Annotated in this window: 318 protein-coding genes, 5 tRNA genes, 1 other RNA gene, 2 pseudogenes and 2 riboswitches (1 of these 328 running past the window's edge); of the genes and pseudogenes, 170 read left to right on the plus strand and 156 right to left on the minus strand. The window is 52.5% G+C overall.

The window, feature by feature from the left end; all coding sequences use genetic code 11:
* The 6 genes from asnB to AADB16_RS10365 form a co-directional block, all read left to right on the plus strand.
* Window positions 1-1,549, plus strand: partial view of an asparagine synthase (glutamine-hydrolyzing) gene (gene asnB, locus AADB16_RS10340; protein WP_410803072.1) — the 3' portion only. Its footprint begins 347 nt before the window's first position; 1,549 of the gene's 1,896 nt are visible here — the last part of the coding sequence; its start codon lies beyond the left edge, outside the window; its stop codon occupies window positions 1,547-1,549.
* Complete coding sequence (locus tag AADB16_RS10345) at window positions 1,546-2,694, plus strand: glycosyltransferase (protein WP_410803074.1); 1,149 nt, start codon at window positions 1,546-1,548, stop codon at window positions 2,692-2,694. The genes asnB and AADB16_RS10345 overlap by 4 nt, the downstream gene beginning before the upstream one ends.
* 35 nt (window positions 2,695-2,729) lie before the next feature.
* Window positions 2,730-4,031 (plus strand): O-antigen ligase family protein, encoded by a 1,302-nt coding sequence (locus AADB16_RS10350; RefSeq protein WP_410803076.1) that lies wholly within the window; start codon window positions 2,730-2,732, stop codon window positions 4,029-4,031.
* Window positions 4,032-4,081: 50 nt separating this feature from the next.
* Complete coding sequence (locus tag AADB16_RS10355; RefSeq protein WP_410803635.1) at window positions 4,082-5,503, plus strand: oligosaccharide flippase family protein; 1,422 nt, start codon at window positions 4,082-4,084, stop codon at window positions 5,501-5,503.
* Window positions 5,504-6,353: 850 nt separating this feature from the next.
* A complete protein-coding gene (locus AADB16_RS10360) occupies window positions 6,354-7,280 on the plus strand; it encodes a phosphotransferase (RefSeq protein WP_410803078.1) in 927 nt (308 codons plus the stop codon).
* Between the two features lie 743 nt (window positions 7,281-8,023).
* Window positions 8,024-9,184 (plus strand): hypothetical protein, encoded by a 1,161-nt coding sequence (locus AADB16_RS10365; RefSeq protein ID WP_410803080.1) that lies wholly within the window; start codon window positions 8,024-8,026, stop codon window positions 9,182-9,184.
* On the opposite strand, the gene AADB16_RS10370 is transcribed toward AADB16_RS10365, so the two are convergent.
* From AADB16_RS10370 to prsK, 9 genes are all read right to left on the minus strand, one after another.
* Window positions 9,153-10,115: a glycosyltransferase gene (locus AADB16_RS10370; RefSeq protein ID WP_410803081.1), complete on the minus strand. Its 963-nt coding sequence runs from the start codon at window positions 10,113-10,115 to the stop codon at window positions 9,153-9,155. The two genes, AADB16_RS10365 and AADB16_RS10370, sit on opposite strands and share 32 nt — an antisense overlap.
* Complete coding sequence (locus AADB16_RS10375; protein WP_410803083.1) at window positions 10,096-11,463, minus strand: hypothetical protein; 1,368 nt, start codon at window positions 11,461-11,463, stop codon at window positions 10,096-10,098. Before AADB16_RS10375 ends, AADB16_RS10370 begins: the two co-directional genes overlap by 20 nt.
* Window positions 11,464-11,472: 9 nt before the next feature.
* A complete protein-coding gene (locus tag AADB16_RS10380; protein WP_410803085.1) occupies window positions 11,473-12,087 on the minus strand; it encodes an acyltransferase in 615 nt (204 codons plus the stop codon).
* A complete protein-coding gene (locus AADB16_RS10385) occupies window positions 12,057-14,642 on the minus strand; it encodes a hypothetical protein (RefSeq protein ID WP_410803087.1) in 2,586 nt (861 codons plus the stop codon). Before AADB16_RS10385 ends, AADB16_RS10380 begins: the two co-directional genes overlap by 31 nt.
* 76 nt (window positions 14,643-14,718) lie before the next feature.
* Window positions 14,719-16,155 carry an exosortase/archaeosortase family protein gene (locus AADB16_RS10390; RefSeq protein ID WP_410803089.1) on the minus strand — a complete coding sequence of 479 codons (1,437 nt, stop codon included), beginning with the start codon at window positions 16,153-16,155 and terminating at the stop codon, window positions 14,719-14,721.
* A 118-nt stretch (window positions 16,156-16,273) separates the two neighbouring features.
* Window positions 16,274-17,035 carry a DUF4114 domain-containing protein gene (locus AADB16_RS10395; protein WP_410803091.1) on the minus strand — a complete coding sequence of 254 codons (762 nt, stop codon included), beginning with the start codon at window positions 17,033-17,035 and terminating at the stop codon, window positions 16,274-16,276.
* A 29-nt stretch (window positions 17,036-17,064) separates the two neighbouring features.
* A riboswitch (cyclic di-GMP riboswitch) is annotated at window positions 17,065-17,148 on the minus strand.
* Window positions 17,149-17,339: 191 nt separating this feature from the next.
* The gene (locus AADB16_RS10400) at window positions 17,340-19,979 is read right to left on the minus strand and encodes a tetratricopeptide repeat protein (protein ID WP_410803093.1); all 2,640 of its coding nucleotides are present in this window, start codon (window positions 19,977-19,979) and stop codon (window positions 17,340-17,342) included.
* 50 nt (window positions 19,980-20,029) lie between these two features.
* Entirely contained in the window at window positions 20,030-21,403 is a 1,374-nt protein-coding gene (gene prsR, locus AADB16_RS10405) for a PEP-CTERM-box response regulator transcription factor (protein WP_309043358.1), read from the minus strand.
* A gap of 102 nt (window positions 21,404-21,505) precedes the next feature.
* The gene (gene prsK, locus AADB16_RS10410; protein WP_410803095.1) at window positions 21,506-23,638 is read right to left on the minus strand and encodes an XrtA/PEP-CTERM system histidine kinase PrsK; all 2,133 of its coding nucleotides are present in this window, start codon (window positions 23,636-23,638) and stop codon (window positions 21,506-21,508) included.
* 250 nt (window positions 23,639-23,888) lie between these two features.
* Here prsK and AADB16_RS10415 point away from each other — a divergent pair, with 250 nt between their 5' ends.
* Window positions 23,889-24,605 (plus strand): PEP-CTERM sorting domain-containing protein, encoded by a 717-nt coding sequence (locus AADB16_RS10415; protein WP_410803097.1) that lies wholly within the window; start codon window positions 23,889-23,891, stop codon window positions 24,603-24,605.
* A gap of 63 nt (window positions 24,606-24,668) precedes the next feature.
* Here the strand turns inward: AADB16_RS10415 and AADB16_RS10420 are convergent, their stop codons facing one another.
* The 3 genes from AADB16_RS10420 to AADB16_RS10430 are packed head-to-tail and all read right to left on the minus strand — an operon-like array spanning window position 24,669 to window position 27,390.
* Complete coding sequence (locus AADB16_RS10420) at window positions 24,669-25,628, minus strand: SDR family oxidoreductase (RefSeq protein WP_410803099.1); 960 nt, start codon at window positions 25,626-25,628, stop codon at window positions 24,669-24,671.
* Window positions 25,628-26,443 carry a lysophospholipid acyltransferase family protein gene (locus AADB16_RS10425; protein WP_410803101.1) on the minus strand — a complete coding sequence of 272 codons (816 nt, stop codon included), beginning with the start codon at window positions 26,441-26,443 and terminating at the stop codon, window positions 25,628-25,630. Before AADB16_RS10425 ends, AADB16_RS10420 begins: the two co-directional genes overlap by 1 nt.
* Before the next feature lie 20 nt (window positions 26,444-26,463).
* Window positions 26,464-27,390, minus strand: coding sequence for a D-hexose-6-phosphate mutarotase (locus AADB16_RS10430; protein WP_410803103.1), 927 nt, complete (start codon window positions 27,388-27,390; stop codon window positions 26,464-26,466).
* Window positions 27,391-27,500: 110 nt separating this feature from the next.
* On the opposite strand from AADB16_RS10430, the gene AADB16_RS10435 reads away from it, so the two are divergent.
* From AADB16_RS10435 to AADB16_RS10515, 17 genes are all read left to right on the plus strand, one after another.
* Window positions 27,501-28,142 carry a 2OG-Fe(II) oxygenase gene (locus tag AADB16_RS10435; protein ID WP_309043364.1) on the plus strand — a complete coding sequence of 214 codons (642 nt, stop codon included), beginning with the start codon at window positions 27,501-27,503 and terminating at the stop codon, window positions 28,140-28,142.
* A 127-nt stretch (window positions 28,143-28,269) separates the two neighbouring features.
* Window positions 28,270-28,366, plus strand: an RNA gene (gene ffs, locus AADB16_RS10440) — signal recognition particle sRNA small type.
* 131 nt (window positions 28,367-28,497) lie between these two features.
* Window positions 28,498-30,435 (plus strand): DNA polymerase III subunit gamma/tau, encoded by a 1,938-nt coding sequence (gene dnaX / locus AADB16_RS10445; protein WP_410803105.1) that lies wholly within the window; start codon window positions 28,498-28,500, stop codon window positions 30,433-30,435.
* Window positions 30,436-30,438: 3 nt separating this feature from the next.
* Entirely contained in the window at window positions 30,439-30,762 is a 324-nt protein-coding gene (locus AADB16_RS10450; protein WP_309043366.1) for a YbaB/EbfC family nucleoid-associated protein, read from the plus strand.
* Between the two features lie 35 nt (window positions 30,763-30,797).
* Complete coding sequence (recR, locus tag AADB16_RS10455; protein WP_298447350.1) at window positions 30,798-31,400, plus strand: recombination mediator RecR; 603 nt, start codon at window positions 30,798-30,800, stop codon at window positions 31,398-31,400.
* A gap of 43 nt (window positions 31,401-31,443) precedes the next feature.
* Entirely contained in the window at window positions 31,444-32,592 is a 1,149-nt protein-coding gene (locus AADB16_RS10460; protein WP_309043368.1) for a ribonuclease D, read from the plus strand.
* Window positions 32,589-32,882 (plus strand): YcgL domain-containing protein, encoded by a 294-nt coding sequence (locus tag AADB16_RS10465; RefSeq protein ID WP_410803108.1) that lies wholly within the window; start codon window positions 32,589-32,591, stop codon window positions 32,880-32,882. The genes AADB16_RS10460 and AADB16_RS10465 overlap by 4 nt, the downstream gene beginning before the upstream one ends.
* Window positions 32,879-33,325: a YcgN family cysteine cluster protein gene (locus tag AADB16_RS10470; RefSeq protein ID WP_298447346.1), complete on the plus strand. Its 447-nt coding sequence runs from the start codon at window positions 32,879-32,881 to the stop codon at window positions 33,323-33,325. The genes AADB16_RS10465 and AADB16_RS10470 overlap by 4 nt, the downstream gene beginning before the upstream one ends.
* Entirely contained in the window at window positions 33,325-33,669 is a 345-nt protein-coding gene (locus AADB16_RS10475) for a hypothetical protein (RefSeq protein ID WP_309043370.1), read from the plus strand. The genes AADB16_RS10470 and AADB16_RS10475 overlap by 1 nt, the downstream gene beginning before the upstream one ends.
* Window positions 33,670-33,699: 30 nt before the next feature.
* Complete coding sequence (locus tag AADB16_RS10480) at window positions 33,700-35,616, plus strand: VWA domain-containing protein (protein WP_410803111.1); 1,917 nt, start codon at window positions 33,700-33,702, stop codon at window positions 35,614-35,616.
* A gap of 18 nt (window positions 35,617-35,634) precedes the next feature.
* Window positions 35,635-36,477 carry an AAA family ATPase gene (locus tag AADB16_RS10485; protein WP_309043372.1) on the plus strand — a complete coding sequence of 281 codons (843 nt, stop codon included), beginning with the start codon at window positions 35,635-35,637 and terminating at the stop codon, window positions 36,475-36,477.
* 22 nt (window positions 36,478-36,499) lie between these two features.
* Window positions 36,500-37,678, plus strand: a complete 1,179-nt coding sequence (locus AADB16_RS10490; RefSeq protein WP_309043373.1) for a vWA domain-containing protein — start codon at window positions 36,500-36,502, stop codon at window positions 37,676-37,678.
* 422 nt (window positions 37,679-38,100) lie between these two features.
* Window positions 38,101-39,798, plus strand: coding sequence for a tetratricopeptide repeat protein (locus tag AADB16_RS10495; protein WP_410803114.1), 1,698 nt, complete (start codon window positions 38,101-38,103; stop codon window positions 39,796-39,798).
* A complete protein-coding gene (locus tag AADB16_RS10500) occupies window positions 39,795-42,620 on the plus strand; it encodes a tetratricopeptide repeat protein (RefSeq protein WP_410803116.1) in 2,826 nt (941 codons plus the stop codon). The genes AADB16_RS10495 and AADB16_RS10500 overlap by 4 nt, the downstream gene beginning before the upstream one ends.
* Complete coding sequence (locus AADB16_RS10505; RefSeq protein ID WP_309043376.1) at window positions 42,607-43,098, plus strand: hypothetical protein; 492 nt, start codon at window positions 42,607-42,609, stop codon at window positions 43,096-43,098. The genes AADB16_RS10500 and AADB16_RS10505 overlap by 14 nt, the downstream gene beginning before the upstream one ends.
* Window positions 43,099-43,476 (plus strand): hypothetical protein, encoded by a 378-nt coding sequence (locus tag AADB16_RS10510; protein WP_309043377.1) that lies wholly within the window; start codon window positions 43,099-43,101, stop codon window positions 43,474-43,476. It abuts the gene before it with no gap.
* On the plus strand, window positions 43,473-44,498 hold the full coding sequence (locus AADB16_RS10515) for an AgmX/PglI C-terminal domain-containing protein (RefSeq protein WP_410803119.1): 1,026 nt from the start codon (window positions 43,473-43,475) through the stop codon (window positions 44,496-44,498). The genes AADB16_RS10510 and AADB16_RS10515 overlap by 4 nt, the downstream gene beginning before the upstream one ends.
* Before the next feature lie 17 nt (window positions 44,499-44,515).
* Here AADB16_RS10515 and AADB16_RS10520 read toward each other — a convergent pair whose 3' ends face one another.
* The gene (locus AADB16_RS10520; protein WP_410803121.1) at window positions 44,516-45,007 is read right to left on the minus strand and encodes a MaoC/PaaZ C-terminal domain-containing protein; all 492 of its coding nucleotides are present in this window, start codon (window positions 45,005-45,007) and stop codon (window positions 44,516-44,518) included.
* 185 nt (window positions 45,008-45,192) lie between these two features.
* Here AADB16_RS10520 and AADB16_RS10525 point away from each other — a divergent pair, with 185 nt between their 5' ends.
* The 8 genes from AADB16_RS10525 (at window position 45,193) to dinG (ending at window position 58,905) form a co-directional block, all read left to right on the plus strand.
* Window positions 45,193-46,872 (plus strand): AMP-binding protein, encoded by a 1,680-nt coding sequence (locus tag AADB16_RS10525; protein ID WP_410803123.1) that lies wholly within the window; start codon window positions 45,193-45,195, stop codon window positions 46,870-46,872.
* A 2-nt stretch (window positions 46,873-46,874) separates the two neighbouring features.
* The gene (gene hrpA, locus AADB16_RS10530) at window positions 46,875-50,615 is read left to right on the plus strand and encodes an ATP-dependent RNA helicase HrpA (protein WP_309043381.1); all 3,741 of its coding nucleotides are present in this window, start codon (window positions 46,875-46,877) and stop codon (window positions 50,613-50,615) included.
* Window positions 50,616-50,737: 122 nt separating this feature from the next.
* Window positions 50,738-51,859: a beta-ketoacyl-ACP synthase III gene (locus tag AADB16_RS10535; protein ID WP_309043382.1), complete on the plus strand. Its 1,122-nt coding sequence runs from the start codon at window positions 50,738-50,740 to the stop codon at window positions 51,857-51,859.
* Between the two features lie 60 nt (window positions 51,860-51,919).
* The gene (locus AADB16_RS10540; protein ID WP_410803637.1) at window positions 51,920-52,672 is read left to right on the plus strand and encodes a VacJ family lipoprotein; all 753 of its coding nucleotides are present in this window, start codon (window positions 51,920-51,922) and stop codon (window positions 52,670-52,672) included.
* Window positions 52,673-52,701: 29 nt separating this feature from the next.
* Window positions 52,702-54,192 (plus strand): DUF3336 domain-containing protein, encoded by a 1,491-nt coding sequence (locus tag AADB16_RS10545; protein ID WP_410803126.1) that lies wholly within the window; start codon window positions 52,702-52,704, stop codon window positions 54,190-54,192.
* Window positions 54,193-54,292: 100 nt separating this feature from the next.
* On the plus strand, window positions 54,293-55,972 hold the full coding sequence (locus AADB16_RS10550) for an ExeA family protein (RefSeq protein ID WP_410803128.1): 1,680 nt from the start codon (window positions 54,293-54,295) through the stop codon (window positions 55,970-55,972).
* 3 nt (window positions 55,973-55,975) lie between these two features.
* Entirely contained in the window at window positions 55,976-56,665 is a 690-nt protein-coding gene (locus AADB16_RS10555) for a general secretion pathway protein GspB (protein WP_410803130.1), read from the plus strand.
* Window positions 56,665-58,905, plus strand: coding sequence for an ATP-dependent DNA helicase DinG (gene dinG / locus AADB16_RS10560; protein ID WP_410803132.1), 2,241 nt, complete (start codon window positions 56,665-56,667; stop codon window positions 58,903-58,905). The genes AADB16_RS10555 and dinG overlap by 1 nt, the downstream gene beginning before the upstream one ends.
* Before the next feature lie 227 nt (window positions 58,906-59,132).
* Here the strand turns inward: dinG and AADB16_RS10565 are convergent, their stop codons facing one another.
* Complete coding sequence (locus AADB16_RS10565) at window positions 59,133-61,874, minus strand: LuxR C-terminal-related transcriptional regulator (RefSeq protein ID WP_410803134.1); 2,742 nt, start codon at window positions 61,872-61,874, stop codon at window positions 59,133-59,135.
* A gap of 255 nt (window positions 61,875-62,129) precedes the next feature.
* Here AADB16_RS10565 and cysB point away from each other — a divergent pair, with 255 nt between their 5' ends.
* Window positions 62,130-63,107, plus strand: a complete 978-nt coding sequence (gene cysB / locus AADB16_RS10570) for an HTH-type transcriptional regulator CysB (protein WP_410803136.1) — start codon at window positions 62,130-62,132, stop codon at window positions 63,105-63,107.
* A gap of 29 nt (window positions 63,108-63,136) precedes the next feature.
* Here cysB and AADB16_RS10575 read toward each other — a convergent pair whose 3' ends face one another.
* Window positions 63,137-63,859 (minus strand): phosphoadenylyl-sulfate reductase, encoded by a 723-nt coding sequence (locus AADB16_RS10575; protein WP_410803138.1) that lies wholly within the window; start codon window positions 63,857-63,859, stop codon window positions 63,137-63,139.
* Window positions 63,860-64,101: 242 nt separating this feature from the next.
* Here AADB16_RS10575 and thrH point away from each other — a divergent pair, with 242 nt between their 5' ends.
* On the plus strand, window positions 64,102-64,716 hold the full coding sequence (gene thrH / locus AADB16_RS10580; protein ID WP_200369501.1) for a bifunctional phosphoserine phosphatase/homoserine phosphotransferase ThrH: 615 nt from the start codon (window positions 64,102-64,104) through the stop codon (window positions 64,714-64,716).
* 54 nt (window positions 64,717-64,770) lie between these two features.
* Here the strand turns inward: thrH and pabB are convergent, their stop codons facing one another.
* On the minus strand, window positions 64,771-66,153 hold the full coding sequence (pabB, locus tag AADB16_RS10585; RefSeq protein ID WP_410803638.1) for an aminodeoxychorismate synthase component I: 1,383 nt from the start codon (window positions 66,151-66,153) through the stop codon (window positions 64,771-64,773).
* Window positions 66,154-66,360: 207 nt separating this feature from the next.
* Here pabB and AADB16_RS10590 point away from each other — a divergent pair, with 207 nt between their 5' ends.
* Entirely contained in the window at window positions 66,361-66,954 is a 594-nt protein-coding gene (locus tag AADB16_RS10590) for a hypothetical protein (RefSeq protein WP_410803140.1), read from the plus strand.
* Window positions 66,955-67,129: 175 nt separating this feature from the next.
* Window positions 67,130-67,993, plus strand: a complete 864-nt coding sequence (locus tag AADB16_RS10595; protein ID WP_410803142.1) for a DUF6160 family protein — start codon at window positions 67,130-67,132, stop codon at window positions 67,991-67,993.
* 163 nt (window positions 67,994-68,156) lie between these two features.
* On the opposite strand, the gene AADB16_RS10600 is transcribed toward AADB16_RS10595, so the two are convergent.
* Window positions 68,157-68,750, minus strand: coding sequence for a hypothetical protein (locus AADB16_RS10600; RefSeq protein ID WP_410803640.1), 594 nt, complete (start codon window positions 68,748-68,750; stop codon window positions 68,157-68,159).
* Window positions 68,751-69,075: 325 nt separating this feature from the next.
* Here AADB16_RS10600 and AADB16_RS10605 point away from each other — a divergent pair, with 325 nt between their 5' ends.
* The 9 genes from AADB16_RS10605 (at window position 69,076) to aroC (ending at window position 78,838) form a co-directional block, all read left to right on the plus strand.
* Window positions 69,076-70,107: a DUF58 domain-containing protein gene (locus AADB16_RS10605; RefSeq protein WP_410803144.1), complete on the plus strand. Its 1,032-nt coding sequence runs from the start codon at window positions 69,076-69,078 to the stop codon at window positions 70,105-70,107.
* Entirely contained in the window at window positions 70,104-72,233 is a 2,130-nt protein-coding gene (locus AADB16_RS10610; RefSeq protein ID WP_410803146.1) for a transglutaminaseTgpA domain-containing protein, read from the plus strand. The genes AADB16_RS10605 and AADB16_RS10610 overlap by 4 nt, the downstream gene beginning before the upstream one ends.
* Window positions 72,226-73,257 (plus strand): DNA polymerase III subunit delta', encoded by a 1,032-nt coding sequence (gene holB / locus AADB16_RS10615; RefSeq protein WP_410803148.1) that lies wholly within the window; start codon window positions 72,226-72,228, stop codon window positions 73,255-73,257. The genes AADB16_RS10610 and holB overlap by 8 nt, the downstream gene beginning before the upstream one ends.
* A gap of 91 nt (window positions 73,258-73,348) precedes the next feature.
* On the plus strand, window positions 73,349-73,699 hold the full coding sequence (locus tag AADB16_RS10620) for a PilZ domain-containing protein (RefSeq protein ID WP_200200787.1): 351 nt from the start codon (window positions 73,349-73,351) through the stop codon (window positions 73,697-73,699).
* Window positions 73,700-73,713: 14 nt separating this feature from the next.
* Window positions 73,714-74,634, plus strand: a complete 921-nt coding sequence (locus tag AADB16_RS10625; RefSeq protein WP_309043397.1) for an alpha/beta fold hydrolase — start codon at window positions 73,714-73,716, stop codon at window positions 74,632-74,634.
* Window positions 74,635-74,638: 4 nt separating this feature from the next.
* Window positions 74,639-75,541, plus strand: coding sequence for a DUF4892 domain-containing protein (locus AADB16_RS10630; protein ID WP_410803151.1), 903 nt, complete (start codon window positions 74,639-74,641; stop codon window positions 75,539-75,541).
* An 18-nt stretch (window positions 75,542-75,559) separates the two neighbouring features.
* Window positions 75,560-76,711 carry a patatin-like phospholipase family protein gene (locus AADB16_RS10635; protein ID WP_410803153.1) on the plus strand — a complete coding sequence of 384 codons (1,152 nt, stop codon included), beginning with the start codon at window positions 75,560-75,562 and terminating at the stop codon, window positions 76,709-76,711.
* A 92-nt stretch (window positions 76,712-76,803) separates the two neighbouring features.
* Entirely contained in the window at window positions 76,804-77,706 is a 903-nt protein-coding gene (gene prmB / locus AADB16_RS10640) for a 50S ribosomal protein L3 N(5)-glutamine methyltransferase (RefSeq protein WP_410803155.1), read from the plus strand.
* A 37-nt stretch (window positions 77,707-77,743) separates the two neighbouring features.
* Window positions 77,744-78,838 carry a chorismate synthase gene (aroC, locus tag AADB16_RS10645; protein ID WP_410803157.1) on the plus strand — a complete coding sequence of 365 codons (1,095 nt, stop codon included), beginning with the start codon at window positions 77,744-77,746 and terminating at the stop codon, window positions 78,836-78,838.
* A 234-nt stretch (window positions 78,839-79,072) separates the two neighbouring features.
* On the opposite strand, the gene AADB16_RS10650 is transcribed toward aroC, so the two are convergent.
* Complete coding sequence (locus AADB16_RS10650) at window positions 79,073-79,951, minus strand: LysR family transcriptional regulator (protein WP_410803159.1); 879 nt, start codon at window positions 79,949-79,951, stop codon at window positions 79,073-79,075.
* A 177-nt stretch (window positions 79,952-80,128) separates the two neighbouring features.
* On the opposite strand from AADB16_RS10650, the gene leuC reads away from it, so the two are divergent.
* From leuC to cobA, 21 genes and pseudogenes are all read left to right on the plus strand, one after another.
* On the plus strand, window positions 80,129-81,547 hold the full coding sequence (gene leuC, locus AADB16_RS10655) for a 3-isopropylmalate dehydratase large subunit (RefSeq protein ID WP_410803161.1): 1,419 nt from the start codon (window positions 80,129-80,131) through the stop codon (window positions 81,545-81,547).
* Window positions 81,548-81,568: 21 nt separating this feature from the next.
* Window positions 81,569-82,216: a 3-isopropylmalate dehydratase small subunit gene (gene leuD / locus AADB16_RS10660; protein WP_309043403.1), complete on the plus strand. Its 648-nt coding sequence runs from the start codon at window positions 81,569-81,571 to the stop codon at window positions 82,214-82,216.
* Between the two features lie 124 nt (window positions 82,217-82,340).
* The gene (gene leuB / locus AADB16_RS10665) at window positions 82,341-83,414 is read left to right on the plus strand and encodes a 3-isopropylmalate dehydrogenase (RefSeq protein ID WP_410803163.1); all 1,074 of its coding nucleotides are present in this window, start codon (window positions 82,341-82,343) and stop codon (window positions 83,412-83,414) included.
* A gap of 112 nt (window positions 83,415-83,526) precedes the next feature.
* The gene (gene asd / locus AADB16_RS10670; protein ID WP_410803165.1) at window positions 83,527-84,642 is read left to right on the plus strand and encodes an aspartate-semialdehyde dehydrogenase; all 1,116 of its coding nucleotides are present in this window, start codon (window positions 83,527-83,529) and stop codon (window positions 84,640-84,642) included.
* A 312-nt stretch (window positions 84,643-84,954) separates the two neighbouring features.
* Window positions 84,955-88,050, plus strand: coding sequence for a FimV/HubP family polar landmark protein (locus AADB16_RS10675; protein ID WP_410803167.1), 3,096 nt, complete (start codon window positions 84,955-84,957; stop codon window positions 88,048-88,050).
* A 106-nt stretch (window positions 88,051-88,156) separates the two neighbouring features.
* The gene (truA, locus tag AADB16_RS10680; protein ID WP_309043407.1) at window positions 88,157-89,068 is read left to right on the plus strand and encodes a tRNA pseudouridine(38-40) synthase TruA; all 912 of its coding nucleotides are present in this window, start codon (window positions 88,157-88,159) and stop codon (window positions 89,066-89,068) included.
* Window positions 89,065-89,694, plus strand: a complete 630-nt coding sequence (locus AADB16_RS10685; protein ID WP_410803169.1) for a phosphoribosylanthranilate isomerase — start codon at window positions 89,065-89,067, stop codon at window positions 89,692-89,694. The genes truA and AADB16_RS10685 overlap by 4 nt, the downstream gene beginning before the upstream one ends.
* Window positions 89,695-89,698: 4 nt before the next feature.
* On the plus strand, window positions 89,699-90,895 hold the full coding sequence (gene trpB, locus AADB16_RS10690) for a tryptophan synthase subunit beta (RefSeq protein WP_309043486.1): 1,197 nt from the start codon (window positions 89,699-89,701) through the stop codon (window positions 90,893-90,895).
* A gap of 31 nt (window positions 90,896-90,926) precedes the next feature.
* Window positions 90,927-91,739: a tryptophan synthase subunit alpha gene (trpA, locus tag AADB16_RS10695; protein WP_410803171.1), complete on the plus strand. Its 813-nt coding sequence runs from the start codon at window positions 90,927-90,929 to the stop codon at window positions 91,737-91,739.
* A 52-nt stretch (window positions 91,740-91,791) separates the two neighbouring features.
* The gene (gene accD / locus AADB16_RS10700) at window positions 91,792-92,718 is read left to right on the plus strand and encodes an acetyl-CoA carboxylase, carboxyltransferase subunit beta (protein ID WP_309043410.1); all 927 of its coding nucleotides are present in this window, start codon (window positions 91,792-91,794) and stop codon (window positions 92,716-92,718) included.
* The gene (folC, locus tag AADB16_RS10705; protein WP_410803174.1) at window positions 92,702-94,024 is read left to right on the plus strand and encodes a bifunctional tetrahydrofolate synthase/dihydrofolate synthase; all 1,323 of its coding nucleotides are present in this window, start codon (window positions 92,702-92,704) and stop codon (window positions 94,022-94,024) included. The genes accD and folC overlap by 17 nt, the downstream gene beginning before the upstream one ends.
* 90 nt (window positions 94,025-94,114) lie before the next feature.
* Window positions 94,115-94,786 carry an SPOR domain-containing protein gene (locus tag AADB16_RS10710; RefSeq protein WP_410803642.1) on the plus strand — a complete coding sequence of 224 codons (672 nt, stop codon included), beginning with the start codon at window positions 94,115-94,117 and terminating at the stop codon, window positions 94,784-94,786.
* Window positions 94,787-94,877: 91 nt separating this feature from the next.
* A complete protein-coding gene (locus tag AADB16_RS10715; protein WP_200200770.1) occupies window positions 94,878-95,414 on the plus strand; it encodes a CvpA family protein in 537 nt (178 codons plus the stop codon).
* Window positions 95,415-95,448: 34 nt separating this feature from the next.
* Complete coding sequence (purF, locus tag AADB16_RS10720) at window positions 95,449-96,975, plus strand: amidophosphoribosyltransferase (protein WP_410803176.1); 1,527 nt, start codon at window positions 95,449-95,451, stop codon at window positions 96,973-96,975.
* Between the two features lie 26 nt (window positions 96,976-97,001).
* Window positions 97,002-98,237, plus strand: a complete 1,236-nt coding sequence (locus AADB16_RS10725) for an O-succinylhomoserine sulfhydrylase (protein WP_410803178.1) — start codon at window positions 97,002-97,004, stop codon at window positions 98,235-98,237.
* A gap of 13 nt (window positions 98,238-98,250) precedes the next feature.
* Window positions 98,251-98,869: pseudogene (locus AADB16_RS10730) on the plus strand (DNA translocase FtsK 4TM domain-containing protein); the annotation flags it as partial.
* Between the two features lie 467 nt (window positions 98,870-99,336).
* A pseudogene (locus AADB16_RS10735) lies at window positions 99,337-100,839 on the plus strand (DNA translocase FtsK); the annotation flags it as partial.
* A 12-nt stretch (window positions 100,840-100,851) separates the two neighbouring features.
* Window positions 100,852-101,511, plus strand: a complete 660-nt coding sequence (gene lolA / locus AADB16_RS10740) for an outer membrane lipoprotein chaperone LolA (RefSeq protein ID WP_309043416.1) — start codon at window positions 100,852-100,854, stop codon at window positions 101,509-101,511.
* Window position 101,512: 1 nt separating this feature from the next.
* On the plus strand, window positions 101,513-102,850 hold the full coding sequence (locus AADB16_RS10745) for a replication-associated recombination protein A (RefSeq protein ID WP_410803180.1): 1,338 nt from the start codon (window positions 101,513-101,515) through the stop codon (window positions 102,848-102,850).
* A gap of 100 nt (window positions 102,851-102,950) precedes the next feature.
* Window positions 102,951-104,225: a serine--tRNA ligase gene (gene serS / locus AADB16_RS10750; RefSeq protein WP_410803182.1), complete on the plus strand. Its 1,275-nt coding sequence runs from the start codon at window positions 102,951-102,953 to the stop codon at window positions 104,223-104,225.
* Window positions 104,222-105,079, plus strand: a complete 858-nt coding sequence (gene cobA / locus AADB16_RS10755; protein ID WP_410803184.1) for a uroporphyrinogen-III C-methyltransferase — start codon at window positions 104,222-104,224, stop codon at window positions 105,077-105,079. The genes serS and cobA overlap by 4 nt, the downstream gene beginning before the upstream one ends.
* A gap of 68 nt (window positions 105,080-105,147) precedes the next feature.
* Here cobA and AADB16_RS10760 read toward each other — a convergent pair whose 3' ends face one another.
* Window positions 105,148-106,224, minus strand: coding sequence for a 3-deoxy-7-phosphoheptulonate synthase (locus tag AADB16_RS10760; RefSeq protein WP_309043419.1), 1,077 nt, complete (start codon window positions 106,222-106,224; stop codon window positions 105,148-105,150).
* Window positions 106,225-106,398: 174 nt separating this feature from the next.
* Between AADB16_RS10760 and AADB16_RS10765 the strand changes: the two genes are divergently transcribed.
* Both AADB16_RS10765 and AADB16_RS10770 read left to right on the plus strand, forming a co-directional pair.
* Entirely contained in the window at window positions 106,399-108,222 is a 1,824-nt protein-coding gene (locus AADB16_RS10765; RefSeq protein ID WP_410803186.1) for a DUF1631 family protein, read from the plus strand.
* Between the two features lie 31 nt (window positions 108,223-108,253).
* Entirely contained in the window at window positions 108,254-108,667 is a 414-nt protein-coding gene (locus tag AADB16_RS10770; protein WP_410803188.1) for a PilZ domain-containing protein, read from the plus strand.
* 69 nt (window positions 108,668-108,736) lie between these two features.
* Here AADB16_RS10770 and AADB16_RS10775 read toward each other — a convergent pair whose 3' ends face one another.
* From AADB16_RS10775 to gloB, 7 genes are all read right to left on the minus strand, one after another.
* Window positions 108,737-109,522, minus strand: a complete 786-nt coding sequence (locus AADB16_RS10775; protein ID WP_309043422.1) for an enoyl-ACP reductase — start codon at window positions 109,520-109,522, stop codon at window positions 108,737-108,739.
* Between the two features lie 66 nt (window positions 109,523-109,588).
* Window positions 109,589-111,205 (minus strand): ABC transporter ATP-binding protein, encoded by a 1,617-nt coding sequence (locus tag AADB16_RS10780; RefSeq protein ID WP_410803190.1) that lies wholly within the window; start codon window positions 111,203-111,205, stop codon window positions 109,589-109,591.
* Between the two features lie 12 nt (window positions 111,206-111,217).
* Window positions 111,218-112,243, minus strand: a complete 1,026-nt coding sequence (locus AADB16_RS10785; protein WP_309043424.1) for an ABC transporter permease — start codon at window positions 112,241-112,243, stop codon at window positions 111,218-111,220.
* Window position 112,244: 1 nt separating this feature from the next.
* Window positions 112,245-113,330 (minus strand): microcin C ABC transporter permease YejB, encoded by a 1,086-nt coding sequence (locus AADB16_RS10790; RefSeq protein ID WP_309043425.1) that lies wholly within the window; start codon window positions 113,328-113,330, stop codon window positions 112,245-112,247.
* Window positions 113,331-113,345: 15 nt separating this feature from the next.
* Entirely contained in the window at window positions 113,346-115,187 is a 1,842-nt protein-coding gene (locus AADB16_RS10795) for an extracellular solute-binding protein (RefSeq protein ID WP_410803193.1), read from the minus strand.
* 120 nt (window positions 115,188-115,307) lie between these two features.
* Window positions 115,308-117,017: a LysM peptidoglycan-binding domain-containing protein gene (locus AADB16_RS10800; protein WP_410803195.1), complete on the minus strand. Its 1,710-nt coding sequence runs from the start codon at window positions 117,015-117,017 to the stop codon at window positions 115,308-115,310.
* Between the two features lie 154 nt (window positions 117,018-117,171).
* Complete coding sequence (gene gloB, locus AADB16_RS10805; RefSeq protein ID WP_410803197.1) at window positions 117,172-117,966, minus strand: hydroxyacylglutathione hydrolase; 795 nt, start codon at window positions 117,964-117,966, stop codon at window positions 117,172-117,174.
* Between the two features lie 122 nt (window positions 117,967-118,088).
* On the opposite strand from gloB, the gene AADB16_RS10810 reads away from it, so the two are divergent.
* From AADB16_RS10810 to AADB16_RS10825, 4 genes are all read left to right on the plus strand, one after another.
* Window positions 118,089-118,880: a class I SAM-dependent methyltransferase gene (locus AADB16_RS10810; RefSeq protein WP_309043428.1), complete on the plus strand. Its 792-nt coding sequence runs from the start codon at window positions 118,089-118,091 to the stop codon at window positions 118,878-118,880.
* 46 nt (window positions 118,881-118,926) lie between these two features.
* On the plus strand, window positions 118,927-119,364 hold the full coding sequence (gene rnhA / locus AADB16_RS10815) for a ribonuclease HI (RefSeq protein ID WP_298447230.1): 438 nt from the start codon (window positions 118,927-118,929) through the stop codon (window positions 119,362-119,364).
* A 10-nt stretch (window positions 119,365-119,374) separates the two neighbouring features.
* Window positions 119,375-120,085, plus strand: coding sequence for a DNA polymerase III subunit epsilon (gene dnaQ, locus AADB16_RS10820; protein ID WP_410803200.1), 711 nt, complete (start codon window positions 119,375-119,377; stop codon window positions 120,083-120,085).
* A 226-nt stretch (window positions 120,086-120,311) separates the two neighbouring features.
* On the plus strand, window positions 120,312-122,018 hold the full coding sequence (locus tag AADB16_RS10825; RefSeq protein ID WP_410803202.1) for a chemotaxis protein: 1,707 nt from the start codon (window positions 120,312-120,314) through the stop codon (window positions 122,016-122,018).
* Window positions 122,019-122,108: 90 nt separating this feature from the next.
* Here AADB16_RS10825 and AADB16_RS10830 read toward each other — a convergent pair whose 3' ends face one another.
* Window positions 122,109-122,423 carry an SCP2 sterol-binding domain-containing protein gene (locus AADB16_RS10830; protein WP_200200748.1) on the minus strand — a complete coding sequence of 105 codons (315 nt, stop codon included), beginning with the start codon at window positions 122,421-122,423 and terminating at the stop codon, window positions 122,109-122,111.
* Window positions 122,424-122,657: 234 nt separating this feature from the next.
* On the opposite strand from AADB16_RS10830, the gene sohB reads away from it, so the two are divergent.
* On the plus strand, window positions 122,658-123,722 hold the full coding sequence (gene sohB, locus AADB16_RS10835) for a protease SohB (protein ID WP_410803204.1): 1,065 nt from the start codon (window positions 122,658-122,660) through the stop codon (window positions 123,720-123,722).
* Window positions 123,723-123,744: 22 nt separating this feature from the next.
* Entirely contained in the window at window positions 123,745-124,743 is a 999-nt protein-coding gene (locus AADB16_RS10840; protein WP_410803206.1) for a YhdH/YhfP family quinone oxidoreductase, read from the plus strand.
* A gap of 61 nt (window positions 124,744-124,804) precedes the next feature.
* Here the strand turns inward: AADB16_RS10840 and AADB16_RS10845 are convergent, their stop codons facing one another.
* The 4 genes from AADB16_RS10845 to metH form a co-directional block, all read right to left on the minus strand.
* Window positions 124,805-125,311, minus strand: a complete 507-nt coding sequence (locus AADB16_RS10845) for a DUF934 domain-containing protein (RefSeq protein WP_309043433.1) — start codon at window positions 125,309-125,311, stop codon at window positions 124,805-124,807.
* Window positions 125,304-126,956, minus strand: coding sequence for a nitrite/sulfite reductase (locus tag AADB16_RS10850; protein WP_410803209.1), 1,653 nt, complete (start codon window positions 126,954-126,956; stop codon window positions 125,304-125,306). The genes AADB16_RS10845 and AADB16_RS10850 overlap by 8 nt, the downstream gene beginning before the upstream one ends.
* Before the next feature lie 369 nt (window positions 126,957-127,325).
* The gene (locus AADB16_RS10855) at window positions 127,326-127,544 is read right to left on the minus strand and encodes a DUF2970 domain-containing protein (RefSeq protein WP_410803211.1); all 219 of its coding nucleotides are present in this window, start codon (window positions 127,542-127,544) and stop codon (window positions 127,326-127,328) included.
* A 52-nt stretch (window positions 127,545-127,596) separates the two neighbouring features.
* Window positions 127,597-131,295, minus strand: a complete 3,699-nt coding sequence (gene metH / locus AADB16_RS10860; protein WP_410803213.1) for a methionine synthase — start codon at window positions 131,293-131,295, stop codon at window positions 127,597-127,599.
* Window positions 131,296-131,537: 242 nt separating this feature from the next.
* Here metH and nfuA point away from each other — a divergent pair, with 242 nt between their 5' ends.
* The 3 genes from nfuA to AADB16_RS10875 all read left to right on the plus strand — a co-directional run bounded on the left by nfuA (window position 131,538) and on the right by AADB16_RS10875 (window position 134,018).
* Entirely contained in the window at window positions 131,538-132,125 is a 588-nt protein-coding gene (gene nfuA, locus AADB16_RS10865; RefSeq protein ID WP_309043437.1) for a Fe-S biogenesis protein NfuA, read from the plus strand.
* A 330-nt stretch (window positions 132,126-132,455) separates the two neighbouring features.
* Window positions 132,456-133,655: a DUF445 domain-containing protein gene (locus AADB16_RS10870; RefSeq protein WP_410803216.1), complete on the plus strand. Its 1,200-nt coding sequence runs from the start codon at window positions 132,456-132,458 to the stop codon at window positions 133,653-133,655.
* A 30-nt stretch (window positions 133,656-133,685) separates the two neighbouring features.
* Window positions 133,686-134,018, plus strand: coding sequence for a hypothetical protein (locus AADB16_RS10875; protein WP_410803218.1), 333 nt, complete (start codon window positions 133,686-133,688; stop codon window positions 134,016-134,018).
* Here AADB16_RS10875 and AADB16_RS10880 read toward each other — a convergent pair.
* The 5 genes from AADB16_RS10880 to AADB16_RS10900 form a co-directional block, all read right to left on the minus strand.
* Window positions 134,015-134,341, minus strand: a complete 327-nt coding sequence (locus tag AADB16_RS10880; RefSeq protein WP_410803220.1) for a TusE/DsrC/DsvC family sulfur relay protein — start codon at window positions 134,339-134,341, stop codon at window positions 134,015-134,017. The genes AADB16_RS10875 and AADB16_RS10880 overlap by 4 nt on opposite strands.
* Window positions 134,342-134,344: 3 nt before the next feature.
* Complete coding sequence (tusB, locus tag AADB16_RS10885; RefSeq protein ID WP_410803222.1) at window positions 134,345-134,629, minus strand: sulfurtransferase complex subunit TusB; 285 nt, start codon at window positions 134,627-134,629, stop codon at window positions 134,345-134,347.
* A 25-nt stretch (window positions 134,630-134,654) separates the two neighbouring features.
* A complete protein-coding gene (locus AADB16_RS10890; protein WP_410803224.1) occupies window positions 134,655-135,005 on the minus strand; it encodes a DsrE family protein in 351 nt (116 codons plus the stop codon).
* A gap of 1 nt (window position 135,006) precedes the next feature.
* Complete coding sequence (tusD, locus tag AADB16_RS10895; protein ID WP_410803226.1) at window positions 135,007-135,423, minus strand: sulfurtransferase complex subunit TusD; 417 nt, start codon at window positions 135,421-135,423, stop codon at window positions 135,007-135,009.
* Window positions 135,424-135,532: 109 nt separating this feature from the next.
* Window positions 135,533-136,249 carry a Bax inhibitor-1/YccA family protein gene (locus tag AADB16_RS10900; RefSeq protein ID WP_353962117.1) on the minus strand — a complete coding sequence of 239 codons (717 nt, stop codon included), beginning with the start codon at window positions 136,247-136,249 and terminating at the stop codon, window positions 135,533-135,535.
* Between the two features lie 257 nt (window positions 136,250-136,506).
* Here AADB16_RS10900 and AADB16_RS10905 point away from each other — a divergent pair.
* Window positions 136,507-136,597, plus strand: a tRNA-Ser gene (locus tag AADB16_RS10905).
* A 162-nt stretch (window positions 136,598-136,759) separates the two neighbouring features.
* Window positions 136,760-136,978 carry a hypothetical protein gene (locus tag AADB16_RS10910; protein WP_309043444.1) on the plus strand — a complete coding sequence of 73 codons (219 nt, stop codon included), beginning with the start codon at window positions 136,760-136,762 and terminating at the stop codon, window positions 136,976-136,978.
* 47 nt (window positions 136,979-137,025) lie between these two features.
* Here AADB16_RS10910 and hemH read toward each other — a convergent pair whose 3' ends face one another.
* The 4 genes from hemH to AADB16_RS10930 form a co-directional block, all read right to left on the minus strand.
* On the minus strand, window positions 137,026-138,135 hold the full coding sequence (gene hemH, locus AADB16_RS10915) for a ferrochelatase (protein ID WP_410803229.1): 1,110 nt from the start codon (window positions 138,133-138,135) through the stop codon (window positions 137,026-137,028).
* Between the two features lie 45 nt (window positions 138,136-138,180).
* On the minus strand, window positions 138,181-138,609 hold the full coding sequence (locus AADB16_RS10920) for a TIGR01244 family sulfur transferase (RefSeq protein WP_309043446.1): 429 nt from the start codon (window positions 138,607-138,609) through the stop codon (window positions 138,181-138,183).
* 62 nt (window positions 138,610-138,671) lie between these two features.
* On the minus strand, window positions 138,672-139,103 hold the full coding sequence (locus AADB16_RS10925) for a DUF6691 family protein (RefSeq protein WP_410803232.1): 432 nt from the start codon (window positions 139,101-139,103) through the stop codon (window positions 138,672-138,674).
* Window positions 139,104-139,107: 4 nt separating this feature from the next.
* Window positions 139,108-139,545 carry a YeeE/YedE family protein gene (locus AADB16_RS10930; RefSeq protein ID WP_410803234.1) on the minus strand — a complete coding sequence of 146 codons (438 nt, stop codon included), beginning with the start codon at window positions 139,543-139,545 and terminating at the stop codon, window positions 139,108-139,110.
* A 391-nt stretch (window positions 139,546-139,936) separates the two neighbouring features.
* On the opposite strand from AADB16_RS10930, the gene AADB16_RS10935 reads away from it, so the two are divergent.
* Entirely contained in the window at window positions 139,937-140,353 is a 417-nt protein-coding gene (locus AADB16_RS10935; RefSeq protein ID WP_410803236.1) for a phasin family protein, read from the plus strand.
* A 7-nt stretch (window positions 140,354-140,360) separates the two neighbouring features.
* On the opposite strand, the gene AADB16_RS10940 is transcribed toward AADB16_RS10935, so the two are convergent.
* From AADB16_RS10940 to AADB16_RS10985, 10 genes are all read right to left on the minus strand, one after another.
* On the minus strand, window positions 140,361-140,993 hold the full coding sequence (locus AADB16_RS10940; protein ID WP_410803238.1) for a TetR/AcrR family transcriptional regulator: 633 nt from the start codon (window positions 140,991-140,993) through the stop codon (window positions 140,361-140,363).
* Window positions 140,994-141,011: 18 nt separating this feature from the next.
* A complete protein-coding gene (gene xthA / locus AADB16_RS10945) occupies window positions 141,012-141,824 on the minus strand; it encodes an exodeoxyribonuclease III (RefSeq protein WP_309043451.1) in 813 nt (270 codons plus the stop codon).
* Window positions 141,825-141,905: 81 nt separating this feature from the next.
* A complete protein-coding gene (locus AADB16_RS10950) occupies window positions 141,906-142,145 on the minus strand; it encodes a hypothetical protein (protein WP_410803240.1) in 240 nt (79 codons plus the stop codon).
* A 151-nt stretch (window positions 142,146-142,296) separates the two neighbouring features.
* Entirely contained in the window at window positions 142,297-142,521 is a 225-nt protein-coding gene (locus AADB16_RS10955) for a hypothetical protein (RefSeq protein WP_410803242.1), read from the minus strand.
* The gene (locus AADB16_RS10960; protein ID WP_410803244.1) at window positions 142,518-143,792 is read right to left on the minus strand and encodes a class I SAM-dependent methyltransferase; all 1,275 of its coding nucleotides are present in this window, start codon (window positions 143,790-143,792) and stop codon (window positions 142,518-142,520) included. Before AADB16_RS10960 ends, AADB16_RS10955 begins: the two co-directional genes overlap by 4 nt.
* Entirely contained in the window at window positions 143,780-144,664 is an 885-nt protein-coding gene (locus tag AADB16_RS10965) for a DUF1365 domain-containing protein (protein WP_410803246.1), read from the minus strand. The genes AADB16_RS10960 and AADB16_RS10965 overlap by 13 nt, the downstream gene beginning before the upstream one ends.
* Window positions 144,665-144,666: 2 nt before the next feature.
* The gene (locus AADB16_RS10970) at window positions 144,667-145,932 is read right to left on the minus strand and encodes an NAD(P)/FAD-dependent oxidoreductase (RefSeq protein WP_410803248.1); all 1,266 of its coding nucleotides are present in this window, start codon (window positions 145,930-145,932) and stop codon (window positions 144,667-144,669) included.
* Window positions 145,929-146,729 carry an SDR family NAD(P)-dependent oxidoreductase gene (locus AADB16_RS10975; RefSeq protein WP_410803250.1) on the minus strand — a complete coding sequence of 267 codons (801 nt, stop codon included), beginning with the start codon at window positions 146,727-146,729 and terminating at the stop codon, window positions 145,929-145,931. The genes AADB16_RS10970 and AADB16_RS10975 overlap by 4 nt, the downstream gene beginning before the upstream one ends.
* On the minus strand, window positions 146,726-147,181 hold the full coding sequence (locus AADB16_RS10980) for a nuclear transport factor 2 family protein (protein ID WP_410803252.1): 456 nt from the start codon (window positions 147,179-147,181) through the stop codon (window positions 146,726-146,728). The genes AADB16_RS10975 and AADB16_RS10980 overlap by 4 nt, the downstream gene beginning before the upstream one ends.
* Entirely contained in the window at window positions 147,178-148,134 is a 957-nt protein-coding gene (locus AADB16_RS10985) for an acyl-CoA desaturase (protein ID WP_410803254.1), read from the minus strand. Before AADB16_RS10985 ends, AADB16_RS10980 begins: the two co-directional genes overlap by 4 nt.
* A 118-nt stretch (window positions 148,135-148,252) precedes the next feature.
* On the opposite strand from AADB16_RS10985, the gene AADB16_RS10990 reads away from it, so the two are divergent.
* The gene (locus AADB16_RS10990; RefSeq protein WP_410803256.1) at window positions 148,253-149,296 is read left to right on the plus strand and encodes an NAD(P)/FAD-dependent oxidoreductase; all 1,044 of its coding nucleotides are present in this window, start codon (window positions 148,253-148,255) and stop codon (window positions 149,294-149,296) included.
* On the opposite strand, the gene AADB16_RS10995 is transcribed toward AADB16_RS10990, so the two are convergent.
* Window positions 149,286-150,770, minus strand: a complete 1,485-nt coding sequence (locus AADB16_RS10995; protein WP_410803258.1) for an HD domain-containing protein — start codon at window positions 150,768-150,770, stop codon at window positions 149,286-149,288. The two genes, AADB16_RS10990 and AADB16_RS10995, sit on opposite strands and share 11 nt — an antisense overlap.
* Window positions 150,771-150,883: 113 nt before the next feature.
* Between AADB16_RS10995 and AADB16_RS11000 the strand changes: the two genes are divergently transcribed.
* The 7 genes from AADB16_RS11000 (at window position 150,884) to AADB16_RS11030 (ending at window position 156,423) form a co-directional block, all read left to right on the plus strand.
* Entirely contained in the window at window positions 150,884-152,104 is a 1,221-nt protein-coding gene (locus AADB16_RS11000) for a PP2C family protein-serine/threonine phosphatase (RefSeq protein WP_309043462.1), read from the plus strand.
* 16 nt (window positions 152,105-152,120) lie between these two features.
* Complete coding sequence (locus tag AADB16_RS11005; protein ID WP_309043463.1) at window positions 152,121-152,612, plus strand: STAS domain-containing protein; 492 nt, start codon at window positions 152,121-152,123, stop codon at window positions 152,610-152,612.
* Between the two features lie 66 nt (window positions 152,613-152,678).
* Window positions 152,679-153,746, plus strand: a complete 1,068-nt coding sequence (locus tag AADB16_RS11010) for an NAD(P)H-dependent glycerol-3-phosphate dehydrogenase (protein WP_309043464.1) — start codon at window positions 152,679-152,681, stop codon at window positions 153,744-153,746.
* Window positions 153,747-153,780: 34 nt separating this feature from the next.
* Window positions 153,781-154,230, plus strand: coding sequence for a phosphohistidine phosphatase SixA (gene sixA, locus AADB16_RS11015; protein ID WP_298447158.1), 450 nt, complete (start codon window positions 153,781-153,783; stop codon window positions 154,228-154,230).
* 43 nt (window positions 154,231-154,273) lie between these two features.
* Window positions 154,274-155,170 (plus strand): radical SAM protein, encoded by an 897-nt coding sequence (locus AADB16_RS11020; RefSeq protein ID WP_410803262.1) that lies wholly within the window; start codon window positions 154,274-154,276, stop codon window positions 155,168-155,170.
* Window positions 155,171-155,194: 24 nt separating this feature from the next.
* Window positions 155,195-155,761: a DUF1285 domain-containing protein gene (locus AADB16_RS11025; RefSeq protein WP_410803264.1), complete on the plus strand. Its 567-nt coding sequence runs from the start codon at window positions 155,195-155,197 to the stop codon at window positions 155,759-155,761.
* A gap of 200 nt (window positions 155,762-155,961) precedes the next feature.
* Window positions 155,962-156,423, plus strand: a complete 462-nt coding sequence (locus tag AADB16_RS11030; RefSeq protein ID WP_410803265.1) for an FKBP-type peptidyl-prolyl cis-trans isomerase — start codon at window positions 155,962-155,964, stop codon at window positions 156,421-156,423.
* Between the two features lie 153 nt (window positions 156,424-156,576).
* Here the strand turns inward: AADB16_RS11030 and AADB16_RS11035 are convergent, their stop codons facing one another.
* Entirely contained in the window at window positions 156,577-158,229 is a 1,653-nt protein-coding gene (locus AADB16_RS11035) for an electron transfer flavoprotein-ubiquinone oxidoreductase (protein ID WP_298447150.1), read from the minus strand.
* A 535-nt stretch (window positions 158,230-158,764) separates the two neighbouring features.
* Here AADB16_RS11035 and AADB16_RS11040 point away from each other — a divergent pair.
* From AADB16_RS11040 to AADB16_RS11050, 3 genes are all read left to right on the plus strand, one after another.
* The gene (locus AADB16_RS11040; protein WP_410803267.1) at window positions 158,765-159,514 is read left to right on the plus strand and encodes an electron transfer flavoprotein subunit beta/FixA family protein; all 750 of its coding nucleotides are present in this window, start codon (window positions 158,765-158,767) and stop codon (window positions 159,512-159,514) included.
* Window positions 159,515-160,456, plus strand: a complete 942-nt coding sequence (locus AADB16_RS11045) for an electron transfer flavoprotein subunit alpha/FixB family protein (protein WP_410803269.1) — start codon at window positions 159,515-159,517, stop codon at window positions 160,454-160,456.
* A gap of 105 nt (window positions 160,457-160,561) precedes the next feature.
* A complete protein-coding gene (locus AADB16_RS11050) occupies window positions 160,562-161,404 on the plus strand; it encodes a putative RNA methyltransferase (protein WP_410803271.1) in 843 nt (280 codons plus the stop codon).
* 13 nt (window positions 161,405-161,417) lie between these two features.
* On the opposite strand, the gene AADB16_RS11055 is transcribed toward AADB16_RS11050, so the two are convergent.
* Both AADB16_RS11055 and AADB16_RS11060 read right to left on the minus strand, forming a co-directional pair.
* The gene (locus AADB16_RS11055) at window positions 161,418-161,894 is read right to left on the minus strand and encodes a hypothetical protein (RefSeq protein ID WP_410803273.1); all 477 of its coding nucleotides are present in this window, start codon (window positions 161,892-161,894) and stop codon (window positions 161,418-161,420) included.
* Window positions 161,895-161,906: 12 nt separating this feature from the next.
* Window positions 161,907-162,179, minus strand: a complete 273-nt coding sequence (locus AADB16_RS11060; protein ID WP_410803275.1) for a hypothetical protein — start codon at window positions 162,177-162,179, stop codon at window positions 161,907-161,909.
* 277 nt (window positions 162,180-162,456) lie between these two features.
* On the opposite strand from AADB16_RS11060, the gene AADB16_RS11065 reads away from it, so the two are divergent.
* Window positions 162,457-163,698: a saccharopine dehydrogenase family protein gene (locus tag AADB16_RS11065; protein ID WP_410803277.1), complete on the plus strand. Its 1,242-nt coding sequence runs from the start codon at window positions 162,457-162,459 to the stop codon at window positions 163,696-163,698.
* A gap of 10 nt (window positions 163,699-163,708) precedes the next feature.
* On the opposite strand, the gene cydC is transcribed toward AADB16_RS11065, so the two are convergent.
* Genes cydC through AADB16_RS11085 form a run of 4 tightly spaced genes read right to left on the minus strand, consistent with a single transcriptional unit; the run spans window position 163,709 to window position 169,465 of the window.
* Complete coding sequence (gene cydC / locus AADB16_RS11070) at window positions 163,709-165,325, minus strand: thiol reductant ABC exporter subunit CydC (RefSeq protein ID WP_410803279.1); 1,617 nt, start codon at window positions 165,323-165,325, stop codon at window positions 163,709-163,711.
* Entirely contained in the window at window positions 165,318-167,027 is a 1,710-nt protein-coding gene (cydD, locus tag AADB16_RS11075) for a thiol reductant ABC exporter subunit CydD (RefSeq protein ID WP_410803644.1), read from the minus strand. The genes cydC and cydD overlap by 8 nt, the downstream gene beginning before the upstream one ends.
* A gap of 6 nt (window positions 167,028-167,033) precedes the next feature.
* Window positions 167,034-168,035: a cytochrome d ubiquinol oxidase subunit II gene (cydB, locus tag AADB16_RS11080; protein ID WP_309044564.1), complete on the minus strand. Its 1,002-nt coding sequence runs from the start codon at window positions 168,033-168,035 to the stop codon at window positions 167,034-167,036.
* A 2-nt stretch (window positions 168,036-168,037) separates the two neighbouring features.
* Window positions 168,038-169,465 (minus strand): cytochrome ubiquinol oxidase subunit I, encoded by a 1,428-nt coding sequence (locus AADB16_RS11085; protein ID WP_410803282.1) that lies wholly within the window; start codon window positions 169,463-169,465, stop codon window positions 168,038-168,040.
* A gap of 184 nt (window positions 169,466-169,649) precedes the next feature.
* Here AADB16_RS11085 and AADB16_RS11090 point away from each other — a divergent pair, with 184 nt between their 5' ends.
* The 6 genes from AADB16_RS11090 to AADB16_RS11115 all read left to right on the plus strand — a co-directional run bounded on the left by AADB16_RS11090 (window position 169,650) and on the right by AADB16_RS11115 (window position 172,733).
* Window positions 169,650-170,276 (plus strand): class I SAM-dependent methyltransferase, encoded by a 627-nt coding sequence (locus AADB16_RS11090; RefSeq protein WP_298447137.1) that lies wholly within the window; start codon window positions 169,650-169,652, stop codon window positions 170,274-170,276.
* Between the two features lie 84 nt (window positions 170,277-170,360).
* A tRNA-Leu gene (locus tag AADB16_RS11095) sits at window positions 170,361-170,447 on the plus strand.
* A 280-nt stretch (window positions 170,448-170,727) separates the two neighbouring features.
* Window positions 170,728-170,946 (plus strand): DUF6500 family protein, encoded by a 219-nt coding sequence (locus AADB16_RS11100; protein WP_410803284.1) that lies wholly within the window; start codon window positions 170,728-170,730, stop codon window positions 170,944-170,946.
* 186 nt (window positions 170,947-171,132) lie between these two features.
* Entirely contained in the window at window positions 171,133-171,813 is a 681-nt protein-coding gene (locus tag AADB16_RS11105) for an SDR family oxidoreductase (RefSeq protein ID WP_410803286.1), read from the plus strand.
* A 54-nt stretch (window positions 171,814-171,867) separates the two neighbouring features.
* Window positions 171,868-172,383, plus strand: coding sequence for a GNAT family N-acetyltransferase (locus AADB16_RS11110; RefSeq protein ID WP_410803288.1), 516 nt, complete (start codon window positions 171,868-171,870; stop codon window positions 172,381-172,383).
* A gap of 53 nt (window positions 172,384-172,436) precedes the next feature.
* Window positions 172,437-172,733, plus strand: coding sequence for a hypothetical protein (locus AADB16_RS11115; RefSeq protein WP_309044555.1), 297 nt, complete (start codon window positions 172,437-172,439; stop codon window positions 172,731-172,733).
* A 13-nt stretch (window positions 172,734-172,746) separates the two neighbouring features.
* Here the strand turns inward: AADB16_RS11115 and AADB16_RS11120 are convergent, their stop codons facing one another.
* Both AADB16_RS11120 and AADB16_RS11125 read right to left on the minus strand, forming a co-directional pair.
* Window positions 172,747-173,253 carry a hypothetical protein gene (locus AADB16_RS11120; RefSeq protein WP_410803290.1) on the minus strand — a complete coding sequence of 169 codons (507 nt, stop codon included), beginning with the start codon at window positions 173,251-173,253 and terminating at the stop codon, window positions 172,747-172,749.
* 93 nt (window positions 173,254-173,346) lie between these two features.
* Window positions 173,347-174,234, minus strand: a complete 888-nt coding sequence (locus tag AADB16_RS11125) for a fatty acid desaturase family protein (RefSeq protein WP_410803292.1) — start codon at window positions 174,232-174,234, stop codon at window positions 173,347-173,349.
* A 142-nt stretch (window positions 174,235-174,376) separates the two neighbouring features.
* Here AADB16_RS11125 and AADB16_RS11130 point away from each other — a divergent pair, with 142 nt between their 5' ends.
* Window positions 174,377-175,393 (plus strand): AraC family transcriptional regulator, encoded by a 1,017-nt coding sequence (locus tag AADB16_RS11130; RefSeq protein ID WP_410803294.1) that lies wholly within the window; start codon window positions 174,377-174,379, stop codon window positions 175,391-175,393.
* Window positions 175,394-175,479: 86 nt separating this feature from the next.
* Window positions 175,480-176,262 carry an enoyl-CoA hydratase gene (locus AADB16_RS11135; protein WP_410803296.1) on the plus strand — a complete coding sequence of 261 codons (783 nt, stop codon included), beginning with the start codon at window positions 175,480-175,482 and terminating at the stop codon, window positions 176,260-176,262.
* Here AADB16_RS11135 and AADB16_RS11140 read toward each other — a convergent pair.
* From AADB16_RS11140 to AADB16_RS11150, 3 genes are read right to left on the minus strand one after another with little or no spacing between them, the layout of a single operon-like run.
* Window positions 176,259-176,789 (minus strand): DUF192 domain-containing protein, encoded by a 531-nt coding sequence (locus tag AADB16_RS11140; RefSeq protein ID WP_410803298.1) that lies wholly within the window; start codon window positions 176,787-176,789, stop codon window positions 176,259-176,261. The genes AADB16_RS11135 and AADB16_RS11140 overlap by 4 nt on opposite strands.
* Window positions 176,753-177,514 carry an ABC transporter permease gene (locus AADB16_RS11145; RefSeq protein WP_309044549.1) on the minus strand — a complete coding sequence of 254 codons (762 nt, stop codon included), beginning with the start codon at window positions 177,512-177,514 and terminating at the stop codon, window positions 176,753-176,755. The genes AADB16_RS11140 and AADB16_RS11145 overlap by 37 nt, the downstream gene beginning before the upstream one ends.
* An 11-nt stretch (window positions 177,515-177,525) precedes the next feature.
* Window positions 177,526-178,461, minus strand: a complete 936-nt coding sequence (locus AADB16_RS11150; protein ID WP_410803300.1) for an ABC transporter ATP-binding protein — start codon at window positions 178,459-178,461, stop codon at window positions 177,526-177,528.
* A gap of 148 nt (window positions 178,462-178,609) precedes the next feature.
* Between AADB16_RS11150 and AADB16_RS11155 the strand changes: the two genes are divergently transcribed.
* Entirely contained in the window at window positions 178,610-179,074 is a 465-nt protein-coding gene (locus AADB16_RS11155; protein ID WP_410803302.1) for a hypothetical protein, read from the plus strand.
* 98 nt (window positions 179,075-179,172) lie between these two features.
* A complete protein-coding gene (locus tag AADB16_RS11160; RefSeq protein WP_410803304.1) occupies window positions 179,173-179,478 on the plus strand; it encodes a hypothetical protein in 306 nt (101 codons plus the stop codon).
* A gap of 4 nt (window positions 179,479-179,482) precedes the next feature.
* Here AADB16_RS11160 and AADB16_RS11165 read toward each other — a convergent pair whose 3' ends face one another.
* A complete protein-coding gene (locus AADB16_RS11165) occupies window positions 179,483-180,055 on the minus strand; it encodes a hypothetical protein (RefSeq protein ID WP_309044545.1) in 573 nt (190 codons plus the stop codon).
* A 183-nt stretch (window positions 180,056-180,238) separates the two neighbouring features.
* Here AADB16_RS11165 and cls point away from each other — a divergent pair, with 183 nt between their 5' ends.
* The gene (gene cls / locus AADB16_RS11170) at window positions 180,239-181,669 is read left to right on the plus strand and encodes a cardiolipin synthase (RefSeq protein ID WP_410803306.1); all 1,431 of its coding nucleotides are present in this window, start codon (window positions 180,239-180,241) and stop codon (window positions 181,667-181,669) included.
* 33 nt (window positions 181,670-181,702) lie between these two features.
* Complete coding sequence (locus AADB16_RS11175; protein WP_410803308.1) at window positions 181,703-183,112, plus strand: MipA/OmpV family protein; 1,410 nt, start codon at window positions 181,703-181,705, stop codon at window positions 183,110-183,112.
* A gap of 26 nt (window positions 183,113-183,138) precedes the next feature.
* Here AADB16_RS11175 and AADB16_RS11180 read toward each other — a convergent pair whose 3' ends face one another.
* From AADB16_RS11180 to AADB16_RS11190, 3 genes are read right to left on the minus strand one after another with little or no spacing between them, the layout of a single operon-like run.
* Window positions 183,139-184,605 (minus strand): PhnE/PtxC family ABC transporter permease, encoded by a 1,467-nt coding sequence (locus tag AADB16_RS11180; RefSeq protein ID WP_309044542.1) that lies wholly within the window; start codon window positions 184,603-184,605, stop codon window positions 183,139-183,141.
* A 16-nt stretch (window positions 184,606-184,621) separates the two neighbouring features.
* Window positions 184,622-185,272 (minus strand): ATP-binding cassette domain-containing protein, encoded by a 651-nt coding sequence (locus AADB16_RS11185; protein ID WP_309044541.1) that lies wholly within the window; start codon window positions 185,270-185,272, stop codon window positions 184,622-184,624.
* Window positions 185,272-186,147 carry a putative selenate ABC transporter substrate-binding protein gene (locus AADB16_RS11190; RefSeq protein WP_410803311.1) on the minus strand — a complete coding sequence of 292 codons (876 nt, stop codon included), beginning with the start codon at window positions 186,145-186,147 and terminating at the stop codon, window positions 185,272-185,274. Before AADB16_RS11190 ends, AADB16_RS11185 begins: the two co-directional genes overlap by 1 nt.
* A gap of 195 nt (window positions 186,148-186,342) precedes the next feature.
* On the opposite strand from AADB16_RS11190, the gene senB reads away from it, so the two are divergent.
* Window positions 186,343-187,329 carry a selenoneine biosynthesis selenosugar synthase SenB gene (senB, locus tag AADB16_RS11195; RefSeq protein WP_410803313.1) on the plus strand — a complete coding sequence of 329 codons (987 nt, stop codon included), beginning with the start codon at window positions 186,343-186,345 and terminating at the stop codon, window positions 187,327-187,329.
* 2 nt (window positions 187,330-187,331) lie between these two features.
* On the opposite strand, the gene selD is transcribed toward senB, so the two are convergent.
* From selD to AADB16_RS11215, 4 genes are all read right to left on the minus strand, one after another.
* A complete protein-coding gene (gene selD, locus AADB16_RS11200) occupies window positions 187,332-189,608 on the minus strand; it encodes a selenide, water dikinase SelD (protein WP_410803315.1) in 2,277 nt (758 codons plus the stop codon).
* A complete protein-coding gene (locus tag AADB16_RS11205) occupies window positions 189,608-190,258 on the minus strand; it encodes a helix-hairpin-helix domain-containing protein (protein ID WP_410803317.1) in 651 nt (216 codons plus the stop codon). The genes selD and AADB16_RS11205 overlap by 1 nt, the downstream gene beginning before the upstream one ends.
* A 38-nt stretch (window positions 190,259-190,296) precedes the next feature.
* Window positions 190,297-190,695 carry a hypothetical protein gene (locus AADB16_RS11210; protein WP_410803319.1) on the minus strand — a complete coding sequence of 133 codons (399 nt, stop codon included), beginning with the start codon at window positions 190,693-190,695 and terminating at the stop codon, window positions 190,297-190,299.
* Between the two features lie 128 nt (window positions 190,696-190,823).
* A complete protein-coding gene (locus AADB16_RS11215) occupies window positions 190,824-192,344 on the minus strand; it encodes a GNAT family N-acetyltransferase (RefSeq protein WP_410803321.1) in 1,521 nt (506 codons plus the stop codon).
* Between the two features lie 114 nt (window positions 192,345-192,458).
* Here AADB16_RS11215 and AADB16_RS11220 point away from each other — a divergent pair, with 114 nt between their 5' ends.
* Window positions 192,459-194,345 carry a methyl-accepting chemotaxis protein gene (locus tag AADB16_RS11220; RefSeq protein WP_410803323.1) on the plus strand — a complete coding sequence of 629 codons (1,887 nt, stop codon included), beginning with the start codon at window positions 192,459-192,461 and terminating at the stop codon, window positions 194,343-194,345.
* Between the two features lie 7 nt (window positions 194,346-194,352).
* Here AADB16_RS11220 and AADB16_RS11225 read toward each other — a convergent pair whose 3' ends face one another.
* Window positions 194,353-195,303: a hypothetical protein gene (locus AADB16_RS11225; RefSeq protein ID WP_410803325.1), complete on the minus strand. Its 951-nt coding sequence runs from the start codon at window positions 195,301-195,303 to the stop codon at window positions 194,353-194,355.
* Between the two features lie 208 nt (window positions 195,304-195,511).
* On the opposite strand from AADB16_RS11225, the gene AADB16_RS11230 reads away from it, so the two are divergent.
* Window positions 195,512-196,066, plus strand: a complete 555-nt coding sequence (locus AADB16_RS11230) for a DUF4442 domain-containing protein (protein WP_410803327.1) — start codon at window positions 195,512-195,514, stop codon at window positions 196,064-196,066.
* Window positions 196,067-196,087: 21 nt separating this feature from the next.
* Here AADB16_RS11230 and recQ read toward each other — a convergent pair whose 3' ends face one another.
* The gene (gene recQ, locus AADB16_RS11235; protein WP_410803329.1) at window positions 196,088-197,956 is read right to left on the minus strand and encodes a DNA helicase RecQ; all 1,869 of its coding nucleotides are present in this window, start codon (window positions 197,954-197,956) and stop codon (window positions 196,088-196,090) included.
* A gap of 186 nt (window positions 197,957-198,142) precedes the next feature.
* Here recQ and AADB16_RS11240 point away from each other — a divergent pair, with 186 nt between their 5' ends.
* Together AADB16_RS11240 and AADB16_RS11245 are read left to right on the plus strand one after the other, a co-directional pair.
* Window positions 198,143-199,336 carry a 1-acyl-sn-glycerol-3-phosphate acyltransferase gene (locus AADB16_RS11240; protein ID WP_410803331.1) on the plus strand — a complete coding sequence of 398 codons (1,194 nt, stop codon included), beginning with the start codon at window positions 198,143-198,145 and terminating at the stop codon, window positions 199,334-199,336.
* Between the two features lie 46 nt (window positions 199,337-199,382).
* On the plus strand, window positions 199,383-200,042 hold the full coding sequence (locus AADB16_RS11245) for an alpha/beta hydrolase (RefSeq protein ID WP_410803333.1): 660 nt from the start codon (window positions 199,383-199,385) through the stop codon (window positions 200,040-200,042).
* Window positions 200,043-200,078: 36 nt separating this feature from the next.
* Here the strand turns inward: AADB16_RS11245 and AADB16_RS11250 are convergent, their stop codons facing one another.
* Window positions 200,079-201,491 (minus strand): TrkH family potassium uptake protein, encoded by a 1,413-nt coding sequence (locus tag AADB16_RS11250; protein ID WP_309044581.1) that lies wholly within the window; start codon window positions 201,489-201,491, stop codon window positions 200,079-200,081.
* A 244-nt stretch (window positions 201,492-201,735) separates the two neighbouring features.
* Here AADB16_RS11250 and AADB16_RS11255 point away from each other — a divergent pair, with 244 nt between their 5' ends.
* Window positions 201,736-202,311, plus strand: coding sequence for an ACP phosphodiesterase (locus AADB16_RS11255; protein WP_309044528.1), 576 nt, complete (start codon window positions 201,736-201,738; stop codon window positions 202,309-202,311).
* Entirely contained in the window at window positions 202,308-202,931 is a 624-nt protein-coding gene (locus AADB16_RS11260; protein WP_410803336.1) for an ATP-dependent zinc protease, read from the plus strand. Before AADB16_RS11255 ends, AADB16_RS11260 begins: the two co-directional genes overlap by 4 nt.
* A gap of 17 nt (window positions 202,932-202,948) precedes the next feature.
* Here the strand turns inward: AADB16_RS11260 and AADB16_RS11265 are convergent, their stop codons facing one another.
* Window positions 202,949-204,256 (minus strand): acetyl-CoA carboxylase biotin carboxylase subunit family protein, encoded by a 1,308-nt coding sequence (locus AADB16_RS11265; RefSeq protein ID WP_410803338.1) that lies wholly within the window; start codon window positions 204,254-204,256, stop codon window positions 202,949-202,951.
* Window positions 204,257-204,565: 309 nt separating this feature from the next.
* Between AADB16_RS11265 and AADB16_RS11270 the strand changes: the two genes are divergently transcribed.
* The 3 genes from AADB16_RS11270 (at window position 204,566) to AADB16_RS11280 (ending at window position 207,649) form a co-directional block, all read left to right on the plus strand.
* On the plus strand, window positions 204,566-206,023 hold the full coding sequence (locus AADB16_RS11270) for a malate:quinone oxidoreductase (RefSeq protein WP_410803340.1): 1,458 nt from the start codon (window positions 204,566-204,568) through the stop codon (window positions 206,021-206,023).
* Window positions 206,023-206,949, plus strand: coding sequence for a pirin family protein (locus AADB16_RS11275; RefSeq protein ID WP_410803342.1), 927 nt, complete (start codon window positions 206,023-206,025; stop codon window positions 206,947-206,949). Before AADB16_RS11270 ends, AADB16_RS11275 begins: the two co-directional genes overlap by 1 nt.
* A 163-nt stretch (window positions 206,950-207,112) precedes the next feature.
* The gene (locus AADB16_RS11280; protein WP_309044522.1) at window positions 207,113-207,649 is read left to right on the plus strand and encodes a porin family protein; all 537 of its coding nucleotides are present in this window, start codon (window positions 207,113-207,115) and stop codon (window positions 207,647-207,649) included.
* Window positions 207,650-207,862: 213 nt separating this feature from the next.
* Here AADB16_RS11280 and AADB16_RS11285 read toward each other — a convergent pair whose 3' ends face one another.
* Complete coding sequence (locus tag AADB16_RS11285; RefSeq protein ID WP_410803344.1) at window positions 207,863-208,795, minus strand: LysR family transcriptional regulator; 933 nt, start codon at window positions 208,793-208,795, stop codon at window positions 207,863-207,865.
* Between the two features lie 90 nt (window positions 208,796-208,885).
* Window positions 208,886-209,920: a lipid A deacylase LpxR family protein gene (locus tag AADB16_RS11290; protein ID WP_410803346.1), complete on the minus strand. Its 1,035-nt coding sequence runs from the start codon at window positions 209,918-209,920 to the stop codon at window positions 208,886-208,888.
* Between the two features lie 407 nt (window positions 209,921-210,327).
* Here AADB16_RS11290 and AADB16_RS11295 point away from each other — a divergent pair, with 407 nt between their 5' ends.
* Window positions 210,328-210,504: a hypothetical protein gene (locus AADB16_RS11295; protein ID WP_410803348.1), complete on the plus strand. Its 177-nt coding sequence runs from the start codon at window positions 210,328-210,330 to the stop codon at window positions 210,502-210,504.
* A gap of 139 nt (window positions 210,505-210,643) precedes the next feature.
* Here the strand turns inward: AADB16_RS11295 and AADB16_RS11300 are convergent, their stop codons facing one another.
* The 8 genes from AADB16_RS11300 to AADB16_RS11335 all read right to left on the minus strand — a co-directional run bounded on the left by AADB16_RS11300 (window position 210,644) and on the right by AADB16_RS11335 (window position 218,820).
* Entirely contained in the window at window positions 210,644-211,483 is an 840-nt protein-coding gene (locus tag AADB16_RS11300) for a transporter (RefSeq protein WP_309044518.1), read from the minus strand.
* Between the two features lie 92 nt (window positions 211,484-211,575).
* Window positions 211,576-212,187, minus strand: a complete 612-nt coding sequence (locus AADB16_RS11305) for a hypothetical protein (protein WP_309044517.1) — start codon at window positions 212,185-212,187, stop codon at window positions 211,576-211,578.
* A gap of 81 nt (window positions 212,188-212,268) precedes the next feature.
* Window positions 212,269-213,834: a DUF1254 domain-containing protein gene (locus tag AADB16_RS11310; protein WP_309044516.1), complete on the minus strand. Its 1,566-nt coding sequence runs from the start codon at window positions 213,832-213,834 to the stop codon at window positions 212,269-212,271.
* 68 nt (window positions 213,835-213,902) lie between these two features.
* Window positions 213,903-215,330, minus strand: a complete 1,428-nt coding sequence (locus AADB16_RS11315; RefSeq protein WP_410803350.1) for a DUF1254 domain-containing protein — start codon at window positions 215,328-215,330, stop codon at window positions 213,903-213,905.
* Between the two features lie 231 nt (window positions 215,331-215,561).
* Window positions 215,562-215,939 carry a response regulator transcription factor gene (locus tag AADB16_RS11320; RefSeq protein ID WP_410803352.1) on the minus strand — a complete coding sequence of 126 codons (378 nt, stop codon included), beginning with the start codon at window positions 215,937-215,939 and terminating at the stop codon, window positions 215,562-215,564.
* 136 nt (window positions 215,940-216,075) lie between these two features.
* Entirely contained in the window at window positions 216,076-216,696 is a 621-nt protein-coding gene (locus AADB16_RS11325) for a response regulator transcription factor (RefSeq protein WP_309044513.1), read from the minus strand.
* Window positions 216,693-217,682, minus strand: a complete 990-nt coding sequence (locus AADB16_RS11330) for a sensor histidine kinase (protein ID WP_410803355.1) — start codon at window positions 217,680-217,682, stop codon at window positions 216,693-216,695. The genes AADB16_RS11325 and AADB16_RS11330 overlap by 4 nt, the downstream gene beginning before the upstream one ends.
* Before the next feature lie 175 nt (window positions 217,683-217,857).
* Window positions 217,858-218,820 carry a helix-turn-helix domain-containing protein gene (locus AADB16_RS11335; RefSeq protein WP_410803357.1) on the minus strand — a complete coding sequence of 321 codons (963 nt, stop codon included), beginning with the start codon at window positions 218,818-218,820 and terminating at the stop codon, window positions 217,858-217,860.
* Between the two features lie 219 nt (window positions 218,821-219,039).
* On the opposite strand from AADB16_RS11335, the gene AADB16_RS11340 reads away from it, so the two are divergent.
* Together AADB16_RS11340 and AADB16_RS11345 are read left to right on the plus strand one after the other, a co-directional pair.
* Entirely contained in the window at window positions 219,040-219,870 is an 831-nt protein-coding gene (locus AADB16_RS11340; protein ID WP_309044510.1) for a hypothetical protein, read from the plus strand.
* Window positions 219,871-219,887: 17 nt separating this feature from the next.
* Window positions 219,888-220,433: a hypothetical protein gene (locus AADB16_RS11345; RefSeq protein WP_309044509.1), complete on the plus strand. Its 546-nt coding sequence runs from the start codon at window positions 219,888-219,890 to the stop codon at window positions 220,431-220,433.
* Window positions 220,434-220,460: 27 nt separating this feature from the next.
* Here the strand turns inward: AADB16_RS11345 and AADB16_RS11350 are convergent, their stop codons facing one another.
* The 3 genes from AADB16_RS11350 to AADB16_RS11360 form a co-directional block, all read right to left on the minus strand.
* Window positions 220,461-220,736 carry a DUF6172 family protein gene (locus AADB16_RS11350; protein WP_410803360.1) on the minus strand — a complete coding sequence of 92 codons (276 nt, stop codon included), beginning with the start codon at window positions 220,734-220,736 and terminating at the stop codon, window positions 220,461-220,463.
* A gap of 107 nt (window positions 220,737-220,843) precedes the next feature.
* Complete coding sequence (locus AADB16_RS11355; protein WP_410803362.1) at window positions 220,844-222,604, minus strand: protein adenylyltransferase SelO; 1,761 nt, start codon at window positions 222,602-222,604, stop codon at window positions 220,844-220,846.
* Window positions 222,605-222,761: 157 nt separating this feature from the next.
* On the minus strand, window positions 222,762-223,115 hold the full coding sequence (locus AADB16_RS11360; protein ID WP_410803364.1) for a YkgJ family cysteine cluster protein: 354 nt from the start codon (window positions 223,113-223,115) through the stop codon (window positions 222,762-222,764).
* A 99-nt stretch (window positions 223,116-223,214) separates the two neighbouring features.
* On the opposite strand from AADB16_RS11360, the gene AADB16_RS11365 reads away from it, so the two are divergent.
* Window positions 223,215-224,405, plus strand: coding sequence for an MFS transporter (locus AADB16_RS11365; protein WP_410803366.1), 1,191 nt, complete (start codon window positions 223,215-223,217; stop codon window positions 224,403-224,405).
* Between the two features lie 5 nt (window positions 224,406-224,410).
* Here AADB16_RS11365 and AADB16_RS11370 read toward each other — a convergent pair whose 3' ends face one another.
* Both AADB16_RS11370 and AADB16_RS11375 read right to left on the minus strand, forming a co-directional pair.
* Window positions 224,411-225,109 carry an RES family NAD+ phosphorylase gene (locus AADB16_RS11370; protein ID WP_410803368.1) on the minus strand — a complete coding sequence of 233 codons (699 nt, stop codon included), beginning with the start codon at window positions 225,107-225,109 and terminating at the stop codon, window positions 224,411-224,413.
* Complete coding sequence (locus tag AADB16_RS11375; protein WP_309044503.1) at window positions 225,109-225,513, minus strand: antitoxin Xre-like helix-turn-helix domain-containing protein; 405 nt, start codon at window positions 225,511-225,513, stop codon at window positions 225,109-225,111. Before AADB16_RS11375 ends, AADB16_RS11370 begins: the two co-directional genes overlap by 1 nt.
* Window positions 225,514-225,748: 235 nt before the next feature.
* Here AADB16_RS11375 and AADB16_RS11380 point away from each other — a divergent pair, with 235 nt between their 5' ends.
* The gene (locus tag AADB16_RS11380; RefSeq protein WP_410803370.1) at window positions 225,749-226,954 is read left to right on the plus strand and encodes an esterase/lipase family protein; all 1,206 of its coding nucleotides are present in this window, start codon (window positions 225,749-225,751) and stop codon (window positions 226,952-226,954) included.
* Between the two features lie 6 nt (window positions 226,955-226,960).
* Here AADB16_RS11380 and AADB16_RS11385 read toward each other — a convergent pair whose 3' ends face one another.
* Window positions 226,961-228,034 carry an NAD(P)H-dependent flavin oxidoreductase gene (locus AADB16_RS11385; protein ID WP_410803372.1) on the minus strand — a complete coding sequence of 358 codons (1,074 nt, stop codon included), beginning with the start codon at window positions 228,032-228,034 and terminating at the stop codon, window positions 226,961-226,963.
* Window positions 228,035-228,289: 255 nt separating this feature from the next.
* Between AADB16_RS11385 and AADB16_RS11390 the strand changes: the two genes are divergently transcribed.
* From AADB16_RS11390 to AADB16_RS11410, 5 genes are all read left to right on the plus strand, one after another.
* The gene (locus tag AADB16_RS11390; protein ID WP_410803374.1) at window positions 228,290-229,258 is read left to right on the plus strand and encodes a beta-ketoacyl-ACP synthase III; all 969 of its coding nucleotides are present in this window, start codon (window positions 228,290-228,292) and stop codon (window positions 229,256-229,258) included.
* Between the two features lie 60 nt (window positions 229,259-229,318).
* Window positions 229,319-230,482 (plus strand): mechanosensitive ion channel family protein, encoded by a 1,164-nt coding sequence (locus AADB16_RS11395; protein ID WP_410803376.1) that lies wholly within the window; start codon window positions 229,319-229,321, stop codon window positions 230,480-230,482.
* A 98-nt stretch (window positions 230,483-230,580) separates the two neighbouring features.
* Window positions 230,581-230,853 carry a YebG family protein gene (locus tag AADB16_RS11400; protein ID WP_309044498.1) on the plus strand — a complete coding sequence of 91 codons (273 nt, stop codon included), beginning with the start codon at window positions 230,581-230,583 and terminating at the stop codon, window positions 230,851-230,853.
* A gap of 160 nt (window positions 230,854-231,013) precedes the next feature.
* A complete protein-coding gene (locus AADB16_RS11405) occupies window positions 231,014-231,691 on the plus strand; it encodes a FadR/GntR family transcriptional regulator (protein WP_309044497.1) in 678 nt (225 codons plus the stop codon).
* Window positions 231,692-231,693: 2 nt separating this feature from the next.
* Complete coding sequence (locus tag AADB16_RS11410; protein ID WP_410803379.1) at window positions 231,694-232,698, plus strand: bile acid:sodium symporter family protein; 1,005 nt, start codon at window positions 231,694-231,696, stop codon at window positions 232,696-232,698.
* Between the two features lie 10 nt (window positions 232,699-232,708).
* Here the strand turns inward: AADB16_RS11410 and AADB16_RS11415 are convergent, their stop codons facing one another.
* The gene (locus AADB16_RS11415) at window positions 232,709-233,173 is read right to left on the minus strand and encodes a hypothetical protein (protein ID WP_309044495.1); all 465 of its coding nucleotides are present in this window, start codon (window positions 233,171-233,173) and stop codon (window positions 232,709-232,711) included.
* A gap of 124 nt (window positions 233,174-233,297) precedes the next feature.
* Here AADB16_RS11415 and AADB16_RS11420 point away from each other — a divergent pair, with 124 nt between their 5' ends.
* From AADB16_RS11420 to AADB16_RS11430, 3 genes are all read left to right on the plus strand, one after another.
* Window positions 233,298-235,490: a TonB-dependent receptor plug domain-containing protein gene (locus AADB16_RS11420; protein ID WP_410803381.1), complete on the plus strand. Its 2,193-nt coding sequence runs from the start codon at window positions 233,298-233,300 to the stop codon at window positions 235,488-235,490.
* Between the two features lie 71 nt (window positions 235,491-235,561).
* Window positions 235,562-236,512: an ABC transporter substrate-binding protein gene (locus AADB16_RS11425; protein ID WP_309044493.1), complete on the plus strand. Its 951-nt coding sequence runs from the start codon at window positions 235,562-235,564 to the stop codon at window positions 236,510-236,512.
* Window positions 236,505-238,448 carry an ATP-binding protein gene (locus tag AADB16_RS11430; protein WP_410803383.1) on the plus strand — a complete coding sequence of 648 codons (1,944 nt, stop codon included), beginning with the start codon at window positions 236,505-236,507 and terminating at the stop codon, window positions 238,446-238,448. The genes AADB16_RS11425 and AADB16_RS11430 overlap by 8 nt, the downstream gene beginning before the upstream one ends.
* 54 nt (window positions 238,449-238,502) lie before the next feature.
* Here the strand turns inward: AADB16_RS11430 and gorA are convergent, their stop codons facing one another.
* Genes gorA through gspE form a run of 11 tightly spaced genes read right to left on the minus strand, consistent with a single transcriptional unit; the run spans window position 238,503 to window position 248,349 of the window.
* Window positions 238,503-239,864, minus strand: coding sequence for a glutathione-disulfide reductase (gene gorA / locus AADB16_RS11435; RefSeq protein ID WP_410803385.1), 1,362 nt, complete (start codon window positions 239,862-239,864; stop codon window positions 238,503-238,505).
* A gap of 26 nt (window positions 239,865-239,890) precedes the next feature.
* Window positions 239,891-240,553, minus strand: a complete 663-nt coding sequence (locus tag AADB16_RS11440) for a GNAT family N-acetyltransferase (protein ID WP_410803387.1) — start codon at window positions 240,551-240,553, stop codon at window positions 239,891-239,893.
* A gap of 55 nt (window positions 240,554-240,608) precedes the next feature.
* Window positions 240,609-241,139 carry a type II secretion system protein GspM gene (gene gspM, locus AADB16_RS11445; RefSeq protein WP_410803389.1) on the minus strand — a complete coding sequence of 177 codons (531 nt, stop codon included), beginning with the start codon at window positions 241,137-241,139 and terminating at the stop codon, window positions 240,609-240,611.
* Window positions 241,140-241,143: 4 nt separating this feature from the next.
* Window positions 241,144-242,448, minus strand: coding sequence for a type II secretion system protein GspL (gspL, locus tag AADB16_RS11450; RefSeq protein ID WP_309044488.1), 1,305 nt, complete (start codon window positions 242,446-242,448; stop codon window positions 241,144-241,146).
* Between the two features lie 2 nt (window positions 242,449-242,450).
* Window positions 242,451-243,461, minus strand: coding sequence for a type II secretion system minor pseudopilin GspK (gspK, locus tag AADB16_RS11455; protein WP_410803391.1), 1,011 nt, complete (start codon window positions 243,459-243,461; stop codon window positions 242,451-242,453).
* Between the two features lie 6 nt (window positions 243,462-243,467).
* Window positions 243,468-244,193: a type II secretion system minor pseudopilin GspJ gene (gene gspJ / locus AADB16_RS11460; RefSeq protein WP_309044486.1), complete on the minus strand. Its 726-nt coding sequence runs from the start codon at window positions 244,191-244,193 to the stop codon at window positions 243,468-243,470.
* Complete coding sequence (gspI, locus tag AADB16_RS11465) at window positions 244,190-244,591, minus strand: type II secretion system minor pseudopilin GspI (RefSeq protein WP_410803394.1); 402 nt, start codon at window positions 244,589-244,591, stop codon at window positions 244,190-244,192. The genes gspJ and gspI overlap by 4 nt, the downstream gene beginning before the upstream one ends.
* The gene (gene gspH / locus AADB16_RS11470; RefSeq protein ID WP_410803396.1) at window positions 244,591-245,127 is read right to left on the minus strand and encodes a type II secretion system minor pseudopilin GspH; all 537 of its coding nucleotides are present in this window, start codon (window positions 245,125-245,127) and stop codon (window positions 244,591-244,593) included. Before gspH ends, gspI begins: the two co-directional genes overlap by 1 nt.
* A 3-nt stretch (window positions 245,128-245,130) precedes the next feature.
* Window positions 245,131-245,577, minus strand: coding sequence for a type II secretion system major pseudopilin GspG (gene gspG, locus AADB16_RS11475; protein WP_298447057.1), 447 nt, complete (start codon window positions 245,575-245,577; stop codon window positions 245,131-245,133).
* 48 nt (window positions 245,578-245,625) lie between these two features.
* Window positions 245,626-246,837 (minus strand): type II secretion system inner membrane protein GspF, encoded by a 1,212-nt coding sequence (gspF, locus tag AADB16_RS11480; protein ID WP_309044483.1) that lies wholly within the window; start codon window positions 246,835-246,837, stop codon window positions 245,626-245,628.
* A 3-nt stretch (window positions 246,838-246,840) separates the two neighbouring features.
* Window positions 246,841-248,349 (minus strand): type II secretion system ATPase GspE, encoded by a 1,509-nt coding sequence (gene gspE / locus AADB16_RS11485; protein WP_410803399.1) that lies wholly within the window; start codon window positions 248,347-248,349, stop codon window positions 246,841-246,843.
* Window positions 248,350-248,605: 256 nt separating this feature from the next.
* Between gspE and AADB16_RS11490 the strand changes: the two genes are divergently transcribed.
* The 4 genes from AADB16_RS11490 to AADB16_RS11505 all read left to right on the plus strand — a co-directional run bounded on the left by AADB16_RS11490 (window position 248,606) and on the right by AADB16_RS11505 (window position 254,187).
* Window positions 248,606-249,259 carry a type II secretion system protein N gene (locus tag AADB16_RS11490; protein WP_410803401.1) on the plus strand — a complete coding sequence of 218 codons (654 nt, stop codon included), beginning with the start codon at window positions 248,606-248,608 and terminating at the stop codon, window positions 249,257-249,259.
* A 110-nt stretch (window positions 249,260-249,369) separates the two neighbouring features.
* Window positions 249,370-250,986, plus strand: coding sequence for an FAD-binding oxidoreductase (locus tag AADB16_RS11495; protein ID WP_410803403.1), 1,617 nt, complete (start codon window positions 249,370-249,372; stop codon window positions 250,984-250,986).
* A 14-nt stretch (window positions 250,987-251,000) separates the two neighbouring features.
* Window positions 251,001-252,638 carry a glycerol-3-phosphate dehydrogenase/oxidase gene (locus AADB16_RS11500; protein WP_410803405.1) on the plus strand — a complete coding sequence of 546 codons (1,638 nt, stop codon included), beginning with the start codon at window positions 251,001-251,003 and terminating at the stop codon, window positions 252,636-252,638.
* Window positions 252,628-254,187 carry an FGGY-family carbohydrate kinase gene (locus tag AADB16_RS11505; RefSeq protein WP_410803407.1) on the plus strand — a complete coding sequence of 520 codons (1,560 nt, stop codon included), beginning with the start codon at window positions 252,628-252,630 and terminating at the stop codon, window positions 254,185-254,187. The genes AADB16_RS11500 and AADB16_RS11505 overlap by 11 nt, the downstream gene beginning before the upstream one ends.
* 53 nt (window positions 254,188-254,240) lie before the next feature.
* On the opposite strand, the gene AADB16_RS11510 is transcribed toward AADB16_RS11505, so the two are convergent.
* Window positions 254,241-255,800, minus strand: a complete 1,560-nt coding sequence (locus AADB16_RS11510) for a DUF4139 domain-containing protein (protein ID WP_410803409.1) — start codon at window positions 255,798-255,800, stop codon at window positions 254,241-254,243.
* Window positions 255,801-256,082: 282 nt separating this feature from the next.
* On the opposite strand from AADB16_RS11510, the gene AADB16_RS11515 reads away from it, so the two are divergent.
* The gene (locus AADB16_RS11515; RefSeq protein ID WP_410803411.1) at window positions 256,083-257,705 is read left to right on the plus strand and encodes a M28 family metallopeptidase; all 1,623 of its coding nucleotides are present in this window, start codon (window positions 256,083-256,085) and stop codon (window positions 257,703-257,705) included.
* A gap of 236 nt (window positions 257,706-257,941) precedes the next feature.
* Here AADB16_RS11515 and AADB16_RS11520 read toward each other — a convergent pair whose 3' ends face one another.
* From AADB16_RS11520 to pedF, 16 genes are all read right to left on the minus strand, one after another.
* The gene (locus tag AADB16_RS11520) at window positions 257,942-258,754 is read right to left on the minus strand and encodes a thioesterase family protein (protein ID WP_410803413.1); all 813 of its coding nucleotides are present in this window, start codon (window positions 258,752-258,754) and stop codon (window positions 257,942-257,944) included.
* A gap of 45 nt (window positions 258,755-258,799) precedes the next feature.
* On the minus strand, window positions 258,800-259,693 hold the full coding sequence (locus AADB16_RS11525) for a DMT family transporter (protein WP_410803415.1): 894 nt from the start codon (window positions 259,691-259,693) through the stop codon (window positions 258,800-258,802).
* 59 nt (window positions 259,694-259,752) lie between these two features.
* Window positions 259,753-260,355 (minus strand): outer membrane beta-barrel protein, encoded by a 603-nt coding sequence (locus tag AADB16_RS11530; RefSeq protein WP_309044473.1) that lies wholly within the window; start codon window positions 260,353-260,355, stop codon window positions 259,753-259,755.
* A gap of 90 nt (window positions 260,356-260,445) precedes the next feature.
* Window positions 260,446-261,525 (minus strand): hypothetical protein, encoded by a 1,080-nt coding sequence (locus tag AADB16_RS11535; RefSeq protein ID WP_410803417.1) that lies wholly within the window; start codon window positions 261,523-261,525, stop codon window positions 260,446-260,448.
* A gap of 339 nt (window positions 261,526-261,864) precedes the next feature.
* Window positions 261,865-263,622 (minus strand): NahK/ErcS family hybrid sensor histidine kinase/response regulator, encoded by a 1,758-nt coding sequence (locus AADB16_RS11540; RefSeq protein WP_410803419.1) that lies wholly within the window; start codon window positions 263,620-263,622, stop codon window positions 261,865-261,867.
* Window positions 263,606-264,769 carry an alcohol dehydrogenase-like regulatory protein ErcA gene (ercA, locus tag AADB16_RS11545; RefSeq protein WP_309044470.1) on the minus strand — a complete coding sequence of 388 codons (1,164 nt, stop codon included), beginning with the start codon at window positions 264,767-264,769 and terminating at the stop codon, window positions 263,606-263,608. The genes AADB16_RS11540 and ercA overlap by 17 nt, the downstream gene beginning before the upstream one ends.
* Window positions 264,770-264,821: 52 nt before the next feature.
* Window positions 264,822-266,702 carry an alpha/beta hydrolase family protein gene (locus tag AADB16_RS11550; RefSeq protein WP_410803421.1) on the minus strand — a complete coding sequence of 627 codons (1,881 nt, stop codon included), beginning with the start codon at window positions 266,700-266,702 and terminating at the stop codon, window positions 264,822-264,824.
* 6 nt (window positions 266,703-266,708) lie between these two features.
* On the minus strand, window positions 266,709-267,863 hold the full coding sequence (pqqE, locus tag AADB16_RS11555) for a pyrroloquinoline quinone biosynthesis protein PqqE (RefSeq protein ID WP_410803646.1): 1,155 nt from the start codon (window positions 267,861-267,863) through the stop codon (window positions 266,709-266,711).
* On the minus strand, window positions 267,863-268,138 hold the full coding sequence (gene pqqD / locus AADB16_RS11560; RefSeq protein ID WP_410803423.1) for a pyrroloquinoline quinone biosynthesis peptide chaperone PqqD: 276 nt from the start codon (window positions 268,136-268,138) through the stop codon (window positions 267,863-267,865). The genes pqqE and pqqD overlap by 1 nt, the downstream gene beginning before the upstream one ends.
* A complete protein-coding gene (gene pqqC / locus AADB16_RS11565; protein WP_410803425.1) occupies window positions 268,138-268,869 on the minus strand; it encodes a pyrroloquinoline-quinone synthase PqqC in 732 nt (243 codons plus the stop codon). Before pqqC ends, pqqD begins: the two co-directional genes overlap by 1 nt.
* The gene (gene pqqB / locus AADB16_RS11570) at window positions 268,866-269,795 is read right to left on the minus strand and encodes a pyrroloquinoline quinone biosynthesis protein PqqB (protein WP_410803427.1); all 930 of its coding nucleotides are present in this window, start codon (window positions 269,793-269,795) and stop codon (window positions 268,866-268,868) included. Before pqqB ends, pqqC begins: the two co-directional genes overlap by 4 nt.
* Window positions 269,796-269,851: 56 nt before the next feature.
* Window positions 269,852-269,923: a pyrroloquinoline quinone precursor peptide PqqA gene (pqqA, locus tag AADB16_RS11575; protein ID WP_007153157.1), complete on the minus strand. Its 72-nt coding sequence runs from the start codon at window positions 269,921-269,923 to the stop codon at window positions 269,852-269,854.
* Window positions 269,924-270,245: 322 nt separating this feature from the next.
* The gene (locus tag AADB16_RS11580) at window positions 270,246-271,766 is read right to left on the minus strand and encodes an aldehyde dehydrogenase family protein (protein WP_200364351.1); all 1,521 of its coding nucleotides are present in this window, start codon (window positions 271,764-271,766) and stop codon (window positions 270,246-270,248) included.
* Window positions 271,767-271,888: 122 nt separating this feature from the next.
* The gene (locus AADB16_RS11585) at window positions 271,889-272,851 is read right to left on the minus strand and encodes a quinoprotein relay system zinc metallohydrolase 1 (RefSeq protein ID WP_410803430.1); all 963 of its coding nucleotides are present in this window, start codon (window positions 272,849-272,851) and stop codon (window positions 271,889-271,891) included.
* The gene (locus AADB16_RS11590; RefSeq protein WP_309044462.1) at window positions 272,848-273,618 is read right to left on the minus strand and encodes a quinoprotein dehydrogenase-associated SoxYZ-like carrier; all 771 of its coding nucleotides are present in this window, start codon (window positions 273,616-273,618) and stop codon (window positions 272,848-272,850) included. The genes AADB16_RS11585 and AADB16_RS11590 overlap by 4 nt, the downstream gene beginning before the upstream one ends.
* Window positions 273,619-273,662: 44 nt before the next feature.
* Window positions 273,663-274,088 carry a cytochrome c-550 PedF gene (gene pedF / locus AADB16_RS11595; protein ID WP_216008052.1) on the minus strand — a complete coding sequence of 142 codons (426 nt, stop codon included), beginning with the start codon at window positions 274,086-274,088 and terminating at the stop codon, window positions 273,663-273,665.
* Between the two features lie 369 nt (window positions 274,089-274,457).
* On the opposite strand from pedF, the gene AADB16_RS11600 reads away from it, so the two are divergent.
* Both AADB16_RS11600 and AADB16_RS11605 read left to right on the plus strand, forming a co-directional pair.
* Window positions 274,458-276,308: a methanol/ethanol family PQQ-dependent dehydrogenase gene (locus AADB16_RS11600; protein WP_410803433.1), complete on the plus strand. Its 1,851-nt coding sequence runs from the start codon at window positions 274,458-274,460 to the stop codon at window positions 276,306-276,308.
* 72 nt (window positions 276,309-276,380) lie between these two features.
* On the plus strand, window positions 276,381-277,031 hold the full coding sequence (locus tag AADB16_RS11605; RefSeq protein ID WP_410803435.1) for a pentapeptide repeat-containing protein: 651 nt from the start codon (window positions 276,381-276,383) through the stop codon (window positions 277,029-277,031).
* Between the two features lie 46 nt (window positions 277,032-277,077).
* Here AADB16_RS11605 and AADB16_RS11610 read toward each other — a convergent pair whose 3' ends face one another.
* Complete coding sequence (locus AADB16_RS11610; RefSeq protein WP_410803437.1) at window positions 277,078-277,761, minus strand: response regulator; 684 nt, start codon at window positions 277,759-277,761, stop codon at window positions 277,078-277,080.
* 204 nt (window positions 277,762-277,965) lie between these two features.
* Here AADB16_RS11610 and AADB16_RS11615 point away from each other — a divergent pair, with 204 nt between their 5' ends.
* Both AADB16_RS11615 and AADB16_RS11620 read left to right on the plus strand, forming a co-directional pair.
* Window positions 277,966-278,496, plus strand: coding sequence for a rhodanese-like domain-containing protein (locus tag AADB16_RS11615; RefSeq protein ID WP_309044458.1), 531 nt, complete (start codon window positions 277,966-277,968; stop codon window positions 278,494-278,496).
* 223 nt (window positions 278,497-278,719) lie between these two features.
* On the plus strand, window positions 278,720-279,400 hold the full coding sequence (locus AADB16_RS11620; RefSeq protein WP_309044580.1) for a response regulator transcription factor: 681 nt from the start codon (window positions 278,720-278,722) through the stop codon (window positions 279,398-279,400).
* Window positions 279,401-279,416: 16 nt separating this feature from the next.
* On the opposite strand, the gene AADB16_RS11625 is transcribed toward AADB16_RS11620, so the two are convergent.
* From AADB16_RS11625 to AADB16_RS11635, 3 genes are all read right to left on the minus strand, one after another.
* Complete coding sequence (locus AADB16_RS11625; protein ID WP_410803648.1) at window positions 279,417-281,597, minus strand: NahK/ErcS family hybrid sensor histidine kinase/response regulator; 2,181 nt, start codon at window positions 281,595-281,597, stop codon at window positions 279,417-279,419.
* 58 nt (window positions 281,598-281,655) lie between these two features.
* On the minus strand, window positions 281,656-282,810 hold the full coding sequence (gene nosP / locus AADB16_RS11630; protein ID WP_410803439.1) for a nitric oxide-sensing protein NosP: 1,155 nt from the start codon (window positions 282,808-282,810) through the stop codon (window positions 281,656-281,658).
* A gap of 255 nt (window positions 282,811-283,065) precedes the next feature.
* Window positions 283,066-284,166: a porin gene (locus AADB16_RS11635; RefSeq protein WP_410803441.1), complete on the minus strand. Its 1,101-nt coding sequence runs from the start codon at window positions 284,164-284,166 to the stop codon at window positions 283,066-283,068.
* 301 nt (window positions 284,167-284,467) lie between these two features.
* Between AADB16_RS11635 and AADB16_RS11640 the strand changes: the two genes are divergently transcribed.
* A complete protein-coding gene (locus AADB16_RS11640; protein ID WP_410803443.1) occupies window positions 284,468-286,510 on the plus strand; it encodes a TonB-dependent receptor family protein in 2,043 nt (680 codons plus the stop codon).
* Between the two features lie 28 nt (window positions 286,511-286,538).
* Here AADB16_RS11640 and AADB16_RS11645 read toward each other — a convergent pair whose 3' ends face one another.
* Window positions 286,539-287,489 carry an ROK family protein gene (locus tag AADB16_RS11645; RefSeq protein ID WP_410803445.1) on the minus strand — a complete coding sequence of 317 codons (951 nt, stop codon included), beginning with the start codon at window positions 287,487-287,489 and terminating at the stop codon, window positions 286,539-286,541.
* 33 nt (window positions 287,490-287,522) lie between these two features.
* Window positions 287,523-288,746: a serine/threonine transporter SstT gene (sstT, locus tag AADB16_RS11650; protein WP_309044578.1), complete on the minus strand. Its 1,224-nt coding sequence runs from the start codon at window positions 288,744-288,746 to the stop codon at window positions 287,523-287,525.
* 164 nt (window positions 288,747-288,910) lie between these two features.
* Between sstT and AADB16_RS11655 the strand changes: the two genes are divergently transcribed.
* The 7 genes from AADB16_RS11655 (at window position 288,911) to AADB16_RS11685 (ending at window position 295,607) form a co-directional block, all read left to right on the plus strand.
* On the plus strand, window positions 288,911-289,798 hold the full coding sequence (locus tag AADB16_RS11655) for a LysR family transcriptional regulator (protein WP_410803448.1): 888 nt from the start codon (window positions 288,911-288,913) through the stop codon (window positions 289,796-289,798).
* Between the two features lie 120 nt (window positions 289,799-289,918).
* On the plus strand, window positions 289,919-291,148 hold the full coding sequence (locus tag AADB16_RS11660) for a CaiB/BaiF CoA transferase family protein (protein ID WP_410803450.1): 1,230 nt from the start codon (window positions 289,919-289,921) through the stop codon (window positions 291,146-291,148).
* An 11-nt stretch (window positions 291,149-291,159) separates the two neighbouring features.
* On the plus strand, window positions 291,160-292,107 hold the full coding sequence (locus AADB16_RS11665; RefSeq protein ID WP_410803650.1) for a hydroxymethylglutaryl-CoA lyase: 948 nt from the start codon (window positions 291,160-291,162) through the stop codon (window positions 292,105-292,107).
* A gap of 52 nt (window positions 292,108-292,159) precedes the next feature.
* Window positions 292,160-293,149 carry a TRAP transporter substrate-binding protein DctP gene (gene dctP / locus AADB16_RS11670; RefSeq protein WP_410803452.1) on the plus strand — a complete coding sequence of 330 codons (990 nt, stop codon included), beginning with the start codon at window positions 292,160-292,162 and terminating at the stop codon, window positions 293,147-293,149.
* An 81-nt stretch (window positions 293,150-293,230) separates the two neighbouring features.
* Window positions 293,231-293,794: a TRAP transporter small permease gene (locus AADB16_RS11675; protein WP_410803454.1), complete on the plus strand. Its 564-nt coding sequence runs from the start codon at window positions 293,231-293,233 to the stop codon at window positions 293,792-293,794.
* On the plus strand, window positions 293,794-295,065 hold the full coding sequence (locus AADB16_RS11680; protein ID WP_298447035.1) for a TRAP transporter large permease: 1,272 nt from the start codon (window positions 293,794-293,796) through the stop codon (window positions 295,063-295,065). Before AADB16_RS11675 ends, AADB16_RS11680 begins: the two co-directional genes overlap by 1 nt.
* Window positions 295,066-295,154: 89 nt before the next feature.
* Window positions 295,155-295,607, plus strand: a complete 453-nt coding sequence (locus AADB16_RS11685) for a DUF302 domain-containing protein (RefSeq protein WP_410803457.1) — start codon at window positions 295,155-295,157, stop codon at window positions 295,605-295,607.
* Window positions 295,608-295,613: 6 nt separating this feature from the next.
* On the opposite strand, the gene AADB16_RS11690 is transcribed toward AADB16_RS11685, so the two are convergent.
* Together AADB16_RS11690 and AADB16_RS11695 are read right to left on the minus strand one after the other, a co-directional pair.
* On the minus strand, window positions 295,614-296,429 hold the full coding sequence (locus AADB16_RS11690; protein ID WP_410803459.1) for an alpha/beta hydrolase: 816 nt from the start codon (window positions 296,427-296,429) through the stop codon (window positions 295,614-295,616).
* Window positions 296,430-296,459: 30 nt separating this feature from the next.
* Window positions 296,460-297,962: a flavin-containing monooxygenase gene (locus tag AADB16_RS11695; protein WP_410803461.1), complete on the minus strand. Its 1,503-nt coding sequence runs from the start codon at window positions 297,960-297,962 to the stop codon at window positions 296,460-296,462.
* Window positions 297,963-298,093: 131 nt separating this feature from the next.
* Between AADB16_RS11695 and AADB16_RS11700 the strand changes: the two genes are divergently transcribed.
* The gene (locus tag AADB16_RS11700) at window positions 298,094-299,116 is read left to right on the plus strand and encodes an AraC family transcriptional regulator (protein WP_410803463.1); all 1,023 of its coding nucleotides are present in this window, start codon (window positions 298,094-298,096) and stop codon (window positions 299,114-299,116) included.
* Window positions 299,117-299,229: 113 nt separating this feature from the next.
* Here the strand turns inward: AADB16_RS11700 and AADB16_RS11705 are convergent, their stop codons facing one another.
* From AADB16_RS11705 to AADB16_RS11740, 8 genes are all read right to left on the minus strand, one after another.
* Window positions 299,230-300,885 carry an acetolactate synthase large subunit gene (locus AADB16_RS11705; RefSeq protein WP_410803465.1) on the minus strand — a complete coding sequence of 552 codons (1,656 nt, stop codon included), beginning with the start codon at window positions 300,883-300,885 and terminating at the stop codon, window positions 299,230-299,232.
* Between the two features lie 53 nt (window positions 300,886-300,938).
* The gene (locus tag AADB16_RS11710) at window positions 300,939-302,552 is read right to left on the minus strand and encodes an FAD-dependent oxidoreductase (RefSeq protein ID WP_309044442.1); all 1,614 of its coding nucleotides are present in this window, start codon (window positions 302,550-302,552) and stop codon (window positions 300,939-300,941) included.
* Window positions 302,553-302,590: 38 nt separating this feature from the next.
* Entirely contained in the window at window positions 302,591-304,330 is a 1,740-nt protein-coding gene (locus AADB16_RS11715) for an N-acyl-D-amino-acid deacylase family protein (protein ID WP_410803467.1), read from the minus strand.
* Window positions 304,331-304,394: 64 nt separating this feature from the next.
* Window positions 304,395-305,096: a FadR/GntR family transcriptional regulator gene (locus AADB16_RS11720; RefSeq protein WP_309044440.1), complete on the minus strand. Its 702-nt coding sequence runs from the start codon at window positions 305,094-305,096 to the stop codon at window positions 304,395-304,397.
* 117 nt (window positions 305,097-305,213) lie between these two features.
* A complete protein-coding gene (locus AADB16_RS11725; RefSeq protein WP_410803469.1) occupies window positions 305,214-306,197 on the minus strand; it encodes an EamA family transporter in 984 nt (327 codons plus the stop codon).
* A gap of 127 nt (window positions 306,198-306,324) precedes the next feature.
* The gene (locus tag AADB16_RS11730; RefSeq protein WP_410803471.1) at window positions 306,325-307,059 is read right to left on the minus strand and encodes a ribonuclease activity regulator RraA; all 735 of its coding nucleotides are present in this window, start codon (window positions 307,057-307,059) and stop codon (window positions 306,325-306,327) included.
* Between the two features lie 83 nt (window positions 307,060-307,142).
* The gene (locus AADB16_RS11735) at window positions 307,143-308,720 is read right to left on the minus strand and encodes an aldehyde dehydrogenase (NADP(+)) (RefSeq protein ID WP_410803473.1); all 1,578 of its coding nucleotides are present in this window, start codon (window positions 308,718-308,720) and stop codon (window positions 307,143-307,145) included.
* A 90-nt stretch (window positions 308,721-308,810) separates the two neighbouring features.
* Window positions 308,811-309,587: an SDR family NAD(P)-dependent oxidoreductase gene (locus tag AADB16_RS11740; protein ID WP_410803475.1), complete on the minus strand. Its 777-nt coding sequence runs from the start codon at window positions 309,585-309,587 to the stop codon at window positions 308,811-308,813.
* 531 nt (window positions 309,588-310,118) lie between these two features.
* On the opposite strand from AADB16_RS11740, the gene AADB16_RS11745 reads away from it, so the two are divergent.
* The 3 genes from AADB16_RS11745 to AADB16_RS11755 are packed head-to-tail and all read left to right on the plus strand — an operon-like array spanning window position 310,119 to window position 313,086.
* Window positions 310,119-311,087, plus strand: coding sequence for a Bug family tripartite tricarboxylate transporter substrate binding protein (locus tag AADB16_RS11745; protein WP_298447022.1), 969 nt, complete (start codon window positions 310,119-310,121; stop codon window positions 311,085-311,087).
* Between the two features lie 26 nt (window positions 311,088-311,113).
* Window positions 311,114-311,584 (plus strand): tripartite tricarboxylate transporter TctB family protein, encoded by a 471-nt coding sequence (locus AADB16_RS11750; protein ID WP_309044435.1) that lies wholly within the window; start codon window positions 311,114-311,116, stop codon window positions 311,582-311,584.
* A complete protein-coding gene (locus tag AADB16_RS11755; RefSeq protein WP_410803477.1) occupies window positions 311,584-313,086 on the plus strand; it encodes a tripartite tricarboxylate transporter permease in 1,503 nt (500 codons plus the stop codon). Before AADB16_RS11750 ends, AADB16_RS11755 begins: the two co-directional genes overlap by 1 nt.
* 95 nt (window positions 313,087-313,181) lie before the next feature.
* Here the strand turns inward: AADB16_RS11755 and AADB16_RS11760 are convergent, their stop codons facing one another.
* On the minus strand, window positions 313,182-314,189 hold the full coding sequence (locus tag AADB16_RS11760; protein WP_410803478.1) for a hypothetical protein: 1,008 nt from the start codon (window positions 314,187-314,189) through the stop codon (window positions 313,182-313,184).
* Window positions 314,190-314,627: 438 nt separating this feature from the next.
* Between AADB16_RS11760 and AADB16_RS11765 the strand changes: the two genes are divergently transcribed.
* Window positions 314,628-315,377, plus strand: coding sequence for a CLCA_X family protein (locus AADB16_RS11765; RefSeq protein ID WP_410803480.1), 750 nt, complete (start codon window positions 314,628-314,630; stop codon window positions 315,375-315,377).
* A 45-nt stretch (window positions 315,378-315,422) separates the two neighbouring features.
* Here the strand turns inward: AADB16_RS11765 and AADB16_RS11770 are convergent, their stop codons facing one another.
* The gene (locus AADB16_RS11770; RefSeq protein WP_410803481.1) at window positions 315,423-316,187 is read right to left on the minus strand and encodes a helix-turn-helix domain-containing protein; all 765 of its coding nucleotides are present in this window, start codon (window positions 316,185-316,187) and stop codon (window positions 315,423-315,425) included.
* Window positions 316,188-316,340: 153 nt separating this feature from the next.
* On the opposite strand from AADB16_RS11770, the gene AADB16_RS11775 reads away from it, so the two are divergent.
* From AADB16_RS11775 to AADB16_RS11785, 3 genes are all read left to right on the plus strand, one after another.
* Window positions 316,341-316,610 carry a YiaA/YiaB family inner membrane protein gene (locus AADB16_RS11775; RefSeq protein WP_200204705.1) on the plus strand — a complete coding sequence of 90 codons (270 nt, stop codon included), beginning with the start codon at window positions 316,341-316,343 and terminating at the stop codon, window positions 316,608-316,610.
* A gap of 4 nt (window positions 316,611-316,614) precedes the next feature.
* On the plus strand, window positions 316,615-317,340 hold the full coding sequence (locus AADB16_RS11780) for a PspA/IM30 family protein (RefSeq protein WP_410803483.1): 726 nt from the start codon (window positions 316,615-316,617) through the stop codon (window positions 317,338-317,340).
* A gap of 241 nt (window positions 317,341-317,581) precedes the next feature.
* Window positions 317,582-318,007, plus strand: a complete 426-nt coding sequence (locus AADB16_RS11785; RefSeq protein ID WP_410803485.1) for a DUF4870 family protein — start codon at window positions 317,582-317,584, stop codon at window positions 318,005-318,007.
* 366 nt (window positions 318,008-318,373) lie between these two features.
* On the opposite strand, the gene AADB16_RS11790 is transcribed toward AADB16_RS11785, so the two are convergent.
* The 4 genes from AADB16_RS11790 to AADB16_RS11805 all read right to left on the minus strand — a co-directional run bounded on the left by AADB16_RS11790 (window position 318,374) and on the right by AADB16_RS11805 (window position 322,478).
* Window positions 318,374-318,447, minus strand: a tRNA-Cys gene (locus tag AADB16_RS11790).
* A gap of 63 nt (window positions 318,448-318,510) precedes the next feature.
* Window positions 318,511-318,586, minus strand: a tRNA-Gly gene (locus AADB16_RS11795).
* Window positions 318,587-318,699: 113 nt separating this feature from the next.
* Complete coding sequence (locus AADB16_RS11800) at window positions 318,700-321,348, minus strand: AAA family ATPase (RefSeq protein WP_410803487.1); 2,649 nt, start codon at window positions 321,346-321,348, stop codon at window positions 318,700-318,702.
* The gene (locus AADB16_RS11805; RefSeq protein WP_410803489.1) at window positions 321,345-322,478 is read right to left on the minus strand and encodes a metallophosphoesterase family protein; all 1,134 of its coding nucleotides are present in this window, start codon (window positions 322,476-322,478) and stop codon (window positions 321,345-321,347) included. Before AADB16_RS11805 ends, AADB16_RS11800 begins: the two co-directional genes overlap by 4 nt.
* A 52-nt stretch (window positions 322,479-322,530) precedes the next feature.
* Window positions 322,531-322,628, plus strand: a riboswitch (TPP riboswitch).
* Between the two features lie 67 nt (window positions 322,629-322,695).
* Here AADB16_RS11805 and thiB point away from each other — a divergent pair.
* The 7 genes from thiB to AADB16_RS11840 are packed head-to-tail and all read left to right on the plus strand — an operon-like array spanning window position 322,696 to window position 329,663.
* The gene (gene thiB, locus AADB16_RS11810) at window positions 322,696-323,700 is read left to right on the plus strand and encodes a thiamine ABC transporter substrate binding subunit (protein ID WP_410803491.1); all 1,005 of its coding nucleotides are present in this window, start codon (window positions 322,696-322,698) and stop codon (window positions 323,698-323,700) included.
* Between the two features lie 9 nt (window positions 323,701-323,709).
* Window positions 323,710-325,434, plus strand: coding sequence for a thiamine/thiamine pyrophosphate ABC transporter permease (thiP, locus tag AADB16_RS11815; RefSeq protein WP_410803493.1), 1,725 nt, complete (start codon window positions 323,710-323,712; stop codon window positions 325,432-325,434).
* Complete coding sequence (locus AADB16_RS11820; protein ID WP_410803495.1) at window positions 325,427-326,041, plus strand: ATP-binding cassette domain-containing protein; 615 nt, start codon at window positions 325,427-325,429, stop codon at window positions 326,039-326,041. Before thiP ends, AADB16_RS11820 begins: the two co-directional genes overlap by 8 nt.
* Before the next feature lie 41 nt (window positions 326,042-326,082).
* Complete coding sequence (locus tag AADB16_RS11825) at window positions 326,083-327,264, plus strand: ABC transporter permease (protein ID WP_309044418.1); 1,182 nt, start codon at window positions 326,083-326,085, stop codon at window positions 327,262-327,264.
* A gap of 3 nt (window positions 327,265-327,267) precedes the next feature.
* Window positions 327,268-328,095 (plus strand): ABC transporter ATP-binding protein, encoded by an 828-nt coding sequence (locus tag AADB16_RS11830; protein WP_309044417.1) that lies wholly within the window; start codon window positions 327,268-327,270, stop codon window positions 328,093-328,095.
* Between the two features lie 6 nt (window positions 328,096-328,101).
* Window positions 328,102-329,040 (plus strand): MlaD family protein, encoded by a 939-nt coding sequence (locus AADB16_RS11835; protein WP_410803497.1) that lies wholly within the window; start codon window positions 328,102-328,104, stop codon window positions 329,038-329,040.
* Window positions 329,037-329,663 (plus strand): ABC-type transport auxiliary lipoprotein family protein, encoded by a 627-nt coding sequence (locus tag AADB16_RS11840; RefSeq protein WP_410803499.1) that lies wholly within the window; start codon window positions 329,037-329,039, stop codon window positions 329,661-329,663. Before AADB16_RS11835 ends, AADB16_RS11840 begins: the two co-directional genes overlap by 4 nt.
* On the opposite strand, the gene pgsA is transcribed toward AADB16_RS11840, so the two are convergent.
* The 4 genes from pgsA to AADB16_RS11860 form a co-directional block, all read right to left on the minus strand.
* On the minus strand, window positions 329,660-330,211 hold the full coding sequence (pgsA, locus tag AADB16_RS11845; RefSeq protein WP_298449479.1) for a CDP-diacylglycerol--glycerol-3-phosphate 3-phosphatidyltransferase: 552 nt from the start codon (window positions 330,209-330,211) through the stop codon (window positions 329,660-329,662). The genes AADB16_RS11840 and pgsA overlap by 4 nt on opposite strands.
* A 7-nt stretch (window positions 330,212-330,218) precedes the next feature.
* A complete protein-coding gene (uvrC, locus tag AADB16_RS11850) occupies window positions 330,219-332,081 on the minus strand; it encodes an excinuclease ABC subunit UvrC (RefSeq protein ID WP_410803501.1) in 1,863 nt (620 codons plus the stop codon).
* The gene (uvrY, locus tag AADB16_RS11855) at window positions 332,065-332,724 is read right to left on the minus strand and encodes a UvrY/SirA/GacA family response regulator transcription factor (RefSeq protein WP_309044413.1); all 660 of its coding nucleotides are present in this window, start codon (window positions 332,722-332,724) and stop codon (window positions 332,065-332,067) included. The genes uvrC and uvrY overlap by 17 nt, the downstream gene beginning before the upstream one ends.
* Before the next feature lie 98 nt (window positions 332,725-332,822).
* A complete protein-coding gene (locus tag AADB16_RS11860; RefSeq protein WP_410803503.1) occupies window positions 332,823-333,074 on the minus strand; it encodes a hypothetical protein in 252 nt (83 codons plus the stop codon).
* A gap of 87 nt (window positions 333,075-333,161) precedes the next feature.
* Between AADB16_RS11860 and AADB16_RS11865 the strand changes: the two genes are divergently transcribed.
* Together AADB16_RS11865 and AADB16_RS11870 are read left to right on the plus strand one after the other, a co-directional pair.
* Window positions 333,162-333,866 carry an AzlC family ABC transporter permease gene (locus AADB16_RS11865; protein WP_410803505.1) on the plus strand — a complete coding sequence of 235 codons (705 nt, stop codon included), beginning with the start codon at window positions 333,162-333,164 and terminating at the stop codon, window positions 333,864-333,866.
* Window positions 333,859-334,209, plus strand: coding sequence for a branched-chain amino acid transporter permease (locus AADB16_RS11870; protein WP_410803507.1), 351 nt, complete (start codon window positions 333,859-333,861; stop codon window positions 334,207-334,209). The genes AADB16_RS11865 and AADB16_RS11870 overlap by 8 nt, the downstream gene beginning before the upstream one ends.
* 9 nt (window positions 334,210-334,218) lie before the next feature.
* Here the strand turns inward: AADB16_RS11870 and AADB16_RS11875 are convergent, their stop codons facing one another.
* Window positions 334,219-334,623, minus strand: a complete 405-nt coding sequence (locus AADB16_RS11875; RefSeq protein WP_309044409.1) for a DUF1330 domain-containing protein — start codon at window positions 334,621-334,623, stop codon at window positions 334,219-334,221.
* Between the two features lie 131 nt (window positions 334,624-334,754).
* On the opposite strand from AADB16_RS11875, the gene AADB16_RS11880 reads away from it, so the two are divergent.
* Together AADB16_RS11880 and AADB16_RS11885 are read left to right on the plus strand one after the other, a co-directional pair.
* On the plus strand, window positions 334,755-335,702 hold the full coding sequence (locus AADB16_RS11880) for an AEC family transporter (RefSeq protein WP_410803508.1): 948 nt from the start codon (window positions 334,755-334,757) through the stop codon (window positions 335,700-335,702).
* A 45-nt stretch (window positions 335,703-335,747) separates the two neighbouring features.
* Complete coding sequence (locus AADB16_RS11885; RefSeq protein ID WP_410803510.1) at window positions 335,748-336,347, plus strand: DUF938 domain-containing protein; 600 nt, start codon at window positions 335,748-335,750, stop codon at window positions 336,345-336,347.
* A 28-nt stretch (window positions 336,348-336,375) separates the two neighbouring features.
* On the opposite strand, the gene AADB16_RS11890 is transcribed toward AADB16_RS11885, so the two are convergent.
* Entirely contained in the window at window positions 336,376-337,122 is a 747-nt protein-coding gene (locus tag AADB16_RS11890; RefSeq protein WP_410803511.1) for a siderophore-interacting protein, read from the minus strand.
* Complete coding sequence (locus AADB16_RS11895) at window positions 337,122-337,574, minus strand: MarR family winged helix-turn-helix transcriptional regulator (RefSeq protein WP_410803513.1); 453 nt, start codon at window positions 337,572-337,574, stop codon at window positions 337,122-337,124. Before AADB16_RS11895 ends, AADB16_RS11890 begins: the two co-directional genes overlap by 1 nt.
* Window positions 337,575-337,778: 204 nt before the next feature.
* Between AADB16_RS11895 and AADB16_RS11900 the strand changes: the two genes are divergently transcribed.
* A complete protein-coding gene (locus AADB16_RS11900) occupies window positions 337,779-338,099 on the plus strand; it encodes a 2OG-Fe(II) oxygenase (RefSeq protein ID WP_410803514.1) in 321 nt (106 codons plus the stop codon).
* A 184-nt stretch (window positions 338,100-338,283) separates the two neighbouring features.
* Here the strand turns inward: AADB16_RS11900 and AADB16_RS11905 are convergent, their stop codons facing one another.
* On the minus strand, window positions 338,284-339,327 hold the full coding sequence (locus tag AADB16_RS11905) for a zinc-binding alcohol dehydrogenase family protein (RefSeq protein ID WP_410803516.1): 1,044 nt from the start codon (window positions 339,325-339,327) through the stop codon (window positions 338,284-338,286).
* A 121-nt stretch (window positions 339,328-339,448) separates the two neighbouring features.
* Between AADB16_RS11905 and AADB16_RS11910 the strand changes: the two genes are divergently transcribed.
* Entirely contained in the window at window positions 339,449-340,384 is a 936-nt protein-coding gene (locus AADB16_RS11910) for a LysR substrate-binding domain-containing protein (protein ID WP_410803517.1), read from the plus strand.
* Window positions 340,385-340,612: 228 nt separating this feature from the next.
* Window positions 340,613-341,167, plus strand: a complete 555-nt coding sequence (locus AADB16_RS11915; protein WP_410803519.1) for a carboxymuconolactone decarboxylase family protein — start codon at window positions 340,613-340,615, stop codon at window positions 341,165-341,167.
* Window positions 341,168-341,258: 91 nt separating this feature from the next.
* Here the strand turns inward: AADB16_RS11915 and AADB16_RS11920 are convergent, their stop codons facing one another.
* Window positions 341,259-341,873, minus strand: coding sequence for a TetR/AcrR family transcriptional regulator (locus AADB16_RS11920; protein ID WP_410803520.1), 615 nt, complete (start codon window positions 341,871-341,873; stop codon window positions 341,259-341,261).
* Between the two features lie 163 nt (window positions 341,874-342,036).
* Here AADB16_RS11920 and AADB16_RS11925 point away from each other — a divergent pair, with 163 nt between their 5' ends.
* Complete coding sequence (locus AADB16_RS11925) at window positions 342,037-342,726, plus strand: haloacid dehalogenase type II (RefSeq protein WP_410803522.1); 690 nt, start codon at window positions 342,037-342,039, stop codon at window positions 342,724-342,726.
* On the opposite strand, the gene AADB16_RS11930 is transcribed toward AADB16_RS11925, so the two are convergent.
* A complete protein-coding gene (locus AADB16_RS11930) occupies window positions 342,720-343,220 on the minus strand; it encodes a lactoylglutathione lyase family protein (protein ID WP_410803524.1) in 501 nt (166 codons plus the stop codon). The two genes, AADB16_RS11925 and AADB16_RS11930, sit on opposite strands and share 7 nt — an antisense overlap.
* A gap of 93 nt (window positions 343,221-343,313) precedes the next feature.
* Between AADB16_RS11930 and AADB16_RS11935 the strand changes: the two genes are divergently transcribed.
* The gene (locus AADB16_RS11935) at window positions 343,314-344,183 is read left to right on the plus strand and encodes a LysR family transcriptional regulator (RefSeq protein WP_410803525.1); all 870 of its coding nucleotides are present in this window, start codon (window positions 343,314-343,316) and stop codon (window positions 344,181-344,183) included.
* Between the two features lie 42 nt (window positions 344,184-344,225).
* Here AADB16_RS11935 and AADB16_RS11940 read toward each other — a convergent pair.
* A tRNA-Ser gene (locus AADB16_RS11940) sits at window positions 344,226-344,316 on the minus strand.
* A gap of 210 nt (window positions 344,317-344,526) precedes the next feature.
* Between AADB16_RS11940 and AADB16_RS11945 the strand changes: the two genes are divergently transcribed.
* Window positions 344,527-345,057: a hydrolase gene (locus tag AADB16_RS11945; protein ID WP_410803527.1), complete on the plus strand. Its 531-nt coding sequence runs from the start codon at window positions 344,527-344,529 to the stop codon at window positions 345,055-345,057.
* 72 nt (window positions 345,058-345,129) lie between these two features.
* On the plus strand, window positions 345,130-345,783 hold the full coding sequence (locus tag AADB16_RS11950; RefSeq protein ID WP_410803529.1) for a cupin domain-containing protein: 654 nt from the start codon (window positions 345,130-345,132) through the stop codon (window positions 345,781-345,783).
* 23 nt (window positions 345,784-345,806) lie between these two features.
* Here AADB16_RS11950 and AADB16_RS11955 read toward each other — a convergent pair whose 3' ends face one another.
* The 3 genes from AADB16_RS11955 to AADB16_RS11965 are packed head-to-tail and all read right to left on the minus strand — an operon-like array spanning window position 345,807 to window position 348,797.
* Window positions 345,807-346,997, minus strand: coding sequence for an MFS transporter (locus AADB16_RS11955; protein WP_410803531.1), 1,191 nt, complete (start codon window positions 346,995-346,997; stop codon window positions 345,807-345,809).
* A gap of 3 nt (window positions 346,998-347,000) precedes the next feature.
* The gene (locus AADB16_RS11960) at window positions 347,001-347,828 is read right to left on the minus strand and encodes a CheR family methyltransferase (RefSeq protein ID WP_410803533.1); all 828 of its coding nucleotides are present in this window, start codon (window positions 347,826-347,828) and stop codon (window positions 347,001-347,003) included.
* A gap of 39 nt (window positions 347,829-347,867) precedes the next feature.
* Complete coding sequence (locus AADB16_RS11965) at window positions 347,868-348,797, minus strand: chemotaxis protein CheV (protein ID WP_410803535.1); 930 nt, start codon at window positions 348,795-348,797, stop codon at window positions 347,868-347,870.
* Window positions 348,798-349,038 lie beyond the last annotated feature (241 nt).

A 349,038-nucleotide genomic window follows, 5' to 3' on the forward strand; every position in this document is an offset into this window, starting at 1 on the left:
CGATTGCCTCCAACTACTGAATGGCATGTTCGCTCTGGCCATTTGGGATCGCTCAGCCCGAAAACTATTCCTGGCACGGGATCGCCTTGGCAAGAAGCCACTGTACTTTTACGAAGCCAATGGGCAGTTTGTATTCGCATCGGAGTTAAAAGCTCTAACACCCGCCCCCTTCGTTAAAACCGAATTGCGGCACGATGCCATCAAGGACTTTTTCGCTTACCAGTACGTGCCAGACCCCAAAACCATCTACAAAAACGTGCACAAACTGGCGCCCGGCTATTGGTTGGAAACAGATGGCACCCACACACACCAGCAACAGTACTGGGATGTGTCTTTCGGTTCGCCTTCAAATGCCAGCCTGGATGAATTGCAGGATGGCCTCTACAACCTGATTGACGATGCCGTTCGCCTGCGCATGGTGAGCGATGTGCCTCTTGGGGCCTTCCTCAGTGGCGGAATTGATTCAAGCGCTGTGGTTGGCTTGATGGCAGGCCACACCAGCACACCCGTGACAACCTGCGCTATCGGCTTTGATTCAAAACGGTTTGATGAAGTGCACTGGGCCAAGAAGGTTGCCCAGCAATTCAAAACCGATCATCACGAATTCACTGTGAAAGACAATGTCGCAGACAGCCTTGCCAGCATTGCGCGGTTCTTTGATGAGCCCTTTGCCGACCCCTCGTTTGTACCCACGTATTATGTATCGCAGTTAGCCAGACAAAAAGTAACCGTGGCATTGGCAGGAGATGGTGGCGATGAGAACTTTGCAGGCTACAGCAAATATTACACAGATCACGTTGAGAACCGCCTCAGGGGTCTGTTCCCGGCAGGAATTCGCCACAATCTATTCCCAGGGTTGGCGCGCCTGGCTGGCTTGATCAACTCCGGCCCTACGCGTAAAGCAAAATCCCTTCTGGGAACTCTGGCGCTTGATCCGGACGAAGCATTTTTCATCACCAACAGCTTCTTCCGTAGAGATGTTTGGAACGATCTCGTTACCGATGAACTGAAGCGGGAAACCCAGGGTTACGACCCAGCGGATATTACCCGTGCCCATTACAAAAATGCAGACACAGACGACCACCTTTCCAGCATTCTCTATACCGACATAAAAACCTACCTTCCCGGTGATATTCTGGTGAAAGTAGACCGCATGAGCATGGCTAACTCCTTGGAAACCAGGGCCCCGCTTCTCGACTACCGGGTTGTGGAATACGCGGCCCAAATACCTTCAGCGCTCAAGCTCAACGGTAAAGAGAAAAAGTACGTTCTCAAAAAGGCCTTTGAGCGAATGCTGCCTGAAGATATCTTATACAGAAAGAAAATGGGCTTTTCAGTGCCCTTAGCCCACTGGTTACGCCATGAACTGAGGCCTACCGTTGAACAGCTGTTGTTAGCTCCAAATAGCGGCGTCGCCAACTTCTTTGAGCCAGCGGGTATTCGCAATCTCTGGCAAAGGCACTTGGCAGGGGATGACCAGTTCACCCAGGAGTTGTGGTCTTTACTGGCCTTTGAGCTGTGGTGGCAGCAGTACCAGGTGAGTGCATGACAGTCGAACAGAGCAAGACAGCAACAAAATCAGCCAGAAAGCCGCTGAGAGTACTGCACATTACCTTCAATATGGGGATTGGCGGTACAGAACAGGTTATACGCCAGCTTGTTCAAGGAATGGCCAGTGAAAGCGTCGAGTCTGAAATTCTATGTATCGATGGCCACATAGGGCCTATTGGCGAAACGCTTCAGCAATCTGGTGTTCCAGTTCATAAACTTGCGCGCAAGCAGGGGTTTGACTGGGCGTTGATAAAAGCCATCCGCAAGCGGTTGAGGGAAGGGCGCTTTGATGTAGTGCACTGCCATCAATACACGCCTTGGATGTATGGATGGTTAGCGGCATTGCCTACACGCGCAAAAGTGGTATTTACCGAGCACGGCCGTTTTTATCCGGACAGGTATCGCTATAAAGCGATGCTTATTAATCCCATAATGGCGCTGTTCACTCCATCTATCGTTGCAATTTCGGAGGCGACTAAGGATGCGCTCGTAAAGTATGAGTTCATTCCAAGGCGTAAGATCCAGGTGATCTACAACGGTATTGCCCCTCTGACCAGAAACGAGACTGAAGCGCAAAAGGTCCGAGAAGAGCTAGGAATTCCCCCTGGGGCACTTGTTGTAGGTACGGTTTCCCGGCTCGATCCGGTGAAGAACCAACAGATGATGCTGAAAGCCTTCAAGGCATTTTTGGAAAAATGCCCAGATAGTTATCTATTGATGGTCGGAGATGGGCCTGCTAAATCCGAACTGGTTGAGTTGACGGAAAGTCTCCACATAGCAAACCGAACATTGTTCACTGGTTTCATCAAAGCCCCGGTGCACCATCTTGCCGCAATGGACGTGTTTCTGCTTTCGTCCCATACTGAGGGTACGTCGATGACATTGTTAGAAGCTATGAGCTTAGGAGTACCAGCAGTAGCGACACGCGTGGGTGGAAACCCTGAAATTATTGAGGATTCAGTAACCGGCATACTGACAGAGCCGAATGAGGTAGCTTCATTTTCCGGTGCGATAGCTAGAATGTCTCAAAATAGAATCGGCAGAGAGAAATTGGCAGAGGCTGGTATGCTACGGTTTAGGGAAAAGTTTAGCGGACCCGTTATGGTAAAAAAATATAGCTCAAGCTACGGCTTGAATGAGTAATCTTAAAGAAAACCTTGCTAGACCTGGTACAAAAAATGCCTAAGTTTGCGTTAATTTTCATTTTTTTGTTTGCAGGAGGGATATTTACTGCATTATTTATTGCGCCTTTTGCTTCCTTTCTAGTTTATCAGTTAGTGTATTTTGTCAATCCAGATATAAGGTGGTGGGCGGCTAGTATTCCTGGAATACAGTATTCTTTTATTGCATCTCTACTAATGTTGTTTTCTCTTTCAATTAGATATAAGGAGCTATCTTCTCAAGCTCGCTGGAGAGAGCAGCCCATATTTAAGTGGGTTATAGCATTGCTTCTGATGTATTGCTTTATGATTTTTTTCGCAGTTGTTCCTGATGTCCATGAACGCTTTACCTTTGACTTCGCTAAGCTGATAATAATTACTCTTGTCGCCTATAAACTCATCAACTCTGAAAGGGCTCTGAATGCAGTTCTTTGGGCGTATGTTTTCGGGGCGACCTATATTGGATATATGGCATACTCAGTAGGCCGTGATTGGCAGGGAAGAGTTGAGGGCATCGGGATGATTGATACCGGTGGTGATGGAAATATGACCGCCGCGGCAATGATACCTGCATTAATTATTCTGACATACATGGCTTGGATGGGTAAAACGAAAACCAAAATCGTGGCTTTATTTTGTGGTGCTTTAATTGTCAACGGGGTGGTACTGATTAATAGCCGGGGTTCGTTTGTTGGGGCTGTGCTGGGTGCTTCCTTCTTACTTTTCTATATGATTTTTTCAAGGTATCAGAGGAAAGGACAGCGAGCTACCGCAATTTTTATTGTTTTAATTGCCTTGGCAGGTACCGCATATGTTGCAGACGAAGCATTTTGGTCCCGAATGGAAACGCTTCAAAGTGTCGACGATGGCTCGAAAAGCGGTTCGCATCGAATAGAGTTTTGGTTCGCGACTTTTGATTTGCTAAAGGATTACCCACTAGGGGTCGGTGTTCAAGGCTACATACAGTTGAGCCCAAACTACCTTCCAGAACACTATTTTGAAGGTGGCATAAAAGGTAAGGCTGTTCATTCAAGTTGGTTTCAGGTTCTAGCGGAGGTCGGCTGGGTCGGTCTTGCGTTCATGGCAATGCTTCTTGTTTCAGTGTTTAAAGTTTCCAGAAAGACAAAGGCCTATTTAATAGATATAGAAAATTACGAAGCCTATTTCAAAATGTTAGCACTAGAAGGCGCGTTTATAAGTTTCCTTATTGCAGCTAGTTTTATAAATAGAGCACGAGCCGAAGTTTTCTTTTGGTTAATTATGTTTATTGCAGTGGCATCAAATATTTATTACATTAGATTCAGCAATGAGTCAAGATAAGAAGTCTAGATTTTTTGAGCTTAATTTATTCTAATTTATTGACTAAAATTATGGCAAGTCTCCGTAGATCAATTGTTTTTTCCTCGGCTACCCGATATGGCATGAGATTAATCGGCCTTTTTTCTTCCATGATCATTGCCAGGCTTCTTACACCGGAGGAGATTGGAACCTTTGCTATAGCTAGTGCTGTTGTGATGATTATGAGTGAATTTCGCATACTGGGAGCAGGGTCTTATTTGGTTCGTGAGGATGAGTTAACTAGAGAAAAAATCAGCTCAGCAATGGGACTGACTATGCTTCTATCATGGGGGTTGGGCGGATCTATTTGGGTAGTGGCTGGCTTCATGTCAGAGTTCTATGATTTGCCTCCTATAGAAAACATATTCAAAATACTGTCAGTTAGCTTTTTTCTTGCACCCATGATAAGTATCCCTGCTGCTTTGATGACGCGCGAGTTTCGATTTGGAGATATTTTTATAATAAAAATGGTTACATCGATCGTAAACTTGATCAGTACTATTATATTGATTCTTCTCGACTATGGTTACTATGCACTTGCTTGGGGTTACACTTTAGCAGTATTAGCAGAGTTTTTAATGGTTTTGTTTTTTATGCCAAAATCTATGATTTGGATTCCTACATTAGGTCGGTTTAAAGAGATTGCTGCTTTTGGTGTATATGCGTCGCTGGCAAACCTATTTAACCGAGGTATGGTAACTGCTCCGGATATGATCATTGGAAAGGTAGGTACTCCAACGCAGGTGGGAATGTTTTCCAGGGGGCTAGGTTTTATCGAATTTGTCTCAAAAACCTTGCTTATGGGCGTAAAACCGGTGGTGCTACCATATTTAGCTGATGTTAAGCGGTCCGGCGGCGATACAAATCAGGCATATACACAGGCTAGCATAATGCTTGGCGGATTGATTCTCCCGGTGCTCGCAGTAGCAAGCATCGTAAGCCTTCCAGCGATTCTACTGTTTTTTGGAGATCAATGGATAGCTGCTGCACCTTACGCCAGTATTATCGCAATCTGGGCAATGTTTCGCACTATCCATTGGTTTTCTTCCGATCTACTGATTTCTCAGGGTGGTGAGAGGGTGTTGGCAATAAAAGAAGGAGTCGCGTTCGGTGTTTTATTTATTGCTATAATTGTTTTATTTCCATTAGGTCTCAATGCTGTCGCTATAGGTTTTGTTCTTTCAGGATTAGTTGACTTTATTCTGACCACTTTGGTTTTAAGGCGATTTATGAAACTAAATGTTATAGAATTTTTGGTCGCGTGGCGAGGTACAGCGATTCTAACAATAGTTTGTGGGATTGTGGCATATGGTATACAACAAACCGTTCTCTCAGAAGGTGCGAGTGTATTTTGGGGGCTTGGGGTTGTTTCTATATTTCTTCCCGTAGTTTGGATAGTTGGTTTGAAGTTGACTCGGCATCCGCTGTGGGTAGAAGTTAGAAGATTATTCTAAGTTCTGATAACTATAAGATCGTACTTTACAACCAATCCTGTAGGTCAATTTCAGGTTCTTTAAAGTCTTGGTGGGTGGAAGGCCGTTTTTGTCTGGTGTTATAACAGCCGATTAGGTATCCACAGCATTATTACAGGCATTGGGAAGGTATCGATATCTTGGGGCCGGTATTTCGTCAGTTTCCGGGCTTTAAAACAACCTCACCATTGGAGCTTTGCGGTACCCATGTAAAGCAATCTCATTCATTGCTACTAAAAGGTCTCCCATGATGTTGGATACTTGGATACTTGGATACGACTATCTGGCGTTGTATCTGAAAAAGATGGTTTTCCAAAGTGCCTATTGATTTCTAGGTACGCATTAATGCAGCGTTTTCCGTAGGTTCATGGTGATTGGTTGATTCTGTTACTTCCTACTCGATTTTAGCGTCAAAAGAGAGCTTTAGCTGCTATCTGACACCGTATTTATGATTGTGATATTACCATTGACGCTACGGTACGGAATCATTTGTCCACTACAAATAGATTGGGTGGACGGTTATTAACAGTATGCCGCCTAGATTATCAGAATAAAGAGGTGCACTACGAACATACGTTATAGTAAAATTTATTATGCAATGTGAATACGCGGGCAGGCGATTTCATCGGCACGAACTTAAGATTTGGATGATCCTATAGAAATTGCTAGGTTGTTGCCCACGGCCGAAGCGATGTCGTGGACCAGAATTTGGTGCATTACAGCTCTCTCCGAAATGCGCGTAACAAATAAGTCTAGGGGAGCCAAAACTCGAATATTCGGTTCCCCAAATTCGACACTATGAAGCCGTGAGCTGAAGGAAGAAGCATCTAAAATGAGCAAGATTGATAAGCAAATTCGCGTTAATCCTAGGAGTACTGGAGTCGTCTCGTCCGAAACCTATGAGAAACACAGTACGGAAATTAGCCTGAAGTCAGAGTCGGAGGAATTGGCCCGCTGCCGCGACAAAAACATCCAGACGGAGAATGTCAAAACGGTTGAAATTATAAGTTTTAGTGAGTCAGAAAATCTCCTTGTAACACGTAAAATTGTAGCTCAGGAGCTATTTCATACGGTCTGGAACCCGACCTATCTGTTGGGGCGCATGAAGGGTAATCGGCTTTCTAATCCCGAGATAGTTAGAGCTCGCATTGTCGAAGTTGGTACTTGGTTGCGCAAGTATCATGAAAGTTCTTTAGGCGGAGTACAGAGCGGATCAGATGGGCGCTGGTTGGAAGAGGCCTTCCACGAAAAAATCAGAATTATTAGGCAGGGTCGACTGATGCCAGAGGCCAAGTTGGCACAAATCGAACGGGTGTTCGGTGCTGAGCTCAGCAAACTAAATAAACCTAGCTATCTTGAAGACAACGGTGCATTTCGGTGCCGCGTTCATGGCGACTTCCTTATTTACAATATTCTAATTGATTGTAATCAAAATCTTCACGTGCTGGACTTTGGCGATACCCGAATTTCAGGAAATCTGGAAGATGTTTCACGTTTCTATAGCGGGTTGTGGGCGATTTCGAAGACCAATCGAGCCCGGCACAAGCTACTCGGAGACTTGCCTCGGCGCTTCTTAGAGGCGTATGGCGTGGCGCCTAAAATATTAGATAACCCTTATTTTCGCTGTAATTTGGCCTACAACTTTCTCACTCATCTGACCGGTCAGCATTATATGAAAGAGCTTCTATCTTGGAATTCGAACCGAGAAATGAGCCAGATTACCCGAGCCGGTTTAAAATGGGTTTATCAACAAATATGAGGGGGGTGTAGGATATTGATTTCGGGCTGTTAGTTCTCCAATGATTACCGGAGTGTCGGGTGGCGAGAATACGATGTTCTCCTCACATATATCAGGCCCAGAAGGCCCTTTTATGCTTTTTAAGCGCCACGATTAGTAAAAATAGATACCTTGCTACCAATGTCTAAGGCGAGGTAACTACCGCAGCGAATAATGGTCTACACATAGAATGGTTGCATTTGGGATACATAACGATGACGAAAAAATTGCATACGGTGACATAAATAGCCCTCTGCGCAGTGTCATAAGTGATATCGTGATCCAACGGGGACTGGGTATCAGTATTGGGGCAAAAAGCTGATGCTCTATAGGTGATGTAATTGATGACTGTGTTTTACTGGTTTGGGGCTGATTCTTGATCGGGACTGTACAGCTGCGTGAACCTCAGCAAGTGAGAAAGATATTGGAGTTTAGCGTGTAGGATAGTGGTGAAAGGGTGCCTCTCAGATAGCCACTCTAGTAAGAAGGCCCCTGATCCCTGTTGGACTAGCAATGGGCGTAAAAATAGGTAACGCACATCTTAATCTGACGGACAATATGGTGAGTACCAGCATTGCGCGAACGTTTGCGGCTCTCAGACCACCTGCAGACCTTCATGCTGAGTAGTCGAGATCAAACCAGGCGCTGTGGCACTATGGGTAGGCCAATAACCAGCTTAAGTGTAAGTTGATGGTGTTGGCATAATGACTAGCAGAGGAATAGAAATGGCCACTTTTAAAACGAAAATGGTTCTTGGCCTGGTTACTGGGGCGCTACTGGCTTCAGCTGGCGTACAGGCTGAAATAGTCTTTGAAGATGACTTTGACGATCAGCCGGACTGGACGAGTGCACTGTATAGCACCGATAGTGTACAGAGGGCAACAACACATAAAATTCCTGAAGGTTGGTATTCTATTCGACAAGTCCCCACATGGGCACCATCCACTGGTTATCCAGATAAGCATGAGGCTATCGAGATACTTGCTTCGAATGCAAGCAAAGCGCGTGGGGGGAAAGGTAAAAGCTTTGTAAGTTGGAGAGACTCCTATAATAAGGGCTGGAACTATTGGGCTTCAGAGTCGATGTTGCTCAAGTACTTTCCGGAAGGGTATGACCAACTTTACGTCGAGTTTTGGATTCGGTTCGACCCGAACTGGACGCGCTCTAACGTCGAAGGTCTTGCTGCAGCCACATCAAAGATGTTTAGGGTTTCTAGCTGGAGTGGCGATGGATCGGAGTACAGTGCTTTCTCTGATGGAAACATTGGCCCGATAGCGTTATGGGATCACAAACTAAACAGTTATGGGATGCGTGTGGGATTGGCTTTTCGGGGAGGCCCCCACAGCGACAACTACAAGCTCGCGGCAGAGGAAATTCCAGACATCGGCCATATAATTACATCCGGGAGCTTAGGTGACGTAAATGCGAATTATACCAACAGCCTTAGAGGGATGGGCGTGAGTGGTGGAGACCCTCAGCTCACTGACAGAGTAAAAGGTGGCCCTCTGACAGGCTATGTTGAGCATGACCAAGTATTTGGCCCAGGTGATTCGTGGACTAAGCTTGGCTTTTTTGTAAAGATGAATTCAGATGTTGGAGCTAGAGATGGCGAGTTTCGAATGTGGTTGAACGATGAACAAATGTTTGTCAGTACCCAGATTCCTTGGCTTCGTTCATCTGAAACGAGAGATGAAAAAGCCCAGTGGAACTTAGTTGCAATTGGTGGTAATGATTTTTTTCAAACATATCCAAATGAAGATCGCCGTGAAGAGTGGTACTCAATCGATGATTTGGTGATCCGTACTGATATTCCAGACTATGTGAATTCAGGGGCAAATACCATTGAAGTTCCACCTAATCCACCAGCTGGGTTTGACGTGCAATAGATGCTTTTAGTGCTTTGCATGTACTTTTTGCTAACCCAAAAATCCGGCCGCACAGATACACGAAGTCAAGAAAGTAGATGAAAGGAAGGTTACGTAGATGGTTTTTTGGATTTTTCGATCTGCGTAATCTTTTAATTGTAAATAGTAGTGGTGTGCCAACTACGAGCAATATTGGTGTTAGGTAGCCGAAAATACCATCTTTCCCAAGTGGGAGGAAAAGACAAAGCAAGCCAAACAGGAAGAGCAATAGAAGGTAGAAGGTAGGGTCTAGCTTTGTTTCGGGCCAGTTTTGAATATAGTTCTCTGAATGCCAAACCTGTCTTAGAGCAAACCTCCTAAGTGTGGCGGGATTTCCCAAATGGATGACATTAAGCTGTTTGGTCATTATTACGTTGTAGCTTTGTTTTTTTAGGCTTTTCGATAGTTTAGTGTCTTCACCTGATGTGACTCTCTCATCGAAAAGCCCAATATCAAAAAAGTCAGCTTTCTTTATAAAGATGCAGCATCCGAGGAGGTCTTTAGGTGGAAATTTGCTTTCTAGCAGCCAAGCCTGTTCTATCCAGTGGGGGGGGGTTGGTAGGTCGCAACCCCCGCCGTACACTGAATTGGGCTTGACAAGAAAGTGAGCACCCTTAGAAAGCCAATTTTTGGGTGCGACGCAATCGGCATCAATAAACGCTAGAAACTCGCCAGCTGCTTGACTTGCCCCAACGTTACGCACAGCCCCAACAGGCCCCTTTTTTTGATCGATGATCTTAACACCGAATGATAGAGCGATTTTTCGAGTGCTATCGGTAGAGTTATTATCAACAACAATAACTTCGTACCTATTTTTTGGGTAGTCTTGAGACATTAGCGCTTGTAAACATTGCGCTAGATGGTCTTGCTCGTTGTGAGCCGGCACAATAACACTAATAAATATGCGATCCATCATTCTTGCCTGAGATGTATGATTTTACTGCTTTGAACTTCCCGTTCTTGCTTTTTTCAATGTTTTCGACAAAATTTATTTCGAAGCTTATATCTTCTCCAAATTTAAGCCTAAGCTTTTCTATAATTTTGTGTTCGGCTAGTGCCTCTGATTCGGACATTTTAACAATAAGGATCTGGCAATAATCAACTCTATGTTGAATTATTTGGGCTTCTTTTATATTCTTAAAAAAACCAAAAATCTCTCCTGTTCTACCAATTCTCCGGCCATCAGGAGTATGTATTTGATCATCTATTCGGCCAGTGATATTTTTTATAGCGAAATCACCATCACCTTCCGCCGTATCCCCAATCTCGTAGCGAAGAAGTGGCATTACTGTATTAGTTAAGGTTGTACCTATAACTTGACCGGTGGTTGAGGGTACGCCTTTGCCATCAATGATTTCATGCACACCTAGAATTGGGTTGACGATGTACGATAAGTCCTTGTTCTGTCCTGCGAACAAAATATACTCAGCTGTACCATAGTAATCATATATGGTGCACCCAAAAACTTGTTCAATGGTTCTCCGCTGCCAACTGAAGAGCGTTTCGGAATTAGTGACAATGATCTTTGGTTTGAATGAAGGGGACTTCCTGTTTTCCAAGTATAGTGTTGCAAGGTTGTAAATAGCGGATGGATACCCAATGAGTTCTTCGGGGGATAAGGATGCTAACTCATTGTCATAGTGATCCAAATTTTCCGTGGATAAATGGTATGTTGAAAATATCGCTTGATTTTCGGATTTATTAAGTCGAAAGAATGGTGGTCTGTTATCTGAATAGTTCTTTATAAGTCTTCCGGCAAAGGTTGCTCTTCTTGCGCCGAATCTCACTCCATGCCGGCTTTCGTGATCAACTAACATCGCCATAGCTAATTGGTATGTTTCACAATTCATATGGATTGTGAATGGTGTTCCCGTTGTTCCGCTAGTTTTTTGAGTAATATAGTTTCGTGCAACAGGGGACACTAAGCTTTCAATGTTATCGATTATTGTTCGTTTTGATAGGGTAGGGATTTTATTTAGGTCAGATTTAGACGAAATTTGTGTGTGGCTGATACCGTAATCTGAGAATAATTTTTGATAAAACGGAATGTTTTTTCCACAAAAACGTACAATTTCCTCTATTTTCTCATTCTGGTAGTCGGTCTTTTCATGCTCACTCAGCGAATTGACTTCGTTGATTTGTTCTAGTAGAGAGTTGAGGTTTTTGTAACGCTTATGAAACTGCATTCTGCCAGCAAGACTGACAAGAAAGTTCTGAATCCGTGGTGAAGATGAGTAATAGATACGCTCTTTGATATTCACGCTATAGCCTCAAGCACGCTTTCTGACTAGTTTTGCTGGGTTCCCAGCATAAATACTCAACTCTTCCGCTTCATTAACAATTACGCTACCTGCGGCGATCACTGTCTTGTCTCCAATATTAGCCATAACTATCGCGCCATTTCCGATCCAGCAATCTGCTCCAACAGTAACTTTGGAAAACGTCCCAGGCTGGCTCTGAATCGATAGCTCAATATCATCGAAGGCGTGTTGATTTTTACCGCTAAGGATGTGAACGCCACTCCCAAGCAAAGTATCTTCCTCTATTTCGCATTTGCCAATATTACATTGAGGTCCAATATAAACCCCTTTCTGAATCGTAGTGTCTTCATGAGAAAAAACGGTAAGAAAGCCCACGGAAATCTCATCTGAGGTATTTGTACAGGCTAGGCGATAGAACGCTGCACGGACATATATGCCTATTTTTCCGGGGACCAAGCTTAATGCTTGCGAAAAGGACGCAAAAATCCCGTCTTGACTTCCTGTGACGCGCAGGAGCAAGTAAAAAGCGTAAACAGGTAATACCAATGCGATAAAAAAATTCTTGATAGTGCGTTTGAGTAGGCGCCTTAGACTCATTTTCGGTTCAGCCTTGTATTTAGCCAAGATTGTTCGCGGGCTACGTTAAGCCTGTATACGCCTTTGCCGAAGCGTAAGAGCATTCTTCCCAATAACGCGCCCCAAGTTAGAGTTTGGTAATTATCCTCGATAGACGCTGAACCCTGCAGTGTTATTTCATGCAGAGCAGGTGTGATCGTATGAGGGCCGTAATTCTGCATAAGAATAATGAGAATTCTCGAAAATCTAAGCTCATCGCTGCGCTCAAGAGATTGATTTGTTTTGAGGAGCCAGTCGTTGCCAGTGGCTAAAAACTGCACTGCAGTGGCGTGTGGGGATAGCTCCGCAGCCTGAAACATGAGCATGGCCTTGCGGATATCCTGCGCAGTCCAGGTGTAGTTAGGAAACTCCAGCTGCGGAGCGCTTTCTAGAAACGGCTTCTCGTTATCTTGCATCCATTCTGCGTAAGCGATAAAAGACCTGGCGGCATGCTGATAGGCGTCGTCAAACTCATTAATCGCCCGCTTTTCATGGAGGAACCGGGCGATCGAGGAAAGCAAAATGAGGTAAGACCATCCGGTTTCTATGTCCAAGAGATTTCGTGCAGATATATTGTCGTTTGGATGGATGGTGGCTCGAATGACAGTGTCGGCTTTCGATAACCAATTTCCGCTCGGTTCGAGAATTGACGCATCAATTAGAGCAGTCAGGTAGTTTCCGGTTCCACGGGTAAATGGGTACCTGTGGGTTGTCACGGACTGCCGCTTGGCCAACGCCTTTAGCTTTGGGATGTCCTGGTTTTTTATGGTCAACAGTGATTCCAAAAGACCGTTGGTGCCTTCATGGGTTGCCACCATCCATCCAGCTAATCCCAAGGCGGCTGTTTTGGATTGTTCGTTTCCGGTTAGTAGGTGGTGATAGAGCAGTCCAGTGGTGTAGCAATGCTCTGCAGCTGGCCCGCCGCCGGTCTGCCCAGGCGTAGAGCTTGTATCATTGTCTTTCGAAAAAGTTCGGTGAGTAGCTGTATAGGCATCCAAGTAGTGGTCTGTATGCCAGAACAGACCATTATTGTATTCCGCCCGGTCTTCCTCAGTGTGATAAATGTCTATATCTGCAACATGGCTGGCCAGATCATCCATCAACTCAAACCAGCGCCTGTCTCCGGTCAGCGCGAACTGTCGGGCGAAGCCGTATATAGCGTCGTACTGATTGTTGTAATGGGAGATAAAAGGCTCTTCACCTTCGGCTTGGTAGAGGGTTTCATGGTCCGCAAAGATATCCCCAAAGTTGCGCCAGCCGAACTCGTCAATCACTTCTCTTTTAGCGAAGAAGTTGGATTCCCCTTCAAGGCCTTCGGCAATAAGCTGGTCTAACGGGCCAGGTTTTGCATTGGCTTTGAACCAGGGGAAAGCTTCAGCTCGCTCATAACACTCTGGGGCGATTGTTGGTGTCAGAGGTGTGTAGGCCATTGCAGATAGACTGGTGCCTCCCTGGTAGCTCATGAGACAGCGCAGTGTCTTCCTTTCGCCGCCTTGTAGCTCGTAGGTGGTTTTTGCATCTTTAGGAAAGAGTCCAACGGTTACTATGTTTCCTTCTTTTCGCACACTCGTTGGAAAGTTCTGCCAGAAGTGGGGTACTGCTAGGTCGAGTTGCCCAAAATCGTGCTTAATACTCACTAATGGATTGGCGCGCCTACCTTCGTGTTCTAGGTTATCCGCACTGGAGAGGCGGTAACCGCAGAACTGGGTCGTGATTTCACCGTTAGCGTCTACGTGGTTTCGGCTTTGCCAGTTTTCGCCGCCGCTGGAATCCTGATAGAGATTGAAATCGACAAGATCGAAAGTGCTTGGGCTTTGGTCAGTAGCCTGGGGGGAGACCCTTGCATTGGTATTGCTGGGTAATGTTGTTTTTACAGCGAGTTCACGGAGGTGTACGGAGCCTGGATCCCCCAAATCCCACAATCCACCCGGGTGGCGTGCACGTTTGGGATTGTGTGTTACCAGCTCAACTTGCACTAGCCCGGTTTCTAGAAAAATACGCAGTTCGCATACGAATCGAGAAAGTGGTTCGTTGGTTTGCTTTATCCACTGACCTTTCAATGTGGCCGCTACATAAACGGGGCCTTTGTGAGTGATTTCCCATTTGGTATCCGCTTTTGCTGTGCAGGGCGCTCCGGTGTCATCACTAAGGGTGATTGAAGAGGGCACGGCTTCATCGTTCGAGTTACGAACCTGCCAGGCCAAGCTGTCTGGCTGCAGAATGAAGCTGCCAGTTGCTGTAGCAATTCGCAGACCATCTATTGCGTGGTTAACAGATGCCTCACCTGCGCAAGGGGAGGGTGTTTGCAGGTAGTCGAGTACCAAGTCCCTGTGGCTGTTTGGGGCCACGTTAATCAAGGCACTGGCGTGAACCCATCGTATGCTGCCATCTGGCCAGTGTGCGAGCGGCTCAAATTGCACTGCAAGAGGCTTGTCGCCGTCCATCAGCGCAAGGTTTCGGGTATTTTGCAACGAGCCTTGGGGCAACGGTATTCCGAGACCAACGGGTTCATTCGTGCGAGCCGCGCCGCTATATTCCCTGATTTGAATGGCTATATTTTCCATAAAATTGCCTACTGCATAACTCCCTGTGTCACGGGTAGTGGCTCCGCCTTATTGGATTACACTATTGCTGAACATATCACTGCTTACTATGTGTTAGGTGAGTTTCAATAGTTGAAATTTGATTATCTAATCGGGCAACCGCTCTGTCACACTCTGTTTGTCCACATTCAGCCTGTAGCGTCACAAGGGCAAATCGCTGCTCTCCTTTTAGCATTGCTAAAACCTGCAATAGCTTTGCCTCGCTGTAAGTCCAAGCTCGATGGGAGCCAACCTGATACCACTGGCCAACAATTACCTGCTTCCTGCTAAGGATATTTCGCACGCGCACTAAGCCCGGACGGTAGGTTTCTTGAATCTGCCAGAGGGAATGGTCGTATGGCGGGCGCAAGTAAGGCACAAGCTTTTCTTCAACGGTGGTTTTCTGGCTTTGAGCGAGGGATATCCAGGCCCCCTCGGAACTCCACACTTGCTGGGCAAGTGTGCTTGGCAGTGTGAGCGGTATTGGCATGTGATTGGCGTTTGCAGGTGTGGCGCTGGGCAGTTCAAGCAACCAGGGGGAAGCTGTTGTGTTCGAAGGCTGTGTGATGGCTAGTGCGATGGGGCCTAATACTATGGCGGTAATAACGGCCGCGATGCCAAGTTTTTGAAAGCCGAGTTTTGCCTTGGCCCTAGTCGACTCTGAAATTCTTCTGCGGACGGGCGAAAAGTACAGTGCCGGTAAAACGAATAATCCGTACACAACCCAGCCCATGGTTTCATGATCGGAAAGCATGTCGCTTTGCATGTCGGTTTCGTAGGCAACCACCACGAGAATGGTTATGCGCACCCAGTTCGCGATAAGGGCGAGTGTCACGGCTATCAGCAGAGTGATCAGCCAATCACGCCAGCGATAATCGTTAAGAATGGAGGTCATCATTGCCAGCAATATGGAAATTGCAAAATACCGGATGCCGGAGCAGCCATCGGCAATGAGGAGGCGGCCGTAGGGTAGGGTGATGCTGTTGCCTTCAATCAGGGCTGTCATACCAAACCAGCTAACCCAGGTTCCTACTACTATGCTGGCTAGGTCTACCAGTGCGGGAACCATATCTGCCCATACAGGCAATGAAAGCGATAAAAGTAAAACGTAGGGGATAAAGCTGAGGGTTTGGGCCAGCCCAAGAAGTGCCCAGGCGGTCACTATTATGCCAGCCGGGAGCATTAGGTATGCGAGGGTATCAATGCGCACCAGTTCAAGCAGTGCCCACGTTAGCGATGTCACAACCAACAGGATGGCACCAATAAAATGATAGGGCGTTATTTGTGATTGGTCGTTTACGTTTTGGGGCGGGTGAATCAATAGCAACCCGATAAAAATAAGAGCAGTTGCCAAGCCGTGAGCGAGCACTTGCTCGAATTCAAGCCATGCTTGCGCGAGCCGGATCCAGGTCGGATAAAAAAGGATCACCGCGATAGCGGTAACGACCAGGTAAGGCCTCGAAAGAGGTAGGTTGTCTAATGTCTTCCTTAACATCGTTTTTCCGCCGCACTACTGACCAATCGACAGGATACTGTGTATAGCAGTTACATAAAACTCAAATCCAAAACAAAAAAAAGCCAGCCGAAGCTGGCTTTTCATTACTCTGCCGAAATCAGGCTTTCTGACGGCGGCGAGCTGCACCAAGTCCTGCAAGGCCAAGGCCTAGGAGAGCCAGGGTGCCGGGCTCAGGTACTGGAAGGAATGATTCAACCATAACGACCATGTCAGAATAGTCGCGGTCAGATCCACTCAGTACAAGGTCTTCCCAAGCAAGAATGAAGTTGTTGCTTGTGAACGACTTATAGTTGCCATCGTTGTTCGCATCCATGTTCTGGCTGCCATCACCACGGAAAGTAACCATGTGGTTATCATCTACACCATCAGCATCAGTGTCGCCATTCAGGGCTGACTGAGAGAAGAAGGTGTTGCTTTGAGGTGTGGTCAGGTAAAAGCCAAAGTTAGAGCCTGAGAATACAGCACTGTTTTGTCCGACGTATGCACCAGCTGCGTCGAAATACGTTGCAGTAAACGTGTTTCCGATTTGGCCAAGACGGGCGGTATCACCTGTCGATGCAGAGCCAGCAAAAAGCTCTAGCTGCAGGCCAGAAGTCAGGTCGTAAACACCCATGGTGTTTTGAGTAGCAAAACCTGCGAACTCAAACATCATAAGTGCGTTGCCGGCACTTACTGCGTCCAGAGTCCACACTTCGGATGGGCTGTACTGGTCAACAGTAACATCCTGATTGAACACTCCACCTTGTGTCGCATTGTTAAGGCCGTCTTGCAGGCCGGTGCCGTTAATTTGAGTGAGTGCGCTAGCAGAGCCAGCGAATGCGATTAAACTTACTGCGAGGGCTAAACGTTTAATTTTCATTTGATTTCTCCAATCGTAAATGACAGTTCCTTTGCAGCCAGGCTGTCTCTTGTTGTTATTAGAGACCCTTAGCTTTCCGTCCCACCCTCGCGAGTGGTTTGGCATACGACCGGTAGTTGCCGATCCTATGGGTAATACAAAGCGATTCGCGTGCCAAGTTTTTAAGGTGCTGATGTGTATGCCTATTTCGTGATCAGCATCAGCGATATGTAAAAAAATTCGACGAGCGCTTTAAAAAAAGGCCTGAGGCGCTATTGCCTCAGGCCTTTTGTGTATTCGAACCCGACAGGGCTGTCGAGGTTCTTTACATTGCTTTTTTTACAGTCTCAAGGTGGGCTTCAATCTCTGCATTGCCCGGTGCAAGGTCCAGTGCTTTTTCTATCGCTGTTTTGGCTTCGGCATGCTTTCCGGTCAGATGCAGTATCCAGCCATAGGTATCCAATATGGCTGGGCTATTTGGTGCGAGATCGCTGGCTCGCTTGGCCATGTTGAGTGCCCGTTCGGGATTTTCTTCACGAAGGGTCCAAGCCAGATTGTTGAGTGCAGCCACGCTGTTTGGCTGTTTGGCTATCACTTGCTCGTAATGGTTTACAGCAGCTGCCTCCTGGCCGTTAGTCAGTAGCCAATCAGCTCGCGCCATGTGTGCGGCAAGGCTTTGCGGTGCTTCCTGTACCCAGTTTTGGGTTAAACCATCCATTGAGTCGGGTGCGCTCGCTTGTGCAAGCACAATGAGGGATGGCATCAAGTTAAGATCTTTGGTGGCTTGCCATCTGTCTGCAAGATAGTCGTAGGCGCCTTTGGGGCCCTTTTGCTGTTGCAAAAGCCTGGTGCGCGAGAGAATTGTCGCGGGCAGTTCGCCGTGTATCTTTTCGACACCATCGAGCGCGGTAAACGCATCGTCGAGTTTGCCTTCCATCTGTGCGATGCCTGCGGGAAGGAGCGCAAAGCCTATGTTCTCTGGCTCAAGAGCTATGGCTTCGGCCGCTTTCGCTCGGGCTTTTGTCCAGTCGTTTTTGTCGGCGGCAGCCTTTGCCTCAGCCAGCAGCAACTGACCGTGAGCTCGCTTTACGGTGATGGAGTCGCTGTCTTTCCATTGCGATAGAGTTTCTCTGGCGGATGCCAGTTCGCCTTGGGTTATTTCGATGAGTGCGGTGAGTGTGTCTGTGTTCCGTTCGAGTTCCGGGTGCGTTTTTGCGACATCGGCCAACCAGTTTTTGGCCTCCGGCACTGTGTGGTCCTGCATGTAAATTTGGCCGGCTTGCTGTAGCGGGCGTATTGCATCGGGGGTCATGACAGCAGCTGCTACCAACAGGTTAACGGCATCATTGCGTTTGCCAGTTTGCGCATAGAGGCTTGCTAGCGCCACTTTCGGAGCCTGTAGGTCGGGGCTTTCTTTTGATAGTTTTTCGAGCCTTGCTATTGCAGCATCGGGGTTTCCAAGCCTGGCATCTGCAAGGCTTGCTAGTAATATTGCCCTGGGTTGATCTGCATAACCGTTGATGAGTGAGTCGCGGATTTCTGCCGCTTCCAGCTTTTCATCCTGTTGAATCAGCACGTTCAGGTAGGTGCTGGTGGTCGACCAGTCTGAAGGGTCGGAGGTGAATGCCATGCGCAATTGGCCTAGGGCCTGCTCGGGCTGATCGTTCTGCAGGTGGTGCCTTGCAAGGGCGAGGCGCAGCCGTACGCGCCCCGGCTCGTTACCAATGGCTTTACTGAGGCTGGCGATACCCGCGCTTTCGTGGCCGGGCAGGCTAAGGGCCAGAATGCCGTGCATGGCCAGCAGCTCGTTGTCATTGGGGCGAGCTTCTATCGCACGGGTTAAGGTTTTAAGGGCAGCTTCTCTGTCGCCGGTATCAATCTGGGCCATGGTGGCGGCCCGTATGAACTGTACGGGGGTTGTTTCCGGGTCGAGGTTTTCTTTGAGTAACTGGGCACCTTCATCCAGATCGCCGGTGCCGGCGGATATTGCACCCAGCATCAGGGCGACCTGTTCGTTTTCAGGATCAAGCTTCAGCGTGTCTCGCAATATGGCTTTAGCTTCCTCAAAATTCCCTTCTTTAAGGGCCGCAACCGCGGCTTCAGCCTGTTCCCGGGCGCCGGTGTTGATGTTTTCGGCGAGTATCCGGTTATAAATTTGGGCTTCGGTTATTTTCCCTTGCTCGGTAAGTACTCGAGAGAGGGTGGTCAGTACATTGCGCCGGATGGGCAGGAAAATATCCGATGTTGGTAGTTCGCCAACCGCATCCGTCAATGTGGCGGCCGCTTGGTCAAGTTGATTCAGCCGGTATTGAGCCTGTCCTTTCCAGTACAGCACTTCTGGAGCTGCTTGATTTTTTGCAAGCCAATTGTCGGCCGCCTCTACAGCTTGTTGGTTTTTGCCCAGATTGATCTGAGCCTGGAGAACACCGGTGATTGCCGGGATATTAGAGCCGTTACTTGTGGCCAGGCTGGTGTACAGCGCAAGGGCTTCGGCTACTTCACCGGATCTGCGCAAGGCTTCTGCGCGGATCAACGATGCTTCCAGCTGGTCTTCTGGGGAGCTTGGGGTTTGCAGTGCCAGAGTTTCAATGGCTGAGAGATGTTTTCCTTGTTCTACATAGGCGCGGGCAAGGGTGAGGCCTACCGCGTTGGGCTGTTCCTTTACCCAGGGGGCAAGGAGTTCAGCGGCTTCTTTGGCGGCGCCTAGTTCCAGATACAGATCGGCAAGGCGCACAATGTGCTCAACGTTGTCCGGGTCTTTTTGTATGGCGTTTTTGATTTCCAGCAGGGCCGATCGGAATTGGCCCTGGTTGGAATATGTCTCTGCACGCGTAATGTGAGAGAGCGCCTCCGATGTATCTGGCCCACTGTTGCAGCCGGATATTAGCAGCGGTACTGCAAGCATAAGGCTGCCTGCCAGTACCAGCCCGGGAAGGGTTTTCTTTTTTGTTTGCCTTGTGATCATGTAAAACTGCTCCTTGAGCTTTGCGCTGCCATCGTGTGCCGGAGGGCTATTTATACTTCCGGGGCCACTGCCGATGTGTCGATTTTATATTTGTCGGTAAGGTTGTAGAGAGTGGGGCGGGTAATGCCCAGAAGCCGGGAAGCCTGAGTCATGTTGAAGCCACTCGTTTGAAGCGCCTGCATTATTGCTCGGCTTTCGGCCTGTTCCCGAACCTGGCGAAGGTTCAGGTGGCTTACGGCAGGCTCATCGCACCCTGGGAGCTCAAGATCTCCGGCGGTTATGCGCTTACCATCCGCCATGATGGTGGCCCGCTTTATTTTGTTGATCATTTCCCGAACGTTGCCTGGCCACGAGTAGCTGCTTATGGCGTTCACAGCGTCGTCTGAAAAGGACAGGTTTTGTCTGTCCATCTGTTTGCTAAGGGATTTGAGCAGGGATTGCGCAATAACCAATGCATCTCCCTCTCTTTCCCTCACAGCGGGAACATCGAGGGTTATCTCGCTGATTCGGTAGTATAGGTCTTCACGAAAATCGCCACTGGCAATCAGTTGGGCAAGCTTTTGGTGGGTGGCGCACACTACCCGTACGTCCACGGGTATGGGTTTTACAGAGCCCACCCTGTCAACAACACGCTCTTGCAGGAAACGCAGCAACTTGGATTGAAGCGACATAGGCATGTCGCCAATCTCATCAAGAAAGAGGGTGCCGCCGTTGGCGCTTTCAATTTTGCCTTTTTTGGCTTGGGTAGCCCCGGTGAAGGCGCCTTTTTCGAAACCGAACAGCTCGCTTTCCAGAAGGTTTTCAGGAATGGCGGCGCAGTTAATAGCGGCAAACACATTGCCGGACCGAGGGCTTAGATCGTGCAGTGCGCGGGCGAGTACTTCTTTGCCTGTGCCGGTTTCACCAATAATAAGGGTGGTTACATCGGTAGGTGCAACCTTCTCCAGTGTGCGGCATACGGCCATCATTTGCGGGCTGGCGGCGATGATGCCTTTGATGCTGGTGCCGTTGTTTTGCTGTGATAGATCCTGGTTTTCCCGTTCCAATTCAGCCAAACGAAACGCGCGGTTGACCACAAAGGTGAGGATGTCGGCTTCCAGGGGTTTCTGATAGAAGTCGGATGCGCCCATGCCGATCGCCTTGACGGCATTTTCTTTGTCTTCTCGACCGGTGACGACAATCACTTTGGTTAAAGGCGCAAGCCGCAGAATTTCTTCCAGTAGGGCGAATCCTTCCGTTGCGCCGCCGGGGTCGGGCGGCAAGCCGAGGTCCAGCGTTACCACGTGGGGTTCTTCGCGCCTGAGCGCGGTGAGGGCGGCTTCCCTGTCTGAAGCGACAGTCACCTCCAGATCGTCGCTGAAGCACCAGCGCATCTGGCTTTGTAGGCCCGGGTCGTCTTCTACTATCAGTAGTCGTCTAGTCACAACAGCAACAAGTCCTTTGTTTTAATGTTCCAATATATCTGATTCTTAACTGAACATTGACACTTTGCAATGATCGATTCAGTTGTTGTGTCTGGTCGCCATTTAATTGACGAATTCCGGCGGGTTCGGTAGGTCAATAATCAGGTGTTTATTGGTCTGATTACCGTGTTCCGACTTTTCCGCCAGGGGGATGCGCACAGAAAAACATGAGCCCACGCCTGGTTCACTGGTGGCATCTATGGTTCCGCCCAGTTTTTGTATGTATTCCCTGGCCTGGTAGGCGCCAATTCCCATGCCAGTGAGCCCTTTGGTGCTTTCAAATGCTTTGAACAGTCGGCCATTAATGAAGTCATCACTCATGCCGCATCCGGTGTCCTGGATAAATAGCACAACATTGCCCTTGGCAATTTTTAGCGACAGGCTGACTTCCCCGTCTGGAGGGGTGGCATCTTGTGCGTTTTGAATAAGGTGGCCCAGCACGCTTCTTAGTTGTTCGGGGTCGGCTTTGACAATTATTCGTGGCTGGGCGCCATCAAGTACCGGTGCTGGTTGTTGCTTGCTGTAGTGATCAACAAGTCCGCTTACCAACTCTGTCAGATCCAGCTTGTTGTTAATTTCCATGTCATCTGCTGTTGGTTTACGAATGTGGGCTAACAGATTGGACATTTTGCGAACCGCATGATCTGTGGTGTTGATCATGTCTTCAATAAACGCAGGGTTGTTCTTGTGTTTCTGGGCATTGTTGACCAGCAGTGTCAGTTGCGCGACGACCGTTTTCAGATCGTGCACCATGAATGCAGACGCTTTGCTGACGGCCTCAAACTGCATGGCACGGGATAGTCGGTTCTGCGCGTCGGCCTGAGCCAATAGGTTACAGGTTTGTCGGGCGACCACTTTAATCAGGTCAAAGTTTTCCCAGTTAAGGTCGACCCGGGCATAAGGTCGGCCAATCATTGCTATGCCGTAGAGCTCGTTGCTGAGATATAAGGGAATAATCAGCCAGGCGTCTGGAGTTTTGGCAATGGCGTCAGGAATTTCCAGCAGGTCGTAGCTCACTGGGTCGGCTCTGTATTCGTCGAGATTGACGATCCATTCTTTCTCGTTAAACAGGCGCACCAGTTCGGCATCTTCATCGATAACGGTGTATCTGGGCGTAGCCAGATTGGCGGACTCTCTCAATGTGTAGGAGCCCTGGTCGCTTTTAAGCCAGATAGCGCCGGCATTGCTCTCCACCAGCCCCCCCAGAATGCGGATAACGCGTTGCGCCAACGGGGGATCATCGCTCAGGTACGCCAACTCTTTGGTCAGTTTTAGCCATTCTTCCCGGTAATCGTATTTGTAATCGAAGAAGTTCTGGCTGATCAGAACCATAAGTTTTGCCCGAATTCGACGGGAGAGGACCAGCGTTGTCAGGAACACCAGAGCAACGGCAGACAGGAGCACTTGTAAGGCTTCGCCCCAGTCGCCACCGAGAATGCGCACGTAATATCCGCTCACAGATAGAAGCAGCAAATAAGCGCCGGCCATGATTAGCGTGCCGGCATGAAATACTGCTGAGCGGGATAGTTGGAAATCGATCGGTTGTTTGCGCGTGTTGACTACGTTGATTGCAAACAATGGCACCAGTGCAGCGTTAACGAAGCCTCGCGCGTTCCAGAAGGAATCGGCAATTGAACCAAAGAGCAATGCGTCGGCGTACATCAGGAAGTCGAAGATAAATATAGTTGCCGTGCCGATGCACAGGTACTTCATGCTGGAGCGTCCGAACGCGGGTGCATTGCGCCAGATTTGTTCCACCAGGGAGAGGCCGAGAAGCGACAGTGCAATCTGTCCGATGAGCTTGGTTTTACCATCCACCAAGGCGATGCCAAATATGAATTCCAGGCTTCCAAGGAGCAGTAGTGTGATGAGCAGGACCGTTGTCGCGCCCCCAAGGAATTTCTTTAATTGCCCACTAAGTCGCCCATGGCGAAAGGTGTCTCGCAACATGGCGAACAGAAGGAGGATCCAGGCGGTGTCGCGGAGCAGTTCCAATAGATAGCGAATAAAGAAGCCGGGGTGGCCCCACAGGCTTTGGGTAACCAGGGTTGATGCCCAAAGAGTGGTAACCGTGGCAGCAAGGAATAAGGCCCGATCTATGTCGCGACGCAGGTAGCGAGTGCCTACAAGCACCGAAAGTATTGCAAATACCACAGCCGCCGCGCCGTGGCTTATCACGCTCATATCTGGAAGCATGCAATCTACCTATTCCATGGATACGTGTAGTTTGAGGTGGGCGGCGGTTCTGTGCAACTCCTATGAGTGCATGCTTAACATGCAATCAATTAATATATGTCAGTAATTCTTACAGTTTTTATCGGTTTGGAATGATTTTCCTCTTTTGGTTCATTCTATGCGAATGAAAAGCGGGCAGTTTATCCAGTGTGGTTTGACGATTGCTTAGTTAAGGCTGTGATAAATGAACGGGACGCCAAAGGATCGCGCTATGAAAATAAAAATGAACTGTCTGGCTATTGCTATGCTGTCTGGAGCCATGTTTACGGGTAATGTGGCCGCCGGCCCCACCATTGATTTGGATTATCAGGGCGCCACGCACGGTTTCAATAGCGGAAGTATGTCGAACACGGCTACCAGTAGCACCTACAGCAACTATAATGCGGGTATGTTTAACTTCACGACCAGCAATGCTGTTGGAGTCTCGCCAGTTGCTTGGACAGGCGCACTCGATGCATTTTGTATCGATCTTGATGTGTTTTTGGACAAGACCAACAGAACTTACGAGCTCAAAACAGCTGATAGTTACTTCAATAACGCAAACCTGGTGTCCTCTATCGGCAAGCTTTATACCGGATACCAAAGCAGCGTAGTTGATGAAGATTCATCTGCTGCTTTCCAGCTCGCTTTGTGGGAAGTTATCTATGAGACAGGTGGTTCTTATGGCCTTCAAAGCGGTAACTTCCAGGCTGATACCGGTTTTAGCGGTTCCCGCACAATGGCTGATGGGTGGCTAGCGGGGTTGGCGGGCCAATCCGAGGATTACGTAATGTATGTTCTGGATGCGGTTACCGTTCCCGACGGTAAGGACTCCCAAGACCTGTTGGTGTTCACACCAAAGCCTCCAGTAAGTGTGCCTGAGCCTGGCACTCTCGCCCTTCTGGGCCTGGGTTTAGCTGGGCTGGTTGCGCGCCGTAAAAAAGCCTGACATTTCTGGTTCAAGGATAAAAGCCACCAAATTATGGTGGCTTTTTGCATTGTCGCTCACTGGTTATAAAGACGTTTTGTTATCTCTGTAAAACCGGAAAATTTCCTTAAGTGAACGCTTTGGCGTAAAACCAAACTCTGTTTCAAAGGCCCTTCCATCTATCACCACCGGATACTTGAAGAAGTCCATCAGGTAGGCGGGGAAGCGTTTTAGCCCCATGGTGCGCAGTATCAATCGAGGCAATACCGGGGGAATAGACGGAATGGGGATTCGTGTGCAGCCGCACAGATCCAGTGCTCGTTGATAGGCTACCCAATCGCTGGGTGCCACGTTGAATATTCCCCGGGTTGGCTTTTGGCTCGCCAACACTATGGCATCTGCCATGTCGTCTATGTGGATAAATTGCATCATGGGGGAGAAGCCGGCCATTACTGGTGCCAGAGGGCTGGCGAGTAGCCTGCCCATTGTATTGCGCACGCTGGGCCCGACAATGTTGCAAGGGCGCAGAACGCTGATGTTCAACTCTGGATAGCGCCACAAATAGATGCTTGCAAGGCTTTCGAGCTCTACCGAATCAATCAGATCGGCGCTTAAGCCTGCGCTTTTGAGGGGCGCGGACTCGTTAATCAAGGCCGGGTTATAGGCCATGGCTCCATATACGTGGTACGTGGAAAGCACAACAACCCTGCGTACGCCGTACTTCTGGCTGAGGTCCAGCAGTTTTTGCGTGCCCAGCACATTGGCGTTGTAGCGCCGCATGCGGGAGAGTTGGCTTGAGCGGATGCGACCCAAATGGATAACGCTATCAAATTTATAACGGCGAAACAGGTCTTCGAATGTGCGCTTGTTGAAGTCGATGCAGTAGCTTGGAATGTCGTCGCCAAGTTCAACTCGTTTACGGGCGTCTACTGCCACCAGGTTGCACGTATTCCGTAGCCGCTCAATCACTTGCTGGGTGAGCGCCCCGGCGGCGCCTGTCACCAGAACGTTGGGCTTGGGTGGCTGGCTAGTGTGAGCCTTCATCAGAACAACCTTTTTCTTTCTGTCAGGCCTTTTTCAATAAGGCGGTTGATTTGGGTTTTTACCTTCTCAACTCGTTTGTCTATTTCGGCATCTGATAGGTCTCCGCCCTCAAAGTACATGGGCGGGCCGAAGTTCAGGTGAACCTTGGCCGGCAGTACGATCGGCAGCGCAAGCGGAGCGTAGGGTACACCCAGGGTTTTGGCCAAGGGCTTGATGTTGGCAATGGCCGGTATGGTTTCTTCGCAGCCCACTACGCCAACAGGCACGACCGCCGCATTGTATTTCATGGCCAGGTGCATGAACCCGGAGCCAAAGCGTTGGAGTTTGTAACGATCCCGGTAGAGCTTGCCAGAGCCGCGCACACCTTCCGGAAACACTATGATGGCTTCGTTGTTGGCAAGCATTCTGGCGCAATTCACCGGGTCGCCCAGTACAGCGCCTACTTCATTTAACAGGTTGCCCAGCCACGGAACTGTCGGGAAGAAGCGTTCGATCATGGCGCGGGGGATGCGGGGGGTTTTCTTGCGGGAGGCCAGGGCATAACCAACAAGTATGCCGTCAATCGGGAGTTGCCCGCTGTGGTTGCCTATAATCAGAACAGGCCCTTCGGCCGGAATGTGATCTACGCCATGGGCTTCTGTGCGAAAGTACTTTTCGTAAATCGGCTTAACCAGAGAGAACCCGAATTTGACGGCCTCGTTATTATAGCCCCAGGGGTCGTAACCCAGTGTGCCTATGGGTTTCCGGATGCGGTTTATTTGTTCGTCCAGTTCCGATGAGATCAGTAGGGATTTCACAAAGGACAACAAGCTCATGCGCACTCCCTTTATTGTTGTCAGTTTTTGCCACGCCCGATGAGAACGCCAAGTGTGTGGCTCTGACCACTATTAAGCACTCTATAATCGCTTGCTGCATTGGCAGTTTCGACACACAGCATTGTCTGCCAGGCAGGGTCGGGGAAGTCGCTTAGCTTTATGGCTTTGTCCGGACCGGGGTTCCATACCACAGTAGAGTCGCTACCAATGGCGGTAAGCTTGCGGCTTGCGTTGGGTGTCACTACGGTTAGCGATTCACCACTTTCGTAAATCCGGTCGATTTCACCATCAAAATAGACTGGGCCATCCTGAGTGCAGTAGTCCCAGTTTTTCAGGGTGTCGATGTAGTGGGCAGCCCCTAATCCCAGAACTCTTGAGCGTGTGATATCGCTTGTTGGTAAATAGGTGTGCAGTGCCTGACTGAAGGCGAGGGGCTCGCTGCCGGGATTTGTAGTGGTAAGCGCTAGTTGGCAGCCCCGTACAGAAAAGTTGAACGTGAGCAGCGCCAGGGCATGACCATGCCACGCGTCGTCAAAGTCCTGGTTTGCATCCAGCGACAGGGATATTTCTACTTCATGGGCGCTTTCGCTTACATCCTCCAGCTTCCACAAAGCAGTGCGGCCAAACCCGTGGGGTTCTTGGGTTTTTACCCGTTTTCGTACCTCCGGCGCATTGCGGGCGGGGTCGCCGAACCAGGGCCAGCAGATAGGTATGCCGCCGCGTATCGCTCGGCCGGGTTCGAATCGAGCGGTCGGGCTCATCCATAGCCAGTCCTGTTCTCCCTTTGGGGCAAATCGGGTGAGATGTGCGCCCTGCAGAAACAGAGTGGCTTCGAACAGTGGGTGGTGAACTTCCAGCGCTTCCAGTTGGCCGATTGTCTTCCAGCGGATAAAAGACCATTGGCCCGGGGAGAGGGATAAAGTCGGCTTATTACTGCTTTCGGACATAAGGCTCTGTTCCGTGCTTAAGTGCATCTGCGTACTGAAAGAGTAAATCAAAACTGTGTTGTGGGCGACTCCTGCCCATACAATAGCTTTCGGCTTAATAGGAAATGTCGTTGGACAAAATACAGTGGTTTGATGAGCTTGCCTGGGGTCTCAGCGAGCGGGGTTGGATAAGCTTTGATGCTGTGCCCTGGTTCGGGGTGGATCTTTTGCGCTCGCTTCAGGATGAGATCATGCTTCTTGATCAAAATGATGCGCTTAAACGAGCAGGCGTAGGGCGGGGTATTGCGCCAATTCGGGATCGCTCCATACGCCGCGACAAGATTGCCTGGTTGCAAGGTGTGTCTGAGCCGCAGATGGCGCTGTTCGGGCTTCTCGAGAGCCTGCGTATGGAGCTGAACCAGCGGTTGTTTTTGGGTTTGAGGCGCTTTGAGGCCCACTATGCCACTTATCATCCCGGCGATTTCTATAAGGCCCATGTGGATAGCTTTCAGGGGCGGGCGTCTCGCATTGTAAGCTTGGTGCTTTACTTGAATGACGACTGGAAACCATTGGATGGCGGGGAGCTTCAGGTGTTTAATCGGGAAAACCCGAACGAGGTGTGCGGGCTGGTATTGCCAGAAATGGGAAGAGTGGCGCTGTTCATGAGTGAGGAGATCCGTCATGAGGTTCTTGAAGCTCACCGCACCCGATACAGTCTTGCGTGCTGGTTCCGCCAGGATGTTATTCCGCTGCCGTTGTCGGCGCTTCTCTAATGTCTATGGGCATTATCTGGTACCAATTTGATGGTGTTGGGGATTTGCCGTTGTAGTCCGCAAACCCTTTTGTTAAGATTCGCGCCGCTTTCAGGGAGTTTGTCTTGAAACGCCGATATGGTGGCTCCATTGGTGCCTCCGCAACATGAAACCGCGAACCCGGTCAGGCCCGGAAGGGAGCAGCCGCAGCGGTGGAATTGTGTGCCGGAGTGTCGCTGGTGGGGCCACCCCCAGTTTTGCCTTCAGCTTTTCTGTAGAAATCCCCATCAAGCTTTCATTCCCGCACCCTTATAACTTCTTATAAATCCGTGTCCATGCTAAAGTTGCAGGCGTTTTTCTCAGCATTTGGCGGATCATGAGCTATCAGGTACTTGCCCGTAAATGGCGCCCTCGCACCTTTGAAGATATGGTGGGCCAGGAACACGTTCTCCAGGCGTTAATTCACGCATTGGAAAACCAGCGCCTGCACCATGCTTATCTGTTTACCGGCACCCGTGGCGTTGGTAAAACCACCATTGGGCGATTGCTCGCTCGGTGCCTTAACTGCGAAACCGGCATTACACCACGCCCATGCGGCACCTGTTCCAGCTGCGTGGAAATTCAGGAAGGCCGGTTTGTTGATCTGATTGAAATTGATGCTGCATCCCGCACGGGTGTTGATGATATGCGGGAGCTGACGGATAACGTTCAGTACGCACCCAGCCGCGGCCGCTATAAGGTGTACCTCATCGACGAGGTGCACATGCTTACCAATCAGTCGTTCAACGCATTCCTCAAAACCCTTGAGGAGCCGCCGGAGCATGTGAAGTTCCTGTTGGCGACCACCGACCCCCAGAAGCTGCCGGTAACCGTTCTCTCACGCTGCTTGCAATTTAACCTCAAGCGCATGACGCCGGAGCATATTGCCGGGCACCTCACGAATGTTCTTACGGCTGAAAATATTCCCTTTGAAGAGCCTGCGCTCTGGCTGCTCGCACGCGCTGCCGATGGCAGTATGCGCGATGCCTTGAGCCTCACGGATCAAGCCATTGCGTTCGGCAATCAGAAGCTGTCTGCCAGTGATGTCAGCAGCATGCTCGGCACGATAGATCAGCGCGATATTGAGCGTATTGTCAATGCGCTGGTTGAGCGGGATGGCCCAGCCTTGCTGGCGGAAATCAGCCGTATTTCGGACTTTGCGCCGGATTACAGCATTATTCTTGCGGACCTTCTCTCACTGTTCCATCGAGTGACCATGGAACAAGTGGTTCCGGGCAGTGCCGATAATGCACTGGGTGATGCAGCTCAAGTGCAGTCGCTGGCTCGCAAACTCAGTGCCGAGGACGCCCAGTTGTTTTATCAGGCTGCTCTGATCGGCCGAAAAGATCTGGCCATTACTCCTGATGCCCGTATGGGTTTCGAGATGACACTGCTTCGTATGCTGGCCTTCCGCCCCGGTTCTGATCGCCGCGCACCACCCGCGGTGAGTAGCGCGGGCTCTGGTGTTGAAGGGGAGTCCAGAGACGAACCTGAGCCCGCGCCTGCAGCAGCACCTCAGCCAAAGGCAATTGAGCAGCCCGCACAGGAGGCTGACCAGCACAATGAAGTGCCGAGAGCGACTGAGGCTGAACTTGCACCTGAACCTGAACCTGAACCTGAACCTGAGCGGCCCGAGGCTACAGAGCCAGAATTTACACCAGAGCCTGCGCCTGCACAGGGTAGCGAGCCGCAGGGATACGCCGATGCGCCTTCCGATGATGCATGGTTAGCGAGCCTTGATGCTCAAGCGGAAACTCAGCCAGATTATCCTGAGCCTGAGCCTGAGCCTGAGCCTGAGCCTGAGCCTGAGCCAGAAGTAGCGCCAATTGAAACACCCATAGCCTCACCTCAGAACGCACCAGCTGTAGATGGCGAGTTTGTGTGGGAGCGGGATTTTCGCAGCCTCGGTATTGTAGGAATGCCCGGCAACCTCGCTGGCAATGGTGCTATGTCACGCAGCGGCGATACCATCACATTGTTGATAGATACTGGCCATGCCCGGTTGTTGAATGCCAGGCATGAAGAAAAAATACTGGCCGCCTTGAGAAATCACTTTGGCGACGCCATTCAATTAAAGATAGAGCAGGGCGACCCTGGCCCGAACACGCCAGCGGCTTTTGAAGAACGCCAGCGGGTGTTGCGCCAAAACGCGGCGGTAGAGTCCATTCGTAACGACCCACTGGTGCAATCCATTGTGGAACGGTTTGAGGCGCGGGTAGTTGAAGATAGTATTCGGCCAGTACAGGACAAACCGACAGAAGCAGTCAGGAGATAACACATGATGAAAGATATGGGCGGCCTGATGAAAAAGGCCCAGCAGATGCAAGAACAAATGCAGAAGGCTCAGGAAGAGGCTGCGAAAGCTGAAATTACCGGTGAATCCGGCGCGGGCCTGGTAAAAGTGACCATGAACGGCCGTCACGATGTCCGTAAGGTGGAGATAGACCCCTCCCTGATGTCAGAAGAGAAGGATATTCTGGAAGACTTGCTGGCGGCGGCGGTTAACGATGCAGTGCGCAGAGTTGAGGCCAACCAGAAGGATGCGATGTCGGGCATGATGTCTGGAATGGGTATGCCCCCCGGCTTCAAGATGCCATTTTAAAGACTCTATTCAGCTCTGCAGTTTGAGGAAGTTTCATGGCGTTCAGCCCACTGGTTGATGAACTTGTCGAATCTCTTCGGTGTTTGCCTGGCGTTGGTCAGAAAACTGCCCAGCGCATGGCGTTCCACTTGCTTGAGCGCGCCCGCTCCGGTGGTACGCGGTTGTCCGATGCGTTGAGCAACGCCATGGAGCGGGTCCGCCGCTGCGAAAGCTGCCAAAACTTCTCCGATACCGAAGTGTGTGGTATTTGTGAAAATCCGGCGCGTAGCAACGGCACTCTCTGCGTAGTGGAAAGCCCCTCGGATCTATTGGCCATCGAGCAAGCGGGAGATTACAAGGGCAGTTATTTTGTTCTTATGGGGCACTTGTCTCCGATAGACGGTGTCGGCCCGGATGAGATTGGCATTGAACGGCTTTTGCGCCGGGTTCGCTCAGAAGGCGTAACAGAGCTCATTCTGGCCACCAACCCTACGGTGGAAGGCGAAGCTACTGCACACTACATTTCTGATCGACTCGATGGATCCAACATATTGATCACGCGCCTTGCCCATGGCATACCGGTAGGCGGTGAGCTTGGTTACGTTGACGGATTTACTCTCACACATGCGTTTCGCGGCAGAAAACCTCTGCTGGACTGACTCCGCACTGGCGCCTGTACGGCGTTTTTGACTGGCCTTTTCTATGACTCTTCCTGCAACCGCTATTGACGTTCCTCCAGCTCCTGAAGTCATCACATGGATTTCACAACCGGAGGCATTAAACGAATGGCTGGACAGTGCTCCCGGTGTACCGCTTGTTCTTGATACGGAATTTGAGCGGATAAACACCTTTTACCCCATACCAGGGTTGGTTCAGCTTGGGCTTGGCGATAGCTTTTGCCTGGTAGATCCGGGCGTGGCAGAGAAGTCTACCCGTTTCCGGGAGGTTCTGGCGGATCCTTCGGTAACCAAGTTGCTTTATGCCATGAGTGAAGATCTTGAGCTCTTTCGTGACTGGCTAGGCATCAACCCAAAGGGAGTCGTGGACCTACAGATAGGCGCTGCAATGGCTGGCGCTGGCTTTTCACTGGGTTACGCGCGGCTTGTTGAAACGCTGTTTGGTGAGGCGCTGGATAAATCCGTTACCCGGTCCGATTGGATTTCTCGCCCCTTGAGCGAAGCACAGCAACGTTATGCCATTGAAGACATACGTTTTCTGGCGCCCATGCACGAATGGGTAGTCGGCCACCTTAGGGAAAGGGATCTTGAGGCAGCGCTGGTGGAAGAATCAGCCCGCTTCGCGGATGAGCTAGCGGGGCAGGACAATCCGCATCATCACTACCTGCGATTGCGCGGCGGTTGGGCCTTAACGGCCGAACAACAGCTTGTGCTAAAGGAGTTGGTTGTCTGGCGAGAACTGGAGAGCAGAGAGCGTGATCGTCCACGGGGCAGGGTGCTGGCAGACCCATTGCTTATTGCTATTGCAGAGCGAATGCCCACAAACCTCAGCGAGCTTTCTGATATCCAGGGCGTGCCCGGGGGTGTTGTTCGGCGCTATGGCGAGGCTTTGCTCAAGCTTGTTGAAAATGGGCGAGATGCCGATACTTCCGGGCTCGAACGTATCGCGCCACCGCTAACCAGAGATCAGCAGGATTACTTTAAAGGTCTTAAGCGGTTTTTCAGAAAGGCAGCGGAAGCTGCTGATATTCCCATTGAATTGCTTGCACCGAGGAAGCGGCTTGAGAAGGTTGTTCAGGAAGGAAGCCTGACTGGAAGCCCATTTTTTACTGGCTGGCGCTCGAAAATTCTAGCGTTGGAAATGAACGACATTGAGGATTACCTGCAATCATGAAAGATCGGGAATTTGTGTCTGTTTTCCGAAGCAGCAAAAAAAGCGACACCTATATTTTTGTTCGTCGGGGGCAGAAGTGGGAAGAATTGCCTGAAAGCCTGAGATCCGTTTTTGGCACCCCTGTGCACTCAATGGATCTGGTCATGACGCCGGAGCGCAAGCTGGCAAGAACCAGTGGTGAGCAGGTACTTAAGGCGATTGAAGAAAAAGACTTCTTTTTGCAAATGCCTGAAGAGCAGGATTCGAACGTTGTGGACTTTCGCACGAAGCCGGGAATGAATCATTCATGATCGCCCAAATCCCGTTCTGGCAGCGTAAACGCCTGAACGAGATGACACAGCAGGAATGGGAGTCGCTGTGCGATGGCTGCGGTAAGTGCTGCCTGAATAAGCTGGAAGATGAGGATACGGGTGAGGTTTACCACACAGATCTGGTTTGCCGATTTATGGATGAAGACACATGCCAGTGTACGGTTTACACCGACCGGCTTGAAAAAGTACCAGGCTGTACGGTGCTGACACCGGATAGGGTGAGCGATTACCATTGGCTTCCCCATACCTGTGCTTATCGCACTCTGGCAGAGGGAAGGCCGCTAGCCGATTGGCACCCGCTTCGTAGCGGAAGCCCGGATACGGTACACGAAGCCGGTGTTTCCATACGTCACAAGGTAATCCGAGAGGATAAAGTGGCAGAAGAAAACTGGGAAGAACATATTATTCACTGGGTTCTGTAATGATCGATACTGACGCACAAACTGCTTACGCCGTCTTTTGGGGCGCTTATGCCATAGCCTTTGTCGTGTTTTTTTACATGATGAAAAAGCTGTTCCGTTTTTTACCTTTGTACGGTTTGCGCACACTGCTGCTCGCTGCGTTGGTGGCTGTGTTGCTGACACCCGTAGAGTCTCCCGAGTTGGCGGGTTGGTGGATACCTGCATGGTTGTTCGGAGGGTATGAGATGATTCTCGGTGATGCAGATAACGCAGGCCGCGCGTGGCTCAACCTGGGCATTGGGGGGCTTGTGATGCTGCTTGTCTGGATTCTGGATTTGGTTCGCTATCGACTATCCCGACGCTGAAAACCGCCATTCAATCTCCCGAGAAAAACAATGCCAAGATTTTTCACGCTGATTTTTTTCACTGTTTTATGGCTGCCCGCAACTTTGTGGGCACAAGAGGCCGTAAAACTGACGCTGCCAGAGCGCCCGGATGTCCGGATTATTGTAGACATCTCAGGCTCCATGAAAGAAACCGACCCCAATAATCTGCGTCAACCTGCCGTACGGTTGTTGGCCCGGGTTATCCCCGAAGGCAGTACCGCCGGTGTGTGGACCTTTGGCCAATACGTCAACATGCTGGTTTCCCATGGGCAGGTAGACGACGCCTGGCGCCAACTGGCGGTTGATCATTCGCGGCAAATAAACTCCGTGGCATTGCGTACTAATCTTGGCAAAGCCATTGAAGTTGCCAGCGACGGGTATGTAACCGGTGGGACTCTCGACAACACCCACTTCATCTTGCTCACAGACGGCAAAGTGGATATCTCGGACAGCGCCGACGTAAATCAGGCGGAAGAGAAGCGCATTCTTGGCAAACTGCTGGATGGCCTTGTGGCTAAAGGAGCGACCTTTCACCCAGTAGGCCTGTCAGACCAGGCCGATGCCGTTTTTTTGAAAACCCTTGCGGAGAAATCAAACGGCAGCTTCCGTATTGCGGATTCCGCAGAATCTCTCAATTTGGCGTTTCTTGATGCCCTGAATACCGCTGCACCCCAGGAACAGATACCGATTGAAGGCAACGCGTTCATTGTTGATGCGGGAGTAAAAGAGTTCACCGCGTTAATTTTTCGCGGTGCAACGGAAGCGGATGCAGAGCAGGGCGAGAACACACCTACTGTCTTGGAGCTGATCAAGCCTGATGGTGAGACACTTCTCTATACCGCACAGCCCGACAACGTGCGTTGGGCCCGGGAAGCGGCTTACGAACTGGTGACCATTACCGAACCTGCCGATGGCGAGTGGCGCGTAACCGGCGAGTTGGGTGAGGGTAGCCGTGTTACGGTGGTCAGTGACCTGAGGATGGTGGTTAGCCCCATACCGGCAACGTTCACCGTTAGAACGCCTGTGGATATCGGGGTGGCATTTTTTGAGAAAGCGGAAAAGGTAACCAATTCTGAATTTCTTGACGTATTGAGTGTGACACTCAGCCTGACATCTGAAGACGGCCGCAGGGGCAGAAAATCGCTTTCTGGCGACGAGCCACCTGCGGATGGCGAATACACGGATACCATCAGCAAGCTGCCGGCCGAAGGCTTGTACCGGATAGACATTGTTGCAGATGGTAAAACCTTCGCCCGAAAATTTACTGCCACAACCGAATTTATAGTGCCGACGGGAATGGTTGAATCCACCATTGGGGCCCCGATAGATATAAGCATGGCTGAAGAGGCCGAAAGCGCACCACCCGCCCCAGCGGCAGAAGAACAGATCGCCGAGCCCGAGCCAGCTCTGGAGCCTGAGGTTGATGTTGAGCCGTCAGTCCAAATAGAGCCAGAACCTTTGGCTGAAGTTGAGTTGGAAGACGAGCCAAGTAAACTGCCAGTGCCGTTATGGATGATCGGTGCAGGCGCCGGAGCCTTGGTGGTTCTCGCATTGTTGATTTTTCTGCTGATGCGCAAACGCCGCAGTGGACCTTCAGCCGATGTCACAACCGATGAAGAGGCTGAAGGCCTGAATGAATTGCAACAGGAAATGGCAAATATCGAAGCGGAAACTCCGATAATAATGCCGGAGCCGGAGCCGGAGCCGGAGCCGGAGCCGGAGCCGGAGCCAGAAGAAGATATACCCGTTGCGGTCACTTTGGTTGAGCCTGAAGAGGTGATTCCCGAGTTGACGGAGCCAGCGGAAGACGACGATGACGAAGAGTTCGGTCTGGATGACTTTGACCTGTCTGAATTCGACGATCTACCCGACTACGATTTACCTGATGATCCGGATGAACAACCGGATGATGAACAGAAAAAGTAACCAACAGGAATTCTATCCATGAAGTTTACCGGTACCGAAAATTATGTAGCCACCGATGACCTGCAAATGGCCGTGAATGCCGCCATTACGCTGCAACGTCCCCTGTTGATCAAAGGCGAGCCTGGCACCGGCAAAACCCTGCTGGCGGAAGAAATGGCCAGCTCGCTGGGTATGAAGTTGATTCCCTGGCACATCAAATCTACCACCAAGGCCCAGCAGGGTCTTTATGAGTACGATGCGGTGTCCCGTTTGCGGGATTCTCAGTTGGGTGATGAGAAGGTTAAAGACATCAGCAACTACATCGTGAAGGGTAAGCTTTGGGAGGCTTTCGAGGCTGACGAGCAGGTTGTTCTGCTGATTGATGAGATCGACAAAGCAGATATCGAGTTCCCTAACGATCTGTTGCTTGAACTGGACCGCATGGAATTCTACGTTTACGAGACCCAGCAGTTCGTAAAGGCGAAAAAGCGCCCGATCATCGTAATCACCAGTAACAACGAAAAAGAACTGCCAGATGCTTTCCTGCGCCGTTGCTTCTTCCACTACATCAGCTTCCCGGATCACGACACCATGAAGAGCATCGTGGATGTACACTTCCCGGGTATTCAGCAGCAGGTAGTGAAGGATGCACTGGAGGTCTTCTTTGATGTGCGTAAAGTGCCGGGCCTGAAGAAAAAGCCCTCAACTTCTGAGTTGATTGACTGGCTGAAGCTGCTGATGGCCGACGAGCTGACCGCAAAAATGCTTCAGGACAAGGACAGCAGCTCGGCGCTGCCACCTCTGTACGGTGCGCTGGTGAAAAACGAGCAAGACGTACACCTGCTGCAAAAACTGGCGTTCATGGCCCGCCGTCGCGGCTGAAATTCGGCAAGAGTGCGGTTTTATGTTGATTGATTTTTTTCTCGAAGTGCGGCGGGCCAAGGTGCCTGCCAGCCTGCGCGAATTCCTTGATCTGCTTGAGGCGCTGCAGCAGCGCCTGGCGTTTGCGGATATGGAAGAGTTCTATTATCTGGCGCGACTGTGCCTGGTGAAAGACGAGCGACACTTCGATAAGTTTGATCTGGCCTTCAAATCCTATTTCGAAGGCATCGAACATCTCGATCAGATGCTGGAAGCGTTGATTCCCGATGATTGGTTGCGTGCCGAGTTCGAGAAAAACCTGACAGAGGAAGAAAAGGCCAAGATTGATTCGCTGGGAGGCCTTGAAGAACTGATTGAAACCTTCAAGAAACGCATGGAAGAGCAGAAAGAGCGCCATGCGGGTGGCAATAAATGGATTGGTACTGGTGGAACATCGCCTTTTGGTGCCGATGGCTACAATCCTGAAGGCTTCCGAATAGGGCAAAAGAAAGGCCGCCACGGTCGTGCTATAAAGGTTTGGGAAAAACGTGAGTTCAAGGATCTGGATGACAGCGTTACCCTTGGAATTCGCAACATCAAGGTAGCGCTCAGGCGGTTGCGAAAATTTGCTCGTCAAGGCGCAGCAGATCAACTTGATCTGGATGATACCATCCGCTCAACAGCACGCAATGCGGGTTATCTGGACCTGAAAATGGTCCCTGAACGCCATAACTCGGTGAAGGTTTTGATCTTTTTTGATGTGGGTGGCTCCATGGATCCCCATGTGCGGGTCTGCGAAGAGCTGTTCTCCGCTGCACGGATGGAGTTCAAGCACATGGAGTATTTCTACTTTCACAACTTCGTGTATGAAAGCCTGTGGAAAAGCAATATCCGGCGCATGAATGAGACAACCAGCACCTGGGATATCCTTCACAAGTACTCGCCAGACTATAAGGTGATTTTTGTGGGCGATGCCACCATGGCACCCTATGAAATTTCCCATGCAGGCGGATCTATCGAGCATTGGAACCAGGAGGCCGGTGCTACCTGGTTTCAGCGCATCAGCGATCATTTCCGAAAGGTGGTCTGGATCAACCCGTTACCTGAGGGATATTGGGGTACCGGTGGCTCCTTGGCGATGACCAGGCAACTTGTGAATAATCACATGTATCCACTCACGGTTGAGGGGTTGGAATCGGCCATGAAGCATTTGAGCAAATAAAAAAAGCCGATGCGGTTGAGACATCGGCAAAGCTCGGCATATCAAGCGGGGGGCGTTAAAAAAACGTATCCCCGCTTTTTATTGTCAGCAAATATAAGGCCAGAAAGATAAAGTCTTCATTAATCAAGTGCTTATAAGGGTATTGAGCGCTTTCTCATTTCGGTCACACTCGCAACTCAGCGGCGGTGTGTTAAATAACTCGACGCCTACCAAGCATGGAGTTTGCCCACGATCGCCAGATTTCTGCATTCCGATTTGGTGATCTGCATACCGTTCTTCCCGGTTACCAAGTGTTACTCTTCCTGTCAGCTTGTTACAGAGACGGTGGGGGCAATTGGCTTATGTTTGGCCAACATAAAACACAAGGATGCCGGCGCGGCCAGGGAAGTGGATTCATTGCGGCGTTATGTGTCAGCGCGATCGTGCTGCTAAACGCTCTGGTTCCGGTTGCAGCTGCACCCCTCGATGATGAAATCGGCACACTCGCTACAGACACCTCTGCTACTGCAAAAGACATCGCTCAGCTTGAACAAGAAGTGCGTCAACTGATTGATACCCGAATTTCGCTATTCCTAACGTTAGGCAGCCAGAACGGACTGGATCTGGATTCGGTGGAATTGTTTGTTAACGGAAGACCTGCGGTTTCTCACCTCTATACTCCCAATGAAAACGGTGCCTTAAAGCAGGGAGGAATGCAGAAGCTGTTCATGGGGAATCTGGTCAATGGCACTCACGAACTGAAGGCTGTGATTACGGCTCGGGCAGCCAATGACCGTTTTGTGCGACGAGAATCTTTACACAATTTCAAGAAACGACCGGGCGAACTTCGGTTGGAGATGGCCCTTGAAGCCAGGGCGCCTGATTACGAACCCCATGTTTCATTTGTTGAGTTTGAGCAATCTCCCAACGCCGTCATTGGCTGGAATTCGGGTACTCAAAGCGGTACTGCCTCAAAATCACATCAACAAAATCTTTACGAAAAAGCCGAAGTGGCCCGGGCCAGCGGCGATGCCGAAAGCGCAGGCAAAATCCTTGCAACTATGGATGAAGGCTACTGGTCTGCGGTTGGCTACCTGAACCTTTCGGCAGATTATGCGCGCAACGATCTAAAACCTTCACGGGCTCTGGTCGCATTGCGGGTGGCCCTTGCCATGGCCGACAAGGACGCTGATGCACAGCGGAGGACGGCACTGCGCAGCCGCATTTTGCTGCGTGCTGGCTACCTGGCCTATACAAGCTCAGATTATGAGAAGGCCATTGGTTTTCTGGAAAAAATACCACTTGATAGTTACAAAACACCCCAGGCGCTTTATTTGCACGGCTTGGCATTGGCGGAGCAAGGCAATCACCGTGCAGCAATGCAGAGCTGGCACCGCGCTAAAAAATACCCATTAGCATACCCCGGTGTTGCTTATGCCTGGATAGGGATGGGGCGCGGCTATGATCTTGCCGGGTATCTTGGCCAAGCGGGCGAAGCATATCTGGCAGCGAATGCGGCCTATGAAGGTGAGCGGGTTACGTTGCGGGCTCTGTCGAGCCAGATTGAAGAGCAGGGTGCCTTCAAAGCATTGGTGCTGGATGCAAGAAGCCAGAGTGCAGGCACTGCAGGGAGCACAGTGGCAGGGGTTGGTAAAACCACGCTTGGTAGCCCGAAAGTGGAATGGTTTCTTGCAGACAGTCGCACACTCGCCCAGCCGCGCATGGCCTACCTTCTCACCTTGATGGAACAACCAGCTGCGCAGTTGGCCGTTGATCGGGTTGCAGATCTCGCGCAAATGGCCGTAGACCTTCAGCGCAATACCCATGATCTTGGCGTGTTTATTACCGCTATCAAGGAAGAGTTGGCCAAGCCCGGCAGTAAAGCAGAGCATCGGCCCGACAATGCTCGGAAACTGCTTGCTGACAGCCAAAGGCTGCGAGAAACATCACTTGCGCACCTTGATACCGTTGTAGCGTTGCGTGTTCGGGCCGAGGCCGTTTTGGATCAGATTGCGCTGGATTTTGTTGCAGCTCAGGATCAAAAAATGGTCTTTGCCCTGGATAAAACCGAGCAGCAAATCGCGCATCTATACGAATACCTTGCATTGCAGGAACTGGATACCGGGGGGGCGGCGCGATGAAAGGATTAAAGGCTATATTGCTGCCGCTTTGTTTGTTCTGTGGCGCGGTAAGTGGGCAGGAAGCGTTTCGGGTAGAACTGGGGAAAGATGGCGAAACCATTGCCGATATGCGCCCGGTCTTTTTGAAATTTGAAACCAGGCCGCTTCCGGCGATTTCCCCGGCAGAAGTTGCCAGGCGCTATCAAAAACTGTTCAGCACAACGGATGAACCCTCTGTACGGGTGGATGCGTTGAACCGCCTGACCAATATTCGTGATCGCTCTGGCCAAGACATAGGATTCAGCCCTGCCGAAGAAGCGGCAGTGTATCAGCAGGCCATCGAAAGCTATGAGTCTATCCTTGAGCGGGGTGCGTTCGGCGGCCGTCTGGACGAACTCTTGTACCAAATGGCCAAAGCTCATGCTCTTACCGGTCAGAACGATGCCTCTGTGAAACGCCTTCAGCAGTTGGTGGGTCTTTATCCGGACTCCCCTCTGGTTCCAGAGGCTCGGTTCCGTGTTGCAGAATCCGCGTTTTCTTCGGGTAACTATGTGGAAGCAGAGGCAGGTTACCGCAATCTAGTTGATGGAAAGGCCGATATTGGCGATCTGAGAAACAAAGCGCGGTATATGCTTGGGTGGTCGCTCTACAAACAAGGGCCACAATCCTGGGAGCGTGCTGGCAAACGATTCGTGTCGGTGTTGGATGAATCCCTGCCCGACGAAGAGAGCCTGTATCACGTATCGGAATCCAGTGTGGATAGCATTGATGACACCCTTCGCATCCTTGCGTTGATGGCCAGCCAACGCAAGGGTGCTGAAACCTTGATGGCATGGCTACAGCCGACCCCTTTGCGTTCGTGGACTCCGCTGGCGTTTGATCGCCTTGCGGATCTATACGCGGTACAAGGTGATGCAGAGGCCAGTGTGGCCACCAATCGTGCTTTTGCGGCGTATTTCCCCTCACACCCACAGCGTGCTGGCTTTATGGTGCAGGTGGTTGATGTATGGCGCCAGTCCAGCCAACCGGAACAAGCCAGATCTGCCATGGCTGACTACGTTGCTCTGTTTAATGCCCCAAGCGATTACGCCGCTCTTGAAGAGAGCTATCGTACAAAATGGCGAGAGTTCAGTCGGATTCTTGCTGATTTCTACTACACAGAAGGCGCGGCCGGCAGTGGTAGTGTGGCTCTTCGCAACTATGGATCAGCCGCTACCTATTATGAGGGGATGGCAAGCCGCAGCCCCGATGCTGGGGAGTTCTACCGTCTTGCTGGCGATGCGTGGCTGCAGGCAGAGGCGTACCCGGCCGCACTTGAAAACTATCGGTTAGCGGCCTACGAAGTACCGGGCTACAAATACACAGCAGATGCTGGTTGGGCAGCGGTTGCGTTAATCAGGGCAGGTGTTAGTGGTGAGCTGGTGGCTTCAGATTATACACCCGGCCTGAACGAACTCTCCGCTGAAACGGATCGTTTTACGGCCCAGCATGGCGCCGACGCACGTGCGCCAGAGTTGCTGGCCTACGTGGCCGCCCGTTGGCTTGAGGTGGGCAATAACGAACAGGCTTTGAACTATGCTGTGCGAGCCGTTACCCACGAACAGGCTGGGCCGAAGGTGCGCTATGCCGGCTGGTTGGTTACGGCGCAGGTGCGTCAAAATATATCGGAGTACGGTCTTGCCGAAAGAGCCTGGCGTGAAGCCTTGGCTCTGGCTGCCAGTGCATCCGCAACCCTCGCCATGGAACAGGAAAAGCCAGATCTGCAACGGCAACTTGCTACGGTGATCTATCGTCAGGGGGAGCAAGCCGCCGAGGCGGGTAAGCCTGGAATTGCAGTCGCTCATTTTCAGCGGATCGAGACGGTGTTACCTGGCTCGGAAACAGCTATAAAAGGGCGTTTTGATGCAGCTAATACTTTACTCAGAGCATCAGAATGGCAGGCAGCAATCAACGAATTGAATCGTTTCAGGGCAGATTACCCAAGTCACGCTCTGGCGTCGGATATCGGTGAAAAATTGGTCTTGGCCTACACCGCTTCTAGCCAGCCCATTCGCGCAGCAGGAGAGCTGATGGATATGGCGGAGGGGTATAGTGATCAGGCGGTTGTCACAGCTGAAGATGCTGTGGCTTACCAGCTTCGGGCGGCGGAATTGTTCCACGCAGCAGAAGCAAATGATCACCGCGATGTCATATACATGGATTACCTTGCAGCCAACCCTGTGGCAGTGGATGCCAACGAGCACATTCGCCTGCAGACCATGCGGCAGCGTTTGATAGAGAGCGATAGTCGTTCCGCACAGTGGCGTATCGATCTGGTTTCTGCCGAACTGGACAGCCGCTGGCATTCAGAACAAACCTTGCAGTGGGCAGCACAGGGCGCTCTGGTTCTTGGTGCGGAAGCCGCGGCGGAGTTTGCCGGAATTGAACTTGATGTGCCGCTTGAGAAATCATTGGTTCAAAAGCAAATGGCTATGGAAAGAGCGCAAACCTATTTCCGCAATGCCGAATCCCTTGGCGGCTCTGAGGTGTTACCGGAATCCCTGTATCGTAGAGCTGAACTTCATCGCGTTATGGCTAACGATTTAATGGCCTCCACGGCACCGGCTGAGCTGAACGAGCTCGAGCAGATGCAATACGCCATGTTGCTCGAAGAAGAAGCCTACCCGTTTGAAGAGCGTGCAATCGCACTTCACTCAGAAAACCATCAGGGAATCGCTACCAATGGTTTTAATGTCTGGGTAGAAAAAAGCCTGAATGTTCTGGCTGAGTTGCATCCGGGTCGTTATCAGCGGTCTTTGCGTTGGATGAGTGTGTCTGTTGAGGGGGGTAATGACGGTGCGTGAGACTTTCCTTCGGCTTGTGGTCATGGTTTTCCTGGTGGGTTCAACGGCTCTGCTATTCGGCTGTGCAGTTAAACCGTCGGAATCTGAGAGCAAACCGCCTGTGCTTTATCCCCAGCAGGCTGAAATACATGTGCAGCAAGGTTCCGTCGCCTACGAGAACGGGGATGTTCCTGCGGCGATTGAGTCCTGGAATCTGGCGGTTGAACTTAATCCCGCTGACGCGGTAACGGTCAATAATCTGGCGTTGTTACTGAAACAAGATAACCGCTTTAATGAGGCCGCAGAGTTGCTCGAAAAGGGGTTGGATTTGTCACCTGAGGTTGCAGAGCTGCACTACAACCTCGCGATTATTTCCGAGCTCTATTTACTGGATCTCGACAGAGCGCTTGTTCATTATCAGCGTTATCAGCGGCTTTCTGAAAGCGAAGACAAAAAGGTAACCGGATGGATCGCAGATCTTGAAAGGAGGCTGGATTAAATGTTGATCAGTGTTTTCGCCCCGATACGCCACAGCGCCCCTTTTTACTTGATTGGGATACTTGTATTCATTGCACCTTCTTTGTGTGCAGCCACTGGCTCAGGAAGTGGGGTGCGGGCAGATAGTATTGGTAGTCGCTCACCTGCACGATTGAGCATAGAAGGCATTTCTGCAAATGTAGGAGAAGATGAGCCCCGGGTGTTGACCATCCTGCCCTGGCGGGCACCCACCTTGCCGCGCCGACCAAGGGCAGAGTTGGAGAGCACCGTGCCGGAACTGCTTGAGCCACTCGATGCCCTTGTGCTTGAACGCCACCGGGCATTTCGCCAAAACCTGGGCGTTGTGAATTCTGGTGGGCAACCGGGAGCGCGGCGATGACAGCTATGAATGCAATGCCAGCCAACAGTAGTTTTGGTCTGACCCATACGTTGGGAAACGTGGCTTTGTCTTCGCTGTCCTGGAGCAAGGAAGAGGGCGAACGCCTGCGTCTGACCGTGATCACCTTGGTGGCACTTCTGCTTTTTATACCCTTGGCAGCCGTGATTACGGCGATGGATGTCCCTGAACCCGCCCGGGAAAAGGCTGAGAGCCTGCCGCCCCAACTCGCCAAATTGCTTGTAAAACCGGAGCCAATCAAAAAACCGATTCCCAAACCAATAGAAGAGGTTGTGCCTCCGGTGCCGGAACCAGTGCCTGAACCCGCACCGGCAAAACCCGAATCCCAAGTTATAAAACCAGTTGTGAAACCCTTGCCGGTAAAGCCTTCGCCAAACTCGGTAACCCAGAGCGTGGAGCAGGCGCGGGAAAAAGCTTCTCGATCTGGTTTGCTGAACATGAAAGATCGACTGGCTTCCATGCGCCAGCCAACGGTTGAAGCTGCGCCTGTGATTACGGCCAACACCGGAAACGTGTCCAGCGGCGGGAGTGGCGCTCAGGCTGGCGTGATACCGGGGGACAATGCCCTTAAAGGCAGTGGTGGGGTAACCGATTCACAAGCACCACGAGCTGAAGTGGCAGTTGCCGGGCACGACGTAAGAAAGGTTGAGGCTGCTCCTCAATCCGCACCAGCTGTGGCAAGCGCCCCTGTTGGCAAACAGAAGCCTGCGGCGGGGGAGCGGGCAATGAGCAACATCCGTCAAGTGTTTGACTCAGGCAAAACTGCTCTGTATTCCCTTTATCAAAGAGAATTGCGACAGGACCCGACCCTGGCCGGTAAAGTTTTGCTTGAGCTGGTCATACAGCCAGACGGCTCAGTGTCTGCTTGCAAGGTTGTTAGCTCAGAACTGGAAAATCCGGCTTTGGAGCAAAAGCTTGCAATGCGCGTACGCCTTTTTAACTTTGGTGCAGCCAATGTGGAAGCGCGAAAGGTGAGGTTTCCGATCGATTTTCTTCCAGGCTGATGCAGCCAATGGATTTGTCAGTCGTAGCCATCAATGGAGATTTTCGGGAGCGTTGGTTTGTAGAGTTTCACCTTTTCTGACGGCGCAATGACTTTGGCTTCTCCAGTAACAACCTTTTGATTATTCTGGTTGATCACATCGCACTGGAAGATCACCCGGTTTTTGGGCTCTTTGCTTAGCACCGTAAGATTAACCGTAAGCGTGTCGTCCAGTTTCACGGGGCGCTTGAATGCAAGGCTCTGTTCCAGATAGACCGTACCCGGGCCTGGCATAACGGTGGCAAGTGCTGCGGAAATCAATGATCCACTCCACATTCCATGGGCAATACGCTCCCCGAACATAGAACCGGCGGCATAATCCTGGTCCAAGTGCACCGGATTATAATCCCCCGACACAGCCGCGAACAACACGAGCTCTTTTTCTGTAAGTGATCGCGTAAACGTTGCGGTATCGCCCTGATTTAGCTCGTCGTAAGTGATGTTTTCAAGAGTATCCAAGGTGTCGCTCATCATCTGCTCCCTGATCAAGGCGTGTGACTGCTGGTGTTTGGGTTAGCGTTTGAAACTACCTCATCGATAGCAAAACTGCTATTCTCTCCCCACTTTTTTGAGGCTGATACTTATGTCGAGTTGACCAGGCTGTCGCTCGATGTACGTGAATCACTATAAATAGAAGCGCTAGACAGGAGATGGTGATGGATTTCGAGAAGTTCTATCAAGACAAATACCCTGCCAGTATTCCCCGTGACGTGGATTTGAACAAATACAGCAGCATGGTGGATGTATTTGAACAGGCGGTTAAAAAATACGCTGACCGCCCAGCCTTCAGTGCTGTTGGGGCAACTCTCACCTATCGCGATCTGGATACTCAAACACGGAATTTTGCGGCCTGGCTGCAAAACAATACCGATCTGAAGCCTGGCGATCGTATTGCGGTACAAATGCCCAACCTGGGTCAGTATCCAGTTGTGGTATTTGGGGCCATGCGCGCTGGCTTGATTGTGGTTAACACCAATCCGCTGTACACCACTCGCGAGATGGAGCACCAGTTTAACGATTCTGGCGCCAAGGCACTGGTCGTGCTTGCAAACATGGCGGAAAACGCCGAAAAAGTGTTGCCTCATACCAGTATTGAACACGTAATCGTAACTGAAATTGCGGACATGCATTCGCCCATCAAGCGCACACTGATGAACGCGGTTGTGAAGCATGTGAAAAAGATGGTGCCACCGTTTAACCTCCCACAAGCTCACAAGCTGCCGGCTGTCCTCAGCGCGGGCGCCCGTGAGACGTTTACTCCGGTTCAGGTCAAATCCGACGATATTGCCGTGCTTCAGTACACCGGTGGCACAACCGGCGTGGCCAAAGGCGCGATGCTCACCCACGCTAATTTGGTAGCGAACCTGCTGCAGGTCCGCCCGATGATGGAAGATACCGTCATAGAAGGGCAGGAAATCGTTATTGCGCCTCTGCCTCTTTACCACATCTATTCGTTCACCCTGAACTGCGGCATTATGCTGGAGGCCGGCGGTCACAACATTCTGATCCCGAACCCACGTGATATTCCAGGTTTTGTGAAAGAGCTGAAAAACCACAAGTTCACGGCATTCCTGGGGCTCAACACCTTGTTTGTTGCCCTGTGTAATAACAAGGAATTCCAGGAGCTGGATTTCAGCCACCTCAAGCTCACATCCTCTGGCGGTATGGCGCTGACCAGCGACACTGCCAAAATGTGGGAGCGGGTAACTGGTTGTCCGATCTCCGAAGGCTACGGCATGACCGAAACTTCGCCGGTGGTTACCTTCAACCCCCGCAGTGCCATCCAGTTGGGCACCATTGGCCTGCCAGTGCCATCCACGATGGTCAAGACCATTGATGACGATGGCAACGAAACCAAGCTGGGCGAGCCCGGTGAGCTTTGCGTGAAAGGCCCACAGGTAATGCGCGGTTACTGGCAGCGCCCGGAAGACACCCGCAAATCCTTCACCGAAGACGGTTACATTCAGACCGGCGACGTGTCCGTGATTCAGGAAGACGGCTACATCCGTATTGTCGATCGCAAGAAAGACATGATTATTGTTTCCGGGTTTAACGTTTACCCGAACGAGATCGAGGATGTGGTAAGCAGCCACCCGAAAGTAGTCGAGTGTGCTGCCGTGGGTGTTCCCGATGCCAAGAGTGGTGAAGCGGTTAAGGTGTACCTGGTTGCTACCGCTGAGGGCGTAACTGAAAACGAACTCAAAGAGTTCTGCCGTGAGCGCCTGACAGCGTACAAAGTACCTCGCTTCTTTGAGTTCCGCGATGAGCTGCCAAAAACCAACGTAGGTAAGATCCTGCGCCGCGAGCTGCGCGACGAGCCAGAGAATAAGCAATAACGGTGACTGCTCGAGCTGATATCCGGGCGGCCCTGCACAAACCGATCAGTTTTCCGGCAGGGCTGCCGGTTTCTGATCGTGTGGATGACATCCGTAAAGCGATCGAAAACCATCAGGTTGTCATCGTTGCAGGGGAAACCGGTTCCGGTAAAACCACCCAGATTCCCAAAATCTGCATGAACATGGGCCGCGGCATTCGCGGCCTTATCGGTCATACCCAGCCAAGACGTATTGCAGCCCGCAGTGTGGCAGCCCGTATCGCCGATGAACTTGGCGAACAGGTGGGCCAGCAGATTGGCTATCAGGTACGTTTTACCGATAACACCTCCGACCAGACCCGTGTCAAAGTCATGACTGATGGGATTCTGCTGGCCGAGGTTCAGCACGACCGTTATCTCAAGCGTTACGACACGCTGATTATCGATGAGGCCCACGAACGCAGCCTGAACATCGATTTCCTTTTGGGCTATCTCAAACAACTTCTGCCCAAGCGCCCTGATCTGAAAGTTATTATCACGTCTGCGACCATTGAGGTGGAGCGCTTCAGCGAATTCTTCAACAAGGCACCGGTGCTGGAAGTCAGCGGCCGAACCTTCCCTGTAGATATCCAGTATCGCCCATTAACAGGCGACGAAGACGATCGCGATCAGGGCTGGAACGACGGCGTGCTCACGGTGATGGATGAAATTGAGCAGCATGAGCGTAGCGCTAAGTTACCCCCGGGCGATGTGCTTGTATTCCTGCCAGGTGAACGGGAGATTCGTAACCTGAGTAAGATGCTGCGACATGCGGAGTTGAGGCACACTGAAGTGCTTCCTCTGTATTCCCGGCTGAGCAATCAAGAACAAAATCGGGTATTCCAGAATCATCGTGGTCGTCGGATTGTGCTCTCAACCAACGTGGCGGAAACCTCACTGACAGTCCCGGGTATTCGCTACGTTATAGATACCGGTGTCGCACGGCTTAGCCGGTACAGTGTTCGATCAAAGATTCAGCGCCTGCCCATTGAGCCTGTATCCCAGGCCAGTGCTAACCAGCGGGCAGGGCGCTGTGGCCGGGTTGCGCCCGGTATCTGTTTTCGCCTGTATGACGAGGCCGACTTTCTCAATAGGCCCGAATACACAGATCCCGAAATACTCCGCACCAATCTGGCTGCCGTAATTCTGCAAATGGCCACTTCCGGCCTTGGAGAAATTCGCCACTTCCCGTTTATAGAGGCGCCCGATAAGCGCCTGATTAATGATGGCTACAAGTTGCTGGAAGAGCTCAGTGCGGTGGACGACAAGCGCCGGGTAACAAAGCTTGGTCGTACTATGTCCAAGCTGCCGCTGGATCCACGACTCGCACGGATGCTGGTAACCGCCGCAGATCACGGTAGCCTCACAGAGACGCTGGTGATTATTGCAGGGCTGACGGTGCAGGACCCGAGAGAGCGGCCCCAAGACAAACAGCAAGCAGCTGATCAGGCCCATGCGCCGTTCAATGACAAAGAGTCCGATTTTGCCACCCTGCTCAATATCTGGAATTTCTACGAAGAACAGCGCCAGGAACTGACACAGAACCAGTTAAGGAAGCTATGTCAGAAGAACTTTCTTAGCTGGATGCGTATGCGGGAATGGCGAGATATACACCGACAGCTCACGCTGATTTGCCGTGAGCAAAGGTTGTCACTCAATAAGGACGCTGCGTCCTACGAAGCCATGCACAAGGCGATTTTGGCGGGACTGCTCGGGCAAGTAGCCACCAAGGTAGAGAAAAAGGAATATCTGGCTACCCGTAATCGCAAAGTAATGATCTTTCCGGGGTCGAAGGTTTCCAAAATCGGACCCAAGTGGATTGTTGCCGCAGAAATCGTGGAAACCAGCCGAGTGTTTGCCCGTATGGTCGCGTCAATTCAGCCTGAATGGATCGAGCCGTTGGCTGGGCATGTGGTGAAGCATCACTATTTTGAACCGCACTGGGAGCAGAAACGAGCTCAAGTGATGGGGTATGAGAAAATCACCCTGTACGGCCTGGATATTGTGCCCAAGCGCAGCATCGCATTCAGTAAAATAGACCCGGTTGAGTGCCGAAACCTGTTTATCCGCCACGCCCTCGTGGAAGGTGATTACCGGTCTAAAGCACCGTTTATTGCACGCAACCGCGAAATGCTTACAAGCGTAGAAAATCTTGAAAGCAAAACCCGTCGGCGGGATCTGCTGGTAGACGATGAAGTGCTGGTCAGCTTCTACGACGAACGCTTGCCAGCAGAAATTGTTAGTGGTCGTCACTTTGAAAGCTGGTGGAAAGGTCTGACTGCGGAAGAGCTGCGCAACCTTGAACTGACAGAAGAAGATGTTCTGCAGCGCCCGGTGGATGCTCAGGCGGCCGAGCTTTACCCGGATTTTCTGGAATGGGAAGGGGTGCGCTACCCGCTCAGCTATGAGTTTGAACCCACCAGCGCGCGTGATGGCGTTACCCTTCATGTGCCACTTATGGCGCTTCGACAGATTCCATCACGGCGCCTGGAATGGCTTGTGCCAGGGCTGCTCAGAGAAAAGTGCATAGCGTTGGTGAAAGGGCTTCCGAAGGCGCTGCGGCGAAATTTTGTTCCGGTGCCAGACTTTGTCGATGCAGCCATCGCAAACTTGCAGCCCTCTAACGAGCCTTTGGCTATCCAACTGGGAGAGCAGCTGCGCAGAATGACGGGTGTGCGCATTGATCCGGAAATCTGGCCGAGGGATGAGCTGCCACGACATCTGCGGATGAACCTGAGAGTTCTCGGAGACGGCGGTAAGGTTATCGCCGAAAGCCGTGAGGCAGGGGTACTTCAGGATCAACTGGAAGGTCGTGCCGAGGCGGCATTGGCATCAGCAACGAGCGAAAGCACAGAACAAAAGCCTGCCAGTGAATACACCGAATGGGAGTTTGGTGAGTTGCCCGTCAAGGTTCAAACTGAAAAAGGCGGCATGCAGATTACGGTGTACCCGGCACTTGAGGATATGGGTAAATCGGTCAAAGAAATTCGCTGTCTGGACCGACTTAGCGCTGCGGATACAACCCGTAAAGGTGTTGCGCGCCTTATTCTCAACAGGTTTGGCAATACGCTGGACGATCTGGAGCGGAAACTCCCGCGCTTCAAACAGTCCGCCTTAATGTTCGCACCTATTGGCAAGGCAAAGCTACTTCTCGACGATCTGCTCTTGTCCACGGCGATGGCGCATTTTTTACAGGATCAGGTCCCTGACTCCCGGACGGCATTTGATGCGCTGTTTGACCGGCACAGGGGGGATTTTATTCCGGCCCTTGAGCAAGCCGACGAACGCCTGTTTCAGGCCATGACTGGCTACCAAAAGATTGCCAAGAAGCTGAAAGGCAAAATCAACCTCGCCTTGGCAAACAGTATGGCGGACTTGAAATTCCAATTGCAGAATCTTGTCTATCCCGGTTTTTTGGTCGCTACACCGCCTGAATGGCTGGCGGAGTTTGGCCGCTATTTTGAAGCTGCGCTGGTTCGGCTTGAAAAAATGCCAAGGGAAATGGGCCGTGAGCGGGAATTCCTTCATGCTATGGAGCCGCTATGGACGCGTTACGTCAGCAAGCGGGATGAACAGCAAAAGCAGGGTGTGCGGGATCCGGAGTTAGTTATATACCGATGGATGCTCGAGGAATTCCGGGTGTCGTTTTTTGCCCAACAATTGGGCACCGCCATGACAGTATCCGCCAAGCGTCTTGATAAGCAGTGGCAGTTAACCCGCGTATAACAAGCGAGTGCCCGCCTTTGGTCGGAGGCAGTGGGGCGGGCAAATTCTGCGGACTGTGTTAGTATTTCTGAAAGTGCGATTTTCCTTTCTTCTTATTTTCATATTCATGACGTGGGGTTAGCGTGATTAAAGCCGTCATTTCCGGAACCGGCCTGTACACACCGCCGGCAACCATCGATAACGATGAACTGGTCGAAGCCTTTAACCAGTATGTCGAACTGTATAACGCGGAGCACGCTGACGCGATTGAGCGCGGTGAAATCGAGCCGTTGCAGCCGTCCTCTTCAGCGTTCATAGAAAAAGCTTCAGGTATCAAACGCCGGCACGTTATCGACAAAACTGGCATTCTTGATCCCAAACGCATGGCTCCGTATATTCCCGAGCGTGGGAACGATGAGCAATCTGTGCAGTGTGATATGGCCGTTGTGGCGTGCAAAGAAGCACTCGCTCAGGCGGGCAAGACTGTCGACGATGTAGACGCAGTTATCGTTGCCTGCTCAAACATGCAGCGTGCCTATCCCGCCGTGTCGATAGAAGTTCAGTCTGCATTGGGTATTCAAGGCTTTGCCTACGACATGAACGTGGCGTGCAGCTCTGCAACCTTTGGCCTGCAAGCCGCAGTGAACTCTGTCGAGAACGGAGCTGCCCGGGCTGTGTTGGTTGTAAGCCCTGAAATTTGTTCTGGCCACCTGAATTTCCGCGAGCGCGACAGCCACTTTATTTTTGGTGATGCGTGCACGGCTATTCTGGTAGAGCGGGAAGAAAATACTGAACCAGGGCAGGGCTTTGAAATTCTTGGTACTCGCCTGACAACCACCTTTTCTAACAATATCCGGAACAACTTCGGCTTTTTGAATCGTGCGGATGAATCGGGAATTGGTCAGCCGGATAAACTATTTATCCAGCAGGGTCGTAAGGTATTCAAGGAAGTTTCGCCGCTGGTTGCTGAAACGATCCAGAATCATCTTCAGAGCTTGTCGCTTGCGCCTGACGATCTGCGCAGAATGTGGCTGCATCAGGCAAACCTGAATATGAATCAGCTGATCGCCCGCAGGGTGCTTGGCCGCGATGCTGCTGAAGATGAAGCGCCGGTGATTCTTGATGAGTACGCTAATACCAGCTCCGCAGGTTCCATTATTGCGTTCCATAAGCACAAAGACGACCTGAAAACCGGTGATACGGGTGTTATATGCTCCTTCGGTGCAGGTTATTCCATTGGCAGTGTTGTAGTACGCCGGCGCTAAAAGTCGACAATCCAAGAGTTGAGCATGACAAAACTTTTACCCCGGAGCTGGCATGCTGCCATGCAACTTATGGCAGTGCTGGCACTGGTGTTGGTCGCTGGCACCGCCAAAGCTCAGAACGCAGCGGAGCCTGCCCCTGAAGGTGCGCGTACCGTTAACCCGCAGGACCCTTACGAGAACTGGAACCGCAAGGTTTACACATTCAACGACACAATTGATCGCTGGGCGTTGCGGCCGGTAGCTCAAACCTACCGAACGTTCATGCCGGATATTGTCGACCGAGCCATCACGAACTTTTTCAATAATTTGTCGGAAGTGCGAAATTTCACTAACAGCATATTCCAGTTGAAGGGCGAATCGGCTGTTGTCGCTGCCGGGCGTTTCACCTACAACACTGTGTTTGGCCTGGGTGGATTGATTGATGTTGCTACAGCGTTTGATCTCCCTGAGCGGCCCGAAGATTTCGGCCAAACTCTAGGATATTGGGGTGCGGGTTCTGGCCCCTATCTGATGCTTCCATTCCTTGGGCCATCCAGCCCACGGCACCTCACTGGATTGGGTGCGGATGGGTTTGCGTTACCATCGCTGTGGGACAACGTTGACAGCCCTTATAACTATTATGCCCGAGGTGTCCAGATTGTTGATAAACGGGCAGACCTGATTCCCGCAGAGGGCTTTATTTCTGGCGACGTATATATTTTTGTGCGTAACGCCTTCTTGCAGCGCAGAGAGTTTCTTATAAATGATGGCAGGGTGACCCGAGATCCATTTGCCAGCGAAGACGATGATGACCTGATGTTGGACGACTTCTGATTCGGATTTCTGGGTGAAGGAGACACGCGGTGCTTAAAGATCCAAGGATTAGTAAATTCCGCAAGATGCTGGCTGAGGCACCAAATTATGAGGTGTGGAAGGCTGCGGCTCTGGAGCTGGATTTTCTGGAAGGTAATGCTGAGTGGAAAGAGGATTTTGTCTCAGAGCATTATCACTACGAACTGCTGTATGACCGTCTGAGCAGTATTAAACAGTATCGCCAACAGAACGATTTTGAACGCCTCAAGCGCGCACTGCGTGAGGGGCTCCATCACGATCTTGGCAATATGGGTAACCCGGCGCTTTACACACGTTCCCGGGTTGGGACCAAGCACCTGATTGAAGAGTACATCGCGCAGGCCTGTGAAGCCCTGGATTTCCTGTGCGATCACCCGGTGCCCGGTTTTCCGGTTGCTGACAAACTTCAGTTTTTTCGCGACACCCTTACCAGTTATGGCAGACCAACACTTTTGTTAAGTGGTGGTGCCAGCCTTGGCATGTTTCACTTCGGGGTTATCAAAGCACTGTGGGAAAGAGGGCTGCTGCCTCAGGTGGTTACCGGCTCTAGCGCCGGCGCAATTGTTGCGGGTATGCTGGGCGTGCATACAGACGCTGAAATCCCTGAGATGCTGGTTCCGGAGAACCACAATCTGAAAGCCTGGAAGTGGCGGGGCATCATCAGTGCCATGCGCGGTGAAGGTTTAATGGATCAAGAGCAGCTGCGCTCGTGTCTTAGAACGAACATTGGTGAATACACGTTTGAAGAAGCCTACCAGCGTACGGGCCGCTCGATTAACATGAGCGTGTCGCCGGTGCAGGCCCATCAGAAGGCGCGACTGTTATCTGGTTACACCTCGCCTTATCTGATGGTGTGGAGCGCTGCGCTAGCCAGTGCGGCGGTACCGGGTATTTTCCCGCCGGTTACACTGATGAAAAAAGATCTTCAGGGTCAGGCATTGCCTTACATGCCAAGGCTGAAGTTTGTGGATGGTTCTGTTGTGAGCGATCTGCCCATTGAGCGGCTGATGCATCTCTATGATGTGAATTTCACCATCGTGAGCCAGACCAACCCCCACGTTGTTCCTTTTTTGAGCGATCGTGGCACTGAAGACAAATTGTCTTTGGCCAGGTTGCCACTGCACTTGCTCAAATCCGAGATTCAGTTTCACGGGCAGGGAGTGTTCGATTACCTCCGAAAACGTGCTCGCCCTGAACTGTTGCGGCAGATATACGGCCACATGTACACGATCATGGCCCAGCGGTACTCTGGAGACATAACCATTGCGCCCACCTATGGCCTCATGGATTACACCCGAATGCTGGCCGACCCGAAGCCGGAGTTTGTGCGTGAAATGACCCTGGCAGGGGAGCGCGCAACCTGGCCAAAAATTTCAATGATCCGTTCCCATGCGCGTATATCCAAAACCCTGGAGCGTTGCGTGCGCCGCCTGAAACAGAAAAACCGCCAGAGTGCTGCGGATCTCAGTCTGATAAACAGTGCTGATTCCGGAACATCCTGAGATGACAGGCTGGCGAGGCGGGCGGTATGATACGCAGCTAAAGAGCCTGGCTCGGTAATTTACCGATCAGCCCGGCGCCTGAGCATTAGACTGGACGCCCATGTATTACGACTTCTTCGGCTTCAGAGAGCCTCCGTTCTCTATTGCGCCTGATCCCCGATACCTCTATTTGAGCGAACGCCATAAAGAAGCGCTCGCGCACCTGATGTATGGTGTTCAGGGGCAGGGCGGCTTTATTGTGATCACCGGAGAAGTGGGTACAGGGAAAACCACTGTAAGCCGATGCTTCATTGAGAATGCGCCGGCTCACGCAGACATAGCCCTGATTCTGAACCCACGGCTTTCTGCCCGTGAGTTACTTTCGTCTATTTGCGACGAGCTGGAAATAGCTCACCCGGCCGGCGCCACCATCAAGCAGATGGTAGATTTGATCAACCGGGATCTGCTCAAGGCCCACGCAGCCGGCCGGCATAAGGTTCTGATGATTGATGAAGCTCAGAATTTGTCAGCCGATGTACTGGAACAACTGCGCCTTCTTACCAACCTCGAAACCGCAGAAAAGAAACTCCTGCAAATTGTATTGTTAGGCCAGCCAGAGTTGCAGCAAATCCTCTCGCTTCCAAAACTCCGCCAGTTGAACCAGCGGGTAACTGCACGCTACCACCTGGATGCCATCAGCCGCGATGAACTGCCAGCCTATCTCAGCTACCGACTTGGCGTTGCAGGCATGCGCGGCGACGTTTTCGCTCCGGCGGCTGTCCGTAAGCTCTATCGCTTGAGCAACGGGATACCTCGGCTTATCAACCTGATTAGCGATCGTGCACTGTTGGGAGCCTATGCCGAAGGTGAGCACGAAGTGTCGGTTGCACACATACGGCAGGCGGCGAAAGAAGTTGGAGGCGGTAAAAACATAGGGCCAAAGCCAACCAGGGGAGCAGGCAAGCCGGACCTGCCCGGCATCCTGTTGGTCACGGCATCATTAATGCTCGCTCTTGTGAGCAGCTATTGGGTGTATAAGCAGTGGTCAAGCCCGGATGTGATATCCGAGGTAGACGCAGCCCCCGTGCAACTCGCCGGCACTGTACAGCGTGAAGACTCGCCGGATGTCCAGCTGTCACCACAAGATGAAACAGACCCGCAACTGGTGCCTTCTTTCAGGTTCTCAGATCAGGCGATGAATCTGTCCGAAGCATTTCGCGGGCTGTTCAGTATTTGGGGTTTATCATACAACTCGCAGGAATCGCCGATTGCCTGTGAGTTTGCTCGCAGCTCGGGTCTTGATTGCCTGGAACGTCAGGGGAGCCGTCGTAGCCTGGCGTATCTGGACAGGCCGGCCATGCTGATGCTTCAGGACGACAACGGCAACCGGGGTTATGTTGTGCTGCGTCATCTTCAAGGCGATATGGCGGAAATTGTGACGCCTGAGGGCTTAGCGGAAGTGTCGTTTTCCAGCATTGAGCCCTTCTGGTTTGGCGAGTACCGCGTGTTCTGGCAACTTCCGAACTACGTGACCTTTCGGGCCGATGCCAGAGACGTAGCCGGTGAGGAAATGTGGATAGGGGTTCGCATGATGGAACTTGCGGAAGCCTACGGCGAATCACCCGCCGACACGGCAAGAATCAAGCGCATGACTGCACAACAGCAGGTGCGTTGGTATCAGTCGTTAAAGGGGCTCACGGTTGATGGTATTGCCGGTGCCATGACCGTTATTCAGATCAACAGCGACCTCAATGCAGATGTGCCGAGGCTGATGATCAAAGGGCCTGAGGGGAAGGGATAACGCATGTCCTACATTCTTGATGCGCTCAGAAAATCTGAAACCGAGCGCCGCCAGGGTAAAGTCCCTGATCTAGGGCAACAGGTGCAATTGATACATCGCCCTAAGAAAAAACGTACATCCTCAGTGGTGTGGGTGGTCCTGGCGTTGCTGGTGAATGCTGGAGTGCTGGCCGTTGTATTCTGGCCGAAGCCAACAGTGGAAACAGCGCAAAAGCCAACACCGAAGCAAGAGCAAGCATTGGCGGCGATAACCGAGCCAGCAGCCGAAAAAGTAGAGCCTGAGCCAGCAGCCCAGGCTGAATCTACCCAGGCTGTTGTTTCCCCACCGCCTGTGTTGGAAAACAATCTGGTATCTGAAGCTGAACGCCAGTGGCCTGCCATTATCACACCGTCTGTGCGCCAGCAACGCGAGCAGCCGGAAGTGGCCGAGAGTGGACCCAAAATGCGTGTGCCACACTTGGTTGAGTTACCCCTTTCATTTCAAAAGAGTATCCCGGACCTGATGTTCAACAGTCATCTCTATTCAACAGATCCCTACGCCAGCCGAGTGATGATTAATGGCCACTATCTTGGTCAGGGTGATGCATTTTCGGGGATCCTGGTAGAAGAAGTGACAGAAAATGGCGTCATTCTCAGCAAGCAAGGCAGAAGTTTCCGCGTGGGTATTGTCCGCGACTGGGTGAGCCCGCGCTAATGGCATTAACCGAGGACGTAAAACAGCAGATTCAGCAGGCGTATCGCGATGTGTTGGCCGGTAAAGAGGTGCGCGCCCGTTATGGCCAGCGCCTGATGATAGCTGAGATTGCCCGATATATGGGTGAGATTACCGACAACGACGGCCAGCGCACATCACCACCAGCGGCCTGTGTGGTTGAGGCTGGAACGGGTACCGGTAAAACACTGGCCTATCTGATTGCAGCCATTCCCGTAGCTCGGGCCTTGGGCAAAACCCTGGTGATCTCCACCGCAACCGTGGCACTGCAAGATCAGATCGTTCTTAAAGATCTGCCGGACCTCAAAAACCACAGCAAAATGAATTTCAGCTGGACCCTCGCCAAAGGCCGTGGAAGGTATTTGTGCATGTCCCGTCTGGAATCGCGTCTGCACGATGAGGGCAACGGCGACAGCGATACCATGCCTCTTTTTTTGCTGGATAGTCCCGGCACCGAAGAGCCTGGAACCCGCGCTTTCTTTGAAGAAATGCTGGCAAGCTATGGCTCCCGAAAGTGGGATGGAGACAGAGACCACTGGCCTGAACAGATACCTGACGATGTTTGGCGGCAGGTAACCACCGATCACCGCCAGTGCACGAACCGGCATTGTAGTTATTTCGATAGCTGTGCGTTTTTCGACGCCCGCAAAGATCTGGATGAAGTAGATATCGTGGTGGCGAATCACGACCTGGTGCTGGCTGACCTTGCGTTGGGTGGGGGCGCCATTCTTCCAGAGCCTGAAAACGCATTGTTCATCTTTGATGAGGCTCACCACCTCCCCGATAAAGCATTAAATCACTTTGCGGCCTCTGTGCCTCTGAACTCCACCCGCCAATGGCTTAAACAGCTATCCCAGGCATTGGTGAAAATGCAGCCCTACCTTGCGCCGGCTACGCAAGCCGCTAAATCGGTTGAACGCATCAGTACTGCCTCGCGGGATGTGGATCTCATTCTCGCCCGAGTTTATGAAGAGGCCGAACACAATACTGGCTGGGAGTTCAATGAAGAGCGCCGGTCTGCGCAATGGCGGTATCCCGAAGGTGAGCTGCCAGACGCCTTGGCAGAATTAGCCGCTGAAAGCAGAATTGTGACTGCAAATCTGGTCCGTCACCTGGGCGCCTTGGCAGATGAACTGCAAGGCGCTTTCGATGAGCGCAAGCAACACGAGATAGACCGGGACACTGCTGAAGCCTGGTATCCAGTCATTGGCGCCTTCCACAGCCGTGCCGAAGACCAGTTGCGGCTATGGGCGGCCTGGACTGAGCAAGTCGGCAGTGCAACAAAGGCGACGGAAAGTCAGCAGGGGGTCACTGAGGGCGCATCACAAAATACTCAGGATGACGCCACTGGCTCCGCACCCGAAGCACGAGGCCGGATACATAGGAGCCCTCCTCCAGCGCGCTGGAGTGTGCGGCAGAAGTGGGATCATGCCGAAGATATCACCCTGTTCAGTTCGCCAGTGCTGGCAGACAACCTGCTATATTCCCGGCTGTGGTCGCGAGCTTATGGGTCTGTGCTCACAAGTGCCACACTGACCGCCCTAGGCCGTTTTGACCGGCTACAGGCCAGAGCCGGGTTGCCAGAAGCAAGCCGGCTGCTGGTGGTTCCCAGTTCTTTCCGATACGCAGAAATGGCAACCGTTGAAGTGCCGGCCATGGCGTGTATGCCCACTGATGACGGCTTTGCTGATGAGCTGACCAAACGCTTACCGGATTGCTGGGCCGGAGAAACGGCCACACTTGTGCTGTTCACCTCCCGCCGCCAGATGCATCAGGTTCGGGATGCTTTGGCACCAGACTTTCCGGATTTGATCATTACCCAGGACGATATGTCTCGGGGTGAAGTGCTGCGCCAGCACCGTAGCCGAATCGATGAAGGCAGGGCCAGCGTGTTGTTTGGTGTGGCGAGTTTTGCCGAGGGTATCGACTTGCCCGGTAAGTACCTGCACCACGTGGTGATTACCCGGTTGCCGTTTTCGGTTCCGGACGATCCTATTGAAGCTGGCCTGGCGGAATGGATAACCCAGCGGGGTGGCAACCCTTTTATGGAAATAACAGTGCCGGATGCCTCCATAAAGCTGGTACAGGCGGTTGGCCGGTTGCTTCGCACAGAAGAAGACACTGGCAGGGTTACTATTCTTGATCGCCGTATTGTCGCAAGGCGTTATGGACAACTGCTGCTGGATTCACTGCCACCGTTCCGGCGCATTATTGAACGGTAGTCAGTTAGAAGAAAATGAGCTGGATGGTGAATTTTCGGCAAAAAAAGAGCCAGCCCGCGGGCTGGCTTTTAAGAATAAGAACACTGAAGGCCTGAAGTTTCAGAATTCGTAATGAGGGGTTGCCTCACCTTGGAAACAATAATAAGGGAGTAGGGGGCGTAGCCGAATCGTCCAAAGGGCGTAGCATGGATAGAAACTTCCTGTGCAATGTGATGCGCGTCACAAAATCACCCGCCCAGAATGCCCAATTCCCGCGCCCGGGCTAGAGCTTCTGTTCTCCGGCCCACGCCCAGCTTGCCGTAGAGGTTGCGTATGTGTGCTTTTACCGTGGCCGGTGCCACACCCATGCGTATCGCAATGTCCTTGTTGGAATAGCCGGCATTAATGAGCTCCAGTACTTCGAGTTCACGTTGGCTCAGAGGCTCTGCAAGTGCCTGAGCTGATGAGCCTTGGGTCTTAGTATCGCTAGCGGTTGGCGGAACGTTTTCGATGGGCTTACTGTTCGGACTCAAAAGCATCTCGGTCAGGTTACGCTGCCAGCTGCCGCCATTGTTGAGGGTGGGGGATTTCATCAGTAGCGCCTGCAATCGCGGACTTTCTTCAGCAAACAGTCTCAAAAAACCAGCCTCGGCAGCGACAGCCACTGCCCGTGCAAGGCGGTCCTCGCACTCTTCAGGACGGTTTAGCTGGTCCAGCGCTTCAGCTGATACGAGCAAGGCTTCAACAACGTGCCGGGTATGCTCGTTATGCATCGCGGCTGCCATCAGTGCATCGAGTATATCCAGTGCCTGTTCCGGCTTGCCTTCATCAACCAACAGCCGCGCATAGCTGATGCTGTTCTGCTCCCTGTTCAGCGGGTTAGTCAGCGTATGGCTCTCGACGGATTCAAGAATGCTGCGAGCTTGGGCGGTTTGCCCAGCCGCGAGGTAGCAGCGCGCAAACAGGGCAGAGCTGGCGGGTGGCTCAAACACAATGTGCTCCCGGCGTTTACGGCCGACTTGCTCCGCATCTGCAAGATACTCTATGGCTTCCTGATAACGGCCATCGCTGAAGGATAAGTGCCCGCGCACATGCTGGATAATTATATGTTGGCCTGGCTCAGCGCCCTTGTTTACGTGTTCAAGCAAAGGTTCCAGGTGAGCGGCTGCATCCTGAAGCTGGTTTCGCTCCCGGAAAATTTCCGTCAGAGAAGCGCTAAGCCAGCAGGAAATAAGCCTTGGTTGGCTTGGGTCTGCGTAGTGTTGATCTACCCACTTGCGCACCTCTGTACAGGTCTCGAGGGCCAGATCCATGTCGCCACGGTTGTACTGTATCCACGCGAGCAAACCACCGCTTGAGAGAACGGTGCTTGGCTTGCGTTCAACCTGCCCGTAATGAACCGCAGATTTCAGCGCTTCTTCGGCCCCTGGCAAATCACCTTTGCCGTAATCGTCCAGGCCAAGGCCATAGTAGGTTACGGATTTGAGGGGGATTTGCGTATGGTCTATTTCTGCAAGAACCTGGCGAGTCAGATCACTGGCGTTCTTGTCATCGCTGCGTGAGCGGGCAAGGTAGGAGCGTATCAACGTTATCTCGCTTTGTACGCCAAGTGCGCCTTCGGCATCTGGAGCGGAATCAGCAACGCGCTGATCAAGCAAATCTTCTACATTGGCGAGCAGGTGTTCCAGATTATCGAGTCGATTCGCGAAAAAGTGGCCCCACACCCGCAGCATCTGCAACTGAGGGCTTTCTTTAACGTCATCCACGGGCAACTCATCGAGCCAGTTCAGGACCGGCAGGTGAAACCCACCATGAATAAGGTTGTTGCCGTGTGTAGCCAATACCCTCGCCAGCCAAGGCCAGTCTCTATTCTGCACAATCTGGGCAATGGCACCCTGAACTTGCCCATGGTCAAGCAACCAGTCTACCGTTCGTTGCCAGAGGCGGTGCGCCCTGGTGGGGTCGGCCTGTGCAATCCGCTGAAGTAAGGCATCTCGAAACAGATCGTGGTAACGGAACCATTCGTTGTGATTGTCCAGAGGAATCAGGAACAGGTGCTGCGAGAGCAAGGTTTCCAGCATCTCCTGGCTGTTGGCAGTGTCACGAATAGAGTCGCACATGGAGGCGCACAATCGTGGGCAGCAAGCGGTGTCGAGCAAGAAGGCCACAGTTTCAGCAGGCTGTTTGTCGAGCACCTCGCTGAGCACGTAGTCACTGATGTGTCGTTCGTCAATGCTCAGTGCGGTGGAAGAAATACTTTGGTCTGCGCCCGATTTGATCTGCTCAAGACCACTGTCATTGCCTGATAGAGCGGAAAGCTGCAGGGCCGCTACCCAGCCTTCGGTACGGTGGCAAATGGCCTGCACATCCTGGTCTGAAATGGCCATGCCCATAGTGCTGTGAAAAAATTCCCGGCATTCATCTTCAGAAAATGCCAGGAGTGCCGGGTGGACCTCCTGCACCCAACGGCGCACACGCCAACGAGCCAGAGGCAGCGGAGGTTCGGAGCGGGAGATCAAGGTAACGGTCACGCCAGCAGGAAGGTAGTCCACAAAGTACCCAAGCTGCCGGTGAATACGGTCGCTGCCAGCAAACTGAAAATCATCCAACACTAGAATCCAGGGGCCACCATCCGCTGCCAAGGCATTAACCAGTGCGGTCATCGCGCTGTTAATGCTGTCATCCGTGCTACCCGAAAGGCTTTTATGGCAGGGTTCAAGCCCCGTGAGGCCGGCGTGTTCAAATGCGCTGGCAACGTATTGCCAAAAACGCTGGGGGTCATCGTCGTGCTCATCGAGGGAGAGCCAGGCAATGGGTCCGCTGGTACGTGCGCACCACTGGCTTACCAAGGTTGTTTTTCCAAACCCTGCCGGGGCCAATACAAGGTTGAGCCGCTTCGGATGGCCTGGCGCTAACAGTGAGCTAAGTCGTTCGCGCTGCACGGCTTTGGGATCGGTGGCTGGCCTTAGGAATTTGGTGGTTAACAGCATTGACGCCCTGTATGCCAGATAGAAAGTTGAACTGGGATTGTGTGCTTTGTGTATCTCAAGTCAATGGCTGGAGAAACAAACACCTGCGTTACAGGCTGCGCAGGCGCAATTTTGGTCTAAACTGAATCAAAGTGCTCATCTATACTAAAAAAGAATGAAAAACGGATCTGTTATGCGTATTCTTAGTTACTGTTTTTCCGTGTACACCCACTTGCAGTCCGCCTCAGGCTAATAACTCAGGGAGCGACAAGGCCAATGAAGTTACAACAGCTGCGCTATATTTGGGAAGTTGCGCACCATGATCTCAACGTGTCGGCAACCGCCCAGAGTCTATTTACATCTCAGCCGGGTATTTCCAAGCAAATTCGCCTTCTTGAAGATGAACTGGGGTTGGAGATCTTTGCCCGCAGTGGCAAACATCTCACCCGTATTACCCCGGGGGGCGAAATTATCGTTCGTGAGGCTGGTGAGATTTTACGTCGAGCGGAGGGAATAAAAAAGATCGCTCAGGAGTTCAGTAATCAGCGCAAAGGTGAGCTGAGCATCGCCACTACTCACACCCAGGCGCGATATGCTCTGCCGCCAGTGATCAGTGGCTTTATAGAGACCTACCCGAATGTGTCCCTGCATATGCACCAGGGCACACCCATGCAAATTTCTGAAATGGCCGCAACGGGTGCGGTCGATTTCGCCATAGCGACTGAAGCTATGGAGTTGTTCAACGACCTGATAATGATGCCTTGTTACCGTTGGAACCGCACGGTGATTGTGCCCAAAGACCACCCGCTGGCCAAATTGCCTGAGCTGACTTTGGAAGCACTGGCAGAGCATCCGCTGGTCACTTACGTGTTTGGTTTTACGGGGCGTTCGAAATTGGATGAGGCATTTAAATCGAAAGGCTTAACGCCGAAGGTGGTATTCACCGCAGCCGATGCCGACGTTATCAAAACCTATGTACGCCTGGGACTTGGGGTTGGGATTATCGCGAGCATGGCGTTCGATCCGAAAATGGACCCGGATCTGGTCGCATTGGATGCCAAAAAGCTATTTAGTGCGAGTGTTACCCGAATAGGCTTCCGTAAGGGCACCTTCTTGCGAGGCTACATGTATGAGTTTATTCAGCGCTTCGCACCACACCTGACAAAAGATGTGGTTGATGCAGCGGTTGCTCGACAGAGTAGTCGCAGTGAAATAGAAGCCTTGTTCAAAGACATAAAACTGCCAGTTCTCTAGGCGCTTGGTCGGCAGTCGCCCGCCAGTCTTTACTGGCGGGCAATCAGGTTTCCTGCATGTAGGCCACACTCTTTTTGTGTGGCTTCTTCCCACCACCAGCGGCCTTCCCGCTCGTGCTGTCCTGGCAATACAGGGCGGGTGCAGGGCTGGCAGCCAATACTGACAAACCCCTTTTCGTGCAGCGCGTTGTAGGGGGCTTCCGATATACGGATGTAGTCCCACACCTCTTTGGATGTCCAGTTCGCCAGGGGATTAAACTTTACCAGTGCCTTGCCGGGGCCAGAGAAGGTTGCATCTTCTTGAACAACAGGCACTTCATTTCGGGTTCCCGGGCTTTGATCTTTACGTTGGCCGGTAATCCAGGCATCAACGCTTGCGAGTTTGCGCTTTAGCGGGTTTACTTTCCGAATCCCGCAGCACTCGCTGTGGCCGTCCTCAAAAAAGCTGAATAAACCCTTTTGGTTGACCAGACTCTGCACTTCATTGGTATCTGGAAACAACACTTCAATGGCTATGCCGTAATGCTTGCGAACCCGATCCATGAACTCGTAGGTTTCCGGGTGAAGACGGCCTGTATCCAATGTAAACACTTTCAGGTTGTCCGTCAGCTTGTGGGCCATTTCGATAAGCACCACGTCTTCGGCGCCACTAAAAGAAATAGCGATGTTGTCATAGCGCTTGAAGGCCGCCTTCAGAATTCCGCTTGGGCTTTCACCGGCCAGTTCGCTCTGTAGCTCGTGGATATTGCTCATAAAATACGAATACCTTGATGCGGGTTTCGTGCAGGTTAGCATTAAATGACTAATTCCATGAAGGAATGACAATCTATATGGTTATAGCCAAGTGGGCGAGTGAATCCTGGATGACTTGGTGTTTTATCGGGATGCACGATGCTTTTTGCCCGGATATTTCTTATGATACCGCGTCATAATCAGGGGGCAGGCCATGCTCTCATTCAGACTTAACACTTGAACCATTGAATCAGGAGATCACTGTGGAACTGGCATGTCTTGACCTTGAAGGCGTATTGATCCCGGAAATCTGGATCGCATTTGCAGAAAAAACCGGTATTGAAGAGCTCAAGGCCACCACCCGTGACATTCCGGATTACGATGTTCTGATGAAGCAGCGTCTTCGTATTCTGGATGAGCACGGATACGGCCTGCCTGCCATTCAGGAAGTGATCGGCACCCTGGACCCGCTGCCAGGCGCCCGTGAGTTTCTGGACTGGCTGCGCGAGCGCTTTCAGGTGGTGATTCTTTCAGACACCTTTTATGAATTCGCTATGCCGCTGATGAAAAAGCTGGGCTACCCAGCGCTGCTGTGCCACAAGTTGGAAGTTGCCGAGAACGGCCAGATCACCAACTATCTGCTGCGCCAGAGAGACCCCAAACGCCAGTCGGTGCGTGCCTTCCAGCTATTGAACTATCGCGTTATTGCAGCGGGTGATTCCTACAACGACACCACCATGCTGGGGCAGGCGGAAGCAGGCATTCTGTTCCACGCACCTAAAAACGTGATTGATGAGTTCCCGCAGTATCCGGCGGTACATGAATTTGAAGATTTGAAGAAAGAATTCCTGAAGGCGAGCGCTGTTCACAGCGTTTGATCGTAAGGTGTTTTTGAGGAGCCTTTTGTAAAGGGCCTTCAGCCCAGTGCGGTGCTACTCGCTCTGGGTAAGATTCTCCAGGAAATCCATCAGTGGTTTTACTTTGGTGAGGGTTTCCTGGTATTCGCTTTCCGGGTCTGAATCCGCAACGATCCCGCCACCGCCCCAACAGCGGATACTTCCTTGCTCCTGTGCTTGCCCCGTAGCCTTTTCTTTCTCACATAGCATAGTGCGAATAGCAATATTACTATCCAGTGTGTCGTCCAGGCCCCGATAAAACACGGATCCGCAATAGGGCCCGCGCCAATGGGGCTCAAGCTCCCTGATAATCTCCATGGCTCGAATTTTAGGTGCGCCGGTTATAGAGCCGCCTGGGAACGCATCGAACAGCACCTGCATGGGTGAAACGCCCTCCGCCAACTCGGCGCGAATGTGGCTGACCAAGTGATGCACGTTCCGGTAGGACTCAAGGGCAAATAAGCTGTCCACGGATACGGACCCGGCCGCAGCGTGCACACTTAAGTCGTTCCTTAGTAAGTCGACAATCATCAGGTTCTCGGCACGGTCCTTCTCGGATGCTTCCAGCTCTGCCGCATAAGCCATATCGTCGGATGGTGTTGTACCTCTTGGCCGAGTGCCTTTAATCGGGCTGGTTTTCACGGTGCGGCCGCGAATTTCCAGGAAGCGTTCCGGTGAGATCGACAGAACCGAGGCATAATCGGTTTTCAGAAAAGCGCTGTAAGGTGTTGGGTTGGCTTCGGCCAGCGCCTGAAATGCCGCCCAGGGCGCTCCTTGATAGCAACCCTGAAACTCCTGGGAAAGATTCACCTGATAACAGTCGCCAGCATTTATGTAGTCCTTGATCACGCCGACACCGTTAACGAATTCTTCGGCTGGTTGGCGCGACTTGAACGGCGAAATCATTTTCCAGCCTGCCGTCTCCCCAGTCACGGTTTCGCTGGGCACAGGTGTAGTGTGCTGCCACCGGTGAAGGTTGCTGCGCACCCACTCTGGGCATTCGGGGTGAACCCAAAGGTGATACGTATCGGTGGTTCGGTTGTGGCTTGCAGCCCAAAGATAAAAGCCTGCAAAGAGCAGGGGAGTTGAAGTTGCAGGGCACAGTGGAACAAGGCGGGGTTCTTTCATGTAGCCGAATTCGTAACTCAGGAAACCCACCCAGCCACCTGTCAGGTAGGTTTGCGGCTCTTGCGCCGAGCTTTGGTAGCGATGAACCAGGCTTTCCATTTCTGTGGCGAGGGTGTTTGTGTCGAGTACCAAATCAGTATCCGGCTCAATGATCTTTGTGGCAATCGCACAGGCCGTAAACCCACTAAACGAACCGCGGCCGTTACCAGCCCCAATACTTCCCAGGTAGGCAAAGTCTGACTGGGTGGCGGCTCGCTCGAGTAGTTGTTGGTAGTCTTCGCGCCTTAACATTGAGGAAACAGGAAGTAGCAAATTAACTCCGGTTAATTGGAATAATGATACTCAGGCCACAAAATTTGCATTGTCGGACCTAGAAGGCGGCTGGTCTAATGAAAATACAAAAAAAACGAAGACTGCCTGCTCGGAACTGGAACGACGCATTCTAGCCGAGTTGCAAGTCTTAGCGTAGAAGCTACCGCCAATAAAACAGGATCAATAATGACGTCTTATCTTGGAAAGTCGCTGCAAACCGTTCTTCTACTAACTGTATTTTTTGCTGTTCCTGCCGCAAGCGCCGAGGAAGCGCCCCCCACTGAACTAACGCCAGAGCAGGAAATGGCCATAAAACTGGAGCTGTCAAAATACGCCGTTCTTGGCCAGCAGCAAATACTTCATTTGACTGAGCAGGCGACCGATGAGTATACGGAGACTTTGGCCGACTCAGAGCCCAATATGCCGTCGGCCTGGATGCTTCTTGAGGATGGCGTTACCGTCAAGCGAATCAATATAGATGACCAGGCAAAGGAGGCGCCGGCTCAGATTCGTATTCTTATGTATCGTGCGGCCCTTAAATCTGTGGCGCGTCACGGGAAGATTCATGGGTCGGTCATTCTCTACACTGGGAAAATTCGAGAGGGTAGCGATGATGAAGCCTTGGTGATTGAGTTTGAGCACCGCTTGGGCATTTCAGGTAACAAAGTTGTTCCATATCAGTCGGAAAATGGCCAGGTGACCTACGGGGAGCCGGTTACTACTGAGAAGCCTTTTCAGATTTTTCATGACAGCAAGCCCGAAGCGAACACCGCGAATTGATGTGAGAGCCAGTCGTCATTCGTTACGGCATGTAAGTGCAGTGTTAACGAAGTGTGAATGCGGTCACGGACTAGGACTGTAAAACAATCTTAAATGGAATTGTGGATTAACGATCTCCACACCCAAAAGTAAAAACTCAGCAAGAAAAACAAAATGAGTTTATAAGGAGAACAATATGAAAGGCCTGAAAAGAATTGCTCTGATCACTGCTATGGCTGCTGCCCCTTTCGCAGCTAACGCAGAACTGCAAGCTATGAACGACACCGCAATGGGCGACGTAACCGGTCAGGCCGGTGTCACCATTGAGCTGGAAACCAAAGTGTCTATTGGCCAGTTCAAGTACACCGACGAAGGTTCCTTCGCAGTGAACGATATCGTTCTTGGTGGTGCTGGTGTTGATGCAATCGGTGCTGGCGCTGGCTTCGGCGATCTGTTGGATCAGCTCAAAGTTGACATCGACATTGCTGACGACGGCGATGCGGTTATTCACGTTGGTACACTTGATGGCAACCCGATCGACTGGGGTTTGAAAGTCGGCTCTATGCAGTTGCTGGCTGGAAACACTGGAACAGACAGCACAACTCTGATTTCGAATCTGAGTGGCTTCGGTATGTTGGCTCAACTCGACATCCGTGTTGATACTGCAACTGATCACCTGAACCTGGTAGCAGCATTCGACGTTCAGAACATGAACTTCGATGTTGATTTCTTGGGCATAGGCGTTCGTGGTCTGAAGATCACTGGTGCGGGCGCTGATGCTGATGCCATGGCTATGTATACAGCTAATGGTTATGACGTAGCAACAATGACTCCTCAGCAGCAGGCGGTTTTCACAACATTTGCTAATGCTAACTTGGACGTTTACAAAGGTGCCGGCCTGGGCGCCTCCACCGCAACAGACGTACTCCGGATTGATGTTAACAACATCTTCATGGATGTGTCGGTTGCCAGCATCGAAATCGGTGGAGCTTCTATCGGTTCCGTTGCACTTGACAACGTAGCAGTAACCAACACCAAGCTGGCGGTATACGGTCACTAATCTGACCTGAACACCAGTAGTGTTAAAGCGCCCCGTTCTTCGGGGCGTTTTTTGTTTTTGGAAAAATAAAAGCGCAGTGCGTACGAAAAGCAATAAAAAAACGGCAGCTTGCAAATACAAGCTACCGTTTAGTTCACGCCTGTGTCGGGAAGGGTGCTGCTACTTACTGATCAGGCACCCTGATAGAAAGATCAAACCCACCACCTGGCCTTGGCGTTAGCTGAATCGGCCCTTCATTTATCCCTTGTGGAAGATGAATCTGATCAATCCCCGGCGGGTTGCCGATGGAGAAGTTCAGGTTCTGCCCATCAAAACCTATGCCCAACTGATCGTTAAGAAACGATTGGGTGAAGGGTTCATCCGGAATCTGCATCTGCTGGCCGAAGATTAAAGGTGGAAGGTTTGGCGTGAAGTCTGCCGGCGGCTGGGCCCTGGCCAGTTCCTCCTGGGGAAGCAGCAGCGCCCGGCGAAGGAATTCCTCTTCAGCGCTAACCAGTGCATCGGATTGGTTTTCGTCGGTAAGACGTTGCAGGCCTTCGCGGTAGGCTTCTTCTTCCGCTTCGGTAACAACTGGCTCACCCGGGGAAATGGTGAGAGAGCGGATAATACGCTGGCGATCGGCTTCCGATTTACGGCCTTCTCTGGGTACAACAATAACCGCAGAATCTTTAACGTAGGTGTCGACCATTTCATCGGAAGTCATGGTCTGAACCCCCGCAAACGACGGTATCGCAGCTGCTGCGAGTGTCGCGGCCATGGCCGCTGCGATAGGGGTGGTGCGATTAATCGAGCTGGCCACGCGGAGCTTGTGCCCGCCTGGCAGGTTTTGGTGTTTCATAAACTGGCCTCTTGCTGCGATAAACTCAGGTACGAGGCGTCTCTGAGGTTACAGCAATCAGTACGCATCTCACTATTTAGCAGTATTCGGGTTGTCCCGCTTCATTTCAAGAGTATGGGTGTTAGTTTGTGATCAGAATCCTTGATTGGTCGTAGAGTTATAAAACCGCTGCGTTGCGGGGTAACATGGCAATGAATGTTCGGTGTGCTGAACTTCTATTCAATCTTCTCGCTTCAGGGACATAATGAGCAGACTAATCCGTAGCCGCTGGCAGCGCTGGATCAACCGTCGAATTCCGCGCTCCGACGTGCAGCGATTCACCCAGAAAAATCTTTTCATCTTACCCACGGCGGCTGGCGTGGTATTCGGCGTGCTATTACTGATTATGCTGCTTACCGCCATTAACTATCAGAATAGCCTGATTTATCTGGTTAGTTTTCTCCTCGGGACCGTGTTTGTGGGTGCCATGCACCAAACCCACCGAAATCTTTCTGGTCTGGAGCTTACATTGGTTCAAGCGGGGGAGGGATTTGCAGGGGATGACATTATCTTTCGATTACGGGCCACCGCTGGTAAAGACGACGCCATAGCCATTACGCTTTCTCAAGACGACACTCAGGTACGTCTTGGCCATGTGCCATCGGGGCAGTCTGCTGATGTCGCCCTGCCGGTGGGGTCTGCCTTCCGGGGTTATTTACGGCCGGACAGTATTCGAATTGAAACCCGTTTCCCCTTTGGTTTACTCAAGGCCTGGTCGTGGATGAGGCCAGTTTCAGCGGGTGTTGTGTTTCCCAGGCCGATAGCCGCTCCCGATGTTGCCAGCGCGGCAGATGATGGCGACCAAACGTCAAGCACCCGTTCACCCGAGGGTAATGATCATGCGGAATTAAGGCCCTGGCGCGATGGGGATATGAGCCAGCGCGTAATGTGGAAACGATTTGCTCGTAGCGGCCAGATGGTGGTGGCTGATTGGGAGGCCGATAAGGGCAGCCCCCATTGGTTGGATTTTAATGCGTTTTCCGGCACTGACCACGAATTACGGCTCAGTTACTTGTCCTGGCACGTGATTGAGCGCAGCAAGAGTGGGGCACGCTTTGGTTTGAACCTGCCGGGGCAGGTTATAGAGCCAGATTCTGGCCAAGCCCATGCAACCCGTTGTCTTCGGGCGCTGGCGGTTTGGGGTGAAGAAAAACCACGGGATATGCTCGGAGCGACCCACGGAACACGCAGCAATACAGATTCGGGTGGGAAAGCGATAGCGGGGGCCAGAACATGAGTTTTTGGAGCCGGTCGGCGCCGGAGCCTGAAAAGCAGAGCGACAGCCTGCCATCCCGGGCGCTGCTCTGGTTGATGGCAAGTTTTGCGTTATTGCTAACGCCTCAGATTGATCGCCTGCCCCTGTGGCTAATCCTTGTGTGCGTCGCGCTTGCAGGCTGGCGATGGCTCGCCCAGCAGGGCCGTGTGCGTTTACCTGGGCGCTGGTTGCGAACCGGGATTATGTTAGCGCTAATTGCGGTTTACCTGGTGCGAGTCCAAGGAAGCTTCACCGTGGATACGGCGGCATCGTTCTTTGTGCTGACAGTTGGTTTGAAATGGCTGGAAACCCGGAGCGTCCGTGATTTCTACGTGCTGTTTTATATTCTGGTGTATCTGGCCACAGTGAACTTCCTGTTTCATCAGGAAATTCATTGGGCGCTGGTGAACATCGGTTCCATCGCCTTACTGTTGATTGGGTTGCAGGTGCTTAATGCGCCGGATTTACCTGGAGGAACAAAAGCGGGGTGGCGCAGGCTGGCAAGCATGTTACTGAAAGTGCTGCCAGTTGTTGTGTTGTTGTTTGTGTTCTTCCCGCGCATGGAGCCGCTTTGGAGTGTGCCATTGGTGTCTGGTCAAGCCCGTAGTGGAATCAGCGACACAATGCGACCGGGAGATATTTCAAACCTTGCGCAAAGCAGTGCGCGGGCGTTCCGGGTGACCTTTGGTGGTCCCATTCCCGCACACCGAGACAGATATTGGCGTGGATTGATCCTCGATACCCTCGATAATGGCACTTGGCGCCAGAGTGGCTACGAGCCTTTCAGTCGACCGGGGCGGGTTGATGTTGACGGCGGGATTGGAGCGCTGGAGCCCGGGCAATACGATGTGTTGATGGAGCCAACCGATAAGCGCTGGGCGTTTGCCCTCGAAAATTCCGTAGCAGTTTCAGACAACGTAGTTAAAGAGGCCGATGATCTGTTTCGCTTCCGCCGGCCTGCAGATAGCGCAGTTCGTTACAGATTGGCGTTGAACGATTCCACAGAGCAGGTTAGCGAAACTCTAAAACCCGGCGACGCGCGTCGCTATTTGCAGTTGCCCGCATCGGGAAACCCGAGAGCCCGTGAATTGGCAGCTAAGCTGAGGCAATCCACGGATGATATGGGTGTTATCCGCACGCTGTTGAACCGGTTTCGGGAGCAGCCCTACTTCTATACCTTGCGCCCACCCAGAATGCCGAGCGACGGAATAGACAGTCTGCTTTTTGATGAAATGCGCGGGTTCTGCGCCCATTACGCGGGAGCCACCACATTTGTGCTGCGCTCGGCCGGAATTCCGGCAAGGGTTGTGGTCGGGTATCAGGGTGGCGAAAGCGGGGCGGGTAATGAGTACCTGGTTGTGCGCCAATACGATGCCCACGCATGGGTTGAAGCCTGGGTTGAAGGTGAGGGTTGGATTCGCCTTGATCCCACGGCTGCTATCTCACCAAGCAGAATCGAATCTGGCTTGCGGGAAGCGGTGGCCGACGAAGGGTCCTTCCTTGAAAACAACTGGGCATCTGCACAGCGGTATGGGAATGTGGCTGTAATAAGATGGATGAGCCAACAGCTTGATCGAGTGAATTATCAATGGCAGCGCTGGGTGGTGGGTTATCAGGGCCAAAGCCAATTGAACCTCATGTCCCGTTTGCCCGGTGGGTTCGGTATGAAAGAGTTAGGCTACCTCACCGCCGGTATTGTCGGCGTAGGCCTCTTGATAGCAGGCCTGATATCGGCCTTGCAAATACGCAGAGGGCGCAGCAAGGACCGCTATACTCGATTGCTGGATGGTTGGTATCAGCTGTGCGGGCGTGCAGGGGTGCCGGTAAGAAGTGGCGAAACCCCGGCCACTCTGGCTTCAAGGCTGGCGGCGGCTGAACCTGCGGTAGCCGAATCGGCACGTCTTTTTGCCCGGATGGTGAACAGCCATTACTATAGTGCTGCATCGGCTCCTGGTTCTGGCAACGGCGATAACGGCCAGCACCAAGATGATGAGCTGAGGCGTTTGCGCCGATTGCTGAGTACTATGAAGCGGCAGCTTCGCAGGGCCGGCAAAGCTCAGCCGAAAATACCAAGCTCCAATGCCCATTCAGGAAAACACAGTGACTGATATTGCTCTAGAAATGCCGTGGCTGGAGAAACCCTGGCAGATGATTCAACGACTTCTGTCTGAGGGCCGGCTTCCCCATGCGTTGTTGGTTACTGGTGAGTGTGGTGTAGGCAAGCGAGCTTGGGCCGATGCGGTTTCCGGCTTGTTACTATGTTCCGCGCCTTCGCTCAAGGAGGGCGATGCGCCGGTTGCCTGTGGTGAGTGCCGTCAGTGCCAACTTCTTTCGGCATCCAGTCACCCGGATGTACGGGTGTTTTCGCCGGAAAAATCCCGGATGATACGAATTGAACAGATAAGGTCGCTATCGGCGTTCGCCGTGTCGTCACCGCAAGTGGCTGGTCGCAAGATTGCGGTGATTGATCGAGCCGATCAGCTCAACATAAATTCTGCCAATGCGTTACTGAAAACCCTTGAAGAGCCGGTGCCAGACTTCGTGCTTATACTTTTGCAGGAAAGCGGCCGGCCTGTATTACCTACTATTCGCTCCCGGTGCCAGGTGTTGTCTATTCCACTGCCGTCGACGGAGCAGGCTGATCAGTGGCTTGCCACCAAAGTGACGCATTTAGAAGGCGACAAAAAACCATCTGCGGAGCTTCTGGCCAAGTCGCTGATGCTGGCGGGTAACGCACCCCGGTTGGCGTTGGAATATGCAACAGGTGAGTTTCCCGGGCTACGGGATGACGCATTCGATAAGTTCCGTCAGTTCATGAGAGGCCAGGTAGCAGTGGCGGAAGCCGCCAAAGCGTTCAAGGCGCTTGGGCTGGAAGATATGCTGTGGTTATTTGAAGGCTGGGCCGCCGATTTGGCCCGACTGTGTGCCGGGGGTAAAGCCAGCGACCACGAAGCCGGAGAAATGCTCTGGTTCCTGGCCAGCAATAACCCGGCCTGGCGCGCCCATGAGCTGCTGGACATGGTTCGAGAGGCTCGCACGGCGGGGGTCTACAATGTAAGCCCCGAGCTTGAGGCCAGCCGGCTGCTGATCGCCTGGCGCGAACTTATGCCCACAAGGCGCCGAGCGACCTGATTACGCTTTTCGTTAGAACTCCTGCTATCATCGGGCAATATAAAGAGTTTTTATTTAATCTTAAAATAATCAATTTCAGAAGGTGTCAGATATGGGGCCCGGATTCGGCGCACGCAGCGGCATTCTTACCCTGACGATCAAGGATAAAGCGGTTTTATACGCCGCCTATATGCCATACATTCGCCAGGGCGGTCTGTTTATACCTACGCAAAAGCAATATCAGCTTGGCGACGAAGTGTTCTTGTTGCTGAACCTGATGGATGAGCCAGAGAAGTTGCCGGTTGCCGGTAAGGTTATCTGGATTACGCCAAAAGGCGCGCAGGGTAATCGAGCGGCCGGTATTGGCGTTCAGTTTAACGGTGATGATGAAAGTGCCAAAACCAAGATTGAATCCTATCTTGCCGGTTCTCTGAGCTCTGATCGCCCAACACATACAATGTGAGGGGCTTTACACAGATGAATGACCTTGCCTTAACGCCGAACGCTCAAGGCAGCGAGCCTGTTGTGCGCGAGATGGTGTGGCCACTGCAGCACATCACGCTTGCGGGCCTGAACTGGTGCAAATCTCCACAGTCTGCTGAGCCCGCTAACCCACCCATTATATTGCTCCATGGATGGCTGGATAACAGCCTGACTTTTTCCCGGCTAGCACCAGAGTTGGCGCAGCAGTCGGCGTTGTACGCGGTGGATATGGCGGGCCACGGTCATTCCGGGCACCGCCCCCCAGGGCAAAGCTACCAATTGATGGATTACGTGGCAGACCTTGCCGAGTTGATAGAAACGCATTTCAGTGGCTTGGATCAGCTCGACATTGTTGGCCACTCATTAGGCGGTATTGTGGGTGCGCTCTATGCAGCTGCGTTTCCTGACAGGGTGCGAAAGCTGGTCATGATCGACAGCCTTGGCGCACTGAGCCATCCGGCAGCCGAAACCATTCCACAGCTACGAAAATCCATTAAAAAGCGGATCGCCGGATCTGGCCGCCCAGCGATCTATGCTGATATTGCCGCTGCAGCTAAAGTTCGTGAAGGTGGGTTTAGCCCCTTGAGCCATGAAGCAGCACTGGCTTTGATCTCCCGTAACGTGAAGCCTGAGGAAGAAGGATACGGTTGGCGAACCGATGCTCGTTTGCGGCACCCTTCGCCATTGATGATGACCGAGGAGCAGGTAGTGGCTTCTTTGAAGGCCGTTAAAGCGCCTACTCTGTTTGTGAGGGCCAAGGAAGGACTGCTGACCACGCGAAAAGGGCTTGATAGTCGTGCGGAAGCGATATCGGATCTGAAAATGGTTGATGTGCCTGGAGGACATCATTGTCACCTTGATGGAGATACCCGTCCGGTTGCCGATGCTGTCAGACATTTTCTTGAGAACGAGTGATACCTTGTCAAAGAATCTTGTACTTAGCTTTTTGGTTTCAGCGTTGCTATCAGCAGGCTCCGGTTTTACCGCTGCGGCCTTGCCTGGCGAAGCACCGCAGCCATTTACCCAATCAGTGCTGGAGGTGACCACCCGGATCGACTCAACTGGCCACCTTGTGTTGTTTAGTCCTGTGCGCGAGGTTAACAACGAGATTCGCTCTGAAACCATGGCCCGGTTGCCAGTTTCCGGGGAGGGACGTCTTTATCAGATTTCCCGGGATGCCAATCGTCGAGAGGCTCTGGAACATTACCTTGGGCAGCTTAACGAGCGTGGCGCGCAAATTTTATTCGAGTGTTCCGGCATTCGCTGCGGCCGAAGTAATGTGTGGGCAAACCAGATATTCAATCAGTCTGTACTTTATGGCCGTGACGGCACCCAGGATTACCTGGTTGCAGGTGTGGTCGCCGAGGATGGCTCCCGGTGGCTGACCTCTGTTTACGCCGTTACCCGGGGCAACCTCAGGGAGTATGTTTGGGTGGAGCACCTGAAAGTTGCCGCTGGCGCGGTTGTTCCTGGCCTTGGTTCGGTTACAAGCCGGGTTGAGGGGCCTGTGATTGTGCCTTGGCAGGGTGGTGTTACATACCGCTTTAACTGGCAGGCTACGGATCGTCGTAAGGTCAGTGAACTTGCCCGAACTGAAGGTGCAAAAGTGGTACTCGTGGGATACTCCGAGCTCGGTGAGAGTGAATCGTTCAGTGCTTCCATGGAACGTGCCCGCAGGGCTGTCGAATCGCTTTCTGAAGTGCTCGCTAAAACAGGCGTTTCGAGGCAACAGCAGGAGTTGGTTATTGTTGGGCCATCTGTAGTTGTAACTGATCCGGCTCGCCAGGGTGATCGGGTTGAAGTAATGGTTATAGCTCGCTAATTGGAATGAGGTAGTAACGTGCCGGATAACCCTGTAACCAAGGTTCCCGATAGCTCAGGCATATCGACCACTGACTCAAACGCGAGTGACGAAAACAAAGCTCCGGAACGCAAACGCCAAACGGTTGCCCTCACGCTGGGCAGTGGTGGCGCCCGTGGTTATGCCCATATTGGTGCCATCGAAATTCTGGCGGAGCGCGGCTACAACATTGTAGCTATTTCCGGTTGTTCCATGGGGGCCCTGGTTGGCGGAATGTACGCTGCAGGCAAGATGCAGGACTATAAAGACTGGGTGACCGGACTGGGCCAGTTTGATGTGCTCAAGCTGCTCGACTTGACCTTCAATGCTGTTGGCGCGATTCGGGGTGAAAAGATTTTTTCAATCGTTCGGGAAATGCTGGGCGATACCCGTATCGAAAATCTGCCGCTGCACTACACCGCTGTCGCCACTGATTTGCTGGCACACAAGGAAATCTGGTTTCAGGAGGGCCCGCTGGACAGGGCAATCCGGGCTTCCGTTGCTATTCCAAGCGTTGTTACGCCCCTTGTTCTTGACGGCCGTGTGCTGGTCGATGGCGCTTTGCTGAACCCACTACCCATTATGCCGACTATTTCCGCTCACGCGGATCTGGTTGTGGCGGTGAATCTCAGTGGTGAAAATGACCGCCACCACCGTATTCCCGACGCTGCCTTTAGCGGATATCAGGGGGGCATTGGAGGTGATGGCCCTGATGCCATGGTGGATACTTTCCGCGACAAAGCCTCCCGTTGGCTTGACTGGGATTCCCTGAGATCCCTTGGTGGTGGGAAAGCCAGTGCGAACGAGCATGAGAGCCCGGAAGAAAAAATCCACAAACAAGTGGAAAAAGAGCGTAGCAAGAAGAACGAGAGGAAGCAGCAGGAAGAGCACGAAACGATCAACTGGGATAAGTTGGGTATCGGCAAGTTTGATGTGATGAACCTGACTATCGAAACCATGCAAAGTGCGTTGGTACAGTACAAGCTTGCGGGCTATCCGCCTGATTTGTTGGTGAATGTTCCCAAAAATGCCTGCCGGACCTACGACTTCCACAAAGCCCCTGAGCTGATTCACTTGGGGCGCGAGTGCATGGCTGCAGCTTTGGATCGTTTTGAAGAGAACCGGAGCAGCTCTGGGCCATTGTCAGTTTGAGCCAATGACATCATGGCAATACGACGGCTGCAGTAGAGCACTGAAACAGCGTATAATCCGCGCTGAATCTGACCCGACAGGAAACTGCGTTTGTGACCAGCCCGATTGAAGACCTTCACACCGTTCGCGATTACCTTCGCTACGCCTCATCGCAGTTTGCAGCTGCGCCGGTTTTTTTCGGCCATGGCACAGACAACGTATGGGATGAAGCCGTGCATCTGGTAATGCGCAGCCTTTACTTGCCGCTGGAAAACAACACCCTGTTTATGGATGCGCGGTTAACCCGAGATGAGCGGCAGCTCGTGCTTGAACGTATTCGGCGCCGCATTGATGAGCGGGTTCCCCTTGCTTACCTTTTGGGCGAAGCCTGGTTTATGGGGATGCCATTCCATGTAGATGAGCGTGTGTTGGTGCCGCGCTCTCCTATTGGAGAGTTGATTGAGAACGGATTCCAGCCATGGCTGGGAGCCAAGCCGGTTGAGCGGATTCTTGATCTTTGCACCGGAAGCGGTTGTATTGGTATTGGTGCGGCAACGGTATTCGAAGAAGCCACCGTGGATTTATCCGATATATCGCCAGACGCTTTAGCGGTTGCCGAATCGAATATAGAATTCCATGAGCTGCAAGACCGAGTGCGTACTGTGCAGTCAGATGTGTTCGCGAATATAAGCGGGCGGTACGATATTATTGTGAGCAACCCGCCCTATGTTGATGCGGAAGATATGGGTGACATGCCCGACGAGTTTCACCATGAGCCCGTATTGGGGCTTGCTGCCGGTGATGATGGGCTGGATATTGCGCACCGTATTATTGCCGGAGCAGCAGAGCATCTTACGCCCGGCGGATTGCTGATCGTCGAGGTAGGGAATAGCTGGGTGGCGCTGGATGAGGCCTACCCCGAGCTCCCGTTCACTTGGCTGGAATTCAGTAATGGCGGCGATGGCGTGTTTGCCATTACAGAGCAAGACCTCCGCCAATGGCAGAGTAAAGGTTAAACCAAATTATTCAAATACCCTAATAAGATATTGAATTATGTCAGGAAATACGTTCGGAAAAATCTTTACCGTTACCACCTTTGGTGAAAGCCACGGGGCTGCATTAGGCTGTATTATCGATGGTTGCCCTCCCGGGCTGGAATTGTCGGAAGCGGATATGCAGGCGGATCTGGATCGGCGCAAGCCGGGCACGTCCCGACATACAACCCAGCGCCGTGAGGCTGATGAGGTTCGTATTCTGTCTGGTGTGTTTGAGGGTAAAACCACGGGTACGCCCATTGGTCTGATTATTGAGAACACAGATCAGCGCTCCAAGGACTATTCAAAAATTTCTGAACAGTTCCGCCCGGCACACGCTGATTACACCTATGCCCATAAATACGGCATTCGGGACTATCGTGGTGGTGGCCGATCTTCAGCCCGCGAAACGGCGATGCGTGTTGCCGCGGGTGCTGTGGCCCGGAAGTTTTTGCAGGAGCGCCTGGGTATCCGTATTCGCGGATACTTGTCGGAGCTTGGGCCAGTGCGTGCGGAGAAGCTTGATTGGGATCAGGTGCATCAAAACCCGTTTTTCTGTCCTGATGTCGATAAGGTTCCGGAGATGGAGGCCTATATGGATGCGCTCCGTAAGGAAGGGGATTCCATTGGCGCGCGCATTAACGTTGTAGCAGAGGGTGTGCCTCCCGGTTTGGGCGAGCCGGTTTTTGATCGTTTGGATGCAGATTTGGCCCACGCGCTGATGAGTATTAATGCGGTGAAGGGTGTGGAGATAGGTGCAGGCTTTGGGTGTATCGCTCAAAAGGGTACTGAGCACCGGGATGAGATGACACCTGAGGGCTTTTTGTCCAATGAGGCTGGCGGTGTACTTGGGGGCATTTCTTCGGGGCAGCCGATTCTGGCCAGCATTGCGCTGAAGCCCACATCGAGTTTGCGTTTGCCGGGGCGTAGTATTGATGTGCATGGCAATCCGGTGGAGGTTATTACCACCGGGCGTCACGATCCTTGTGTGGGTATTCGAGCTACGCCGATTGCGGAGGCGATGATGGCGATTGTGTTGATGGATCATTACTTGCGCCATCGTGGTCAGAATGGGGATGTTGCTGTTAAAACTCCGGTTATTGGGCAGCTCTGACCTTTCCGGCTTTTGGTTAAAGTGCGGACGCTCGGGCAGGCTCGGCCCAAGCTATCAGACATTAAGCGCCGGCCTGCAGTGCTTTCCGCTTAGATAAATTGGTATGTGGGGAGAACGGTATCTACTGGCGCCTTTCCAATATCTACTTCTGGTTTTTTGCCCTCTTGGGCGGGCTTTTGCCATGGCAATTGCCATTGTTATCACTGTGGGAGGGCTTCACGCGCCGCCTGAGCCTCATTCCGGGTGATCCTCTTCTTGCAGAACTATCTCCAGCAGTGCCTTGGCTGCGTTACCGGGTTGTCGATCAGTTAAGCCTATGCCGCCAAGTACCCGGCTAACAGGTTGTTTAACGTTGAGTACTTTAAGGCTTTCGTCGACCATTCGTAGTGGTAGTACGCTCCATCCCAGGCCAACGCTGGTCATCATCTTCAGGGTTTCAAGATAGTTCGTGGGCATTTGTGGCTGCAAAGGGAGGTTTTTCTCCAAAAATAGCCGGCTGACAGTGCGGTAGGTTGATGTGGCTGTGTCCGGTAATAGTGCTGGGTGTTTTGCCAGGTCGGCGAGCTTTGGTTGAGCCACTTTGGAAAGGGGGTGGTCGACGCCAGCCACAAAGGCCATTGGGTCGCCCCACTGCGCATATACCTTGAAGTTTGGGAGCATGCTGTCGCTCAGAGTGACGAAGGCCAGGTCAGCATTTCGTTTACGCATTTGTTCGTAGGCTGCATCGGATTCCATAAATTGCAGGTTTATGGTTATCTGAGGATATTCGCGTTTGAATCGCCTTAACCATTTCGGTAGGTGGTGAAGGCCTATGTGATGGCTGGCGATAATCTGTAGTTCACCTTCAAGCAAACCCGACTCCGGTGACAACGCAATGCGTGCATTGTGAATTTCATCGAGAATCTTGCGGGCATGGGGTAAAAGCCGGCTTCCTGAATCAGTCAGACGGATTTGACGATGACTGCGATCGATCAGGGATGTGCCTAGTTGGTTTTCCAAAGCGGCAAGTCGCTTGCTGATTGCAGGCTGGCTCAGGTGGAGTCGCTCGGCAGCCTCAGAGAAAGAGCCTTGGTCAACAATGGTAAGGAAAGCTTTTAGCGCGTTTGAGTCCATGTTTGGTATTCCTTATGTGCTTTCCTTGAAAGGCTACTATATAGCCATTTGGAATGCGATGAATGCCAAACATGAATTGCGGTTATCTGAGCGTGGGCGGTATGATGGTATCAATATCGCAAATGCCTTATATGGGGCAGCATTAATAACTGTACCTCCTGAGAGTGAGAGAAAATCATGGCGGGCAAGACCTTATACGACAAATTGTGGGACGACCATGTGGTCAAGCAGCGTGAAGACGGTTCTGCGCTGATTTACATTGATCGTCAATTGCTGCACGAGGTGACATCGCCTCAGGCTTTTGAGGGGCTGCGCCTGGCTAATCGCAAGCCTTGGCGTATCGACGCTAACCTGGCAACGCCAGATCACAACGTTCCTACTACTGATCGTGCCAAGGGCATTGAAGGGATTGTTGATCCGGTTTCCCGTATCCAGGTAGAAACTCTGGGCAAGAACTGCGATGAGTTCGGGATTCTTGAATTCAAGATCATGGATCAGCGCCAGGGTATTGTTCACGTTATCGGGCCTGAGCAGGGCGCAACCTTACCTGGTATGACCATAGTATGCGGTGACTCCCATACCTCTACCCATGGTGCATTCGGTTGCCTTGCTCACGGAGTTGGTACCTCCGAGGTTGAGCATGTACTGGCAACCCAGTGCCTGGTGCAGCAGAAAATGAAGAACATGCTGGTGAAGGTCAACGGCACACTTGGCAAGGGTGTAACTGCCAAGGATGTTGTGCTGGCTATCATTGGCAAGATTGGTACTGCTGGCGGAACGGGTCACGCCATCGAGTTTGGCGGTGAAGCGATTCAGAATATGAGCATGGAAGGCCGTATGACCGTCTGCAATATGGCTATTGAAGCCGGTGCTCGCGTTGGGATGGTTGCCGTTGATGGCACGACGATCGACTACGTAAAAGGTCGGCCTTTTGCACCAACCGGCGAAGCCTGGGATGCAGCCGTAAAATACTGGCGTACCCTGCACAGCGATCTGGATGCGAAGTTCGATAAGATTGTTGAGTTGGATGGTTCTGAGATTATGCCGCAAGTTAGCTGGGGTACCTCCCCGGAGATGGTGGCTGATGTTACGGGCAATGTGCCAGACCCCGCCAAAGAAGAAGATCCTATCAAGCGCGAAGGCATTGAGCGTGCTTTGAAGTATATGGGGCTGGAAGCAAATCAGGCGATTACCGATATCAAACTCGACAGAGTATTTATCGGTTCTTGCACCAACAGCCGAATTGAAGACTTGCGTGAGGCGGCGGCAGTCGTTAAAGGCCGTAAGGTTTCAGCAAGCCTTAAGCAGGCCATGGTTGTTCCTGGTTCTGGTTTGGTAAAAGCTCAAGCAGAAGAAGAGGGTTTGGATCGCATATTCCTGGAAGCCGGGCTTGAGTGGCGCGACCCGGGTTGTTCCATGTGTCTGGCTATGAACGCCGACAAACTGGGGCAGGGTGAGCACTGTGCGTCTACGTCTAACCGTAACTTTGAAGGCCGACAGGGCTTTGGTGGGCGTACCCATTTGGTGAGCCCGGCGATGGCAGCGGCTGCTGCAATAGCCGGTCATTTTGTTGATGTTCGCGAACTGCTGAACTGAGCCACAGGAGAGAACTGAACCATGCGCGCATTTACGCAACACCAGGGCCTTGTGGCCCCCATGGACCGTTCCAATGTGGATACGGACATGATTATTCCCAAGCAGTTTTTGAAATCCATCAAGCGTACGGGCTTTGGCCCGAATCTGTTTGATGAGCTGCGCTATCTTGACGAAGGTAAGCCGGATCAAGACAGCTCTCAGCGCCCGCTGAATCCGGATTTTGTGCTTAACCAGCCCCGTTACAAGGGTGCAAGTGTTTTGTTGGCTCGCAGCAATTTCGGTTGCGGGTCGAGTCGTGAGCACGCTCCCTGGGCGCTTGATGATTATGGATTTCGAGTTATTATCGCTCCAAGCTTTGCAGATATATTTTACAATAATTGCTTTAAGAATGGCTTGTTACCAATTGTTCTTGAAGAGAAAATTGTGGATCAGTTGTTTGAAGAGGCTGAGGTTTCGGAAGGCTATCAATTGACTGTGGACCTGGAGGCAAAAACAGTGATCACGCCATCTGGCGAATCCTTCGGCTTTGATGTGGATGATTTCCGCCGTCATTGTTTGTTGAATGGGCTGGATGATATTGGGGTGACGCTGGAGGATGCAGAACTGATCAAGTCATACGAAAATCAGCGCCGCAAAACGGCACCCTGGTTGTTCGGTGCTGGCCAGTAAAGGCTTTCAGGTTTACTGCGTAAAAGCTGAAACTCGTAACAGTCCGGGTGCGTAGTACCACACCCGGCAATTTTTAATTCGCCGGCCTTGTCAAGGGCGGCTTATCAAGATTTGGAAGCGCATCATGTCCAGAACAGTACTTCTTTTGCCGGGTGACGGCATAGGCCCGGAAATTGTTGCAGAGGCAGAAAAGATCCTGCGTGCTATCAATGAAAAGTTTGACCTTAAGCTAACGTTTGAGACAGGCCTCGTTGGAGGGGCGGCTCTGGACGAAGAAGATAATCCGTTACCGGATGAGACTCTTGAAAAGGCGCGTAAGGCTGATGCCATCTTGTTGGGCGCAGTTGGCGGCCCCAAGTGGGATGCGCTTCCAATGGCCAAGCGGCCCGAGAAGGGCCTGCTAGGTTTGCGTTCCAACCTGAAGCTGTTTGCCAATCTGCGGCCAGCTATTCTTTACCCTCAGTTGGCGTCCGCATCCTCTCTCAAGCCTGAGGTGGTTTCGGGTCTGGATATCATGATTGTGCGTGAGCTTACTGGTGGTATTTACTTCGGTCAGCCACGCGGTGTGCGCCAGCTAGAGAGTGGCGAGCGCCAGGGCTACAACACCTACGCCTATACCGAGACCGAGATCCGTCGTATTGGCCGGGTTGCGTTTGAAGCCGCCCAGCAACGGGGCAAAAAGCTGTGCTCGGTAGACAAAGCTAATGTGCTTGAAGTGACCGTGCTGTGGCGCGAGATTATGAACGAGCTGAAGAGCGAGTATCCGGATGTCGAGCTGTCCCATATGTACGTGGATAACGCAGCCATGCAGCTGGTTCGTGCACCCAAGCAGTTCGACGTGATTGTGACTGGTAACATGTTTGGTGATATTCTTTCAGATGAAGCAGCCATGCTGACTGGCTCCATTGGTATGTTGCCATCGGCGTCGCTGAACTCCGAAAAGCAAGGCATGTACGAGCCTTGCCATGGTTCTGCGCCGGACATTGCCGGTAAAGGCATTGCCAATCCGTTGGCAACGATTATCAGTGCCGCAATGATGTTGCGGTACAGTCTGGATGAAGAACCGGCAGCAGCGGCAATTGAAGCGGCTGTACATAAGGTGTTGGACCAGGGGCTGCGTACAGCCGATATTATGTCGGAAGGCGGAAGCCGGGTCTCAACCCGTGAAATGGGTGATGCGGTACTGGCTGCCCTGTAAATTACGATCACCCCCGACAGCAACACGATGCGGTTGCTGCGGGAACATTCATCCTGTCCCCGCCAGCGATATAGGCTGAGGGCGGGCATAAAGCGAGGTTCAAAGATCGCACATGAAGCGAGTTGGACTTGTAGGTTGGCGCGGTATGGTGGGCTCTGTCCTCATGCAGCGCATGCGCGAAGAAAATGATTTTGCTGATATCGATCCGGTATTTTTCACCACCTCTCAAGCTGGTCAGCCAGCTCCGAATGTAGGCAAGGAGGGTGTGCCTCCCTTGCAGGATGCGTTTGATATCGAAACCCTCAAAACTCTGGATGTGATCCTCACTTGTCAGGGTGGCGACTACACCGGTGCGGTCTATCAGAAGCTGCGTGATGCAGGCTGGGAAGGCTACTGGATTGATGCTGCTTCCACGCTGCGTATGGCAGATCATTCTGTCATTGTGCTGGATCCGGTAAACCGCAACGTTATTGACGATGCGTTAAAGCTCGGTGTTAAGGATTATATCGGGGGCAACTGCACAGTGAGCCTGATGATGCTTGCGCTTGGCGGTCTGCTCGAACAGGATCTGATTGAATGGGTTTCCCCCATGACCTATCAGGCTGCTTCTGGCTCCGGTGCTCAGAATATGCGTGAATTGCTTAACCAGATGGGTGAGCTCAACCGCAGTGTGGGTGATGAGCTTGCAAGCCCATCTTCCGCGATTCTGGATATTGACCGCAAGATCACTGATGCCATGCGCTCAGATACGTTTCCTACTGAGCATTTTCAGGTGCCCTTGGCGGGCAGCTTGATACCGTTTATCGATAAGCAGCTTGATAACGGCATGAGCAAGGAAGAGTGGAAGGCAGGGGTAGAGACCAATAAAATTCTTGGTCGGACAGATAACCCGATTCCTATTGATGGCATTTGCGTGCGGATTGGAGCCATGCGCTCTCACAGTCAGGCGCTAACCATCAAGCTCAAGAAAAATCTGTCGGTTTCGGAAATTGAATCAATTCTGGCGAAGGCTAACGACTGGGTTAAAGTAATTCCCAACGAGCGTGATGCAAGCGTTAAGGAACTGACGCCTGCAAAGGTGACCGGTACTCTGAGCATACCCATTGGTCGAATCCGTAAATTGGCCATGGGTCCGGAGTATATTTCTGCGTTTACAGTAGGCGATCAACTGTTGTGGGGTGCCGCTGAGCCCTTGCGCCGCATGTTGCGAATCCTTCAGGAACGTTAAGAATTGTTACACAGAGGCAATAAATGCCAACTGTGTCCGGTTTCAGGAAGCCGGTTAGGGGGCGGAGGCTGATTTCAGGCTCCGCCCCTGTTATTTTCAGGGCTAATAGAGAGTTCCGTGCAACTGATAAATATTTGGTGCAAGGATTGCGGCTGATTGATTGATAAAAGAGGCTTTATCAACAATACTTGCCGGACTAAGAACTGAAAACGCGACATATTAATCGGGAATTATCCAGACGGAAGTCACCCTACCTCGTCCGGTTCTGTTTAAAAAACAGTCGCGGATAACGGAGACTTGAAAGGAAAAAGCATGAAGGTACGCAAGCTTGCGGTTGCATTGGCGTTGGCAGGAGGACTCGGATCTGGCGTCGCTCAAGCCCTGGGACTGGGTGAGATTGAACTTCAGTCCTATCTGAATGAGCCAATGGATGCGGAAATTGTTCTGCCACAAAGCCGGGGTGTTGATCCCGGAGATGTGTTTGTGAACATCGCTCCAGAAAGGGCATATCAGAGACTGGGTCTGCAACGGGGCCAATTTGTTGGCAAGCTCCGTTTTAATGTAGCTACGAGCCCTGATGGCAGCCTGGTTGTGAATGTATCCTCCCGGGAGCCGTTGAGAGAGCCGTACCTCAATTTTCTGCTGGAACTGACCTGGCCTAATGGTCGGATCATGCGTGAGTACGCAGTTCTTGTGGATCCCCCAGTTTTTGCCGAAGATTCCGGCGTTGCAGAACAAGTAAGAACACCTTCTGCACAATCTCGTCCCGCTACTGCGGGACGCAGTGCTGAGTCAGTTCGGCGTCAAACCAGGGTAGAGCAGCCCCGAAGCAGTGGGTATGGCTCAGGCACATTTGGGCCCACAGGCCCTGCTGATACGCTCTGGACGATCGCAGCTACCGTTCGCCCCGATAACAGCCTGTCCATGCAGCAGGTAATGTTGGCGTTACAGGATCTGAACCCCGACGCGTTTATTGGTAACAATATCAACCGACTCAAGCGGGGCCAGGTTCTTCGTGTTCCAACAGCGGATCAAATCCGCAATCGCAGTCGTGCTGAGGCAACCCGTGCGGTGGCTCAGCAGAATCAGGAGTTCCAGCAGCCTAAGCGCACCGTTGACGCAACAGTTGCCCAGCAGTCTGCTGCTGGCGTTGCTGGAGCAGGTCAGGCTGGTGGAGATGAGCTCAAATTGCTGGTTGCCGACGATGAAGGTAACCGCAGCCAGGTTGATGGCGGTTCTGCGGGTGGTGATGGCCAGCTTGCCGGAGGTGTCGATGCAGGTTCTGCCGTAGTCATGGAGCAGCTCGAAAGCACGCGCCGTGAGAACGACGAGCTTAATACCCGTGTTGACGACCTTCAAGACCAGGTGCAAACCCTTCAGCGTCTGCTAGAACTAAAAAATACTCAGCTTGCAGAAATGCAACAAGGTGCAGCTGCTGGCGACGCCACGGTTGAAGCTGAAACAGCACCAGTGGCTGATACAGCTGGAGTTGATGCGACTGCTGTTGAGAGTGGCACCGCACCCGAGCAAGGTGAAACGGCAGCAGAACCTGAGCAAGGTGAAACTGCAGAAGACGCCGCTGAAACTGAGCTGGCTGGTGAGGCTGGTCAAGAACAATCAGCAGCTGAAACTGACCCTGCCGGCATGGAAGGGGCGGCAGGCCAGGCTGAGACCTCAGGTGAGACCACAGGTGAGACAGAAGCGACGGAAATCACTTCTGATTCCGAGCCGACTGGGGATGTGGCCGAGGTTGGCCAGGAAACAGATGTCGCCGGCAGTGAAGCAATGCCTGTCACTGGCGAACCGTCAGAGCAGCCAGCCCAGCCAGCAGAGACAGACGCTGCTGAAGCCAAGCCCCAGCCAAAACCTGCACCTGTTGTTGAAAAGGGCTTTCCCGGAAATATCATCGATGCGATCACTGGCAATACGGTGTATCAGATTGCCCTTGGTGGCGGCCTGATTCTGTTGCTGCTGCTTCTTCTGCTTCTTGCCCGACGCAGTGCAAACAGAGAGAAGGCATTTTACGAGCAGCTGAACAATGACCCTGAGGGGCCCGAAGATACCTTTGATCTGACCCTGGACGATGAAGAGCCTGTTCAGAGCGAAGTTGCCAGCGATGCTCTTGAAGAGGCTGACACCTACGTAGCTTACGGTCGCTACGATCAGGCAGCACAGGTTCTGGAAGCCGCGATTTCCAAAGAGCCAAGCCGCACAGATCTGCGTTTGAAGCTTCTTGAAGTGTATGCCGACAACCGGGATCGCGAATCCTTCGAAAAGCAGTTTGGTGAAATTCAAACGCTGGACGATGACGAGGCTTTGGCCCGAGCGAACGAGCTAAGCGCTCGCCTTGAAGAGGCTGAGTCAATGCCTAGCATTGATGATCTTGAATCCCAGCTTCGTTCCGACTCCTTCGGTGAAGAACTCGAGACGCCAGCACCTCTTTCCGATGAGCTTTTGTCCGATCAGGCTGAGTCAGCCCGCGAGGAACAGGTTGAAAACGAATTCGGTGATTTCGACGCCGACCTTGCTGACTTCGATCTCGATACGCTGGACACCGAAGAAAAGAATAAATCCGACGACCCGATCGAATACGATTTGTCAGGGCTTGAGTTACCCAAGGCCGATGAGGAAGAGTCAGGCGTTGCGGAGGAGAGTGACTTTTCTTCTCTTGAGATAGATCTGGACGATTCCGATGAATCTCCAGAGGAAGCTCTGGAGGAACTTGACGAACTGGGCGATTCCACAGATCTGGAGCTCGATGATGCTCTCGAATCCGATTTCAAGATAGAGCCTGAGACCGCTGTTGAGTCGGAAGTGGACGCGGAATCGGATGTCGAAAGCCTGGATCTTGATTCTCTCGATGAAAGCTTCCTGGACGAACTCGATGCCGAGCTCGACAAAGTCGCCGGTGAAGATGATGAACTGGCTGGCGATGAGTTGGAAGAATCGACGCTTGATGATCTTGAGCTGGATGTATCGGATGAAGACCTTGCCTTGATGGGAGAGTTCTCCGATGCGGCTGAGAGCGACAGCGACAGTCTGGAAGGTGATGAGCTCTCATTGGATGATGAGTTGTCTCTCGATGATGAACTCGGGCTTGAGGATGCGCTGGAGTCAGAAGCTGACGATAGCCTTCTCGATGAAGATCTGCCTATCGCTTCCGAAGAAGTTCGGGATACCGTTGTAACGCCACCGCTTTCCGAGATTAACGAAGACGATCTTGGTGACGATGATGACTTCGACTTCCTCGCTGGAACGGATGAGGCCGCTACCAAGCTTGACTTGGCAAGAGCTTACATCGAGATGGGTGACAGTGATGGAGCCCGTGATATTCTCGAAGAGGTTGCACTTGAGGGGAATGACGAGCAGAAAGCTGAAGCTCAGGACTTGCTTAAAAATCTGTCCTGATCCGTTATAATCGGATTATTGAGGCAGCAAGCGCCGGCCGCCGGGGATTCTCCTGGCACTCAGCCGGCGCTTTGTTTTTACAGCAACATACTTTCCGGATTCACACTTGTTTCTCTACCCTCAGGAACTCACAGCGGACAATGCGATTGGCGGCGGGCGGGTTGCCTTGGCTTTCGAGTACGATGGCCGAAGTTTTCACGGCTGGCAGTTGCAAAAATCCGGAGTGCGCTCGGTTGAAGCCGAACTTACCAAAGCCGTTGCCAAGGTGGCAAACCACCCCGTAAACCTTGTCTGCGCCGGCCGTACTGATACGGGGGTGCACGCAAGCTATCAGGTCGTGCATTTTGAGACGCCTTCTGTTCGTAACCTCCGTTCCTGGGTTATGGGCATCAATACTGCATTACCGTTTGATATTGCTGTGCACTGGGCTGGAAACGCCTGCGAGGACTTTCATGCGCGCTTTTCCGCCGTGTACAGGCGTTATCGCTACGTTATATACAACAGCCCGGTACGCCCCGGTATTCAACGCGGGCAGGTGAGCTGGACCTTTCGGGAACTGGACGCGGAGCGAATGCACGAAGCGGCTCAGGCGCTGGTGGGGGAACATGATTTCTCCTCATTCCGTGCTGCAGGTTGCCAATCACGAACCCCGATTCGCTTTCTTGAGCAGATAAAAGTAACCCGCAAAGCAAACTTCGTCGTAATAGATGTGCAGGCCAATGCGTTTCTTCACCACATGGTTCGGAATATCGCAGGGGCTCTTATGGCGGTAGGTACCGGAAAGCAGTCGTTGTCCTGGATTCATGACATACTGCTTGCGAAGGATCGCACCTTGGCCGGAGTAACCGCACCGCCTCACGGCTTGTATCTGGTTGATGTTGGCTACCCTGACAATTTTGAAATACCGCAGGCGGAATGCGGTCCGGGGTTTGTCCGGCCTTGGTTTAGCAAAGCGGATAACTATCCGGTGCAACCAACGCACATTCACCCAAAGCAGAAGCCGGTGCAAATACCATGAATACCCGAGTGAAAATTTGCGGTCTGACCCGTGCTGAGGATGTTTTGGCGGCGGTCTCCAAAGGTGCGGACGCAATTGGGTTCGTGTTTTACGAGCCGAGCCCTCGTGCTGTTACGATTGAGCAGGCTGAGGTGCTTGCCCGTTATGTTCCCGCCTTTGTGTCCGTCGTCGGACTGTTTGTGAACCCACAAGAAGAGCAGGTCAGAGAGGTACTGAGCCGTGTACCTTTGGATTTGTTGCAATTTCATGGGGATGAAACCTCGGAGTTTTGCGAGCAGTTTGATCGACGCTGGGTCAAGGCAATTAGGGTTCAGCGGGCCGGGCAAATCGAGCAGGCTTTTAACGATTACAGGCGTGCCTCCGGGCTTCTGGTCGACGCCTGGGACCCTGATCGCTATGGCGGCACCGGCCACTCATTTAATTGGGATCTGATTCCGCCCGAGCGTGCTTTACCTCTCATATTGGCCGGTGGCTTGTCATCTGATAACGTGTCTGGCGCCGTAGAGAAGGTGAGGCCTTGGGCTGTTGATGTCAGCGGTGGTGTTGAAAAGAGCAAAGGCATCAAAGACATCGAAAAAATCACTGAGTTTATTAGAGAGGTTCACCGTGTCTGTAAAACTGACTGAAGAAATGCTGACGGCACTACCGGATGCGCGAGGACACTTCGGCGCCTTTGGCGGACGATTTGTTTCCGAGACGCTGATGGATTCTTTGATGACGCTTGAACGGGAATACTTGCGGCTCAAGAACGATCCTGAGTTCCAGTCCACGTTTGATAAAGATCTCGCAGACTATGTTGGTCGTCCCAGCCCTTTGTACTTTGCTGAGCGACTGACCCGGGAAACCGGTGGTGCACAAATCTGGCTAAAGCGGGAAGACCTGAATCACACCGGCGCCCACAAAGTAAATAACACGATTGGTCAGGCCTTGCTCGCCAGTTTCCTTGGTAAAAAGCGGATCATCGCAGAAACCGGAGCAGGGCAGCACGGGGTTGCTACAGCTACGGTTTGCGCTCGTTTGGGGCTGGAGTGTCATGTATTCATGGGTGCCGACGACGTTCAGCGTCAGTCACTTAACGTGTACCGCATGAAACTTCTTGGTGCACAGGTCCACGCGGTTCAGAGCGGTAGCCGTACACTTAAAGACGCCATGAACGACGCCATGCGTGACTGGGTTACCAATGTTGAAGATACTTTCTACATTATCGGTACCGTAGCTGGGCCTCATCCTTACCCTTTGTTGGTGCGTGATTTCCAGTCGGTCATCGGGCGTGAAACCCGCCGTCAATCTCTTGAAAAAACAGGCAAGCTGCCGGATGCGCTGGTGGCCTGTGTGGGTGGGGGTTCCAACGCGATTGGTATGTTCTACCCGTTCCTGACCGATGAATCTGTACAGCTTTATGGCGTAGAAGCCGGCGGCCATGGCATTGAAACCGGTGAGCACGCGGCTCCCTTGTGTGCTGGCCGTCCTGGAGTGCTTCATGGTAACCGCACCTACTTGATGGAAGATGATGACGGGCAAATAGCCAGCACCCATTCCGTCAGTGCCGGGCTGGATTACCCCGGAGTAGGGCCAGAGCACAGCTGGTTGAAGGATATCGGGCGGGCCAATTACGTGTCGGTAACCGATGAAGAGGCGCTCGAAGCGTTTCGCATGTTGACTCTCGTTGAAGGTATTATGCCGGCACTGGAATCGGCTCACGCCGTGGCTTATGCAGTCAAGCTTGCAGCCACAATGGACAAAGACCAGATGGTGGTAATTAACGTCTCCGGCCGCGGCGACAAAGACATCCATACCGTTGCGCAGCTAGATGGTATTGAACTGTAAATATTGGTCTGATTAATCGACAGGAGCAGGCATGAGCCGAATTGAAGGGGTTCTCCAAACCCTCAAAGGACAAGGCCGTAAGGCACTTATTCCCTTTATTACCGCCGGTGATCCGCACCCCGACGAGACTGTGGGGCTGATGCATACCATGGTAGACGCGGGTGTCGATATCATCGAGCTAGGTGTGCCGTTTTCAGACCCAATGGCCGATGGGCCGGTGATTCAGCTGGCCTGCGAGCGCGCACTCAAACATGGCACATCGTTGCGTCGTGTGCTGGCAATGGTAAGCGAGTTCAGAAAAACCAATGATGCTACTCCAGTGGTGTTGATGGGTTACCTCAATCCGATTGAGGCTATGGGTTATGAAGCCTTTGCAGACGCGGCGGTAGAGGCAGGCGTAGACGGTGTTCTGACTGTGGACTTGCCCCCGGAAGAAGCCGATGACGTTGCACCTATGTTTGCAAAACGCGGGTTGGACCCGATTTTCCTGCTAGCACCGACGACGACCGATGAAAGAATTCGTGCAATTGCCGACCACTCTTCGGGCTATGTGTACTATGTTTCATTTAATGGCGTGACCGGAGCTGCCAAAATAAACGTGGATGAAGTTGCCGCTAAAGTGGCCCATATCCATGAACTGACAGCGCTACCGGTTGGTGTTGGCTTTGGTATTCGTGACGCTGAGACAGCTGCCGCCGTGGGAAGGGTATCCGATGGTGTAATTGTTGGCAGTGTATTGGTGGATACAATAGCCAGAAATCAAACAGATATCGGCGCGCTTAAACGAGCACTGACAGATCTGCTCAACCCTATGCGTGAAGCACTGGACAGCCTGGCCTCCTGACCTGAAAGTTGGAAGGTGAGGGCGGACAGGAATCAAAGGACAGGATGAAACCATGAGTAACTGGCTGGACAAGATAATGCCGGGCAAGATTCGCTCGGAATCCAATCGCAGAACAGGTGTTCCTGAAGGGCTTTGGAAAAAATGTCCCAAATGTGGAGCCTTCCTCTACAAGCCGGAGCTGGAGAAGAATCTGGATGTTTGCCCTAAGTGTAATCATCACCTGAGGGTTGCCGCCCGTCGCCGTCTTGATATTTTTCTGGATCCGGAAGACCGCGAAGAAATCGGAGCAAACCTTGAGCCGTGGGATCGTTTGAAGTTCAAGGACACCAAGCGCTATAAAGATCGCCTCGTGCAGGCTCAAAAGGCCACAGGTGAGAAAGATGCTCTTGTTGCCATGAAAGGCAAAACACTGGGTGTTCCACTGGTGGCCTGCTCCTTTGAATTTGGCTTCATGGGTGGTTCCATGGGTCAGGTAGTTGGCGAGAAGTTCGTTCAGGCTGCCAATGTAGCGCTTGCCGAGCGTATTCCTCTGGTTTGTTTTTCTGCCAGCGGTGGCGCACGGATGCAAGAGGCCATTCTTTCGCTGATGCAGATGTCCAAAACAGCAGCCGTGCTCGAGCGCATGAAGCAGGAAGGCATTCCGTATATCTCTGTGATGACCGATCCGGTTTTCGGTGGAGTATCTGCGAGTTTGGCGATGTTGGGAGATCTCAATATTGCCGAGCCCAACGCGCTCATTGGGTTTGCTGGTCCTCGCGTGATTGAACAAACTGTTCGTGAAAAGCTTCCTGAAGGCTTTCAGCGTAGCGAGTTCTTGCTTGAACACGGAGCTATCGACATGATCCTGCACCGTCACCAGATGCGTGAGCGTATTGCCCACGTGTTGGCGAAGTTCACCGGCCAAGACCGTCCGGGAACCGACGAGCCCATTGAATTTGAGATAACGGAAAAGCCAGACGCTGATGTTCCAGCCGAGTAAATCGCAATCCCAGCCCCCGAAAGCACCGGGGGCTGGTGCTTCCCTTAATGACTGGCTGTTCTGGCTGGAATCGATCCACCCCACCGAAATTGATCTTGGGCTCGACCGGGTACTTGTGGTTCTGCGCCGGATTTTCCGTAACAAGCCCAAAGCGCGCGTAATTACTGTTGCCGGGACCAACGGCAAGGGCAGCACAGTGGCAACCCTTGAGGCGCTGTTGAGGGCCCGAGGCCGTCGCACCGGTGTCTATACGTCACCGCATCTACAAAATTACAACGAGCGTATTCGCGTTGATGGTCAAGATGTTGATGATGCGATTCTGATATCTGCATTTGAAAAGGTGGAAGCCGCTCGCGGTTCAGTAACTCTGACGTATTTTGAGTTTGGTACCCTGGCCGCATTTGTCGTTCTGAATGATGCGGGTGTCGAGGACTGGATTCTTGAGGTAGGCCTTGGTGGTCGTCTCGATGCCGTCAATGTGATTGATCCGGATCTTGCGATTATTACCTCAGTGGATATTGACCACGTGGCGTTTCTTGGGGACAACCGCGAGGTTATCGGGTTCGAGAAGGCCGGTATTCTTCGGCCCGGCATACCCGCGGTGCTTGCCGATACGGATCCACCGCGTTCAGTAATCCAGCAGGCAGTTGCGCAGAAGGTCATGCTGGCAAGAGTAGGTGAGAATTACACAATTGATGAGCTTACCGGCAGTACAGGTGAGCCCGGGTTCACTTTGCATGTTCAGAATCAAGCCATAAGATTGCCGGCCGGACCCTTGCCTGTTCCGAGTGTGGCAGCTGCTGCGGTGGCAATACTGACACTTGAGCCGGACATGCCGGTAGTTTCAATCGAGGCTGCCTTGGCTGAGGTGTCTTTGCCGGGACGGTTCGAGCGCCTTGGGCGCAAGCCTGATATATACGTTGATGTGGGCCACAATCCCCATGCCGCCCGCTGGCTTTCCGCAAGGTTAGAGGCCCTGAAAGGTGCAAGCAGCAAAGTGCATGCGGTGTATGCGGCGCTGGCCGATAAAGATGTCGTGGGCGTCGCCCATACCATGGCCCCGACGGTTGATCACTGGCACTTTGCCGGGCTGAGCGTGCCCAGAGGCTTGAGTTCTGAAGCCCTTCGAACCAAGCTTGGCCCTTGCGAATTACCTGCTGTGTGTGTACACGATTCCGTAGCCAGAGCCATTGAAAAAGCCCGGGTGGATGCTGGCCCGAATGACATTATTATTGTTTTTGGTTCGTTTTTTACGGTCGCAGAGGCGCGCTTGATACTTATGCGAGCATTAGAGGGTGAGCCTTAAACTTTGTCCATAGCTTGCCGCAGGGCTTGGAGTTATGGCTGGCGGGCAGTTAGTATGACTCTGGGAAAAATGAGCGAGGAGCCAAGAAACGTGGATGGACTGAAGCAAAGAATCATTGGGGCGCTGGTTCTTATTTCGCTGGCTGTTATTTTTGTCCCTATGGTTTTCGATGAGCCTCATTCGGAGCGCACCTCCACCTCAATTAATATCCCTGAGGAGCCTCCTTTCCCGGAAGTTGAAACGCCGGTGTCAGATTTGGCAGCGCCACCTGCTTACCAGCAAGATACTGCGGGTAGTTCAGGTTCCGGTAATAAAGGCTTCCGAATCCTTGAAGACGATGGATCTGCAGCGCAGCCTGTACCAAGTGCTCCTGCAAACCCCGCCGCCGATGTGGCAAAGCCTGTACAGGCGGAACCTTCACAGCCGAAGCCGGTTGCGTCTTCTTCCCAACCTGCCGCATCAGAGTCAAAGACACCAGAGGCTGATACTGATCAGAAAAATGCAGAGTTCACTCGCTCGTTAGAAGGTGCCTGGGTTGTTCAGTTGGGTAGCTTTGGTGATGGTGACAATGCGCGCCGTCTCCGTGATAACGTTCGCAAGGCGGGATACAGTTCCCATCTTCAGGAAGTCGTTCGTGGTGATAGCACGCTCACGCGGGTTTTTAGTGGTCCTTTCGCTGAAAAATCCAAAGCAGAAGCTGCCAAACGCGACCTTGATGAAGCCTTCAAGTTGAACAGTCTGGTCACTTCGGGCGACAAATAACGCTTTTGGTCTGCTTTATGTCAATCAGGCGTTTTGGCACACAGCCGTTTCCTGATAGAATTCGCGCTTCCTTTTCTCCACCGGGACTTCCATGGAAGCGCTGATCTGGATCGACTGGGTCATCATTGCCCTCATTACAGTTTCCACTCTCATCAGTCTGAAACGGGGCTTTGTCAAAGAAGCTTTGTCGCTCGTGACGTGGGTGGGCGCGTTCATACTTGCCCGAACCTTCCACCCCCAAATGCAGGCGTTGCTCGAGAACACGGTAGAAACGCCGCTGGTACGCCTGATTGCCGCGTTTGCCATTCTCTTTTTTGGCACTCTCATTGTTGGCGCTATTATCAATAACATGATTGGTCATCTGGTCCGTGCTACGGGGCTGTCAGCCACTGATCGTGTTCTCGGCATGGGGTTTGGATTGCTGCGCGGCATTGTTGTTGTGATTGTTGCGATAGCATTCATTCGTTACACCCCTCTGGCCCAGGACACCTGGTGGAGGACATCCGTCATGATAGATCGACTGGGGGTGGTTGAAGACTGGTCCCGGCGAACATTCGGTGACGAGTTTGCGCGTTTTCTGGCACCAGAATCTCAAAAGGCCGTGGAACCCACGTCCGCATCCCGATAACATTCAGAATTAACACCCGGAGATCATCTTATCCATGTGTGGCATTGTCGGCATTGTCAGTAGTTCCCATGTCAATCAGTCGCTTTATGATGCGCTGACTGTACTTCAGCACCGAGGCCAGGATGCGGCGGGTATTGTAACGTTCCAGGATGATCGCTTTTTTCTGCGTAAAGACAATGGCTTGGTGCGGGACGTGTTCCATACCCGTCATATGCACCGTCTTGTGGGCAACGTTGGCATAGGCCACGTACGGTACCCCACCGCAGGCAGTTCCAGCTCGGCTGAATCCCAGCCTTTCTATGTAAACAGCCCTTACGGTATTACTCTGGCTCATAACGGCAACCTGACGAATGCCGACGAACTGAGCCAGGACCTGTTCCGCACAGACCTGCGTCATATCAACACCAACTCGGATTCAGAAGTGCTGCTTAACGTTTTTGCACATGAACTGCAAAAGCTGGGTAAGTTTGATCCGACCAAAGATGAAATTTTCTCTGCGGTTCGGGCCGTACACGAACGTTGCCGCGGAGCCTATGCCGTTATTGCCATGATCACCGGCTACGGCATTGTTGGATTTCGCGACCCGAATGGCATACGCCCGGCGTGTTATGGTGAGCGCACAGATGAGAACGGCCGTAAGGAATATATGATTGCGTCCGAGAGTGTTGCTCTCAGTGCTGCGGGTTACACCCTTGTGAGAGACATCGCTCCTGGCGAAGCGGTCTACATCGAAACTGATGGCACACTTTACACGCAGCAATGCGCCGCCGCACCGAAGTTGTTCCCCTGCATTTTCGAGCACGTTTATTTTGCGCGCCCGGACTCCATTATGGATGGTGTGTCGGTCTATAAAGCGCGACTGCGTATGGGTGAAACCCTCGCAGACAAAGTGCAGCGTGAGCGCCCGGACCACGATATCGATGTGGTTATGCCAATTCCTGATACCAGCCGCACATCTGCTATGCAAATGGCCCACAGGTTGGGGTTGAAGTTTCGTGAAGGCTTCATAAAAAATCGCTATATCGGTCGCACATTTATCATGCCTGGCCAGACCATGCGCAAGAAGTCTGTGCGTCAGAAACTGAACCCCATTGAGCTTGAGTTCAAAGGTAAAAACGTCATGTTGGTGGATGACTCCATTGTTCGGGGTACCACCTGTAAGGAAATTGTTCAGATGGCCAGAGATGCTGGTGCCAGAAAGGTGTACTTTGCCTCTGCCGCACCCCCGGTTCGCTATCCTAACGTGTACGGCATCGACATGCCGTCAGCCAGCGAACTGATTGCTCACGATCGAACAGTGGACGAGATTCGCGACCAGATTGGTGCCGACTGGCTGCTGTATCAAGACCTGGAAGACCTTGTGACCTGCGTCAGTGATGTAAATGACAACATTGATGGCTGGGAGTGTTCCGTGTTTACCGGTGATTATGTAACCGGAGATATAGATGCGGCCTATCTGAATCGCCTTGATGCAGCGCGTAATGACATCCAGCGTTCAGGTGGCGGAGATGGTATGTCTGGTGACAATGGCGTTATTGACCTTCACAACGACGAAGACTGATTACCGAGCCTGACCAGGAGATGCTCATGACTTTTCACCGCGAAGAAACTGCCCAGATTCCCGAATCGGATCTTGAGGGTATGTGTCTCGATACTCTGGCGGTGAGGGCAGGGCAGTTGCGCACGGCTCAGCTAGAGCACAGCGACGCCATTTTCCCTACGTCGAGTTTCGTCTATGCCAGTGCCGCTCAGGCAGCGGCACGGTTTGGTGGTGAAGAGCCGGGTAATATCTACTCCCGCTTTACTAACCCGACGGTTCAGGCATTTGAGGGACGCATCGCTGCGATGGAGGGCGGAGAACGGGCGGTCGCAACCTCATCTGGCATGGCTGCCATTCTCAGCACTTGCATGGCGCTGCTGAAGACGGGCGATCACGTCATTTGCTCCCGTGGTGTATTCGGAACCACCAATGTGCTGTTCCAGAAATACATGGCGAAATTTGGTGTTGAAACGTCGTTTGTGAGCCTTACAGATGCTCAGGAATGGGATGGAGCAATGCGCCCGAACACACGCATGCTGTTTGTTGAAACCCCGTCCAACCCCCTTTGCGAAGTGGCGGATATGGCGGCATTGGCAAAGCTTGCCCATGACAATAACGCGCTGTTCGTGGTGGACAACTGCTTCTGCACGCCGGTACTGCAGCGGCCTCTGGAACACGGAGCAGATATCGTCATCCACTCCGCGACCAAGTATCTCGATGGCCAGGGCCGCTGTGTAGGTGGTGTTGTGGTTGGTCCGACAAAGCTCATGGATGAAGTCTATGGCTTCCTGAGATCCGCAGGCCCGACAATGAGCCCATTCAATGCTTGGGTCTTTCACAAAGGCTTGGAAACCTTACCAATCCGTATGCGAGCCCATTGCGACAATGCGCTAGAGTTGGCGGTGTGGCTGGAAGAACAGCCAGCCGTGGAGCGGGTATACTACGCCGGGCTTCAGAGCCATCCACAGCATGAGCTTGCAAAAAAGCAGCAGAAAGGATTTGGTGGGGTGCTGTCATTTTGTCTGAAGGGCGGTCGGGAAGAGGCCTGGAAGTTTATCGATGCCACCCGGATGATTTCCATTACCGCTAATCTGGGCGATGTTAAAACCACCATTACCCATCCGGCCACAACGACTCACGGGCGCTTATCGCCGGAAGATAAGTCCAGGGCCGGCATCACCGAGAATCTTTTGCGTGTTTCGGTGGGTATAGAAGCAGTCGAAGATCTGAAAACAGACTTGTACAGAGGCTTTCAGGAACTTCAGAACGCAAGCAACACTTAACGTTTGAGTATTCATGGCCGAATCTGCAAAAGCGAAGCAATCACCACAGAACCTGACAGAGAAACAGCTGCGCTTCCGTCGCCTTGCTGCACAGGGTGCCCGTGAAGGTGCGGTGATCGGGCTTATTGCCCTTTGCATCTATTTGGCCATGGCACTTGTGACCTTTAATCCTGCAGACCCTGGTTGGGCGAGCATCGGGCACGACACTAGCGTGTTGAACGCGGCGGGCCGCTCTGGTGCTTGGCTAGCAAGCCTGCTTATGGACTTTTTCGGTCACGTCGCCTACTTGTTCCCGATGATGGTGGCAGGCTACGCCATCATGCTGATCCGTAGGCGTAATGATTCTCTGGATCTGCACTGGCCGCTCTTTCTGATGCGATTCGGTGGCTTTCTGTTGATATTGCTGTCCGCGACCAGTCTTCTCTCACTCTACTCTGTATTTGGTCTTGGTGCCTCGTCAGGGGGAGTGCTCGGCACCGCTGTTTCAGACGCAATGATTCGCTTTTTTAACCTGCCTGCAACCACGCTTTTGCTTATAGCGATCTTTCTTTTTGCCCTGACAGTGACGGTTGGTTTGTCATGGTTCTGGCTTATGGACCAGCTTGGCGGGCTTACCCTTCGCTTCGGGCAGTATCTTAAAAAGCTTGTGCAATCAGACAAAACGAAGACGGCCCCGGAGAAACCTGCCCAGCCTGAATTGAGCGCTGTCGAGAGAAAGCCAAAATCAACAGCCCGGATTAGCCAGCCTGACAATGATGCTATGCAGGACAAACCAGGCAAACGGTGGTGGCATAGTATTCCCGGGTTTGGGCCAGCCAAGGCTCCCAAGCCAAAAGCCCGAGCCAGCGAACGGCAGGAACCTGCGATTGACGGTTTTTCTGCCAATGAAGATTCGGAACCTGCACGCCTGGAAAGTTTCAGCTCCCGGGACGATGCGCCAGCGAAAGCTCGCAGCCAGTCATCGGAATCAAACAAGGGAAAAACACCGCCAGCCGCCGGTGGGCGCGCTCTGAAGATATCCCCGTTCAAAAAGAATGAGCAACCACCGACAAACAATGGCAAAAACACTCAGCCTTCGCTGCTGGAGGATATAGAGAGCCCGATTCCGCCTATATCCCTGCTTGACCCACCCGAGGAGCATAAGGAAAGCGGTTATTCCGAAGAAGCTCTGGAGCATATGTCCCGATTGCTTGAGGAAAAGTTGGGCGATTTTGGTGTGTCTGTAGAAGTGGTTGAAGTTAACCCCGGCCCGGTGATCACTCGCTTTGAGATCAAACCGGCAGCAGGCGTCAAAGTTAGCAGAATTTCCAATCTTGCCAAAGACCTGGCGCGCTCACTTGCGGTATTGAGTGTGAGGGTTGTAGAGGTTATTCCCGGGAAATCAGTAGTCGGCATCGAGATTCCAAATGAAAAGCGGGAAATCGTTCGGCTTAGCGAAGTCCTCGGTTCTCGTGTATTCAAAGAATCCAGTTCGGCGCTTACCATGGCTCTGGGTAACGATATTGGCGGCAATCCCATGGTTGCCAACCTCGCCAAAATGCCTCACCTGCTGGTTGCCGGTACCACTGGTTCTGGTAAATCTGTCGGCGTGAACGCCATGCTGCTCAGTATGCTTCTGAAGGCAGGGCCTGAGGATGTTCGCTTCATCATGGTGGACCCCAAGATGTTGGAACTCAGCATCTACGATGGTATTCCCCACCTGCTGGCGCCCGTTGTTACCGACATGAAAGAGGCTGCAAATGCACTGCGTTGGTGCGTGGCAGAGATGGAGCGTCGATACCGGTTAATGTCCACGCAAGGCGTACGAAACCTTGCCGGCTACAATCTTAAAGTTAAAGAAGCCGCTGCCGCCGGTGAGCCATTGCTGGACCCGCTTTGGAAGCCTGACGAGTACCTTGCGGACGATGAGCAACAACGCCCGGAGCTTGAGCATTTGCCGTTGATCGTTGTTGTTATCGATGAGTTTGCCGACATGATGATGATTGTTGGCAAGAAGGTAGAAGAGCTGATCGCGCGTATCGCCCAGAAGGCGAGAGCGGCCGGTATCCACTTGATCCTGGCGACGCAGAGGCCCTCTGTGGATGTAATTACCGGGCTTATCAAAGCAAACATTCCAACCCGTATTTCGTTCCAGGTATCGTCCAAGATCGACTCGCGTACTGTTCTTGATCAGGGCGGAGCAGAGCAGCTTCTCGGACACGGCGATATGCTTTATTTGCCACCAGGATCCGGGCTTCCTGTGCGAGTTCATGGGGCCTTCGTGGATGACGATGAGGTTCACCGGGTAGTAAGTGCCTGGAAGGCCAGAGGCGAGCCGGTGTATGTCGACGACGTACTTAATGGCGCTGAAGGCGAACACCTGCCAGGCGTGCCCACTCTATCTGAAGGGGGTGACAATGAAGGCGACGCGCTATTTGATGAGGCGGTCGCTTTTGTAACCGAAGGGCGTAGGGTGTCCATTTCCTCGGTGCAGCGTAAATTCAAGATAGGTTATAACCGGGCGGCCAATCTGGTTGAAGCAATGGAAGCATCCGGAGTGGTCAGCTCAGCCGGCCACAACGGAGCCCGTGAAGTTTTGGCGCCGCCCCCACCCAGAGATTAGGAGTCGTATTTTATGCAACAGCTTTTCCTGAAACGCCTGCCGGCATTGGTTGCGACACTGGTGGTAGCATTCACATTCAGCAATTCACTGATGGCGGATGGTAAAAAGAGCTCAGCAACGGAGCTGGCCTCCTTGCTGAAAAGCTACGAAACCTATCAGGCAGACTTTATCCAGATCGTGGTCAGTGAGAACGGGAACAACGTTCAGGAAACCCGCGGTTCCCTGAAAGCCAAACGGCCAGGGCTGTTTTACTGGGAAACCCGCGCACCTTTGTCCCAGTTTATTGTGAGTGATGGAAGCAGTGTAGAGGTGTACGACCCGGACCTTGAACAGGTAACTGTGCACAATCTGGATGACCGGGTGCAAAACACACCGGCGCTGCTGCTGAGTGGCGAGGTTGATAACCTGGAGGAAACCTACCGGGTTTCTGGCCGCCAGGTCAGCGACGACACCCGTGAATTCACGCTGGAGCCCAAAAATGAGGATTCGCTGTTTGTATCGCTGCGCCTGACCTTCTTCAAGAATGAACTGCAGGAGATGCGCATGCAGGATTCTCTGGCGCAGCTCAGCGTGCTGAGTTTTGATCACATTCGGCTGAATGAATCCGTGGAAAAAAGCGTGTTCAAGCTTGAGTACCCGGAGGGCGTAGACGTAATCCGGGACGAAGGCTGATATGCAGAATAGCCTGTTCACAGAGCAGGTCGGCTTCCGGCCTCTCGCGGCCCGCATGCGCCCTGAAAGCCTCGACGACTATGTTGGGCAGGTGCATCTTGTGGGGCCTGGGAAACCACTACGCAGGGCGGTAGAGCAGGCGCAACTTCACTCCATGATCCTATGGGGGCCTCCCGGAGTTGGGAAAACCACTTTCGCACAATTGCTGGCAAGCGTTGGCGATCTGAGCTTTGAAACGGTGTCGGCGGTTCTCAGTGGTGTTAAGGATATTCGCGCCATTGTTGAACGTGCCCGTAACCGCAAACAATCACAAGGTCAGGATACGCTTTTGTTTGTGGATGAAGTCCACCGCTTTAACAAAAGCCAGCAAGATGCCTTTCTGCCGCACATCGAAGACGGCACGTTTATTTTTGTCGGTGCCACCACCGAGAATCCTTCATTTGAACTGAATAGTGCGTTGCTGTCCCGCACCCGTGTATATGTCCTCAAAAACCTGGACGAAACCGACATTCTGAAACTATTAGGCAGGGCCCTCGCTTCAGAAGAGGGGTTTGGTGGCCAGCTTGCGGTATCGGATGATGTGTTGAAGGTAATGGCCTCTGCATCCGGCGGGGATGCGCGCAGAGCGCTAAACATTCTGGAGATTTCGGCGGATCTGGCTGAGCCTGGCAGTGATGGGAAAAATCGGGTTAATGCCGAACACCTTGAACAGGTGATGCAAACCAGTTTGCGGCGTTTTGATAAGGGCGGAGACGTATTCTTCGACCAGATATCAGCTCTGCACAAGTCTGTAAGGGGCTCAGACCCCGATGGCTCACTTTATTGGCTGTGCCGGATGCTTGATGGGGGTTGTGATCCACTGTACGTTGCTCGCCGCCTGGTGCGGATTGCGAGTGAAGATATAGGTAATGCCGACCCTCGCGCACTGCAGTTGAGCATGGATGCCTGGGATGTTCAGGAGCGCTTGGGCAGTCCTGAAGGAGAGCTTGCTTTGGCACAGGCGGTAACTTATCTCGCGCTGTCGCCGAAAAGCGATGCAGTTTATAAAGCGTACAATCAGTGCATGGCTGACATACGGAGCGATCCGGATTATGAGGTTCCGGTGCATCTGCGCAATGCCCCCACCAAACTCATGAAAAGCCTGGGTCATGGCGACTCCTATCGCTACGCGCACCATGAGCCGGACGCCTTTGCGGCTGGTGAGTCTTACCTGCCGGAGGCCATTCACCAACGCAGGTACTATGAGCCCGTCAACCGGGGTCTGGAAATCAAGCTTTCCGAAAAGCGCCAGCGGCTGGATGCTCTCAATCAACAAAGCCCAAGAAAACGCCATACCTGAACCCCGAACAGGGTTTCTGCAGCGGTAGCCACCGGCGCCGGCACGGGTATAATGGCGAGTTATTCTACATACATCGCAAACCGAAAAATTCAGGATACCCATGCTCGATCCCAAACTCGTCCGTAACCAGACTGAAGAGATCGCCCGCCGGCTGGCCATCAAGAACTTCGTATTTGACATCGCCGCTTTCGAAACTCTGGAAGAGCGTCGCCGCGCCCTTCAGGTAAGTACAGAAAACTTGCAGAGCGAGCAGAATAAAAAGTCGAAGTCCATCGGTAAGGCGAAAGCAGCAGGTGAGGATATACAGCCTCTGCTGGACGAAGTAGAGAGCCTGAAGTCTCGTAAATCGGAGGCGGAAAAAGAGCTGAATGCCCTGCAGCATGAGATCAATGACTTCCTGGCCGGCATTCCGAATCTTCCGGATGCGGAAGTTACCCCTGGCGACAGCGAAGAAGACAACGTTGAAGTTCGTACCTGGGGTACGCCCAAGGCGTTTGATTTCGAGCCTAAGGATCACGTTGCACTGGGGGGTGAACTCGGTGGCCTGGACTTTGAAACCGCCACCCGGCTTGCACACTCCCGGTTTGCGGTTATGCGGGGGCAAGTCGCTCGACTGCACCGAGCTCTTGCGCAGTTCATGCTGAACCTGCACACAGATGAGCACGGCTATTCTGAAACCTATGTACCTTATCTGGTGAACGCCGACGCGCTTTACGGCACAGGCCAGCTACCGAAGTTTGAAGACGATCTGTTCAAGATGCAGGGCGAGCCATCGCTCTATCTGATACCGACCGCGGAAGTACCGGTCACAAACCTGGTATCAGACACGATTCTTGACGCCGCCGAGTTACCTCTGAAAATGGTTTGTCATACACCTTGCTTCCGCAGCGAAGCGGGCTCTTACGGCCGTGACACCCGTGGCATGATTCGCCAGCACCAATTCGATAAGGTTGAGTTGGTTCAGGTGGTTCGTCCCGAAGAATCCGATGCGGCACTGGAAGCGCTTACCGGTCATGCCGAAAAAGTACTTCAGTTACTTGAATTGCCGTACAGGCTGGTCGCTTTGTGCGGCGGCGACATGGGATTTTCAGCTGCAAAAACCTACGACATTGAAGTCTGGCTGCCGGGGCAAGGCAAGTACCGTGAAATTTCTTCATGCTCCAACACCCGCGACTTCCAGGCCCGCCGAATGGGTGCCCGCTGGCGCAACCCGGAAACCGGAAAGCCGGAGCCAGTGCATACACTGAACGGTTCCGGTCTGGCAGTTGGCCGAGCCCTTATTGCCGTTATGGAGAATTACCAGCAAGCGGACGGAAGTATTCTTATTCCCACGGCCCTCAAACCATACATGGGTGGCGCCGAGCGTATTCAATGAGCGACAATCACGGGCAACAGGTTGGATCAGGTGTGGGCGCAACGCCTGCACCGGTCCGCTACAGAACGAATCCGGTTACCTCTAACCCTAACAGCTCGGCGGGTGAGGTTGCTCTGGTGGGCGCTGGCCCCGGGGATCCGGAATTGCTCACGCTGAAAGCATGGCGTCTTATTACTGCTGCAGAGGTGGTGCTATACGACCGATTGGTGTCGCCGGAGATTCTTGCGCTGATTCCGGATTCGGCAGAAAAGATCCATGTTGGCAAACAGCGTGCTAACCACACGCTACCCCAGGATCAGATCAACCAAAGATTAGTAGATTTAGCTAAACAGGGCTTTCGGGTCGTCAGGCTAAAAGGTGGAGACCCGTTTATCTTTGGCCGTGGTGGTGAGGAAATCGAGACGCTGGCCGGGGCTGGCATTCGGTTTCAAGTTGTGCCGGGAATTACGGCAGCGTCCGGGTGCGCGGCCTATGCCGGCATACCGCTGACCCATCGTGATTACGCACAATCCGTGCGCTTTGTGACGGGCCATCTTAAAAATAATACCTGCGATTTACCCTGGAAAGATTTTGTACAAAACAACCAGACGCTGGTGTTTTACATGGGCCTGGTTGGCCTCCCGATTATCTGTGAGCAGCTGATAAAGCATGGAATGGCACCGGACATGCCGGTTGCTCTGATTTCCAAAGGGACGACCCGTGATCAACTGGTCGTTACCGGCAATCTGGAAACCATTGTGCAGCGGGTAAACGATGAAGGCGTGCAGGCACCCACTCTCGTTATCGTCGGCCATGTCGTTGCTTTAAGGGATCGGCTGGATTGGGTAGGCGGCTTGCCAAGCCTGACAGCCTGACTTTCAGAATCGGGCAAACAAAAAGGGGAGCCGCTGGCTCCCCGTTTTTTTATACCCTGATTAAAAACTCAGGTTGTTTTTCTCTTCGGCAACACGTCTTTCAGTTTATTGCGCATGTCGCGAATGGCTTTCTCGGTGGTTTCCCAGTCGATACAGGCATCGGTAACAGATACACCGTATTTAAGGTCTGCGAGATTCTCAGGAATAGACTGGTTACCCCAGTTGATGTTGCTTTCAATCATCAGGCTTTGGATAGAAGTGTTGCCTTCAAGGATCTGGTGGCTGACGTCCTGCATAACCAGTGGCTGAATGGCGGGGTCTTTGCTGGAGTTAGCGTGGCTGCAATCAACCATGATGGATTTGCGCAGGCCGGCCTTGTCGAGTGCTTGCTCGCACAGGGTCACACTGACTGAATCGTAATTAGGCTTTCCGCCTCCGCCACGCAAAACCACATGCCCATACCGGTTACCTTTGGTGCGAATGATCGCCACCTGGCCTTGCTGATCGATGCCCAGGAAGTTATGGGAGTAGGAAACAGACTTCATGGCGTTTACGGCAACATCAAGGCTGCCATCTGTGCCGTTTTTAAAGCCGATGGCCATGGAAAGACCGCTGCTCATCTCACGGTGAGTTTGGGATTCCGTGGTGCGGGCGCCAATGGCGGACCAGGCAATAGAGTCCTGGAGGTATTGGGGCGAAATCGGATCAAGCGCTTCGGTGGCAACAGGTAACCCCAGCTCGTTAATGTCGAGTAAGAGGCGACGACCAAGTTGCAGACCCCGTTCGATATCAAAGGTGTCGTTCAGGTGCGGGTCGTTGATCAAACCTTTCCAGCCTACGGTTGTGCGTGGCTTTTCAAAATACACACGCATAACGATCAGCAGGGTGTCGCTGACTTCATCTGCAAGTTTTTTGAGCCGGGTGGCGTAATCACGGGCCGCGTCCACGTCGTGAATAGAGCAGGGGCCCACCACCAGGAACAAACGATGGTCTTTACCGTCAATAATGTCATAAATCGCCTGGCGGCCATTCGTAACGGTTTGCGCAGCCTTACCAGTGAGCGGCATATCCTGTTTGAGCTTTTCAGGGGTAATCAGTGTTTCCTGGCTCGCCACGTTCAAATTTTCAAGTTTATTGCCGGACATTTTTTGCGGTTTCCCCGATTCTTTTCATTGTAGCCTGGCTGTACTGTGAAATAAGCCAGCAGGACTGCAGATTAACGCGAATAACGCCGGGCGCAGTTGTGGTGAACCCCGGCGAGTTCGTTATACTGCTTTATTTACTGGGCCTTTTCAACGCTTCTTGAGCATGGGGAATGGATGTCACAAAATAGGCCGAAGTCCCACCAAGTGGCTTCGCGGAAGGCGGTTGCCGAAAAAATTGATGATGTGCTTGCCGGTATCCGTGTTCCCAACCTTCCTTACCCCGCGGGTAAGTTGTCGCCAGAAACCGCCAGCGATTGGAAGTCGCTGCTGTTCTCATGCTGGACAGAGCAACGGGATGAGCGAGTAACCCACGTTATTCGTTCTGTGCACCTTGATTGGTCGGTGCGTCAGATCAATGCCGCTTACGTGGCCGATCGCATCATGGATGTATTCCTCAAAACAAGTGGGTTGCATACCGAGATTTCCCGGCGCATTGCCCGGTTGCGCTTCTATCTTGCATGGCGGATGAATATCGATGGTCACCAGGCTTTTAGTAACATGTTGCTGGAGTGGCTTGACAGCTTGCAGGAATGGCGTGGATGGAGTGATTCTGGTGGTCGCTCATCAAAAGCACTTCTCGATCAGTTAGACACGTTGGTTGTTGCGGTTTCTGCATGTTTCAATTCTGGCTCAACCAACGCTGTGGATGCATTTTGTGCTCAGTGGCATGAGGATACAGCCAAGCGTGATGCCCAAACCGGAAAGCTACGCCAACGTTTGCAGGAAACCGAGCAGGGCGCTGCGCGCCAGCGACGTGCAGAGCAGACTTCAAGAGCGCTGATCGGACGCGCTCTGCAGGGGCGGAAGTTACCGCAGCCAGTACTCGATTTTATTTTTGATCATTGGCAAGGCCTTCTTAAACAAGCTGTGTGGGATTCAGGCGTCAACGGTGAAGCGTGTCGCCACGGCAGCAAGTTGTTGGAGTGGCTGGTATGGGTAGGTGACCCCTCCCTGTCAGACAAAGACAGAGATCGTTTGTACCATGTTGGTGAGCAGATTGGAGACCGACTGGTGGATGTATGGAACCGCGTGTTTGATCGCCCTCTTACACCTAACGCGCTTGCCGGCATCGGGACGGTAATGATGTCTAGATTGCGTGGTGAGACCCCCGAATTGACCAATGCACTGCCCGAAAGTCGCAATTTCACATGGAACCCATCCTGGCTCAGCTTTGAAACTTTACAGAATAAACAGTTTCAGCCGTTTGAGGGAATGTGGTTCGTTGAAGGTGAAGGTGCATCTGAACAGCGTCGTTTTTTCTGTGTTTTGCTGGAAGATACAGCTGAAATACTCTGGACTAACGGTACGGGTGTAAAGCTTGGTGTGCAGCCCTGGGATGCCTTCTGTGAAGCCAAGGAGAGCGGCAGCATTCGTCCTCTCCCTGCAGCGACACCGTTTGGTGATGTGCTTCAAGAAACCGTGCTACTACTTTCGGCGGCATATGAGAAGCAACGGGTTCAGCGTGAGGCTGCTGCTGTGGCGGCGAAAGCCCGTGCAGAAGCGCTGCGCAAAGAAAAGGAGGCGGCTGAACTAGCGCGCAAGGAGCAGGAAGCTAAGCGCCTGGCAACGCAGGAGCGTCAGCGACAGGAAGCTGAAGACCAGCGGCTGGCAGATGAGCAGGCGGAGCAGGAAAGGCTCTACAGGGAAAAGACCCTGATTGCGCAAAAACAGGTCGATGAGATAAGTCTTGGTGGCTGGATTGTGGTGAATGCAGAGGAGCCCGAAACTGAAGACGCCCGGCTCAAACTTGCTGTCCGCACCAATGCCTCGAGAAAGCTGATTTTCGTCGACCGGCTTGGGCTTAATCGCTGTGAATTTTTAGAAGATGAGCTGGTGCTGGGAATTGTCGAGGAACGAATTCGTATTCTGGGTGGTGCTGCAGAGTTTGATGACACGCTAAGCAGGGTGGTTGGCCGTATTCGTGTCGGGCGTAACTGATTGGTCCAAAAACAAGAAGCCAGGAAAAATAATGAAAGACACTGACTACACTTTTGGAACACTGGAAGATCCTGCTGGCGGGCAGGATAACCGTATGCAGTACCGCCTAACGGCCCGTGCACAAATTACTCTTGAGTTGGAAGCAGAGTACCCTGGATCGGAAGGCATACCTGGTTCCACAGGGCGAGAAATGGCATGTGACATACGTGATATTTCTGCCAGCGGGCTTTGTCTGCTTTCCGAGGAGTGTCTGTCGGCTGGGGCCTTGTATCCAGTGTCAGTTTCACTGGGGAACCATGAGGAACCGTTTGTACTGACTGTGGAGGTTGTCTGGTGTCGCCCGGAAAGGGCTGGCTATCTGGTAGGGGTGCAAATTGTTGAATCTGCTCAGACTGCGTATGTGGAATGGACAGAGGCTGTGGCTAGCGCAATGGAAACGCCCTAGTTCAGACCGTTTTTATTAAGCTGAAGGAAAGCCAGCGCAAGGCTGGCTTTCCCCATGATACGCAACGAATTACTCTTCCAACTCACCCATGCCGGTGATATTGAACCCACCGTCTACATACATGATTTCACCGGTAATACCGCTGGCCATATCTGACGTCAGGAATGCGGCTGCATTACCCACTTCATCAATGGTTACGTTGCGACGAAGCGGGGCGCGACGGGCGTTTTCCGCCAGCATCTTACGGAAACTCTTGATGCCAGAGGCTGCCAGGGTTCTGATCGGCCCTGCAGAAATACCGTTCACTCGAATACCATCGCGACCGAGGCTGGCGGCCATGTAGCGCACGTTTGCTTCCAGAGAAGCTTTGGCAAGCCCCATCACGTTATAGTTCTGAAGAACCTTCTCCGCACCCAAATAGGTGAGAGTCAGGAGGGAGCTGCCTTCGTGCATCATAGGGCGCGCGCCCTTTGCCAAAGCAACGAAGCTATAAGAGCTGATGTCGTGGGCGATCTTGAAGCCTTCACGTGTGGTCACATCAACATAGTTGCCATCAAGCTCGTGCCCAGGCGCAAAGCCAACGGCATGAACAATAATGTCAATGTTGTCCCAGTGCTTGTTCAGTTCCTTGAACACATTTTCAATTTCTTCATCACTTGCTACGTCGCAAGGGAATATAAGCTTGCTGCCCCAGCCTTCGGCAAATTTCTCTACTCGCGGCTGCAACTTGTCGTTCTGGTAGGTGAAAGCCAGTTCCGCACCTTCGCGGGCAAAGGCGTCTGCAATACCGTAAGCAATGGACAGTTTGCTGGCTACGCCAACAATCAGCGCTCTTTTACCACTGAGTATACCCATGGATCTTTCTCCCTGTGTTCCTGATTTTAGAGCATTATCCCCGAAGTAAGGCAGCAGGAGTAACGCTCAAATAGTCGTAGTGATATTGGCATTTTTCATCTGGTAGAAAAAAGCCGCGTGCAGCAACTCTTGCGTGTATTCTTCTGCGGGAGCCCGGAAAACGTCGTCGGCCTCTCCAATTTCTACAATCGCACCCTGCCTAAGAACCAACAACTGATGGCTAAGCGCCCGGACAACCGCAAGATCGTGACTGATAAAAATATAGCTTAGACCATAGCGTGCCTGAATATCCCGAAGCAGTTCGATGACCTGTTTTTGTACCGTGCGATCCAGGGCCGATGTGGGTTCATCCAGAATAATAAGGTCTGGCTGCAAAACCAGCGCACGGGCAATGGCAATGCGCTGGCGCTGGCCACCAGAGAACTCATGGGGGTAGCGGTGCCTTGCTTCAGGGTCTAGCCCTACATCCTTAAGCGCCGTAATCACCTTGCTGTCGTGGGTATCTCGGTTATCAGCATCGTGTATCTCAAGTCCTTCCCGAACGATTTCGGCAATGGACATCCGCGGGCTCAGGCTGCCAAAAGGATCCTGAAAGACGATCTGAACACGCCGGCGCCAAGGCCGGAAGGCGTTTTGATTCAGTTCCGACAGTTCCTGACCGTCTAACTTTATGCTGCCAGTGCTTCCCGTTAGCTTCAGAATGGCATGGCCAATGGTGGTTTTACCACTTCCGCTTTCCCCCACAATCCCTAGAGTCTGGCCACGATCGAGGCTGAAGCTGACGTGTTTGACTGCATGGAAATGCTCTCTAACCTTGCCGAACAGCCCCTTGCGGGTGGGGAAGCGGACATCCAGGCTACTGACACTCAATAGTGGCTGGTCACTCTTTGGGGCCGCCTGAGGAGCTTCTGGTGGCTCGGCGCTAAGAAGTTTGCGAGTGTAAGGGTGGCTGGGAGAAGCAAACAATGTAGCCGTTTCAGCTTGCTCGACCAGCTTGCCATGCTCCATGACCGCAACGCGGCTGGCATAACGGCGCACAATGGTGAGGTCGTGAGTAATCAGCAAAATGGCCATTCCGAGCTTCTTCTGCAGATCCTGCAACAGCTCCAGCACTTGTTTTTGAACGGTTACGTCCAGCGCGGTAGTCGGTTCATCCGCGATCAGCAGGTCCGGTTCGTTGGCCAGTGCCATGGCAATCATCACACGCTGCTTCTGGCCACCCGAGAGCTGGTGCGGATAGGCGCCAAGGCGGCTCTCGGGGGTTTCGATACCAACCAGCGTTAACAGTTCCAGACAGCGTTTTCTCGCTTGGGACCCTCGCATGCCCTTGTGCAGCTCCAGGGTTTCGCTGATTTGCTTCTCGATGTTGTGAAGCGGGTTCAGAGAGGTCATGGGCTCCTGAAAAATCATGCTGATTTCGCGCCCACGAACCTGGCGTAAGCGTTTATCAGAGGCCTGCAGAAGGTTTTCACCCCGATACCGAATTTCGCCTGTGGGATAGCTTGCGTAACGTTCGTCCAGAAGTCGCAAAACCGACAGTGCAGTAACGGATTTACCTGAACCGCTCTCACCAACCAGTGCCAGAGTTTCTCCTTTATTCAGGCTGAGGGATATGGAATCCACGGCCACTGGCCCCTTGTTGAAGGAGACCGAGAGATTAGTGATTTCTAACAGTTCACTCATATCAGCGCCCTCTTAACCGTTCTTGCGGGGATCAAATGCATCCCGCACGGCTTCCCCTACAAAAACCAGTAGAGTCAGCATCAGTGATAAGGAAGCGAAGGCTGAAATACCTAGCCAGGGCGCATGCAGGTTCGCTTTGCCTTGGGCGATCAGTTCCCCAAGGGAAGGCGAACCGGACGGCAAACCAAAGCCCAGAAAATCCAGTGAGGTCAGGCCAGTAATGGCGCCAGTGAGGATAAATGGCAGGAAGGTCAGGGTTGCCACCATGGCATTGGGTAAAATGTGGCGGAACATGATTTTCCGATTGTCCAGCCCCAGCGCCCTTGCGGCTTTGACGTATTCAAAGTTACGTGCCCGAAGAAACTCGGCGCGAACTACATCAACCAAACCCATCCAACTGAACATCAGCATAATACCGAGCAGCCACCAGAAGTTTGGTTGCACAATGCCCGAGAGAATAATCAACAGGTACAGAACCGGCAGCCCCGACCAAATTTCGATAAAACGCTGACCAATCAAGTCGATCTTGCCGCCGTAAAAGCCCTGGATGGCACCAACCATCACACCAACAATACAACTGGCAAAGGTGAGCGTCAGGCCGAACAAAACCGAAAGGCGGAAGCCGTAAATGACTCGTGCGGCAACATCCCGCCCCTGGTCGTCAGTCCCCAGCCAGTTTACGGAGCTTGGCGGTGCAGGTGAGGGCACCTTAAGGTCATAATTTATGGTGTCGTAGCTGAACCGGATTGGCGGCCAGAGCATCCAGCCATTAGCCAAAATCTCCTCAGCTATAAAAGGGTCCCGGTAATCGGCATCTGTTGGCAAGAATCCACCAAATGTCTCCTCGGGTACGTTCTCTATTACCGGAAAGTAAAGTGTGTCCTGATACGAAATGACCAGAGGTTTGTCGTTTGCAATTAGTTCGGCCACCAGAGTCAGCCCAAAAATTGCCAGAAACGCCCACAACGACCAGTAACCTCGGCGGTTATTGCGAAAGTTACGCAAACGACGCTGTTGAATGGGAGTCAACGCCTTCACGTTACGCACCCTCCCGACTTTCAAAGTCGATGCGAGGGTCTACAAGCACATAGGTAATGTCGCTGATCAGCTTCAGGGCCAGGCCCATCAAAGTAAAGATAAAGAGAGTGCCGAAAATAACCGGATAATCCCGGTTGAGCGCCGCTTCAAATCCAAGCAAACCAAGGCCATCGAGGGAGAAGATTACCTCAATCAAAAGAGAGCCAGTAAAGAACAGTGAAACAAGAACACCGGGCAGGCTGGCAATTACAATCAGCATGGCGTTGCGGAACACGTGGCCGTAGAGAACCTGTTTTTCATCCAGACCCTTGGCTCTGGCCGTAACGACGTAGTGCTTACCGATTTCATCAAGAAATGAGTTCTTGGTGAGCAGGGTGAGTGTGGCGAAGCCGCCGATCACGTTGGCGGTAACCGGGAGTGCGAGATGCCAGAAATAATCGCCAACTTGCTGATACCAATTCATCTGATCAAAGTTGGAGGACGTTAATCCCCGTAGAGGGAACCAATCGAAGTAGCTACCACCGGCAAAAAGGACGATGAGCAGGATTGCGAACAGGAAACCCGGAATGGCGTAACCGATGACAATGGCTGAACTGCTCCATACATCGAACCGGGAACCGTCTGACACCGCTTTGCGAATACCTAGAGGTATGGAAATGAAGTAGATGATCAGGGTAGACCAGAGCCCAAGCGATATGGACACGGGCATCTTGTCGACAATAAGTTCGGTTACGCTCCGCTCCCGGAAAAACGAATCACCGAAGTTGAAGGTGGCGTAGTCTTTGAGCATTTTAAAGAAACGCTCGTGGGCGGGTTTATCAAAGCCATACATCACTTCGATTTCTTTCAGCATTTCATCAGGAATGCCCCGGGACCCCCTGCTGTCACCGGAAGCACTGGAAACCTCACCACCTGTGTCGCCACCACCCGCACGGGCCAGGGCGCTGCCGCCATGACCTTCCATTTCGGCAATCAATTGCTCAACTGGTCCACCAGGCGCAGCCTGAATGATCACGAAGTTGAGCAGCAGAATGCCGATCAGGGTAGGGATGATCAGCGCAAGGCGCCGAAGTATATAAATGCCCATTTAGCGGTTACGTCCTCAGGGCTCTGCCCACCAATCGTCGAGGTCGGTACCGTTTTTGGGCGTCTTATCCGGATGCTTCAGGTGGCTCCAGTAGGCAACGCGATCTTTAGCAAGGTGCCAGTGTGGTACCACGTAATGCCCTTGAAGTAGCACTCTATCGAGGGCACGTGTGCGCTGTACCAGCTCGTCCCGGTCCGGGGCCTGAATCACCAGGCTTACCAGTTCGTCCACCACTGGATCATTTACGCCGGCATAGTTACGGGAGCCGTTGGTGTCTACAGTAGATGAGTGCCAATACTCGCGCTGCTCATTGCCCGGGGAATCTGACTGGCCGATGGCCTGGGTAATCATGTCGTAGTCGAACTCACGCACGCGTTGAACGTATTGATTGCTGTCTACCAAGCGCACAGACATGTCAATACCAAGGCGGGCGAGGTTGTTTTTGAAAGGCAGTACAACTCGCTCAAAGGTTTTCTGGAACAGCAGAATCTCGAAGGCCAATTGTTTGCCTGTTTCTGTATGAACCATTTTCCCGTCGCGAACTTCGTAACCTGCCGAACGCAGCAGTTCCATCGCTATTCTGAGGTTTCCTCTCAGGCCTTGCTTGCCATCGGTGGAAGGGGCTTCAAACGCCTTGGTGAAAATGTCCTCATCCAATCTGTCCTTGTAAGCCTCGAGTATTTCGAGTTCCCGGCCAGTTGGCAGGCCGGTTGCAGCCAGTTCGCTGTTTTCGAAGTAACTGTTGGTGCGGTCGTATTGACCATAGAACAGATTCTTGTTGGTCCACTCAAAATCGAAAGCGTAAGTGAGTGCTTCCCGTACCAGGGCATCGCTGAACACCTTTTTGCGGGTGTTGAACACGAAGCCCTGCATGCCGGTGGGGCGATGGTGTTCAATGGCTTCGGTAATGATAGTGCCGTTATCGAACCTTTCACCGGTGTAGGCGGTTGCCCAGTTTTTGGCAGAGGTTTCTACTCTGAAATCAAAGCTACCCGCTTTGAAAGCCTCCAGAGCCACGGTGTCATCGGTATAGTAGTCATAGCGAACACGATCAAAATTCAACCGGCCTTTGCGTACCGCAAGATCTTTCGCCCAATAATCGTCCTGCCGCTCATACTCAATTGTGCGGCCTGCTTCAAAACTACCGATACGATAGGCGCCGCTGCCGACAGGTGGAGTCAGGCCGTTCTTTCCAAACTCGCGACCTTCCCAATAGTGGGCAGGCAGAATGGGCATCTGGCCGAGAATCAGCGGTAATTCACGGTTGCTGGTTTCCTGGAAGTCGAAACGGATACGGTGAGGGTTTTCGATAGTGACGTTGCTTACATCCGCATAGTAGTTCCGGTAAAACGGGTGCCCCTTGGTCGTCAGGGTTTCAAAGGAAAATTTCACGTCCTCAGCATTAATGGGCTCGCCATCCTGGAAGCGCGCTGTTTGCCTAAGGTTGAAAACCACATAGCTTCGGTCTTCCGGCGTTTCCAGGGATTCCGCTATGAGCCCATACATGGAGAAAGGTTCGTCTGCTGAGTACTCAAGTAGGGTGTCGTAGAGATAGCTACTGATACCGGCGGCGGAAACCCCGCGAATAACAAAGGGGTTGAAGGTATCAAAACCGTTGGCCACTACGGCCATTTTTAGCGATCCGCCTTTTGGGGCCTTGGGGTTAACGTAGTCAAAATGCCCAAACCCTTGCGGATATTTCGGCGCGCCGTGCATGGCCATACCGTGGACCGGTTGTACCTTGAGCCCTTCTGAGTCGGTTGATGATTCGCTGGCATATAAAGAAATTGGAGAAGCCAGAAAAGCCAGAACTGAAAGAAATGTTGTAAGGCGTGAGGCAGAAAAGGTTCTTGTCATGGGTCTCGCACATTCAGGTGTTTCAAGCCGACGCGGGGGGCATCCTGCCCCGCGCTCCTGTCTGCTAAATTATTATGATTCTTATACTTACTGAAAGTTCCGGCCCTGAAAGGTTAACAATCAGGGGCTGTTCCGGATGTCGACGTAGAGTACCAGACTTTGCCCCGGTTGCAGATAACGGGAGGTATTCAGATCGTTCCAGCTTGCGATGTCGCGCACGTTTACCGAGAAACGATTGGCAATGAGAGCAAGGGAGTCGCCTTTGCGAACGCGGTATCCCACCTTTCGGACCATAGCTTTGCCACGGGTGCTGCCAGCTGAGGCTATAGTGGGTTGTGCGGTATTTGACCAGATCACCAGTTCTTTTCCGGGGATCAGCGGGTCTCCGGGTGCCATACTGTTCCAGGCCGCCACCTGGCGCACTGAAACCCGATGTTCGCGCGCAATATCCCAGAAGGTGTCGCCACGGCGGACAGTGTAACGCAGTTTACTTCCCGACCGCTTTTTGTCCTGTTTGCGCTCAAGCCGCTGGGATGCGCTGAGAGCGTAGGCGTCGGATTTCTTTGAAGCTGAAGGGATCATCAGCCGTTGGCCAATGCGGATTAGGTCGCCGTTGAGGTTGTTGACCTGCTGCAGCACCGCAGGGGTGGTGGAAAACTTTCTGGAGATAGTGTTCAGACTATCTCCGGATTTGACGACATAGTTGCGCCAGGACACTCGTTTTTCTGGTGGAATGTTCGCTAAAGCCGTACGGAAGCTTTCGGCATTCTGGTGGGGCACGAGCAAACGGTGCGGACCTTCTGGAGAGGTCGCCCAACGGTTATAGGAAGGATTAAGCAGATAGATTTCGTCAATGTCGACGCTCGCAAGTTCTGCAGCCTGGGCGAGATCCAGTTGCCCGCCGGTTTCGACGATGTCGAAATAGGGTTCGTCTTTGAGCGTTGGAAGCTCTATGCCGTAGGCTTCCGGGTCATCGAATATCTTTGCCAGCGCAATCAGCTTGGGCACGTAGTGGCGTGTTTCCTGTGGTAATTGCAGCGACCAGAAATCCTCGGGCTTGTTGCTGTTCCGGTTCCGGCGCATGGCAATTGAAACGGTGCCCCCGCCACTGTTGTAGGCGGCCAGTGCGAGTGTGTAGTCACCACCAAAGCGGTTGGTCAGGCGGTCGAGATAGGTGAGGGCAGCATCTGTGGCGGCTATTACATCGCGGCGGTCATCATGCCACCAGCTTTGGGTTAGGCCGAAGTACTTGCCTGTTGAAGGAATAAATTGCCAGAGCCCGGCTGCCCGGCCGTGGGAATATGCAAATGGATCGAACGCACTCTCCACGACGGGTAGCAGGGCGAATTCAGCTGGTAGACCACGTTTCTCTGTTTCATTAACAATGTGGTACAGATACCGGCTTCCGCGCTCAACGACGCGGTTAATGTAGTTCGGATGCCGTGCGTACCAGTTCAGCTGGTCTTCTACGCGCTTGTCATCCACATCGTGGTCGAGCATGAATCCGGCCCTGAGCCGGTCCCACATATCCGCCTCTCCGGCGGCGTCTGCGGTAATGTTCTGTTCAGGATTGTCCAGTTTTTCCCGTGCATCCCGTGCGGCTGCTTTAAGCTCTGGCGCGATTGCGTCGTCCAGCGGTTCATTGCGCACTGCATCACTGTCTTTGCCGGTTTCAACAGACTCCTTAAGCTCTTCATCACCGGCAGCAAGGGTTACTTCCTCAGACTCCATCGGACTTTGAGATGCTGAATCTTGAGACAAATAGAGAGAGCTGCAGCCACCCGCCAAAGCACCGAGAATAAAAAGCAGGGGCAAACGTTTGACCAACATAGGCGGATTCCGAATCTGATATTCCGCTGGGCTTATGTCTAAAAACCCGGCATATTTAATGAGTTACGAGCAAAAGTTTAAAGGATTCTATGGGAGCTCGTTTAATAGGGTCAAGAAACCTCTCGTTACGACAATGAGAGGTTTTGTTAACCGATCAAAAGTTATCTTTACCGTGGCGTATGGCTGCGAAGATCGCACTGTCCGAATCCGCCGGCAGACCTTGCCCGGCAGCGTAGCGTTTGGCCGCACTTACAACCTGGGGATCGTCCCAGCGCAAAAACGGGTTAAGCTGTTTTTCTTCATCAAGTATCGACGGCACAGTTGGCTCACCTGCATCCCGCTTGTCTTTGCACGCACGATCAAAGGCTTCAAGCTTGCTGTCATCAGGTAGCAAGCTGCGGGCGAAGCGTAGGTTTGAAAGAGTGTACTCATGGGCGCAATAAATAGCGGTTTCACCTGGGAGTTCGCGAATAGATTTGAGAGACTCCAGCATCTGGGACGGAGTGCCTTCAAATAATCGGCCGCAGCCAATAACGAAAAGCGTATCGCCACAGAATAGAGCGGGACGTCCATTAATTTTAGTGTCTGTGAAGTAGGCAATGTGATCGAGAGTGTGTCCCGGAACACCCATCACCTGAAAAGTAATGTCTCTCCAAACCACTTCATCGCCCGGATGAACAACGTTGGTGCTACCTTTAAAGGGTGATTCTGCAGGCCCGGTTATACGGCAGTCGTGATTGCCCTGAACGAGGTCCTTGATTCCCCCTACGTGATCAGGGTGGTGATGGGTAACGAGAATGGTGTCCAGTGTCAGCCCCTGTTTTGCAAGGTGTTCCTGAACCGGCTTCGCCTGGCCTGGGTCCACAATCAGGGCTTTACCGGTATCTGTATCGGCAATACACCAGATATAGTTATCGCTGAATGCCGGTATGGCAGAGATGGTGAGCATCAGATGTCCCCGTAAATACTTGGCAAGTGTGGCTAATATGATAGAGCATTAAGGTCGTAGCCCCAACAGCCGGTGAAACCCTGGTATTCAGTCCGTTTATCCAACGCGGGAGTATAGGCAGTGTGAAGAATGCCCAGATGGTTGATTATTCATCAAGGAGCGAGAGCTTTGAAAATTGGTTTCAGACACCGCTTGGGCGCAGGCTTCTAGCAGATCAACGGGCCTTTCTTGAGCAGCGGCTGGAGAGGTTGACTGGAGCGCGGCAACTTCAGGTCGGCGTCAGTCACCGGCTTCCCTTGGCTAATGGGACTGACTTTTCTCAAAAGATCATGACTACCCCCAGTTGTTTTGCCAACATACCTGAGGGCGTGGTTGTGTGCGATGCGGACGAGTTGCCTTTTCCCGGGGACTCCATGGATCTGGTGGTACTCCATCATACTGCGGACTTTTCGCCCTATCCCCATCAGGTTTTGCGAGAGGCTGCCCGAGTGTTGCGAGGTGATGGCAAGATTGCGCTGATTGGCTTTAATCCTGTCAGTTTTTGGGGAGTGCGAAAGTTGATGTCGCGTCATTATGGAGGGCCCTGGGGTGGGCGGTTCCTGTCCCGGGGGCGAATGGAGGATTGGCTTCACTTGCTGGACTTTCAGATTGAAACATCCCTGACCCGATTCTATCGATTGCCTTTGCAGCGCAGTGGTCGCAAAGGGACAGGGGCGCTGGGCGAGCGCATGTCAGGTTACGGGTTTCTGCCGGTTGGTGCCTATTACTGTATCCTTGCAAAAAAAAGGGTGTGTGCCCGGATTCCACGGCGTCATGTTTGGCGACAAAGCAGCGTTCTGGGTCTGTCGGGAAAAGGCACAGTTGGGGCGGCGAGAGGGTCTCCGCAACAGAGCTGCGAGCACTCTGAAGACTGACCGGCCTTATAAGGGCCGCTAAACTGAAATACATGCGGGAGTTTGAATGTCCGGAAAGGTAATTGTGTATACCGATGGCGCCTGTAAAGGGAATCCGGGGCGAGGTGGTTGGGGTGTTGTATTGCGTTATGGTGACGCAGTAAAAACCATGCACGGTGGAGAGCGACACACTACGAATAACCGCATGGAGTTGATGGCTGCAATTCAGGGGTTAAAAGCTCTCAAGCGCGATTGTGAAGTGGAGTTGTACACGGACTCCCAGTATGTACGGAAAGGAATTACAGAATGGCTTTCCGGGTGGAAGCGTAATGGCTGGAAAACTTCTGCAAAAAAGCCGGTTAAAAATGATGACCTATGGCGTGAGCTGGATTCGGAAACGAAGAAACATAAGGTTAACTGGCACTGGGTAAAAGGCCACGCAGGTGTGCCGGATAACGAACTCGCAGACGAGCTTGCGAACAAGGGCGTTGCTGAACTGGATTAATGTGGGATTTATGAGACAGATAATACTGGATACAGAAACAACCGGTATTGACCCGGCACAAGGTCACCGGATCATCGAAATCGGGTGTGTCGAGATGATGGAGCGCAAGCTCACAGGGCGCAACTACCATGTGTACGTGAACCCTGAGCGGGAGATCGAAGCCGAAGCTATCACTATTCACGGGATCACCAACGAATTTCTCGTTGATAAACCCAAATTTGCAGACATTGCTGACGAGTTTTTCGAGTTCATCAAGGGTGCAGAGCTTGTTATTCACAATGCCGCGTTTGACGTGGGTTTCATGGATTCGGAGTTTGGCCGGATCAAACCTGTGCGCAAAACTGCGGACCATTGTGGTGTTGTGGACTCGCTTGCGATCGCTCGAGCGAAGCACCCGGGGCAGAAGAATAACCTCGATGCCCTGTGCAAACGCTACGGCGTTGATAACAGTAACCGCGAGCTTCATGGAGCTCTACTGGATGCCGAGATTCTGGCAGAGGTGTACCTACTACTTACCGGTGGCCAGACAGCTTTGTCACTGGATGCCGGGTCGGAGAATGGAGGCTTGGGCGGAGGTGTTCGCCGGTTGAGCTCAAGCCGTCCTGCGCTGCCTGTTGTTGGCGCTACAGATGCTGAGTTGGAGGCACATCAAGCGTTCATGTCTGCTATGGAAAAGAAAGCAGGTGAAACTGTCTGGAGTAAACTTGAAGGCCTAGAATGAGAACTGTGTCGGCCTGTACTAATTGTTACACGCCAGCCTTGTTGAGGTACTCGAGTTTTATGTTATAAGTAGTGATAAGTACGTCAGTTTTTTCGTGCAGAGTGCACGGGCTCAGGTCAGGAGAGTTTGAGCCGGCTCCATAACAAAAAGGTCTGGCACCCACCCTTGCCGGCCTACAGTTCACTAGGAAGGTGCGGTAGTTTCCGCAGATTAACAGGAAGCGTTTATGGTTCAATCGTCTCTTGCGACGAAATCGCAGTCGTTTGATCTGGTCAAAAGTGAAATAGAGCAGACCATCAAGCAGGCAGAATCCAGTCTTGAGCGCTTTCAGGAAAACCGTGAAAGCGGAGAGGATTTGCAAAACTGCCTGGATTTCCTCAACCAGCTTCGTGGCATCTTTATCCTGGTGGAGCTTCGCGGCGGTACGCTTTTGTGCCAGGAAGCCGTGGCCATGGCCAACGATGTTCCTGTCGGCGCCAACGATGACAAGAACATATTACTCACCACCTTAAGCAATGCGCTGTTTATCCTTCGCCGCTATGTGGAGTACTACCATCAGCAGCGCGCAGATCATCCCGAATTGTTACTGCCTGTTATAAACGAGCTTCGTGAAGCTCGCCGGGAAAAGCCTTATCCCGAGTCCTGCTTTTTTGATGTCGACATAAAAGATCAACGGAATTTTTGCGCTGGTTTAAAAGTTCCTGAGTTTGAGGGTAACGAGGCCGAATACGAAATTGTTGCTCGGCGGATGCGCCTTACTTTTCAGGTAGCTTTGTTGGGTATTCTCAGGGATCGAAACCCCGTGGTGAGCCAAAAGCTCATAAGCCGGGCCGCTCGTGGTTTTGTTCGTTTGTGTCAGGGTGCCCCAATGGGGCAAATGTGGTGCCTCGTTGCTATCGTGGCTGACACCATGCTTGACCGTGCCATGCCGTTTACCAAAGCCCGCAAGCGTACGTTCATGCGCGTTGAAAAGTACTCACGGGAACTGGTGTACGTTGGCAAAGTAGCAACCGCAAAAGATGCGCCGGACTCGCTCATTCGCGACCTGGTATATCTGCTCTACCGCAGTGGCTCCGGCAATCCCGAAGTGACGCGTGTGCTTTCAGAATTCCAGCTCGCACCAGCCGAATTTCCGGATTCCATCCTTGAAGCCCACGCAAGACGATTGTACGGCCCGGGTACAGATGTACTGACGTCGCTATCCGAGGCGCTGCAAGATGAGCTCAACCAGCTGAAAGATAAACTGGATATTATCGAGCGCGGCATAGAGCCGGATCTGGCCGAACTTTCCTCCATTGCAGATGCGCTGGAACGCCTTTCTAACACCCTGGTTATGCTGGACCTTAATCGCCTTGCCACCATAGCCCGCGAAGAAGCAAGTAAGCTCCGCAACTGGGAAGCAGAATCACGGTTGCCTGGAGAGGAAGAGCTTTTCCGCCTTGCGGATTCGGTGCTGGGTATTGAAGACGCTATTATGCAGATCGTCAGCCGGGGCATTACCGCTGAAACTGACGCACTGGCGGGGACCGAGCGCAGCCATGAAGAGTCTATGTACTTCAAGGAAGCCGTGTATGTGGTTGCGGATGAAGCCCGTGGAGCATTAACGCTGGCGAAGCGCGCGATTACCGCGTTTGTGGAGTCGGATTATGACAAGCTTCATTTGGCGAATCTGCCCGCAACCCTGCATAGTATTTGGGGTGGGTTGCAGATGATAAATGATCCGGGCGCTGCCCACGTGCTTGAGCGTGTGGCAGCCTCTATTCAGGAACGCATGCTGGATTCTCGTGAAGCGCCGGGGAACCAGGTTCTGGAAGCGTTGGCGGATGCTCTGACATCCCTCGAGTACTACATTGAGGGGATTGGCAAGCGTGAGGAGAGCAACGTAGATCTGCTTCGTTTGGCGGAAACATCTCTGGATGATGTGGATCTTTAATGGCCGTCTGAAAACTCTTCTTCAGAAAACAAAAAACCCGCGCTAAGCGCGGGTTTTTTTATGAGCTTTAATCTGCTCAACAGGGCCCAATCAGCCCATGTTGAAAAGCTCGCCCAGCTTGGTAGCCAGCATCATGTCGCCTTCAGCGCGCAGCTGGCCAGCCATAAAGGCTTGCATGCCATCGGTTTCGCCGGAAACGATACCCTGAAGAGTTTCTGAGTTCATGATCAGTGTTACAGAGGGATCGTCATGCGGGCCTTCGTGCAGTTTGCATGTGCCGTCTTTGATCACCAGGTGGTGAGTCTTGTCGTCTTCGATATCAAACTGGAATACCAGATCCAGGCCCTGCGCGGCATCTGCGTTGAAGTTCTGCTCGAGCTTTTCAAAGATTTGATCTACAGACATTTGTTTACCCTTTGTTTGGTGGTTGTCTTGTCTTTAAAACTGCTATGTATGCTTGGCTACACAAGCCATCGTTGGCAGCTGCCGGATAGAGCCGACTTCGCTTTCCGACTTTATGGTGAGACTTAACCCCTGTCAAGCCCGATCGAACGCTTGTTTTAATAATTTTGCTCTGCTTATCACCAGAGTTTCGGTAAGTTACACTCTCGTGCTTGCTTAACTCGCTGGAGAAGTGATTTGGAGTTCCTGACAGAATACGGTTTGTTTTTGGCCAAAGTGGTCACCTTTGTTATTGCGGCAGTGGTTGTTGTCTCTATTATTATTGCAGCCACCCATAAGGATAAAGATGGAGAAGATGACGACGGAGAGTTGCAGATCCGTAAGCTCAACGATAAGTACCGTAAATTGCGTGAGTCCATTCAGGCACGCCTGATGACTGAGCAAGAGCAGAAAGCCTGGGGCAAGGCTAAAAAGAAAAAAGAGAAAGCCGAAAAGAAGGCTGAGAAAGCAAAAAAAACGGATTCAGATGAGCCCGAAGCAAAGCCGGCACGGCTTTTTGTGCTGGATTTTGACGGCGATATCAAAGCCAGTGATACCGATCCACTGCGCAGGGCAATCTCTGCCGTGTTGAGCGTGGCCGAACCTGGAAAAGATGAAGTCGTCATCCGGCTGGAAAGCGGAGGCGGGCTGGTGCATTCCTACGGGCTGGCTGCTGCACAGCTTGATCGTATCCGAAGCAAAGGCATTCACTTGACAGCTTGCGTCGACAAAGTCGCGGCAAGCGGTGGGTACATGATGGCCTGCGTGGCAGACCGCATCATTGCGTCGCCGTTTGCGATTCTTGGTTCGATTGGTGTTGTCGCCCAGTTGCCGAACTTCCATCGCCTGCTCAAGAAAAACGACGTCGACTTCGAGATTCTGACAGCGGGCGAGCATAAGCGCACCATGACCATATTTGGTGAGAACACCGATAAGGGCAGGCAGAAATTTCTGTCGGATCTGGAAGACACCCACGACCTGTTCAAAGACTACGTTAGCGAACGCCGGCCAGAGTTGGATATAGCAGCGGTAGCCACCGGTGATATTTGGTTTGGAAAGCGTGCACTGGACGTAAAGTTGATTGATGAGATTAAAACCTCCGACGAATATCTCATTGAAGCTTGTGAGAGGGCAGACGTAGTATCGGTGTCATTCGAGCGCAAAAAAACCTTGCCTGAAAAGCTTGGGCTCGCGACCAGCGCCGCCCTTGAGCACACCGTATGGAAAGTGTTGAGCGCATTTCGCAACCAGAAAATTCAGTAGCTAATAGAGCGTGGAGAAGGCTATGACCAGCAATGTCGAATTCAAAGCCTGGCGAGTTGATGAGCAAGATGGCAACTATAAAGGCACAGAACAGACCCTGAGCACGGCCGATCTCTCGGCGGGCGAGGTGCTGATAAAAGTCAGCCACTCCTCGCTGAACTACAAAGACGCGCTTTCGGCCTCCGGAAACAAAGGCGTTAGCCGGTCGTTTCCGCACACACCCGGTATCGACGCCGCTGGAGAGGTTGTTGAATCTGCCACCGGCGCTCCGACTGTTGGCAGTCAGGTTATCGTAACCGGATACGACCTGGGCATGAACACCGCTGGCGGTTTTGGCGAGTACATCCGCGTACCCGCCGCCTGGTGCGTTGCCACACCTTCTGGTTGGGATGCACAAACCGCCATGATCTACGGCACCGCCGGCCTCACAGCCGGCCTGTGCGTACAAAAAATCCTGACCATGGGTGCCAAGCCAGAACAAGGCAAAGTAGCCGTCTCCGGAGCCTCAGGCGCAGTTGGCAGCGTTGCTGTAGAGCTGCTAGCAAAACTCGGCTTCGATGTAGTCGCAATCAGCGGCAAAGCCGATCATGCCGAAAGCCTCAAAGCCCTGGGTGCCAAGGAAGTACTTGGCCGCGACGCACTGGCCGAAGACAAGAAGCCCATGCTGAAACCGACCTTCGCCAACGCCGTGGATACAGTAGGCGGATCACCTCTTGCTGAACTGCTAAAGCAAATCAAACCCGGCGGTTCCGTATCCTGCTGCGGACTGGTTGCTGGCCCACAGCTACAAACAACGGTGCTTCCATTCATCCTGCGGGGGGTAAACCTGCTGGGTGTTGATTCAGTTGAAATTCCGCTGGCGGACAAAGAATCCGTATGGAAGAAGTTTGCGGGTGACTGGAAGTGCGAGAAGACGGAAGCGTCTGCAAAAAGGATTGGCCGTGCTGAACTGGAAGGTGCGCTAAACGCCTTTCTGAAAGGCGAGTCATCAGGAAAAATCGTTTTAGATCACGCGGTCTAAAACGCTATAGTTTGAACAGTCAGGGCCTTCCGGCCCTGACTGTGGACTCAAACGTTTGAGGTTAAGAAGCCCGACGCCGAAACAACGGCAAATCCGTATCCGTAGCAGCCTGATACCCCTGACTGAAGAAATTCAGACATCGAGCCGCCTTGCGAATATCCTTATCAGGGCGCAGCTCATAAGTATCAAAGCCGCAGCGCTTCATAAACTGAAGCTGATCCAGCAACACATCCCCAATCGCCCGCAGCTCATTCTTGAAGCCAAACCGCTCCCGCAACAAACGGGCAATACTATAACCCCGACCATCACTGAACTTGGGGAAGTTAACCGCAATCATCGGCAGTTCATTCACATAATCTGCCAGAATCTCCGGCTCATCATGACTATCAAGCCAAACGCCAACGTCCTCATTGCCAGCAAAGCGCTCACGGTTTTCAAGCCAAAGATCCGCCGGAATCAACACACGCTTCTGCTCAGGAACATCCAGAGCTTCGCCACTATCAGGGCGGGACACCACATTCCACTGGTTCTGACGGATGCTGCCATCCCGGAAAATAACGTCAGGCATAAACCCGCTCCTTGAAAGGATCAATTCCAACACGACGGTAGGTATCCAGGAATGATTCCTCCTCCGTGCGCTTGTTAACGTAAACATCAATGATCTTGGCGATTACATCCGGCATATCATCCTGAGCGAAAGAGGGCCCCAGAATCTTGCCAATTGTTGCATCGTGCTGTGACGCGCCACCCAAGCTAACCTGATAGAACTCTTGACCCTTTTTATCCACACCCAGAACACCGATGTTTCCAACGTGGTGATGACCACAGGCGTTCATGCAACCGGATATATTCAAATCGATCTCACCAAGATCGTACAAGAAATCCAGGTTATCGAAACGACGCTGAATCGCTTCAGCTACAGGAATAGACTTGGCATTGGCCAGCGCACAGAAATCGCCACCGGGGCAGCAGATAATATCCGTAAGCATGTTCAGGTTTGCTGTGGCAAATCCCATGGGGCCCAACTGCTCCCACAGCTCAAGCAACTGATCCTGGCGGACATCCGCAAGAACCACGTTTTGCTCATGGGTTACCCGTACCTCGCCGAAGCTGTATTCATCGGCCAAATCGGCGATTTGCTCCAATTGGCGATCGGTTACATCTCCAGGTGGAATCCCGGTTTCTTTCATGGTCAGAGAAACAATCGCGTACCCGGGCTTTTTGTGAATATCCACGTTGTATTTAAGCCACTGGTCAAAGCCACGGTTTTCGAACCTTTGCTGGGCGAGAAGTTCCGTTGCGTTGTCCAGGACGGCATAGGCCGGCTCGGTAAAGTAGGCCTTGATGCGATCAATCGCCTCAGGAGTAAGCCGGCTAGGGGAGTCCTTGATGTGAGACCACTCAGCCTCAACCTTCTCCGCAAAGCCCTCAGGCGTTAACGCCTTTACCAGAATCTTGATGCGGGCTTTGAATTTGTTATCACGACGGCCATAGCGGTTATAAACGCGGAGTACCGATTCCAGATAGGTCAGCAGGTCGAGTTCTGGCAGGAACTCACGAATTACCGGAGCCACCATGGGCGTGCGCCCAAGGCCGCCACCCACGTGCACGCGGAAGCCCAGTTCGCCTACTTCATTGCGTACAATCTGAAGGCCTATGTCGTGAACCTGAATGGCCGCTCTGTCGGTTTTCTCGGAGGCATTTACTGCAACCTTGAACTTCCGGGGCAGGTATGCGAACTCCGGATGGAAAGTGGACCACTGACGAATGATTTCGCAGTAAGGCCGAGGATCTGTAAGTTCGTCGGACTGAACACCTGAAAACTGGTCAGTTGTGGTGTTTCTGATGCAGTTACCACTGGTCTGGTTGGAATGCATTTCGACTTCCGCCAACTCGGCAAGAATATCTGGCACATCTTCCAGGTTGGGCCAGTTTAGCTGAATGTTCTGGCGCGTTGTGAAGTGCGCATAGCCCTTGTCGTAGTCCCGGGTAATCCGGGCCAGACGACGCAGTTGAGTAGAACGCAGCATGCCGTAAGGCACACAGATACGCAGCATGGGTGCAAGCCGCTGAACGTAGAGCCCGTTCTGCAAGCGAAGGGGCAGGAACTCGTCTTCTGCCAATTCTCCGGCCAGCGCCCGTTCGGTCTGGTCCCGGAACTGTGCAACCCGCTCGGCGGCCATTTGCCGATCGTGCTCGTCGTATACGTACATAGTAGGAAAGCCCTGGATAGTAGCGTCGTAATGGCATGCGCCCGGAAGCCCGGGCTTATATCTGAAACGCAGGATAACAGTCGCTCCTTATACTAGAAACGATTATTTCAAGATATGTTTATCGATTAAGGTGATAAGGCAGAGTGTTGTGGGCTGGACGAATATCAATTTGCTGCTTTACTGATAGGGAGAAACCAAGGTGAGCGCTCGATGCGCTCAACGTCAACCTGACAGATTCTGCAAATAGGAGCAGGGAATGAAGGATTCGATGCAATCAGACAGCAATATCGACGCTATAGCTGCAGTGGTAATTATCGCACTTGTTGTCGCATTCGCGGTGTTGTGGGTGTCTGGCCAGTAAGGGCTTGACTACCGGCCAGACAGAACAACCTGCACAACCACAATGAGGGTACCAATGAAGAGGCCCGTGAACAGAAGGGCGCCAATCACATAGGGCCATGGGCTGTGGCTGCCGAAATCTTCTTCCCGGCGCTTACTGGACTGAACACCCAGTGCGCCGGCAGCCACAGTTTGTATTATCTTCAAAACACCAGGCCCTTGAGGCTTTTCGCTTTTGTTTTTTTTCATGCCTGCCGTGTCCGCCATAAAAACTCATCCTGATTGGGTGCGACTCTGGGCTTTACTCCGCTGGGTCGTACGCAAGGCTTGGTGCTAACCAGCGCTCTGCTTCCGCTTTTGAAAGACCTTTACGCTCAGCATAGTCTTCAACCTGATCTACGCCAATTTTACCTACCGAGAAAAACTTCGATTCAGGGTGCGAGAAGTACCAACCCGACACCGCAGCCGTTGGGAACATCGCAAAGCTTTCTGTAATCTCGATACCGGTTTGGGCAGTGGCATCGAGTAGCTTGAACAGAGTCGCCTTCTCTGTGTGGTCGGGGCAGGCAGGGTAGCCCGGCGCCGGACGGATACCGTGGTACCGTTCTTTGATCAAATCTTCATTGGCCAGCTGCTCATCGCTGTTGTATGCCCAGAACTCTTTGCGTACCCGCTCATGCATGCGTTCTGCAAAGGCCTCGGCCAAGCGGTCGGCGAGGGCTTTGACCATGATCGCGTTGTAGTCGTCGTTGGCGTTTTTGTACTCCAGCGACATTTCTTCGGCGCCGATACCGGTGGTTACTGCAAAGCCACCAACATAGTCGCAATGCTCAGAACCTTCTTCTGCAACAAAATCTGACAGCGCCATCATTGACTTATTCGGGGCTTTATCATCCTGCTGGCGTAAGTGGTGCAGGGTGGTTAGCTCTTCAGTACGGCTTTCGTCTGTGTATACCACTACATCATCGCCACGGCGATGTGCTGGCCAGAAACCAATTACACCAGAAGCACTTACGCGCTTTTCATCAACCATTTTGCGAAGAATTACCTGAGCGTCGTCAAACAGGCTACGAGCGGCCTCGCCACGCTTGGGGTCGTCGAATACCTGTGGGTATTTCCCAGCTATATCCCAAGAGATAAAGAAAGGCGTCCAGTCGATGTAAGGCTCAAGTTCCTTCAGGTCGTACGCTTCGAACCGACGTATTCCAGTAAAGGTCGGTTTGGGTGGAACGTAGTTATCAAAGTTGATTTCCGGAGCGCGTGCCCGCGCTTCTTTCAGGCTGACGAGCTTGGTACGATCACCGCGCTGCTTGCGGCGCTCGCGGATCATGTCGTATTCCTCACGTGCATCGCTAACCAGCTTAGGCTTGGCGGTTTTGCTGAGCAGTTGTGAAGCAACGTTCACGCAGCGAGAGGCGTCAGACACGTAAAGGGCAATGTCGTTTTTATAGTGGGGCTCAATTTTAACGGCCGTATGTGCCTTGGATGTGGTGGCACCGCCAATCATCAATGGCAGATGGAAATCCAGGCGCTGCATCTCACGGGCAACATGCACCATTTCATCCAGTGACGGTGTGATAAGGCCACTCAAGCCGATGATGTCGACATTGTGCTCTTTGGCCGCCGCCAGAATTTTATCGCTGGGCACCATAACCCCAAGGTCAATCACTTCGTAGTTGTTGCACTGCAGCACTACGCCAACAATGTTCTTGCCTATATCGTGAACATCGCCCTTAACCGTGGCCATCAGGATTTTGCCTTTAGCCTGCTGGTCTTCGGACTTCTCTGCTTCAATAAAGGGGATAAGGTGGGCAACCGCCTGTTTCATAACGCGGGCACTTTTAACCACCTGAGGCAGGAACATTTTACCGTCGCCGAACAGGTCGCCAACAACGTTCATGCCGTCCATCAGTGGGCCTTCGATTACGTGAATCGGGCGCTCTGCCTGCAGACGGCATTCTTCTGTATCTTCGATAATGAAGTTGGTAATACCTTTTACCAGTGAATGCTCTAGCCGCTTGATGACCGGCCATTCGCGCCAAGCGAGATCTTCTTCCTGCGTTTTGCCGCCTTTACCCTTAAAGCGCTCGGCAATCTCGAGCAAGCGATCTGTGGCGTCTTCGCGACGATTGAGCACAACATCTTCTACCAGTTCTTTTAGTTCTGGCTCAATCTCATCGTAAATAACCAGCTGCCCGGGGTTTACGATACCCATGTTCATGCCGGCTTTGATGGCATGGTAAAGAAACACGGAGTGGATCGCTTCACGCACCACATCGTTCCCGCGGAAAGAGAAGGACACGTTGCTCACACCACCTGAAATAGATGCGTGGGGCAGGTTCTTCCGAATCCAGCGACAGGCGTTTATGTAATCCACTGCGTAGTTGTTATGTTCTTCAATACCCGTCGCGATGGCAAACACGTTCGGGTCGAAAATAATGTCCCCCGGATTGAAGCCAATGCCGACCAGAACGTCATAAGAGCGTTTACAAATTTCGGTTTTACGCTCAAAGGTGTCCGCTTGTCCTTCTTCGTCGAAGGCCATAACCACGACGGCCGCGCCGTATCGCATGCAGATCTTTGCGTGCTTGACGAAGGCCTCTTCGCCTTCTTTGAGGCTGATTGAGTTAACGACCGCCTTACCCTGAATACAACGTAGCCCGGCTTCGATAACTTCCCATTTCGACGAATCAAGCATGATGGGAACGCGTGAGATATCCGGCTCAGAGGCAATGAGGTTCAAAAAGGTGACCATCACCTCTTTGGAGTCCAGCATGCCCTCATCCATGTTGATATCGATAATCTGCGCGCCGGTTTCAACTTGATCCCGCGCAACGCTCAGTGCTTCCTCATACTGCTCTTCTTTGATCAGGCGCAGAAAGCGCTTCGAGCCAGTAACGTTGGTGCGCTCACCTACGTTGATGAAAAGGGTGTTTTCGTCACCCGTGAAAGGTTCCAGGCCAGAAAGACGAAGTACTTCCGGGCGTTTCGGAATCTTGCGGGGAGGGTACTTGGCTACGGCTTTGGCCACGGCTTCGATATGCTCAGGGCGGGAACCACAGCAGCCACCAACAATGTTAAGGAAGCCATCGCGAGCAAAACCCTCGATGATTTCGGCCATTTCTTCCGGTGTCTCGTCATACTCACCGAATTCGTTGGGCAGGCCGGCATTCGGGTGTGCGCTAACATAGGTTGTGGCTTTGCCCGACAGTTCCTCTACATACGGGCGCAGGGCCTCTGCGCCCAGTGCGCAGTTTAATCCCACCGAGATCGGCCGAGAATGGGCCACGGAGTTCCAGAACGCTTCGGTAGTTTGGCCGGACAGGGTGCGGCCAGAAGCGTCGGTAATGGTTCCGGAAATCATGATCGGCAGTTCTATGCCACTGTCTTCAAAATATTGCTGAGTAGCGTAAATAGCGGCTTTCGCATTAAGCGTATCGAATATGGTTTCAATCAGGATGATGTCACAACCGCCTTCAACCAAGCCTTCGACCGATTCGTAGTAGTTATCTACCAGGCTCTGGAAATCCGTGTTGCGGAACCCAGGGTTGTTCACGTCTGGCGATAAAGAGGCTGTGCGCGACGTAGGGCCAACCGCGCCTGCCACAAATCTCGGCTTGGAGGGATCTTTGGCGGTATACTCGTCCGCGACTTGCCTGGCCAGCTTGGCGGCCGCTACGTTCAGCTCTTTGGATATCTCTTCAAGGCCGTAGTCCGACTGAGACACGCGAGTTGAGTTGAAGGTATTGGTTTCAATAATATCCGCGCCCGCATCCAGATAATCAGCGTGTATATTACGCAACAGGGCAGGCTGGGTAATGTTGAGCAGGTCGTTGTTACCCTTTACTTCACGATCGTAATCGGCAAACCGGTCGCCCCGGAACGCTTTCTCGTCCAGTTGCAGGTTCTGGATCATGGTTCCCATGCCGCCGTCGAGAATCACAATGCGCTCTTGCAGGGCTTTGTGAAGTTGTTCCAGGCGAGTATTGCGATCGGTCATAGTCAGTATTCCGGATGTCGTCATTAACGGCGTGTTTGGTCCAATGGCGCGGGATCATAGCAAAAATGCTGGCGACAGTCGTAGCTCCGCACCCAGTTATTCTTTACTTGCATCAAGTTCGTGTGCAAACCATATGGTAAGGGAAAGTCACTACCCTGGGAAAGACCAACTAATTTGGTTGGTCTTTCATGTTGCCACGAACTCCCTTAAAATGAATCTAAACTTACCAACGGGTTGATAACATGGCATTGGTTACTGTGACAGATCCCGCACGGGATTATCTTGCACAACTTATCGAAAAGCAGGATGTGGAAGGCATGGGCGTACGAATTTTCGTAACCCAGCCGGGCACTAAAAATGCTGAAACCTGCTTGGCTTATTGCCCACCCAACGAGATTGTACCGACGGATGAGCAAGTAGATCTTGAAAAGTTCACGCTGTATCTCGATCACAACTCTGTACCCTTCCTTGAAGAAGCCTTTGTAGACTATTCCAAGGATCAGATGGGCGGCCAGCTAACGATCAAAGCGCCAAATGCCAAGGTTCCCAACGTTGATGAAAATGCGCCCTTGCCAGATAGAGTGAACTACGTTCTGGCGTCGGAAATTAATCCGAACCTGGCAGCCCATGGCGGTGATGTGTCACTGGTAGAGATTGTGGATGGCTCTGTCGCAGTGTTGCGGTTTGGTGGCGGCTGCCAAGGTTGTTCTGCAGTTAGCCTTACCCTCAAGCAGGGTGTAGAAACCACGCTCAAGGATAGAGTGCCAGAAATTACAGCGGTTCGTGACGTAACGGATCATACGAAGACCGAGAACGCATACTACCAATAAATAGTGCCCGCAGGCTTGGATTCTGGCTGCCACTGTTAGGGTGATCTCGCTTCAAATACCGGGATATCTGCTGCACGCTTCGCAGGTATCCCGGGCGCATGATGCATTTCCTTCCAGCTACACTTTTATTTCTTCTACTGTTTAATTCGACATATCTTTATCATTTCGCTGCCACAGTTGCTGTATAACAATGGCTTCTCGGCCAATGTCACATAATGCTGGCTATCGCATCATTCGTTCTACAATCCGAGGCGACACCTAATCGCCCGTCCGTTCACTAATGATAACGCCTGCAGGTTAATTGCCTGTATTTGAAAACCGGGGTTCCGCTTGTTTGATGCTGCGTTTGTTTCCGTGCCCATAGTGGCTGCCTTGGTAGGCTGGTTTACCAACTGGCTTGCTATACAAATGTCTTTTTACCCGGTTCAGTTCTTAGGCGTTGGTGTGATCGGTTGGCAAGGCGTTATTCCTCGCAAAGCCGAGAAAATGGCCCATATCTGTATAGATCGAACACTTCGGCAATTTGGTGATCTGAATGCCGTCTATCAAAAGTTGGAGCCTCAAAAGATTGTTGAGCAGGTTCTTTCACAGGTAACGCCAAGGCTTGATGAGTACATTGATGAAATGATGTATGAGATTCAGCCGGTGCTTTGGGATAACTTGCCGATGTTTTTGCGCCGGCGGATTTATCAGTGGGCGCGGGAGCAACTGCCGGCACGCATAGAAGGCCTGGTTGAGGATTTTGGCGATGATCTCGATGAGTTGGTTGATCTCAAAGCGTTGCTAAGCAGAGAGCTCAAGCAGCACCCTGATCTGATGAATCGCATATTTAAGCAGGCTGGCGCGGTTGAACTCAGATCCGTCATTAATCGTGGCGCCGTTATCGGCGGTATCCTTGGGTGTGTTCTTGCTCCGGTCTGGTCAATCTATCCTGAACCCTGGCTGCTGCCCGTTGGCGGGTTTGCAATCGGCTTTGTCACCAACTGGCTTGCGATTAATCTGATTTTTGCGCCCCTGAAACCTCGTCGTTTTTTGTTCTGGAAAATTCAGGGGCTGTTTCTGCGGCGCCAGCCTGAAATCAGCGACATATGGGCAAAGCTGGTAGCAGAAGAGCTGATAACGGTCGAGAAGGTTGCGGATGCGATGATAAACGGCTGTCGGGGCGATCGCACCCGTGCAATCATACAAAAGCATCTGCGGCCACTGATGGACAATTCCTTGTTGATGAAGCTTTCAGCTCAAGTAACGGTTGGGATGAGCGGCTATACCGATTTGAAAAAGGCGATGAACCAGCAAGCCCTTCATGCAACCCAGGATGTCTTCAGCAACCCTGCTTTTAACAAGGAGCGGGCACCCGTTGTAGCCAGAGTCCTGGCTGGGCAAATGAAGGCACTTCAGCCTGCAGAATTTCAGGACATACTCCGCCCGGCATTCCGCGAGGAGGAGCTACAGCTGATGTTTGTTGGCGGCATATTTGGTGCGGTCGCGGGAACCATACAGTTTATGGCGCTGATTCAATACGCGCTTTAGCCACTTCATATTGATTCAAAGGAGAGCATCATGCCTGCCTGGGCAATGTTGGTCGCACAGTTTGTTGTTACCGCCTCTGCGGTTCTTTCAGTACTTTTGAGCTTTTGGCTGCTAGTGATTCGACCTTATCTTGATCGAAAGGTGGCAGAGATTGTCGCTATGACTGACGAAATTGAGCCACGTGTGGCCCAAGGCGTAAAGCTGGGTGTTGCTGAAACGCTGAGGGAGTTACCTGAAAACGCCTGGGAAGGCACCGTTAAGGAGTCTACACGACAGTTCCTGAAGTTTGGTTCCGGTATCTTTGAGAACGGACTCAGCAGTTTTCTTGGCAGCGCAGCAGACCTGGAACGGCACAAGCCCTAGAGGCAATTTGTCGGCCGGGGCAGGCCAGCTATCCGGCAAGCTGTTTTGGCAGGGGCGCCAGGAAAAAGCTGCATAAGATATATGCTGTTACCTTTGTCCTCACCCAAAGCCTCTTTCACTGATCTCACAAACAGTCGATTTGAGGGTGGCGACATTTCATGTTTATTATAAAACTCCCGCAGAAGCCCTATGATTTCCCAGTGTTTTTCACTGAGATCTATTTGATCTTCTGCCGCAATGATAGCGGCGATTTCGGGCGACCAGTCGCTTGAGTTTTCGAGAAACCCTTCATTGTTTCTCTCAGGTGTTTTTGCTTTTGTCATGGGTTACCAACTTATTACTTTCTGTGCCCGTGCGGTCAGTTCAACCATGGCAGGGAAATCCACAAGGGAAGCTTCCGCAGCGCTGTGGGCAATGCCGCGCGCTAGCACGTCTGGTGCCAGTGCATAAATTGTGATGCCCGCTTGCAGATCGCGACAGGTCGCAAGTGTCAGCACCGCGCTTTCAATCAGAAGCAGGACATCCCCGGGCTCTACAGCACGTAGGCACTCCGCCGAACGCGGGTGCTCGGGCGCCTTGTTCAGAATGTGAAGAGTGTCAATCTCGGTCATAACGGGTTCCGGGCCTGTCTTTGAGTTAACCTGCAAAGGCGATGTGTGAGTGTTGGCGTATTACCTCAGCACTGTTTTCAGCCATGGCGACTCCCGTCACCATGTTGTCCTGGACAAGTCCATAACGGGCACAGGCTGTTGCATCTGCATATAGAGCTTCAACACCAAAAATCAACGCGGCCGACAGGTTTTTTTCTACGGATTTTTGCCCAATCCCCTTAGTTTCCTGAGACTTTCGCAGCCAGTTAACACCGGAGCCTGTAAACAGCAGTGCAACCGGTTGGTCGAATGCTGCAAGGGAAAATGCCATGTCGAGAGCTTCGCGTCCCGCCCATGTGCCGTAAGGAGGCTGGTCGATCACTATTAGTGTGCCCATGTCAGTCTCCGCCATGGAAATAGAGTACCCGTGAAGACGCCATGCTGCCCTCTACCCACTCGCCAAGCCCGGCAATAATGAATGGCTCCCGGATGTTGTTGGCAGGTAACTCGTAACGCTTTTGCTCTGAGTCATTTACCAGGCCACGTCGTAAGGCAGAGGCAATACAGGCGACGCCAGATATGGCGTTATCACTCAGAAATCGTGACCATTGGTCTGCCCAGTGGTGTTCGTCTGAGGGAGGCGCAGAGAGCGAGGACGCAAGGTGAACGCCCTCGCCATAAAGAAACACTCTGTCTACCGTGTGGCCCGCTGCTATCGCTGCCTTGGCAAACGACAGAGCTGTTTGGGGCGCTTGAGAAGAGTAGGGGGCTCCGGTGATGACCAGTGTGTAGTTTTGAAGAGATATGGTAGCCATGGGTGCGGTTCTCGCCTGATGTGGGGCCAGTGTACCAATAGCAAAAACCCCGGCAAAGGCCGGGGTTTTTGCAAACTACGAAACGCCTGGAGTACTCCGGGCTGTTTGATCAGTCGTTGGAGAAGGCACCAATGAGGTGTAGCAGGCTCACGAACAGGTTGTAGATGTTCAGGTACAGGCCCGTGGTAGCCATGATGTAGTTGGTTTCACCACCGTTAACGATACGGCTGGTGTCGTACAGGATGAAGCCAGACATCAGGAATACGATCGCTGCGCTCAGGGCCAGGCTGAATGCAGATACTTCAACTCCGAACATGGATGCAACCATGGCTCCCAATGCTGCAACCAGCACCACAACCAGACCGGCAACGAGCATGCCGCGCATGAAGCTGAAGTCTTTCTTGGTGGTCAGCACGTAGCCGGACAGGGCGAAAAACACCAGGCCGGTGCCACCGAGGGCTTGCATGATGATCTCACCACCATTTGGGAACTGCAGGTAGTAGAACAGGATTGGTCCAAGGGACAGTCCTAGCAGGCCCGTGAAAGCAAATACTACGGCAATGCCGGCAGAACTGTTCGCGGTACGCGGGAGAACAAACCAGATCAGAGCGAGTGCGCCCAGGCTGCATACAAGGCTCGCGCCCTGACTCAAGCCAATGGACATGGATACGCTCGCCATGACAGCACTGAATACCAGCGTCATTGCCAGCAGGGTGTAAGTGTTACGCAAAACCTTGGTAGCTGATGCACTCATTGGTGCAGTCGCGGACCCACGGGCAATCATGCCATTGCGGTTCTGCTGAGCATTGAACTGTCTGTTTTGCATTCTGATCTCCGGTTAAATGCAACTTGGTTGGCTAAGGGCGTCAGGCGCAAAGCCTGATAGACGCCAATCACCTGGAATTACACTCCATCATAATGTCGAATTCTCAACTTTCAATCATTTACGACACGAAAGTCGTCCTTAGATTCCATTAAATGCAGTTAATGTTGAAATTTGCATGGAGTTTTGTGCAGGGCGTTGACAGCACAGACAATTCCGGTATCATGCACACCGCTGTCGCTAGGCAGCAATGGAAAAACGGTGGGCTGGCAGAGTGGCCGAATGCAGCGGTCTTGAAAACCGCCGAAGGTTTGTAGCCTTCCCGGGGTTCGAATCCCTGGCCCACCGCCATTTTTTCCATAGAATCAAAGAGCTAACCTCCCAGCAGCACCCCCCGTAATCGCCAAATAAAACCTCAGTTTGCCTCTAAGACTTTAAACTTGGCAGATCAACCCCCATCTATCCCTCTATGCCCAGCTTTGCATTTAATGTGCCGCCAACCGGGAGATAGTTATGCCTGACGATAAATCCGATACCGTGAAAAACACCGACGTTGCTGATCGCCGCGATCGTAAATTTTCTGTATCCACGAACCGCGGCCAATCCAGCCACCGGGTGCGCTATGTTGAGGCGGGTGGAGCTGGCGTAGATATCGATGAATGTACGTTTTGTGAGGCCATGCCGGATCTGTCTGGCCCGGCGCAGAAGTCTGAAGACCAAACCGACAAATAGAGGTGCGGCTCAGCAGCGGGCTTGATGAACGCCACTGAGCCGTTGTTTCAGAGGCCGCGGCCGGGACAGATCGCGTTTTTTTGATCATCTGCATGCTGGTTACGAGCAGCCAGCGTTTCAGGTTGATTGTCTGGCAAGTCCCAGCCTTTCAGGTTTTCTTCAATCAGTTGCACCAGGGCCTCAATGTGCCCGGGTGTCGCATTCAGCGCAGTGATGTAGCTGAAGCCTTCGCCGCCTGCCTCCATAAAGTACCCGCGGTTTTCTTCATCGATTTCTTCAATGGTCTCCAGGCAATCAGAAGAAAAGCCTGGGCAAAACACATCTATCGATTTGATTCCCTGACCGGGCAGCGCTTTCAGCGTCTCGTCGGTATAGGGCTTCAGCCACTCCTCTCTGCCAAATCGCGACTGGAAGGTGGTCATATAGTCGTCTTTCGCCAGGCCAAGCCGTTCTGCAAGCAGTCTTGAGGTTTTGTGGCACTCGCAGTGGTAAGGATCGCCTTTGGTGAGATATTTAAGGGGCACTCCGTGATAGGAGAGTATCAGTTTCTGGTTTCGGCCTTTCTCTGCCCAGTGGCTCTCAATATGGCGTGCCATTGCCTCAATGTAGGGCGGGTAATCCGGGTAGTGTGAAATAAAGCGTAGATCCGGTAACCAGCGGCGCTTCGAGAAATCTTTGGCAATGGCGTCGAACGTCGAGGCCGATGTAGAAGCGGAATACTGCGGGTAAAGTGGCAGGACTATCAGTTTCCTGACACCCTGCTGTTGCATTTCATCAAGTACTCTTGGAATAGAAGGGTTGCCGTAGCGCATGGCAAAGCCTACAACCACGTCATTGCCGTATTTCTTCCTCAGAACCTCCTGAACACCTTCAGCTTGCTTGGCCGTATGAATCAGCAGGGGCGAGCCCTCAGGTTGCCATACACTGGCATAAGCCGCAGCGCTGCGCTTGGGGCGTATGCGAAGGATAACTCCGTGCAATATCAGCCACCAAAGGGGGCGAGGCAGTTCAACTACTCTGGGGTCAGAAAGAAACTCACCCAGATATCGTCTTAAGGCTGAGGGTGTTGGGGCATCAGGTGTGCCCAGGTTGGTTACCAGCACACCAATCCGTTCCGGTTGGTTGTGCCGGAGGTTCTCTGAACCTATGTATTGCATGGGGAGGTGGATCCTGAGCGTTGATCGTAAAGAACGAGGTAATATTTACTGGCTGCGAGCTTGCTGCGCCATGCGAGGGGCCAAGCCGCTGATGTCGTAACCGGCGCCCCGAGCCTTGGTGAAAACTTCCTCGGCGTTAGTGCTGCGGGCCGCATTAAGTGCCCAAAGGACCGTGCAGCGGGTCCCGCTTCTGCAGAAAGCTAATACGGGCTTGTCGGAATCCTGGATCATGGCGCCAAAACGATCAACATCGGCATCTGTTACATTCCCCGATGCGACAGGCATGTACACCCAGGTCATGCCGTTTTCCAATGCCGCTGCCTCAATATCCGCCATAGCAGGCTGGCCAAATTCTTCCTGGTCGGGACGGTTTGCAACCAGGGTTTTGAAGCCAAGTCTGGCGGCTTCTGCCACATCTCCATATGTGATCTGGGGAGACACAGAAATCGTGTCATCAATCTTTCGGATATCCATGGGGGGTAGTCTCCGGATTCAATAAAAGAGCGAGGTTATCATCTCATAGGTGATGGCGCCTGTCAGAATGAAGGGCCGGATCTCATGCGCTCAGCCATCTCGAATATCCCCATCCCAGCAATCATGGATGCTACAAATACAACAGCTTTGATCTCACCCGCACCCAAACCCACAAGCCCAGGCCCCGGGCAGAAACCGGCAATACCCCAACCAGCACCGAACATCAGGCCGCCGATGATCAGGCGTTTATCTATGTGAGTGTGTGCCGGCACCTTCATGCTGAAGCCAAGGAACGACAAGGTTCTTTTGCGTGCAATGGCAAATGCAAAAAGCCCGACCAGAACCGCTCCACCCATGACGAACGCAAGAGATGGATCCCAGAGGTCTGTAATATCAAGAAAGCCCAATACTTTTTCCGGGTTTGCCATACCAGATACGATTAGACCAAAGCCAAACAGCAAGCCTGCAAATAAAGAGGCCAAAGCAGATTTCATGAAATTACACTCCCAGTACGTGTCGGATAATATAAACAGTCACAAACCCGGCGAACATGAAGCTCACAGTTGCAACGAATGATCTGGGCGACAGCCGCGATAGTCCGCAAACGCCGTGGCCGCTTGTGCAGCCGGACCCATATCGCGTACCAATGCCCACAAGGAGACCCGCAATTATAAGGGCAGGGTATCCAGCCTCTATCTCAATGGGTGGCAACTCCGCGACGAGCATCCAGATAACCGGTGCACCGATGATTCCGGCGAGAAATGCAATTCGCCAGTTGATGTCGCCGGAAGATGGAGAGAGCAACCCTCCGAGAATGCCACTGATTCCGGCAATCCGGCCGTTTAGCAGTAGAAAGCTTGCAGCGGCGAGACCTACCAATACGCCACCAATTAGTGCCGACCAGGGAGTGAAACTACTCCAGGCGATGTCAATCATTCAGTAACTCCTGTAACGCGTCACTTCAGTAAAGGTATACCAGTTGCTTATGATGCAAGCAGCTATCGTGGTACATAATGGAATAAGCTTATAACCACGATCAATCATACCAAAAAAAAGCCCGGCGGGAATGCCGGGCAGAGGCGTGCGAGTAGTATCCATGAAAGGCTTCCAGACAAACCGGCGTCATCGAGGACTCCGGTATAAGCAAGTATTGCCTATATTTTGAACACTTCAAGCTGGCAGCCGCTTTGCGTGGGAACATTTTTGCATATAAACCCCGCTGTTATACTGAGCCCTGCTGCAATGGGGCTTTCAGCCCGACTGAAATTGCCTGCCAGCTGTAATATAATGGGCTTTGAGTGAATTATCCCTTCCCAGAGGTTGTTACATGTCTGATGAGAACGACAAAAGCCCGGAAAATGATCCGCAACTGGCTGCAAAAATAAAGGACTCAGCACGGCAGATCTGGCTGGCTGGCCTTGGAGCCTATACAAAAGCTGAGGAGGACACAGGCCGCTTCTTTGAGCGCCTTGTTCAGGAAGGCGAACAGTTGGAGAATAAAACCCGGGGAGCGGTGGAGAAACAAATTCGCTCCGTGGAAGATCGGGTTGAGGGTGTTCGTGAGCGAGCAACAGGCACTTGGGATAGGCTTGAACATCTTTTTGATGAGCGCGTGTCGGGCGCATTGCGTAGGCTTGGCATTCATCGCAGGGAGGATATAGCGGCCCTGGAACACAGGATTGAAGCACTGGAAGCGGAACTCTCGATGCTACGTGGCGAGAATCGCGCAGACGAAGAAGAGTAAAGGCGCCTTACATCAGGTAGCCTAGGCTGATCAGTTTCGCATGCTCCTGAACATCGGGAGCGAAATAGGGCAGCATCAGGTGCATCATCTGATATACGCCACGACCGGGGTCTACCAATTCCCGGTCATCAAGGTGGGATAGTGTGTCGTACGCACTCCAATAACAGGCAGTCAGGGTGAGCTGCTCACACAGCGAGCCCAGATCATCGTCTGCAATTCTCATCATGTTCTGGTTTCGCAGGCTTTCGCAGATGCTACGGAAAGCCCCGGTCTTCTTTTTAAGTATCCGTTTGAACCGCAACTGCAGGCGTTCGTAGCGGGATAGTACATTTACCAGATCCTGGTACAGGAACCGGTACCTTGCTACAGCTTCAAATAACATGTGCAAGAAGAAACTCTGTTGATCAAGGCTGATATCCACATCTTCAGGAACACTCAGCAAATCCAGCACTTCGGACTCAAATGCAGAGAACAGCTCCTCTACAATGTCGCCCTTACTCTTGAAGTGGTAATACAAGTTGCCAGGGCTGATATCCAGCTCATCCGAGATCAGTAACGTCGTGACGTTGGGCTCACCCAAACTGTTGAATAACGACAGGCTGGTGTTGAGTATTCTGTCCCGGGTTTTAATTTTTGTCATATCGGCCCTGGCCAGGTATCAGAGTTCAAATGTAGCCCACACCGGGCAGTGATCGGATGGCCGCTCCATGCCGCGGAACTCGTAAGATACGCCAGCTTCCTTCGCTTTCGTTAACAGGCCGTCGCTGGCCATGATCAGGTCGATGCGCAAGCCCCGCTTGGGTTCCCGATCAAACCCTTTGCTGCGGTAATCAAACCAACTGAAGGTTTGTGCTTCATCAGGGTATAGGTGGCGAAACACGTCGGTGTAGCCGCGGGCTTCAACCTGGCCTAGCCATTCCCGTTCTTCCGGGAGGAACGAGCATTTGCCGGTGCGCAGCCACCGTTTAGCGTTGTCCGGGCCAATGCCGATGTCTTTATCGGTAGGGGAGATATTCATGTCTCCCATGATCACCACGTGGCCGTCCCGATCGTTAAGCTCGTCGAGGTAGGCCATCAAATCCGCATAAAACTTTTCTTTGGCGGGGAACTTCACCGGGTGGGCGCGGCTTTCGCCTTGGGGGAAATAACCGTTGAGGACAGTGAGCTTTTTCCCGTTGATGGTGAACTGGCCGGTAATCATGCGTCGCTGGGCGTCTTCATCATCTCCGGGGTAGCCTTTAAGAACCTGGTCTGGCTCCATACGGGATAGCAGCGCAACACCGTAGTGTGTTTTCTGGCCGTGGAAATGCACGTGGTAGCCCAGTTCGCGAATGGCCTCAACCGGGAACTCTTCATCTCTTACCTTGGTTTCCTGAAGCCCGATGAAATCCGGGTTATGGCTTTCAATCAGCGCTTCAAGCTGGTGCAGGCGGGTACGTATACTGTTGACGTTAAAAGACACAAACATCATGGCTAAAAACTCTCCGGCGTTGGTTGCTGCAGGAGTTTACCACATTGACACCGTTGAGCTGCGTCCACAGAGACGGCAGTTTCAGGGCGTGAGGTCACATTCCGGGTAGTTGCTCACGGCATAATGAATGGTTGCGGTGTAGTTTTGGTCGGCGTTCTTGCGCACGTTGGTGAGGCCCGCATCTACTACCAGATCGTTCGAAACCTTCACGCTGTGACGCTCGGGTTGGCCCTTGGGCGGGTTCCATACGACCGCTGCAGAGTCCGAATCTGGGTAGTTGATATCAAGCGACTCCTGAAACTCTGGTTGTGTGTAGTTCACTGTTGGGCGCAACGCAGATGCGCGGTAATCGAGGCGCTTTTCCCGCGCTGGATGCAGCTACGCCAGTAAACTCAAACACATCGGCGTACACCTGTCCCGCCGAGGCGGCCAGAACAAATGCAGCAGGTATACATCCAAAGCCCCGGTTCATCTACGTCAGCTCCGGGTAGAGTGACTTTCGGGCAAACAACAACAGCGGAAACACCAAAAGCCAACGTAATGCCAAGGCGGCCAGGGAGAGCGGCAGATCAGGCAGGGAAACATCTCCCAGTTTGCTTGCAGGCCAATAGGCGAATGGACCTGCAACGGGGGCAAACCACCCAATCTGAAAGAGTATGAAGTTCAATGTGTTACGGGCCGTTTCTGACGTAATCATACACTCAGTATGTTCCGGCGCTTGTTGCCGGGTTTGGCGAAAACCAACTGTGATACCCCGATAGCCCGCTCGCTGAACCCTGCTTCGCAGTAGGCGAAATAGAAGTGCCAGAGCTTGCGGAAGGCTTGGTCATAGCCCATAGACTCAAGGGTTTCACGGCTGGCCATAAAGCGTTCGCACCAGTCCCGGAGCGTGCGAGCATAATGAAAGCCGGTATCTTCTGAGTGGGTCAGAACAAGATTTGACTGATTGCGCACCGATTCCAGAATGGCACCGAAGGAAGGAATAAAACTCCCGGGGAAGATAAACCGCTGGATAAAATCCACGTTATTCAGGGCGCGCTGGTAACGTTGCTCCGGCATGTTAATGGCCTGAACCAGGGCCAGCCCATCTGGCTTCAACAATGCGTTAATCTGGCTGAAATAGCTGTCGAGAAACTGCGGCCCTACGGCCTCGATCATCTCGATGGAAACCAGCTTGTCGAACTGACCTGCCAGATCGCGATAATCATCGAATAGCAGAGTGATTTTGTCGTCCAGGCCCTCGCTGCGTACTCGCTCTTGTGCCAGTTCCAGCTGTTCTTTGGAAATCGTGGTGGTGGTTACGTGGCATCCGTAGTGTTTGGCAGCATGGATGGCAAAGCCTCCCCAGCCGGTGCCTATCTCGATCACCCGGTCGCCGGGCTGTAAGTCCAGTTTCTTACAGATGGTGTCCAGCTTATGAACGGCAGCTTCTTCCAGTGTCGAGTCAGCGCTGGGGTAAATCGCAGAGGAATACATCATGGTGGGATCGAGGAAGATTTCGAACAGATCGTTGCCCAGATCATAATGGGCGCTGATGTTCTTTCTGGAGCCGTCTTTTGTATTGCGGTTCAGCCAGTGCAAGCTCTTCAGTGCAGGCTTGGTGACCCAACTGAACTTGTCTTCAAACTCGTTCATCCGGTCTATATTTCGGGTAAAAAACCGGAGCAGGGCAACAAGATCCGGTGAAGACCAGTCTCCAGCCACATAGGCTTCTGCCGCACCAACACTGCCGCCAGTCAGCAGGTCACGCCATGTGCTTTGGTGGTGAACAATCAGCTCTGCGGGTGGGTGTTCAGAGTTGCCATCGCCAAACACCAGGTCGTCCATGCCGGATTGACGAATGGTGAGGGTACCTGCTCCCAATTGCTTTAGCTGTTGGATAACCAGGTTGCGCGCTATCCGGCTAACCAGTGACGCGTTGCCTTGAGAGTTGGCGATAATATTGGCCGAAGTGTTCATGTTCTCCATGAGCTTACCTTTCCTCGAGTCTTGTTTGAGTCGCCTGTGCTGGTCACATCGACCCCCTGATCTGTGCCTCCCAGCCTGTGGGCGGGGTCACTGTCAGCGAGTTTGTCCGGGTGCGTGTAGAAGGGCGCACCCTTGAATTTCAGCTTCAGCGCGTGCCAGTAAATACCGGCCGCAACCTTGAATGCTTCCACCGGGAACTGGCGCAGACTTTTATGGAGGGTTTTACGAGTGAGAGGGGCTCTCTGGACTACCAGGGTGGCATCAAAATGTTTATTGCCTTCTTCCAGAACGTTCATGTGGACTCTCAGCTCTGGCCCGCGAAAGCTGAATGTCCATTCGTAGTGTTGCGCCATGGCGTTGAAGGGCGATACATGAAAACGTTTGGAGAACCCGAACTGCTCTGTGCGCCATCCGGCTGCATTTGCTTCGCTGCCAATAGTTTCCAGGCAATACACATGGCGCTCATGCCAGGGCGTATTGGTTATTTGTGCCATGATCACAGCAGGAACATCGCCGTTGGCACCGTTTTCGCCAGCGCGATAACAGAAGTAAAAACTCACAGGGTTAAAGATATAGCCCGCATAGCGGGGGTGGGTAATCAGTTCCACTACACCATCAGGAAACCAGTCTGTTGCAGTTTTCACCTGATCCCGCACAGCTGCTGAAAGATCGCCGGCCTCTGGCCGGAAGTAATCTTTACGTTTCAGGGACATCCAATTGAAGCGTTCAAGTGAAAAGAAGGGGCTCACCTGGGTAACCTGATGCCACTCATCCGTGTCCAAAGCCAGCATGCCTGTGTGGTATTCAAACTCGTGCCGAACCGGATACAGACGTCGGTGGCGGATTGAGCCTTGTAACCATTGGCTGGCCATAGTCAGAGCTCCATTCCAAAATCACCTGTTACCCGCAGGGCACTGCGCACGCCATCTTCATGGAACCCGTTAAACCAGTATGCGCCGCAATAATGGGTACGGTTTTGGTTGCCAATCTCTGTGTAGCGCTCCTGCGCCTGAACGGCATCCAGCGTAAATACAGGATGGGCATAGTTGAAGCGCTTGATCACCTTATCCGGAGCAATGTCTTTACTGCGGTTCAGGGTGACACAGAAAATTTCCGGCGCCTGATCGAAATTTTGCAGGATATTCATGTTGTAGGTAACCGAAACCGGCTCCGAACTGTGCTTTGGGATGTAGTAGTTCCAGGCGGCCCAGGCTCTTTGGTTGTTTGGGAGTACGCTGCTGTCGGTATGCAGAACAACATCGTTTTTCTGATAGGGAATGGCGCCCAGAATATCCCGCTCCTGTTCGCTGGGGTCGGTTAGCATCTCCAGGGCCTGATCGCTATGGCAGGCAAATATAACTTGATCGAACTCATGGGATTGGCCTTGAGCGCTCACCGAAACGCCGCTTTCACTTCGGCTGACAGCGTCTACGGGCGTATTCAGGCGAATGCAACCTCCAAGCCGATCCATCATTGCCTTGACGTATTGGGCAGAACCGCCGGAAATAACCCTCCAGGTAGGACGGTCGTCAACTGACAGCATGCCGTGGTTATTGAAGAATTGCAGGAAGAAGCGGATCGGGAACTGCTCCAGCACAATCTCCGGCGCCGACCAGATGGCTGCTCCCATAGGCACAATGTAGTAGTTCCGGAAGTACCGGGAATAGCCATTCCGGTTGAGGTAGGCGCCCAGAGTTTCGGTGTTTTCGATCTTTCCAGCCACCATATCGGCCCGGGTTTCCTTGTTAAACCTGAGAATCTCACGAACCATATTCAGGAATCGTAAGTTAAGCAGGTTTTTACGTTGGGCGAACAGCGTATTCAAACTGGTGCCATTGTATTGCAGGCCTGTGGAGCTGCTGTCCACACTGAAACTCATGTCGCTGACTTCCGAAGGCACACCCAGGCGTTCCATCAGGCGCATGAAATTCGGATAGGTCCAGTCGTTGAACACAATAAAGCCGGTGTTCACAGGCCAGACTCGCCCATCTGCCTCCACATATTCGGTGTTGGTGTGCCCACCTGCGTAATCACCGGCTTCAAAGATTTCCACATCGTGTTTTTCTGCCAGAAGCCAAGCAGCCGTGAGGCCAGACACTCCGGCGCCAATCACAGCAATACGCTGACGTTCGTTATTCATCGATTGTTTTCCTGTTCGCTGGAACTTTTTCGGGCCATGGAGGCTGCCATTCGGTCGATCAGTGACTGCGGCAGGGCGCCCAAGCATTTAAGAATCCACGTAAAACGCTTTGGGAACGCGATTTCGTTATGGCCCTTGGCAAGACCACTCACAATCCGTTCTGCGGCATCTTCGGCAGTGACGAGAAATGGCATCGGGAAATCGTTGCGGTCAGTCAGAGGCGTTTTTACAAACCCTGGTGATACCAGGACCACATCAATGCCCTCTGCTGCCAGATCCGCACGCAGGCTCTGGGCGAAGTACGCTAATGCCGCCTTGGATGCGCCATAGCCTTCAGCACGAGCGAATGGAAACCACCAGGCAGAAGAGCCCACAATAACCAGGGTGGCTGATAAACCTTTGGCACGAGTACGGCGAAGTGCAGGTAAGGCGATGTCAACGCAGCGTGCAGTGCCGATGACATTGGTTTCAACATTCTGGGTAATCACATCGCTGTTGTAGTCGGCAACATCAAGGTATTCACAGGTACCCGCGTTGAGGATAGCCATGTTCAGATCGCCAAAGGATTCCAGTACTGGCGCCAGCGCTTGTAGATCCTCTTTGCGGGTTGTGTCCGCCACTGCCGGAGTGATTTTCCCTGCTGCAAGTGTTTGCAGTTGCGCCAGAGGCTCAGCTCGGCGCCCGGTAACGATTAAGCGATGTCCGCCACGCGCGAGGGCCTGGGTTAATGACTCGCCAATCCCTGAACTGGCGCCGGTAATCCAGATGTTGGATACGGTTTTAAGACGCTCACTCATCCTGCGTACCCCTTCACCCAGCGAATAACCCGTCCGATCACCGGCAGGTTTTCGTAGAGCAGTTGCCCGGCATCAAAGTAGTCTCGGTGATAACAGACCTTCCCGCCTTTAACTGCCACATGGCTGATGCCTGCTACCTGTATCTCTCTGCCCCCGCAAATGCGCTTGTGGCGCAAATGCATTACCCACGGGATAGTGGCTGAGCTGTCCTGCACCAAGGCGTCTTCGAATACAAATTGGCACGAGATTACGTTGGAGTATGAACCTGCAAGGTAGTGAGTCAGCGCATCAAGACCTTCAACAGCGCCGAGCGGGTCCTGGAAGCGGATGTCCTCGCTGTACACAGCAGGCAACGTGTTCAGATTGCCCTTGTCCAGCTGGTTGAACAGGACCCTGAACGCTTCCAGCGTCGCGGGCATGGCCGGATTGGCACAGCCAACTTCGATTTTCATTTCTGCACCTTCCTGAGTTCGTCACGCTGACGGGTTTCTTCCTGAATATGTATGGGGATCGGATTCAAATCCCAGATGATGCCTAATTTCGAAAGAGCCCAAAGCCCATACCAGGTGATGTCTATTTCGTACCAGCGGAAGCCCTGGCGTACAGACTGCGGCCACCGGTGGTGATTGTTATGCCAGCCTTCGCCCAGCGTCAGTAGTGCTAACCAAAAATTATTTCGGCTATCGTCGGCAGTCTCAAACCGACGCTTGCCCCACACATGGGAGAGCGAGTTAATTGAAACGGTTGCGTGAAACAGCGCCACCGTTGATATGAAAAATCCCCAGACCAGCATTTGCAGGCCGTTAGTGCCAAGCCCTGGCGCCCAGGCTGCCAGCGCCTCACCCAAGCCGTATATCAATACGGCGGAAGCTGCTGGTACCAGAGCATCAAAACGGTTCAGAAGCTTGAGTTCCGGGAATTTTAGCCAGTCGCGTATGCGTTTTTCATCGGTAATAAAACCTGCATCACAGGTAAACCACCCCATGTGGGCCCACCAGAACCCGCCTTGGTGAGGGGAGTGCAGGTCTTGTTCCCGGTCAGAATGCTGGTGGTGGTGACGGTGGTGGGCTGCCCACCAAAGTGGCCCCCGCTGAGCGGCACTGGCGCCGAGTACGCCAAAAGCAAATTGAGCAATGCGGCTTGTTTTAAAGGTCTTGTGCGCAAAGTACCGATGATAGAATCCGGTAATGGCAAACATTCTCAGCCAGAAAAACACCAAAGAGAAGCCGGCCGCGAACCCGCTTACACCCGTGTAGAAGGCCAGCAAACAGGCCAGGTGCAAGGCCAGAAACGGTATGACCCGCACAATGTTAAAGGCGCGGGAGGTAGCATCTATGTGATCCAAACCGGCGTCGGTATCGAACCATCTTTGAATATTTATGAAAAAGTTTTGCACTCGGGTCATACCCTGATTGCCCTTTTGCTCTGAATGGAACCTGTATAGCGAGGCGTTCGGAAAGCCCGGGCCCTGTCGCTTGCTGGTTTGTACGCTCTGACCACAGTCATTGGATGCACCCTAAACCATGTTTAATGAGACGATTTGTGAAAATGATATACGCCGTATCGCGATAGTTGGTTCAGGCCTTGCGGGTTTAACTGCCGCCATCAAACTGAAACAGCAGGGTCACGACGTGACAGTTTTTGAAAAAAGCCGGGGCCCTGGTGGCAGGCTCGCAGCAAAACGGGTTGCTGGCGGATCCGCAGATGTTGGCGCTCAATACTTCACCGCCCGAAATCCGGATTTCCTGCCATTTCTGACTGAGTTTGCCGGTAACGATAGCTTTAATACGTGGACTGGCCACCTGGGGTTTCAGGACAAGCAAGGCCAGTGGCAAGCATTTCCTGACGAACCCCGCTATGTGGGTACACCGAGAATGACTGCTATTTCCCGTGCGCTGGGGGCCCATGTAAATGTGGTGGCAGAAACCCGGATTGAACAACTTGTTCACAACAACGATGGGTGGTTACTTTCGGATACCGGTGGAGAGCAGGTGGGCCAATTCGATCAGGTTATTATCACTGCTCCGCCGGCCCAGGCCAGAGATTTGCTGGCGCAGAGTGATTTGCCGGAACTGGCTGCGCAGCTTGATGATGCAGTGAGCCGAGTTTTACCTTGCTGGGCTGTGGCCGCCAGGTTTGAGGAGAATCCATGGCCGCGCCACGTTGGCATGCGGTGTGATCACAACGCTCTTTACTGGGTGGCCAATAACTCCAGCAAACCTGGGCGTGAAAACGCAGATCTGAATGACAAAGGCGTGTGGTGGGTGTTGCATGCAAACGCTGACTGGACGAAACAGAATGTCGATGCAACGCTGGAGCAGGTAACAGCAGATTTAACCGCAGCCTTCCGGGGACTGACAGGATCGGATGCCAAAGTGACCGATTCAGTCGCTCATCGCTGGCTGTATGCTCGCTCAGAAGGCGGCGCAAGCCCCGGCCACCTTTGGTTTGAGGAGCAGGGCATTGGCCTTGCAGGCGACTGGCTCAGTGGGGGCAGGGTTGAAGGCGCTTTCGACAGCGCCTCTAGTTTGGTATCTGCCTGCTCGGCAAAGCCAGTTAGCCGGTGATCCCTTTTGCGGCATCTACGGTGGAGTCTGGGCGGGTGTAAAAGTGGGTAATGGTTCCGTCGCTGAACTTGCTGAAAAAGGCACTGACATCGGTGATCTTTTTCAGCGAGCGGGTGCGGTTCACCGGGTCCCGCACCAGCACCTTTATACCATTGAAGTTATCCTGAATGTTGGAAAAACGAGCCCGCATGGAGCAAGTAACCACGTGGGCAGGATTCAATTCCATAGCTTCGGCCAGCCAGGCGCTGTGGCTGGCAATGCCACTGGCTGACAGATCTTCCCGGGTATCCAGGTGGTTCAGCTTTACCCGGTTGACGATGCAGAAGGAAAAACTGTCGGGGCGCTGGCGGGCAACCTTCCGGAAAGCCTCCCAAAAGAAGTTGTCAGTGAGTTCTGCAAAGTACCGCATGTTGCTAAGGCAGGTATCAACCCACTCAAAGCTCTCTGCATCCTCCAGAACTTCGTTGATGGCCTCACGCAGCAGCCAGTCAAATCCCAGTGCTGTTTTGTGGGCGTATACCTTGCGGTACATCTGGTAGCGGCTGTATACAAAGTCTTCCAGCGCCCCCAAACCTTTCTGAGTAATAGCCAGCCCAAGCCAGGGTTCTGATTCGTCCCATCCAATACGCAGGTTGCTCAGCAGGTGGTCGAGGTTGAACCCACCGATGGTCACCGACGAGTGAAACCCGTCGCGGAGCATGTAATCCGCGCGATCGGCATCAATTTCCCCGGATACGATGGATGAGAGCAGGCCAAGCACCAGCTGTGGAATATTCTCGCTGATCAAAGATCCGGCTTCTGCATCTGCTCCTGCGATAAAGCCCCAGAAGGTTCTGGCATGGCGGCAGAAGGTTTCGCTTGGTGTCACCTCGGTGGTTTCCATAATGCCGATAACATCTTCGACATGAAGCCCGGCTCCTTCCATATCTACCGCTGCGAGCACATCGTGCGCTACCCGCACGGAATAGTGCTCATGCTCCAGTTCCTCTGGTTCGGCACGGTGGTAGGCGGAATAATCGACACCTTCCCACAGATCGGCAAAGCGACCTGGGCGGCTCATCAGATCACGAATCCGCTGTGCCTTGGTGAACTGGTGCGAGAAGCTTGAGTGCCCGCTGTCATGAAGCAAGCACCCCATGCGAATGGTTTTTGCCAGGTAATCAATGGCGTCCAGTTGGCTCAAGCTGAGATCTGTCTGGTTGCTAAGCTGACGCTCGCGCAGGTAGGCGTCGATCATGGAGCGGAACATTCGTGTGCCAACGTGCATCACCCCAATACTGTGCAAAAACCGGGAGTGTGTTGCGCCGGGGAATACCAGGCTGAGAATGTCGTTTTGGCAGATGTTCCGCAGGCGTTGGAACAGAGGGTGGTCAATCACCTGCACCTCATGACGGTATAACGGAATCGCGCCGTGAACCGGGTCCATAATCAGCTTGTCATAAGCGCCCAACAGGTCATTTACTGCACTTCTCATTCGCAGGAATCTCCGGGTTTCGTGAAACTGGCCTTGTTATATCACAGAGGCGTGCCAAAATAGGTTTTGAAACGCCAATTTTCCTTTATCGCTGGTAGTTTAGGGCAGCAGCCATGACCTCGCGCACCGGGCGCCTACTCATTCGAATCCTGATCATTGATGCAGACGAGAAGACTCGCGCTGAACTTGCGCGCTACCTTGAAACCAGGGGCTTTTATGTGTCTGGCTATCGTGATCTGGCCACGGCAAGTGCAGTTATTGAAGATAACATGCCCGATGTTATCTTTGCAGACCTCATGCCTCCTCAGATCGAGAGCTTGGCGGATCAGTTGGAAGAAGCCGAATCACCCACGCCAATTGTTGCATTCTCCGCCACTGAATCGAGCAAAGAGGTCGTCGATGCGCTTCGTTCAGGGGCCTCGGATTTCGTACTTAAACCATTTGGTAAAGATAAAAAGTCCCTGAGCGATGTAATTCGCAAACTACTCGACCGTGTAAGGTTGAGTCGCCTTAATCAGCTGTATCGCCAGGAACTTGAAGACGCCAACCGCGACCTTCGAAATGGTATTGCCGAACTGCGGGCTGATCAAAGGGCAGGGCGAAAAGTCCAGATGCGCATGTTGCCCGAGAAAGAGCAGTTTACCGGTGGCCTGTATGTTGATCACTTGATTAAACCTTCGCTCTTTCTGAGTGGTGATTTTCTCGATTACTTCCCGCTTAGTGAAGACAAAACGCTGGTTTATATTGCCGATGTGTCTGGCCACGGTGCCAGCTCTGCATTTGTCACTGTGCTGCTGAAAAACCTGAGTAACCGTTTACAGCGAAATCTTCGCCGCGGATCCACCGATGACATTCTTTATCCTGATCGGTTTTTGCAGCGCATTAACTCCGAGCTGCTCGACACGGGTCTCGGAAAACACGTAACGATGTTTGTTGGTATCATTTCTCTTAGCGAGCGTAAGTTACGGTATTCGGTGGGCGGACATTTTCCGATGCCGGTGCTCTCTTTTGATGGTGGAGAAACGGCATTTCTCGAAGGCAGCGGCCTTCCGATTGGACTGTTTGAAACCCCGGAGTGGGAAGTATACGACGTTGCTTTGGACAAACCGTTTCATCTGATTCTGTTTTCAGATGGGATTCTGGAAGTCATCCGGCAAAAGAGTCTGGATGAAAAGGAGCAGAGACTACTTGAACTCGTATCTGGAGGTCGTCACACTGTCGCATCTCTAAGCGAGGCTCTCAATCTCGATGAGATCACGGAGTTGCCGGACGATATCGGTATAGTGACGGTTACTGATACAGTGAAAGTGTCAGACAACACATCGTTGAAATAATGGCAGTGTGAGAGACATGGCTGGTTACAAGATCCTACAGGCTGAAAAACAGGGCATTTATGTCCTTAAGTTTATTGGAGAAATCCGGCTGAACCTTTGTTGCACGCTGGACAATCTGGTTGATTCCATTACCCTGGATCCGCATTTTAAAACCGTGGTTATTGATCTCACGGAAACCGAAATTATTGACAGCACTACCCTCGGCCTCCTCGCCAAAATTGCGATGGCAGCCCAAAAGCAAAGCCAGTTCTTACCTACGCTTATTACGACCAACCCCGACATTACCCGTATTATCACCTCCATGGGCTTTGATAAGATCTTCATTATCGTCCGTGAGCCTGCCTCCCGCATCGAAGAACTCGAAGAAATACCTGTACTGAGAGCGAGCGAACAGGACGTGCGTGACAGGGTACTGGCTGCTCATAAGGTTCTTATGGGGCTGAACAGCCAAAACCGGGAAGAGTTCAAGAATCTTGTTCGCGCTCTGGAGTGCGAAGAACCCGGCTGAAATGCTGTGTTTGCCTCATCAGGGCCCCAACAGATTCGAACCTGATTCAAAACAGACGGATTAACTATGCCCGAAAAAAACGAGCCTCTAAAAAATGGGGCCGAAGAGCCGGTGCACGATGTAGCGGTTCTCGGAGGAGGCAGCTTTGGCTCTGCCCTGGCAAAAGTACTTGGTGAGAATGGCCACCGGGTGCACTTCTGGATGCGTGATGAGGCCCAGGCCGAAGAAATACGCACAACCGGCATTAACAGCCGTTATATGCCAGATGTCGTTATCAAAGGCGATATACAGCCGACCACGGACCTGGCCAGCGCTGTAAACAAAGCGGAAATCGTATTTGTCGCCATCCCCAGCAAGGCATTCCGTGCCGTAATCAAAGAAAACAGTGGCAACTTTCCTCAAGGGCAGATCGTTGTAAGCCTGACCAAGGGCATAGAAGCCAATGGCTTCAAGCTCATGAGCGAAATTCTCCAAGAAGAAATCCCTCACTGTCGCATTGGGGTTCTAAGTGGCCCGAACCTGGCGAGCGAAATTGCAAACCGGGAGCTTACCGCCACGGTGATTGCAGCCAAAGATCCCCAGGTAAGAAGCAGGGTTCAGGATCTTCTCGGATGTGAGTACTTCCGTGTGTACGCCAACGTGGACATCTACGGCGTAGAACTAGCAGGCGCGCTCAAGAATATCTACGCCATTGTTTCCGGTTTAGCCTCCGCCTTGAATATGGGTGAAAACGCCAAGGCCATGCTGATTACCCGCGGGCTTGCCGAAATGAGCCGCTTTGCTGTCAGCCTTGGAGCCAACCCGATGACCTTTATGGGGCTTGCGGGCGTAGGCGATCTGATTGCCACCTGCACTTCTTCAAAAAGCCGAAATTACCGGGTTGGCCATGCTGTAGGCCAGGGTAAGAAGCTGGATGATGCTGTGGCCGAACTGGGCCAGGTAGCGGAAGGCATCTACACGCTGGAACTGGTGAAAGAAAAGGCTGAAGAGCTAGGGATCTACATGCCCTTGGTTCGCGGGCTTTTTGAGATTTTGTACGGAGACGCGCCCATCAGTGCCGTAATCAACAAGCTGATGATGTCTGTGCAGAACTCCGACGTGGAGTTCATACTGCCCAGGACAGTCGCAGAATAAAGAGTAATACGGGAGCCACTATTGGAGGTTAACTGTGCATCTGCTCATTATGCGTCATGGCGAGGCTGGTTGGCACTCGCTTGATCAGGAACGAACGCTCACCGAAATTGGCCGCAAGCAGGTTGCGCAGTGCGCGACGCAGATCGCCTCGTCGCCTTGGCGCCCAGAAGTAATCTGGAGCAGCCCCTACATACGTGCACGGCAAACAGCGGCCATTGTTTCAGAGATTCTGAACTGCCCTGTGGAAGAGAAAGATTTCATCACACCGGATGACGACCCTGGGGTTTGTCTGAATGCTCTGCTTGAAAACAAGCACTCACCGTTAATGCTGGTATCGCATATGCCTTTGGTGGGAGCCTTGTCTACATTGCTTATTGATGGGCATCGCCGGGGCATTCCCTTTATGACCTCGCAAGCAGTGGTCCTTGATATGCCCGTTGTAGGCCCTGGCTGCGCCGACTTGAAAACCCAGTTTTTGCCCTGATTAAATTAGGATCAGGGTCACTTCTTTTGTTTGAGTACATACTATGTACAGCTTTCCTATTGATTATGTTGAGCCCGTTTTCCGGCCACCCAGCGAAGCAAAATCGCTGATTCTGCCGGTAACCAACGGCTGCTCCTGGAATAAATGCACCTTCTGTGAAATGTACACTCAGCCACAGAAAAAATTCCGCGCCCGCAAGCCGGAGGATGTCCGCAAGGATATTGAAAATGCAGCCAACAGCTTGGGCGGAGTAAAGCGGGTGTTTCTGGCGGATGGTGACGCCATGGTGCTGCCCACCCGGCGATTGCTGGAGATACTGGGGGAGTTGAATGCGGCGTTCCCGGAATTGCAGCGAGTGTCCAGCTACTGCCTACCCAGAAACCTCGCCAAGAAGACTGTGGAAGAACTCAAACAGCTGCGGGAAGCCGGGCTAAAGATTCTCTACGTTGGAATGGAATCCGGGGACGACGAGGTCTTGCGGCGCATCAATAAAGGGGAAACCTGGGAATCAACGCGCTCTGCCTTGGTGAAAATTCGTGAAGCGGGGCTAACCAGTTCTGTAATGGTGCTGAATGGTTTAGGTGGCGAAACCCTTTCCCGCCAACATGCCATCAATACGGCAACCCTGTGCAACGAAACCCAGCCCGATTACCTCTCTACTCTGGTGGTCAGCTTTCCCCAGGGAGAAGAACGTTTCCGTGAAGGGTTTGGTGCGGATTTTGTACCGCTTTCCCAGCAAGCGCTGTTTGAGGAGATTAAAACCTTTCTTGAACACCTTGAACTCGATAAAACCATATTCAGAAGCGACCACGCCTCAAATTATCTGGTCCTTAAAGGAGCCCTGGGGCGGGACAAGCAGAAATTGTTGGATCAGGTTAACCTTGCCATCACAAGCCCGGGCGCAGTGCCGCTCAGGGCCGAGTGGCAGCGTGGGTTGTAAATTACCGATTAACGGAGCTGAGATATGAGCCAGAGCCCGGACAATCTTGTTGAACAGGTGCAAAAAGCCGGAAAAAATCTCAGCCATCCACCGTTGCATAAATGGCACCCGGAACTTTCCGGAGACATGGATCTGCGGATTAGCCGTGATGGCCTATGGATTCACAAGGGCGACCCAATCGGCCGGGAAGCTATCGTGAAATTGTTTTCAGCCATACTCCGCCGTGAGGAAGACGGGCACTACTACCTGGTAACGCCTGTAGAGAAGTGGCGGATTCAGGTTGAGGATACGCCTTTGCTTGCTCACTCTCTTACCGTTGAGGGAAGCGGCGAGCAACAGATCATTAAGTTAATCACCAACGTGGGCGAAACTATTGAAGTTGGCGTGGACCATCCCCTCGAAGTCGGCAGCTATGAGGCGTCGGATCAACCCCGGCCCATAGTGCGCATACGCCATGGTGTCGACGCCCGCCTTGTAACTGCGGCTTACTACGATTTGGCAGAGTATGTTGTGGAACAAACCATCGACGGAAAGCCGGTATTGGGCGTATTCAGTCACGGAAATTTCTACAAAATCGGGCAGGGCGGTTGAAAAGTCTGGGGGCGCCCCCAGAAATGACGGTGGAAAACGCACTCTGTCACTTGTTAAACTGTGTTTTCACTCTTGTTACGAGCCTGGCTCTCAAACGAGGCCCGGTGGTCGTTAGTCCCTCTGTTCAGTCTGGCTGTTCATGATTACTTTCGATTGCCCTTAATCAATCAAACAGTCATTGCGACACTCAAGGAGATCACATGGCCCAACCTCGCGTTGTTACCATCCACTACACGCTTACCAACAACCAGGGAGAAGAGCTGGACTCCTCCCGTGGCGAAGGTCGCGAGCCTCTGTCTTATCTGGAAGGTGCACAAAACATCATCGGTGGGCTGGAAAGCGCACTGAACGAGAAGAGCGCAGGCGACCAGGTTAAAGTTTCTGTTGAGCCTGCTGAAGGCTACGGCGAAATCAACGAAGAGCTGGTTCAGCCAGTTCCACGTACCGCGTTTGAAGGTGTCGACACCATCGAGCCAGGTATGCAGTTCCAGGCTCAGACCCCAGGCGGCCCCCAGGTTGTACGTGTTGTGGAAGTAAGCGAAGAAACCGTCACCATCGACGCGAACCACCCGCTTGCTGGTGAGACTCTGCACTTTGATGTTGAAATCATCGAAGCGCGTGACGCCACTGAAGAAGAACAGGAACACGGTCACGCTCACTAAGAGTGTAAGTGCCGGTTCTGAAGAGGGCTCCCAAGGGAGCCCTTTTTTTGTGCGCCTATAAAGCGAGAATAAAAAAACGGAGCTGCGGATTCAACCGCAACTCCGTTCTTTCAAAGCATCGGGTAAATCGATGCTTTAGGCTACCACGCCAACTTACATGTTGGGGTAGTTTGGACCACCGCCGCCTTCGGGCGTTACCCAAGTAATGTTCTGTGCAGGGTCCTTGATATCACAGGTCTTGCAGTGAACACAGTTCTGAGCGTTGATCTGGAAGCGCATTCCGCTGCCGTCGTCCTTTTCAACCACTTCGTAAACCCCTGCAGGGCAGTAGCGCTGAGCAGGCTCATCGTACTTCGGCAGGTTGTGGTTAATGGGGATGTCAGGGTCGGTCAGCTTCAGGTGAACCGGCTGGTTTTCCGCGTGGTTGGTATTGGAAATAAACACCGACGTCAGGCGATCAAAGGTCAGCTTGTTATCCGGTTTGGGATAGTTGATCTTTTTGCACTCAGCCGCAGGTTTCATTGTGGCGTAGTCGGGCGTCAAGTCACGCAGTGTGAACGGCAGGCTTCTACGCAGAATGTTCTGCTCGAAGAATGCAACTGCTCCACCAATGAAGTTGCCGAACTTATGCATCGCTGGACCAAAGTTGCGCTCATCGTACAACTCTTTATACAGCCAGCTCTTTTCAAAACGGTCTGCAAAGCTGGTAATTTCCTCACCAGTCTGGCCACTCTTAAGTGCTTCAAATACTGCTTCAGCGCCCAAAAGGCCTGATTTCATAGCAGTGTGAGACCCTTTAATCTTGGAGCTGTTCAGGGTGCCCGCATCGCAACCCAGTATCAGGCCGCCGGGGAAGCTCATCTTGGGCAGAGCATTGTATCCACCCTTGCTCAGGGCCCGGGCGCCATAGGATACCCGCTTGCCGCCGTCCAGGTACTTTCGGAATTCAGGGTGGAGCTTGAGGCGTTGGAATTCTTCAAACGGGCTCATGTGTGGGTTGCTGTAGGAAAGATCAGCAATCAACCCAACGTAGACCTGGCCGTTCTCAAGGTGATAAAGGAAGGAGCCGCCAGTAGAGCCGGTCTCTGTCAGAGGCCAACCGGTTGTGTGAACAACAAGGCCTGGCTCATGTTTGGCAGGGTCAATGTCCCACAGCTCTTTAATACCGATGCCGTAATGCTGGGGGTCTTTGCCTTCGTCGAGATTGAAATCTTTAATCAGACGCTTGCCCAGGTGCCCACGACAGCCTTCGGTAAACAGTGTGTACTTGGCGCGCAGTTCCATGCCCGGCATGTAGCCGTCTTTTTCCGAGCCATCGGCTGCAACGCCCATGTCACCGGTAATGATGCCTTTAACCTGGCCGTCTTCTACAATCGTCTCAGCTGCAGCAAACCCCGGGTAAACTTCTACGCCCAAGGCTTCCGCCTGTTCACCAAGCCAGCGGCACAGGTTACCAAGGCTGATAATATAGTTGCCGTGGTTGTGCATGTTCTTCGGTACGAAAGCGTTTGGTATCTTGGTTCCCTTGTCCTGGTTCTTCAGCAGGAAAATATCGTCACGGGTAACCGGAGTGTTCAGTGGGGCGCCTTTCTCTTTCCAATCGGGAAAGAGTTCATTGAGGGCGGTGGGTTCAAATACGGTACCGGCCAGAATGTGCGCGCCGATCTCGGAACCTTTCTCTACTACGCACACCGTCAGTTCTTCGCCAGACTCTTGTGCCAGCTGCATAACTCGGCAAGCTGCCGACAAGCCAGCAGGGCCGCCGCCGACGATAAGAACATCAAATTCCATCGATTCGCGTTCCACGTTGGTCTCCTCAAACATCTTTTAATGGATTTTGTATGCCCGTAGGCTTTTTTAAAATTCTGGGGCGCCATCATACCGGTAAATGTTTGCCCAGACGACTACCCACAGGCGAATACTCAGCCTTTATAAGCTTAAAGGATAACGTATTTGAGGATTCAAACAAACGTTTGTTTGAATTTTAGCCAAAGGTTTGGCATTGTAGATTCGTACTGTAAAACAGTGCGCTGAGCCGCCCGGTGCGTGTGTTTCTGCCCTTATCAGCAGGTGCTGTATCGGTTAATTGGCTCAGAAAACATCTGTGGCGCGTCTAACTGGACTATTGACCCGTTTAATCTTTGCCTTCAGTATTAGTCCGCCGTGACGGATGGCCCCAGTGCGAGGCCGCTGTTTGTAACGTTCGGTCTGTATACCAGTTTAACGGTATCTTGCCGAGACGCAGCAATCGAGAATGCTCTGTCACCCGCCCATTCAGGGCTTGTCTAAGAGTATTTTTTGGTTGAGAGTCATTAACCCATCGTAGAAGAACGAGGAATCTATGAAGGTTCTGGTCGCTGTAAAACGAGTAATCGACTACAACGTAAAGGTACGCGTCAAGCCGGATAACACTGGTGTTGATCTCGCCAACGTCAAAATGGCAATGAACCCATTCTGCGAAATCGCTGTTGAAGAAGCGGTTCGTCTGAAGGAAAAGGGCATTGCAAACGAAATTGTCGTGGTTTCCATTGGCCCCAAGGCCTGTCAGGAGCAGATTCGTACTGCTTTGGCGCTGGGCGCTGACCGTGGCATCCACATTGAAGCCGATGAGGACGTCCAGTCCCTCGACGCCGCCAAATTGCTGAAGGCCGTGGTTGAGAAAGAAGAGCCAAAACTGGTTATTCTCGGCAAGCAGTCCATCGATTCTGATAACAACCAGACCGGCCAGATGCTGGCTGCGCTGACTGGCATGGGCCAGGGCACCTTCGCGTCTGAAGTGGTTGTTGATGGCGAAAAAGTCAATGTTACCCGTGAGGTAGACGGTGGTCTGATGACCCTTTCCCTGAGCCTCCCTGCGGTTGTAACCACCGACCTGCGTTTGAACGAGCCGCGTTACGCGTCCCTGCCAAACATCATGAAAGCCAAGAAGAAGCCACTCGATGTGACGAGCCCGGCGGATCTGGGTGTTGAGATTGCAGCGCGCCTGACCACGTTGAAAGTGGAAGCACCGGCTGCCCGTTCAGCAGGTATTAAAGTGGCAGACGTAGCCGAGCTGGTCGATAAACTGAAGAACGAAGCGAAGGTGATCTAAATGAGCATCCTTGTAATTGCTGAACACGACAACAGCAGCCTGAAGCAGGCGACTCTGAGCGTTGTAGCGGCTGCCAAGGCCATCGGTGGTGACATTGACGTACTGGTTGCCGGCGAAAACTGTGGCGCGGTTGCAGAAGCTGCCGCCAAGGCGGAAGGCGTTGCAAAGGTACTGGTTGCCGACAACGCAGCATACGGTCACTTCCTGGGTGAGAACCTGGGCGAGCTGGTTGCAGAAGTGGGTAAGGGCTACAGCCACATCCTGACTTCTGCCGGTACCACAGGCAAAGACTTCATGCCCCGCGTTGCTGCGCTGCTGGACGTTGCCCAGGTATCTGACATCATTCGCGTTGAGTCTGAAGACACCTTCGTTCGTCCGATCTACGCCGGCAACGCCATCGCAACGGTTAAGGCCAGCGATAGCATCAAGGTAATCACCGTGCGCCCGACTGGTTTTGATCCGGTAGCGGCTGAAGGTGGTTCTGCTTCTGTTGAGCAGCTCGACGTTGTTAAAGACGCAGGCCTGTCTTCCTTTGTTGGTGAAGAAAAAGCCAAGTCCGATCGCCCTGATCTGGCCAGTGCCGGTATCGTTATCTCCGGTGGTCGTGGCATGCAGAATGGCGACAACTTCAAGATGCTGGAGCAGGTTGCTGATCTTCTGGGCGCCGGCATGGGTGCTTCCCGTGCAGCAGTCGACGCCGGCTTCGTGCCGAACGACATGCAGGTAGGCCAGACCGGTAAGATTGTTGCGCCACAGCTGTACATCGCTGTTGGTATCTCCGGTGCTATCCAGCACTTGGCAGGTATGTCTGATTCCAAAGTGATCGTTGCGATCAACAAGGATGAAGAAGCACCTATCTTCCAGGTTGCCGATTACGGCCTGGTAGCGGATCTGTTTGAAGCAGTGCCGCAACTTGAGGAAGAGCTGAAGAAGGTTCTATAACCCTCTGTCAGTAAACAAAAAAGACACCTCCGGGTGTCTTTTTTGTTGGATAATCATAAACTGTAACCCTGTACTCGTTATCTTTTCCGATGCGGATATCTCTGAATGACCATCACCCCATTTGAAGCTCTTGCTTGCCCAATCGACGGATCTGCGCTGCAGTTAAACGGGAGCAGTCGGCAGTGTAGTGCTGGCCATAGTTTTGATATTGCGCGCCAGGGATACGTCCACTTGCTGCCAGTTCAGAATAAACGCTCCAAAGATCCCGGAGACAACAAGGAGATGGTTGCGGCGCGCCAGAGATTTCTGGCCGCGGGATTTTATGAGCCCATTGCTGAAGCAGTTTATCGGGCAGTGTTCCATGAAAATTACAGTGATGCGGCTATCGCTTGTATGGATGCGGGCTGTGGGGAAGGGTACTACATGCGGTATCTGGCAGGGAAAATGCCAGATACCGCACGCCTCGCGCTGCTGGGGCTGGATATCTCCAAGTGGGCCATATTATCTGCGGCCAAACAGGACAAAGCGCCCGAATGGGTCGTTGGCAGTAACGCTAATCTGCCTGTGCTGCCTGAAACGCTGGATTGCATACTGTGCTTGTTCGGCTTTCCGGTTTACAAGGAGTTTGCCCGAGTGCTCAGGCCAGGCGGGGAGATAGTGCAGGTAGACTCAGGGCCAGACCACCTCATAGAGCTGCGGGAAATCATATATTCTGAATTGAAAGAGCCCCGGCAGTCGCCGAGTGATGCCCCTGAGGGTTTCACAATGGTGGATACTTCTGCAGTGCGCTTCAACCTTAGCCTTCCGGGTAAGCAGGCAATTTCTGATTTGTTGGCGATGACGCCACACTTGTATCGAGCTGGAGCGGAGGGTCTCGCGCGTGCGGCAGAGCTTGAGTCACTTACGGTTACTGTAGAGGCCACCGTAAAACGCTTCAAAAAGAGCTGATCTGCCTTGCGCCCTATTGGTCGCTCTTTTTCTGCTCAGGAGTATTCCTTTTTAACATCACCCGCTTCTCAGCTTTAGTGATAAAAAGGGAGTCGGCAAGTAAATGAATGGCCTTATTCGTAGTGCGGACCGCATGATAAACCTGCTTGCTGGTCTGATCGTGGGTTTTTCGGGCTTTCACAGCACTTTCGCGGGTTTCGTCGTCTTTTGAGAGGCGCTCAACCAGGCCAAAAGTAGTGTTAGCGATTGCTTTGTGCACCTTTTCCACCGCACTCGTACCACCAGATACTGTGTTTTCCAACAGTTTTGCCCGGTTACGTACCTCATAGAGATCGAGACGGCGTTTTTGAACAGCGCTGTTGATGGCAATGTTGTATGAATTTAACTTGCGCATGAGAACTCTGGAACGCCTGGCTTGCACGAATCCATAGCCAAGTGCGCCCGAGGCAATGATCAATAAAAGCAATGCCAAGGCTAGCTTGGCAGTCACTGTGCGATACTCCTAGCGGTATTCAATATTCAGCTCCACCTCGATTTCACGCTCCATCATCTCTTGCTCCAGTTCCTTCATAACACCCTGGTAAACCATTTTGCGTACCATAACAGGGAGTTTATCGGCGAGTACCCGCGCAGAACGCGATTCACGTTTTGCCACAGCAATCGGGTTGAGTACTTTAAGCGTCAGGATCAAATCCGGCTCGTTTTGAAGATTAGCCGCTGGGTTGCTTCCCGAAGTCTCGGCTATCAGACGGGCCAGAATTTTTCGCTGTTCCATAAATTGCCAGCAAAGAACTCCACTGAATATAGTAAGAATCAAACAAAGTATCAGGAGGAAGTTAGCCAATTCGAGACTCCAAGGGTGTATCTATTATGTTCAGCAGTGTGCCCTATAGACCTAGCCGTGCGATTGGCCGTGACGACGTCGCCAAAGCGCTTCCTGCGAAGTTAGAACAGTAGCCCAAAGCTGTTAAGATCCAACTATTGAAACTCGCTGTAAATAGCCTTGAAAATACATAAAACTTCAGCAAAAAACTTCATAAAAAGGACAGGCAATGACCAAATCAGCAGAAACCACATACGACCTGGTTGTGTTCGGTGCGACCAGCTTTGTTGGCCAGATACTCACGCAATACCTGTATGACTCCTATGGCGTTGCTGGCGAGGTTAAATGGGCCATCGCCGGTCGCTCAGAATCCAAGCTTGATACCCTCAAATCAGGTTTGGGTGCTGGTGCCGCTGAACTTCCGGTGATACTTGCAGACTCCACCGACGACGCAGCCTTGAAGGCCATGTGTGAGCAAACCCGGGTGATTATCTCTACCGTTGGCCCATACGCCTTATTTGGTGAGCCCTTGGTAAAAGCCTGCGTAGAGACCGGCACCGATTACTGCGATCTGACGGGTGAAGTTCAGTGGATTCGCCGGATGGTTGACCGATATGAAGATCAGGCAAAGGCATCTGGCGCGCGCATTGTGCATTGCTGCGGGTTTGATTCCATTCCTTCTGATATGGGCGTTTGGTTCCTGCAACAGCAGGCAGAAAAAACCTTTGGCCAGCCATGCCAGGACGTGCGTATGCGCGTGAAAGTAGCTAAAGGCGGGGTATCCGGCGGTACGGTCGCTTCTATTATCAACGTAGCCAAAGAAGCTGCTTCCGACTCACAGCTGCGTAAAGAAATTGCCAATCCTTTCTCTATCAGCCCACCGGAGCATCGCTCAAAGGTGCGTCAGCCGGCTCTGAAAGGCGCGGAATTCGATAAAACATTCAATGTGTGGCTGGCACCATTTGTTATGGGTGCGATCAATACCCGTATTGTGCACCGCTCCAATGCCCTGCAAGACGCCCGCTATGGCAAAGAGTTCACCTACGATGAAGCCATAATGACGGGCACTGGCACCAAAGGCCGTTTCGCGGCTTACGGCGTTACTGCCGCTCTGATGGGCTTCCTGACGGCATCAGCTCTTAAACCAACCCGTTGGTTGGTCGAGAAGTTCGTGCCTCAGCCTGGCGAAGGCCCGAGCCCCGAAGCTCAAAAGGCAGGATTCTACGATTTGCGATTTGTAGGGCGCACCCCGGATGGCAAAACCATGATCACCAAGGTGACGGGCGATGCTGACCCGGGCTACGGTTCTACCGGTAAAATGCTGGGCGAAGCCGGCATGTGCCTGGCATTCGATGTTCCTGCAGATAAGCAGGGTGGCTTCTGGACACCTGCATCGATACTCAGCGACAACCTGCTGGGCCGTTTGACGAGCAAAGCAGGGCTTACGTTTGAGGTAGTTGAAACCCGCTAAACGCAGGGGTTTAAACGCCTAGATAAATCACACGGTCGGTGCCCGGAAGGGCTTCCGCCCCGTGTGCCAAGCTGATTACAGTTCGTCCGTCCAGCCAGACATCCATTTGCTTGGTGATCTTTTCTCGCGTGGGTGCATCAACCCCGGTAAACGGCTCGTCCAATATCAGCAAGGGGGCAGGGCTCAACAACACTCGGGCAAGCGCAACGCGACGTGCCTCACCTCCTGAAAGCCGGCTTCCGGAACTACCCAACCATGTATCAAGTTGATCTGGTTCCGAACCGAACCTCTCTGCAAGGTCCACCATCTCAAGAACTCTCCAAAGCTGTGCATCGCTTGTATCCGGAGCGCCCAGTAACAGGTTTGCCCGCAACGTATCTTCAAACAACACGGTTTTTTGAGTGAGATACGCACATGGAAGGCCGGAGCTAGCGCCATGTGAAGGAGCCAGAAGCCCGGAGAACGTATCCGCAAGGGATGACTTGCCACTACCTGAATGGCCAAGAATACCCACTCGCTCGCCGGTTGCTACCTGCAAATCAAAGTGGGTAAAAAGCGGTGCATGTTCGGGATGCTTTACGGTGAGATCTTTGGCCAGCAGAGCGGTGCCTTCAGGTAGCTCAATGGTATTCGGCACATGCTCGATGTCTTTACTCCTGCAGTCCCGGTTCAAGCGTGCAGCAGAGGCCTGGGTAGCGCCCAGCTTGCCAAAGGCTTCCGGCAGCATGCTGTAAACTTCTGCGAGGCCGAGCAGGGCAATAGGCAACAGAACCAGAACTGGCCCGGAAATAGCGCCAGCGCGGAACAACTCAAAGCCTGCCCAGAGTGCGAATACTGCAGAAAGATTAATCAGCAAGTTGGAGCCTGCCAGATGCCAGCCGGTGCGGGAGTCGGCTTTCACCTGCTCCGTGGCCGTTTGGTGCGCCTGGCGCATAAGCCAGGCGCCGTGTTTGCCTACGCGGCCAGCTGCAGTAAGCTCTGCAAAACCTTCCAGATGCTCTACAACCGCCATGCGAAGAGATTCCTGCTGATCACTCTGCCGAGCTGCAATCCTGGCTGTTCTTGCGTAAACACCGATTGTGGCCACTAGAAAGGCGATGCCGAGTATCAGGGCGACGCCAGCGGCGATCCTGACATCAAACAGTGTCCAAGCCAGTCCAAAAAGCAGTAGCGCTACAAACGCAGCCAAAGCCGTTGGTGCAATCAGGCGCAGGTACAGGGTGTCGAGAGCATCCACATCGCTGGTGAGTCGCGATAACCACTGGGCACCAGTCAGTTCCCGCCTCTGGCCTTGTCCGGCGGCGGCAAGCTTTCGGAACAGGGCGACGCGAATGTCCGTGAGCAGTAGCAGTACGGTGTCATGGTTATAGAGCCGCTCCACGTAACGGGAAACCGTGCGGGATACTGCAAAAAACCGGATGCCACCACCTGGCACATACAGATTGATAGTGGCCGGTAAGCTGGCCGCGAGAAGAACGCCCACCAATGCAGTTTCAGTGATAAACCAGCCGGAAAGCGCCAGCAGACCAAGCCCGGAAAGCAGGGCGGCCAGCATCAGAAGGGCACCCACGAAGAGCCTGCCGGGGCGCTGATATATCAATGTTAGCCAGGGCTTCAGTTCAGACATCTTTAACCTCCCCGCCAGACACCAGTAACACCCGATTGGCGAGAGCCAGCAGCGCCTGATGATGGGTGGAAAAGATCAGTGTCTTGCCTGCCAGAGCAAGCTTGTGAAGCGCCTCAAGAACAAACATCTCACTGTCGCTGTCGAGGCCAGCAGTTGGCTCATCCAGAAGAATTACGTCGTAATCCGCCACAAAAATTCGTGCCAGGCTCAAACGACGGGCCTGACCACCAGACAAGCCTTGGCCGTCTTCCGACACTTGGCTGAAAATGCCGTCTTCCCGGCTGTCCAATAAAGGGCCAAGGCCAACGTTTCTCAATGCAGTCTCGATAGCCACATCAGAAGCATCCGGACTGGTTAGCCGAAGGTTATCCGCCCAGGTGCCGTGCACAAGAAATCCGCTCTGGCCCAGCCAGCCAAAGGCAAAACTACCTGCTGGCATGCCAAACAGGTGAATATCGCCGCTGTCTGGCACCAAAAAACCGGCAAGAAGATTCAGAAGCGTGGATTTACCGCCTCCAGAGGGTCCGGTAAGGGCAATCACATCACCTTTACCGATCACCAGCGATACGTCCCTGAGAACCTTATGGTCTGCTCGAAAAGCCAGTGACACGGCGTTCAGCTCGATGGTCTCGTTGCCTCTAACAGGCTCGGGGGCTGGGGGCGTAGCTTTGAGGCTTTCTGTTTCCTCGCTCGACGAAGAAAAAACCGGTTCGTCTTCATTCAACCGGGCAAGAATCTCGGCACCAGCCCCAAGCGCAGCGGCCCGATCGTGGTAGTGCTGAGAGAGTATGCGCAACGGCTGAAAGAACTCCGGCGCCAGCAACAGAATCAACAGCCCGGAGAACAGCGTTAAATCCGAAGACGGCCCATAGGTTATGTAACCCAGAAGGCCAAAACCGATATAAATTGCAATAACTGCGATGGCGACAGACGCGAAGAATTCGAGAACGGCTGAGGATAAAAAGGCAACGCGCAAAGTTTTCAGAGTGATTTTGCGGTACTGATCCGAACGCTGTTGAATCACTTGTGCAGCGCTTTCGGTTTGCCCGAACAGCTGCAGAGTGGTTATGCCGCGCACTTTATCCAGAAACTGGCCAGACAAACGGCTCACAGTCTCAAAATGCTGCTGGTTAAGCTTCTCCGCGCCCATACCCACCAGTGCCATGAAGAATGGGATCAGTGGGGCTGACAGAAGCAGAAAAATCCCGGCAAGCCAGTCGAGATAGAACACCAGCACCAGAATCAATAATGGAACAATCAGGGAAAGCGTCATCTGGGGAAGAAAACGGGCGAAATACCCGTGCAGTGCATCAACGTGGTCAATCCACTCTCTTGCCAGGCTACCCGCAGAGGTTTGCCCCAATTCGAGTGGTCCGACGTTGCACCAGTGTTGGTGAATTTGGCGCCGTGCAGTACGCCGCACCTGTTCGCTGCATCGTGCCGCAAGGTGAGTTTGCACACCCTGGGCTACAGATCGAAAAGCAATTGCCAGAACAAGGCCTAGAAAATAGGGCGCCAGCTCAGAGGCTGGCGCATGTTCGATAACACCAAGGTGAACAATGCGTGCCAGAAAAACCATCTGCACGATGGTTGCGACGCCGGCCAGGGTACCTGCGGCAACCGTGCCCTGAATCCAGCGCCGGTTGCCACTTGTAAGCCCTGAAAGCCAGCGCCGCACTGCGCGCTGGTCAAGAGCCTGCATTGTCACTTAGTGGTAACCCTCCCCAGCACGTACCTTGCCGCGGAATACCCAATAGGTCCACGCCGTGTAGGTCAGCACAAACGGAATGACTATCAGCAAGCCGATCAATAGGAAAAGCTGTGAATCGTAAGCCGAGGCTGCATCCCACAGGGTGTAGTTGGGTGGAACCAGATACGGCCAGCGGCTGACAATCAGGCCCAGATAAGCCGTTATGAACAGCCCCATAGTAGCCACAAACGGCATGCCTTCAAACCGGTTGCGAACCGACCGGAAAATCTGGAAAGCGCACAGCAATGTCAGTGCAGGCAGAACCCAGATAATGGTCAAGTTACTGAACCAGCGGTCGCGAACCATATCGTCAATAAACGGTGTCCACACACTGATAATGCCAAACACCACAAGTACAGCAGCTAAAAGGGGCAAGGTGATTTTATACGCCCATTCCTGCAACCGGCCTTCGGTTTTCATAATCAACCATGTGGAGCCCAATAGGGCATAGCCTGCAAGTAGGCCAAGGCCAGTCAGTACAGTGAATGGGGTCAGCCAATCAAACGCACCGCCAGTGAACACGCCATTGGCGGTTTCGTAGCCCTGAATGTAGGTGCCGACAACAACGCCTTGAGCGAATGCAGCCACAGTTGAGCCACCGGCAAAGGCCCAGTTCCACAGATAACGGGAGGTACGCGCTTTGAAACGGAACTCAAAGGCAATGCCCCGGAAAATCAGGCCTGCCAGCATCAGGAATACGCCAATGTACAATGCCGGCAGCAATATGCTGTAAACCAGCGGGAATGCACCCAGCAACCCGGCACCACCGAGTACCAGCCAGGTTTCGTTACCATCCCATACTGGAGCAACCGAGTTCATCATCACGTCGCGATCCTGCTCAGTCGGGGCGAAGGGGAAGAGTATTCCCACACCCAGATCGAAGCCGTCCATCAACACGTACATGATTACGCCAAAACCGATGATAAATGCCCATACGAGTGCCAAATCAAGCAGTTCCATAATCAGTGTCCTCCCTGTTTGGACGGCTGTTCTTTGGAGTCATGGAGCTCAAACGACGTGTGTGCAGCTGACATAGGCCGTTTGGGGCGCTCAGACTGAATGTCTGGCTCGTGCTGATTGCTTTCCATGCCCTCGTACAGAACCCGCATGAGGTAATAGACGCCGGCAGTGAACACCAGGGCGTACACAACCACGTAACCAATCAGAGTAAACAGTGCCATACCACCGGTGAGGGAAGGGGTGACGGACTCAGCCTGAGTCATCATTCCATAGATCAGCCATGGAGCCCGCCCAAACTCGGTTACAAACCAGCCCGTGAGAACGGCAATAAACGGCGCAACGCTCATGAACCGCATACCCTGAAGGAACCAGGGTGAGCGCCAATAACGACCGCCGGAACGCAGAACGAGACCAGTAAGGGCGAAGAGAATCATCAACATTCCCAGCCCAACCATAATCCGGAACGACCAGAATACGATGGCAACCGGCGGCTGCTCCGCTACCGGAACGTCTTTAAGGCCGGGAATTTCACCGTCCCAATCGTGGGTAAGAATCAGGCTGGCAAGCCCGGGCACGCCAAATTCGAAATGGTTGGTCTGGTTTTCCTGATCAGGAATTGCGAACAACAACAGCGGAACATTGCGTGAGGTTTCCCAGTTGCCTTCCATTGCAGCCACTTTAGTTGGCTGGTGCTCAAGGGTGTTCAGCCCGTGGAAATCGCCAACCACCAACTGCGCAGGCGCAAGAATCAACAGTAACCAAAGGCACATAGACAAGGCCTTGCGGTTTGCTTCCACCTCACGGCCTTTCAGCAGATACCATGCGCTGACACCGGCCACAACGAAGCCGCCAGTCAGGAACGAGGCGATAACCTTATGGGCAAAGCGGAACTGGAAGGAGGGGTTAAATATCGCCTCGCTCCAGGAAGTAACGTAGAAGATGCCATCTCGCAGCTCGGTTCCGGCAGGTGTTTGCATCCAGCTGTTAGCTGACAGAATCCAGAACGACGATATGAAGGTGCCTGTGGCCACCATTATCGCCGCAAACAGGTGCGCACCGGGCGGAACGCGATCGCGCCCAAAGAGCAACACCCCAAGAAACGCTGCTTCAAGGAAGAAGGCCGTAATAACCTCATAGCTGAGCATGGGCCCAAGGAAGTTGGCAGACGCCTGGGAGAAATTGCTCCAGTTGGTACCAAACTGGAACGACATAACAATGCCGGATACCACACCCATTCCGAAGACCACCGCAAATACCGTGGTCCAGAACGAAGACAGCTTCAGCCATACCGGGTTCCTGGTTTTGTAACCAAGCCCTTCAAGAACGGCAATGTAGGAAGCAAGACCGATGGTGAACACCGGAAAAATGGCGTGAAATGACACGACAAAAGCGAACTGGATTCGCGATAGGATGAGAGGATCTAGTTCCATAGGAACCCCCGGTAAAGGTTAACGTCACAATAAGCGAGCACAGCGCACTCACTCCACAGCTGCCACAGCCTGAATTGTAATATTGTTTTTACCGGCAGTTAGAGAGCATGCTACTGGATATGGCTGCTAAACCGATAGGGCAGATTGTCGCACCCGTTGATTAAAAACAAGTATGGTGAAAAGCATGAGCTTTTACGAAGAACGCATCCTGCCGCATATTATCGACAAAGCCTGCTCTTTAGGCCAGGTGATGAAACTGCGCAGCCAGATTGTGCCGCGAGCAAAAGGCCGTGTATTGGAAGTAGGCATGGGATCGGGTATTAATCTGCAATTCTACAACCCGGATACCGTGGAAATGGTGTACGGCCTGGAGCCTTCGGAAGGCATGCGCCGCAAAGCACAGCCAAATCTGGAGCGCGCGCCCATTCATGTTGAATGGCTGGGCCTGCCGGGGGAGCAAATACCGCTGCAAGATAACAGCGTGGATACCGTTTTGCTTACCTTCACCCTGTGCACCATTCCCGACTGGAACGCGGCGCTGCTGCAGATGAAGCGCGTGTTAAAGCCCGGTGGGGAGCTCCTGTTCCTGGAGCATGGGGAATCACCCGATGACAGCACCCGCAAATGGCAAAACCGCATCAACCCAAGCTGGAAAAAACTGGCGGGTGGCTGCCACCTGAACCGCCATATCGCAGATCTTATCCGCCATGCAGGGTTTGAGCTTGAGGAACTGGAAAACCTCTACATTCCGAAATCACCGAAGATAGCTGGTTATATCTACAAAGGGATGGCCCGAAAGCCAGTAGCCTGAGGGAAAAACTGACTGAGGGCGTTTTGAATTGCGTTATCGCCCATGGCCTTATACAATTCCGGTCCTCAAAACTTCCCCCCGAATGCTCCGGTGGTGAAATTGGTAGACACAAGAGACTTAAAATCTCTCGACCTCACGGTCGTGCCGGTTCGATTCCGGCCCGGAGCACCATTAAATAAAGTCAGTTTTCCAAGACGTTTAATACGCATTACATTTGAAATCCGCACGAACTGGATAGACTTCCAGGCTTGATCGCCGAAAGCGAGGCTAAGGCTTTGTGCCGCCTGCGCTGTACAGCTATGTGCGCGCCTACCACTGGGTTTTATACTGCATTGTTGAATTCACGAAATCAGGAAGCTACGCATTTCCGTGGAGCTCGCGGTAATACTGAACTAACCTGTTTTTAAATTTGAGACTGAAAACGTGAAACGAGCTTGGAAACAACCAAAAAATGAGAAGTGATCTGAGAGCCAAAATAGTCGAAGTGTGTGACAAAAAAATAGCGGCTAAAGGTAGCACCGTCGGCCTTTCTTTCTATGCATTTTTCGCCAACAAAAATGATGACCCAGAGCGGTTAATGGAAGCAGCTACATGGTGGATCCAGACGCACGAGCTTGACCATTTTGAAAAAGCACAGAAAATCAAAGGAATGATAAAAGACGGGCTTTGATCGCGGGTGAATAACAGATAACCACTCCAGCCATGGCGACTCACAAAGGGTAATTACCTTATCTCTAGCTTTGGAAGGGAAAATATCTGGCGATTGGTGACGAATTCGATTGAGCCCAAGAACATATCGATTGAAGAATTAATGAGCCGGGCAGGGGTGTAACATCACTGAATACGGAGTAAACCAATGACAAATGAAAAAATCGTACTGATCACAGGTGCCTCTAGCGGTATTGGCGCAGCCACAGCTGAAAAACTCATCGAGGCGGGGCACAAAGTCGTTATTACGGCGAGAAGTACCGCCAAGCTAAACGACATAGTCGAAAGGTGGGGCAACGACAGGGTGTTAGCGGTAACGGCAGACGTGTCTAAGCTAAACGAAATTACAAACGTGGTGGACAAAGCCATAGAAACATTCGGCAGACTCGATGTGGTGTTCGCTAATGCAGGCACAGGCGTTAACGCTCCGGGCATCGAAAACGGTGATCCTGACGAATGGAAAACGATGCTGGACGTGAATATCAATGCGCTATTGTTTACCGCCAAAGCCAGCCTGCCCGCATTAAAAGAAACCCAGGGGCACTTTATTATTGCCAGCTCCATTGCAGGCAAGATCACTTTGAAAGGTTCTGTGTATGGTGCCTCGAAGTGGTTTGCTTACGGATTTGGCCAAAATCTAGCCGCCGAAATGGCTGAATGGAACGGCCGTTGTACCACCATCTGCCCTGGCATGGTCAACACGCCCTTTTTTGATGAAGCCAAGCCAGACAAATTAGACCCTAGCGATATAGCCGATGCGGTTGTGTATGCTATTTCTGCCGACCCTAGATGCGATGTGCGTGAAATTACGCTGATGCCAACTAAGTAGTTGGTCTTGATCGACATTCGTTATCTGCGGCTTTATAGTTTTCAAGGAACTAGCATGTTCATTGCAGAAACGCCGAGACTAGTGCTTCGGGAGTTGACCTTCAACGACGCTGGTGTGCTTGGGGAAATTCTTGGCGATCCAGAAGTAATGGAGTTTTCGACCAATGGGCCGTGCACTGATGACGACACCCGAAAATTTATTGACGGGTGTCTGGTGTCATACAAAGAGCATGGCTTTGGTCAGTGGGGGGTTGTGGACAGTTCTTCGGGAGCGATCATTGGTTTTTGCGGCTTGAGTCCGGTTGACCTGAACGGGGTGCAGGAGGTGGAGATTGGTTATCGCCTCGCTCGAAATGCATGGGGCCAAGGTTTGGCGTCAGAGGCTGCCGCGGAAGCGCTCGCGTACGGCTTTTCGCAATGTGGCTTGGATTCTGTCATTGCGATTATCGCTCATCGCCATATAGCGTCAGTTCGGGTAGCGGCGAAGGTGGGGCTGAAGATTGATTTCTCAACAACCTACCGGGGTTGGAACGTTGGGATCTATCGAAAAGCGCTGACACACGCCGATTAACGGATATAACATTAAAAATGGAATGCCAGAAAGCCTCTCACTGAGATATTAAAATGACGTCCAACGAAAAACTTGAACGAAATCCGGTAGCTGGTTTTATACTGATCTTACAGTTGGTTGCGTGGTTCATCACCCTGAGCCCACTTTTCAGTGACTTCACGGGTTCTGATCCCGCAGGCAATGGATTGGCACAGGGGTATGCCTTTATATTTGTGACCGTTCCAGGGATGATTTTTATCTTTCTTAGTAACTTCTATTTGGCGTTTAAAAAGCGATTGAATAAGTGGTGCAGGGTGGCTTCAGCAATCAATATCGTGGGATTGCTTTTTTTGTTTTTGGTAGTCAGTTAGTTATAAGCGCCGGCTATTCCCTCACCACCTTTTTCACCGAATCCGCTTTTGAAGATTTGGAGCCAACCTTTCTCCAGGCTTCGTACTCTTCGCCATTAATCCACGTAACGCCTATGTGTTCTTCCCAGTTTTCAAAGTCTGCACTTCTGTAGCTATCACCTCCACAGCCACCTGCACCGTAGGTGATCTCGCAAACTCTTAAAACAATATACTCACCGTCGTAATCGAGTACCTTCTTGCCGCGGCCACTATTGGTGCACTGGGTGAACAGACGGGATGGGACTTTGAATATGACTTCCGCCGCTTTCTCACCGCCACTTCGCGTTACTCGGGTGATGGAGCAGGTACCTGCGTAAAATTCGTCGCCGTTGATGGTCACATCCGGCTCCAGAGGTTCCCACCAGGCTATTGGTGCAACTTCTTTTTCTGATTCAACACTCCCGCTTTTGTAAAACTCACAGCCAGCCAGCAGTGCTGCAGCCACTGGTAAGAAGAAAAATATACGGAGTGCTTTTGTCACGCGGCTTGCCTTAAACAATTTACTCACTAACCGATACATGCGAACCGCCCATAAAGAAACCTGGAACCTAGTATACAGATTATGATCACCAGCTTACTTTGGCGCCAAGGGCTTACGCGTGAATATACACAGTATCGGCGTGCCCTGTTGCCGAATGATAGGTTCAATATCCCGATGCAGAGCGTGGTAGTGATAGAAGGGAACTCTGGGGAAAAGGTGATGGATGGAGTGCAGATTCTGGCCCAGCCAGAACCACTCTAATGGCTTCATCCAGGTGGGCATTATCAGGCTGTTGGTGTTGCGGTAACGCTCGGCAGATTTGTAAGGGATGTGTGGCCGATACGCGAACCAGTAGGCGGTGAAAAAGCCACCCATCACATACCCAAGAAGAACCACCCAAGCAGCGCCGGGTACATCGATCAGGGCAAGAAAGGCCACGCGCCAACCCAGGGAAACGACGATCTCTGCACAATACACGCTGCGTTCTTTAATCGTGGCTTTGCTCCAGTGGGCGCTTACAAAAAACGTATTTTGTAGCCACAAAAATCGTAACACCGTGCGAATTGCTCCAATGGGGCCCCGGCCAATTCCGCTGATCAGATAATCAGGGTCTTTGTCTGGCTGGTTGGTGTATCGGTGATGGGTAAAATGTTCAAGCCGGTGTGAGGCGTAGGGAATGGCAATCAGGGGAGCCATTAAATAACCGCACAGGTCGTTCACCCAGCGCAGCTTGTCATGCTTGCCATGAATGTTTCCGTGAACGGCCTCATGCACCGGGGTGTAGGCCATGTAGGTGAGCGCAGCAAGAATAAGTGTCGCGGCCCAGGCTGGCATCAGACCGAATACAAAAAACAACAGGTTGCCGATAAAGCCAACCAGCACCAACGCCACTAAAGCGACCGTTGGCCACCCGAATTGCCCCATGTAGTGTTTTGCGAAAACAACGGCTTCGCGGTTGGCTGTGCTTACATCCTGGGGCATGCTTTCCTCTCGTTTTAATATTTGTTGGGAATATGCTTTCAATGTAATGTCTTCCATAACCTGCGCACAGGGCAGCTCTGGCCAATCGGGAAGCCCTTGTGGCCAGTTATGCTGATCAAACCCAAACTATAAAAGTACCTTGATGATTAACGCTGACCCCATTCTTCATCCTATTGTCATCAGCCAGGTAATGATTAACTTCGCCGCCAGCCTGGGTGTCGATAAGGACACCTGCCTGCAGGGCACGGGCATTACCGATGAGGCCTTGATGGATGGCGAGGCACTCATTGCCCGCGATCAGGAAATGCGCTTGATCGAGAATCTGATTCTTGCGCTGCCAGACACGCCTGCGCTTGGCCTGAAGCTAGGGATGCAATACAACGTGGCGACGTTTGGCATTTGGGGCTTTGCGTTGAGTACCAGCCGCACTCTCAGAGATGCAGCCAAAACTGCCATCCGTTACCTGCCGCTAAGCACTGCCTATTGTCGGCTGTATTCGTTCGATGAAGATGGGTTCTTTGGAATTGGTTTAGACCCGGCATCTATCCCCCCGCATGTGCGCCAGTTTTTGCTGGAGCGTGACCTGGCAACGGGTGTGAATCTGGTGCGGGAGCTGAGTTTGTCGGGCCTCGCAATCAGTAAAGCTGAGTTTGAAGGGCCTGAGCCTGCGTACTCTGGTTTTATTGAAGAGGTTCTTGGAGTTAACCCCGCCTATAACAGCCAACGTAACGCAATTATGGTGGCGGGCCTTGCAGCCGATAAGCCGTTGCCCACGTTCAATGCAAGATTGGTGAGAATGCTGAACGATCAGTGCCGTTTGCAGCTGGAACAACGGCAAACCAGTGGATTGTCTGGGCTGGTTCGGCAGCAAATTCTTGGCCCGCTTGGTTTGGTGGCAACACTTGATGAGGTGGCCAGCGCGCTCGCTATGTCATCCCGAAGCCTTCGGCGGAAACTGGAGCAGGAAGGCGCCAGTTTTCGGGCTCTGGTTGATGAAGAGCGCCGACAAACGGCCACGCAGATACTCAGCGGTAGTGATATGAAACTCGACGAGTTAGCCATCCATTTGGGCTACACGGATACAGCCAGCTTTACCCGGGCTTTTCGGCGCTGGATGGGCGTTTCTCCCGGCGAATATCGCAAAGCCAACGTGTTGTAACATGCGCTAAAGGTCGCTTCGACAGCGAAAGCATCCTGCCTGATACTGACTGTTTTCTGATTTACGGTGAACGGAGGTAGCCCGCCATGACAAATCTGCTGAAACGACATACCGACGAGATGGGCATTACAACTCTTACCCTGAGCCAGCCTGAACGGCGCAATAGTCTTTCTATGGGCATGTTGAATGCGTTGGGTGAGGCTCTCGAAAACATCGCCGCAGACAGCGCTACGCGGGTTGTGGTGATTGCGGCTGAGGGTAAGGTGTTTTGTGCTGGCCATGATCTGAAAGAAATTCGCGATCAACTGGATAGCCATGAGTTTCAGCTGGCGTTGTTTAAGCGCTGCAGTGAGGTAATGCAGCAGGTAGTCAACCTGCCAAAGCCTGTTATTGCCCGGGTAGCCGGTGTGGCAACTGCAGCTGGGTGCCAGTTGGTGGCAAGTTGTGATTTGGCGGTGGCGGAAACCTCTGCTCGCTTTGCGACGCCGGGGGTGAATATTGGGCTGTTCTGTTCAACGCCTATGGTCGCACTATCTCGCAACGTTTCCCGAAAGCACGCTATGGAAATGCTTCTTACGGGGGAGATGATCAGCGCTGCCCGTGCAGAGCAGCTAGGGTTGGTAAACCGTGTGGTCGATGAACCATTGCTGGATGATACGGTGTACGCCATGGCCCGCACGATTGCAGAGAAATCCGGGCACACGCTGAAAATAGGTAAGGGCGCTTTCTATAAACAAGTGGAAATGCCCCTGGCCGATGCATACGACTACACGGCCAGGGTTATGGCGGAAAATCTGCTTGCGGATGATGCGCGGGAAGGCATCTGTGCGTTTCTGGATAAGCGCAAACCGGAGTGGAAAGACCGCTAGCGATTATTGCAGTTCTGTTCGCCAAGCTTGAGGCTGTCTCCGATCCCAATTTCATTAGCTTCAAAGAACCCTGCGTTCATTTCCACGGCTGAGACGAACGCAACTTCCGCTGGATAGCTGGGGCAGCGCGCGCCACTGGATGAGTCGCAAGGCTCCATCTGTTTGATGTTGCCAATCACGCCTTGGTCATTCAGGTAAGCGATATCCAGGGGGATGAGAGTTTGGAACATCCAGAAGCCATGATCCGGACTCTGCTGCTCCTGGTACTCAAACAGCATGCCCGAGTTGGCAGCCATAGACTCTCTGCCCATTAATCCTTTCTGACGATCCCTGGGCGCACGCGCTAGTTCCAGGTTAACGCTAAGGGTGCTGGAGGCCGTTACGAAGCATCCTTCGATGACCGGTAGGCCAGCTGATGGCTCAACAGCAGCCGAGCCAGAACAACCAGCCAAGGTGGCCACAAAGCAGAGCAGGGTGTAGCGGTATCGCATCAGGTGCGCAACCGATAGCCGGTTTTGAAAATCCACCAGATACCTGCCATGCATGCGAAGAGAAAGAGCAGTGTCATCCCCACGCTAATTCCTATGTGCACATCAGACACCCCATAGAAGGCCCACCGAAACCCGCTAATCAGGTACACCACCGGGTTGAACAAGCTGATGGTTTGCCAGATTTCCGGAAGCATATCGATGGAGTAGAAGGTGCCCCCAAGAAAGGTAAGCGGGGTTACAATCATCATGGGAACGATCTGCAGCTTTTCGAAGCCGTCGGCCCATATTCCGATGATAAACCCGAACAAGCTGAAGGTTACGGCGGTCAGTATCAGGAACGACAACATCCAGAATGGGTGCAGTATGCTGTAGTCCACAAACAACCTGGCGGTGGCGAGTATAATCAGCCCCAGTATCACAGACTTGGTAGCCGCTGCGCCCACGTAGCCCAATACCACTTCAACATAGGAAACAGGCGCAGAAAGCACTTCGTATATCGTGCCGGAGAACTTCGGCATATAAATACCGAACGAGGCATTGGAGATGCTTTGCATCAGAAGCGACAGCATGACCAGACCAGGGATGATGTAGGCGCCGTATGCAATGTTATCGATATCGCCCATCCGGGAACCAATCGCCGAGCCAAATACCACAAAATACAAACAGGTGGAGATGACCGGTGAGAGCACGCTTTGCATCAAAGTGCGCCGCATGCGTGACATTTCAAAGTTATAGATGGCTTTAACACCGTAAAAATTCATGCTTTCTCCTGTTAGCCCTTGGTGGCTTGTTCATGCACCAGGCCGACAAATATGTCTTCCAGGGAGCTTTCCCGAGTGCGCAGGTCGCGGTAATCAACCCCTATATCACCAAGAGTTCGTAGTAATCTCGCGACGCCAGCCTGCTCCTGCTGTGAATCGAAGGTATATATCAGTTCGTAGCCATCTTCGGACAGCTCAACTGGTTCAGTTTTCAATTCACTCGGCACTTCGTCCAGTTTGTTTTGCAGTTGCAGGCGCAGTTCCTTCTTGCCGAGTTTGCTCATCAGCTGGCTTTTGTCTTCCACCAGAATGATTTCACCTTGGCGTATCACTCCGATGCGATCCGCCATTTCTTCAGCTTCTTCTATGTAGTGGGTAGTGAGAATGATGGTTACGCCGTCTTCCCGGAGTTTGCGAACCATCTCCCACATGTCGCGACGGAGCTCTACGTCTACTCCGGCCGTAGGCTCATCAAGGAACAGTATTCGCGGCTCATGGGACAAGGCTTTGGCAATCATCAGCCGGCGCTTCATGCCACCAGAGAGGGTCATGATGCGGTTGTTCCGCTTATCCCATAGGGACAAATCCCTCAGCACTTTTTCAATGTGTGCTGGCTTGGGCGCTTTACCGAATAAGCCCCGGCTGAACGATACGGCGTTCCACACAGTTTCAAATGAATCGGTGTTGAGTTCCTGGGGCACCAGACCAATGGTTGCACGGGCCTTGCGGTAATCCTTGATGATGTCAAAACCACCCGCACGGACTTCACCCGATGTCATGTTGGCGATACCGCAAATGATGCTGATCATGGTGGTTTTGCCGGCGCCGTTTGGGCCAAGCAAAGCAAAAATTTCACCCCGATTGATTTCAAGATTGATGTTTTTCAGGGCCTGGAAACCGCCCTCATAAATCTTGTTGAGGTTTTTAACGGAAATATCCGGTTGCACGGGCGTATTCCTGTTTTCGAATGTGGGTCAGATATGCGAGCGCGGCATTTTCTCATGTATGGCGCTGGTTTAGAAATCTTTGCCTTGACGCAGATAGTGTCCATAATGCTTGGTGGTTTTCAACAGGGGGTTTAAGCCCGGTATCGGTATGTTACGAGCGATTTTGATTTCAGGTTTCGTTTTGGGCCTGGCGGTAGTAACTGTATTGGGTGTTCGCTGGTTAAAAACCCCGGACAATGGGGCTGTAGCCGTTGCGCTACCTGCATGCGACATACTTGGGCCTCCCTGTGAATGGGAAACGGGATCGGGCGTTTGGAATGTTAGCCTGCAGAATATCGGCGACAAAGGGCAGGGCACGGAATACCAGCTAACCGTTTCTGCGCCGGTCGCACCAGAGCGCTTCATCGCAGTTTTGCGGGGGGAATCCATGTACATGGGAGAGTACCCCGTACCGCTGCGCAGAGGAGATAACGGGAAATATTCTGCGCAGTTTGTTGCACCTTTGTGCACCACGGGCACTGAAATGGTGTGGCGTGTTGATCTACAGGGTGGCCAGCAGCCCCTTTTAGAATCCGTACCCTTGAAGCTTATATTTCAGAGTGAGGGTCATTGAGTAGACCAAACTGGCCCTTATTCACCCTATGCCTTGGCTGACAAAACCTTAGAAAAGTGTAAAATCATGCAAGAATTCGCGCTAACTTCAGAGAAAATATGATGGATTATGGGGAAAGTGTACAAAAAGTACTACTGAGGAAGATTCGCAAGGCAGAACAAGATCTGATGCAGCTGAAGTTGGATTATTGCCGTTTTGTTTTTGGCCTTACCCATCGGGCCAGAGTGTTGTCGGGTGGAGATACCTACCTGATTCTCTCAGTAGATGTGGAGTCTATGAAATCTACGGAGGATGGTGCATTTACTCGCCCGTCCGTCGCAGGTGTACCAGTAGACACGCCGAACCAGACAGATCCAGTGCCCTTGGGCACAGACTGGGTATTGGAGCAGCACAACAAAAGTTAAGAAATCAGATCAGTGCGTTCGCGGTAATAGCTGAGTAAAGACTGCTTTCAGGCTGAACGTACTGGTGGGTCTGCCAGAATTCCGCGCCTTCAAGCCCGGCGCGGAAACAGGCCAGCAGGACACCGCAGGAAGTCAGCGTTGCAATCGCCTGCACGGCCTCTGACTGTCGAATACCGGTTTTACGGGCGGCGATCTGGGCCACCAAGCCCGCCAATGAATCACTGTGCCGTTCTGATTGGTCGCACAGAGCGCAACCGGCTCCGTATAGCCAGGCTGCGGCGTATGCACGAACCGTTTCCGGCGCTTCATTCAGCTGTAGGCCACTTATTCGACAATCCCGCTCTTGAAGCCCTGCAAGAATGTGCAGCTGGGTAAACAACTCTGTACGATCTGCAGAAGCTAGACGTTTCTGCTTTTGAACAACCGGCTTTTCTTTGCGTGTTACCGGTAGGAGTTGGTTGTCAGTTGCAGTAGCTAGTAGAGGTTCGGAGCGAGTCAGCATTAGCATTCGCCACACCAGGGTCACAACCAAAACCAGCAGGCCGACCTGAGTCAGTACAACAAGTCCTTCGATCATGAGCGGTGCTACCTTGAATGAACTATTACAGAACGTTTCAACAGTGTAACGGATTGTATCCTTAAGTCGCCGCGAACTCTTGGTCATTACCGGCCTTTAAGCCGACCGACCTGCAGAAATTGTGACAAGGTTCCCAGTGGCTAGTGAAAGAGAGAAGGCCCCAATACCACCAAAGGCAGCCTGATGACGATTATTCTGGTACTCCACACTCTTTTGGTTCTCACGTTTACCATTCGGATTTTGCTCCGGGATGATCTCTCGCCTCCTGGTCGGCTCGCCTGGTTTGTGGTTCTCAATTTGTTGCCTTATTTCGGCAGCGCAATTTATTTCCTGTTCGGCGAAACAGATATTGGCAATCGCGCAAGCAAGCGACACAAAGAAGTTTTCCACGAAATAAGGGCGAAAGCGTCCTGGTTTATGGGTGATGCTGCCAATACCGAGGCGCTAATTGAGCCGGTGTATCGGCCTGCATTTCGTTATGCAGGTTCCATCAATGGCTTCCATCCTTCAACGGGTAATACCGCCGAGCTGATGAAAGACGGCAATGAAACTCTTGAAAGAATGGTGGCCGATATAGATGCAGCTACCGATCACGTTCACGTGCTCTATTACATCTGGCTTGACGACAATACCGGTCACGCCATTGCTGAAGCCCTGATTCGAGCGGCTCATAGGGGCGTGGTATGCCGGGCCATGGCGGATGGGCTGGGTTCACGTGCGATTATTAACTCCCCGCTCTGGCAACGTATGGAAGAGGCGGGCGTTCGTATGGCGGTTGCTCTATCCTTGAAGCATCCTATTCGCACCATTCTGACCAGCCGGCTGGATCTCCGGAACCACCGAAAAATTACGGTAATTGATGCTCGCATCACTTATTGCGGCAGCCGGAACTCAGCAGACCCGGAGTTTCTGATCAAGGCAAAATACGCGCCCTGGGTCGATATCATGCTTCGGTTTACCGGGCCGGTAGTGGTTCAGAATCAATTGCTGTTTGCCAGTGACTGGATGCAGGCCACCAACGAGTCACTGGATGGCATACCATTATCGTCAGGGCGTGGCGAAGGCGGTTTTCCTGCACAGGTTATGGGCGTTGGCCCAACGGAGCGCCACGGTGCCACGCCTCATCTCTTTGCTAACCTGTTTGCCTGCGCCCAAAGCGAACTGACCCTTTCTACGCCTTATTTCGTTCCGGACGCTACGGTTCTGGAAGCCCTTTGTGCCGCTGCATACAGGGGCGTGAAAGTTGCGCTGATCTTCCCCAAAATTAATGATAGCTTGATTGTGGCCGCTGCCAGCCGCAGCTATTATCATCGGCTTCTCGATGCGGGCTGCGTTATTCATGAGTTCAAAGGAGGGTTACTGCATGCAAAGACCCTCACCATTGATGGAAAAATCAGCCTGATCGGGTCGTCGAATCTCGACTTGAGAAGCTTCGATCTCAACTACGAAAACAATATCCTTCTGCAAGATGAGGCCACAACAAAGGCCATTAAGGAACGCCAGCAGAGCTATATCGACCGATCTGAGGTGGTCAGTTTGCCAGAGGTTCTTGCCTGGCATTATCACGAAAGGATTTGGCACAACGTTATCGCAACCATTGGCCCTGTTTTATAACCACGGGTATCTGCGACAAACCCGAAACTCAAGATGAAATCAGGATGTATCAGGTTCAGCGTCTGTCTGAGCCTTTGTTTAACTGCGGGTGATGGTTACGCCAGCCTGCCGGACACCCGAACGTCTGTTAACGAAGTGCCCGCAGGCACAGTTGGCCTTGGGGCCGCCTTGCGCAGAGGGACTAGCCCTTACGTTGGGGTGGATAATATATCCGGCGTACTCAATGACAGCAAAGCAGACCTTATCCCGCTCTATCTTTATGAAGGAAAATGGCTTTTTGCCCATGGCACTTCAGCGGGAGCGCACCTTGTTAAATCGGATTGGTTGAATGTCGATTTGCTTGCCAAGTATCGGTTTAACCGGCTTGAATCGGATGCTACCCCTTATTTCGATGGCATCAGCGATAGGGATCAAACTGTCGATATGGGCTTCTCAGCCACGATTTTTGGTGATTGGGGCGCACTTTCAACAACTTGGGCAAATGATGTTCTTGGTGTTCACAACGGTTATGAGTGGGACTTTACCTACTCCTACGGCTGGGAACTTGGCCGCTGGTCTTTCACGCCGTTTGTCAGCTACGTGTACCAGGACAGCGACCTTACAGATTATTACTATGGCGTTGACGCCAATGAGGCGAGGGCTGACAGGCCTGTCTATGAGCCGGATTCCGCAACTTTCTGGCGCGCCGGCATTAACTCTTCTTATCAGGCAACATCACGCTTGCTGCTGTTTACAAACGTCGCCTCCCAACATGTGGATAGCGAGATCTACAACAGCCCGCTGGTGGACGAGTCGCAGCTTGTTTCGGCCACATTCGGTTTTGCCTACCTGTTCGGGAACGCACTGAACGATTCAACCAAGCAGCCTGGCTCGGAGCGCTCAGGGGAGTGGTCATGGCGACTGAATTCTGGTTATCAGGCAGAAGGACCTTTTACTCGAACACTCACAGGTACTCTAAAGCGCAGCGAAGATGTTCACGCCTACATGGCCGGCTTAACGCTTGGAAAACTTATTTCCGACGGCAAGTACGTCGATTATTGGGGCAGGCTTTCGATAAATCGCCGTTTCGAAAATGGATACCAGGACAATTTTGGTGAATACAACGCCTATGTAATGGCCATGACGCCGGCTCAGCCGCCCTGGTCATCGAAGGAGTGGTTTCGCTTTGGTATTGGTTTTGGCTTTTCCTATGCAGCGGAAGTGCCTTATGTAGAGCAGGTTAAACAGGCCAAACGGGAGCGAAATACCTCACGTTTTCTCAATTACCTAGAGGGACAGCTGGATGTGCCACTTCGTTTGTTTACTGATAACAAGGCGGTAAGCAACTGTTATGTCGGCGTTTCCTTGCTGCATCGCTCGGGTATTTTTGCCAAATCAGATATTCTGGGCAGCGTATCAGGCGGTTCCGACATGGTGACTGGGCACATAGAGTGTAAGCGCTAAGTTTCTATTCTCTATGGCGCTGCGCCTTAGCAAGTTGGCATGGTCTGGAGTGCAAGCTTTCGACGTATATAGCGCCCTAGTGTATCCACACCGATGTTGAGCAGGGCGGTTACCAATATCAGTACCATGGCTCGATCAAACCGGATGTTCTGTATGGCACTGTCTACATAGAAACCCAGGGTGTAGATGCCGAGAATCCCCAGAATGGCTGTTTCCCGCATGATGATTTCCCAGCGATAGAACAAAAACGCCAAAAACGAACGGTAAACACGGGGCACCAGTTCCCAGCCATATCGATTTAAGCCGCTTGGCGCATCCGGGCGAAGTTTGATTGAGCTGGTTTGCCGGCCTATCAGGTGCCCTATGATGCCGCCATTGTGCAAAGCCAAAGCTACAACCGCTGGCAACATGGATGGCCCCCAGAGCTGCAAAAGAATATAAGCCAGAATGTACTCAGGTGTAGAGCGAGCGATCACCAATGCAACATGGCCGGCATTGCGCCTTATGGGACCGCCAAAGTGATTTGAGATCAACGGGAATGCCAGCAACGATATAATCCCCGTAGCCACCAAGGCAATCTGAGTGAGCACAATGGTGTTCCAGATGCCCGGCATGGCCTCGTTAATCATCAAATCATTCAACCAGGGGGTAAGGCCCGCGAGACCTTCGCCATTCCGCAGTGGCGCAGGCACTATGTCTTCCGTAAAGAAACGCTGCACGTTGCCCCACACAATGGGCAAACCCTCACCAAGAAAGAAGGGGGCACCAAGAATGTATACAGGCAGAAGCTTTGGCCGCACCCAGAGGGGCATGGTGGCAATCAGGATGTAAAACAGAATCAGCATGGCGCCGGCGTCTGAATACAGCCCTTGGGAGAACGAGGCCTCCAGATAAAACCCGAGTGTTGGCAAACCAACAAAGCCAAGAATCGCGCTGGAGCGCAAGCCGCATTCAAGGCGGTAAGCAGTATAGGTGCGCATTTTCACCCAGCAATCGGGGATGCGGGTATAGAGAAACGCAGAGATAACTCCGGTGCCCGGAGGCAATGCCCGACCGGGTTCCGGATCTGCCTCTTCGAGAATTTCCGAGTACACCTTGGCGAAAATGCCCGCGTAGGGGATAGCAATAGCCAGCACGCCCGTTAAGGGGTGAAAGCCAAAGAACTGCAGAAAAATCAGCGCCCAGAACAGTTCGTGAATGGCACGCACAAAGGCGCAGAACATGCGCACGGGTAAGGATCGGTACACCAGCGCCAGAAGGAACCCGGCAATACCACCTAGCGCCACACCAACAAACGCAAAAGCAACCGTTCTTAACAGGGCAGTCATCAGCCCTTCGCTACTGAAGAAGTTGGGCGTTACGATTCCCAGGAAGAAATTACCAAGATCTCGCCAGGGGTTGGAGGCTGTAATGGCAATATCGGCAAACAGAAGCCCCACCAAGGCAATGGCAAGGAAAATAAGGCTGGTACGAACCGTTGGGGAAGAGAGCATGAAACGGCCGGGTTACCTAGTAAAGAGACATGATGTCTGAAGCCGCAAGGCGTTCGGCAGCTTCGTCCAGGGCGATTTGCCCATCCTGTATGCCAACAATTCTGGTGCAGTATTTCAGCGCCAGTTCCACATCGTGCAGCGCAATAATGCTGGTTGAAAAGCCGTCCCGCAGCAGTGTCATTACCGAATGCGCCATAGGGCCATCCAGCGCCGAAACCGGCTCATCTGCGAGCAGCACCGGTGCATTACGATAGAGAGCACGGGCAATGGCAACTCGCTGTCGTTGACCACCCGACAGGGATGCCGTGGGTGTCCACAGCTTTTCTGTCATGCCAAGTGACTGCAGCAAGCTGTTTACTTCGGTACGGTCCTTGGCGAAGGGGCGCGCCAGGGTAACCGTGTTGTACCAGGTGGCATGTTTATCCAGCTGCCCCATGTAGACGTTATGGAACACAGAGAGGGCGCTCACCAAACCCAGCTCTTGCGGGATGAGGGAAGAGTCCCGGTTAACGCGTTCATGGATAAGCCGAATGAGGGTGGATTTTCCCGCACCGCTTTTACCCACCAGCGCAATCTTTTCGCCCGGGTTAATCTGCAGCGACAGCGGGCCTATAACCCGCTTGCCGCTGAATGAAGCCGTGAGGCCAGAGAAATCAAAGCCTGACATCAATCGAGGATTCCAATCTCTTCAGCTGTTTTACGAATCGGCTCATAGTCGTCGTTGGAGGCAGGAATAAAGCCTGAACGCGGAAAGCTTTCAAGCAGTTGGGGGTTATCCAGATTCAGCAGTGCTTCGGTAACACGCATCTTGAAGCCTTCACCAAACCGCTCATCCACATCTCCACGAATGGTCCATTGGTAATCAGGGTATGCAGGTGTTTTCCAGATAACCTGAACGGCATCGGTATCAATGTTTCCGTCACCCAGTTCTTTCTCCCAAACCTGGAAGTTAAGTGCGCCTACATCGTAAGTGCCGGCCTCAACCAAACGAAGGGTACGCGTGTGGTTGCCACTGAAGCCAACCCGCGAAAAGAAATCCTCTGGCTTGGAATCAAACGTATCGCGCACATAAAATTCAGGCATAAGGCGACCAGATGTTGAACCCTTGGATCCAAAGGTGAAGGTTTTGCCCTTGAGCTGGCTTTCCAGATCGCTCAGTTCACCAGCCGGTTTAATACCTGTGTTGGTATTGGCAATAAAGTAGGTCTCGAACGCTTCGTCTTCAACGCCTTGAGCGATCGCTTCTGACCCTTCAACCAGTCGTCGGGCCTGTACGCCGGATAGGCCGCCAAACCATGCCAGCTGCACCTGGTTGTTACGGAAGGCTGAAACCGCCGCAGCGTATGATTTTACCGGGATGTAACGCACTTCAACATCCAACTGCTCAGAAAGGTAATCCGCCACACCGCGAAAACGCTCTACCAGTTTGGTTTCGTCTTCGTCGGGGATTGCGGTAAATACAAATGTCTCCGCCGATGCGGTAACCGCGGTGACGCAGAACAAACTGGAAACCACTAACTTCCGTATAAGATTCAAAGCCATTTGAATTCCTTGATCGGTTGTGTGATTGATATAGCAAAGGCGTAGGATACTCTGATTGTTGCCGAGCCTGAACAGCTATACGTTTTGCGTGTTTAAATAGGTCAGGTTTCCGGGCACTATTCTCCGGAAACGCGATGCAAGTCTATCAAAGTTTCACCCGGGCCCTGAAACAGTGTCCTTATACCAAAGATACCTATGGATATTATCATCATCACGCCTGCGGCCCCTGGCTCGAAAGCTGGCAACAGGGCTACTGCAGAACGTTGGCAGGCGTTGCTGGAACGTTCAGGGCATCAGGTGTCAGTTGTCACGGAATACCGTGGTGAACCCTGTGAGCTTTTCTTAGCCCTTCATGCTTGGCGCAGCTACGATGCCGTGCACTTGTTTCGTGAGACCTGGCCGGGCAAACCTTTGGTGGTGGCTCTTACGGGAACAGACATATATGGGCACCAGTACAAATATCCTGAGCAAACCCTTTACTCCATGCAGGCGGCCGACGCGCTGATTGGACTGCATGCACAAGTGGGGGACGATATCCCTGAGAGTTTTCGGGGCAAGCTGGTCACGCTTTTTCAGTCAGCTGATAAGCCGGCAGAAGTGCCCGGAAATGGTGGCCCTGCCACATATGATTTTGACGTGTGTGTTATCGGCCACCTCAGGGCTGAAAAGGACTCACTGCGGGCGGCTAAGGCGGCAAGGTTGTTGCCCACAACATCTCGAATCCGTGTCTTGTGCGCGGGCAAGGCCCACGATGAACATTGGGAAAAACTTGCGACCCAGGAAGTAGATGAGAACCCAAGGTTTCACTGGCTTGGCGAGCTTGAGAAAGCCGATGTTGTGCAGCTGATGGCGAATAGCCAGTTATTGGTAATGAGCTCGGTGATGGAAGGTGGGGCCAACGTGGTATCGGAAGCCTGTCGAGCGGGTTTACCGGTGATTGCCTCAGATATTTCCGGTAATACTGGGTTGCTTGGTAAGGATTACGCCGGGTATTACCCGGTGGGCGACACGTCTGCGTTGGCCGCTGTTCTTGAACGGGCTGAAACCGATTCAGCATTTTTGGAGCAATTACGAGAGCAGGTGAACCAGCTGGCAAGCCAGTTTACGCCTGAAAAAGAACAGGAATCCCTGGAACAGGCGCTTTCACTTGCATTGCAACGCTGCTCCGGGAATGAATCCTGAGTTTAGTCCTTTAACGTAATCGGCTCGATTGGCCCGCTTTCATCCTGCGGGGTGACCCGACCGATGATGGCGGTATGCGGATAGCCAAGGGCTTTTAGCTCTCGAACGCACTCCTCTGCTTTATCTGCCGCAATACTCGCTAACAAGCCGCCGGCAGTTTGTGGATCAAAAATCAGCGGATAGCGTGGGTGATGCACCCATTTTTCCTGATCCCGAATACCACGACGCAAGCGTATGTTGGCCGGTTGAAGAGAACTGAGAATGCCTGCCGCAACGGTTTCTTCTGCACCTGGCAAGATGGGAATAGCAGAGAGGTCCAATTCCGCATCCACACCCGATGGCCGAGTCATTTCAACCAAATGTCCCAACAATCCGAAACCGGTCACATCGGTACAGGCTTTGGAGCCTAAACGACGCAGGCAGTCTGCTGCTGCTTTGTTCGACTGCACCATGGAGGCGAGAGCAGAATCGATCCAACGGCCTTTGGCCGCCAAGCGGGCGTGGGCCGCAAAGAGCGTTCCGGTGCCGATCGGCTTAGTGAGAATGAGCACATCGCCGGCTCGCAGGCCGCCTTTGCTCATCACTTCATCAGGATCGATCAGGCCATTTACTGCAAAGCCCAAGGCAAGCTCTCGGCCTTCACCAGTATGACCACCCACCAGAGCACAGCCGGCTTCATTCAGCACATCCACTGCGCCAGACATCATTTGGAAAACAACGTCTTCCACCTTGGATTCGATACCGTAGGGCACCGTCGCGACGGCAGTCGCGCTTTGGGCTTCCGCGCCCATGGCAAAAACGTCACCCAAGGCATGGTTGGCGGCAACGCGGCCAAACGTATAGGGATCGTCAATAAAAGCCCTGAAAAAGTCGACGGTATGCACCACCGCTTTCCCTGGCGGGACTCTCAGTACTGCAGCATCATCGGGCGCATGCAGGCCTATAATAATATCGTCCCGTTCGATGGGGCGTAGCTCACCTAAGGCACGGGAAAGAACCGTGCTGCCTACCTTGGCACCGCAACCACCGCAGCGCATGGCAACCGCAGAAATGGCTTGTGATGCTTCCTCAGGATTCTGGGCTGCCGTGGTATCGGGTAAAACGCCAGATTCTTCCATGGGAGGGAGATCGGTGAATTTTTCCATGAACCGACGGTCGATCCAGTCTTTCCAGCGCCACACCAGGGCACCATCGAACTGCAAATCGCCACGGGAGGCTACCGCGTACTTGTCACCGGTACTGATCAACGCCAGCCATTTTTTCTGGGGGTGGAAATCTTTCGGGGCTTTGCCCAATGCCATGCGTTTAAGGTTGTCCGCCAGTGGTGGGCCTTGACGCACGGCAAACACACCCGCTTTTTCACGGGGGTGATTAACCACATTAGCGATATCGCCGACGGCAAAAATGCTGTCGTCGTTTTCAACCTGCAAGGTGTCACGCACCCGGAGGAACAGGCCGTCGTCCAGTGCCAGGCCGGTTTCTTGAAGCCAGGCTGGTCCGCCAGCTCGGGTAACCCAAAGAACTTCATCTACCTGCTGGCTTTCGCCAGAGGCAGTGCGCAACAACCCATCGCTGACTTTTTCTACCGGGGACCCAAGGTGGAGCTTTACGCCACGATCAGAGAGTGTCGTTCGGAAAATTTCACGCACTTTGGTGTTGTGGGTCGGAAGAATTTCTTTGGCTGCATCAAATAAATGGAAGTGCAGCTGGTCGGAATCCCGCCCACGCTTTTCCAGCTCGTTCTTGAGGCGATACTGCATGGCAAGTGTGAGTTCTACGCCTCCCGCTCCTGCACCTACAACGCCAACCGTCAGCGGCCCTTGGTGATTCTCGATACGGGAGAGCAGGGAAAGCCACCGGTTGTTGAAGCCCGTGATTGGCTTTACAGGCACCGCGAATTCAGTAGCCCCTTCAACCTCATTCACTCTGGGGGAAGAGCCAATGTTGATCGAAAGTATGTCGTAAGGGACATCCGGACGGCCTTTGCAGATTACGCGCTTGCTGTTGCGATCTATGCCTATGGCTTCGGAACGGTAGAATCGTGCGCCGGCAAATTCCGCCAGCCGGCTCAGGTCGATGTGCACATCGTCGTAGCTGTAATGCCCAGCCACATAACCTGGCAGCATTCCGGAGTAGGGGGTGTGAGTGTCACGGCAAATGAGGGTCAAGCGCACGCCGGGAACGGGTTTCATTGCAAACCGTTTGAGTACCCCGACGTGGCTGTGCCCGCCGCCAATCAGGACAATGTCCCGTAATACAGGCTGCTCAGGCGCTCGCATCAGTTAATTTTCTTAGCTTCGGCCGTGAGTTGGTCGAACCCCTTGATGCTGGAGAAAGCCTTCAGCTTTTCCGTGTCTGCTGCCGATGGATTGGCAATCTGGTCAATGGAGGTAATGCCGGCGTCTTTCATCTTTTTGGCTGTGGCAGGCCCAATGCCTTTAACCAAGGTAAGATCGCTTCTGTCGGCGGCTTTCTTAGCCTTGGCTGCCGGTGCTTTCTTTGCTGCGGGCTTTTTGGCTGCTGCCTTTTTAGGTGCGGCTTTTTTGACCGCAGGTGCTTTGGCCTTGGTTTCTTTGGCAGTAGTATTTTTTGCAGGCGCTTTCTTGAGCTGCTTCTTGCTCTCTTTCTCGGCTTTGCGAATATCTTCTTTGGAAGCTACACCCAAACGTTCGAGAATGTTGGATTGCAGTTCGTGGAACTCTTCCAGCCGGCGCTCAAACTCATCACTAAAGCGCTTCATTTCGCGCTCACGAAGCTCATCCACTTCTTTCAGTAATCTGCGCACCGGGTCTTGAACCTGATGCTGCAGAGAGTCGAAGTGCTTCATTGCATCGTTGATCAAAGTTTCTATCTGGGCGGAGGTTTTTTCAAATTCTTTGTTGACCTTCTTTACAATTTTATCAACGCTCGATTTGGCATTTTTCGCCATGGTATTGACTCCTTGCAGGCGGGTAAAACGGATAGGAATCAGGCCATATGCCGCATGTTGGACACAGAACCCGAGGAACGTCGTGACTTCAACGACTGCTTTTTGGAAAGTACCTCTCTGATACGGCGTAATTTTTCTTCAAGAGTGGTGTCACCGTCTGACTTTAAATCGGAAAAGTCGATCGAATAAAAAAAGTTGCTGCAGTGCTTTCTGCGTTCAGTAATCAACCCAGACACATTCTCCGCCCGGATTTTATCAAACGGCATGTCCATAATCAGATCGAGCGTGACTGTATCGCCTGGATTGAACATCTTGTCCGTCTTCATAACGCACCCGTAAGAGTCCAGTTCAAAAAGCGCAGCATCAACCCGTTCCTTACGGAACAGACCATGCCGAATTGTGAATCGGGCAATAAGATCGGGCAACGCTTCGTTCATGAATACCAAGTCTCTACAGATCCGGTTTGGATATTGATTAAACAATTGATTAAACAATAGACACTGAAATCGGGATTTGCAACGCCATCAGTGCCATACGATAAACCTTTAACACTGTTCTTCAACAGCTATCGGGTGATAATTTCATACATATCAATTCTACGGTCTTTAAGGTTGGTAACAGACCCTTCATTGCGGACCAGTGTGAGCTTTTCCAGATCCATATCCGAGAACATGATCATCTCGGTATTGGGTGTTGTTTCAGCCATTACTGCATCGTGTGGGAATGCGAAATCAGACGGCGAAAATACCGATGACTGAGCGTACTGCACATCCAGGTTTTCCACTTTCGGCAAGTTCCCGACGCTGCCCGTGATGACCACATAGCACTCGTTTTCAATAGCCCTGGCCTGGGCGCAATGGCGAACCCTCAAATACCCGTTTTTGGTATCTGTCCAGAAGGGTACGCAGATGATGTCGACTTCCTTCATGGCGGCAATACGCCCAAGCTCGGGAAATTCGATGTCATAACAGATAAGGATCGCAACCCGCCCTGAGTCTGTATCGAATACTTCGAACTTGTTTCCACCTTCAACAACCCAGTCGCGGCGCTCGTGAGGGGTAATGTGGATTTTTCGTTGTTCGTCTACCCGGCCATCTCGATGGCAAAGATAGGACACGTTATAGACCCGATCGTTCTCCAGCAGTGGCATGGAACCGGTGATAATGTTGATGTTATAGCTCACCGCCATCTCTGACATACGATCCCGGAACTGCTGCGTAAAGCCGGCGAGGAACCGTATGGCTCGGGTTTGATCAACTTGATCGGTCAAGCCCATTAGGGGCGCGTTGAAAAACTCCGGGAAGAGCGCGAAGTCACTCTTGTAATCAGAGAGGGCGTCCACAAAGTACTCAACTTGCTCCAGCACTTCCTCGACTGAGCCGAACTCACGCATTTGCCACTGAACGGCGCCCATACGTACCTGGGTTTTCTTTTCGTTCAATACTGAGGAGGGTGGGGTATAAAGAATGTTCCGCCATTCCAGTAAAGTCGCATACCCTAGAGATTTCTCATCCTCAGGCAGATACTTGTGCATCAGACGGGTGACCTGGAAATCATTGGAAAGCTGAAAGCTCAGAATCGGGTCGTAGATATCCTTGCGGTCAACGCGGTCTATGTATTCGGCAGGGGAGTACTGCTCTGAATACTTGTGAAAGCCCGGTATACGCCCACCAGCCAAAATGGCGCGCAGGTTGATCGAGCGGCAAAGTTCCTTGCGAGCTTCGTACAGCCGGCGACCAAGCCGGTAGCCGCGATATTCAGGATGAATAAACACATCCAGCCCATAAAGCGAGTCGCCCTTCGGGTTATGACGGATTTGCTCATTGCTCAGAATCAAGTCGTCATAGGTGTGAGGGTTACTGAAACGCTCATACTTGACCGAAACTGTCAGAGCCACGGCCACCAGCTGGCCGTTATCTTCAATGCAAATCTGGCCGTCCGGGAACTGTTCAACCAGCGCTTTAATGGTATCTTTGGGCCAAGCCCCGCCAATGTCGTCGTAAACCCGATCCATGAGTACCTGGAGCTGTTCATAATCATCAAGCTTCAGGTTGCGGAGATTTAGGTGCAGCTCTTCATGGGCCATTCAGTGGGGCTCCTGTACGGCGGTGAAATGAATGTTCGAAACAAGTTTATCAGAAGGCATTAAAGAGTTCGCACAGACCGCCGTTAATCAATGAAACAAATTCAGGAGTACGCCGTGCATCTTACATTTGGTCAAAAACTGCTGGTCACCTTCAGCATTCTCCTGATATTGGTGATGGCCGCCTTTACGATTTCCGGGAACCTCCGCCTGCAGAATACATCGCAAACCTATGTGGATTCGTTAATCGAAAACACAGCGGAGCAGAATACGTCGAGTATTGCTGAATGGCTCAACACACGCCTTGTCATGACTGAATCAACAGCTAAAGCCCTCGAAACAGTGTCAGACGATTCACAGGCACATACGTTGTTGCAGGCGATTTCAACCGGCGGCAATTTCAAGGATGTGTACGTTGGCCGCGCTGATGGTTTCATGGTGATGAAAACCCAGGCCGACACCGATGCATTGCCTGAAGGTTATGACCCTCGCACTCGCCCCTGGTACAAGAGGGCCATGGATCTCGGGCGTGGATCCTTTACTACGCCTTATCTCGACGCTGCAACCGGCGAGATTGTTATCTCAACCTTCGCGCCTGTGAGGCGTGGGCCGTATCAAGGCGTTGCCGGCGCGGATATTACACTCAATGCCATTGAGCAAATGTTGTCAGTGATCAACCTGGCAGGCACCGGGTATGCAGCTCTGATCAGTAAAGACGGCACAGTTCTGTACCATCCGAACAAAAGCCTGATTGGCAAAAAAATCAGCTCACTGCTTGGTGAGGCTCCAAAGCTGAACAAAGACGTGCACAGCTATGAGCAGGAAGGTTCTGCCTGGAGCGCCAGCTTTCACTCAATCAGCAATGCCCGTGGTGTTGACTGGTACCTGGGTACCTTCGTAAACCAGGACAAAATAAACGCCCCTGTGCGAAGCGCCATGATAACCGGTGCGATTATCGCCATCGTTGGGCTTTTGGTGTCGCTCGTCGTGCTTCATCTGGGAATTCGCACCTTGATGGCGCCCGTGCGCAGGTTGAATGCTGCCATGGCAGATATTGGATCAAACGATGCTGACCTCACCCAGCGCCTGGATGACAGCGCCCGTGATGAATTTGGGCAGTTGGCTGCAAGTTTTAATCAGTTTGTCGGTAAAATCCATCAGGTTGTCCGTGAAGTCCAACAGGGAAGCGGCGAGCTGGCCAGCAACGTAACCGCCCTTAGAAATACAGCCAAGACTAGCCGCAGCAGCGTTGACAATCAGCAGGCCGAAATCGATATGGTAGCGGCGGCGATAAACGAGATGTCCGCAGCGGCGCATGAAATTGCACAAAATGCTCAGCAAACCGCAGATGCGGCCAACACTGCAGATGACGACAGTCGTGCATCGCTAGAAACCATGTCTGCCTCGCGGGATGCGGTGCAGAAGCTTTCCCACGAAGTAAGCGCGGCTGCCGAGGTCATCGACTCACTGGGGCGCGATGTTGCCTCCATCACAACCGTGCTGGAAGTTATTCAGGGCATTGCTGAGCAGACCAACCTGTTGGCACTGAACGCCGCCATTGAAGCTGCGCGGGCAGGGGATGCTGGTCGCGGTTTTGCAGTGGTTGCCGACGAAGTAAGAAACCTTGCAAGACGAACTCAAACAAGCACTGAAGAAATCAACAATATGATTGAGCGCCTGCAAACGGGTGCCAATGACGCGGTAGAGGTAATGAAAGCATCAACCGCGGTGTCTAACGTGAGCATGGAAAAAGCTCAGGATGCCATGGATTCCCTGAACCGTATTACTGGCGCCATTACCGCCATTAGCGAGATGACCTCTCAGATTGCTACGGCCTCTGAGGAGCAAACATCGGTAACGGAAGAGCTGAATTCGTCGATTACCCGTATTGCGGATCAAGGCCAGGAAGCCGCTGCAGCCGCAAGCGAAAACGATGTTTATAGCGGGCATATCGAAAAGATTGGCCACACCCTCGATGGTAACGTATCTCGCTTTCGGGTTTGATTGAGGCTCAGTTGCGAAGCAACTCAATGCGCCAGCGTAGGTTATTCAGTGTATCGCGGCCAATGTTGCCTGATTCCTCGCTCAGGAAAGGGTTATCCAGAACGATGATCGTGCGCTTATCCAGATTGAGGGTGGCGACTGCCTCACCATAATACTGGTCAAGAAACACACCAAAGCTGCCATCACGGATAGCGCGCTCCATTCCCAGTTGCAAACGATGCGCTGTTAACTGGTCTTCCGGACCCACAAACAGGTACGAGGGCATGGGGTAGGCCAGCACAAGGTTGGGTTCTACCGTCATCTCTGGGTCGTTTTCCATTTGCAGGTCGTTAATCACCTCACTGACACCTCTGGCAAAGCAGTCGAAACGGTGTTTTCTCAGCATTCCAAATAGAATTTCATAACGGGAGTGGGTAATCACAGGTATTTCGTTGTTTCTGAGAATTGGTGTGTCTGGCCAGTGATCACCTTGACCAATTCGTACACCACTTTCGCGAAGATCGTCGAGGGAGTGGATATCCTCAAACAGTGACAGGCTTTCTGGCATCACCACGCACACGCGAAAGCCAAGCAGCCCTCCATCTACAGGTACTGGAACAGGCGTCAAAAACTGCTCCCGCTCTGCCGATGTGGCCACATTGGCGATATCCACCATGCGGTTAACGCCTCGGGCCAGTTCGCGCAATGCCCGTCCCTGGCTAAGCTCCTGGCTCCGGATGATGCGGAACTCCCCATACTCGGGTGTTTTTTCCAATGCCAGAGTAACCAGCGCATGGATAGCGGGGCTATCGAAATTCCGATACCAGAGAACATACTCCTGAACAGGGGGCGGCGCCGGATTTGCCTGAACAAAGCCACTCAACAGAAGCGCACAAAAGAGCGCCAGGGAGAGCCTGGTTGCAACAGGCAGTTTGGGGCCTGCGTGACCACAAGTCAGAATGGTGTGGGCATATGGCACTATCCGTATCCTTGTGAAATGTTCCGAATCCATTCCAGCAAGCGAAAGCCAGCTGCTTTGACGTTATAACAATGATTTCAAGTAATGACACTTTAGATCAGAATTCTCCGGAGAGCCGCCAAATCTCACCACAAATATGTAAAAGAGTGTTGCGATGTGTGTTCGGCATTGTAATGATCCGCCTCAATAAAACTATCGGAGCAGAATAATGGCATTTATAGACAGGTTTATCGGGGCCACCGGTCAATGGATTTCCACCACGGATCCTAAAGCAACCTTGGCACAACCCGTAGAGTGGCTAAAGAAGACCGGGGGCTACGCTGCCGTTAACCGTCTAATAGGGATGTCGATCCCGTTCGCGCCCCGGAACCGGTTCAGCGTTGAAGAGGTTCGCCCAGGTTACGTGCGGGCGCGTATTCAACTCAAAGGTAACAAAAACCACTTTGGCAGCTTGTACGCAGGAGCTTACTTTCTTGTGGCGGAAATTCCGGGTGGGGTACTGACACTATTTGATCTTGGCCCAGCCTACACACCGATCCTGAAGGAAATGACTCTGCAGTTTTTGCTGCCCGCCAATTCGGATGTGACGGTAGAGTTTGAATTATCACCAGAAGAAGTTGCAGGGATTCTCGCGGATGCCGACGCTACTGGTCGGGCGAAGTTCAGCCTCACCGGAGAACTGCGCGATATGGAGGGCAATCACGTTGCTACATCCATCGCTCAGTACCGGGTTCGCAAGAAAGGCTTCAAGCCCGCGGTATAATGGAAAGCCTGAGGTTGTTCCTCAGGCTGGATCCAGCTCGGCAATGGCGGCGAGAAATATCTCGCCGTATTTCTCCAGTTTTGCCGCACCCACACCGCTCACGCCGCCAAGCTCATCGAGCGTTTTCGGTTTGCGATCCAGCATGTCAAACAGCGTGGTGTCGTGGAAAATAACGTAAGGCGGCACGCCTTGCTTGTCCGCTAGCTCCTTACGGCACGCTCTTAGTGCCTCCCAGCCCACGTGGTCTGTCACTTGGTCTTTAACCGGGCTGCCGGCTCTTCCACCTGAAGAGCGGCTTGAAGTCTTCTTAACTATTGGGTCCTTGCGCAATTCAACCTTGTGCTCGCCTTTCAGCAAGGGGCGGCATTCCTCAGCGAGCTGCAGCGCGCCATAGCCATCGGGATCTGTTCTCAAATAGCCGTTAGCCACCAGTTGACGGAACACCGACTTCCATTCGCTAACCGAAAACTCCGCACCAATGCCGTAGGTTGATACCTGGTGATGCCCCAATTGGAGGACGCGCTCATTTTCTGAACCTCGCAACACATCAATAAGGTGGGTAACGCCAAAGCGTTGCCCGGTGCGGAACACGCAAGACAGTGCTTTTTGAACGGCAACTGTGCCGTCCCAGGTTGCAGGTGGATTCAGGCAGGTATCACAGTTACCACAGGGAATATCCAGCGCATCGCCAAAATAGTTCAACAGGACTTGCCGACGGCATTTGGTCACCTCACACAGCCCGAGCATGGCATCCAGCTTCTGCCGCTCAATGCGCTTGAAGTGATCGTTCCCCTGGGAGGCTTCCAGCATCTGCCGCAGCTTGATCACGTCCTGAAGGCCATACACCATCCAGGCCGTAGAAGGCTTTCCATCACGGCCCGCACGGCCGGTTTCCTGGTAATAGGCTTCCAGGCTTTTAGGTAAGTCGAGGTGTGCTACAAAGCGCACATCTGGTTTATCTATGCCCATACCGAAGGCGATGGTGGCGACAATAATCACACCATCTTCCCGGAGAAAGCGCTCCTGATTGCGAGCCCGATCGTTTGCCGGAAGCCCCGCATGGTAGGGCAATGCGGTGTAACCTTTCTGGGAAAGCATCTTCGCGGTGGCATCCACTTTGTTGCGAGACAAGCAATAAACTATGCCGCAGTCAGCTTCATGCTCTGCTTTAATAAAGTCCAGCAACTGCTTGTTCGCATTCACCTTAGGAGCTATACGGTATTGAATATTTGGGCGATCAAAACCGCTAATGAAGTGCCGCGCCTCGGTGAGGGACAGACGCTCCGCGATCTCTTTGCGAGTACGCTCGTCGGCCGTTGCCGTTAACGCAATTCGGGGAATAGCTGGGAACTCATTCGCGAGTACCGCCAGTTGCAGATAGTCAGAACGGAAGTCATGCCCCCATTGAGATACGCAGTGGGCTTCGTCAATGGCGAATAACGAAATAGACGCATCGTGCAGCAGCTGGAGTGTACGGGGTTGAATGAGCCTCTCTGGCGCGCAATAAAGAAGATCAAGTTCACCGGTGCTCAGTGCGTACTCGGTTGCGCGTGCCTGTTCAAAATCCATCGTTGAATTGAGAAAAGCCGCTTTCACACCCAACTCACGCAACGCTGCAACCTGATCTTGCATCAAGGCGATCAGTGGCGAGATAACAATGGCCGTGCCGGTTCGAACAAGCGCAGGAACCTGATAGCAGAGGGATTTACCGCCGCCAGTGGGCATGAGCACCAAGGCATCGCCACCAGATACGACCTCATGGATGATATCCCCCTGCAGAGGGCGGAACGATTCGTACCCGAACACTTCGTGCAAAACCTGTTCGGGGCTTCTGCCAGATGTAGTGGGCCTCTCGGCAGAAAGCTGTTCAAAGTCCTGGTCGGGATACATAGAATAACCGGTTATTCGCGAGGCTGGGGTGAAATCAGGTGGAGGATGATACCAGATTCACCACAAGGAATGGCCGGGCAAGACGTGTTTTTGGGAAGCAAACCCATGGGAAAACCGATACAATACCGCCGTTTTAAGCCTAGGTTTAACATCTCAAGATAACTGACACACAACAACAGGGCAGCCATGCAGGAATTTGACGCCATCCGTCCCTATTCGGACGAAGAAACCGGCCCGGCAATTCAGCGGTTGGTTAACGACCAGGAATTTCTGGATATGGTCGCGCGCTTCAAGTCGCCACTACTTGCTCGCTGGGCCCCGGCACCCTTGCGTTTTTTTACCCGGCGCTGGCTGTCTAGCCGATTTGGCCACTTCACAAAAGTAGATGATTTGCAGGCTGGGCTTTCCGGCTATATTGGTGAGCTGATTGAAAGCACAACAGCCCGTGTCACCAGCAGCGGGCTGGAGAATTTGAGCAAGCAGGGGGCCTACCTGTTCATCTCCAATCACAGGGACATTGTTTTTGATCCCATGGTGGTCAACTATCTGCTGTTCCATAACGATCTGCGCACCACGCGCATCGCTATTGGCGATAACCTGCTTGCCAACCGGGTGTTTGCAGAGATGATGCGACTTAACAAGAGCTTCATTGTCCGCCGTGATATGACCAGCCCTCGGGAAATGCGTGATGCATATATTACGCTCTCGGGCTTTATCAATCACAGCGTTGCGAACAACGAGAATATCTGGATAGCCCAGCGAGAAGGGCGCGCTAAAGACGGTCGTGATTTTACCGATCCGGCGATCATAAAAATGTTTTATATGAGCTGCAAGAAAAGCGGGCTGAGCTTTGCCGAAGCTATGAACAAGCTTCGCATTGTCCCTGTATCTATATCCTACGAATACGATCCCTGTGACGCTGATAAGGCCCGGGAGCTGGAAACCAAGGCCCGCAGTGGCAACTATAAAAAAGCGGAAGGCGAAGATACTGAGCAGATCATGAAAGGTCTAACCCAGTTCAAAGGCCATGTACACGTGCATTTTGGCGCCCCGATCGTCAGTGCCCCGGAGAATGCAAAAGAGTTAGCCGCCGTAATCGACACGGAAGTTCACGCGAACTACCACTTGCACGCATCCAACCTGATCGCCTACGAAATGCGTGGACAGGGCTCCCAGGGAGCTAGCAGCCTGGATACGATTCGGGAGTCAGTCGTAACCGCAGGAAGCTGGTCGGAGGCCGATATTCAGGCAGCCCGTGCGGAAATGGAAAACAGGCTCGAAGCTTGTGATCCCGCGATTCGACCCTATCTATTGGATATGTATGCCAATCCGGTTCAGAGCGCACTGGATGCAAGCGCCAAGTTGAACGCTCCGGAATAATCCGGACACCAATCCAATTCCCCTTTTCAGATACACGAGGTACTGCGTGCAGGATCTACAATATATTGAGCTGGAAACCCGCCCCAACCCCACAGCCGCAGTTATCTGGCTGCATGGCCTTGGCGCAAGCGGACATGATTTTGAACCCGTAGTGCCAGAGTTGGGTTTGCCAGACGATGCAGCGGTGCGTTTTATCTTCCCCCACGCCCCTAATATGCCAGTTACCATCAATGGCGGAATGTCCATGCCAGCCTGGTACGATATCAAAGCGATGGATATTGACCGGATTGTGGATACCGATCAGTTAATGGAGTCGGCCCGTGCGGTAGGCAAGTTAGTTGACCGGGAAATTGAACGTGGAATTCCCGCGGAAAACATCGTTATTGCTGGATTTTCTCAGGGTGGGGCGGTTGCTTACGAGCTAGGCCTGACATACCCGAAACGTCTCGCGGGCATTCTGGCACTTTCTACCTACTTCGCTACAGCGAAAACAGTAAAGCCTTCCGATGCGAGTGTAGGGATTCCTATCAATGTTTATCACGGGACCTTTGATCCCATGGTTCAGGAATCGCTTGGTGTGCGCAGTGTGGAAGCACTTAAGGAAATGGGCTACGAGCCGGCGTATATGACCTTCCCCATGGAGCACAGTGTGTGCCTTGAGGAAATTCAGGAGATCGGGCGCTTCATTCGCAAGCACGCCCTCTAGGTATCAGAAAGCTCACTGGCATTCAGACTCAGGTATTCAACTGCGCCAGAATGCCGGTGAGAGCACAATCACGACACTCAGAATTTCCAGTCGCCCCATTAGCATGCCTACCGCAAGAATCCACTTGGCGGCGTCTGGCAATGGGCCGAAGTTCCCCGCAGGTCCGATGATGTCGCCCAAACCAGGGCCTACGTTGGTGAGCGCAGTCAATGCGCCTGACAACGACGTGATGAAGTCGAGTTGCATGGCGGCTAGCGATACCGTGATCAGCAACAGACACAGCAGGAAGATAAACGTATAGGCGATCATCGACGCGATAATGTCATCACTGACCGCCCGTCCATTGTAGTTACGCGAGAGTACCGCCCGTGGGTGCAGCAAACGAATCAATTGCTCACGAAGTACAATCAACGAAAGCTGAAAGCGAAAAATCTTCATGCCTCCGGACGTTGAGCCGGAACAGCCGCCAATAAACATCAGGAAGAAAAACAACACAAACGCCAGCGGCCCCCAAGCTGAATAGTCTTCAGATGCATAACCGGTTGTGGTTACCACGGAGGTCACGTTGAATAAGGTAGCAATGTAGTTGTGCACCGGGTCAAAAGGCACAGGCGAGACAGCCCACCTGTAAAGCGTGAGAAGGGCAGGCACAACCAGCAGTATGGTTAGAAACAGCCTTACCTGCTGATCTCGGAACAACACGCCACGTTGCCCGTGCATCTCTCTGACAAAAAGGAAAAATGGCAGGCTGCCAATCATCATGAAAAACGAGGCTTCCACCAAAATCAAGTCGTTAAATTTACCCATGCTCATATCCGACGTGGAGAATCCTCCAGTCGCGATACTGGTTAGGCCATGGTTAAAAGCATCGAACAACGTCATGCCAGATAGCCAATAAGTGACGACCGCGACGGTTGAGAAGACAAGATAAACAATGAGAAGCCCGCGGCTCAGGGTTTTCATTCTTGGGAGGGCTTTATCTGTCCACTCTGAAGACTCAGTAGCAAACAATCGCATGCCGCCAACACGCAGGAACGGAAGCACCGCTACGAACATGCCGATTATCCCTATGCCCCCGATCCACTGCAGAATCGATCGCCAAAGAAGCAGATCTTTATCCATGGTATCCAGGCCACTGAATACAGTAGCGCCTGTGGTTGTGATGCCTGAGGCGCCTTCAAAAAAAGCATCTGCAGCGGAAATGCCGTCATCACTAAGGTAAAAAGGAAGTGCGGAGAGCAGGGAGATAATGAACCAGGACGATACGGTAAGCACGAACATATACCGCGGTTTTAAGTCTCTGGGCTTGCGGTACGTAGAGGCAATGCCGAATAATCCGATTCCGAAAACGATGGCTGCAGATTCCACAAACGACGCCGCATTGGGCGCATCCGAGCCAAGCATCAGAAACACAGGCAGCGTCATGAATATGCTGAGCAGCACAAACATAAGACTTACAATAAAAATAACAGGGTAGAGGTTTCTCAATGGATGCCCGAGCTAGCTGAACCGAGAGAGGGCGTCAGAATACCTGTGGGAACGTTCAACCGCAAGGAAACTCACGGTTTGCAGCATGATTGCCGCGGTATTAAAACACCGTCAGCAAAGGGCTTTTTACGGTTTCTGGTGTGGAAAAGCCGTGTAGATTGTTGCAGTCTGATTAGCAGATAGTTTTGAAATTGGGGAAACGACATTGAACCACCTGGCGCACCTATTTCTTGCCCCTGACTCGCCTGAAGCGCGGGTGGGCAGCATGCTTGGTGATTTCACCCGTGGTTTGGACATTGCAGCGCTCCCGGATTCAGTAAGGCTGGGGGTTCGGCACCACTTGGCCGTAGACAGTTTCACCGATAAACATCCAGAGGTATTAGCCAGCAAGCGGCTTTTTTCTACCCAACGCCGCCGATTTTCCGGTATAGCCCTGGATGTTCTATACGACCACTTTCTTTTACAGCATTGGAGCGAGTTCACTGATGCAGATCAAAACAGCTTTATCAGCGCCGTTTATGCAGAGCTGCAGGATAACGAAGACCTGATGCCCCCTGTTATGGCCAGAACAACCCGACACCTTGTCTCCCACGACTGGTTCGGGTCCTATCGCGATCTCGATAACATTGGATTCGCCCTTGACCGAGTGGCGACACGCATTCGTTTTCAGAATTCTTTTGCGGGAATTATTGAGGAAATACGACCACTGCACTCAGAGCTTGAAGAACGTTTCTTGTCATTTTTCCCGGATTTACAATCATTTGCAGGAGGAATTGAATGAAGTCTCTGATCCCTTTAGCCCTTGCCACCACGTTCATGGTTCCTGCTACAGCCCTGGCGGAGAAAGCAGACAAAAGCGGCATACCGGTTCCCGAAACGCTCGGTTTTGTAGAGTGGGTAGTAATGAACGATACCGGCTTGAGGCTTAAAGCTCGGCTGGATACCGGTGCGAAAACCTCATCGCTGCACGCGGTGAACGTAGAAGAGTTCAAGCAAGACGATCAGAAATGGGTGAAATTCCAGATTCCGCTGGCCGACCATAAAGACCACCCTACGACAGATGACAGCACTATTGAGCACGAAGAGGTGATTCTTGAGCTGGAGCGCCCCGTAGAGCGCACGGTGCTAATCAAACGAAAAGGTGCTCCATCCCAGAGACGCTACGTTGTGATGATGGATTTCTGCATTGCCGGTACCAGCCACAAAACCCAGTTTTCTTTGACTGATCGCGGAAACTTCTCCTATCCGGTGCTGCTCGGTCGCCGCTTCATGAGAGACGACAATATACTGATCGATTCTGCAGACAGCTTTATAGCCAGCAAGGAATGCGAGTACATGTCCATGGAAGAGCTTGTAGACAAGCAGCAGGCGAAACTCGTTAAGCCAAGCACGGCCAGCTGACAGCTGGCCGCTAACACCTAAACGTAGAAATCCAGATCTTCCTGGGCTTTCAACAAATCCCGCATTTTTATTGGGTCGTCGCCATAAAAGAAGACCAAGCCCCAGTGAGTTCCAAAAGCTGCCCTGTCGGGCACCATTTCTTCAGTTGGTTCCAACAACTCATGGGACTCGAAGTAGGGGTGTTCAGTGGTTTCTTTCGGCATTTCAAGTTTACTGACCACCCGCCGCCTTGGGTACACACCGAAGCAGCCCGCGTAACCCTTCGCATCAACGACTTCGCGAGGGAAGAAGGCATCAACCTCCTCCTTGGTGCTTTTAGGATCGAACACCAACATTGAGGCTTGATACGCACTGAATCCGTAGGCTCTCTCAATAAGTTCGAATGCCTTGAATCCGGGCGGGCGATAGGCGACTTCACCAAAATACATTTCGCCGTCTGCAGTCACAAAGTACTCGGGATGAATCAATCCAAACTTTATCTCAAAGGTCTTGATCAGTAGCTCGATTTGCTTGGTGATTGCATTACGCCAGCTCTCGAGTTCTTCGGTAGCCGGCACGAACACGGAGTATCCCAGCGTCACGTATTCAGAAATATTCAGGAACTTGATTTTCCCATCGTGAATCCAAGCTTCAACAGCGAATTCCCAGCCATCCAGGTGGCTTTCCATCAACAGGGGATATTCTTCAGCGGGTATGGAGTCTATTTCCTCAACCTTGCGAATCATTCGGTGCCCAAGGCAACCCGCCTTGTCGAACGCCTTAACGTGAATCGGGTCGTCAGGATCTCCATCCAACTTGAGCAGTGTCTGGTTGACTCTTTTCATAAAGCGGACAATGTCATCTTTCTCGTGAGCTTCTTCGAAGATTCCGACACGAATTCCGCCAAGCTGCGCTCGACGTTTCATCAACGATTTGTCCCGGAATAGAATAGACTGCCCAAACATACGTGGGCTGTCGAGGAGCACTGAGTTGATAGCCCCGGACCACTCAACGGTTTCTTCAAAAAGAGGTATGGCAACATCCACGCCTTCGGCCTTCAGCCTTTGTGCTATTTCATAAGACCGGTCATTTAAGCGGAGAAAATCCCAGGAAATGAAAGGTATCTTGTTTGCGGTACAAAAATCCTCAGCCCACTCCGGAGCGACCACAATATAGCGGCGATCAAACTTTTGCGCTGCCTTGATGGCATTGACACTCCAGCCGAGTAGGGCGATGTAGCCCTTGGTGGGATCCTTGGGTGTTTCTGTTCCTTTGACCGAATCCATTTCTGGATCGAGCCAAGCCTGTACCTCTGTGGGTAACTGCTTTTCTGACGCTATCGACATTACTGTTCTCCTTGCTGATAAACCCAGACAAGGCGCATGCGTTTAAACGCACCGAGAAGCTGAGCGATTTATAATGTGCTCTGAGTATCAATATAGCCCTGATAGTTGCATTTAGAAACGAAACTCCGGAATAGATTGACTATGAAACCTCTTCCGGGCATTGCTGCTGCACCCTTACTGTTTGCAGAATTTGCATCGCGCCGGCGTGTCTTTCACTATGATTCAAGGGAAGAGGTAGATTTGACTGTTATTACTGACGCAGACTCAACTGACTGATCTCAGAAACATTGAAATTGGCGGGTCGACATTATGAACATAGTTATCATCGGCGCAGGCATTATGGGCACCACCTTTGCGACCTTGGCAAAGGAGTTGGCTCCCGATTTGGACATAACCATTCTGGAACGACTGAACCGTGCAGGCGGGGGCAACTCGTGGGCTTTTAACAACGCGGGTACCGGGCACGAAGCTAACTGCGAACTTAACTATACACCGGTCGACGGCGAAGTCCTTTCTGTTGAAAAAGCTCTCAAAATCCACGCCCAATTCAATGTAGCCAAACAGTTCTGGGCGTATCTGGTGGGAAAAGGTGCAATCAAACAGCCGTCAACCTTTATCAATCAGACCAAGCATTGCACGCTTGTTTCCGAATCCGCCATTGACGAGCTTAAACTGCGATTCGAAGAGATGTCCGCGCACCACTTTTTTGATCACATGCGCTACTCAGACGACTTCGACGAGATTAAAAGCTGGATTCCCCTGACAATGGATGGTCGCCCTCGCCATGAAAAAATGGCTGCCACCGTTATAGATACAGGTACCGACGTAAACTTTGGCTCTTTAACAGAACAAATGGCCGCTTATGCAGTGGAGAGTTTAGGCGTTAAGATTGAATACGGAACTCACGTTACACGTGCACACCGGAGTCCCACCGGGCGCTGGGTGATAAACGCCAATAGTAACGGGCAAACCCTTCAATATCGTGCCGACGCCCTCTTTGTCGGCGCGGGTGGTGGCGCCTTCCCCTTGCTGAAAAGGAGCCACCTGCCATCCCGAAGTCGATACGCAGGCTTCCCTGTAGGCGGGCGGTTTTTGCAGGCCCAAATAACGGAAGAGCAGGCTCAGAACTACAGAGCCAAAACCTACGGCCGAGCTAAGGTTGGCGCCCCTCCCATGTCTGTTCCGCACCTGGATTTGCGGGCGGTAGATGGCAAGTACTATTTGTTGTTTGGGCCGTTCGCCTCGTTCAAGCCGGTGCTGGAAAAGGGCCGTGGATTTTTCGATTATCTTACATCAATCAGGCTGCACGATATCCCCAGCTTGCTTAACGTCGCCTTGCGACATTCTCACTTGGTGAGATACCTGATTTCTGAAACCTTCAAAGGTGAAAAAAGCTTATTTGAGGAGCTTGAAAACTTTGCTCCCGGATTGAGCAGCAGGTTTGACTGGAAGCCGATTGATGCTGGCCAGCGCGTACAAATCATTAAAGATCGCGACTTGCAGATGGGTACCGAGATTCTTGTGTCCAAGGATAAGACCTACGGCACCTTATTAGGAGCATCTCCTGGCGCCTCTGTTTCACCAGAGGTGATTTTGCGCTGCCTGGAACAGATGTTGCCATCTGTTTTTTCGCAGGAAGACGTGCAAACAAAGAAAAAACAAATATTCCCCGAGGATGATCTTGATGCGTTAATCGCTCATCCTGATCGGTACCGGGAGATTCGCGATGCAGTCAACAATCAGTTAGGAATAATAGGAGGCTCGTGATGAGCACACTTACAAAACACCCGGATGAAGCTTATGACCAAGACTGTTCGGAGCCTGCGAGGTGTAAAGAGGTTGAACTATTAATCGAGCCTCGCGACAGGGATCTGGGCGGCTTTTCAGTTAGACGCGTGTTGCCAACCATGCAACGCCGAATGGTTGGCCCGTGGATTTTCTTTGATCACATGGGACCGGCGGAATTTCCCGCAGGAGAGGGTATCAATGTGCGCCCGCACCCGCACATCAATCTCGCCACGGTCACATACCTTTTTGAAGGTGAAATACTGCACCGGGATTCTCTGGGAAGTCTCCAGCCCATTCGCCCTGGGGATGTAAACCTCATGGTTGCAGGCAAGGGCATTACACATTCCGAGCGTGAACGGCCAGAAGTGACTGAAACCGCACATCGCTTACACGGGCTCCAGCTTTGGTTGGCTTTGCCGGAAGAAGATGAAGAGATTGACCCGGCTTTTTATCATTACCCGGACGCCGACATTCCCCGCGTGGAAGTGAACAACGTTCCGATTCGCGTGATTATGGGCAGTGCCTATGGTGAAACGTCGCCGGTCAAGGTGTTTGCCGACACGCTTTACGTTGAAGCCCACCTGAAGGCCGGGCAAAGCATCAGCGTGCCAGAAGCAGACGAGCGTGCAGTTTACGTGGCTGCGGGCGAACTGCGAGCGGGAGGCACAACAATACCCGAGTTCGCAATGGCCGTGTTATCCGACAAGCCTGGGCTTGAACTAACGGCAACACGCGACGCCCGGATTGCGATCGTTGGCGGTGAGCATCTAGGTAAGCGTTACATGGAGTGGAACTTTGTCTCTAGCCGCCGCGACCGCATCGAACAAGCCAAGTCAGAGTGGAAAGCTCAAACTTTCCCCAAGGTGGTCGGTGATGACGAAGAGTTTATTCCATTGCCGGAATAGTCTTATCTAACGAGCTACCGCAAGGAAAAACAGGGCTCAGGGCAGGGTTACCGGAAAATTAAAACGCCGTAAATTTAGGTTTCATCTATGGCTATCGCGCATTTGATGGGCCAAATTACAAGAAGAGGTAAACCAACTCTGTTTATTTTGAGGAGAAGTGCTGATGACTATTAGAAAAAACTTGCTGATCGCATCTATTGCTACCGCGGGTATCGTTACGGCTGGCACTGCATCGGCCGCGGACATGTACAAGTCTGGCGTTGGCGCGCTGTACGCAGGGCTGAACTACACCTTTGTAAACATTGACGGGCAAGGTGCAGACGCAGACGTTGGAACTCTGTCGGGCAAAGTTGGTGTAATGGCGAATGAGTACATTGGTCTGGAAGCTCGTGCCGGTTTTGGTGTGGACGACGATAGCATTGCCGGAATGGATGTAGCGCTCGACAACTTCTTTGGCGGCTACGCGACCTTCAACATGGTTAATCAAAGCCCGTTTACGCCGTATGCAGTTCTCGGCTTCACTCGGGTTGAACTTGAGGTTGGTAACTCTTCGGACGATGAGTCAGATTTCTCTTACGGTGCAGGCGTAAACTTCGAGATGGCCCAGAATTTGTCGGGTAACGTCGAGTACATGCGTTACTACGACGATAACGACGTTACCGTAGACGGTATAGGTTTGGGCGTTCAGTTCAATTTCTGATCCAGTTGCCATGAAAATGCCCGTGTGCTTCTTGAAGAAGGACCACGGGCATTATTCGTTATGCCGTGTTCATTTGTTCAACTATGAATACGATTTAACATAATATACATTATGCGCAGTATGGTTTGGTTGTGCGGTAACCACCTTTCGTATCTGGGGTGCCTTTGCCCTTTAAATGTACCCGGCGGCGGTTAGCCAGTTTCAGCGAATGCTTCACCGACCACACGGGGAATTTTCCATGACGTCATGCCAACGCTCCTGAAGGAGCGTTTCAATATGATCACGAATCCAGATAACACCGGGATCCCTGTCGTGGCGGGCGTGCCAAATCAGGTACAAGCTGGTCGAGTCGACTTCGAAAGGCAGATCGCCCATCCACAAGCCATTCACGAAGCCACAATCCTGGCTGATCATTTCAGGAATTGCAGCAATCAGATTGGTTTCTCGCAATATCTCAGGAACAACGGAAAAATGATTGACGGTGGCAGCAATGCGTCGGGTTTTGCCTTTTTGGTCCAGATGATTGTCAACGAAACCATGTGCGTCTCCGGACATGCTGACCAGTAAGTGGCGGGCCTCCAGAAACTCATCCATGGTTATCTGCCTGCCAGCAAGTGGATGATCCGCCCGCATGGCAAGCGCATAGCCAGTTTCAAACAACCAGGTGCTGCGAAGACTATGATCATGGTGATTCAACACACCAACTGCGAGATCGACATGGGCTTCACGTAGCGCCCCGTGAGCCCCCTCTGGAGTATACGGCACGGCATAAAGGTCGATTCCAGGCGCCTCTCGCTCAAGCAATTCAATCAACTCACGCCAAATCAGCTCTACGATCACGTCGGTCGCGGCGACACGGAACGTCCTTTGCGAAGTGCCCGGATCGAACTGGGTGGCGTGCACAGCGTTGGTCAGCGCAAACAACGGCCCACCAATCTGGTCCCAGAGACTCAGTGCATAGGAGGTTGGCACTATATTCCGCCCTTTGCGAATGAAAAGTGGATCGTTCCAGAGGCCCCGCATTCGGGAAATAGCATTGGAGACTGCCGGCTGAGTCATAGCGAGCCTGTCAGCTGCGCGGGTGACCGAACGCTCAGTCATGATTGCGTCAAAGATATAGAGCAGTTGAAGTTCTTGAGATTTCATCGCTGGGTTACCTGGCACAGGAAAAGCTGTTTTCAGTTTGAACGGTAAAAGTTGTCGTCGCAACTGAGCTTAACCGGCAAGGTAAATTGGTCAGGTGGAACCTAGCCGCTTACTGAATACCAGCCCGCCCCATGCCAGGGTGCGGTTGCCATTGCCACTCTTGATCTCGGAACTCTGAACCCGGAGGACATAGCTCAATTCTGTACCCCCAAAAAAGCTGTGGGTGTAACCGGCCCATACTTCCGCAAGAAGTATATTCAGGTCATTTGCGCGAAGCTCATGGTCCGACTCACGGAACTGGCCCTGTAAAAAGGCGTTGTAGGCCCGGGCTTTAACTGACATGCCGCCCCAAAAATAGTTTTCCCGGCCTCCCGGTGTTGATACGGACGGGGCCCGTTCGCCATAGGCCATCAACTCTGGGTTAAAACGATTGTCCGGTGATGAGATAAGTCCATCGCGAAAAACCAATGCGGCGCCGAACTCAGTCAGGTAGCCGACAGAACCAAAATATGTGACTTTGAGCTTTCGGTCAGGCTGACTAGCCATCAGGTACTGGTGATAGGCTGCTGAATAGCGAAGAGTCGGCTCGCCTCCTTCTGAGATTTGATGCTCCCAACCCTCGGCCCGGTCGCTGCCGGTTGCCTTATGGATAGCGTTCTGGCCGGATTCGAATACATCGAGACCCAAAGCCCCCAAAGTCAACGACGTAGTCCATCCAGTCCCGGACCCTGGCTGCTGGTAGCTCCTGCTTGAGGAGATATACACCAGACTGCTGAAGGGACGATCAGCTGTATCGATTGTCTTCGATTCTATTGTCTCCGGTGTAAACCCATAAATGCCAAACTCCAGAGCCGTGCTGACAGGCTCCGCCGAAAGCCGCATAGGTTCGGCGAGTAACGTCTGGTCAATATTACCGGTCATGCGTGAAAACACATTATTGCTGAACTCTACCGAGTTTGAGGAATAAGTTACCGAAACCCCGGCGGTATAGTCCCTGTCGGTCTGAGTTGGAGCGAACAGGTCGTTATCGGTGGAGATTGCCAGTACGGAATTGGTGCTTTCTGCATTGGTTGTCGCAGACAACATTGCCAAAACAAACAAAAGGGTAAGTGAAAGGTATTGCATGGCCAACTCCGAGGTATCAATGATCGGAAACAAGTTGGCACTATTCTTAGGGTGAAGATGGGTTAGAACAAATCAGCTATCCGTATTCTATTCATCACCAGGATTGATGAATAGGTATTTTTACCATCAAAAACTGCCCATAACTATCTAGACGATTTCGAGGACTCACTTAACTCGACCCGTGCAATCTTCTGATAATTAACATTTAAATGAGAAGCTTTATGTGTATAGCATATCAAGGTCTTGAATTTTCAATTGACCCTTCTCAAACACTCGAATCATTCTGAGTGATGTAATGCATATCGATTTCAAATTATTCACAGGCGAGTTCGGCCGGCATACTTTGCTGCAACTGAGGTCATACAGGTTAACGACCTCAACAGTCGAACCACACCGGAGAACTTGTTATGCGCAAAATTGCACTGATCACCATCGCCACCCTCACCGCCATCGCTGCACTGCCCGCTCACGCAAGCCTCGCAGACCGAAAGTCAGACGAGGCCACAGAAGCAACAGCACAACCAGCACCTTATAACGGACAAGTCGTTATTCGAGGTCAAATTCAGCCAGAAAGTCACGGCTAGATCGTAAAAGTTTTTCCTGCGAGGCGCTAGGGACGGCGCGTTTTTATGATTAATCCGCTATACCGAGCTCAACCGCCTCCCCCTCTATACGACCGCCCTCCCCGCCCACAAGCTAAACATCGCCGGGTACAAGCGTTCATTATCCTTTAGGAAACAGTAGCGTAAACGTGAAGCGCAATCCCCATTCAGGGCCATTGTCTGGCGCGTCAAGGTAATAGCGCGCGCCGCCCTGAAAGCTTACGAGCTGGTCGCCCAGTTTGGTTACTTTGCTGTACGCAACATTCAGTGGGACGGTCCACTGCTCAGCCTCCCAGTTATAGGTAGATTCCAGAGCGACGTTCACAGTGCGACCTTTGCCAAGACCCTTCGCAAGGAATGGCTGCAAATAGGTAGCGTTGACGTCCTCACGATCGCTCTCACCGGCAAAGGACCAGATGTGATTAGCCAACGCACCGTACGTCCATCCACCGGTCGTTTGTTTCAGTGCAACAACTGTGGGGCCAGCACCCCATTTTTCTGTCCCAAGCAGGTCGTCGCTTGCAGTAGGAATCAGAAGAACCGGTCCGGCACCCCAAGTCCATCCGTTTGCCGTCAGCGCCTTTGGTGAGAAAAACAGGCTCTGCGTTACATCGCCAAGGCCAGACTGGTCGCCAGCGCCCGGAAAGATCTCATCCTGGAAAACGAGCGGAACAATCGTGCGGGAGATCATATTCCAGTCTTCACTGATAGAAACAGGTACTACTGGCTGCACATTAAGGGTGTACTTATAACCGTCATCCCGAGCGCCAATACCGTCATCATAGTTCAGCTGCATCGGCACGCTGGTAAGGCTGGCTATGGGGTTTGCAAGTTGCTTGGCAAGCTCATCAGCAGAACCCTGCGCATAGACAGCAGAGCAACCGATGCCCAGCGGTATTGCCAAAACAGTCAACGAGCAAGCTTGCCGCAAAAGCACACGCCTTTTCAAAGGTGAATACATGATCGATTATCCGGACGAGAGGAAGGCTACCGCCGACATAGTGAGATTATATTTGTCGTTCTTGGCGATGGTTTGGATCGCCAACAGCTAGGTCAATCGCGGGCAGACGACAACGTATGTTCTACGCTAATGGCAAGCGATTCCTGGTAAAGGGCATCCACTTGATCACCAACATGAATCTTTGCCAGATCAACTTCCTCGCCAACCGCCAATGTGACCGTGTGCTCAGCACCCTCAAAGGTCACTGTGCGAAGCTCTGAATCAATAGCCCGCACCACACCCCGGGCATGGATCGTCGAACGCAGCGTTCCGCCCGGTTTTTCACCAGGTTCCGCACGGTCCAGCGTCACCGCATCAACGCGCGCGCGCATGTCTGAGTTGGCATCAGCAGGGCTGAGTGCCAACGCAACGCCAATGCTGTAGGTCACAACAACCCTGTCTCCGGCACGAATCTGTGCCAGATTGCGGGCCTCCTCGCCCACATTCAGGCGAACGAGTTCGTCATCCTCAGTGCGCAGCACCAATACACGGTTACCCCAATCAACTGCCACAACAATGGCTGTCGCCCTAACGCCCTCTCCCATCGCCACGGCTGGCATTTCGCGCTCGGAAACAGCATTGCCTGCGGGGACGGCCGCCAGCACGGGTGCTGTAACCATCAAACACAACAGACCGGCACCCAAAGCTCTTACTGTGAATTTCATATCTTTTCCTTTGTGAATTGTTGATATCCACGGCCACACTCAAGGCGTGACCGGCAGTCAGGTATTAGTCTATTGCTTAGATCAATTAGCCGTCAGTTCTATTTCGCCGGGCTGCCAGGTTTTGTCGAACCACGGAGCCAAAGGTCCATAGAGGCGCAGGATTGGGTACCAACCCTTATTTGGCACAGTCTGAATCCAGTTACTCTTGTTCTTTTCGGGTGCATCTGGTCCGAAATAAAGCGTTACCGATCCATCCGGGTTCTCAGCCAGGTCATCGCGTTTGTTGTTCTTGCTAGGGAACGGTTGACGGGTTTGCAGTTCGGACCGAGTCTGCGGGTCATAAACCACGACCGACCAGAAGTCAGCGGCAGGAACATTGGCAGGAATGTTCAGCTGATAGTTGTTGTTGCCATTAAGGTAATCGCCATTCTTGTCGACCGATGTAACCGCGTACTGTGATCCTTTACCCACCATTTCCAGGACCATTGCGGGCGTATTAACGGTGGCTTGATAGAAAAATAGAGCCCGGGCATCCAGATTACGCCCGCCCATGCCGTCATTTTTCAACCATTTGTAAGAGCCGCCAACAAAACCTGTTCCCCAACCACTGTCGGGATAGTAGGCAAACCCTTCCAGCCGAGGACGAAACACAATTGCACGAGCAGTCGCATTACCTATTGCAGCGGCTTGTGTCAGTATTTTCTTCATTCGGGCGTCGGGATTGAATGGTTTTCCTTTCTCAATACCTATGGAAGCAAATAGGCCGCGCAATTGGGGCTCGAGCATTGATACGGGCTCGCGCTCGATCACCGTGTGGAGTTCTTCATAGAAATCGAAGTCGTTCGCGTGAATGGTATTGAAGCTTTTTCCCGAACCACTGATGAACTCCATCTTTGGAGGATTATCAGCGTCTTTCAGCGAGTAAATCTTGAGGCCATTCTCAAACATCGCGGTTGCTACATCGGGCTTTCCGTCTACCAGAAATCCACGCAAGAACAACAGATTGACATAGCTGGTGGATTTGGAGACGAAGTACGTTTCTCCATCAATCTCAGCCTTCATGCCGCCCTCTGGAGGATTAAGGTCACCGTCATAGTCCGGCGGCAAGATCAGGTACTTGCCGCCCTTACCCGCATCAGGACCGGGGATTCCCATGTCTGTCACAAAACGGAAGTAGGCGTCGTCCACGGTTCCAGGCGCGGAATTAGCAGGAATTTCCACGACGGTAGCCCCATCCTTCTTGAGATCGAGAAAGGCTATGCAGTAGACCGTGTCGGTGTTACCGGTAAGGAACAGCGGACTGGAATCAAGTAGATTATCCATAATGATGGCTTTGTTCGACGCGTCCACGCCCATGCTAACAAAACCTAAACGCATGCCCTCCATAGATGTAGCGGGAATGCCGTTCAAAAAAGTTTCGGTTCCTCGAATGAGATCAAGGTTGTCGTAGACCTTCTCAACGGTTGCCTCATCAGGCATGCCATCGAAAAAATTCAGTGTCCCGATGGATGTTTCCACTTCGTCCGGAGTCATTATTTTCGCCGGAATTTTGTGGTTGTAACCCGGCGTGATGTCTTCCGCGTAAGCAGCAGGGAGCACCCCTGTAGAGAGTGCGGCAGTGAGAAGAACGATTGTGCTGTGTTTCATATCTGCTCCATAAGGAATATATCCAACCCACGGGCCTGGTAGCTATCCGCTACTCAAGGGATTGCGGTTCAATCAGCAACCGCAATTCCGGGTGGCTGCCAGGTGCCCTTTCCAGGCGGAAGTACAGTTGAAGCCTCATTTGCTGGTGCTGGCCAATACATGCGTAGCGCCATATAAATCGGACCATCCGGCGCAGGAAGCCAGTTCGACTCTTTGTCCTTACCGGGCGAGTTGTGCTGTATGTAGAGGGTCAGAGTACCGTCGGCATTCTTCTTCATGTCCGGCACCATTGCCGAATTGACCAGATAACGATTGATCGGGTTTTCGACCAATAGTTGGCTGTCTCCGTAGTACATAGTCACAGACCAGAATGCATTTACTGGTGGTAGTTGGTCGGCGGCGAAGGTGAGTGTGTAGTCATGCTTGCTGCCATCCAGTAGCTGGCCTTTGCTGTCACTGCGGGCCAGCAAATACATAGCCTCGGCGGCATCGTTGCCGTAGATACCAGCCTTAGCGCCGCCGGCACGCTTGAGCCAGTCACCGTTATAGAAAGTGCTATCGCCCCACATGGAACCGACTTGCCATCCGTTGACGTCCGTTGCACCACTAGCCACAAACTGGTTGACCTTGGCGTCACCTGCTTTCATTCCCGCAGCCATCGCCTGCTGTTGTTCCGGCGAGAGACTGATCATGTCGAAAGTGCGCCCCGGCTCAACACCGATACTGGCCAGCTTGGCACGAATGTTTTTGTCTCGGTCTGACTCGGGAATGTATTCAAGTGCTGCGCTGAGATAACTCCAAAAATGGGCTTTGACCCCGGCCGAATTAGCAGGGATGAAATCTATTTCCGGTGACGCGGCTGGCGCGGGCGAGCCCTGGAACGTCGACAGCAGGTCGACTTTGTACCCGGCCTGGACTTCCTCTACTTTGGGCATGTCCTGGGCATCGAACAGCTGGGTGCGAAAAATGACGAACATGAACGGCGTCGTCGAATGGAAAACCTTACCAACGCCTTCTGGCGTATCGCCTTGCCAGTCAGGACCGACAACCGCATAGGAACCGGCTTCATTTCCGGTTGCACGGCTGCCAATATAGCCGGCATTGTAAAGGTTCCCATCGACCAGTTGCGCCGAGTAATAACGGCCCTTGCCGACCTCTGGAACCGTAATTACGACAGGCTCGGCGCGCAGATCCAGCCAGGCAATCGAATAAGGCGTATCGCTGTTCGGGCTGAGGATTGTAGTGTCTTTATAGGTATAGAGACGCGGCTCGTTCTTTATGTGGTTGAACGGTGCTTTGTACTGACCTGAGTTCTTGTCGACAACATACTCGTTCATGACGGCGTAGTTCATGACGAGCGGCAGGCCGTAAATATAGCCCTCTTCAGCGATGGCTTTGAATTGGTCCACGCTGACTTTATCTGCAGATGTTGCAGTTGCGGTGGTGCTGACGAGCGCCACAAAGGCCACCATGATTACTATCATTCGACTTTTCATAACAACTCCATGAGGCAAAGATTCCATCTGCAGTTTAAGTATTAGTCAGGTACTTCTTGATTATGGTGTGGTCGCTGCATTATGAGTATTGGCATTATGGGAGAGCCAAACTGCCCCTGAGGGCAGCCGCATCGTTTCCGGTCGTCCACGAACCCGCCTAGCCGCTGATATATGTGTAGACATCCCGGATTTCGACGGAGTAATACCGTCTCTTGTCAGGACGCACGGAATTTATGCCGCGGCCGCTCGCACTATGGCGTCAAGCAAACTGGTGCCGGTGAACGGCTTTAGAAGGTAGTCAGACGCGCCAGAGCGGATGGCGCTATCGCGTTGCCCAAGAGAGTCATGGCCGGTAATAAAAATACAAGGCGGAAGGGGGCCGCCTTTTCGCAGAGTGCAGAAGAGATCAATGCCAGAGATTCCGGGCAGACAGATATCCAGCACCAGGCAGTCACACTGTCTGGCTTGGTCGATGCCCTGTTCCATCAGAGTTTTTGCGGAGCAAAAAGTTGTAACGTTGCATCCAGCGGCCTGCAACATGCGTTGCATAGCATGGCGCAAGCTTGCATCGTTCTCGACCAGGACAATATCCAAATTGTGGTCCGGCATGCCGTCTGACTCCCTGGAGTTGCAGCACGGAAGATCCGCACGCAATCAAGGGTTAGCATCCCTGAATCAGGCTGAATACAACATTGGCTACTGGGGCGAGCGGCCTGCCCTTCGGGGCAAAACCGGATGGTGCTGTTTATTCTATGTTGAGCCGGGTCGCGATTTTGATGAGGTCTACAAACTGATGGATATGGAATTTTTCCATCACTTTTGCGCGGTGTGCTTTGATCGTGCGTTCACAAGTGCCCAGGTCATAGGCAATCTGCTTATTGAGGCGTCCAGCGGTAACCTGAACAAACACTTCTTTCTCTCTTGGAGATAGAGACTGATAGCTTGCCTGAAGCTCACGTTCTTTGGCCTGCGCCTCGCGGTCTGCACAATTCTGTGCAATAGCTGCACGAACTGCAGCAAGCAAACACTCGCGCTCGACGGGTTTGGTCAGAAAATCCACAGCGCCGGACTTAATCGCAGCCACTCCCATACTGATATCGCCATGCCCCGTGAGGAACACCACGGGAAGCGCATCATCTCGCTGCGCCAAAGCGTTATGTAATTCGGGGCCACTCGGTCCACCCGGCATGTCTACGTCCAGAAGGATGCATCCAGCACCGCCCGCCTGCCAGTTCAGCAGGAAATCTCCTGCTCCGGAATACGTTCGCACATTAAGCCCGGCCGCTCCAAGTAACCGCGCCAGGGCCGTGCGCAGTGATTCATCGTCATCAATAACATGCACGGTAGCCTGCATTTCCGTGGTCATACCGGCTCCCCCGCTGAATGATTGGCTTCACCGGTTACGTCTGCTGCCGGAATGGTGAAGCGGAACAAAGCGCCGCCATCACTATGATTCTCCGCGTGAATGCGACCACCATGGAATTCGACGATCGATCGTACAATGGGAAGCCCAAGACCCAAACCATGCTCCTTAGTTGTAAAAAAGGCGCTGAACAAATTATCCCGCTGCAATTCCGGTAGACCATTGCCGTAATCGCGCACCACGACGTCAACTCTTCCGGGTTGCGGCAGGGCCGCGGAAAATTTGATCTTGGCCTGCGATTCGGGCAAATCCATCAGCGCATCCATCGCATTTAACAAAAGATTGAGCATAGCCTGTCGAAGCAAAACCGGATCGCCGCGCACATGCACTGCTTCCGAGCTGAACTCAGTCAGGATTGTAACTCCGCGGCTCTCAGCGATCGGAGCGACCAACTGCAAGATTTCTCTGGCAACAACCTGCAGATCAAATTCGATAAACTTGGGTTTCCGTTTTTGCACAAGGGTTCGAACCTGGCGAACAACCTCGCTTGCCCGCAAGCCATCCTTGCGAATGTCGGCGAGGATCAGGCGCACTTCGTCAAGATCCGGATCGGCTTTAGCCAACATGAGTTCAGCAGCATCCGCATTACTCAGTATGGCCCCAAGTGGTTGGTTAATCTCATGTGCTATCGAGGCAGAAAGCTGGCCCACAACAGTCAGACGTGAAGCGTGCAACAGCTCGACCCGACCTTCGGCCATCGTATTCCTGCCCTCGGAGCACAGGCGCCGCTTCAGTAAGAGTGCAACAATCAACAATCCCTGTACGACCACCATGGCGATTAGAACGATAGCTTGCCAGTGTTCGACGGGCCAAAATCTGCCTTCTAATGGAGCCTCCCCATCGGCCGTGGCGATCGACGGTCCCAGAATAAAAAACCATAAGACAACGCTAGCCGCAGGGGTAATCGCGTTAACCCTTGCTTGTTTCAAAATCCCTACCCTCCGTGGCACTCGGCACTCGCTATTAGGGAGCAGTATTGTGATGCTGTTTCAATTGGCTTTCTTCAGCCTACTATAAATCGAATTCAAGATAGGCCTGCGAGCTCCTGATGGCTATCGTGAATGCGCACGGGTGCCGATTTTTTGAAAGGCAAACGTACAGCTGTTATGTGCCTGCCCGAGCAAGCGTGAGGCTTGGGCACTCATCAAATACACTCTTGTACTGTGTAGTAAATAGGCTCAAGTGGTTGAAGCCCAAACTCAGAGCCTCGTTCGTCACCGTTGTTTGGCCACCGGACGCCTTTAATTTGCTGCGTACCTCGTGCAGCCGTAACAACCGCAAATAGCGGGACGGGCTTGTTCCGAACGCTTCAGAAAAGGCGTATTCCAGATATCGACGGCTAGTGTTCATAGCCACACACAGATCGTCAACGCTGAGTGGCTCTGTCATTCTCTCGCGCATATAGCATTCGGCTCTTTTCGCTGTCATGAAATGGCCCCGGGCCTGAGTCATGACTTTCGCCGTAGGGACATCCGTATCACTCAGTACGGCACCCAGCGCGTTGCGCAGATCGGTCATCAACCATTCTTCAGCCAGACTTCCCAATGGAAACTCGACTGGCCGAACGAGGTTTGTGATCGCTTGCCGCAGATCTGTTAGCTTTGTGGGTGTGGGCCTGAAAGATGAGCCGGAAGAAGCATGAGTCACGTTGGTGAGCAACATGATTTGTTCGAGGGATTCGATCCACTCGGGGCGAAAAACGAGGGAGGTCCACCCATAAACTGGCGACAAGTAGCCGTTAAGTTCCACGCCTGGCGGGCACACTAGCAGTTGCGAGTCATCAATGGGATTACCGTTCCACATAGCCTGAGCGCCATTTGCAAAGACCGCTATGCTGAATCGTGCAGGGTCCAACTCGCCCACCGCACGAATAGGCAAGTTCGCAGTACCAACGTCGACAGAAAGGCCATCAAATGACATCTGGTCAAGCGAGATATCGAGTTTGCCGGACTTCAGTTGCAGAAATTCCAGATTGGAACCACTAACGGCATGGTTAACCTCGTCCAGATCATGAAACCGAGCCGGAGGCTGATAACCATCCCCTAGAATGTTGGACGCCTGGCCCATGGAGCGCTCCTTGCGATGGTAAAATAATCCTGTTTAAGTTTAAGCCAATCACCATTTCACCGCTATAAACTTCTCAACAGTTAACATCATGGCAAAGCTAAGCGCCCATTGGTTTTCCTTGCAAACCTATGACGCTATACTAGATTAAGAACAAGTATATTAACTTTGTAATCAGGCCGTGCTGTTGAACCACGGATAGGTCGGAGGCCTGAATTCACGATGCTAAAAAAACGAGTTCAGCGAGTGTGCTTACCCGCAGTTTTCGTCACTGCCCTTACCTCAACACAAGCATATTCTGCCAATCTGGATGACAAGCCCACAGTTCCTGACAAGGGGATGATTCAACTCGGGACTTTGTTCGTTTTCGATTCGGACACAACCTTTTCGGCCAGCAGTACCAAGTCGGGGCTCGGCACCACAATCGATTTCAGCAAGGATCTCGATGGTGACTCGGCTATAACCACCCCTACCTTCGAATTCTATTACCGATTTACAGACCATCACAGAATAGAGATGGGGGCGTTTCAGTTGGAGCGCGAAGGCAGCCAAGTGTTGAACAGAAGCTTCACATTCCAGGACCGCACGTTTTCTGCGAGTAGCCAAGTCGACAGCCGTATCGAAAACAACATATACAAGTTGGCGTATGGGTACAGTTTCTATCATCTGGATAAGGTTGAGCTGGCAGTATCTGCAGGATTTACCGTACTGGATTACGAGATTGAGTTAGTATCGTCCGCCGGAGGCTTTACCGAAGCAGCATCCACGACTGCTCCCATGCCTGTCTTCGGATTCAGAATGGATTACTCCGTTACGCCGCGGTTAACCGCCAGGTTCCGTACTGACAGCTTCTATTTCGACTTTGAAGATAAAGTTCGTGGCTCACTACTCGATATTCAAGTTGGGCTGGAATATCGTGCACTCGATAGTTTTGCCATTGGTGCCTCATTATCACGACTGGCGATCGCTGTGAACATGAATGGTACGGAGTTTAAAGGTCGGGTAGATGATCTTTATCGTGGCGCCCGGTTATACGGCGCATTTTTCTTCTAAAAGCTGAGACAACAACAATGCACAAGCGTCTTCCACTCTTCAAGGCACTGCTCGTCTGTGGCGCCGGCACACTTGCACTCACAGGTTGTGCGGTGGGTAGCTCGCCAAAATTAGGCGTTGATGATCCCTGCGCGAGCCTGAAAGCTATAACGGCAGACTACGAGAATGGATTCGAAAAGACCAAAGGGTCCGGATCTAATTACCGGTCGTTCAAACTATACAGTGCCAAGGTAGAGCTTGTTAAAGGACATTGCGAAATTTGGGAATGGGCGGGAGGTGAATTAGCCTACTCCTGCTCAGCAACCACGCCGCAAAGCGAAGTGGCCGAACAGCGTTACTCTAAAACAAAAGATTTTGTTCAGGCATGCGTGGGCAGCAGTTGGGAGCAAAAAGAAGTAGAGCGGGAGCAAGACGGTAAGCCGCTGGGGCCGGCAACCATCTTTACTTCACCTTCTGTACCAGGGCTTATTATATCCGTCCAGAACAACGTGCCGCCCAAAGCTCACCGACAGCTTCAGAGCAACGTTCTTTACATTGGAAGTAAGGGAAAGCACCCAATATAGGGTGCTAGCGGAAGGTACTGACCGGCCTCAACCTGCCATGGGTTTTGGTGTGATTTCCACATAAACCGTCATAATTTTATTTTCAACCAGATCGTCAATACGGCTCATAAGTGTCGAGAGCTCCACCTCAACGGCCGTTTCTTCCGATTGGCCAAATTTGCAATCAAAACCCCAGTACTTCACGCCATCCGGCAAGGGCTTTTTCCGCTCATTTTTCAGAAACTTTTTAATGTCGTGCTTCATCGAGTCAACAAGGCGCGGCACTTTGATTTTAGGGTGGTTTAACTTATAGGTCTTTTTCATTGGAATCCTGCTGAATTGGCGCCAGCCTCTGTGTGCGCCGGCGAAGTTTAATGGCGCGCAGTGTAAAGGCTACGGAGAATTTCTACCAACAATAGCAGATCTGGATTTTAAGATGAGCAGCTGTAATGGGATGCACCGCCAACCCCAAAGAGTGCCAAGGGTTTCAGGCGGTAGTATTTATCTTCAACCTGCGGCGACTGTTCGTTGTATGGCAGCGTCATCACGCTTTGTAATTCTCGCAACAATTCATAGTCTTCCGCTTCCGCCTGTTCGTAGGCTGGCACAACTTGCCAATCCCGCAGGCTGTATTTGGGATTTACCTGCTTCATTCGGCTTAAAGACCCTTCGCCAGAACGCACGCAGGCACCATTGGCCGCTTTGTCGACGCCTGCCAGCGCTTTCCATTGCTCAAGCCACGCAGACCAACGCTTATCGAAGCCGCCCGAATCTGCCGCATACGCCTGGCTTCTATAAAAGCTCTTTTTAAGCGGGCCTATATTGTCAGGCAGCGCTGAAAGCTCACGGAAAAATAATGTGTAATCTGCCGGAGTCTGCATCATCAACTCAGCCAGACTACGAAACAAATCCGGATCAAATGCCTCCAGCCCCAGCTTCGCAGCCCACATGGCTTCCATCTCGGCCTGCATAACGCCGGCAAAGTGCTCTCTGATCTGATTGAGTTGTTGCAGGCATTGCGGGTGTTCGGTTAACAACGGCTGCAATGCCACACAAAACATGTGGAAGTTTGCCTCGGCTGCGACCGGCTGGTTCAAAAATGCGTAGTGCTCTCCCCCACCCGTCCAGGGCTGGAAGCGCGGATTGAATGCATCGCAGAATCCGAAGGGGCCGTAATCCAGTGTATAACCGCCGGCGGCGCAGTTATCGCTGTTAAAGTTGCCTTGGCAAAACCCGACTCGAATCCAGTTTGCCACCAGCGATGCCAACCGACCTCGAAATGCCAGCGCCAAGGCTACAACTTTATCCTGCAGCGACAGTTTGGAGTCAATTTCAGCGCTGTACTCACGTTCGATCAGGTGCAGCACAATCTGCTCAAGCTCTGCCATCGCTTGTGGGTGCTCATTCTTACGTGCACGACGCCCGAATAATTCAAGCTGGCCAACCCGGATGAACGATGGCGCCACCCGTGTGCTAATCGCTACGGGCTCCAGAACCAGTGTGTCCGGGTCTCTGGAGCGGGAGCCCTCGGAGTACCAGGGCCGCCTGACCTTCTCGGTTTTCGACACGTAAAGGCTCAATGATCGTGACGTGGGAACGCCCAGCGCATGCATGTGCTCCTGCGCCAAAAACTCCCGAACGCTGGATCGTAACACCGCTCGACCATCGCCACCGCGACAGTATGGCGTGGGGCCACCGCCCTTTAGTTGCATTTCCCAACGCTGCCCATTGGTGACTGCTTCCAATACCGATATGGCGCGGCCATCGCCGTATCCGTTACCCGTTTGAAACGGGCATTGCTGAACGTACTCGGTACCCATAATGGACAAAGCGTATCCGCTGGCCCAGCCAAGTTTACTCATGGGTGCAGGAACAGATGATAAATCGCCGGAGAACATTGCCATGAAATCATCCGTTTTCGCCAGTTCATCGGCAAAACCCAGCTCGCGGAACAAATTGAAGCTGTGGGCCACATACTCGGGATTTTCTATGGGCGTGGGGACAACGGGCACGTAGTGGCCGCTTAAGACCTGCCTCGGCGCGTGGTCGCGTCCATTTTCTGTTGCATCCGGATCGCGGCTGAGAAATTTCATCAGCGAATAGTCCGCCAATAGGGTCAGTTCGTTGAGGGTTTTAATAGGAGCACGCACTTGAGCCGTTTTGGCGCCAATATTGGACGGTTGTTTAATCATGGCAATTCTCGCAAGGCCGGATTCAATCATATCTTTAGTAGTCTACCCAAGCGACGGTTCTCAGGCGTGAATTGATGAGAACAAAGCCTGCAAAAAGCACCATGCGGGGCTTCCTGTCGAGATGCCTGCCTAATACAGTCTTTGACCTTAACTTAGTCTAAACCAGGACCTGCCGCGTGGTCGCAATATAGTGATGCACCTGGCGCTCGGTTTCAGGGTCAACCATGGTTTCCGGGCGACGCCCCCTGGGGCATGGCATGCGGGGTGTTGTGCCAAACAACCTGCAAATCAGCGGTCGTTCCTCGTACACGGTGCATCCGCTGGGGCCAAGGTGCACGCAGTTGAAATCGTTCAACGCCGTCTCATGCTCGGCATCGGATTTAACCGGCAGGCGCGACATTTCTTCCGAAGACGTTGTCACCGGGCCACAGCAATCATGGCAGCCGGGCACACACTCGAATGTTGGAATGTCGTCGCGCAGTCGCGCGATTATGTCCCGGTTACGATACATTGATATCACCGTTTGGTTCTGGGTAGCTTGTCGTATGTAAACTCGCCCTAAGATACAATGTCCGGCTACCATTTTACCAATCCGGGAACCCTGTAATTCATGCCTGTACCCTCACCTGCCACGGAGAATTACTCTCGCCAGAAAGTCATTCTGATTATATTTTCACTTGCCATGGGTGGTTTCGGCATCGGCACTGGTGAGTTTGCCATTATGGGGTTAATGCCAAATGTGGCCCAGGATTTCGGTGTTACCGAGCCCCAGGTTGGCCATTTAATCAGTGCTTACGCGCTAGGCGTTGTTGTTGGGGCGCCTGTACTCGCCATTTTTGGTGCGCAGTTTTTTCGCAAACACCTGCTCATTGGTTTGATGGCATTTTACGCCCTGGGCAATCTGGCCAGTGCAATGGCGGGCAGTTACGAAGTACTGATGGTTTCCCGGTTTATTGCCGGCCTGCCTCACGGAGCTTACTTTGGCGTTGCGGCTTTGGTCGCTGCATCGCTGGTACCTCTCAATCAAAGAGCCAAGGCGGTGAGCTTTATCATGATGGGGCTGGCACTGGCTTTGTTGTTTGGCAACCCACTGGCAACGCTATTGGGGCAACATCTTGAATGGCGATACGCCTTTGGTTTTGTGGCAGCGGTGGCCACATTAACAACACTGCTTGTGTCCGCCATTTTGCCTTTGAACCGTGATGAAATTCGCCACAGCTCTCTGAGCGAAGTGCGCTCCTTCAATCGCCCGCAAATCTGGTATCCCCTGGCCATCGGTTCAATCGGATTTGCTGGAATGTTTTGCGTGTTCAGCTATCTGGCACCCACGCTGCTGAACGTGACCCAAGTGGAGCCCATCTGGATTCCTGTCGCCTTGTTTGTGTTTGGGTTAGGCGGCTTTGTCGGTAACATACTGGGTGGCTGGCTTTTTGATCGCTTTCAATTCAAAAGCGTAGGGCTGATTTTGCTATGGGCAGCAGTTGTGCTGGCTCTGTTTCCTCTCGCCACCGGCTCTCTCTGGAGTATTCTGATTGCCTGCTTTCTGGTTGCGTTGATGGTGGCTATGGGCCCTGCCCTGCAAACCCATTTGATGGATGTTGCCCACGGCGCGCAAACCCTTGCAGCGGCTTCCCACCATGCCGCATTCAATCTGGCTAACGCACTTGGGCCCTGGCTGGGCGGTATGGCAATCAGTGCGGGCATGGGCTGGCAGGTTACCGGGTATGTGGGGTCCGCTACCGCGGTTGCGGGGCTGATCATTTTTTTCGTTGCACATAAACAGCTTAGCACTAAACAATAAGCACGCTATACCTTCAAGGCGTGTGCCTCCCCGATCTCGGCCCAGTGGGTAATGCACTGTTTGTCGCCATCCCAGAAGTATTTCAAGTGCGGCCCCTGCACGGGGATAGAAACGGATTTCGGCTTGAACGCTGCAATACATTCACCACCCGGGTGCCGAACGCTGTTGTATAACAGCCCGTTTGAACCTTTTTTCCGCCATCGAGCTGCAAATGTCTGGCTTAAGCCGTAATCATCCGCATCCGGATTATGCAGATCTTTGAATTCAGGCCCGCGGATGTCGTGCATCCTCATCACTACGGAACCAATGTAGGCTCTCATGGTGAGCGCTATGGAGTCCTCGTTGGCGGCCGCCAGCTCTCGCTCTTTATGAAACACAGTCTCACGAATAGCGCCTTCCAGTGAGTTGGCAGCGTAGTAAACCCCAAAATGACGATCCGCAAAGCGACTTCCAAAACCAATATGCGTGAAGGATGCCATCACCGGGGAACTACCGGGGCCGCTGATTCTGTCGCAGGGCTGTACCAGATGGATATCCCCGGCTTCATCCCGCAATCGGGGATTGGTCATGCTTTCAATTTCGAATGCCAGTTCAAACTCGTCTGGTTCGTAAATACGCTCGAACAAGTCTATCGGCGGGTAATGGCTGGGGATGATCCTGTAGGTTTCCCATTCTGGAAGGTGCAGCGGAGGGGTTGCGAACATCACCACCCCCGCTTGGCATCGAAATACTGGCGGGTCATCATCAGATTCATCATGGAGCCTTGGATCATGAACTCCATGGCAGACTTGCCACAGAAGGGTATTTCTGTCGTTTTCAAGCGAATTCTGCGGTTTGCTCGCTCATGGGTGGGATACAGAACTTGCAAGGCTTTATAGATGCCCAGAATGTAGCTGATGCGCTCCATTGTGTCGTTAGAGAGCCTGGTTGGGTTTAGCTTGGCGTAGTTGTAGAGCGTTGTTCTGGAGGGGCCGCCAAGCAGCTTGCTCCGCTCTTCAGCATTACACCCCCACTCTTCCGTTATCCGGAAAAAGCCTTTTAGTGCCACACGCCCTTTTTCAGCTTCGCGATCACTTTCAGTGCTTCTACGTTCAACTACAGCTGTCATGGCTTGCCTCCCGAAACTTGCATTGTTCACATATGAACAATATATCTCAAACAGACCAATTATGGCACCCTAGCTTTGTCTGGTGTTCCTTGACAGAGAGCCCTGAGCAGGGGGAATAATACCGAGATGACCGCTTCTGCCTGCAATCAAGCCATGTGCGTCGATCATCATTTCTTGGATAGTAAAAGCTTCGCTTGATCCGCATAGTCTGAACGCAGCTTGGGAGCCCAGCTAAATGGTGTCAGTCAAAACATTACACGGCTCAGCACAACTGCTCCTGGATGCTACCAGTGGCGTTACCGATATTACGGAAAAAATGCACCGCACTATCGCGCGAGATGCCAACCCACTATACCGGCTGCTCGATGCTGCAGGCTTGCCTAGGGTCGAACAACGAAGGCACATCACGTACCGGGCTATTCAATCAACCACCTATGCAGTGAAGCAGGGTCTGCACTACTCCCTCTCCAAATTCTCAGGGAGTGACGGGCACTCACATTCTTTACAAAGTGTGAGAGTCGCGGCTGCATTGAATGGCGTGTGCGGCGATCACCTGGAAGCCAGTAATAACCCCCTTGCGATCAAGATGAATTTTCGAAACAGTCTCGGCCAGAAGGTACAGCTCGGCTCGGACAATCTCAGCGCATTGGTTCCGGATGCCAGCCAGCGTATCGTAGTTTTGGTTCACGGTTTATGCCTCTCCCATGAGTACTGGAAGGGGCACAGCGAAGGCAACCTGGGCACAGAGCTACAGCGCGCCCGAGGCTTCACCCCCTTATACCTCAATTACAATACCGGCCGACATATTTCCAGCAATGGCAGGGAGTTAAGTGAACAACTTCAAGCGTTGGTTGAAGCCTGGCCGGTTGAGGTTGAAGAACTCACATTGATTGGCCATAGTATGGGCGGGCTCGTTATACGCAGCGCTTGCTGGTATGGCAGTGAACTCAACCTGCCCTGGACAGAGCTGTTGAGGAATGCCCTTTATCTTGGCTCACCACACCACGGTTCGCCGGTAGCCAAGGCCGGGCATATGCTGACCGTTATCATGAGGCAGTTTCGCTATGCGAGCCCCTTGGCGCTGGGCCGACACACCAGTGCGGGCATCAAGGACTTGCGGCACGGCAACCTGCTGGACGATGACTGGGAAGGCATTAAACAAGATGATTTTCACCCGGATGGCCGCAAACCGGTTCCGCTTCTCGAGGGCGCCCGACATTACTTTATATCCGCAGCTATAGGTAAACACGAGTCGGATATTCCCAGCATCATAATGGGTGATTTACTGGTACGTCTGGACAGCGCCAAAGGGCACCATGCGGACGATACGAGAAGGCTGCCCGTACGCCCGGAAGATTGTCGGGTATTTGAAAAGCTCAATCACCTGGATCTGCTCGATAACAAGGTAGTGCACGACCAGATACTGGAATGGCTCGCGTAGCCGGCCCTAGCCAGCATTCCCACCTCGGTACTCCTCCATAATCAGCGCCACCAACTCGTCGGCGGGCAATTCCCGCGCCATAGGTGCACCCTGTCCTGCCCATTGTGCGGCGAATTCATGATTCCCAAGCTTCGATGCTGCCGCGTTCAGGCGCTTGGCGGCATCGTAAGCAACCGGATAATCTGCCATCGGCGGACTTTCGCTGGCTTCGCCGAAGGAAATCAGTCGGTTAACGATTCCCCGTGCCGGGCGACCAGAAAGCACCTTTGTTAAACGTGTTTCTGCTGCCTTCTCACTCTTGAGTGCTTCACGGTAGGCCTTATTCGCAGACGACTCCGGGCATAACACAAACGCTGTTCCGAGTTGCACCGCCGCCGCACCTGCCTCAATCGCAGCCTTTACTCCAAAACCGTCCATTACGCCACCAGCGGCGATAACAGGCAGCTTAGTCTTCTGGGTCAGCAGACGCACAAGCACGAAGGTACTCAAGCATTGATCTGTGGCTTCCGGCTTGAACATGCCTCTGTGACCACCTGCCTCGAAGCCTTGCGCCACTATGGCGTCAATGCCTGCCGCTTCAATTGTTGCGGCTTCGTCAAGGCAGGTAGCCGTTGCCATGGTGAAAATGCCTGCCTCCTTCATTGAAGCAATACGTTCTGGCGATGGAATTCCAAAGTGAAAGCTGACAACCGCCGGTTTCAATTCTAGCAGCATGGCTAATGCTTCATCGTCTTCAATAAACGATGTATAGCTTTCGCCAAGCGTATCCGGAGGCGCGATGCCTGCTTCCTCGAATAACGGTGCCAAATATTCGACCCAGGCTGCCTCTGCGACCCCATCCCGACGTGCAGGCTTGTGACAGAACACATTCACATTGAAAGGCCCACTGGTAAGCGCGTGAGCCCGCTCGATCATCTTTCGGGCATCTGCCGTTGTGCTGGCACCGATCCCCAGCGAACCCAAGCCGCCTGCATTGGTGACCGCAGCAGCCAGTTCGGGTGTTGAAACTCCAGCCATGGGTGCTTGCACGATCGGATAGCGAATACCTATACGGGCTATAAGACGGCTGGACGTATTCATAGGGGAAACCTGAGTGTGTAGAGAGTCAGTTTGGGCGCTCAGAGCACGCCCTTTTAAGAATAGGAGTGTACCGCAGATTACTGCATCCTGGGGCAGCCGCGTAAGGCGAACCTGGCCCGTTTATGCAGTGTTTTCACGGGCGTCTTTGACAAACAGCTAATAACAGACAAAGGTTCAGGGGTATAGCATGGTCTAAAGCCAAGGAGCGTTTAATAAACAAAGCTCCCTAATCGAATATATCGTGGGACTTAGCGAATGACCTTTGCACGCATTGCCGGCACTGGCTCTTACCTGCCAGAGAACATTGTTACGAATAAAGATCTCGAAAAGTCGGTTGATACCACGGACAAATGGATCCGTGAGCGCACCGGGATTGAGCAGCGACACATTGCCGTGAAAGGCCAGACAACCGTCGATCTTGCTGAACAAGCTGCGCTGAACGCTATTGACGCAGCCGGCATAGACGCGAGTGAGATTGACCTGATTGTGTTTGCTACATCTACTCCAGATAAGATTTTCCCAAGCTCAGCCTGCATTTTGCAAGCCCGGTTGGGGATTCGTGGATGCCCGGCTTTCGATATTCAGGCCGTGTGCAGTGGCTTCGTTTACGCCCTCTCGGTTGCCGACAAATTTATAAAAACCGGGTCCAGCAAAAAAGCGTTGGTTATTGGCGCTGAAGTCTTCTCCCGGATCATTGACTGGTCCGACCGAGGCACCTGCGTGCTCTTCGGTGATGGGGCGGGTGCCGTGATACTGGAGGCGCACGAAGAAACGGGTATTCTTTCAACCCATATTCATGCTGATGGCCAATACGAAGAACTGCTTCACGTGCCCTGCGGAATTGCGAGCAATTACGACCAGGTTAAAGCGGGTAAAGCGTTTGTAGAAATGAAAGGAAACGAAGTGTTCAAGGTTGCGGTAAACACCTTGGGCAAGATCGTTGATGAAACCCTTGAGGCCAACCAGATGCAAAAGTCCGACATTGATTGGCTGGTCCCGCATCAGGCCAATTTACGCATCATTTCGGCTACAGCAAAGAAACTGAGCATGCCAATGGATCAGGTTGTGGTGACCGTGAACAAACACGGCAACACTTCAGCAGCCTCAATTCCTCTCGCCCTTGATGTCGCTGTGAGAGACGGGCGTATTCAACGCAACGAAGTAGTCTTGCTTGAAGCCTTTGGCGGAGGTTTTACCTGGGGATCCGCTCTTTTACGCTACTGAACTTCATAAAGGCTTCTATAATTCGAAAGCACTCCGCTCTCTTTTTTGTAAAGGACAGCAATGATGGTCGAATTCACGACAGCCGTAGTTGAGCAATTAAAGAAAAACCTGGGAGATACGCTCGACGCTTTTGGCGGCCATGAGGTCGCTTGGCGTGAAGTTGGCGCCTATGTGCTCAGCCAAGTTGTGATTTCGATTCTGTATTTGGTTTTGTTTTTGGGTGCTTACCTGGTGGTCATTGGGCTTTGCCGATTGGTAGCCGGAAAGCGCAATGTTGATAGCCCGATGTTCAGGCATGGCAGAAGTGGTTTGCGTTATCTTACCGGGCTAGGCGCGCTCCTGATAATACTGGCGCAATTTGGAGCTGGCATAGAGTTTCTGAAGGCGGTTGCCAGAGCAGGCTTGTTAGCGCTGGGTTTCTACGTAGCATGGTTAGTTGTCCGTCGCCTGACCGCCGAAACCTTGCGTCGCAATCAGCTGGATGCATCCATCCAGCAGTTAGCGGGCAATGTGTTATCTGTTGTAATAGCAACCTTTGCGGTGGTTACCATACTTGCACAATTCGGATTTGATCTGCTTTCGATTGTGGCCGGCTTGGGTATTGTGGGCATCGCCGTGGGGTTTGCGGCTCAGTCGACACTCTCAAACTTCATCGCTGGTATCACCTTGCTGATTGAGCGGCCGTTTCGAATTGGCGACTGGGTTACGATTAATGGTCAGGATGGCAAGGTGGTGAAGATTGCTCTGCGCACCACGTGGCTGCGGACTCGCGATAACATTTTCACCATGATTCCCAATGATAGCGTGGCGTCGTCAGAGATTGTTAATTACAGCGCAGAAGGTGCTACAAGACTGAACATCCCTGTCGGTATTGCTTACAAAGAGTCTGCCAAAGCCGCAAGAGATATCATTATGCCGGTGCTTTTGGGGCACCCGGAAGTACTCCAATCGCCGGGCATGGAACCACGGGTAGTGCTTAAAAATCTAAGTGATTCATCCGTCGACCTCGAAGTAAAAATATGGATTACACCAGACAATCTGGATGTTCAGCCGGGCATCATGGCCGAAGTGCTGGAGCAGATTAAAGAGACCCTTGATGAAGCTGGCATCGAAATACCCTTCCCACACCTCCAGCTTTTTGTTGATGAAGCGAAAGGCTTGAAGCCATTGTTTGAGCCACTTTATCCAAAAGCATGTGCCGATCACCCCGAAGAGCGTGAATAAACGAGCTGCTTAGCTCCCGCTTGAGTGTATTTCCCGGGGCAAGTCGGATACACTGTATACCTATACAGTAAATCAGACATTCACTGCGAGGAATGACCATGGCGGTACAAGCAGTCTATTTTTCCGATAGGGACGGCCTGGATATGGCATTAAAAAATCCTGAGACCATGCTTTTCACATCGAAAGCGGATGCCGATGCCAGAGATAAGGTGTTGGAACTGGCAGAAGAGATTCAGGTATACCTGGCCCGCAAGGTAGAGGGGCTTGGCGACGATCTGGCGGAAAAGTGCGCTATGGCAATTGCTGAGGATAAGGATTTATTCCAGAAGTCTCTGAAAAAGCCGGATTTGCTGAACGCAACCCACGAGTAGTTCTCCCTGGGGAAAATGGCGCTACCCCAAGCAGACTATCATTTCTTCAAAGTAGCCAGGTAATGCCTGGCTTTTTGCATTCTCGATTTTTTATCAATGAACTTGCATCGCCAAACAATTCATAGGATGATTCGATGATCGGCTGAACGGATGATCTACAATGCTTAAGAAGATTCAAAAAGGTTCCTTGGTAGAAACCGCCATAGAAAGCCTGAGGCACGCGATAGAAACCAAGCAATGGTTGGTTGGAGACAGGCTTCCGGTAGAAGCTGAACTGTCGGAGGCCCTTGGTGTTAGTCGCAACACCGTGCGCGAAGCGGTGCGAGTACTTGCCCACGTAGGGATGCTTGAAACCCGGCAGGGAGACGGCACCTATGTGAGGGCCACCCGGGATGCCGGGGAAACCCTTAAGCGGATTGCCCGTACCCAGCTCACAGATCAACTTGAAGTCAGGATTATGCTGGAAACCGAAGCTGCAAAGCTGGCGGCGCAACGGCGCACCGACCAGGATATTCGCGCCATGACCACGGCTCTTGATGCCAGGGGTAAGGCTGATTCGGACATGCAAGCGCGTATTCGTCACGATGAAGCATTCCACCACGCTCTCGTAGCCGCGTCCCATAATTCGGCGCTCTCGGAGCTTTACGACTACTTTTCCCACGCCATAACCCAAACCATCGAGCGCACTGAGCTTGATGCCGACCTGCCGGAGCCAACCCAGGAAGATCATGAACTGCTTCTTGCGGCCGTTCGTCGTCAGGATTCAGAAAAAGCGGAAAAGCTCGCTCGATCACTCCTCTCCCCTAGCCTTCAAGCCTCAAGAAAGAGAGACGCCTGACCATGAAATTCCGGCCAGACACCTTTACTATTATGTTACTGGGCGCCGTTGCCCTCGCCTCGTTTTTGCCAGCCACAGGCAGTATTGGGGAACTACTGGCAACTGCGGGAACCGTCGCGGTCGCCCTGCTCTTCTTTTTCCATGGTGCAGCCCTTTCCCGGGAGCAAATTGTTGCCGGAGCTTCTCACTGGCGGCTGCACATACTTATTACGGCGCTTACGTTCGGTTTCTTCCCACTTGTCGTGCTCCCCATAAATGGCATGAACAGCATCGCACCCTCCTGGATGCCTGCCGATTTGGGGCTTGGATTCCTGTATCTGGGCGTATTGCCGTCTGCTGTCTCTTCATCCATTGCGTACACAGCTTTGGCCCGCGGTAACGTACCTGCGGCGATATGCAGCGCCGCGGCATCGAACGTATTCGGAATGATGCTGACGCCCTTCCTGCTACTCTTGCTGGTGAGCTCTGCGGGCAGTGGGGATTTTGCGGTGGGTGACGCTCTTAAAGATATCGTATTACAGCTACTGCTACCTTTTGCTGTCGGCCACGCCATGCGCCCTGTATTGGGAGGATTTCTGGGTCGGAACGAACACTTGATGGCACGCTACGATAAATGCGTGATCTGGTTGATCGTGTACTCCGCCTTCTCCCATTCCGTGGAAAGTGGTCTTTGGCAGAATCTGCCGGTCAAAGCCATAGTTCTCACCATACTGCTGTGTATCGCGTTACTCGCCCTTTTTATGTTTTTTGCGCGTTTCCTGGTGCGGCGATTCGGATTCAGTCTGGAGGATGAAGCTGCAGTGGTTTTCTGCGGTTCGAAAAAGAGTCTGGCGTCGGGTCTACCCATGGCAAAAGTGCTGTTTTCCGGGCACCCGGGTTTTGGAATGATCGTGCTACCAATTATGTGCTACAACCAGGTTCAAGTTATTCTTGGCGCAATATTGGCCGAGAGATATCGAGAAAAAATCGCAGAGTCGCAGTCAGCACCCAGTGATCAGGAGGTATGAGAGGCGGCAATCAGCCGCCACCCATACCACCGAAAATCGTAGCGAGGATCACAAGCCCGATAATCCAGCCTATGACGGCCGGCCAAAAGTTAACCATTTGCGGTGAATCGTCATCTAAAGACTCCCGCGACGGGTCGGGATCAGGGTCTGGATATCGGCGCTCCTCTTCCAGAGCTGCGACTTCCTGAAGGCTTTGCCATTCAAACCACTCCGCCAGAAAGATAACTACCGGGGGTGGAAAACTGCCATTCTCAGCCATAGGCCGAAGCTGCGGCTCCAGTTGCCTGCCAAGCTCCTGGCGCAACAGCACCTGATCAGCAGGGGGCTCACGAAGGATGGCCTTCCATATGCCCACATCCCTGCTTCGGCCGGGATCATTCAAAAGCGCCTTGATCTGGATCACAACCTCACGAACAACCTGCCCTTCCGAGGCGTCAAGATCGCGATCAACTTCGCTCAAACTCTTATCAGGCATATTGAAAACCTATCAACTCTTAACATTTTTAGGAGAGACAAATAGTGTGTAGTCAAATACGATAGCAAAAAACATAAAAGCAAACGTTACACCTATTCACTCGGCAGATTATAGAACGACACCTATGTTCGTTACGAATTTCGGCAAAATCGCTTTTCGTCGTCCAACATTACACTGCACAAACATTGCGGTAACGGCTTTGGCGGCATCCATATTATTCGGCTCAATGCCTGCTGCAGCACAATCGCCCGCTGATGACGCTCAACCTATCGGGTTCTATGGGTTTAATGACGAGCTACCAGAAGTTCTAACCACTACCCGGCTCAGACAGCCCAAAACACGGGTTCCTGGAACCACGACCGTCATTGAAGGCGAAATGATCCGGGACCTTGGCATTATGAACCTTGTTGAGGTGTTTCGGCTGGTTCCCGGCATGGTTGTGGCTGAAGTCGGAAGCAACTCACCGGTTACTACATATCACGGTACCGTGCATTATGAGCAACGAAGGATGCAAGTGTTGGTCGATGGCCGCACGGCTCACCGGGCAACCTTGTCAGATATGGACTGGCAAACCATGCCGGTGCCATTAGAACTCATTGAGCGTATAGAAGTAAGCAGAGGCCCAAACTCGGCTGCCTACGGCATCAATGCTTTTCTGGGCACCATCAACATTATTACGCGAAACCCCGCTGACACGTCTGGCGCAGAGGTACGGGTTGTTCGTGGTTCAAGAAACTATATCCGCACGTTTGCCTCCGTTGGTGATGCCAATGACAGTTACGACTGGCGACTAGCCTTTGAGAAGCGCAAATTTGGTGGGTTTGATTACCAGAGCGGAGGGGCTGACCCTGAGCCCTTCCATGACAGCCATAATATCAATTCATTCGATTATTCCTCCCGCCTGAAGGTTAACTCCGGGTTCAACGCCGATATCCGAATGGGTGTTGTGGACGGTATAAACCAACAAGACAAAGATAGAAGCGGAGAGCTGGAAGCCGTTGGTCACCCAGACATCGATCTCAGGGATTATTACCTGCAAACCCAGCTAAATTTCATCCCTTCAGAACAACACTTCTTCCACATTCAAGTGAGTTTTGAAAACTTTGATCGCAGGCAAAGATGGCCTATTGAGATACCAGAAGCAGCAGTGAATTGCCTGGCAAATGGAACACTGCTTCATTTGAACAAAAGCGTGTGTTTTGCCGGTGGAGGAACTCCGCTGACCGCTGATGTTAACGCAGATTCGGAAGACTCCAGGCTTGAGTTAGAGCTTCAGGATACGATTTTGTTCAATGACGATCTGAAGCTGGTCACAGGCGTTGGCTTCCGCGAAGACACCTATCGCTCAGAAACCTATTTCAACGGTAGAGGTAACAATCACCAATCCCGTGTGTTCGGGAACCTTGAGTACACGCCTATTTCCTGGCTCACTTTGAACGGTGGTGGCAACTGGGAACGCACAACAACAACAGATGAGGGCTATTTTTCACCCCGTGTTGCGGCGAACTTTACTCTGGGGAATAACCATGCGCTCCGGTTTGTGTACTCGAAGGCCGTCCGCACCCCTGATGGATTTGAGCAAAATCCGGATTATGGATATACACTGAAGAATGTTGAGCCTGCACAGTATGCCGGCTATGAAGGGTATCGGATTGAGAGTCCTGCTGTTTGGAGGCACTTATCTTATGTAACTCTTGGGGAAACGCTCAAGGAAGAAACCATTACCTCAAGGGAAATCAGTTACTTCGGTCTGTTTCCTATGAATACAGGTCAACTGTCTCTGGAGGTTCGATTATTCAAGGATGAGCTTCGGGACATGATCAGCGGCGTTATTCAGTTCAAGGACTGGACCATAGATAACAACGTTGCGCTCGACCAGGAGGGCCTTGAGATTGAGGCTTCCGTTGAGTTCCCGGGGACCACGTTCAGAGCTAGCTATGGCTATCTGGAACAGCATGGTCGGTACACTGGGTCACCCATACTTGATGAAAATGGTAACTCTGACCCCGGCCGGGAGGAGTACACGGTTGATTTGCTTGGTCGCATGTCGACACGACATTCAGGTAGCCTGGCACTCATCCAGGACCTTCCATTTGGCATCAGGGGTTCTACGGCATACTACTGGGCAGACAAATTTCGGAACTCACGGTTTGAGCGCATCGACTTCCGTCTCGCAAAACGAATCTTTCAGCCACGCTATTCAGCTGAACTTGCGCTCACCATGCAGCACTACATAAACGATGAGCCGGATATGAGCCGGGCAAATATTATTGCAGATCAAAATCAACTCTTCGTAGAAGCGGGCATCCGTTTCTGATCGTAAATCAGGGATTGTTTCAGGCCTGGGATGGTATGAAAAACAAGGGGTGCTTGATAAGGCGAGAAGCGATGCAGGCGGTAAAATCCCTGGCTGCAGCCGCATTGCTTCGAACTTTGTTGGCATTCGCTATTCTGGCTGTATCCCCTGCTTCCCTGGCGCAGGACACCAACTATCCACCTGTGTATCTGGCCGGCTCCGGAAATCTCGCTCTGGATCACCATATTCAAAGTCTCCTTGAGCGCGCACTCGAAGGACAGAATAATCTCGTTCTTATCTCCGACGTACAAGCAGTCCAGGCGAATGACGGCCCCATCGTCACTCTGGGCCCGGGTGCGTTTTCACGGATAAGGCAAATCAATCGGGAAGCACCGGTACTAGCGCTACTGGTAGAGCCGGATTTCCTTGAGGGTTTCGCTAGCCGGTCATCAGGGCATATTTCGGGTATCTACCACGGTGCCACACTTCTCAGGCAAGCCTTGATTGGAAAGGCCATCCTTCCGCAAGCAACACGAATCGCCTTGATGGCCACCTCAGGCACTGCAGAAGTCTACGATGAGCTTATTGACCAACTTCAAGCCTACCAGCTCGAAGCCCAGCTTTTTGTAGTGGACGGTGACAAACAGCTCATCCCGACACTCAACAGAGCACTGAGCTACGGCGACTTCTTACTGGCCGCACCAGATAACACCATTTACAACCCCAGAACCATTAAACACGTTCTTCTCACGGCTTATCGCAGAAACAGAATTGTGATAGGCCCTAGCCAGGCTTATGTAAAAGCAGGCTCCCTTGCTTCGGGCTACGCCCCCTTTCCCGCCATGGTTGAGATGGCACAGGACTACCTGCAGTCGTTCTTTGAAAGTGGCGAGTTTCCGCACCCGGGTTATCCGCCCCAGTTCCGAGTTGAAATCAACGAACAGGTTGCTCGTTCATTGAATATACCGTTGGCGACTCCGGAGCAGATCATCCGAAACGTCGAGCTCCGCCTAAAAGAACATGGAGGACAAGTCGATGAATGAGCAGTCCACCAACACGCCTTTGGCTCGCAAGCTATTACTGCTCGGTGCGCTCCCTTCAGTCGTGATGTTCATTACGCTCATGGGGTTCTTTACCTCTGCGCGCCTGGATGATGCCAGGCGCGACCTCGCCGACAACAACCAGCTACTGGCTGACACCTTGGCTCCTTCTTTGGAGTACGCCGTTGTATCCGGCAACACTCTGGCGCTGCAGGAAATACTTTCCCAGTCCATTCGGCACAGCAGAGCAGACTGGATTCGTGTAGAGGACGTTACCGGCGAAGAGATTGGTGCGGCCTACGCTAGCGATAGCCCCGTCACAGAAGCGGAGGCTGAATTTGCGATTTTTCAGGCAGAGATACTGCAGAAGCCCCTGGAGTTTGAAACAGATCGCCAAAGCCTGTGGTTCGAGCCTGAGTTTGGTCTCAGTTCCGGAGCGCTGAGGGTCGGTACCGTTATGGTCGGTGTGAGTGACAAGGCGCTCACTGAACGGCGAAACGATATTCTCTGGTCGTCTTTAACCATAGGGCTATCGTTACTGCTATTCACCATTTTGATTATCAAGCACTCGTTGAATACGATTCTCTCCCCGATTACTGAGCTTTCGGGGCGCATCAATCGCCTTATCGAGGGCGATTATCGGGTAAGCAAAGTGAACAAACGTAAAAACTCCCGGGAATTGGTTGCGATTGAGCAGCAATTGAACCAACTGGCTGACCACCTTGAGTCACTTAAAGCTTCGAGAGATCAGACACTGGCTATTTCCGAGCATGCGCGGGAAAAGGCCGAAATGGCAAGCCACGCCAAATCAGAATTTTTGGCAACCATGAGCCACGAACTTCGTACTCCGCTAAATGGAGTCCTCGGTATGATTGATCTGGTCCAGGAAGAGAATTTGAGTCCGAGGCAGCGCGATTATTTAAAGACCGCCCGCCAGTCAACGGACGACCTCTTGACCGTTATCAGCGATATTCTGGATTACTCCTACATGGACAGCGGCAGTATCATGTTGGACCATCAGCCTTTCAATTTGCACTCGCTTATCACGAACTGCGTTGCGTCGTATCGCCATATGGCAGAGGAACAGGGGCTAGCTCTGACCCTTAACTTTTACGGTGATTGGCCCACAACGCCAATGGTAAAAGGGGATGCGCCCCGGATCCGCCAGATTCTCGCCTGCCTGCTTGATAATGCTATCAAATTCACTAATGACGGGTTTGTTAACGTACAGGTTGGATGCTTTGGGGTTGAAGACGGCTGCATCATTGTTAACTGCTCCGTCAGCGATTCTGGCAGCGGCATTCCCCCCCACCGGGTGACCGATATATTCAGCACCTTTCAACAAATCGAGGGTGGAGATGCCCGAAGCTTCGGCGGTGCCGGTATCGGGCTGTCTCTGGTTCAAAGACTGGTGGAGCTTCTCGGAGGCCATATTCAGGTGGATTCACTACATGGAGAAGGTTCATCGTTCCGCTTTGAGTTACCCCTGGAGCTCGCCTCCACTGCTATCTTGCCTGATGAACCTGAATCCTCTCTCCTTGTTGAGGTGCCTCTCTCCAAACGTGCACTGGTCATTGAGGACAATTTGGTAAACCAGAGGGTTGCAGTGGCACTGCTAAACCGCCTTGGATTTCACACTGAATCTGTCACCAATGGGCAGGAAGCTTTGGAAAAAGTTCGTGCCAGTCATCAAGGCTTTGATGTCATCCTCATGGATTGCCAGATGCCCGTAATGGATGGCTACGAAACAACACGTTATATCCGGGAGTGGGAAACAGCCAATGGTGTGGATAGAACCCCCGTGATTGCACTGACCGCAGATGTATTGCCCGGTACGGAGCAAAACTGTCATGAAAGTGGCATGGACGACTACCTGTCCAAACCTGTGCGAAAGGAAAATCTTCGGGAAGTCCTGGAGCGTTGGGTAACACTCTCGTGAGTAGAGCGAGAAGATGTTCGGGATTTGAGCCCCTCCCTGGGCTCGGGGTATTTTTCAGGCCACAGGCTCCCGCATGGTGACGAATTCTTCTGCTGAGGTTGGGTGTATGCCAATTGTCGCATCAAACTGCGCTTTGGTTGCTCCGGCTTTGATGGCTACGGCAAGCCCCTGAGTGATTTCACCAGCATCTGCCCCCACCATGTGGGCACCCAGAACCCGATCTGTAGCGTCATCAACTACGAGCTTCATCAGGCAGCGTTCATCGCGACCACTGAGTGTGTATTTCATGGGCCTGAACTCAGAGCGGTAGATTCTCAGGGTATGCCCTGCTTCGCGCGCCTCTTCCTCTGTTAAGCCCACCGTGCCAATATTTGGCTGGCAGAAAACTGCGGTAGGAATCGCGGTGTAGTCCATTTCACCTTCGCCATCCCCAAACATCCTTCGCGACAGCACCATAGCCTGTGCAAGCGCTACCGGCGTTAACTGTGGCGTGCCGATCACATCCCCCAGGGCGGTTATTGAGGGCACTGAGGTTTGGAAATAATCGTCTACCACCACATGCCCTGAGGCATTGAGTTCGATGCCGAGCTCGGTCAAGCCCAAACCATCAACCAGCGCCCTTCTGCCCGTTGCGGCCATCACAAGCCCTGTCTCCATGATCTCGCCATTACTGAGTTTAACCCGGTAATGGGAGTTTTCGGGTTCAACAGTCTCAATAGTTACGCCAAACTCGAGCCGAATACCTTTTTTGCGCATTTCTTGCTCGGTAAATTTGCGCACATCGCTGTCGAAGCCGCGAAGGAACAAATCTCCCCGATACAGCAGCGTTGTTTCCACACCAAGACCCGCAAGAATACCTGCGAATTCAACGGCAATGTAACCGCCGCCCCAAACAACAGCCTGTTTGGGTAATTGCGGCAAATAGAACATGTCATTCGATGTAAGAATACTTTCCTTGCCAGGAATATCGGGCACAATGGGCCAGCTGCCCGTCGCAACGGTTATGTGCCTGGTTGTATATTCCTTTCCACCTACCACAATCGTATTCGGATCCTTGATGGATGCCGTGCCTTCAATAATGGTAACGCCAGCGTTCTCAAGCAGGCGGCCATAAATACCGTTAAGCCTTTCTATTTCAGCATTCTTGTTGGCAACAAGTGTCGGCCAGTCAAAACTGACACCGTCCATGGGTATGTCCCAGCCATAACCTGCTGCATCTTCCAGCTCGTCGTGAACGTGAGCCCCGTAAACAAACAGCTTTTTGGGTACACAACCAACGTTAACGCAGGTGCCCCCAAGATAGCGGGATTCAACTACGGCTACCCGCGCGCCACGCCCGGCAGACATACGCGCAAGACGCACGCCGCCGGAACCGGCACCAATCACAATCAGATCATAATCCAAGCTGTCAGACACGGTGTCTCCTGTTGCTTGTTACAGCGTTAATTTTGGTTGGCGGCCGCCTTGGCTTCCGGGTGAATCTCGCGGAACAGTATGTGATCCTCAAAACCACCAACACGAATTTTCCCAAGGCTGCGAAAGCCTTCAGATTCATAAAATGGCAGGTAACGGCTATTTCCCGTGTCGAGGACGAGGCCTGTCACACGAGGGTTCTCTGCGCAAAGCCGTTGTACAGCTTGTAGCAAAAGCCGCCCGTAACCACGATTCTGGTACTTTGGATTTACACCCATTAATGGCAACTGATGCGCCAGTGGCTGTGGCAAAATCGCACGTATCCGTTCGTGATAGTGCAGGTATCGGCGAGTGGAGGCAAAACCCGCTGTCAGCACCATGCGAATTCTCCAGCTGAACTGATTCGCAAGGTTCAACCGCAAATCCGGGTCGCCAATAAACGCCACGGCCACCAGCGTATCATTAATCATCACGCCTACGGATTCCTGATTGAGATCAAAATACAAATCAACCAACTCCCGTACGGTTGCCCGAACCCGTTGCTTATAACCCGGTTTGCGATGATTAAACAGGTACTGAAATGTGGGCTCGTCCCGGTAGGCATCATACAGAATCGATCTGGCTTCATTCAAAGCACTGACATCCAACCGAACAATAACCGGATCCGACTCGGTTTTATTATCGTTACTCATGTTTTCGCTCCTGTCTCTGTCCGGCGAGACCGCCCCGGAACCCTGTTGGTCAGAATCAGATTGCCAATGTCAGGCGAACAGACACCCTGCCTGGTTTGTCACCACGATCCAACGCAGCCTGGTCAATCACAACTCCATGCTTACCATTCAGCATTTCAAGCCATGCTGCAACGTCTGAATAACGAGCGGATTCCAGCCAAACACGGATGGCACTGTCACCGCTAGGTTCGAAGCGTTGCAACGTGAGGCCGGAGTCCCTTGCGGAACGGGTAACCAAACCCATCAGCGCCCGTCCATCGGCTGGGCGATCTGCTGATGTAGTTGCTGGCCCACTACCTCTGCTGCCCATGCGGCGGATGACAGGCTCATTTGCCTGTATCCAGGCTACCAACTCTGACGCATTTTCTTTACTGGCTTCAGCCTTATCATGAAAACCCGTGATCGGGCTCCAAACTGCAAAATAGAGAATACCCAAAAACACGGCTATCGCCAGAACCACAAGTGCCTGCTGATCGCGCTTGGGAAGCTGGTCATATTGCGCAATTAACTTCCCGACTGCAGGCTGTTCTTTCAGCTTCGTCAGCATAGCCTTAACCTCCAGATACTGTCAGGCGGCCACGGGCGCCGCTGGATTCGTTAACCACTGAGCCGATTTTGGCATCAAGTCCCTGATCAGCAAGGCCGTTTCGTAGAGCGCTAAGACGGTCGTAGCTATCTGCCCGAACATCCACCACCAACTCCCCGCGAGACTGGCTGTAATTAATGGAATTAAACGTTACCGTCCCGGTGCCTGCAACATTCGAATATTGCTGTCCCGTGTATTTCATCAGGGTTACAAAATCTGCATCAGGGCCATCTGAACCCGCCATGCGAAGCTGTCCTTCAATGACCCGCTTTACATTGCCTGCATGGGTTCTTCGATCCTGAGGAAATGCACTCCGATAGACCGACATAGCCTGCTGTCGCATATCCTCCGCTTGTTTCTGATAATAGAAGCCCATTCCGGCTTCCAACGCCAACTGCACAACAAACCATACCGCCGCGACCGCGATCAGCGGTTTCCAGGGCTTCAACGGGCTTGCCTTACCACCTTTTACCGAGAAGTCTCGTTGGCATAGATTGATGGGGCGGCACAAGTGGTGGTGGTGAGCGTGGGCCAACAACTCCAGTGGCATCAGTTCCAGTGATTCCCGGCGCACAGTCAGTCGTCCAGGGGCCATTAGCTCGCCAAGCACAGCCTGCTGTTCGTCAAACTCGGTTTCCGTGCCGTAGATGACCACTGGGACTTCAGCAACCACATCCTCGGAGGGCGGCAGCGCCAGGGTGTGTGCAAACATCCCAAGGTTGGCGGACTGCATGCTCAACCACTCGCCCCGGAAGCTGGCCATCATCGCAGACTCACCATCAAGGCAAATAGACCACCCTTCTTCAGTAACCGGGAGTAATGCGGCATCCGGGTAGATGGCGTCAAGCCTGGTATGCAGCCAGCCTCGGTACAGTTCCAGCCATTGTGCCATTCTATCCCGATCAATCGCCGCAACCCTGTACCCTTCGTGCGTGTGCAAGCCAAGAGCCAGATGGACACTGTCGATATCCTGGGCTATCTGTTCTTCAACCGCATAAGGCAGCGCCTGGTTGATGAACCGGCTTTGCTTGGCAGGAATGTCAGCTACGCAGAACAGGGCTTCATCACCTGGAATAAGGCCGATAAGCAAGACATCATCAAGCCCGTTCTGACTCAGTGTTTGTTCGATGGTATTACGAACATCACCACTACCCTGTGCTTGGGCATCGCCACCGGCATCGTAAAGCACCCAGTTGAAGAGCCGCTCGTCCGGGTTTTGGCTGGAATCCTCAAAGGGCGTCAGTGGTCGCACGTAAAGGCGGTAAGACATGGTTATCCTTCCGAGATGGTAAAGGGTTCTTTAGTAATTCGATTTTTTTGTCCGGTATCCCTGTGAACCGTCCGAACGTCACCTTCCTGATTACGGAAAACTGTACTTACCATATTTACAACACGGTTATCGTAGGTAATCCGTGAAACAACTTCAAAAAAGCGGGTTTGCAACCCCAGGCCTACGGGCTTCAGGCCAGATGCAGCAAGCTCAGGGAGTGCCAGAAAATCCTGAAGATTTTCGAACCGCTTTTCCTCTCGCTTTTCAACAATAGACGCAGCTTGCGCCGACGACAATTCATCATACAGCGACATCAATACTTCAGCCGTTGCTGTGTTCACATTGATACCCAACCCGTTCACCGGCAAGGCGGTAACGTGGGGGCGCAATGCGACATAAATTTCTTCAGTCATACCTTCTATCAGCCGGAGTTCAGACACGCTCACAAAAGGCTGATTCGCAGCCCGGTAACCAGGTTCTGCCATAAGGTACTGGCCGTCTTCTGCGCCGTAGGCGCTGATTGTCTGATCGTCTGAATCTACCCAATCAACCAAGGTATCAACCGAGATTCCTGTAATGCCGAGAGCAACCAACAAACGGGTAAGGCGATCTTTTGTTATCGGATCCACCTGTCCTTTGCCAATGACCAGATCGTTCAGGTTGATGCGCCCGCCCAGATCGTCTATCTGTACTTCAGCAACTCCGTTGTTGTCCAAGGGCAGAATGGCGGCGTTTTTAGCCCAGAACTCATCCAGGCTGTCGACCATCAGATTGTCTTCTTTATCCTGCTCAAAATCCCTTACCAGAATCTGGCCGGCAAAGGCTTCTGTGCCCAAGGCAATACTCTGGCCTTGTTGCTGAGCTAAATAATGGCCCGCTTTGAATACCCGTACGTTTTGTTGTTGGCTCATACCGGAAGCGAGCATGACCACCAGAGCCATGGCGAGCAAAACCATAATCAGCGCAACACCCTGCTGCTTATTCGGGCCAGGATCATAGGAGTGTAGAGTCATGTCATCTTACCCCCCCTGCCCCGATGCACCAGAGCCTTCCTCTTCAGCCGCTTTGTTGCTTGCTTGCTTCAGCTGGTCTAGCAGGCCTTGAGCACCTTCCAGATCAAAGTCGGGTAGTACAAAGGTTCGTACGATTTCACCAAAGCGTTCATGCTCGAGCGTAATTTCTATCGCCAGAGGAAAGGCTATTTCAGGACGTGTACCGGGGCTCAACGAAGCCATGGCTTGTTCCGGCGGCCATTCCGGTTGCCAACTGTTCTGATCGTTCATAAACCGCAAATCAAAGGCGGTAACACCATCCAGAAGCATGAGGTCCTGGCTGTTGTCCTCCTGGCCCTGGTCCACAGTTGGCCAGTAACGCCGCCGCAGTTCACTACCTGTATATTCCCAGCCAACCCGCTGCAAACTACTGCGCCTTATCCCGAGGGGATTGCGCCAGCCTTGCCGGGTTAACATTAGAGAAAAATCATCTTCACGGCTCGTTAATGCTGGCTTGAAATCACCATAGATGTCCCGTGCGGATCGATTAACAATCTGCGTGATATCCCGTTCCATAAGAAGCATCGCCCGCTGAAGCCCATCAAAGCTTTCGGCAAGCTCATCAACCCGGTCTCTGGAGGCGATCACATTATTCAAAACTTGCCAAACGCCGATACCGATAACCGCAGTGATACTTATGGCGACCATCACTTCAAGAAGCGTAAATCCCCGCTGGCCCTTAATCTCCCTCATTTTTGACCTACGAAGGCAGAGAGCGTATGTACTGGGTAAGATTTTGAGCTGCCGTCCCGGTAGCGAGCTACTTCAACTTCTACACGGCGCATTTTAGGTTCGGCGGTCGCAATGACTTTCGTAGTCACTTGCCAACGGTGAGGGCCGTAATCTTTGTCTTTAGAGTTCTCGGATATGCCTGGCAGGTTTTTATCCAACCGAATTTCATTCATACGATTGTCAGCAAGCCATCCCGCAAAGGTTTTGTCCCGGATACGTTCATAACTGGAGATGTACTGACTGGCCACCTCTGCTGAGGCGGTTGCGATAAGGCCAAACACCAACAACGCTATCATCACTTCAATAAGTGTGAAGCCTTTTCCGGATTTAGCGAATCTTGCCGGATTCTCGGGCCTCATCAGCCGCCTGCCTCATCGCCGGGTTTGCGCCAATTAATGGGCGAGATGCCATCAGATGCCAAAATATGGGTGTAATCTGTCTGGCTGCCAATCGTGAACTCAAGCTCAAAAGGTGTGGTTTCGCCACTGGAGAAAAACACCAGATCAGGCCTTAATTTATCTTCAACGGACGCAAGCCTCGGCGTGTCACTCTCAATGAACTGGGTCGCAACCAACCAGTCCGGGAAATCCCTGGCCCTGAATATACGTTCTCCGGTGGCTTTCCAGTCCCCGGAATCATCCTGAAACGCAACAAACTGATACCCGTTCTCTTCAAAGAGCAGGCCCAGCTCCAGATTATTCAGCACTGCCTGCTCTGATGCAGTCTGCATTAGCAGATACAGTTCCCGCACTTCATTCTTAAGCTCGCGCTGCTGGGAGTTACCACCCATGGTAAAGACAGCCAGAGCCGCAAGCAGGCCCACCAGAACCAGGACAACAAGTATCTCAATCAGGGTAAACCCGTTGCTGTTGTGTACTGGCTCTGAGCGCCTCATCAATTAATTGCCGATATTCGATACGCTGATGTCTGCAGCATCGCCGTCACCGCCATCCTGCCCATCAGAGCCCTTGGAATAGAGGTCGTAGGCGCCATCCCGGCCAGGGCTTACGTACTGAAATTCGTTGCCCCAAGGGTCGCTGGGAACACTTTTCATATAGCCATCAGGGTTCCAGTTTTTGGGTTCGGGGCTGCCGCTCGGGCGAGATACCAATGCATCCAGGCCCTGCTGTGTAGAGGGATAATGGCTGTTGTCCAACCGGTACATGTCCAACGCCCCGGCAAGGTTCTTCAGCTGGGTTTCCGCAATGGTTACTTTCGCCTGATCACTCCGGCCCATAATGTTCGGCGCCACAACGGCCACCAAAAGGCCAAGAATAACCATGACGACCATGATCTCGATAAGGGTGAAGCCCCGGCTGGATTTCAGTTTATTCAGTTGTTTCATTGTATTTACATCACTCTTTGTTGGCTTAAAAAGTTGGCTTGTATGGCGTTAACCCACCAGATTGCTCATGTTCAGTATGGGCAGCATGATAGCCATCACAATAATCAGAACAACCACCCCCATAATCAACAGCATCATGGGCTCAAAAAGCCCAACGATGGCGGCAATTTTAGATTGCAGTGCGTTTTCCTGCATATTGGCGGTGCGCTCCAACATGCTGTCTAACTCACCGCTTGCTTCCCCGCTTGCAATCATGTGCAGCATCATCGGCGGGAAATAGCCTGACTGATCCAGAGCCCGGTGCAAGGAGCCGCCCTCACTCACTTTACGCGCAGCCTCTTTAAGTTGTTGGCGCAAGTAGTCATTCGAAAGCACCTCGCCCGCAATTCTCATGGCATCTACCAGAGGCACACCGCTGGTTGTTAATATGCTAAGCGTGCTGGCATACCGGGCAGTATTTACGCCCCGCACCATTCCGGAAAACAACGGCAAGTGCAGCAGGCGCTTATGAAAGCGCATCCGGAACGCCGGTTTCGTTAGTGCAAAGCGGAATGCCATAAAGGCGATCACCAACAGAATAAAGACATAGACACCGTAACTGGTTAGAAATTCCGACATGGCCAACATCGCCTGAGTGAGTGCAGGCAGTTCTTGGCCCTGTTTGAGGAACACGTCGATGATATCCGGCACTACATACGTCAACAGGAACACCACAATGGCAATTGCAACGAAACTAAGAATAATTGGGTAGATGGCAGCCAACTGGATTTTCTGGCGTGCTTCCTGTCGGTTTTCGGTGTAATCCGCCAACCGGTTAAGAACCAGATCCAGGTGCCCTGCATGCTCTCCCGCGGCTACGGTAGAGCGATAGAGCCGCGGAAAGGCTTTCGGGAATTCTCCAAGGCTATCCGCCAGCGTATAGCCTTCCATAACCTTGGCACGAATAGCGATGAGCATGCTGCGGATACGTGGTTTTGCCGTTTGCTGAGCCGTTGCAGACAGCGCCTGCTCAATAGGAATGCCGGACTGGATTAACGTTGCCAATTGGCGTGTGATCAATGCAAGATCGGCAGCCGCTAACGAGCCTCCAGCACTTAATGGGTTGCTGGGGGTGCGTTTCTGAACGGCTGGTTCAACGGCGAGTGGGGTTAGGCCTTTTTCTCTGAGTTTCTGACGCACGGCGCGAGGTGCATCCGCTTCGATAACACCTTGCTTCTGTTTTCCCCGAGTATCGAGGGCTTTGTATTCGTAGGCGGGCATGGCTTACTGGCCCCGGTGCGTTACACGGAGCACCTCTTCCACCGTGGTCACTCCCTCAAGTATCTTCCGGACACCATCTGAGTGGATACTCGGCCCTTTAATGCGGGCCACACGCTCCAGATCCAACTCACCTGCACGCTTGTGAATCAAAGCGCTGATCTCCTCGGTTACTTCTACCACTTCATATATACCAATCCGCCCGCGGTAACCCAAGTGGTTACACTCGTCACATCCCTTCGCCCGGTATATGGTTGGCGGCTTCAAAAAATCCTGCTGCAGAAAGACACAATGTTCTTCGGTTGGTGTGTAAGCTTCGCGACACTCTTTACACAAGACTCTTACCAGGCGCTGAGCGACAATTCCAACCAGGCTCGATGAAATCAGGAACGGCTCAATACCCATATCCATCAGGCGGGTAATGGCGCCCACCGCAGTATTCGTGTGCAGAGTAGACAATACAAGGTGGCCTGTGAGACTGGCCTGAACGGCAATTTCAGCGGTTTCAAGATCCCGTATTTCACCAATCATCACCACGTCAGGATCCTGACGCAGGATTGCACGCAAGCCCCGCGCAAAGGTCATCTCAACCTTCGGGTTGACCTGGGTTTGGCCTATGCCTGGAAGGTTGTACTCAATGGGGTCTTCGACCGTCAGGATATTGCGGCTACGGTCGTTTATTTCCTGCAATGAGGCATACAGGGTTGTCGATTTACCGGAGCCCGTCGGCCCTGTAACAAGCAATATGCCATATGGCCGGTGAATCAGCTTACGCAGGATTTTCAAATCGTCCGGGGCCATGCCCAGGGACTCAAGGTGTATGGCGCCTGCCTGCTTATCCAGCAGTCGCAACACAACCCGCTCACCACTGGATGAGGGCATCGTGGATACCCGAATATCCACTTCACGGCCCGCTACCCTTAGAGCAATTCGACCGTCTTGAGGTACACGCTTTTCCGCGATATCCAGCTTTGCCATAACTTTGATCCGGGAGACCAGCAAGGGTGCCAGCGCCCGTTTTGGTTGGACAACCTCCCGCAATACGCCATCTACACGAAACCGCACAACCAGGCGTTTTTCATAGGTTTCAATGTGCACATCCGAGGCGCTGGTTTTTACGGCTTCCGTCAGAATGGCGTTAATCAGACGAATAATCGGTGCGTCGTCTTCTTGCTCCAGAAGGTCTTCCGTTTCTGGAACCGAATCAGCAAGTGACGCCAAATCCATATCATCGCCAATCCCCTCTACCATTTGCATGGCTTCAGCAGAGTCGTTCTGATAGGCGGCGTTCAATGCATGATCAAAATGATTCGGATCGATAGTAGTGAACCGGGCGCGCCCGCCGCTGATGCGGTTCGCTTCTGCCAATGCTGAGTGAGGAGCACCAGGCCTGACCAGAATAACCGGGTTACCCTCTTCTGAACGAGTCAGAATCACGCCGTTGCGCTTGGCAAAGGTGAAAGGCAGACGACCCAGCGGAGCATCCTGCGGCTGAAGTTCGGTTTCTGTGGTCAAGGTTGTCCTCGTTGCTATCAGGCATTCAGGGTTTTGTGAGCATGCGCACACTCTGAAACCCTTTCTGTTTTATAGGATTAGAGAAGGCTACCACAGGATATAGGCCTGCTGAATAACCCTGTACACTATACTCCCAATAAAAGACGGTATTCTGATAACCTGTGGTACTTTCGTTATTTTCACAGCAGTGTTTATTAGCCAGTCTTTTCATGATCAACGATTTTGGCAGCTTGCGAACGTGCCTTCAGGACAATCAATGCTCTCTATAGATCCAAAGGTTCCCATCGCTCTGGCTATCGTCGCAGGATTGGCCATGTTCGGCGCTACTGCATGGCAGGGGTATGGTTTCTGGCAAACGCAAAGCCACCAACCGTCTCAGGACACGTCTGCTGCATCACAACCACTGCCAGAGAAGCGCGAGACGCCCAAGCTGCCGCTTGCCTCTTTGGAAATTTTTGGTACAGCCCAGGTCGGCGAAGCCTCAATTGAGGAAAACACAGAGGATTTACCAGAAACCAACCTCAGGATTTTTCTCCGCGGCGTACTGGCAGCCGACGGCGAGTTCCCCGGTAGCGCACTGATAGAAGACGACAAAAGCAAAACAGAGGTCTTTCTGGTAGGCGATGAACTGCCCGGCAATGCCAAGCTTCGCTCTGTACATCCGAACCGTGTGGTTCTTGATCGCGGCGGAAAGCTGGAAAACCTGTATTTTCCGGAACCGGATGATCGTTCAGGCATAACCTTCTCTGCCGGCGTAGATGACCTCGAGCAATCTGAGCCACCAAGCCGAACACCGAACATCACCAGTCAGCCTACTTCTGCAACACCCCCGGCAAATGACCAGCCTCGCCGTGAAGAAATCCGCAAACGCCTTGAGCAGCTCCGGGAACGCCTCCGCACTAACGGCTAGTGTTAACTCATGTCGGCAAATGACACAACCAATGTCGCTATGGGACAGTGTGCGCGCTGGATAAATCGATAGAATGAACGTCATTCAATTGATAACCGGAGTGTATGTTGATGCGACGTTGGAACGGTTGGGGCGATGAGCAATTCAATCTGGAGCTTCCCGCACAGGGTCAGGGCTTTCTTTCGGAGCGCATAGGGGCGAGCAAACCTCTTAGCGAAGCCACCCTGGAATCTGTCTGCGCCAAGGTTCCGGGCTCACGGCTGCCGGCTGACACCACCGTTGATTCTCTGATCGACACTACCCCTGAAATTCGAGTGCGCTATTCCCGCGGCCAAAGCCTTGATGACTGGCTAGCCATGCGCAGTGGCGATTTCAAGGTTTTCCCCGATGGCGTTGCCCGCCCTGAAAGCAGTCTCGACGTACAGAAGCTGCTCGAGTATGCACAAGCCAACAAAGTCGACGTTATCCCCTACGGTGGTGGTACGAGCGTTGCCGGACACATCAACCCGTTGGCTGGCGACAAGCCTGTACTCACGGTAGACATGGGCGGCATGAACCGCCTCATGGATCTTGATCGCGAAAGCCAGATTGCAACCTTTGGCGCCGGCACTCCGGGCCCCCTGGTCGAATCCCAACTGCGTGTTCACGGCTACACTCTTGGTCACTTTCCTCAGTCGTTTGAACTTTCAACTGTAGGCGGTTGGGTGGCCACCCGCTCAAGCGGCCAGCAATCTCTCCGTTACGGCCGAATCGAACAACTATTTGCTGGTGCCAGAGTTGAAACGCTAAAAGGCACACTGGACATCCCCACCATACCGGCCTCGAGCGCTGGTCCTGACATTCGCGAGATGATTCTTGGCTCTGAGGGCCGGATTGGGCTGATCACCGAAGTGAAGGTTCGTGTGAGCCGTCTGGCGGAGAAGGAAAGCTTTCACGTTGTGTTCTTTCCAGATTGGGATAAAGCGCGCACCGCGTGCCGAAAACTGGTTCAAAATCGCATTCAGCTGTCCATGCTGCGCCTTAGCAACGCCATCGAAACCGAAACCCAACTGGCATTGGCCGGGCACCCACACCTTATTGGCATGTTAGAAAAGGTACTTTCCCTAAAGGGCTCCGCTGAAGGCAAATGCATGATGACCTTCGGACTGACCGGCAGCAAACATCAGTGCGCCAGCGCCAAGCAGGAAGCAAAGCGCATCTGCTCTGAGTACAAAGGTGTTTACACCGGCACCCGGCTTGGTAAGAAATGGGCCGAAAAGCGTTTCACCATGCCCTACCTCCGCGAGGCTCTATGGCAGCTTGGCTATGCCGTAGACACCCTTGAAACCGCCACCGACTGGGATAACGTAGACAACCTGCTCTGCCTGATGGAAAACAACCTTCGCACCAGTTTGCAGACCCGCGAAGAAAGCAAAAACGAACAGGCTCATGTATTCACTCACCTGTCGCACTTTTATGGTCAAGGATGCAGCATTTACACAACCTATGTGTTCCGGGTTGCAGACAGCTACGATGAAACTCTGGCCCGTTGGAAACATCTGAAAAACACCACGTCTGATTTGATCGTGCGCAATCGCGGCACCATCAGCCATCAACACGGGGTTGGCAAAGACCACGCGCCCTTCCTGCCGATTGAAAAAGGCGAGCTTGGAATGCTGGCAATTCGGTCACTGTGCAACACCTTCGACCCCGAAGGTATGCTCAACCCGAAAACCTTGATCGAATGAGCGGAGCGCCCCCGATGAACCGTCGAGACGCCTTGCTAAGCAAACTTAAGAGTAGCCCCCAAGCCTTTGATGTTGTTGTGATTGGGGGCGGTATAACAGGCGCTGGCATAGCACGGGAAGCTGCCGGCAGTGGGCTGAAAACCCTGTTGGTTGAGCAAAAAGATTTTGCCTGGGGGACCTCCAGCCGCTCCTCGAAAATGGTTCACGGTGGCCTGCGGTATCTTGGCAGCGGCCAATACGGCCTGACTCGCGATGCGGTAACCGAGCGCCAGCGGTTGATGACAGAAGCGCCGGGATTGATAGACCCGCTGCGCTTTATCATGCCCCACTTTCAGCGCCAGTTTCCCGGGCCCCGGCTGTTTCAGATTCTGCTCCGCGTTTACGATTGGATAGCCCGCTCCAAATCCCGTCAGTTGCTGACACCGGGCGAAACCATGCAATGGGTACCCGGCCTGAATATGCAAAAGCTGACCGGCGCCAGCGGCTTTACCGACGCAGTCACAGACGACGCCAGGCTTGTACAGCGAGTGATTTCAGAAGCCCGCCAGGACGGCGCCTGGTGCCTCAACTACGTTAAGGCCGTGCGGGTACTTCGCGCCGATGGAAAAGTCAGCGGGCTCGAACTGCAAGCAGAAGACGATGCAAATACCTTCACTGTTGATACGTCTTTAGTTATTAATGCCACCGGTGTTTGGGCTGATCGACTGCAGCAACCGGACAACGGCGAACAGCCGATGACGATTCGGCCCCTTCGCGGCAGCCATTTAGTACTCCCCTGGAGCACCCTACCCGTTTCCTGCACTGTTTCCCTGCTCCATCCGGATGACAAACGCCCTGTTTTTGCCTTCCCGTGGGCGGGCACTACCGTGCTCGGAACCACAGATCTCGACCACAAACAAAGCTTGGATAACGAACCGCGCATTGCAGCGAACGAAGTCGACTATCTGTTACGCATTTCAAACAGGCTTTTCCCGGGTGCGGCTGTCTCCGCAAATGACGTGCTCTCCACTTGGGCAGGCGTCAGGCCCGTGGTTACAGACACGCCTAAGGTGGCTGGCGCAAATGGGCCATCGAAAGCCCCTTCCAAAGAAAGTCGCGAGCACGAGTTCCGCGAAGATAAAGGCTTAATCAGTATCGCCGGCGGCAAGCTCACTACCTTTCGCCTCATAGCAAGAGAAGCTCTTACCAGAGGCTTGGGTAGCGGCGAACCATTGCGCGCAGAGAAAAGCCCGGTATTCAGGCCATCACTTGCACCGCCAAAGCCAGACAGCATTAGCCATCAGAATTGGCAGCGCCTTACCGGCTTTTACGGCGCGGATCTGGCCTCTGTGCTTCAGTGCGGCCCGCTTACGCCTGTTGGCAACAATAGTGGTTCTGCCTCAGTCCCGGGTGATCTGCTCTGGGCCGAGGTTACATGGGCGTGTTCGCAGGAAGACGTAAAACACCTGGATGATCTTATGCTGCGCCGCACCCGGCTTGGGCTGATCGTTCCCGAAGGTGGCAAGGCACTGCTACCCGCCCTGAAGCTACATTGCCAAAGCGCTCTTAACTGGGATGACGACCAGTGGCATGCCGAAGAAGCGAGATATCTTGCGCTTTGGGGTGAAGCCTACTCCCTTCCAGAGCGCTCGGAGCAAAAGCATGCAGTCTGACCCGTTAATTCTGGCCATTGATAACGGCACTCAAAGCGTTCGCGCACTGCTCTTCGACACCAAGGGCAACCTGATTGCCAAGGGCCGGCAAGAGATAGAGCCATACTTCTCCGAACAGCCTGGTTGGGCAGAGCAGCACCCTGAGTATTTCTGGGAAAGCCTGGGCAAAGCCTGCGTTGAGCTTTGGTCATCCACCGACGTATCCCCAGACAGAATTGTTGGGATTTCTGTCACCACACAGCGTGGCACGGTGATTAACCTGGATGAGCATGGCAAACCGCTACGCCCGGCGATTATCTGGTTGGATCAGCGCCATGCCAGGGTTGATGGTCCGATTAAAGGCCTCTGGGGATGGGTCTTTAAACTGGCGCGACTTGAAGACACAGTCAAACGCTTCCGCGAAAACACGCAGGCTAACTGGATATCCCAGAATCAGCCGGAAGTCTGGAAAAAAACCCGGCACTTTCTGCTGTTGTCCGGTTACTTGAACTACCGCTTAACCGGCGAGTTTCGGGATTCTACTGGCAGCCAAGTGGGCTACCTGCCATTTGATTACAAAAAACACCAATGGGCTTCCAAGCGGGACTTTAAATGGGGCACCATGCCCGTTAAAAGATCCATGCTGCCAGACCTCGTAAGTCCCGGCGCTACCCTGGGCCATCTCACTTCAGAGGCAGCCGCCCACTTGGGTCTCCGGGAAGGCTTACCGGTGATTGCTGCGGCTTCCGATAAAGCGTGTGAAATTCTTGGCTCCGGTGGCCTGACTCCCGACGTTGGCTGCATGAGCTACGGCACAACGGCCACCATCAATGCGACAAATAAGAGGTATGTGGAGCCGGTTAAACTGATGCCGCCCTATCCTTCTGCACGGCCTGGCCACTACTCCACAGAAGTCATGATATATCGTGGCTTCTGGATGGTGAGCTGGTTCAAACGGGAATTCGGTTTGCGGGAAAGGGAAATTGCTGAAAAGCGCGGCATAGAACCTGAAGAACTGTTTGATGAGCTGGTTCAATCCGTACCTGCGGGTTCCATGGGATTGATGTTGCAGCCCTATTGGTCGCCTGGCGTCCGCCAGCCTGGGCCAGAAGCCAAAGGCTCTATTATCGGTTTTGGTGACGTACACACCCGCTCTCATATCTACAGGGCAATTCTGGAAGGCTTGGCATACGCGCTGAGGGAAGGCAAAGAGAAAATCGAAAAGCGCAGTGGCATCAAGATAACCAAGCTTCGAGTAGCGGGCGGCGGCTCCCAGAGTGACGCCGCCATGCAGCTAACGGCAGACGTATTCGGCCTACCTGCCGAGCGCCCTCACACCTATGAAACCTCAGGGTTGGGAGCGGCCATAGATGCAGCCGTTGGGCTTGGTTTACACCCGGATTTTGAAACTGCAGTTGCTGCCATGACCCGAGTTGGGGATGTGTTTCACCCCAACCCTGAAGCACGCGATCTCTACGAAAGGCTATATTCCGAGGTGTACCTGCGCATGTACCCGCAATTGCAGCCGTTGTATCAGAAGATTCGGGATATTACCGGTTACCCGAAGTAGATTTGATCCAGTATTCCAAGGGCGCGCTTGCACGCACCCTTGGAATTCAGAGTTTAGATCCGTGGCAGTTCGGTTCCCTCAGGTACACGAATCTCAAATCCGGATTTTACATTAACCGTCCCACCCGCTGGCACCTCACGATCCCATGCCAAAACACCTTTTTTATCCTCAACATCCCGCTGCACCGGCTCGCTTATTTCAAGGGGCTTAACGGTCAGAATGTCTTTTTGGGATACGGGCATCCGATCAAAAACACGGACTTTTACTGCCTTCGAGTGATGATTGGTAATCTCAAAACGATTTTGCCGACGCTGAACGTTTTCGCTCTTCCACACACCCTCTTCACCTGTGCGCTCAAGCTCATTCACCACCGCCACACGAATACCTTCATCCACACCGAACCCCAGGGTTAGTTCCTCGCCGTCAGTCAGTTCAGGTAGATGGCCTTCTCCTACGCTCTGACCATCCCGGTATAGAGTGACTCGCCCAGCTGGTATGGGAGCCTCGGACGTGAATATGCCGGTAGCGTGCAGGTAACCGGTTGGGTTCATAACCGGTGCAGTCCAGGTAGCAACGTCTGCAGGAATACGGTGTTCGGCGACGGTCAGGCGCTGACCAGAATTGCCACTGGGAATAGCTACCGGCTGGGGCAGGCGATAACTCTGGGTGAAGGTACTTTGGCGTTCCACAATAGCCGGGCTACCCATTACCATCTCAGCCTGCATATCAGCTGAGCGCGCTAAGGACTTCGTACTATATACCTCCGGTGGCTCTGGGCTGACAACCCAGGAATACAGTGGCGGCATCGCAGTTCCCCTGCGGGCATTGGCCGTGGCAAGGTTCAGCTCTACTCCTTCCCAATCGATGCCTGTTGATTGCTGCACTACTGCAAGATGTTCAAGGGCTACTTCGCCCCCCGCCTTCCCTTCCAGCTCGGATGTCAGGCGTGCACTGTATTCGCTGCGCCAGCTGGCCTCCGACGTTTGAAACTTCAGCTTTACCTGGAGCTCGCCAACCACGGGTGCTTGATAGTGCACACGCACCTTCTTGGTGGCCTTGGCGCCTTGTTTAATTTGTGCAAGATCCCGCATCAAACGATCTCTCAAAGCAATATCGCCGGTCATTTCCGACCGGATAGTCCGGATCTCTGTCAGTGCTTTCTGGGTTGTATCCTTCAGCGCAGCGGCCATGTCGTTCAATTCTGAAGCCTTCAACTCATGGGGCAGTTCTGCGGCTTTGCTGGCAAGGGTTACCTGTTGGTTCCAGGCTTTAATCAAATCCTCCTGGGCTTGAATTCGCGCGCTCACAACAGCCAGCTCATCCTGAAGCCTGCGGGTTTCTCCGGCCACAAACTCTGCCTGCTCCACCCTGCTGATCTGCACCTGCTGGATCTGCGCTCCAGTAATCCCTTCAAGCACTACCTGAAGGCTCTGATCCTGCAAACTGACCGGTAAGCCACCGACTTCAACAATGCCCACGCCAGCATTTACCTGATCGCTCTCCAGCCAGGTAAGTTCGGCGTGGGATGGATACAAAGTGGCCGCCGTGATGTCTGCCTGTGCACTTAGCGGCGTAAACGCAACGGCGACTGCAAGTAAGCTATGTTTTTTCATTAGAAGCCCTTCGAGGTAGCGTCTGGTCTATGTGGAAACCTTAACTGTGCTCACTAACGCACAGGATAAACACTCTTTTATCAGCGACATGTTTATCAAACAACGATGTTTTTTGTAATGTTTCTCATCTGGCGAGACACAATAGTCCGAACTAGGCTTATGGCTGGCATCGAAGGAAGCAGTAATGCCCAGGAGCCTGTTTGTTCACAACTCAGGCGCCCTGTCCTGATAGCCCGGTACCACCGGGCCAAACAAAAAACCTCCCGGGATTGGAGAACTCAAATGAACATCTACACTGTTAGCCGCACCCTGGCGATAGGATCTGTTTTATTTGCGACAACTGCTTTAGCCGGCCCAAGCAACAAATCCAACGCCGACCTATATAATGCTTTTTGGAGCCCAGGCCACCTGAGTCCCTTCGAGTGCCGATTTGGCATTCTCAACAGTACGCCACTCGGCCTGCCTCGTTGTATGCAAGCCAGCAACATTCAGTATCATCTGGATATGCTCTATGGCATCGCTCAAGCCAACGATGGTAACCGCGCCGCCGGGCTGCCCGGATACAAGGCGTCGGTTGATTACATCAAAACCACACTGGAGAGCGCTGGGTACGAAGTCGAAATCCAACCCTTCCCATTCAACGCATACTACTCCGCCGGGGATGGAGTTTTACAAGCCACTGCACCCACTCCGGTGAATTATGTGTGGGACGAAGATTTCACCTACCTATCACAAACTGAACCCGGTGATGTATCAGGCACTGCGGTTCCTGTCGATGTTCAGCTCGGCCCCGACAACACATCAACAAGCGGCTGCGAAGCGGAGGATTTTACCGACTTTCCGGCGGGCTCGATTGCTGTTATCCAGCGTGGCGCCTGTGCTTTTGGACAGAAAGCCACTAATGCCGCCAATGCCGGTGCCCTTGGCGTGGTTATTTTTAACCAGGGCAATACCGACGACCGCAAAGGCTTGCTGAATGCCACTCTCGGCGACGATTACGCTGGAGGCATTCCCGTTGTATTTACAACCTACGATATAGGCGCAAGCTGGGCGGACCAACCAGGTTTGGCGTTACGAGTCGTCGCTAACGTGGTCAGAGAGCAAACAGAGACCTTCAACGTAATAACCCAAACTCGCCGCGGCAGTGCGGACAACGTAATAATGACCGGCGCGCACCTCGACTCCGTGTTTGAAGGCGCCGGTATAAACGACAACGGATCTGGCAGTGCGGCTTTACTCGAGCTGGCCCTGCAAATGAAGCGAGCTCACCCCCGCAACCAGGTTCGCTTCGCCTGGTGGGGTGCTGAAGAAGCCGGCCTCGTGGGGTCAACGTTTTACGTAAACAACCTGACTCAGGAAGAGCAGGATAAAATCAAGGTGTATCTGAACTACGACATGATTGGTTCGCCCAACTTCGGGAATTTTATCTACGATGGCGATGGCTCTGATTTTGAGCTTGCCGGTCCTGCAGGATCCGCTGCCACTGAGGCGCTTTTTGAAAGGTACTTCAATCTGCGGGGCATAGCATCAGAGGGTACTGAGATCAGCTTTCGTTCCGATTACGCTCAGTTCTTTGAGGTCGGCATAGCCTTTGGAGGACTGTTTACGGGTGCTGAGGGAATAAAAACCGAAGAACAGGCGGCCAAGTTTGGCGGCGAAGCAGGCATCTCATACGATCCTTGCTACCACGCAGCCTGTGACGACATCACCAACGTTGACGAATTGGCACTGGAGATCCATGGTGACGCAGCAGCGTTCGTTACCAGCTGGCTGTCACTTTCAACACGGGTGATTGACAGGGAAATTGCGCAAGCCGAAAACGCGCAACCTGCAGCAAACGCACGCTCACTGCAGGTGGAACAAAAGCACGACATTACCCATTGGGGTGATAAGTGGATCAAGTAGTGATTCCAGTATAAAAACCCAAAGGAAGGGCCGCTTGCAAGATTGGCCCTTCCTATTACACCCACTCGCAATTCAGTCTAGGGTGCATCGTGCTTGCTGGCGTTTTCGTTTCGAGCAATTTCCTGCGCCCGACTATCACCAACTCCGCATCCCGTTCCTCGATGAGAAAGCACACTTCAGACTCATGCAGGGGTAATCTGGAAAACACGTGCATGCCATACAAGTTGGCTTACCCACTAGCCCTCAGCCCCTGGCATTCTCATGGGAAGGATAGTCTGCATGACTTTGCCCACCGGTCCCTGGCGATCGAACAACGTCGTTTCAACCAAGCCGACTGCTGTTTCTTGCATACGGCTGCGAGCATCCAGACCCAACCACTCACCCACAGGCATACGATGAAGATAAAGGGTTGCGTCGGCATTGATGCATCCCACACCACCACCCAAGCTCAGTTGGCCTACACCGTTACCAAAATCGCAAAGCGTTGCGGCCATAACACCAGGACTGGTTTCGACACCCTCCACAACGGGTAACGGCAGTTTCATCCATGCAATACCCTGCCCCTTAGCGTGAACACCATCAATGAGCACGGCTTTTGCTTTGCTGTGCAGCCCCACTGGGCTGTATTGATTTGTCCAACCTGCTGCCTCCGAAATGTTTACGTCAACAGGCCCTGTGGGAGGTTCGTACTCTGCAGGCGAAAAGCGACCGTATTCCGGAACGACGGCCTCACTGTGCGCCAGAAAAAGCGCACTTGCGCGCGCGACCTTTATATCGCCAGCCAGTAACGATGCCTCAAGTATTTGAAGTCGCGAGCCGCCGCGCACCAATCGAGTGGTCACCGCCAGGGGCGCATCCGGCGCAGGCCTTAACAGATCCACTGTAAGCCTCGCCAGGTTCAAACTGGCATTATCCGACGCATGTTCCATGGCATGCGCCATCAAACCCACCACAGGCCCACCATGCAGGTGCTGCGGGCTCCATGGGCCTCGGCTCGAAGGCGTTGGGATATATAAATCTCCTTCACGCCGAAACAGCGCCTCAATCATGATAGGTCCTTGTTGTTGTCAAAATAAGATGAGCGATAATACCTTTCAGCGCGCCTCCACCCTCAACTCAGATAGAGAGAAGCGAGAGGCTCTTTGCGACACCACTGCCTGTGCCACGCCCGAGACGATAATTAACGCGCAGCCAGACATCTGCAGCGGGTTCAGGCTCTGGCCAAACAGCACCCACCCGAGTGCAACAACAGTAATTGGCTCCAGATAGGCCAAGGTGCCATAAGTCGCCGTTGGGAGTGCTCGCAAGGCAACAACCGCTAACATAATGGCCAGGAACCCCGGAACAACACCTGCTGTAACCAACCACCCCCACTGCGCGCCAACAATACTGTCACCTTGCTGCAGCATAAAAGGCAGTATGCACAGAGCTCCGACCAGCATTTGGTAGCCGCTGCGTGTCAGTACATGCACCCGCTCGGGAATCAGCCGGTTTGTCACAATAAACGCGGCATAACAAAGCATGGCACACAGTGCGTAAAACAGGCCAACCGCCTCTTCCTTTCGCCCCGAGAGACTGAAGTTAAACTCCATCATCATCGCGAAGCCAAACAATGCCACCCCAATCAATGCTGTGCTGGAACCGGTTAGCCGCTCGCCCATAAAAAAGTGCGCAGTAATAGACGCGGTTACAGGTGCCAGGTAGAGCAACATCACAGCGTTGGCCATGCTCGTATAGCCCAGCGCTACAATATAAAAAACCACAAACCCTGCCAGAAACCCGCCCGTCACCAGAACCTGAATGCCGGGCCAACTAAGCATTTTATCTTTCTGGCCAGTAACCAGAAGAAAGCCTCCCATCAAGACTGCACCGATAAACAGACGGTAAAATGTAACCGTTTCGGCACTGACATCGGCGTAGATGGAAATCGCCCCGATGGTGCCCATAGAAACGGCAGCCAGAATGGCTGCCAATATGTGTGAGTTCATTTGCTCAGGATCCCGCATTCATAATTTCAATCTTTTGTGGGAGCCAGTTGCCCCAACCATCAGAACCGGAATTCGGGTCCGATGCTGAAGACATTGATATCGGTCTGCCCTAGTTCATCTTCATCGCCGACATTAACCAGGTAGTCCCAGTCAGCCCGCAAACGAAGAGTGTCAGAGACCTCGTAGCTAACTCCCAATCCGGTTCTGAAGGCGACGCCGCTATCACTGTCGCTCTCTGACACCGTCATGAACCCATTACTGGCTGCTGCCTCATAGTTAAGGCGCCAGAACAGCAATCCGGCCTTTGTGAACAGTTTGAACGGGCCTTTTTCTGGCAAGCCAACCTGCAAAGTGGTATCCACAAAATGGCCGCTCACAGCTACCGCAACGCCCACTCCACCAAACACACCCGACGCCTCAACATCATCTGCATAGCGGTAGCCAAATTCAAGGTTCGCAAATCCATTTAGCTCTGTGCCTCCATAAATTCGAAGTGTAGGCGCACTGTCATCACATTTGGTTTCAGACCCATCACAAAAATCCTCTACGGTGGCCTGTCCCAGAGAGATACCTATATAGGCCGGACGAGCATCGGCGGCGAGTGCTGATGTATGTGCCGTAATAGCTAGTGCCAGCACCAATGCTGGTTTAACTAATTTCATTGAGGTGTTCCTTTAAGTAATAAATTTCCATAGCCGGCTTGGCGGCCAATCAGACAAGGATAATTGTTACAGGCTAACAGGTAGGCAGCTTCAATTGCTTAAAGAAACAATATTGCTTGATTCAACTCGATAATCCAAGGGTTTAGTCGGCATCATCACACTTTCGATTTTACCGCGCTGATTTTCGGGGATCAGGTACAGTTCTGGCAGAACCACGGAATTAAATACCTGCGCACACAACGGTTTAACCCGTGCGAACCTGCCTTCGACTAATTCATGCTCGCTCTCCAGCGCCCCGACAGAGCACTGAACAGAAACGGCCCTGTCCTTGTAAAAAAAAGCGTATTGCCGCATCTGCTGAAACATCACCACACCCGCTCGTTCCGCAAGCAGGCCAAAATCTACAAAGTAGCCGGGCAAATCCTCTATGGACACCATTCCGTAGTCATAGAGAACGCCATCTTCCGGAACCAGCGCATCAACCTCACCTGGTTGCAGCATTCCAGCAACATCAGACCGGCTAATATGCGCACCACCCATTTCACGAACATGAAGGATGACCAGCTCCATGCCAGTCCCTGCCTCACTCTGCCATTTGCGAACAATGTGCGGGCGATTAGCTTTCTTTTCCTGCCATGATTTTGGCAGCTCAATGCGAAGGACTACACCACGAAACTTGCCGGTGCCGTCAGTTTGGTAGGTTTGCCGAAAACCGTTTGCATATTCACTTACAGGATTCTCTGAAAACCGGACTGCAAGAAGATATTCAAGAGTCGGGCTATAGATATCACCCTTTGCCCTGTTGCGTACTTCCTCCAGAAAGTTCTCGGCAAGAATCCGGTTAATCTCCTCACCCTGGGCCATATCCATTAACTGATTTTCGAGTTTGGCCCTGAATGCTTTAAACACTTCCTCGCCTAAAAACTCGACCAGTTTCGGTTCCAGATTTACGTGAATATCACCAAACGCTCTCTGAAACTCAAGTTTGGCCAGCAAAGCCTCTCGGGCAAGGTCAGGATAATCATCGGCAATTCGTTGCAACGTGAGGTTTTGCCCAAACACAAACCCATAGGCTTCACCAAGGCCTGAGGCGTTCCTGGAGCTTGGCTCGATAGCCTTGATCGGGGATGCACAAACCATCAACCCTATCAGCAGGAATAAACCTCTCACAGGAAACCCTCTACAAATGCACAAACACTCACTCAGTAGTGAATCGTATGCAACAACACTGCTGACTTCCCTAAAACGTCCTATCAAACGACCGGTAAACCCTTACAGAGCCCCTAAGACCGGTGATTTGCTATGCGTTCTAGCCCGGTTGTTAATGTAGCTCTAATTTCTTCTCGCAACCATGGCGGTTCCAGAATATCGCAATGAATGGCCCGTACTGCCAACTCAGTTGTTGTAATCGATTTTGGGATACCGGGGCACCATTCCGAGCATCGCGAGATAGCGCACGGCTGTACTGGACACTATAGAACTCTTTGTCTGACGGGGAAGGCTGTTGTATCAAACCGATGCGATCAAACTCGAGATTAATGCTCGCAACCGATTAGGCTTCACGGGCTTATTCAGAATAGGCAGGTTTTGGGAACGCATTTGCTGGCGTGTTTCAACGCTGTGATCGGCGGTTATTAAAGCTGCGGGTATCTGGTGCCCCAGCATCTTTCGAATAGCATGGATTGCATCGGAGCCTACGAGGCCATAGTCCAGATGATAGTCAGCCAAAATCGCCACGGGTTGCTCATTTGTCTGTTCAAGATATGCAATTGCAGCCTCGCCGCTGGGTGCGGTGATAACAGAACAATCCCAGCGCTCGAGTAGAAGTTTCATACTCTCGAGCACCGAAAGGTCATTATCGATAACCAGTATTTTTGCTCCCGCAAACCCTTTGGCGAAGATCTGTGCTGTATTAATTCCCGGTTTCGGCACTGTCGGCTCACTGTTCTTCTCCATAGGAAGTGTTAGCGCAAATCGAGAACCTCGCCCCGGGCGAGACACCACATCCATTTTGCATTGGAGCACTCGAACCATCCGATCCACTATGGCCAGCCCAAGCCCTGCGCCCTGCCGGCCACCGGTACCCTGCGGCAAAAGCTGATGAAATTCAGTGAAAATTTCTTCGAGCTTACTTTCGTCAATCCCCACTCCGGTATCCCAAACCTCAATCCGCAGGGCATTCGGTCTCGATCTCAGTGCGAGTAATATCCGGCCTTGCGGGGTATACCGAAAGGCGTTGCTGAGCAGGTTTCTTATGACTCTGGTCAGCATTCTCTGATCGGTTTTAACCATGGCTGGTATCGTACGAATGCGGAAATCCAGCTCAGCATTCGCTGCAATTGCTTCGAACTCTTCCCCCAACCCTTCAACCAGGGCTGCTACATCCGTCATAACCCAGTCAGGCACCATGGCTTGCTGATCGAGTTTTGATATGTCCAGCAGGTCTGCCAGCAAGTCTTCCGCGCCTTCTAAGGCGCGGTGAACCTGTTGAACCATTCGACTTTCTTCGGAAGGCAACTGGCTTTCCTGTAGCGCTGAGATCATAAGGCGGGCAGCATTCAACGGCTGTAGCAAATCATGACTGGCCGCGGCCAGATACTTGTCTTTGCTACGGTTCGCATCCTGGGCAGCCTTTACCGCAACCACCAGTCCGCGCTCCGCCTTTTCCCGCTCCTCAATTTGATAGTGCAAGCCATCATTGGCCTGCTGCAGGGCTGCCGTGCGCTCATCCACTCTGCGTTCAAGGTCTGCATTCAACTGCACAAGTTTTTCGCGGGACTGTACTCGCTCACTGATGTCGGCAACAAAGGCTTCAACTACTTCCGGCCCCAAGTCAGGCCGCCTAAGCAAGGTAATTGCCACATGCACCGGGGTTGAATCTGCTCGCCGTAACCGGGTTTCCCGCGCACTCAGGCTGCCGTGGTCAAGCAACTCCTGCCGGAGGGTGTCGAACTCACTGGCGCTGCAGAAAAGCTGTTCCCTGAGGCGTATTACTCGCTGCTGCAGATCCTCCGGGTTTTCGTAACCACAAATCTTTGCCATCGCCGGATTACAGGCCAGGAACCCTGCCCGCAAGTTGCCTTGAAACACACCGTGCAAGGCGTTTTCAAATAACCACTTATACCGGTTTCGCTCCTGTTCAAGTTCTTCAATGCGATCCTGAAGCGCGGGGTAATAGTTCTTTCTTACGGATTGGCTGCCAAACCCCAGCAACTCCCCAATACCGTATCCGCCAGCTTGCGGTTGCTCGTCAGAGGGCTTCTTCATAAACAACCTGAACATCTCTCAACGATGACTTGCGGGGGTTGGTTAGTATGCAAGGGTCCTGTAGAGCAAATCCGGAAAGCTGTGGTATGTCAGATACGCTGACACCGAAATCAGCCAGGCTTTCATGCAGACCAACTTTGCGTTTGAGCTGGATAATGCGATTCATCAGCTGTTTCTGGATTTCCGGTTTGCCCATTCCTCGTGTATCAATATCCATGGCCTCGGCGACACGTTTGAATCTGTCTTCCGCAGATCGATAGTTGTAGGCCACCACGTGTTCAAGCAGCAGCGCATTGCAAAGACCGTGGGGCAAATCGAGAAAGCCGCCCAGGCTGTGAGACATGGCATGAACGGCGCCGAGTATCGCGTTGGAAAAAGCCAACCCTGCCTGCATAGATGCCAGCATAATCTGCTCACGCAGGAACGGATCTGCTGTGTTCTCAACCAAGGGCTCAAGGTTGCGGTTAATCAACCGGATAGCTTCCAATGCATGGGAGTCTGTAAGAGGGCCGCTACCCGTTGAGACAAATGCTTCAATCGCATGAACCAGTGCGTCCACACCTGTGCAGGCTGTCAGGTAGCCGTTCATGGTCTCAGTGACTTCCGGGTCAATCAATGACACGTCCGGCACCACGGCTTTGCTGATTATCGAAAATTTGAAGCGGCGGTTAGGGTCAGAAATGATGGCAAACTGAGATACATCAGCAGATGTGCCGGCAGTCGTCGGAATAAGGATTAGCGGCGGAGGCGGGTTAGAAATGGTGTCTACGCCCTCAAAATCGAGAATATGCCCACCGTTGCTGGCAATAATCCCGATTCCCTTGGCGCAATCCATAGGGCTGCCGCCGCCGATGGCAACGATGACATCACAGTCAGAAGATTTATAAAGCTCGGCACCGGCCATCACCTCGTCTACTCGAGGGTTGGCAGACACCCCGGTGAATACCGTTGTTCGCAAGCCTGCATCCGTTAATAAGGTGACAATTTCACCCACCCAGCCAACGCCCGCGACACCAGGATCTGAAACAAGAAATACGTGCTTTGCCCCAAGATTGCTCGCAAAGTTCGCAACAGACTTGCGTGCCCCTGCGCCGAACACAATTTCAGGCGAAACGAATTTTCTCAGAACAGATATGTCGTGACTCATAGGGCTCGCTCAACATTATGTTTTTTCTTATTGAAGTGAACGAGAGTCTAACTCATGTTAACCAAGGGTTCACCGGATCCTGGCTATGCTTGAGGTAAAACGTATGCAGAGCCTCAAGCATTCTTACCTGGCTCTTTTCCTGAATAAATCCGTGGCCTTCTGTCTCAAACCAGTGCAACTCTGGTGACTGCCCATTTCCTCTCATGGCTTCAACCATGTTTCTGGTCTGCTCGGGGACAACCACCTTGTCCAAGCCTCCCTGAAAAAAGATAACCGGTGTGTTTATTGCTGTCGCCCGTAATCTTGGCGTTCGGTCTTTCCAGCGCTGCCCATGCCGGCCAGGATCGCCCAATAACCAGTCCAAGTACCCCGACTCGAATCGATGGGTCGCTTGCCGAAGCTGTAGCGGGTCGGTAACGCCATAAAGGCTAGCCCCTGCGGCGTAACGGTCGCTTTCTGAAAGGGCCATGAGCGCCGTATAGCCTCCTGAACTGCGCCCCTGGATAAACACTTTGTCTTTGTCGGCCATGCCAGCGGCAACGAGCCTGGCAGCCGCGCGGGACATATCATCGACATCGGCTTCTCCCCAGCAACCCGCCAACGAAAGCCTGAAATCTCGACCGAACCCCGTGCTACCCCGATAATTCACTTCCGCAACGGCAAAGCCGCGATGGCACCAAAACTGAATCTGCGGGTTGAAAACCGGGTAAGCCGCCGATGTTGGGCCTCCATGTGCTATCAAAATAAGTGGAGGCGCTTTGGCTGTATCACTTGTCGGTGGGTAGTAAAAACCCTGAGGAAACTGGGCGCTCCCATTAAGACCTGAAACCTCAAAGCTGCGTGGCAGGGAAACCGCATAGCCAGGAAGCGCCTTCTCGCCTCCGGCCAGAACCGAAACACACCCGGTAACCGGGTCTATTCTCAGTACTGCATCAAGATGCGAGGCAGATTTTGCAATGGCATACAAATAGCCTTGTGCGGTGCACAGTGAGCGGAAATCGCTGTAGGCCTCCGCTACCCTGATACACCCATGGTTACTACCTGAGAGCCAGAGTTCGCCTGTACCATTTCGATAGCACACACGAGCCCAGTGTGCGCCCGGCAGTGCACAGTGGTGAGACTCACTCAATTGCCATGGCGCGTTTGCATGATCCAGTTGCAGTGTTTCGCCCGCGGATGACCAACCTCCCCCACCCTGAGAGTAATCAACCTGCCAGGGTTGCCACCAGCCCTCGTGGTCAGATATCACCCAAAGGGACTGCCCCATAAAAACAGGCTGTTGGATAGAAGCCTCATGGGAGGCATCGTGGACCTGGCAATTGTCCAGGCGCCCGTCGCTTCCGATATCCGCAGTCCACAGTCTGGTTCTTACCCAAGGCATATCAGGTAACTGCCAACTGACCCAGGCAATGTTGCGGCCATCATCCGAGAGCGCTGGCGCACTGTAAAAATCTTCGCCACAGTGCAGAATCTCACGCTCACCGGTTAGTGTTACTGCAACCAGCGCTTGTTGGCTGGTGCTCACCCCAGAGTCAATATCTTTCCATTCCCGGACAGCAAGAACCCGGTTTCCTTTCCGATCAACGGTAAGTCCTCCATAAGCCGCCCTATCATCGGTCAGTGTGTAACACTGTCCGTCGCTGGTACGGATAAAATGGAGGGTCTGGTCTTCACTCACCACAAAAACGCCTGCAGATGAAGCCGCAATGGCACCTCCACCATAGCCGTTCACCCGGCTGCGGATGCCGAGGTCGCCATTATAAAGTTGAGGCGTGGCATTGCTCTGATGGCTCATATGCCATAACCGATTGATGCCTGTGTGAGGCTCATTCTGCAGCCAGAAGATCCCGATTTCACAAGCCACCAGATTGGTGCGGTGCGTGAGGCTTCTGCATACCTCACTGGCGGCTGGAGGGGGCACATTGTTAGCCACTTTTTGTCAGCTCTTGAAAAACAGTCTGGAGTTGTCTGAGTTGCGGTAAACCAAATCCGCTATACCAACCGCTGAATGGTCGGCGGCTTTGCGCGCTGCCAGAATACGGTCATGGTAAGAAGACTTACTGCAAACCGGGTCGGCGTTATCTGCGTTGCCCGTTAGCAGGTAGGCCTGACAGCGACATCCGCCAAAATCTTTTTCCTTTTCATCGCAGGATCGGCAAGGCTCCGGCATCCATGCATCACCACGGTAGTGATTGAAACCGGGGCTGTCATACCAGACCGATTTCAGGGCTGTGTCCTTTACGTTCGGAAAATCAATCGGTAATAGCCGTGCACTGTGGCAGGGTAACGCCGTGCCATCCGGGGCCACTGTCAGAAAAAGGCTTCCCCAGCCATTCATGCAGGCCTTCGGGCGTTCCTCGTAGTAATCCGGCGTTACGAAAATCAACTTCATGGCAGAACCCGATGCTTCAAGCTCTGCACGGTAATCGTTTACTTCATGCTCGGCTTTTACCAGCTGGGCTTTGGATGGCATTAGCCCTTCACGGTTTTCAAGCGCCCAACCGTAATACTGACAGGTCGCCAACTCTACAAAATCTGCATCCAGGCCCTGGCACAGCGCCATGATGTCTTTCATTTGATGAATGTTGTGGCGATGAATGACAAAGTTCAGCACCATGGGGTATCCCGCCTGCTTGATCGCAGTCGCCATTTTCAACTTCTGGTCAAAGGCTTTGCGTGAGCCCGCTATGGCGTTATTCAGTTCCGGGTCTGATGCCTGAAAGCTCACCTGTATATGATCCAGACCTGCCTGGGCAAACGCGTTCACGTTGGCTTCTGTGAGGCCAAGGCCAGAGGTGATGAGGTTGGTGTAATAGCCCAACGATCGAGCCTCTCCAATCAGCTCTTCCAGATCTGTGCGCACCAAGGGTTCACCACCAGAAAAGCCCAGCTGCGCTGCGCCCATTTCACGCCCCTGCCGCAATACCTGAACCCATTCCTCAGTGGTAAGTTCCTTTTCTGTCTGTGCGAAATCAAGTGGGTTCGAGCAGTATGGGCATTGCAGAGGGCAGCGATACGTAAGTTCAGCCAGCAACCACAAGGGCGGACCAACATTCAGATGAGCATTGTGCTTCTTAGCAGGGTTAGGCGACATCATGAGACCTCCAACCAATGCTGATTACAGGCATGCTCCAGAAACTGGCAGACATCGTTTGACAGCGCACCTGCTTCCGGGAACGTTTGTTCCAGCGCAGTAACGATATCTGTCACGGTGCGCTTTCCATCTACTTCTCCAAGGATGGCTCCGGCACTTTCGTTCAGCTTCACCATGCCTTCAGGATAAAGAAGCACGTGGCACTGTTGCGCAGGCTCCCATTGGAACCTGAACCCGCGCCGAAGGCGAAGTACGTTATCTGTGGAAATATCCATTACAGCCCCCTGTGCCAGATTTGCTTATCCGTTACGGTATGAAACGGTGGCGTGTTATGGCTATAGGCCATGGTGAGAGCGTCGAGCATGGTCCAGAGGATATCCAGTTTGAACTGAAGAATATCCAGTGCCCTTGCCTGCTGGTCTGGCAATGTAAAGTGATCCAGGGTAATGCACAGCCCGTGTTCAACATCACGCCGCGCCTCAGACAGGCGCTTGCGGAAGTAGCTGTAGCCACCCTCATCTATCCAGGGGTAGTGCTGCGGCCAGCTATCAAGCCGGGACTGGTGGATTTCCGGCGCAAACAGTTCGGTCAGGGAGGAGCACGCCGCCTCCTGCCAGGTCGCCCGCCTGGCAAAGTTAAGGTAGGCATCCACTGAAAACCTGACTCCCGGTAACACGTGCCGCTGGTCAATCACCTCTTCCCGGCTCAGCCCAACGGCCTCCGCCAGGCATAACCAGGCTTCAATACCACCACAATCTCCGTCGTGGCCATCGTGATCGAGAATCCGCTGCAACCATTGCTGACGAACGCCTGCATCCGGGCAGTTGGCCATAATGGCCGCATCTTTTCTCGGAATCATTATCTGGTAGTAGTATCGGTTGGCGACCCAACCCCGAATCTGTTCAGGTGTGCACTGCCCGCTGTACATGGCCTTATGATAGGGGTGGTGAATATGATAAAACCTACCTTTATCCCGCAGCGACCATTCGAAAGCTACTCTGTTCATGGCGCACCCTCCCACTCAATCTCCATACCATCCCACGCCACTTCGATGCCGTGACTCCTTAGCTCTGCACGCTCTGGGGAATCCTCATCCAGAATGGGATTGGTATTATTTATGTGGATCAGAATCTTGCGTTTGGCTGGCATGGTATCGAGAACCTCTATCATGCCACCGGGGCCACTCTGGGCCAGGTGTCCCATATCCTGACCTGTTTTGGTGCCCACTGCCTGGCGAATCATTTCATCGTCGTGCCACACAGTTCCATCAACCATGAGCAAGTCAGCTTTTCGCATCCACGACAGGATTCGGGAATCCATACGCCCCAAACCCGGCGCGTACAAAAAGCTCTCCCCGGTACGTGTGTCCTCAATAAAAATGCCGATATTGTCGCCGGGATGAGGGTTACCCCTGCGCGGGGAATAGGGTGGCGCGTTGCTTAACAAAGGAATGGCAGTCAGGTTTAATGAGGGCGCACAGGGGATAGTGAACACAGAAGATTCGTTAGCGGGCACTTCACGCCAGTTCATCCCGCCGTTCCAGTGTTCCAACATTGGGAAAAGCGGAAACCCGGTGCTCAAATCCCCTTTAACCTGAGCGGTGCACCATACATCCAATGGAAGCCCTTCTCTCAAGGTCAGCAGCCCCGTAGTGTGGTCAACCTGGCTATCGATCAGCACAATGGCGTTGATGCCGGTATCCCGGAGTGTTCGAGCCGGTTGCGAGGCATCCCAAGAGCCCAATTGCGCACGAATATCAGGTGATGCATTGAACAGAATCCATCGTTCACCATCTTCGCTGACTGCAATGGATGACTGGGTTCTTGCAGTGGCATTAAGGGTGCCTTTGCGGAACCCGTGGCAGTTAGCACAGTTGCAATTCCACTGCGGGAATCCCCCTCCAGCGGCTGAACCAAGAACGTGAATATACATAAGCAGAAGCTCCGTACGTAAAACGGCCAGAGGTAATGCTCTGGCCGTTTTATGCCTCAGCGGTTGGCGAAGTACATGGTCACTTCGAAACCGATACGCAGATCTTCATAGGCAGGTTTGGTCCACATAATGCTCACCTCTTTTGTCATGATTGTTTGTGCATTAAGGGTGGATCAGCAGTATTGCCAACACCCTGAAACCAATCCTAAAGAGAGATTCAGAGCGCCTATATGGTACTTTCGAACTGTTTTGGTAAGGCCATAAGTTGTAGGCAGGTATGTCTGAAATCAGGTTTCCGGAAACGGTGGACTACTTTGGGAAATGGCGCAAAAAAAGGGCCCTCTAAAGGGCCAAAAGAGCAGGACACAACAGTGAATATCTTCAGCGAAAACATTGGAGCAACTACTGCCGCCCCTCGCAGCAGCAAGGGGCGACTCATTCACTTACATGTTAAAAAAAGCCCAACGGGTTAGCGTCGTAGCTGGTCAGCATGCACTTGGTTTGCTGGTAGTGATCCAGAGCCAACTTGTGGGTTTCACGGCCAATACCGGATTTCTTGTAGCCACCAAAAGCAGCATGGGCAGGGTAAGCGTGGTAGCAGTTCATCCACACCCGACCGGCTTGAATGCTGCGGCCCATGCGGTAGGCCCGGTTAGTATCCCGTGTCCAAACGCCGGCACCCAGGCCAAATTCTGTGTCGTTGGCAATCGCCAAGGCTTCTTCTTCGGTTTTGAAGGTTGTAACACCCACAACCGGGCCAAAGATTTCTTCCTGGAACACCCGCATGCTGTTATCACCCTTGAAAAGAGTGGGCTGAATGTAGAATCCGTTATTGAACTCGCCTTCCATGTTCTCACGATCACCGCCTGTGAGAACGACAGCGCCTTCCTGCTTGCCTATCTCAAGGTAAGACATGATTTTGTCGAACTGCTCTTTACTTGCTTGCGCACCAACCTGCACGTCAGTATCCAGAGGGTTACCGCGCTTGATCGCCTTGGTCCGCTCCACAACCTTCTGCATGAACTCTTCATACATGTCTTCCTGAACCAGAGCACGCGATGGACAGGTGCAGATTTCACCCTGGTTGAAGAAAGCCAGAACCAGACCTTCAACACACTTGTCGACAAACTCAGGCTCCGCATTCATTACATCCGAGAAGTAGATGTTGGGAGACTTACCGCCAAGCTCAACCGTTGAGGGAATGATGTTCTCGGCAGCACACTTCAGAATGTGGGAGCCAACCGGAGTTGATCCGGTGAACGCTATCTTGGCAATGCGCGTGCTGGTAGCCAGAGCCTGCCCGGCCTCAATACCGTAGCCATTAACGATATTTAGCACACCCGGTGGCAACAGATCGCCGATGATTTCCATCAGCACCAGGATGCTCGCTGGCGTTTGCTCTGCTGGCTTGAGCACGGTGCAGTTGCCTGCAGCAAGACAAGGTCCTAACTTCCAGGCTGCCATCAAAATCGGGAAGTTCCAGGGAATGATCTGGCCCACAACACCCAGAGGCTCATGAAAATGATAAGCCACGGTATTTTGGTCGATTTCACCCATGTGCCCTTCTTGAGCCCGGATGCAGCCGGCAAAATAACGGAAGTGGTCAGCCGCCAGTGGAATATCCGCATTCAGGGTTTCACGAACGGCTTTGCCGTTATCCCAGGTTTCCGCAACTGCCAGTTTTTCGAGATTGGCTTCAATGCGATCTGCAATTTTCAAAAGAATATTAGAGCGCTCTGCTGCAGAGGTTTTACCCCAAGCTGGTGCAGCTTTGTGGGCAGCATCAAGCGCCAGATCAATATCTTCGGCAGTTGAGCGCGGAACTTCGCAAATCACATCGCCAGTAACCGGCGTAGTGTTCTCAAAATACTGCCCTTTAACCGGGGCAACCCACTCACCGCCAATATAATTTCCGTAGCGTGATTTAAAAGAAACAACGGAGCCTTCTTGTCCTGGTTGTGCGTAGATCATGGTTTGAACCTCTTGTTGTGTTTTTTCTGAACAACGCTGTTTTTGCGCTTACGTATCTAATCTAAGTTCCCAGAAGGGCTAACAAAATGAGTCGTTCGGGGCGAATAACTACTCCCTTAGTACTAATGCCTGTTCAGAGCACGCTTTTCGTAATCTGCATACAGGTGGCTTACGGTACGAACCAGCTCGTATCTCGCTCCTTCCACCTCTGAAAAGCGCTCAGGAATCGCGGTATCAATCACCTCTGAAGCGCTTAAACCCCGCGCAGCAGATCCAGCCAGAACATCATCCAGCCAGGTCAAATAATCAATCATTTGGAGAAATGCCCGGTCATCTCGAATCACCGGCCCGTGACCTGGCACCACAAGGGAGAACGGCAGCTGCGCAAGCTGACGTATTTCGGAGCGCCATAAGGCTACCCCTGGTGTTTGAGGTGTGGTTAATGCCCTGTTGAAAAACACCATGTCTGAAGCAAACAGCGCCCCGGAGGTTTCATCCAGCACAACCAGATCTGCGCCGGTATGCCCCTGCATCGCAATCAAACGTAGCTGCCGATTCCCCAGACTGAGCAAGCCTGGCTGCACTCTGTTCATAGGCACAGTTACCTCAGTGCCACGCATCCAGTCGCCGATCATGCGATACATGTTGTCTGAAAAAGCTTCACCGTCCTGCTCAAGCAGGCTGGCCGATTCATCAAGCATGTAAAGTGTGTTCGGCTCAAAGGCCTGGCTGCCAAAGGCGTGATCCGGGTGATGATGGGTGATCAGCACTTTCACGATTGGCTCACTGGTGTGACTCTCAATCAATGCACGGAACTCTTCCCCATACCTGCGGGAAGGCCCCGTATCGATAACAACAACGCCCTCACCTGTTTCAATAAAGCCGGTATTTAGAATGTTGCCGCCATTGGCTTTCGAGAAGTTGTCTGTACTTCCGACAACCACCCAAACACCTTCCGCAACGGGAGTTGCTTCCAGGCTATAGGACTTACCACTTGCACCGGTGCCCGACGAAAAGGCCAACGCCCAAAACAGAACTGCAACCAGCCAGGCGATATTTCTATTGTGGGATCGGAGGCGGCTCATGGCGATGCCTCCCCAATGGCACCTTCAAATTGGTAGCCGTTGTTATCCTTCATGTGGATAGACAGGTGAGGAATTCCGCCTTCGAATTCAAAAACAAACATCGGGTTTTCAGCGGCAGACTCGGCCAGGGTCATTGTCAGCAGCAGGTTATCCGAGGACTCATTCCGAACTTCAACATCGCCTACAAAAAAGGCCGGTACATTCCCGACCATTCCGGAGTCCATGGGATGCAACAGACTGGCCTTGATGCGCGTATTCCCGCGATCAGAGAACAAGCCGGATTTCAGGGTGCCGAACTCACTCTCCCAGTCTGAATTGCTTAACACTTCCCGGGGTGCCGTACAGCCGCCGCCAGCTGCATCCACATAGCCGCTGTCAATGTGCCAAACACCCTGTTCATCCAGCACAGCTGCTCGAACACTGCTGGCCTGCTGCACCCGAAAGTTAAGGGACACCAGCTTGAGCTGACCGTCTGTACTATTAGCCGTGAACAGGTGGGGAACGGGATTCATATCCACCCATGTCACTACCTTATTCACCTTGTGTGGAAACTCACGCAAGTTCACGGCCAATGGAACCTGCGTACTGTCTTCAGCGAAATCAGGAACCGACAAGCCCACTCGCTCGTCCACTACAACCGTTACCTCTTGCCCGAGGTATCGCTCAATGTTGTAGGCCCATAACGGCGAGCCCAACGGGTCAGACGGAAGATCTGCCCAGGAAGCGCTCGCAAACAGAGTAAAAGCACATAGCCAATATCGCCTCATACCTCACCTCCAGGTCAGGATCTCGAGTACTTATGCGAAAGCTGTTACTGCCCGGATACCGATTCCACATAGGTCCGTATGGACCAAATGGCTGTTTGCCCGAGATTGCTTTTAAACGACGGCATGCCCCGGTCGGTTCCGTTCATTACCCGCCCGATAAAGTACTCATCGTCCCATTCTGTGAGCTCACGCAAATCCGGGGTTAAACCACCGGATTGGGCCTCAATGCCGTGACAGCCGGCGCAATTTCCGGCGTAAGCACTCATACCAACTTCAACGGCTTCTGCATTCAATTTGCTTAGCTCATTTCCGTCGCGAAACGGGTTTTCGTTCAGAGCTTCACGGCCCAGATCCGGCAGGTCACCCGTATCAACTGGCTGTGGCGTCACGTTACCGTGCCCGGTAGCGGCTGCAGCCCATACCAAGGCTCCAGCGCAAAGAATCTTTTGAATCGACTTGGAGTACGACATAGCCTCATACCTCTTTTTGTTTTGTCTGCCATTGTTTTCCCAAGTAGCCGTGCGGCGTATCGGGCTGTCTCCAAGTCTAAGAAATGCCTTACTTGCCGGTGTACTCCACTTTGGCTGCTGCGCCTTAGATCTTTGGTAGTAGACCTATCGACCAGAGGCCAAAGCACGAGCCCCCTGCCCCGGGAAACGGAAAAACTGAACAATCAGCGTGTTGCACATCTGTCAGGAAAATTTCCCGGATTGCAGTACCCCGTATCCCGATCACCTCATGGTTTTCTCCGTCGCCTGATTGAGCACTCCATGCCAATACTCATGGCGTCAACGCAACCAACGAATGCGTTTGTCACAACAACAATTAAGGGGAAAGTCATGAAAACACTGTTTACCAAGCGCCCCCTGATGCGCGGTATCAGCCTGGCGCTATCCATAGGCGCAGCTGGGTTAGCGACTCAGGCACATGCAACAGGCGTTACATGGGATGACATCGTTAACGATGCTGAAACCACACAGGACGTTCTCGGATACGGAATTGGTCCTAAGGCTCAACGCTACAGCCCAATGACCATGATCAACAAAGACAACGTCGAACGAATGGTTCCAGCCTGGTCGTTCTCGTTCGGGGATGAAAAGCAGCGAGGCCAGGAGTCTCAAGCCCTGGTACACGACGGCATCATCTACGTAACCGGTTCCTACTCACGCCTGTACGCCCTGGATGCAAAAAGTGGTAAGCGGCTTTGGGAATACAGCCATCGTTTGCCGGAAGGCATTCGCCCCTGCTGCGATGTTGTAAACCGGGGCGCAGCGATTTTCGGCGACAAGGTTTTCTTCGGCACCCTCGACGCGGGCATTGTTGCTCTCAACAAAAAAACCGGAAAAGTCGCCTGGCGCGTGAAGTTTGGTGATCACGAAGCGGGCTACACCATGACCGGAGCCCCAACACTGATCAAGGATCAGAAAACCGGCAAGGTTATGCTCATTCATGGCTCGTCGGGTGATGAGTTCGGCGTTGTTGGCAAGCTCTACGCCCGGGATCCCGAGACAGGTAAAGAGATCTGGATGCGCCCATTTGTTGAAGGGCATTATGGCCGCTTGAATGGCGAGAAGAGCACACCCTCTGGCGACCCACGTGCTCCCAGCTGGCCAGATGACCCCAATACCGAGACTGGAAAAGTGGAAGCCTGGAGCCAGGGTGGCGGTGCGCCATGGCAAAGTGCAAGCTTTGATGTTGAAACCAACACGATCATTGTTGGCGCAGGCAACCCTGCCCCCTGGAATACCTGGAAGCGTACATCTCCCGGTGGTGATCCGGCAGACTACGACAACCTGTATACCTCTGGTCAGGTAGCGGTGGACCCGACCACCGGTGAAGTGAAATGGTTCTATCAGCACACTCCGAACGATGCCTGGGATTTCTCCGGCAACAACGAGTTGGTTCTTTTTGAATACACCAAAGACGGCAAAAACGTAAAAGCGACCGCTCACGCTGATAGAAACGGCTATTTCTACCTGGTTGATCGCACCAATGGTGAATTCCAGAATGCCTTCCCATTCGTGGATAACATCACCTGGGCCACCAGTATTGGTTCAGACGGCCGCCCTGTGGAAGGCAAAGGCCAGCGTCCACCACCCGTTCCCGAAGGTGAAACCCGCGGCGAATCTATCGAAGTATCACCACCCTTCCTCGGTGGTAAGAACTGGAACCCTATGGCTTACAGCCAGGACACCGGTTTGTTCTACATACCAGCCAACCACTGGAAAGAAGATTACTGGACAGAAGAAGTCACCTACAAAAAAGGTGCTGCCTACCTTGGCCAGGGCTTCCGAATCAAACGCATGTACGACGACCACGTTGGCATACTGCGGGCGATGGACCCACTAAGTGGCAAGGTTAAATGGGAGCATAAAGAGCCCATGCCTCTATGGGCCGGCGTGCTGGCCACCAAGGGTGGCCTGGTATTCACCGGTACAGGCGATGGCTACTTCAAGGCATTCGATGCAGATACTGGCGAAGAGCTTTGGAAGTTCCAGACAGGCTCGGGAATCATCTCCCCACCCATCACCTGGGAAATGGATGGCGAACAGTACGTAGGTGTTACCTCAGGCTATGGCGGGGCCGTGCCTCTCTGGGGTGGCGATATGGCTGAACTGACCAAGCCTATTTCGCAAGGTGGGTCTTTCTGGGTGTTCAAGATCCCCTCTTGGGCAACGGCGGCCAAGTGATCCACTAATCTAGTCCATCAACAAAGGGAGCCGCCAATACACGGCGGCTCCTGACTTGTTCCGGAGTACACCATGAAGACAATAATAAAGCTGGCTCTACTCACCTTCATCACGCCTGCTTTAGCAGAGGACTATCTGGCGGATGTGCGCCCACCGGAGATTAATGGCTGCATATTGGAGCAACACTCTGTGTGCTCTGGCGCTGACCTTCGGGGTGCAGATATGTCGAACCTGGATTTGAAGTCTGTTGACTTCAGCGGCGCCGATCTTACCGGAGCTATTCTGAATCACACCAGTTTGAGGAGCGCCAACCTCAAAGGCGCCAAGCTGGACAAGATAACCGCCTATCGCGTCAACTTGTATAGAGCCGATGTACGCGGGGCAAGCATTCGCGAGGCGGAACTTCAGGGCGCTACCGGTCAATACTTGTTCGCCCAGGGTGCGGATTTCACTGGCTCCAATATGGCTGGGGCTAACTTCGATTTTGCAAGGTTCTCTGGCGCTACACTTATAGAAACCGACCTGACCTTCGCAAGCCTTGAAATAGCCTGGCTACCAAAAGTCGACCTGGCTGATGCCAACCTGTTTGGGGCCAACCTGCAAGAAGCCAAGTTCGGAAGCGCCAATCTGGCCGGCGCAGATCTACGAAACACCCGCATCCACTACGCAACGTTTGTAGGTACCTTTATGGACGAGTGTGCAGGTTGCCCGGTAGATTGGTAAATTTGATTGTGCTTTATGCGTAAAGGGAAAGAATGCCCTGCAGGAATCAGTTAAAACAGGCAGGGCTTTCGCTGCCCGCAGCTCCAAACTGGACCAGCCCGGAATCCACGGCAAAGTGTAACAGACCAAGCGAGGATGAAATTTCCAGCTTGTTTTTGAGTACAGACAGGTGGTTGGCAACGGTCTTCACACTGATATTCAAGCGCTCGGCAATGGTTTTATTGGGCACCCCGCGCGCAGTAAGAATCAGTACCTCCAGTTCGCGTTGTGTCATCTCAGTTAATCTATTACCAACAGTGTTTTTAAGACAGTTACGTCCCGACTGCACCATGGCCATCTGGGTGGCCAAATCATGTTCAAGGTACACTTCCCCACCCGCAGCTTTTTCAATGGCTCTTGTTAGTTCCGTAGAGCTGCAGTTTTTCGATATGTAGCCTTGGGCCCCGAGCCCAAGCGCTTGCTTAACAAGGCCTGCGTCGTCCATGGAGGATAAAAACAGAACGTTGGCTCTGCGCCATCTCTGGCGGATGCGCCTGCAGAGCTCCAGCCCGGAATAGTCGGGAAGCAATGTCTCCGTAATAAGAACATCCGGAGCATGATCAGCGTACTCATTGACTGCTTGCGCGCCACTATCCGCAGTCATAACAATAATGCCCGGCATGGTACTCCTCAGCAGGCAGGCTGTTGCATCCCTTACTAACCGTTGACCATCTGCAAGTACGACCTTCATGGTGCATTACCTCAGAACGCCCGGCCTGATTAAGGCCCGGCTAAAGAAAAGATGCTTTTATCCTACCCCGCTCCCATTCTGGCTAAATGGTTCTTTAGTACTGTCTACTTAGTACTGCTCTTTTACGACTTTTCGAATATTTACCCACTTTTGAGGCTCACGTAGTTTGGTTGTTACACTTCATGAAGCTACTGGAACACCATGATGAAAGCTCTGTGTTTACTCATGCTTGTTTTTGCCCTGCCTGTGCTGGCATCCACCTCTCTTTTTTCTTCGGATGGCTATCGGATCGACCGTTACCGAAGCCCCACGCCTGACACTGTTCCAGGCGCCGAAACAGTCACTACGAGAGAGCTTCAGGCGCTACTGCAAACAAGCCCTCGCCCCGTAGTGATTGACGTAATCAACTCTGAATACAGAGCATCGTTATTCATTGAGACAAAGCCTCATACCTCGGTGCCCGGCGCCTTCTGGCTGCCCAATACCGGGCGCGGCGAGCTAAACCAACCCTGGCAGGACTATCTTGTTAAAAATGCACTCAAGCTTACGACAAACAACCAGGACCACCCTGTTGTGGTGATGTGCAAATCCGACTGCTGGCTCTCCTGGAACGCTACACGTCGCCTACACCAGGCTGGATTCACCAACCTGTACTGGTATAAAGACGGTATAGATTCCTGGGAGAATTCTGATCTTCCAGTACAGGTAATTACCCCTGTCCCGCCGGAATTTTGAAGATTCAGCCCTGACAAAAGTCAAAAATAGTACTTTAGTCTCTAATTTTTGATGCAATAGTCGCATTCAACTCCTGGCGACAGTGGCGTGTAATGGCACAACTACAACAAAAATCAGGGGCCTCGCCATGCTTAACCAAGCCAGCACCGTATTTGCAGATGAAACCAGTTATCATAATCCGGAAACCACTTCCGCCACTGACGACCAACGGGCAGGCACGTTAATGGAGCCGACTTATAAAATTCTGATCGCTGACGACCACCCTCTTTTCCGCGAGGCTATTAGCAGCGTTATTGTGTCTGGTGTTGAAGGTAGCGAGGTTCTGCAAACCGATGATCTGGACAGCGCCCTTTCAGTGACTCGCGAGAACGATGATCTCGACCTGATTCTTCTGGATTTGAACATGCCAGGAATGAACGGACTGAACGGGTTAATGACTTTGCGAAACGAAGCCCCAACCATTCCAGTGGTTATTGTCTCTGCAGAAGAAGATAAGCAGGTGGTTTTGCAGGCCATCACTTACGGCGCGGTAGGCTTTATTACCAAGTCTTCGCCCCGGCAGGAGATGACCAAAGCGATTCAACAGATTCTCAACGGGAATGTCTATTTACCGTCAGATATCATTCGCACAGGTAAAGAAAGCAACAACAGCCGGCGCAGCCGAAGTGACGACAACCCGGTTTCTGCCGAAATGCTGAATTCCCTCACCCGTCGCCAGCTACTGGTGCTGGAGCGTATGGCGAAAGGCGAATCCAACAAGCAAATTGCCTACAACCTCAATATTGCCGAAACCACTGTTAAAGCCCATGTGTCTGCAATACTGAGAAAGCTCGGCGTTCACAACCGAGTGCAGGCCATTCTTTCGGCAGGCGATGTCGATTTCAGCCACTACCTGAAACGCTAGTGGCTGCGCTCACGGGTCACACGCTTCGTAGTATGTGATTCAAAGCACTGCGAAGTTTGAGTGGCTTGACGGGCTTATTCATCAACACATAACCCAACTCGCGGATGTGCTGTTTCAATTCATTGGTGTAGTTAGCGGTGATCATCACGACCGGCACCGGCGTTCGCCGGCTCCCGTTGATAGCGGCCACTGTATCAACACCATTCTCATCGTTATCCAAATGATAGTCTGCCAGTATTACATCCACTGGCTCTTCTGATGGGTCCAGTTGGCGCTTCAGATCTGCCATCGATACTGCCGTAATCACCTCGCAACCCCAGGTTTCCAGCACCACCTTCATGCCGTGGCAAATGGCAGAATCATTATCGACAACCCATAGTCTGCATCCATCCAACTCCTGACCAATATGGGTTATGGCGTCCCGCTTCACGAGTGCTGGATTGGGTTTGTGCGTGGCTAGAGGTACACGAACAGTGAACACGGAGCCCTTACCTTCTACCGAAGACACACTGACCTCATGGTTCAGTATTCGAGAAATCTTATCGACTATCGCCAAGCCCAACCCAAGCCCTTTATCCGTCTGGGAATTCGTTGGATGCACACGTTTAAATTCCTGGAATATCTCAGCCAGCTTATTCTGCGGAATGCCCGGGCCTGTATCCCAAACCTGCAACACTACAGAACCGGCTTCCCGTCGACAGCCGAGCAGCACACGGCCTTTGCCTGTGTAGCGGATCGCATTAGTAAGAAAATTACGAAGAATCCGTGCCAATAACTGGGAATCCGAATCAACTATTGCGGAGCATCCCACAAAGTCGAACTGCAGCCCCTCTGCATTCGCCAGCTGCCGAAATTCCCGTGCGATATTAATAAGAAGATCCCGCAGATCAAACGCAGTCACATCCGGCTTGATAACTCCCGCGTCCAGCTTTGATATGTCGACCAGGGTGCCTAGCAAGCCCTCTACATCGTCCAACGATGCACTAACCGAGTGAACCAGATCTTCAGCTCTTGGGCCGAAGGAGTGTGCCTGCAAAGCGCTGGTGAATAGCCTTGCAGCATTCAGCGGCTGTAACAGATCGTGGCTGACCGCAGCCAGAAACTTTGTCTTGGAAAGGTTGGCACGTTCAGCCTCCAGTTTCGCATCCCGCAAACGCGCTTCTGCTGCATTGCGCTCAGCAATCTCTTGCCGCAATTGGGTGTTTACGTCTGTCAGCGCCAAGGTGCGTTCTGTTACCCGACATTCCAGTTCATCATAAGCCCGCTCAAGGGCCTCCGCAGCTTTCCGTCGATCGCTTATATCCCTGATGAGAACAAAAAAGCCGGCAATCTCACCTTGCTCGCCAAAATTAGGCACGTATGACCTAAGCATAAAGCGTTCCTGGCCCTGCTCGCCGAACTCTTCAAATTCAAAAGTGACGCTGTTTCCAGACATTACACTTTCTATGTACGGTTGCAGCCGCTCATACAGCTCGGGATGATGGATGTCACTCAGGCACTTGCCCAAAGGTGACTCGCCACCGCGCCCGTACCAAGCAGCATAAACCTGGTTGCAAAACTGAATGCTCTTGTCTGCCCCCACATAGGCGATGAGTGCCGGCACATGGTCGGTCACAACCCGAATCCAGCGCTCGCTTTCCTCCAGTGCACTCAAACGGCGCGCCATTTCGCTGTTTTTTACGTCGGTAATATCTGAGTAAAGCACAACCAAACCGCCCTCACGGGTGGGGCGTTCGGTCATTTGCACCCAGCGCTCATTGCTGAGCAAAAACACCTCACCCTCAGAGCCTGGTTCGCTGTGTTCCTCGAGGATCATTCCGGAGTTCATGGCAAGTGCACGAACATCATTGATATGAGTGCCCGGCGAAGGCATGGCCACTCCTGCCTGACGCCAATAACTTCGAAAACGGCTGTTGCTTTGAATCAGACGGTGGTCATGATCAAAAAGCACAAAGCCATCAGCAATACTCTCAATAGCATCACTCAGACGTTGACGAGTAGTCTCCGCTTCCTCGCGGGCACGACTCAGGGCTTCGGTACGTTCACGCACCTGTTCCGCCAGCACAACAGAGTGCTCAAACGCCGCGTAGGGCTCAGGCTTGTATACAGATCCCGATTCAACCCGAACGATCAGGGCGTCCCTGATTTTTCGTAAACGTTCATTGTCGGCCTCTAAATGTGCAACTTTTTGCTGCAGGGCCTCTGTCGCCAGACAGGCTTCCTTGCTTGAAGCTACAAACAAGTGTTCGTTGGCACTAGCGATCGGGTTGACCAATGACCACCCCCGTAAATCTCTGGTTGATGTGCATTCCGTTGTACTGCTCGCCGTAGGTGTTAAATCCAACCACGTTATGGCGGCGTAAAAAGCCTGAAACTGCCTCTGACTCACCAGTCAGCTCTGCTTCCAATCTGCGCAAAAAGCAATCACACCCTATAGTTACCAAGGGTTTACCGACAACACGCTCGGAGTCTTCTAACTGATCCCGCACGGCTCCAAGCAGCGATCCTTGCCCCATGGCCGTCATAACTATTCCCGTTTCCACCGCGCAATAGAAGGTCAGACTTTTATCGGGGTTAACCCGCTGGATCGAGCGAACAAAGTAATGACTGCCGATCTTTACTCCCAAAGGCTGCAGAGCAAAAACCTCCCGGCTCAACGCATTGACTGTTACGCCAACCGCACGGGCGTAGGCTTCTGCGGCGGGCTCGGCGTTGAGTTCGTATACAGTGCGGGTATCTGCACTCGCATGGGTTACAACAAGCTTTTCGCTACCTTCAATCAAATGATGGGTAGTAAACACCCGGAAATCCAAAGGCGTATTAATCAACAATACGGTTGCTGCTCCGGCATGAAAGCGCCCCTGGTGAAATACATAGGTGTCTGCCAGGTGTTCATCATCACCCGCGGAACCGCCAAATTGAGGAATGCTGCCAAGCACAGAGTTCAAGGCTGCCAGCACCAACTCCTCACGGCTTGAGAGCCCATCCAGAAGCGTTAGTGCAAAGGTGTTTCCCTTTATCGGGGCAAGCTTCGCGTCCCGGCAGCCAGAAAGCAGGTCATCAACGACACTCTGGGCATCCCTCAAGGTAAATCGATCCATTTCCCCGATCAGTGCACTCTCAATCGCAAAATATCGGCGATCAAAGCCGATGGCTGTGATGCAGCCCCGGTCATATCCCTGAGGGGTGATCTCACCTGCTGACGTACATCCTGAAAGCTCAACGCCTGCAAACTCTCGCTCAAGAGCCAGGCCGAGTTGGTTAAGGTCATATTCCGCAGAGCAAAAGAACAACACATGGCCCAAGTGTTCGTGTAGCAGTTGGCTCGCTAGATCCTTGGCGGCCGAGCCCGGGGCTCGATTACCGGAGCTTGCAACTTGCACCGCAGGCAGGATTGATACTGACGTCATAGGGGGTGGTTCCACGGGAAATAGCTATACGTTAATTTTACGGGATCCAGGTAACGCGCCAATGCGACTTGAGTGCTTTTGATTTGCTTACAACATTCACTATAACCTGTTGTTTAATATGGCTTTACTCTAAACCCCCCAAGATTAGGCGGCCGGGCATGGACAAAAGCCAGTACTTTGGTATTAGCAGCCTTGATAATCGGGCGGCACACGCGCTGTTTCCACCACCCGCTATCTAAATCTGAATCAGAACACCTAAAAATTGACGATAGCGCCAAGTGCGATCGTGTCTGTCTCAGTGCTGACTATGCTGGATGTCCGTTTTTTGTCCTTGTACATGTTGTACTCAGCCACCAACTTGAAGTTACTGTTCACGTCGTGGAAGAGGCCAAAGGTATTGCTTTCAGTTTTCAAATCCAGAATTTCTGCGTCAGTTTTTCCATGAGACAACACGATCTTATTCGGGCCGAACGCATAGGACGCCTGAACTAAATAGCCGTCGGCGCTTTCTTCCGTTAATGCTTCATTCACCACCAGTACCGGGCTATTACCTTTAGAATCGAAACCCGATGCAGCAAATGTAAATCCGGCGACAGAGCCTTTAATGCCATATCCCACGCCAGAACTATCAATGGTGGTGGTTCCGTTGGTTGACGACTGATACCGACCATTCAGCCAACCAGTGACCACTACACCATCGAGATCAACCTTATAGGTAATCTCTGATTCCATCCGGGGTGCTGAGTTCTCATCACCTGCTCCAGTTACCGTGTCAGCTGGGTCTAGAGCACCGACGGCAACCTGCAGTCCATTGAAGTCTGGCGAGCGATAAGTTATCTGGGCTGAAGGCGTTGGGTACGGGTAGCCTGCACGAATATTGCCAAAGGACACGCCACCTGCGGCTCCCGGAGAGCCAAAACCCATCAGGATTTCATCAAGGAAGATATTCGAACGAGCAAAAAGGCCGAAATCTTTACCAATCAGCACTTGGCCAAATACGCCATCCACCGTCGCGTAAAACTGGCGAACATCGATTGCCGTATCGGTTGGGGAATCAAGACTATCGTTTATGGTTGTCCAGAATGACGATCGCCCCCCCAACACCAGGTAGCCCACGTCTTTGCTGAAGTTAAAACCAATAGTATTTGGCAGGAAGCCCATTTTGATTCGGGTATCCCGTGTGTCTGGAATTTCATCCTCACGGGTTACGTAAAACGCGTTGAAGTAGCCATCTACAGAAAAGGACGTACCTTCTTCGTTATACAGATCGACGGAAGCGCTGGCTCCCATGCTTGTGCCCAGAGCAGACGTAATTGCCAAAACCATGACTGACTTTTTCAAGTTGTTATTGTTCATAAATCCCCCAGTCCATTTGAATTTCCTGCACGATTGGTTAGCAGGTGAAACCTCATGCTGCGGCATCGGGGAAATATGAGAAATCAGCCAAGGGGGCTGATTTAGTGCTTATTTAGAAGGCAAGGCAAACAGAACTTTGGGACTAGGACCTACTTTGGCTGTACTTCTTTGGTCGCTCTATTTCGGAGGATTACAAGCACAAAGGCTCATTGAGACCAAAGGGCGGTCACTGAAAGACTGTGACTCGGCGCTATTAGATAGCTCTTTTTATACGAATCAGGAATTCCATGAGGCCAGCACCATGAAAAACAACAAAACTGCTTTTGCCTGCTTGATTGGTTTTGCTGCAATACCCTTCACGGCTCATGCCCAAACCGGTGCAGTCATCACGGTTACGGCGCCGGTTATAGAGCGAGAGCTATACGAAACGCCCGTATCCATGTCGGTTATAAGGCCTGAAGCCATTAAAAATGGCCAACCCATGTTGAAACTCGATGAAACCTTGAGTCAGGTGCCAGGTATTTATCTGCAGAATCAGGAAAACTATGCTCAGGGAGAGCGAGTAGCAATACGGGGCTTTGGTTCCCGCGCACCTTTTGGCGTTCGGGGTGTAATGATTGTAGTAGATGGAATTCCCTACACCTTGCCTGACGGGCAGGCACAGTTAGACGCTATCGACCTGGACAGCGCTGAGCGCATAGAAGTCATCCGCGGCCCTGCTTCAGTTTTGTACGGAAATGCTGCAGGTGGTGTTATCAGTGTGGCCACGGCAGACGGGCAAAGTAACCCGGATCAGACCTCGGTTCGAGCTACGGGTGGAAGCAACAGCTTCGGCAAACTTTCCCTCAGCAACAGCGGCAGCAATGGCAACTGGTCACACAATGTGAACCTGTCGGCCTTGAACTACGAAGGCTACCGCGATCAGGCAGGAGTTGAAAAATACCTGTTCAATTCCAAGCTACGCTGGCAAATGGACAGCGAGCGTTCCATCACCGCTATCATCAACCTGCTTGATAACCCACGCTCACAAGATCCGGGGGCCCTCACCGCAGAACAGGTCGCTGAAGACAGAACTCAAGCTGGGCGTTTCACCGAAGAATATGACACCGGGCAAACCGTAGACCAGCAAGTGATTGGCCTGCAATACCAGGATCTCTCAGCGGGCGCAGGGGAACTGCATGGGAAAGTTTATTACCTGCGACGCAACTTCGAACAGCAGCTTCCTTTTCCAGGCCCCAGCCGTATTGACTACAACAGAAACTACTTTGGGGCGAGCACAGACTATCGCCAGTCATTCACGGTTGCAGGATTGCCGTTTCGATATGTAGCCGGAGTGGAAGCCCGGGAACAACGGGACGACCGCATTCGAACGCAAATGAGCTTCGCTGGTGATTTGCAGGGACTAACTGCAGACGAGCTTCAAACTGCCACGTCCTTAAGCACCTTTGCTCAGGGCGATTTGAACTTAACGGACCAGCTGATTTTATCCATCGGCGGTCGATTCGACCGAATTCAGATGGACGTTTCCGACGAGTATCTTTCCGATGGAGACCAAAGTGGGGATCGCACCTTCAGGGAATGGAGCGGTTCTGCAGGGTTGAGCTATCGCTATCTGCCTAATCACCAATTTTTTACAAATATCAGTACCGCCTTTGAGACCCCAACCTTTTCAGAGTTTGCCAACCCATCCGGCGTGGGCGGGCTAAACCCTGATACTCAACCGCAAAAGTCCCTTAACCATGAACTGGGGCTGCGTGGCGCCTTTGATTACGGAATGGATTACGACCTCACACTGTTTTGGGTGGATGCTCGCGATGAGCTAATTCCCTACCAGCTACCCGGGCCTGATGACAGAACCTTCTACCGCAATGCCGGAGACACAACGAGAAAAGGCATAGAAGCCACGGCGGGCTGGCTGCTTAACCAAAGCTGGCGGTTTGAAACTGCCCTCACCCTGGCCGACTACACATTTGATGAGTACAGCTCGGGTGGCAATAATTACGATGGTAACCGGCTGCCCGGTTTGCCAGAACAACTCTGGTCCAACCGGCTACAGTGGCAGGGTTTAGGTGGCACCTTTGCTACGCTGGAAACCCGCTATGTCGGAAGCATGTTTGCGGATGATGCGAACAGCGTGAAAGTAGACGACTATTGGTTGGTCAACCTGCGTGGCGGAGATACGTTTTACGTAGGAAGGAATCTTCTCCTCAAAGGTTTCGCGGGGGTTCGCAACCTGACGGACAGAGACCATTTCGCCAACGTTCGCATAAACGCCAGCAATGATCGCTATTACGAGCCTGCAGCGGGGCGCACCTGGTATGCGGGGCTTGAGTTGAGTTTCTAGGATGGAATCATCTCGGGGCGGCGATACTTCAGGCCTTTGATAACCAAGCCGCTCCCCTGACCCCACTGGAATCTCCATGGGCAGCGCGAACAATCGGTGTTCCGCACTCCCCACCGAACACGTACTCTGGCAACCGCCGGGGCAGTTCCTGGTAGATCTGTTCTACGTTGCTCATGCCACCACCCAGTACGATAACGTCTGGGTCGAGTAGATTGATAACGGCCCCCAAGCCACGGGCCAGGTGTTCCAGATAGTGGTTGAGGGAATCGGCTGCCGCCCTATCCCCTTGGTTGGCATTTCCCACAATATCCTTTGCAGGCAGCGCTTTGCTGGTCAGTAGCTTGTGGGTTAAAGACAATCCGGTACCAGAGAGGAATGTTTCATTGCATCCATTGCGACCGCAGAAACAAGGGCGCTCCTCAAGCTCTTCCTGAGCAGTCCAAGCTAGTGGGTTATGGCCCCATTCACCTGCAACACCGTTCGGACCGCTGAGAACCCGGCCGTTTACACTTATGCCTGAACCACAGCCTGTGCCGAGTATGGCGGCGAACACTACGTCATAGTCTTTACCCGCACCATCTGTGGCCTCAGACATCGCCAAGCAGTTGGCATCGTTGGTGAGGATTACAGGCCTTTGCAGCAGGGCCCGTAAGTCATCCTGCATAGGTTGCCCGTTAAGCCAGGTGGAGTTGCCATTTTTGATTCTACCGGTGATACCGGAAACGCTGCCGGGGATGCCAATCCCCACAGGCAAACCGCTGACCCCGGCCAGCGATTCAGCCTCCAGTACCAATGAATGTATGGTCTGAAGCGTAGCGTGATAATCCCCCTGGGGAGTGGGCACACGCTTTCTGAAATGCTCGCGATTATCAAACCGGCCGCCACCCTGTTGGTCTATCAGGATAACTTCCGTTTTGGTGCCGCCCAGATCGATACCAACCAGCCAACCGCTGTTCACAATCGTCCGCCCGATTTCCATTGGACATCACTTTCAACATTTTCCACTGGGAGATTAACCCCGCTTTGCTTCCGCGCGACGACAAGCCGCAGCCGTGAACAATACGTCGGTAGAGGAATTCAGCGCTGTCTCGGCTGAATCCTGAACCACGCTGATAACAAAGCCAATCGCAACTGCCTGCATGGCCACTTCCGCTGGAATTCCAAACAGGCTGGTTGCCAAGGGAATCAACAGAAGCGATCCGCCAGCTACGCCAGACACACCACAAGCTGCCAAGGCCGACACCACGCAGAGCAAGAGCGCCGTTCCAAAATCAACCGGGATTCCCAGCGTGTGGGCAGTAGCGAGGGTAATCACAGAAATAGTAATAGCAGCGCCCGCCATGTTTACCGTAGCGCCAAGAGGGATAGAAATTGTATAGGTGTCGGGGTCGAGCTTCAGGCGCTCAGACAGCTCAAGGTTAACAGGAATATTAGCGGCGGAACTGCGCGTAAAAAATGCAGTAATCGCACTACCACGCAAGCACTCAAACACCAAAGGATAGGGGTTGCTTCGAATCTGCCAGAACACGATAAGTGGATTCGTAACCAGTGCCACAAACAACATACAGCCAACAATAACAGCGAGTAGTTGACCGTAACCCAGCAAAGCACTGATGCCAGACTCTGCAAGTGTGTTGGCAACCAACCCGAAAATACCCAAAGGCGCAAGGCGAATCACGCCACGCACAATCCCCGAGATTGCCTCAGACAAGTCCTCGAGCCCCCGGCGAGTGGTATCGCTCGCAGTGCGCAGCATAAAGCCTAGCCCAACCGCCCAAACAAGTATGGCAATGAAATTGGATTCCATCAGCGCCCTGACAGGGTTGTTGACTGCGCTTAGCACAAGGTTTTTCAGGATTTGGCCGATGTTTGAAGGCGGGTTACCGCTGACCCCACTCAAGTCCAGCGACAGCTGAGTTGGAATCAAAAAGCTGGCGACCACAGCAACCACTGCTGCAACAAGCGTCCCTATTATATAAAGCAACAACACACCACGTATGTGGGTCGGTTGCCCCTGCGTGTGGCCGGCAATGGCCGCAGCCACCAAAACAAATACCAACACCGGGGCTACGGCTTTCAAAGCCTTCACGAACAGTTGGCCAAGTATAGCCACTGAACTGGCAGCGTCAGGCGATATGATCACCAGTAACACGCCTGCGACAATACCAAGCGCAATTTGAGCAACCAGCCCCAAACGCATTAAAGGTCGAAATAAGTTGCTCAGTGCAGAAAACATGGAAACCTCACGCTGCTCTTTCAAAGGAATGGATGCTTAGTGGGTGCACATAGTACCGCATAGAGAGCCCGCTCGTTAATGCGGGGAGGCGTTAGATCCGCCCTGCACTTTCTTTTTCAGCCCAAACCCATAGAATCAACGGCGAACCCTCCCGGAGCCTGTGTATGCATTTGGACCCCACCTCATTGCGGCTGTTTGTGCGCGTTTTGGAAACCGGCACAATTGCTGCGGTGGCTGAGCAAGAATTCATTGCGGCCTCAGCCATCAGTAAGCGCATCAGTGAGCTCGAAACCAGCCTCAACACTCAGTTGCTGGTTCGCACCAACAGAGGCGTTGGGGGCACTCAGGCGGGAAAGGCTCTCGCACAGCTATCAAGAGGGGTACTGCATCAGCTAGAAGAGGTTCATGCGCGCATGCATGAATACTCCCAAGGTATTCGGGGAGAAGTTCGAATCGTCGCCAATATTTCAGCGATCACGCAATTCTTACCCGGCCAGTTAAAGGCGTTTCTGGACCAGCATCCTTTTATCCAGATTCAATTGGAAGAACGCATCAGTTCTGAAATCATTGAAACGGTAGCGCAAAACCAGGCAGACATTGGCATTTTTACCGAGGTATTTGGCAACACAGAAAACCTGAACATTTACCCTTACCAGTCCGACCGGCTAGCCTTGATTACCGCCAACCAGCACCCCCTCAGCCAAGCCGACAGCCTGAGCTTTATCGAAACCCTGCAATACGATTATGTAGGCTTGCACACTGGCAGTGCGATCAACAATAAGTTGTTGCAAGCCGCAGCTGCCGCTGAGAAGGCCTTTCGCATGCGCATTCAGGTCACAAGTTACGAAGCGTTGCTGCGCATGGTTGAACAGGATCTCGGGATTGGCATCATGCCTCAGGACATCGCGCAACCTTATGCGACCACCCACCGTGTTAAGGTCATCCCACTGAATGACAGCTGGGCAAGCCGAAAACTTAAACTATGCACCAGCAACCAACACCCCTTATCCCATGCAACATTGCGTTTGCTGGAACACCTGACGCCCAGCTAATACTCTCGCCATCGTATTTCGAGATGGCAGGCTCACATTTAACCATTTTGTTATTTCTCCCTCCCGGCTCATTATTTTGTAAAACAACACGATAACAATGCCATTCAAGGTGAGATGAACATGACCAAGGAATCTTCCTGCCCAGGGGATCAGGAGAAAACACCACAGCCCCTGGAAGGCGTTAGCGTGCTTGAACTGGGGTCACTGATTGCCGGCCCCTATGCCGCCAGCATCCTTGCCCAGTTCGGTGCAGATGTTATAAAGGTAGAGCCACCGGGTACCGGCGACCCTCTGCGGCGTTGGCGCAAAATGCACAACGACACCTCGCTTTGGTGGTACTCCCAGAGCCGAAACAAAAAATCTCTTACGCTCAACCTCAAGGATCCCGAAGCTCAGGCCGTGATTCACAAGCTGGTCGAAGAGTGCGATATCGTTATCGAAAACTTTCGCCCTGGCACACTGGAAAAGTGGAACCTGGGCTGGGAGCAGTTGTCGGCTATTAATCCTGCACTGATCATGATTCGCGTATCTGGCTATGGCCAGGACGGCCCCTATGCAGCACGCCCCGGCTTTGCAGCGATTGCCGAATCAATTGGTGGTATGCGTCATCTTGCGGGCTATCCGGACCGCCCACCGGTTCGTGCCGGCATCAGCATTGGCGACACTCTGGCCTCCCTGTATGGCGTGATCGGCGCAATGATGGCAATGCACCACCTGAAGGTTAACGGTGGCAAGGGTCAGTTCGTTGACGTGGCTCTGTACGAGGCGGTTTTCGGCGTTATGGAAAGCCTGATCCCGGAATACGGTATGTTTGGGTTTGTTCGGGAGCGCACCGGTGCCAGCATGCCCGGTATTGCACCCTCCAGCACGTATCGCAGCCGGGACAACCGATACATCGTCATTGCCGCCAACAGCGACAGCATTTTCAAACGACTGATGAACGCTATTGATCGGCCGGACCTGGCGGATGATCCCGAGCTGACCCATAACGATGGCCGAGCGAAGCGCAGTGATGAGCTGGACGAAGCCATAGAAGCCTGGACCTCCCAGCATAACCTTGCAGACGCCCTGGCCGTACTGGAAGGCGCGGCTGTTCCCTCCAGCGGAATCAACACCGCCGCCGAGATTTTTGAAGACCCTCATTTCCGCGCCAGAGAAATGATTATCGAGCGCCCCCTACCCGGTGGCGGCGAGATTTCGTTGCCGGGCATAGTGCCAAAACTGAGCGGCACACCCGGAGCAACCCGCTGGGTGGGCCCAAGCCTTGGCGAACATAACAGCGAAATTCTCGCTAGCCTGGGCTACTCCGATGACGATATTCAGGCGCTGAAAGCCAAGGAAGTGATCTGATGTTTACTGATATCCCAAAACGGGTACTCATCAATGAGGTGGTGACGCGCGACGGTTTTCAAAGCGAGCCGGATTTCGTGCCAACCGAAACCAAAGTTGAGCTGATCAATGCCCTTGCGGGCCTTGGCTTGAACAAAATCGAGGTTACCTCGTTTGTTTCACCGCGCGCCGTCCCCAATCTGAGCGATGCCGCCGAGGTCATCCAAGCCATCCGAAAGGACACCCCGACCCGCTACGTTGCCCTCGTGCCCAACCAGAAAGGCTGTGCCCGTGCGCTAGAGCTTGGCGTGGACGAAATCAACCTGGTCATGTCGGTCAGCGAAAGCCATAACCTGGCGAATATGCGCATGACCTGTGATCAGTCGTTGCAGCAGTTCAAAGACATTGCGGAGATGGCATCGGGCACCCCCATGCGGCTGAACGGCTCTCTGGCAACTACCTTTGGCTGCCCGTTTGAAGGTCAGCAGTCACAGGAACGCATACTGCGTTTTGTTGATGCCTATCTGGAGCGAGGACTCCATAGCCTGACCCTCGCCGACACCACCGGTATGGCGGTACCCAATCAGGTGCAATCACTGTGCGAGGAAGTTCGCAAACGCTGGCCAGATCTGGAACTGACACTGCACTTTCATAACACCCGCGGCCTTGGGCTTGCGAACGTGTACGCAGCTCTGGCTGCCGGGGTTGACCAGTTCGATGCGTCGCTCGGCGGGCTCGGCGGTTGCCCATTCGCCCCTGGAGCTACTGGCAACATTTGTACCGAAGACCTGGTGCACATGCTGAATGAAATGGGGCTGGATAGCGGCGTAGATCTTGATGGTTTGTTGCTACAATCGCAACGCCTGGAAGAAATCGTTAACCATGACCTTCCCGGACAGGTTCGCAAAGCTGGAAAGCGCAACGACACTCGCCCGCTCCCACAGTCCGTAAAAGAATTGATGCAAGACGGCCGCAGCTGATCAGGCCACCCTAAAAAAACCAAAAACAGCCAACAATAAGGATCTAACCAACATGAAACTAAAGCACCTCCTCTACTCAGGCGTATTGGCCTGCACCCTCGGCGCAGCCATGCCTGCACTTGCAGCAACCACCCTGAAAGTAACGCTGCAACTGCCCTTGAAGCACCACCTGGGTCAAAACCTGGTCGACTTCAAAAACGAAGTTGAAAGCACCAGTAATGGCGATATAAAGATTCAGATTTTCCCGGCCGCACAGCTCTATAAAGACAAAGAAGTTCACAACGCCGTGAGTTCTGGCGCCATTGAAATGGGCGTAATCAGCGTTACCCAGATGGCGGGCACCATCCCTGCAGTCGATGTGTTCTACGTACCCTTCATGTTCCCTACAAACGAGAAAGTCGTTAAAGCTACGGAACCCGGCAGCCCCGTGCGCACCTTGTTAGACGACGAAATCATCAAAACCGGCGCTCGCCCTCTGTGGTGGCAGGCTTATGGTGGCGTTGCACTGCTCTCCAAGAAAAAGCCTATTCAGCAGCCAGACGACATGAAGGGCATGAAAGTACGCGTGTTCGGTAAAACTCTTGGTGAATTCGCCAAATCTGTTGGTGCCGCACCTACCGTAATGGCCGGTTCCGAGCAGTTCCTGGCGTACCAGCGCGGAACCGTTGATGCAGGCATGACCGGTGTTACCGCTGTTGGCCCCCGCAAGCTGTATCAGGTTATGGACCACCTCACCCTGACCAACCACGCCAACATTGAGTTCATGACGCTTATTAACGAGGAAACCTGGCAGGGTTTGACGGATAAAGAACAGACCATTCTGCAAAACGCGGCGACAAAGGTGGAGAAGCAACTGCGCGACAAGATTCAGTCACTTGAAGCCGATGCCATTGCAGATGCCCGCAAAGAAATGAACGTGATTGATCTCACCCCGGAAGATATCGCCAAATGGCAGGAGGCAACCCGCCCTGTGCTGAAGAGCTTCATCGAAAACGCAGGCCCATTGGGTGAGCAAGTGATCGAAGCCGCAAACGCGCTCTGATCTAAACACTACCTCCCGTATACGGGCGTTTGCTGTGCAGGCGTCCGTTATTGTTTGTTTTTTCTGTTGTCGGGATTATCCATGTCAACTAACAACGCCACATCAAAAGACCCACAGGCCTGGCGCGCAAGCCATCCCTCGGCCTGGGTGCGTATTAATCATGCAGTGGTTACCCTTTGCGGACGACTCGCTGCAGCTTTATTTGCCGTGATCGCGGCCATGATCACCTATGAGGTCATAGCCCGTTACGTATTCTTGTCCCCAACTATCTGGGTAGAAGATCTCTCGCTACTTTGCCAAATCTGGGCTTCCTGTCTGGGCGCAAGCTGGCTGCTCCAGCACCAGGCGTTGATCCGTATCGACATGTTAATCAGCCGCTTTGGCCCTCGCATGCGAGCAGCCGCAGAACTGTGGTCGTTGCTTGTTGTTGCGTTGTTTTCAGGCTGGGTTACCTGGTACGGCGTGTATATCGTCAAAGACGCTGTTGCAATAAATGCCGCATCCGCATCCATGCTGGGCATGCCAATGTGGATCACTAAAAGCGCTATTCCAGTGGGCTTTGGCCTTCTTTTTATTCAATGCCTCACAGAGGCAGCGCTTGTAATAACAGGGCACATTCAGCCTTCTGAAGAGGTTCATGTCTGATGACTGTTGCTCTGATTATATTTGCCCTATTGATGTTGTTGCTGTCTGGCGTACCCGTGGGATTTGTACTGGGCGGGCTTGGGCTTGGCATGCTGCTACTGGCCGACATGTCACCTTTGATGGTGCCCATGGCCATGTACTCCTCATTCGACAGTTTTATTCTACTGTCTGTTCCGCTCTTCCTGTTGATGTCTAACATTCTACTGCAAGGCGGCGTCGGCAAAGATTTGTTCAACGCGGTTCAAACCTGGGTTGGGCATTGGCCCGGCGGCTTGGGAATCGCAACCATCGCCTCGTGTACTATCTTTTCTGCAATCTCCGGATCGTCTGTTGCCACCGCCGCCACCATTGGCAGCGTTGCCATCAAAGAAATGACCGATCGTGGGTACCACCGCCCCTTTGTGTTGGGCTTGATAGCCGCCGGCGGCACGCTCGGCATTCTTATCCCACCATCGATCCCGATGATCGTATACGGCGTTATTACCGAAGAGTCGATTGTCGACCTGTTTTTGGCGGGCATAGTGCCCGGGCTGATAATGGCCGGTAGTTTTATTATCTTCAGCTTTCTCTACGCAACGCTTGGCAAGGCCTGCACACCAGTGCCCAAGGCCACTAAAAGTGAACGTCTTGCAGCCACCTGGCGGGCTCTGCCCATCATCATTCTGGCTGTCATTATTATTGGTGGTATCTATGCAGGCGTGTTCACGCCGACAGAATCCGCAGCCATCGGCGTGGCTCTCTCGTTGATCATTGTTCTCGCATTGAAAACAATGAACTGGGAGCGCTTCAAGAAGGCCTGCATCGACACCATGAAAACCACAATCACCATATTCATCATCATGGCCGGTGCCAAAGTGTTTGGTAAGGCCATTACCCTCTACCAAATCCCGCAAGACATCTCGATGTTCGTCACCATGCACATTGGCAGTGCTGGCCTGTTCATCCTGGCGGTGTGCCTGGTATTACTGGTGATGGGATTCTTCCTGGAATCCATATCCATGCTGTTGATCATGATGCCGGTGCTCTACCCCTCACTGGCACCACTGGGCATAGACCCCATCTGGTTCGGCATCATTTTCGTGATTATGATCGAGTGCGCTTTGATAACCCCACCCGTAGGGCTAAACCTGTTCGTGATACAGGCCGTCGCCGGGGGCAAAGTGATGGACGTGGTACGGGGCGTGTGGCCATTCATCATTATGATGTTCGGTTGCCTGCTGATTGTTTACTTCTTCCCTATCGTGGCGCTTTACTTGCCCTTCTACCTATAACGAAGTCGGGGCAGGTGGTAGGCTGAATTTGAAACCACGTGCGACATAAGGTCGTACTGCAGGCACAAACATCGTCATCGAGGTATATCATGAAGACAATCAAGTACGCTGTCGCACTCGTTCTGGTGATGGCTTTTGCTCAAGCCCAAGCCGCTGATGGCCTGATTTCGGTTAAGAGCCCCTACAGCGCTGAAGAAACCATGAACAAGTTCGAAGACGTTGTGAAAGGCAAAGGCTTGAACGTTTTCGCGCGCATAGATCATGCAGCAGGGGCTGAAAAAGCAGGTATGGCGCTCAGGCCTACTGAGTTGCTAATTTTCGGCAATGCACAGGGGGGAACCCCATTCATGAAGTGCGCACAGACTGTCGGCATAGACCTGCCACTCAAGGCCTTGGTTTGGGAAGACGAATCAGGACAAGTATGGCTGGGTTACAACGACCCGACGTATTTGGCCAAGCGCCATGAGGTTCCCGAATGCGCGGTAGCTGAGAAGCTTGGCGGTGCACTGGCAAGTTTTGTAAAGGCGGCATTGGCGCCATAGTAAGGGCTAGCCCGTATGTGGCTGGGTGTTAGCTTTAGCCACCAGCCACTGGAATATCTCAACCCGAACCTCCGGGAAATATGCCCCACCCACCGTCCAGTGGCAGCAATTTTCTATTTCGATCAAGGAAGCTTGCTTCCCGAAGCGTTTAGCGATGCTGCGCTGAATAGTTATGGGTGTAATTCTATCGGCGGTTCCACCCACTATCAGAACCGGGCACTCGATGCTCTGAGTGTTCACGTATGTGGCAGACCTGCGCCCCAGCAAAGAGCCAATGCTAATCTGGAAAGTGGCCATACCAGATTCATAAGTGCAGCTTTCGTATATGTCTCTCTGTACAGCCGCACTTTGGGCATTCGCAATGCCGTACTCCACATTGCTCAGCCCGACTTCAGTCACCTTCTTCCACAAGGGGAATCGCAACAGGTTGCGCCCCAAGGTTCGAATTGCCGACCTGCTCAGGCCGTTTATGCCTGCCGGTGGCGCGGAGGATAAGAGAACCAACCGATCACAGGGTACCTGGGCGGCCACCAACTGGGCCAAGAGCGCGCCCATTGAATGCCCTACCAGAATGGGCGGGGCATCCAGGCGTTCCACCTGCTCAACAATATATGCCACATAATCCTGTACGCGGGTTTTGGCCAGTTTCGCACGGCTGGCCTCCGTATGCTCGGCTTTGGGGACATGGTATGGGAGGCACAGAGAATCCGCAGTATACCCTTTAGCAACAAAAGCCTCTTTCACGTCGCTCAGAGTGTTCTGATCGCTCCACATCCCGTGAATCAGTAAGACCGTCGGCTTACCGCTGTGCACCTTATCCATACCCTTCCCTCTTTTTATCGTAGGTTGGCCTCAGGCCGTAGCGGCTTGCTGAAGATCTGACTCCCGGGAGGATGCGGAAGCTGCAGCTTCAAACTGCACGTTCCCATCATCCACAGGGTCGTTAACCAGCATTTTTTTATCCTTACCGTAATGCATGGTTATCCTCCAGGGATCGGCCTTACCCTGCCGGGGCATTTTGTCGATTGCTCGCATGATATAGCCAGGTGCAAACCCTTCCAGCACACTCGCATCGGTCGCGTTATTCCCTTTGTCTACTGCTGTGGCGACTCGCATTCCCGCTTTGTCCATGTGAGCGAGCAGACGACACAAATAGCGCCCACCAATATCGCACTTGAGGGTCCAGGGCGCGTTGGTATAGCCAAAAATCCACCCGTAATTGGGTACGTCCTGAATCAAAATGCCCTTGTAGGCCATTTTTCCGGGCAGGTTCACTTCTTCGTTGTCGATACTGAGCGTGGATCCACCCATCAACTGAATATTCAACCCAGTGGCCGCAACCACAATATCTGCTTCGATATGCTGGCCGGATTTCAACACAATGCCCGTTTCATCAAATCGGTCGATGTGGTCCGTTACCATCTCCGCCTTACCGGAGTTCAAACTTTCGAAAAAGTCGCCATCGGGCGCCGCACACAAGCGCTGGTCCCAGGGCATGTACTCAGGTGTAAGGTGGCGTTTATCTACGTTTGGCGCATGTTTGTACATGTGCGACAAAAACATCTTGCGCATCGCATTGGGCCAGCGCTGGCAAGCCAGGTAGATAGCACGTTGAAATAGGATGTTGCGTCGACGGGCCAGTTTGAACACCCAGGCCTTTGGCAAAATCTTGTTCAACACCATGGAGATTTTATCGGTGTTCGGCAAAGACATAATGTAGCTGGGTGAGCGCTGCAGCATGGTAACTTTTGCCGCTTTATCCGCCATGGACGGCACCAGTGTTATTGCCGTAGCTCCACTGCCGATGACCACCACTTTTTTACCACTGTAATCGAAATCCTCAGGCAAGCTCTGGGGATGAACGATGTCCCCGCTAAAGAGTTCTTCCTTGGGGAAGCTTGGGCGGTAGCCCTGATCGAAGTTGTAATACCCGGCACAGTTAACGAGGAAGTTGCAGCTCAACACCTTCTCTTCGCCGGTGGCTTCCTGCACAGAGGTGAGGACCCACTTTTGATTCTTGGTGGACCAATCAGAGTTTTTGAGTTTCAGGCCAAAGTGGATTTTCTCGTACAGCCCAAACTCTTGTGCTGTTTCACGCACATACTCACGAATACCATCACCCTGGGCCAGCACTTTGTCGGAATACCAAGGTTTGAAGTTAAACCCGAAACTCGCCATGTCGGAATCGGAACGTATGCCGGGATAACGGAACAGATCCCAGGTGCCACCTACATTTTCTCGACGTTCCAATATCGCCATAGATTTGCCGGGGTGTTCCCGGGCAATGTGACTTGCCGTTCCAATGCCGGAGAGCCCTGCACCGATAATAATGATGTCGTAGTGTTTGGTAGTCATCCGAGTATCCTTCTTGTTATTAGTCAACCAACGTTAATTCTGATTCTCGCAAACGGCGCCTTGACAATATTGACAAAACAAGACAAGTTTTTAACATTTCACGACACCTAATCCGCTGGAGCGGTACCCGCATGGCTAACTTGATCAGAGCAACTAACCTGAGGGGCTTCGAAAAGCTTATAGCGCAAAGAGGTGAAAACCCACTGCCCCTGCTGGAAAAATACAACATCCCTTCAGATGAACACCGGGATGACAGCAGCTTTTTGCCGTTCCGAAACCTCGCCGACCTTCTTGAAGACACAGCTAAAACGCTGGACTACCCAGAGCTTGGCTTAAAGCTTGCAGAGTCCCAAGGGCTGGATATTCTCGGGCCAATCAGCGTTATTGCCCGCAATTCGGGCACCGTAGGTGAGGCAATCAACAATATTAGCCGCTACCTTCACCTTCACAGCCCCGCCTTGAGCATAAGAGCAACACACAGCAACTCATCAGGCTCTGAGAACATAAAGTTTGAATTTAACATTGATGATGAGAATGCTGGAGGGTATCACCGTCAAAGCTATGAGCTGAGTCTCTCTAACTCAATGCAAGTAATGAAATTGTTGTGTGGCAACCTTTTCAAACCCTCTAGCGTTCATTTTCTCCACGGCCAGGCCGCTGAAACTCACATCTATCGGGAAGTGTTTGGCTGCGAGGTGCACTTTAATCAGAGCTGGTGTGGCATGCGGTGGCCGACGCAAACGTTTCAGCACCCTCTATCAAGTGCAGACCACCAGACGTTTGGACTCGCGGAACAGTACTTGTCTTCCCAGCGGCCTCCGAACGCACAGAGCCTCTTCGAGGACGTAACCCGCCTCATCGTTACTCTGCTACCTACAGGGCAGTGCAAAAGTGACGTGGTTGCTGACCACTTCCACATAGACAAACGCACACTGCAGCGCCGTTTGGCCAAGGAACGAACCTCTTTTGCGCAGCTGCTCAATGCCGAAAAAATAAAACTCGCGAAACTGTATTTGACGGAACCAAACCTGAAGCTAACGCAGATTTCCGGATTACTTGGCTATTCTGAGCAATCTGCTTTTAACCGAGCTTGCCGTGACTGGTTTGGCGTGTCGCCGCTGCAGTATCGCAAACAGCTAATTGGTCGCAAATGAACTCAGCACTCTCCCGAACTACCGCCTAACTGCCTTAGTTCAGAGGCTGATCCGGTAATCCCCCCTAATAAATGGGGGGATTACCCCAGCGCCAAGACATGGGGTTTCCCGTGTCAGGGTGCAATCTTATTCTTCAGGGTACGAGTGACCGACACAGGCAAACTCGGTAATGAGCGCAATACCCAAGGCAGGATTTTCCGTTTCAAACCGCTGAGGGACTCCGGAACCATGGCCTCGATCAAGTGAGGGCCTGGCTGTGACAGCGCATATTGAAGGGCGTGATTGAAAGCCTCGGCAGTGTCTACCCGAACGCCATGAACCCCCATGCCCTGGGCCAGCTGGGCGAAGTTCAGCACAGGGCCATTCAGATCCAACTGGGATTTCGCTTTCTCTCCCACCTCTTCCGCGCCTACACGTTCCAGCTCAATATTGAGCACCGAGTAAGAGGCGTTATTGAAAATGATGGTAGTCACATTTAACTGCTCACGCGCCATGGTCCAGAGTGCTTGGATGGTGTACATAGCCGTGCCGTCGCCAATGAGCGCAATCACGGGCCGTTCGGGACAAGCAATCGCGGCGCCCACAGCGTTGGGCAAGCCCTGGCCAATGGCACCTCCGGTGAGGGCAATCATGTCGTGGCGAGGTGAGCCAGCGGTGAGGGCGTTCAGCATGAGGCCTGAGGTGATGGCCTCGTCGATAATAATGGCATTCTCTGGCAGGTAATGGCCAACGGCTTTACAGACTTTGGGTGCGGAGAGGCGGCCACGGGGTGCCGACGGGCGCTGCAGCTGCTGAATCTCGGGCTGGGCATTGTTGGCTCCCAGTGCCTCAGCCAGTTTTTCAAGACTGGCCCGGGCATCCTGCTCCGGGCTGGACAAGGTGTGAACAGCGCAACTGTCTGGCACCAGATAACTCTTTTTTCCGGGGTAGCCAAAGAAGGAAACGGGAGCCTTGCTGTCTACCAGAATAAGGTGCTCAATGTCGACCAATTGAACGCCCGCCAGTTCTGCTAAATAAGCCACGCGTTCAACCGGGGGCAAGCCTTCGCCGCGTTCAATACGTGTCGGGAAGGTTTCTGCCAGCAATTTCACACCGTTGGCGGCGGCAATTTTAGCGGCGGCCATCAATGCCGGTTCCCGCAGAGCTCTGCCACCCAGCAACAGTGCTGTTTTCTTCCCGGAGCGAATGGCGTCAACCGCACCTTGAATGGCACCGGCATCGGCCGCTGGAGACTCTACCTGGTTCGGCAAGGCACAGGGGCTACCACCCTCTCCCCACGAGACATCAGCGGGCAGAATCAGGGTAGCTACCTGGCCAGGCAGGCCGCGTGCGGTGGTGATGGCGTCCACGGCATCCTTGCACAGTTCGGCCGTGGTTTGAGATGTTCGGACAAAACCCGGTGACACATTACGGGCGACGGTTTCGATATCGGACTGCAGCTGGGCATCGTATTTCACGTGGTCAATGGCATGATCACCAACGATGTTTACAACCGGCACTTTACCCTTGCGGGCATTGTGCAAATTGGCCAGGCCATTGCCGAGGCCGCAGCCCAGGTGCAGCAACGTTGCGGCGGGTTTGTCGGCCATCCTGGCGTAGCCATCGGCCGCACCCGTTGCCACGCCTTCAAACAGTGCCAGCACAGCGCGCATATTTGGTTCATCATCGAGCGCCGCTACAAAGTGCATTTCGCTGGTACCCGGGTTGCTGAAACAGACTTCAATACCAGCGTCCACCAGGGTTTTCATCAGGGCTTGGGCACCGTTCATCGCTATTCTCCTTGTTATTTTTTATCAACATCCAGCTAGCTGCTTTGGCTGAATCATGAGCCCGACAAGATCGACCGTGCTGCTGCACGTGCAGTCAAAATACAACCGGGCAAAAACGTGCCTTCCAGTGACCGTTTGCCGTTACACCCGCCACCACCGAAACCGGCTGCTTCACCCACACAGTAGAGCCCTGGTATCGGCTGGTTATCGCCCCCAAGCGCGCGAGACATAAGATCAGTGCGCAACCCACCAAGGCTTTTACGGGTAATCAATTGCATGCGCACGGCAATGAAAGGACCGGCGCCTTTCTTTTGAAGTGGCGCAGGCTTGCAGGTGCGTAGTTTATCCGGCCCCCACTCTCGGGCCTGCAAAATTCGACGAATCTGCTCATCATTTTCAATCTTGTTGCCCGCGGCGAAGTTTGCATCGAACGCATCGGCGGTAGCCTGCAGAGTGGCCGGATCAACATCGTGGGACTGGGTAAGCGTATTCATTTTATCGGCCAGTTCAGCGAGTGTGTCTGCAACGAGAAATTCATCGCTCTCACGGGCCATTTGTTTGACCAGATTGTGATTGCCGGTGAGCGTCTCGAACACAAAGCGAACCAACTGTTTGTCGCGTATGCGCTGGTTGTGCTCGGCTCCGGATATGGCGAATTCCTTTGCCGCGATGCGCCAGTTCAACAAATGCCAGGTCCAGGGCTGTTCCTGTTCGGCAACACGCTGGCAAAGCCAATGGGTGTCGAAACCGGTGACCAGTGGCTCCGGGCCAATCCGCTTGCCGGTGTGATCAAGCCACAGGGCAGATTTGCACGGGATGGTCGACAAACCGTGGCCTTTAAAATGAGGATAAGGATGATGAAAGCCGGCGGCGTAGTTCCACATTTCGCCTGGGTTGACGATTACACCGCCCAGCTTGTTAGCCACTTCGTGATGCAGTTTTCCATCGGCGTGAGGGTGCGCCCCATTCAGCATTGTTTTCGGCATGGGGCGATCTTGCGGCCAGTTGGCGCGGGCCTCTTGATGACTGCCGTTGATTCCACCGGTGGCCACCACCACTCGGTTTGCAGTAAAGCTGACGCGCTCACCGGTTTCATCATTCGTGGCGCTGGCACCTGTAACACGGCCACTACTGTAGTCCAGGGCGTCAACGCTGTGCCGATGGAGAATGGTGAGTCGATTCTCCTTGCCAGCATCGCGCATGGCGGAAATTAACGTGCAAGTGAGCTCACGGGAGGTGCCGTACACTATGTGATAGCGCGGCACACTGTTTCCCTCACCTGACCGGCCTCGTTCAACCCAGTTCACCGCAGGCAAAAACTTGATGCCCTCGGCTTTCAGCCAGTCGTGCACTTCGCTGCAGGAGTTCTGCGCATAATAACGAGCCCAAGCCAGGGAATGCTCATCGCCGGTATCCAACTCACCGAAGCTGATCCAGTCTTTCAGAGCCCGCTCGGGATTATCCGAAATACCCCGTTTGCGTTGCAACGGTGTGCCAACCAGAGCCATCCCGCCAAACGCCCAAAGTGCCAGCCCGCCCAAACGCTCCGGCGTATCCTTGTCTACCAGCGTAACGGTTTTACCCGCCCGAAGGAGTTCCAGTGCGGTGACGATACCGGCAATTCCGCCGCCAATAACAAGAGTGTCTGAGGCAATTTGGTTGCCCATTAAGGAACCCCTTCAGGCTAAATGTGTGAACCCCGAATTCAACGGGCGGGAATAAACGAACCGTAGCCCGACTCGCGACCAAACTCCGGCAAGAACTGCTCTTTATCCACCGCCAGTTTTCCATTAATCATAACGGTTTTCACTATGCCCGGGTTGCGGTTGACCAGTCTTTGAAGGTCAAAGTTTTCCATTTCGCCCCAGGAAACCTCTTCGAGGTTCTGTGCAAACCCTGCTGGGTCCAATACCACCAGATCGGCTCGATCACCCACCCGGATCTTGCCGGCTTCGATGCCAAACCAATCGGCTTGATCGCCCGTCAAGCGGTGAACGGCCTGCTCCATGGTCATCACCGCATCACCCTCGTCGATGGATTCCTGAACCAGTTTCAACATGCGAAGCGGCAAGTTGTAGAAGGCCATATTGCGGATGTGGGCGCCAGCATCGCTGAAGGTAATGAGTGTGGTGGGGTCTTTTACCAGCCGCTTGAGAACCTGTTTTCGGTGGTTTCCGACCGTGGTGTACCAGCGTATTTTTTTACCGAACTCCACAACCAGATCGAGAAACAAGTCCACAACATGGATACCCCGTGCGCTGGCCACTTCTTCAAAGTTCTTACCGATCAGTGATTCATCGGGGCAGTCGATGATCATGGCGTCACCGAAATCCCTTTGCCAAACCCGAGGGCTCAGTTTCTCACCATAGAATTTGCGGAAGTTACGGCGGTATTCTTCACTTTGCAGGAGGTCGTTTCGCTCCACCGCGTCTTTCAAGTCCAGAGCCATTTCCCCTGCCCCAAACTCTTCAAAGAACACAACATCAATCCCGTCTGCGTATACCGTGAAAGGTGTCGGCAGCACCTGCCAGCGAAAGTCTCCCCGCAGGGCATTGGTAAACATTGAAGTTAGTCTGGTGAGGGTTGTGAGCGCGGCGCTGCCTTTCAAGTCCATTTGGCTGATCAAGGTGGTTTTTAACGGCCGCCGCAACAAGCCCACACACTCCCGCACGTATTGCAGAATCTGCAAGGGCGTAGCGGCATTCGGCGCGCCTTGGTGTACCCGGTTATACTGGCGCACCAACTTGTTCAAACGTGCGACCTCGCCCCACTTGGCGTAAGTGCTGGGCAAGCTCTTGGACCACTCCCGATCACCATCCACCTTGTCCCACTTCAGGCACATGGTCGACAGGCCGAGAAACCCTTCATCAAGCGCCTCTTTCAGCAAACCTTCCATGGTCTGCATTTCTTCTTCGGTGGGCTGGACGGCCAAATCTGTGGCTCGGCTTAATCCCATCACCCCAACTCGCATGTCGCTGTGGCCCAGCAAGCTGACAACATTCGGGCCAAGGGGCATCTGCTTGATGTGCTCTACCCACTGTTTTGGGGTCGACCAGGTTTTGTGCTCCTTCAAGATGGGCAGTACCCGCTCCCTCGGTACGGTTTCAACGCGGGTGAAAATGTCTGAGGCATCCTCATAATCACTGCAGATCATGCTTAACGAGCAACTACCCACCAGCACCGTCGTTACGCCATGACGAACCGATTCGGAAAGGCTCGGGCTCACCAGCAATTCGGCATCGTAATGGGTGTGAGTATCCAGAAATCCCGGCGTAACCCATTTTCCAGCGGCGTCGATTACTCGGTCGGCCTGATCATGGGAAATGGTGTCTGCAGTAACTGTCGCAATGCGGCCGTCTTTGACCGCCAGATTGCGAATGGAAGATGGTGCGCCAGTGCCGTCGAAGTACCGGCCGCCTTCGATGATGAAATCGTACGGGGTCATCGCGTTATCTCTTTTTGGATCTTGTTATTGTAGGTATTCGATCTTATCAGGATAACTGAGAGTTTTACTCGGTAACTCCTTCAAACATTCTCCGTCGAGCATTCTCCAAGTGTTGGCGCATGCTCTCCCCTGCCTTATGTTCATCCTTTTCGGCAATGGCATTTACTATAGCCAGATGTTCGTCCTGGACTATTCTCAAACGCTTCTCTGGCGCAAGCAACGACAGGCCTCGCGTTATATTCATGCCTTCCTTGATACTTTCGTGGAGGGACTTGAGAACAGTAGCGTAATAGTGATTGCTTGATGCCTCAGTAATCGCCAGATGAAGCTCGAAGTCTTCGTTCGTTGCCAGGTCATGCTTGCTATTTGCCTGATTGATCGCTTCGTACTTTTCCCATATGCGCTTTAGCTGCTCATCCGTTCTTCTAATTGCAGCCAGGGAGGCCGCGCTGGACTCTACATTGGTACGAAATTCAAAACACCGCTGGATATCTGCAATGCTGGCTATGCGCGCAAACTCTAACACTGCACTATCTGGGCGATTAATTACAAAGCTGCCTGACCCACGACGGGAGATAACCAGGTTATCCTCACGCAAGCGTGCAAGCGCCTCTCTCAGTATGGGGCGAGAAACGTTATAGGCTTCACACAAATCGGCTTCTGTCGGTAACTTCTGATTAACCGGATACTCACCGTCGATAATGGAAGACAAGATCCTCTCATACACAACCGATGATAAAGAATGCTTTTCAGTTTTTACTCTCATTCGCTATGAGCCTTAATTGCGCACTCTCTAATCCATGAGTGCACTTATGAAAATACGCTAAAAATAACGGTGCTCTAAATGACGGTACTCTAATGGCTACGAATATTGGCCTCAAACCTAGGAGTCTGCCATACACGTTTCTCCACACTTAACGGTTTTAGATTCACGAAGAGGCCGTGACAACTGCCTGTCAGGTATTTTGGTATAGGCGAGCATAACGATTCCGCTAACCACAATAAAGCTGCCTACAACCTGAATCCCGCCTAAAACCTGATCAAGAATCAGCCAACCAAATATCAGCCCGGCCACAGGCTCGACGTTCATTACCGGTGCGTTGCGAGCAATGTCCAGCCGCGTAACGAGGGTGAATAATACTGAGAAAGCCGCTCCATACAAAATGGCCAGGCTGCCTAATGCAACCCAGCCCATGAAAGCACTAGGCAGGCTCATCCCATCTGGAACCAGCCCAGCAGCGCCTGCGATAGCGGTCGACGCAAACACCACCATAATAGTAAGCATACTGCGCACCAACCCCGGCATACTCCCCAGCCGATGATCTGTAATCCATAGAGCACAAGCAAAGACTGCCGCGGCCGTGATGCCGAACAGCAAACCTTCCACAAACCTGATATCTATTTCGCCGGAATCCGAAAAACGAGAGGGCAAATCCAGCGCCAGTGCCAGCCCAAACAAAATGAAAAGCATCAGCAGGCTAGCCGTGCGTGATGGGCGTGCACCACCCAACGCCCAAGTGAGCAATGCAAGCATGATGGGCGCAAGATTAACCACCAGGAGCGCCAGCGCAATCGGGATTCGCGCCACGGCGGAATAAATGCTGAAGCTTTGAATGGCGATAAGCAGCCCCATCACCAGCTGCCAACCCCAGGCTTGTGGCTTGAATCGCAGCGATTCACGGCGCCAAACTACCAATAATATAAGGCCGACCATGGCCACCCCTGAGCGGAAGAGTATCGCTACCAACAACCCGGCGTCGTGATCGAATGCAATACGGGCGGCAACATGGTTGCCAGCGAATGAACAAGCCAGTATTACAAGAATCAAAACCGCAAATTGGCGGGGTAATTGAGCAGTCGACGTCATGGCAGCAGCTTCCACTTCAGATAGGTTTACTCGTCAACAACAGAATGGCCTATGTCCGGAATTACTGTGCGGTAGGCCACCCGATGCAGGTGACCTACCGTTCAGATCAGCACATACCCAGGCCTTGTTAACGACTTTCCATGTAACGCTTGTATTCAGCCTGAGCGTCTTCGCTGGGAGGGTATAGTCCGATGACGGGGGTTCCCGTACGGACTTTCTCAAGTACGTAGTCTTCAAATGCCTCCATTTTTACAGCTTCTTCAGCCACCTCATCTGCCAGCTCCAACGGAATGACGATGATTCCGTCGTCATCACCTACCAATACGTCGCCCGGGAAAACAGCTACCCCGCCGCAACCAATGGGTACCTGAATATCAACCCCGTGATGCTTGGTCAGGTTCGTTGGTGCGCTGGCCTTGGCGCAGAAGATCGGCATATTCATGGCTGCCGCATCTTTAGAATCACGAATACCTGCGTCCGATACAAATCCCGCGCAATTACGGTATTCCAGGCGATTCAGCAAAATGCTTCCTGCGCTTGCGGCGGAGGCATCCTGACGACAATCGGAAACCAGCACCATACCTTCCGGAACAGATTCTACGGCAACCCGCTGCGGGTGCTTTGGATCCCTGAATGCGGCAACTGTATCTATATCTTCCCGTGCGGGAATGTAGCGCAGAGTGAAGGCTTGGCCGACCATCTTCACCGAACCACTATTTATTTTGCCGACGCCTTGAATGTACGTATTACGGAGGCCTCGCTTAAACAGAATCGTGTGTAGCGATGCGGTAGAGGCCCGCATCAGGCCTGCTTTAGCCGTGCTGGATAGGGTTTGCTTTGGAGCGTCTTCGGAAATGCCCATGTCATATTCTCTTTTTGGTATGTAGTAGATAGAGCGCCCGCTGGTTTTGAATCGCGGTGCGCCTTGCTTACAAATTGACGGCCTTACTCCCGCGCGCCATCGACCAAACGTGAAACCGCCAAGGGGTTTCCGTCTTTAAGCGCATCAGGTAGTAGTGCTTGCGGTATCCCTTGATAACAAACCGGGCGCAGGAAGCGCTGAATGGCCGCGGTGCCAACAGACGTGCTCCGGCTATCAGAAGTGGCCGGCCATGGGCCACCATGAACCATTGCCTCACACACTTCGACACCGGTGGGCCAAGCATTTGCAAGAATTCTTCCGGCTTTACGCTCCAGGGTCGGCAGCAGCGCCTCAACCATGGAGTAATCGGCCTCGGCCATGTGAACCGTGGCTGTCAACTGGCCTTCCAAATGCTCCAGTACCTCTTGAAGTTGAGCCATATCGGAGCATTCGATAATCAACGAGCAGGAGCCAAACACTTCGGCGTGCAAACGCTCATCCTTGATGAAGTCAGCCGCACTCGCTGCGAACAAAGTGCTGTGGCATGGACTGTGTGAATCACTATCAAGCTTGCTTGCGGCGATCTCTTTAGCCTTGCCAGTCTCCCGCAACTGCATCAGCCCGGCGCTATAGGCTGAATGTATACCCGGTGTCAGCATGGTCTGCGGCGCACTTTTAATCACTTCCTCTGCCGCAGCGTGCTTGAAGCGATCCAGCCCCGTACTCTTCACAGCGAGGATCAATCCAGGGTTAGTGCAAAACTGCCCTGCCCCCATGTTGAGTGACGCTACAAAAGCTTGCCCCAGAGTTTCGGGCGCTTCTTCCAGAGCGGCTGGCATGAGTACCACAGGGTTAATACTGCTCATTTCAGCATATACGGGTATCGGCTGCGGGCGGTTGTTTGCGGCTTTCATCAGTGCCGTTCCGCCACTCCGTGAGCCAGTGAAACCAACTGCCTGAATACGGGGGTCGGTAACCAGTGCCTGGCCCAACTCTTTGCCAGCACCATAAAGCAATGAAAACACACCGGATGGAAGCTCACAGATAGCCACTGCTTTTTGCACGGCACGCCCGACCAGCTCTGATGTCCCTGGGTGAGCAGAGTGCGCTTTGACAATAACCGGGCAGCCCGCCGCCAATGCAGATGCGGTATCACCGCCGGCAACCGAAAAAGCCAAAGGAAAGTTACTGGCACCGAATACCGCTACCGGGCCAATGCCTATACGCCGCTGCCGTAAATCGGTGCGCGGCAGAGGGCTGCGATCAGGCATTGCAGGATCGACCCGCACATCTAGCCACTCGCCTGCACGAATGACTTTCGAAAAAAGCCGCAACTGGCCGCAAGTTCGACCGCGCTCACCTTCCAGCCTGGCACGAGGCAAGCCGGTTTCCTGCATGGCACGCTCAATCAGTAGATCCCCAACTGCTTCAATTTGATCAGCAATTGTTTCGAGAAATTCCGCTCTGCGTCTCAACGATGTCTCGCGATACAGGTCAAATACTGACCATGCCAACCGGGTTGCTTGCTCGACCTCTTCCTGGCCGCAACTGCCGTAGCCGGGTTCAATACGTTGGCCGCTAGCCGGATTGATTGCGTAGATCGGCTTGCCCGTCGCTGCAATGGATTCTTGCCCGATGAGCTGGTGTCCTTTGAGGTGCATAAAAGAATACCCTGAGATAGATATGAAGTGGGCGCCCCGCTGAGTTAACTGGGCGCTATAACATGCACAGCTGTTACCGGATGAGCGCCATTACGGGCACATCTGGCCTCCGTTAACGTCAATTACCTGCCCGGTGATGTAGCCACTTGCCTGGTGTGAGGCCAGGAACAAATAGGCGGGAGCGCACTCCTCCGATGTACCGAAGCGGCCCATGGGGATTGAATTGCGGATTTTTTCTTTCAGTTCAGGGCTTTTGTCATCGTGAAAAGCGGTATCGATTGTGCCCGGTGCCACGACGTTGAACCGAATATTGCTGGCAGTCAGTTCCTTTACCCAGGTTCTGTGTAAGTTGTGAATAACTGCTTTGGAACCGCCATAAAGGCTCGCGCCAGGACCGCCACCCTCACGCCCAGCTATGGAGCCTGTGCTGATAACAGCTGCGGTGGTGCCAGTTTTGGCCGCAGACTCTTTAAGGTGGGGCACTGCGTATTTTGTTGTCATGACAACAGAACGAATATTCAGATCAAAAACCAGGTCATAAGCCGCGTCATCCAGGTTTTCAAGGCGCTCTCTTACACCCAGGCCGCCCGCATTGTTAACCAATACATCCAACCCACCGAATTTTTCGACAAACTCATTAATAAGTGACGCGCACTCTTCGCTACGGCTCAGGTCGTGCTGAAAATAGGCAAAGTTGGCACCGATAGCTTCAAATTGTGCAATTGCCTCCTCTGCTGCAGCGTCCACAACGTGGCTGTTAATTCCCACAGCTGCGCCTTGCTTGGCAAATTCCAATGCCGCCGCAAGCCCAATTCCTTTGGTTGAACCAGTAACCAGTACTTTTTTATTTTTCAGATCATTAAACATGTCAGTTCCTTGAGTCTCTTGAATAAGCTTTAGGTGGTGCGAACGGGATTAGCGATACCCCATCGCAACTGCCAGACATTCTCAATATAGCCGAGACTCTAACGCCAATCAAACAAATTATTACAACTTTCTCCTTATTACATTATCCAGCCAGCTGATAGCTTTGGGGCGCTCCTCTAGATCAACCCATGGCAATACCCAATTCACGAAAATACAATATTTCTCTATAAAACAATTACTTACGCATATCTTTCGGATATTATATAGGCCACCAACCTACCCGAAGAGGTACCCGCTCGCCCACAGATGTGGGCTAAAGCACCCGAAAAACCGTAAAATATCTCTACTAAGAAATAATTGTTGTAAATACTTGCAAATTTTTTGCCCCACAATGATACTCCCTCAAGCAAACGGACTCCTGGGAGCTCCTGTCTGCCATTGGCTTCAAATGGGCACAGCAGCACACATACTCTTTTTGTCGTGCACGCACCCCGCCAATCATTAAACCATCTAAAAATAATGAGGTTTGTAATGAGCACGCTATCCAAAATTCTATACGCCACCGCACTCACTCTCGCAGCAAGCACCGCGTTCGCTGCCACCCCGTATCCCGTAAAGCCGATTACGCTGATTGTTCCCTGGTCTGCTGGAGGCGGATCAGACGCTGTTGGTCGCCAATTGGCAATGGGGCTACAAGAAGAGCTTGGACAACCGGTAAACGTTGTAAACAAAACAGGTGGAGCGGGCGTGATTGGGCACATGACCATGAAAATGGCAAGGCCAGACGGTTACACCTTGGGGCTCGGCACGGCTGAAATTGCAACGTACAAGCACATTGGCACGGCAGACATTTCGTACACAGACTTCACACCCATCTCACTACTCAACGTTGATTACGCGACATTTACCGTTAATGCCGATTCGCCCTGGAAAAACCTGGGTGACGCATTGAGCGACCTAAAAAACAATCCGAACACATTCACTGTTTCAGGCTCAGCTCCAGGTGCCGCTTACCACTTGTCATTTGCGGGCTTTATCGACCAGCAGGGCATTGACCCCCAGACGATCAACCTCGTTCCAAGCGAAGGCGCTGCTCCGGGGTTACAGGAACTGGCAGCTAACGGCGTGCATATTGTTTTCAATTCACTCCCGGAAACCGAGCCGATGAACAAGTCTGGCCGCACTCGCACACTGGCCGTGCTGTCGAACGACCGCCTGGAGAGATTTCCCGATGTGCCCTCTGCCAAAGAGGTGACTGGCGACGAGTGGACTCAAGGTTCATGGCGCGGCTTGGTTGGCCCGGCAAACCTGCCTGAAGATGTCACGAAGCGCTTGGCTGTAGCAGCAAAGAAGGTGTTCAACTCTGAGTCATTTCAGACATTTATGGCGGGGCGTGGATTTGGCGCGGTATGGGCTGACGCTGCAGGGTTCAAAGCCTACATGAAGGAACAAGACGAAAAGAATGCCGTAACAATTGAAAAGCTTGGCCTGGCCAACTAAGCCGACACCACCCAGAGGACAGCCATATGCGCAGTAATGACAAGATCACAGGGCTGGTGACAGTAACATTCGGGGTTTTGGTAATAACCAACTCCAGAGGGCTGGCAAACCTACCGCAGCAGGATTATGGGGCGGGAACCTTCCCCATCGTTATTGGAGGGCTTTTGATCGCGTTTGGAGGACTTTTGACCCTGAGGGGATTGAGCAGCAGCGCTCCCCTGATGGTCTGGGTTAACGACGTCCCGATCAAACGCTTCTACCTGACCTTGCTGGCAATTATCGCAGCAATAGTCGCGTACATATTGCTGGTACCGGTTGTTGGATTTCCTATTGTCTCTACTGTTCTGTTGAGCCTTCTACTGTATGGCTTTTATCGTCAAAACTGGATGCTAGCGGCCGGTACAGCAGTAGCTTCAACGGCTGTCATCTGGGTTGTTTTCGGCCGCCTTCTCCAGGTGCCGCTCGAACTGGGTATTCTGGAAAAGGTGGTCTACTAATGGATAGCTTTCTGGCAGCGACTACGCTCGTGTTCACCTGGGATGTGATGCTTATCGTTATTTCGGCATCCGTTTTCGGATTATTTATGGGTGCGATTCCTGGGCTTACGGCGACAATGGCAACAGCGCTATTAGTGCCGGTCACTTTTTTTATGGAACCGCTACCTGCCATTGCAGCAATTGTTTCAGCGACAGCCATGGCTATCGTCGCTGGCGATCTGCCCGGCGCCCTGCTGCGCATGCCCGGCACACCGGCATCTGCGGTATACACCGATGAAGCCTACCTCATGGGCAAGCAAGGCAAGATTGGTGTCGCGCTTGGCCTCAACATTGTTTGCTCAATGCTTGGCGGCATCATTGGCGTAGTATGCTTAGCGATGCTTGCACCACTTATTGCTGATTTTGCAATCAAGTTTACAAGCGATGAGTACTTCTGGCTCGCACTGCTGGGGTTATCCTGCGCTATTTTGGTTTCAGGCGGCGACCGGCTCAAAGGCGTGATTTCGATGCTTGCCGGCTTGGCTATCTCAATGGTTGGCATGGACAGCGTTTCTGGCCAAGCTCGCTTCACCATGGGTAGTTATGACCTGCTTGCTGGCATCTCCATTTTGCCAGTGCTGATCGGTTTGTTTGCTATCTCAGAGCTCATTCGCCGGATGCCGGAAAGTCATAACCTGCAACAAGAAGTGCAAACACGGGTCAAAAAACCCTTTGCAGGTGTCGGCCCCCTACTTTGGAAATATAAGTTCGGCGTAGCACGAGGCGGCGTGCTGGGAACCTTGATAGGCGCTCTTCCTGGAGCAGGTGCAGATATCGCCTCGTGGATTAGCTACGCCATCGCCCGCAAATTTTCGCGTTCGCCCGAGAAATTCGGCACGGGCCACCCGGAAGGGCTGATCTCTGCGAGCTCGGCCAACAACGCATCACTATCCGGGGCGTATATCCCTGCGCTGGTATTCGGCATCCCCGGCGACGCTATCACCGCGATCATCATCGGCGTTTTAATGACGAAAGGCATTACACCAGGGCCAGATGTTTTTGTTAGCGAAGCCCCGCTGGTGAACGCGATTCTGCTGGTTTTTATTATCGCCAACTTGCTCTTGCTTCCCCTTGGATTCCTGGCCATCAAAGGGGCACGACACATACTCTCAATACCCTCCGGGGTGCTCTTTCCCCTAATTCTCATATTCTGCATGGTGGGCGCTTTCGCTGCGAACAACACGATGTTCGACGTTTGGATTATGCTGGCCTTCGGACTACTTGGTTATGTAATGGCCGAAAATGATTTCCCGGTCGGGCCCTTAATACTGGCCGTGATCCTTGGCCCCATCATTGAGAGTAACTTCATGCGCTCAATCATTAAGGCCAACGGGGACCTAACGGCCTTTGTTGATCGGCCGATTGCAATAACGCTAGCGGTTGCCGCTGCCTTGATCTGGGGAATGATTGTGGCAAACGGTATTGCCTCTAGCCGGACTAAAAGCAGGTTGTCCTTCAATTAGTAAGCAGGGCTACTCTGAACCACGCGGGGTTTGTGTAGATGCACCCCCCACTTTTAGTGTGGGGGGGTACCGGGCAACCTAAAGAGCTGGTCGCCTCAAAAGTATTTATCAAGATTATAGCGCACACGCTCCCCCCGATCGGTGATTGCCCCTTCGGGGAACACAGAGAACGAAGGACGGATGTTCGCTTCCTCAAGCGGCTCGCCACTGAGCAGCCTGTCAACTTCCTTCTTGCAGATCTCTCTACTGCGGTTATTTATATCGCTGTTCTCGTAGTATTTCGTTTGCAAACGCTGATCGTTGTGAAATATATAGCAAAGCACATTATGATCAAACACTACATAGTCTTTCTTCTGAATCGCGTAATCGGAATAACTAACAAGCTCCGAAACGATACTAACCTTAAGGCCATCATCGGAGAAAAAGCTCTTTAACTGCTCGGCTTCATTCGGTGGAAATTTATAGGCAACCCCGGAGGCATTTACGGATAGCTTTGAAAGAAACCTATCGGAAGACCGATAGGTCGTATGGTTCAAGAGAACCATATCCCTTACCGGTTCAATTATGGGTGGCGTCGACGCGCCCTGGAAAAACGTTCTATACCGACGCAGGGACCCATCATTATCAGGGTAGGTTGAATAAGTAAGCGCATCGATGTTTGGCACTCGAACATCTTCAAGGCTATAACTCTCGCTTTCGAAATCGTAATCACTGAACTCTGCGAATCCCTCGATAACGAATACGGCATTATCTAACAATGACTCTCGGGATTTACGTTTTTCTTTAAGATCCTCGATTATAGCGCTTCTTGCTCTTACTGCTTCAAATTCATTGATATTTACCCATCGCTTTTCATCAACTGATACGTCCATAAAAACATCGGCCAAAATATCGGGCCGAAATTCTGAGTCGCCGTCTTTAATCAAATAAAGCTGATGCCAAAAAGAATCGCTGTGATTCAGGAAAGCGATATTCTCCAAGTCATATATTTTTGTTGCTCCATCCTCATTTTCAACAACGCCCGGGTGAACCCCCAAAATTGATTTTGTGCTCGCGCAACCAGCCAGCAAAAAACACATTGAAAGTAAAAAAACCGCTCTCACTCATCCACTCCTCTTTGCTCGTGTTTTCACTTAAAGGTTATATTTCAGCCAGGATACTGACTGCGGCCTCCGGGATCCGATGCCGCATGATTCATATGGCTAATCATGAGCACGATCATGCGCCAGATTAACTCGAGGAAAAAGGGAGACTCTGTAAAAGTTTGTTATTTAACTGGTTGTTTTTTATAAACTTGCTTCTTTCAACCTGCCTAAACTGACCTCGAGCGGGATGGCGGGGACACGCACTATTAGATCGGTTTTAAGGTTTTCGATCATTACGCCCACTCTCTCTGAAATTTATAGGAATTTTCATTTTCAGAATTGACCTAACGGAGAAATTAAAGCAAACCACTGTATATAAAAACAGTAATTAGGTGTAATATGCCCGTCACAGTTCTTGGCGACCATAAGTCGCTCGCTCAAGCGTGGAGGAAACCTATGACGATGTCTCACCCCATCTCTTTTGTTACGGTTCGACGCCAGTTCGATTTCCGAAGCATAGAGGTCGGTCGCTGGGTGACGCCTTCAGAGCGGGATCGAGCTGCTGATCGGTTTTACCGGGCTCTGTGTGATCTTATGGCAATTCTTCAGGGGCCCGAGAGCCTGATATCCCTTCGTGGATCTCTTGGCATGCAATACGGCATTGGTGGTCGGCCCGGGGTATCCGCTCACTACATTCCATCAACCCGTCAGCTGGCACTCGCAAAGAACGCCGGCGCCGGCAGCCTTGCGCATGAGTGGTTCCATGCGTTTGATCATTACATGGGGAATAGAGCCTTTCACGGTTTAGGTAAGCTTGCGTTTGCCTCCAGCGGCTGGCTCGGTAGCGCCAAGCAGAAAAAGCACCCTCTAAACAGCCTGCTCAGCACCTGCTTTAAAACAATTCTGCTGACTGAAGACGGAACATCACCTAGCCCCCTGTTTCAGGCATCCAAGGAAGCCGACAAGCAACTAAGGGTGCTGTACTACGCAAAACCAGAAGAGCTTTGCGCCCGGGCGTTTGAGGCGTTCATCGAAGACAGCACACCCAACAACTCTTTCCTGGTGCGCGGTACTGTGTACTCCGATGAAGCTAGTGCAGGCCTTTATCCAAATGACGTGCATCGCCAGCGGATCAACGACGCATTTCAAGACTATTTTTCTGCCCTGGGTGCGGCCTTGTATCGGGAACAGGCGAAAGCGGGATAGAGCGCGCATGGCCCGACCACGCTAATGCATTTACCCACTCTGTCCTCAACGGCTAAACGATGGGTAGTCCTTACGCGCCTCGGAGCGTCGGAAACTGTCAAACGCCTCAATCTCCCATGGGCGCATGGCCATCAACAGGCTCACCCCGAAACGATGCTCCAAGGGCAGCGCAAGATCTTCCTCATGGCAGTGCCTAAACTCCAGAGCCAAACGCTTGAGTTTCTGCTGAACCAGCTCGTTGGACTGAGCAGACAGCATGCCACTCACAAACAGTCGCAATTCACCAGGCTGATTAAACCGGCATTTCAGAAAATCCTGCTGCACTTCAGCCTCGAAAAAGCGCTGTATAGGCCCGCCCGGCTGCCAGGCGAAATCATGACTGAGCAACAACTTGAATCGGTTACCGGGTAGCAACTCCAGTACCCCCATACGATCCAGCTTGGCGAGATAACCAATCAAATCGGTTTCAGGCACATCGTAAACCTGATGGATCTCCTGAAACTGCCAACGGTTCATGGCGCAGACTGCCACCAGTAACAGTCGTACATCCGACACCAGTTCCCGCTCTTGCTCCAGACTCAGCTGCTCGACTTCAAGCTCTGGCGACAGCTTGCGAACAACATCACTGATCTCCATCCCCATCAGTGCGCAAATTTGATCAAGACGCTTGAGCGAAAACTGCTTCTCAGAAAACAAACGCTTAACACTCGCCTCCGAGAGATCCAGAGCCTCAGCAACGTCTTGATAGGTCAGGCCATGAGACCGTAGCTGCCGTTTAAGCTCACCAACAATGGCACTGGTTTGCGCCATGATTCACCTCCCATTAGGTTCCCACTCGAAAAGGTATCACTATTCGATACCTGATAGATACGGTAGCAATACCTTTGGGGATTCACTCGCGACGCATCCAGTGATAGCGCAAAGTTCGGCTGTCCCAACAACAAAGCCAACGAGGAAAACATCATGGATAGCGAACTGAAGAGCAACTCAAACTCCTGGGTATTTTTTGTGAAGGTTTCATTCGCGATTGCACTATTTGCCGCCGCTGCGGGCGTGGTGCTTGCGCCCGTTGATATCGTGATAAAAGGTTACATGGCGATCAGCGCTCTGTTTCTCGTCAGCACCACCATCACATTATCGAAAACGCTGCGTGATGAGCACGAGCAACACCGAATCGCGAACCGCATTTCCGAGGCTCGCACCCATCAGCTGCTAAAAGAATACGGGGAGTAACACCATGAGTATCTGGCGCAAAATGAACACGCTATTCAGAGCATCAGCCCACGAACCAGTCGCAAGGCTGGTAGACGCGAACGACATTCGCATCTTTGAACAGGAACTGCGGGACGCCGAGCAAGCCATTGCCCGATCAAAGCGAGAGCTGGCGCACCTTATGGCTGAGAAAACCCGGCTGGATCGCGACAACACCGGCCTGCAAGCTGCTATTAGCAAACGGGAGCAGCAAGCCAGCCAAGCATTGGAGCAAAACGAAGAAACCTTGGCGCTGGAGCTGGCCAACTTGATTGCAGAGGATGAAACCGTACTGCAACGCCAGCAGCAACAGCACGCAAAGCTGCAGCAACAGGAAAGCGAGCTGCGCCGCCAACTAAGGGATTCCGGCCGTGCGCTGAAACACTTCTACAGTGAAATGCGTCTGGCGAAAGCCAACCGACACGCCGAACAGATCACCCGCCAGCTTCGGGGCCACGCAACGGGATTACACAGCTACATGGAAGACCTGAACGTATCAGCCGATCGGATTCGTGCCCGGCAAACCGAGGCCGAGGACGTAGAAGCCGCTTTGACCGAGCTGGATGAGGAACAACAGCACGGTGACCTGGATGCCCGCTTGAAGGCCGCCGGCATCGACAACGGAGTGAGCGATGGAGCGAAAGTTCTGGAGCGATTAAGGGCTGCGCAGGCTCAGATTGGGCAGGCTGACAACAGCCAGCCTCAACCATGAGTGAATCGAGTCAGGCTGCCGTGTGGTGGCCTGACTCCGCAGAAAGTCACAACCTCACCCGCTTGTAAAATATAACAAAGATTAACACAGCTTTGCATGAAAGAACTGACGCTTGCCCATACACTGAGTGACGGATTATTAATCTTGAACAACCCTTGATTTGAATGAAAAATAATCAGCTTTCGCTATATGTGGACAAGATTTAAGTAGGCCGGCTTTATTGGCACCCAGGGACCAGTTTTTGATCGGAACCAAAACGCTCACAAAGAGCACAACTGAAAAAGGAAGCGAAATGGAAAGTACCAATGTTACAAGCGTCGGCACTGAAACAGTTCAGGCATCCACCGGCATCAATGAGTCCGAGAAGCAATTTGCATTAATTGTTTATATTCTTCAGGCCGTCAGCATCTTTATCGGCATCACAGGCATAGTCGGGGTGATTATGAACCATGTTAAAAGCGGTTCATTAACTGACCCTGTCGTTAAATCCCACAATAGCTGGCAGATCCGCACTTTTTGGTGGATGTTCCTGTGGAGCGTACTGTGCATAATTCTGACAACAGTCACGTTTGGTATTGGCGCAATTCTGTTCCTCGTTCCCATTATCTGGTACATCTACCGAGTTGTTAAAGGCCTCCTGCGCCTTAATGAAGGCAGCTCAATCTAAAACGAAATAGCCGACCTGAAAAAACCACTGATTCCCGAAGAGTCAGTGGTTCAGTCCCCGCCAAATACCCCGCCGCGGCCACCCCGGAGAAGCTACTCCAATTGTAGTGGTCAACACCTAACTACGGCGGCAATCCCATCGTCCATTCGGATACGCACTCTATTTAGCAGTAAGTGGTTCAGAATAGCCCACAGAGTTCTGCAACTGCTGATGGAGACTTTGAGGATGCGGTAGTGAAGCTGATCAGGAACTGCGGCCTAATTTAAATGGCGAGCTAGGATCAACCCTTTGACAATAATCGATTTCGCCATTAATACGCCGGCTCTGACCGAAAAATGCTAAGCGACTGAAAACAAGGAGAAATAATGGAGGCGCGGGTCGGAATCGAACCGGCGTACGCGGAGTTGCAGTCCGCTGCATGACCACTCTGCCACCGCGCCTAAAAAGATCGAAGGAATCGAGTCTTTGTGCTCTCAGGTTGGCATTGAGAGACTTGAGGAAATTGGAGCGGGAAACGAGATTCGAACTCGCGACCTCAACCTTGGCAAGGTTGCGCTCTACCAACTGAGCTATTCCCGCCTCAAGCTTATCGAAGCAATGCCCCGACAACGGATGCGTATTCTACGGATTACGGCCCTTTCGTCAATACCTTTTTTTAAGTTTTTGTTTTAACGGATGTTTTTGAGCGTTTTTTAACCAGAAACACTCTGGATCTTCAGTGCTTCGAGGTCTCTTGGCTCAACGCCCAGATCCCGCCATTTTTCAGGATGACAGGTAAACAACAATATCTGGTGGCGTGTGGCTGCGTCAAACAGGATGCGTTTCATGCCATCCAGCCGCCCTGCGTCGCTGTGTACAAGGGTGTCATCCAGAATGATCAGCGTGGGTCGCCCTGCCTCCTGCAGCAGGTCTGCATAGGCCAGGCGACTGATAAGCCCCATCTGTTCCCTGGCGCCAAAGCTTAGCTCGGCCATCTGCCCCAGCTCGCTTCCCCGGCTGAATTTGCCGGGCATCAGGTTTTCGTCAACTTCCAGGCTGGCTTCGGGGAACAGAACGGTCAGGTAATGATCCAGATGTTTCTGCAGCGGCGCCTGCAACCGCCGAGTAAGAGCCTGTCGCTTCTCAATTAACAGGTTCAGAAGAAGGTCTAACGCCTTTGCTCGCCTATCGAGTTCCAAATATCGACGGTTGGCGTGCTCCAACTCTGCAACCAGTTCGTTATGCTTCTCTTCAAGCCCCTCCGCACCCCAGGCTTCAAGCCTTGCACGAATTTCGCTCAGTTCCAGGGCCCGCTTCTGTTGGGCAGCTTCCTGGTGCTCAGCAGTAGCGCGGTAACGCGTTATGTCTTGCTTCAAAAGCTCTGGACGAGCTTCTCGAATCAGGGTTTCACGGTCTTTCAAGGAGGCTTCGAGTTCTGCGTTCTGCTTTTCGGCAGTAGCAATATCGCGAGCTATGCCTTCTATCTGTGATTGGCGCTCTGGGCTGTTCAGCTCATCCTGCATGCGTTGCCATTCCCGCATTGCCGTTTCGCTAACGTAGCGGGCTTTATGCAGCAGGCCTTCCTGATTCCTCTGCCCGGCCTCCGCTTCCGTCAATCGTACTTCCGCTTGTTTTAGCTCCGCCTCTGCTTGGCTGAGCGGCTTGGCGACAACAGCGGACGCTGCAGCTTCTGGCAAGGCTTCAAGCTCAGTGGTTCGGGCGAGCAATTCGGACTCAATCTCAGATCGGTCAGAACCAAGCTGGTCGACGCCTTTGGGCGCCAGGGATCTCAGAAGGTCATCAAAGCGCTGTATCTGTGCTTCAGCATCTTGAAGTCGCGTCAGCTTCAATTCCGCCGCCTCAACAGACTCAACTGCCAGCTCTGTGAGCTGCTGCGTCACAGATTGCGCCAACCGCTCGAGCTGTCGTCGGAGGCTGGCAAGATCGGCGCCACCGGGCTGAATGCCAAGGTCACCGATACCTGGGATCGCGAGCACGCCTTGCTCCAGCAGAAGCTTCTCACCCTGCCCCTCAACGCTCTGCCCATCCAGATCCAGTGATGCGCCTGGCTTCAGGTTCCAGGTAACACGGGTGGCTACGGTTTGGATTCGAATATTCGCATCGTCAAGTTCACGTTGATTCTTCTTTAGTTCTCGTAATGCGCCGATATCTATGAGGTTTATCTTTCTAGTATTTCGTGCTAAGTCCAGCGAAACCTGAATGCCTTTGGCCTCTTCCTGGCGTTGTTTCAGTTGCGCCAGATCCGCTTTCAGTCTGGCGCAGTCCTTCTCCAGGCGCTCCCGTGTATCTCTGAGATGGGCCTGCTGCACGGTTTGATTGGCAAGCTGGTACTGGCTGCGCGCTGCTTCAACCTGCTTAACCAACTCAGGGCTGGCGAGTTCTTCCTGCTCGAGTTGTTGTTTTGCCTTGAGATAACTCTGATGACGCAGCTCGAGCTGATCACTCTGATTGCGCCAGTGAATCTGGCTTTGCTGAAGCAAGGAGAGGTTTTGCTGAATCTGTTTTTGCGACTCGATTCCCCGAGCTTGTTGCTCCTGCAGCGCCTCAACTTCACGGTATTTTGTTTCTGCCAACTGCATCTCGCGCCGAGCCTCTTCCCATGGGCGTTCGCGATTGGCTTGTTCATGTTCAGCGGCCAGAGTCCCCAATCTATCCACTTGAGCCTGGTATTGCTCAACCCGTGATTTCAGGTCCGATACCTGTTGTTGCAGTGTCTCCCGAGTATTCGCGAGCTCCAGATAGTCGCCTCTTGGTCTCCCGGTTGAAGTCAGCAGTTCTTTGCGCTGCTGCTCCACGGCCTGGATAATTTCATCACCGCCACTGCTGGCGACTTCACCTACCAGGTTGTTCAATGCGGATTTCAGGTGTCCACCGGCGTGCAGTACGGCGTTCTCAATGTTTTGCCCGGTTCCCTGTTCAACCCAGAGCAAGCCCGGGATTCCCCAGTGCTCTTCTTTACTGGCGCCCTTTTTGGGGAACTGGTAGCCCAGCAACTCAGCCAGTTTTTCTTCGGCTTCTTCGCCGCTGAAGGTTTCGTCATCTACCTTCAGATCACAGCGATGACGCTTAAGGAAACGCTTGTCCAGTTGCCAGTGCTTGCCCCCGTGCTCAAATATCAGTTCAACTGTTGGCGCGGCAGAAGAATCGCCCCACGGGGCCAGTTCATCAGCGGATTTGGACCGGTAACGATCAAAGAAGGCGGCGCGAATGGCGCGAACCAGCGTGCTCTTACCGGATTCGTTAGGGCCGTGAATCAGGTTAATGCCGGGCTGCAGGCTATTCAGCTCCAGGCCTTGCCTGAATTGGCGAAACTGCTCAACACGTAAACGCTGGAGTTTCATTGGGCCACCTCCGCGTCTTTTCGTTTGAGCAGGCCTGCAAGAATGCCGAGCGCGTCCCGTGCTACGGCAGCCTCCTCATCTTCTTCAGTCGTCTGTTGGCTCTCCCTCAGTTCTTGAACCACTTCCCCGAGGTATCCGTCTGCACGCAACTCGGCAATGTCGTCTTCGGTGGGCTCCAACTGCAAACCACTTCGATCACAGGTAACACTGCGGTAGCGGGCTTCTGCGACAGACAGTGCTTCGGTCAGTTTTTGGTCGCCGGCCAGTGTGAGTGTGCCGGTAAGTTTCAGGTCTAGAACCGAAGCCTCGGGCAATTGGCCTATGCGAATCAGCAGTTCGTCCAGATCGGATGGCACAGATAGAGTCTCCCGCCACTGGTGCCATTGATAGCGGGCGGTTTCATGGCGGGTCACTTGCGGTGTCGCACCGGGGTTTTCGATATCAACAGTCAACACGTACCCGGCATCGTTATTGCGAAAACGCTCAGGTTCCGGCGTACCGCTGTACCAGGTTCGTTCGTTTATTTGCTTAACGCCGTGCCAGTCGCCCAAGGCTAGGTAATCCAAATTAGCTGTTGTGGTTCTGTCGGGGGCGATGGGGTTGGTGGAATCAATTTCGTCCGGCAGCAAGCCTTGAACGCTGCCGTGGGCCAAACCTATGCGAAGCAAATCGGGAGGGGTTCCCATTTCAGCAAATGGCTGGGTCAGGTCGCCATAGGTGTGTCGCTGGGTTAGAGGCGCAGACAAAACTGCAATGCCCTGCTCCGGCAAGGATGTCACACCCGACTCAAGTGCCAGGTGAACGTTCGAAGGAACGGCGCCAAGGCGCTTTGCGCGAGTCCACACACTCTCGGCAAGTGCCGCATCGTGGTTGCCTGGCAGCATTACCCAAGGGCCAGCGAAACCTCTGGTGGCATTAAACACGCGCCTGATGGTGCGATCAGACACTGTTTGGGCATCGAACACATCGCCTGCAACCAGTACCGCATCGCACTGGTGTTCAGTGGCCAGCGCCGCCAGCCGCTCGATGGCTTCATATCGTGCTTCAACCAATGCCGCGCCATCTTCGGCGTCAAACCGGCTGTAGGTTCGGCCCATCTGCCAGTCTGCTGTATGTAAAAACTTTGGCACCTGCGTTCTCCTTGCCTCTTACCATTGCCAACCGCCAGCATGGTACACTTTATTCAACTCAACGGGGTGCCGGGCAAATGCCGGGCTGAGACCATACCCGCGGAACCTGATCCGGATTATGCCGGCGAAGGGATTGAGCACTCACCACCCTCGGTGGGGCCCGCGACATGGCTGCCAATTATGGCCACCCTTAACTTGTTGCGGAGGTTATACCACCATGCTCATCCGAGCGTTTGCACTGTTTCTGCTTGCTTTGGCGTTTGCGCCTGCACACGCCCAAAAGGCAGCCACCCTTACCGTGTATACCCACCCCTCTTTCGCCGCAGAATGGGGCCCGGGGCCAGCCGTTAAGGAAGCCTTTGAGCAGACGTGCAACTGCCAGGTCAACTATGTGGTGCTGGACAGCGGTGGTGACATTCTCCAACGCCTGCGCCTTGAGGGCAAAAGCACTCAGGCCGATGTGGTGCTGGGCCTGGACACCGCCACCATGGAAACAACTCGACAAACAGGCTTGTTGGCAAACCACGAAACCGATCTTTCAGCCCTGAACCTGCCCATCAACTGGCAAGACCCGGTGTTTGTACCATACGACTGGGGCTACTTTGCATTCGTTTACGATACCGAACAGCTGCCTAACCCACCAAAAAGTCTGGAAGCACTGATCGCTGCCCCTGACGACCTGAAGATCATCATCCAGGACCCTAGAACCAGCACCCCCGGCCTTGGATTGCTGCTCTGGATGCGCTATGTATACGGCGACCAGGCGGCCGAAAAATGGGCACAACTCAACGGCAAGATTCTCACCACAACCAAAAGCTGGAGCGACGGCTATTTCTCGCTGTTCATGAATGGCGAAGCGCCGATGATTCTTTCCTACAGCACCTCCCCGGCTTACCACATGGCCGTAGATAAAACAGATCGTTACCAGGCCGCTCAGTTCGAAGAGGGTCACTATCTGCAAGTTGAAGTGGCTGCCTTGGTTGATTCATCCGATCAGAAAAAACTCGGGCGTGAGTTTCTCGACTTTATGCTGAGCGCGGATTTTCAAAGGCACATTCCCCTTAAAAACGTGATGTACCCGGCTACCGATCTGGGCGATGAATTGCCATCTGTTTTCGACAAGCTGATTCAGCCAGAAGAAGCGCTGTATTTTGACCCCAAAACCGTAACCGATAACCGCCGCCAATGGATGAACGAGTGGCTGGATGCCATGACACGGTAATCAAGGCCCATGAGCAGTCTCGCCAAGCGCCAGCAACACGCTTTACCTTCGCACTCGACACCCGGGCGGCCTGCACCTTTCAGCCGCCCCGGGTGGCAGCTCTGGCCCGGGCTTACGATCGCCAGTGCGCTGGTGCTGCTTTCGGTGGCGGGGCTGGGCGCGCTTATCTGGGAGGCTTCACTACCGGATATCAGCCAACTCTGGCAAAGCCGCTATTTGCGAACCGTGGTTACCTTTACGATTTGGCAGGCGTTTCTTTCTGTTTTACTCAGTCTTCTTGTGGCTATTCCGATTGCCAGAATCCTCGCCAGACAACCTGCGTTTCCGGGGCGTGCTGTTCTGCTTCGGTTGATGGAGCTGAGCCTGGTGCTCCCTTCGATTGTTGCGGTGTCTGGATTAGTTAGCGTGTACGGGCGCCAGGGTTGGCTCACTGGCTTTGCCAGCGACTGGCTTGGCGTTTCCTGGAACCTCTACGGCATCAACGGCATTGTGCTGGCCCATGTGTTTTTCAACGCGCCGTTGGCCGCACGGATTCTGTTGCAGGCCATTGAAGGCGCGCCGCCATCACAACTCAGGGTTGCCGCCCAGCTCGGGCTTGGCCGTTGGTGGTATTGGCGAGCGGTGGAGTGGCCTGCCATCAAGCCTGTCTTGCCTGGTGTTGCGGCGTTGGTATTCACATTGTGCTTTACTAGCTTTGCCATAGTGATGACCTTGGGCGGCGGCCCAGCGGCAACCACCATTGAAGTTGCCATCTACCAGTCTTTGCGATTCGAATTCGATTCCGGCCAGGCAGCACTACTTGCCATGGTTCAACTTATTATTTGCGGGTTCCTCTGGTGGCTGGCAACCCGCCGCGGGCTTACGGCTTCCCTACTGCCAGACAGGCGCGTTGCGTCGCACCGAACCAAAGCAGGCAGCTCCCTCCAAGCGCGCTTGGCAGATGGCACCGCCCTCGGATTGTTTGTGCTCTTTCTGGTAATGCCGCTTTTGGGCATTTTGACTAGGGGGCTTCCCGGCATGGGCAGTGCTTTCTTTCCGCAAGGCAGCTTCTCGGTTAATCCAGCCTTACTTGACGCCACAGTGAGAAGCCTGGCAATCGCCCTGCCCGCCGGGTTGATGTCTGTATGCGCAGCCCTGCTGATTCTGGCTTCCGGAACAACGTCGAAGAGACCCGCTATCACCCGATTAACTGATGTAGCTGCGTATTTACCCCTAATTATTCCACCGCTGGTTCTTGGCACAGGCCTGTTTCTACTTTTCCGCCCTAGCCTTGGCAGCTCAAGTGAAGGGTTGGTGCTGGTTACGCTAATCAACGCGATGATGGCTCTGCCCTTTGTATTGCAGATGCTCAAAGGCCCACTGGGGAGCCTCGACTCCGCCAGCCGCCAGCAAGCAGATCAGCTTGGCGTGCTGGGCTGGTATCGCTGGCGATGGCTGCACTGGCCAAGAATGCGCAAGCCATTGGCTTTAGCCATGGCCTACGGCACAGGCTTATCGCTGGGCGACTTCGGGGTTATTGCGCTGTTCGGCACCCCGGGCCAACCTACCCTGCCAGTGTTGCTGTATCAGCAGCTTGGCAGTTACAGAATGGATGCCGCAGCCGCCACCGGGCTCTGGCTTGTGTTGCTTTTGCTCGTGCTGTTTAGCGTTTTTAACAGGTTGGGATCACCGTTACACAAAACCGGTTTGGCGACTAAATCACCCAGACGTGTTCCGGAGCCTGAACATGCTTGAAGTAAGAAATCTGATATTTGCATACCCGGATCAGGAATCTCCATGGAATTTTCATTTCACCGTGGAGCCAGGGCAGTGCATTGCGATTCACGGCGCCAGCGGATCGGGCAAGTCCACACTGATGAACCTGCTGGCAGGTTTTCTTGAGCCACAATCCGGCGACATCCTTTGGCAGGACGAAAGCCTGCGCCAACGCGCACCCTGGCAACGACCAATCACTAGCGTGTTCCAGGAGCACAACCTGTTTGAACACCTCAATGTTGAGACGAATATTGGCCTTGGCATCCACCCGGGGCTAAAACTCACATCCGAGGATCAGCAGGCTATCGAACAGGGACTGGACAGCGTTGGTCTTGAAGGTTTTGGCAAGCGCTTACCCGGAGACCTTTCTGGAGGCCAGCGGCAGCGTGTAGCCTTATTACGGGCGTTGCTGCGCCAAAAGCCGATACTGCTTCTTGATGAACCACTTACGGGGTTGGACAGCGATGCGCGGCATCTTCTTCGACAATTGCTGCTAGAAGAGAAAGCTCGGGGTACACTCATTGTGCTGGCCAGCCATGATAAGGAAGACCGTAAGCTACTGGCAGATAGCGTTCACAGACTCTAAGCTAGTAAGCTAATAAACCAACCTTTGGAATTCTGACACCCGTGCCCAACAGTGCCAGTTCCCCGGAACATGAAAAGCCCTCATCGCATCACGGTCGGCCAGGATCTCTGGCGAGTGAGAATGGCTACCTGCTTGTTCAGGGCGATTGGACTCTGGCTGACTATAAAGCACTCAAGAAGCATATTGAGGCCAGTTCAGGCCAACAGTGGGCCGCAGAACGAATCGACCTGAAAGGTCTGGGGCAAGTTGATACAGCCGGTGCATCGCTTCTGGCCACCCTGCTGGGGCCGAACACTCTCATTGCGCTGACAAAACGGGATGACCACACCCCGACTACCCTGCCCCGGGAGCAACGTGCACTTCTGTATGCAGTGGCAGATGCAATGCGAGAAGAGCCACCCCCTGAGCCTGAAGGTCTTACGCCGGTTGTTGAGTTTCTCACCGAGACTGGCAAGAGAGTTGCGGCCGTTTGGCACCTGGCTTACTTGTTGTCCGGATTTGTTGGGCAGATTATCGCAACGCTGGTGGTTATTCTGCCGCGACCCAGTCGCTGGCGTGTCACACCGTTCGTCGCGGCGATTCAGAATACCGGGCTCAACGCACTTCCAATTGTTGCTCTGCTTACGTTTCTGGTTGGCGCCGTAGTCGCCTTCCTGGGCGCCACGGTTCTCAAAGATTTTGGCGCTACAATCTACACCGTCAATCTCGTCGCCTTCTCATTTTTCCGCGAGTTTGGCGTTTTACTTGCGGCCATTTTGCTTGCAGGCCGAACAGCCAGCGCCTTCACTGCCCAAATAGGCGCCATGAAGGTAAACGAAGAGTTGGATGCTATCCGCACCTTGGGGCTGGATCCGGTTGAATTACTCGTTATTCCACGAATTCTGGCCATGATGGTCAGCCTGCCTATTCTGACGTTTGTGGGCGTTATCGCCGGCTTGGTCGGCGGTGGCATGGTCTGCGCGCTTGCTCTCGATATTTCTCCCACTCAATTCATGGCGATTGTAGAACGTGACATTGCACTCAAGCACTTCCTTGTAGGCATGTCGAAAGCGCCAATTTTTGCTTTTTTGATCGCGGCCATTGGCTGCCTGGAAGGGTTCAAGGTTGGCGGCAGCGCTCAATCCGTTGGTATTCACACCACCTCCGCCGTGGTGCAGTCGATTTTTATGGTTATTCTTCTCGATGCGGTAGCTGCACTCTTCTTCATGGAAATGGGCTGGTAAACCATGGCAGAGCCAATCATTCACGAAACCAAAAGTCGCCCTGCGCCGGTTATTGAAGTGCGAGGGCTTGATAACCGGTTTGGCAGCCATGTTGTCCACAAAAACCTGGATCTGGATCTCGTCAAAGGCGAAATTCTGGGCGTTGTAGGCGGCTCAGGAACGGGTAAATCGGTACTCCTGAGAAGCATCGTAGGTTTACTTAAGCCTTCGGCTGGCCGTATACGGGTTTTTGGGAAAGATCTCGGTGAGCTCAGCGCAGTAGAACGTTCGAAAACCGAGCAACGGTTTGGCGTTTTGTTCCAAAGAGGCGCGCTGTTCACCTCGTTGAATCTCCTTCAGAATATTTCCTTGCCATTGATTGAGCACTGTGACCTGTCCCGCCCGGATGCAGAAGAGCTTGCCCGCATGAAGCTCGCCTTAACGGGCCTTCCGGCGAATTCTGCCCTTAAGTACCCATCGGAACTCTCTGGAGGCATGGTCAAGCGCGCTGCCTTGGCTCGGGCGCTGGCGATGGATCCGGAAGTTTTGTTCCTGGATGAACCAACTGCAGGGCTCGACCCTATTGGCGCGGCCGCGTTTGATAAGCTGATCGTTACCCTCCGGGATGCGTTAGGGCTGACTGTGTTTTTGGTCACCCACGATCTGGATACGCTGTATACAACCTGCGATCGAGTGGCGGTGCTGTCACAAAAGAAGGTTCTGGTGGCAGACACCATCGAAAACGTTGCCGCTACAGACGATGCATGGATTCAGGACTATTTTCAGGGCCCCCGCGGGCGGGCCGCCAGTTACGCATTTCGTGCTCTAGATACGAGCCGGTTACCGGAGTAAGAGGCTATGGAACCAAAAGCACACCATCTGATAATCGGGCTATTTACGCTCACCGCGGTGATTGCGGCATTGTTGTTCGCATTGTGGCTGGCAAAATCCTCTGCGGATCGCGAGTGGTCGTACTACGAAATTGTATTCGATCAAGCCGTGGGTGGTCTCTCCAAGGGTAACCCGGTTCTTTATAGTGGCGTTGCCGTGGGCGATGTACTGGAGCTAAAACTGGATCTGGACAACCCTGGCCATGTTCGGGTTCTGGTTCGCGTCGAACAGACAGTTCCTGTACGGGAAAATACCCGCGCGGGTTTGGTGCTGGCCAACATTGCGGGCAGTATGAGCGTGCAGTTCAGCGGGGGCAGCAAAGATAGCCCGGTGCTGATTGGCACCCGAACCAATCCGGCGCAAATTACCGCCGAACCTTCAGCGTTTAAAAGCTTACTGACCAATGGTGAAGCAATACTGACCAAGGCGGAACAACTGCTTACCAGCGCAAACACGCTGCTTTCGAACGAAAACACCGAGAACCTGACAGCGATTTTCCGCAACACCCGCGAAGCCAGTGAATCTTTGTTAGGCAGCCGTGAACAGTTGGTGGCCCTGCTAGCACGGATGGATGATGCAAGTCAGCGTGCTGCTGAAGCCGCACTGAAGGTGTCCAGGGTGTCGGATAACGCCAACGCTCTGTTGCAGAACGAAGCAAAATCGGTGCTAACCAGTATGAACTCAGCCATGACCCGAGTTCAGGAAGCGGTTGTGCGTATCGACGATCTAACCAAAAAGAACGAAGGCGCTCTGGATTCAGGGCTCCAGGGAATGGGCGAACTAGCGCCTGCACTTAGAGAACTTCGTGGCACCTTGAGAAACCTGAACCAATTTACCCGCCGTCTGGAAGAAGACCCCAGGGGTACTCTCTTAGGTGCCCCAACAATCAAGGAGGTGTCCCGGTGAGCCGTTCAGTTATACAGAAGTTTAAGGCTGCGGGTATCGCGTTGGCGATTTCAGGCTCAATGGCCGCTTGTACGGTATTTCCTGTACCAGAAGCGCCGAGGGTTATGGACTTTCCCACCCCTCATACACTCAACGGCAACACCGCCAGCAGGTCTGAAAGCCTGCGAATTGATACCCCGATGGCATCCGACCCATACAACAGCTCGCGGATTCTGGCAAAACCTCTTCCGTGGGAGTTCAGGGTGTATGGGGGAGTGCGATGGCGAGATACGGTACCGATCTTAGTGAGGGACATGCTGGCAGGTGCATTCAGGGCCAGCGCAAGCTTTCAGCATGTGGTCATGGACCCTGCTCCAGGCAGTGCAGATCTAAGCCTCTCAACAGAAATCAACGCCTTCCATGCGATCAATCAGGGTGACAGCGCTCGGGTAACCCTATCGGTATATGGGCAGTTGGTTGATAACCGGTCACAGGCAATTCTGTGCTCAAACAGCTTCACTGTATCTACACCGGCTGAAGACACGAGCATTGAGGCAGTGGTACTAGCCTTTGGTAACGCGGGAGAGCAGCTTGCAAATGAGCTTATTGCCTGGGCAACAAACTGCGACGCTAACCCGAGCTAGTCGTTCTCAGGGAATAGATCTGGCCACGCAGCTTTGATATACAGCCCCATAGACCAGAGGGTTAATATGGCGGCGATATACAACAGCCCCACGGCAATATCTGAGAGCAGCTGGCCAGGGGGGAATGCCAGCAAGCCAACAATCGACGCCATCTGCGCAGTGGTTTTAATCTTGCCGATATAAGACACAGCAACACTTGCCCGGCTGCCGATTTCAGCCATCCATTCACGCAAGGCGGAAATCACAATTTCACGGCAGATAATCACCGTGGCTGGAATGGTCAGCAAAATTGCCGAGTATTCCTGAATCAACATCGCCAATGCCACTGCCACCATCAATTTATCAGCAACCGGGTCGAGAAACGCGCCGAACGGCGTGCTCTGGTTAAGCTTGCGGGCAAGATAGCCATCCAACCAGTCCGTTGCCGCAGCCAGCGCAAAAATTGCTGCACTAACCATATAGCTCCAATGCATGGGAAGATAAAACACCGCCACAAAGACCGGAATCATGATGATGCGGGAGAGTGTGAGCAGGTTCGGTAAATTCATACGGTTATTACTCGTCATGCAATGCTGCGTATATGTTTTCAGCCAATGATTTGCTGATGCCCTGAACCTTGGTCATCTCATCAACACTGGCTTTGCGTAGTTCCTGTATACCACCAAAATACCGAATCAGTTCCCGGCGCCTTTTGGGGCCAACTCCTTCAATACCTTCCAGGGTAGACTGGCGGCGCTTCTTGTCGCGCCCTTTACGGTGCCCGGTAATCGCAAAACGGTGGGATTCATCCCGTATGTGCTGGATCAGGTGCAGCGCCGGAGAATCGGCAGGTACACGGAACACATCACCGGTCATCGCATCGATCAACTGCTCCATACCTGCGCGCCGGGTTACGCCCTTGGCCACACCGATAAGGGGGATGTCAGAAACCCCAAGCTCATCAAATACTTCCCGGGCAATGCCTAACTGCCCCTTGCCACCATCAATAAACACGAGATCCGGGCGCTTGCCCTCACCTGCAACCATGCGGCGATACCGACGGGTCAACACCTGGCGCATGGCATCGTAATCATCTCCTGCCTTCACGCCTTCAATATTATACAGCCGATAGTCGCTTTTTAGGGGGCCATTCTCATCGAAAACAACACAGGATGCGACTGTGTGTTCGCCGTGGCTGTGGCTGATATCAAAACATTCCATTCGCGACGGCGTTTCCGCCAGTTCCAGCATGTCTCGTAGTGCCAGCAAACGACGGTAAACGGTTTCCTTGCTGGCGATATGGGTAAGCAGTGTTTGCCGGGCATTGGTCATTGCCAGTTCCATCCATCGCCGGCGCTCTCCGCGAACATTACCACGAATGCGGGTCTCCCGATTGGCTGCATCGGAAAGCGCTTGAGCCAGCAATTCCTGTCCATCAACTTCCACCGGAACCAACACGTCTTTGGGGATTTCCCGGCGCGTGTTGCCCCCGAAATAATACTGGCCGAGGAATGCGCTTAACAGCTCGCCTTCTGACTGCTCGAGAGAATAGCGGGGAAAGTAATCCTTGGTGCCCAACACCCGGCCGCCACGGACGATAATGACCACAACACACACAACGCCAGCATCCTGCGCAATGGCAACCACATCCGCGTCTCCGCCTTCGCCATCCACCGATTGCTGTTCCTGTACATGGCGCAGATGATTGATCTGGTCACGGTAGGCTGCAGCCTTTTCGAACTCGAGGCCTTTGGCAGCCGATTCCATGGCGTCCATCAAATCACGAATAATGACCGGGTTCTTGCCTTCAAGAAACATGGTGGCATGACGGATGTCCTGCAGATAGTCCTCTGGCGAAATATACCCCACACACGGCGCCGTACAGCGGTTGATCTGATACTGAAGGCAGGGGCGCGATCTGTTCTGAAAATAGCTTTCACTACATGATCTTATACGGAAAACCTTCTGTAATACATTAAGGCTTTCCTTGACTGCACCGGAACTCGGAAACGGCCCATACCAGGTACCTCCGCCCTTTTTGGTACGCCCACGCCGAAAGGTCAGCGAGGGGTAATCACTGTGGGCAGAAACGTAGATATAGGGGTAGGATTTATCATCCCGAAGCAGGATGTTGTATGGCGGGCGCAGAGACTTGATAAGGTTCTGCTCTAATAACAGAGCCTCTGTTTCGCTGCCGGTAATAGTGACTTCTATGGAGGCGATCTTCGCGACCAAAGCTTCCGTCTTGGGCGCCAGGCCGGTTTTTCTGAAATAGCTGCTAACGCGCTTTTTCAGATTACCGGCTTTGCCTACATACAGAACAGCGCCGGCATCGTCATACATTCGATAGACGCCGGGCCGTTCGGTTAGCTGTTTCAGGAAGTGCTTGCTATCAAACCCCTCGCTGTTCTCAACGGAGGCGTCAGACCTTGTGGGCATCGAGCAACCCAAGCCTTACTGCCATCAGGGCCAACTCAACGTCGCTGGAGATCTCCAGCTTTTCAAAAATCCGATAACGGTAGCTGTTAACGGTTTTCGGGCTAAGGCAGAGTTTGTCTGAAATATCCTGCACCTTCTGGCAGTCCACGACCATCATGGCTATCTGCATCTCGCGCTCAGACAGACGATCAAACAGCGATAGTTCGCCCTCTTCTTCCTTGTCGCCACCTAATTGCTTCAGGGCCATTTTCTGAGCGATTTCAGGGCTGATATAGCGCTGGCCAGAATGAGCCATACGAATAGCGCGAACCATTTCCCGAATATCCGCACCTTTGGTGATGTAGGCGGAGGCACCGCTTTGCATTACGCGGGCTGGATAGGGATCGTCTGCGCAGGCAGTTACCACGATCACTCGGATAGTGTCGTCGATTCTCAGAATGCGTCGGGTAGCTTCCAAGCCTCCAATGCCTGGCATCCGAATGTCCATTAATACGATATCCGGGCGTTCTTTACGCACGAAGTCGATGGCGTCTTCTCCGGATGGGGACTGGCCAATAACATCTATATCGGGATCGTCCGCGAGCATCCGGGTTATCCCGGAACGAACCAGCTCATGGTCATCTACAACCAATACCCTGATCAAATTTCACCTCGCAAACCGCTTCAAAGAACTGCGCGATTGTACCGGTTACGGTCGCCCCCGGGTAGGTGCAAACCGAAATACTCTTTGAGGTTGAGTGCTCATTCCGGTACGCCAAGCCCGGCAGTGTTCTCTACCGGATCAAACCACACCACCAGATCACCCTCCTTGATAGCAGCCTGTACGCGGCTCAGTTCTGCCATGGGGTTTTCGTTATCGTTTAGACCATGGTAGCGAGTACAGTACTCTTCTGCCAAGCCAAGCAATTGATCCTCCGTTAACAATTCATTGTCTACAATGAACTTTTCCTCACGGGGATCGGATTGTGGCTGGTGCCCGGCTTCATAATTCATAGTATCTCCTGTTGGGGCCACTATACCCACTTTCAAAATTCGGATCGATTCTCTATCATCTTTCACTTTCAGAACGTTTGGATGCTAATGAACTCTCTGGTTTTTCGCCTCACACTGCCCATTTTTTTTGGCTACCTCCCGCTCGGCATGGCTTTCGGGGTACTGTTCACAACCCAGCTGGACTATGCATGGTGGGCAGCACCACTGATGGGCGTAGTCATCTACGCTGGTGCCGGCCAGATTCTTGCAGTCAGCCTTTTAGCGGCCAGCGCCGGTTTGCTGGAAGTATTCATCGCGATGTTTGTACTCAATGCCCGCCATCTTTTCTATGGCCTGTCTCTGCTCGGGCAGTTCCGACGGGCAGGCTGGCGCAAGCTCTATCTGATTTTTGGTCTGACCGATGAAACCTACTCACTACTTACAAGCCGCCCGCGCTCACAGGACACACTAAAGGAACTGGACATTGATTTCCGAATAACGGCATTCAATCAGGTTTACTGGGTCATTGGCTGCATTCTTGGCGCTCTTCTGGGCCGAAACGTAGCGTTTGACAGCACAGGTATCGAATTTGCCCTTGTTGCACTGTTCATTGTGCTCACAATTGAACAGCTCAAGGCACTGGGGGATGCGTTCCCGGTATGGGTTGGCGCAGCGGCGGCAGGGGTAGCCATGATAGTACTGCCACCTGCACACCAACTCATTGGCGCCATTGCGATAGTGACCGCGGTACTTTTACTCCAGTATCGTAACCTGCGTGCCAAGCCTGCTGCGGAAGGCCACAGCCATGTCTGATACCGTTTATCTCACAGCCTTCATTGCGGTTGCTGCCGCTGCGACCTTCGCAACGAGAATCATTCCGTTTCTGTTTTTCGAACGCCATACCGAGCACCCTCTGGTAAAGCACCTTGGGCGCTTCCTGCCTGCGGCAGTTATGGCGTTGTTGGCTACGGTATTTTTACAACGTTCGGCTGATTGGGATGCTTTTTTACCCGGATTTGATGCAATTCTTGCGGGAGCTCTAGTAGTAATCGTTCATCTGTGGCGACGCAATGCCCTGCTCTCTATTGCTGCAGGCACAGCAACCTATATGGTGATACGCCAGTCGGGGCTATTGGAATCCGGGGTTATTGGCTAAGGCTTTGCTTCAGCGCGGGCCTTCCACATTGGCAACCAGCCTTGAATCTTTCAAAGCTGCGGTGCGGTGTTTGACCACGCCTTTGTATTCAGAGCTCTGAATCATTGCCATGAACGCATCGATTGACGGATAACGCACAAGCAACACTTGATCCCAAGACTCATCGGGCGGAGCAATAAGAGAACCAACACTACGCCCAGACCAGATAACCTCAGCGCCCACGGCGCTCACGCAAGCGGCCGCTTCTTTCATATACTGTTGATACGCTTCGCGCCCACTGCACTCGCCAGAATCATCGGAGTAATCTGCTTTATCGCGAAACCGTAGCAAGTTGAGCATTACGACAGGCTGGTCTTTTGGAGTGTCTGCCAAAACTTTCTGCAGCTGTTCCGGCGCGGGATTAACGACGTTCATGCTGAGCCCTTTGTATTATAGGTTTTGCCATACTATAGCCCACCCGTTAGAGGCTTCGGCAAGCGATTTCATTAACGTTCCTTCAGATCTATCATGGAACCTTCACTCTCCAGCTTACTGGCCGCTCTACAATGGACCTGATCAACCTGTTTCAGCAAACTCTTGCAACCACTCTCCCGGTTTTCGCTATGGTTTTTATCGGGCTTGGGTTGCGCCGCATCGGCTGGATAGACGACGTCTTTGTGCACACTGCATCAGCACTGGTTTTCAAAGCCACGCTACCAACGCTTGTGTTCCTCAGCATCATAAAGGCAGATCTAAGCACCTCCCTTAACCTTGGCCTTCTCGTTTTCTACCTGTTTGCAACACTTACCAGTTTCACACTTGCATGGCTTTGGGCACGCTGGCGCGTAACCCATGCTGATCGGGGCGTATACGTGCAGGGTGCTTTCAGGGGTAACTGCGGCATCGTCGGGCTTGCATTGGCGGCAAACCTTTACGGAGACTTCGGGCTCTCTGCTGGTAGTATTTTGCTGGGCGTAGTGATCCTTTCTTACAATGCACTTTCGGTGATTGTGCTTACTGCATACCAGGCAGGAGAGTCTCCGGAGTGGCGCCGCATCCTCAAGGACATACTTCGCAATCCTCTTATACTTTCCGTATTTGCAGCTGTTCCTGTGGCCTGGCTTAATCTTCAATTGCCGGAATGGATTCTTACCAGTGGCGACTATTTTGCATCGCTTACCCTTCCACTGGCCTTGTTGTGCATCGGCGCAACGGTATCCTTCAGCGCCCTTCGCAATGACAGCTCAACGGCATTTAGTTCATCCCTGATGAAGATGGTGTTCTTGCCAGCCCTGTGCACCGGCGCAGCCTGGGCATCAGGTTTCTCCGGGCCTGAGCTGGGACTGCTATTTCTGTTCTTTGCCAGCCCTACCGCAGCTGCAAGCTTTGTGATGGCTAAAGCACTTGGTGGCAACGACCGATTGGCCGCGAACATCATTGCAATAACCACACTGATGGCAAGCGTCACCGTAACCTTGGGGGTATTTGTCCTGAAGGGCGCTGGCCTGATATAAACATCTGTCTACGCTCGAACCTCCAACAACCAATCAGAGCCTCCAATGACTGACGGAAAGCCGTATTCCCAAGCCTGCGAGAACAACAAACAAGTTATTCTCGAAAAGATTGCCACTGTGTTCAACGAGCCTGGAACCCTATTGGAGATTGGCACAGGTACCGGGCAACATGCGGTTCATTTTGCCCAGCACCTTCCGCACCTTCTATGGCAGCCCAGCGACCACCCAAGTAACGCTCAGCTGTGTATGCCTTGGCTGGAAGATGCGAACCTGCTCAACATCAACACCCCCTTGCCTCTGGATGTCAGTGCGCCCGACTGGCAACTGCCGCCAATCAACGGTGTTTTCTCTGCCAACACAGCACACATCATGTCCTGGCCTGAGGTTGAAGCAATGTTCCGGGGTGTGGCTGCCATTCTCGATGCGGGCGAAGCCTTCTGCCTGTACGGGCCTTTCAACTACGGAGGCCAATTCACAAGCCCCAGCAACCGGCAGTTTGATACTCATCTGAAGCAGCGAAACCCGGAAATGGGTATTCGGGATATGGATGACCTCAAACGAACCGGCGATGCGACCGGGCTGGTTCTGGAATCCGACTTCGAAATGCCGGCGAATAACCGGTTGCTGGTCTGGAGAAAAGGTTAATCCAAGAAAACTCAAATAGTTCTGCAAGCTAGGCAAGGACGGCCTGGCTATCGTCCCGTTTCGCAATCTTGTGTTGATCTTCCGTACTGTTGATTTTCCAGTAACTTGATATGTAAAGATGGCTTTTGGCCATTTCGCGTTCCTGCTTAAAATATGCTCGAAGTGCGCGCATGCTATGAAATTCGCAAGCCGCCCAGACCGCCGGTTGGCCCGGCAACCAGGAAAGCTGTTCAACGTGTTTCAGTAGTGCGCTGGCATCAACTTCCAGTGTGGCACTCACAACCCAGTGAACCTCAATATTCTCTGGATGCTGCAGCGGCTGAATGTCTTCACCTGACACTACTTCAATAACTACGTAGCCCCGGGCATCTTTCGGCAGCTGAGCAAGATTGACTGCGATTGCCGGTAGCGCTGTCATATCCCCGACCAGAAGGTACCAGTCTGCGTGCCTTTTGATCAGTTTTTTAGGCCCCGGCCCACCCACGAGAATTTGGTCTCCGGGTTTCGCACTACCGGCCCATGCTGATGCAGGCCCGCCTGCAGCGTGAAGCACAAAATCCACGTCTATCTCATTGTTGCGCTGTCCGCTGATGGTATAGGTACGCATCAACGGTCGCGCTTCCCCGCACTGCGGAAAAATAAGCTTTATATAAGCGCTTTCCTGGTCCTCCGGAAAGTCGGCCAATCCCGAACCACCAAGCGTTAAACGCAGCATATTTGGAGTGATGTAGGCGGAGCGAACCACCTCCAGAGTTCTTGGTGCAGGTTTAGACATCAGGACTCCTCCTTCTCAGAATTTCCAACCTGTTTCGCGCAATCTGCCATCGTCTGACTGATGCGGAGGAAAAACGCGAGCTCATCGCTCTCAAGCTTTGCGGTCAATTGTTGCACCGCCCACTCTTCCACGGAATCCAGTTTAGTCATCACTGCCCGGCCTTCAGATGTGGGGTTCAGCAGTTGGCTGCGACGATCCAGGGGATTATCCGCTTTAACGATCAGGCCGTCTCTGATCAAGTCATTGAGTGCACGAGTGATCTGAGCCTTGTCCCGCTGCATCCGTTTTGCAATGGATTGAGCAGTAATCTGATCATTCCGGCAGATCGCCTTGAGCACCCTGATGTGAGTAACTGGCAATTCAATCTTCTGCCGTTGAACACCTTCACGGAGAAGATGTTTATATGCGTGCATCAACCGATGCACAGCTTCGCTAAGTGACCCTTCAGGCATAAACACTCCATATAGTTGACTAAATCAACCATAAGGTAAATTGGTTGATGCTGTCAACCAAATCCAAACTACTCTGAGAAAAGCATTTCGAAAAGGTATTAGGGACTGAATCTGACGTGCGATGGTTTAACAAAACCTGTAGCATTTGAGCGGTCACTCAAAAACCCACCAAACACCGTTTTTTTCTGTTTCGGAGACTGCACTATGGACCGCATCACCAACCGCTTCTTACTCAGCACCCGGCGCCTAAGCGTCAATCTGGTCACCTATCCCAAAGGTCATCGCGTAAGACGTCACAACGACCCCGTGGCGGACGGAAGCTACTACAAACTGAATTTTGTGGTGATAAAACCTGCAGAGGGCGGCGTTTTCGAGACCGACCGAGCTATCTTCTCTCTTTTTAATCGTGTCGTCCTGTTCCGACCCGATCTATATGATCACAGCGTGTCGACCATCAAGCGTGGCAAGCGCGTACTGCTCAGTATCGCGCTGCACGCACCCTGGGGCTCGGCTGACCAACAATAGAGGCATGACAGCTGGCGCCCTATTCCAAGGTTCCAGCCAGTGCCTTAGCCAATATGACTCATTTCATCCAAGGTGAAGCCCTCAACTGCTTTGAGGTGGTCCGGGATGAACCGTGATATGAGCAATGATGGCAAGCTTCGTCATCCGTTTGTTCTCTCTATTAAAAATTTTCAAGCGCAGGTCGTTAAGGTTCAAAGCCTTCCAGAACAACCTTGCCTACCGCACGGCCGGTTTCCAGTTCTGCATGTGCTGCCCTGAGGTTTTCCGCATTAATAATACCCAGATGCTTACCTGCGGTTGTCCGGATATACCCCTGATCCACAAGGTTCGCGACTTGTTCCAAGAGCTCATGCTGCGCATTCATGTCTGTAGCCTGGTGCATGGAACGAGCGAACATAAATTCCACATGCAAAGACAGGCTCTTTTGCTTGATTTTCATCACATCCAGTGACTCAGGATCATCGATCAATGCAATCCTGCCAAAAGGAATGAGCAGATCCACATAGCTGTCGAAGTATTGCTGCGTTGCATTCAGGCTGGCCACATGCGTTACAGCCCCGAGCAGCCCCTCTGCGATCAGCGCATCAATCTGGGGTTTGAGAGGTTCCCGGTGATCGACTACAAAATCGGCGCCTAGCGACTGAACCCAGTTTTTGGACGCTTCACGGGATGCGGTAGCGATGACTGTTGCTCCGGTTAGCGCTTTTGCTAGCTGAATCAGAATAGAACCCACTCCGCCAGCAGCACCGACAACCAGCACGACTTCATTCGACTTATCCTGAGCACCCGGTGCTTGCCGCTTGAGCTGCAGATGCTCAAACAACAGTTCCCAGGCCGTAATAGTCGTCAATGGAAGTGCCGCGGCTTCAGAGTCGGAAAGGCTCTGTGGTTTGTGGCCAACGATCCGCTCGTCCACCAACTGGAACTCGGCGTTAGTTCCGGAGCGCGTAAGGTCGCCTGCATAGAAAACCTGATCACCAGGTTTGAACCCGGTCACAGCTTCACCAACAGCAACCACCTCTCCTGCTGCGTCCCAACCAATCACCTTGTACTCTCCGTCTTCCGCAGGCACATTCTGGCGAATCTTGTAGTCCACCGGATTAACGGCAACGGCTTTTACCTGCACCAACAAATCACGGCCACTGGCGCTCGGTTGTGGTAGCTCGATATCGATAAGTGCATTTTCGTCGGTAATGGGAAGTGACTCGCTATAACCTATGGCTTTCATCTGCTGATCTCCTGCGTTTCTTAGTGCCGTTATGGCATTTGACTGGTGATCAGTGTGAACCTTTACTAAACTGCCAAAAACAGCCTAATCCCTGAAACACTATCAATTTATTTTGGACAATATGACGCTTGAAGATCTGCAGGTAATACTCAAGGTAGCTGAGTTCCGCGGCATTACTGCCGCTGCCGTCAGCCTGAACATGCGAACAGCAACCGCCAGTGCTGCAGTGAAACGAGTGGAAAGTGCCCTCGGTGTGGAACTCTTTGTAAGAACCACCCGACAACTGCGTCTGTCCAGCGCAGGCGAAAAGTACCTTCCTCAATGCGAGCAGGCTCTGCAAATGCTGGAGCTGGCGCGCAATAACATCCAGGAAGATCAGGATTCCGTCGAAGGCGAACTACGCATCGCCGTATCATCTGATTTCGGGCGCAACCAGATGCTGCCCTGGCTGGATGAGCTTGTGGAGACGCACCCGAGCCTGAGCCTCCGCGTTAACATCAGCGACAGCAATGTCGATTTTTACAGAGACTCCGTCGACATGGCGTTGCGTTACGGCTCACCTAACGATGCCAGTCTTTACGGTTTTAAAATCTGTGATGTTCCGGGCATTCTATGCGCTACTCCGGAATACATCGAACAACACGGAACACCTAGGCACCCCCACGACCTGGCGTCTCACAACGGGCTGTTCTACCAGTTGCAGGAAATCCCCTACGATATCTGGACATTCACCCGTAACGACCAGCAGTTCAAGATACGAATGCGGGGTAACCGTGCTTCCAACGATGGAGATCTGGTGCGGCGCTGGTGCGTTGCTGGCCAAGGTGTCGCCGTCAAATCCTGCCTCGACATGTCTGATGACTTGTTGGCAGGCCGAGTAGTTAGCGTAATGCCGGAATTCAGGCCACGAGTATCAGAGCTATGGTTAATTTGCCCCAGTCGACAGTCCATCACACCAGCGATGCGCCTTCTAAGAGATCACCTGAAAACAAAATGCGCCAAAATTTTGAAAGACCTGTCAGAGAAAGAAATCCTGCCCAAAGATTCTAGCAACTGAAAAACGCGATCACATCGGACCCTTAACTCATCAGCCTCAACCATCCTCCATACATTTTTGAGTGATTGTTCAAACTTAACTTGAGCGATCACTCAAGTTAAGTTATCGTCTGTTCTCGAATTGGTTGTTGAACAGCTGCGCCGAAAACTGAGTGATCACTCAAGTTTGGCGATAGCGCTCAATCAAAGCGATTCAAATTTTATTCGCCTATATACGAGGAGCCACTCTATGGCCGACTTTACCCTTCACAACAAAGAAAGTGCTCCGGAAAAGAGTCAGGAATTGCTGGACACCTCTCTCAAATCTTTTGGCATGATACCGAGCCTGCATGCGGTCATGGCAGAAGCCCCCGGGCTGCTAGAAGGCTATCAACGCCTCCACCAGCTGTTTCTCGACAGCAGCTTTGATGATGAGGAAACCACAGTGGTATGGCAGACCATCAACGTCGAGCATGCCTGCCATTATTGCGTTCCTGCCCACACCGGCATCGCCAAGAGCATGAACGTTGATGACGCCATCACAGAGGCTCTGCGTAACGAAACGCCCTTGCCCACTGAACGACTGGAGGCCCTACGTAACTTTACCCTCGCCATCGTGCGTGGGCGTGGCAACGTTGACGATAGTGTTGTGACAAAATTTCTTGAGGCAGGATTCACCAAACGCCAGATCCTGGAGGTTGTTCTTGGTTTGGCTCAGAAGACCATCAGCAACTACACCAACCACCTTGCTGTCACGCCGATAGACAAGCCGTTCCAGAAGTTTGAGTGGCACAAGGCGGATTAATCAAACCGTAAGTCGGAGGCAGCTCTCTGTGGCTGCCCCGTCTTGCCAGTGTTTTGTGTAACAACGAAAGCAGGCAGGTACGCACTATGAATCAAACTATCTCTGCAACATCATCAACTCGCAGCGCTTCCAGAGACTGAGCCATGTCTTCCGCGAGCGCATGCACGGCTGCACTATCGACATCACGCTGTGCAAACGCCCGCAACCCCATTATTTCAGCCTGCAGCCGTCGGCCAAGGCGAACGGGATCAAGCCTGCTATCCAGCTCCCCTACTTTCTTGGCTGCAATAAAATGATCAATAAAGCGTACTTCCATACCCGCAAGTAACTCTTCAGCCTTGTCCCGAGCAATTTGTTCTCGCTCGCCAAGTTCCAGCAGGCTTTTCACCAGCATGCAGGCCCGGCTTGGCAACTCTTTATCACAAATCCCGCCGAGCCCACGCAGGTATGCCGCCAGCCCTGCCAAGGGTGATTCGTAAGCTTGAAAGATGCGGTCCAGTTCTGCCAGACCAAGGCGGGCATAGCGTTCCAGCACCTCTTGGAAAAGCCCGTCTTTACTTCCAAAGGTGGCATAAATACTACCCGGCCGCATGTCGAGGGCTTTTTCCAGGTCTTTTAACGAGGTGGCATGAAAGCCCTTTTGCCAGAAAAGCTGAAGAGCTCGTTCCAGCGAATCTTGCCGGTTGTGAATTGATGCACGCGCCATAAGTCATTTCCAGTGTTTTACAGGGCCGCGATACAACGCGGTGACAACTTGAATGATTACTCAATTTTATATTGAGCGTTCATTCAAGTCCAGCTACAGTGAGTGAGACAGGTGACCATTCAAACATCGGGCTGAATCTGTAATGACGGAAGGAATACACCCCATGGCACACGACAAATTTCCGTCGATTTTCGTTTTCGACGTTAACGAAACGCTGCTTGATATAACAACACTGGAACCTTTGTTTGATCGCATTTTCGGTGATGGACGCATTCTGAGAGAGTGGTTCGCGCAGCTGATCCTCTACTCGCAGACAATGACGCTGTCAGGCATCTATGTACCCTTTGGTGAGCTTGGAGTGGGAACACTGCAGATGATCGCCAATATTCATCAGGCAACCGTCGGAGATGGTGATATTGCGGAGCTGAAGGAACGCATGAGCACTATGCCGGCCCACCCAGACGCTGCACCGGCCCTGACCCGATTTCGCGACGCCGGGTTCCGATTGGTGACATTGACCAACTCAGCCAGCGGTGCTTCGCCTACCCCTTTGGAAACGGCCGGTCTGAGTCACTTTTTCGAACGTCATTTCAACGTTGATGCAGCGGGTAAATTCAAGCCAGCTCCCGAAACCTATGGCCTGGTCGCACAGAAACTGGCAGTAAAACCGGCTGATCTGTGCCTCGTTGCGTGCCACCTTTGGGATACTATAGGTGCCCAAGCCGCTGGTTGCCGTGGAGCATTCATTACCCGCTCCGGCAACGCCATGTTACCAGTTCCTGGTGTGCCAGTTCCGGATCTTATCGCACCAGAACTAGCCACCCTTGCCGATCAGATCATCGGTCGTCAGTAAGCACGCTCGCTGTATATCAGCTCATAGCTGTGGCTATAAATCTCCACAATGTTACCAAACGGGTCTTCCATATAGATCATGCGGTAAGGCTTTTCGCCGGGGTAGTAGTACCGCGGCTTTTCCATTCGCTTCTTGCCACCCGCCGCAACAATTCGATCAGCTAACTCTTCAAGATTCGGATCCTGCACACAGAAATGGAAAATGCCGGTTTTCCAATATTCAAAGTTATCTTCAGGGTCGGTTTGATTTTTGAACTGGAACACTTCCACCCCAATCCGATCACCGGTCGACATGTGGGCAATTCGAAAACTCCCCCAACCTTTCCCGAATACTTCTGTGCACATTTCACCAATGGGGCTGTCATCCTCGACGATTTCAGTCGGTTCCATGATCAGATACCAACCCATCACCTCGGTATAAAATTTGACCGCTTCTTCCAGGTTGGGGACTGAAAGCCCAATGTGTGAAAAGTTTCTTGGATATACGTTATTCATGCTCTGCCCTCCTGTTTAAACCTCGCATCAGGTTACAAACGCAGAGTGATTGCGTAAAATTATCATCTGTCATCATGATGAGTACAAACTATAATGATCAACACGTCATGGCTAAGAAGTTTCTGCAGCTTGGTTGAAACAGGCCACTTCACTCGCACCGCTGAGCGCCTCCACATGACCCAATCTGGCGTCAGTCAGCATATACGGAAGCTGGAGGATCAATTAGGAGTGGCGCTACTTCTACGGGAAGGTAAGCAGTTTTCACTCACAGATGCAGGTGAACGCCTTTACGCTGAAGGGCGAACGCTCATTCAGGCGCTGTCGAGCCTTGATCAAAGAATAGCGGAGGACCCCCCATACAAAGGGCTGGTAAGGGTGATGTCGCCTGGAAGCGTAGGCCTAAAGCTTTACCCGCACCTTCTTGGGTTGCAGAGCCAGCATTCTGAACTGGTCATTGATTACCGGTTTGCCCCCAACAAAGATGTTGAAAAGACTATTGCGGACTATAAATCCGATATTGGATTCATGACCAGCGCGCCAACCCTTGAAAAAGTAAGCTGCCAAGCAATTGCACATGAATCCTTGCTGCTGGTCACGCCTGCAAATGTTGTTGACCCAAGCTGGGAAGCATTAACACAGCTAGGTTTTATCGATCACCCTGATGGCGCTCATCATGCCAGCATGCTACTTAGCGCGAACTTCCCCCAGTTTCAACACAGCAACCTGTTCAAAAAGAAAGGCTTCTCGAACCAGATTGGCTTGATCCTGGAACCAGTGAGCTTGGGATTAGGATTTACCGTATTGCCTGCGCATGCTGTTGAGGCATTCAATCGGCCAAACTCCATCAAAAGCCATCAATTGCCGCAACCAGTCAGTGAGACTCTGTACCTTGTAGTTCGGCGCGAGCAGTCTTTGCCGAATAGAATGAATACAGTGATTGCAGAGGCAAGAAAGTGGCTTTGAGACGCCAAAAAAAACCCCAGCACTTCTGCTGGGGTTCAGTATTGGCGGAGAGAGAGGGATTCGAACCCTCGATACGCTATTAACGTATACACACTTTCCAGGCGTGCGCCTTCAGCCACTCGGCCACCTCTCCAATAACCTGTTTCAAATCAGCAATATCGTCGCTCATTTGAGGGCGCAAACTTTAATGGTTTTAGGGGCGCTTGGCAACTCCCTTACGATAAATCCCGGCAAAATTTCCAGTTTGCACCAATAATAGGCAGTAACGTGCTCACTATTCACGTTAGGAGTATCATCGCATTTCCAATCTGTTCAGTATGTTAACCAAGCTTGGGGGCTATCCATGCTAATGAAACCCGACCAATCGATTCTTCTGCTGGTAGATATTCAGGAGAAGCTGATGCCAGCCATTGCCTACGGCCAGGATGTAGTAGACAGGTGCACAACCCTTGCAACCGTTGCAGGGCTTTTGAACATACCCGTTGTAGCCACCGAACAGCTGCCGGAAAAGCTGGGACCTAACGTGGAAGCCATCAAAGAACTTTGCCACCATACTCTTGCAAAGTACCACTTTGACGCCTGCCCCGACGGATTAGTGGAAAGCCTGCCCGAAGGCCGACAGCATATTATTATTGCTGGCTGTGAAACCCATGTGTGCATGATGCAAACGGCTCTCAGCCTGATTGATGCCGGATACAAGGTATGGGTTGTTGCTGACGCAACGGGCTCGCGGAATGAATTTGATCGGGACGTGGCACTTGATCGGCTCAGTGCGAGCGGTGCTCGTATTGTCACGGTCGAGATGGTCGCGTTTGAATGGATGGGGCACTGCAAGCACCCCGCCTTCCGTGATGTTCAAGCGTTAATCAAATAGCCGCAAACCCGCCCATCCACCCGTAGTTTTGCGTCGTAATGAACGTCTCAACTTTTATTAAAGAGGCACAAAATGCTGAATATGGATTTTGGCCGCAAGGTTGTCATCCGCACTGGTGAACTAGAGTGGTCTCCCAGCCCCGCAGGGGGCGTGGTCAGAAAGCCGCTTGCCCGAGAGGAGGCAGAAAGAGGCCACGCAACCAGTATTGTACGCTACGACCCGGGCGCTTCATTCAGCCGGCACGAGCATCCTCTCGGTGAAGAAATACTGGTCCTGGAAGGCATATTTTCCGACGAAAACGGTGACTACCCTGCCGGCACATACCTCCGTAACCCACCCGGAAGTGGACACGCGCCATTCAGTCAGTTGGGCTGCACGCTGCTGGTAAAGCTGCACCAGTTTAATGAACGGGATCTTAAAACAGTGCAGATTGATACAAAAAATACCGACTGGCTACCAGGAATCGGCGGCCTTGAAGTAATGCCACTGCATGAATTTGAGCACGAGCATGTGGCACTTGTTAAGTGGCCAGCCAATGAGAAGTTTCAGCCCCACAGACATTTCGGAGGCGAAGAGATATTCGTTATTTCTGGTGAGTTTTGTGATGACCATGGGCGCTATCCACAGGGTACATGGATGCGAAGCCCTCACATGAGCCAGCACCACCCTTTTGTGGAGCATGAAACAATTATCTGGGTAAAGACCGGCCACCTGCCCATTGATTGAGCGTGATCCAACAGTGCTGTGCGCTACTCGGTTTCGGTGACTCTGGCATCCCCTCGACTTAACCAGAACACCATCAGCAACCCGTGGATTACCAGGAACGGTACAGCAACCATCACAAGCGCAGACCATCCAACCCATGAAAGTATGACACCGGCCGATAGAGCCGCAGTGGCCTGGGAGCCGAACACGAACACATCATTCAGACCTTGAACCCTGAACCGTTCGGCATCTGTATAGCCCCTCGGCAACAGTGTAGTGCCACCCACAAACAGAAAGTTCCAGCCAATACCCAATAGCACCAACGCCGAAAGGTAGTGGTGAAACTCAATGCCGCTGGCGGCCAGAACAATACACCCAAGATAGGCAAGAAGCCCTCCTGCCATCATAAGCGGTATACCGACAACCCGCGTGAGCCAACCACTGATGAGCGATGGTAAATACATGGCCATGATGTGCAACTGAATTACACGCTTGGCATCGTCCAGATCATGCCCCGCCATTTCCGTCATGCTGAGTGGCGTTGCCGTCATGATAAAACTCATCACGGCATAGCCAATCGCCGCACCGCTGATCGCTACCCAAACCAAAGGGTTGGCGAGAATGTCTTTCATTGGGCGGCCGCCGCCGTTGGCATGAACAGGCCTTACCAGTTCACTCTTCGCACGATAACCCAGGCTCAGTATTACAAGCGCTGCAAACTGGACACCCGCCAGCGCGAGCCAGCTTGTGAAAAAAGGATGATCCGTTCCGCCCTCACTGCCTAGTGCCGCAATCTCAGGCCCAAGCCAGGCTGCAATAAGCCCGCCAAGCAAAACCCGTGAAGCAGCTGACCCAGCCATGCTGGCAGGCACTGATTCCATCGCAGCGAAGCGATACTGGTGCACCACTGCCAGTCCCGTCCCACCAACCACGGCCGCCAGACAAAGCAACGGGAACAGGGCCAGCCAAGATGCCAGAGCACCCAGGATGCCCGCCAGCATCCCCATGGACGTTCCAAGCAGCATTACGCGCTTGCGCCCCAGGCGTTCCATCAACCAGGTGGCTGGTTTGATGGCGAGAACAGTACCCACCACCACCAATCCGACAGGCAGGGTTGCGTACTCCGGGGCCGGCGCCAGAAGGCGCCCCTGAATGCTTCCGATAAACACAATAAAGGGCGCCGTGCACATGGCCAATGCCTGCGCAGCTACCAGGACCCATACGTTGAAGGGCATCGCTTATTTTTTCCTGTAAATGATTCCGGGGTGGCACTGAACCATTTCGTAAAGATCGGGCAAGCCATTGAGGGATTCAGACGCACCCAAAATCAAATACCCCCCGGGATTAAGGGTGGCGTGTATGCGGGTCAGGATATCTTTCTTATGATCGGCAGAGAAATAGATCAACACGTTACGACACATCACAATGTCGAATTTGCCCAGCATATACCGCTCAAGGAGGTTCAGCTCTTTGAACTCCACCATGCTTTTGATTTCGGGCCGAATCTGCCAGCCGCCGCTGGTAGATGGTGTAAAAAACGCTCTCTGACGTTCTGGCGACAATCCTCTGCCAATAGCGATCATCTCGTACTCACCCCGGCGGGCGACTTCAAGCACGCTTTTGGAGATGTCTGTCGCAGTCACCTTCACATTGCGCAATTTCCCGGGCTTCTGACGCCGAAACTCGTCCACAATCATCCCAACCGAGTAAGGTTCCTGACCTGTAGAACAGGCAGCTGACCAGATTCTCAATGGGGTTGCCGGGGAGCGTTCGGCAAACTCGGGGAGCAGTTGTTCCTGAAGGATACGGAACGGGTGGTTATCACGAAACCATAGGGTTTCGTTGGTGGTCATTGCATCAATGACAACTTCTCTGAGACTTGCCCTACCGGACTTTTTCAAAAGCCCGAGCAGATCACCCAGAGAATTCAAATCATTCTCTTCCAGTATCCGCCGCAAACGGCTTTTCACCAGGTACTGCTTGTTTTCGCCCAGCAAAATACCACACGCATCCTGCAGGAACGACTTGAAGGCTTCATATTCCTGTGGGGTAATTTCTGCTTTCATTGGATCTCAGTTCTGTATGAATTACCTGTCGAAAAAGCCTCAGCCCTGATCTAACACTTCCATGACCCGCTCAGCCAACTCATCCGGGCTGAACTTTGCCATGAAATCATCAGCTCCGACTTTCTTAACCATCGCCTTGTTGAATACTCCACTCAGTGAAGTATGGAGCATAACAAAGAGCCCACTGAGTGCGGGATCACTTTTGATTCGTGTAACCAGTGTATACCCGTCCATTTCGGGCATTTCTACATCCGAGATAGTCAATGAAAAATGATCGGTTGCCTTGGAGCCATCCGCTGTCACTTCCTTGAGATATTCGAGAGCCTGCTTCCCGTCGTTTCTCAAAACCACTTCCATGCCGATGGCTGTAAGGCAACGCTCAATTTGCCGGCGCGCAACAGCAGAGTCATCCACCACAAGAATTGGCAGGTGTCCGGCTTCTCTTTCCGCGCTCTTGTTCCGAACCGCCTCCGTCACATCGTCACTAATCGGAGACACCTCAGAAAGAATCTTCTCTACGTCTATGATTTCTGCCAACTTATCATCAATCTTGGTAACAGCTGTAAGGTAGATATCCTTACCTGCCCCTTTTGGAGGAGGAAGAATATCTTCCCAATTCATGTTCAGTATTCGGTCGACACCAGTGACCAAAAACCCCTGGGTTTTGCGATTGTACTCAGTGATGATCACAAAGCTATTGGGCAAGTCCTCCTGAGGTATCCCTGGCAAACCAATAGCCATCCCAAGATCAATAACCGGAATGGTCTCGCCCCGCGTATGTGCCACACCGCGAACCACTGCACGGCTGTTAGGCATGGAATACAGCTTGGGGCACTGCAGTACTTCCTTCACCTTGAACACGTTGATGCCGTATATCTGGCGGCCGCGCAACCGAAAAAGTAGGAGCTCAAGGCGGTTCTGCCCGACCAACTGCGTGCGCTGATTTACACTGTCCAATACCCCTGCCATCGCAGTCTCCCCTGGCCGGCCTGTATCACCGGCATACATTTTGCTTTCTATTATGTTGAGTTGTCAGAGCGACGCAATAACGTCGCCTGCAAGCGGTTAGGCCTGTTTAACGGCCGGAAAGCCGCAATCCTTAGGCATTCTCAGTGGTATTTGCCGTATTACTGACAGCATAGGACAAACCAGCAGATATGCGCACCCAGCTTTTAGTATGGATCATTCTCGTAGCGGCGGTTGCAAGCCC

It is taken from the genome of Marinobacter sp. KMM 10035, assembly GCF_046537445.1.
Classification (GTDB): Bacteria; Pseudomonadota; Gammaproteobacteria; order Pseudomonadales; family Oleiphilaceae; genus Marinobacter; species Marinobacter sediminicola.

What these genes read in the sequence shown, in the direction of transcription:
- AADB16_RS10345 (WP_410803074.1), top strand. Translation starts at nt 1,546, where the DNA reads ATGACAGTCGAACAGAGCAAGACAGCAACAAAATCAGCCAGAAAGCCG.
- AADB16_RS10350 (WP_410803076.1), top strand. Translation starts at nt 2,730, where the DNA reads ATGCCTAAGTTTGCGTTAATTTTCATTTTTTTGTTTGCAGGAGGGATA.
- AADB16_RS10355 (WP_410803635.1), top strand. Translation starts at nt 4,082, where the DNA reads ATGGCAAGTCTCCGTAGATCAATTGTTTTTTCCTCGGCTACCCGATAT.
- AADB16_RS10360 (WP_410803078.1), top strand. Translation starts at nt 6,354, where the DNA reads ATGAGCAAGATTGATAAGCAAATTCGCGTTAATCCTAGGAGTACTGGA.
- AADB16_RS10365 (WP_410803080.1), top strand. Translation starts at nt 8,024, where the DNA reads ATGGCCACTTTTAAAACGAAAATGGTTCTTGGCCTGGTTACTGGGGCG.
- AADB16_RS10370 (WP_410803081.1), bottom strand. Translation starts at nt 10,115, where the DNA reads ATGGATCGCATATTTATTAGTGTTATTGTGCCGGCTCACAACGAGCAA.
- AADB16_RS10385 (WP_410803087.1), bottom strand. Translation starts at nt 14,642, where the DNA reads ATGGAAAATATAGCCATTCAAATCAGGGAATATAGCGGCGCGGCTCGC.
- AADB16_RS10390 (WP_410803089.1), bottom strand. Translation starts at nt 16,155, where the DNA reads ATGTTAAGGAAGACATTAGACAACCTACCTCTTTCGAGGCCTTACCTG.
- AADB16_RS10395 (WP_410803091.1), bottom strand. Translation starts at nt 17,035, where the DNA reads ATGAAAATTAAACGTTTAGCCCTCGCAGTAAGTTTAATCGCATTCGCT.
- AADB16_RS10400 (WP_410803093.1), bottom strand. Translation starts at nt 19,979, where the DNA reads ATGATCACAAGGCAAACAAAAAAGAAAACCCTTCCCGGGCTGGTACTG.
- prsK (WP_410803095.1), bottom strand. Translation starts at nt 23,638, where the DNA reads ATGCTTCCAGATATGAGCGTGATAAGCCACGGCGCGGCGGCTGTGGTA.
- AADB16_RS10415 (WP_410803097.1), top strand. Translation starts at nt 23,889, where the DNA reads ATGAAAATAAAAATGAACTGTCTGGCTATTGCTATGCTGTCTGGAGCC.
- AADB16_RS10420 (WP_410803099.1), bottom strand. Translation starts at nt 25,628, where the DNA reads ATGAAGGCTCACACTAGCCAGCCACCCAAGCCCAACGTTCTGGTGACA.
- AADB16_RS10425 (WP_410803101.1), bottom strand. Translation starts at nt 26,443, where the DNA reads ATGAGCTTGTTGTCCTTTGTGAAATCCCTACTGATCTCATCGGAACTG.
- AADB16_RS10430 (WP_410803103.1), bottom strand. Translation starts at nt 27,390, where the DNA reads ATGTCCGAAAGCAGTAATAAGCCGACTTTATCCCTCTCCCCGGGCCAA.
- dnaX (WP_410803105.1), top strand. Translation starts at nt 28,498, where the DNA reads ATGAGCTATCAGGTACTTGCCCGTAAATGGCGCCCTCGCACCTTTGAA.
- AADB16_RS10450 (WP_309043366.1), top strand. Translation starts at nt 30,439, where the DNA reads ATGATGAAAGATATGGGCGGCCTGATGAAAAAGGCCCAGCAGATGCAA.
- recR (WP_298447350.1), top strand. Translation starts at nt 30,798, where the DNA reads ATGGCGTTCAGCCCACTGGTTGATGAACTTGTCGAATCTCTTCGGTGT.
- AADB16_RS10460 (WP_309043368.1), top strand. Translation starts at nt 31,444, where the DNA reads ATGACTCTTCCTGCAACCGCTATTGACGTTCCTCCAGCTCCTGAAGTC.
- AADB16_RS10465 (WP_410803108.1), top strand. Translation starts at nt 32,589, where the DNA reads ATGAAAGATCGGGAATTTGTGTCTGTTTTCCGAAGCAGCAAAAAAAGC.
- AADB16_RS10470 (WP_298447346.1), top strand. Translation starts at nt 32,879, where the DNA reads ATGATCGCCCAAATCCCGTTCTGGCAGCGTAAACGCCTGAACGAGATG.
- AADB16_RS10475 (WP_309043370.1), top strand. Translation starts at nt 33,325, where the DNA reads ATGATCGATACTGACGCACAAACTGCTTACGCCGTCTTTTGGGGCGCT.
- AADB16_RS10480 (WP_410803111.1), top strand. Translation starts at nt 33,700, where the DNA reads ATGCCAAGATTTTTCACGCTGATTTTTTTCACTGTTTTATGGCTGCCC.
- AADB16_RS10485 (WP_309043372.1), top strand. Translation starts at nt 35,635, where the DNA reads ATGAAGTTTACCGGTACCGAAAATTATGTAGCCACCGATGACCTGCAA.
- AADB16_RS10490 (WP_309043373.1), top strand. Translation starts at nt 36,500, where the DNA reads ATGTTGATTGATTTTTTTCTCGAAGTGCGGCGGGCCAAGGTGCCTGCC.
- AADB16_RS10500 (WP_410803116.1), top strand. Translation starts at nt 39,795, where the DNA reads ATGAAAGGATTAAAGGCTATATTGCTGCCGCTTTGTTTGTTCTGTGGC.
- AADB16_RS10505 (WP_309043376.1), top strand. Translation starts at nt 42,607, where the DNA reads ATGACGGTGCGTGAGACTTTCCTTCGGCTTGTGGTCATGGTTTTCCTG.
- AADB16_RS10510 (WP_309043377.1), top strand. Translation starts at nt 43,099, where the DNA reads ATGTTGATCAGTGTTTTCGCCCCGATACGCCACAGCGCCCCTTTTTAC.
- AADB16_RS10515 (WP_410803119.1), top strand. Translation starts at nt 43,473, where the DNA reads ATGACAGCTATGAATGCAATGCCAGCCAACAGTAGTTTTGGTCTGACC.
- AADB16_RS10520 (WP_410803121.1), bottom strand. Translation starts at nt 45,007, where the DNA reads ATGAGCGACACCTTGGATACTCTTGAAAACATCACTTACGACGAGCTA.
- AADB16_RS10525 (WP_410803123.1), top strand. Translation starts at nt 45,193, where the DNA reads ATGGATTTCGAGAAGTTCTATCAAGACAAATACCCTGCCAGTATTCCC.
- AADB16_RS10540 (WP_410803637.1), top strand. Translation starts at nt 51,920, where the DNA reads ATGCAACTTATGGCAGTGCTGGCACTGGTGTTGGTCGCTGGCACCGCC.
- AADB16_RS10550 (WP_410803128.1), top strand. Translation starts at nt 54,293, where the DNA reads ATGTATTACGACTTCTTCGGCTTCAGAGAGCCTCCGTTCTCTATTGCG.
- AADB16_RS10555 (WP_410803130.1), top strand. Translation starts at nt 55,976, where the DNA reads ATGTCCTACATTCTTGATGCGCTCAGAAAATCTGAAACCGAGCGCCGC.
- dinG (WP_410803132.1), top strand. Translation starts at nt 56,665, where the DNA reads ATGGCATTAACCGAGGACGTAAAACAGCAGATTCAGCAGGCGTATCGC.
- AADB16_RS10565 (WP_410803134.1), bottom strand. Translation starts at nt 61,874, where the DNA reads ATGCTGTTAACCACCAAATTCCTAAGGCCAGCCACCGATCCCAAAGCC.
- cysB (WP_410803136.1), top strand. Translation starts at nt 62,130, where the DNA reads ATGAAGTTACAACAGCTGCGCTATATTTGGGAAGTTGCGCACCATGAT.
- AADB16_RS10575 (WP_410803138.1), bottom strand. Translation starts at nt 63,859, where the DNA reads ATGAGCAATATCCACGAGCTACAGAGCGAACTGGCCGGTGAAAGCCCA.
- pabB (WP_410803638.1), bottom strand. Translation starts at nt 66,153, where the DNA reads ATGTTAAGGCGCGAAGACTACCAACAACTACTCGAGCGAGCCGCCACC.
- AADB16_RS10590 (WP_410803140.1), top strand. Translation starts at nt 66,361, where the DNA reads ATGACGTCTTATCTTGGAAAGTCGCTGCAAACCGTTCTTCTACTAACT.
- AADB16_RS10595 (WP_410803142.1), top strand. Translation starts at nt 67,130, where the DNA reads ATGAAAGGCCTGAAAAGAATTGCTCTGATCACTGCTATGGCTGCTGCC.
- AADB16_RS10600 (WP_410803640.1), bottom strand. Translation starts at nt 68,750, where the DNA reads ATGGCCGCGACACTCGCAGCAGCTGCGATACCGTCGTTTGCGGGGGTT.
- AADB16_RS10605 (WP_410803144.1), top strand. Translation starts at nt 69,076, where the DNA reads ATGAGCAGACTAATCCGTAGCCGCTGGCAGCGCTGGATCAACCGTCGA.
- AADB16_RS10610 (WP_410803146.1), top strand. Translation starts at nt 70,104, where the DNA reads ATGAGTTTTTGGAGCCGGTCGGCGCCGGAGCCTGAAAAGCAGAGCGAC.
- AADB16_RS10620 (WP_200200787.1), top strand. Translation starts at nt 73,349, where the DNA reads ATGGGGCCCGGATTCGGCGCACGCAGCGGCATTCTTACCCTGACGATC.
- AADB16_RS10625 (WP_309043397.1), top strand. Translation starts at nt 73,714, where the DNA reads ATGAATGACCTTGCCTTAACGCCGAACGCTCAAGGCAGCGAGCCTGTT.
- aroC (WP_410803157.1), top strand. Translation starts at nt 77,744, where the DNA reads ATGTCAGGAAATACGTTCGGAAAAATCTTTACCGTTACCACCTTTGGT.
- AADB16_RS10650 (WP_410803159.1), bottom strand. Translation starts at nt 79,951, where the DNA reads ATGGACTCAAACGCGCTAAAAGCTTTCCTTACCATTGTTGACCAAGGC.
- leuC (WP_410803161.1), top strand. Translation starts at nt 80,129, where the DNA reads ATGGCGGGCAAGACCTTATACGACAAATTGTGGGACGACCATGTGGTC.
- leuD (WP_309043403.1), top strand. Translation starts at nt 81,569, where the DNA reads ATGCGCGCATTTACGCAACACCAGGGCCTTGTGGCCCCCATGGACCGT.
- leuB (WP_410803163.1), top strand. Translation starts at nt 82,341, where the DNA reads ATGTCCAGAACAGTACTTCTTTTGCCGGGTGACGGCATAGGCCCGGAA.
- asd (WP_410803165.1), top strand. Translation starts at nt 83,527, where the DNA reads ATGAAGCGAGTTGGACTTGTAGGTTGGCGCGGTATGGTGGGCTCTGTC.
- AADB16_RS10675 (WP_410803167.1), top strand. Translation starts at nt 84,955, where the DNA reads ATGAAGGTACGCAAGCTTGCGGTTGCATTGGCGTTGGCAGGAGGACTC.
- AADB16_RS10685 (WP_410803169.1), top strand. Translation starts at nt 89,065, where the DNA reads ATGAATACCCGAGTGAAAATTTGCGGTCTGACCCGTGCTGAGGATGTT.
- trpB (WP_309043486.1), top strand. Translation starts at nt 89,699, where the DNA reads ATGCTGACGGCACTACCGGATGCGCGAGGACACTTCGGCGCCTTTGGC.
- trpA (WP_410803171.1), top strand. Translation starts at nt 90,927, where the DNA reads ATGAGCCGAATTGAAGGGGTTCTCCAAACCCTCAAAGGACAAGGCCGT.
- accD (WP_309043410.1), top strand. Translation starts at nt 91,792, where the DNA reads ATGAGTAACTGGCTGGACAAGATAATGCCGGGCAAGATTCGCTCGGAA.
- folC (WP_410803174.1), top strand. Translation starts at nt 92,702, where the DNA reads ATGTTCCAGCCGAGTAAATCGCAATCCCAGCCCCCGAAAGCACCGGGG.
- AADB16_RS10715 (WP_200200770.1), top strand. Translation starts at nt 94,878, where the DNA reads ATGGAAGCGCTGATCTGGATCGACTGGGTCATCATTGCCCTCATTACA.
- purF (WP_410803176.1), top strand. Translation starts at nt 95,449, where the DNA reads ATGTGTGGCATTGTCGGCATTGTCAGTAGTTCCCATGTCAATCAGTCG.
- AADB16_RS10725 (WP_410803178.1), top strand. Translation starts at nt 97,002, where the DNA reads ATGACTTTTCACCGCGAAGAAACTGCCCAGATTCCCGAATCGGATCTT.
- lolA (WP_309043416.1), top strand. Translation starts at nt 100,852, where the DNA reads ATGCAACAGCTTTTCCTGAAACGCCTGCCGGCATTGGTTGCGACACTG.
- AADB16_RS10745 (WP_410803180.1), top strand. Translation starts at nt 101,513, where the DNA reads ATGCAGAATAGCCTGTTCACAGAGCAGGTCGGCTTCCGGCCTCTCGCG.
- serS (WP_410803182.1), top strand. Translation starts at nt 102,951, where the DNA reads ATGCTCGATCCCAAACTCGTCCGTAACCAGACTGAAGAGATCGCCCGC.
- cobA (WP_410803184.1), top strand. Translation starts at nt 104,222, where the DNA reads ATGAGCGACAATCACGGGCAACAGGTTGGATCAGGTGTGGGCGCAACG.
- AADB16_RS10760 (WP_309043419.1), bottom strand. Translation starts at nt 106,224, where the DNA reads ATGTCCGGCAATAAACTTGAAAATTTGAACGTGGCGAGCCAGGAAACA.
- AADB16_RS10765 (WP_410803186.1), top strand. Translation starts at nt 106,399, where the DNA reads ATGTCACAAAATAGGCCGAAGTCCCACCAAGTGGCTTCGCGGAAGGCG.
- AADB16_RS10770 (WP_410803188.1), top strand. Translation starts at nt 108,254, where the DNA reads ATGAAAGACACTGACTACACTTTTGGAACACTGGAAGATCCTGCTGGC.
- AADB16_RS10775 (WP_309043422.1), bottom strand. Translation starts at nt 109,522, where the DNA reads ATGGGTATACTCAGTGGTAAAAGAGCGCTGATTGTTGGCGTAGCCAGC.
- AADB16_RS10780 (WP_410803190.1), bottom strand. Translation starts at nt 111,205, where the DNA reads ATGAGTGAACTGTTAGAAATCACTAATCTCTCGGTCTCCTTCAACAAG.
- AADB16_RS10790 (WP_309043425.1), bottom strand. Translation starts at nt 113,330, where the DNA reads ATGGGCATTTATATACTTCGGCGCCTTGCGCTGATCATCCCTACCCTG.
- AADB16_RS10795 (WP_410803193.1), bottom strand. Translation starts at nt 115,187, where the DNA reads ATGACAAGAACCTTTTCTGCCTCACGCCTTACAACATTTCTTTCAGTT.
- AADB16_RS10800 (WP_410803195.1), bottom strand. Translation starts at nt 117,017, where the DNA reads ATGTTGGTCAAACGTTTGCCCCTGCTTTTTATTCTCGGTGCTTTGGCG.
- gloB (WP_410803197.1), bottom strand. Translation starts at nt 117,966, where the DNA reads ATGCTCACCATCTCTGCCATACCGGCATTCAGCGATAACTATATCTGG.
- rnhA (WP_298447230.1), top strand. Translation starts at nt 118,927, where the DNA reads ATGTCCGGAAAGGTAATTGTGTATACCGATGGCGCCTGTAAAGGGAAT.
- dnaQ (WP_410803200.1), top strand. Translation starts at nt 119,375, where the DNA reads ATGAGACAGATAATACTGGATACAGAAACAACCGGTATTGACCCGGCA.
- AADB16_RS10825 (WP_410803202.1), top strand. Translation starts at nt 120,312, where the DNA reads ATGGTTCAATCGTCTCTTGCGACGAAATCGCAGTCGTTTGATCTGGTC.
- AADB16_RS10830 (WP_200200748.1), bottom strand. Translation starts at nt 122,423, where the DNA reads ATGTCTGTAGATCAAATCTTTGAAAAGCTCGAGCAGAACTTCAACGCA.
- AADB16_RS10840 (WP_410803206.1), top strand. Translation starts at nt 123,745, where the DNA reads ATGACCAGCAATGTCGAATTCAAAGCCTGGCGAGTTGATGAGCAAGAT.
- AADB16_RS10845 (WP_309043433.1), bottom strand. Translation starts at nt 125,311, where the DNA reads ATGCCTGACGTTATTTTCCGGGATGGCAGCATCCGTCAGAACCAGTGG.
- AADB16_RS10850 (WP_410803209.1), bottom strand. Translation starts at nt 126,956, where the DNA reads ATGTACGTATACGACGAGCACGATCGGCAAATGGCCGCCGAGCGGGTT.
- AADB16_RS10855 (WP_410803211.1), bottom strand. Translation starts at nt 127,544, where the DNA reads ATGAAAAAAAACAAAAGCGAAAAGCCTCAAGGGCCTGGTGTTTTGAAG.
- metH (WP_410803213.1), bottom strand. Translation starts at nt 131,295, where the DNA reads ATGACCGATCGCAATACTCGCCTGGAACAACTTCACAAAGCCCTGCAA.
- nfuA (WP_309043437.1), top strand. Translation starts at nt 131,538, where the DNA reads ATGGCATTGGTTACTGTGACAGATCCCGCACGGGATTATCTTGCACAA.
- AADB16_RS10875 (WP_410803218.1), top strand. Translation starts at nt 133,686, where the DNA reads ATGCCTGCCTGGGCAATGTTGGTCGCACAGTTTGTTGTTACCGCCTCT.
- AADB16_RS10880 (WP_410803220.1), bottom strand. Translation starts at nt 134,341, where the DNA reads ATGACAAAAGCAAAAACACCTGAGAGAAACAATGAAGGGTTTCTCGAA.
- tusB (WP_410803222.1), bottom strand. Translation starts at nt 134,629, where the DNA reads ATGACCGAGATTGACACTCTTCACATTCTGAACAAGGCGCCCGAGCAC.
- AADB16_RS10890 (WP_410803224.1), bottom strand. Translation starts at nt 135,005, where the DNA reads ATGGGCACACTAATAGTGATCGACCAGCCTCCTTACGGCACATGGGCG.
- tusD (WP_410803226.1), bottom strand. Translation starts at nt 135,423, where the DNA reads ATGGCTACCATATCTCTTCAAAACTACACACTGGTCATCACCGGAGCC.
- AADB16_RS10900 (WP_353962117.1), bottom strand. Translation starts at nt 136,249, where the DNA reads ATGCAAAACAGACAGTTCAATGCTCAGCAGAACCGCAATGGCATGATT.
- AADB16_RS10910 (WP_309043444.1), top strand. Translation starts at nt 136,760, where the DNA reads ATGCCTGACGATAAATCCGATACCGTGAAAAACACCGACGTTGCTGAT.
- hemH (WP_410803229.1), bottom strand. Translation starts at nt 138,135, where the DNA reads ATGCAATACATAGGTTCAGAGAACCTCCGGCACAACCAACCGGAACGG.
- AADB16_RS10920 (WP_309043446.1), bottom strand. Translation starts at nt 138,609, where the DNA reads ATGGATATCCGAAAGATTGATGACACGATTTCTGTGTCTCCCCAGATC.
- AADB16_RS10925 (WP_410803232.1), bottom strand. Translation starts at nt 139,103, where the DNA reads ATGAAATCTGCTTTGGCCTCTTTATTTGCAGGCTTGCTGTTTGGCTTT.
- AADB16_RS10930 (WP_410803234.1), bottom strand. Translation starts at nt 139,545, where the DNA reads ATGATTGACATCGCCTGGAGTAGTTTCACTCCCTGGTCGGCACTAATT.
- AADB16_RS10935 (WP_410803236.1), top strand. Translation starts at nt 139,937, where the DNA reads ATGTCTGATGAGAACGACAAAAGCCCGGAAAATGATCCGCAACTGGCT.
- AADB16_RS10940 (WP_410803238.1), bottom strand. Translation starts at nt 140,993, where the DNA reads ATGACAAAAATTAAAACCCGGGACAGAATACTCAACACCAGCCTGTCG.
- xthA (WP_309043451.1), bottom strand. Translation starts at nt 141,824, where the DNA reads ATGATGTTTGTGTCTTTTAACGTCAACAGTATACGTACCCGCCTGCAC.
- AADB16_RS10955 (WP_410803242.1), bottom strand. Translation starts at nt 142,521, where the DNA reads ATGATTACGTCAGAAACGGCCCGTAACACATTGAACTTCATACTCTTT.
- AADB16_RS10960 (WP_410803244.1), bottom strand. Translation starts at nt 143,792, where the DNA reads ATGGAGAACATGAACACTTCGGCCAATATTATCGCCAACTCTCAAGGC.
- AADB16_RS10965 (WP_410803246.1), bottom strand. Translation starts at nt 144,664, where the DNA reads ATGGCCAGCCAATGGTTACAAGGCTCAATCCGCCACCGACGTCTGTAT.
- AADB16_RS10970 (WP_410803248.1), bottom strand. Translation starts at nt 145,932, where the DNA reads ATGAATAACGAACGTCAGCGTATTGCTGTGATTGGCGCCGGAGTGTCT.
- AADB16_RS10975 (WP_410803250.1), bottom strand. Translation starts at nt 146,729, where the DNA reads ATGAGTGAGCGTCTTAAAACCGTATCCAACATCTGGATTACCGGCGCC.
- AADB16_RS10980 (WP_410803252.1), bottom strand. Translation starts at nt 147,181, where the DNA reads ATGAAAATCGAAGTTGGCTGTGCCAATCCGGCCATGCCCGCGACGCTG.
- AADB16_RS10985 (WP_410803254.1), bottom strand. Translation starts at nt 148,134, where the DNA reads ATGACCCGAGTGCAAAACTTTTTCATAAATATTCAAAGATGGTTCGAT.
- AADB16_RS10990 (WP_410803256.1), top strand. Translation starts at nt 148,253, where the DNA reads ATGTTTAATGAGACGATTTGTGAAAATGATATACGCCGTATCGCGATA.
- AADB16_RS10995 (WP_410803258.1), bottom strand. Translation starts at nt 150,770, where the DNA reads ATGAGAAGTGCAGTAAATGACCTGTTGGGCGCTTATGACAAGCTGATT.
- AADB16_RS11000 (WP_309043462.1), top strand. Translation starts at nt 150,884, where the DNA reads ATGACCTCGCGCACCGGGCGCCTACTCATTCGAATCCTGATCATTGAT.
- AADB16_RS11005 (WP_309043463.1), top strand. Translation starts at nt 152,121, where the DNA reads ATGGCTGGTTACAAGATCCTACAGGCTGAAAAACAGGGCATTTATGTC.
- AADB16_RS11010 (WP_309043464.1), top strand. Translation starts at nt 152,679, where the DNA reads ATGCCCGAAAAAAACGAGCCTCTAAAAAATGGGGCCGAAGAGCCGGTG.
- AADB16_RS11020 (WP_410803262.1), top strand. Translation starts at nt 154,274, where the DNA reads ATGTACAGCTTTCCTATTGATTATGTTGAGCCCGTTTTCCGGCCACCC.
- AADB16_RS11025 (WP_410803264.1), top strand. Translation starts at nt 155,195, where the DNA reads ATGAGCCAGAGCCCGGACAATCTTGTTGAACAGGTGCAAAAAGCCGGA.
- AADB16_RS11030 (WP_410803265.1), top strand. Translation starts at nt 155,962, where the DNA reads ATGGCCCAACCTCGCGTTGTTACCATCCACTACACGCTTACCAACAAC.
- AADB16_RS11040 (WP_410803267.1), top strand. Translation starts at nt 158,765, where the DNA reads ATGAAGGTTCTGGTCGCTGTAAAACGAGTAATCGACTACAACGTAAAG.
- AADB16_RS11045 (WP_410803269.1), top strand. Translation starts at nt 159,515, where the DNA reads ATGAGCATCCTTGTAATTGCTGAACACGACAACAGCAGCCTGAAGCAG.
- AADB16_RS11050 (WP_410803271.1), top strand. Translation starts at nt 160,562, where the DNA reads ATGACCATCACCCCATTTGAAGCTCTTGCTTGCCCAATCGACGGATCT.
- AADB16_RS11060 (WP_410803275.1), bottom strand. Translation starts at nt 162,179, where the DNA reads ATGGAACAGCGAAAAATTCTGGCCCGTCTGATAGCCGAGACTTCGGGA.
- AADB16_RS11065 (WP_410803277.1), top strand. Translation starts at nt 162,457, where the DNA reads ATGACCAAATCAGCAGAAACCACATACGACCTGGTTGTGTTCGGTGCG.
- cydC (WP_410803279.1), bottom strand. Translation starts at nt 165,325, where the DNA reads ATGTCTGAACTGAAGCCCTGGCTAACATTGATATATCAGCGCCCCGGC.
- cydD (WP_410803644.1), bottom strand. Translation starts at nt 167,027, where the DNA reads ATGCAGGCTCTTGACCAGCGCGCAGTGCGGCGCTGGCTTTCAGGGCTT.
- cydB (WP_309044564.1), bottom strand. Translation starts at nt 168,035, where the DNA reads ATGGAACTGCTTGATTTGGCACTCGTATGGGCATTTATCATCGGTTTT.
- AADB16_RS11085 (WP_410803282.1), bottom strand. Translation starts at nt 169,465, where the DNA reads ATGGAACTAGATCCTCTCATCCTATCGCGAATCCAGTTCGCTTTTGTC.
- AADB16_RS11090 (WP_298447137.1), top strand. Translation starts at nt 169,650, where the DNA reads ATGAGCTTTTACGAAGAACGCATCCTGCCGCATATTATCGACAAAGCC.
- AADB16_RS11100 (WP_410803284.1), top strand. Translation starts at nt 170,728, where the DNA reads ATGAGAAGTGATCTGAGAGCCAAAATAGTCGAAGTGTGTGACAAAAAA.
- AADB16_RS11105 (WP_410803286.1), top strand. Translation starts at nt 171,133, where the DNA reads ATGACAAATGAAAAAATCGTACTGATCACAGGTGCCTCTAGCGGTATT.
- AADB16_RS11110 (WP_410803288.1), top strand. Translation starts at nt 171,868, where the DNA reads ATGTTCATTGCAGAAACGCCGAGACTAGTGCTTCGGGAGTTGACCTTC.
- AADB16_RS11115 (WP_309044555.1), top strand. Translation starts at nt 172,437, where the DNA reads ATGACGTCCAACGAAAAACTTGAACGAAATCCGGTAGCTGGTTTTATA.
- AADB16_RS11125 (WP_410803292.1), bottom strand. Translation starts at nt 174,234, where the DNA reads ATGCCCCAGGATGTAAGCACAGCCAACCGCGAAGCCGTTGTTTTCGCA.
- AADB16_RS11130 (WP_410803294.1), top strand. Translation starts at nt 174,377, where the DNA reads ATGATTAACGCTGACCCCATTCTTCATCCTATTGTCATCAGCCAGGTA.
- AADB16_RS11135 (WP_410803296.1), top strand. Translation starts at nt 175,480, where the DNA reads ATGACAAATCTGCTGAAACGACATACCGACGAGATGGGCATTACAACT.
- AADB16_RS11145 (WP_309044549.1), bottom strand. Translation starts at nt 177,514, where the DNA reads ATGAATTTTTACGGTGTTAAAGCCATCTATAACTTTGAAATGTCACGC.
- AADB16_RS11155 (WP_410803302.1), top strand. Translation starts at nt 178,610, where the DNA reads ATGTTACGAGCGATTTTGATTTCAGGTTTCGTTTTGGGCCTGGCGGTA.
- AADB16_RS11160 (WP_410803304.1), top strand. Translation starts at nt 179,173, where the DNA reads ATGATGGATTATGGGGAAAGTGTACAAAAAGTACTACTGAGGAAGATT.
- AADB16_RS11165 (WP_309044545.1), bottom strand. Translation starts at nt 180,055, where the DNA reads ATGATCGAAGGACTTGTTGTACTGACTCAGGTCGGCCTGCTGGTTTTG.
- cls (WP_410803306.1), top strand. Translation starts at nt 180,239, where the DNA reads ATGACGATTATTCTGGTACTCCACACTCTTTTGGTTCTCACGTTTACC.
- AADB16_RS11175 (WP_410803308.1), top strand. Translation starts at nt 181,703, where the DNA reads ATGAAATCAGGATGTATCAGGTTCAGCGTCTGTCTGAGCCTTTGTTTA.
- AADB16_RS11180 (WP_309044542.1), bottom strand. Translation starts at nt 184,605, where the DNA reads ATGCTCTCTTCCCCAACGGTTCGTACCAGCCTTATTTTCCTTGCCATT.
- AADB16_RS11185 (WP_309044541.1), bottom strand. Translation starts at nt 185,272, where the DNA reads ATGTCAGGCTTTGATTTCTCTGGCCTCACGGCTTCATTCAGCGGCAAG.
- AADB16_RS11190 (WP_410803311.1), bottom strand. Translation starts at nt 186,147, where the DNA reads ATGGCTTTGAATCTTATACGGAAGTTAGTGGTTTCCAGTTTGTTCTGC.
- senB (WP_410803313.1), top strand. Translation starts at nt 186,343, where the DNA reads ATGGATATTATCATCATCACGCCTGCGGCCCCTGGCTCGAAAGCTGGC.
- selD (WP_410803315.1), bottom strand. Translation starts at nt 189,608, where the DNA reads ATGCGAGCGCCTGAGCAGCCTGTATTACGGGACATTGTCCTGATTGGC.
- AADB16_RS11205 (WP_410803317.1), bottom strand. Translation starts at nt 190,258, where the DNA reads ATGGCGAAAAATGCCAAATCGAGCGTTGATAAAATTGTAAAGAAGGTC.
- AADB16_RS11210 (WP_410803319.1), bottom strand. Translation starts at nt 190,695, where the DNA reads ATGAACGAAGCGTTGCCCGATCTTATTGCCCGATTCACAATTCGGCAT.
- AADB16_RS11215 (WP_410803321.1), bottom strand. Translation starts at nt 192,344, where the DNA reads ATGGCCCATGAAGAGCTGCACCTAAATCTCCGCAACCTGAAGCTTGAT.
- AADB16_RS11230 (WP_410803327.1), top strand. Translation starts at nt 195,512, where the DNA reads ATGGCATTTATAGACAGGTTTATCGGGGCCACCGGTCAATGGATTTCC.
- recQ (WP_410803329.1), bottom strand. Translation starts at nt 197,956, where the DNA reads ATGTATCCCGACCAGGACTTTGAACAGCTTTCTGCCGAGAGGCCCACT.
- AADB16_RS11240 (WP_410803331.1), top strand. Translation starts at nt 198,143, where the DNA reads ATGCAGGAATTTGACGCCATCCGTCCCTATTCGGACGAAGAAACCGGC.
- AADB16_RS11250 (WP_309044581.1), bottom strand. Translation starts at nt 201,491, where the DNA reads ATGTTTGTGCTGCTCAGCATATTCATGACGCTGCCTGTGTTTCTGATG.
- AADB16_RS11260 (WP_410803336.1), top strand. Translation starts at nt 202,308, where the DNA reads ATGAAGTCTCTGATCCCTTTAGCCCTTGCCACCACGTTCATGGTTCCT.
- AADB16_RS11265 (WP_410803338.1), bottom strand. Translation starts at nt 204,256, where the DNA reads ATGTCGATAGCGTCAGAAAAGCAGTTACCCACAGAGGTACAGGCTTGG.
- AADB16_RS11270 (WP_410803340.1), top strand. Translation starts at nt 204,566, where the DNA reads ATGAACATAGTTATCATCGGCGCAGGCATTATGGGCACCACCTTTGCG.
- AADB16_RS11275 (WP_410803342.1), top strand. Translation starts at nt 206,023, where the DNA reads ATGAGCACACTTACAAAACACCCGGATGAAGCTTATGACCAAGACTGT.
- AADB16_RS11280 (WP_309044522.1), top strand. Translation starts at nt 207,113, where the DNA reads ATGACTATTAGAAAAAACTTGCTGATCGCATCTATTGCTACCGCGGGT.
- AADB16_RS11285 (WP_410803344.1), bottom strand. Translation starts at nt 208,795, where the DNA reads ATGAAATCTCAAGAACTTCAACTGCTCTATATCTTTGACGCAATCATG.
- AADB16_RS11290 (WP_410803346.1), bottom strand. Translation starts at nt 209,920, where the DNA reads ATGCAATACCTTTCACTTACCCTTTTGTTTGTTTTGGCAATGTTGTCT.
- AADB16_RS11295 (WP_410803348.1), top strand. Translation starts at nt 210,328, where the DNA reads ATGCGCAAAATTGCACTGATCACCATCGCCACCCTCACCGCCATCGCT.
- AADB16_RS11300 (WP_309044518.1), bottom strand. Translation starts at nt 211,483, where the DNA reads ATGTATTCACCTTTGAAAAGGCGTGTGCTTTTGCGGCAAGCTTGCTCG.
- AADB16_RS11305 (WP_309044517.1), bottom strand. Translation starts at nt 212,187, where the DNA reads ATGAAATTCACAGTAAGAGCTTTGGGTGCCGGTCTGTTGTGTTTGATG.
- AADB16_RS11310 (WP_309044516.1), bottom strand. Translation starts at nt 213,834, where the DNA reads ATGAAACACAGCACAATCGTTCTTCTCACTGCCGCACTCTCTACAGGG.
- AADB16_RS11315 (WP_410803350.1), bottom strand. Translation starts at nt 215,330, where the DNA reads ATGAAAAGTCGAATGATAGTAATCATGGTGGCCTTTGTGGCGCTCGTC.
- AADB16_RS11320 (WP_410803352.1), bottom strand. Translation starts at nt 215,939, where the DNA reads ATGCCGGACCACAATTTGGATATTGTCCTGGTCGAGAACGATGCAAGC.
- AADB16_RS11325 (WP_309044513.1), bottom strand. Translation starts at nt 216,696, where the DNA reads ATGACCACGGAAATGCAGGCTACCGTGCATGTTATTGATGACGATGAA.
- AADB16_RS11335 (WP_410803357.1), bottom strand. Translation starts at nt 218,820, where the DNA reads ATGGGCCAGGCGTCCAACATTCTAGGGGATGGTTATCAGCCTCCGGCT.
- AADB16_RS11340 (WP_309044510.1), top strand. Translation starts at nt 219,040, where the DNA reads ATGCTAAAAAAACGAGTTCAGCGAGTGTGCTTACCCGCAGTTTTCGTC.
- AADB16_RS11345 (WP_309044509.1), top strand. Translation starts at nt 219,888, where the DNA reads ATGCACAAGCGTCTTCCACTCTTCAAGGCACTGCTCGTCTGTGGCGCC.
- AADB16_RS11350 (WP_410803360.1), bottom strand. Translation starts at nt 220,736, where the DNA reads ATGAAAAAGACCTATAAGTTAAACCACCCTAAAATCAAAGTGCCGCGC.
- AADB16_RS11355 (WP_410803362.1), bottom strand. Translation starts at nt 222,604, where the DNA reads ATGATTAAACAACCGTCCAATATTGGCGCCAAAACGGCTCAAGTGCGT.
- AADB16_RS11360 (WP_410803364.1), bottom strand. Translation starts at nt 223,115, where the DNA reads ATGTATCGTAACCGGGACATAATCGCGCGACTGCGCGACGACATTCCA.
- AADB16_RS11365 (WP_410803366.1), top strand. Translation starts at nt 223,215, where the DNA reads ATGCCTGTACCCTCACCTGCCACGGAGAATTACTCTCGCCAGAAAGTC.
- AADB16_RS11370 (WP_410803368.1), bottom strand. Translation starts at nt 225,109, where the DNA reads ATGTTCGCAACCCCTCCGCTGCACCTTCCAGAATGGGAAACCTACAGG.
- AADB16_RS11375 (WP_309044503.1), bottom strand. Translation starts at nt 225,513, where the DNA reads ATGACAGCTGTAGTTGAACGTAGAAGCACTGAAAGTGATCGCGAAGCT.
- AADB16_RS11380 (WP_410803370.1), top strand. Translation starts at nt 225,749, where the DNA reads ATGGTGTCAGTCAAAACATTACACGGCTCAGCACAACTGCTCCTGGAT.
- AADB16_RS11385 (WP_410803372.1), bottom strand. Translation starts at nt 228,034, where the DNA reads ATGAATACGTCCAGCCGTCTTATAGCCCGTATAGGTATTCGCTATCCG.
- AADB16_RS11390 (WP_410803374.1), top strand. Translation starts at nt 228,290, where the DNA reads ATGACCTTTGCACGCATTGCCGGCACTGGCTCTTACCTGCCAGAGAAC.
- AADB16_RS11395 (WP_410803376.1), top strand. Translation starts at nt 229,319, where the DNA reads ATGATGGTCGAATTCACGACAGCCGTAGTTGAGCAATTAAAGAAAAAC.
- AADB16_RS11400 (WP_309044498.1), top strand. Translation starts at nt 230,581, where the DNA reads ATGGCGGTACAAGCAGTCTATTTTTCCGATAGGGACGGCCTGGATATG.
- AADB16_RS11405 (WP_309044497.1), top strand. Translation starts at nt 231,014, where the DNA reads ATGCTTAAGAAGATTCAAAAAGGTTCCTTGGTAGAAACCGCCATAGAA.
- AADB16_RS11410 (WP_410803379.1), top strand. Translation starts at nt 231,694, where the DNA reads ATGAAATTCCGGCCAGACACCTTTACTATTATGTTACTGGGCGCCGTT.
- AADB16_RS11415 (WP_309044495.1), bottom strand. Translation starts at nt 233,173, where the DNA reads ATGCCTGATAAGAGTTTGAGCGAAGTTGATCGCGATCTTGACGCCTCG.
- AADB16_RS11420 (WP_410803381.1), top strand. Translation starts at nt 233,298, where the DNA reads ATGTTCGTTACGAATTTCGGCAAAATCGCTTTTCGTCGTCCAACATTA.
- AADB16_RS11425 (WP_309044493.1), top strand. Translation starts at nt 235,562, where the DNA reads ATGCAGGCGGTAAAATCCCTGGCTGCAGCCGCATTGCTTCGAACTTTG.
- AADB16_RS11430 (WP_410803383.1), top strand. Translation starts at nt 236,505, where the DNA reads ATGAATGAGCAGTCCACCAACACGCCTTTGGCTCGCAAGCTATTACTG.
- AADB16_RS11440 (WP_410803387.1), bottom strand. Translation starts at nt 240,553, where the DNA reads ATGAGTAACGATAATAAAACCGAGTCGGATCCGGTTATTGTTCGGTTG.
- gspM (WP_410803389.1), bottom strand. Translation starts at nt 241,139, where the DNA reads ATGCTGACGAAGCTGAAAGAACAGCCTGCAGTCGGGAAGTTAATTGCG.
- gspL (WP_309044488.1), bottom strand. Translation starts at nt 242,448, where the DNA reads ATGTCTTACCGCCTTTACGTGCGACCACTGACGCCCTTTGAGGATTCC.
- gspK (WP_410803391.1), bottom strand. Translation starts at nt 243,461, where the DNA reads ATGACTCTACACTCCTATGATCCTGGCCCGAATAAGCAGCAGGGTGTT.
- gspJ (WP_309044486.1), bottom strand. Translation starts at nt 244,193, where the DNA reads ATGAGGGAGATTAAGGGCCAGCGGGGATTTACGCTTCTTGAAGTGATG.
- gspI (WP_410803394.1), bottom strand. Translation starts at nt 244,591, where the DNA reads ATGAGGCCCGAGAATCCGGCAAGATTCGCTAAATCCGGAAAAGGCTTC.
- gspH (WP_410803396.1), bottom strand. Translation starts at nt 245,127, where the DNA reads ATGAGGCGCTCAGAGCCAGTACACAACAGCAACGGGTTTACCCTGATT.
- gspG (WP_298447057.1), bottom strand. Translation starts at nt 245,577, where the DNA reads ATGAAACAACTGAATAAACTGAAATCCAGCCGGGGCTTCACCCTTATC.
- gspF (WP_309044483.1), bottom strand. Translation starts at nt 246,837, where the DNA reads ATGCCCGCCTACGAATACAAAGCCCTCGATACTCGGGGAAAACAGAAG.
- AADB16_RS11490 (WP_410803401.1), top strand. Translation starts at nt 248,606, where the DNA reads ATGCTCTCTATAGATCCAAAGGTTCCCATCGCTCTGGCTATCGTCGCA.
- AADB16_RS11495 (WP_410803403.1), top strand. Translation starts at nt 249,370, where the DNA reads ATGCGACGTTGGAACGGTTGGGGCGATGAGCAATTCAATCTGGAGCTT.
- AADB16_RS11500 (WP_410803405.1), top strand. Translation starts at nt 251,001, where the DNA reads ATGAACCGTCGAGACGCCTTGCTAAGCAAACTTAAGAGTAGCCCCCAA.
- AADB16_RS11505 (WP_410803407.1), top strand. Translation starts at nt 252,628, where the DNA reads ATGCAGTCTGACCCGTTAATTCTGGCCATTGATAACGGCACTCAAAGC.
- AADB16_RS11510 (WP_410803409.1), bottom strand. Translation starts at nt 255,800, where the DNA reads ATGAAAAAACATAGCTTACTTGCAGTCGCCGTTGCGTTTACGCCGCTA.
- AADB16_RS11515 (WP_410803411.1), top strand. Translation starts at nt 256,083, where the DNA reads ATGAACATCTACACTGTTAGCCGCACCCTGGCGATAGGATCTGTTTTA.
- AADB16_RS11520 (WP_410803413.1), bottom strand. Translation starts at nt 258,754, where the DNA reads ATGATTGAGGCGCTGTTTCGGCGTGAAGGAGATTTATATATCCCAACG.
- AADB16_RS11525 (WP_410803415.1), bottom strand. Translation starts at nt 259,693, where the DNA reads ATGAACTCACACATATTGGCAGCCATTCTGGCTGCCGTTTCTATGGGC.
- AADB16_RS11530 (WP_309044473.1), bottom strand. Translation starts at nt 260,355, where the DNA reads ATGAAATTAGTTAAACCAGCATTGGTGCTGGCACTAGCTATTACGGCA.
- AADB16_RS11540 (WP_410803419.1), bottom strand. Translation starts at nt 263,622, where the DNA reads ATGAAGAAGCCCTCTGACGAGCAACCGCAAGCTGGCGGATACGGTATT.
- ercA (WP_309044470.1), bottom strand. Translation starts at nt 264,769, where the DNA reads ATGAGTCACGACATATCTGTTCTGAGAAAATTCGTTTCGCCTGAAATT.
- pqqE (WP_410803646.1), bottom strand. Translation starts at nt 267,863, where the DNA reads ATGTCGCCTAACCCTGCTAAGAAGCACAATGCTCATCTGAATGTTGGT.
- pqqD (WP_410803423.1), bottom strand. Translation starts at nt 268,138, where the DNA reads ATGGATATTTCCACAGATAACGTACTTCGCCTTCGGCGCGGGTTCAGG.
- pqqC (WP_410803425.1), bottom strand. Translation starts at nt 268,869, where the DNA reads ATGAACAGAGTAGCTTTCGAATGGTCGCTGCGGGATAAAGGTAGGTTT.
- pqqB (WP_410803427.1), bottom strand. Translation starts at nt 269,795, where the DNA reads ATGTATATTCACGTTCTTGGTTCAGCCGCTGGAGGGGGATTCCCGCAG.
- AADB16_RS11580 (WP_200364351.1), bottom strand. Translation starts at nt 271,766, where the DNA reads ATGATCTACGCACAACCAGGACAAGAAGGCTCCGTTGTTTCTTTTAAA.
- AADB16_RS11585 (WP_410803430.1), bottom strand. Translation starts at nt 272,851, where the DNA reads ATGAGCCGCCTCCGATCCCACAATAGAAATATCGCCTGGCTGGTTGCA.
- AADB16_RS11590 (WP_309044462.1), bottom strand. Translation starts at nt 273,618, where the DNA reads ATGAGGCGATATTGGCTATGTGCTTTTACTCTGTTTGCGAGCGCTTCC.
- pedF (WP_216008052.1), bottom strand. Translation starts at nt 274,088, where the DNA reads ATGTCGTACTCCAAGTCGATTCAAAAGATTCTTTGCGCTGGAGCCTTG.
- AADB16_RS11600 (WP_410803433.1), top strand. Translation starts at nt 274,458, where the DNA reads ATGAAAACACTGTTTACCAAGCGCCCCCTGATGCGCGGTATCAGCCTG.
- AADB16_RS11605 (WP_410803435.1), top strand. Translation starts at nt 276,381, where the DNA reads ATGAAGACAATAATAAAGCTGGCTCTACTCACCTTCATCACGCCTGCT.
- AADB16_RS11610 (WP_410803437.1), bottom strand. Translation starts at nt 277,761, where the DNA reads ATGAAGGTCGTACTTGCAGATGGTCAACGGTTAGTAAGGGATGCAACA.
- AADB16_RS11615 (WP_309044458.1), top strand. Translation starts at nt 277,966, where the DNA reads ATGAAAGCTCTGTGTTTACTCATGCTTGTTTTTGCCCTGCCTGTGCTG.
- AADB16_RS11620 (WP_309044580.1), top strand. Translation starts at nt 278,720, where the DNA reads ATGGAGCCGACTTATAAAATTCTGATCGCTGACGACCACCCTCTTTTC.
- nosP (WP_410803439.1), bottom strand. Translation starts at nt 282,810, where the DNA reads ATGACGTCAGTATCAATCCTGCCTGCGGTGCAAGTTGCAAGCTCCGGT.
- AADB16_RS11635 (WP_410803441.1), bottom strand. Translation starts at nt 284,166, where the DNA reads ATGAACAATAACAACTTGAAAAAGTCAGTCATGGTTTTGGCAATTACG.
- AADB16_RS11640 (WP_410803443.1), top strand. Translation starts at nt 284,468, where the DNA reads ATGAAAAACAACAAAACTGCTTTTGCCTGCTTGATTGGTTTTGCTGCA.
- AADB16_RS11645 (WP_410803445.1), bottom strand. Translation starts at nt 287,489, where the DNA reads ATGGAAATCGGGCGGACGATTGTGAACAGCGGTTGGCTGGTTGGTATC.
- sstT (WP_309044578.1), bottom strand. Translation starts at nt 288,746, where the DNA reads ATGTTTTCTGCACTGAGCAACTTATTTCGACCTTTAATGCGTTTGGGG.
- AADB16_RS11655 (WP_410803448.1), top strand. Translation starts at nt 288,911, where the DNA reads ATGCATTTGGACCCCACCTCATTGCGGCTGTTTGTGCGCGTTTTGGAA.
- AADB16_RS11660 (WP_410803450.1), top strand. Translation starts at nt 289,919, where the DNA reads ATGACCAAGGAATCTTCCTGCCCAGGGGATCAGGAGAAAACACCACAG.
- dctP (WP_410803452.1), top strand. Translation starts at nt 292,160, where the DNA reads ATGAAACTAAAGCACCTCCTCTACTCAGGCGTATTGGCCTGCACCCTC.
- AADB16_RS11675 (WP_410803454.1), top strand. Translation starts at nt 293,231, where the DNA reads ATGTCAACTAACAACGCCACATCAAAAGACCCACAGGCCTGGCGCGCA.
- AADB16_RS11680 (WP_298447035.1), top strand. Translation starts at nt 293,794, where the DNA reads ATGACTGTTGCTCTGATTATATTTGCCCTATTGATGTTGTTGCTGTCT.
- AADB16_RS11685 (WP_410803457.1), top strand. Translation starts at nt 295,155, where the DNA reads ATGAAGACAATCAAGTACGCTGTCGCACTCGTTCTGGTGATGGCTTTT.
- AADB16_RS11690 (WP_410803459.1), bottom strand. Translation starts at nt 296,429, where the DNA reads ATGGATAAGGTGCACAGCGGTAAGCCGACGGTCTTACTGATTCACGGG.
- AADB16_RS11695 (WP_410803461.1), bottom strand. Translation starts at nt 297,962, where the DNA reads ATGACTACCAAACACTACGACATCATTATTATCGGTGCAGGGCTCTCC.
- AADB16_RS11700 (WP_410803463.1), top strand. Translation starts at nt 298,094, where the DNA reads ATGGCTAACTTGATCAGAGCAACTAACCTGAGGGGCTTCGAAAAGCTT.
- AADB16_RS11705 (WP_410803465.1), bottom strand. Translation starts at nt 300,885, where the DNA reads ATGAACGGTGCCCAAGCCCTGATGAAAACCCTGGTGGACGCTGGTATT.
- AADB16_RS11710 (WP_309044442.1), bottom strand. Translation starts at nt 302,552, where the DNA reads ATGGGCAACCAAATTGCCTCAGACACTCTTGTTATTGGCGGCGGAATT.
- AADB16_RS11715 (WP_410803467.1), bottom strand. Translation starts at nt 304,330, where the DNA reads ATGACCCCGTACGATTTCATCATCGAAGGCGGCCGGTACTTCGACGGC.
- AADB16_RS11720 (WP_309044440.1), bottom strand. Translation starts at nt 305,096, where the DNA reads ATGAGAGTAAAAACTGAAAAGCATTCTTTATCATCGGTTGTGTATGAG.
- AADB16_RS11725 (WP_410803469.1), bottom strand. Translation starts at nt 306,197, where the DNA reads ATGACGTCGACTGCTCAATTACCCCGCCAATTTGCGGTTTTGATTCTT.
- AADB16_RS11730 (WP_410803471.1), bottom strand. Translation starts at nt 307,059, where the DNA reads ATGGGCATTTCCGAAGACGCTCCAAAGCAAACCCTATCCAGCACGGCT.
- AADB16_RS11735 (WP_410803473.1), bottom strand. Translation starts at nt 308,720, where the DNA reads ATGCACCTCAAAGGACACCAGCTCATCGGGCAAGAATCCATTGCAGCG.
- AADB16_RS11740 (WP_410803475.1), bottom strand. Translation starts at nt 309,587, where the DNA reads ATGTTTAATGATCTGAAAAATAAAAAAGTACTGGTTACTGGTTCAACC.
- AADB16_RS11745 (WP_298447022.1), top strand. Translation starts at nt 310,119, where the DNA reads ATGAGCACGCTATCCAAAATTCTATACGCCACCGCACTCACTCTCGCA.
- AADB16_RS11750 (WP_309044435.1), top strand. Translation starts at nt 311,114, where the DNA reads ATGCGCAGTAATGACAAGATCACAGGGCTGGTGACAGTAACATTCGGG.
- AADB16_RS11755 (WP_410803477.1), top strand. Translation starts at nt 311,584, where the DNA reads ATGGATAGCTTTCTGGCAGCGACTACGCTCGTGTTCACCTGGGATGTG.
- AADB16_RS11765 (WP_410803480.1), top strand. Translation starts at nt 314,628, where the DNA reads ATGACGATGTCTCACCCCATCTCTTTTGTTACGGTTCGACGCCAGTTC.
- AADB16_RS11770 (WP_410803481.1), bottom strand. Translation starts at nt 316,187, where the DNA reads ATGGCGCAAACCAGTGCCATTGTTGGTGAGCTTAAACGGCAGCTACGG.
- AADB16_RS11775 (WP_200204705.1), top strand. Translation starts at nt 316,341, where the DNA reads ATGGATAGCGAACTGAAGAGCAACTCAAACTCCTGGGTATTTTTTGTG.
- AADB16_RS11780 (WP_410803483.1), top strand. Translation starts at nt 316,615, where the DNA reads ATGAGTATCTGGCGCAAAATGAACACGCTATTCAGAGCATCAGCCCAC.
- AADB16_RS11800 (WP_410803487.1), bottom strand. Translation starts at nt 321,348, where the DNA reads ATGAAACTCCAGCGTTTACGTGTTGAGCAGTTTCGCCAATTCAGGCAA.
- thiB (WP_410803491.1), top strand. Translation starts at nt 322,696, where the DNA reads ATGCTCATCCGAGCGTTTGCACTGTTTCTGCTTGCTTTGGCGTTTGCG.
- thiP (WP_410803493.1), top strand. Translation starts at nt 323,710, where the DNA reads ATGAGCAGTCTCGCCAAGCGCCAGCAACACGCTTTACCTTCGCACTCG.
- AADB16_RS11820 (WP_410803495.1), top strand. Translation starts at nt 325,427, where the DNA reads ATGCTTGAAGTAAGAAATCTGATATTTGCATACCCGGATCAGGAATCT.
- AADB16_RS11830 (WP_309044417.1), top strand. Translation starts at nt 327,268, where the DNA reads ATGGCAGAGCCAATCATTCACGAAACCAAAAGTCGCCCTGCGCCGGTT.
- AADB16_RS11835 (WP_410803497.1), top strand. Translation starts at nt 328,102, where the DNA reads ATGGAACCAAAAGCACACCATCTGATAATCGGGCTATTTACGCTCACC.
- pgsA (WP_298449479.1), bottom strand. Translation starts at nt 330,211, where the DNA reads ATGAATTTACCGAACCTGCTCACACTCTCCCGCATCATCATGATTCCG.
- uvrC (WP_410803501.1), bottom strand. Translation starts at nt 332,081, where the DNA reads ATGCCCACAAGGTCTGACGCCTCCGTTGAGAACAGCGAGGGGTTTGAT.
- AADB16_RS11860 (WP_410803503.1), bottom strand. Translation starts at nt 333,074, where the DNA reads ATGAATTATGAAGCCGGGCACCAGCCACAATCCGATCCCCGTGAGGAA.
- AADB16_RS11865 (WP_410803505.1), top strand. Translation starts at nt 333,162, where the DNA reads ATGAACTCTCTGGTTTTTCGCCTCACACTGCCCATTTTTTTTGGCTAC.
- AADB16_RS11870 (WP_410803507.1), top strand. Translation starts at nt 333,859, where the DNA reads ATGTCTGATACCGTTTATCTCACAGCCTTCATTGCGGTTGCTGCCGCT.
- AADB16_RS11875 (WP_309044409.1), bottom strand. Translation starts at nt 334,623, where the DNA reads ATGAACGTCGTTAATCCCGCGCCGGAACAGCTGCAGAAAGTTTTGGCA.
- AADB16_RS11880 (WP_410803508.1), top strand. Translation starts at nt 334,755, where the DNA reads ATGGACCTGATCAACCTGTTTCAGCAAACTCTTGCAACCACTCTCCCG.
- AADB16_RS11885 (WP_410803510.1), top strand. Translation starts at nt 335,748, where the DNA reads ATGACTGACGGAAAGCCGTATTCCCAAGCCTGCGAGAACAACAAACAA.
- AADB16_RS11890 (WP_410803511.1), bottom strand. Translation starts at nt 337,122, where the DNA reads ATGTCTAAACCTGCACCAAGAACTCTGGAGGTGGTTCGCTCCGCCTAC.
- AADB16_RS11895 (WP_410803513.1), bottom strand. Translation starts at nt 337,574, where the DNA reads ATGCCTGAAGGGTCACTTAGCGAAGCTGTGCATCGGTTGATGCACGCA.
- AADB16_RS11900 (WP_410803514.1), top strand. Translation starts at nt 337,779, where the DNA reads ATGGACCGCATCACCAACCGCTTCTTACTCAGCACCCGGCGCCTAAGC.
- AADB16_RS11905 (WP_410803516.1), bottom strand. Translation starts at nt 339,327, where the DNA reads ATGAAAGCCATAGGTTATAGCGAGTCACTTCCCATTACCGACGAAAAT.
- AADB16_RS11910 (WP_410803517.1), top strand. Translation starts at nt 339,449, where the DNA reads ATGACGCTTGAAGATCTGCAGGTAATACTCAAGGTAGCTGAGTTCCGC.
- AADB16_RS11915 (WP_410803519.1), top strand. Translation starts at nt 340,613, where the DNA reads ATGGCCGACTTTACCCTTCACAACAAAGAAAGTGCTCCGGAAAAGAGT.
- AADB16_RS11920 (WP_410803520.1), bottom strand. Translation starts at nt 341,873, where the DNA reads ATGGCGCGTGCATCAATTCACAACCGGCAAGATTCGCTGGAACGAGCT.
- AADB16_RS11925 (WP_410803522.1), top strand. Translation starts at nt 342,037, where the DNA reads ATGGCACACGACAAATTTCCGTCGATTTTCGTTTTCGACGTTAACGAA.
- AADB16_RS11930 (WP_410803524.1), bottom strand. Translation starts at nt 343,220, where the DNA reads ATGAATAACGTATATCCAAGAAACTTTTCACACATTGGGCTTTCAGTC.
- AADB16_RS11935 (WP_410803525.1), top strand. Translation starts at nt 343,314, where the DNA reads ATGATCAACACGTCATGGCTAAGAAGTTTCTGCAGCTTGGTTGAAACA.
- AADB16_RS11945 (WP_410803527.1), top strand. Translation starts at nt 344,527, where the DNA reads ATGCTAATGAAACCCGACCAATCGATTCTTCTGCTGGTAGATATTCAG.
- AADB16_RS11950 (WP_410803529.1), top strand. Translation starts at nt 345,130, where the DNA reads ATGCTGAATATGGATTTTGGCCGCAAGGTTGTCATCCGCACTGGTGAA.
- AADB16_RS11955 (WP_410803531.1), bottom strand. Translation starts at nt 346,997, where the DNA reads ATGCCCTTCAACGTATGGGTCCTGGTAGCTGCGCAGGCATTGGCCATG.
- AADB16_RS11960 (WP_410803533.1), bottom strand. Translation starts at nt 347,828, where the DNA reads ATGAAAGCAGAAATTACCCCACAGGAATATGAAGCCTTCAAGTCGTTC.
- AADB16_RS11965 (WP_410803535.1), bottom strand. Translation starts at nt 348,797, where the DNA reads ATGGCAGGGGTATTGGACAGTGTAAATCAGCGCACGCAGTTGGTCGGG.